The 420,550-nt window shown below is 49.7% G+C and carries 361 protein-coding genes, 6 tRNA genes, 1 other RNA gene, 4 pseudogenes and 2 riboswitches (2 of these 374 cut by a window edge); of the genes and pseudogenes, 213 read left to right on the top strand and 159 right to left on the bottom strand.

The genetic code is table 11. From position 1 onward, the window contains the following. Positions 1-509 carry the 5' end (the start) of an ATP-binding protein gene (locus LX98_RS17905; protein WP_496430151.1) on the bottom strand. It extends 1,465 nt beyond the left edge of the window, so 509 of the gene's 1,974 nt are visible here — the first part of the coding sequence; its start codon is at positions 507-509; the stop codon falls past the left edge of the window. Positions 510-897: 388 nt separating this feature from the next. Here LX98_RS17905 and LX98_RS17910 point away from each other — a divergent pair, with 388 nt between their 5' ends. Beyond that, entirely contained in the window at positions 898-2,022 is a 1,125-nt protein-coding gene (locus LX98_RS17910; RefSeq protein WP_496430152.1) for a Rieske 2Fe-2S domain-containing protein, read from the top strand. 81 nt (positions 2,023-2,103) lie between these two features. Here the strand turns inward: LX98_RS17910 and LX98_RS17915 are convergent, their stop codons facing one another. Further along, positions 2,104-3,132 carry a response regulator gene (locus tag LX98_RS17915; RefSeq protein WP_496430153.1) on the bottom strand — a complete coding sequence of 343 codons (1,029 nt, stop codon included), beginning with the start codon at positions 3,130-3,132 and terminating at the stop codon, positions 2,104-2,106. A gap of 823 nt (positions 3,133-3,955) precedes the next feature. On the opposite strand from LX98_RS17915, the gene LX98_RS17920 reads away from it, so the two are divergent. From LX98_RS17920 to LX98_RS17930, 3 genes are all read left to right on the top strand, one after another. Next, entirely contained in the window at positions 3,956-5,473 is a 1,518-nt protein-coding gene (locus LX98_RS17920) for a CUAEP/CCAEP-tail radical SAM (seleno)protein (RefSeq protein ID WP_496430154.1), read from the top strand. A gap of 144 nt (positions 5,474-5,617) precedes the next feature. Then, complete coding sequence (locus LX98_RS17925; RefSeq protein WP_496430155.1) at positions 5,618-6,301, top strand: DUF169 domain-containing protein; 684 nt, start codon at positions 5,618-5,620, stop codon at positions 6,299-6,301. A gap of 142 nt (positions 6,302-6,443) precedes the next feature. After that, positions 6,444-7,733, top strand: coding sequence for an ATP-grasp domain-containing protein (locus LX98_RS17930; protein WP_496430156.1), 1,290 nt, complete (start codon positions 6,444-6,446; stop codon positions 7,731-7,733). Between the two features lie 249 nt (positions 7,734-7,982). On the opposite strand, the gene LX98_RS17935 is transcribed toward LX98_RS17930, so the two are convergent. Continuing rightward, positions 7,983-8,417, bottom strand: coding sequence for a hypothetical protein (locus LX98_RS17935; protein ID WP_496430157.1), 435 nt, complete (start codon positions 8,415-8,417; stop codon positions 7,983-7,985). A 255-nt stretch (positions 8,418-8,672) separates the two neighbouring features. Next, positions 8,673-9,182 (bottom strand): response regulator, encoded by a 510-nt coding sequence (locus tag LX98_RS17940; RefSeq protein WP_496430158.1) that lies wholly within the window; start codon positions 9,180-9,182, stop codon positions 8,673-8,675. 726 nt (positions 9,183-9,908) lie between these two features. Here LX98_RS17940 and LX98_RS17945 point away from each other — a divergent pair. The 3 genes from LX98_RS17945 to LX98_RS17955 all read left to right on the top strand — a co-directional run bounded on the left by LX98_RS17945 (position 9,909) and on the right by LX98_RS17955 (position 12,894). Beyond that, positions 9,909-10,850, top strand: a complete 942-nt coding sequence (locus tag LX98_RS17945) for a glutathione S-transferase C-terminal domain-containing protein (RefSeq protein ID WP_496430159.1) — start codon at positions 9,909-9,911, stop codon at positions 10,848-10,850. A 249-nt stretch (positions 10,851-11,099) separates the two neighbouring features. Then, positions 11,100-11,939 (top strand): aldo/keto reductase, encoded by an 840-nt coding sequence (locus LX98_RS17950; protein WP_496430160.1) that lies wholly within the window; start codon positions 11,100-11,102, stop codon positions 11,937-11,939. Next, positions 11,920-12,894: a DNA ligase gene (locus tag LX98_RS17955; protein WP_496430161.1), complete on the top strand. Its 975-nt coding sequence runs from the start codon at positions 11,920-11,922 to the stop codon at positions 12,892-12,894. The genes LX98_RS17950 and LX98_RS17955 overlap by 20 nt, the downstream gene beginning before the upstream one ends. A 229-nt stretch (positions 12,895-13,123) precedes the next feature. On the opposite strand, the gene LX98_RS17960 is transcribed toward LX98_RS17955, so the two are convergent. Both LX98_RS17960 and LX98_RS17965 read right to left on the bottom strand, forming a co-directional pair. Then, positions 13,124-13,786 (bottom strand): hypothetical protein, encoded by a 663-nt coding sequence (locus LX98_RS17960; RefSeq protein ID WP_496430162.1) that lies wholly within the window; start codon positions 13,784-13,786, stop codon positions 13,124-13,126. A gap of 539 nt (positions 13,787-14,325) precedes the next feature. Further along, positions 14,326-14,775: a tetratricopeptide repeat protein gene (locus tag LX98_RS17965; protein ID WP_496430163.1), complete on the bottom strand. Its 450-nt coding sequence runs from the start codon at positions 14,773-14,775 to the stop codon at positions 14,326-14,328. A 605-nt stretch (positions 14,776-15,380) separates the two neighbouring features. Here LX98_RS17965 and LX98_RS17970 point away from each other — a divergent pair. Both LX98_RS17970 and LX98_RS17975 read left to right on the top strand, forming a co-directional pair. Beyond that, positions 15,381-15,842 (top strand): Hsp20 family protein, encoded by a 462-nt coding sequence (locus LX98_RS17970; protein WP_496430164.1) that lies wholly within the window; start codon positions 15,381-15,383, stop codon positions 15,840-15,842. A 60-nt stretch (positions 15,843-15,902) separates the two neighbouring features. After that, the gene (locus LX98_RS17975; RefSeq protein WP_312645926.1) at positions 15,903-16,310 is read left to right on the top strand and encodes an Hsp20/alpha crystallin family protein; all 408 of its coding nucleotides are present in this window, start codon (positions 15,903-15,905) and stop codon (positions 16,308-16,310) included. A gap of 215 nt (positions 16,311-16,525) precedes the next feature. Here the strand turns inward: LX98_RS17975 and LX98_RS17980 are convergent, their stop codons facing one another. Together LX98_RS17980 and LX98_RS17985 are read right to left on the bottom strand one after the other, a co-directional pair. Then, the gene (locus LX98_RS17980) at positions 16,526-16,801 is read right to left on the bottom strand and encodes a MoaD/ThiS family protein (RefSeq protein WP_312645925.1); all 276 of its coding nucleotides are present in this window, start codon (positions 16,799-16,801) and stop codon (positions 16,526-16,528) included. Positions 16,802-16,888: 87 nt separating this feature from the next. Beyond that, entirely contained in the window at positions 16,889-17,611 is a 723-nt protein-coding gene (locus LX98_RS17985; RefSeq protein ID WP_496430165.1) for a cyclase family protein, read from the bottom strand. 249 nt (positions 17,612-17,860) lie between these two features. Here LX98_RS17985 and LX98_RS17990 point away from each other — a divergent pair, with 249 nt between their 5' ends. Next, positions 17,861-18,109, top strand: coding sequence for a YHS domain-containing protein (locus LX98_RS17990; RefSeq protein WP_442432862.1), 249 nt, complete (start codon positions 17,861-17,863; stop codon positions 18,107-18,109). Positions 18,110-18,158: 49 nt separating this feature from the next. Here the strand turns inward: LX98_RS17990 and arsS are convergent, their stop codons facing one another. Both arsS and LX98_RS18000 read right to left on the bottom strand, forming a co-directional pair. Continuing rightward, complete coding sequence (gene arsS, locus LX98_RS17995; protein WP_496430166.1) at positions 18,159-19,169, bottom strand: arsenosugar biosynthesis radical SAM (seleno)protein ArsS; 1,011 nt, start codon at positions 19,167-19,169, stop codon at positions 18,159-18,161. Positions 19,170-19,223: 54 nt separating this feature from the next. Continuing rightward, positions 19,224-20,429, bottom strand: a complete 1,206-nt coding sequence (locus tag LX98_RS18000) for a methyltransferase domain-containing protein (protein ID WP_496430167.1) — start codon at positions 20,427-20,429, stop codon at positions 19,224-19,226. A gap of 391 nt (positions 20,430-20,820) precedes the next feature. Here LX98_RS18000 and LX98_RS18005 point away from each other — a divergent pair, with 391 nt between their 5' ends. Next, positions 20,821-21,447 carry a zinc ribbon domain-containing protein gene (locus LX98_RS18005; protein ID WP_496430168.1) on the top strand — a complete coding sequence of 209 codons (627 nt, stop codon included), beginning with the start codon at positions 20,821-20,823 and terminating at the stop codon, positions 21,445-21,447. Between the two features lie 158 nt (positions 21,448-21,605). Here LX98_RS18005 and LX98_RS18010 read toward each other — a convergent pair whose 3' ends face one another. The 12 genes from LX98_RS18010 to LX98_RS18065 all read right to left on the bottom strand — a co-directional run bounded on the left by LX98_RS18010 (position 21,606) and on the right by LX98_RS18065 (position 35,217). Then, positions 21,606-23,093, bottom strand: a complete 1,488-nt coding sequence (locus LX98_RS18010; RefSeq protein ID WP_496430169.1) for an NADH-quinone oxidoreductase subunit NuoN — start codon at positions 23,091-23,093, stop codon at positions 21,606-21,608. Positions 23,094-23,138: 45 nt separating this feature from the next. Further along, complete coding sequence (locus tag LX98_RS18015; protein WP_496430170.1) at positions 23,139-24,734, bottom strand: NADH-quinone oxidoreductase subunit M; 1,596 nt, start codon at positions 24,732-24,734, stop codon at positions 23,139-23,141. 5 nt (positions 24,735-24,739) lie between these two features. Next, positions 24,740-26,293 carry an NADH-quinone oxidoreductase subunit M gene (locus tag LX98_RS18020; RefSeq protein WP_496430171.1) on the bottom strand — a complete coding sequence of 518 codons (1,554 nt, stop codon included), beginning with the start codon at positions 26,291-26,293 and terminating at the stop codon, positions 24,740-24,742. Positions 26,294-26,302: 9 nt separating this feature from the next. After that, the gene (nuoL, locus tag LX98_RS18025) at positions 26,303-28,300 is read right to left on the bottom strand and encodes an NADH-quinone oxidoreductase subunit L (RefSeq protein ID WP_496430172.1); all 1,998 of its coding nucleotides are present in this window, start codon (positions 28,298-28,300) and stop codon (positions 26,303-26,305) included. A gap of 1 nt (position 28,301) precedes the next feature. Beyond that, positions 28,302-28,604: an NADH-quinone oxidoreductase subunit NuoK gene (gene nuoK, locus LX98_RS18030; RefSeq protein WP_312645914.1), complete on the bottom strand. Its 303-nt coding sequence runs from the start codon at positions 28,602-28,604 to the stop codon at positions 28,302-28,304. Between the two features lie 13 nt (positions 28,605-28,617). Continuing rightward, entirely contained in the window at positions 28,618-29,160 is a 543-nt protein-coding gene (locus LX98_RS18035; protein ID WP_312645913.1) for an NADH-quinone oxidoreductase subunit J family protein, read from the bottom strand. A 7-nt stretch (positions 29,161-29,167) separates the two neighbouring features. Then, on the bottom strand, positions 29,168-29,737 hold the full coding sequence (gene nuoI, locus LX98_RS18040) for an NADH-quinone oxidoreductase subunit NuoI (protein ID WP_312743421.1): 570 nt from the start codon (positions 29,735-29,737) through the stop codon (positions 29,168-29,170). Positions 29,738-29,760: 23 nt separating this feature from the next. After that, positions 29,761-32,451 (bottom strand): molybdopterin-dependent oxidoreductase, encoded by a 2,691-nt coding sequence (locus LX98_RS18045; protein ID WP_496430173.1) that lies wholly within the window; start codon positions 32,449-32,451, stop codon positions 29,761-29,763. Between the two features lie 61 nt (positions 32,452-32,512). Next, on the bottom strand, positions 32,513-33,655 hold the full coding sequence (gene nuoD / locus LX98_RS18050; RefSeq protein WP_376753423.1) for an NADH dehydrogenase (quinone) subunit D: 1,143 nt from the start codon (positions 33,653-33,655) through the stop codon (positions 32,513-32,515). 158 nt (positions 33,656-33,813) lie between these two features. Next, positions 33,814-34,308, bottom strand: coding sequence for an NADH-quinone oxidoreductase subunit C (locus LX98_RS18055; RefSeq protein WP_496430174.1), 495 nt, complete (start codon positions 34,306-34,308; stop codon positions 33,814-33,816). A gap of 19 nt (positions 34,309-34,327) precedes the next feature. Then, positions 34,328-34,843: an NADH-quinone oxidoreductase subunit B gene (locus LX98_RS18060; protein WP_312645908.1), complete on the bottom strand. Its 516-nt coding sequence runs from the start codon at positions 34,841-34,843 to the stop codon at positions 34,328-34,330. Further along, positions 34,834-35,217, bottom strand: a complete 384-nt coding sequence (locus LX98_RS18065; RefSeq protein WP_496430175.1) for an NADH-quinone oxidoreductase subunit A — start codon at positions 35,215-35,217, stop codon at positions 34,834-34,836. The genes LX98_RS18060 and LX98_RS18065 overlap by 10 nt, the downstream gene beginning before the upstream one ends. A 1,441-nt stretch (positions 35,218-36,658) precedes the next feature. On the opposite strand from LX98_RS18065, the gene LX98_RS18070 reads away from it, so the two are divergent. The 4 genes from LX98_RS18070 to LX98_RS18085 all read left to right on the top strand — a co-directional run bounded on the left by LX98_RS18070 (position 36,659) and on the right by LX98_RS18085 (position 40,015). Further along, positions 36,659-37,054 carry a CBS domain-containing protein gene (locus LX98_RS18070; protein ID WP_496430176.1) on the top strand — a complete coding sequence of 132 codons (396 nt, stop codon included), beginning with the start codon at positions 36,659-36,661 and terminating at the stop codon, positions 37,052-37,054. Positions 37,055-37,478: 424 nt separating this feature from the next. After that, positions 37,479-37,778 carry a hypothetical protein gene (locus LX98_RS18075; RefSeq protein WP_496430177.1) on the top strand — a complete coding sequence of 100 codons (300 nt, stop codon included), beginning with the start codon at positions 37,479-37,481 and terminating at the stop codon, positions 37,776-37,778. Positions 37,779-37,993: 215 nt separating this feature from the next. Next, positions 37,994-39,136 (top strand): transporter family protein, encoded by a 1,143-nt coding sequence (locus LX98_RS18080; RefSeq protein ID WP_496430178.1) that lies wholly within the window; start codon positions 37,994-37,996, stop codon positions 39,134-39,136. Positions 39,137-39,205: 69 nt separating this feature from the next. Next, positions 39,206-40,015 (top strand): hypothetical protein, encoded by an 810-nt coding sequence (locus LX98_RS18085; RefSeq protein ID WP_496430179.1) that lies wholly within the window; start codon positions 39,206-39,208, stop codon positions 40,013-40,015. Positions 40,016-40,051: 36 nt separating this feature from the next. On the opposite strand, the gene LX98_RS18090 is transcribed toward LX98_RS18085, so the two are convergent. Beyond that, a complete protein-coding gene (locus LX98_RS18090) occupies positions 40,052-40,618 on the bottom strand; it encodes a hypothetical protein (RefSeq protein WP_496430180.1) in 567 nt (188 codons plus the stop codon). Between the two features lie 213 nt (positions 40,619-40,831). On the opposite strand from LX98_RS18090, the gene LX98_RS18095 reads away from it, so the two are divergent. The 6 genes from LX98_RS18095 to LX98_RS18120 all read left to right on the top strand — a co-directional run bounded on the left by LX98_RS18095 (position 40,832) and on the right by LX98_RS18120 (position 47,692). Next, positions 40,832-42,136 carry an alkaline phosphatase D family protein gene (locus tag LX98_RS18095; protein WP_496430181.1) on the top strand — a complete coding sequence of 435 codons (1,305 nt, stop codon included), beginning with the start codon at positions 40,832-40,834 and terminating at the stop codon, positions 42,134-42,136. A 451-nt stretch (positions 42,137-42,587) separates the two neighbouring features. Next, the gene (locus LX98_RS18100; RefSeq protein WP_496430182.1) at positions 42,588-43,415 is read left to right on the top strand and encodes a methyltransferase domain-containing protein; all 828 of its coding nucleotides are present in this window, start codon (positions 42,588-42,590) and stop codon (positions 43,413-43,415) included. Positions 43,416-43,495: 80 nt separating this feature from the next. Then, positions 43,496-44,506, top strand: a complete 1,011-nt coding sequence (locus LX98_RS18105) for a methyltransferase (protein ID WP_496430183.1) — start codon at positions 43,496-43,498, stop codon at positions 44,504-44,506. Positions 44,507-44,918: 412 nt separating this feature from the next. Continuing rightward, complete coding sequence (locus tag LX98_RS18110) at positions 44,919-45,914, top strand: M28 family peptidase (RefSeq protein WP_496430184.1); 996 nt, start codon at positions 44,919-44,921, stop codon at positions 45,912-45,914. Positions 45,915-46,412: 498 nt separating this feature from the next. Continuing rightward, positions 46,413-46,790 (top strand): hypothetical protein, encoded by a 378-nt coding sequence (locus LX98_RS18115; protein WP_496430185.1) that lies wholly within the window; start codon positions 46,413-46,415, stop codon positions 46,788-46,790. Further along, entirely contained in the window at positions 46,742-47,692 is a 951-nt protein-coding gene (locus tag LX98_RS18120; RefSeq protein WP_496430186.1) for a lipase family protein, read from the top strand. Before LX98_RS18115 ends, LX98_RS18120 begins: the two co-directional genes overlap by 49 nt. Positions 47,693-47,770: 78 nt before the next feature. Here LX98_RS18120 and LX98_RS18125 read toward each other — a convergent pair whose 3' ends face one another. After that, entirely contained in the window at positions 47,771-49,333 is a 1,563-nt protein-coding gene (locus LX98_RS18125) for an AMP-binding protein (RefSeq protein WP_496430187.1), read from the bottom strand. Positions 49,334-49,479: 146 nt separating this feature from the next. Here LX98_RS18125 and LX98_RS18130 point away from each other — a divergent pair, with 146 nt between their 5' ends. Continuing rightward, entirely contained in the window at positions 49,480-49,701 is a 222-nt protein-coding gene (locus LX98_RS18130) for a hypothetical protein (protein ID WP_496430188.1), read from the top strand. Positions 49,702-49,895: 194 nt separating this feature from the next. Here LX98_RS18130 and LX98_RS18135 read toward each other — a convergent pair whose 3' ends face one another. Further along, on the bottom strand, positions 49,896-50,114 hold the full coding sequence (locus LX98_RS18135) for a hypothetical protein (protein ID WP_496430189.1): 219 nt from the start codon (positions 50,112-50,114) through the stop codon (positions 49,896-49,898). 161 nt (positions 50,115-50,275) lie between these two features. Between LX98_RS18135 and LX98_RS18140 the strand changes: the two genes are divergently transcribed. The 5 genes from LX98_RS18140 to LX98_RS18160 all read left to right on the top strand — a co-directional run bounded on the left by LX98_RS18140 (position 50,276) and on the right by LX98_RS18160 (position 54,631). After that, entirely contained in the window at positions 50,276-51,139 is an 864-nt protein-coding gene (locus LX98_RS18140) for an oxygenase MpaB family protein (RefSeq protein ID WP_496430190.1), read from the top strand. 114 nt (positions 51,140-51,253) lie between these two features. Continuing rightward, a complete protein-coding gene (locus LX98_RS18145; protein ID WP_496430191.1) occupies positions 51,254-51,940 on the top strand; it encodes a methyltransferase domain-containing protein in 687 nt (228 codons plus the stop codon). Between the two features lie 5 nt (positions 51,941-51,945). Beyond that, positions 51,946-52,863: an ATP-binding protein gene (locus tag LX98_RS18150; RefSeq protein ID WP_496430192.1), complete on the top strand. Its 918-nt coding sequence runs from the start codon at positions 51,946-51,948 to the stop codon at positions 52,861-52,863. A 200-nt stretch (positions 52,864-53,063) separates the two neighbouring features. Then, complete coding sequence (locus LX98_RS18155; RefSeq protein ID WP_496430193.1) at positions 53,064-53,315, top strand: helix-turn-helix domain-containing protein; 252 nt, start codon at positions 53,064-53,066, stop codon at positions 53,313-53,315. Beyond that, positions 53,315-54,631 carry a HipA domain-containing protein gene (locus LX98_RS18160; RefSeq protein WP_496430194.1) on the top strand — a complete coding sequence of 439 codons (1,317 nt, stop codon included), beginning with the start codon at positions 53,315-53,317 and terminating at the stop codon, positions 54,629-54,631. The genes LX98_RS18155 and LX98_RS18160 overlap by 1 nt, the downstream gene beginning before the upstream one ends. Positions 54,632-54,667: 36 nt before the next feature. On the opposite strand, the gene LX98_RS18165 is transcribed toward LX98_RS18160, so the two are convergent. From LX98_RS18165 to LX98_RS18180, 4 genes are all read right to left on the bottom strand, one after another. Continuing rightward, positions 54,668-55,129, bottom strand: a complete 462-nt coding sequence (locus LX98_RS18165) for a rhodanese-like domain-containing protein (protein WP_496430195.1) — start codon at positions 55,127-55,129, stop codon at positions 54,668-54,670. Positions 55,130-55,405: 276 nt separating this feature from the next. Next, the gene (locus LX98_RS18170) at positions 55,406-58,984 is read right to left on the bottom strand and encodes a hypothetical protein (protein ID WP_496430196.1); all 3,579 of its coding nucleotides are present in this window, start codon (positions 58,982-58,984) and stop codon (positions 55,406-55,408) included. Between the two features lie 122 nt (positions 58,985-59,106). Then, positions 59,107-59,922, bottom strand: a complete 816-nt coding sequence (locus LX98_RS18175; RefSeq protein ID WP_496430197.1) for a hypothetical protein — start codon at positions 59,920-59,922, stop codon at positions 59,107-59,109. A gap of 13 nt (positions 59,923-59,935) precedes the next feature. Next, complete coding sequence (locus tag LX98_RS18180) at positions 59,936-60,379, bottom strand: hypothetical protein (RefSeq protein WP_496430198.1); 444 nt, start codon at positions 60,377-60,379, stop codon at positions 59,936-59,938. Positions 60,380-61,145: 766 nt separating this feature from the next. Here LX98_RS18180 and LX98_RS18185 point away from each other — a divergent pair. Next, on the top strand, positions 61,146-61,832 hold the full coding sequence (locus LX98_RS18185) for a 4'-phosphopantetheinyl transferase superfamily protein (RefSeq protein WP_496430199.1): 687 nt from the start codon (positions 61,146-61,148) through the stop codon (positions 61,830-61,832). A 224-nt stretch (positions 61,833-62,056) separates the two neighbouring features. Here LX98_RS18185 and LX98_RS18190 read toward each other — a convergent pair whose 3' ends face one another. Beyond that, on the bottom strand, positions 62,057-63,157 hold the full coding sequence (locus LX98_RS18190; RefSeq protein ID WP_496430200.1) for a hypothetical protein: 1,101 nt from the start codon (positions 63,155-63,157) through the stop codon (positions 62,057-62,059). A gap of 497 nt (positions 63,158-63,654) precedes the next feature. Between LX98_RS18190 and LX98_RS18195 the strand changes: the two genes are divergently transcribed. From LX98_RS18195 to LX98_RS18205, 3 genes are all read left to right on the top strand, one after another. Beyond that, positions 63,655-64,140: a hypothetical protein gene (locus LX98_RS18195; RefSeq protein ID WP_496430201.1), complete on the top strand. Its 486-nt coding sequence runs from the start codon at positions 63,655-63,657 to the stop codon at positions 64,138-64,140. Positions 64,141-64,480: 340 nt separating this feature from the next. Beyond that, a complete protein-coding gene (locus tag LX98_RS18200) occupies positions 64,481-64,870 on the top strand; it encodes a response regulator (RefSeq protein ID WP_496430202.1) in 390 nt (129 codons plus the stop codon). A gap of 225 nt (positions 64,871-65,095) precedes the next feature. Continuing rightward, a complete protein-coding gene (locus LX98_RS18205; RefSeq protein WP_496430203.1) occupies positions 65,096-66,022 on the top strand; it encodes a hypothetical protein in 927 nt (308 codons plus the stop codon). 56 nt (positions 66,023-66,078) lie between these two features. On the opposite strand, the gene LX98_RS18210 is transcribed toward LX98_RS18205, so the two are convergent. Both LX98_RS18210 and LX98_RS18215 read right to left on the bottom strand, forming a co-directional pair. After that, the gene (locus tag LX98_RS18210) at positions 66,079-67,107 is read right to left on the bottom strand and encodes a VPS10 domain-containing protein (protein WP_496430204.1); all 1,029 of its coding nucleotides are present in this window, start codon (positions 67,105-67,107) and stop codon (positions 66,079-66,081) included. 42 nt (positions 67,108-67,149) lie between these two features. After that, complete coding sequence (locus LX98_RS18215; RefSeq protein WP_496430205.1) at positions 67,150-68,337, bottom strand: lipocalin-like domain-containing protein; 1,188 nt, start codon at positions 68,335-68,337, stop codon at positions 67,150-67,152. A gap of 190 nt (positions 68,338-68,527) precedes the next feature. Between LX98_RS18215 and LX98_RS18220 the strand changes: the two genes are divergently transcribed. From LX98_RS18220 to LX98_RS18250, 7 genes are all read left to right on the top strand, one after another. Further along, positions 68,528-69,133 carry an LON peptidase substrate-binding domain-containing protein gene (locus LX98_RS18220; protein ID WP_312645876.1) on the top strand — a complete coding sequence of 202 codons (606 nt, stop codon included), beginning with the start codon at positions 68,528-68,530 and terminating at the stop codon, positions 69,131-69,133. 6 nt (positions 69,134-69,139) lie between these two features. Further along, on the top strand, positions 69,140-70,114 hold the full coding sequence (locus LX98_RS18225; RefSeq protein ID WP_496430206.1) for an ATP-binding cassette domain-containing protein: 975 nt from the start codon (positions 69,140-69,142) through the stop codon (positions 70,112-70,114). Between the two features lie 43 nt (positions 70,115-70,157). Further along, complete coding sequence (locus LX98_RS18230) at positions 70,158-70,937, top strand: ABC transporter permease (RefSeq protein ID WP_312743339.1); 780 nt, start codon at positions 70,158-70,160, stop codon at positions 70,935-70,937. 87 nt (positions 70,938-71,024) lie between these two features. Then, positions 71,025-71,897, top strand: a complete 873-nt coding sequence (locus LX98_RS18235; RefSeq protein WP_496430207.1) for a transglutaminase family protein — start codon at positions 71,025-71,027, stop codon at positions 71,895-71,897. 326 nt (positions 71,898-72,223) lie between these two features. Further along, positions 72,224-73,315, top strand: a complete 1,092-nt coding sequence (locus tag LX98_RS18240) for an ATP-binding protein (RefSeq protein ID WP_496430208.1) — start codon at positions 72,224-72,226, stop codon at positions 73,313-73,315. Beyond that, a complete protein-coding gene (locus LX98_RS18245) occupies positions 73,312-73,671 on the top strand; it encodes a response regulator (protein WP_496430209.1) in 360 nt (119 codons plus the stop codon). Before LX98_RS18240 ends, LX98_RS18245 begins: the two co-directional genes overlap by 4 nt. A 25-nt stretch (positions 73,672-73,696) precedes the next feature. Continuing rightward, a complete protein-coding gene (locus tag LX98_RS18250) occupies positions 73,697-75,751 on the top strand; it encodes a response regulator (protein ID WP_496430210.1) in 2,055 nt (684 codons plus the stop codon). Positions 75,752-75,933: 182 nt separating this feature from the next. Here LX98_RS18250 and LX98_RS18255 read toward each other — a convergent pair whose 3' ends face one another. Next, complete coding sequence (locus LX98_RS18255; RefSeq protein WP_496430211.1) at positions 75,934-76,704, bottom strand: MBL fold metallo-hydrolase; 771 nt, start codon at positions 76,702-76,704, stop codon at positions 75,934-75,936. Positions 76,705-76,754: 50 nt separating this feature from the next. On the opposite strand from LX98_RS18255, the gene LX98_RS18260 reads away from it, so the two are divergent. Continuing rightward, complete coding sequence (locus tag LX98_RS18260; RefSeq protein ID WP_496430212.1) at positions 76,755-77,390, top strand: HEAT repeat domain-containing protein; 636 nt, start codon at positions 76,755-76,757, stop codon at positions 77,388-77,390. Positions 77,391-77,411: 21 nt separating this feature from the next. Here LX98_RS18260 and LX98_RS18265 read toward each other — a convergent pair whose 3' ends face one another. Then, positions 77,412-78,038, bottom strand: coding sequence for a hypothetical protein (locus LX98_RS18265; RefSeq protein WP_496430213.1), 627 nt, complete (start codon positions 78,036-78,038; stop codon positions 77,412-77,414). A gap of 222 nt (positions 78,039-78,260) precedes the next feature. Here LX98_RS18265 and LX98_RS18270 point away from each other — a divergent pair, with 222 nt between their 5' ends. From LX98_RS18270 to LX98_RS18285, 4 genes are all read left to right on the top strand, one after another. After that, positions 78,261-79,499, top strand: a complete 1,239-nt coding sequence (locus tag LX98_RS18270) for an ornithine cyclodeaminase, nickel-pincer nucleotide-dependent (RefSeq protein ID WP_496430214.1) — start codon at positions 78,261-78,263, stop codon at positions 79,497-79,499. A gap of 15 nt (positions 79,500-79,514) precedes the next feature. Continuing rightward, complete coding sequence (locus LX98_RS18275; protein WP_496430215.1) at positions 79,515-80,315, top strand: arginine deiminase-related protein; 801 nt, start codon at positions 79,515-79,517, stop codon at positions 80,313-80,315. A gap of 637 nt (positions 80,316-80,952) precedes the next feature. Further along, entirely contained in the window at positions 80,953-81,270 is a 318-nt protein-coding gene (locus LX98_RS18280) for an HNH endonuclease (RefSeq protein ID WP_496430216.1), read from the top strand. 269 nt (positions 81,271-81,539) lie between these two features. Then, positions 81,540-81,896: a BON domain-containing protein gene (locus LX98_RS18285; RefSeq protein ID WP_496430217.1), complete on the top strand. Its 357-nt coding sequence runs from the start codon at positions 81,540-81,542 to the stop codon at positions 81,894-81,896. A 53-nt stretch (positions 81,897-81,949) separates the two neighbouring features. On the opposite strand, the gene LX98_RS18290 is transcribed toward LX98_RS18285, so the two are convergent. Then, on the bottom strand, positions 81,950-83,038 hold the full coding sequence (locus LX98_RS18290) for an endonuclease/exonuclease/phosphatase family protein (RefSeq protein ID WP_496430218.1): 1,089 nt from the start codon (positions 83,036-83,038) through the stop codon (positions 81,950-81,952). A 906-nt stretch (positions 83,039-83,944) separates the two neighbouring features. Between LX98_RS18290 and LX98_RS18295 the strand changes: the two genes are divergently transcribed. Continuing rightward, on the top strand, positions 83,945-84,550 hold the full coding sequence (locus tag LX98_RS18295) for an outer membrane beta-barrel protein (protein ID WP_496430219.1): 606 nt from the start codon (positions 83,945-83,947) through the stop codon (positions 84,548-84,550). 295 nt (positions 84,551-84,845) lie between these two features. On the opposite strand, the gene LX98_RS18300 is transcribed toward LX98_RS18295, so the two are convergent. The 5 genes from LX98_RS18300 to LX98_RS18320 form a co-directional block, all read right to left on the bottom strand. Beyond that, a complete protein-coding gene (locus LX98_RS18300; RefSeq protein WP_496430220.1) occupies positions 84,846-85,397 on the bottom strand; it encodes a DUF488 family protein in 552 nt (183 codons plus the stop codon). Between the two features lie 1,865 nt (positions 85,398-87,262). Then, the gene (locus tag LX98_RS18305) at positions 87,263-89,296 is read right to left on the bottom strand and encodes a hypothetical protein (protein WP_496430221.1); all 2,034 of its coding nucleotides are present in this window, start codon (positions 89,294-89,296) and stop codon (positions 87,263-87,265) included. A 420-nt stretch (positions 89,297-89,716) separates the two neighbouring features. Further along, positions 89,717-90,400 carry a zinc metallopeptidase gene (locus LX98_RS18310; RefSeq protein WP_496430222.1) on the bottom strand — a complete coding sequence of 228 codons (684 nt, stop codon included), beginning with the start codon at positions 90,398-90,400 and terminating at the stop codon, positions 89,717-89,719. 119 nt (positions 90,401-90,519) lie between these two features. Beyond that, on the bottom strand, positions 90,520-91,308 hold the full coding sequence (locus tag LX98_RS18315; protein ID WP_496430629.1) for an SDR family NAD(P)-dependent oxidoreductase: 789 nt from the start codon (positions 91,306-91,308) through the stop codon (positions 90,520-90,522). A 73-nt stretch (positions 91,309-91,381) separates the two neighbouring features. Further along, the gene (locus tag LX98_RS18320; protein WP_496430223.1) at positions 91,382-92,851 is read right to left on the bottom strand and encodes a protein adenylyltransferase SelO family protein; all 1,470 of its coding nucleotides are present in this window, start codon (positions 92,849-92,851) and stop codon (positions 91,382-91,384) included. A gap of 471 nt (positions 92,852-93,322) precedes the next feature. Between LX98_RS18320 and LX98_RS18325 the strand changes: the two genes are divergently transcribed. Further along, entirely contained in the window at positions 93,323-93,571 is a 249-nt protein-coding gene (locus LX98_RS18325) for a hypothetical protein (protein ID WP_496430224.1), read from the top strand. A gap of 47 nt (positions 93,572-93,618) precedes the next feature. Here the strand turns inward: LX98_RS18325 and LX98_RS18330 are convergent, their stop codons facing one another. After that, positions 93,619-93,807, bottom strand: coding sequence for a hypothetical protein (locus tag LX98_RS18330; RefSeq protein ID WP_496430225.1), 189 nt, complete (start codon positions 93,805-93,807; stop codon positions 93,619-93,621). Positions 93,808-94,007: 200 nt separating this feature from the next. On the opposite strand from LX98_RS18330, the gene LX98_RS18335 reads away from it, so the two are divergent. The 5 genes from LX98_RS18335 (at position 94,008) to LX98_RS18355 (ending at position 100,153) form a co-directional block, all read left to right on the top strand. Next, positions 94,008-94,490: a cupredoxin domain-containing protein gene (locus LX98_RS18335; protein WP_496430226.1), complete on the top strand. Its 483-nt coding sequence runs from the start codon at positions 94,008-94,010 to the stop codon at positions 94,488-94,490. Positions 94,491-94,574: 84 nt separating this feature from the next. Continuing rightward, entirely contained in the window at positions 94,575-96,338 is a 1,764-nt protein-coding gene (locus LX98_RS18340) for a hypothetical protein (RefSeq protein ID WP_496430227.1), read from the top strand. Positions 96,339-96,497: 159 nt separating this feature from the next. After that, the gene (locus LX98_RS18345; RefSeq protein ID WP_496430228.1) at positions 96,498-97,883 is read left to right on the top strand and encodes a sigma 54-interacting transcriptional regulator; all 1,386 of its coding nucleotides are present in this window, start codon (positions 96,498-96,500) and stop codon (positions 97,881-97,883) included. Positions 97,884-98,147: 264 nt separating this feature from the next. Further along, positions 98,148-99,578 carry a rhodanese-like domain-containing protein gene (locus tag LX98_RS18350; protein WP_496430229.1) on the top strand — a complete coding sequence of 477 codons (1,431 nt, stop codon included), beginning with the start codon at positions 98,148-98,150 and terminating at the stop codon, positions 99,576-99,578. A 20-nt stretch (positions 99,579-99,598) separates the two neighbouring features. Continuing rightward, positions 99,599-100,153 carry a rhodanese-like domain-containing protein gene (locus LX98_RS18355; RefSeq protein WP_496430230.1) on the top strand — a complete coding sequence of 185 codons (555 nt, stop codon included), beginning with the start codon at positions 99,599-99,601 and terminating at the stop codon, positions 100,151-100,153. A gap of 164 nt (positions 100,154-100,317) precedes the next feature. Here LX98_RS18355 and LX98_RS18360 read toward each other — a convergent pair whose 3' ends face one another. After that, entirely contained in the window at positions 100,318-100,461 is a 144-nt protein-coding gene (locus tag LX98_RS18360; protein WP_496430231.1) for a hypothetical protein, read from the bottom strand. Between the two features lie 85 nt (positions 100,462-100,546). Between LX98_RS18360 and LX98_RS18365 the strand changes: the two genes are divergently transcribed. From LX98_RS18365 to LX98_RS18425, 13 genes are all read left to right on the top strand, one after another. After that, positions 100,547-101,077 carry a DUF1264 domain-containing protein gene (locus LX98_RS18365; protein WP_496430232.1) on the top strand — a complete coding sequence of 177 codons (531 nt, stop codon included), beginning with the start codon at positions 100,547-100,549 and terminating at the stop codon, positions 101,075-101,077. Between the two features lie 76 nt (positions 101,078-101,153). Beyond that, a complete protein-coding gene (locus tag LX98_RS18370) occupies positions 101,154-101,618 on the top strand; it encodes a c-type cytochrome (RefSeq protein ID WP_496430630.1) in 465 nt (154 codons plus the stop codon). A 37-nt stretch (positions 101,619-101,655) separates the two neighbouring features. Next, complete coding sequence (locus LX98_RS18375; protein WP_496430233.1) at positions 101,656-102,891, top strand: hypothetical protein; 1,236 nt, start codon at positions 101,656-101,658, stop codon at positions 102,889-102,891. A 75-nt stretch (positions 102,892-102,966) separates the two neighbouring features. After that, on the top strand, positions 102,967-103,374 hold the full coding sequence (locus tag LX98_RS18380) for a hypothetical protein (protein WP_496430234.1): 408 nt from the start codon (positions 102,967-102,969) through the stop codon (positions 103,372-103,374). 310 nt (positions 103,375-103,684) lie between these two features. Further along, positions 103,685-104,917: a molybdopterin-dependent oxidoreductase gene (locus tag LX98_RS18385; protein ID WP_496430235.1), complete on the top strand. Its 1,233-nt coding sequence runs from the start codon at positions 103,685-103,687 to the stop codon at positions 104,915-104,917. Positions 104,918-104,929: 12 nt separating this feature from the next. Beyond that, a complete protein-coding gene (locus LX98_RS18390; protein ID WP_496430631.1) occupies positions 104,930-105,592 on the top strand; it encodes a c-type cytochrome in 663 nt (220 codons plus the stop codon). A 216-nt stretch (positions 105,593-105,808) separates the two neighbouring features. Then, positions 105,809-107,239, top strand: a complete 1,431-nt coding sequence (gene pyk, locus LX98_RS18395; protein ID WP_496430236.1) for a pyruvate kinase — start codon at positions 105,809-105,811, stop codon at positions 107,237-107,239. 117 nt (positions 107,240-107,356) lie between these two features. After that, positions 107,357-107,725 carry an FAD-dependent oxidoreductase gene (locus LX98_RS18400; RefSeq protein WP_496430237.1) on the top strand — a complete coding sequence of 123 codons (369 nt, stop codon included), beginning with the start codon at positions 107,357-107,359 and terminating at the stop codon, positions 107,723-107,725. Next, positions 107,719-107,970: a rhodanese-like domain-containing protein gene (locus LX98_RS18405; RefSeq protein WP_496430238.1), complete on the top strand. Its 252-nt coding sequence runs from the start codon at positions 107,719-107,721 to the stop codon at positions 107,968-107,970. Before LX98_RS18400 ends, LX98_RS18405 begins: the two co-directional genes overlap by 7 nt. Before the next feature lie 262 nt (positions 107,971-108,232). After that, entirely contained in the window at positions 108,233-108,679 is a 447-nt protein-coding gene (locus tag LX98_RS18410) for a response regulator (protein WP_496430239.1), read from the top strand. Positions 108,680-108,970: 291 nt separating this feature from the next. Next, positions 108,971-110,404, top strand: a complete 1,434-nt coding sequence (locus tag LX98_RS18415; RefSeq protein WP_496430240.1) for a c-type cytochrome — start codon at positions 108,971-108,973, stop codon at positions 110,402-110,404. 106 nt (positions 110,405-110,510) lie between these two features. Continuing rightward, positions 110,511-112,124: a PAS domain S-box protein gene (locus LX98_RS18420; protein ID WP_496430241.1), complete on the top strand. Its 1,614-nt coding sequence runs from the start codon at positions 110,511-110,513 to the stop codon at positions 112,122-112,124. A gap of 1,281 nt (positions 112,125-113,405) precedes the next feature. Further along, positions 113,406-114,176, top strand: coding sequence for a TSUP family transporter (locus LX98_RS18425; RefSeq protein WP_496430242.1), 771 nt, complete (start codon positions 113,406-113,408; stop codon positions 114,174-114,176). Positions 114,177-114,194: 18 nt separating this feature from the next. Here LX98_RS18425 and LX98_RS18430 read toward each other — a convergent pair whose 3' ends face one another. The 9 genes from LX98_RS18430 to LX98_RS18470 all read right to left on the bottom strand — a co-directional run bounded on the left by LX98_RS18430 (position 114,195) and on the right by LX98_RS18470 (position 125,039). Continuing rightward, a complete protein-coding gene (locus tag LX98_RS18430) occupies positions 114,195-115,199 on the bottom strand; it encodes an NAD-binding protein (RefSeq protein WP_496430243.1) in 1,005 nt (334 codons plus the stop codon). A gap of 100 nt (positions 115,200-115,299) precedes the next feature. Continuing rightward, positions 115,300-117,120 carry an SLC13 family permease gene (locus tag LX98_RS18435; RefSeq protein WP_496430244.1) on the bottom strand — a complete coding sequence of 607 codons (1,821 nt, stop codon included), beginning with the start codon at positions 117,118-117,120 and terminating at the stop codon, positions 115,300-115,302. A 600-nt stretch (positions 117,121-117,720) separates the two neighbouring features. After that, a complete protein-coding gene (locus LX98_RS18440; protein ID WP_312645826.1) occupies positions 117,721-117,951 on the bottom strand; it encodes a hypothetical protein in 231 nt (76 codons plus the stop codon). Positions 117,952-118,324: 373 nt separating this feature from the next. Further along, on the bottom strand, positions 118,325-119,392 hold the full coding sequence (locus LX98_RS18445; RefSeq protein WP_496430245.1) for an SAM-dependent methyltransferase: 1,068 nt from the start codon (positions 119,390-119,392) through the stop codon (positions 118,325-118,327). Between the two features lie 160 nt (positions 119,393-119,552). Beyond that, positions 119,553-119,906 (bottom strand): hypothetical protein, encoded by a 354-nt coding sequence (locus LX98_RS18450; protein WP_312645824.1) that lies wholly within the window; start codon positions 119,904-119,906, stop codon positions 119,553-119,555. Between the two features lie 183 nt (positions 119,907-120,089). Continuing rightward, a complete protein-coding gene (locus LX98_RS18455; RefSeq protein WP_496430246.1) occupies positions 120,090-121,892 on the bottom strand; it encodes an ATP-binding protein in 1,803 nt (600 codons plus the stop codon). A 142-nt stretch (positions 121,893-122,034) separates the two neighbouring features. Next, the gene (locus LX98_RS18460) at positions 122,035-122,436 is read right to left on the bottom strand and encodes a phage holin family protein (protein WP_496430247.1); all 402 of its coding nucleotides are present in this window, start codon (positions 122,434-122,436) and stop codon (positions 122,035-122,037) included. A 595-nt stretch (positions 122,437-123,031) separates the two neighbouring features. Beyond that, positions 123,032-124,018, bottom strand: a complete 987-nt coding sequence (hpnA, locus tag LX98_RS18465) for a hopanoid-associated sugar epimerase (protein WP_496430248.1) — start codon at positions 124,016-124,018, stop codon at positions 123,032-123,034. Positions 124,019-124,148: 130 nt separating this feature from the next. Continuing rightward, positions 124,149-125,039: a farnesyl diphosphate synthase gene (locus LX98_RS18470; RefSeq protein ID WP_496430249.1), complete on the bottom strand. Its 891-nt coding sequence runs from the start codon at positions 125,037-125,039 to the stop codon at positions 124,149-124,151. Positions 125,040-125,899: 860 nt separating this feature from the next. Between LX98_RS18470 and LX98_RS18475 the strand changes: the two genes are divergently transcribed. After that, positions 125,900-126,079 carry a hypothetical protein gene (locus LX98_RS18475; protein WP_496430250.1) on the top strand — a complete coding sequence of 60 codons (180 nt, stop codon included), beginning with the start codon at positions 125,900-125,902 and terminating at the stop codon, positions 126,077-126,079. Positions 126,080-126,085: 6 nt separating this feature from the next. Here the strand turns inward: LX98_RS18475 and uvrA are convergent, their stop codons facing one another. Continuing rightward, positions 126,086-128,620, bottom strand: coding sequence for an excinuclease ABC subunit UvrA (uvrA, locus tag LX98_RS18480; protein ID WP_496430251.1), 2,535 nt, complete (start codon positions 128,618-128,620; stop codon positions 126,086-126,088). 161 nt (positions 128,621-128,781) lie between these two features. Here uvrA and LX98_RS18485 point away from each other — a divergent pair, with 161 nt between their 5' ends. Together LX98_RS18485 and ruvB are read left to right on the top strand one after the other, a co-directional pair. Beyond that, positions 128,782-129,339 carry a hypothetical protein gene (locus tag LX98_RS18485; RefSeq protein ID WP_496430252.1) on the top strand — a complete coding sequence of 186 codons (558 nt, stop codon included), beginning with the start codon at positions 128,782-128,784 and terminating at the stop codon, positions 129,337-129,339. A 156-nt stretch (positions 129,340-129,495) separates the two neighbouring features. Continuing rightward, positions 129,496-130,509 carry a Holliday junction branch migration DNA helicase RuvB gene (gene ruvB / locus LX98_RS18490; protein ID WP_496430253.1) on the top strand — a complete coding sequence of 338 codons (1,014 nt, stop codon included), beginning with the start codon at positions 129,496-129,498 and terminating at the stop codon, positions 130,507-130,509. 866 nt (positions 130,510-131,375) lie between these two features. On the opposite strand, the gene LX98_RS18495 is transcribed toward ruvB, so the two are convergent. After that, a complete protein-coding gene (locus tag LX98_RS18495; protein ID WP_496430254.1) occupies positions 131,376-131,846 on the bottom strand; it encodes a hypothetical protein in 471 nt (156 codons plus the stop codon). An 817-nt stretch (positions 131,847-132,663) separates the two neighbouring features. Between LX98_RS18495 and LX98_RS18500 the strand changes: the two genes are divergently transcribed. Beyond that, positions 132,664-133,590: an SUMF1/EgtB/PvdO family nonheme iron enzyme gene (locus tag LX98_RS18500; RefSeq protein WP_496430255.1), complete on the top strand. Its 927-nt coding sequence runs from the start codon at positions 132,664-132,666 to the stop codon at positions 133,588-133,590. A 111-nt stretch (positions 133,591-133,701) separates the two neighbouring features. On the opposite strand, the gene LX98_RS18505 is transcribed toward LX98_RS18500, so the two are convergent. From LX98_RS18505 to msrA, 4 genes are all read right to left on the bottom strand, one after another. Further along, the gene (locus tag LX98_RS18505) at positions 133,702-135,015 is read right to left on the bottom strand and encodes a matrixin family metalloprotease (RefSeq protein WP_496430256.1); all 1,314 of its coding nucleotides are present in this window, start codon (positions 135,013-135,015) and stop codon (positions 133,702-133,704) included. A 111-nt stretch (positions 135,016-135,126) separates the two neighbouring features. Then, complete coding sequence (locus tag LX98_RS18510) at positions 135,127-135,567, bottom strand: hypothetical protein (RefSeq protein WP_496430257.1); 441 nt, start codon at positions 135,565-135,567, stop codon at positions 135,127-135,129. 367 nt (positions 135,568-135,934) lie between these two features. Then, on the bottom strand, positions 135,935-137,080 hold the full coding sequence (locus LX98_RS18515; RefSeq protein ID WP_496430258.1) for a COG3014 family protein: 1,146 nt from the start codon (positions 137,078-137,080) through the stop codon (positions 135,935-135,937). Between the two features lie 684 nt (positions 137,081-137,764). Further along, positions 137,765-138,391 (bottom strand): peptide-methionine (S)-S-oxide reductase MsrA, encoded by a 627-nt coding sequence (msrA, locus tag LX98_RS18520; protein ID WP_496430259.1) that lies wholly within the window; start codon positions 138,389-138,391, stop codon positions 137,765-137,767. An 890-nt stretch (positions 138,392-139,281) separates the two neighbouring features. On the opposite strand from msrA, the gene LX98_RS18525 reads away from it, so the two are divergent. Next, a complete protein-coding gene (locus tag LX98_RS18525) occupies positions 139,282-140,685 on the top strand; it encodes a hypothetical protein (protein WP_496430260.1) in 1,404 nt (467 codons plus the stop codon). 526 nt (positions 140,686-141,211) lie between these two features. Here LX98_RS18525 and LX98_RS18530 read toward each other — a convergent pair. The 6 genes from LX98_RS18530 to leuC all read right to left on the bottom strand — a co-directional run bounded on the left by LX98_RS18530 (position 141,212) and on the right by leuC (position 151,878). After that, the gene (locus LX98_RS18530) at positions 141,212-142,003 is read right to left on the bottom strand and encodes a hypothetical protein (protein WP_496430261.1); all 792 of its coding nucleotides are present in this window, start codon (positions 142,001-142,003) and stop codon (positions 141,212-141,214) included. 76 nt (positions 142,004-142,079) lie between these two features. Then, positions 142,080-143,768, bottom strand: coding sequence for an FG-GAP-like repeat-containing protein (locus LX98_RS18535; RefSeq protein WP_496430262.1), 1,689 nt, complete (start codon positions 143,766-143,768; stop codon positions 142,080-142,082). A 54-nt stretch (positions 143,769-143,822) separates the two neighbouring features. After that, a riboswitch (cyclic di-GMP riboswitch) is annotated at positions 143,823-143,899 on the bottom strand. Between the two features lie 460 nt (positions 143,900-144,359). Further along, positions 144,360-146,840: an Ig-like domain-containing protein gene (locus LX98_RS18540; protein WP_496430263.1), complete on the bottom strand. Its 2,481-nt coding sequence runs from the start codon at positions 146,838-146,840 to the stop codon at positions 144,360-144,362. A gap of 54 nt (positions 146,841-146,894) precedes the next feature. Then, positions 146,895-146,971, bottom strand: a riboswitch (cyclic di-GMP riboswitch). Between the two features lie 557 nt (positions 146,972-147,528). Beyond that, complete coding sequence (locus tag LX98_RS18545) at positions 147,529-149,520, bottom strand: cation:proton antiporter domain-containing protein (protein WP_496430264.1); 1,992 nt, start codon at positions 149,518-149,520, stop codon at positions 147,529-147,531. Between the two features lie 246 nt (positions 149,521-149,766). After that, positions 149,767-150,402: a 3-isopropylmalate dehydratase small subunit gene (gene leuD / locus LX98_RS18550; protein WP_496430265.1), complete on the bottom strand. Its 636-nt coding sequence runs from the start codon at positions 150,400-150,402 to the stop codon at positions 149,767-149,769. A gap of 69 nt (positions 150,403-150,471) precedes the next feature. Then, entirely contained in the window at positions 150,472-151,878 is a 1,407-nt protein-coding gene (gene leuC, locus LX98_RS18555; protein ID WP_496430266.1) for a 3-isopropylmalate dehydratase large subunit, read from the bottom strand. Positions 151,879-152,290: 412 nt separating this feature from the next. Between leuC and LX98_RS18560 the strand changes: the two genes are divergently transcribed. From LX98_RS18560 to topA, 8 genes are all read left to right on the top strand, one after another. Further along, on the top strand, positions 152,291-153,334 hold the full coding sequence (locus LX98_RS18560; RefSeq protein ID WP_376753394.1) for a rod shape-determining protein: 1,044 nt from the start codon (positions 152,291-152,293) through the stop codon (positions 153,332-153,334). A 16-nt stretch (positions 153,335-153,350) separates the two neighbouring features. Continuing rightward, positions 153,351-154,232 (top strand): rod shape-determining protein MreC, encoded by an 882-nt coding sequence (gene mreC / locus LX98_RS18565; RefSeq protein WP_496430267.1) that lies wholly within the window; start codon positions 153,351-153,353, stop codon positions 154,230-154,232. Between the two features lie 9 nt (positions 154,233-154,241). After that, the gene (mreD, locus tag LX98_RS18570) at positions 154,242-154,751 is read left to right on the top strand and encodes a rod shape-determining protein MreD (protein ID WP_496430268.1); all 510 of its coding nucleotides are present in this window, start codon (positions 154,242-154,244) and stop codon (positions 154,749-154,751) included. A 10-nt stretch (positions 154,752-154,761) separates the two neighbouring features. Then, a complete protein-coding gene (mrdA, locus tag LX98_RS18575; RefSeq protein ID WP_496430269.1) occupies positions 154,762-156,594 on the top strand; it encodes a penicillin-binding protein 2 in 1,833 nt (610 codons plus the stop codon). Positions 156,595-156,637: 43 nt separating this feature from the next. Continuing rightward, positions 156,638-157,762, top strand: a complete 1,125-nt coding sequence (gene rodA, locus LX98_RS18580; protein ID WP_496430270.1) for a rod shape-determining protein RodA — start codon at positions 156,638-156,640, stop codon at positions 157,760-157,762. Positions 157,763-158,091: 329 nt separating this feature from the next. Continuing rightward, entirely contained in the window at positions 158,092-159,645 is a 1,554-nt protein-coding gene (locus LX98_RS18585) for an Rne/Rng family ribonuclease (protein WP_496430271.1), read from the top strand. Between the two features lie 242 nt (positions 159,646-159,887). Beyond that, positions 159,888-161,024 (top strand): DNA-processing protein DprA, encoded by a 1,137-nt coding sequence (gene dprA, locus LX98_RS18590; protein WP_496430272.1) that lies wholly within the window; start codon positions 159,888-159,890, stop codon positions 161,022-161,024. Between the two features lie 67 nt (positions 161,025-161,091). Then, the gene (topA, locus tag LX98_RS18595) at positions 161,092-163,410 is read left to right on the top strand and encodes a type I DNA topoisomerase (protein WP_496430273.1); all 2,319 of its coding nucleotides are present in this window, start codon (positions 161,092-161,094) and stop codon (positions 163,408-163,410) included. Here the strand turns inward: topA and clpX are convergent. The 4 genes from clpX to LX98_RS18615 form a co-directional block, all read right to left on the bottom strand. Continuing rightward, positions 163,407-164,666, bottom strand: a complete 1,260-nt coding sequence (gene clpX, locus LX98_RS18600; RefSeq protein WP_496430274.1) for an ATP-dependent Clp protease ATP-binding subunit ClpX — start codon at positions 164,664-164,666, stop codon at positions 163,407-163,409. The two genes, topA and clpX, sit on opposite strands and share 4 nt — an antisense overlap. A 20-nt stretch (positions 164,667-164,686) precedes the next feature. Then, the gene (gene clpP, locus LX98_RS18605) at positions 164,687-165,316 is read right to left on the bottom strand and encodes an ATP-dependent Clp endopeptidase proteolytic subunit ClpP (protein ID WP_496430275.1); all 630 of its coding nucleotides are present in this window, start codon (positions 165,314-165,316) and stop codon (positions 164,687-164,689) included. Between the two features lie 81 nt (positions 165,317-165,397). Continuing rightward, positions 165,398-166,723 (bottom strand): trigger factor, encoded by a 1,326-nt coding sequence (gene tig / locus LX98_RS18610; RefSeq protein WP_496430276.1) that lies wholly within the window; start codon positions 166,721-166,723, stop codon positions 165,398-165,400. Between the two features lie 53 nt (positions 166,724-166,776). Continuing rightward, positions 166,777-166,859: transfer RNA gene (locus LX98_RS18615), tRNA-Leu, on the bottom strand. Between the two features lie 472 nt (positions 166,860-167,331). Between LX98_RS18615 and LX98_RS18620 the strand changes: the two genes are divergently transcribed. The 7 genes from LX98_RS18620 to recR all read left to right on the top strand — a co-directional run bounded on the left by LX98_RS18620 (position 167,332) and on the right by recR (position 171,861). Continuing rightward, positions 167,332-167,577: a hypothetical protein gene (locus LX98_RS18620; RefSeq protein ID WP_496430277.1), complete on the top strand. Its 246-nt coding sequence runs from the start codon at positions 167,332-167,334 to the stop codon at positions 167,575-167,577. Positions 167,578-167,602: 25 nt separating this feature from the next. Then, the gene (locus tag LX98_RS18625) at positions 167,603-168,409 is read left to right on the top strand and encodes a hypothetical protein (protein WP_496430278.1); all 807 of its coding nucleotides are present in this window, start codon (positions 167,603-167,605) and stop codon (positions 168,407-168,409) included. Positions 168,410-168,670: 261 nt separating this feature from the next. Next, positions 168,671-168,760, top strand: a tRNA-Ser gene (locus LX98_RS18630). 89 nt (positions 168,761-168,849) lie between these two features. Beyond that, an RNA gene (gene ffs / locus LX98_RS18635) (signal recognition particle sRNA small type) lies at positions 168,850-168,949 on the top strand. 94 nt (positions 168,950-169,043) lie between these two features. Beyond that, entirely contained in the window at positions 169,044-170,876 is a 1,833-nt protein-coding gene (dnaX, locus tag LX98_RS18640) for a DNA polymerase III subunit gamma/tau (protein ID WP_496430279.1), read from the top strand. Beyond that, the gene (locus LX98_RS18645; protein WP_312645783.1) at positions 170,876-171,202 is read left to right on the top strand and encodes a YbaB/EbfC family nucleoid-associated protein; all 327 of its coding nucleotides are present in this window, start codon (positions 170,876-170,878) and stop codon (positions 171,200-171,202) included. The genes dnaX and LX98_RS18645 overlap by 1 nt, the downstream gene beginning before the upstream one ends. Before the next feature lie 20 nt (positions 171,203-171,222). Beyond that, positions 171,223-171,861: a recombination mediator RecR gene (recR, locus tag LX98_RS18650; protein WP_496430280.1), complete on the top strand. Its 639-nt coding sequence runs from the start codon at positions 171,223-171,225 to the stop codon at positions 171,859-171,861. An 11-nt stretch (positions 171,862-171,872) separates the two neighbouring features. Here recR and LX98_RS18655 read toward each other — a convergent pair whose 3' ends face one another. Continuing rightward, a complete protein-coding gene (locus LX98_RS18655) occupies positions 171,873-172,364 on the bottom strand; it encodes a hypothetical protein (protein ID WP_496430281.1) in 492 nt (163 codons plus the stop codon). Between the two features lie 7 nt (positions 172,365-172,371). Between LX98_RS18655 and LX98_RS18660 the strand changes: the two genes are divergently transcribed. Beyond that, complete coding sequence (locus tag LX98_RS18660; RefSeq protein WP_496430282.1) at positions 172,372-172,767, top strand: hypothetical protein; 396 nt, start codon at positions 172,372-172,374, stop codon at positions 172,765-172,767. A gap of 1,046 nt (positions 172,768-173,813) precedes the next feature. Here LX98_RS18660 and LX98_RS18665 read toward each other — a convergent pair. From LX98_RS18665 to pyrF, 7 genes are all read right to left on the bottom strand, one after another. After that, positions 173,814-174,410, bottom strand: a complete 597-nt coding sequence (locus tag LX98_RS18665) for a class II aldolase/adducin family protein (protein ID WP_496430283.1) — start codon at positions 174,408-174,410, stop codon at positions 173,814-173,816. A gap of 235 nt (positions 174,411-174,645) precedes the next feature. Beyond that, on the bottom strand, positions 174,646-175,245 hold the full coding sequence (locus LX98_RS18670; protein ID WP_496430284.1) for a nitroreductase family protein: 600 nt from the start codon (positions 175,243-175,245) through the stop codon (positions 174,646-174,648). A gap of 49 nt (positions 175,246-175,294) precedes the next feature. After that, positions 175,295-175,873 (bottom strand): hypothetical protein, encoded by a 579-nt coding sequence (locus tag LX98_RS18675; protein WP_496430285.1) that lies wholly within the window; start codon positions 175,871-175,873, stop codon positions 175,295-175,297. Between the two features lie 29 nt (positions 175,874-175,902). Next, positions 175,903-176,274: a response regulator gene (locus LX98_RS18680; RefSeq protein ID WP_496430286.1), complete on the bottom strand. Its 372-nt coding sequence runs from the start codon at positions 176,272-176,274 to the stop codon at positions 175,903-175,905. Between the two features lie 288 nt (positions 176,275-176,562). After that, a complete protein-coding gene (locus LX98_RS18685; protein WP_496430287.1) occupies positions 176,563-178,530 on the bottom strand; it encodes a response regulator in 1,968 nt (655 codons plus the stop codon). 147 nt (positions 178,531-178,677) lie between these two features. Then, on the bottom strand, positions 178,678-178,827 hold the full coding sequence (locus LX98_RS18690) for a hypothetical protein (protein WP_496430288.1): 150 nt from the start codon (positions 178,825-178,827) through the stop codon (positions 178,678-178,680). Between the two features lie 326 nt (positions 178,828-179,153). Further along, positions 179,154-179,930, bottom strand: a complete 777-nt coding sequence (gene pyrF / locus LX98_RS18695; protein ID WP_496430289.1) for an orotidine-5'-phosphate decarboxylase — start codon at positions 179,928-179,930, stop codon at positions 179,154-179,156. Between the two features lie 806 nt (positions 179,931-180,736). On the opposite strand from pyrF, the gene LX98_RS18700 reads away from it, so the two are divergent. Then, positions 180,737-181,576, top strand: a complete 840-nt coding sequence (locus tag LX98_RS18700; protein WP_496430290.1) for a response regulator — start codon at positions 180,737-180,739, stop codon at positions 181,574-181,576. A 373-nt stretch (positions 181,577-181,949) separates the two neighbouring features. Here LX98_RS18700 and LX98_RS18705 read toward each other — a convergent pair whose 3' ends face one another. The 5 genes from LX98_RS18705 to LX98_RS18725 form a co-directional block, all read right to left on the bottom strand. Then, positions 181,950-182,498 (bottom strand): NUDIX domain-containing protein, encoded by a 549-nt coding sequence (locus tag LX98_RS18705; RefSeq protein ID WP_496430291.1) that lies wholly within the window; start codon positions 182,496-182,498, stop codon positions 181,950-181,952. A gap of 915 nt (positions 182,499-183,413) precedes the next feature. Continuing rightward, positions 183,414-183,487: transfer RNA gene (locus LX98_RS18710), tRNA-Gln, on the bottom strand. A gap of 53 nt (positions 183,488-183,540) precedes the next feature. Continuing rightward, positions 183,541-184,203 (bottom strand): methyltransferase domain-containing protein, encoded by a 663-nt coding sequence (locus LX98_RS18715; RefSeq protein ID WP_496430292.1) that lies wholly within the window; start codon positions 184,201-184,203, stop codon positions 183,541-183,543. A 17-nt stretch (positions 184,204-184,220) separates the two neighbouring features. After that, entirely contained in the window at positions 184,221-184,745 is a 525-nt protein-coding gene (locus LX98_RS18720) for an MOSC domain-containing protein (RefSeq protein ID WP_496430293.1), read from the bottom strand. Between the two features lie 34 nt (positions 184,746-184,779). Continuing rightward, positions 184,780-185,541: an alpha/beta fold hydrolase gene (locus LX98_RS18725; protein ID WP_496430294.1), complete on the bottom strand. Its 762-nt coding sequence runs from the start codon at positions 185,539-185,541 to the stop codon at positions 184,780-184,782. 102 nt (positions 185,542-185,643) lie between these two features. Between LX98_RS18725 and LX98_RS18730 the strand changes: the two genes are divergently transcribed. From LX98_RS18730 to LX98_RS18750, 5 genes are all read left to right on the top strand, one after another. Beyond that, positions 185,644-186,450, top strand: a complete 807-nt coding sequence (locus LX98_RS18730) for a symmetrical bis(5'-nucleosyl)-tetraphosphatase (protein ID WP_496430295.1) — start codon at positions 185,644-185,646, stop codon at positions 186,448-186,450. A 366-nt stretch (positions 186,451-186,816) separates the two neighbouring features. After that, the gene (locus LX98_RS18735) at positions 186,817-187,158 is read left to right on the top strand and encodes a hypothetical protein (protein ID WP_496430296.1); all 342 of its coding nucleotides are present in this window, start codon (positions 186,817-186,819) and stop codon (positions 187,156-187,158) included. A 603-nt stretch (positions 187,159-187,761) separates the two neighbouring features. Beyond that, entirely contained in the window at positions 187,762-188,652 is an 891-nt protein-coding gene (locus LX98_RS18740) for an ABC transporter substrate binding protein (protein ID WP_496430297.1), read from the top strand. A gap of 163 nt (positions 188,653-188,815) precedes the next feature. After that, positions 188,816-190,966, top strand: coding sequence for an ATP-binding protein (locus tag LX98_RS18745; protein WP_496430298.1), 2,151 nt, complete (start codon positions 188,816-188,818; stop codon positions 190,964-190,966). A 228-nt stretch (positions 190,967-191,194) separates the two neighbouring features. Further along, positions 191,195-192,085: a response regulator gene (locus tag LX98_RS18750; RefSeq protein WP_496430299.1), complete on the top strand. Its 891-nt coding sequence runs from the start codon at positions 191,195-191,197 to the stop codon at positions 192,083-192,085. Positions 192,086-192,793: 708 nt separating this feature from the next. Here LX98_RS18750 and LX98_RS18755 read toward each other — a convergent pair. The 3 genes from LX98_RS18755 to LX98_RS18765 all read right to left on the bottom strand — a co-directional run bounded on the left by LX98_RS18755 (position 192,794) and on the right by LX98_RS18765 (position 195,819). Then, positions 192,794-194,203 (bottom strand): sigma 54-interacting transcriptional regulator, encoded by a 1,410-nt coding sequence (locus tag LX98_RS18755; RefSeq protein WP_496430300.1) that lies wholly within the window; start codon positions 194,201-194,203, stop codon positions 192,794-192,796. A gap of 70 nt (positions 194,204-194,273) precedes the next feature. After that, positions 194,274-195,251: a GSU2086 family protein gene (locus tag LX98_RS18760; protein ID WP_496430301.1), complete on the bottom strand. Its 978-nt coding sequence runs from the start codon at positions 195,249-195,251 to the stop codon at positions 194,274-194,276. Then, positions 195,238-195,819 carry a D-sedoheptulose-7-phosphate isomerase gene (locus LX98_RS18765; RefSeq protein WP_442431449.1) on the bottom strand — a complete coding sequence of 194 codons (582 nt, stop codon included), beginning with the start codon at positions 195,817-195,819 and terminating at the stop codon, positions 195,238-195,240. Before LX98_RS18765 ends, LX98_RS18760 begins: the two co-directional genes overlap by 14 nt. Before the next feature lie 136 nt (positions 195,820-195,955). On the opposite strand from LX98_RS18765, the gene LX98_RS18770 reads away from it, so the two are divergent. The 4 genes from LX98_RS18770 to LX98_RS18785 all read left to right on the top strand — a co-directional run bounded on the left by LX98_RS18770 (position 195,956) and on the right by LX98_RS18785 (position 199,709). Beyond that, positions 195,956-197,218: a TIGR02710 family CRISPR-associated CARF protein gene (locus LX98_RS18770; RefSeq protein ID WP_496430302.1), complete on the top strand. Its 1,263-nt coding sequence runs from the start codon at positions 195,956-195,958 to the stop codon at positions 197,216-197,218. An 18-nt stretch (positions 197,219-197,236) separates the two neighbouring features. After that, the gene (locus tag LX98_RS18775; protein WP_496430303.1) at positions 197,237-197,641 is read left to right on the top strand and encodes a YbgC/FadM family acyl-CoA thioesterase; all 405 of its coding nucleotides are present in this window, start codon (positions 197,237-197,239) and stop codon (positions 197,639-197,641) included. A gap of 12 nt (positions 197,642-197,653) precedes the next feature. Further along, complete coding sequence (gene lipB, locus LX98_RS18780) at positions 197,654-198,355, top strand: lipoyl(octanoyl) transferase LipB (protein ID WP_496430304.1); 702 nt, start codon at positions 197,654-197,656, stop codon at positions 198,353-198,355. A gap of 769 nt (positions 198,356-199,124) precedes the next feature. Further along, positions 199,125-199,709 (top strand): hypothetical protein, encoded by a 585-nt coding sequence (locus LX98_RS18785; RefSeq protein WP_496430305.1) that lies wholly within the window; start codon positions 199,125-199,127, stop codon positions 199,707-199,709. A gap of 495 nt (positions 199,710-200,204) precedes the next feature. Here the strand turns inward: LX98_RS18785 and LX98_RS18790 are convergent, their stop codons facing one another. The 8 genes from LX98_RS18790 to LX98_RS18825 all read right to left on the bottom strand — a co-directional run bounded on the left by LX98_RS18790 (position 200,205) and on the right by LX98_RS18825 (position 207,110). Further along, positions 200,205-200,939, bottom strand: coding sequence for an SDR family oxidoreductase (locus tag LX98_RS18790; RefSeq protein ID WP_496430306.1), 735 nt, complete (start codon positions 200,937-200,939; stop codon positions 200,205-200,207). 61 nt (positions 200,940-201,000) lie between these two features. Beyond that, positions 201,001-201,774, bottom strand: a complete 774-nt coding sequence (locus LX98_RS18795) for a TIGR04282 family arsenosugar biosynthesis glycosyltransferase (protein WP_496430307.1) — start codon at positions 201,772-201,774, stop codon at positions 201,001-201,003. After that, on the bottom strand, positions 201,758-202,456 hold the full coding sequence (locus tag LX98_RS18800) for a TIGR04283 family arsenosugar biosynthesis glycosyltransferase (protein WP_496430308.1): 699 nt from the start codon (positions 202,454-202,456) through the stop codon (positions 201,758-201,760). Before LX98_RS18800 ends, LX98_RS18795 begins: the two co-directional genes overlap by 17 nt. A gap of 55 nt (positions 202,457-202,511) precedes the next feature. Beyond that, complete coding sequence (locus tag LX98_RS18805; protein ID WP_312645735.1) at positions 202,512-202,943, bottom strand: hypothetical protein; 432 nt, start codon at positions 202,941-202,943, stop codon at positions 202,512-202,514. A 2-nt stretch (positions 202,944-202,945) separates the two neighbouring features. Next, complete coding sequence (locus LX98_RS18810) at positions 202,946-204,106, bottom strand: 2'-deoxycytidine 5'-triphosphate deaminase (RefSeq protein WP_496430309.1); 1,161 nt, start codon at positions 204,104-204,106, stop codon at positions 202,946-202,948. Beyond that, positions 204,106-205,230 carry a KamA family radical SAM protein gene (locus tag LX98_RS18815; RefSeq protein ID WP_496430310.1) on the bottom strand — a complete coding sequence of 375 codons (1,125 nt, stop codon included), beginning with the start codon at positions 205,228-205,230 and terminating at the stop codon, positions 204,106-204,108. The genes LX98_RS18810 and LX98_RS18815 overlap by 1 nt, the downstream gene beginning before the upstream one ends. 3 nt (positions 205,231-205,233) lie before the next feature. After that, complete coding sequence (locus LX98_RS18820; protein WP_496430311.1) at positions 205,234-205,545, bottom strand: glutathione S-transferase N-terminal domain-containing protein; 312 nt, start codon at positions 205,543-205,545, stop codon at positions 205,234-205,236. A 68-nt stretch (positions 205,546-205,613) separates the two neighbouring features. Next, positions 205,614-207,110, bottom strand: a complete 1,497-nt coding sequence (locus tag LX98_RS18825) for a hypothetical protein (RefSeq protein WP_496430312.1) — start codon at positions 207,108-207,110, stop codon at positions 205,614-205,616. Positions 207,111-207,311: 201 nt separating this feature from the next. Between LX98_RS18825 and LX98_RS18830 the strand changes: the two genes are divergently transcribed. The 6 genes from LX98_RS18830 (at position 207,312) to LX98_RS18855 (ending at position 212,723) form a co-directional block, all read left to right on the top strand. Continuing rightward, a complete protein-coding gene (locus tag LX98_RS18830; protein WP_496430313.1) occupies positions 207,312-207,935 on the top strand; it encodes a YkgJ family cysteine cluster protein in 624 nt (207 codons plus the stop codon). A 55-nt stretch (positions 207,936-207,990) separates the two neighbouring features. Next, complete coding sequence (locus LX98_RS18835) at positions 207,991-208,947, top strand: phosphatidylglycerol lysyltransferase domain-containing protein (RefSeq protein WP_496430314.1); 957 nt, start codon at positions 207,991-207,993, stop codon at positions 208,945-208,947. A gap of 389 nt (positions 208,948-209,336) precedes the next feature. Then, positions 209,337-210,149, top strand: a complete 813-nt coding sequence (locus LX98_RS18840; RefSeq protein ID WP_312645722.1) for a CbbQ/NirQ/NorQ/GpvN family protein — start codon at positions 209,337-209,339, stop codon at positions 210,147-210,149. 407 nt (positions 210,150-210,556) lie between these two features. Beyond that, complete coding sequence (locus LX98_RS18845; RefSeq protein WP_496430315.1) at positions 210,557-210,895, top strand: pentapeptide repeat-containing protein; 339 nt, start codon at positions 210,557-210,559, stop codon at positions 210,893-210,895. 171 nt (positions 210,896-211,066) lie between these two features. Continuing rightward, a complete protein-coding gene (locus LX98_RS18850) occupies positions 211,067-211,945 on the top strand; it encodes an HAD family hydrolase (RefSeq protein ID WP_312743040.1) in 879 nt (292 codons plus the stop codon). A gap of 142 nt (positions 211,946-212,087) precedes the next feature. Then, a complete protein-coding gene (locus tag LX98_RS18855; RefSeq protein ID WP_496430316.1) occupies positions 212,088-212,723 on the top strand; it encodes a hypothetical protein in 636 nt (211 codons plus the stop codon). A 445-nt stretch (positions 212,724-213,168) separates the two neighbouring features. Here the strand turns inward: LX98_RS18855 and LX98_RS18860 are convergent, their stop codons facing one another. The 6 genes from LX98_RS18860 to LX98_RS18885 form a co-directional block, all read right to left on the bottom strand. Continuing rightward, a complete protein-coding gene (locus tag LX98_RS18860) occupies positions 213,169-214,800 on the bottom strand; it encodes a radical SAM protein (protein ID WP_496430317.1) in 1,632 nt (543 codons plus the stop codon). A gap of 4 nt (positions 214,801-214,804) precedes the next feature. Beyond that, complete coding sequence (gene mpqE / locus LX98_RS18865) at positions 214,805-215,554, bottom strand: methyl-plastoquinone biosynthesis methyltransferase MpqE (protein WP_496430318.1); 750 nt, start codon at positions 215,552-215,554, stop codon at positions 214,805-214,807. 124 nt (positions 215,555-215,678) lie between these two features. Then, positions 215,679-216,098: a hypothetical protein gene (locus LX98_RS18870; RefSeq protein ID WP_312743029.1), complete on the bottom strand. Its 420-nt coding sequence runs from the start codon at positions 216,096-216,098 to the stop codon at positions 215,679-215,681. A 98-nt stretch (positions 216,099-216,196) separates the two neighbouring features. Next, positions 216,197-216,922 carry a regulatory iron-sulfur-containing complex subunit RicT gene (gene ricT / locus LX98_RS18875; protein ID WP_496430319.1) on the bottom strand — a complete coding sequence of 242 codons (726 nt, stop codon included), beginning with the start codon at positions 216,920-216,922 and terminating at the stop codon, positions 216,197-216,199. 136 nt (positions 216,923-217,058) lie between these two features. Then, positions 217,059-218,678, bottom strand: coding sequence for an MBL fold metallo-hydrolase (locus LX98_RS18880; protein WP_496430320.1), 1,620 nt, complete (start codon positions 218,676-218,678; stop codon positions 217,059-217,061). Positions 218,679-218,750: 72 nt separating this feature from the next. After that, entirely contained in the window at positions 218,751-219,161 is a 411-nt protein-coding gene (locus LX98_RS18885) for a VOC family protein (protein ID WP_496430321.1), read from the bottom strand. A gap of 382 nt (positions 219,162-219,543) precedes the next feature. Here LX98_RS18885 and LX98_RS18890 point away from each other — a divergent pair, with 382 nt between their 5' ends. Then, positions 219,544-220,407 carry an SUMF1/EgtB/PvdO family nonheme iron enzyme gene (locus LX98_RS18890; RefSeq protein ID WP_496430322.1) on the top strand — a complete coding sequence of 288 codons (864 nt, stop codon included), beginning with the start codon at positions 219,544-219,546 and terminating at the stop codon, positions 220,405-220,407. A gap of 28 nt (positions 220,408-220,435) precedes the next feature. Further along, positions 220,436-221,320, top strand: a complete 885-nt coding sequence (locus LX98_RS18895) for a uroporphyrinogen-III synthase (RefSeq protein ID WP_496430323.1) — start codon at positions 220,436-220,438, stop codon at positions 221,318-221,320. Positions 221,321-221,830: 510 nt separating this feature from the next. On the opposite strand, the gene LX98_RS18900 is transcribed toward LX98_RS18895, so the two are convergent. Next, complete coding sequence (locus tag LX98_RS18900; RefSeq protein WP_496430324.1) at positions 221,831-222,103, bottom strand: methyltransferase; 273 nt, start codon at positions 222,101-222,103, stop codon at positions 221,831-221,833. A gap of 275 nt (positions 222,104-222,378) precedes the next feature. Between LX98_RS18900 and LX98_RS18905 the strand changes: the two genes are divergently transcribed. The 3 genes from LX98_RS18905 (at position 222,379) to LX98_RS18915 (ending at position 225,300) form a co-directional block, all read left to right on the top strand. Continuing rightward, on the top strand, positions 222,379-223,551 hold the full coding sequence (locus LX98_RS18905) for a DUF2914 domain-containing protein (RefSeq protein WP_496430325.1): 1,173 nt from the start codon (positions 222,379-222,381) through the stop codon (positions 223,549-223,551). Between the two features lie 331 nt (positions 223,552-223,882). Then, entirely contained in the window at positions 223,883-224,125 is a 243-nt protein-coding gene (locus LX98_RS18910) for a hypothetical protein (RefSeq protein ID WP_496430326.1), read from the top strand. Positions 224,126-224,376: 251 nt separating this feature from the next. Beyond that, the gene (locus LX98_RS18915; protein ID WP_496430327.1) at positions 224,377-225,300 is read left to right on the top strand and encodes a peptidoglycan-binding protein; all 924 of its coding nucleotides are present in this window, start codon (positions 224,377-224,379) and stop codon (positions 225,298-225,300) included. On the opposite strand, the gene LX98_RS18920 is transcribed toward LX98_RS18915, so the two are convergent. Both LX98_RS18920 and LX98_RS18925 read right to left on the bottom strand, forming a co-directional pair. Beyond that, positions 225,290-225,412, bottom strand: coding sequence for a hypothetical protein (locus LX98_RS18920; RefSeq protein ID WP_496430328.1), 123 nt, complete (start codon positions 225,410-225,412; stop codon positions 225,290-225,292). The two genes, LX98_RS18915 and LX98_RS18920, sit on opposite strands and share 11 nt — an antisense overlap. 36 nt (positions 225,413-225,448) lie before the next feature. After that, positions 225,449-225,796, bottom strand: coding sequence for a hypothetical protein (locus LX98_RS18925; RefSeq protein ID WP_496430329.1), 348 nt, complete (start codon positions 225,794-225,796; stop codon positions 225,449-225,451). A 283-nt stretch (positions 225,797-226,079) separates the two neighbouring features. Here LX98_RS18925 and LX98_RS18930 point away from each other — a divergent pair, with 283 nt between their 5' ends. Both LX98_RS18930 and larB read left to right on the top strand, forming a co-directional pair. Then, positions 226,080-227,147, top strand: a complete 1,068-nt coding sequence (locus LX98_RS18930) for an NAD(P)H-dependent glycerol-3-phosphate dehydrogenase (RefSeq protein WP_312645687.1) — start codon at positions 226,080-226,082, stop codon at positions 227,145-227,147. After that, positions 227,144-227,908 carry a nickel pincer cofactor biosynthesis protein LarB gene (gene larB / locus LX98_RS18935; RefSeq protein ID WP_496430330.1) on the top strand — a complete coding sequence of 255 codons (765 nt, stop codon included), beginning with the start codon at positions 227,144-227,146 and terminating at the stop codon, positions 227,906-227,908. Before LX98_RS18930 ends, larB begins: the two co-directional genes overlap by 4 nt. Here larB and LX98_RS18940 read toward each other — a convergent pair. Then, positions 227,880-228,731: a hypothetical protein gene (locus LX98_RS18940; RefSeq protein WP_496430331.1), complete on the bottom strand. Its 852-nt coding sequence runs from the start codon at positions 228,729-228,731 to the stop codon at positions 227,880-227,882. The genes larB and LX98_RS18940 overlap by 29 nt on opposite strands. A gap of 457 nt (positions 228,732-229,188) precedes the next feature. After that, positions 229,189-229,647, bottom strand: a complete 459-nt coding sequence (locus tag LX98_RS18945) for a hypothetical protein (RefSeq protein ID WP_496430332.1) — start codon at positions 229,645-229,647, stop codon at positions 229,189-229,191. Between the two features lie 410 nt (positions 229,648-230,057). Here LX98_RS18945 and larC point away from each other — a divergent pair, with 410 nt between their 5' ends. Genes larC through pheT form a run of 6 tightly spaced genes read left to right on the top strand, consistent with a single transcriptional unit; the run spans position 230,058 to position 237,734 of the window. Beyond that, positions 230,058-231,287, top strand: coding sequence for a nickel pincer cofactor biosynthesis protein LarC (larC, locus tag LX98_RS18950; protein WP_496430333.1), 1,230 nt, complete (start codon positions 230,058-230,060; stop codon positions 231,285-231,287). Positions 231,288-231,294: 7 nt separating this feature from the next. Continuing rightward, positions 231,295-232,320, top strand: coding sequence for a 4-hydroxythreonine-4-phosphate dehydrogenase PdxA (gene pdxA, locus LX98_RS18955; RefSeq protein WP_496430334.1), 1,026 nt, complete (start codon positions 231,295-231,297; stop codon positions 232,318-232,320). Positions 232,321-232,336: 16 nt separating this feature from the next. After that, on the top strand, positions 232,337-233,785 hold the full coding sequence (gene rsmB, locus LX98_RS18960; RefSeq protein WP_496430335.1) for a 16S rRNA (cytosine(967)-C(5))-methyltransferase RsmB: 1,449 nt from the start codon (positions 232,337-232,339) through the stop codon (positions 233,783-233,785). Positions 233,786-233,787: 2 nt separating this feature from the next. Next, positions 233,788-234,462, top strand: coding sequence for a ribulose-phosphate 3-epimerase (gene rpe / locus LX98_RS18965; protein ID WP_496430632.1), 675 nt, complete (start codon positions 233,788-233,790; stop codon positions 234,460-234,462). Positions 234,463-234,470: 8 nt separating this feature from the next. Continuing rightward, on the top strand, positions 234,471-236,030 hold the full coding sequence (gene pheS / locus LX98_RS18970) for a phenylalanine--tRNA ligase subunit alpha (protein WP_496430336.1): 1,560 nt from the start codon (positions 234,471-234,473) through the stop codon (positions 236,028-236,030). A 9-nt stretch (positions 236,031-236,039) separates the two neighbouring features. After that, a complete protein-coding gene (gene pheT / locus LX98_RS18975; RefSeq protein WP_496430337.1) occupies positions 236,040-237,734 on the top strand; it encodes a phenylalanine--tRNA ligase subunit beta in 1,695 nt (564 codons plus the stop codon). On the opposite strand, the gene rplT is transcribed toward pheT, so the two are convergent. The 7 genes from rplT to LX98_RS19010 all read right to left on the bottom strand — a co-directional run bounded on the left by rplT (position 237,731) and on the right by LX98_RS19010 (position 243,318). Beyond that, positions 237,731-238,099, bottom strand: a complete 369-nt coding sequence (gene rplT, locus LX98_RS18980) for a 50S ribosomal protein L20 (protein WP_496430338.1) — start codon at positions 238,097-238,099, stop codon at positions 237,731-237,733. The genes pheT and rplT overlap by 4 nt on opposite strands. 27 nt (positions 238,100-238,126) lie before the next feature. Continuing rightward, positions 238,127-238,321: a 50S ribosomal protein L35 gene (gene rpmI, locus LX98_RS18985; protein WP_312647028.1), complete on the bottom strand. Its 195-nt coding sequence runs from the start codon at positions 238,319-238,321 to the stop codon at positions 238,127-238,129. A 65-nt stretch (positions 238,322-238,386) separates the two neighbouring features. Continuing rightward, on the bottom strand, positions 238,387-238,905 hold the full coding sequence (infC, locus tag LX98_RS18990; protein WP_376753393.1) for a translation initiation factor IF-3: 519 nt from the start codon (positions 238,903-238,905) through the stop codon (positions 238,387-238,389). Further along, a complete protein-coding gene (gene thrS / locus LX98_RS18995; protein ID WP_496430339.1) occupies positions 238,902-240,845 on the bottom strand; it encodes a threonine--tRNA ligase in 1,944 nt (647 codons plus the stop codon). Before thrS ends, infC begins: the two co-directional genes overlap by 4 nt. A 119-nt stretch (positions 240,846-240,964) precedes the next feature. Continuing rightward, a tRNA-Val gene (locus LX98_RS19000) sits at positions 240,965-241,039 on the bottom strand. A gap of 79 nt (positions 241,040-241,118) precedes the next feature. Continuing rightward, positions 241,119-241,736: a helix-turn-helix domain-containing protein gene (locus LX98_RS19005; protein WP_496430340.1), complete on the bottom strand. Its 618-nt coding sequence runs from the start codon at positions 241,734-241,736 to the stop codon at positions 241,119-241,121. Positions 241,737-241,830: 94 nt separating this feature from the next. Then, positions 241,831-243,318 (bottom strand): DASS family sodium-coupled anion symporter, encoded by a 1,488-nt coding sequence (locus LX98_RS19010; protein ID WP_496430341.1) that lies wholly within the window; start codon positions 243,316-243,318, stop codon positions 241,831-241,833. A gap of 197 nt (positions 243,319-243,515) precedes the next feature. Between LX98_RS19010 and rfaE2 the strand changes: the two genes are divergently transcribed. The 3 genes from rfaE2 to LX98_RS19025 are packed head-to-tail and all read left to right on the top strand — an operon-like array spanning position 243,516 to position 248,455. After that, the gene (gene rfaE2 / locus LX98_RS19015; RefSeq protein WP_496430342.1) at positions 243,516-244,013 is read left to right on the top strand and encodes a D-glycero-beta-D-manno-heptose 1-phosphate adenylyltransferase; all 498 of its coding nucleotides are present in this window, start codon (positions 243,516-243,518) and stop codon (positions 244,011-244,013) included. Between the two features lie 40 nt (positions 244,014-244,053). Beyond that, positions 244,054-247,533: a transcription-repair coupling factor gene (gene mfd, locus LX98_RS19020; RefSeq protein WP_496430343.1), complete on the top strand. Its 3,480-nt coding sequence runs from the start codon at positions 244,054-244,056 to the stop codon at positions 247,531-247,533. 10 nt (positions 247,534-247,543) lie between these two features. Further along, entirely contained in the window at positions 247,544-248,455 is a 912-nt protein-coding gene (locus LX98_RS19025) for a peptidyl-prolyl cis-trans isomerase (protein WP_496430344.1), read from the top strand. A gap of 66 nt (positions 248,456-248,521) precedes the next feature. Here the strand turns inward: LX98_RS19025 and LX98_RS19030 are convergent, their stop codons facing one another. From LX98_RS19030 to LX98_RS19055, 6 genes are all read right to left on the bottom strand, one after another. Beyond that, on the bottom strand, positions 248,522-249,775 hold the full coding sequence (locus LX98_RS19030; protein WP_496430345.1) for an argininosuccinate synthase: 1,254 nt from the start codon (positions 249,773-249,775) through the stop codon (positions 248,522-248,524). 115 nt (positions 249,776-249,890) lie between these two features. Continuing rightward, on the bottom strand, positions 249,891-251,069 hold the full coding sequence (locus LX98_RS19035; RefSeq protein ID WP_496430346.1) for a cation:dicarboxylate symporter family transporter: 1,179 nt from the start codon (positions 251,067-251,069) through the stop codon (positions 249,891-249,893). Positions 251,070-251,160: 91 nt separating this feature from the next. Next, positions 251,161-251,433, bottom strand: coding sequence for a hypothetical protein (locus LX98_RS19040; RefSeq protein ID WP_496430347.1), 273 nt, complete (start codon positions 251,431-251,433; stop codon positions 251,161-251,163). 34 nt (positions 251,434-251,467) lie between these two features. Continuing rightward, the gene (locus tag LX98_RS19045) at positions 251,468-253,462 is read right to left on the bottom strand and encodes a hypothetical protein (protein WP_496430348.1); all 1,995 of its coding nucleotides are present in this window, start codon (positions 253,460-253,462) and stop codon (positions 251,468-251,470) included. Next, a complete protein-coding gene (locus LX98_RS19050) occupies positions 253,455-254,702 on the bottom strand; it encodes an ATP-grasp domain-containing protein (RefSeq protein ID WP_496430349.1) in 1,248 nt (415 codons plus the stop codon). Before LX98_RS19050 ends, LX98_RS19045 begins: the two co-directional genes overlap by 8 nt. Before the next feature lie 121 nt (positions 254,703-254,823). Further along, entirely contained in the window at positions 254,824-255,390 is a 567-nt protein-coding gene (locus tag LX98_RS19055; protein WP_496430350.1) for a GNAT family N-acetyltransferase, read from the bottom strand. A 548-nt stretch (positions 255,391-255,938) separates the two neighbouring features. On the opposite strand from LX98_RS19055, the gene LX98_RS19060 reads away from it, so the two are divergent. Further along, a complete protein-coding gene (locus LX98_RS19060) occupies positions 255,939-257,405 on the top strand; it encodes a sigma 54-interacting transcriptional regulator (protein ID WP_496430351.1) in 1,467 nt (488 codons plus the stop codon). Positions 257,406-257,440: 35 nt separating this feature from the next. On the opposite strand, the gene LX98_RS19065 is transcribed toward LX98_RS19060, so the two are convergent. From LX98_RS19065 to LX98_RS19080, 4 genes are all read right to left on the bottom strand, one after another. Next, complete coding sequence (locus tag LX98_RS19065) at positions 257,441-258,916, bottom strand: carboxypeptidase M32 (RefSeq protein ID WP_496430352.1); 1,476 nt, start codon at positions 258,914-258,916, stop codon at positions 257,441-257,443. A 281-nt stretch (positions 258,917-259,197) separates the two neighbouring features. Beyond that, positions 259,198-260,400, bottom strand: a complete 1,203-nt coding sequence (locus LX98_RS19070) for an aminotransferase class I/II-fold pyridoxal phosphate-dependent enzyme (RefSeq protein WP_496430353.1) — start codon at positions 260,398-260,400, stop codon at positions 259,198-259,200. 458 nt (positions 260,401-260,858) lie between these two features. Further along, the gene (gene yihA / locus LX98_RS19075) at positions 260,859-261,470 is read right to left on the bottom strand and encodes a ribosome biogenesis GTP-binding protein YihA/YsxC (protein WP_496430354.1); all 612 of its coding nucleotides are present in this window, start codon (positions 261,468-261,470) and stop codon (positions 260,859-260,861) included. An 87-nt stretch (positions 261,471-261,557) separates the two neighbouring features. Then, positions 261,558-262,469 carry a hypothetical protein gene (locus LX98_RS19080; RefSeq protein WP_496430355.1) on the bottom strand — a complete coding sequence of 304 codons (912 nt, stop codon included), beginning with the start codon at positions 262,467-262,469 and terminating at the stop codon, positions 261,558-261,560. A gap of 368 nt (positions 262,470-262,837) precedes the next feature. Between LX98_RS19080 and LX98_RS19085 the strand changes: the two genes are divergently transcribed. Genes LX98_RS19085 through LX98_RS19095 form a run of 3 tightly spaced genes read left to right on the top strand, consistent with a single transcriptional unit; the run spans position 262,838 to position 264,835 of the window. Beyond that, complete coding sequence (locus LX98_RS19085; RefSeq protein ID WP_496430356.1) at positions 262,838-263,632, top strand: TIGR04255 family protein; 795 nt, start codon at positions 262,838-262,840, stop codon at positions 263,630-263,632. A 49-nt stretch (positions 263,633-263,681) separates the two neighbouring features. After that, on the top strand, positions 263,682-264,377 hold the full coding sequence (locus LX98_RS19090; RefSeq protein WP_496430357.1) for a hypothetical protein: 696 nt from the start codon (positions 263,682-263,684) through the stop codon (positions 264,375-264,377). Further along, on the top strand, positions 264,374-264,835 hold the full coding sequence (locus LX98_RS19095) for a hypothetical protein (protein WP_496430358.1): 462 nt from the start codon (positions 264,374-264,376) through the stop codon (positions 264,833-264,835). Before LX98_RS19090 ends, LX98_RS19095 begins: the two co-directional genes overlap by 4 nt. A gap of 97 nt (positions 264,836-264,932) precedes the next feature. Here LX98_RS19095 and smpB read toward each other — a convergent pair whose 3' ends face one another. Further along, the gene (gene smpB / locus LX98_RS19100; RefSeq protein ID WP_496430359.1) at positions 264,933-265,412 is read right to left on the bottom strand and encodes an SsrA-binding protein SmpB; all 480 of its coding nucleotides are present in this window, start codon (positions 265,410-265,412) and stop codon (positions 264,933-264,935) included. 325 nt (positions 265,413-265,737) lie between these two features. On the opposite strand from smpB, the gene LX98_RS19105 reads away from it, so the two are divergent. Next, on the top strand, positions 265,738-266,274 hold the full coding sequence (locus tag LX98_RS19105; protein WP_496430360.1) for a DciA family protein: 537 nt from the start codon (positions 265,738-265,740) through the stop codon (positions 266,272-266,274). On the opposite strand, the gene LX98_RS19110 is transcribed toward LX98_RS19105, so the two are convergent. The 7 genes from LX98_RS19110 to hisS form a co-directional block, all read right to left on the bottom strand. After that, complete coding sequence (locus tag LX98_RS19110; RefSeq protein WP_496430361.1) at positions 266,198-266,809, bottom strand: hypothetical protein; 612 nt, start codon at positions 266,807-266,809, stop codon at positions 266,198-266,200. The two genes, LX98_RS19105 and LX98_RS19110, sit on opposite strands and share 77 nt — an antisense overlap. Before the next feature lie 176 nt (positions 266,810-266,985). Next, the gene (gene gyrA, locus LX98_RS19115) at positions 266,986-269,487 is read right to left on the bottom strand and encodes a DNA gyrase subunit A (protein ID WP_442431530.1); all 2,502 of its coding nucleotides are present in this window, start codon (positions 269,485-269,487) and stop codon (positions 266,986-266,988) included. Positions 269,488-269,588: 101 nt separating this feature from the next. Continuing rightward, the gene (gyrB, locus tag LX98_RS19120) at positions 269,589-272,093 is read right to left on the bottom strand and encodes a DNA topoisomerase (ATP-hydrolyzing) subunit B (protein WP_496430362.1); all 2,505 of its coding nucleotides are present in this window, start codon (positions 272,091-272,093) and stop codon (positions 269,589-269,591) included. Positions 272,094-272,149: 56 nt separating this feature from the next. Next, a complete protein-coding gene (gene dnaN, locus LX98_RS19125; RefSeq protein ID WP_496430363.1) occupies positions 272,150-273,274 on the bottom strand; it encodes a DNA polymerase III subunit beta in 1,125 nt (374 codons plus the stop codon). A 22-nt stretch (positions 273,275-273,296) separates the two neighbouring features. Further along, a complete protein-coding gene (gene dnaA / locus LX98_RS19130; protein ID WP_376753421.1) occupies positions 273,297-274,664 on the bottom strand; it encodes a chromosomal replication initiator protein DnaA in 1,368 nt (455 codons plus the stop codon). A 562-nt stretch (positions 274,665-275,226) separates the two neighbouring features. Further along, positions 275,227-275,571: a DsrE family protein gene (locus tag LX98_RS19135; RefSeq protein ID WP_496430364.1), complete on the bottom strand. Its 345-nt coding sequence runs from the start codon at positions 275,569-275,571 to the stop codon at positions 275,227-275,229. Between the two features lie 171 nt (positions 275,572-275,742). Then, the gene (gene hisS, locus LX98_RS19140) at positions 275,743-276,993 is read right to left on the bottom strand and encodes a histidine--tRNA ligase (RefSeq protein ID WP_496430365.1); all 1,251 of its coding nucleotides are present in this window, start codon (positions 276,991-276,993) and stop codon (positions 275,743-275,745) included. Positions 276,994-277,189: 196 nt separating this feature from the next. On the opposite strand from hisS, the gene rpmH reads away from it, so the two are divergent. The 19 genes and pseudogenes from rpmH to LX98_RS19235 all read left to right on the top strand — a co-directional run bounded on the left by rpmH (position 277,190) and on the right by LX98_RS19235 (position 294,454). Beyond that, positions 277,190-277,330, top strand: coding sequence for a 50S ribosomal protein L34 (gene rpmH, locus LX98_RS19145; RefSeq protein ID WP_376753392.1), 141 nt, complete (start codon positions 277,190-277,192; stop codon positions 277,328-277,330). Between the two features lie 33 nt (positions 277,331-277,363). Continuing rightward, positions 277,364-277,669: pseudogene (rnpA, locus tag LX98_RS19150) on the top strand (ribonuclease P protein component); the annotation flags it as partial. A gap of 10 nt (positions 277,670-277,679) precedes the next feature. Continuing rightward, on the top strand, positions 277,680-277,889 hold the full coding sequence (gene yidD / locus LX98_RS19155; protein ID WP_376753420.1) for a membrane protein insertion efficiency factor YidD: 210 nt from the start codon (positions 277,680-277,682) through the stop codon (positions 277,887-277,889). 69 nt (positions 277,890-277,958) lie between these two features. Next, entirely contained in the window at positions 277,959-279,701 is a 1,743-nt protein-coding gene (gene yidC / locus LX98_RS19160) for a membrane protein insertase YidC (RefSeq protein ID WP_496430366.1), read from the top strand. Between the two features lie 20 nt (positions 279,702-279,721). After that, complete coding sequence (gene mnmE, locus LX98_RS19165; protein ID WP_496430367.1) at positions 279,722-281,176, top strand: tRNA uridine-5-carboxymethylaminomethyl(34) synthesis GTPase MnmE; 1,455 nt, start codon at positions 279,722-279,724, stop codon at positions 281,174-281,176. 45 nt (positions 281,177-281,221) lie between these two features. After that, complete coding sequence (mnmG, locus tag LX98_RS19170; RefSeq protein ID WP_496430368.1) at positions 281,222-283,084, top strand: tRNA uridine-5-carboxymethylaminomethyl(34) synthesis enzyme MnmG; 1,863 nt, start codon at positions 281,222-281,224, stop codon at positions 283,082-283,084. Between the two features lie 114 nt (positions 283,085-283,198). Further along, complete coding sequence (gene rsmG, locus LX98_RS19175) at positions 283,199-283,858, top strand: 16S rRNA (guanine(527)-N(7))-methyltransferase RsmG (RefSeq protein WP_496430369.1); 660 nt, start codon at positions 283,199-283,201, stop codon at positions 283,856-283,858. Positions 283,859-283,915: 57 nt separating this feature from the next. Beyond that, a complete protein-coding gene (locus LX98_RS19180) occupies positions 283,916-284,686 on the top strand; it encodes an AAA family ATPase (RefSeq protein ID WP_496430370.1) in 771 nt (256 codons plus the stop codon). After that, on the top strand, positions 284,664-285,521 hold the full coding sequence (locus LX98_RS19185; RefSeq protein WP_496430371.1) for a ParB/RepB/Spo0J family partition protein: 858 nt from the start codon (positions 284,664-284,666) through the stop codon (positions 285,519-285,521). The genes LX98_RS19180 and LX98_RS19185 overlap by 23 nt, the downstream gene beginning before the upstream one ends. 156 nt (positions 285,522-285,677) lie before the next feature. Further along, the gene (locus LX98_RS19190) at positions 285,678-286,178 is read left to right on the top strand and encodes a polymer-forming cytoskeletal protein (protein WP_496430372.1); all 501 of its coding nucleotides are present in this window, start codon (positions 285,678-285,680) and stop codon (positions 286,176-286,178) included. A gap of 102 nt (positions 286,179-286,280) precedes the next feature. Beyond that, entirely contained in the window at positions 286,281-286,757 is a 477-nt protein-coding gene (locus tag LX98_RS19195; protein WP_312645608.1) for a bactofilin family protein, read from the top strand. Next, positions 286,757-287,908, top strand: a complete 1,152-nt coding sequence (gene mnmA, locus LX98_RS19200; protein ID WP_496430373.1) for a tRNA 2-thiouridine(34) synthase MnmA — start codon at positions 286,757-286,759, stop codon at positions 287,906-287,908. The genes LX98_RS19195 and mnmA overlap by 1 nt, the downstream gene beginning before the upstream one ends. Positions 287,909-288,040: 132 nt before the next feature. Beyond that, positions 288,041-288,580 (top strand): ATP synthase F1 subunit delta, encoded by a 540-nt coding sequence (atpH, locus tag LX98_RS19205; protein ID WP_496430374.1) that lies wholly within the window; start codon positions 288,041-288,043, stop codon positions 288,578-288,580. A gap of 3 nt (positions 288,581-288,583) precedes the next feature. Then, a complete protein-coding gene (atpA, locus tag LX98_RS19210; RefSeq protein WP_496430375.1) occupies positions 288,584-290,104 on the top strand; it encodes a F0F1 ATP synthase subunit alpha in 1,521 nt (506 codons plus the stop codon). Positions 290,105-290,116: 12 nt separating this feature from the next. Beyond that, positions 290,117-290,992: an ATP synthase F1 subunit gamma gene (gene atpG, locus LX98_RS19215; RefSeq protein WP_496430376.1), complete on the top strand. Its 876-nt coding sequence runs from the start codon at positions 290,117-290,119 to the stop codon at positions 290,990-290,992. Positions 290,993-291,063: 71 nt separating this feature from the next. Continuing rightward, the gene (gene atpD / locus LX98_RS19220; protein WP_312645598.1) at positions 291,064-292,521 is read left to right on the top strand and encodes a F0F1 ATP synthase subunit beta; all 1,458 of its coding nucleotides are present in this window, start codon (positions 291,064-291,066) and stop codon (positions 292,519-292,521) included. Then, on the top strand, positions 292,521-292,976 hold the full coding sequence (locus tag LX98_RS19225) for a F0F1 ATP synthase subunit epsilon (RefSeq protein WP_496430377.1): 456 nt from the start codon (positions 292,521-292,523) through the stop codon (positions 292,974-292,976). The genes atpD and LX98_RS19225 overlap by 1 nt, the downstream gene beginning before the upstream one ends. Then, positions 292,933-293,970: an RluA family pseudouridine synthase gene (locus tag LX98_RS19230; RefSeq protein ID WP_496430378.1), complete on the top strand. Its 1,038-nt coding sequence runs from the start codon at positions 292,933-292,935 to the stop codon at positions 293,968-293,970. Before LX98_RS19225 ends, LX98_RS19230 begins: the two co-directional genes overlap by 44 nt. Before the next feature lie 43 nt (positions 293,971-294,013). Continuing rightward, positions 294,014-294,454, top strand: a complete 441-nt coding sequence (locus LX98_RS19235; protein ID WP_496430379.1) for a hypothetical protein — start codon at positions 294,014-294,016, stop codon at positions 294,452-294,454. A 309-nt stretch (positions 294,455-294,763) separates the two neighbouring features. On the opposite strand, the gene LX98_RS19240 is transcribed toward LX98_RS19235, so the two are convergent. Continuing rightward, positions 294,764-295,075, bottom strand: coding sequence for a hypothetical protein (locus tag LX98_RS19240; protein WP_496430380.1), 312 nt, complete (start codon positions 295,073-295,075; stop codon positions 294,764-294,766). Positions 295,076-295,309: 234 nt separating this feature from the next. On the opposite strand from LX98_RS19240, the gene LX98_RS19245 reads away from it, so the two are divergent. From LX98_RS19245 to LX98_RS19270, 6 genes and pseudogenes are all read left to right on the top strand, one after another. Next, positions 295,310-295,386: transfer RNA gene (locus LX98_RS19245), tRNA-Arg, on the top strand. A gap of 346 nt (positions 295,387-295,732) precedes the next feature. Then, positions 295,733-297,451: a glycosyltransferase family 39 protein gene (locus tag LX98_RS19250; RefSeq protein ID WP_496430381.1), complete on the top strand. Its 1,719-nt coding sequence runs from the start codon at positions 295,733-295,735 to the stop codon at positions 297,449-297,451. Positions 297,452-297,621: 170 nt separating this feature from the next. Further along, positions 297,622-298,413 carry a dienelactone hydrolase family protein gene (locus LX98_RS19255; RefSeq protein WP_496430382.1) on the top strand — a complete coding sequence of 264 codons (792 nt, stop codon included), beginning with the start codon at positions 297,622-297,624 and terminating at the stop codon, positions 298,411-298,413. A 165-nt stretch (positions 298,414-298,578) separates the two neighbouring features. Continuing rightward, positions 298,579-300,447, top strand: a pseudogene (locus LX98_RS19260) (carbamoyltransferase family protein). 18 nt (positions 300,448-300,465) lie between these two features. Continuing rightward, positions 300,466-300,870 (top strand): SxtJ family membrane protein, encoded by a 405-nt coding sequence (locus LX98_RS19265; RefSeq protein WP_496430383.1) that lies wholly within the window; start codon positions 300,466-300,468, stop codon positions 300,868-300,870. A 13-nt stretch (positions 300,871-300,883) separates the two neighbouring features. After that, on the top strand, positions 300,884-301,036 hold the full coding sequence (locus tag LX98_RS19270; protein ID WP_312645580.1) for a DUF5989 family protein: 153 nt from the start codon (positions 300,884-300,886) through the stop codon (positions 301,034-301,036). A gap of 153 nt (positions 301,037-301,189) precedes the next feature. Here the strand turns inward: LX98_RS19270 and LX98_RS19275 are convergent, their stop codons facing one another. Further along, positions 301,190-301,498: a hypothetical protein gene (locus LX98_RS19275; RefSeq protein WP_496430384.1), complete on the bottom strand. Its 309-nt coding sequence runs from the start codon at positions 301,496-301,498 to the stop codon at positions 301,190-301,192. Positions 301,499-302,633: 1,135 nt separating this feature from the next. Between LX98_RS19275 and LX98_RS19280 the strand changes: the two genes are divergently transcribed. The 10 genes from LX98_RS19280 (at position 302,634) to LX98_RS19325 (ending at position 315,044) form a co-directional block, all read left to right on the top strand. After that, entirely contained in the window at positions 302,634-303,608 is a 975-nt protein-coding gene (locus LX98_RS19280) for an AAA family ATPase (protein WP_496430385.1), read from the top strand. Then, positions 303,592-304,599, top strand: a complete 1,008-nt coding sequence (locus LX98_RS19285; protein WP_496430386.1) for a DUF58 domain-containing protein — start codon at positions 303,592-303,594, stop codon at positions 304,597-304,599. The genes LX98_RS19280 and LX98_RS19285 overlap by 17 nt, the downstream gene beginning before the upstream one ends. 15 nt (positions 304,600-304,614) lie before the next feature. Beyond that, a complete protein-coding gene (locus LX98_RS19290; protein ID WP_496430387.1) occupies positions 304,615-305,112 on the top strand; it encodes a DUF4381 family protein in 498 nt (165 codons plus the stop codon). Next, entirely contained in the window at positions 305,109-306,164 is a 1,056-nt protein-coding gene (locus LX98_RS19295; protein WP_496430388.1) for a VWA domain-containing protein, read from the top strand. Before LX98_RS19290 ends, LX98_RS19295 begins: the two co-directional genes overlap by 4 nt. 1 nt (position 306,165) lies before the next feature. Continuing rightward, entirely contained in the window at positions 306,166-308,079 is a 1,914-nt protein-coding gene (locus LX98_RS19300; RefSeq protein WP_496430389.1) for a VWA domain-containing protein, read from the top strand. Between the two features lie 23 nt (positions 308,080-308,102). Next, complete coding sequence (locus LX98_RS19305; protein WP_496430390.1) at positions 308,103-309,872, top strand: BatD family protein; 1,770 nt, start codon at positions 308,103-308,105, stop codon at positions 309,870-309,872. Positions 309,873-309,969: 97 nt separating this feature from the next. After that, on the top strand, positions 309,970-310,917 hold the full coding sequence (locus LX98_RS19310) for an ATP-binding cassette domain-containing protein (protein ID WP_496430633.1): 948 nt from the start codon (positions 309,970-309,972) through the stop codon (positions 310,915-310,917). Positions 310,918-311,073: 156 nt separating this feature from the next. Next, positions 311,074-311,811, top strand: coding sequence for an ABC transporter permease subunit (locus tag LX98_RS19315; protein ID WP_496430391.1), 738 nt, complete (start codon positions 311,074-311,076; stop codon positions 311,809-311,811). A 47-nt stretch (positions 311,812-311,858) separates the two neighbouring features. Continuing rightward, a complete protein-coding gene (locus tag LX98_RS19320; protein ID WP_496430392.1) occupies positions 311,859-313,793 on the top strand; it encodes a Gldg family protein in 1,935 nt (644 codons plus the stop codon). Positions 313,794-313,850: 57 nt separating this feature from the next. Further along, positions 313,851-315,044 (top strand): DUF4340 domain-containing protein, encoded by a 1,194-nt coding sequence (locus LX98_RS19325; RefSeq protein WP_496430393.1) that lies wholly within the window; start codon positions 313,851-313,853, stop codon positions 315,042-315,044. Positions 315,045-315,104: 60 nt separating this feature from the next. On the opposite strand, the gene LX98_RS19330 is transcribed toward LX98_RS19325, so the two are convergent. Further along, on the bottom strand, positions 315,105-315,740 hold the full coding sequence (locus LX98_RS19330) for a hypothetical protein (protein ID WP_496430394.1): 636 nt from the start codon (positions 315,738-315,740) through the stop codon (positions 315,105-315,107). Positions 315,741-315,827: 87 nt separating this feature from the next. On the opposite strand from LX98_RS19330, the gene LX98_RS19335 reads away from it, so the two are divergent. The 22 genes from LX98_RS19335 (at position 315,828) to LX98_RS19440 (ending at position 343,293) form a co-directional block, all read left to right on the top strand. Beyond that, a tRNA-Met gene (locus LX98_RS19335) sits at positions 315,828-315,904 on the top strand. A 428-nt stretch (positions 315,905-316,332) separates the two neighbouring features. Continuing rightward, positions 316,333-317,451, top strand: a complete 1,119-nt coding sequence (locus tag LX98_RS19340; RefSeq protein WP_496430395.1) for a glycosyltransferase — start codon at positions 316,333-316,335, stop codon at positions 317,449-317,451. After that, complete coding sequence (locus LX98_RS19345) at positions 317,451-319,289, top strand: NAD(P)-binding protein (protein ID WP_496430396.1); 1,839 nt, start codon at positions 317,451-317,453, stop codon at positions 319,287-319,289. Before LX98_RS19340 ends, LX98_RS19345 begins: the two co-directional genes overlap by 1 nt. A 34-nt stretch (positions 319,290-319,323) precedes the next feature. Next, the gene (locus tag LX98_RS19350; RefSeq protein ID WP_496430397.1) at positions 319,324-319,632 is read left to right on the top strand and encodes a hypothetical protein; all 309 of its coding nucleotides are present in this window, start codon (positions 319,324-319,326) and stop codon (positions 319,630-319,632) included. Positions 319,633-320,052: 420 nt separating this feature from the next. Next, a complete protein-coding gene (locus LX98_RS19355; protein WP_496430398.1) occupies positions 320,053-320,841 on the top strand; it encodes a methyltransferase domain-containing protein in 789 nt (262 codons plus the stop codon). Between the two features lie 63 nt (positions 320,842-320,904). Continuing rightward, complete coding sequence (locus tag LX98_RS19360; RefSeq protein ID WP_496430399.1) at positions 320,905-322,302, top strand: phenylacetate--CoA ligase family protein; 1,398 nt, start codon at positions 320,905-320,907, stop codon at positions 322,300-322,302. Further along, positions 322,303-323,643, top strand: a complete 1,341-nt coding sequence (locus tag LX98_RS19365; protein WP_496430400.1) for a phenylacetate--CoA ligase family protein — start codon at positions 322,303-322,305, stop codon at positions 323,641-323,643. Between the two features lie 115 nt (positions 323,644-323,758). Continuing rightward, positions 323,759-324,904, top strand: coding sequence for a hypothetical protein (locus LX98_RS19370; protein WP_496430401.1), 1,146 nt, complete (start codon positions 323,759-323,761; stop codon positions 324,902-324,904). Between the two features lie 243 nt (positions 324,905-325,147). Further along, positions 325,148-327,037 (top strand): asparagine synthase (glutamine-hydrolyzing), encoded by a 1,890-nt coding sequence (gene asnB / locus LX98_RS19375; RefSeq protein WP_496430402.1) that lies wholly within the window; start codon positions 325,148-325,150, stop codon positions 327,035-327,037. After that, positions 327,034-328,398: a phenylacetate--CoA ligase family protein gene (locus LX98_RS19380; RefSeq protein WP_496430403.1), complete on the top strand. Its 1,365-nt coding sequence runs from the start codon at positions 327,034-327,036 to the stop codon at positions 328,396-328,398. The genes asnB and LX98_RS19380 overlap by 4 nt, the downstream gene beginning before the upstream one ends. A gap of 561 nt (positions 328,399-328,959) precedes the next feature. Further along, positions 328,960-330,258 (top strand): hypothetical protein, encoded by a 1,299-nt coding sequence (locus LX98_RS19385; protein WP_496430404.1) that lies wholly within the window; start codon positions 328,960-328,962, stop codon positions 330,256-330,258. Continuing rightward, complete coding sequence (locus LX98_RS19390; protein ID WP_496430405.1) at positions 330,248-331,009, top strand: methyltransferase domain-containing protein; 762 nt, start codon at positions 330,248-330,250, stop codon at positions 331,007-331,009. Before LX98_RS19385 ends, LX98_RS19390 begins: the two co-directional genes overlap by 11 nt. A gap of 278 nt (positions 331,010-331,287) precedes the next feature. Continuing rightward, positions 331,288-332,532, top strand: coding sequence for a Glu/Leu/Phe/Val dehydrogenase dimerization domain-containing protein (locus LX98_RS19395; protein WP_496430406.1), 1,245 nt, complete (start codon positions 331,288-331,290; stop codon positions 332,530-332,532). 189 nt (positions 332,533-332,721) lie between these two features. Next, positions 332,722-333,759 (top strand): glycosyltransferase, encoded by a 1,038-nt coding sequence (locus LX98_RS19400; RefSeq protein ID WP_496430407.1) that lies wholly within the window; start codon positions 332,722-332,724, stop codon positions 333,757-333,759. 17 nt (positions 333,760-333,776) lie between these two features. Continuing rightward, entirely contained in the window at positions 333,777-334,841 is a 1,065-nt protein-coding gene (locus tag LX98_RS19405; RefSeq protein ID WP_496430408.1) for a Gfo/Idh/MocA family oxidoreductase, read from the top strand. A 316-nt stretch (positions 334,842-335,157) separates the two neighbouring features. Then, positions 335,158-336,165, top strand: coding sequence for a glycosyltransferase family protein (locus LX98_RS19410; RefSeq protein WP_496430409.1), 1,008 nt, complete (start codon positions 335,158-335,160; stop codon positions 336,163-336,165). Continuing rightward, positions 336,162-337,088, top strand: coding sequence for a glycosyltransferase (locus tag LX98_RS19415; protein ID WP_496430410.1), 927 nt, complete (start codon positions 336,162-336,164; stop codon positions 337,086-337,088). Before LX98_RS19410 ends, LX98_RS19415 begins: the two co-directional genes overlap by 4 nt. 52 nt (positions 337,089-337,140) lie before the next feature. Further along, positions 337,141-338,358, top strand: a complete 1,218-nt coding sequence (locus LX98_RS19420; RefSeq protein ID WP_496430411.1) for a glycosyltransferase — start codon at positions 337,141-337,143, stop codon at positions 338,356-338,358. Then, positions 338,355-339,722 (top strand): cytochrome P450, encoded by a 1,368-nt coding sequence (locus LX98_RS19425; RefSeq protein WP_496430412.1) that lies wholly within the window; start codon positions 338,355-338,357, stop codon positions 339,720-339,722. Before LX98_RS19420 ends, LX98_RS19425 begins: the two co-directional genes overlap by 4 nt. Then, the gene (locus LX98_RS19430) at positions 339,722-340,696 is read left to right on the top strand and encodes a glycosyltransferase (protein ID WP_496430413.1); all 975 of its coding nucleotides are present in this window, start codon (positions 339,722-339,724) and stop codon (positions 340,694-340,696) included. Before LX98_RS19425 ends, LX98_RS19430 begins: the two co-directional genes overlap by 1 nt. A 126-nt stretch (positions 340,697-340,822) precedes the next feature. Next, positions 340,823-341,821 (top strand): SGNH/GDSL hydrolase family protein, encoded by a 999-nt coding sequence (locus LX98_RS19435; protein WP_496430414.1) that lies wholly within the window; start codon positions 340,823-340,825, stop codon positions 341,819-341,821. After that, positions 341,818-343,293 (top strand): oligosaccharide flippase family protein, encoded by a 1,476-nt coding sequence (locus LX98_RS19440; RefSeq protein ID WP_496430415.1) that lies wholly within the window; start codon positions 341,818-341,820, stop codon positions 343,291-343,293. Before LX98_RS19435 ends, LX98_RS19440 begins: the two co-directional genes overlap by 4 nt. Before the next feature lie 219 nt (positions 343,294-343,512). Here LX98_RS19440 and LX98_RS19445 read toward each other — a convergent pair whose 3' ends face one another. The 4 genes from LX98_RS19445 to LX98_RS19460 form a co-directional block, all read right to left on the bottom strand. Further along, positions 343,513-344,622, bottom strand: coding sequence for a glycosyltransferase (locus LX98_RS19445; RefSeq protein WP_496430416.1), 1,110 nt, complete (start codon positions 344,620-344,622; stop codon positions 343,513-343,515). Between the two features lie 5 nt (positions 344,623-344,627). Continuing rightward, positions 344,628-345,596, bottom strand: coding sequence for a glycosyltransferase (locus LX98_RS19450; protein WP_496430417.1), 969 nt, complete (start codon positions 345,594-345,596; stop codon positions 344,628-344,630). Between the two features lie 117 nt (positions 345,597-345,713). Beyond that, positions 345,714-346,922 carry a glycosyltransferase gene (locus LX98_RS19455; protein ID WP_496430418.1) on the bottom strand — a complete coding sequence of 403 codons (1,209 nt, stop codon included), beginning with the start codon at positions 346,920-346,922 and terminating at the stop codon, positions 345,714-345,716. A gap of 232 nt (positions 346,923-347,154) precedes the next feature. Continuing rightward, positions 347,155-348,660: an alkaline phosphatase family protein gene (locus LX98_RS19460; RefSeq protein WP_496430419.1), complete on the bottom strand. Its 1,506-nt coding sequence runs from the start codon at positions 348,658-348,660 to the stop codon at positions 347,155-347,157. Between the two features lie 1,286 nt (positions 348,661-349,946). Between LX98_RS19460 and LX98_RS19465 the strand changes: the two genes are divergently transcribed. From LX98_RS19465 to LX98_RS19475, 3 genes are all read left to right on the top strand, one after another. Next, positions 349,947-350,675, top strand: coding sequence for an HAD-IA family hydrolase (locus LX98_RS19465; protein WP_496430420.1), 729 nt, complete (start codon positions 349,947-349,949; stop codon positions 350,673-350,675). Continuing rightward, positions 350,653-351,642 carry a UbiA family prenyltransferase gene (locus tag LX98_RS19470; RefSeq protein ID WP_496430421.1) on the top strand — a complete coding sequence of 330 codons (990 nt, stop codon included), beginning with the start codon at positions 350,653-350,655 and terminating at the stop codon, positions 351,640-351,642. Before LX98_RS19465 ends, LX98_RS19470 begins: the two co-directional genes overlap by 23 nt. Positions 351,643-352,199: 557 nt before the next feature. Further along, on the top strand, positions 352,200-353,792 hold the full coding sequence (locus LX98_RS19475) for a glycosyltransferase family protein (RefSeq protein ID WP_496430422.1): 1,593 nt from the start codon (positions 352,200-352,202) through the stop codon (positions 353,790-353,792). Between the two features lie 257 nt (positions 353,793-354,049). Here LX98_RS19475 and LX98_RS19480 read toward each other — a convergent pair whose 3' ends face one another. From LX98_RS19480 to LX98_RS19495, 4 genes are all read right to left on the bottom strand, one after another. Beyond that, positions 354,050-355,006 carry an exonuclease/endonuclease/phosphatase family protein gene (locus tag LX98_RS19480; protein WP_496430423.1) on the bottom strand — a complete coding sequence of 319 codons (957 nt, stop codon included), beginning with the start codon at positions 355,004-355,006 and terminating at the stop codon, positions 354,050-354,052. 777 nt (positions 355,007-355,783) lie between these two features. Continuing rightward, complete coding sequence (locus tag LX98_RS19485; protein WP_496430424.1) at positions 355,784-356,806, bottom strand: PKD domain-containing protein; 1,023 nt, start codon at positions 356,804-356,806, stop codon at positions 355,784-355,786. Positions 356,807-357,009: 203 nt separating this feature from the next. Then, positions 357,010-357,999, bottom strand: a complete 990-nt coding sequence (locus LX98_RS19490; RefSeq protein WP_496430425.1) for a fatty acid desaturase — start codon at positions 357,997-357,999, stop codon at positions 357,010-357,012. Between the two features lie 1,103 nt (positions 358,000-359,102). Next, positions 359,103-359,699 (bottom strand): TetR family transcriptional regulator, encoded by a 597-nt coding sequence (locus LX98_RS19495; RefSeq protein WP_496430426.1) that lies wholly within the window; start codon positions 359,697-359,699, stop codon positions 359,103-359,105. A 236-nt stretch (positions 359,700-359,935) separates the two neighbouring features. Between LX98_RS19495 and LX98_RS19500 the strand changes: the two genes are divergently transcribed. The 3 genes from LX98_RS19500 to LX98_RS19510 all read left to right on the top strand — a co-directional run bounded on the left by LX98_RS19500 (position 359,936) and on the right by LX98_RS19510 (position 362,425). After that, positions 359,936-360,397 (top strand): YHS domain-containing (seleno)protein, encoded by a 462-nt coding sequence (locus tag LX98_RS19500; RefSeq protein WP_496430427.1) that lies wholly within the window; start codon positions 359,936-359,938, stop codon positions 360,395-360,397. An 81-nt stretch (positions 360,398-360,478) separates the two neighbouring features. Then, positions 360,479-361,075, top strand: a complete 597-nt coding sequence (locus LX98_RS19505) for a cytochrome P460 family protein (RefSeq protein WP_496430428.1) — start codon at positions 360,479-360,481, stop codon at positions 361,073-361,075. 660 nt (positions 361,076-361,735) lie between these two features. After that, the gene (locus LX98_RS19510) at positions 361,736-362,425 is read left to right on the top strand and encodes a TIGR04211 family SH3 domain-containing protein (protein ID WP_496430429.1); all 690 of its coding nucleotides are present in this window, start codon (positions 361,736-361,738) and stop codon (positions 362,423-362,425) included. A 99-nt stretch (positions 362,426-362,524) separates the two neighbouring features. On the opposite strand, the gene LX98_RS19515 is transcribed toward LX98_RS19510, so the two are convergent. Continuing rightward, on the bottom strand, positions 362,525-362,959 hold the full coding sequence (locus LX98_RS19515; protein ID WP_496430430.1) for a hypothetical protein: 435 nt from the start codon (positions 362,957-362,959) through the stop codon (positions 362,525-362,527). Between the two features lie 348 nt (positions 362,960-363,307). Here LX98_RS19515 and LX98_RS19520 point away from each other — a divergent pair, with 348 nt between their 5' ends. Continuing rightward, positions 363,308-363,466 (top strand): 4Fe-4S domain-containing protein, encoded by a 159-nt coding sequence (locus LX98_RS19520; protein WP_496430634.1) that lies wholly within the window; start codon positions 363,308-363,310, stop codon positions 363,464-363,466. Between the two features lie 526 nt (positions 363,467-363,992). After that, the gene (locus LX98_RS19525) at positions 363,993-364,325 is read left to right on the top strand and encodes a hypothetical protein (RefSeq protein ID WP_496430431.1); all 333 of its coding nucleotides are present in this window, start codon (positions 363,993-363,995) and stop codon (positions 364,323-364,325) included. A gap of 706 nt (positions 364,326-365,031) precedes the next feature. Here the strand turns inward: LX98_RS19525 and LX98_RS19530 are convergent. The 3 genes from LX98_RS19530 to LX98_RS19540 all read right to left on the bottom strand — a co-directional run bounded on the left by LX98_RS19530 (position 365,032) and on the right by LX98_RS19540 (position 367,353). Then, positions 365,032-365,427 (bottom strand): response regulator, encoded by a 396-nt coding sequence (locus LX98_RS19530; protein ID WP_496430432.1) that lies wholly within the window; start codon positions 365,425-365,427, stop codon positions 365,032-365,034. 176 nt (positions 365,428-365,603) lie between these two features. Next, positions 365,604-365,762, bottom strand: a complete 159-nt coding sequence (locus tag LX98_RS19535) for a hypothetical protein (protein WP_312645459.1) — start codon at positions 365,760-365,762, stop codon at positions 365,604-365,606. 397 nt (positions 365,763-366,159) lie between these two features. Further along, positions 366,160-367,353, bottom strand: a complete 1,194-nt coding sequence (locus tag LX98_RS19540; protein ID WP_496430433.1) for an outer membrane beta-barrel protein — start codon at positions 367,351-367,353, stop codon at positions 366,160-366,162. Positions 367,354-367,976: 623 nt separating this feature from the next. Here LX98_RS19540 and LX98_RS19545 point away from each other — a divergent pair. Then, positions 367,977-368,951 (top strand): exopolyphosphatase, encoded by a 975-nt coding sequence (locus tag LX98_RS19545; RefSeq protein ID WP_496430434.1) that lies wholly within the window; start codon positions 367,977-367,979, stop codon positions 368,949-368,951. A 686-nt stretch (positions 368,952-369,637) separates the two neighbouring features. Here the strand turns inward: LX98_RS19545 and LX98_RS19550 are convergent. Further along, a complete protein-coding gene (locus LX98_RS19550; RefSeq protein ID WP_496430635.1) occupies positions 369,638-371,128 on the bottom strand; it encodes a glycosyltransferase in 1,491 nt (496 codons plus the stop codon). 660 nt (positions 371,129-371,788) lie between these two features. Between LX98_RS19550 and LX98_RS19555 the strand changes: the two genes are divergently transcribed. Together LX98_RS19555 and LX98_RS19560 are read left to right on the top strand one after the other, a co-directional pair. After that, on the top strand, positions 371,789-372,997 hold the full coding sequence (locus tag LX98_RS19555) for a hypothetical protein (RefSeq protein WP_496430435.1): 1,209 nt from the start codon (positions 371,789-371,791) through the stop codon (positions 372,995-372,997). Positions 372,998-373,048: 51 nt separating this feature from the next. Further along, a pseudogene (locus LX98_RS19560) lies at positions 373,049-373,351 on the top strand (hypothetical protein); the annotation flags it as partial. Between the two features lie 152 nt (positions 373,352-373,503). On the opposite strand, the gene LX98_RS19565 reads toward LX98_RS19560, so the two are convergent. Both LX98_RS19565 and LX98_RS19570 read right to left on the bottom strand, forming a co-directional pair. Then, entirely contained in the window at positions 373,504-373,956 is a 453-nt protein-coding gene (locus LX98_RS19565; protein ID WP_496430436.1) for a YiiD C-terminal domain-containing protein, read from the bottom strand. Positions 373,957-374,356: 400 nt separating this feature from the next. Then, positions 374,357-375,211 carry a VTT domain-containing protein gene (locus LX98_RS19570; protein WP_496430437.1) on the bottom strand — a complete coding sequence of 285 codons (855 nt, stop codon included), beginning with the start codon at positions 375,209-375,211 and terminating at the stop codon, positions 374,357-374,359. 236 nt (positions 375,212-375,447) lie between these two features. Here LX98_RS19570 and LX98_RS19575 point away from each other — a divergent pair, with 236 nt between their 5' ends. The 4 genes from LX98_RS19575 (at position 375,448) to LX98_RS19590 (ending at position 379,783) form a co-directional block, all read left to right on the top strand. Beyond that, positions 375,448-375,975, top strand: a complete 528-nt coding sequence (locus LX98_RS19575) for a redoxin domain-containing protein (RefSeq protein WP_496430438.1) — start codon at positions 375,448-375,450, stop codon at positions 375,973-375,975. 1,075 nt (positions 375,976-377,050) lie between these two features. Further along, a complete protein-coding gene (locus tag LX98_RS19580) occupies positions 377,051-377,971 on the top strand; it encodes a MazG C-terminal domain-containing protein (RefSeq protein WP_496430439.1) in 921 nt (306 codons plus the stop codon). After that, positions 377,968-378,660, top strand: a complete 693-nt coding sequence (locus LX98_RS19585) for a thymidylate synthase family protein (RefSeq protein ID WP_496430440.1) — start codon at positions 377,968-377,970, stop codon at positions 378,658-378,660. The genes LX98_RS19580 and LX98_RS19585 overlap by 4 nt, the downstream gene beginning before the upstream one ends. Further along, entirely contained in the window at positions 378,653-379,783 is a 1,131-nt protein-coding gene (locus LX98_RS19590) for a uracil-DNA glycosylase family protein (protein WP_496430441.1), read from the top strand. The genes LX98_RS19585 and LX98_RS19590 overlap by 8 nt, the downstream gene beginning before the upstream one ends. 833 nt (positions 379,784-380,616) lie before the next feature. On the opposite strand, the gene LX98_RS19595 is transcribed toward LX98_RS19590, so the two are convergent. Next, a complete protein-coding gene (locus LX98_RS19595) occupies positions 380,617-383,400 on the bottom strand; it encodes an SNF2-related protein (protein ID WP_496430442.1) in 2,784 nt (927 codons plus the stop codon). A gap of 213 nt (positions 383,401-383,613) precedes the next feature. Next, entirely contained in the window at positions 383,614-385,248 is a 1,635-nt protein-coding gene (locus LX98_RS19600) for a sigma 54-interacting transcriptional regulator (protein WP_496430443.1), read from the bottom strand. 205 nt (positions 385,249-385,453) lie between these two features. Here LX98_RS19600 and LX98_RS19605 point away from each other — a divergent pair, with 205 nt between their 5' ends. The 5 genes from LX98_RS19605 (at position 385,454) to LX98_RS19625 (ending at position 389,607) form a co-directional block, all read left to right on the top strand. Further along, entirely contained in the window at positions 385,454-386,002 is a 549-nt protein-coding gene (locus tag LX98_RS19605; RefSeq protein WP_496430444.1) for a peroxidase-related enzyme, read from the top strand. Positions 386,003-386,145: 143 nt separating this feature from the next. Then, a complete protein-coding gene (locus LX98_RS19610) occupies positions 386,146-387,258 on the top strand; it encodes an N-ethylmaleimide reductase (protein WP_496430445.1) in 1,113 nt (370 codons plus the stop codon). A gap of 33 nt (positions 387,259-387,291) precedes the next feature. Continuing rightward, entirely contained in the window at positions 387,292-387,912 is a 621-nt protein-coding gene (locus LX98_RS19615; protein WP_496430446.1) for a pyridoxamine 5'-phosphate oxidase family protein, read from the top strand. Between the two features lie 53 nt (positions 387,913-387,965). Next, positions 387,966-388,586, top strand: a complete 621-nt coding sequence (locus tag LX98_RS19620) for a DUF5069 domain-containing protein (RefSeq protein ID WP_496430447.1) — start codon at positions 387,966-387,968, stop codon at positions 388,584-388,586. Between the two features lie 31 nt (positions 388,587-388,617). Next, complete coding sequence (locus tag LX98_RS19625) at positions 388,618-389,607, top strand: zinc-binding dehydrogenase (protein WP_496430448.1); 990 nt, start codon at positions 388,618-388,620, stop codon at positions 389,605-389,607. A 29-nt stretch (positions 389,608-389,636) separates the two neighbouring features. Here LX98_RS19625 and LX98_RS19630 read toward each other — a convergent pair whose 3' ends face one another. Together LX98_RS19630 and LX98_RS19635 are read right to left on the bottom strand one after the other, a co-directional pair. After that, the gene (locus LX98_RS19630; RefSeq protein WP_496430449.1) at positions 389,637-390,323 is read right to left on the bottom strand and encodes an OmpA family protein; all 687 of its coding nucleotides are present in this window, start codon (positions 390,321-390,323) and stop codon (positions 389,637-389,639) included. Beyond that, the gene (locus LX98_RS19635; protein ID WP_496430450.1) at positions 390,320-391,546 is read right to left on the bottom strand and encodes an anti-phage protein ZorA-like protein; all 1,227 of its coding nucleotides are present in this window, start codon (positions 391,544-391,546) and stop codon (positions 390,320-390,322) included. Before LX98_RS19635 ends, LX98_RS19630 begins: the two co-directional genes overlap by 4 nt. A gap of 499 nt (positions 391,547-392,045) precedes the next feature. Between LX98_RS19635 and LX98_RS19640 the strand changes: the two genes are divergently transcribed. From LX98_RS19640 to LX98_RS19650, 3 genes and pseudogenes are all read left to right on the top strand, one after another. After that, positions 392,046-394,421, top strand: coding sequence for a PAS domain S-box protein (locus tag LX98_RS19640; protein WP_496430451.1), 2,376 nt, complete (start codon positions 392,046-392,048; stop codon positions 394,419-394,421). Positions 394,422-394,457: 36 nt separating this feature from the next. Next, positions 394,458-395,033 (top strand): annotated as a pseudogene (locus tag LX98_RS19645) (PAS domain-containing protein); the annotation flags it as partial. Positions 395,034-395,048: 15 nt separating this feature from the next. Then, a complete protein-coding gene (locus LX98_RS19650) occupies positions 395,049-395,963 on the top strand; it encodes an ATP-binding protein (protein WP_496430636.1) in 915 nt (304 codons plus the stop codon). Between the two features lie 732 nt (positions 395,964-396,695). On the opposite strand, the gene LX98_RS19655 is transcribed toward LX98_RS19650, so the two are convergent. Continuing rightward, positions 396,696-397,043, bottom strand: a complete 348-nt coding sequence (locus LX98_RS19655; protein ID WP_496430452.1) for a hypothetical protein — start codon at positions 397,041-397,043, stop codon at positions 396,696-396,698. Between the two features lie 237 nt (positions 397,044-397,280). Beyond that, on the bottom strand, positions 397,281-399,983 hold the full coding sequence (locus LX98_RS19660; protein ID WP_496430453.1) for an AMP-binding protein: 2,703 nt from the start codon (positions 399,981-399,983) through the stop codon (positions 397,281-397,283). A 297-nt stretch (positions 399,984-400,280) separates the two neighbouring features. Between LX98_RS19660 and LX98_RS19665 the strand changes: the two genes are divergently transcribed. After that, complete coding sequence (locus LX98_RS19665) at positions 400,281-401,687, top strand: DUF3391 domain-containing protein (RefSeq protein ID WP_496430454.1); 1,407 nt, start codon at positions 400,281-400,283, stop codon at positions 401,685-401,687. A gap of 227 nt (positions 401,688-401,914) precedes the next feature. Here the strand turns inward: LX98_RS19665 and LX98_RS19670 are convergent, their stop codons facing one another. The 4 genes from LX98_RS19670 to LX98_RS19685 form a co-directional block, all read right to left on the bottom strand. Next, the gene (locus LX98_RS19670; RefSeq protein WP_496430455.1) at positions 401,915-403,360 is read right to left on the bottom strand and encodes a DUF3482 domain-containing protein; all 1,446 of its coding nucleotides are present in this window, start codon (positions 403,358-403,360) and stop codon (positions 401,915-401,917) included. Positions 403,361-403,366: 6 nt separating this feature from the next. Next, the gene (locus LX98_RS19675) at positions 403,367-404,854 is read right to left on the bottom strand and encodes a DUF2868 domain-containing protein (protein WP_496430456.1); all 1,488 of its coding nucleotides are present in this window, start codon (positions 404,852-404,854) and stop codon (positions 403,367-403,369) included. 214 nt (positions 404,855-405,068) lie between these two features. Continuing rightward, positions 405,069-406,214 (bottom strand): AI-2E family transporter, encoded by a 1,146-nt coding sequence (locus LX98_RS19680; RefSeq protein WP_496430457.1) that lies wholly within the window; start codon positions 406,212-406,214, stop codon positions 405,069-405,071. 187 nt (positions 406,215-406,401) lie between these two features. Continuing rightward, positions 406,402-407,265 carry an MlaA family lipoprotein gene (locus LX98_RS19685; protein ID WP_496430458.1) on the bottom strand — a complete coding sequence of 288 codons (864 nt, stop codon included), beginning with the start codon at positions 407,263-407,265 and terminating at the stop codon, positions 406,402-406,404. Between the two features lie 592 nt (positions 407,266-407,857). On the opposite strand from LX98_RS19685, the gene LX98_RS19690 reads away from it, so the two are divergent. After that, positions 407,858-409,480, top strand: coding sequence for a sigma-70 family RNA polymerase sigma factor (locus tag LX98_RS19690; protein ID WP_496430459.1), 1,623 nt, complete (start codon positions 407,858-407,860; stop codon positions 409,478-409,480). Positions 409,481-409,563: 83 nt separating this feature from the next. Here the strand turns inward: LX98_RS19690 and LX98_RS19695 are convergent, their stop codons facing one another. Next, positions 409,564-410,238, bottom strand: a complete 675-nt coding sequence (locus LX98_RS19695) for a pentapeptide repeat-containing protein (RefSeq protein ID WP_496430460.1) — start codon at positions 410,236-410,238, stop codon at positions 409,564-409,566. A gap of 252 nt (positions 410,239-410,490) precedes the next feature. On the opposite strand from LX98_RS19695, the gene LX98_RS19700 reads away from it, so the two are divergent. Together LX98_RS19700 and LX98_RS19705 are read left to right on the top strand one after the other, a co-directional pair. After that, on the top strand, positions 410,491-411,153 hold the full coding sequence (locus LX98_RS19700) for a hypothetical protein (protein WP_496430461.1): 663 nt from the start codon (positions 410,491-410,493) through the stop codon (positions 411,151-411,153). A 100-nt stretch (positions 411,154-411,253) separates the two neighbouring features. Further along, complete coding sequence (locus tag LX98_RS19705) at positions 411,254-411,955, top strand: DUF2628 domain-containing protein (protein WP_496430462.1); 702 nt, start codon at positions 411,254-411,256, stop codon at positions 411,953-411,955. On the opposite strand, the gene LX98_RS19710 is transcribed toward LX98_RS19705, so the two are convergent. Then, positions 411,952-412,872 (bottom strand): hypothetical protein, encoded by a 921-nt coding sequence (locus LX98_RS19710; RefSeq protein ID WP_496430463.1) that lies wholly within the window; start codon positions 412,870-412,872, stop codon positions 411,952-411,954. The genes LX98_RS19705 and LX98_RS19710 overlap by 4 nt on opposite strands. A 62-nt stretch (positions 412,873-412,934) precedes the next feature. On the opposite strand from LX98_RS19710, the gene LX98_RS19715 reads away from it, so the two are divergent. The 5 genes from LX98_RS19715 to LX98_RS19735 all read left to right on the top strand — a co-directional run bounded on the left by LX98_RS19715 (position 412,935) and on the right by LX98_RS19735 (position 416,311). After that, positions 412,935-413,540 carry a 2,3-bisphosphoglycerate-dependent phosphoglycerate mutase gene (locus tag LX98_RS19715; protein ID WP_496430464.1) on the top strand — a complete coding sequence of 202 codons (606 nt, stop codon included), beginning with the start codon at positions 412,935-412,937 and terminating at the stop codon, positions 413,538-413,540. A gap of 91 nt (positions 413,541-413,631) precedes the next feature. After that, positions 413,632-414,021, top strand: coding sequence for a hypothetical protein (locus LX98_RS19720; RefSeq protein ID WP_496430465.1), 390 nt, complete (start codon positions 413,632-413,634; stop codon positions 414,019-414,021). Positions 414,022-414,085: 64 nt separating this feature from the next. Then, entirely contained in the window at positions 414,086-414,379 is a 294-nt protein-coding gene (locus LX98_RS19725; protein ID WP_312645354.1) for a hypothetical protein, read from the top strand. A gap of 188 nt (positions 414,380-414,567) precedes the next feature. After that, positions 414,568-415,488, top strand: coding sequence for a P-loop NTPase (locus tag LX98_RS19730; protein ID WP_496430466.1), 921 nt, complete (start codon positions 414,568-414,570; stop codon positions 415,486-415,488). A 49-nt stretch (positions 415,489-415,537) separates the two neighbouring features. Next, a complete protein-coding gene (locus LX98_RS19735) occupies positions 415,538-416,311 on the top strand; it encodes a PCP reductase family protein (RefSeq protein WP_496430467.1) in 774 nt (257 codons plus the stop codon). A gap of 149 nt (positions 416,312-416,460) precedes the next feature. Here LX98_RS19735 and LX98_RS19740 read toward each other — a convergent pair whose 3' ends face one another. Both LX98_RS19740 and LX98_RS19745 read right to left on the bottom strand, forming a co-directional pair. Then, positions 416,461-417,099, bottom strand: coding sequence for a Maf family nucleotide pyrophosphatase (locus LX98_RS19740; RefSeq protein WP_496430468.1), 639 nt, complete (start codon positions 417,097-417,099; stop codon positions 416,461-416,463). Then, complete coding sequence (locus LX98_RS19745; protein WP_496430469.1) at positions 417,100-418,191, bottom strand: tRNA-dihydrouridine synthase; 1,092 nt, start codon at positions 418,189-418,191, stop codon at positions 417,100-417,102. Between the two features lie 255 nt (positions 418,192-418,446). Here LX98_RS19745 and LX98_RS19750 point away from each other — a divergent pair, with 255 nt between their 5' ends. The 3 genes from LX98_RS19750 to LX98_RS19760 form a co-directional block, all read left to right on the top strand. Next, complete coding sequence (locus LX98_RS19750) at positions 418,447-419,535, top strand: TIGR00730 family Rossman fold protein (protein ID WP_496430470.1); 1,089 nt, start codon at positions 418,447-418,449, stop codon at positions 419,533-419,535. A 77-nt stretch (positions 419,536-419,612) separates the two neighbouring features. Continuing rightward, positions 419,613-420,497: a DHHA1 domain-containing protein gene (locus LX98_RS19755; protein WP_496430471.1), complete on the top strand. Its 885-nt coding sequence runs from the start codon at positions 419,613-419,615 to the stop codon at positions 420,495-420,497. A 33-nt stretch (positions 420,498-420,530) separates the two neighbouring features. Next, positions 420,531-420,550: the start of a rhomboid family intramembrane serine protease gene (locus LX98_RS19760; protein ID WP_496430472.1), read on the top strand. 697 nt of this gene lie beyond the right edge of the window; the window shows 20 of its 717 coding nt (coding positions 1-20); the start codon lies at positions 420,531-420,533; its stop codon lies off the right edge, out of view.

The raw sequence follows: 420,550 nt of genomic DNA on the forward strand, positions 1-420,550 counted from the left end.
GCCTTGTTGGCAACTTCAATTAACCGGGCATTTAAAGCCAGGAGTCCATCTAACTCCAAAGAATATCCGGGATGATCGGATCGCGTTTTCAAAAAGGTATCGGCCCGCTGTATAAATTCGGCCATGAGTGTTTGTTGCTCACCTAATGCCTGTCGTATTTCCTGGGATGGAGGGGGAGGAAGGACCGCCGTATCACCACTTTCCTGATTAATCACGGCCTGTCCACCGACAAGTAAGACATCCAGATTTTGGTTCAGCATCTTTTGGGTGAACAGGTAATCAGCAGAAATCCCTTGCGAAATCAATAACATTTCATTCATGAGTCGTTGAGACAACATCCGCTGTTGTCCCGCCAGATCTACCATCACACTGTCGAGCTTTTGATTCTGAATTGTGGTGATCGTATAGAGCAGGATGCCGAACAAGGCTAAAATAAACACGGTGGAGAGAATCAATAACGCTCGCCCGATTGATCCCGTTCCTAGCCATGAACGTTTTGGTGGCTTCACGACTTTCCATCCTTTGATGTCGACCCTGGTCGCTCAATTCATACAATAAGGGAAATTCCTGACTTTCTCATCATACCCTAAACTCTTCGATATACCCTAAACTCTTCGATCCCTAAACTCTTCGATATTTTTCCAACCACATGGGTTGCGGATATGGAAGTTGCCAGTGACCTAAGGAGGCTTTCGAAAAAGTTTCGCTCCGACTCGATATTTTGGATCACACGATCTATACTATGCCCAGTAACGAATCATTTGAGTCCCTACCCTCTTCATTCTTCATCTCGCTTAATGCCAGCCCAAGACCTCATACGATTCCAGTTATTGCCCTATATCGCTAAAATTTCACAGGGCTTTCCCTTCACGGTTGTCTTCTTTCTTGGAGATATTCATGAATAAACACTCTCAAATGCACTTAGACAGACAGAAGGTCAGCGACGCGCTCATTGTCCTTGAAGGCTCTGCGTCCCGGTCTGGTAAATCCCCTCTCCCATCTGATTTACGAAAAACAGGTCTTCACCCGGATAATTGGTATCCGCTCGCACGCTCCAGAGATCTGAAAAAGGGGAAAATGCTTGGAGTGTCCTTTGCCGGCAATCCTATCGTGTTAGTCAGAACCGAAAACGGCATCGTTTATGCGCTGGAAGACCGATGCGCCCATCGGCAGATACCCCTCCATTGCGGGGTGGTGCATGGAGAATATGTCCAGTGTGGGTATCATTCCTGGACATTTGACCAAACAGGGCGATGCATGGGTGTACCCTATTTAGAAAAAAACCAACCACGACCAGCAGGAGTCAGGAGCTTTCCTTGTCGTGAAGCCTATGGGCTGGTGTTTGTGTTTCCGGGGACAGTAAGCCGGATTAATGAAATCGGGTTCCCGGATGTATCCTTAGCAGATGATCCACAATATAAAACTCGATACCTTGACCGTCAGGTAGGCTGCCATTACTCATTCATGCATGAGAACCTTATGGATATGAACCATCAGTTTTTGCATCGTCGACTCATGGGCGGGATCCGAACGGTCTTTTTGGAACTTCGAGAGCGACCGCATGCCGTGGAAGTCGATTACACCTTCTCTCGAATTAAAGGCGCACAACCACTCGGCGAGAAACTTATTCTAGGGAGAACCAAGGCATCAGGAGATGGGCCAAAGCATGATCTGATGACCATCTGTACCAACTACCCCTATCAAACGCTCCAGTTTTGGACAGCCGGAAGTATTCACCCTGCGTTAAATCTCTGGAATGTGTATGTTCCCGTTGATCCTGCACAACGAATCAATCACACCTTTGGATTGATGATGGTCCGGAAACCTTCAATTCCCGGTCTCATCCACCTCTTGTGGCCGTTTATTGTGTGGTTTACCAATGGTATTTTTGCACAAGATCGGTGGATTGTAGAGGAAGAACAGAAAGCCTATGATCGCCAGGGCGCAGACTGGAACCAGGAGGTCTTTCCGGTGATTCAGAGCTTAAGAAGCTTGTTGGGTCGCGAAGGCATTGCCATATAAGGATTTTCCCCGGCATGCTGAAAAGAGTTTTCAAGGCGGCAGCCGGATTGCCCCTTTTGGCCCTCGGTTTCGGTACCTTACTCAGACCACATGGTAGCCAAAAGAGGGTGGTGCCTCATTCTTCTGCAAGATCCTGCGACAGGCTTCCCTGAGAGATTTCAGATGAAACGGTTTCACAAAAAACCCCTGAGCCCCCTCCTGTAGCAGTTGCCGGAGGGCTCGTTCGTCCGACGCGCCAGACATCATCATCACCGGCATTTGATGTCCCAACCATCGTAATTCATCCAGCATGGTCCGCCCATCCATAATGGGCATCTCCATATCCAATAGAATGCCATCCACCGTTTGGCGACTTGCCACAGCCAAGCCTTCCCATCCATTTCTCGCAACAAGGACCTCATATCCCCATTCCTTGAGCGTCTGACTTAACAGCCTGCCAACAGAAGGATCATCATCGACCACCAACAGACATGGACGGACTTCCTGGGTCTCGGTCTCATCAGAAGGTAGACTCCCGGATGATGTGTCAAATGCCTGAATGGTTTGCAGACAAGAAGGGCAATAGGTATGCACAAGATCCATCTCAGAGAATTTGAGATGGTCCATTGATAAGAAGGACGCTAACGTCTGCCTTCCTTTCGCACCAGCCGGTGCGACAAAGTGATCCGGCACGCGTTCACACCATGCGCACGAAGAAACGAATTGGGAAAGAGTCGCAGTTGGAAGATAATGCCGTAACACATTGGCCTTGGAGATAACTCCGACAAGATTCTGATCATCCACCACAGGCATTCTCTGGAAATGTTTTTGGATCATCAGATTCAACACGGAATCAAGTGATTCACTCTCATGCACATAAACGGGCGGGGTCATCGTGTCTTCGACTCTGAGTTCATCCAGCGAATCCAAGCGTGAAACGGCCTCGAACAGCCGGAGATCCGACACGACTCCAAGAATTTTGCGGGTGGAATCAACCACCGGCCATCCACAATATTGACCGGAGAGAAATTGCAAAGCCAGATCGTTCTCGAATTTCCCACTTCTTAGGGGTAAGGCTTTTGGGTCCATTAAATCTTTTGCCAATGGAGGAGAGGAAGGCAGGTGGTTCATGAGAGGGCCTCTCTTTCAAACCGGGTTCAAATAGAAAACCATTGGATGAAGGGGGTGGGGGATGAACCGATCAATAATCGGACTAACTATAAAGAACTATACGAAAGGAGTATAGAACTATAATTAAAATACAGCAAAATATAGGCCATAAAATTTTACAAGAGGCCTATTTAAAAAAATCCTTATATTTCATATGGTAAACGAGAGCCGGCATACCTGCCAATAGAATTCCATACAGATTTAACGTATCAAAATAAACAATATCATTAGGGTAAATCATACAATTTTGAGGTTGGGAACTATCCCACGGACTGATGAAAAATGGTCCGGCAGACATCAGCCATTAATAGATAATTCCAGAATGATCGATTATAGGTGTGAGGAATCAAGCAGAAAGTTATAAAGCCCATTCCAACCCCTCCCTGTTTTCAGCGGCGACTCCGTTAGAGGGAACCTCGAGAACAAGCGTTTAGCCACTGCTTACGGGGTTGGTAACTGAGGGCAATAGGAACGAAACTGAACTCTCCAGTTTGGCAGTCAGAAATTCCCTTTGGCACAGTCCACCTCCATTCCAAATAGAAAACCGCGACTTCGGTTAGAGGGTACAGCCCCCTTGGTTTGCAGATTGTCATAATAAGACCCAACACCTATTTTAATCGATCACAACACTTAAGTAAGAAGATTGGGCTCAGGATGTGCCCGAGCCAAAGCACGGTTGGCCCCATAAGCCCTTGTCGCCAGTGCACACATAGACCTCATTTGCGCCCACTCTCGGCGGTATGCTACCAGTGACATCTCTCAACCTTGAACGCAGAAATGGATCATGAAGCACGTTTCCGAACCTACAGAAGAACGATTGTTGTTCAGGCACCCGGGCGCGATCATGTTCGTCTCATGTTATGAATTGGGTCACCAACCTCTTGGCATCGCCCAGCCGATGGGATTTCTCCAGCAAGCCGGGTTTTCGCCGGTTGGCCTCGACATCGCCATTGAACCCCTTGATGAACCGGCTCTCAGGCTTGCCAGATTTGTCGGTATCTCAGTTCCCATGCACACAGCGCTCAGGCTTGGGGTGCGCGTAGCAGAGCTGATTCGCGCAATAAATCCAGCCTGCCACATCTGTTTCTATGGCCTGTACGCCTCGATCAATGCGGAATATTTGCTCCAAGAGCTGGCAGATTCTGTGGTGGGCGGAGAATATGAGATCCCGCTACGATCACTCATTGAGGCACTCGATCAAGGTCAGGCGATCAACCATCTTAATGGAGTGAGCTCTCCAAACCGGGTCGTTGCTCCCTATTTGAAGCGGCCCTACTCAAGCACTTCAACGACCTCCCAACCAATCCCAAGTCGGACAGGACTCCCGATGTTGGACCAATACGCCCAGCTCGAAGAGAACGGGACAGAACGATTGGTCGGGTATGTCGAGACCAGTCGCGGATGTCTTCATCATTGTCTCCATTGCCCGATCGTGCCCGTATATGAAGGGCGATTCTTCCTTGTTCCGGAGGTCGTTGTCCTCGAGGACATTCGGCGCCAGGTATTTGCAGGCGCAACGCATATCACTTTTGGCGATCCTGATTTTTTGAACGGGCCGGGGCATTCCCTGAGCATTGTTCGCAGGATGCATGAGGAATTTCCGGATTTGACCTTTGACTTCACAGCGAAGATCGAACACCTCTTGAAGCACCGTACTCTCATGCCGGATCTTGAAGCACAGGGGTGCCTGTTCATCATCTCCGCAGTGGAGTCGTTCAGCACCGATGTTCTAAAACTGTTAGACAAGGGACATACAGGAGCTGATATCATCACGGCGCTCGCCATTCTGCGCGATGCCGGCATCACCCTTCGCCCGTCGCTCGTGGCTTTCACGCCCTGGACCAGCCTCGATGATTACCTTCAGATGTTGGACATGGTGGAAGACCACGATCTTATCGACGCGACCGATCCGGTCCAGTTGAGCATTCGTCTCTTGGTGCCTCCCGGCTCGGCTCTTCTCGCCAAGTCCGACATTCAGCGATTTCTCGGTCCACTGGATCAGGCCAACTTTCAGTATCCATGGACGCATCCAGATGAGCGGATGGATCAACTACATCGGGCGGTAAGTGCGATCGTGGAAGCGAGTGCCAAGGAAGAGGAAGATGCGATGGTAACCTTTGATCGTATTCGGACGAGTGCCGATAACATAGCCGGCCGTCACGCTGAGTTCTCGACCCGGACAAGGGTGAGCAGGCCCGATCGTCCGAAACCGCCCCGGTTAACAGAATCATGGTTCTGCTGCGCTGAGCCGACGACCCAGCAGTTCAGGCCGTTGCTGACAAAGGGGCATGGGGAAATCTAGAAGGAGGCGATCATTGACAAACTTCTGTGAGGTTGATCCATACAGGCTATTTTGGTCAAACTGGGCGGACACCACTCCCGAGATATTGGCTGGGTAGAGTTACATATATGTTTGAGAGGGGGATGAGAAGTGGAATCTGAACTCATGACACAAGGCACAAAGATACAGGAACTTTTAAAGTTGAAGGTCCCGGCTGTGGCCATCGCGTTTCGGGCCACGGCTCCTGCAGGCATTCCACGGATCACCACTCCCGCACCTGCAGGATGCGGCTATTGGAAGCTGGCGGCTGAGGGCCAGGCCTTCTATACGGAAGGATCCGATCACTTTGGCTGTCCGGTCGGAGCCCATACCCACGGTGTGGAGCTGCCGCCCCAGGTCGCGACTGAGCTGAACGGTCTGATACAGACGATGGTAGACATGCAATACCTCACGATGAAAGAAATTCCGATGATCCCGCATCGACAGGAGACTTTTCACATGGCCGTCTATGCGCCACTCACACAGGCCACTTTCACTCCGGACGTGGTGCTGGTTCGAGGGACCGTCAAGCAGCTAATGCTCTTGGCGGAAGCGACACAGGCAGCAGGCGTACCCGGCGGTAGTGCGACCATGGGACGGCCGACTTGCGCCGTGCTGCCGGAATCACTGCAATCGGGACATGCGGCGACCAGTTTTGGCTGTATTGGAAACCGCGTCTATACCGGACTCGGGGATGATGAGGGCTATTATGCCATTCCCGGTGCCAGGTTGGCCGACGTCGTGAGTAAGCTGGCAGTCATTACCGAGGCCAATCGCCAGTTGGAAACGTTTCATCGATCCCGCTTGTAAAGAGTCCCTCCAACTGCCTCCTGATAGAAAGGGGGAAAACTATAGGACCGCGTAATCGTGCCCTCTCTCCTGTTTGTTGAAAATCCGAACCATGCAAGCAGGAAGCTCGCGAAATTTTTCAGCATCCTGTGAAAAAATCACGATGCCAAGACTCCTCCTACTCTTGCCGACCACCACCTATCGAGCAGAGGCGTTTCTCGAAGCCGCCCGGCGGGGGCAGATATCAGTCACCATTGGGTTAGAGCGAATTCCGGAAAACCTTCTGGTCGCGTCAGACAATGTGTTGTTGCTTGATGTTCGGCATCCACAGGCAGCCGCCCAGTCCGTGATCGAATTCGCCCAACATCACCCGATCGATGCAGTGATTGGAGTCGACGACATCACCGCCGTCACGGCGGCTGTCATCGCGGAGGCAGTCGGATTACCCCATAACTCTGTCGCGTCCGTCACTGCCGCCGGCAACAAGCGGCAGATGCGGGAAATATTGTCCCGAAAGGGCGTTCCTGTCCCTCCCCATAAGGTATTTCCCTTCGACGGTGATGCAAGGGCCTTCGCAAAACAGGTGGTCTATCCCTGCGTCATAAAGCCTCTCATTCTTTCCGCCAGTTGTGGGGTAATTCGTGCCAATGACGAACAGGAGTTTGAGAATGCATTCCGTCGGGTTGGCCGCCTCTTGACCAATTTGAATGTGGCAGCAGTAGACGAGCAGGCTCATTGGATCCTCGTCGAAGATTTTGTACCGGGGATCGAAGTGGCATTGGAGGGTTTGCTCACAAAGGGAGTCTTTCAGCCCCTGGCGATGTTCGATAAGCCAGACCCGCTCAACGGCCCCTATTTCGAAGAGACGCTCTATATCACGCCTTCCCGTCTCTCCTCCACCCAACAACAGCAAGTGGTCGACTGCGCAGATCGAACGGCAAAGGCCCTCGGACTACAGGAGGGGCCGGTGCATGGGGAGTATCGCTTGAATGAGAACGGAGTATGGGTCATTGAGATGGCGGCACGTACCATCGGCGGGCGATGCTCCAGAACGCTGGAATTTTCAGCAGGTATATCGCTCGAAGAGCTGATCCTCCGTCACGCACTCGGGATGCCGCTCCCACCACTCACCAAACAACCGCAGGCGGCGGGCGTGATGATGCTTCCGATCCCGTATAGCGGGAGCCTTCATGAAGTGAGGGGACAGACTGAAGCCAAGGCGGTAACAGGAATTGTCGAACTGACGATAACGGCAGAGCCTGGAGAATTACTTATTCCGCTTCCGGAGGGCACACGCTACTTAGGCTTTCTTTTAGCACGTGGCAAGACACCGGAGGATGTGGAGCGGTCACTTCGTGAGGCTCACAAACGATTGACGATCGTCATAAGCGCCTCGCCCCAGACAACCAACATATTGCCTTCATCACCTCACTCAAAAGCCATGAGATTTTGAATGCACCCAACAGGGATGCGTCATTCAGGCGCTCTCTTGCAGACTGTTAAAAAAACGCAAAATTCTTTTGAGAGCTTATCAGAATCCAAAATTTTACGGTATTCCATGAGCGAAAAAGGCCCGTCCAGTCCTGCCCTGGGGCCTCTCGAAGGGAAGGCCGCAGCCGCTTGGACGGGCGGAGCGTACAGAGAAGTACGTGAGCCCGACCAAGGGGCGAGAACGCCGCTGGCGGACTTTTTCAACATCCTGCTAGCTTGGATTCTTCTTCACCTCTGTGGTCATGCTCCGTGACCACTCATCCAGACTCTTCCCCTGTGCCGGCACGTCCGGGAGCTCAGTCATATCGTGCACCCATGCTCCCTTCACGGTCTCACTATCGTCGGTAATGGCCTTCTTGATGGCTTCAACCTCCTTGTCGAACCGTTCGGGGGCTTGCTCAAGGATTCGCCTGATCTTCCACTTCGTCGTTGGCTTACCTTCTGCATCCAAGTCACAGGCATAGTGGACGATATCCACTTTTCCGGTATCAAGGATCCTGGACAACATCCGATACGTCACGCCTGTATTCGACTGAATAAGCGCGGCCTTATAGAGACGCTGACACTTATCGGGGTCCACATCTAACGCCGTGAGATCCTCCATGACCTTGGCGGCAACTGCTGGTGACGTATCAACCTCTCCCATAGTCGTATACCTCCTGCAAGGGTTTAAACCGGATGGCAAAACACCAGTATTGAACCTATCAGACAATTCTGAAACAGGGCAAGACGAAGGCCACCGGGGACTGCAGACAGGGCTCAGCCTAACTGCGAAGCGAAAAATCAGATTAAAGAAATAAACCGAGGCTACTTGGCAAGGCAAGAAGGGGTAGGGACAAACTCAGATATGGTGGACACCGGGCAAGGAACATGTAAAGAAAAAGTTTCCCAACCAGCCTTTTTAGGTCTTGTTTGAGGCAGCGGGGAAAAAAGAAGCGGCATATTCCTCAACTGCATACTTGGCAAATACTTGTCTGAAAGTTTCCTGAAGAGATTGGAGATGAGGTGGCTTTAAAAAAAAGCCTTGAGCTCCTTCCATCAACAGCTGACGAAGGATTGGTTCGTCCGACTCACCTGACATCATCAGAACCGGCATCTGATGCCCCAACATGCGTAACTCACTTAGCATGGTCCGCCCGTCCATAATGGGCATGTGCAGAGCTGCTAAGATCCCACCCACAGAACGGCGACCCGCTATGACTAAGGCCTCCCATCCATTTCCGGCAACAATTACGTCGTATCCCCACTCCTGAAGCGACTGACTTAATTGACCGACTTCAGATGGATCATTATCGACTACCAACAGACATTGGCGATCTTCCCTGCTATCCCTAATTGATTGACCGAGCCTTTCAGAGGCGAATTCCCTGTCCATTTCATTTGCTAGTGCAGGAGATGAAAAGCGGTTCATAAGCAACCCTCAACTTTAAAAATGGGATAACATGTTAAACCATCGTGTGAAGAATCATTTATCTTTACAAATCTAAGGATAAATTTGACTAAGTATTACTCTCAAAAACCCTGGTTAATTGGAGAGAAAGCCCTTGGTTTATAGTGTCATCTCATTATCCCTAGGAAAAGACTGGGAGGATCTGCATTGGCTCCCTAAGAATAGCAATGAGACATGTTGTGGTCTGGTCAAAATTGCACACCAATATCCCTGACTCATCAACCTCTTAATTCATTAAGTCCCACAAAATTTACAAGCAATGGCCAGGCAAAAATCATTAACTCGAATCCTAGATAAAAAACTCCTTATAATTCCTAAATTATCAATAAGATATGAAAGATGGAATCTTGATACCTAATGGCAGAGATTATTCATAACGAAATTAAAGTACTTCTCATGCCGATTTCCTGGGGAGAAATCGCCTGAACCAATTTATGGTGTGGGATAAACTCTGGTCTTCTTTTCCTAATATTGCATGTTTTTCAAATTTTTAATCGGGCAAGTCCTGTTGAGTCGATTCTGGCAGGTCCTAGATCCACTCTCGATGAGATGAATGCCATTGCCACCCATGATAGAGTGGGGAGAAATTTTGTGCACCGAAGTTATTGCTCCTGGGAATCCATCAGGAAGAGAACACCACGGTCGCTGAGGTATCTTAAGAATCCTAATGAAGTTATTGAGGATCCGATGAATAAAAAACCGCAATTTCCGGACGAACAATCCAGGGAAGGGGCCTTCGTGCGGCAAAATGATGCCTTTCGGGAATGGGTGACTGATGATGGTAGCTCAGGAGTTCCTGCGGCGCGTGGGCGGTATCATCTGTATGTCTCCTGGGCATGTCCCTGGGCTCATCGCACAATTATTGTGCGAAAACTCAAACGATTGGAAGACGTGATTGGGATGACGGTTGTTGATCCGATTCGGGATGACCGGGGTTGGGCATTTCGAGACGGGCAGGGACATTCGACCGACCCCGTCAACAGGTTTCAGTTCCTGAGTGAGGCTTATCGTGCGACCGATCCGGCCTATCGCGGACGCGTGACCGTTCCCGTTTTGTGGGATCGTGAAACCCGTCGTATCGTGAGTAATTCCGATGACGACATCCTGCGGATGTTGAATACGGCCTTTAATCAATTCACGGGCATTACGTTAGACCTTTATCCGGTTGATCTCCGGCACGAGATTGACCAACTGAATAACGATATTTATGAACAGGTGAATGATGGGGTCTACCGCGCAGGGTTTGCGACATCCCAACGGGCTTATGAACACGGAGTCCGTCGTCTGTTTGACATGCTGGATAGGTTGGAGTGCCGCTTAGCCACAAGACGGTATCTATTTGGCAAGACCCCGATGGAGACGGACTGGCGGTTGTTCGTGACGCTCATCAGATTTGACGCGGTGTATCACGGCCATTTTAAATGCAATATCCGGCGCATTGTGGATTATCCCAATTTGTTTGGCTACCTCAAAGATCTCTATCAATACGATGACGTGGCGGACACCGTAAATATGGATCACATCAAACGGCATTATTACATCACCCACGATGACATTAACCCCACCGGCATCGTTCCACTCGGCCCCGAACAGGACCTTCGCTCTCCCCATGGCCGGGAACATCTGTAGAATGCCGGCCGGCAACCGTGGTAATTGATAGTGCGTCTCCCGGAATAATTGCTGCACAGGCAGTCCATGACCCCATTCCTGACTGGGGCCAATTCCACGGCCCCTTCCATTTCCCCCAAAATACCGTCTGAATACCTGAAAAATACAAGTGAAGTAGCTAGAATAGGTCCCACATTTCCATCGTTCGACTTTGGAAACCGGACAGGAAGAGGACAAACCGGGTAGGTCGTTGAATCTGGAGGAATCGTTATGACATTGACAGCACATAATAATGTTCCACTTCCCGCGTTGATGTATGGCACGGCGTGGAAGGAAGGCACCACGACCCATCTGGTGCAATTGGCGGTAGCTTCGGGGTTCACGGCCATCGACACAGCCAACCAGCTCATTCATTACCGGGAAGACCTCGTGGGGGAAGCTCTGCTGGCCCTCGACAAGCAAGGAGTGAAGCGGGAGACTTTGTTTTTGCAGACGAAATTTACGCCGGTGAACGGACAGGACCATCGTACGCCCTATGATGCCTCAGCCGATCTCACGACTCAGGTGCAGCAATCCTTTGCCAGTTCGCTCACACACCTCCACACCGACTATGTGGACTCATATGTCTTGCACGGTCCCTATTCCCGATCGGGCTTGGGAGAGTCGGACCGTGAAGTCTGGGCGTCAATGGAGGAGCTTTATCAATCCGGGAAGGCCAAAATGATTGGCATCAGCAATGTGACGGCCGGACAACTCACACAACTGTGTGCCGAGGCGAGGACCAAACCGATGGTCGTGCAAAACCGGTGTTATGCGGCCTTTGGTTGGGATAGAGACGTGAGGAGGATTTGCCAAGCCCATGGCATCATTTACCAGGGCTTTTCGCTCCTTACGGCCAACAGAGACGTGGTGGCCGACCCCGACGTCCGGACCATCGCCAAACGATTGGGGGCGAGTCCCGCGCAAGTGATCTTTCGCTTTGCCATGCAGATCGGGATGCTCCCGTTAACCGGAACAACCAGCGAACAACATATGAAAGACGATCTCCAGGCCGGACACTTGGCGTTATTGCCTGAAGAAATCGAACTTCTTGACACCATTGCCGATTGAGCAGGCCATTCCTTCCCGATGGGGAGATAATGTGGACCACCCCCTTCTTGGATTATCCCCACCAAATTTGACCCGCGATCGTATGGTCCTGTCGGAGTCGGGCCGCAGCCTTCAGAACTGCCTGTTAGCGGTCATTCTTCTCATCATTCTTCTTCCTTTCTCTCCCGCAGAAGGCGGCACCATCCCCGAACTCATGTTGGCTGACATCTATCGGCAGGGTCTTGATCTCAGCCAATACCGGGTCAGCGAAAAAATCGACGGCGTCCGCGCTCGTTGGGATGGGACACATTTGATTTCGCGAGGAGGCAATGTGTTTGCGGCACCGGAATGGTTTACCACAGGATTCCCAGCCATGCATCTGGATGGAGAGTTATGGATGGGGCGAGGCCGATATGAAGAGGTATCGTCCATTGTCCGGACACAACAACCCCATGATGGGTGGAGACATGTGCGCTTCATGATCTTTGATCTCCCGGCACATGGCGGAACATTTGCCCAACGGGTGATGGCGATGGATGGCTTGAAGACCAAAAGCGCCTCTCTCTATTTGGGGATCATTGAACAACAGCGGGTTGGGAGCGAAGAAGACTTGTTGAAATGGTTGCACAGGGTGATCGATGAAGGCGGTGAGGGGTTGATGCTGCATAAGGGCACCGCGTTGTACGCCAGTGGCCGTAGTCAGGATTTGCTGAAGCTAAAATTATTCACTGATGCCGAGGCCACAGTGATCGGGTATCGACCAGGCAAAGGTCAGTTTGCCGGTCTGATTGGTTCACTCAAGGTGCGCACGGATAATGGGATCATCTTCTTTATCGGAAGCGGGCTCAGTCATGAGCAGCGACGTCGCCCGCCACCGTTACAAAGCCGAGTCACGTTTCGCCATCAGGGATTAACCGGAAACGGCATCCCTCGCTTTCCGGTTTTTGTACGAATCCGCGATGAAGAGCCCCGTTAACCAGAGAATTGTGCCCATAGGGGTTTAAGATATCCATGACCTGGCTCCGCATAGATTCATGGACTGTTCAGAAAGGCTGTCTTCTTACCCTCCCCAACCCCGGCAAGCCAAGACGTGCCTCTCCGCGGGCAAAGCCGCAAGCAGCGAGGAGGGTGAGGCGTACCGGGGAGTTACGTTGAGCCCTTGGAGTAATGAGAACGCCGCTGGTGGACTTTTTCAACAGTCCAATTCAGTACCCTTCCCGCTTCAGGCACCCATAGCTTAACTCCACATTGTCCCGCAGACACGTCCTTCTCAGCAGCTGATGATGCCCAGGCGAATCGGTGACGGCAACAAGGCTCAGGTGTCGGCAGAGCTGAATACTATAGACCAGAGCTGCAGATGTTTTTATCAATCCAAATCCATACTCAAATGTCAGATTCTCCTGTTCAGACAACCGCCTTCGGCTCATAACCTGAAGAGTTTCAACGGAATAGGACACCAACTCCCTTTCTGCCTTCTGGAATGCCACCAATAGCGCAGAATCTTTCGGGACGGAACTTCGCCCTTGGCTATCCTGGGAGAATGCCACTAACCCCCGCTGAAACCGTCGATCATCCTTCAAGGCCTCATGAAAGATCGATCGCCAAAGAGGATCGGCGAGATCATGATTGACCGCCGTAACCATCGTCGGACTCAGCGGCCCACTAACATCATGCCCTTGGATGATTCTACCGGTCTCAAGGAAATCAGGATAATAATCTCCCATACGGTCTGGAAACCCTGTTGCCCCCATGAATGGGGTTAATTGCAAGGCCATAAAATCCAGAAAATGGACATGTGAATAGTTCTCCAAAAGCTGATGGAGCGTCTGTTCGTGACACAAATGAAAGGGGTAATACAATGCATCCATGGAGGGAGAGCCTGGCAAATTTGTTTCAGGGAGTGTGGAATAAGTTGAAACCGGTCCTGGTAACGAGTGTGGTAGTAGGGAAAACAATCTCGTTGCGACCCGTGTTGTGAGAAAGGCTCCTAGCAGGCGGTTGAAAAAGCAAAATTCTTCTGAGGCTTATCGGGATAAAAAATTTCAGATCTTCCATGAGAAGGCAGGATGTTCAAACAGGCCCGTCCAGTCCTGCCCTGAGGCCTCTCGAAGGGAACGCCGCAGCCGCGTGGACGGGCGAGGAGCGTAGAAAAAGGACGTGAGCACGGCCTAGGCGGGAACCTGCCTGCGCGAAGCCGCTCCGGCGAGGCAGGGAACGCCGCTGGCGAACTTTTTCAACACCCTGCCAGCGCTCAAGACATGCCTTTCTTCCACCCTCTTCCAACGGTGAAAAACATCTTACCGGAATTGGGCGCAGCGTTGGACCTTAATACGGGAGGTACATGATTGCCCGTAAAAGCCCTATGACAATCCCTCTGTCTTGTTAGACCTATCTCAACGTGAGCATATCACCCGCCCACATGGGCCTGAAGAATTTTAGAACCGGCAATCATCGGATCAGCCGGAGCCAGCTCCAAGGCCTTTTTGAAATGGTTCGTCGCGTCGGCATGGTTTCCCAACTTATCCAATGCGAGCGCAAGATTGTAATGCGCTTCCGGAAGGTCAGCATTCGCGGCTATGGCTTTCGTAAAATGTTCTTGGGCCACATCCCAATGCCCCTGTTGAAAATGATTGACCCCTTCTTCATTTTCTGCTGCACCGGCAACTCCGGCAGTTGCCATCAGGGCACCTTCCACCTGTGGCGTTTCCGCCATGCCCGGAGCTTCGGCCGGCGACATTGGCGTACTTTCCGCTTTGGGTTCCGGTTTTGTTTCTTTTCCGTATTCGCCGGAATCGCATCCACTCCAAACCAACATCATGAGGAACAGTAATCCGAGACCGAAAGATCGCTGATTCATCGTATCCTCCTTATGAAATAGTGAGCGGCCCTTCCGCAGACCGCGAAATACTCCTCAGAAAGTAATACATTCACGATTTGGATTGAACAATGTCAATAGCGGCCCTATTGTTCACCCTCATGGTCGTCATGGCCCGAACGCCCATGCACCAACACCAATACGGTTTACGCAAAGACGTTTTCCAAAAACATTCCTCCAATGTCGGCGAACATTTCCCCCTACGATCAGGACAAGTCTTTTCTTTTTCAGACAAACAGTCACGCCATTACAAGGTTTTGTTATTCCTTATCGGATTCTCTAAAAGGCCGGCCTGAAGGGAAAGGGATGTGGGCATGGCTTCTTCAGGTCAATTACGCTGATTGGGCGCCCTGTGTTTCTCATTATTTCCGCTTTCATTCTCGTTCCTACCTTGATCTTTTGTACCGAACAATCTCCCTCTCCTTTTCTGCATTTCCCCCGAATATTATCCTCCTACTTGACTCCGGGAATTTTGAAATTATTTTATAAGTAACATCGATGCATGTTTGACCTTCGAAGGTATCCCGACGAATTAACAAGCATTTGGAAGAATGGAGTACGAGAAGTTCAAAGAGGAGGGGTAAACTATGGTCATTCGAAGATTAGAAAATTGGCCGTTTGATGGTATTTCTGGTGGAGTTTCAGAGCTGGACCGGCTTCGACGAGATCTCGGGCATTTGTTTAATGGACTATCCAGGGTGAATGGGTGGGATTCTCCAGCAGGGGTCTATCCGCTTATGAATGTGTCACAGGATAGCGAAAATGTTTATGTTCGCGCGGAAGTTCCAGGCATGACGCTCGATCAACTGGAGGTGTCGGTCACAGGCCGAAATCTTACTGTCACAGGTGAGCGGGCGATTCCGGATGAGCAATCTAATGTGCGATATCATCGTCGAGAACGGGAAGCCGGGAAAATCCGGCGACAGTTAACATTACCCACGGATGTGGACAGTGAGCGAGTGCAAGCAAAATATCAACACGGTATTTTAATGGTGGTCTTGCCTAAAGCCGAAAAGGCTAAACCGAAAAAAATCGCCATTACAGGGTAAAGATTGAAACAGAGGCGAGTGATGGGGAAGACCTCATTCAATACAAAGGAGGATGAACACATGACAACACAGACGCAGGACATTCAGGTACGGGATAAGCGGGAAGTCAAATCGGATGCGGAACAAACGATCCCTGGTCGGGTGTTTTCACCCAATGTTGACATATTTGAAGACGATCAGGCCCTGACAATTGTGGCGGATATGCCCGGGGTCCCATCCGAAAATGTCTCAATTGATCTGCGTAACGATGTGCTTTCCTTGAGCGGTGTTCCGTCAGTTTCTGTTCCCGAGAAAGAGGAGCATGTTTTACGCGAGTATGAGACCGGAAAATATTTCCGACAATTTACTCTTTCTGAAGTGATTGATCAGGAACATATTGAAGCCAAACTGAATAATGGAGTATTGCGAGTAACGTTGCCAAAGGTGGGGCCTGCCAAACCTCGCAAGATTCAAATCACAGAAGGGTAATCAGATCTTAACATTCGAGGGGGAGCCGTTGGAGTAAGGCGGCTCCCTTTTTTTTGCGTGGGTGATCGCTCACCGGGGATGAACGATTTTGAGCCTTTTGATAGGCTGACAGGAAGTCCGCCTCAGGACAGAAGTCTCTGCCAGAAAGCTGAAGCCCATGGGTACTCCACTGGAGAACCTATTTGGCCCAAGTCCATCAATATGGTCATCTTGAGTTAGTAATGTGAGAGCGTAAGTCCGCTTTGTCCCATTCCATCGTGAGCGACAATATAGACGGCATCTCCATCGTAGACTTTAGTTTCTTCACTGGCAATTCGTTTATTCACGGTCACCATGACTTTTTTTTCTTTTAACAACTGAAAGATTTCCCGAAGGGGTTTGCCTTGTTTCCTGATCAGTTGCTTAACGGTGACGGAGTCAGCAATCTCGCATCCAAGGGCTCGCTCCCCATCAACAGTTTGCAAATCACCCATTAACGTAATCGTAACCATAATATCCTTCTGTTCATCATAAATATTTCTCCAAGTATCTTCATGAAAGCCCGGAAACCTTTCATTCGGTGGTTGATCTGATGAGCCCTATGGCACGGTTGCAATAATTCGAGCCGGTCCTCCTGTGCCTCCTTGAATCTTCATGGGGAGGGCCGTCATTCGAGCTCCTCTGGGTGGTAAGAGTTCGAGATGCGCCACATTCTCCAGCGCATAGCGATTCGCTCCACCCAGAATTTGATGAACTGGAAAATCTTGTGACTGACCGGCATCAATACTGGCTGTATCTATCCCAATTCCTAAAATATCTCTTTTCGTAAGAAGAAATGTTATGGCCTTGGCAGAAAACCCGGGGAAATGGAGCGTAGTCGGATCCTCCGGAGTGGAGCTACCAAGATATCGGACCTTGTCCGGCCAATACTGTCCAAACCCGGTAAAGAGTAACACGATGGCTTTGGGAGGGATTGGACCGTACGAGATTTCCCATTGGGCAATATCGTCAACCTGTAAAGTATAATCCGGATTGGACTCCACCTGTGCTCGAATATCCAGCACGATCGCGTCACCTGTTAACTGGTCGACGGGGATTTCATCCAGACTCCATCCTGATTCTGCAAAATGAATAGGGGCATCGAGATGGGTGCCACCATGCTCTGAAGCTGAGAAGACTGCCGATGCATACCAATACCCCTGCTTGCTGGGACCCCAATTCGTTTTCTTCCAGTGAAAGGACTCATTCGTTGGCCAATACACAGTATGCTCATCAAAGGGATAGGTCAGATCGACGATTGTTCCCGTAAGGGATTGGCTCATGGTGCATCCCCCGAATGCGAGAACCATTAGCATGACCCGGATCAACATGGGCTGAGACCTCCGAGGTTCAGAAAAAAGATCAAGGGCAGCATAGGGAAAATCCTAACAAGTTGAGAAAGGGCACAGCAATGGAAGAAAGCCATGTGAATCACCAATCATCATGGGAAAGGGCCGTTTACGGCATATGTGGAATCACAACTGAAAACATGGTACAAAATGCTATCTATCTCGAAAGGCTCATCACACACCATGTATAAAATAATTACAATTCTCATTCTTTTAGTGATCTTATTCTTTATGGTTCGTCGAGCTTTCCGTGAATGGAGTCAGCCCAAACTTGACCCCGCCACCCCAGGAAAAGATGTGATGATTCAAGACCCCGTCTGTAAAGTATACGTAGCTGCGGGCACAGCGATTGTACAGGAGCTCAAGGGAAAGAATTATTATTTCTGTAGCCAGGATTGCGCCAGGCATTTCAAGCCTGAGGATGTCACCTAAAGAAAGACCGGATTCGAAAACTGATGATTGACGATGGAAGGTAGGCGAATTAGGTCAGGGCTCCACCACACGATGAACCGGAACCTGCCGTACATCCCAGGCAATGGGGTCCGACCGCAATTGGTCGGTGTTTCAGTTCCGTCAAATTGAACCGGTCGATCCAGGCTTGAGATTTCGGCTGGACCGGCAGATCCAACATTTGATTGAAATCACAGTCATAGAGGCGCCCGTCCCATCCCACACTCAGCAGAGACCGACACATGAGCCCATCGATAGCCATTGGATTAAAATGATTCAACAAAAGTGTATAGTAATGTTCAAGTTCTCCTGCCTCGTGTAATTCATCCAAGAAACGACTGATCGGCATATTGGTAATGGTATAGAGCCGGTTAAACCGAATCCCAAATCGCTGGCCCAATTCTTCTTTAAAATCCTGTTCGAGTTCGATTTGAGGCGGCGGAAGGACCGGACCCAATGGGTTGTAGACCAGATCCAGCATGAGGCCTGTGCCGTCTGTTCCATATCCCAAGCCATTGAGAGTCTGCAGCCCGGTAATGCTCCGATTAAACACGCCTTTTCCCCGTTGCTGATCGACATTGTCGGCTTCATAACAGGGGAGGGAGGCGACGATGTCCACGTTATGGTCTGCAAGAAATTGAGGAAGATGCGCTTTTCCCTTGACATAGAACACCGTCAAATTACAGCGGTCGATCACCTTCCGGTTTCGTACCCGACATTGCTCAACCAGATATTCAAAATGCGGGTTCATCTCAGGCGCCCCACCGGTAATATCCACCGTCATAATCTGAGGGGTGCGATCGAGCACGTCCAGGATCTGATCGATGGTAGCTTTGCTCATGCTTTCCGTCCGGTGAGGCCCGGCATCGACATGGCAATGGTGACAGGTTTGGTTACAAACCTTCCCGACATTAACCTGAAGCGTGGAAATCGATTGAGCCTTGAGGGGAAGCGAATGATGGATGGCCAGCGCTTTCTCAAACGACGGAATCATCCCGGAAGATTGATTCGGGGCAACCATGGGGAGAGCTGAAGTTTTCATCGTCTTGATGGCCTTAATTCTTCACACACCGACAGGGTGATTTTCCGGATATCCCTAACAACACCCGGTTGATGGTCCACAAATGACGGGTTCGGAGTCCATGCCCTCTCTGGATCGATTAATGATCGCAAAATAGGGTTGATACGAAGTGGTCTGGAGGACGTTGTGTGTTTTAGAGCAAATTTCTACCGGCTCACCGCATTGATACGTATGATGGTCATCGTCACAGACCTCTAAAAACGGTCCGGTCAACACGGCAAATTGTCCTTCCCATAGACAAGGCGCATCTTCGGGAAAGATGGCCTGCATTCGGGAATCTTGAACGGCCAGAGCCACCGGTTTCTCGTCAATAATGAATCGCTCATGATACGGAGCTAATGCCAATAATTCCGCCGTTCGTTCATCGATTTGCTGAGGATGCCCTCGGGTAAAGGTCGTACCCAGCTCATCCAGCACTTGAGAGAATGGCCCGGTGAGGGTTGCAAAGGCCGACGACGGAGTGGTCGATGTGGAGGCCAGTTTATACCCCGTGAGTGTCACAGAGAGGAACTGGATGCCGTCAATCACTCTCCATGGAATACTATTCACCTGATGAAGCCCTTTGAACCCGGCTTCCCGAAGCCCGCCCCAATAGTCTTTAATCGTAAGGGCGCCGGACAAACAATCGCCCCATTTGGCCTTGTCATAGATTAAGTAATTCGGAATGGGTTGGTCAGCAACAATATCGGAAATGGTGAACCGTCCACCAGGTCGAAGCACGCGCAACATTTCCTGGAAGACCTTCCTCTTATCCGGAGCGAGATTAATGACACAATTCGAAATAATGAGATCCACCTGATCGTCTTCAACAGGCATGGCGTCGGCAAATCCCTTTCGAAAGTCCACATTCGGCTCCGGATAACCCAGAGTGCTGGCAACGGTTGGTGCATGCGTACGTGCCAACGCCAACATTTCATCGGTCATATCAATGCCAATGACACGACCTCGGGGCCCGACTTTCCGGGACGCTTCAAAACAGTCGATCCCGCCTCCAGAACCAATGTCCAGGACGACTTCCCCAGGTTGGACAGATGATAGGCCAACCGGAGTTCCGCAGCCATAGGACACCTTTAAGACCGGTTCTGGTATAAATTGTCCCAAATCTTCATGGTTATACCCGGTCGGGCAACACAACTGTTCACCGTTGGTCACCGCTTTAGCGTATCGCCGGCTGACCGCCTGGGTGATAGAATGATTTTCCTCTTTTGTTTCATTGGTCATAGTACCCTCATGGAAATTTGAGAAACCCTGTTAGTTCCTTGCATCCTCTCATAATAAGACATAGGACAAGGAATCACTTCAAGATAACACTGTCTGGACATGCCTGGAAATGTTACACATTTTACCCATAAAAGAGAACAGAGAGATGAAGTCAAGAAACCCAATTGTGAAAAAACCCGCTCTCCCTTGAGAAGAGCAAATCAGATGAGAGAGAATAGCGGAAGGCCAGGCTCTTCCCTTCATCTCTGATTCGGTTCAAGAAGGAGGAAGACACTCCTGCATTTACACATCATTCAAACAAATTTTCCAGGTATCGACGTTGCCTTCCTGAAAGATCAGGAAGAAATATGCTCGAAAAATCTGTGAAATAGCGAAAACGGAAATTTACTCCATGGCCCTTGTTCCCTGCCCTGAATGTCACAAAGAGGTCTCGACCGAAGCTCGAGCCTGTCCTCAATGCGCCTTCCCTTCTCCCGGGAAGCACGCATTAGAAGAGGAACGGGCATCCGGACTACACACCTGTCCACAATGTCATGGTCTGGTCTCGCCGGATGCCCGCACATGCCCATATTGCCGGGTGTCGTTAGCAGGAGGACACCCACAGCAGGAGGATAACGGCGAATCAATCCAGGAAACGCTGGTGTGTCCCCATTGTCGAGCATCCTATATCCATACCAGGAAAGTTCCCCAACCTGCGAAGCCAGAGACAACGTCACCAGGGAAGATGCCCTCAGTCGCCCCAGTGAAAAGGGGAGCCACAAAAGCCTCACGAGCCAGCCAAGTGGAACCTCTCCGGAAAACCACAGCACTCCTGGGGCCACGACGACCCTCCGCATTGTGGCAAGACCCGTCGGGGTCCCAAAAAGTTCCTCCCCCCCGTTATCCCCGTAGCAAAAAAAATTCGATCCTCATCGGTCTGATTCTCTTAGTGATTGTGACCATATCCGTAGTGTTCGGAGCTATTTGGCAACTCAATGGGCTCAATCCCCTAGAAACCATCCTCTCCTGGCGAATGTAAGTCCACCAAATTTCCCTTTTCCTAATACCCCATCAAGCTGTGCTCATCCTCAGCGCACATTCCCCCCTGTTAAGGAGGTTATGTGGAACTGCGGAAAAAGAGATTGTGCCTGTCAATCGGAGAAGGAGGGTGGAACGCGCAAATATCCGGTCCGGCGATTATCCGCCAGGAAGTAGGGACGCGGCGGCGGTGGGTCCTGCGATATTGGAGAACATAAGGGAGGCACTAACGGCCCAGTCGATAAACGGTCCTGGGTACACACCCAACAACACGGTTCCGGCAATCCCGACGTACACCGCAACTTTGATCGGCATGGATGCAAGAATTGGCGAAGAATCGGTGGGTTCGTTGATGTACATCTTTTTAACGACAATTAAATAGTAGTACATGGAGATGACGATATTGATGAGTCCGACAATCAGAAGGGTGTATAGCTCCTCTTTCATGGCAGCAATAAATAAATAGATTTTCCCGATAAATCCCGCAAGCGGAGGGACTCCAGCCAGCGACAACAGGAAGAGCAACATGGACGCCGCCAAAAACGGGGAACGTCGATTCAGACCATTATAATCTTCAATTTCGTCGCTTTTCATGACCCGACTCACGGCAATGATGACTGCGAAAGCTCCCAAATTCGCAAAAAGATACGTCAGGAGAAAAAACATGATCGCATCGCTGCCTTGTTTCGTTCCTGCGGCTAATCCGATCATGATATTTCCAATTTGCGCAATACCGGAATAGGCCAACAGCCGTTTAATATTCTTTTGAGCAATGGCCACGATATTGCCGTAGGTCATCGAGAAAATGGATGCGACGACAAATAACAACACCCACATCGGCTTGAATGAAGCCAGGGACACGTAAAACATCCGGATAAGGATAGCCAATGCTGCGGCCTTCGGGGCAATGGAGAGGAAGGCCGTCACAGGTGTCGGCGCGCCTTGGTAGGTGTCAGGAATCCAGGCGTGAAAAGGGACGGCTCCGATCTTGAATCCCAGGGCGGCAAAAATCAAAATGTAGCCAATCGCCAATCCATAACTTCCAGGGGTGCCGGTCATTTCAGAGAATATTAAGGTCCCGGTTTCGCCATAGACCAAACTGATGCCATAAGCTAATAGGCCAGCCGCAAATACTCCTAAAATAAAAAACTTGAGGCCGGCTTCCGATGAGCGCTGGTCATCTCTGAGATAGGCGACCAGCACATAAAAACCAAATGTTGAAAATTCCAGGGTGACAAAGACAGAGAGAAGGTCATTCGACGAAGCCATGAACATCATGCCGAGGGCCGACATGACGACCATGACATAATACTCGCCACGGAAGAACCGGAAATCCTGCACATAATCAATCGACATAAACAGAACAAGGGCGGTGGCGCCCACAATGATGAGCTTAAAGAAAATAGCCATCCGATCCAGCACGAACATGTTTTTAAACAAGGCCCCTGTGGTCCCGGCTTGGTCAAATCCCAATAGGATCAGACCGGTGACCGCTAACCCCGCAATACTCAGGTAGGCCAATTGTTGGTGCGTCATTCGCTTCAGCGAAAAGTCCAGTGACAGAAGGAGACACAGCCAGAGTGTGAGAAAAATCTCAGGCAGAAGCAGGAGAAGATCAGCGACGGAAAGGTCAAGTTGAAAGATCATTGCGAAATAATCAGAAAGTCCTCAGAAGGTTCAATTGTGAATCGTTTACGGTAAAAGGCCCTGAGTGTTTTGAGTAATGAGTGGGGCCACCTGGTTAATCCGGTCTACCATAGGCTCCACAGTCGACCGTACCACTTCGTAAAAATGCCCGGGGAAAATCCCAAGAGTAATGCTACAGACTATTAAAAGAAGTAATGGCATGCGATCCACCCAATGTCGGGCATCGGTGGCATGGGCGTATTCCGGATCTAATCTCCCGTAAAACAACCCCCGCATCATTTTGAACATATACGCAAGGGTCAGAACGATGCCGAGCACCGCCACGACGACTTGAAAGGGATATGCCTCCCAACTCCCCACAATAATCATCACTTCAGCAATGAAATTGATCGTCCCCGGCATGCCGATTGATGCCATACAGGCGACAATAAAGGCCCCGGCAATAAACGGCATCTTTTCAACAAGTCCTCCCAAGGATGGAATGTCTCGTGAATGGGTTTGGTCATACACCCAGCCAGCCATGGCAAACAACATGCTGGTTGCCAGAGCATGGGCAAACATATAAATAACGGCGCCGGAGAGACTGATATAGCTCAAAGCGGCCATGCCCAGGAATATATAGCCCATATGGCTGGAGCTGGAATAACCAATGACATATTTGGTGTCTTTGGCGAAATAGGACACCAGTCCCCCATAGACGATGGAAAAAACGCAGAGAACAGCCGCTACCCACATCCACTCCCGGGTAGAGTCAGGCAGAATCTCAAAGGCCACGCGTATAATGGAAAAATGCCCAAGCTTCATTAACACACCGGCATGCAGCATGCTGGTAGCTGCCGGGGCAGCGGCATGGCCGACGGGTGACCAGGAATGCAAAGGCCATATCGGGGCGATAGAGGCGAACCCAAAAAAGATTAGAAACCAAATTAACGTAGCGACCGTATCCGAAAAATGAGCCTGTTCACGCAACACCACAATGTCAAAGGTGTGCAGACCGGAAAGATGGTAAATGAGGAGGATCCCCATCAGGGCCACCACCGCCCCCGCAGACAGGAACAGGGTCAGCTTCATGGCTGCGTATTCTTTACTGTTGGATCCGAAGTTAAATATGAATCCGATGGAATCCCGAAGCTTTCGCTCTTCGGGGTTGGTCATGGAGAGATACCCTTTGGTATGACTTCCCCACACGCCCAGTAATAAGTACATGGGCAACACCGACATTTCATAAAAGAAATAGAGGAAAAAGAGATCCAGCGACATGAAGACCCCAATGGTCGCGGCAGCCAGGATCAGGAGGAACATATAGAACTCCTTGGTCCGATCCTTGATGTGCCACGAAACAAAAATGCCCGCAAATAACAGGATTGCGGAGGCAAAGACCAATGGGCCGCCGATGCCATCCACCCCGAGGTAAAAGGCAATGCCTAATTCTTCAGACCAGACATACCGCTGGACAAATTGAAATCCGCCTTTCGCCGTATCGTATGCAAGAAAAATATAGAAAGAGGCCAGGAGGGAAATACCCGCAGAAATAGCCGCCGTCATTCGCACCAGGAGCGCTTCCTCCCTGGGGACGAACATTAAAGCGATCGCGCCAAAAAATGGCGCAAACAGAATAATGAGTAGGGAATATTCACCCATAGTCGTTAATTCCTGGTGACTTTAGTGGAAAGCAGGGAGTCATGCTGTTGAGCAGTCGCCATTCCTGGATGCAACCGGTCAACGACCTCCTGCACGGATCCATTGACCATCCGCAAGAACGGGGAAGGATAAATGCCGATCCAAAAAATCATGACCGACAATGCCACCCCGATTGCCCATTCACGGCTATTTAAATCTTTAATGGCTGCCGGCACACTGTCTTTCAATGGTCCAAAGATGGACCGCTCATAAAACCACAAAAAGTATGCTGCACCAAAAATGATCCCGGTGACCGCAATGGCTCCATATAGCCACCAGACTTGAAACACGCCCAATAAAATGAGGAATTCCCCGATAAAACCGTTGGTTCCTGGCAAACCAATGGAGGCCATTCCAATGATTAGCATAAACGTAGCAAGAAGCGGCATTTTTTTCGCCAACCCACTGTATCGTCGTACGTCATTATGGCCCAGACGTTCATAAATGAATCCGGCCAGGAAAAATAAACCCGCAGTACTGAATCCCAAATTAATCATGGTTATCAGGCTGCCTTGTATTCCTTGGAAATTCAGCGCAAACATGCCCACAACCACAAAACCTAAATGGCTAATACTGCTAAACACGAGCAGACGCCGGAAGTCAGGCTGGATGATGGCGACAATCGCCCCATACACAATAGCGGCCAGACCCAGGGTCATGAGAATAGCGACCACCGTGGCGTGCTGAGAGGCATCGGGGAGCAAAGGGAACGAAAAACGAAGAAAACCATATGTACCTAACTTGATCCCGGCCAGCATGACAGACATGGGGATCGGCCCTTGAACCAAGGCATCGGGCAGCCAGGAATGAAATGGAAATATGGGCGCTTTAAAGGCCAGCCCCAAAAATACCAACCAAAAAATCAGCAGTTGCTGACTAAGAGGAATCTGAACAGCAAGCAAGTCGAGTAAGTCAAAGCTATACACCTGTTTCGCTTCAAAATAGTTCAAGCTCAGGAGGCAAAAGCCTACAAGCATGAACACGCTCCCCAGGAGAGTATAGAGGACGTACTTCAACGCGGCATAATGGCGTTGTTCTCCAGGGCCCCAGAGTTTAATCAGGAAATAACTGGGGATGAGCATGAGTTCCCAAAACACAAAAAAGAGGATCAAATCAATGGAGACGAAAATCCCCATCATCGTCGCTTCCATACCCAGCAGGCACATATAAAACGCTTTGGGACGAGCATGAACCGTATCCCAAGCGTAGAGAACCAGAAGCAGGATGAGGAAAGCGTTCAGGCCCACGAACAGAACGCTGATTCCGTCCACCGCCAGGTGATAACTAATCCCTAAGAAAGGAATCCATTCATGACGTTCGGCGAACTGCATGGCCGCTGTCTCTGGGACAAATCGCCATAGCATCAGCGACGCCACAAGCATTTCCAGACTCGCAATCCCTAGCACACACTTCCGGATCAGGTCTTGATCCTTCAAAGCCCAAATAACCATCGCCCCGAGAAACGGAAAGAACGTCAGGAAGGTCAGAATGGGGAACCCAAATTGTAATTCTTCTTGCATGATAGTCAGTTACCGAATGGACATGCCGGCGGCGGAAGATCCAATAAACCACACCAGGGCCAGATGAATGAGCAGCGCCAGCCCAATGACAATAATGGCGGCATAATGATGGACCATGCCACTTTGTATTTTTCGCCACGACCACGAGAGAAGATGATTGGAATAACCCACCACATTCAATCCTGCGTAGATCACATATTTTTCAACCCAAGTAATCGCACCAGCGCTGGCATCCGTGCCTCGCCCGATCCCCACGACGAAGCGGTCAAGAACCTGTCGATCAAACCAATCCCATAGCAAACCCAATTTCTTGAAGGGTTCCACAATTAGGACGTCATACATCTCATCGACGTAATATTTATTCAGAATCGTGGTGTAGACTCTCGGAGATTTTGCGGCCCATTCGTCGGCCATCTGAGGACGCATGGCATACATATAATGCGCTAACCCCCATCCACCCAAAGCGATCGCTATGGCCACACCCATGAGACCCAACAACATACCCCACCCCACTTCATGGGCCTCAGCACCTAATGGAGTCGCCACATCATGTAAAAATCCATGGAACCAGCCATGCTCCGGGGGTACACCAAGAAATCCTCCGAAAAGGGCCAACCCGGCCAAAATCACGAGCGGAATGGTCATCACCGAAGGTGACTCATGAATGTGGTGGGCCACATGTGGATCGACTCGAGATGACCCATAGAACGTAAGATACGTGAGCCTGAACATATAAAAGCTGGTCAAGAACGCTCCAACAGCGGCCAGAAGATACAAGTGATAATAGCCATGGACGAAGGCATGAGCCATAATTTCATCTTTACTCCAAAAGCCTGCCAAAGGAGGAATACCCGCAATGGCGAGAGTTCCGATCAGAAACACCCGATAGGTCGTCGGAATCTTGTCATGCAGCCCGCCCATCTTCCGAATGTCCTGCTCCCCACCCAATGCATGAATCACCGAACCGGCCGACAAGAATAGAAGTGCTTTGAAAAATGCATGGGTCATCAGGTGAAAGATTGCGGCAGTATAGGCGCCTACCCCACAGGCCAGGAACATATAGCCCAACTGGCTGACGGTTGAATAGGCCAACACTCGTTTAATATCGTTTTGAACAAGTCCAATCGTGGCGGCAAACAGTGCCGTGACGCCTCCAACGATGCCCACGGTAGCCAAAGCCATCGGCGCCATATCAAATATCACATGGTTTCTCACCACCATATAGACTCCGGCGGTGACCATGGTGGCCGCATGGATAAGCGCACTCACCGGAGTTGGGCCTTCCATCGCATCGGGCAACCAGGTGTACAAGGGTAATTGCGCCGACTTGCCGATCGCGCCGACTAACAAACAAAGCGAGATGGCGGTGGCCATTTCAGTTGAAAGGGTCGAGGCTTGGGCCATCACGGCCGTGTAATCAAGTGTGCCGAAATGGGAAAAGATCAGGAATATCGCCAGCAAAAATCCGGCGTCGCCAATCCGGTTCACGACAAAGGCTTTGGTCGCGGCCTTCCCCGCCGAGACTTTTTCATAGTAGTAGCCAATCAACAGGTAGGAACAGAGGCCCACGCCCTCCCACCCAATGAACAACACGACATAATTGTTTCCCATGACGAGCAGCAGCATGGAAACCATGAAAAGGTTCATATAGGTGAAGAAGCGGGTAAACCCTTCTTCACCATGCATATAGCCCACGGAATAGACATGGATGAGGAACCCCACACCGGTCACCACTAACAGCATGATGACACTCAGCGGGTCGATGAGGAAGGCAAGATTGATGGAGAGATCGCCTCCGAAAATCCAGGAGTAGGCGATGACTTCACGCGGTGTAGGATCTCCGAGAATCGAAACGAAAACACCGAGCACACATAGAAATGACAATCCGACCGAGCCAAAAGCCAGGCGCCCTGCCATCTCATGTGAATAGCGAGAGCCCAACAGCCCGTTGACCAACACGGCCAGCAGAGGAAAAAGAGGAATCAGGAGAACGAGCAGATCGAACACGTTACCACTTTAAAATATTAATTTGATCGACGTTCGTGGCCATTTTCCCTCGAAACACCACAATGATAATCGCTAATCCGACAGCGGCTTCCGCTGCGGCCACCGCAATGATAAAGAGTGCCGCCATTTGCCCGGACATGGAATGAAGGTAATGAGAAAAAGCCACCAGATTGATATTGGCGGCATTCAACATAATCTCCACGGACATCAGGACGACAATAAAATTCCGGCGGATCAGGACGCCGACGAGTCCGGTCATAAACAAAATAGCGCTGAGGGCCACATAGGCTGAAAGAGGAATCATGAGTTATGGGGCTTTAGGGCATGGAAGAAATGCCTGGTTCCTCTTGTGGGTCAGTCTTCGCCGGTGTTTTAGCAAGAACGATGGCACCAATTACAGCCCCTAACAGGAAAATCCCAATCACTTCAAAGAGCAATAAATAATCGCTAAACATCGTGATCCCAATGGCATGGCTGGGTCCCGTTTGCAGGATGAGGTCAGGCGTGGCCGCTCCAATCACACCCCCATAAGGCGACTGAATGAGGAGAATCAGAAGTTCTCCAAATATTGCGGTTCCGGCAAATACTAAAAAGGCATACTTTTTATGGAGATGCTGCTCCTCCGTTTTCAAATTCATCAACATCAACACAAAAAGATACAAAATAAGAATGGCTCCGGCATACACGATGATTTGCACCGCAAAAAGGAATTCCGCATTCAACAGGACAAACAAACCGGCCACATGGAGCAGGAGCGTCAGCAAGGCCAAGGCGCAGTGCACGGCATTTCGCAATGCCACAGTCAAAACCCCTGCCACGACACTCACCGTGGCAAAATATCCGAAAAGAAGCCACATCATGATGAAACTACGGTTCCTGGGTGCTTTTTATTGAAACAGGAAAATGGTAGCGGTAGGCGCGGCCTTCCTCCCCTTCCTTCTCTTGGTTATGAGCATAGAGATACTTTTTGGCATCATCTATATGACGCTCTCCAATCTGGTAGAGCCGCGCCTTGTCAAAGAGGAGGGTCCGCTTATCATGAGTTGAAAATTCATACACCTTCGTCATCGCCAGGGCATTAACCGGACAGGCTTCGACGCAGTATCCACAAAACACGCACTTCGTAATGTCGATGTAGAATTCGGAGGCATACCGTTGGAGCGGGAGAGTTTTGTCTTCTTCGCTGATAACCTTAATGCAGCGTGAAGGGCAAGCCGCTTCACACAAATCACAGCCCACACAGCGTTCTGTCCCATCTTCATACCGTAACAGGCAAAGTGCGCCACGATGGGCATCAGGAATCGTTCGTTTCTCCCGTGGGTATTGAAACGTAATGGGGCGATGCAGCAAATGCTTAAGGGTTACCTTCATCGCATCCCAGATTTCTCGGAAGAGCACGGCGTCGAAAAACTTTTTTGTCGTTGGAGAATTACTCATGGTCTGACGACTGGCCTTTCTGCTCAGGCCTTTTCAATAGAAACATAGGTCAACTTGAAATAAGGAACCCCTGTGACAGGATCGACCTGAACCGACATCAGGTCTTTTACGGGTGGATCATTGAAATGTTCAGGAACTGTACAGGTCCCTGGCAATAACGACATATCCTCTTCCACTCCCATCTCCACAGTGCCCTGATCTGAAGTGATCCGCACACGGTCATGAGCACCGAGCCCAAGATTGTTGAAGTCCTGGGTGCTCATGCGAAGACGGGACGTATTGGGTGAAATTTCCATCAGGCCTGAAGCCCGGGTGGAAAGTTTCCCTGAATGATAAATTAATTGAATCATGCGTAAGGCAAAAGGCCGTTGAGTAGGACTCTTCATCCCTACGGGGTACCGCAACGCCACTTCCTCGGAAAAAGCCTTTGAGAAATACTCCGAAGGGTCAGAAGCCAGGTGAGAGACTTGCCCCAGATTGTAATAACCCGGAAGGACTTTTCTGATTTCATTTTGAATATCCTGAGTCGTTTCGTATTCCATGGGCGAGCCTAACCCGTTTGCCATGCCGACCATGATGTGCCAATCCAAGGTGCTTTCGCCAAGAGAATCCAGGGCCGGACGGAGAAATTGAACCTTTCCTTCCTGATTGGTCACTGTGCCGTCTTTTTCCGCAAAGGTGGAAGCTGGAAAAACCACATGGGCCATTTTGGCGATTTCCGTTAAGAAGGGGTCCTGGCAAATGAGGACTTCTAACTTCGCTAATGCGCTGGTGACATCATAGGAAACGGGAAGCGTTTCTAATGGATTTTCGCCAACCAGATAAAGAGCCTTAATTTCCCCATTTTGACAACGATCCAGGATTTCCGTGAGATTGGCTCCGCGGTCAACGTCCGGAAGGTTGTTGCCCCAGACACGAGCAAATGTTTCCCGGGCTTGGGAATCAGTGAAGGAAACCGGACCGGGCAGATATTCCGGTGCGACACCCATATCGACTGCCCCTTGTTCGTTCGCTTCCTCGGTATAGGTGTTAATGCCGCATCCCTTTCGACCAAGCTTTCCTGTTAGCCAGGCTAGATCGATAAGATTCAACATATGCTGATAGCCCCCGGCATGCCGGAGAATACCCTCCCCGCAAATGATGATCGACCGGGACGCTTCAGCAAAGATTCGGGCTGCCTCATGAATTTGCTCCTGACCCACTCCAATCTGGCTGGCCATGTCCTCAAGAGAAAGTAACCCTACGGCCTGCCTTAACGCCTGAAAGGCTTCGGGAAATGCCGACGTGGCTTCTTCGTCAATCAACTCCTGATCCAGGACCGACTTCACCAGACCTTGAACAAAAAGGCCCTCGGTCCCTGGCTTCACCATCATAGGGTGAGAAGCCAATTTCGCGATATTGGTTTGCATGGAATCCACAACAATGGTTTGCGCCTTATACAACCCCATAGCCGACTTCACTCGCAAACTGGCAACCGGATTGGTCTCGGTAATGTTGGCTCCAATGATGAGGACGGCCTTCGCTTTATTGATCTCTTCCGAGGTATTCATCATGCGATGAAGGCCCAAGGCATGCTTCATGGCCCTGACAAAATTCAAATGCCCATATCTGGCACTGCTATCCAGATGATTAGTGCCAATAACCGAACGCATAAGTTTTTGAAACACATACAGATCTTCGTTGGTACACCGGGCTGTAATAAGCCCGGCGATGGCTTGCGCACCATATTGCGCTTTGACATTGGCCAAACGACCTGCGGCCAAATCTAGGGCATCAAGCCAGGGGGAAGGTTGCAATCCGGATTCGGTACGAACCAATGGTGTTTTCAGACGGGTGTCACTATCAATGAACTGAAATCCAAAGCGGCCACGTACACAGATACCGTCATGCCCATTTACCGTATCTGTGCGATCTCCCCATTTGTTTTTCCAGGAAAGGGGGGAGGTCACCCGAACCACTTCCGTATCTTTGGTTTCCACATAAATTTGGCAACCGTCACCGCAATAATTGCACGTCGTGGTCGTTTTTTTGAGCTGCCAGGGTTTATAGGCATATTTTGAAAATTTATTGGTGATGGCTCCAACCGGACACACCGCCAGGCAATCCCCGCAGAATTCGCAATCTAGCGCCTGATCGCCCTTCGCCACTACCTGGGTAAACCCGCCCTTTTTCATAAACTGCAGGGCATCGATGCGTAGCACGTCTTTGCAAATATTGATGCATTCTCCGCAAGCGATGCAGCGGTTCATGTTGAAATCAAGAACCAGGCTGCGGGTATCTTCCGGAATGTTTTTTTGTTTCGCGTTGGCTAAGTTGGTCACACCATGTTCAAAGGCCATGTCTTGCAATTCACAATGGCCATCCGCATCACACACCGGACAATCCAGGGGATGGACGGATAGGTGTTTTTCCACGGCTTTTTTCCTGGCCAGAAACAGATCCTCGCCCTCGGTCTGGATGACCATTCCGGCTGCGGCCTTCGCGGTACAAGACCGGACAGGCGCTTTTTTCCCTTCTTGAAAAACAAGACACATCCCACAGGATCCGAAGGGGTCGAATGTATAGTGGTAACACATCGCAGGCACAATTTTGCCCGTGCTGGATATGACGTCGTAAAGAGAGACCCCTTCCTTGGCCTGGACCACTTCACCATCCAGGGTCAGTTCAATCGTCGCTGCTTCAACATCAGGCGTAGTGACAGGTTTTAATCCCATTGAGGTCCTTTTCTAACTGTACCCGATACCATAATTCAAGACGTAGTCCGGTAGGGCAACCCTACCGATCACACTCCCCCATGACAATATCGTACGTACCAAAAATGGTGACCGCATCGGCGATCATATAGCCTTTGGCCATATAATCGAATGCGCCCATATGAATAAAGGAGGGAGCACGAATTTTCAGACGGTAAGGCCGACCGCCACCAGTACTGACGATATAAAATCCCAGTTCGCCTTTATGGGCTTCCGTTCCGCAATAGATTTCCCCGGCTGGTGCATCAAATCCCTGCGAAAACAGTTTGAATTGTTGAATCATCGACTCCAGATTCGTAAACACCCGATCCTTCGGAGGCAAAGTCACACTCGGCACATCAGCCAAAATCGGCCCTGGCTCCATTTGCTGCAAGCATTGTTGAATAATTTTGAGGCTTTCACGCATTTCCTCAATCCGAATCCAGTACCGATCGTAGGTGTCTCCATTTTTTCCCACCGGCACGCTAAATTCACATTTAGGATACGCGCTATAGGGTTCATATTTCCGCAGATCGTAATCAACTCCGGATCCCCTCAAGGTCGGACCGCTCAATCCAAAACTCAGCGCATCTTCAGCAGAGATCACTGCCACACCCCGTGTCCGGGCCAACCAGATGCGGTTTTTTTCCAAAAATACCACATATTCCTCAATTTTGGGAGGAAAGTAGTCCAGGAACTTTTGGACTTTTTCCGTCAACGAAGGGGTGAAATCGCGTTCGACACCGCCAATGCGATACCAGCTGGTTGTCAGTCTGGCACCACACAGTTCGTCGAACCAATCCAATAATATCTCCCGGTCACGAAACGTATAAAAGAACACGGTCATCGCCCCGATATCCAAGGCCTGGGTGCCCAACCAGAATAAATGGCCGATAATACGCTGCACTTCAGCCACAAGAGTCCGGAGATATTCCGCCCGGTCGGGAAGAGTGATGTCCATGAGTTTTTCCACAGCCCGACAGTACGCGAAGTTGTTATACATCGCGCAAACATAATCCAGCCTATCGGTATGGGGTATAAACTGGTGATACGTTCCACCCTCAGCCAGTTTTTCAACTCCTCGGTGAAGAAAGCCAAGTACCGGGGTCGATTTCACGATCCGCTCCCCCTCAAGCTCCAAAATCACCTTCAACACCCCATGGGTGCTCGGGTGTTGTGGCCCCATATTTAAAAGCAGTTCTTCCGTCCGGAGCGTGGGCAACGACTCCGTTTCCGGGTGGTTCGGATCGACTTTATAGACGGTTGTACGTTGATCTTCCAGTTTCATGATATCGGCCTAGAGCCTGCCGGATCTCCTTGCCCCGATAAGGGGGGACTCGGCAATCACGTCGGGTCGTTTAAAAAATCAAAGGTATCACGCCAGCCTTTCCCCTGAACGGGGAAATCTTTGCGAAGCGGATATCCTTCGGTGTAATCATCTGGCATCAAAATGCGGCGAAGATCCGGATGGCGATTAAACCGGATCCCCATCATGTCAAACACTTCGCGTTCCATAAAATCCGCTCCCATCCAAAGATCCGTCATGGAATCCACCAGACAATCGTGTTCGGGAACTCGGGTTTTGATTCGGATGCGATGGCGTTTCCGAATCGAGTAGACTTCATAGACCACTTCAAATCGTTCTTCATCATCAGGCCAATCCACTGAACTGACATGTACCATGTAATCGCAGTCCAGTTCAGGATCCTTCCGGATATATGAACAGACATCATGTAGGGCTTCCCGTTTGACAGTAATCGCCAACTCCCCCCGCCATTCATTGGCCCCCACAAACCCTTCAGGAAATCGGTTCTGGATCTTTTCTGCGATCGGATGCATGAATTGTTCGTGACTTTCCTTAGACTTTGACCTGCTCCGGTTGTTTGGTGAACACCCGTTTTTGCATGATCCGATCCTGTAATTTCAAAATCCCGTCAAACAATGCTTCCGGGGTCGGAGGACAACCTGGCACATAAATATCAACGGGAACGAACCGATCGACACCCTGAACAACGCTATAACTATCATAAATATTGCCGGATGTGGCACATGACCCCATGGAAATCACATATTTTGGTTCAGGCATCTGGTCATAAATTTTGCGAATAACCGGAGCCATTCGGCGACAGACGGTTCCGGCCACAATCATCAAATCAGATTGACGGGGCGAGGCACGGAATACTCCTGCGCCATAACGGTCAATATCATAACGGGATGACACGGCGGCGATCATTTCAATGGCGCAACAGGCCAAACCGAACGTCATGGGCCAGAGAGAGCCTTTCCGGGCCCAGTTTACGGCTTTCTCCAGAGAAAGGGTCATAATCCCCAGATCGCCGTCTTTTTGTGGCTTCCCGATTTGAATTAATCCCATTCCAAGGCCCCTTTACGCCAGGCGTACACATATGCCACGACAAATAATCCAATAAATATCATCATTTCAATAAACCCGATCATACCCAACTGATTAAAGGTAATTGCCCAAGGATAAAGGAAGATCACCTCGATATCAAAAATCACAAACAGCATCGCAATGACATAATATCGAATGGGGAACGGCATACGTGAATCCGAAAAGGGTTCAGATCCACATTCGTAGGTCGAAAGCTTTTCGGGTTCGGGATATTTAGGTTGGACCAGATGGGAAAGAGCAAGAGTGACCAGCCCAAACCCCATGGCAAGACCGATGAAGATCAGGATAGGAAGGAATTTGGTCAGATACTCAAGGAGAAGGTCTGAGCCAGACATCCGGGGACTCCCCTAAAATAGTTTAAAATTCAAAGCCTTCTACCGAGGCCGGCATCGTAGCACTCTATTTTTTTGTGAATCAATGGAACGAAAGACCTAACAGTCTAAGGACCATTCAGACCAACACGGCTCGAAATGAGGATTAACGTAAAGTTTTCATAAGATTTCCTAGCATACCGTGCCATGAAAAATTGACAGGTAATAGTCTTGTAAAAAATTTTCCCACCATCCTGAGCTTATGAATATCCGGAAGTGGAACAGAATAAATTCCCCACCCATCAGACTGGATGGCTTGGGACTCCTGGCATTTCAGTCAAGGTTCGGAACATGTATGGTGTTCCTCTGTTCAAGACAGGAAGGCAAAGGTTATCCAGTTGCTCATTGACATTTGAGACTTTAATAATTGTGGGGAATATTAAATAAATAGGTATAATAACCTAAATACATTCTAGAAAAATGTCATCTTTCTTGCTATATAACTTCTTTTGAATCAACGTCTGCTTCCAATTTTCATTACGAAAATGGAGGAAGAGAGAAATTAGAGCCTAAGCAAAAGAATCTGAAATTTTTGTGTGTGACCGCTGTCCTTAATATCCTTTATAAAGGGGAGAAAGGTCCGTGAAGAAACCAATAGACACCCCCCAATTTGAAGCAATGAAGTGAATGACGTACAAGGGAGAAGGTTGAGGCGGGGTTTTCCTCAAACTCCTGACTGGAATTCAAACGACGCACATGGTCTTAGAAGCCTGCCCTGCCTGGAGATCACACCCCCACAACAAATGTACAACTTAGGGTTTTTTCATCTTCGAGGAATGAGTCCGAAGATGAGGGGGGGGATCTGATTGGTCATTCCACTCCTCTTCCAGGGGAGAAACCGCCTTTGCTTTCTGACGACGGTGGATTTGAGTTTGGATCCTTTTTTGGGGTGCAGGCGAGGGTGCTCCTTCTGGATCACTTTTGGGTTTTTGTGAACGTTCGGAGTGCATAGAAATAGGGTAACACCTCTAGACTCTAAAAAGCTGTATTTATCAGACCTCGGCTTCTTGGGGTTTAAAGGGGCCTCTTGGGAAGAAAATACGAAATGTGGTCATTGCTGAAAAGGGAGGTGATGAGTAAAAAACACTTGTGGAAACAATCCGTCCATTAACTCTGGTTAAATACATTGGAAACAACGCGCGAAATAGCCCAAGGGCGATATTGCTATTTCGAAAAATTTTGCAATATCCACTGTTCGAAGTGGCAATAATCAACGAAAGAATTTCGTCTTTCATTGTGATTTTCCGGAGCTGTTCCGGCCTGGATAAGATGAATTTCGTTCGGGGATGACCGTCCTGCCTAATCGATTGGCGTTTGATTAGAATGAAAAAGAACGGTGACGGTATGGGAAAAATTGGTATAATATAAAGAGATCACAAACAACAACATCAGAAGGGAACCATACATGATCGTCCAAATTATGCAGAAAGAACTGAAAACTATTTCTGAAGGTTTTTCAATCACTCAAGCGGCCGAAAAGATGCAGAAAGAAGGAATTGGAAGCTTGTTGGTTGAACGGAAAGGAATTCCTGTGGGAATCATTACTGATACAGCTATTGTCCATAAGGCCGTTGGCCTCAAGAAAAACCTGGATGAGACCAAAGTAGAGACTCTCATGACCTCACCTCTCCCTACGATTCAGTTGGCCCAAACTTCGCACGATGCGTTGGATTTGATGGGTGACTTAGGCGTTCGCCATCTTATTGTATGTGATGGACCGAAAATTGTCGGTTTAATTTCTGCACGGGATCTTCTGGTGTATTTTGGAAGTGTCTCGGAACCCAGAATAGGGGTCGATTAATTCAGCGAATAAGGTGGCAAAAAAAATTTGTAATATAGGGGGGAAATACTCGCGAGCCATCAATGTTGTGTAGGGTATTATTATATTATTCCCACGTGATTGTTACGCCTGTAAGCAAAAGGTTTTCTTTAATCTTGACTCATGTCATCCTCTCTAGTGAATAATCTTTCATGTCCGCTTCTTAAGAAAGTACGCCTAGATTCGATATGACTATGTGCCCTCTACTGACAATAGGACTCGCAATCCTGAGGAGTCTTGTTCGTCCAAAACATTTCAGTTCACCCACACCTCCGTTGCATTTTTAAGCTTGAGCCATTTTTAAGCTGGCTTTGTAGAAAAATGCCCCATCTTTATAGGGTTGAAGTGGGGTCTCCTTATCTGTTACTAAAATTACAGGCCTTAAAGAATATTATGCTCCCACACAATGAAGCGTATTTCTCACCTATTTGTTGTCGTCCTGGTTTTTTGTTTACTGACCCTGAGTGGCATACTCGCCGCCCAGGCTGTTGAACACAGTCAACACCATTCCCAACACCATCAAGGGACTCATTCCACACTTCTCTGCACCTGGTTTTGTGCTGCAGGGCAAACACTAGAAACTAACCAGGTGCTGGTGGGTGGGCCGGTTGAGTCTTTTCTTCAAATTGGAGATTGGCGTCCAATCACTCATCAAGTTATTTTTGTTATCCCTCCAGCTTCCCGTGCCCCCCCTTCCTCCCTTTAGCTTTTATCATTACGCATTTCATTGGTTAAAAAAAAACATTCGATGTTTAGAGTGTTTCATTCGTAAGCTTTGGTTAGACAAGCTTGCGAGCGGAATTTTGCACTGCGGAAACACCCTTTACCCTAAACAGGTTTTATTCGGAAAGAATTCGCCATCATTCATTTATTGGACCTGTATTGACTGAAAATTTATTCAAGACAAGGATCGGCAAGAATATGACTAGGAGTATTCGATATCTATGTTTTGGGCTCATCGTTGGAAGTGTTGGCATCGTTTATGCCCTCCCGCCTGCTGAAGGGGCGTTATTGGATGGTCTCATGGGGGGAGTGGAGGAATCATTAGGAAAGAAGGCCGACGAAAAAGGGGAGCGGCTCATCATCGGCAATTTTTATCAGGCGGAGCGCCCCGATTCCCACGCTCCCATCGGGGTCATGCAGGATCATACGCATAACAAGGGTGAGTTCATGTTTACCTACCGGTATATGTACATGTATATGGACAAGATGCGGAATGGAACCGACAATCTTTCCAGCAATGACGTGTTAAAGGATTTCGCAGTGACTCCTAAAAACATGACGACGCAGATGCACATGTTCAGTGCGATGTATGGCTTGAATGATACAATTACCCTGATGGCCATGCTTCCCTACGTCATGAAAGAAATGGAACATCAGAACAGAGCCGGGGTTAATTTTACGACCAACTCCAGCGGATTCGGGGATACCAAGTTGGCGGCCCTTTGGCGACTGTATGCGTTTGAAACACCCAGTATAGGTTCCCATCGGTTTCATTTGAATACGGGCGTATCGCTGCCGACCGGCGATATCAATCCTACGGATAACACACCGTTAGGGAACAACTCATTGCTGCCCTATCCAATGCGATTGGGTTCAGGCACCGTCGATCTGTTACCCGGACTGACCTATACCGGGGTTCGGAACAATGTGTCGTGGGGGTTTCAGGCACTTGGAACGGTTCGTCTCGGATACAATCAGCAGGGTTATAAGGAGGGCAATCAATATAAGGTGAACTCCTGGGGGGCCTACCGTTGGGCTGATTGGATCAGCACGTCTGCGCGCTTGAACTGGCAACAATGGTACAACATCAAGAGAGAAGACGGCCAACTCCAAACGACAGTTGGACCCGCACAAATCCCTCTCGTCCCAACCGCCGACCCTGATCGACAAGGGGGACAGCGGTTGGACCTTATGGGAGGTGTGAATATTCTGTTTCCGGAGTTTATGGGCCTCGAGAATCATCTGAGTGTTGAAGCCGGCGCGCCTATTTATCAATATCTTGACGGTCCGCAATTGAAGCAAGCCTGGTCTTTTTGGGTTGGATGGCAAATGGTTATGTAGAAAAAAGATTGTGTAGGGATGGCTCAAATTCCGGAGAGTTTAGGAAAACGCAAAATAAGGAGATGGATCATGAATATCAACAATGCTTTGTGGATATTACTGGCTAGTCTATCCCTGGTCATGGGTCCCGGTGCGTCCCATGCGTATGAAGTGGGACATGTTCAGACTGGTGGATCCATCCATGGGAGGGTTTCTTTCCTAGGCTCCCCGCCAGAGCCTTTACACTTTAAGGTAGACAAAAATCCACAGGTTTGTGGCCAAGAACGCAGCCTCATGAAAGTTGAATCTCGAGATGGATTCCTGACTGGTGCGGTGGTCGTGCTTGAGGGCATTGATACGGGAAAACCGTTCTTTCCAAAAACCTTCACGGGGAATTTACCTGGAACGGGTGAATTTCGATACCTGGGAGGGGAATCCCTCGGACTTCAGGTCAAGACCAAAGATTGCAATTTTGGTCCTTTCACGGGTGTGATCGCAGCCAATGAAGCGGTGCGCTTTGAGAACCAGGATTCGATCAAGCATGTCCTGCACTCCTTTGTATCCAAGGATACCAGGGGAAGAATTCTGCGCACGGTTCATAATCAGGATCTTCAACCTCATGATGAGATCGTCCAGGTATTTCACTCAGACAAAATGGAAGACGGGGTCGTGGTGCGGATCATATGTAATCGGCATGACTTCATGCAGAACTGGTTGTACGTCGTGGACAACCCGTATTTTGCCATTTCTGATCAAGAAGGCCGGTTCACCATTGAACAAATTCCGCCGGGAACATATACGTTGTTAGTCCGGCATCCGGTGTTGGGTGAACAGCGCCAGGAAGTCACCATTGAAGCACGGGGAGATTTGCAGGTGGGATTTGCCTTCGTGGATGAATGAAAGGCAACTGAAGAAATGAATGGTCCCGGGATATCATCAACACCCGAACCGTGAATCGCAGGGCGGGAGCTTAAAACCTCCTTGTGGGGGAGGGTTCCATTCCGGGCCAGGGCCCGCAGGCTCTTGAAGATCGCTATTATCATAAGGCTCTTCATTGCCGGTGACCCCATCCTCATAGGAATCCTTGAACATCTCACCCAGCTCCTGCTCAAACTTCCCGTTTCCATTTAAATCAATCCAAAAAAACACCGGATCGCCAACGGTCAAGACGACCGGGGTGCCGAACTCGTCGAGCCATACCTTATAGGTTCGACGTGCCGTCATGTAATTAACGGACCCGGAGCCGGTCAGGTCAAATTCCCTGAAGAACATATCGTTGCGCCAATCATAATAGGCGTTGATCTCCCGAGGATCGAATTCATCCGGTTCCACCGGAAGCTTTGGGCGTGTTTGAAGCGACGAAAACGGATTAGTATTCATGGCCACAGGCTGAACACGGATTGAAGGTTGGTGATCAGCTTGATAAGGGAAGACAGCCTCCTCCCGGGAAGTGAGATGTAAAGCCCCAAGTAAGGCAATACAGAGAAAGGGAAATGGCGTCATAAAAGTTGCTCTTATCCTCGTCATTTAGGGAGACTAGCAAAATTGTATTCTTTGCAAGAGCAAAGGTGCAAATTTTGGCGAAGGATCGAACCCGGTTGAATGTTATGCGAAGTACCCGCGCCCTACCGGGTTTGAGGAAATAATGCCAAATGGGATGACATTCCCTTCCGACCTCTTACCGTATTATATAATTTGAAAAGGATTGAACCTACGATGAATGCGGAATCACGATGGAAAACGTTCTGGAGGCTACTTCCGGCCCACATGAAACAATGGGTATTGCTCATCTCGTTTTGTGGAGTGTTGGGAGGATGCGCCTCCATAGAATCCCCGGATAGTGCAGAACAGAGGGGCAGCGAATTTAATTGCGCAGTGGGAGATGTGACGCCGCATGGAGCCATCGTGTGGTTGCAAACCACTGGCGCCCAAACACTAAAAATCCAATACTCCCCTGACCCACAGTGGTCCACCTTTCAAGAAACCAAAATGGTGACAACCTCTCCGGAATCCGATTTCACCACCCACATTCCCCTGACGGCTTTGACCCCGAAAACACGGTATTGGTATCGGAGCCTGGAGCCGGGAAAAGATCCCGGACGACCGTGTCAATTCATCACGGCTCCACTTGAAGATGACGTGACGACCGTGACCTTTGTGGTTGGAGGAGATACGCGCCATAGTTTTCAACCTTTTTCAATTATGGAAACCATGCGCACGGTGAGTCCAGACTTTTTTGTGTTTTTGGGAGACACTATTTACGCGGACAAAGACACGCCTGCCCGAGAATTATCGGACTATTGGCACAAATATCGAGAAAACCGTGACGGATTGGCTCGACGGCTTTTGGCAGAAACAAGTGTCTATGCCATCTGGGACGATCACGAAGTGGACAGTGACTTCACTTCAACGAATCCACTCATGCCTATTGGTCGCGAGGCCTTTTTTACCTATTGGCCCGTTCGCCAATATACGCCGGATCCCACCCGTCTCTATCGGACATTTCGCTGGGGAAAAGCCGTGGAACTCTTTCTCCTGGATACCCGACAATATCGAAATCCGGCAACCAACACGATGTTGGGAGCTGATCAAAAACAATGGCTGCTAGCCCAGCTCGAGGCCTCTTCCGCCAGATTCAAATTTATTATCTCCTCCGTCCCCTTTTCCGATCCTCGGGTCGATAAATGGGGAGAATATCCCGATGAGCGAGATGAGATCTTGCGGTTTTTAGACAAAATGGGCATTACGGGGGTGGTGTTTCTTGCCGGTGATGTGCATCTTGGAGCGGTGAGTCGCATGCCTGGTTTGACGGATCGCAAAGAATTTATTTTCGGTCCGCTGGCGGCTCAGATGAATTACAAGATTTCTAATCGAGAGCCACGATTTGAGTACTTTAACGACGCCTCACGAAATTTTGGGAAAATCACCGTTGATCCTAATGGCTTGAAGCCATCGGTCCACATAGAGTGGTTTGATGCCAACAAGACCTTGCTTCACCAAGTCATCCTTGAAGAAAATTAAACCGGTTTCCTGTTCTCTCAGTTGGTGGAGCATGCCTTGAAAGCCGTTGTCATAACTCGATCACTTCCCCTCTCAGCCCCGGAATCTCTGGAAGATGTGGATCGTCCCAGCCCAGAGCTCCAAGAACGAGATCTGCGTGTGCAGGCAGAGCCCACTCCGTCAATCCCGTAGATTCCAAATATGGGGGATCGTGGACGCCACGGAATGGGTAGATCTCAACGCCCTCACACGAAAAAGCGCCACGTTTTCCTGGAAATTCAGGTTCACCCCCTTCTCTGTTTCAGCCCCAGAATAGGATTGAACAACACAGGAAATTGAAAACTGTTGTGGGGGCTCTCAATACAGGGGTTTCCCGGCAACAGCCCTTTTGAGAATGTGGGGGGTGCAAGGGCACTCGAATAATCCGCTCCCACCATGCTAGGGTTTCATTGATGTTCAGCCGCGGTGGTTCATGATGCCCACTCCTTCCCATTCATCTTCGTTGAAGAACCCGCCGGCATGGCTGTGTGAACTGCCGAAAAAAGATCCCTGGTCCAGACCATTTGCCGAAAGCCTGTTGACCCACTTGGATCTCTCTGAAGGCGCAACCATACTGGATGTGGCCTGTGGAGATGGGATTCCTGCCTTTTATCTCGCTCATCATGTTGGACCAGGTGGCCATGTCATTGGAATTGATGCCAATCACGCCCAACTCATTCGTGCCCGCGCCGTTCAGGGACCATATTTCCCCTGGCTGGAATTTTGCCTTGGGGATGTCCGAACCTTGCCCCCCGATCTTGGCCAATTCGATCGCATCACGGGCAACTTGTCCTTTATGTTTTTTCGGCCTCACCGTCTGGAGGCCCTTCAGCAATTGGCTCGATTTCTCAAGCCTGGAGGGCAATTGGTTCTCACATTCCCCTCCCTTGGAACGTTTGATTCCCTATGGAAACGCGTGGACCGGGAAATGACCCAACAAGGGCTCACGAAAGAACGAGAGGCATTTGCCGATTATCTCGCCGAACGGCCTTCGGCGGTGGATGCCCGAACATGGCTGGCAGCCTGCGGATTGGTCAACATTGACGTGACAGAATATCCCCTGGAAGTGCACACCGGTCCAGGTCAAGAGTTCCTGTATCATCCGTTGCTCCGTGGGGGATTCTTAGACGATGTCTATGAATGCTTCGCCGATCAAACATTGGCAGACCAATTCATGAATACGATTTCCCTCGACACCCGAAGCTTTGTGCCGCTTTTCGCGCAACGCTGTGTCATGGCTGGTTGGTTGCCAAAGTCATAAGCATCCTGGGGCCCAGACCGAATTCAACGAGCACGATTATTTTTCCACACGGCTCTTATAGAAGAGAAGGGAACTGGAAAATGGCAGAGGAAGTGACGCCGGATCGAATCATGCAATTGGGAATGGCCTTCTGGGGCTCCAAGACACTGTTGAGCGCCGTGGAACTCGGCGTCTTCTCCGAGTTGGCCAAACAGCCGCTTGATGCCCAGGCCCTGCAGGCACGTCTGGGGCTTCATCCTCGCAGTGCACGCGATTTTTTTGATGCACTCGTCGCACTGGGCATGTTGGATCGGCAGAATGGACATTATGCCAATACATCCGAGACAGACCTGTTTTTAGATAGAGCCAAACCCACCTACTTGGGAGGGTGGCTGGAAATGGTTAATTTCCGTCTTTACCGATTTTGGGGAAACCTGACCGAGGGATTACGGACCGGGCTACCGCAGAACGAAGTTAAAGAAGGCAAAAATTTCTTTGAAGAATTGTACAGCGATCCTCAGCGCCTGAAAGAGTTTTTAAGTTCCATGACAGGGTTGAGCATGGGAGCCAGCAGAAAGATCGCCTCTCAATTTCCCTGGAAACAATACCACACCTTCATTGATGTTGGATCCGCTCAAGGCGGATTAGCGGTGCAGGTGGGATTGGCGCATGAACATATCACCGGAGGTGGGTTTGATTTACCCGTCACGGGTCCGATTTTTAAGGAATACGTCCATTCCTTCGGACTGTCCTCCCGATTGCAATTTTATCCAGGAAATTTCTTCTCGGACCCCCTTCCAAAAGCCGAAGTGCTCTCAATGGGCCATATTCTCCACGACTGGAATTTGGAAGAAAAAAAAATGTTGATCGCCAAAGCTTTTGACGCCTTGCCCCCAAGCGGCGCCCTGATTATCTTCGAGTCGTTGATCGATGATGAGCGACGCTCAAACGCCTTCGGTCTCATGATGAGTTTGAATATGTTGATCGAGTTGCCAGGGGGGTTTGACTATACGGGTGCGGATTGCACCGGGTGGCTGCGGGAGGCCGGATTTCGCGAAACCCGCGTGGAGCATTTAATCGGAGCGGATTCCATGGTGGTAGGCATCAAATGAGAACGGTTTTGGGGGCTGATTCTCTCCCGATTTGAATGTAGGGAAAACCCTCACGGCCCACAAGATGGCAAACGAGATGAAATCGATTGTTCCCGATTATATGAATCATATGATTGGTGATTAATGCATTCCGATGGATGCCGCGACGGATCCTTCAAATACCACTGTGTTTGATGTCTCTGCATCGACTCATATCCTCTTTGAGCTCATCCCAGGCGTATCCGGCCATTCCCGTGGCACAAACAAATCCAACAATACAAAGGTTATAAAAAATTGATGACGATCCGAATCCTGTTTCATCAACTAAGCCTATCGCAACAATCTTTTGATATGCCAAATAACCCGCACCTCTGTCGGCAAATACACATGCAGGGATGAATCGGCCCTGATTCTGAAAGGTCGGAGGAGAAAGGTGAACACTTCGCGGTGGGTCGTCATGGCGGGAACGTTGATCGTTGTGTGTGCAGGAGGATGGTACGGAATGATTTGGATGCCGGGAAGCAGTTATCAAGGCGCCTTACCATTAGCGACCGACGAAATACGTGACTTGGAGCAAAAACTCCACACCCATGTCCACACGCTGAGCACACAAATCGGAGAACGCAATCTCTTTCACTACGACAAACTCATGCTCGCGGCCGAATACATTCGCGCTGAATTCAAAGCGGCCGGATATGATGTCCTCCGACAAAAATTCGACGTTTCCGGAAACATCTGTGAAAACATCGAAGCGGAGGTACGCGGGACGGATCGCCGGGAAGACATCCTTCTTATTGGCGCACACTATGATTCCGTCAAAGGGAGTCCCGGTGCGAATGATAACGGGACCGGAATCGCGGCGATGTTGACCCTGGCCAGGCTATTCGCCCAATCCCCTGTTTCTCGCACCCTCAGATTTGTGGCCTTCGCCAACGAAGAACCACCCTTTTTTCAAACCCCAAGCATGGGGAGCCGCGTATATGCCCAGCGCAGTCGCCAGCAGAATGAACGCATTATCCTCATGCTTAGCCTTGAAACCATTGGCTACTATACGGAGGCACCGAACAGCCAAAGATACCCACCGCCGCTCAGCCTCATTTACCCGTCAAAGGGAAATTTCATCGGTTTTGTGAGTAACCTTGCGAACAGGGATTGGGTGCAGCAGGCGGTAGGGTCCTTTCGACAGCACACCCAGTTTCCCTCAGAAGGGGCCGCGTTACCTGAATGGTTGCCCGGAGTTGGCTGGTCGGATCATTGGGCATTCTGGCAGGAAGGATTTCCGGCCCTCATGGTCACGGATACCGCTCTGTTTCGGGACCCGAATTACCACACCTCGAACGATACACTTGATCACATTCACTTCGACCACCTCGCACGAGTGGTCACCGGACTGCAACATGTCATCAGGGACTTGGCCAACCAACCATGACAAACGTCATGGTGAGATGATCCCGATATATCCTTGCGTTTCACTATTCCGTCTGTCACCTTTTCAAATTGCACCGCTATACAAAATTCTTTATCACCGTTCGACTTGAGAGCCACACCGATAGGAATGTGGCTCGGTCGGCAACCTACCTACGGGACACAACTGTATAGACAGCATCCACGACATGGACGATCACCAGAGATTGGCTAATGACAACCATCCCCTCTATCCAAGAGAGGGACCGGATTTCGGAAAATGCCGAACTCGAGTTTCTGAGGAATAAAATAATATGTCTATGACCTGGGAAAGGTGTTGGTGAAATCCAGGTTGAAATCTTGATAAATGATTTGAGCTGCATTTCGTCCTGGCGCCATCGTGACTCCGGCGCCCGGATGGCTACCCGATCCGCAAAGATACACGTTCGGGATGGGAGATCGATAGTTTCCCAACTCCAATTGGCTGCTCGTGTATGCACACGATCGGGAAGAACTCAGGGTCATGTGTCGCGGGTTGGCGAACCGCATCAAACCCGGAGGCCGTTTTGTCACCTTAATCACCAATCCTGCACTATATACGTGGCAATCTCATCCGCCGAACTACCGAAAATACGGCATTGAGGCCCAATTGCCCGAATCGGCTTATGAAGGGGCCCCGGTCGCCCTTACGGTACACTTAGAGGACCAATCGATTGTGATCGAAAATTATTATATGCCGATCGACGCACATGAGTCGGCGTTGCGCGATGCGGGGTTTCGAGATATCGCATTTCATAACATGACGCTTGCCCCCGATCCGAAAGTTGATGACGAAGGGGACTACTGTGACCATTGGCTGAAATATCCTTTTTTTATCTTGATCGACGGTATCAAGGCGTAAAGGCGCTCCGCATTGAACATCTCCACCACCCTTCATATGCCGGGAATAGGGTAGAAGTACTTGTCGTGTCGAGCAAACCCATGTATTTCCCACCGGTTCCGTTTGATTTGGCCGAGGCGGTGGAATGTTCCGATCTCGTGGATATGGCCTATGGCATGTACTACCAATGGGTACAGGACAAACCACATACGCCACTCGATTTGCATTGGCAACCTCCTCGTACCTCCCATTATCGCTTCGGCGAACCGATCTGGGGCAATTCCGAAGTGCTCGTATTCAGGGATTTGGAACCTTTTGCGTTGGTTGCCCAGCAGGACGACAAGGCCTATGCAATTTTTCGGGGGACCGAAACCCTGGAGGCTTGGTACAATGACGGGGAAATCAAACAAGTTTCTTACGAGCTGTCACACGTTTCCAATATTGGCCTCGTGCATGAGGGATTCTTTGACCTGTATAAATCCCTTCGTCAGTCCCTCTTATCGCAACTCAATTCGCTGGAAGGCATTCGCACGTTGTACATCACGGGCCACAGTCTGGGTGCAGCCTTGACCATGGTGTCCACACCGGACTTGATGGCCAACGCATTGACGCTACAGACACCAATAGTCTTTCAATATAATTTGGCGGGTCCCCGTGCCTGCGATCCAAAGCTGGCCACCTTTCTTAACACCGGCCTCGCTCAAATTTATCGGATTGTGAACAGTTGCGATCTGGTGCCGGAGGTGCCACCATCGGTGTACCTTGGATTTACGGAAAAGCTTCTGTACGAACATGTGGGCTACCCCGTAACCTACACCGCGCAATACGGGAACGTCCCCGGCAATCATGCTCATCACACCAGTTACAATTTCGCACTAAAAAACCCGAAACAGCCTCAGGGCCCTGTCTCTGGCACCTTATAAGGGGCCATTCGCCAGAGCTCATGTTGGAAATCATGTGAGATCATTGTAGACTTTTTGAATATTAAGCCTGTTCAACTGTTAAGAAATTCTTGTGCTTGTATGTCGTTCCTCCGCCATCTTTTTGAGGGTGATTCGGTCGACTTTGCCGGTGGGATTGAGCGGCATTTCAGCTATGAACTCAATTTCTTCCGGAGCTTTGTATCCCACCTTCGCCCGAGCAAACTGAATAAGCTCTTGGCTCGTCGGGCATATGGCCCCATCTTTCAGCGTAATGTACGCTCTCACGTTTTCCCCATGAACCGAATCATGCACCCCAACCACGCCAGCGTTATCGACCGCCTCATGCTCCAGTAGCGCCTCTTCAATTTCCTGAGGGCAAATATTAGAGCCATCATGAATAATGATTTGTTTCTTACGGCCGCAGAACCAGAGGTAGTCGTCTTGGTCCGCTTTTATGAGATCGCCAGTATCGAGCCATCCGTCGCGGATCGTGGCTTCTGTTGCCGCTGAGTTGTTCCAATAGCCAACCATTGTCGAGGGAGCTTTCACCCAGAGGCGCCCTTCCTCGCCATAGGATAACTCTCGACCATTTTCATCCTGAATGGAAAGGACAGCACCAGGGCACACACATCCAACCGAACCCAATTTATTGAGTCCTCTGATCGGATTCATCGTGATGGGGAATGCTTCGGTCATGCCAAATGCCTCATTAATAGGAAGACCCGCAATGTCAGTAAACTCCTTTTCTAATTCTGCTGGAACTTTATCTCCACCTGAAACACATAGCCTGAGGGAATGAAAGTCTTCTGGCTGGGCATTATGATCTCTCACTAGAGCGATCAACGCCGCTGGCAACATGGCTAACACAGTCGGCCGAGTATTGCGAAGTAATGGCAATAATTCGTCGCCATCGAACGTGCGGGCCACATCCACACGTGCCCCAACCGCAAGGCCAGCGAGCGAAAAAATAAGAGACCCAATGTGAGAAATAGAAGAACCGGGCAGGAGGATGTCGTCAGCGGTAAGCTCGAACGCTTTAATAAGGCTTGCGATCATCCAACCAAATGTTTCTAACGTGTGAGTCACACCTTTTGGCTTGCCGGTACTGCCGGAGGTGAAAAAGATAAAGGCCGGAGCGTTCGGATCCGGCTGACTCAGTTCACTTGTTTGTCTCTGTGGTTTGATCAACTCTTCAAAGCTGGGACTTCGCCCCAATGCTCCGTCCCACGATATGAGGCCGAATGGCAAATTCCCAGCCAGTTTGCTTTGAGCAATATCTTGGGTCCGTTCGGCGTGGGCAAAGAGTATCGAAGTCTGGCTAACTTCCAACGCATGGTCAATTTCTAGTGGAGTGTATCGGTAATTGAGGGGCGTGGCGACCAACCCGGCCTTGATACACGCGAGATAATGAACGAGCAGTGCGCCACGGTTGGGCATAAGAGACGCCACGCGGTCGCCGGCTTTCAGACCAAGACCCACGAGATTTGCTGCCAACTGGGTACTTGTGCGATCTAGTTCTCGCCAAGTCCAGCGGGTCGCTGCGGAGACAAGTGCAAATTCGTCCGGTTTGGTCTCCAGTCCGCATTTCAGGATCTGACCGGGATTAAACGATTTACTGAGCGGTGGTCCTATTATTGGCATTTTTTTTGATGTGCAAAGAAAAGCAGGGGTCCTAGCAATTGAGTGCACTGGGAATCAATGGCGCAGTTTGCCAAACTCGCCTCACTTAGACAAGGTCTATATCATTTACAGAGTTACGACCAAGCGGAGGAATAGTCGCAGCCAATGTGGAATTGCTCCCAACTCCCACCCGATGCACCGTCCTGTCTTTTGGGTATAACGTTTCGATCGGGTTGTTCGGCGGCACCACGCCATTGATAGCTGTGTGGATGATTACCAGGACGGACAATTCAATCATGCCGGCGTATTGGATCGCCATGGGCGGAGCGGTCACCTTGCTGACAGCAATCTTCCTTATTCGCGAAACGGCTTTCGTGACCCTTGACTGATTTGTATTCCCACCAGGAACTTCCCAGTCATTGATCTTTCGACATGGCATATTTCAGGATAGCGTTGTACCTTTGCGATCGCGATATAGACTGTTGACGCCATAGGGGTGATCCATAGATAAACCGCATCTCCTCGGTTTGTGTGTTCACTCTGTAAATCTTCCTTGGTAAGTATCTCCCACGTGTATCATGCTCTAGAAACAAGGCTGGGGCTTCTCTCCTCCTGTAGTTTCTGGAGGTGAATGAAAGATTCCGGTAATGACGATGATCGGATTGCGTGACGGATCCTCCTGCTCTGCCAATTTGTTATAGAGAGTGCCAAATTCCGGCACGGTCTGGAAGACTGAACAGCCGGCCAGACAGACCAATCCCAACACCATAAAAAAAATATCGGCCCATAAGAAAATACTCACCAAGAGGTTCAACCGGCTTTGACATGGGAAATCCCCAAAATCATGTCACAATAAAAATAAGTACAAAATTGAATCATGAATTTTTTTTAGATGACATCCATTTTATTGATCCTTTAAGGCATTTATGGTGGGATAGAACTGAGCGGAGGATAAAGTGAGAAATGGCTCGAATGGCGTGGGACAGGATTCTTAAAGAAATCAAATCGCTCAATCCCCAGAAGGATCATGAGCGCATCGTCTTTCTCTCCACCTGTTACGAATTTTCCTTCGACACGACCCGCGCTCTGGAGTTGGCCTTGTTTCGCACCTTTTGTGTGCCCAGTATTTCCGGGCTGCTGGATCGGACCGGAGAATTCGGGCGAAGAACTCAAAAACGCTATGACGACACCGACATTCTAGTCAGCGAATTGTTGGAATGGGGATACAGCAGTGAACGGGGACGGCGGGCCATCCAACGAATCAACCGGTTGCATGGACGTTTTTCGATTGCGAACGAAGACTTTCTGTATGTTCTCTCCACTTTTCTCTTCGAACCCATCCGGTGGAACCGGCGTTATGGCTGGCGACTTATGTGTGAGCAGGAACGCCTCGGTCTCTTTTACTTCTGGCGAGCCGTCGGACAAGGCATGCAGATCCAAGAAATTCCAGAGGATTACCAGACCTTTGAGCGTTTCAGTGTCGAGTATGAACGTGAACGATTTCGTTTCACTCCATCCAACCACCGTGTCGGAACCGCCACGGTTGAGCTGTTTGTAGGCTGGTTTCCAAGAATGCTGGCCCCGCTGGTCCGCTCGGCCATCTATGCCCTGTTGGAGCCTCCGCTCATTAGGGCATTCGGCTTTCCTGAACCGTCGCGATTGATGCGCTGGGCGGTGCCCTCATTCCTGAAGCTGCGAGCCGGTATATTGCGATACCTCCCACCCCGGCGGCATCCCCGGCTACGAACGGAGATGGTTCATCCTTCACATCCGGACGGTTATGTGATCGAACATCTGGGTCCGCCGGAGGAGACGAAAAGGAAATGAGGATAGGAAAGCTGGGCTGCCTATCTCTCATCCTCTTGTAGCGTGGCCACGCAAATACCATAAATTAACAGTTCTTCTCATAGGCCTATTCATTCACAAATGGGAGATTCAATCATGAAAATAGAGTCCATTAATTCATTCACACGACATTCTCGCCTGGGGTTTTGCTGCCTCCTGCTGGCGTTTCTTCTTACCGGTCTGACTGCCGGCTGTTCACATCAACCGTGGGACATCGACACTTACATCCAGAATCTTGAACGGCCTGAACGGGACGACTACCAACAGCCGGAAAAGGTTGTCGAAGCGTTGAACATCACGCCCGGTATGGTGGTGGCTGATGTGGGAGCAGGATCAGGGTACTTTACACGCCGGTTTGCCAAAACAGTTGGAGAGACAGGACAGGTGCTGGCCGTTGATATCGAGCAGAAAATGCTGGACTACAACAAACAGGATTTGGAGAAAATCGGGATGGCCAACCGGGCCACATTCATTCTGGCTAAACCGGACGATCCGTCACTTTCCGAAAACAGCGTGGACCTGGTCTTTCTGTGCAATGCGTATCATCACGTCGAACATCATGTGGATTATTGGGCCAAAATCAAATCCGCGTTAAAACCCAATGGACGAGTCGTCATCGTCGATTTCTACCACGATGAGCGGTCCGGCAAACTCAGCTTCTCCAAACACCATCTGGTCCCCAGGGAACGCGTCATTGAGAACATGGAGAAAGTGGGACTCACTCTGTCCAATGAGCACACCTTCCTCCCCCGTCAATATTTTTTGGAATTTAAGAGAGACTAATTCATATGCCCCTCCAAACTGTAGTGCTGCCAAAAAGCTTAGATTTTGAAGCTTTTGGCAACTTTCTCCAAGAAAATAACCTTTGGAACATTGGAGAGCCTCATCAATCAATAATGCTTGAGGCGAGGGGGCATGAATGGATCGAGCCGACTCCTCTTGCTGCTTTGGCTGTGGCTTTTTGTGAACGAAAAAATAGATACCAAGCTGAGATAGCCCTAAATGAATTCAGGGGAGCTAAGCACCCAGGATATTTCGAAAGAATGGGATTTTTTGATTTATTAAATCACCAATCACCTGTCTCCCCAGGAGTCCATCATGATCCGTCTGGTCGGTTTATACCTATAAAATTTTTTGATTCTCTTCAAGAGGTCGATGAATTAAAAAAACAAGCTGCAGGTCTTTTGGGGGTTGATTCAAGCATTGATCCTTTTCTTACTCGCGTCTTGGAAGAAGCAATGCGCAATGCAGTTCAACATGCAGGAGCGGGTCTTAGGTTGGTAGTTGCACAAAGATACCCTAGCCCTCCAGCTCGGATTCAGCTGGCAATCGTAGATTCTGGAATGGGGATACGGGCTTCATTGTTTAATAAATCCATATTTGCTGTGGGTGATGCAGAAAGAGCGCTTCGTTTAAGTATTCAAGCAGGGATAACTGGGAAGCGAGGGCAAACAACGGGGAATTACTTTGAACAAAATCAGGGATTTGGGCTGCATTTGTTAAATCGAATTGTCGAAGAAACATATGGAAAGTTTGCTCTGGCTACAGAGAATGTTCTTCGCTTTCAAAATGGAATACACACCAAATTTTTAAGAATTAAACCAATTAAGGGAACGATTCTTGGAATTGAACTTTTTGAAGACTACTTAAAGGATTGGGATTTTTGGGAATTACAAAACCGGTTAATTGGAGAAGTGCCTAAGTGAATCCCTTAAAAGTCTCGATGGGAAGCTTCCAAATTCATGCTCTTGGTACATGTTCAAATAACTCCAGACCTGACAGGCTCCACCTAGGGAAGTCTGGATAAAATTTATTTATTCTTTTTAACGCATATAGTATTTTTATACGTTAATTAGAATATTGTAATTTTATTCGTTTTGGCGCATAATAAAGGTGGAGGTAAAACATGTCCGACCTTGCACGCAATCCGAAACAGATCGGTAATGCGATCCGCCGGGCCCGTAAGCAACGCGGCTTGAGTCAGACGCAACTCGGAGAAAAGACCGGATTGCGCCAGGCGACGATATCCCTCATCGAGACGGGTAATCCGGCCGCGACGCTGGAGACGATTCTGACGGTGCTCAGCGTCCTCGATCTGGAGTTCCGGATCGCGCCGCGATCGAAGGGGACGGCGGCTGATATCGAGGATATTTTCTGATGGCCCGCAACCGCCGGCAGGCGCCGTTACGGGTGCTGCTGAACAATCGCCCGGTCGGTCAACTCCACAAGGCCACAAGCGGAGCCATTGCCTTTCAATACAACCCGGACTGGTTAGGATGGCCACACGCCCTACCGGTCTCACTCTCGCTTCCTTTGCGCGAGGACCCCTATAGAGGAGAACCGGTCGCTGCCGTGTTCGAGAATCTATTGCCGGATTCGGATGCGTTGCGCCATCGGGTTGCGGAAAAAGTCGGAGCGGACGGAACCGATGCCTATAGTCTGCTTGCTGCCATTGGCCGCGATTGTGTAGGAGCCTTACAGTTTGTCGGGGCTGACGATGCCGTGGAGGAGATCGACGATTCCGCCGCGATCACCGGGGAGCCCGTGAATGAGAATGCGATTGAAATGCTCCTCAACGGATTAGCCCAAACCCCTTTGGGCCTGAGCGGTGATGATGCGTTTCGGATATCACTGGCCGGAGCGCAGGAAAAGACCGCACTGCTCCGGCATAAGGGCAAATGGCTTAAGCCCCGAGGCACCACACCCACCTCCCATATTTTTAAAAAACAGATCGGCCGATTGCCGAACGGACTCGACCTCTCGAATAGCGTCGAGAATGAATTCTATTGCCTGAAACTGGCGGCCGCATTTGACCTGCCGGTCAACCGGGCGGACATCTACACGTTCGGAGAGACGAAATCGCTTGTGATCGAACGCTTCGACCGGCTCTGGACAAAAGACAAGCGGCTGTTGCGGCTACCGCAGGAGGATTGTTGCCAGGCGCTTTCGGTGCCGCCCACCCGAAAATATCAAAGTGAAGGCGGACCGGGAATGATCGAAGTGCTTGATCTGCTCAAGGGCAGCGATCACCCCCTTGAAGACCAGGAAACCGTGTTAAAGGCCCAAATCTTCTTCTGGCTCATTGGCGCAACGGACGGGCACGCCAAAAATTTCAGCATTTTTCTCAGTCCAGGGGGCAGTTACCACCTGACCCCCCTCTATGATGTCCTCACCGCTCAGCCCAGCTTCGAAATGCGTCAAATCGAAAGCAAACAGATGAAGCTAGCCATGTCGGTCGGGACCAAGCGGCACTATCGAATCGGCGACATTCTCGGGCGGCATTTTATTCAGACCGTGGAAGGGGCGGGACTGCCGAAAAGATTCGCCCTTGAGACTATTGAGAAAGTGGCTGATACAGCCGGGCAGGCATTGGAAGCCATCGAGCGCGTCCTACCGGTGGATTTCCCCGAGATCATTCACCGGGCGGTCAAAGCCGGCGTGACCAACCGTCTGTCCAAGTTGCGAATTGCGTAACTTGTAGGGGAGGGTACGTGCGGTGGACTCATCCGGCTATTCGGCCAGGTTTGTCATGGGCATGCCTCGCTGTTTCCAGCCTGACATGTGACCGTCCAGGTACACAATATTTTTATACCCCACCGTCCAGAGAGCGAATTTGCCGATCCACGCTCTCGGGCCATGCTCGCAATATACGACAATCGGCTCCTTCGGTGTGGCGTTGGTCTCCTTATGACGGCTCCAAATGGCGTAAAAAGGCAGATGCACAGCCCCGGGCACATGCCCGGCATCGTATTCACCTTGCGAGCGGACATCCACAATCACCGGAGCCGTGTGTGTTTCAATTGAGGCTAACAGTTGCTCGGGAGTCATATCGTGAAGGCCTTTCTCCGAACATGAGACAAGAGTGGTAAACACGACCAAACCGACACACCAAAGCAAGACGGTATCCAAATAGGGAACAAAGGGCAAACCTGTCAGGAAATTGAGAGATGATTTCCAAACTTTCGGAGTCAACAATTCACCGCAAGGCTGACCAAGATGGCTCCGCGTGATTCCCTCATCAATAAAAAAGCTTTGTGCCTTTCCGACATAGCAGGGAAAATCCTGTGAGCGGTCTTGCCACCTACGATGATCCGATTATCCACACATGAAGTGATCTATAGGTTGGGGTTCGCACTAATGCCCTCTGGTAAGCATTCATTGAAAAAAAGACTTCATTGGTCCATTATTCTTGATGTCCTATTCTGGGCGGAGAAAGCGGGGCCCGCTTCAGGGTAATCCATTGGGAGGTTATGTCGTGGACGAATCCGACGCCACACTCGCAATGGTCGTCACCAAGGTGCCAAAATCGCAAATCGCTGCAAGAGCTAATAGAAAGCCTACCGAAATGCCCTCAGTTGCGTCCTTCAGCGGTAGAAGCCACGCACAGCTCGTGGGAATGGGCGCCATGATGTTACCAACCTCGGTCCATCCGTTTTGATAGCTTGGGTCCTTTGCTTGTTCGACCGAGGCCCAAATACCGGTTGCCAGGAGACCCGTCCCTGCAACGCTCAGTGTAATGGGCCCTACCACAGGCGCGTATTTACAGTTCGCCTTCACCGATGAATAGATTGTAAAGGCCAGATTGAGAGCGACTGGGACGAACCCGGCACCCCAGTATGTCACAGTGGCCGTGTCTGCCTTCGACCAATCGGATGGTGACTTCTCCAGCACCTGATAAGGCACAGTGAACCCTTGAAACATCAGTGTCAGGACAATACCTGACCACGATAGGAAGGTGGCGATTGGATCTTCCTCGCCGTCGGATAGAGCAGCCAGACCATCGTTGGCGAGATCATCAGCCGTGTAAAGAAAATATGAGATGCCGGCGAGGAGCAACATGACCTCCTGGAGCGACGAGAGTTCTGCTGTTGGAAGCCCACCCTTGGGCAGTGCCTCTGTGTCTCCCGTTTTGAAGGACGGCCAAGGTATAGGAGAAGATGTAATGGTGCTGACCTGAGTGCTGGTAAAAGGAGGACTGGGCTTGGCAGGGTCACTCTTGGACCCAAATAACAGCTTATAGAGGATGGTGGCCGGCACCGCAAGGATCAGGCTGAGTACATCCAAGATGGTCAGGTCGTCTCCCGGATTCTCAGGTGTGCCCGTAATGACGTACTTGTACAACCACGAGAGTATGGGAATGTCGATAGTCTTGTTCAGAGCTGCCTGAAGAGTGGAGATTGCCGTGCCAAGCAGATTCAGCAGCGCAATGAGGATATCTTCGACCATATCCAACACGAACACCACAACATCTTCAGCGGCCTGAAGGAAGGCCAGCATGGCGACATCAAAGAACTTTTTCGGATTGTTTGTCTGAATCTGCAGAAAGTTCTGAAGCGATTGAGTCTTATCTTGGAAATCCTTGGCCTGGGCCTGAACCATGTTGTAGAGATTATCGAACGGACTCGTGTCTGCCAGAGGAGGCAACGCCGCGGCCAGGCTTGAGGTATTCGCAAAGTGATGCTGCGCCTTGGAAGAGACGTAATTACAACGTGCGGCATGGGCATGAAAGGTGTGATGGTACGGTTGCCCCTGCAGCACGATTGACGAGCCGCCCTTTTGCTTGTTTGCGTACTGGTTGAAAGACAGGCCTGATTCAAAGACCTGTTCAGCATTCGTAAAGGCATTCTTCACCTCACCTTGGAGCACAACGAACTTTTCCTTGATAACGGTCACCACATCCTGATCGCTTGCCTGCAAGTTTGTCATGACGGAATTGATGTAATACTTGATAACGGTATGCGTATTCAGGATATCGGACCACTCAAACAGTTCCTGTAAAAAGTGGATCACCGCCTGGATGACGTGAATGGCTTTCTTGATGTAATTAACAAGGACCTCAAGAAAGTCGCCGATGTCGTCAACGGTCTGAAGGACAAATTTCTTAACGGCGTTGCCAACAGTAATGATCACGTTCACCACATCGTTTTCGACGGTGTGAAGAATATGCACGATATCCTTGAACACGTGTTTAAAGAAATTCGCGACATCCCCCCAAAAATCGGAGAAAGAAAAGTCAGCCTCAACATCCGCGTGGGACCGTATACGATCCTGTGCCTCCTCAAGGGAAAGCGGTCGGACCCTCGGCTCGCCCTGCGCGGTGAAGTCGAGTTCCCAGTGCGGCATATCAAGTTGGCTCAGATCGAAATGAGCCGACGGTGCGGTCCTCTTCTGCCACATCAACTGCCCTGCAGTTTTGATGGTCGAAGCAACGGTATCGGCCTCCGGGTAGCCAGACGGCAGAACCCCGGCCTTTTCAAGAGAGGTTCCGGTGACAAGGAGACTTGGATCCTGACCTGCCAGACGGCTGAGGGTGCCTTGGTCGGCCGGACACGCTTTCCACTCGCCTGAGGACATGTAGTCGGGCACATTGATGCTTAGCACCGGCGCGGTCAGGGTCACAGCCCGTATAGCGACGGTCAACTTGCCCAGTGTGTTGGTGACGATCTGTGCAGGTTCCTGCGGACTGATATGATAAGCCAACTCATTGGCGATAATAACGGTCGCACGGTCTGCCATGATGTTCATCACCACTGAGGGTACCGGACTACCATACTGATCCACGGCGACAATTTCTGTACTGTACGTACTAACCGGCTGGGGTGCCTGGGCGGGCGGGGTGGGACCATCCAACTGCTGCACAAACCATGATCCATAGATCGAATTTTCTCCATTGGGCACTAACTTCTGGCTCAAGTGTTGGACGACTTCAGTGAGGCTGACATCGAACACCTCCGGACCATTCGGCATGACGGTGGGGCATGCGATGACTTTTAATGCGTTACCGAGTGGGACCCAGTTCTGGTTGAAGACCGGATTGCCGGACGACCCGGTCTCCGTTTGCCGCAACAACCAGAGCTGCCCCTGAAGATCGAGCGCGAACACCATGTAGCGGTTCTGACCATCAACACCGAGGGCCATGGACTGGACGCCGGACGGCGCCGTTCCCGTCGCAAGCAAATCCAAGGTCGTGGGGGCATCGGCGGAAAAATCTCCCACGTAGAACAATTGATCGTTGTTGGTACGCACCAAAAAGGCGCTTTGCCCCACTGTCGCCGGCAACCCATGGAACCGGGTAATTGTTAACGGACCCGTCGCGAGAGGAAAATTCTTCCATTGGGAGTTGGCCGCCCACTGGAACACCCCACCCACAATTCCACCGCACCGGTAATTGACCGTAGTCCCCTCCGCAGATGTTACCGGCTGCAATATGGTCAATTGGGTCGATTGCAGTCCGATGACGACAAGATATGCGGGAGTTGTCGAGGCGGTTTCCATTTCGAAGTTTTGCGTCCACAAATCAGTACTTTCATTACGGGAGATCAGAAAGAACGTGGGCTGCGCTTCTGTGACGGAAATGCCATAGAGGAAATGATTGCCCTTGGGATCGCGATACACATCCGCTTGCGTCGTCTTAGCCAAAATACCCGGTGGAGATGGCATGGAATTCCAGTAACCCTCCGATGAGCGCTGCATCCAGATAACGGACTGCGTGCTGCTTCCTGATGTTGCCGGATAAAAGACAAGAACGTTTAGCACTCCCTGGTCGTAAAACCCGAGGAGTGTCGAGATAGGGTTCGGGACCATGATTGGAATGGGCACAAGATTTTGGTTCCAGCCGGAGTGGGAGGTCTGATCCCGCACAAAATGCAGCACACTTGTGTTGTCATTCCCCACTGTGAGCAACTCGTTTACCAAGGTGCCGTCCACCTTGTTTGTGACGACGATAAATTTATCGGTGAGTTCGCTGGCAACCGGCGGAGTCATTACGAGCAAGTAGTCTTCGATCAAGCTCGAACTTACCGTCATACCAGAAGCGGTGCGTGTCATGTCTCCCTCCCTGGATTGGATGATGCGAACGCCATAAGAGCTGCGCGGCAGCACGATCGAAGTGCAAAGCCCGAAAGACGGCCGTTTCGGTCCGGTCTCCTCCTCCCGTAGTACTTCAACAGCTAGCCCTTTTCACATTGGAGTATCTGCATATAAGGAAGTCCGGTCGATGCCTTGCCGGATTCTCCGGAATAGTTTTGAGCCCCCGAAGGGCCGTAGCCCCATGCACGCCACCATGGAGCTTGACTTAATGACTTACTGTCAGGTGTAAAACTATCCGAAAACGAGTGCGCATGTGTGCGATCTTCATGTGGAGCTAAAGGATCTCCCCCGAATGTGGCAAGCGGGCTGCCCCCTGGAGGGAGACCGACCATGAACCGTCCCTGGGTTGCCGCCGGCTGGCTCCATCCGGAAGGGCAGTCAAGGCCTGCGGTAAATATGAGGACCCCGCTGGGAATGTCGCCCGAGCCGGGCCCCTCAGTCTTTATGCATACAAGAAGCTGCACGTATGGGACTTCAGAGGTAGAGGGCGCTGTCGTCCCGCTGAACGTATAGTTTCCCTCCGACGTCTGGCTATTGTCGCAACAGCCGTCAACGCCGTTAATATACGTGGAAGAAAGTGTAATGCTCGAGCTGAAACTGTGAGTATGGGTCCGATTTTCGCCGCTGGCGAGCGCGGCTTCGACTGTATGTTGTGTGGTCCCGTTCGGCATCACCGGAACGAGAAAACGCCCTGGCATTAGGTCTAGAAGTTTTCCTGTGGGAGTCCATCCTCCGGGACATTCCTTGGCGTTGAAGAAGGCGATGGCCTGATTTGGATACGGGTCCTGAGCATATACCACCGAAGGAACACTGAATACCGCCGCAACAAGAATCATGATGACGAGTGGTGCAGGCGAGAGTTTGTCGAGGAATTGTGGCAAGCTCGATACGCGCATAAGTACCCCCTTACTATTCTTTTTGACACACCACAAGTTGAATAAACGGCAGGTCTGATGTCCCTTGCATGTCTCCGGAGATAGTGTACTTCCCCGACTTGGCATACCTGTCATCACTGCCACCGGTGGCTAGTGCAGCATGCTTGTTGGGAAGCATGATATCGGCCGTGTAACTATGGACATGCTCCGGCGCCGTCTTGTCCTGAAGCGGAGTCCCGACCTTGACGCCAAGTTCCGATGAATATTGAACTGCGACCACGGCGCGTCCCTGGACGTTGGTGGCAACATTCCAGCCCGGGGGACATGATGTCGTGGTAAAGAACGCCACCATGCCGGAAGGTGTGCCATCAGTGCCCGAGGAATCGGTCGCGATGGCATTCGTTCCTGCTAGCAAACCGGCGACCACAGCTAACAGGACAAAGCCCTTGACGCACCGTTGACCGGGTTTGTTCCGCATGTCCATACCTCCTTGCAAGATTTTCCATTGGCGGCCGAGCCGAATGGTACACATCATATATTCAGAATGTCTATAATTTTTTTAAAGAGTTTGCCTCGAGAACACCAATGGATTTTTAATGGAGTCCATTCATATTTCCCTGATTTTATTGTTACTGCCAACACCGTTTTTCCCACTTCTGAAATACTATGTGGAACGTGCAAATTTCCAAACACGCTCATTGTATCGAGGCACATGTCAGCGTGATCAAAAATTCTTCTGGTCGAGAATGACAATTTTCCAGTGTTTCCCATTTTTTAACAAAATGAAACATGTCTTGATCCGCTATCCGGGGATACACACCAAAACTGATCATTCGTTGTAGCGGATTTAGAGAACTGGAAAAGGCGATGCTGCTGCTGACTTCTCACGGACACTTATGCGTTTCGTTCATTTCCATGAGCGCAGCTTAAGGACTTCGGTGATTTTGAATGGCTCAGATTCTGTGCCCAGTAAGTTGCCAAGAGCCGGCGAACCATTTGCTTTGCATCTTTTTTGGCATTTAATCCGAAATATGCCGAATACCTTCGTAAACCGTGGGACAAACATAATATCCGAGGGATTTACTTTTTTCGATTGAGGCTCGAAGATGGTTCAGGGTCATAGACCCCTTAGAGGGTTTCAGCCAAGCCGTCCTTCCGATACAATCCCTCTGAAATCAATGTTGCCTTCTACCCACTGGATTTGCCCCTCCTCTCCTGACATCTTTAGGAGCCTATCGCCAGGCGTGGTCCATGTGTGGCGGGTTCATTTGGATATGTCACCCCGGCAGGCTGCTCTCTACCGTGCCGACCTATCTGAGGAAGAACGGGCACGGGCAGAACGGTATCGGCTTCCTCACCACCAATACCAATTTATTTCAACCAGAGGCATTCTTCGAAATTTGATCGGTCACTATGCGGGAATTCCTCCTGGTACCCTCGGACTTGAGAACAACTTACAAGGGAAACCCTCTCTAATCGAACCACCACATCCGTCATTACAATTCAATGTCTCTCATACGAATGGAATGGCATTGCTGGCCTTCACGGTTGAACACGCTGTGGGGATTGATGTGGAACAGGTCAACCGGAATGTCAGCGATCAAAATATCGCCACAAGGTTTTTTTCTCCAGGAGAGGCGGCGTACCTTGCCACTATTTCACCTGACAAGCGGACGCAAGAGTTTTTGACCTACTGGACCTGCAAGGAAGCGTATCTCAAAATGCGTGGGATTGGATTATCGGGTGGAATGGCTCAATGTGAGATTGCCCTCGACCAGGACGGATTGAAGGCTACTGTTCGGTCAACACATGAACCCGATTGGAGAAACGACTGTTCACTTTTTCGCATCAATGCAGGCCAGGCCCACATCGGCGCCCTATCCGTAGACTGTCCTGCGGTTACAGTATTGTTTTGGGATTGGAAGGATTAAGGGAGAGTTGAACAAGCCCACCAGCGTCGTGCTCGCCCCTTTGCCCTGCTCACGTAATCACCTGCAGGGTTACGCGTCAAAAAGAGGTAAGGCTATCGAACGGAGCACGCCATACCGCGGCCTTGCCGGACAGAACTTTTTGCACCCCTCTCATTGCACTTGGTCGATCTGCAATGAAAGAGTCGGGTCTGAAACTGTTGGAATTGAATTAATCTACAGTTCTATTAATGCCCGGCCTCTCCTTTGAATTGAACAGGTTCGTTGCCTTGTAAATGGTCCGGGGTAAGATAGTAGGTGCCTTTGAGACTGGCATCCCAAATTGATTGAGCCGCCGGTTCATTCCCTCCGGTCAACAGATAAACAAAACCTCCAACTAATCCGCCCACGCCGGCATAGACCACTTTAAATGGCGTATACAAAATCGATAAGGCTCCACTCGCGATTTGAAGTCCCAGAGACGAATCGCCCGAGTTCCCTGAATTTTCGGCAACCACCGGCGCCGCCACATCAGACGCGGGCGTAACATCCTCAGCAACCGGTTCAGTTAAAAGGGTCACTTGCTCTTGTGCCATCTCGGTTGGCGGCCCCGGCTCTGACGGAGTAGCAGCACCTGGGTTAGGGGAATCCAATAGGACCGTCGCCGACTGAGTTGTGGTACGTGAGTTGGAGGAATCACCTGCTACCGGCGCCATTTGAGGAGCAGAAGGCTCGCTCGGACTCTCTGCGTTCACCTCCTGTTGCGCGGAGGGGGAGGACGCTGGTCTCTGCTGCCAGGCCTGTTCAAGGGCCAGAATGGTCAGATCTTGTATCACCGGCTCGGACACCACCACTGGGTCAGAACTCCAAGCCTTGCCTTCAAAGGCCACCTCGCCTGCACCGGTATTCATTCCAAGAATATCAACGGCGACCTTATTCATGGGTGGAGATCCCCCACTTAGGGGCTCTATTGTGGAATTCAACGAAGTTTCCTTTACATGCACAAATACCACCAATGTCGCCCCAACCTTACGAGCTCCCCCTAGAGCCTGAGCTTGTCCTTCCGTCCCATTTCGAGAGGCAAATTCCGGAACTCCCTCCTCTTGTACAACCTGTCGATTGACCACCAGTAATTGATGGGCGTTCAACCAATCCAAAGCCTGGTTGACGGCCGCCACATGATTCCCGCGTACCACCACCTTCGTTCCCGCGCTTGGTTGAGTAACCTGAAACCCTTCCTTTTTATAGGCTTCATTCCCGTTGGGACCGCCAGCGCATCCCAATGAAATACCAAAAGCTCCAAGCAGAACGATCAGGTTTCTAATGTGCCGACAACCTAGATCCGACATAGTGATGTTCCCTTCATTACCATTTCTCTTGTAAAGAGGCGCGTTTGTAGGCCCGATAAGGAGTTATTCAGAAATCCGGCTCAACAATCACGTGGCCCGGGGTTTCTGTCCAACATTCACATGAGTATGGGAGGCTTTTGCGTGTATGGTTCCTTTTCACATAAAAAGTTAGCATATGACGACCGTCTTGAAAAATTAAAATATCACAAATGGAGCCTTTACCGAGAGAGACCGGTTAATTTCTCTCTTTTCTGATAAAATAAGGAAAACTCCTTTTTGAAGATCTTCCTATCCCGGGAACGTCCATCACAGAAAAATAAGAATGGGTTTTAGCCTTTTGACTTATCTTTCACCAAACACTACATCTTTCCATCACTACTCTTATAGTGACTGGAATTGCGTGAGCCCCAGCTTCCCTAGTATGCTAATGAATTGAATGGTGCGGCCGATAGTCCTGCATAAACGATACACGCTCAAAATCTTTTCTTAAACTTGGCATGGCTTTACGAATTCTGTCATTTTTCATCGAAGGCGTCACCTGGCGAGTGGCGAAAACCCCTACGGGCTATTGCCACCGTGGCCTTTCAACCATGCCAGAGTGGATTCCGGGAATTCCCTCGGGCGTATCCAAGGATATTGTCGACAGCACCTTTCAACAATTTCCCTCTAATGATGACTCCCTCCAGCCCCACAACATCACATTCAAATTGACCTATCGTGTCGGGTCTTCCAATATTGAATGCTTTATCTTTTCCTCACCTGACGACGACCTCTTTTCTGTCAAGATTCCTCCTGGTACTTTCATTGCTCTTCAAGAAGCACTTCCATCCCAGACTATCCCACGCATGAGAATCGCCCGTTTGGCTGTGCAGCATGCGATTGCGTCTGGAATGCCAGGGATAGAACTTCTTCCAGGAAGTCCTATTTACGAATCAGTCAAATCGCAATTATCAGGATCCTGTCTGCAAAAGGCCCAAGTGTAAGCCTTCCGCTTTCTCTATCGAACTGACTTGTCCTCTCTCCATACCAGGCCGTTATCCAGGTATAACGTTTAAAATTTTTTTTGATGAACCAGATGGCAATTCTCTGAAAATTCTGATATTCGGCACAATCTGCCTTCTGATTCTCCCTAAAGCCCCGAGGTATCACCGGTTCTCTCGTCAATCATTGTGTTGTTGATAAAAAATAACACAAGATATACGGTGAGGGTATTCCCCAAGTCACATTACGTATGCAACAATAGGGTACATTTGCCCTAAAAGAACGAACAACTGATCCTAGAAAAAAGTTGAATGTTCTTATGGTGTTTCCGAGGAACACATCGTGAACAAACATTCTCCCTCTCTCAGAAAACTTGTACTGATTGTGGATGATGAGCCTGCCGTCCGCCGAACTGTACGGGGAGCATTAGAATCCTCCGGAATTGAATGCGCCGAGTCGGAAAACGGCGCCGAAGCACTTGCGTGGTTGAAAGAAAACGAAGTCGATCTCGTCCTGGCTGACTATCACATGCCTATCATGAGTGGACTGACCTTGTTGGAACGAGTCAACGGAACCTTGAACGGCAGAACCCCTCGGGTCATCCTGCTCAGTGGAGTTATTGACGAAATACACAAGCACAAAGCCATGGGACTTGGCGCCTATGCCATTATTGACAAACCCTGTAATTTCCGTGAACTCGTCGAAAAAGTACACGAGGCTCTCGATTTCTAATTTCCCCCCTCCCGGTTGATCGCACTAAAGGTCATATCAACTCAGACAACTCAAGAGTAAGCCTGCTGTAGGGTCATCCCCCCACATTTCAGGAAATGTTCTAAGACATTGCCGTTGTGCTAGGAATCAGTCAACTACCGCTCGGCAATATTAAACTTCCCATTTTTGGCTATGGCTTGCGGATTCTTTTCGTCTCTGAGTATTTCCCTGATCCTGATCGCCTGCATGAGTTGGTGGATTTTTCCACAACCGGCAAGGTCGGAAAGTTCCGCGCCAGGCATTCATTGGGGTGCGCTCGACTTTCCCGATCAAGAACCGGTGCTTACCACCGGACTCTCCATATTTCGCTTTACTGAATTTAATGGGGAAGGGAAGCGGTTTAATGGCATTCGGGAAACCATCGGATTAAACCTTATTACCAGCAGTTGGACCAGCCACTGGTCAAATTCCCTTGAAGGATGGAGCACAAATTTGACTTTTGGAATTGGCCCTACGAGAAATCAACCTTCAGAATCCCTCCAAAACGATTTCGTCCATGACCACCTGTTTGATATCCCTCAGATTCCGGTTGGAAAGAAACGAAAAGAGACAGATTTTACCATATCCGGTTCAATCACCCGATGGGGAGAACTTCCGGGACAACGCCGGGTACTGTTTCTTGGAGGCGGGGGGCAGACGGGAAGCCTTTATCAGGAACTCTTTGCCCGTGGGGGTTTTCGCCGCTGGTCACCGTTAAAAACCATCGACTATCTGGGCGGTACACATAATGGCTGGGTTGCAGATCTGTTCAGACCTCTCCGATTGTCCGGAATGGTGAGGGCCGGGCGACTTTTCAACGGCGCGGCGTTTCATGACTTAGCCAATCATTCATTTGCCGCACAAGGCTCTCTCAGCTATGGCTGGTATGATGAGAAAACGTTACGTCCCTTGTTTGAAGTCGAAATCGGCGCCACCATAGATTCCGGAATGTTTAATGGAAACCAGGGAAATTCCTTGGAGGAACGCTTTTGGACGGTTGCGATCCGTGCCCACCCCTTTACTTTCGAAACATGGAACGATCAATTAAACGGTCAAGACTTCGGCCCAACTTATGGGGGCAAACTCATGATGGACCTCTCGTTCCTGCTTCCTGATTTCTGGAAAGGGCAATAACTCTCGCTTTTGTATGCACCCATGAAACAGATATTGTAGGGAAGGCGCCGTGGCTCCTATTCACCAGATGCCGGAGTAAGAGGTAACCGGCTCCAGGACTCTCCGGCATCCGTGCTTCGGTACAACCCTCCTCCATTCGTGCCGACATACAAAGTGCGGGGATCCAGGGGGCTCATCTGAAGACTCCGAATACTGGCTGCCTCCAATCCCTGTATTTTCGGTTGCCAGGTTTCTCCTCCGTCCTCGCTTTTTTGAACCCGATCACTCGTCGCCATATACAGGATTGACGGGTTAGTGGGATCCAGTTGAATGGCACTAATATAGGCGTGTTGAATGCTCCCTCCGATCTTTGTCCAATGTTCGGCCTGGTCGGTTGATTTATATAATCCATCCGTGGTCCCTGCATACACCACGTCACTATTCGTTGGATCAACCACGATTCCATTTACTCCCAACACCATTGAAGCCATTTTGGCATCCAAGGCCACCATGCCCGTCGAAGCTTTTTCCCAACTCTCTGTGGCATTAAGCGTGCGATAGACGCCTCCCGTCGTCCCCGCGTATAAGACATTAGGACGCTGGGGATCGATTGCCAGGGTCACCACAAAACTCACCTCCGTCATGCCTTGCATCCGTTCAGTCCAATGTCGACCACCATCCAAACTTCGAAAAACCCCAACGGTTGTCGCCGCATAAACCATCTCCGTCCCCAAAGGATTAAAGACAATCTGATTAACAATGGCCGAGATCGTGCCTTTCTGAATCCCGGAATTGTAGGGATGCCACGTTCGGCCCCCATCCGGGCTTTTATAGGTCCCATCGCCCATCGTTCCCGCAAAGACGGTGGCAGACAGTTGTGGGTCAAGGGCCAAGCTAATCACTCGGGTCCGGGCTAATTCGCCCGCAAATCTGGTCCATGTGGCCCCCGTGTCGGAAGACTTGTATACGGCTTCATCCGTGGCCACATATAGAATGTTGGGTTTGGTGGGATGTAAGGCAATGGACACAATGGTATCGCTTCGTTGACCGCAGGCCGTCAATCCGAGCACCAAGGACACAACGAAGGTCACAAGAATTCGGGACATCTTAAAAGGGATTGTCATTGCCAAATGTCAAGAAGTCCCACGTTATCGTGATGGGCGATACGGTTCGGCATATCCGGTCAGTTCGACATAGCCCTGGCCATGAATATTCTCTCCCTTCCAAAGCCCGGTGACATCCACGGCTCCTTCCCAGTATGTCACAGCGGTACTTCGCCCGGTTATGAGTTCTTGATTGGCCATTCTGGGAGAGATATTCAACTTCACCTTTTCCGACGGAATAGATAACGTCCATTGACTAGGGTAACGCGCACCACTGGCCGGACTGGTCCAATGGTCTTGAACGCTTACCTTGAGCGCATCAAGGGAAAGGGATGTCGAGGATCCGTTTGGCCTCACCAATGTTCCACTGGATGCAGGATCAAAGGTTCCATCCGAACGGCGAAGCCCATAGGCCATGATGTCATAATCATTCTCAAGTTGCAGGCTGAACCAATCCCATCCAACGAGACCTTCCGAGAGGTCCGCAGATCCAAATTCATGATCCATCCAACTAACGCCGTTGACCGCCAGCGGCACCCCCTGTACTACCACCGATCCAGTGGTCTGAAGTCGGGTCATTGAATAATAATGGGAGGTGGCCTCTGCCTCCCGGCCTTTCCGGCTCACTCCGTCTATGCCATGAATGACAGGGGGTTTACCCGATTCGAGCATCAAATTAATGGAAAAATCTTCAGCCTGCGCCTGTAGATGAAATTGTCGATGATCGGGTGCCACCGCCCTCAGCAACCACCGATCGATCCACACATGGAGCCGATCCCCTTCAGCTCCGGCCTTGTTGATTCCGGCACGACTCAGCTTCTCTGCAAACCGGAATTGGTTATTTGCTTCGTCGGTTAATGCAAAATGGGCAAAGTACAGGTGTCGCATGGCCCATGCAGAAGGATTACTCCAGGCATCGGGTGAGTCAATTCCACGACGAAAAAAGGTCAATTCGTACCCAAACCGTCGGCCATTCGTGGTGGACAGATGTCCGGTAAAATACCACCACTCTGTCTGAAATTGCTCATGACTGCCATGATCCCGGGGGAACGCATAGACGTATCCGGGGCGGGCAGGAGTATATTCATGAAATCCAACGCTGGGAGTCTCTGCAAAGACCTCCGAAATCCCAAGGAGTGAAAATATGAACAGCAGCGAGATCTCTCGCCACAAGGATCTCGTGCTCACCTCAAGACCTGCAGAACCGTCGCGTGGGTGAAGGCGTTCGTCCACTTCATGTTTCCGTTTATACCACGACCTTACATAGCGTACAAATCCCTTGGCACACAAGGATTTTCTCCGTTTATCGAACTCCTTTGGGTCACGATCTTACGTTGACTTTCCCGAAAAATCTCCGCTATCGTACCCCATGCCTTCAGATTTTCCATCAGCCGAATTCGGCAAATTTCCGATACCGGACAGCGTGCCAATTTTTCCACTGCCCAACGTCGTATTTTTCCCTGAAACCTATTTGCCTTTACACATCTTTGAACCCCGATACCGGGAAATGGTTCACGACGCATCCGGTCAGGGAGATTGCATTGGCATGGTCTTGCTCAAGGACGGTTGGGAAGACGAGTATGAGGCGGATCCGCCGATTTATCCCATTGGATGTGTGGGGCGAATTATCAGCTCACACAAACTGGCTGACGGTCGGCTTAATATTGTGTTGCAAGGCCTTCAGCGATGTACCTTTGAAGAGCAAGAGGTCTCAACGCCCTACCGCCAAGCACGAATTATTCCGAATGCGCAAAAGGGCGAACCCTCCCTGGACACCGAAACCCGCATCAATCTGGAGCAAATTACCCAAGAATATTTGACCTGGAAAAAGGCTCATGAGTTGTGTCAGGTGATCGCTTCTGGCAAACTCACGGATTCCATTCTTGTTCATAACCTTTCAGCCGGTCTTGATTTGTCACCCGTGGAAAAACAATTTTTACTTGAATCCGGCCATCTCATCCAGCAAGCTCGCCGCCTGATTGATCTAATCCGCTTTAAACTTGCCGATCTTCGAACGGCACAAGGATAACACACCATGTCAGATGCCGTTGCCATTGAGGTTAAAGGGCTGGGGAAGACCTACGACACCGTGACCGCGGTGAAGAATCTCTCCCTCTCCGTCATGCAGGGAGAAATTTTTGGCCTTCTGGGACCCAACGGAGCAGGGAAGAGTACCACGCTTCGAATTTTAATTACGACCCTCAGGCCCTCCTCCGGGACCGCAACCATTTTCGGACATGATGTCGCCAAAGAAGCCGATACCATTCGACGGATGATCGGCTACGTTCCGCAAGAACGGGCTATCGACCGCTTTCTTACCGGTCGGGAGCATCTGCTGTTGCTTGCGGATCTCTATCATCTCCCAAAAAATGAAGCCCTCACCAGGATTGCATCGCTCCTGAAGCTGGTCGATCTGGAAGAGCATGCCGATCGCGTGGCCAAAGGATATTCCGGTGGGATGAAACGCAAATTGGATATTGCCTGCGGTTTATTGCCCAATCCCAAGGTACTTTTTTTGGATGAACCTACACTGGGCCTTGACGTTCAAAGCCGCCTCAATATCTGGCAATACCTGCGGAAATTGCGCGAGCAGGGCATGACCATCGTTATGACCACCAATTACCTGGATGAAGCCGACCAGCTTTGTGATCGAATTGCTATTATTGACCGCGGCGAAATCCGCGCCATTGGCTCTCCAAAGGACTTAAAGGCCAGTTTAGGTGGCGATGGCGTCTGGCTCACTCTAGGCGACCCTCAGCCTCAGTTACTCGAAACCCTCTCAACCGCCTTAAAAGCCTTGCCCTTCGTACGTGCCATTCGTCCCACTCCACAAGGGCTTGATATCCGCGTCGATGCTCCCGAGAAGGCATTGCCTGCTATTCTCGAGGCCACAAATCGAGTAGGATGTCTCCTCGATGGAATCGAATATCATCGGCCGAGGCTAGACGACGTGTTTGTGGCTCACACAGGCCGGTCCCTCAAAGACCAACCCCCTGAACCCACGACCTAAGATCTTATCCTGTAGTTTTTCACTGTTCTGGAAAGGTTTCTCCATGAATGAGCAAATTCAAGAGGTACTTGCCCTGACCAATCGATGGGTCAAGCGATTGAGCCGGGAAAAGTTCAGTATGTTGTTTACGTTGATACAGCCCATGCTGTTTTGGCTCATCTTTTTCGGCAACCTGTTTCAACGAGCAGCCGATATACAGGTCGTCCAAGCCCCGAACTACATGAGTTTTCTTGCAGCCGGTGTTGTCGTGATGACCGTTCTCAATAACGGGCTGGCCGGTGGCGTCGACTTACTGTTTGATAAAGAAAACGGGTTTCTGGAACGACTGATGGCAACTCCCATCAGACGATCGTCCGTGATCCTTAGTCGGTTTCTATTTGTGATGGCCATCACCGCCATGCAAATTCTGGTTATTCTGGGTGTGGCCTTTTTATTCGGAGTGAGTGCGGAAACCGGGATATTAGGGATCGCCCTCATTTTGGTGATCGGCATGCTGTTTGGTGTCGGGCTCACCGCCATTTCCATGGCCATGGCGTTTTCCGTGAAAAGTCATGGAGATTTCTTCTCGGTGTTGGGCTTCCTTTCGCTTCCGATGATCTTTCTCAGTTCCGCGCTTGTACCATTAGCGGCAATGCCGGGTTGGATGAAATCACTGGCATTTTTCAATCCGATGACCTGGGTCATTGATGCCATCCGGCCGTTGATTCTTACCGGTTGGAGCGAGGCGCTCCCTCAGGTAGCTATCGCCCTTGGAGTCCTCGCCGTCTTCGACGCCCTGTGTCTCTATGGGGGTGCCCGCGCGTTCAGGCGCTCGGTCGGCTAACGCCCTTTTACCACATTATAAATTCCTCGACGGGACGCCTCTTTTTCTTTGGTGAGGCGTTGTCGTATTTACCCGGGACGAACTTTCTTGCACTCACCTTCGGAGACAAAAATTCAGGCTCTGATTCGTTTGTTATCCGACCCCAACGAACAGGTCGCCAAAACGATCCAGCACGAATTCATCCGTATTGGGCCCTCAGCCTTACCATTTCTGGAAAAAGCCGGCGCGGATGATACGGCATTGGAATCTCGGGTCGCTTTTGTCAAAAATGAAATTCTTTTTGAGCAACTTAAAGAGGAATTCAGCACGTTTGTTACCCATTGCTCCCGGCAGATGGATTGGGAGCAGGGGGCCTTTCTCATCGCCAAGATTGCCTACCCGGATGTCGATATCCCCCATTATCAGCAGTGCCTCGATCAGCTGACTGAAGAATTTCGAAAAAAATGGCATGCCGAAGGTTCTGCGCCTGGGAAAGTCGCCAGACTCCTCAGCGCGTTCCTCTTTAAAGACAAGGGATTTTCCGGCAACCGCATCCATTACCATGACCCAGACAATAGCTACCTGCATCGAGTCATCGAATCCCGGCAAGGGATCCCCATCTCTCTCTCGGCCATCTATGTGTTTGTGGGAAACCGGCTAAATTTGCCCCTCTCCGGGGTCGGAATGCCGGGACATTTCCTGGTGAAGATTGAAGGAGAGCCGATTCCGCAATTTGTGGATTGCTTTAACGGTGGAGCACTCTTACGGGAACAAGACTGTGAACAATTTATTACGGCATCCGGTTTGGACTTTTCTCCTGAGTTTTTGGAAAAGAGTCCGACACGGTTGATTCTTGCCCGCATGCTCCGAAACCTGTTGAGTATTTATGAACGTGAACAACAGAATCCCATGACGGAGCGCATACAGTCCCTGCTTCAAATCCTGGAAGACTCTTCCGCCGATCAGGATCCCTCTCCCTAAAGACTTTCCCAAATAAGTGTCTATCATTCGAGATGGCGCATGATGCCGTCCAAGACTCCGTGTCTCAATAGGGCCATCATCCTTTCCCAGTTCAGCTTATCTTTTAAAGTTTTGTGCTTTCTGACCTTTGGATCAGTCGTTTTTTGCACTTTTTCACCTCAAGGGCTAGTCTAAGGCACCTAATCAGAAGTTTTTATACTTGGTATGGCTCAAACGAAATCGTGTTGAGTGCAATAGCGGGACGTTAAAATCAAGTTGATCCGGCAGAAAACAGGCTGGCAATTCCTGCCGTGAGGCTTTCACAACCAAGCCGTGGAGCCCTAGTGATGAAATACATTCAACAAATCTGGGGATCGATCCCGGCCAAGAAAACAATGAACTCGGTAATTCTCACTTACCTGCTTGTTCTCCTAGGGTTGACTACATTTGAGTTGGTCGAAGAATTCTTTTATCCCGATTTCGAACGATGGCAATCGCAGGTGACTACCATCATTTTCGGTAGTCTTTGCGCTGGTATAGTGGCTTTTATCGTTTCGCATCGGCACGATACTCTCCGAAAACAGCTCATCGAGGAAATCGATGAACGGAAGAGGGCACAAGAAGAACTGCAAAAGTATCAAGAGGAGCTAGAAGAGCTAGTCAAAGAGCGAACCCGTGATCTTGAGGTCAAAACTGGAGAGCTTGAACAGGCAAACATTTATCTTCAGCGTGCCAATCGTCACAAATCTGTCTTCCTTGCCAGCATGAGCCACGAGCTTAGGACACCATTGAACTCCATTATTGGCTTTACGGGTATCATGTTGAAGGGAATGGCTGGCGAGATTACCGATGAGCAAAGGAAACAGCTTGGCATGGTGAAGAACAGCGCCAATCATCTTCTAACCCTCATCAACGACGTTTTGGATGTCTCTAAGATTGAGGCTGGGAAAATAGACTTTTCCCTTGAGGAATTTAGGATTGATGAGGTGGTGACCGAGACGAAGGAGAGTGTCTCTCCTGCTGCTCAGACCAAGGGCTTGGAACTTCTCACGAACGTACCCGAAGACATCACGATCTTCAGTGATAAAAGACGCACAAAACAGGTTTTGTTGAATCTGTGCAGCAATGCTGTAAAATTCACTGACCATGGAACCATAGAGGTGGCAGCCAAGGCGTTAAACGATGAAAATGTAGAGATCACGGTCAGGGATACCGGGATAGGAATCAAAGGAGAGGACATGCATGAGCTCTTTGAACCCTTTCAACAGGTTGGTGTGTCCATTACAAAACGGCAAGAGGGAACCGGACTTGGATTGTATCTCACCAAGAAGCTGGTCAATCTACTTCGGGGCGATGTCTGGGCCAAGAGTCGTTATGGCGAGGGTAGTGAATTTACCGTTGTTCTCCCCCTGAGGTATAGGGAGGAATCAAAGGAGTGAAGAAAATCCTGTTAGTTGATGACAACGAAACCAATATGTATTTGGCTCGGTTCATTCTCCAGCAACATGGGCATGAGGTCATCGAGGCAAGAAATGGAGCGCAGGCAATTGAACTGGCAATCAAAGAAAAACTCGATATGATTATCATGGATATACAGCTTCCTGACCTCAATGGCCTTGAGGCCACAAAAAGGATACGAGCTTCTGAGATAGGGTCAAAGGTTCCTATTATCGCTTTTACTTCTTATGCCATGCCTGGTGACAGGGAGAGATCCCTCGCTGCTGGCTGCACAGGATATATCGAAAAGCCCCTTAATCCCGACACCTTTATGGCAGAATTAGGTAAACACATGTAGACAATCGCTATAGAGTGAGAAGAACATGAGAATCCTAATCGTGGATGATAAAAAAGAGAATCTCTATCTCTTAGACTTTCTGTTGAAGGAAAATGGGTATGAGGTTGAGGCAGCGAATAACGGAGCCGAGGCTCTGGAAAAACTTCATGTGAAAAACTTTGATCTCATAGTTTCTGACATTCTTATGCCTGTCATGGATGGTTTTCAGCTTTGTCGGAATGTTAAGAAAGAAGAACAATTGAAAGCGATCCCATTGGTTTTCTATACAGCGACGTATACGGACGAAAAAGATGAAGAGTTTGCCCTAGGATTAGGAGCTGACAAATTTATTCGGAAACCCAAAGAGCCGGATGAGTTCATGAGGATTATAAAAGGAATAGTCAGCGATAGAAAGCAAGGCAAGGTCATCTCTAAACCGCCTGATTCACAGGAGGAGAAGGAAGTTTTCCGGTTATATAGCGAACGGCTGGTGATGAAGCTAGAGAAAAAGATGCTGGACCTTGAAAAAGAAATCACAGAGCGCAAACATGCGGAAGAGAGACAAGCAGAATTCGGACGGATCTTAGAGACCTCCTTGAACGAGCTCTATGTGCTTGATGGTGAAACCCTACAATTTATACTGGTGAATAAGGGTGCACGGGAAAATCTTGGGTATTCAATGGAAGAGCTTCGAGGCCTCTCGCTTCCCGATCTTTTGGGAGAGGTTTCTCCTGGGCCGCTTAGAGAACAGCTCGAAGCACTCAGGATTGGGAATCAACACCGTGTTCAGTTTATCTCTGCTCACCGACGAAAGGATGGGACGACGTATCCGGTCGAGATGCATCTCGAGTGCTCAACTTTTGAATCTTCACCAGTGTTCGTGGCGATCGTTCTTGATATTACTGAACGCCAGAAAGCCGAAGAGGCTCTTAGTCAAGCGGAGACTCAACTTCGCCAAGCGCAAAAGATGGAAGTCATGGGCATTCTCGCTGGTGGAATTGCTCATGATTTCAATAATATCTTGTCGGCGATCCTAGTATACGCTGATCTCAGTATGCATCTAGTTCAAAAGGAGAGCCGAATCTATAGCAACCTACAAGAAGTGCTCGCGGCTGGAAATCGAGCTAAAGATCTTGTCAGGCAGGTCCTCGCATTCAGCCGTCAAAGTGAACAGGGGCAGAGACCAATACAGCTTCGCCCAATCATTCAGGAAGCCCTGTCGCTGCTTCGGGCATCCCTGCCTGCCACCATTGAAGTCCAGCAACACTACAACACGGAATCGGATGTCATTTTAGCAGATCCCACACAGATTCATCAGGTGATGATGAACCTCTTCACGAACGCTTACCATGCAATGCGGGAGAAGGGGGGCATCCTGAAAATACGGTTGGAGTCTATCGAAGTAACCTCCGAAGTCGCTGCTTCCCAACTACATCAGAACCCAGGAGCGTATGTTCGGATCACCGTAGCAGATACAGGCCTTGGTATGGCCTCCGAGGTACGTGAGCAGATATTCAAACCCTATTTCACCACGAAAGAGGAGTCGGGTGGTACCGGCTTAGGTCTAGCAATAGTACACAGCATTGTCACCAAATACGGAGGGGTTATCAGAGTGGAAAGTACACCGGAGGATGGTACTGTCTTTGAAATCGATCTCCCTCATCTCGACGTGCCTGCTGCAGTTGAGACACCTTTTGAGGATTCCATCCCAGGAGGGAGGGGACATATTTTATTTGTGGATGATGAGGAGGTCCTGGCTTTTTTCTGGAAGCAGGCTTTAGAGGGTCTCGGATACACGGTCGAGGTTCGAACAAGCAGCGTGGAAGCACTGGAGGTTTTCCGTAACGCTCCGGACGCTTTTCATGCGGTGATTACTGATATGACCATGCCTCACATGACCGGTGAAGTGTTGGCACGCGAGGTTTTGCAGATCAGACCTAACGTCCCAATTATTCTTTGCACCAGTTTCGGTCAAAGCAGTGAATCTATGAAAGTCCAAGCGACAGGAATACAAACCTGTTTAAGGAAACCTCTCTTGATTCGAGATCTTGCCAATGCTCTTCATCAAGTCTTGGGGCAGAAGCATGGAGGAAACGTGTGATAAGTAACATTATTTGGATTGGCTATGGCTCAGACAAGGTCCGCCCAGACAGTAGAGCGTCAGCCCGATGGCCAACTTGCAGGCGGCACATTAAGGCTTGCATGCGCAGGTTCTGGCAATTGCCAAATTCCAAAAAAAAATAGGGGTCAGGTCCCAGGCCAGATTCGCTTCATTCTCCAACACTAATTTGACAATGCTCTCCCGACTTGCAAGGTTAGAAGATCCTTGCCTTTGATGACTGGTCCTGAAAAAAATCGGCGGGCTTGAGCCACGACATTCGACCGATCGGCCGTCTCATAAAAATGAGAAAGAACAAGTTTTTTGATATTGGCTTTTTCCGCGACTTTTCCGCATTCTTCCGCATGCATATGCGATCCACCTGGTTGATGAGACGAAAAAGAGCAGTCCAAGACCGCCAGATCCGCATCCTGACACAGGCGAACCAGGTTCGGTGAGGACATCGCGTCTCCCGAAACAGCCGCTGACCGGCCCTGATACTCAAGACGATAGCCAAGACAGATCTGTTGCTCAGAATGGATCATGGGCATGGGCGTGATTTGTGTCTGGCCGATCATAAACGGCCGATCATGGACCTCTTTGAGGGTCACCCGAAAGGGTGAACCCGAAAAATTGGGGAATGTCCGGAAAATGGTCCGAAAGAGTCGTTGAGTCCCGGGTGGACCATAAATCGTGAGGTCCGGTCGAACCTGCGCGAATTTTGAATGACACACGGCATCAAAGAAAAATGGAATAAAATCAGAAAAATGGTCCGCATGGTAATGGGTAAAGAGTAGGTGTTGAATCGTATGGCGATCTATGCCGGTTTGTAATAAATTTGAGAGCGTTCTTGGACCAAAATCCAGTAGAATAGGCCGGTCCGTCTCGAAGGCATACCCGGCCGCAGCGCGGGTAGGATGAATATTAGTTCCTGAACCTAGTATGGTGAGCTTCATTGTTATACCCTGCCGGCAAATAAATACCCTCTGGTAACACCACACCACGTATGGCAACACAACCCGAAACAACCCGTTCCATCAACCCGTTTATCGGCCTGTTAGGGCTGGGCCTGATCGTAGCAGGCATATGGATATGGAATCATCTGACCTTTGACACTCAGGATTACATTACCGATGAGATCCTCCCCATACTCGGAGGCATTCTTGTCTTAGGGATAGGCGTATGGGTTAGCACAAAAAAATGGCGCGCTCGCAAAGAACGTCTTCAGCTTCGCGATCGGCTCCTCCAACGCTTTCAAAAAGAACCTTCAGCCCAAAAACGGCGGGATTTGGCCTTTACCCTGATTGAAGTGAACCAATTTGAAGCCGAAGGATTGGAGACCGTCACCGAACCGATGGCGGAACTCTTTATTTGGACATTGAAGACGGCACTTGGTGACAAACAACATCGCATACGAGGAATGTCAGCCAGTTACCTGGGGGTTTTGAAACATCAAGCTTCGATCCCCTTGTTGATTCGTGCGTTGGAAGATGACCATGCCCATGTGCGAGCCTGTGCCGCATTGGCCCTGGGCCGCATGCGGGCTCAAGATGCGAAGGCGAAACTGGAAGAAAAGATGAAAGAAGACTGGGACCAGACGGTACGCAGCCGGTCCCAAGAGGCGTTGGAACGAATACGATAGGGGCCTCACCCGGCATGCCTATCAATTAAGCTCCTGATTCAATGCTCGTTGATCAGCTTCGGAAAAGCGATACCCCTTGTTCATCAACACCTGCATGCCCTCCATCAGGTATTTGAATTGAACATCCCTGCGAATACTATCGAAAAGGCCCGTCAGGGCGTTCATATGCTCTCCCAAGGGTCGTCCCTCTTGAAATGGTAGGCTAAAGGCTTCCAGCAGATCGTGGATTTCGTGCGCACTATATTCCTGATTATCATCTCCATCCCCCACTAAGGCCATTTGATAAAACGTGAGGCTGAGGGAGAGAAGTTGTTGGGAATTCCCAAAGGCTTCCCGTGCCTGTTCCAACCCCTCGGGAAAGAGCCTCACACAATCAAGATCAAGCCCTGTCTTTAAGAGAGGGGAGAAATGAATGCGCTCAACCTCAGGCCGGGCTTTTTTGTTCCAAAGTTGATAAAAATAGACAGTACAGGAATCGGCAATCGCAAATTCCTGTTTATCTTTCCCGATTTGAGCACCGATGTGTTGAGTGAAGGCTTGAAAGACATCCGTGCCGGGGGAAGCCCATGCCGTCGCCTGCAGGGCCTGCCCCCCACAACCCCAGACGAGTCCAAGACTGAATAGAAAAGGAAAAAGATACTGGTTCAAATTTGGTTCCCCCAGGAAAATGATGGATGCTCCTAGTATAGCACCGTCGGGAAACGCATGAGAATGATTCTTCTCCCATTTCCTTTACAAGGTCTAACAGAATGGACCAGGGCATTATGAGCGAGAACTATTCCATGCCCCTCTTCGCCATCCCGCGAAGGAATAACCCCCAAAGCGATTTTTTCATCAAGTCTTTACAGAATTTCATGGTAAAATAAAACAATGATCGTTCAAACCGTCACCATCCAAGGGCATATCATTGATTCATTGATCCTCGCGAAGGTCCTGGATGACATTGTGATGTTGGGAGGGACCTTTACCCTCTCGGAAGTCACGGTGGGAACCCGACGGGAAGACACTTCTCATGCCACCATCCTGATTGAAGCTCCCACGATGGAGTTACTACAGGAAATCCTGAAAATCATCCAACCCCATGGAGCTGTAGTTGAAACCGAGGAAGACTGCACAGTTGAGCCAGCGCCGGCTGATGGAATTTTACCGGAGGATTTTTACGCGACCTCTCATCTGGCCACTCAAATCCGGTGGCAAGGAAACTGGATCGATGTTCCGCAACCCGAAATGGATTTAGCCATCAGGCTGAAGACCTCCCCCCCTTCCGCGCAAATGGTTTCCATGGGCTCCATAAGAAAAGGCGATCTGGTTGTCACGGGACGGAAAGGGGTTCGGGTATTCCCGCTGGAACGTCCAAAGGAACGCGATGTGTTCGGATTCATGGAAGCCCAGGTTTCTTCCGAACGTCCACACCGTCATATCATCGCCGATGTGGCCAAGCGGATGAAGGCGATCCACCAACAACGAAAAGAGGGAAACGGGTCCGGGAAGGTGTTGTTTGCCGGTGGTCCGGCCATCATCCATGCGGGAGGACGGGAAGCCCTGGCATGGATTATCGAAGCGGGATACATTCATGTGCTCTTTTGCGGGAATGCCCTGGCCGCTCATGACATGGAAGCCAGCCTGTACGGAACGTCACTGGGATATAACCTGGGGATCGGCCGTTCGGTGCCCCATGGACATGAGCATCATCTTCGCACCATCAATCGAGTCCGGGCCCTGGGAAGCATTCAACAAGCCGTCAAAGGCGGTCTCATCAAAGAAGGGATCATGGCGGCCTGCGTGCGACGGGGGGTCCAGATGGTATTGGCCGGGACGATTCGCGACGACGGCCCTTTGCCGGACGTCATCACCGATTCCATTAAAGCTCAAGAAGCCATGCGCGCGGCCATTCCCGGCGTGGGATTGGCCTTGTTGGTGGCCTCCACGCTGCATGCCGTGGCAACGGGAAATTTGCTACCGGCGTCGGCACCTACGGTCTGTGTTGACATCAATCCCGCCGTTCCCACAAAGCTGAGTGACCGTGGAAGCTTCCAAGCCGTCGGGCTGGTGATGGATTCTTCTTCTTTTTTATGGGAACTGGCCCGTGAACTGGGCTGGAAAGGATAGCAGGATACCAATACCATGAGCCGTTTATTGATGTGCCCCCCGGATTATTTTGGTATCGAATATGAAATTAATCCATGGATGAGAGTGTCCAATCAATCCAATGGAGAACGCGCCAGGACCCAATGGAAAACGCTGACTCAGGTACTGGAGAACGAAGTTGGAGCCAAACTCGAATTTATGGAACCGGTACCAAAACTACCAGATCTGGTATTTACCGCCAATGCGGGTGTTATCCACGGCGGCAAGGCGGTTCCCAGTCTGTTCCGCCACCCGGAACGGCAGGGTGAGGAACGATATTTTATTGATTGGTTTACCAGTAAGGGTTATGAAGTCATCAACCTTGACCCGGAAATAAACTTTGAAGGTGCCGGGGATTTACTGGGATTTCCGGATTTCTGGATCGGCGGCTACCGCCAACGAAGTGATATCCGCGCTTATGTCCAATTGTCGGAAATTTTCCAAAAAGAAATTATGCCTGTGGAACTGGTGGATCAACGATTTTATCATCTGGATACCTGCTTTTGTCCCCTCAGTGGAGGAGAGCTACTCTACTTTCCCCCCTGTTTCGATTCGTACGCCCAAACCGTGCTGGCCTCTCGCATAGAACAGAATAAACGATTTGCCGTTCCATCCCGGGAAGGCGAGCGGTTTGCCTGCAATGCGGTGTGTATCGACCGCCATGTCGTGCTGCCGACCGGATGCCCGGATACGGTGGCGTGGTTACACAAACAGGGCTACACCACCCACTCCGTGGAACTGGATGAATTCCTCAAGGCCGGGGGCTCCGCCAAATGCCTGACTCTGGCGCTGGACTAATCGCACAACCTTCAATCTCCTTCTTTCTGAACCGCGGAACTGCAGTAGCTCTCACTGACTCATTGTCATCCTAAGGCCTCGCGAAGGATCTGTGCCGCAGTGGAAAACCCGATCATACAGGTTGTATGGCTCCTCGTTCTTTCATGTGAATCACTGAAATAATCAGTTTCCCATGGTCCGACGCCTGCCGTCTGGCCCAAGGAAGGACGCTCTCATTCGCTGGCGGGCCTTGTTTGAGCGGAGCGAGTTGGTCCGCCCTCCGCAGGCTGGCGTCCGTCCGCTCCAATGAGGCCAGACGGGGCGTCAATGGTTTTGGGTCCTTTTCCCGAAAGAAAAGGGCCTCGCCTGCCGAGGCGAAAACCGGCAACACAGAAAATTACGAGGGCAGCAGGAATTGTCTTAAGTGCGACGCGTTCACCTGCCTAAGCTTTTTACTGGAAAACCCCAACTGGCATTAGATACACATCGTAAAAGTATAAGGCCGGAATCATAAGTTTTTTTATGATCCGAAAATCACCCGTGTCTTTTAAAAGGGCCGACCCAAGCGCTACAATCTTTCAAACCAGGTTAACCTGACTCATGACTTCAATGGTCATCAATCCGCATAAAGTAGTGTAAACAGAGGTCACCTTTCCCTATGACCCAACCAGAACAGTTCTACTCACTCGGTGACGATGACGCGATCCGACGCCATATACGGATTGAGCGCGAAAATGGGAAAAAATTACGGAAAACCCCATGGTGGAAAGCCCAGATCCAAAAAGGGGAGTGTCACTTTTGTCATCAGCAGGTGGGAGCGGCAAACCTGACCATGGACCATGTGGTGCCATTAGCCAGGAAAGGAAAAAGTACGAGAGGCAATGTCGTCCCGGCCTGTCAGGCCTGCAACCGCAGCAAAAACCTCACCACCCCAGTTGAAACTCTCCTCGATCAGATAAAAGCAGAAGGAGATTAACCAACCCGATTTTTAAAATTTCGTCCATTTAAAATCCCCTCGGCCTCTTAATACCCACTTCCTATTTGCTTTCCAAATCTTCTCGGGCCTCCTAACAAGAATTTTTTCTGTCCTGACGACTCCCCCAAGAACCCAGGCACTTCAAGTCGAAAATCAAGGGTTTTTAACAATTCTGCTTCGCCCCTCTTTAAAGCATACTGGCTCAGTCTATTGTTGAATGGCCTCAAGGCTGTTTCCAAAAACTTTCATTTCAAAAAGGGAGAATTGTTATGACCACCACCTTCACAAACCAACCGAGAGTCAAAACCATGTTAGTCGTGTTAAGTGTGGCATGTGCATTGGCATTTTCAGCATGTGCCAGCGATCCACATGGGCGAACTATGGGAACCACGGTTGACGATGCCATGATCACATCATCGGTCAAGTCATCATTGATTGCCGATGACCTGGTGGATGCGTTTGAAATTGAGGTTGAAACGCACCGAAGCACTGTTATGTTAAGTGGATTTGTTGAAACACAAAATCAGATCGATAGGGCCGTGGAAATTGCCAAAAAGGCAGATGGAGTCGAGAAGGTCGTCAATAAATTAGCCATTAAGCCCAAAGCGATGTCCCAGAATAATTAACACGTAATCGGAATTTCAGAGCCATCCAACGGCCTTGTGCCCCTGGCGTTCCGTCAGGGGCACAGGTGTGTGGAGGTCTTTATGTTTTCTACCTTGTTTAATGTTTCATTGACTTCCTGACGATCATCTGAATCTGCTTCAGGAGCTTCGGGATTGGTTCGATCCTCCGGTTCATACGATAAAACCGCCAATATTGGAAAATGATCAGACCCGATGGGCAACAAGCGCTTCATTTCAACCAGACGAAATGCGGGAGAGTGAAAAATATGATCAACGGGGAAGCGAAAGATCGGATACTTGGCATGGTACGTATTGAAAAACCCCCGGCCGATTCGAGGATCGACCATTCCGCTAATTTTCTGAAATAACGTTGTCGTATAGGACCAGGCCACATCATTTAAATCTCCGGTAACCACCACGGGTTTGTTGGCGCGTGCCACCTCCCGGCCAACAATTAAAATTTCCGCATCCCGCTCATCCGTATCCTGGCCAAGACTCGGAGGACGGGGATGTAGTCCATAAAATTCAATAATTTTTCCGGACGGCAACTCAATTTCGGTAAAAAAGGATGGAAGGTGGTCTTCAACCAGGAAACGAATATGAGAGTTTCGCAATTTTAATCGTGAATAAAGCAGCATCCCGTAAGTATTCCCCAAAGGTTGTTTGATGGTATGGGGATAAGAGGATTCAAGCCCGCTGAGCTGTCGTTCCCACCACTGATCGGGTTCGATAACGAGCACGACGTCGGGAGAGGCGGTCAATACGACGTTCAAAAATCCTGATGCGTTTCGATTATTCTTGTAGATGTTGGCTGTCAAAATACTCAAAAGATCTTCATGAGGGGAACTGAGAGAATCTAAGGCTTGCTTGGGAGCCAACCGCGTGTAAGGAAAAATCCGCAATCCCTGATAGACGAGACATGCGATAAGTCCGATGAGCACCCATTTCCCAAACGCATGCTCTGAATAGAAAATCGAGTAACTCAGGGCCACGGCGAGGGCCACTCCAATTGCAAATATCTGAAGGCGTGGGAAATCGAAGATACGTACCCACCACTCATCAACCCGAAGAAGCGGCAAAAGGGTTGCCGTCATAATCAGCAAAGCCAGGAAGATAAGAACGGGGTAAATTATTTCCAGCATGGCATCTCACTTACACCGCGCAAATATTTCGATAAACATCGTGTCCAGCTTTCCTTTATGTATTAAGGCTCTGTAAAAAGCAAAACGCTCAAACGGAGAATGAAATCTTGAGATAAGTTTATTTACCCCTTCTCAGTGTGAATAAACGAAGGAAAGGCATGGTGGATCTAAATAAAAAATTTTGATCAATTCAATTCTCTACCTGCCAGTTCTTTCGTCGCCAATAGACAAAAGCAAAAGGTAGGGAACCCATTTATTCAACCACCATTTCATTCCCGTCTGCCTCAATCCAGGTTGCCAATACATAAAGTTTGGCCGGTGATAGACCCCCGCTCTGAAGGAATAGTGCATCCAGAGTGAAACAAAGGATCTCGCGTGATGGCCCCACGTGGGCAGATCTTTCCCCCTTGGCTCAAGATGACCGACTGAAGAAACCTCAAGACTGCAGCAGACGAGTCTTCAATATCTGCACTTGCTGGTTTTTTAAACTTTTACCGTCTAGCTAGTGATCCTCCCCTTTCTCTCAAATCTCTAAGAATCTCTTCTCCTCCGTCCCGGAACCAAACCAAAAAACGAAAGTATTGTAAGTCAGGTGTCCAGGGTTTTTAACAATTATGTCAGGTTTCTAATTAGATCATAATCGCAAAGTTCAAACATCCCATGACGCCAAATGTGTTCAACAACTCTCATTTCGAAAAGAAGAAATATGCCGTCCACACGCCGGACCGGGAACGAAATATGGGTAAAGGGAAAGATATTTCACGCCTTGGTGACATGAAAAAATCTCGCGAGAATTACCACTGGATGAGCCGAAAAAAAGCTGTTTTGAGATTTGAATCTTTACCACCATCGGATCAAATCTCTTCTAATTAAATAGATGGTGAAGGTCAAAGGAAAGGAGTCCTTATGGAAGTGTCGGGAAAGTGTCTAAAAAAATTCGCGTGGCTCGGAACAGTATCCGCCCTCGTCCTCGGGTTCAGCATGGTTCATAGTCCGGTAGGAGCAGCCGATAGCATTTTTTCCCAGAAAATCAGCAAAGGTGATTTTTCCATTGGTGGTCGGGCCATGTATTACGATCCTATTGGCGGAGATGACAGTTGGTATGGAGGAGCCCAAGCCCGATGGTACTTAAATGACGTCTTTGCTCTTGAAGGATCGATGGATTATCGAAAAAATGATTTTGGTTCTACCACGGCCAAGACTTTTCCACTTCAATTATCCGGCCTCGTCTATCTACTGCCGGGAAAGCGGTTGAGTCCTTATCTGATCGGGGGCGGAGGCTGGTATTACACCGATGTGGATGGACCCAATAATTTTAGTGATGCACAACAACGCTTTGGTCTTCATGGCGGTGCCGGTCTGCAACTTATGGTGAACCAGAACTGGTCGGTCGATGGGTCTTATCGGTGGGTCTGGTTGGAGCGAATTCATTCAAAAGATCAAAGTGGAAATTCGGTATCTTTTCATGACGAGGGTCATATGGTCACGATTGGTCTCAACTATCATTTTTAACACCCTATCCGGAGTCTCCTCCCTCTACACCTGTGCCCCTGAACCATCATCAGGGACGCAGGTGCCTGAGGGTCAATACGTGATTGAGCCTTCAATCAAAACGCTTACCTGCAGGGAAGGGTCATTCCAATCTGTAAAGTCCCTCGCCTAGCAAGTATTGAAAGCTCATATGTTTTAAGGGATCCATCTCACCAATACATGATGTCTATTCACTTTGAAGATGTAGGGTATGAAGGGGACCAATAAGCGATATACCTGAGGCTGGCAAGTGTACGTGAGAAACTTCAGCCTTCCCTTAGAATAGTCGGAGAGTTGAATCCGAGGAGGCTTCAGAGGGGTAAGTGAGGCGACCTGCGTCAAGCTTGGCAAAGGGCGTGAGTGCGTGCGTTTTGAGAGAACTTGCCGAAATGATGTGGTGGACCGTCCAACCACGGATGACCAATGCATCTGCTATGAGCGTCCGGTGGCAGCGCCAAGGCACCGCTTCCGCGCACATCACGGCTGATGGTGACTGCTGTCCGATATTCACCAGTACTTCCAGCCCATCCCAAAACTTTTGAGTTTGCATGTAATCCGCGTACCCTCGGAAACCCGCATTCCGCCATCCCACATTCACCGAATCCTGGCGGGTTTTCCTCCGACCTCCCAACTCGGGCATGTGCCGATACTGCAACCCGGCTTCACGAAGACTCTGGGCGAGAGTCTCCTGGTGGAACTGCGGATTGCGCCGTGAAAACGGAATCGTTCTGACGTCAACCAGCAATTGAATGTCATGCGATTGAAGAAGCCCGACGAATTCCTCGATAGGCCGTGTCGAATGACCGATGGTCCAGAACTCGGGAGACATGGGTGTTTCAGACGAGTGAGTGTCGCCAGGCTGGGTGAGGCCACCGTGCAAGTTGTTTGACATCTTCCAGGATATTTAACGGTATTTAAGTTGATCGTCAATCGAGTCGCATCTTTTCAGGGAGACAGCTCGAAAAGGCAGAGTAAGACCTGCTGGACTCCCCCTAAGTTCAGAGTCCGCGGGTTTAACGGGGCCAACCGTATGGTCTGCAAAAATTCCCAGACAACCTTGCGCGCCTCGTCCTTGTTCAGAAAACGGATTGTCGTCAGTTTGACACTGTTCAGATATGAATTGATGATACTCGAATTGTGTGAAGACAGGCGAGCTTTTAAGTGTTCATGTCTTTCGCCGAAATTCTCGGCTGCATCGAACGGAGCAAGGCTGTCTTGAGGGTTTAAATCAAAAGAATATCTAATTGTACAACCTAATCATTTGGGGAAATAGGCGTTGCAACCACCAGGCTGGGTAAAAGGGAGCCATACCGAATGCATATGAGTCTGAACCTGTCTAGAGGTATTAGTCCAGATATTGTGAAGGGCTACTGTCTTTTCCACCAACTTGAAAACTGGATTCGAGATTTTGTGCACCTTGAACTTAAAGCTCATTACGGTCTTGCCTGGTGGCAAGAGAGGCTATGGAGCACTCAAGCGTAGTGAAGCACCAGGAATTCCTGCAGATAAGTCGCTGAATACGGATAAGTTACATCCGCATATGTCGACTGTAGAAAACATTCCTCTGTGATACCTTTCATTTGACTCACTCTCCAAAATTGTTTTTGGCCAGAAGCTCTGACCACTTTTCCTTCCTTACCTCACTACCAAAAAGCTTCTTCGAGCAAAGTTTACCGAAATCATGCCTATGCGCCATCGCATCGCACACGGTCGATCACTCCACAATGATGATCTCAGTGGGATAGAGGTGTTGCTTCGAGATCTAGATCAAGGGTTTTGGAAATTTTTCACGTCGTATAAGGATAAAAAAGGCTTTATCGCTCATCTGATGGAAGATCCAGTCTTCAAGCACTTTTCTGAGAGAGAACACATTCCATACGCTGAATTAGCACCTGGAAAATGGGCAAGAATTGGAGGGAGGTTTAGGATAGAAGCAGACCTGATCCTAGGCTATACGGTTCGCCCAAGCACAAAGCGAAGGCGGTTCTCAAATGTTTGCAACATGAAAGGGAGCAATCTACGAATTCACTTTTTCTCTTGCGCATACGGATCAATGTCTTGAATATGAAAAAATCTTGATGATAACCAAAAGTTGGCATGACAAAGTATTTCACATTTTTCTAGATTCTACTCAGGGAATATTACGGGTGACGTTTCCAGCAGTAATTGGATCACATCCAGTAATCTCCGCAGCCGAAGACTTTTACCAGGCATGTTTACATTATAAAAGCGGTACTTCCCGCCGAAACCGTCTAAAAGACACTAATAAAGAAAAAACGAGTGATCCAAGGGAGGAGTACAAAAAAACACTTCGGCGACTCGAAATCATAGCAGCGGGGTGGCCGCATTATGTTATTCCTCCCAGCCATCCTTTTTAATTTCTATGTCCCGATGTGTCTTGTACGTTTTTTGATAATGTCTAGCCTCTAATTTCCGCCGCAGAAGGAACTCAATAGTTATGGGACGCGGCCTAGCAGAAAGTCGTTGAAAGAGATTGAATAGGTGGCAGGAACAATTCATGCAAATTTTTCGCGTAACGGCAGGAAAGCTCTAGCCAGATTACCGTTTCAGTGAGGCCAGGTAACCGCCTTCTCTGAGGATTAGCAGGGCTCGACGAAAACTGGCATTCCATTCAACGAATTCGGGATTGTCATAGTCCCCGATGGGTAAGTCTGTTTGGCACCTTTTCACTCTTCATAGTCTCAACAGCACCAATAGCTCACTGCAACGTTTCGTTATTTCCTCGGTCCCTCCGAAAGTTCTTTTGCCGGTCGCCAGGCTGAAGTGAGCTTTAAAGTATTTTTTTACTGATTCTTTTTCAACGCCTGACGCCGCTTCCCATTGGAGATAATGGAAAATACAGCAGTACAACTCTTGCCCTGCCTGATCGCCTCCATTTGGAAATGCTGCATTGAATAAGTCTCGAATTTCGGCATCATCTGAAGCCATCCTCCGAGCACTCGAAAGAAATTGTGTTCGAACTTCGCCGTCACTTTTAAGTCCAAGCTCCAGCAATGTGTGCCATTGTTGCAACTTCAGAAAAGGGACCCAGTGGAACTCATCGTTCCAATTAGTGATTTCAAAAGCCCGATTGAATTCTTCCAATGCCAATTCGTATTGGCCTATTCTGAAAAACCGAATACCCTGACTGTTTGCTTTCATGAACTTCTGCTTATTTGCTTGCTGGATCATTTCACGTTCGGCAGCTGCTCTGCGCTCTTCATACTGACTCATGAATATTTCTACGGCTTTTCTTTCATCCTCAGTTGAATAGGAAGAATCGTGGTATTGGCTTGCACGTTCGTACAGCTTATGTTCATCATAGAGTTTGCCAAGGTCTTCCCATCTAATCCCAACTCCGGTTTTGTCCCCATGGTTGTTCGTGTACACACCGAGCACTTTCCCTATTACAGTAGGATCTTCTTCGACTATTCCAAAAACATACTCATTCACCTTCAGATTATTTTGCGGCTTGTACGTTCCCCATTGGGCCAATATGTACCCGTAATTCTTTTCTTCATTGAAAATATTTTGTCTTCTTTCAATGAAATGGTCGGTAAGCCTGGCATCCAATTGTGAGCTTAGTGCATAAAAGTCTCCTTGCTCAGGGATATTGAATACTTCTTTCATTCTGCTTCGAACGTTACCCACTATTCGAACAGCAAGCTCAAAGGATGGTGTTTTTTGGACTAGATCACCCAGCACAATTTCTAAATCATCTGAGAGCAACTTGTTGTCTATAAGATCAAACAGAAGGCGGACTGCCACGGAGGACTCCGAGTCCTGGAAAATATCGGTGCCTTCTCTTCTGAAGAGGTGCATATTCTTGTACAGGCATTCTATCAGAGCTGCCGAAGATTCCCGTGTCAGTCGTGGCAAAAACACGTGCCTCTTCTGCCATAGTTCAGACGGTTGTTTCCTTTTACTCAAATCTGAAAGATGAGTATTAACATCTTCTCTCAACTCGCCTTGGCCAAACCCATTCCAAGAATCAATGAAGGATTCAACAACGTGGTCCGGCACTTCCTTGTTTGGGACGCTTCCCGTAAAGTATTTCCAGAAAAATTCCGGATGACTCAATCGTTTCTGGCGGCGATACCCTGACTCCAAGTCATCATGCCCATCACACGTGTTGGAAAACCCTTTACGCACCTCAAAGAATAAGATTTGAAGAAGTTCTAGTAAGACTTCCGGCTTCTCCTGTTTTTCACAGAGGGTTTCGATGTGCTCTTTGATGAGGATGTATGTTCGGTCATCTCTGGTATTGAATTCATACGGAAAAGAAAAACATGCGGCCTCACCCCATGATGGAAGGTACATCCATGGATATTCAGACAGATTTTCATATACCTTGGGGCAAACAATCCTTATGGCTTCCAGAATCAGGTAATCTTGAAGATGAACCTCTTCCTTTAGAAAAGGGAGACTTTGATAGATACCATTCACGTAACGCTTGGCGTCTCCTCGCGTGGGAAACAGCTTTAATAACTTGGAGGCGTAGATTGCAGGGAAGGTTTTCTCGAAATCTTCGATTCTTTTCTCATCAATTTCGAGATTTCTCAATAGTCTGTCTATTGCGGAAACAGAGTCATCCTCGCTTGAGGAATAAAGGTACCCATCTAGGAGCTCCCCTTCTTCTTGAGGCGGAGAAATCCCGGCCTGGCCATTTTCTTCAGTAAATGAAAAATCTTCGGGCCGATCAGGGTTTAATAGCGTGTTGACCTCCATACGATCGTCACTTAACACCTATACTGTTTATCAAATTTCTCCCAACGGTTCGCCAGTTGGACTATCTGTAGAGGTTCAGACTTATCTCTCACTCGATCACGGTCATCAACTGAAATAACCAGCTTTACGCCTGTCTTCTTAATTAGGCTTTCGATTTGGAAGTACACCTCATCAAATGTTTCGTCGGTTCAAGATCGGTTAAAATTGAATCCTGTAAAATTGAGACCAGAAACAAGAAGGGTGCGGCTTCTCATTATCAATTTCCTTAGGAATCTGGGTTCCCAATCCAAAATTGACAGGTTCGGCCGCACTCTTGGGGGTCGATGAGGTCGTTTTTCTGGCTGGGGGATCTAAGAGGAGAGGGAGGATTTTATATTGTTACATTACCGGAGCGTATCCGGAGGACCTCTTTAAGGAGAATTACCGTCGGACGAGGCGAATCCATCGCCACATGTTCACCAGGCTGAAAAGTGAGGAGGCGACATAGGTGAGGGCGGCAGCGGTGAGAATCCTTTTGGCGCCATGCAAATCCGGAGGTCCCAGGTAGCCACCTTCTCTGAGGATCGGCAGGGCCCGCCGAAAACTGGCATTCCATTCCACTGGTAAGGTGATGAGATGCACCATGGCGGAGACGCTCATGGTCCCGATCGCCACGACTAAGACGGCAAGACCTACTGCAGGAATCCGGGTCACTCCAGCAAGGACAGGAATGCCCAGCATCAGATACGACCCGGCCTTTTCGGCTTTCTGCGCAAATTTGATTAAATGAGTTCGATCTTTCAAGAGGGTATAGCCCTCATGATCTTGCAAAGCATGGCCGACTTCATGCGCTGCGATAACTGCCGCTGTGAGGGATTTTCCGTTGTAATGCTGCGGGTTCAAACCGACGACTTTGGTTTCGGGATTGTAATGGTCTCCCATCGGCGTGGGTTCCACGCGAACCTGTTGCAGACCAAACCGATTGAGCAAATGCCGCGCTAATTCACCACCCGTTCCTCCAAGATCCTCACGGTGTTGACGATATTGGCGGAAAACCCACCACACCCACAGTTGGGGTCCCAACACGACAATCATGAGCAGGAGAAAAAGAAGAATCATGCGCATGGAAATACTCTATCTCCTCAGCCTGCTCATTACCAAGAAAGTGATGGCTCCTTTTATTGTTTTCCTGATTACATCGAAGGATTTTTCGAAGAGGTGTTTCGGCTTATTGGCCTGCTCCATCAAAAGACCGTTCGCACGAGGCCGCCTTCGGCCCGGATGCAGGACCCATTGATCACCGAGGCGCGGGCGCTACAGACGAACGCCACAATTTCTCCGATTTCTTTTGGATCAATCAGCCGACCGATCAGGGAGGTCGGACGATTCTCTGACATAAACCGGCGTCCGGCGTCCGCCGGCGGAAGATCAGGGAATATGTTTCGGATGAACTTCTCCACACTTTCCGTGCGGGTGGGACCGGGGAGCACTGAATTGACCGTGACCTCCGTCCCTTTGGTGAGTTCGGCCAACGAGCGGGCGATGCTTAATTGCATGGTTTTGGTTGCGCTGTAGTGGGCCATTTCGGGTGCCGGAGTGACGCCCGATTCGCTTGAGATGAAGACGACACGCCCGTGACCACGTTCAAGCATGCCGTGGAGGTAATGGCGGGCGAGACGCACGCCGCTCATGATATTGACTTCGAACATCTCCTGCCACGCCTGATCCGTTTCCTCGAAAAATCCGACAGCCTCGTAGATGCCGAGATTGTTGACCAGAATATCCACCTCGGGCACTTGGGAGATGGTGAGAGTACACCCGGCGGCAGTTCCGTTGTCAGCCACAAGAGGAATCAAATCTCCATGGGGAAGATCGGTACCGAGCTCCGCCATAGCATGCTCCACGCTGGCCGGTGTACGACCGTTCATCACGACCCTGGCGCCCTCGGCGGCGAGAGCACGCGCGATTTCCAGCCCGATGCCTCCTGAGGACGCCGTCACCAAGGCGGTTTTACCCTTCAGTTCCAGATTCATGAAGACACTCCTTTCCCATGACGGATGATTGGAAATCCCCGACCAGGTTTGACCTATATTGTTGTTGACTGGTTCACGAAGAGCACGAAACGATAATCGGTGGCTCGCCGGGAGGTGGAGGCAGAGCATAGGATTCCATACCGGGGCGGTCAGTATACGGGTCGCTCAGCAGATTCAATAAGCGATCAACTTCGGAATAGTCCTTCTGCTGAACCGCTTGGCTAATGGCCTGTTGAACGAGATGATTTCGAAGGATGTACTTGGGATTCACCGTAGTCATTCTGGGTTGGCGCTCTTCATCATCGCTTTTTTCCGCCCGTAGCCGTTCCCGATATCGTGCGGTCCAATCGTCAAACGCTTCCCGATGAAGAAATTGGTCCCGTAATGCGTCCGGCGCTGACGAACTCTCCTGACGAACGGCTCCCAATTCCCGGAACAAGTTGGTGTAATCCACCCGGCTGGAGTCCATGAGGTTCAACAGATCGGTCACGAGCTTGTCGTCTCCCGCGTGGGCTTCGATCAGCCCAAGCTTCGCCCGCATCAATTCGGCATACTTCGCCAGCATCGCTTTTTCATAGATTTCCGGAATGCCGTTGACTGCGTCTTGGTCCACTAACGGTGACAAGGCTCTGGCCAGCGCCCGAATATTCCAAAAACCGATGTCGGGCTGGTTCTGGAAGGAATACCGGCCGTGATGGTCTGAATGATTACAGATGAACGTTGGATCATAGCGTTCCATAAATCCAAACGGACCGTAATCCAGGGTCAACCCCAGGATCGACATGTTATCGGTATTCAGGACACCATGTGCCCACCCCACGGCCTGCCATTGAGCCACGAGCTGCCCGGTGCGAACCGCCACCTCATGTAGCAGCCTGGCGTAGGGATTCTCCGATCCGACCAAATGGGGATAATGATATTCGATGACATAATCTGCCAGCGTTTTCAGATATTCATGTTGGCGGCGATAGTAAAACACCTCAAAACTGCCAAACCGCACATGGGTCGGCGCCATCCGCAGCAACATAGCTCCCGGTTCCGGGGTTTCCCGCCAGACAATTTCTTCTCCGGCCACAATACATAAACTGCGGGTTGTGGGAATGCCCAATCCATGCATGGCTTCGCCACAGAGATATTCCCGAATGGTCGAACGCATCACTGCCCGGCCATCGCCGTCACGTGAGAATCTCGTGAGCCCTGCGCCTTTTAATTGCAACTCCCACCGCTCCCCGTTTTGATTGCGCACCTCCCCCAGCATGATGGCCCGCCCATCGCCGAGCTGCGGCACGTAATGTCCGAATTGATGCCCCGAATACAACATGGCAATGGGATCGCTCCCAGGCAACAGTTTGGCCCCGCAGAAATATTCGGCAAACTCCGGACGGGTCCATTCCGTGGGGTCAATATCGAGTAATTCGGCGGCTGCCGGGTTCACGCTCACAAGATAAGGATTTGGAAAAGGCGTTGGTTGCACCCGCTGATAAAACACATCAGGCAGGCTCGCATAGGTGTTCTGAAAATTGAGTTGTTCTAATTTGGCCATAGCTTCATTATCCGTGACCTAGTCTGGGTCGGGCAACCACAAATATTTTTGCGTCCCTTTGAGACTTTTGAAATTTCAATGGTGACCGCAAAAGCCTCCAAGACAATCGGCAAGAAATGCCACATCAGCATGTATTTCAGAACGCTTCCCTCAGAACCGTATCTCTTTCGATTCAACTGTGTGTGGTATTTTCTCAACAACCAATTCCTTTTAATTCTTTGGAGATTGAAAAACATGAATACATACAATACATTACGAATAATATTTTTCTAGGTTCAATAATTGCTTTTGCCATAAGGCACATAATGCAGAAGTTTTATTGCTGAGAAGCTTATGGTTATTGGGGGCGCGTATTGTTTCGTGTGCCTTCGAAAAAAAAAGGAGATCGCATGATTCGGATTTGTGCATGGTGTCGACAGGAAGGCAAGGCCGGAATTCTTGGAAGGAACCCTGTGGAGTCTGGGGAAATCAATGAACCGGAATCCCACGGGATCTGCCACGACCATGGAATCCGCCTTCGCCAAGCCTTCACGCGAAACCTCGGCCATCGCCCTCTTTCAACCGCTGCTCTCTCTTCCTCCTCAGCCTCCTTCTAGACAGCGTTTCTCCTTGTCTGATGTTGAAATTCCCTTAGTAGGATGGCAGACCGAAGAAGTGTGTAATCCCGGCCGAGAGACAAATATACGTCTCAACTGCACACAGGGGAATCGCAAGGGCTAGGGTTTGTTGGGTGGGAGCCGGCAATCGAGGGGATTGGGGAAGGCTTACTATGGGGGCGGAGCCTTGAATTTGCTGGTCGTCTTTAATCGGTTTTTGATCAGGACCATTCCGATATGAGGGAGGCGTGCGGTTCGACGGACCTCAAACCATCCATACGCCAGCACGCTCAGAACCAACACAAGGGCTATGACCATCGAAAGAGGGTCATGCCCGAAAAATAATTCTAAGAGATGCACAGTGGACCATTCTCCTGATGTATTCTCATATTTTTCGGTCGTTTCGGCCCGATCTTAAGGTTTTCGCTTTCCTCTTCCAAAATCTTTCCCTATTTATACATATTTTCACTTACGGCTGGGCCATCTTTTTTTATGGAATTGACGAACAATTCCTTCTGCTCGTTTCGCGCCAGAATCGCCAACCGGTATAATGCATTATCATGAGGTTCCCCCTGTACTCGTCCAAAGGTTTTCAGGCCTGTATTCTGATGCTGGGCCTCACGGCGTTGGCACCCCCAGGCTTGAGTACAGTTCGGGGAGCGACGCCGGTCAGTCTCGCTCCTGCCGCTGATCCCCAGGAAACAGTCGTGACCATCAATATTAAATCCCGGGAATTCAGCCCCAATACCCTTTCAATCACCGTGGGGCAAAAAACCCGGCTGGTCCTCAAAAACTTGGATTCGGAACTGCATGCATTTCTGCCAATCGGCCTACTGACAGACATCCACCTGAACGTCAGCGGAAGTGGTGCTCCACAGTTTTCCAAAGAAGGTCTCAGCCGTGTTTTGCTTCCCACCCGAGGCCAAACCGACATTGTTTTTATCCCATCGCGTCCCGGTACGTTTCCCTATTTTTGCGATTTACCGGGACATGTGATGCAGGGTACCATCGTGGTACACAAGAATGAGGGTGTGGTAGATTAGCCATCTGGACATATGAGGGACATTTCCCTCTCTGCTACACAAAATCATTAACCAAGCATGTTTGTTGAGGAGGAGTTTGGTTCCATGAGTATTGTTCGTCGTCAACCAATTATGACAGATACCCTGAAGCCTGAGGCAGTTTATCGTCCAGGGTCCCCTGTTCACCGGATGTGGCCTACGCTTAAACGGGTGGGCCTCTTGTGCAGTTCTTTGCTTTTGTCCTCCACTCATGTGTGGGCCGCCGAGCCAGCATCCGTCAATGAAGAAGACTTGCTCTCCACCGTTCGGGAGTATGCCAATGCGGTCGGAAATGGGGATCAAGTCGCGGCCGGCCAACGGGATTTTGTGTGCTTGCATCAAATGGCTCAACAGCAGTTGTTTTCAAATGGGAACTTTCCCGACCCGTCAAACCCCATCTATAAATGGTGTGACCAGCGTCGACAGGAGGCCCACCAACGAGCCATTCAACAAAATGACCGGGCATTAGATAATGTCTGGCCCGGACCGGGAAAACTGGTCGATTTTTCCGATTTCGAACGTTTTTTTATTGCGGAGACCCTTAATCAGCAATTGGCTCCATCGTTTTTCGTCATGCAGGCCATTGCCGTTCAAGAACCCAAAACCCCATTTATCATTGAGGTCGTGGAATCGGGAACCCTGCCCCATGCCTCATTCCCTTCTCCAGATGAATCCAGAGTGGTAGCCGCACCCACAGCCTTTCTCACCACCAAGGTGTCCTATCCGAATGCCTTGACGGCACCCATCTCCAATGCTCCCGGTGCCGAGGATTGGGCCGTGCCCTACAAAAAAGCCCAGCGAGTCGTAAAATCCATCAAGGTGAAGTGGGTCGTGCTCTCAGATCTGAAACAATTGGGTTTTCCTACGGATCGTGCCGTGCTCGATCTGGTTCTCGATGGACCCCGTGGCACCACCATTCCATTCGTCGTGGACCCGGGTGGCTATGTTCCGCGCTCAACAGAATGGTTTGACCTTCCGGAGAGCCTGGCGGCCATCAAAACAGGCATTGAACAGGCACAAGCCGCACCGACCAGACTGGAATCCGTAATGAGAATGAACCGGGTTTTGCTGATTGGCCCGTCCCACAAACCCGCACTGGAAGTTTTTTCAGATCAACTGTACAAAGGATTTCTGGATTATGGAGGTCGTTTGAACGGCCTTCAATTGGGTGATGAGCGTCTGGCACAACGGTTTAACGAATTGTATTGGACGGTGCAATCCCAAACCGATCGATTTGATCTATCCCTGGGAATGGAAATAGGCGGGAAGTCTGAGCCGATGCCAGCCGATTATCTCTATCGAATGATCCCTGTAATGGAGGCGTTAGCATCTCTGGAGCCCGGTGATTTCAACAACCGGATTCGATTGTCCTCGACCTACCGTTGGACGAACGATCAAATGGCGGCCCTGTCCGTTCCACAGGAATTATTGACTGAGGTGCCAGCCGAACAGGAAGAGCTTCGCGCACAGGTGCTTTTAGAGTTGGCTTGGGCCCGAATCGGAAAAGTGGCCTGGAATCGGCACTTTGATGATCCCGATATTCGGAGAGGTTATGAGGCGGCTCAGAAAGCGTTCGAGCTCACGAAGGATCCGCTCAACAAATTTACGGCAGCCTATGCGATGGCCTATAGCCTGGCGTTTCATGTTCCCCGTGACAATCAGGCGATGCTGGATCTTCTGCAACAGGCTCGTGACTGGTTTGAGAAAACTCCCGGCTCAAGCCCGCAAAGCTGGGCGTATATGTTGCATAACGATACACTGAAGGGGTTAGTCGAGAATGATCCCGCCTTCAAGTCATTGCTGGCGGCACAGTCAGAACCTGCAAAATAGGTGTGTGAGGCCTTATGAAATTACAGGCAAACTAACGGATACGCAAGGCTGGAGAATGACATTGTTTCAATGAACGTTCTCCAGTCTTCTTAGTTCACCTACCCTCTTTTTTTCAACCCGCTCAATCTCACCCGGTGAACTCCCTTTGAATCACAGACCATGGAGCTAGATTTCCGGAAAAATCCCGCCATCCTCAGCAACATGGTAGACGTCATGGCGGATGGCGTGTTCACGGTCGATGCTAAAGGTCACATCGTAGCCTGGAGCACCGGGGCAGCTCGCATTACGGGATATTCCAGTCAGGATATCCTGGGAAAATCCTGTCATATCTTAGAAGGTCAAAATTGTAAGGGCTTTCGCATCCTGACGGAATTTTTGGACAACCCCACCCCGTATCCTTGGGGCATCTGCAATCAGGAATGCAAAGTGCTGGGCAAAGACGGCCGCGAACTCTACCTCTTCGGCAATGTCTCGATTATCCGGGATGAACAAGGCCAGGTTGGGGGCGCTGTCGGAACCTTTACGGACCTCACCTCATTTATTTTGAATAACCAAAAAATTGCCGTGCTGGAGGAACAGGCAAAATCCCGTGAGTCCTTTCAACAACTCATCGGCAAAAGCCCGGCGATGCAAGAGGTGTTTCGCCGGCTCCGACTGGCTGCACAAAGTGATGTCACGGTATTGCTCACCGGGGAATCCGGCACCGGAAAAGAACTGGCGGCCCGAGCCATTCACACCCTAAGTGATCGAAACGATAAACCCTTTTTTGCCATCAATTGCTCGGCGATTCCAGAAACCTTGCTGGAAAGTGAACTCTTCGGGCATGTGAAAGGGGCGTTCACCGGGGCCATACGCGATAAAATTGGGGTCTTTCAAGCCGCCGACGGTGGCACGTTATTTTTGGATGAAATCGGAGATACCAGCCCTCTCCTGCAATTAAAATTGCTCAGGGTCCTGCAGGAAAGCGAAATACGCCGGGTGGGAGATGACCGGGGCATGCGGGTCGATGTCCGTCTCATTACGGCCACCAATCGGGATTTAAAAGCCCTTATGGCAGAAGGCACGGTTCGGGAAGATTTTTATTATCGGATTCATGTGTTCGAGATTACTCTTCCACCATTGCGAGCCCGGCGAGAAGACATTCCTCTCCTGGTTCACCGTTTCATGGCCGCCAATTCCAAGACATTTGGTCGCGAAATAGGAGACATTGCCCAGGATGCCCTGCAACGATTGACTGACTATAACTGGCCCGGCAATGTCCGTGAATTAAAAAATGCGATCGAACACGCCTTCGTCACCGTTAATGGTGATTGCCTCACCCTATGGGATCTCCCCTCGGAAGTTCAGAGTCCTCCAAGGTCCCGAAGCCTCAAGCCTCTGTCAGCCAACACAGAGCCCTCCCTTCCACCGGAGGAGGAAGCTCGTATTGGGGAAGCCCTTCAACAGACAGGAGGCAACAAAACAGAAGCCGCCAAGCTTCTTGGAGTGAGTCGAGTCACCCTCTGGAAGAAAATTAAACAGCTTCAGACCCCTCCCAACGTGTAATCAAATCGTTAACACGTTAACTTAACAGTTAGCGCGTTCTGTTCAGTTCATCTGATTTTTACGGCCACATTCAGGCTTCCCCTATTTTCATTACTCCATTAATACCTTGATTTTGTTGAAATTAATTCCATACGTCCGCGAAAAATTACCTGGCACAATCCCTGCTATGTATTCAATGAAAGGCATTTTAAAGGAACTTTTCGAAACCAGATAAGTTGATTTTGGCCAGTACTCCTTTTCAAAAAGGAGGGGAGGGTATTCACCATGATTGTGAAACAATTTTATTTGAGTTGTTTGGCCCATGCGTCTTACATGATTGCCGATAACAAAACCTCAACCGCTGTGGTCGTGGATCCTCAACGGGACATCGAGCAATATCTTCAGGAGGCCCGACGCCACAATTGGAAGATCCGTTATGTTTTTCTCACCCACTTCCATGCAGACTTTTTAGCCGGGCACCTGGAACTCCAACGACAGACTGGGGCTGAAATCTGCCTGGGCGCCAAAGCCAAGACCGACTTCCCCATTCGAAACTTTCGGGACAAAGAGGTTCTTGAGTTTGGGTCTGTGCGCATTCAGGTGCTAGAAACCCCGGGGCATACCCCGGAAAGTATTTCGCTTGCCGTCTACGACCTGGACAAAAGCACGGACCATCCGCATTGCGTGCTGACGGGAGATACTCTGTTTATTGGCGATGTGGGCAGACCGGATCTTATGGCCTCCATTGGTGTCACCGCCGAAGAGTTAGGGGGGCAATTATTCGATTCGCTCCGAAATACACTCATGCGTCTTCCCGATGAAACCCTGGTCTATCCTGCACACGGAGCGGGATCCATGTGCGGGAAAAATTTAAGCAGCGACACGGTGTCCACATTGGGCAGGCAGCGATGGGAAAACTATGCACTTCAACCCATGACGAAAGAAAAATTTATTGAATTGGTAACGGCTGATCAACCTGAAGCGCCTTCGTACTTTGGATATGACGCAAGAATGAATAGGGAACAGCATGCTGTTCTGAATGATGTGGTGCGGATCAGCCTCACTCCTCTTTCTCTCCAAGCGGTCATGGATCATCAGAAGAATGGAGCTCAAGTCCTTGATGTCAGAAATGCCGTTGAGTATGCGGGAGGGCACCTGAAGGGGAGTCTCAACATTGGATTAGGAGGAAAGTTTGCGACCTGGGCCGGAACACTTCTGACCCCCAAATCTCCCATCGTCATCATTGCAGAGCCTGGATATGAAAAGGAGGCGATTCAACGATTAGGCCGCATCGGATTTGACCGCGTCCTGGGCTTCCTGAAGGGTGGCATGCAATCCCTTGAGGTGAACCCGGATGTGGTCCAAAAAGTCCAACGCATCACCGCTCAGGGACTTGCGGAACGACTGACGGCCTCTCATCCCCCCATGGTCGTCGACGTGAGATCGGCAAGAGAGTGGGAGTCCGGGCATATTGACGGAAGCCTCAACATCCCTTTGCCTCACCTGGCCGAACAGGTTCAGGACATCCCTGCAGATACCCCGGTGGTGGTCCATTGCGCCAGTGGATATCGGTCATCTACCGCCATAGGGATTTTGGAACAAGCCGGACGAACCCAAACCATGGATCTTGTCGGTGGGTATGACGCCTGGCTCACCACCTGGAGTCATCCACGCCAAAAGGTTCAATCCCAAGCCATATCCGCATGCGCGAAATAAACGGACAAGGAGGAAACCCAATGAATACATTGGCAATAGATCAAGAAGCAAAATCGGGAAAGAGTAAGAACAATCAGCTGTCGCCTCCTTCATTGAAGGATCCCCTGTATATCGATGTCAGGACACCACAAGAGTTTGAAGGTGTGCATATTTCCGGTGCTCAAAATATTCCTCTACCGGATTTACATCAATATGTAAGCGAACTGAAAACCCTCTCTCGTGAGCACCGCATCCTGTTGATCTGCCGAACACAGAACCGGGTGAAGATTGCCTACGAATATTTGATAAACCAAGGGATAACGAATTGCGGCATTCTGGAAGGAGGAATCACTGCCTGGGTTAATCAGGGCAAACCTGTCGTCCGTGGACAACAACGAATTTCCCTTGAAGGACAAGTGCGTGCCATCGCAGGGGTATTGATTCTCGTGGGGGTTGGATTGGGTCTGACAGTTCATTCAGGGTTCCTTCTCCTCCCAACAATAGTAGGAGTTGGACTTCTCCATGCAGGACTCACGGACTCCTGTCTAATGGGGATGCTCTTGAGCAAGCTGCCCTATAACCGGATCCGGAAGTAAATGGTTCCACATGATATTTTTGCCATCATTTCCATGTAAAAAGTTTGGGCACATCATACCCAAGGAGATTTCAGGTGGGTCAAGTAAGAAGTGAGTTGTATGGGTATGCAAGAAAGCTATGGCTAATAGCTATCGTTATTGGCTCATTCTCAACGGCCCAGTCCTCAGGAGAAACTTAGCGAAATGAGACCTTCCAATGGCATGACTTTGACGGCAGCCACGTTGAGCCAGATCAGGGAAGCCAACTGGACAAGCCGTTCGTCATTATGAGCCTTGGCGTCAAATAATGGTCGTTCATAGAACTCCATGGTAGTATGCGGCGAATTTCACCCGGTTCCCAAGACCTTTCACCTGGTTGAAGGGTTATTACTAATCAACATAAAGGAGGTTGCCATGCAGCGTTCAATCCGTTCATTTTTACTGTTAGGGGCTTTTAGTCTATTGGCCATGGGGTGTATGACCACTCCAGCCATGAGCGAGGGGGGTGCGCCTGCCCCAGGACCTGCGCAAGGATATGATATCCATGTGCAAGCTCCTCACTTGATGCCTGATGGCACGCCAGGTGGACCATATCACCACTACTGTAAAGGGATTAATGACAAGATCTTGCAATGTCTCCTCTTTGAAACCACGGACGCCAATGCCCCTCTTGTGGCCATTGAATATTTCGTGTCCAAGGATCTTTCCCGGACCTTGCCGTTGATCCAATGGCATCGGTTTTTCCATGACCATAAACAAGAAATCGCTACCGGCCGCGTACAAATTTTAGATATTGATGATCCGGAAAAGGTCAAAGCCATTGCCGAAGCCGCGTCAAAGACTGACGGAGTTATTTATCATCTCTGGCAAAAGGGGAAGGATTTCCCGGACGGGACAGTAACTTACCCTCAATCTCTCGGGCATATCTTTAATCAACCGGAATAATCCGAGATGAGCCCGGAGGTTCCCTTCTGGAATCTCCGGGATCTGTAATTTACTTGGAGGGCCAGTGATCTTGAACGTGCTTAAGGAAAATTTTCAGATTGTGTCGGCTTTTTTTATTGCGGGGACACTCGGAATTAGTCTCGTGCATGCCGCCGATTTAGATGTATTGAAACCCAGGGTTCCTCCTGAACAGATCCAAGAAGCCCGAGTGAGGATGAATCCTTTCCCTTCAACCCCAGAAAATATTGTGACGGGCAAACGCATTTTTCACGGGAAAGCATTTTGTGTCACCTGTCATGGGCCAGAAGGCAAAGGCCTGGGTGACATTCCCGGCCTTCGAGGCAAGCTCCCACGAAACTTTACGGACAAGACCTGGCAGGCAGCTCGCACGGATGGGGAACTCTTTTGGATTTTGCAAAACGGCAGCCCGGGTACGGATATGGCTTCATTCATCCCGCTGGTCTTGACTGAAGAAGAAGCTTGGCTTGTGATATTGTATGTGAGATCATTTGGAACTGGCACCAATTCGAGTGGGAAATAGCATACGTTCCTGTCACTCACGCACAAAGGAGGCCACCATGATGAAGAAAAGCTTCTTAAAGTTTGGAATCATTTTGGGCTTTGTTATGGGCTGGGGCCTTCACTCCGTCGGAGCCTATGAAGTGTGGGTGGCCGACCAGTCCGACACGGCTAAAGAGAGTGGCGGCTTCCTGTATGTGTATGATGGCGCGCAACTCGCCGCTGACCCTGCCAAGACCAAACCGACCCTTACCCTAGACGTGGCCAAAGAGATCAATGATTTCTGCCAGAAGTCTACACAGAAAAATGTTCGACGACCTCATATGATCTTTGTCACCAAAGATCAGAAGCACGCCCTTATATCATTTCTATCCGGTCATGTGCTTGTTATGGACACGGCGTCCAAAAAACCCGTCGCATGCGTCTCGACGGGAAAGAACGTGCATGCAGCCTGGCCCACTCCGGATCAATCCATGGCGATCGCCGCCAACATTGCCGAGAAGAAACTGATCCGGATTTGGACCAACTATCAAGAGGGGACCTTTTCCTCTGACCCCGAAAAAGATGTCCTGGATTTGCAAGCACTAGAAAGTGGAGAACGGCCGGATAATGCCCCCATTTGCCCGATTACGGATGACACGAGCACCTATGCCTTTGTCACGTTGCGGGGGGGAGGACTATTGGTGGTCAACGTCAAGGAATCACCCATGAGCGTCACCACCACCTTAACGAATAATGAAATTCATCCCGCCGGCTGCGGGGGTTATCAAATCGGCAACACGATGTATTTAAATTCTGGTGGCGGATGGCCGATCGCTCCGCTTTCCTACGACGTCTATGCTGTCGGGCTTTCAGGGCTTCCAGACTCGGTGTCAGCCAAATTGATGTCTTCCCGCGACACTTCATTTTCGGATTCACACGGACTTTGGGGCATTGGACGCTATCTCTGGAATGTGGATCGCGCAGGGAACATGATTGAAATATTTGATTCGATCTCCAATTTCAGTGTGGGGACAATTCAGCTCGTCGGAACACAGAGCGATGACCCTGCCCCGGATCTTATTGATTTTTCTCCAGACGGCAATTATGCTTTTGTAAACTTGCGAGGACCGAATCCCTTGACCGGAAATCACAAGGATGTCAATAATGCGAAAGGGTCCACGCCGGGAGTGGCTGTGATCAAAGTCTTACATGCCGGAAAAGGCGGTGAACTGATAGGTATTACCCCTCTTACCAATATGGTGGAAGGGAAGGAAACAGCGGATCCGCATGGCCTTGCGGTTGTTCATCCCTAATTTGTTCCGTCCGCGAGCATGGCCTCCTCCAGAGGCCATGCTCCGGACCACATCTAGGAAGGAGGACTTAGCATTATGACGGTTATGCCTCTAGTCGCTCTTGCAACCTGGTTAGCGTTCACCTCAGTTGAATCCCCTGCCCCCCTACCTCCCTTCTCCCTCCCCCCGGAACCTGACGAAAGTACGCGTATTGATGAAATCTACGACCAGGAATCTCGCCTGCTGCTATCCCTGTATTCCTTGAAAGGGAATGGGAAAGCCGATTACGTCACTGGACGGACCGTCGAACAACATGTGCGAAGCACCTATGGCAATCCGGTGTACTACACGTTAGAGTTTCCCATTTTTTATTGGTGGAACCATACGATGTTTAATGACCCGTTTGTCGATGGGGTCAACGGCAACGAACAGGTCTATCAGGAAGAAACCGATTTTGATGTGAGCCGATACAAACCTTGTGTCTTTAACGGACAACCCTGTTAGAACAGCGACTTCACAGGCAGGGTCACTTCCCTCAATTATCCATCTGGTCGCTGGCAGATCAAGGAAGGGCTTCGCCTTCCCCAAATTCCTCATTTCAGGTGAATGATCTGTACGATAATCAATCAAATCGGTTTATGGAAATGGGACCCCGGGAATACATATGATGATGTTTTCCGGAATGCCCGATGACCGAATACGGTAAGTGGGCAATCAATTCGTGCCTTCGCTACACGAAAAATAAATGTGAAGGACTGATGTGTACGATGGGAGGCTTTATGGTTTCTTTGGGAGAAACACGGCAGATTGACTTATGAATAAAAGAAAGCCGGGTATAGACCGTCGACAGTTATTGAAGGGGAGCCTGGCTCTTGGGTTGGCTAGCCTTCTCACCCCTAGAGGCCTCCGGGCCAACGATTCCCCGGCGGTTACTCTTCCTTTCGAACGGGGTCGCCGTCCATTGGTGGCTTTTCCACAGAAGCGGCCCCTCATGGTAATGACCACCAGGCCTCCTCAATTGGAAACCCCCTTTCATATTTTTAATGAAGGTATCTTCACGCCCAATGATGCATTTTTTGTTCGCTGGCATCTCGCCAATATCCCTCGGGAAATTGACCTGAACACCTTTCGGCTGACTATTCGCGGTCAAGTCAATCAATCCCTATCATTGAGCCTTCATGAATTACACACTCAATTCGAGCAAGTCGAAATTGCCGCCGTCTGCCAATGTTCTGGCAATAGTCGCGGGTTTTTTCAACCACGCGTACCCGGGGGACAGTGGGGGAATGGGGCAATGGGAAATGCCAATTGGAAGGGAATCAGACTCCGTGATCTTCTGCACAAAGCGGGGATAGAAGCCGATGCGGTGCAGGTGAGGTTCGATGGCCTGGACCTACCCGTCGCACAAGCCACAGCGGACTTTCGAAAATCTCTGCCCCTTGATGATGCGCTCCAGGAAGAAGTGTTGGTCGCTCACTCCATGAACGGGGAGGCACTCCCCATGCTGAACGGCTTTCCCCTTCGGCTCGTGGTGCCTGGCTGGTATGCCACTTATTGGGTGAAGATGCTGAATGATATTGAAGTGCTCAATCAGGCCGATCAAAATTTTTGGACGACACATGCCTATCGCTTGCCGGCTAATCCTTGTCACTGCGTAAATCCAGGAGAGTTCTTAACGGATACCGTGCCCATGGGCAAAATGCCCGTTCGTTCCTTTATCACCAATCTGGAGGAGGGTCGAACCATACCCGGAGGGGAACCTTGTACCATTTCAGGTATAGCCTTTGATCAGGGCCATGGCATTGATCGCGTCCTGGTCTCCGTGGATGGAGGACAGCAATGGCAATCCGCCCGATTAGGAAAGGATTATGGCGATTTCAGCTTCCGCCCCTGGGAAGCCCAATTTATTCCGAAGCCCGGGCATGTGTATGCACTGCAATCACTGGCCATCAATCGGATTGGAGAATCACAGCGGTTCAGTTCCCGATGGAATCCAAACGGATATCTTCGCAATGTGGTCGAAACGGTGAATATTCAAGCTGGCTGAGGCTAACTCGTGATGCGTGTTTGCATGTTCTTTCTCGTGTTTCTGTGGGTTACAGGACTTGCGTGGGGGCTTGCGACCCCTGACCATGGAAGAGAACAGGAGTCCATTCTCAATCTTCCTCCTGATCCGATATCGTTTCAACCGGGCACTGGTAGTGCCATTGCAAGCCGGTACTGCCTCATGTGTCATTCGGCAGAGTACGTGTATACGCAACCACCTCATACCCCTGAGCATTGGATGGAAATCGTCAACAAAATGAAAGCCTCCTTTGGCTGTCCAATCTCGAATGAGGACATGGCCCCATTGGTCGATTACTTGGTGACGCAAAATTCACTTCAGCCTTCACCTTCTGTGGCTACCGCTCAGCATGACGACCAGAAGGTAACACCCGATCAGTCCCCCACTCACGCTGCCGATCCCCAAAAAGGGAAAGCCCTCTATGAACGGCACTGTGTGACGTGTCATGGACCTGGCGGCAAAGGGGATGGCCCCATTGGACAGGCCCTGATTCCCCCAGCCGCCAACCTCACGTTACTCGGCAAGCAATCAGATACCACCATTCTTGCCACGCTTCGCAACGGCCGACCGGGAACAGCCATGCCTGCATGGAAGAACGATCTGAATGCATTAGAGTTGAATCATCTTCTTTCATTTCTTCGAACGTTAAATCCATAACCCCGATGAACCCTGGGAGCCTGGCTATTAGGCCATTCCATCAGCGGCGGAATCTCTTTCTTGGGTTTCTCCAAATACACAAATATTTTCCATTCAATCCTCCATGAAACCTGAGAAAAAACCTCGGGGAATTTTTGGTAGTTGCGGTCACAAAAGGTCCCGCTTCCCCCACCAATATCTGCTAGAACACCTTTAACCAATCTTGAGACCATTCCCATGCGCCATGTCAAAATTGTAGCCACGATTGGTCCTGCGACTTCAACCCAGGAATGTTTGAAACAACTCCTCCATGCCGGAGTCAATGTCGCCAGGTTTAACATGTCCCATGGAACCGCTGACTGGCACAAGACAAGAATTCAACGCCTTCGAAGCCTTGCTCTGCAGGAAAAGATACCCCTTGCCATCCTTGTAGACCTGGCAGGTCCGAAAATCCGTCTGGGGGACCTCCCAAACGAAGGAACCGTCTTGAAGAAAGGGCGGGATATTATTCTGATTGCGAAGTCAGATCAGGACTCAAGGCACAACCAATCGGGGGATACTCTGCCGGTTAATCTTTCCCATTTTCCGGATCGAATGGAACCAGGTCAAATCGTTTTAATTGATGACGGAAATATGTCCCTCACAGTGGAAGAACAAGAAACCGACCGACTGATCTGCAGAGTCCTGGTCGGAGGCAAAGTCACCTCACACAAAGGTGTGAATTTTCCCGGACTCCCACTCGACATTCCGGGATTTACGGAGAAAGACGCCGATGATCTTCAAGTGGCCATCGACGTTCAAGCCGATTATGTCGCCCTCTCTTTTGTTCGAAATCCGCAGGATATTCATACACTCCAAACGGCTTTGGCTAATCGATCATCGTTGATTCCTGTCATTGCCAAAATCGAAAGACCTGAAGCCCTGACATGTCTTGATGAAATCCTTGATGCGGCAGATGGAGTGATGGTCGCTAGAGGCGATCTGGCGTTGGAGATAAGCCCGGAAGAAGTCCCTCTCCTACAAAAGCAGATCATCGCCCAGGCCAATCGTATAGGAAAACCTGTGATCACAGCTACACAAATGCTGGAATCGATGACCCGAAATTCTTCCCCCACTCGCGCCGAAGCGTCGGATGTGGCAAACGCCGTACTCGACGGGACGGATGCCGTCATGTTGTCGGCCGAAACGTCCACAGGAAATTTTCCTATCGAATCGGTCAAGGTCATGGATCGGATTATCCGACAAACAGAAAAGGAAATGTTCCGCCGAATCCAGAAATCCGATTCGTTTAAGGAATCCGTGCGTTCGACTCCAGAAGCGGTTTGTGAAGCTGCCGTCTCTCTTGCAACATCTGTTGGCGCCCAAGCCATCGTGGTCTTCACCGATTCCGGCCATACAGCCATGTTATTGGCCCGGCATCGACCGATTGTCCAGATTATCGCACTAACTCCCTCTACAACCGTCACCCGTCAATTAAGTTTAGTATGGGGCATTGTCTCATATGTCTTTCCGCAAATTGATGCCACCGATGAACGAATCAATGCGGCCCAGGATCATCTCAAAACCCTCGGCCTGCTTCATGAAGGCCGTCTCATTGTCATCGTCACCGGGGAATGCCTGGGACATTCCTTTGGAACCAATATCATCAAAGCCCATTTGGTTGTGTAAAGTCAGGCAAGGAAACCAGGGAACATGTCCCTCAACATCATCATTGTCGGCGGCGTGGCTGGCGGGGCGGGCGCGGCCGCTAAGGCGCGCCGAACCAACTAAGCGGCAAACATTGAGATGTTTGAAAAAGGGCCCTATGTATCCTTCGCCAACTGTGGCCTCCCGTACTATGTGGGAAAGACCATTCCGGATCGTGATGACCTTCTGCTTCAAACCCCGGAGCGGTTTTGGAAACGATTCATGGTCAAGGTCCACGTGTTACACGAAGTCCTTCACATAGACCGAACGGCAAAATGCATACAGGTGAAAAACCTGATGACTCAAGCAATCACTTCTCACCCCTATGACACCCTCATTCTGGCACCCGGTGCCGGGGCAATCATGCCCGACATACCTGGCATTCACGCCAGGAATATCTTTACTGTCAAAACCGTTCCTGACTCTGATGCCATCAAAACCTTTCTCGCCAGCCAAAGAAATTGCTGACGAACCCTGCTCTCCAGTTATTAGATGTCCGGACCACGGACGAATATCAAGAAGCTCACATTCCTCATGCCCGCCTCATTCCCGTGGCTGAACTGAGAGATCATCTTCAGCAACTGGATCCCTCTGAGGAAAACGTCGTCTATTGTCGTGTCGGATTACGCGGCTACCTCGCCGTACGCATTCTCCTCCAACATGGCTTCACCCATGTCTCCAACCTCACCGGTGGCTATTTAAGCTTCCCTTAATAAAATTCGATTCCCCTCAATCCAAGTACACCAATAAATCTTTGAAAGCTGGAGCGGTTAACGTGTTAACTGCATCCGTTAAATCAGGCTTAACGTTCCACCATATTTTTCGGTGATACACATTGCCTCTTTCACTATAAATAAATGAAATTATTCATATTTTATCCGCTTGGTGCATTTGGCATTTGGTTTGCTGATGTTATTTGCATGAAGAAGAGAAATCGAACGGCGTCTTAACAATTTTTACCGAAGGAGGGTGCTCATGGAGCAAACAGCCAGTCAATCTCGAACAGGGGCCATGTTCAGCGGTCAAGCATCATTGGGCCGGATCTTGGTAGTCGATGACGAACCGGATGTTCGCAAAGTGGTGAGGTTGTCATTGGAGAGAGCCGGCTACGACGTGCTTGAGGCCGAAGACGGTCAACAGGCAGTGCAAGAAATCAAAAGTGGAGAAAACCCTCTGTTACTGGATGTGATCCTCACCGACATCCGCATGCCCAAACTAAATGGACTGGAGGTTATTCAGTTTTTTCAAAATGAATTCCCGCATGTATCCTTGATTGTGCTGACCGGATTCCCGGATTTAACCATGGCCACATCCTTGATGAAGAATGGGATTATTGACTATTTGGTCAAACCGGTTGAAAAAGGGAAACTTCTGACTGCGGTTGCGAAGGCCATGGAACAACGGGAGATCAGCCATCTATAAGAAGTTAGAAGAGAGGGGTCTACCTCCCTCTTTTTGACGAAATAGTCCTTTCGATGTGTGATCAACTATGAGGAAACTTTTAGCCTTTCATTTTGGTGTTGATTTTGCTCTATCTATTTAGGAAAGTGCTGAGCATGAGTTTTATGAGTCAAAATACCCCAATTAATGTTCGCTTGGGATGGGGAATTTTTCCCCATAAAATATTCAAAAAAGATCTTTTAAATCACAAAACCCTGAACCTGATGAGAATGTCCTGTCTTTCTTAACCAATTATTTATGGAGGTTTTCCCAATGACTCACACGAGGAATGTCCACTTTAGAACTCAAGGCCATGGTCTCGTACTCACGGTGGGCATCCTTCTCTATATCCTTTTTCCCGGTTCTCTTTTTGCCGCTGACGGAAAAGATGCAAAATCCCTGATCAGCACCACCTGTTCGACCTGTCATAAGTTTCAGGGCCAGGGGGAGAGCCGCTTTAACTTAAAGGCTCCGGATCTCATGTGGGGAGGCAGCAAGTTTCAGCGGGATTGGCTGATTAAATGGCTGACAGGAAAAGAACCGATGCTGTATGCCAAGAGTTACCGGTGGGATCAGGGTCAACAACCTGACCAGCACATGGCCGTCTCTCAACAAGAAGCTGAAGGCCTTGCTGACTATTTTGAGACACACCTACAGGACCCGCGAGTGAAACCGGGGTCCATTGATATGTCGACCTTTAGCAAACAGGAGGCGAAGTTTGGAGAGGAAATCTTCATTCAACATTCCTGCATTGGCTGTCATCAGATTATGGTGGATGGGAAAGAGACCGGAGGCCCGCAAAGCGCCTCATTCTTTAACTCGGGGAAAAGGCTGAAGGCTGATTGGATTTATCGCTTCAATTCCGATCCCCCAGACTTTGTGCCACACAGCGGAGAGTTTGTCGGGGATGTCAGTGCATTGGGGCTACGTTATGTGACGGGGTTTATTGCGACAAGAGGAAATGAGGATTTCCCCTATTATGAACCGTGGAAAAGCGCCGATTTCAACCACCCGAATGTCGAAAACGGTGCCAAAATTTATCAAGAATATTGTGCACAATGTCATGGGGCGGAGGGCAAAGGGGATGGTCCGGCGGCTTCAGGCTTAGAACCCAAACCAGCGGTGCATGCCAATATTCCCTTTGAAAAAATTCCTCTCGATTACCTGTATAACGTGATCTACTACGGGGGGAAAGCTGTTGGGAAATCTTCCATGATGCCGTATTGGGGACTGACCATAGGCGGGACAGAAGGCGTATCCGATGTCATTGCCTATTTGAAGACGACGTTCAAGGGTGCCCCAGAGGTGGCCGGCACGTCTTCACTATCAGACGGACCGTCAGGAGTATGCCCCCAACCACGTAACACAAAGCAGGCACCTGGCAAATTTCGCAATCTGACCAGTCCGTTACCTGCCTCTCAAGAGCATGTTAAGGCGGGAGAGAAGCTGTATCACGAAACCGCACAACCCTTGGCTTGTAAGCAATGTCATGGCGAAAGTGGGGATGGGCAGGGACCAATGGGCGCGGCGCTGAATCCCCATCCTCGAAACTTTACCTGTGGAGAAACGATGAAAGATATTTCTGACGGGCAACTGTATTGGATTATCAAAAACGGATCTGCAGGAACCGGCATGATGGCCTTTTCCGGTATGCCAGACAACCAAATCTGGCAAGTGATACAGTACATCCGGACTTTGGCCAAATAAGCCGAGATTGTCGTTCAGACACTTTCACTTAAAGGTGACAAACCATTTTATTTTGGGGACTGGAGATATTTTCTCCAGTCCCTGAAACTAAATGAGGAAAAGCATCATGTTCCCAACACCAGAAAATGTCCAACAGGACAGTACGGACACTTCACGTATGCTGAAACACCTTGAACAACACCACGCCCTCATTTTGGAGGCCGCCGGTGAAGGGATATTCGGGTTGGATCTGGAGGGTCGGCATACTTTTGTGAATCCTGCAGCCGCGAAAATGTTGGGTTACGAGCCCCAGGAGTTAATTGGCCAACCCAGCCACTCTCTCTGGCATCACACAAAATCCGATGGCACTCCCTACCCTCAGGAACAATGCCCGAACTATGCATCGTACAAAGATGGCCAGGTGCATCGAGGCGACAACGAAGTGTTCTGGCGAAAGAATGGCACCAGTTTTCCCGTCGAATACTCCAGCACACCTATTCGGAATGATGATGGAGCCCTGGTCGGCGCCGTTGTGGTTTTTCAAGATATTACCTACCGCCGGCAATGTGAAAAATCCCTTGAACAATTTCGTCGACACAACGATATGATTTTACAGGCTGCCGGTGAAGGCATTTTCGGATTAGACATCAACGGACATCACACTTTTGTCAATCCTGCCGCCAACATCTTACTAGGCTATGAACCAGGCGAGTTATTTGGCAAACCCAGTCATACCACCTGGCACCACACAAAATCTGATGGCTCTCCTTACCCGTCAGAAGAATGTCCCATTTATAGAGCCTATAAGGATGGATTGGTTCATCATGGTGAGGAAGAGATTTTCTGGAAAAAAGATGGGACGTGCTTCCCTGCCCGGTATACAAGCACCCCGATCTGGGACGACCAAGGAAAATTAGCTGGAGCCGTGGTCACGTTTCAGGATATCACCGAAAAGAAACGTATGGCTGCTCAGTTATTAGAAGAAGCCAAACTTGCCGAAGTGACCAGAGTCCTTGGGGATATCGGGCATGATATCAAAAATATGTTAATGCCTGTGCTTTCCGGGGCAGATTTATTGAAGGATGAATTGGACGAACAGTTCCCCACCTTAATCCGGGAAAAGGCGAAAGGGGCAGAGACCAGTTATGCCAATAGCCTGGATTTGATACGGATGATCGTTACCAATGCCAGACGCATTCAGGACCGTGTGAGGGAAATCGCGGATGCGGTAAAAGGTGTCACCAGTCCTCCACATTTCACACCCTGCCGCATACGAGATGTCGTGGATGGAGTGCTCGACACTCTTCGCACGTACGCTGCAGAAAAAGACATTATCCTCCTGACCGATGGCCTTGATGCCCTGCCAGTCATTGATGCAGATGAACGTCGCCTGTTTAATGCCTTTTACAATCTCATCAATAATGCCATCCCGGAAGTGCCCCGAGGAGGATCAGTCACGGTCGGCGGATCTCCGGGACCGCGTCCGGATACTGTCGAGTTGACGGTAGCCGATACGGGGAGAGGCATGCCGCCTGAAGTTCGAGACCGCCTCTTTACCGCTCAGGCTATTAGCACCAAAAAGGAAGGAACAGGGCTCGGGACCAAAATTGTCAAAGATGCCATCGACCTCCATCACGGTCACATTAAGGTCGAAAGTGAAGAGGGCCACGGAACAACGTTTCGTCTTGTCCTTCCCATCACTCAAATCACCTCATCTCCAGCCAGGTCTGGGAACTCATGACATGGTCATGCGATAGGAGGAAGATTCATACTATTTCCAACCCGAATATGGAGGAAACTTTCTCCAGGCATTTTTCCTCCGTTATTACGGTGATCTTCTTCGGGATCAAACCGTTTTTCCCTAACTAAAAAACTTTTCTGGACACCATTACATGTCAGAACCCCTCGGCCTTTCTCAAACTGTCTTGCCTTCAGGAAAGGCGGGGAGGGAAAAAGAATCCTTTTAAAAGAATTTTTTCCCTTATCCTTTTTCTCTGGTTGATCCGTGTGCCATTCGTGGGATCCGGGCAGTTCCGATGGCGCGTCCGGCTTTTCTCTATTGTCCATTTTGGGATGAACGGGCTGTGGTAAATCGGGCTAGCTTGACTCCATTCTTACAACGCTTTCAGATGAGGACAAACCCTGGCTGACAACATCCAACACAGCATTGTGATTTCGGAGACCGATGAAAAAGATGGGGAAATGAAAACTGCGAATAAGACCCGTCGAGACGGCCATTGCCAATGACCGTAGCAATTTTGCCAGTGACAATCCCCAATACGTGGCCGTCACGGGCCTGGTGGGGGTACCGACACGCCCTTCATACCCGGATTATTTGTCCGCTCCAAGCCATGAACAAACCTTCTACTCAAAACCGAAATTTCACCATCCGGCAGTTGTGGGTTGTCTCCAAATATCTACAGAGAATGATGTTTCTTCAGAGACACTCATTAGAGGGGGATCCTGACCAACCCATCCGCGAAAGAAATCCTTTCGGCCAATCCTAAAAGCCTTGTACACAATCAGAAAGGATTTTTTGCCCGGTGGTCAATCTCTATTCAGGTGACGTTCAATCAAACTCATTCGTCACACGCTAGAAAACGTTAATCTCTTATCGGTACGACCAATCGAAAACAAGAAGGATGAGAACACCTTCGTCTGAAACAAGGACTCTTGTCTCATTCGATTTCTCCCCATACAATGAACTCATATCCCGCTTCAAAATATTTTTTTTATTTATACTCGGGAGATTTCATGACGTATATGATGTCTGAGAACTTATCCGCATGGCCTTGGGCGGGGTCATGGATTCGTTATCTTTTCATGCTATCCAAGGGAGACAAGGACACATTTACCTCCCATTTTTTCCTTTCGTTCTTCCCGTTATACTTCATGGCCAATGATGCTGGTTTATATTATCCACGTTGCTAGTTAACGCATGTCGCACGCCTCTGACGCCTCAGGCTTTATTTTTTCACCCGTTCCTCTTTCAACCTAATTTCTCATGGACTTCCACTATCTGTTGGCTCTTCTGTCTGGGGGGATCGTCGGGGTGCTGTTAGGGGCTACTGGAGGTGGCGGATCCTTAGTGGCCATTCCCCTGTTGGTTTATGTCGTTGGCGTACCGGTTCAAAATGCCACGACCATGTCACTTATCGTGGTTGGCTATTCGGCCCTCTTTGGGGCATGGCATGAGAGCCGGCAGCAACGTGTTCACTTTGTATCTGCTATTTTGTTCAGCCTGACCGGTATGATCGGCGCTTGGATGGGTGCTCATGGCCACCAACTCGTTCCGGACTCCCTGGTCCTCTTTGCGTTTGGCAATCTACTTTTATTTATTAGCATGTGGACGTTTTGGAAAAATTATGAGGGAGAACAGAATGACGTCCCGAGCGGATGCGCGAAGGAATTCTCCGGGCGCTGTGCGTTGAAAGCCTTCACGCTCGGATGGGGAGTTGGCCTCTTGACCGGGTTTTTTGGGGTCGGAGGGGGATTTCTCATCGTTCCCGCCTTGATGTTTCTCATGGGGTTTCCCATTCGTTTAGCTATTGGCACGTCACTTTTGATCATTGCCCTTATTTCCATCGGCGGGGTCATCGGCCATTTCGAGGGGGCACGGCTGGATGTGGTGCTAACAGGATTGGTTTTACTCGGCAGTCTTCTCGGGTTAATGTTTGGCTCTCAAGTCACTCAATCGATTCCTGCTCACCATTTGAGACGGGGCGTGGCCATGTTAATCGGAGTCATCGGAATCTTATTAATCATGGCCAACGCGAGGCCACTCATCTTTTAGGTATGGAAGGGAGTTTCTTTAAGCGGAAGGCGTATCCTCCGAAACCGGTTTAAACAATAACATGACGTCGCCCTGTTCCAGCCTATGATTTTTCTGAAATTCCCAGGGGGAAATAATTGTTCCTTGCCGATACACTCGTAGTAGCACATCCGGCTGTAAATCCGATGCCGTCTTCCCGACATCCTGCTTCTCCACTGTTCGCTCCTGGATATTGACCTTTCCCCCCGCTGTTAAAAAATCTTCTAAATAATCTGCCAAATATTGTTGGTCCACTGCAGCCGCCAACATATATCCCCCATATGTCGCAGGGGAAATAATGGTTTGCGCCCCTCCTTGCCGAAACAGTTTGACGTTTTCTTCTTCCTTCGCACTGACAATTACCCGACAACGGGAATTCAAATTACGGACAGTTAACAAAATGAGTGCATTGGTATCATCCCGCCCAGCGGCAATAATGACGGCTTTGGCTTCATTGAGGAACGCACCAAATTTCAGCAGCCCTTCCTGCGTCGCATCGCCTCGGAGTGCCACGACTCCCAATTCTCCCGCGATGCGTACTCGTTCCTCACCGGGATCGATGACCAGAATATGGTCAGGGTTTGTGCCCTTGGCGAGCAGCTCTTTGACGGTCGAGTATCCGGTATGCCCGAATCCGCAGATGACAACATGTTGATCGAGTGACCTCTGGAGTTTTGCCATGCGAAATACCTCGGTAAATTGTCTGAACGCCAATTGATAGGCGGTCCCTAAAAAAATGACCCATAGAAATATGCGGACCGGCGTCACGACTAATGCATCAATCAGGCGCGCCCGTGTAGTGACCGGCACAATGTCCCCATAGCCGACAGTGGTCACCGTGACCATCGTGAAATAAATCACATCTGAAAATGAGATCTCTCCGTCTATTTGATCCTTAAGCCCGTTTCGATCCAACCACAGGATCCCAGTCAAAAAACAAAACAGCATGACCACCAATATAATTCTGCTCAAGAGGGTGCGAAACGGATCAAGGTCGGTGGGCATGTAGACCACCCGCCTAAAAAAGATGCGGGAGGCCTTTCGGGAAGAATGAGTTCGGAATGAGAAAGCCACTTTTTCCTCTTAATTCTTACTCAGAAACGCGTTACCCTTGACCCGTTAAGGGCCACATGAAGACTAAGAGAGGAAGGGAGACCACAAGAATTAACAACTCTAAAGGCAATCCCATCCGCCAATAGTCCCCAAATCGATATCCTCCGGGCCCCATGACCAACAAATTATTTTGATGACCTATTGGAGTCAAAAAGGCGCACGATGCCCCGATAGCCACCGCCATGAGAAAGGGATCGGTATTCACCCCAAGATTCAGGGCCACTGCGACACTTAATGGTGCCATGACGACGGCCGTTGCCGCATTATTCATGATATCCGACAAGGTCATCGTCATTACCATAATTAGGCCTAAGAGCATTACGGGAGGAAACTCCTCCATTATGCCAACCAGAAACTGAGCCAACAGAGTCGTTGCTCCACTTCGTTCTAGCGCTTGCCCAATAGGAATCATAGCCCCTAACAATACCAGGACCGGCCAATCCACGGCTTGATACACATCCCTCGGAGATACAATATTGAAAAGCACCATCCCCAAGGCGGCACAAATCAATGCAATCGGAAGTGACGCCAAACCGGACATAGCGCTGCCCAAGGCCAGGGCGAATACCCCCCCAGCCAGCCACGCCTGACCAGGCTTCCCCAACTGAATTCCTCGCTCGGCCAAGGGAAGACATCCGAGGAGTCCGATCACTTCCAGAACCCGGTCTTTTTCTCCCTGCAGCAGCAGTACATCGCCGGCTTTGAACCGAAATTCCCTCAGCCTGCCACGGTAAGGAGTGCCTTGACGAGATGCTCCTAACAAGTTAATTCCGAAACGGCTTCGCAGCTTTAAAGAACCCGCCATCCGCCCGACCAACCAAGAACGATCAGGAGGTATGACAGCCTCCAACAGCATATCTCCATCCTTACCTGCGGATGGCTTTTTTTCAGATTCCTGAACCTCCTCCTTGGGCTGGGTTCCTGTTAACTTCAAACCCAATGTGGACACAAATTTATTAATACCCTGCGGTCCTGCCTCAAGGACGAGGACATCGCCAGCTTGAATGTGTTCCCTCCATGCCGCCCCCCGAATAGATTGGTCACCCCGCACCAACCCAATAATTAAGGCGTCAGAATCCTCAGTGGCCAATTCCAGTTCAGACAGGGATTTTCCTATTGCCTTAGAATTTTCAGGCACTTCAACCTCTGTTAAATATTCCTGTATTGAAAACAGGTCTTGCGGCGCATTTTGAGACCGTCGAGCAATGGGAATGAGACGCCAACCCACCAGCGCCACAAAGAGAATTCCCACCAGCGCCATGATTCCTCCTACAGGAGTGAAGTCAAACATCCCGAACGGCTCGCCGGTAACTTCTGCGCGGTAATGGGCTACAATGATATTGGGAGGTGTCCCAATAAGAGTAACCATACCGCCCAAAATCGTTCCAAAAGCCAAGGGCATCAACACCACGGCCGGAGACCGCTTGGCCTCAACGGACGATTGAATAGCCACCGGCATCAGTAACGCCAGGGCTCCCACATTATTCATGACGGTTGAAATCAATCCACCAAGAGAAGATAAGACAGCCACATGGAGGGAAGGGGAAAAAGACGTGGCACCCTTGACATAGCGCGTAAGAATTTCCACGACCCCCGCGTTACTCAATCCACGACTGATAATTAACACAGCCGCCACGGTGACCACGGCAGGATGACCAAATCCTAAAAATGCTTCTTCGGAGGGGACGAACCCCAACACAGTTGAAAGAAGCAAAGCACTGAGGGCGACCAAATCATAGCGCCATCGTTCCCAGATAAAGAGCACCAACAGGATTCCCATTAGGCCCAGGAAAAAGAGGTGGTCACTGTTCACAAATGAGATGAATCCTCTATCTGGGCATCGATGATGGGGATGGAACGGGGAGGGAAGCGGCCAAAACTCTCCTAAAATCTATAACAATACGCCATTACATAGCCTACTCAGATCAATTTCAGACTTCTTAAACAATATAGCGTATCAACGTTGGGAATGAAATGTTCTACGATTCCCAACTGGCAGGGGAAAAATAGTATTCAGGGACTGGTTGGGATTCTTCCGGAAAAGGTGAGTCCAAGCATGCAGAGCTGAATGCCGGCTTGGAGATCGCCCATATCCCCACGGAGGGCATGCCCAATAAATAACTAAAGCAAAAATTGTCAGTCAAACTCAAGCAGTCCTGCCAGAATAGCCGCAGATGAAAAATTAGCAGAGTTTCGAGGAAAGGACTATACCAAGGCCATGTGAATAAGAAAGTTACATTTAAACTCACCCGATTCAGAAACGCCGGAAGAACCCAGAACTTAATCTATTGGTGCCAGGTCCCGGCCACAGCGGAGCACGAGAACTTCATCCTGAACCAGGAGTCAATCGGTACCTGAGAGAGTTTTTCCTCCCAAGTCGCACCCGATCTCTCAAAATTTTCTGTCCGCCTTTTTAGGCCGTCAATCGAGCAACAGGAGTCCGTGGGGCTCTCCGTAGCCGCTTCCGAAATGGAATAACCTGCGCCTGAACCGGACCATCAGTGCGATGATGATTAATGACGGGGTCCATCAGGTTCCCGCACATAATACATCGATACGCTTTGATCCAAAGTTCACCCATCGCCCCCTTGATGTCCAGACAGTCATCAACCACCATAAGCCCATCACATCGTACACACTTCATAACTCTCCCTCCTTTGAAAGCCTCCTGCTTCCCACTCTTCTCAACAGGTGAGTCAGTGCATCACGCGTGCCACGCACCACGTGAGATCTCGAAAAGCACCACTTAATTAGGTGTGTATGATTGCGGAAAATGAAAGGAGATCACTAGACAATCGAATGAATTTTTGGAGTCTACAATATTTTGTGATAAAAAAAAAGAGCCAACACATATTTTGTGTGTGCTGGAAACATTGACTAAAATTTAGGCACCATGCTCGTTTTTAAAAAAATTATTTTTTTGACTTATTTTTCACCACAATCCCCTTTCGCCTATGTCGGTTTAAAGAAAAATATGGTGAGATTTGGCAGGCTAGTGGATATTTTGACAGGTCCTCTTATGAAATAGGCTGTAGACCTGGCCCATCAGGGAGACCCTTTGTTTTGAATACGAGAATGTCAAAAGTACTTCCCAAGCCGGCTGGCCTAGTGAGCACATCAATCTCTTCTTGATCAAACTCTCTAAGACCCTTTGGCCCTTTATAATCCAGAATTCCAAGATTTCTCAGCCATGTTCCTTGCGGGATAGGCCCTGCTACCTCAAAACCAACTTTCTCTGCGATGAAGCAAGCAGCCGTATAATCCACGTCTGCCGTCAAGTCTTGTTGGCCCACAGCGAAAAACGGGTCATACACTTGGTGCTGGTGATGGTAGGAACGTAGAGTCCCATTTCTATGCCGATGTGAATATAAATTTGAGGCGCGATCACCATAATCGATAAAAATTACATACCCTGGATCCACAACTCTCCCTATGCTTTTGAGAAATGGTTTCAACTCCAAACAGATTTCTGCGACTTGCCCTCGCCCAAGCTGCACCCTATCGTCACTCAACCGCTCGGCTAGCTCCCTCGTTGAAAGAGTACATGGTTGCTCACAAAACTCGCCATCCTCATCCAGATCCACATACAATTCCAATACTTCTTCATGGCCCATTCCCATTACTCGATGAACGGGTAACGCATCAAGCACTTCGTTCCCGAACACAAATGTCGGTCCTGGAGTTAAACAGTCCAAATTGTTGATCGCATGCAATCCTTTTTGTTTTTGCTGGTCTCGCAACCCAGGGCTTGGGTCTAGAACTAGGTATTCATGACCGTTTTCAAGACAAGAAATAATATTGTTCCCCAACTGGCCTGTTCCTCCACCTAATTCCAAGACCCGCAGGGGAAATCCCAACGCCTTCTCGGCATACCTGATGGCTTGCGCAATGGCATATCCGAAAGCCGGAAATCTTGCATTAGTGTCAAACGGCCCATCGGGACTCCCAATTTTGGGTGCCTTCGCATAAAACCCCATAGTTTCGTCATATAAAGCCGCCGCCATAAATTCCCTGAAGGTCATTGGCCCTTGCGTTCGAATTTTGGCTTTTAAGGCCTTTCCAAGCTCCGTATCAATCCGGTTCAAGACAAGTCCAGGCTAAATTTGTTGGTTGTGTGAGTGAAAAATGGCATAGAACGAGGTAGGAGCAGATCATGAAAAATGATGCGGAGAAAATATGTCACACAAAAAAAAGGGTGCCATTGCTGGCACCCTTCCCCTGAGTATTCACACTGCAAAAAGTAAATTACTTAATAACAGTCGATTTGGCCCCGGCCGGATTCGGGTTGGTTTTGTTGAGTGGGCCTTCGACTTCAGGCAACCGACCGGCACCAGCCGACTTTTGGATCCGGCCACGATTAGGATCACTAACATCATTCATAGCAGCTTTGCTGCCAAATTCTTGAGAAGACAACAGACTCTTTTCTCCTCCAGCGTTCGTTTGACCAGGATCATTAGCCGTAGCTTGACCGGTCACTGGAGACTTTCCAGCAGCCGGATACCCCGGATGAGCTGGTAATAACCCCGGATTGGCAAAGGCCATTGATAGGGCGAAGGTGCTAGCACCCACCGTTCCAAGAAAAATTCCAATCCCTTTCATAAGACCGCTCCTTTGTTGGTTATGACTGGTTAACAATAGAAAATGGTCTGGATATGTACATAGCCCAATTTATTCAAATAGAAGAGGCGATCTTATTCAGATTGGCCGGTAGTGTCAAGCTTACCCAAACAAAATGGCAAAAATTTCGAAATGGCACCCCTTCAGGTACTTTCTTTGGTTCAATCAAGCTGGACGGCGTGGCCGATATGGAGTTCTTGGTCGTGGGGCTGGCATAAGAATAGTGACGGTCGTTCCCTTTTCTGGCTCACTAGCGATACTGATCTGACCCTGGTGCTCCTCAACGACTTTTTTCACGGTCGCCAAACCCAATCCAGTCCCTGATCGTTTTGTGGTGAAATAGGGTTCAAACACCTTATCCACAAATTCGGCCGGTATGGGCACTCCATCATTGGCGATAATTATCTGAAGTTCCGGTTTTCGAGCTCTAGTGAGCATGACTTCCACACGCAAATGCCCTCCTGGAGACATGGCTTCAATGGCATTTTTGAAAATACACAGGAATACATGCTGCATTTTCACTTCATCCCAACGGACTTGGGCCAACCGAGCAGGCACTTTTTTGAGGACCTCAATCCGATTGACGCGAATGTCCGTCGACACCAACGAAAAAGCCTTATCCAATAAATCCTGAACCCGGCACATTTTCCGATCAAGTTCCAACGGTTTGGCAAAATCCAGAATTTCATTTAAGACCGTTTCAATACGAATCATATCCCGCATGGCATTTTCCACACGGGTTTGCGAATCGAAATCAAGGTCGGCATCGGTCGTAATTTCTTCTAACTGAGCCCTGATGAACCCAATGGGTTCACGGATTTCTGTAGCCAGAAACGAGCTCACTTCATGCAGTGCGGCACGTCGCTCTTCCTTACGAACATCCCCTCCCTCGGATTGAGCAGTAATCACCTGCCCTTTAAGAGCAGGTTGCTCGGGTTGAATCGGGGCAACCTCCATGACGGAGAGATGACACGATGGGTCTTCAAATAATTCCACCAATTTAGTGGTAATGGCCTCGAGGCTTTTTGATTCGCTCCCAATTTGATCGAAATTATTGGGATTTTTTGACGCTAACGTAACAGTCCCCGCCACTCGTCCCCTGACGTAAAAAGGAACGACAATGGTCGACGCGAAGCGATCACGATAGAGCTGTTTATAGTCGTGAAAACGCCCTTGGGTTGAAGCCAAATTATTGTCACAACGAGGCTTTCGATGACGAACAGACCATCCGGAAGCCGAATCATCTAGAGAGAGAAGCTGCCCTGGGCTCACATCTTTTTTCTGAGTTCCGAATACACCCAACACTTCTAGCGTCGCGGCAAGAGGGTCATAAATGCTGACCCAGCCGCGATCAAAGGACAGCCCCCCATTGACTTCTTCCGTCAAAATGCTCCCTATCCGCTCTTGGACTTCCGCATTCGAATACGTTCGCGCCACGGGCGCAGGCCCCTCTTCCCCAGCCACACCTACTGCCAAAGGTTCATTACCCACTACTGGCTTGCTCAATATCAGTGAGGAACCAAATAGTCCCGCTTTCTTTAATTCTGTGGAAATATGTAAGACATTAGTGGACAGAGTCGTCTTTTCTCTTTTGGTTAGCGCGGAATTTTCTCTCCTGGCCAATACCAGTGTGCCATACACCCGGCCGCCAAACTTTAAGGGAAGGACCAAGGCAACCTTGCTCCCAGGAGTCACCATGCGAATTCTGAGTACGCTCTCCAACTCCCCGCCTACTCCATTACGAACGGCCAAACTTTTCAAATCCTCCATTGAAAGAGCTCGAAGAATCGCGCGGACTTCTCTAGGGGAAAACCCACGGGAAACCTGCTCGACCATTGGTCCACCATCATGAGTCATAATTGCGACCAAGACCGCCTCCATCCCGACCTCATTGACCACGGAGGTCAGAATCTTTTGAAGGGTACTTTGTTGCTTGGTCGCTAGTGTGGATTCAAGACGATTGGACATGCATGCGTTTCCTCTCAGAATATTTGCGCACAATGAATTGTCGGAAATTCCGATGGTTAAGGGGCGAAGGGCTTTTCCCAGCCCTCAAAAATTCCTGAACCTCTCCTTAACGCTAGGATGAAATATCCAAGGAGTTGTCCCGTTAATTTATATGGCGAATTTTTCGACCCGATGAAGGAGGCGTGACGATTTCTATTCGGCCTTGCTCGGAAATCCAGAGATTTAATACTCCACTAACCAGACTAATAATAATCGCGCCACCCACTGCTGGCCAAAATCCAGAGACAATAAATCCTTTCACCAGAATTGATACCAGATAAAGAATGAATCCATTAATGAGAACCATGAATAGCCCTAAGGTTACAAAAATAAATGGGGCTGAAAGTAGATAAAGCACTGGACGGATGATGGAATTGAGAAATGCAAGAATGACCACTGCGGCAATCCCTGACGCAACCCCTGTAATTTCAATGCCAGGGATTATTTGGCTTGCCAACAATACCGCAAACCCCGTGATCCCGCATCGAATTAGAAATCCCTTCATGGTTGCATCATAACGGCCCTGCGGTAGTGGCCTCAAGCGACACGACCCGCAATGGGGTCAAAATTCTTGAGGATGCCACTTCATCCCGTCTCAAGACTCGGCAATAATGGAATTGAACCACCCTCTCCACAATGAAGAGAATAGGACAGTGGTGAGCAAGAGGTATATTAAGCAACTTTCTATGCTCATCAGTATTTCCCCAACTCAGAAGCCCCACAAATCAAAGGTCAGGATGCCATACTAGAGACCAATACCTAATAGCAATTACCATTTCACCACCTCACGAGAAATGGAGTCTGTGGCGTTCGGCCCCGCTCCATCCAACGATACCGAAGAATAAGAGGGTAATCCGACGACCGCCCATCCCCGCATAGGCATTCCGTCTGGGTCGAGGCCTATTCACCCATAAAAACATTGATTGCGTGAGACCGAAAAATCTGCCTGTCAGCCGGTATCCAAAGATTTTATTCCCACACAGGAAATGGCACTAAAAAGACAAAAGCATCGGGCATGAGATACCAATGTGGGCGAGCAGAAAAATAGATTCCACAATTTGGCATTGTAATGGTGATGAGCAAAGCTTGCGGAGGAGAGATCAGCCGTATCCGTGCTGGCGAAACCACTGCACGGCTTTTTTGAGTGCTGTTTCCACCGGGGTTTGGGGAAGCGACAGTTCCTGGCGCGCCTTCGTGCAATCATAATGCATATGATACTTGGCCATCCGCACTCCTTCCAAAGGAATCCTGGGTGGACGATGGGTCACCAGATTGGCAATCCATTGATTCACATGCGCCATGGGAAGGACAAGCCTCCAAGGCAATTGAAGCCGCGGGGCAGGCACTCCCGTTAGTCGGCTGAGCATCTGACATACTTCTTTCAGTGTAAGATTTTGATTTCCCAGAATATACCGCTCACCCACCCGACCGCGCTCCATCGCCCGGATATGCCCTATGGCCACATCCTCAACATCCACCAAATTCATCCCGGTCTCAATATACGCCAACATTCGGCCACGCATAAAATCTACAATAATTTGGCCAGTTGGAGTGGGCTTGACGTCGCGCTCTCCTACTGGAGCCGTTGGATTGACAATAACCACCGGCAACCCCTCTTGAGCCATGCGGAGGACTTCCTGCTCAGCCAAAAATTTTGATCGCTTATAATCCCCTGCCAATTGGGCCAAGGAAGGAAAGAATGTTTCATTTCCAAGGCCTCCTTCATCAGGCAACCCGATCGCACCAATTGTGCTAGTGTAGACGATTCGTTGAACGCCTGATTCCCTTGCTGCATGGAATAAATTTTTGGTCCCCTCGACATTGATGGCATAAAAGATAGAAGGATCTTGATCCCACAACGCATAATGCGCCGCCACGTGATAAAGCCCTTCGCAGCCGGCAATAGCTTTCTTGAGGGACAAGGGATCCTGCAAATCTCCCTGAACAGTTTCGACGCGTAACCCTTCAAGATTTTTCAGATTACTTGTGGGCCGAATTAGTACACGGACCTCATCGCCTTTCGCAATGACTGCTCGTGTCACCGCAGCCCCAATGAAACCCGAAGACCCTGTAATGAGTACTTTCATAAAAATCCGAGCTTGCCAATGCCCTCAATAACAATACAGCATGACCTGCACCAACCAAACTGTTGTCAATGAGAAGGGGTGGAAAACTGTGTCATGTCGCGTCAAGACCGCAGCGCCAAACTAGAGAAGATCAAGACCGTCGCGCCATTATATAAGTGGCAATGTGTCGTAAGGGGTCAGCCTGTTTATCAAAAGTACTCAATCGGGCCATCGCCCGCTGGACACATTCCTCTCCCAGTTGCCTCGCGCCTTCAATCCCAAAAAATGAAGGATAGGTCCGCTTCCCTCTTCTTTCATCCGTCCCTGCATCCTTTCCCAATTCCTCCCGTGTCCCCACCATGTCCAATACATCATCGGCAATCTGAAAGGCCAGCCCAATATCCTCGGAATAGTCGCTTAAACATTGCATTTGCTGGGTCGTGGCCTCGCCGATAATGCTGCCGATCCGGACTGCGGCACGAATCAGACGCCCAGTCTTAAAGGTGTGGATTCGTTGGAGGTGAGCTAAATCAATCTCCTGATTTTCAGCCTGAATATCCATTACCTGTCCGCCCACCATTCCCTGGTGGCCAGAACCATTTGCCAGTTCCCGCACAATGGCTAACTGCTGAGCGGCCGAGAAATCCTCTGTGCCATCAACTTGACTACATAATTCAAACGCCATCGTCAACAACGCATCACCTGCCAAAATCGCCATGCCATCGCCAAATACTTTGTGATTGGTTAACCGGCCTCGCCGATAGTCATCGTCATCCATCGCCGGAAGATCATCATGAATAAGAGAGTACGTATGAACAAACTCCAAAGAAGCGGCGAACGGTAACATGGCGTCACGGTCATACCCCAACGCCTGGGCAGCGGCAATTGTCAAAATCGGACGAATGCGTTTTCCTCCACCCAGTAGGCTATACCGCATGGACTCATACAATCGTTGAGGATTGGCCGAGAGCAGAGGTACGCTCTTCTCCAAAAACTGGTCAACCCGTTGGCGCTGTTGGTCTAAATAGGCTTGAATGTTCACAAAGGAGCGAGTTGACGACGTGGAAGGATGGATGGAATCGTTGGTGACCCTATCAAATGGATTTTTGGAGTGTCAAACTGTGATCCTAAAATCCAGGGACATAGACTCAGTAAACGGGTCAAAAAGTATTCTTCATTGTTTTCATCTGAATTACTCAGTATACTTTTCTTCTATGAGTATTCGAAATCGAGCGGGAGATTGGGAGCCCCTGTTATTGGGTATCGAACCCGAATTGTGCGGCGTATGTCATGAAGGCCTGTACCGGAACCTTACCATGCTCCGTGGAGGATGGTCTCGTTGCAGCATCTGTGAACATTTCGTTCATTATAGTTGTCTGGCTAGTGGAAAGGTCTCCTATCTGAAAAGACGCCCGCGTGTGTGCAAAACGTGTGCAGACCAGCAGACTTTCCCCCAACCTGCCATGCCCACCCCTTCGGTGCCTGCCGAAGTCAAATAATGGAAGATCCAGGGATTTCAACCCCACAAGCTATGTGTTCTCCTCGACTTTCAGCATCATTTCTCCATTTTTTTCTGGCTCCCATCCTTTGTGCATTTAGTGGTTTTCATACAGCCAGCTATCTGTTCGTTGGTCTCTACACGTGGCCCCGAACCAGTCGGGTGCTTGTCCTGACCATTGGTATGCTTATTTTCTCATATGAATTCATTTATAAGAACCATTTGTCACGCCCTACTTCCACGTGGAAATATTCTTCTTTTGAATCGGTATGCTATACCTGCGCTCTTCCCTATATCATCGGTGCAGGAGCACTCTTGGTCCTCGCGGGCCTGTCAGAGTAGGGCAGCAATTCTGCCAGCACTCTTCACCTGTATTGATCTGCACTTCTAGAGAGGATACAACCATGAAAAATGTGGAATTGACTGTCAACGGAACGATGCTAACAATTACGGTAGACCTGTCGAAGGATTTTGGGCCTTCTTCATCGGGCAAAACGACGATCATTGCCTCAACCGAAGGCAATGTCTCGATACCCGATCGAGAAGAAAAAATCGGGCTGAATATTTACAAGAAAAAAACCTAGGCTTCCTCAGGAGGACCGGTTTTTAAAATCTTCTAGCAGCACCTGCCCTGTCCATGAGGCTTTGACCTTCATCACGGATTGCGGTGTGCCCTCCGCCACCACACATCCTCCTTGATCTCCACCTTCCGGCCCCAAATCAATGACCCAATCCGCGTTCTGAATCACATCCACATTATGCTCAATCACAAGGACCGTATTTCCGGCTTCCACTAACCGGTCGAGTACATCCAGCAACCGTTGAATATCCACAAAATGCAGTCCCGTCGTCGGTTCGTCCAGAATATAGAGCGTACGACCTGTGGATCGTTTCGAGAGCTCCTTGGAAAGCTTGACACGCTGGGCTTCCCCCCCTGACAAAGTAGTCGCCGATTGCCCGAGTTTAATGTAATGGAGGCCCACATCTGATAAGGTTTGCAGTCGGGTACGAAGTGGCGGAATGTTCACGAAAAACTCCAAGGCCTCAGCCACGGTCATGTTTAAGACTTCTGCAATCGTTCGGCCCCTATAAGTCACATCCAAGGTTTCGCGATTGTACCGTTGACCATTGCAAGTCTCACAGGTCACATAAATATCCGGGAGAAAATGCATTTCAATTTTTATGAGGCCATCACCCTGACAAGCTTCACATCGTCCACCTTTGACATTGAAACTGTAGCGGCCTGGCTTGTAGCCTCGCACTCGAGACTCCGGTAATTGCGCGAAAAGATCACGAATGAAACTAAAGAGGCCGGTATAAGTGGCGGGATTCGAACGAGGAGTCCGTCCAATTGGGGACTGATCAATATCAATAAGTTTATCCAGCTGCTCAAGCCCACGTATGTCCCGACACCCCTCAAACACCGGCTTCTTCTGTGAAAAACCCTGTCCCAGAGATCGGAATAACACATCTACGACCAGAGTACTTTTCCCCGACCCTGACACACCGGTAACACAGGTCAACAGGCCCAATGGAAAGTTTACAGTCACGTGCTGAAGATTGTGCTTTTTGGCACCCACGACGGTCAAAAATCCTTTGGCCTGCCGTGCACGTTGGGTCAAGGACACGCGGCGGCTCCCTTTGAGATATTGGCCGGTCAGCGAGCCTGGATGATCCATCACCACCGAGGGAGGACCATGAGCAACTAATTGTCCACCTTCCACACCGGCTCCCGGCCCTAAATCCAATATATAGTCCGCAGCGCGCATGGTCTCGGCATCATGCTCAACCACCACCACGGAATTCCCCATATCACGCAATCGTAACAATGTTTGGAGTAACCGGCGGTGATCCCGCTGATGCAATCCGATACTGGGTTCATCCAGGATATACAGCACGCCCACCAACCCCGATCCGATTTGTGTGGCTAATCGAATCCGTTGTCCCTCCCCTCCGGACAAAGTGGCGGAAGGGCGATCCAGAGTGAGGTAGCCCAATCCGACGTTGAGCAAAAACTCCAGCCTCTCCCGAATCTCTTTCAGCACCCGCTGCCCAATCATCTGTTCGCGATCGGTGAGATTTAACGCATCCATAAATGCCAAGATATTCCCCACAGACAGATGGGTCACCTCAGCAATAGACTGCCCTCCAATTTTTATGGCAAGGCTTTCCTTCCTCAGTCGACCTCCGCCACACATCGCACAGGGGGTATCAAAGGTCCATTCCTCCCATTCAGAATGACTGGAAGCTTCATACCCAATACCATCACATCCATCACACGCACCATGAGGGCTGTTAAATGAAAAAATTCTTGGGGAAATTTCTGAATAGCTGACACCACACTGAATACACGCCAGGTGTTCACTATAGACCCGGACTTGATCATCTTCTGTCAGCACTCCAACGAGTCCTTGCGCCATCTTGAGGGCCGTTTCTACCGAATCGGCCAAACGCCGAGTCACCCCGATCTCTGGCTTGACGATGAGTCGATCAACCACAATCTCAATGGAATGCTTACGTTGTTTATGTAAATTAATTGATTCCCCGAGATCCCGAATGTTTCCATCAATACGAGCCCGAACAAATCCAGCTTTGCGAGCTGCCAATAATTCCTTGCGATATTCGCCTTTACGTCCTCGCACAATGGGAGCCAATATGTGGATTTTTGTGCCAAGAGGAAGCCCGATTATGGCATCCACCATTTGTTGTACCGTTTGCGCCGCAATGGCATTTCCACAAAGATAGCAAAAGGGTTGTCCGATTCTGGCAAATAGTAGACGAAAATAATCGTAGATCTCCGTGACCGTCCCAACCGTAGACCGAGGGTTGTGACTCGTCGTCTTTTGTTCGATGGATATGGCAGGCGAAAGCCCTTCAATGGAATCCACATCGGGTTTCGTCATTTGGTCAAGGAATTGCCTGGCATAGGCGGAGAGCGATTCGACATATCGACGCTGGCCTTCGGCATAAATCGTGTCAAAGGCCAAAGATGACTTACCTGATCCGCTTAAGCCCGTAATGACCACCAACTGATCCCGAGGTATCTCCAGGTCGAGATTCTTGAGATTATGCTGGCGAGCACCCCTAATCACGATAAAGTTGTTCATGGAAGCCGAGTATATCATACGAATCCCCTTGACTGTGGCTTCTCTTTGACCAATGGAATTGACCGTTACACAAAAGGTCGGATACAATCTTGCAGGCTTCATGTATCTCTTTTGTATAGACGGAATCGTATCCTTTTTCCCCAACCTTATTTTCATTTCCCTTATTGATGAGGAATTTCATGAAGAATCTGAAAGCAGCATGTATCCTGACTGCCACTATTATTCTGACGAGTCTTTTGACTATTTCTTCACCAGGATGGGCCGCCAAATACGAACTCACTCGCAACAGCGTTGAAGAGGCGAAGGAAATAAATGCCGCAGAAATTTCACTCTATCGAGTGAAATTAGGGGACCCTGAAGCCATTGCTGTGGAGGCCCTTGTCGAAGCAAGAATTTCCGGTGTTCGGGCAGAGCAAGAGGGCACCTTTATTCTGTTGTGGGACAAAGAAAATCCAACTGGTGCAATGGCAGGAGTCCGTATCACTGATGGGAAAGTGGATCTTATATTTATAAATAATCGATTTGCCCATAAAGTCCGTGGAATCTTCCGACACATTCTCGGGGCCAAATCCACAAAAGAAATACGCGATCTGCTGGGACCAGAGGATTTTCCCAATGAAACACTGATGGGTGCCAAACTCTTGTATGAAAAGCAAGGGTTTCTCGTGAATTTCCTTGAACGGCAAGTAAATGTGGAATTCTGCCTTGGCTGCCAGGATCTATTTTCAGGTTTCTAGGAGGCCTGTTTGGAGCCTTAGTTTTATCTCACTTCGCAGCCTGTATTCAGTTATTGAGTCATTTCCCGAAAGAGGGAGTTCTCCTCCCTCTTCTATTTTCCCAACATCGTCAAGAATGCATTTCTTCCAATAGTTCGGTTTAGACTGATTCCATATATGGACGACCGGATTCTTACCACTCATCTCATAGAAGAAGAACAAAGCCTTGAAGGGACCTTGAGACCTCAACGCTTAACGGAGTATATCGGCCAGGAACGGATGAAAGAATCGCTTCGGGTTTGTATTGACGCGGCAACGGGTAGAGGAGAAGCCTTGGACCATGCCATTTTTTATGGACCTCCTGGGTTAGGAAAAACCACCATCGCTCATATTATCGCCAAAGAAATGGGGGGAACGATTCGCTCTACCTCAGGACTGGTACTCACCCACGCGGGCGACCTAGCCGCCATTTTGGCAAATCTTCAGCCACGGGATGTTCTATTTATCGATGAAATTCACCGATTGCCTGCAGCGGCTGAAGAGGTATTGTATCCTGCCATGGAGGATTACCAAATTGATTTGGTGATTGGACAGGGCCCCTCCCTGCGCACCATGAAATTAGAACTCCCACCTTTTACCCTCATTGGAGCCACGACACGTGCGGGCTCCCTCACCTCTCCTCTGAGAGAGCGCTTTGGGCTTGTTTATCGATTGGATTATTATCTGCCTGAAGACTTGCAGGTCATCATTGCCCGCTCCGCTAGACTACTCGGAATCCACATTGAGGATGAAGGGGCGGGAGAAATTGCCAGCCGGGCTCGTGGGACTCCCCGTATTGCTAATCGATTAATCAAACGTGTGCGTGACTTTGCAGAAGTCAAGGCCCAAGGACGGATCACGAGATCTGTCGCACAGGAAGCCTTACAATGGTTAGGAGTCGATCAGGCAGGTTTTGATGAAATGGACCGCAAAATACTCTTGACTATTATCAGAAAATTTAAGGGAGGACCGGTTGGCATCGACGCATTGGCCGCAGCGGTCCAAGAAGAAAAATCCACATTAGAAGATGTATACGAACCTTTTCTGCTTCAATCTGGATATCTGGATCGAACGGCCCGAGGGCGACAAATCACCTCAAAAGGTTTGGAACATTTTGGAGAAAATCCGAATCTCTTTTCGATTGGGATCTGACCCGATCTTCCCTCCTACATTGAATTTATCCACCAATCACTTTTTCTCTCTCACTTTTATTTAAAAACGCTTTCGACCCCTTCCCCTCGTTTGCTGTATTGACGGTATCTGAAAAATAATCGGTATAGTAGGAGAAACTGACAAACATGTCATGTGTCAGTTGAATAGAATATGTTTATCTAATCCAATAAAACAGCAGTGAGAGGATATCCAAATGAATTTACGCGTCTTATCATCCTTTCATTCTTTTCACAGGAAAATCTCAGCATCATTGAAGTATTTAATTCTGGGTTCCGGTGTTTTTTTTGCCTTTTTCTATTCCTTGAGTCTGATAACCTCAGCCTCGGCTGATGAACTAATTATCGAGTTTGGGGATTCCTGGGTGGAAGACGGCTACATTTTCCATGTTGATATTCAATTACCACCCTACAATAATTATTGCACAACATCTGGGAGGGGTTTCATTGGCTTTAACGTGTATTATGAAGACACGAGAAGCCTGGATGGAGAGTGGGCCTTTGGTATCGCTCCGTGGCCTGAGGGGTTTGCGTCTGAATCCAAAGTGGGGTCCCACATGACTGCGGTCGCTCCTCAAGTATATTGCACCAGTTTTTCCCCCTGCACAATTCAGAATGTTCAAATTGTAAAGGCCTGGTGCCCACCGGTAGAAGGAGAAAGTTTTTATGCCCAATAAATACGCACTCTCCTGTGCCTTCTCAGAAACACCCACCTAATTCTTAGACTTCATGAACATTTTGAATAAATATAGTATAGAGGAAATTTTCTATTCCTCACCCTGGAGCTGGGACAATAGATACCTCCATCCATTTAAAAGAAAATTAAAAAAAACCCGGTGCCAGGCAAGACTATTTTTCAGGGGCTACTGGCAGATCCCCAGGATCCAGGATGGCTTTCACGTCCCGCAATTCCCTTTTCGCACGATCGACATAAAATTGGTTGGCTAGGCCTTGGTAGGTTTCAATAATCCGTCGATAAGTGCCCAGGGCTTTGTTGTACTGTTGGTTTTCCGAAAAATAACGGGCCAATGCTAACCAATTTTCCGCAGCTGTTTCTTTGGCCGTTTTAATAATTTTCCATTCCTGCGTTTTCTCACCCTGCCTCATCTGGCCTACACGACGGAGCAAGCGCTCTTCACTTCTGAGCGCAAGTACCTCAATCTGTTCATTTTCAAACATGGCTTGCTCAACCCGATGTGATTGTAAATGACCATAGAACATTTCCACATGGCCTTTAATGATATCCGACTGCTGCTGATACCTATCTCCTGCGCATGCGGCTAGAGTGCCTACCATGAGTAGACCACAGACCATTTTCAAGCAGACACACTCCTCCATGCGAAAAGCAGAATAGAAAATATGGTTAATCATGTTCCCCTCGCAAATACCCTAATGGTTGGCCTATTGTTTAAACGCTCCACAAACATCCTCGCCAAGAACTCATCCGTGACAATCAGTAAATTCTCATTTTGGGCCAAGCCCACAAGCCTTTCAAGACTTTGCAGGATACAAACATTGCCTGATGATTGACATGATTATTGATGGCTAGGACCCTGGACCGATCGGCCAATTGTTCCTGGACAACCCCATGACAGATGCAACTCCCGCTCCTGCCCTTGAAGAGAAACCAGACAAAACAATCCCTAACGACTCAGGTGTACTCAGGTGATTCCTTTAATACAGCTCAAATACACGGACCTCATCGTCAAGATTTATACGGACCAAGCAGGCACATATCAACGCAGCAATACCACCACTCACAGAAATCTCCTTTTTGTATCAGCCTTGTTATACACTTTTGTTACGAGTCTTGAGACCAGCGCCTTCCGCAAGATTGCCAAGTCATAAAAACGCGTATTGATATTGAATCCGGCATCTGTGGGTGTTTTTCTGCTCGCCCGCCTTACAATTTCTGGCATAGCCGGATACCACATGCCCTGCGCCAAGCTGATTCACTTCGCACGGGTACAGGCTGTGGCCATAGACAAAATTTCAAATTTCCCTAATCCTCTTACCCGGTGATTTTCGAACCTAATCATCGACTCGACCTGTTGCATCTCCAGCTATTTCCGGCTTGCTCCCAAAGTGCCCTTCACGTAGACTGCCCTCGTTTGACTTCCCATACACGACTAGAAACATGCTTCACACATTCTTCCTGGCGTTCACAGCAGTTCGACTCCTACATTATCGTTTGTTGACGGCCTTTCTTTCCATAGGGGTTCTCTGGGGATCTTCCTGTTTGGCAATCGGAGAGACCCACCTGCCTCCCGACGAAGTTGATGAGCATATCGCCCATATCGCCAGCTTGGCCAAACCATCCCCACAAGTTACCATTCCCGAAGGAGTATTTTTGATGGGGACCAATCGTCGAGACGATCTTCGGCATAGCCTTGAAATGCATTATGACGACACGGAATTCCCTCAACGTCACATCTGGGTGGATAGATTTCTCATGGATCGCTATGAAGTCACCTTAAGCGAATATCTGGCATTTCTGCTCACGACCAACAGGCCGGTCTCTCAGGAATTACGGGGACTCATTTGGCATCTCATTAGTGTGCATTTCATTCCTGACCAGGCACTCGCTTCCTGGCCGGCCCTCTACATCACATGGGAGGAAGCCAATGCATTTTGCGAACATCATTACAAGAGACTGCCGTCCGAAGCTGAATGGGAGAAAGCGGCAAGAGGGGAATCTGCCCGCATCTTTCCGTGGGGGGAAATGGACCCGACAGCGGACTTAGCCGTATTCGGACAATACCACGTCCATGAAATTCCTCTGGTTGCAACGGTGGATAGCTTCGAGGATGGCCAAAGTATTTATAAAATATTGCATTTGGCTGGTAATATCGCGGAATGGGTTAATGATTGGCTGGGACCAGATTATTACCCCATCATGCCAGCAAGGAATCCGCCTGGTCCCAAATCAGGGCGTTATAAGGTTGTACGGGGCGGATCATGGAAGAGTCGGCCGGTCATGTTGCGGTCAGCGACTCGTGGGGGGGCCATTCCAGGGGAACGTTCCGCGAACATCGGCTTTCGCTGTGCTCAATCCTCCCCCTAATACAGCTAATCTCTCATTAACTTATCCGGAACCTGTCTTTATCCCAGCGTTTCAACAGGACCAGGGCAGGGAGGCTAAAGCCTCTCTGCCCTGGTCAGATGCATTGAGCAATTAATGTGTAGGAGTATGAGTCACGGTAAGATTGAAATGCGCGTCTGAATATCCCCGAACTTTAACATGGACCGCAGTCCCATTGGTGGGCACATCAAGGACACACTTTTCTTCCGCACCCGAGAGATAAGGACGGCAATCATAGGCAGTCGTTGTGGGATCCTGGTTGAACCGAATATAGAGATCGGGATCACCGGGATTTGCTTCTCCATGCATAACCACTTCCACTAATGTTCCCGTAACCACCATAAAGGGGCCATAGGTTTTCTCTGCATTCTTGGCCACACCTTGTCCGACAAACGTTTCCGTTTTGGGTCCGCAGGCTATCGGTCCCGGCGGTTCGACGGGTCCCTGACAAATTGCGGTATCAATGGTGAATCCCTGCGCAGGGCCATACAAACACGCTGCCCCATTTTTATCGATGTTGGTCAGGGTCAGGGTCCAATCCCCTTTACCGTTGCATTGCGGATAATGCATAACCGAGAAGGCATCGTAACTGGTTAACGGCCGCCAATTACTATCTTCGAAACAGGTACCCGAATCCGGGCGGTTATGCTCATGCCGGAATCCAATCGTATGACCTAATTCATGTCGCAATATCCCTTGTAGCGACAGCTTGCCATTTGGATCCAGTTGAAAAGAACTGTTATCCACCAAGACATTTCGTGAGGACCGTTGTTCATTCGGGAAAAAGGCTCGAGCCAGATATTGTCCATTCACGTTGACCGGGCGTACATCAAAAACCACATTCGGGTTAGACGCCGTGCATGAATCATCCTCTCCTCCCACATAAATGAAATCAACAGCAGCCACGGCCTCCCATGCATTCCCGGCCGCCTCCATGTCGGACTTCATTTTTTCATAATTCGCGCCAAATGTTTTACTAACGCAGTAGGTCAGTTGCCTTTTTTCTATAGAATTCCACACTGCGTCCTGACCATTGACTTGATGAACGGTTAATTTCGTTCGAACTCCCTCGCGAGAGTTGATCGACTTCTTTATTCGAGTTTCAAAAAATTCCTGTAGAAGTTTTTCATTGAGAATAGGGGTATCACCGTTCACAATATATTTTCCACCTTCAAATGGTTCCTTGTACGTTTGGGCTTTAAACTCCTCAAAGGTTTTATTTTTCCACTCGTCTCGTTTCTGTTCTGCGTTATCCGACAAAATTTGCTTGCCCTGGTCCGGGGAATTTTTGGGCCCACTGTCAACAGCTGGTGGTGGAGTTGTATGAAGTTGGGAACAGGCAGTCAATCCGATGACTATTCCTATCACCGTCAATGTCTGCTTGAGAAAAAGTCGACAATTTTTCATAATTCCACTCCTTTGAAAGTAATGATGAACCTCCCTGCTGATCAACCAGAGAACCAGGGGAACCAATAGATGCCGTCTACCCCAAAAAGATTCGTGGAGAATAGAAGTTGATCATGGAGGACAGGGCTCAACTTTTACGTTGATCAAATCCACTCCCTCGCCGAGTTGTTGAATCTGCTCAATTATTGAATGAGCCGATTCCACATCAGAAAATTCCGCGCAGAGCCTCGTCTCCCCTTCTATTCCAATGCGTTGCTCAACCAATCGCCGGACCTCCCCGCGTTCCTGGGCAGACTTGAGAAGGGTTCGAGAGTCGGCCAGCACCTCGTTGGCCTGATCAGGTACCCCTTTCCCACGCGAAAGAGCATAAACCGCAATACTTTGAGGAGCAGGAGCGAGGGTTTCCGGAGGCTTGGCCTCTGCACACCCCTTGCTGGCCCCCATCATCATGACCCCCATTACCAACAAGGTCAGGCCAAGTCGAAGAGACCCAATTAACCCGGTTTGCCTAAAAAGAAACAGTCGAGCATCTTCCAATGGTGTGTATGTCATAAGGTATTCCTTTCATAAAGCAAGACCTATTCCCATGATAATGCAGTATGACATACATGGGGGGGTTAAGAAAAAACCTAGGGAATATCCAGCTCGTATTCTTCTTTCTCGATCTGTCACCTTATCCTTGGCTATTCATACATTCTCTTTTTCGATACACATTGTATCTAAATGGATAAAATCCTTAGTAACAAATTCATTCGGGGAGGATATCCCTTTGGAGCATTGGCTCTCAAAATTTCCCTAAGCCTCATGACCAATTAAATAAATATCGCCCTAATCTATTTTATTTGAACTGGCATGGACCACTAACCCGGAAGGAGGCAAGCCCGTCGGAGTGAAAGGGTTCTGGAGAAATTTCCTATTTCTAAGAACTAAAAGAAGGAGCAGGAGTACGAGTCACCAAAAGGTGCAACCTCACCTGATGACTATCACAGGGTTCAGAGCCCACATCGGATTGCTGCGTGACAACAATCGCTGCAGGGAGCAGCTCCCAATGACGTAAATCCGGACGTACGGTATTCTGAAACACTGTGGGAGCAACTTGCATTAACTGCGTGCCGCCCAGAATGGACAAGGCACACAAATCATCACTGCCTCTTCCTCCAAGCGACGCTGCCCCCGCACATCCACCAACAGCTACCCCGACCCCAAGAGAAAAAGGCACTAATCCATAAACCACGCCGACAGGTAAACGAATCCAACTCTGAATGTTTAAAAGAGGGTGGTAAGCATGATCATGCCTGTGCGCGATTTTTGCAAACCAACTTTCCGTTGAAAGACGTAGGCCCGTTTCAGAAACACACAACTCCTGAAAAGGGGGCTTGGGATGAATCACAAAGTATCCATTTGGGGCACCAAACAATTTGAAATCCCAATCGACCTCAGGAAAGCGACCAATCCCATAGACCTCCCACCGGGGAGTAGGACGAACACCCTGATCCAGCCTGATCACCTGCTTTTGGGCAAACGATTGAAGAGCATGAGGCACATGCAGAAGAAAAGAACTGGTGGGCTCCGCCAGCCTGAACCAATCGGTTCTGGCATCTCCTGGTTCACCAAGGACTTCCCAAAGCACGGCAGAAAGCACAAGATTGACAGGGTCTTCACCAAAATTATACAACGGGGCGAACAGTTCATGGTCCAACCGCCGTAATTCCACTTTTGCATCCTCGACATGTCCGGTCCTCAGATAACTCGCGGCAAGCAAAACGCTTAAATATGCCCGCTCATACGATTCCAACACATAATCCGTAAGCACCCCATCAGATAAAAAGACCCCGGCCATTTCACGCGAGAAGGAAAAAGTTTTATCGCGAAATCCGGATTGGGCTTCTTCCGTATATTCAATGACCGCGGCATCGCATTTTTGGGAAAAGGCCAGGCTTAAGAGATTCAACACCTTAATCCGATTGGACCAATCAACGTTGGAACGAAGAATCCCACATTCATCCTTAAATGTTGGTTGCACCTCTCGCATCTGACAACCCAAAATAAACAGAGAGAAAGCCACTCCCACCCATCTCCACACACACATTACCCGGCGCGTCCGCGAAGAGAGAATTACCCTTTCCGGTTCTAGGCTACTGCGAGTGTCTTTCATACTTCCGGTGTTAAGGCAGGGGTCATTCAATCTGGTCTTCATCCAGTGGAAGGAATATATCAGATACAAATGAGGATGTCGGTTATGAATTGAGTATTCGCCAGTGCCGAAGTTTGAAGCATCGCGATCCAACAGCTAAAAGGTGAGAGGAAGGCTATGCGGTTTTGGGGCATTGCTCATTCTTACCGGCAATACCATTTCTGAAGGGACGGTGAATTCATAAACACTGCGGTTGTCTTTTTTCCGGACAGGAAAAATTTGGCCAAGAGTTCCGGAAACTTTTCCCACACCTCACTAGCGTAGATACCAGGAATAGACTGTCTTCTAGATTGTGATGCATTGCCTTTAGAATTCCATTTTAGAACCATCGAAAAAAAGGGACATTGGCTGCCTCATCCCACTCCCCAAAATGCCCGTGAACTGGCGGAAGAAAAAATGAGTCGTCCGACCCCAGCAACGAGGATCATGTCAGACAAGCTCACACGGTATGTGCCGGCTATTAAAGGTCAAGAGAACAAAAAGAAGTCTACTACCCTTTCAAAACAAGACTATAAAGTATATGCCAGAAAGGGGTGGGTTGGTATGAAGGGAGGATTATGGCTTTCCCCATAACTCTTCCAAACGCTGCGAACGTCCACAATTCCATTTATAAAATTTGTACCGGACGGGATTCCTTTTATAAAAATCCTGATGATAGTCTTCGGCAGAGAAGAAGACCGAAAACGGAATAATCTCGGTCACGATTGGTTGCGGAAATGATTTGGAACTCTCCACTGCCAGCTTGGATTCCTCGATTAACATTTGTTGCTTTTCGTCATGGTAGAAGATCGCGGTTCGATATTGATTGCCATGATCACAGAACTGGGCATTCGGCGTCGTAGGGTCAACATTATGCCAAAACACCTCCAACAGACGTTGATACGTAACCTTGGTGGGATCGTAGGTCACTTCAACGGCTTCAGCATGCCCAGTTCCTCCGGCCGACACTTGCTCATATGTTGGATTGGACAGGTGTCCTCCCGTATACCCGGAGACTACAGATACCACCCCATCAACTTTTTCATACACCTCTTCCATGCACCAGAAGCAGCCTCCGGCAAATATGGCTTTACCATATTGAGTCTTTTCTGTTGCAAGACTCTCTTGAGACAAGGCCGTCATTCCCCCTATCAACAGTGCCGCCAACCCTATATTGAATAAAAAATACTGAATTCGTTTCATCAAATACCTCCATTTTATCACCCATTCGTTTAAGAACCCACGGGCTTTGAGGAGTTAAAAATATATATCTTCCCATCAAAATGAGCATACTCGTTAGTCTCAAGAACCTGAATATCATTACGGGAACCGATCCTTTCGGAATTACGAGGCTTTTCATAATCCCAAACTTCTCGCCAAACTCCCACACTTGATGAGATGAAAAGTAGCAAAAATATGTATTCACTACTTCCCCCATCCATTTTTGGGGTCATAACGTTTTGAACATGCAGCGGTCGTTCACGCATTAAAATACCTTTAGGCTAACCACATCTCTGATGCCAATTCCTCTCCTGTATTTCTAATCTATCGAATTCTCGTCACAACGACACCAAGAAATTGACCCTATCGAATGGTCTGCCCGTTAGGATTATACAAATCCATTAGTTTTTAAAGAGCCGGCTGCGCAGATTGTCCAATGACAAAAAAATGAATGGCCATAGTCGTCATTATATCGTTTTGGGCATCCTTTGTGACTTTTGGATACAGATTTTCGATTATTTCAGGATTTGCAAAGGCGGGATAGGCGCCTGATTCAGCGATTTTTTGGGGTGTCCGTTACCTGCCTCCAATTTATATCGTTTCTGTATCACCACAATTCCTTTGTGGTTATAAAAGCACAGAGAACCTGTGTCTGGAATCCCGCAGATTCACTCAGGTTTCCCGCACATGGGAAAATTTTTCCAACTCCAGAATTGTTGCAATCTGAAATAATAGCAATGAGATCAACTCTTTAATTTTTTTCTGACAAATATCAACAATTTTGGAGGAAATTTCTGCCCATTTTGCCCTACGGCATCTGGGTTGCTTACCGATAAAGAGAGGAGAAAAAAACATAAAGAAGGGGGCAGGTGATGGTGCGGACTGTTCTCTGGTTGGTTTTGGGAAGCCTACTTCTCCCATTTGCAAGCGGCTCGGCCTTTTCTGCGGATACGATCCCGCACATTGATCGGCTAGGGCTGCGAACCGACGCACATTCTAAAGCATGTGGTTCTCCAAACTATTCCTCCTTAGGACGTTCCTCGCCGTTCTTCTCCCCGAGCACGCCCTGTACTGTATCGAAGGAGGAATATGCTCTCACTCGTTTCAACTTTAACCAAAAACGTGAACCGTTCAATCTTCAGAACGCTCGAGATATGCCCTCGCTGGTGAGCCAGGGTGGTAGCAGTTTGTATGAAGCTTCAAATGACATTCCTCTTTTTCATGAAGCCCTGTCCGCTGGAGTCCAGATGGTGTATCGGGATCCCTCTGTCACGGATAATTCCGCAACGCCGTTGACCAACCGCATGGGAGCTCAAATCGTCCTTAAAGGGACCACAGCCAGTATGAAGTATCAGGCTCATTATGGCTTCTCCGGGCAAGAAACCGGGAACAATTCATTTACGACACCCAATGATCGGGTAGGAGGAAAACTGGCATGGGAATGGAATCTTCCGTTCGTCACTCCCCAAATTGAGCTCAGCCGATTCACTAGTAATGTGGAGGGAGATCTGTCTCGTTCTCAAACCGTCGCTAACCAACAAAAATTTTCTTTGCTCTTGTCCGCTCCCAATTGGCCCAGCCTATCCCTTGGGTATGCCAGGCAGCAGAAAGACATTTTCACTCGTCCTGAGGGGCCTCTCTCCAATGCCATTAACACGGAAACCGTTTCCGCGAACATGTCGTTTCTCCACGGGGCGGGGAAGGGGGATTGGTCCTCTTATTATAAAACGTCTCAAAGTGAATATGGAGAGAATGGGTCAGAGGAGGAATTTGGATCAAAATTGGGTGGCACCTTGAATCTCTTAGAACCGGTAGATCTCACGCCCCAGTGGGGGTTTACCCGGCGAGTTAAATCCCGAGAGACTATGGTAAACGATCGCTTCTTTGCCAGGCTTGGCTCAAATTTCCGAGTTTCCCCAACTTCGACGTTTAATCCCGGAGTTGAATTCGCCAGGGACCTGAATCGATTTGATGCGCTTCGTACTGACACGCTTGCGGCTAAACTCGGGTACGCCTATCTTGCTATGGATGATTCCCTGCACGTTTCGATTCTTGGACAATATATTCTCAAACAACGCTCTAATACCTCCGCCGATCCTCAAATCTACGACGTCTCCCTGTTATTCAAAAAAGACGTGCGTGACTACTTGCATCTGAACCATCGCCAGCAAACCCTCAGCCTCAAAATCGCACACAACCAGCCAATGAACGCCTCTTCTTCTCAAACACAATCCAACCAGACATCTGCCATGTTGCTCGTGAGCATCATTCCCTGAGTACATAGAGTCTCCCCTTTTCCTCACAAACAAATTTCCCCATGACTTTCCAGGGGTGTAGGCACAACGTATTTTACACCCAACCCAGAATCAAAAAATGGAGTGTTCAAAATGGTACGTCCTACAGGACTACTCCTGATTGAACAAGCTGAGAATACTGAGGAGGAGGTGAGCAGATCTAGGTGACCAGAACACTTTTTTCCGAAATTTAAGACTTCTCTAAAAGAATACCTCATTCAAGAAGGGGAGAGCAGGCAAAGGAAAAATGGGGTATACCCAGAGCACAACGACCCCGTACTCCAGGTTAGAATGTCGGCATGGCATGTGCAGAAAGCAGGTCCTGCCGTTAGCCATACGAATCTTCCAACAGGGAAGGTCAGCACTAGTTATATGAACCATTCCTGAATATACCGAACTCACTGCTAAATACGCTTGCGTAATAATTCTGTCCTTTCTCCTTATAAATTGAGAGGAGCCTGTCCTGCCAATAAGTATCAAGACGGTGGGGAGAGCTCTTGGTTCGACTTTATGGGCCCAGGGAAAGAAGCATTTCTTGTTGCATATATTTCGGTACGGGTTGAATGCTCATAGGAGGATACGCGGTCGGAGGAATGATTTTCATCCCGCGCTCACTACTTCCCGCCGGAGTTATCGGCATGTTTCGACTACTGGCTGGGGAAATTGGCATGGAAGCTCCGGGTGCAGGTGGACGAATCTCCATAGGAACATTCCTTATGGCGAACACCTGTCCACCGGACCTTTTTTTTCCATGATATTGCCGTTCAGATCTGGACACATTTTTATTCATCTGATTTTCACGCTCCTTATCTAACCTATGGCCTGCTAACTCGTTTTTTGGGACTGCACTGGCCTTTTGCCCGGAAGGTTCCCGTCCCCGGCCTTTCCCCTTCTTATCTGATAGGAATACTTCTGGTGAAACCTTAGCCATCACATGGAGTGTGGTGATTTTTCCAGCCGCATTCAATGTAAAGGCATAGTCCCACTGAACCAGGATCTTCGAGAGTGCCCTATGCAAAGGTTCATTCTGTAACCTCACCGAAATGACTTTCTCCAATTCTGCATCCGGTGCCACATAGTCAAGGCCCAATTGTTCTTGCAACTGACCAAGGACTGTGCGCAGAGATACCTGGTGCAACTGACCAGTCAATCGTCCGGAATCGACATGAAGCGGAATCTGTCGATTAGAGGCCAACGCCATATCCGGCAGGCCGCATAGACTGATGCCCAGGAGCACCCCGCCACACACCATGAAGAAGAGGCGTCCGTTCCCTAGCTGTCGTTGAATCTGACATCTCATCGTTCACCCCTGCATGTAACCCAGACCAATCACTTTTTGAAATCTGAGGCAACTGGTGATGTTTTTCTCACTCATCTTATTTTTGAATTTCCCAGTTCACCGGGGTACTGCCCGGAAACCCCACCGAACCGATTTTCAAACCATCCATCAGCCATACGGCCACTTTGCCATTTGTCCGATTTTGTAAGATAACATCTTCCTTACCATCTCCATCCGCATCATTCACCTGCCTAATTTCCCATTCGAGAGGTATACCTCCTATAAAACCTGACAAGGGTGTCCTCGCCCCGTCCATCAGCCACACCGACACCATTCCACTTTTTTTATTGCGCCAGATCACATCCCCTTTACCGTCCCCATTGACATCTCCAAGTAGTTGAATTTCCCAATCCAGCGAAGTGCTTGCGGGAAATCCCACCGAGGTAATGGTCAACCCATTCATTAACCAGACCGCCACTGTGCCATTCGTCCGATTCTGCCAAACCAGGTCGGCCGTCCCATCGCCATTGATATCACCCACTTGCTCTATTTCCCACACTGTTGGAGTGCCCCCAAGAAAGCCGACAGAGTGAATCGACAGCCCATCCATAAACCATACAGTCACCATTCCACTATCCGGATTGCGCCAGATCACATCCGCTTTGCCATCCCCATTGATATCACCGATCCCCTTAACCACCCATTCGGCTGAAACACCACCCAGAAAGCCGAACGATTGTATTGTCCCCTCCTTCATTAGCCAAATACCCACCACTCCACTTATGGTGTTCTGCCAAAGGATGTCGCCTTCACCATCTCCATTGATATCTCCCATCTGCTTAATCTTCCATTCCGTAGAAGTACTTCCCGGAAAACCGACTGACGTAATGGTCAGCCCATTCATCCGCCAAACAGCGACTTCACCGCTGCTCGCATTGCGCCAAAGCACATTAGTAGTTGGAGGCGAGATATCGGGAGCGGGGCCCTTCGCTGGTTGAACGATGACGGAATACATACTGCCACTCCCCCCACCGGCATTACCCCCGAGAGTGATCGTCCCGGCGGGGAAAGCCCGAGCATAGAGGCGGAAGGTCGTATCCGAGGTCACCAGATTCTTGCCCGTATCGGTAAAGCTGCTCAACCACGACGGTTTTGGCGTGAGCCGCACGTCATAAGCTACCGAGACGGACACCGGTTGATTCACCGTAAAGCGGAGGAAAGCCGCTGCCGTGGCCGCTTTATCATTATTAGCCGTTTGGATATAGGCCGCGCCCTGCACACTCGTAGGGACCGTGGTAAAGGTATAGGCGCGGTCGCGATACACCGTCCCCCCGGCTTGGAGGCCGACGGCGGACACCAGGTACGTGGCTCCACTGGCAACGGTCAGATTCGAAATACTGAGCGAGGAGGACGGCGGCGGACTAGAAGAACCGGAAGAGGGGGAGGACGGTGCGATATATTTTTTCACCTCGGGGGAGGGAAGACTTTCATTGCCCGAGGCATCGAAAGCCGTAATCGTAAAATAGTGCGTTTTGTCCGTGGGTAAGTTGGTATATTGATGGGTCGTGATCTTCCCGACCGTCGTGGGAACCCCATAAACCCCGGGATTGGTTCCTCGATAGATCCGATATCCCGCTAAATTGGCCTCTTGATTGGCGGTCCATTGGAGGGTGGCCGAATCACTGGTCGCGGCTTGTGCCCCCTGCGGGAGAAAAAGGAGGCAACTGCCAAGGATACACCACGCTAGACACCTTTTTAGACGACTCGCCGCACGACCATCGGACATGGGATACCTCCTTCGCACACATACAGAGGCCCCATTCCCGCACATCTCTCTTTCTTCGGTAACCCGGCTATCAGAAATTCTGACCCGTGGCTTTGCGTCCCCACTTCACAATGGGTTTGCCTTTATCGGAAAGAGGCCACTAGTTTACGTTGTGTTATGCCATCTTCTTTCGAATGATCCAAACTCGCTTTTGAGTGAGGAGACACGTGACCAATTACTTCACGGGCTTTTATCGGTGGATCCCCAAAAGCCTTTAGGCATCAACCAGGCAGGGAAGGTTAGAGAATTCTTCTGGCACTTGCCGCCTAATCATGTCGTTCTTGACCGGCACGGTTGTCGGGTCTTCTTCACCATCCTTGAGACGTGCGCAAGGCATGAAGACCCAAACCTTGCTTGACGAAACCCTTTTGTTTGGAACACGAAAAGACCCGTTCGCGACGCATTCCTTCAGCGAAAGCTCAGCCGGCATCGCATCCCCTTCACAGGACCCACCCGGGTTTCAAATTTTGGATCATGGCCTTCGGCGTCGGATAAGTGCGGAAAACCAGTGGAAAAAGCTCAATTTAAGGATCGAATTCTTCCAACACAACATCATTGGACCAGAGGTTGGACGATGACGGAATACATGCTGCCGCTCTTCCCGCTGGCATTGCCCCCGAGAGTGATCGTTCCGGCCGGAAAGGCCCGAACAAAGAGGTGGAGGGTCGTATCCGAGGTCACCAGATTCTTGCCTGTATCGGTAAAGCTGCTCAGCCACGACGGTTTCGGAGTCAGCCGCACGTCATAGGCCACCGTGACGGACACCGGTTGATTCACCGTAAAGCGGAGGAAGGCCGCCGTCGTGGCCGCTTTATCATTATTGGCCGTTTGGATATAAGCCGCGCCCTGCACATTCGTAGGGACCGTGGTAAATGTGTAGGCGCGGTCGCGATACACCGTCCCTCCGACGCGAAGGCTCGCTGCGGACACGCCATACGCTGCCCCACTAGCGACGGTCAGGTTGGTAATAGCTAATGGGCCCGTGGTCGGATTGGTAACAGTGGTGGTAACCGGGGCTGAGGGTTGAACGATGACAGAATACATGCTGCCGCTCTTCCCGCTGGCATTGCCCCCGAGAGTGATCGTTCCGGCCGGAAAGGCCCGAACAAAGAGGTGGAGGGTCGTATCCGAGGTCACCAGATTCTTGCCTGTATCGGTAAAGCTGCTCAACCACGACGGTTTTGGCGTGAGCCGCACGTCATAGGCCACCGTGACGGACACCGGTTGATTCACCGTAAAGCGGAGGAAGGCCGCCGTCGTGGCCGCTTTATCATTATTGGCCGTTTGGATATAAGCCGCGCCCTGCACATTCGTAGGGACCGTGGTAAATGTGTAGGCGCGGTCGCGATACACCGTCCCTCCGACGCGAAGGCTCGCTGCGGACACGCCATACGCTGCCCCACTAGCGACGGTCAGGTTGGTAATAGCTAATGGGCCCGTGGTCGGATTGGTAACAGTGGTGGTAACCGGGGCTGAGGGTTGAACGATGACGGAATACATGCTGCCGCTCTTCCCGCTGGCATTGCCCCCGAGAGTGATCGTTCCGGCCGGAAAGGCCCGAACAAAGAGGTGGAGGGTCGTATCCGAGGTCACCAGATTCTTGCCTGTATCGGTAAAGCTGCTCAGCCACGACGGTTTCGGAGTCAGCCGCACGTCATAGGCCACCGTGACGGACACCGGTTGATTCACCGTAAAGCGGAGGAAGGCCGCCGTCGTGGCCGCTTTATCATTATTGGCCGTTTGGATATAGGCCGCGCCCTGCACATTCGTAGGGACCGTGGTAAATGTGTAGGCGCGGTCGCGATACACCGTCCCTCCGACGCGAAGGCTCGCTGCGGACACGCCATACGCTGCCCCACTAGCGACGGTCAGGTTGGTAATAGCTAATGGGCCCGTGGTTGGATTGGTTGTGGAAATAGTTGTTGGTGGCGTAGTTGGATTGGCGACGGTTCCGGTAACCGGAGCTGAGCTTGTGGTATTGCCCGCCGCATCGCGGGCAATCGCCGTCAAGGTATATTGACCGGGAGCCACTCCAGTCGTGTTCCATTTTTGTGAGAAGGGGAGTGTCGTATCTTCCGCCCCCAGGTTGATCCCATTGAGTCGGAATTGTACACCCACCACTCCAATATTATCTGTGGCGATGGCCGATACAGTAACGGTGCCACTCAGGGACTTCCCATTTTGCATGCCAACCAGAGCTACCGTGGGAGGGGTGATATCGGGAGCGGGGCCCTTCGCTGGTTGAACGATGACGGAATACATACTGCCACTCCCCCCACCGGCATTACCCCCGAGAGTGATCGTCCCGGCGGGGAAAGCCCGAGCATAGAGGCGGAAGGTCGTATCCGAGGTCACCAGATTCTTGCCCGTATCGGTAAAGCTGCTCAACCACGACGGTTTTGGCGTGAGCCGCACGTCATAAGCTACCGAGACGGACACCGGTTGATTCACCGTAAAGCGGAGGAAAGCCGCTGCCGTGGCCGCTTTATCATTATTAGCCGTTTGGATATAGGCCGCGCCCTGCACACTCGTAGGGACCGTGGTAAAGGTATAGGCGCGGTCGCGATACACCGTCCCCCCGGCTTGGAGGCCGACGGCGGACACCAGGTACGTGGCTCCACTGGCAACGGTCAGATTCGAAATACTGAGCGAGGAGGACGGCGGCGGACTAGAAGAACCGGAAGAGGGGGAGGACGGTGCGATATATTTTTTCACCTCGGGGGAGGGAAGACTTTCATTGCCCGAGGCATCGAAAGCCGTAATCGTAAAATAGTGCGTTTTGTCCGTGGGTAAGTTGGTATATTGATGGGTCGTGATCTTCCCGACCGTCGTGGGAACCCCATAAACCCCGGGGTTGGTTCCTCGATAGATCCGATATCCCGCTAAATTGGCCTCTTGATTGGCGGTCCATTGGAGGGTGGCCGAATCACTGGTCGCGGCTTGTGCCCCCTGCGGGAGAAAAAGGAGGCAACTGCCAAGGATACACCACGCTAGACACCTTTTTAGACGACTCGCCGCACGACCATCGGACATGGGATACCTCCTTCGCACACATACAGAGGCCCCATTCCCGCACGTCTCTCTTTCTTCGGTAACCCGGCTATCAGAAATTCTGACCCGTGGCTTTGCGTCCCCACTTCACAATGGGTTTGCCTTTATCGGAAAGAGGCCACTAGTTTACGTTGTGTTATGCCATCTTCTTTCGAATGATCCAAACTCGCTTTTGAGTGAGGAGACACGTGACCAATTACTTCACGGGCTTTTATCGGTGGATCCCCAAAAGCCTTTAGGCATCAACCAGGCAGGGAAGGTTAGAGAATTCTTCTGGCACTTGCCGCCTAATCATGATCGTTCTTGACCGGCACGGTTGTCGGGTCTTCTTCACCATCCTTGAGACGTGCGCAAGGCATGAAGACCCGAACCTTGCTTGACGAAACCCTCCTGTTTGGAACACGAAAAGACCCGTTCGCGACGCATTCCTTCAGCGAAAGCTCAGCCGGCATCGCATCCCCTTCACAAGAACCCATCTGGGATTCAGCTATCTCCAGCATGGAGCTCTCATGGCAGGCAAGCCTGATTCCAAGAACATAAGACGTTCACGCCAGCCACGTTCTACACCTGAAGAAGAATAGCCATGGTCATCGGGTGGAACGATTTTGTGGAGGAATCGACCATAAGGGCTTACCCGCCGTCCAAATAGGCCTAAGCAAGACCAAGCCTTTCACATTTTGACATCCACAAGCAGGGCGATGGCCTTACGGATTTGCTCACGGGCACCAAGAAGGACGAGGACATCACCTGGCTCTAGAATCGTATCGCGAGATGGATTGGATTGCGTCACGCCATCCCGTGTAATCGCAATCACCGAAGCGCCCGTCCGTCCATGGATATGCAACTGCGTCAATGGTTTCCCCAGCACGGGAGAATCGTTTTCCACCCGACAGGTATCGACTTGCACATCAGCCAACGTTCCAGCACGCAGATGGTGAGCTAACTCAGGGAGCTCCCCTCTCCGGAGTAGGAGATACCCCTCCCGACGAATTTGTTCAACTTTATCTTGAATTCTGTCCTTCGGCGTCTGATAGGTACGAAGAACCAAGGCAAAAATCTCAATTGATGTTTCGAATTCTTCCGGCACGACATCATTGGCTCCTAGTTCTTGAAGATCTTGCAATTCCTTTAAATAGCGTGTTCGTACGACAATATGAAGAGTGGGATTTAGTTGTCGTGCTTGTTGAACAATTCGGCGCGCGCCAAAAGGATCAGAGGTAGCCACCACGAGTACTCGTGCCAATAAGATTCCGGCTTGAGTCAACACTCTGGGATTCGTCCCATCCCCATAGAGCATGATGCCCCGTCCTTTTTGATCAGCCTGCACGACATCAGGATTGACGTCCAGAACCACAAATGGAATCTCCATATCACTTAAAACCCTGGCAAGATTCCGGCCATTTAAGCCATAACCCACGATAATGACATGGTCTTTGACCTTAATCTTGGTACTTTGCGCATTGACCTGACGTCGAGGAAACCAATGTTTCAGGCGGTCAAGGGCCTCGGCGCGTCTAGCTAGGCGGGGAGCCCATTGAATCAAAAATGGGGTAATTGTCATGGACAACACCGATACTGCAAGAAATATATTATAGGCTTGCGTGTCCAATAATCCCTCTCCCTGACCCACCCGCGCGAGGATAAAGGCAAATTCTCCAACCTGCGCTAATGCCACCCCCGTTAACAAAGCAGAAGAAACGGGAGCTCCAGCAAGGAATACCGCTCCGGTTCCTGTAAGGAACTTGCCTAACACAACAAGCACCAACAATCCCATCACCAGAATGGGAAATTCGGCGATGACCGAGGGATTCATTAACATCCCCACTGAGACAAAAAATAAACTATTAAAACTATCCCGAAAAGGAATGACTTCGGCCAGTGCTTGATGACTATATTCCGATTCAGAAATCACTAGCCCCGCGATAAATGCGCCAAGAGCCAATGACAATCCGGCGAGGGAGGTCAACCAAGCCGTTCCCAGCCCCAATACAATAATCGACAGGAGGAATAACTCTCGACTTCGAGTCCCCACAATTAGATGAAGAACATGAGGGACAAAAACCCGAGCAGCCAACACGATCAATCCCACAACCATAACGGATTTCACGAGCGTTTCGACAATGACCCCTGTTTCCCCTTGGGAACCCGTTCCCAGTACCGGAGTCAGTAAAATCATAGCCACGACGGCTAGATCCTGAAAAATAAGAATCGCCATGGTCGCTTGCCCATGCAACGCATCCATTTCCCCTCGATCCCCTAGAATCTTGAGGACAATGGCGGTGCTGCTCAACGACAACAACAGACCCCAGAAGACCGATTCTTCCCATGATCGACCCAGAAACCAGCCCCCAAGTGCTACAGCACTCAGCATGCTTAAAATTTGCAGTGGACCTCCAACCCATAAGAGCCTTCTGGAAGCCCGTATGCGCGAAAGAGAAGTTTCCAAGCCTATGGTAAATAACAACAACACCACACCGATTTCGGCGAGAGTTTCGACTTGGTGTAGATCTGAAATGAGGTTCAGGCCGTAAGGCCCCACTAAGGTGCCAGAAACTAAAAATCCCGCAACTGCCGGTAGCCGGAGTTTTTGAAAAACAAAAACAACCAGAACAGAAATAGAAAAAATAATGAGGACATCCCGTAGGATGTGGACTTCACTCATCTTTCGGAGGTGCGGCCCTGGGCAATGACTCCCATTCAGGGTATTTCCAGCAATGAACAGGAACAGGATAAAGGAGACGGGGATGATCTCAAGAACCCATCATCCCTCGGATTGAGAATAATGTCTACCATGCGCTGCGCCCCATTCAACAGACGTGGGCCAATGCTCGTTCGTTTAGGATCGGAAGGAGAATCGAGATGCGTCCTTCCAGGCCCATCCCGATTAGTTGAGAAGATCAAAAGAATTTCACAAGCGGTCTGAAGGCGAAAAATCCTGAAAAAGCCAGGGAGCCTCCTGAGCCCTGCGTTTTTCATAAGCGGTAATGGCAGATTCGTGTTGAAGCGTGAGCCCAATTCCGTCTAATCCCTTTAACAAGCAATCCTTGCGAAATGGATCCAAGGTGAACGAATACTTCTCCCCTTCAGGAAGGGTAACCACCTGCTGAGCCAAGTCGACTGTGACACGATATTGGTCGGTATGGGCTACTCGGTCAAATAATGTTTGGATGTCTTCTCCTGGAAGCTCGACGGGGAGAATCCCATTCTGGAAACAATTATTGTAGAAAATATCGGCAAAACTCGGAGCCAGAATACAACGAATGCCATAGTCCAACAAGGCCCATGGAGCATGTTCCCTTGAGGATCCACACCCGAAATTTTCACGGGTCAGCAGAATCGTGGACTCTTGATAGCGCGGTTGGTTGACAAAAAAATCAGGATCCGGAGACCCATCTGCCCGCCGCCGCCAATCGGCAAACAATCCCTCTTTGAGGCCGGTGCGATGGATCGTTTTCAAATATTGCTTCGGGATGATTTGATCCGTATCGACATTTCCACGATTTAACGGAGCGACCGTTCCCGTCAATATAGTAAAGGCTTGCATATCTATCTCCCGTGTTATGCTAGAGGAAGGAATAGCCATCCTGAAGACAAAAGAATTCCCTTAATAACCTCACATCTTCCAATCACGAATATCCACAAAATGTCCTTCAACCGCAGCAGCAGCAGCCATGGCAGGGGAGACTAAGTGCGTCCGTCCGCCCTTACCCTGACGTCCCTCGAAGTTTCGATTACTGGTTGAGGCGCATCGTTCTCCCGGTGTGAGCACGTCCGCATTCATGGCGAGGCACATACTGCACCCCGGTTCCCGCCATTCAAAACCCGCTTCACGAAAAATCCGATCCAACCCTTCCTCTTCCGCTTGGTGTTTGACTAACCCTGATCCTGGGACCACCATAGCCTTGACGCTTTGAGCGACGCGCTTTCCTTTGACATATCGAGCTGCCACCCGCAAATCCTCAATTCGTGAGTTTGTGCAGGACCCGATGAAGACTCGATCGACCCGTATGTCACATATAGGGATGCCAGCTGGCAACCCCATATACGCCAAGGCCCGTTCTGTGGCCATCCGCAATTTTTCATCCGCAATGGATCCAGGATCGGGCACATGGCCATTCACATCCGTCACCATTCCCGGATTGGTCCCCCAAGTCACTTGAGGAGAAACATCTTCCCCTCGCAGCTCAACAACCTTATCAAACCTGGCTCCAGGGTCGGTTTTCAAATTCAGCCAATCCGACTTCGCCTGTTGAAACAGCGCTCCTTTCGGACTGAGGGGTCGGCTCTTCACGTAAGCGACCGTCGATTCGTCTGGACTGACAAGACCAGCGCGGGCTCCCGCTTCAATAGACATGTTACAAAGGGTCATCCGTCCCTCCATTGAAAACGATCGGATCACCGAACCCGTATACTCCACGACAAAGCCGTTTCCACCACCAATACCAATTTGTCCGATAATCGCCAGAATCACATCTTTGGAAGAACAATAGTCAGGAAGCGCACCCTCCACACGAATTTCCATAGTTTTTGGTCGTTTCTGGACCAAACATTGGGTCGCCAGCACATGCTCGACCTCCGATGTCCCAATGCCAAACGCCAAGGCGCCAAATGCCCCATGAGTGGAGGTATGAGAATCTCCACACACAATTGTCATCCCCGGTAGCGTCAACCCTTGCTCAGGTCCGATCACATGAACAATGCCTTGCCGAATATCTTCCATCCCATAATAGGTTATGCCGAATTCTGCACAGTTGCCTTCCAAGGTTGAAATTTGCAAGGCACTCATCGGATCGGCAATGCCCTGCGACCGGTCGGTGGTTGGAACATTGTGATCGGGAACAGCAAGCGCAGCGGTTGGACGTCGTGGCCTTCTTCCAGCTAACCGAAGCCCTTCAAAGGCTTGAGGAGAGGTCACTTCATGCACCAAATGTCGGTCAATATATAATAAGGTAGTTCCATCTGGTTCTTCACGAACCACATGTTGATCCCAAATCTTTTCAAACAATGTTTTGTTTGCCATGGAATGTATCCTTCTTTTTGAAAATTTTCGGACTCTAATTATCTACATTCATCCCCTTCTGGCAAGTGCCAGGAAGAGTTTTTTCCAGAGTTGTATCCATCTCCGCCTTTTCTTTGTGGTCTTTTAAGACTTCTGATATACTTTTCCCTGCGACAGGGGACAGTCCAACCTTTATGGTTCCACCTGCTAACTACTTAGGTGGAAATAAGTGAGTGCAGACAACGATTCATCCAGCCCAGAACCAATTTTAAGTGGTTTCCGGCCAATCGCGAACAACGACCAAACGTCGATACATCCATAAAGTGGCAAAGGTTATCTATTTCCCCTGGAGCGCAGAAAGACTCTAACAATCCTAATTCCGATTCTGCCATTGTCGCCCACCCTCTGAAATTAATAGGTCTCAAGACTTCACATGGGTATATTCAATTATTGCATTAGCCATTTTTCCCAAGACATGGCCATCGATCTGGGAACCTCTTCAACCTTAATTTATATTAAGGGGAAAGGGATTGTCCTCAACGAACCTTCCGTCGTGACAGTTGAGACAAACTCCAAAAAACTTCTAGCGGTTGGGGAAGAAGCGAAGCGAATGATCGGTCGAACCCCGGGCAATCTCACCGCCATCCGTCCCATGCGAGAGGGTGTTATTGCTGATTTTGACATGACGGAACACATGTTACGCCACTTTATCCAAAAAGTTCATCGCGGGGGAACTCTCCTCAGGCCACGCATCATTATTGGTGTCCCGTCCAGGATCACACAAGTCGAACAACGTGCCGTCAAGGAATCAGCTGAGCTCGCTGGTGCCCGTGAAGTTTATCTCATTGAGGAACCGGTGGCCGCGGCCATTGGAGCAGGATTGCCGATTACCGAGCCTTCCGGCAACATGGTCGTCGATATCGGAGGAGGCACCACCGACATCGCCGTGATCTCCCTGGGAGGCATTGTATACAGTGAATCGGTCCGTATCGCGGGCGATCAACTAGATGGAGCGATCACAAGCTATCTCAAGCGGGAATATAGCTTGTTAATCGGCGAACATATGGCAGAACGCATCAAGATGGAAATCGGCTCAGCCTATCCTCTGCCTGAAAAAAAGCAAATGGCCGTCAAAGGGCGAGATGTGGTGTCCGGCATCCCCAGAACGATCCTCGTTGACGACAATGAAATACGAGAAGCGTTACAAGATTGCCTCACCACCATCATCCGAGCCATCCGTCTGGCCTTGGAAAACACTCCCCCTGAATTGGCAGGGGATATTATTGACCGGGGGATCGTGCTGACCGGAGGCGGATCGATGCTTCAAGGGCTGGATAATCGACTACGGGAAGAAACGTCTTTACCCATTGTCACGGTCGATGACCCCTTAACCTCGGTTGTTTTGGGAGTAGGGAAAACTCTTGAGGAATTCAGCCTCCTTCGGAAAATTTCCTCGCATTCCAGGCTGAATCCCTGAGCTTCCCTCAATTTGCATGCCTCGATCAGAGCCAAATTTTCCCATATCCACAAGTATCCGGAGAGTTTTAGGAGTTATCTTCATTCTATTCCTCGCCCTCCTGCTGTTTCTGCCGCGACAATCTCAGGAATGGTTAAGTCATGTGGGAGGACCTTTCGCACGAATTCTGGAAGTTCCCCTTCATGTTGTCGCCTCGATACAGGATTCTTTCAGTCACGCTTGGGACCAATACATCGACTTACAAAATGTGTGGGAAGAAAACCAACAGCTCAAGCAGGAAGTTCAGCGCTTACAAGGTGAGCAGAATACCCTTCGAGAACATGCCATCATTGCCATGCAATATCAACAATTGCTGGCGTATCAGGAAACCACACCCATGAGGACCCTTCCGGCTCGAATCATCGGCCGGAACGTGTCCAATTGGTATCGGGCGATGATCATCAATAAAGGTAACCAAGACGGCATTCATCCGGAAATGGGAGTCATCACGGATTCCGGAGTAGTAGGTCGTGTCGTACGAGTAAACCCCACGACGGCCGTCGTGCTTCTGCTTTCCGACCCCAACGTCGCGATTACCGGGATGATTCAAAAAAGCCGGGATGAGGGTCTGGTACAGGGAACCCCTCAAGGAACTATTCATATGAAATATCTGCCTCCTTTATCCCCTGTCCAACCAGGAGATCCAGTGGTCACATCTGGATTAACGGATGATTTTCCCCGTGGACTCCAAATTGGCCGGATTCAACAGGTTACCAAAGCCGATACTGACTTATTTCAATTGGGTGAAATTGATCCAATTGTCGATTTTGCCAAACTCGAAGCGGTCCTGGTCATTACCTCGTTCCAGCCTGCTCCCACTTCTTCCTTACCAAAACCCCCTGTCTCGCCTTCTCCCTAATATAATCTCGTGACTATTTTTCTCGACATCCTTTTGTGCTTTGGAGTGGTTCTGGCTCAAGCCACCTTTAGCACCATTCTATCCGCCAAAGGGATTTACCCTGACCTATGTTTCATTCTAGCCTGTGTAATGGGATTTCACTCAGGAGAATACAAAGGACTCAGGATCGGCCTGACGGTGGGACTTTTCCAAGATTTATTCAGTCCTGGTGGTATTGGGCTCAATATGATCTTAAAGGGACTCGCGGGAGCCCTGGCCGGCGTCACCACGCACACGTTTTCCACCGTCACCAGTCCCGCAATCTTGCTTGTCAGCTTTGCCCTGTCGTTTGGATGCGGATTGGCTTCTCTCGTCGTGGCATATCCGGTTGTGGATGCCCCGATCCTTTTTCACGCCATCTCCTCCCAACTTCTCCCGCAAGGACTCTATAATAGCCTCCTGACCTTAGGGATGTTCTGGGTCATTAAATACATTGGCCCATCGCTGAGTATGGTACACTTAGGTCGGGGACCACGATAAGACCCGCACAATGCTGGACACTTCCCGCCAGGCTAATGAACTTGCCGATATTCAAAATCGGTTAATATTCGTCAAGATCGGCTTTCTGATGCTATTGGTATTACTGGGGTTACGCCTTTGGCAATTACAGGTTCGAGACGGATTGCACTATCAAGAACTTGCCCGCGACAATCGCACTCGATCCATTGTTTTGGAACCGGCTCGAGGACTTCTATATGATCGGAATGGTGAACTCCTCGCCAATAATATTCCCAGCTTCCAACTGTATGTTTCTTTGGAAGACATACAGGACCGCGAGGCTCTTTTAGCTCAGTTACCTCTTTACGTCGATATTGACCAACAAGAGATTTTCAATAAACTTTCAACAAAAAGCCGAAGAGGCCGAGTCAAGATCAAAGCCGATATTACGCTGAAAGAGGCGGCACTCATAGAATCGCACCGGCTTGAACTCCCCGGTGTGGTGATTCAGCCGGAATATCAGCGTCACTATCCACTCAACAATTACGCCTCGCACGTCCTGGGTTACGTGGGTGAAATTTCCGAATCACAGCTTAAAGACCCTGAATTTTCCCATCTTCAGGGCGGACGCATCATCGGGCAAAATGGAGTGGAGCGGACATTTGATGAATATCTTCTTGGAGAAACCGGAGAGGAAGTGATTGAAGTCGATGCGCTGGGGTATCCGAAACGGTCTCTCTCAGTTCGACGTCCCCTGGCCGGGGATGACCTGTACCTGACGCTCGACATTCGACTTCAGCGCCTCGCAGAGGACCTTCTTGGACAGGAGGCGGGGGCCATTGTTGCCCTGGATCCCTGGAATGGGGACGTTCTGGCTCTGGCGAGTAAACCCGGGTTTAATCCCAATGATGTTTCGGGAGGGATTAGTGCCAAGGATTGGCAACGATTTCTCAAGGATACACGCCACCCTCTCACCAATCGCGCCATTCAAGGGCAATATCCCCCAGGGTCGGTATTTAAAATTATTATGGCCGCGGCCCTCTTGGAGACTCAAACCCTCAGCGCAGAGGAAATGGTACCCTGCCATGGAACCTTTCCCTTTGGAAGGCGAGCCTTTCGTGATTGGAAGGCAGGAGGCCACGGTCAGGTCGACTTAACCAAAGCTATCGCGGAATCGTGCGATGTCTACTTTTATAAAGCCGGCAATCAATTGGGCATTGATCCCATCGCCACCTATGCTCGTCAATTCGGATTAGGTGAAAAAACCGGCATTGCGCTCCCTTCCGAACGGTCGGGCCTTGTTCCATCCTCGGAATGGAAAAAAAGGGTCAAACGGGAACCATGGTACCCTGGTGAAACCATTTCCATTTCTATTGGACAAGGATTTTTAACCGTGACTCCCATTCAGATGGCCAAAGTTGCCGCCATCGTAGCAACCAATGGACGAGTGGTCCAACCCCGCTTGCTCAAAGCCTCTCGACTGCGGCGAACCGGCACACTCAAAGAAAACCCAGAGCCACCCATTCGACAATTGGCCATTCCTCCCCAAACGTTTGCCCATATCAAGAAAGGATTGGCGGCAGTCGTCACGAAAGGTACAGCCAAACTAGCACAATCAGAATTCGTGAGCATTGCAGGCAAGACTGGAACGGCGCAAGTTGTCGCCCTGAAACCGGATGGAGACAAAGATAAAAACAAGGAACCTCAAAAAGAATTTCGGGACCATGCGTGGTTTGTGGCCTTTGCTCCGGTAGAACACCCGAAGATTGCCGTGGCGGTATTAGTTGAACACATGGGGCATGGAGGCTCAGCGTCCGCCCCCTTGGCCAAGACACTCATCGAAGCCTATATGGGTTTTGAGACCACCCAAGAGCCCTCTCTTTGATAAAGAATCCGCTCTCTCTGAAGGATGGAGAACAACGCATCTCATGTCATTAATGAACGATAATGTGAATCGCCGCGGACTGGATACCTTCGATTGGTGTTTCCTGGGTGTCATTATGGCAATTATCTCTGTGGGCATCCTATCCATTTATAGCGTTACCAATCCGCAGACGACGACCGGATTCCCTATTTATCTCAAGCAGGCCACATGGATGGTGGTCGGCTCTTTAGCCTTTCTGGTCGCGGTCGGTATTGACTATCACAAGCTCGCCCGTCTGTCATATCTGCTCTATGGGATCGGACTGATCTTACTTATCATCGTGTTAATCGCCGGGAAAACCAGTCGGGGCTCTCAACGATGGATTCCTCTCGGCCCCTTTGCGGTCCAGCCCTCCGAATTCATTAAGATTCCTTTGCTACTCATGCTGGCAGCCTACTATGGGGCAACCACCCGTGAAGGCTGGGTTCGTCGATTGATCATACCCGGATTGATCGTACTTCCAGGATTTTTACTCATCCTCAAGCAACCTGACTTGGGAAGTAGCTTGGGCTTTCTGGCTATTTTCCTTGTGGTGATTCTCACGGTGGGCATGAAATCCAAGGCCTTTGGGTTTGTGATTTTGGCAGCCCTGATGTTGTTCCCCTTTGCCTGGGGCGGGGTCTGGGGGTCCCTTCACGAGTACCAACAGGATCGGATTCTCAGCTTTGTCGATCCCAATTCTGATCCTGGGGGCAAAGGTTATCACGGGCTTCAATCGCGCATCGCCATCGGTTCAGGCCAATTACTGGGAAAGGGATTGTATGGGGGAACGCAAACCCAATTTAAATTTCTTCCTGAGGGCCACACCGATTTTGTGTTTGCGGTATTCGCAGAGGAATGGGGCTTTATTGGGTCAATAGTCTTACTTTCCCTATATATTCTTTTATTTTTGATGGGTTTAGAAATCGCGTTGAAAGCCAAAGACATTGTCGGGACCCTCTTGGCTGTCGGAGTGGTAACCATGATAGCCTTTGGAGTTGTCGTCAATATTGCCATGACATCCGGACTGGCCCCCGTTGTGGGCATTCCTCTTCCTCTCATGAGCTATGGAGGCAGCGCCATGGTTGTAAACCTCACAGCTCTGGGACTCTTGCTCAACGTGAAACGGAGACGTCTGTCACTCCTTTAGGTATCATGTATCCTGTGGTTTGATTTGGATAGACTGGGCCAGGTTATCGCACAAAGAGGTAAACAACGGAGAATTTGAATCAGAAAAGTCCCAGAGCCGTGGATTTTTTCACATACTTGCGGGAACAAGGAAGTGGACACACAGAACCATCCTCACATGGTTCCATAACAGTATTCATTTACAATTATTGACAGAATGGGCACACAGCTATTTCAGATTTTGACAGGCAGATCCAACAAATTGGCTCAGCCACATCAGCGACATCTCTTAACCAAAGATGTTGATGAAGAATAGCTTCTGGTCCCTTCTGAGAATGTAGGGAGATCACTATGGGAGTAGAAATTGCGATCAGTGTCACTCGTGAAGAAACACGGGTGGCCGTGCTCGACAATCGTGTCGTAACAGAATTGTATGTCGACCGTCCAAGAAAAAAAGATTTTGTGGGGGACATTTACAAAGGCAAGGTCATTAAAGTTCTGCCAGGTATGCAAGCGGCCTTTGTCGATATCGGGCTGGATCGGGCCGCATTCATCCACGTATCTGATCTATCGGTCGGAACCGAACCGGGGGACACTCTTCTGGACAGTGAAGAGGATGAACGCAGTCAGGAGGTGCCGCGCCCTCGACGCCAAACAGCACGTCCCATCGAAAACCTGTTGACGGAAGGACAGGAACTTCTTGTCCAAATTTCCAAAGGCCCCATCGGTACGAAGGGACCTCGGATTACCACGTACGTCTCCCTCCCCGGGCGATTTCTAGTGCTCATGCCCAATGTCGACCATATTGGCGTGTCACGAAGAATTACAAACGACGAAGAACGTCACCGGCTGAAAGACCTCATGCGGCGCATCCGGAAACCCGAATATGGATACATTGTCAGGACCGTGTGTGAAGATGTGCCAGAAGAGGATTTGCAAACAGACGTCAGATTCCTGAGCGCGTTATGGGAAGACACGCTCAAAGCGGCCAACAGCCAACCTGCTCCATCCCTTTTGCATACGGATCTGTCCCTCCCGCTCCGGGTGGTACGAGACCTATTCACCAAAAAAGTCGATCGACTATTAATTGACGCTAAAGCGGATTTTGAGGAAGTGAAAGATTTTGTCCGTCGTTATCTTCCGGAACAAGCGGCGCGCGTTCATTTCTATGACAAGAAGCAGGAAGGGTTATTCGATCACTTGGGGATCGAATTGGAAATTACCAGAGCCCTGAGTCGGAAAGTCTGGCTTAAGTCCGGAGGACACATTGTCATTGACCACACAGAGGCCATGACGGTGGTGGACGTCAATACGGGCCGATTTGTGGGAAAACGCGACCAGGAAGAAACCATTTTAAAGAACAATCTGGAAGCCGCAAAGGAAATTGGCTATCAGATTAAATTACGAGGCATTGGGGGCATTATCATCATTGATTTCATTGACATGGAACGTGAACGGAACCGTGAGAAGGTGTATCAGGCCACCCTGGACGCCCTAGCGGGCGATAAGGCTCAAACACGTATCTCCCGCATTTCTGATCTTGGGCTCATCGAGATTTCCCGTGAACGTGTCCGCGAAGATCTGTTACGAACGCTGTCGGAAATTTGTGGTGACTGTGAGGGGAGAGGGTACACCAAATCCACCATGACGGTGGCGTATGAAATCTTTCGGGATATCCGGCGCATCGGAATGACTCGTGGACAACCGCAACAAATTGTGGTCGGTGCCAACCCCAAAGTTATTGAGCTCATTTTCGAAACCGAACACAGTAGTATTGAACAACTCGAACAGGAATTTCAACAACCAATATCCTTTGAGGCGGATCCATTACTCCACCTTGAGCAATATGACATCGTCGTGGTAGGAAAATTGACGTCACGCGCCGAATCCCGGACCGCATCCTAACCACGAAGGAACGAGTGAATCATGAGCGATGCCCTCAACCATCCTTTCTCAGTATCCCAAACACCTGTCTCCAGGAACAGAAAGGAATGGAGACCTAGATCTTTCCTTCAACTCTGGAAAAATCAGGAGGTCTTTATTAATCGGAGTCGAATCTGGAACGTTTTCTGGGTGGCGGGCCATGCAGGCAGACCATTTCACGGTGATCTTCGGGCTCGTATTCGCCATCCTCACAAAGGATCTGGATGACTTCACCCCTGCAAGGCTGGTTGGAACTTCTGGCAGTCAAAGGACTTGGCCCTGTTACTTACACCAGACTCATCAACAGATTCGGCTCACCAGAAGCCATTCGTTCCTTGAATGCCCACACACTGGTATCAACAGGTGAAATTTCTCCATCATTGGCCAGGGTCCTCCATCAACCCATATCTGCTGAAGCACAAGATCACATTGCCAAAGAATTGCAGGCCGTGCAGGATGGGCGATACTCTATCCTGACACTCACAGACGCTCACTATCCGCCCCGATTAAAAACCATTACGGATCCTCCTCCAGTACTCTGGTATACCGGCCAGCTCCAAGACCGCGATCAACAGGCCCTTGCCGTTGTCGGATCAAGAAAGGGCTCGCACATCGGTCGGACATTCACGCGACAACTGAGCGGCGATTTAGCTGCACTGGGCTTTACGATTGTGAGTGGCCTTGCCAGAGGCATTGATGCCGCGGCCCACGAAGGCGCACTCGCCACATCTGGGAGAACCCTGGCGGTCCTGGGATGCGGCATAGACCGCACCTATCCACCTGAGCACGGTCCATTACGACAACGCATTGAACAGCAGGGAGCCGTTCTCTCTGAATTTCCCATGGGAACCCCTCCACATTCTTACCATTTTCCTCAACGTAATCGGATCATTAGTGGACTCTCACTTGGTGTGATCGTCGCCGAAGCCACCTCGCGGAGTGGGTCACTCATTACCGCTCGGATGGCCTTAGAGCAAAACCGTGAAGTCTTTGCCGTCCCGGGAAATGTGACCAATACGTTGACTCGCGGCCCTCACCGCCTTATTAAAGAGGGAGCGAAATTAGTCGAAAGTTCTTTTGATGTTGTGGAAGAAATTCTTACTATGTTAGAACCCTCCTTCCGGGAGCAACTCGAAAAACAACAAGGCGCGCTTCAGCCTCAATCTTCCGCGCCTTCACTAGGGGCAGAGGAACAACATCTATTTGATCGTCTTTCACTTGAACCTGTTTCTCTAGATGATTTAATCACTCAATGCACTTATGCCCCATCTGAAGTCATGAGCATTCTCTTGTCTTTGGAGATCAAAGGGCTTATAAAGCAGATACCGGGGCTGCAATATCTCCGGATGAGCATTCGATAGTAGACAACTCATCCTTTCCATGTAGGAAATGGTGCTCGTGTATAATTCATGACTTTCATCACTGTCTATGGCTAGATCACTCGTCATCGTCGAATCGCCCACCAAGGCAAAAACCCTATCCAAGTATCTTGGGCGTAATTACCAGGTCATTGCCTCAGTCGGTCATCTCAAGGATCTTCCGAAAAGCAAACTCGGGATTGACCTTGAGCATAATTTCGATCCGCAATACATCGTCATTCGTGGAAAAAGTAAAATCCTGAAAGAAATCAAAGCCAGCGCGAAAAAAGCCAAAGAAATTTTCCTGGCGGCTGACCCCGACCGTGAAGGCGAAGCCATTGCCTGGCATATTGCCGAGGAACTCAACGGTAACGGGCAGCAAATTCATCGGGTTCTTCTGAATGAAATCACCGAAACAGCGGTAAAACGGGCACTTAAAACACCCAGCACCATCGACATGAAAAAGGTGAATGCTCAACAAGCCCGCCGGGTATTGGACCGCCTTGTCGGTTATCTGCTCAGTCCGCTGTTATGGAAAAAAGTACGGCGGGGCCTGAGTGCAGGCCGAGTACAATCCGTTGCGGTTCGGGTTATCTGTGAACGGGAAGCGGAACGAGAGGCCTTCCAACCTGAAGAATACTGGTCCATTACCGCGACCCTTGTCGGTCAGCATCCACCGCCATTTCAAGCCAGGCTCCATGAGATTGATGGGGAACGAGTCACCGTCCGAACGGCAGCGGAGACGGAGCAAATTCTTCAGGACTTAGCAGGTGCCTCGTTTGCGGTTTCACACATTGATCAGAAAGAAAAACGTCGAAGTCCATCGGCCCCCTTTATCACCAGTCGACTCCAACAGGACAGTGCCAGAAAACTGCGATTTCCCGCAAAAAAAACCATGATGTTGGCACAACGCCTTTATGAAGGCATCGAGATTGGAAAAGAGGGTCAGGTCGGACTCATCACCTATATGCGGACAGACTCCACCCGCATTGCTCCTGAGGCCTTGGACGACGTCCGTGGTTACATACAAGATACATTTGGACCACCCTATCTTTCTGCCCAACCGAATGTGTACAAAACACAAAAGGCCGCGCAGGAAGCACATGAAGCCATCCGGCCCACCTCCACCAAACGTGACCCGGAAAGCCTTCGAGAATTATTAGAGCCTGACCTGTACAAACTTTATAAATTGATTTGGAACCGGTTCGTCGCCTCTCAAATGACACAGGGACTCGATCTCGTTACGCAAGTTGACGTCAAGGCCAAACGGTATACCTTTCGGGCAAGTGGAACCGTTGAAAAATTCGACGGCTACCGTCGAGTCTATCGAGAAGAAATCGAACAACCCACAGAAGGTATTTCTTCCAACGAAGAGAGTATGTCGACCGCCAGCCTCACCCTGCCTGATCTTTCAGACGGGGAATCCCTGACTCTTCAGGAAGGTTCGGAAGAGGGGATCATCTCGAAACAGCATTTCACTCAACCTCCACCTCGATATAACGAAGCCTTGCTCATTCGAGAAATGGAAGAAAAAGGGATTGGCCGACCTTCGACCTATGCCACCATTATTTCTACCATTCAAGACCGACATTACGTGGAAAAGGAGGAAGCCCGCCTACGACCAACGGAATTAGGAAGATTGGTTAATGACCGTCTTGTGAGCCACTTTCCTGATGTGTTCGACGTAGAATTCACCGCGAGAATGGAAAATGAACTGGATAGCATCGAAGAAGGTGAAAAAGATTGGGTCACCGCGGTGAAAGATTTTTATATCCCCTTCATCAAGGATCTGGAATCCGCTGAAGTGAACATGGAGGATCTCAAAGGCAAGGAAGAGCCCACGGAAGTCCCTTGCGACAAATGTGGCAAGCAGATGGTGATCAAATGGGGTCGCAATGGTCATTTCCTTGCTTGTCCTGGCTACCCTGAGTGCAAAAATACGAAAGAATTTACCAAGGATGAGGACGGAAGCGTTCAAGTCGTGGAGACAAAAGTTGAAACGACTGATGAAGTCTGTGCGAAATGTGGCAGCGGGATGGTGGTCAAGAGAGGCCGATTTGGAAATTTCCTCGCCTGCTCTCAATACCCAGAATGTAAAACCACCAAACCCTTAAAGCTCGGCGTCAAATGCGCTGTCAAGGATTGCGGGGGAGACCTGGTTCAAAAGCGCACAAAAAAAGGCAAGACATTTTATTCCTGTAGCAACTATCCTACGTGCACCTTTGCGATCTGGGATCGACCCATCAATCGTCCCTGCCCACAATGCCAGGCTCCATTCTTGATCGAAAAAATCAGGAAACAAACGGGAAGCAGAATTCTCTGTCACAATGCGGAATGCGGATATGAGGAGATAGCGGCACCAACGGAGAAGAACCCCGAACCAGCTTAAGATCCGACGGCAGGCTTGATACCTTTCTGATGCTCAAAGACTTTGATGGGCTCACCTTTGCCGTGAATAAACTCTTCCGTCACCAACACCTCTTTCACCTCCGCCTGGGACGGCAATTCATACATCAAGTCCAACATCACCGACTCTAAGACCGCCCGAAGTCCACGTGCTCCTGTTTTTTGCAGATGGGCTTTTTTGGCAATGGCCAATAACGCTCCATCGGCAAACTTTAATTTTACTTTATCCAAGGACAATAACTTCTGATATTGCTTGATCAAGGCGTTTTTGGGTTCCGTTAAAATGCGGACCAATGCCGGTTCATCCAATTGATCAAGAGCCGCGACAATGGGCAAACGACCGATAATTTCAGGAATCAATCCATATTGCAGTAAATCTTCCGGTTCCACTTTGGAGAATAAGTCACCAATTTGATGTTGACCACGTATCTGCACATCGGCGCCAAAGCCCATCCGCTTTTGATTCAACCTCCGCTCAATGATGGAATCCAATCCCACGAACGCCCCACCACAAATAAATAAAATATTAGTCGTATTGACTTGAATAAACTCCTGATGAGGATGCTTTCTTCCCCCTTGAGGGGGCACATTGGCCACGGTCCCTTCAATGAGTTTTAACAAGGCCTGCTGAACACCCTCACCTGAGACATCCCTCGTAATTGAAGGGCTATCGGCCTTGCGAGTAATTTTGTCAATTTCATCAATATACACGATTCCCCGTTCTGCACGCTCAACTTCATAGTCAGCAGCCTGCAGAAGTTTTAAGATAATATTTTCAACATCTTCACCGACATACCCGGCTTCCGTCAGCGTCGTCGCATCTGCAATCGTAAATGGTACATCCAGGTAATGGGCTAGGGTCTGGGCAAATAGAGTTTTTCCTGTTCCGGTCGGTCCGACAATTAAAATATTACCCTTTTGAAGTTCAACATCCCCGATTTCATTTGCTGATATACGCTTATAATGATTATAGACGGCTACCGAGAGAACCTTTTTTGCCTGATCCTGTCCGATAATGTATTGATCAAGATGTTGGTGGATATCCACCGGCTTGCACAGCTTCGCCGAAATCTCCTGGCGAGACTCCTGCCAATCCTCGGAGATAATTTCATTACATAAGCCGACACATTCATCACAAATATAGACGGTCGGACCCGCAATGAGTTTTCGAACCTGATCACGGTTTTTTCCGCAGAAGGAGCAACGAAGATTGGCTTCGGACTTCGCTTGTCTCGCCATAAGAAATGCCTCCTTTGCCCTTAATCCTTACTTTTTGAACCTGACTTGGTGTCGTCCTTGTGCCCCTTTTCCTGACTTCGGACGATGACCTCATCAATCAATCCGTACGCTTTGGCTTCTTCCCCTGATAAAAAATAATCCCGTTCCGTGTCTTCAGAAATTTTTTCCAGAGGCTGACCTGTGTGAAAGGCCATGATTTCATTCAATTTTTCGCGGATCTTTAAAATTTCGCGGGCATGAATATCAATCTCCGTCGCTTGGCCCTGAAATCCTCCCATAGGTTGATGAATCATCACGCGTGCATTGGGAAGAGCAAAACGCTTTCCTTTAGTCCCTGCTGTTAATAACAAGGCGCCCATGCTTGCCGCTTGGCCTAAACAGATGGTATTGATGGGCGACCTCACATATTGCATCGTATCATAGATCCCCATCCCCGCCGTCACACTTCCACCAGGTGAATTGACATACAGATGAATGTCCTTTTCCGGATCTTCGGATTCTAAGAACAACAGCTGAGCGATGATGACATTCGCAAACATATCATCGATCGGCGCTCCAACAAAAATGATCCGATCTTTTAAGAGGCGCGAATAAATATCATATGACCGTTCACCTCGATTCGTTTGTTCAATAACCATCGGAATGAGCATTCCCTGAAACCTCCTCGTGTTGTAAATAGGTATCAAATACAGATATCAGAACAGGTGTATTCAGAAGGGTTGTACGACCCGTTACCCCTGAATGACCGCATTTTGATAGACGAACTGCAAGGCTTTTTCCGCCTTCATCCGCTCGCGGAACTCCTCCTGAGCACCCTGTCCCCCAGCCTCGACCATGCGTTGAATTTCACCAACCGGGAGCTTTAAGGAGGAGGCCAGTTTTTGAATTTCGGCGTTCACTTCATCTTCCGTGACATGAAGGCCTTCCTTCTGAACGATCGCATCCAGAATCAAACTCAGCTTCACACGCCGTTTAGCCTCCGGATGCAATTCTTGTTGGAGGCGCTTAGCCTCTTCTTGTAATCGCAAGGGCTCTTCCACGTCATCTTCACGATGAGCATGGCGGTGGTCCTTCAGCATTTTTTGTCGGATAAGCGTCTGAAGCTCCCGTTCAATCAGGACCTCGGGAATTTCAAAGTGGTGCATCTGCAACAGGCGTTCAATCACCTGATCTTTATACCCTTCTTCAAGATCCTGTTTCAGAAAATTATCCAATTGGGTGTTGATGGTGGTTTTGAGATGCTCCAGTGAATCGTAGTCGCCGCAATCCTTGGCGAATTCATCATCCAGTTCCGGGAGTTTTTGCTCTTTCACCGCATCAATCGTCACCTTGAGAACCATCGTCTTTCCGGCGAGGTGAGCATCAGGATGATTGGCGGGAAAGGGTTGCGGAATATCAATCATGTCACCGGCCTGTTTTCCGATGAGATACTCATCTAACTCCACTCCCAGAATCGGCGACTTGGACCCAATGTGCAGAAGATGCCCTTTTTTCTGAGTCCCTTCCAATGGCTGGTCCTCCACAAACCCCTCAATAGACAACACCGCATGCAATCCTTCACGAAGAGGAGTTCCTTCAGGAACCACGTCAAGCTCGGCATGTTGCTCCCGTAGGCTTTGGAGAGCCTTTTCAACCTGATCATCTGTAACCGTTCGGGCATCCCGTTTCAAGGAAATAGGATTCGGTGGTCGATAATCCCCTAATTGAATAGTGGGCTTTATTTCCACTGTAGCCGTAAAGGTGAATGGGCTATTGGACTTCACTTTCATTCGTTCCAGGGGGGGAATATCAACTAGGATAGGGACCACCCCGGCTTCCTTCACAGCTCGTTGGTAATAATCGGGCACCAACCGCTGCACGACATCTTGCTCAACAAGATCGGCATACCGTTTTTCTAATAATGCGATCGGCGCTTTCCCGGGACGAAATCCAGGGATTTTGGCTTGACGCCTCAACTGGGCATACACCTTTTGAAATTCGCTTTTGACGGCTTCTTCGGGAACTTCAATTTTTAACGACCGTTTCACCGGCCCGAGCTCTGTCATTTCTAACTTCATAAGAGCATTCATCCTTGTCAAAAAACACAATAAAGAATTTAGATGTTAAGAAATGGTGCGAGAGGGGGGACTTGAACCCCCACGGTCACCCACGAGATCCTAAGTCTCGCGCGTCTGCCAGTTCCGCCACTCTCGCCCGTAACCGTTTTCGCCTCATCCCATCGACTTTGAAAAGAGGTTCTCTTCCCTGGAATCCTCAGGGGAAACAAGACCCCTGCACCCTACCAAGCCTCCCTATTATAAAACGTCCATCTCCTTCAGGCCATCCTAAAATTCAGGTAACGAAGATTGTTCTCCCAGAAGCGCCGCAACTACAATCCGAGTTGATGGGGGGAAATATTCGAAGATGAACGATTCAAATGGTCCTCCTTAACTCGGTCGGAGACTTCCTCTCCCCCCTCATAAAGTAATAATGCTACTCGATTAATATGGGGTGAAGTGTAAAAACCCCCTCACCAGCCAACTATAACCACAATTAGAAGATTAGAACAGACCAATGACCACCGGCGCATTATCATGGGAAGCAAACACCACCCGCCTGCTTTTTCAACCTTCCTATGGATTTTACCTCTTGATCGACTTGAGTGAGTTGGGTAAGGTACCCCTCTATGACCTTAAAACAGCTCTATCACGATATTTACCAGAAATTTCTGGATAAAAAAGATGAATATCAAGGGTATGACTTTCAAGAGTCACAGATAGGGTCCGCGACCCCTCCCTCACCCACTTTTGCGGATCACGTCAAATGGTGGACCTGGAATCGTCCTAGTCGGCTACAGAAAATCAGGCAAGACCGGGATCAGCGCCAACAGGACATCATCAACATCCAATCCCCTCCGCCAAGCAAAGATTAAGAACTGCGGAGCATTCCCTCGCCTCATGCAGAGTTTCTTCCAGGCCACAGTTCGGCTGTACCATCAAGCGCTACTCGCCTCGATCCAATCCTTCACACGCTCGTGGATCTTGATTCCGGTCCTCCTCGCCTTTGCCTTAGGCCTCGTGCTTGTCACCTCCCTCATCGCTCCGCTTGGAATGATCGGAGGATTTATCCTGGGTGCCCTCAATGCCCTTGTTATTGGATCCACCCTTAGCCTGACCGAACAGGCCGTCCTGGGGGCACGTCGTGTGGGTTGGCCGGATATCCTGCCAAGTATGGGGCAATATTTTTGGGAGGTCATTTCTGTTGGATTTATGGTGTGGTTTCCATTGCTATTCCTCGAAATGGGGCTTCAGACCAATCCCTACCAACCGCTGGTCAGCACCGCCGTATTTTTCTTAATTTTCGTCTTACTGAATCCAGTACCGGAAGTAATTTACCAGAGCCGGAACGGATCCGCCCTCGAGGTTGTTCGGGAAAGTTATGATTTTGTTGTTGAAAATTGGATCGAATGGTTTTTGCCTGTCGCCATCGTCTTCGGCCCATTCGGCCTGACTTTTTTCTTTGAAATGTCCAGCCAGACGGGAAGGCGGGGGGGATTGGACTTCTGGCACCTCATCACGTTGCCTTTTTCCGTTTTAACTGAGTGGCTCTCTTTGTTAGGGATGTCCTCCGACATGAGTTTTGTTATCGTCCTCGGACTCACTCCCATTGTGACGGTTTTCATGCTCTTCTTTCGAGGCCATTTGTTTGCAGCCCTGCATCGATCCTCACGACGCCAACGAATGTTCCAATCCCGAACCTCATAAGATGATATAGGGAAGGCATGAAACGTAAAGGATTGAATGGCCGGAAACAGGATTGCCGTTCTCTCTTTATCCCTTCCTCGCCCTACTCGTAACTATTCCCTCTCCTTGCTTGTCGCCCTCAGACCCCCATGGTAAGATGGCAATCTTTCACCAAACAGATCCCCGGTGAAGAAGATAACTAAGATGGGATGCACAGATCCCCTCCAAAAGACAAACGGCTTCATCAGAGGTTCAGTCGCCGCAAAGTAGATACCCATTCGCGGAGAGGTGCGAGAGTGGCCGAATCGGCGTGACTGGAAATCACGTGTGCCAGCAATGGTACCGTGGGTTCGAAACCCACCCTCTCCGCCATATTTGGTCCGCCGTGAGGATCGCTGATATCCTCAAAAGATAATTTTCACCGGTCCGTGAGGCGATGGACCATCGAGACTGCATTTAGGGGCTGGGCCCTGTGCGACAGAATCCTGCAAACCCCGCCAGGTCCGGAAGGAAGCAACGGTACGTGGGCTAGTCTGTGTGCCGCAGGATCACCTGGCCCCGACTAACTTTATCGACTGACTCTACGTGTCTTGGTACAGGTTGTCAGTCTTCGAGGGTACATAACGAACCGCTCTTTTCCTGATTAACGCACATTATGGAATTTCAAGTTTCTGCACGGAAATACCGCCCGACCAATTTCCAGGAAGTCCTGGGGCAGTCCCATGTCGTGCAAACACTCACCAATGCGATCGACCGCAAACGGGTCGCCCATGCCTATGTTTTCTCCGGCATGCGAGGAGTCGGCAAAACCACTGTCGCGCGCATCCTGGCCAAATCCCTTAACTGTGAACAGGGTCCCACCAGCCATCCCTGTGGAACCTGCCCAAGTTGCGTCGAAATCACCCGAGGCAATTCGGTGGATGTCATCGAGATTGACGGAGCGTCGAATACCGGCGTGGACGATGTCCGTGAACTGCGTGAAAACGTCAAATTTGCACCGTTTCATGGCACCTACCGGGTCTACATCATCGACGAAGTTCACATGCTGTCCAACTCGGCCTTTAACGCCCTGCTCAAAACACTGGAGGAACCCCCGAGTCACTCCGTCTTTATTTTTGCGACAACTGAAGTTCATAAAATTCCTGCCACCATACTTTCACGCTGTCAGCATTTCACCTTTCGACGCATTTCCCGCTTAGAAATCATCACGCAACTTCGCCACATCGCCACCCAAACGGGTGTGACTGTGGAGGATCGAAGCCTATCGGCACTGGCTCGAGCCAGTGAAGGCAGCATGCGAGACGCGTTGAGTCTTCTGGACCAGGCGGTTTCCTTCGGTGGAGAACGCATCCAGCATGGCGATTTGGAAATGTTGATTGGGTCCGTGCCCGACGAACTCGTCCGGCTCATGATTGACGCCATCCTGGGGCACCAGGCCGCCCAAACAATGTCTCTCGTGGGGCAGTTGGTCGACCAGGGTTTTGATGTCCGGGTGTATTGCCGGGAACTGTTAGAGCGATGCCGCAATCTACTGGTGGCTTGCGTGGTACCATCACGCTCACAAGTGCAAACCCTTCTTGAATTAGGAGACGAGGAGGTTGATCAGGCCGTCAGGCAAGCTCAACAACTCTCCGAGCCCTATTTACAGGCCCTTTTTGCCATTTTTTCCAGAACAGAGGACAGTCTTCGAGGAAGCTCCCATCCACGGTTTTTAATTGAAGCCGCCGTGGTACGCGCAGCGATGCTTGATCCTGTGACAGTAAGCTCCGCCACGACTGAACAGAAGACCAGCGCACCCCCTCAAGCATCTGTCCTGCAAGCAAAAGTATTGACACCTGTGGCCTCGGCTCCGTCTCCCGCACAACCTGTTAAAGTCCAAGTGCCTGCTGATAAACCGGTGACTCCTCCAAGCCAGACCCGTCTCAGGCCCGGTGGCGGCGCCACAACGATGTTTCCTTCCTCAACACCACCAGGTGCGAAAAAGTCGGTACCGACAATGGCCTTATCTGCCAACAGCGAAACCTCGGTGGCCTCTCCCCAAACGGCTGCCCAACCCTCGTCGGGCCCACCCGTGACATTAAACTGGGAACTAGTCGTGGAGCGCATGATAAACGACCATCCTAATATCGGGAGTTTCCTGGAGAAGGGGAGTGTCGTAACCATGACAGCAGACTCCGTCGTCCTGGGGTATTCCAAAAAAGATTCGATTGCTCGCTGGAGGACGGACAAACCCGAAAATCGCGTGCTGATCGGTCAAATATGTGAGGAATTCGCCGGTCGGCCGATGAAAGTCCAAGTCATTGAATTTCAAGAGGGCCAGGCTTACCCGCCGTCAACCGGAGAATTACGAGCAAAAAAAAAACTTGAGCAGGACCAGGATCTCATTGAAAACGTGAAAGCCCACCCACTGGTGAAACAAGCATTGGAACTATTTGGGGGAGAAGTCGTATCGGCAGAAAGAACCCCGCAAAACGAGGAGGTACGTTAATGTCTAAAAATCCATTCTCCAATATGGGCAATCTCCTAAAGCAAGCCCAGGCCATGCAGGAAAAAATGGGAAAGATTCAAGAAGAGGCTGCCACAAAAACAGTCGAGGCGTCAGCCGGAGGCGGGATGGTGACCGTGCAAGCCAACGGAGCCATGCAATTAACCAAGTTGACCATCGATCCGGAAGTCTTGAAATCCGGCGACCATGACATGTTACAAGACTTAATCGTCGCCGCCTCCAATGAAGCTTTGCGAAAGGCGAAAGAGCTGATGGCCGAAGAAATGAAATCCCTCACCGGAGGTATGGGCATTCCCGGCATGTTCTAATTCACCAAGCGAGGTTTATCATGCTGGAAAACACTCCGACTAAACACACCAGAGCCAATGGCCAATCTCAAGGGCTGGTCGCTCGTCTCAGCCGGGAACTCGTCCGATTGCCAGGCATTGGGCAAAAAACGGCTCAACGATTGGCCTTTCATCTCATGAAGACGGAAAAAGAAGAGGCGCTACGGCTGGCCGATGCTATTCGTGATGTGAAAGAAGGGGTCTCCTTCTGTACCCAATGCCGGAATATTGCTGAAGGCCCCCTCTGTGAGATTTGCCTGGACCCGAAACGTGACACCACGACCATCCTCGTGGTGGAAGAGCCCAGCACCCTGTATGCCATCGAACAAAGTCGGGCCTTTCGAGGCCTCTATCACGTCCTGTATGGAGCGCTCTCTCCACTGGACGGCATCGGACCGGCAGATATCCGCACCCATGACCTGGAAAGCCGGGTCCAGAATGGAGCATTCAAGGAAGTCATCGTGGCCACCAACCCCACGATTGAGGGAGAGGCTACCGCCATTTACCTGACCAAGCGATTAAAACCCTTGGGGGTCAAGGTCTCCCGTATCGCCTATGGCATTCCGGTCGGCATGGATATCGAATATGCCGATGAGGTCACTCTACTCAAATCCATCGAAGGCCGCCGCGATCTCGGGTAGACGGGATCACACTACCGTTTCGCTAAAACTTTCTGTTCAACCTGTTCGAACTGCTGGGGAAAGTAGCCCAACCACACCCCAACCTGTTTGATTTCATCCCGCCATTTTTTCTCATAGCCCCCCTCCGCCAATGCAAACCGGATGAAGTCCGTCAGGATCTGATTGACTTTGTCCCCTCCCACGCCATCCGCAAACAATTTTGGAATCGTGAACCCTTGCGACAAGCGAAGAAGGTTATCCTTCTCTTGCGAGGGAAGATCCAAATGACGAAATACGGCACGAAGCCGCTTGAACTCAAGATCGTTCGCTCGTTCAATCGCGCAAACAAAAAGGCCACCCAGATTATAGCGTTCCGTGAGAGAGAGCGGTTCTCCTCCGGTCTTTGTCTCGGCTGAACGGGTAGGGGATGGAACTGACCGACTAGGAGGCGGGGCCTGTGTATCCTTCGCTTGTGCCGGCACAATCTTCTTTTGAGAAACCGAATGCTCTTTCCTGGTGGCCACAGATTTCGTGACAGAAGGCTGTGGTGCAACGATTGTTTGCTTCACCTCCGAAGCCTTTTCCTTTAGAGACGGCGATTTAGGAGCAGCGTGCCTTTTGGCTGTGGGCTTGGTAACCGCTTTCACCACGTTCTTCTTTGTGGCGGTCTTCTTCAATGCAGGTTTTTTTTTGGCAGACCCACCTTTTGAAGAAGTCGGTTTGGCTTTCGTTGTCACAGTTTTTTTAGAACCAACCGTCTTTTTACCGGATGTTCGTTTTGAGGCAGCCTTTTTCTTTCCCAACGCGGTGCTGGCTTTTACCTGTTTTTTCGTTGCAGCAGATTTAGAAGTCACGGTCTTTTTTTTGGTTACAGAGGATTTCTTCGAAGAGGGCTTTGAAGCCACGCGACGAACAGATTTCTTTTGAGCCATGCAGAATCCTTTCTATGAATGAATCGATAAAGAAGCGAAAAAAATGACCCAACGGTTGGATTTAAAAAGAAATGATAGCCTTTCCATCGGGTTCCAGCAATACATTAAAAAAGGACAGGCCGATTTAAACAACTTCCACAGAATGGATCTGTCAGTCCAACTGCAAAAACCTTTTAACATATAGGAAATTCCTGGGAAGTTGAAAGGCAAACCAACAAGTTTCATCTACGATGGAGCATATATTAAAAATCCGCGGTTATCATCCTCAAAACCCATATGAAAGTTTTCATCTCCTATTCCCATAAAGACAAACGGTATCGGACTCAATTAGATACCCATTTGGCTTTGCGGAAGCGAGAAGAGGTTATCGAAGACTATGAAGATTTGCTGAAAAAGATGGAGAGGGAAAAAACTAAAAACGGGTGGAATCAACTATAGCCTTTTCAAAAAATTTCCGATCTGTTCGAGCGCATCATGCTACTCACGAGAATGATTTGGCATGTCCGAGCGTTGCCGGGTTTCGGCCAGGCAGCCGAGGTCCTTTTGTTTCGGCAAAAGGACCTCAAACCATTGACGCCCTTCCTGGCCACATGAAAGAGGGCGACCACGAGCTTGAGGAGGGCAGCCCAACTCGCTGCGCTCGAATAAGGGCTGCCAGTTGATGAGAGTGTTCGCCATAGGGGCCAGCCAGAAGGCATTGGTCAAAAAAAACAGTGCTAAATCGCAAGGAATAGGGGACTTCTGAAATTTTTCATCTTATTAAGAACGAATTTAAACCCAACGACCAGTTGGCAAGAAGGTCAAAATGGCCATTCAACGCGGCCGCAGCAAGCGAAGGGATGAAACGTACTCATGTACGTTGAGTCTCTAAGCGAAGCGAGAACTATACTGACGGCCAATTACACCATCCACGGAATGTTGAAAAAAGCCTACCAGCGGCGTTCTCGCCCTTATGCTGTGCTCACGTACTAAGGGTACGCTCCGGGCATCACAAGGACTTCGGCCTTGCTGGACAGACTTTTTTGAACACTCCCTTAACTGCTAAGGGGAGACGCCGCTTTTCAGGACAATTTCGCAAATATGATCCAACCGTTCGATATGCTCATAGGCAGACCAGGGGTCTGATGCCATGGAGCAGACTCCATGGTTGGCTTGGCCAACAATATCGTAATCACCTGCAGGATTCTTTTCGGTGACCCCTAATGCTTGCGCCGTGGCTTCGCCCAGTTCCGAGCTGATGGCAGGAAGGACGGGCACTGTTGGGCCAATCCGGGTATAGCGGTAAATCTCGGGAAAGTCTTTGCAGATTTTCTGGAGATCGAATCCTCGATAGATCGCTCCGACCACATGGGTAGGATGCACATGTACCACCGCACGAGTTCGATTCATCCCTCTGGTCAGGAGATAATGCATATGCAGTTCACCGGAAGGATTGGTTCCGGGAGCAACCTGCAACTTCCCGTCTACGAACTTAATTTTGACCATATGCTCAGGGTGGACAATTGTCTTTCGCCAGCCTGAGGGAGTGACGTACAGATACACACTCTTCGCGCGCCGGAGGCTACAATTACCATCCCGGGTGGTAATCCACCCGCGCTCATAACACCGCCGTAACACATCGCCTATGGCCGTAATCATAGAATCATTCCCCTCCGTTACTGTTGAATAGGCATTCGTTTCCTCCGGTCAAGTGTACCATCCCGTTTTCTTTTCGTCTTACCTTTTCACAGAACACATATCTGGCTTTTATGAGACATGCTCCCGTGGGCATACAGAGAGAACTCACTGGTTCCGATGAGCAACGAAAGCGCTCCAGGAACGTGAGAACCGGGATGGATCGCTCCGATATACGTGTCGCGTGGTATTTAATGGGTTACAATTCATCCGGATTTTGTCCCCACGTTTCGGAAAACACAAATTCCCTCAACTCCTTACGAGACCGTGGGGCCAATTCCCGTTCCCGAAGCGGGACCGGGAGGGTAGATGCATCTCCCTGGTACCCGATGGCGATTCCGGTTACGGCTTCATGGCCGGCAGGAAAAGCATAGCGTTCGCGAATAGTGTGGGGAAGAATCCCGGCCATTTGATGGACCACCAGGTCCATGGCTGTAGCTTGCATGACCAGATTTCCTACGGCCAATCCGACATCATGATAGGCATGGCGGTTGACCTGTCCATTATGATCAAAATGGAGTTTTGCCACCGTGAGCAGAAGGAGTGGAGCGCGTTTCGCCCAGATTTGATTTCCCTCGACCAGACAACTCAGAAGCTTCTGATGGCTTTCGGGGTGCTCGCTAGTCGCAAGAATAAAGAACCAGGGCTGTTCGTTAAAACAGGAGGAAGCCCATCGTGCTGCTTCCAACAAGCTTTGAATTTTCTCTCGTTCCACCGGCTGATCGGCAAACGCCCTTGGACTCCAGCGTCGACGCAACAGGTCATGAATGTGGAATTGAACGTCTGCTGGTTTTTCCATGAGTTCTCCTGATGAACTTTACACCACTTCACTTATTGATGATTCGGCCTTATGGTAGACGCCACTGACCACATTCTTCGGGCTCCGGAATGCGCCAGGCGGGCTCCTCCACAGGAATTAATTTGAGCTTGTCGGGATGCGGACGTAATCCATGCGAGAGATCAATATCAGACCTGTCGGTGTGGTCTCCGCATGGACAGCAATCTGATTTATCCACATCAGCGTACAACAGTTCCATAAATTCATGATCCCAGAAATACCGATCCGTCATGGTTTCGAATTCCACTAGCCCAAACCGGTACCCCCCCAACAGGGTAAATGACACCGATTCATCATGAACCTGATCGTTGTGCCAGAGACAATAATTTTTGAGGCTTTCGTATAGTAGAAGCCAATGATAGTCGGTCAATCGATAGACCATCGATGCCCCATGGGCAACCAGCAATTCCTCAAGCGTGATGAGTGCACTATAGGGAGTAAACAACATCCCGACGGCCGGATACTCCACTAACCAGGCGTCAGGGTCATTGTGAGATGCGACACGCCGTACGGCTTGAAGTTCGTAGTCAAGCGCCTGCCTCACAAACGGAATAAACACGGCATCAGGTTGAGTCCGAAAATACAGCATTGCTCGTGGTCCAAACAGGTAAACCTTGGCTAATTTTCGTGCAGGGCTTGCGTCACGAGGTCCGTAATGGCGTGCAATTGGAAAGGCTTATCGATGGTGTGTTGAGCCCCTAACCGACGAGCGAGGTCCAACAAATCGAGCTTGGCTCGCTCACTTCCGCCCGACATGGCAATAATTTTTACCTGAGGAAATTCACGTCGCAAATCCAATATGGTCTCAAGCCCCTCTTTTTCGGGCATCAGAATATCTAAAATAATGAGATCGGCGGGGTGGTTGCGATATTCCTTGATGCCTTCGATTCCGTTTGAGGCACAGTCCACAGTATATCCCTGGTTTTCTAAGGCTTGCTTCAACAGATCACAAACCTGCCGATCATCATCCACAACAAGAATGTTTGCCATAACTTTGTCTCTTTCCACGCCTCACTCCTGATGGTCATCTCCCTCTCTCCCAGGAAAAGACACATCACGGACTGTGCGACCAACTATGGATACTTTATAAAATAACGGTTTGGGTCAAACTGACAACCTCACGACTATCAAACATGACACCAACAATATCTTTTCCGCTTCTGGGATTCATGAATACTGAATAGCCATCCCGGAATGGCCTGCACTCAGAGGGCTATTTTATGACCCGCCACAAACTCATAGAACCGTACCTTCCCCATTTATCCCTTTTCCGATATCTCAAGACTCGGCTAAGGACGAAGATGTTTTGTCTAGGACATGGCGAATAATCGGAACCAGGTCCCGGATCGCCAATGGCTTCATTAAATAGCCCTGGATACCCAATGCCTTCGCTCGTTCCGCAGAGATCACATGACTGAATCCTGTACACAAAATGATGGGGAGATCCGGGCGAATCCGCAGAAGTTCACGGGATAAAGCCTCACCGGTTAACCCCGGCATCGTCTGATCAGTAATCACGAGATCAAAACGATGAGGGTCCTGCCTAAATGTCCTCAGAGCTTCGATGGAACTCGTGTGCACTTCCACGGTATACCCCAGTTGCGTGAGAAGTTCCTTCCCAAGACGCACAATCGTCTCTTCATCATCTACAAACAACACTGATTCTTTCCCAGTCGGAATGGCTTTTTGATCATAAACAGGTTCTAAGACCTGGGTCGGAACGGTCGGGAGGTACACATCGATCGTCGTCCCCTTGTTTACAATACTATCAACGACAATAGCCCCTTTGTGACCCGTAATGATTCCATGCACCACGGCCATCCCCATACCAGACCCCTCGCCTATCGGCTTGGTGGTAAAGAAAGGGTCAAAGAGCCGTTCAAGTACCTCAGGAGTCATGCCCGAACCGGTATCTTTCACCGTCAACCGGACATGCGGACCAATATGTAATCCCGAAATCGCTCCGGTAAGTTCCTCTGTCACCTCCAGATCTTCCAGGGAGACCGTCAAAATCCCGCCGTGTTCCCGCATAGCATATTCGGCATTGGTGCATAGATTGATAATGATCTGATGCATTTGGGTTGGATCCGCAAGAATGGTGGCCTCCGTGTTCAATACTGGACGGATCTCAATGGTCGTGGGAATCGTGGATCGTAAGAGTTTTAGAGCTTCCCGGATGACCATGTGGAAAGGGGTGGGTTTCTTCCCCTGACCCGCTTGACGACTAAAAGTCAAAATTTGAAGCACCAAGTGTTTGGCTCGATGGCCCGCGGTCAGCACTTCCTGCAAATTTCGTTGAGTACGGCTTTCCTTTGGCACGGTAGCCAAGGCCAATTCGGTATAGCCCAAAATTGCCGTTAAAATATTATTAAAATCATGGGCGATGCCGCCTGCCAACGTCCCAATCGCTTCCATGCGGCTTGATTGTCGAAATTGACGCTCGGTTTTCGTCAGAGCCTCTTCCACGCGCTTCCGCTCTGTAATATCCTCGGCCACCCCCGCAAGACTTAGTAAATCTCCATTAGCCTTTCGAATAGGAACCGTCTGTATTCGCACCCACCGCATGGAGTTATCCGGTCTCACAATCCGGCATTCTCCCTGAACGCCATTCACATCCGGTGCAAATTGGTGTGTGGGAAATCGAGGTTGATCGTGATGGTGAATTGCATTCCATAGGCTTTGAGGATTTTCCAAAAGACTGGCACAGCTCCGACCCCAGACCGTTTCATATTGAGGGCTGATATACCAGACCTCAGACTGGTCAGGGGCAAAGACCCAAAAAACTTCTTTTATATGGTCCACAAGTTGCCGAAATCGTTCATCCCGCTCTGCCAGCGCGATCTCCAGTTCCTTTGTGTATTCCGCCAGTTGGTCACGGAACGTTCGACGGAGAGTACTCAGCAATTCTGATGTGGACCCTTCCCGTTTAAGGTAAGCAACAGCGCTCTCACCAATGACATCTTTAGCTGAATCCAGACTAGCAAAGGCCGGACTCAGGATCATCTGAATCTCTGCATTGTTCGCCCTAAGAAGAGAAAGCAATGAGACTTCGGAAACATCCGGCGCCTGCACATCGACCACTGCGACCGCAAAGCTTTCACATTTCGCATATTCCGAAGCTTCCGCGGCCGTTCGGGCCCCTACCACCTGATAGCCTTCTTCGCCTAGGACATTGACGAGCACTTCCAATTGGTCAGGACGGTCTTGCACCATGAGGATTCGCAACCATTCCCTTCGCATCGTCATATATCCCTCCATGATGTCTACCGTGCAGAACTGTGTGCGTGACCCTTGGAATTTATTCGAAGATATATTGGGGGCTTTCTGCCCTAAAGGTGTGTGAATCCAGACTTTCCAAGCTAGAATCCCCTTGGATTTCCACCTCTGCTCCGGTTACTCCGGCGCATCATACTTTAGCATCGACGACACAGGATGTTGTTTTCGCTCACAGGATTGATCGCGGCGCATGGCCATCCGGAAACTAATCCCCAGTATTTCCCAATCATCCGGCCCCATCATAACAATCCCGACATTAATGGTCACGCCCCTCCTCATCAACAAGAAGGAATAGGGGATACCGGAAAAATGAATATTGGGGAGGGGTCCACTGGCTACCCCAATTGCTCCCTGTGGTAGTCGAAAAACGGTGCATCACGGTCCGGTGCACCAAAACCTCACAAAACAGTCGAAATTACTCAAAAGAAGAGGATGCGTATCAACAGTTGGCCATTCAGGGATTGAGGCAAGCCACCTAGAGACAAAAGGGAGCGTGAGAAAGGTTAGACATGCTCCTAAGGTAAGGAAAAAACGTGCAGGAAATTTAAGGAAGGGCCACTTTGGTTCCTTCAGGACTCATGGGATGTTGCCACCTATCTTTCCCCAGCCAATGTCCGCTCCTTCGAATGACCAGCCTTGACCGCTAAGGCAATTTCTTCTTGAATCCCTTCGGCCATTTTGCGTCGATTGTCCGCATCGCGAATAGGTCGCCCAACGACTAAATAATCGGCCCCGGCTCGAATGGCGTCAAATGGAGTTAACGAACGTTGGTGTTCATGGGTGTTTTGTCCGGCAGGTCTCACACCTGGAGAGACAATGAGCGCCTGCTGACCAAACCGTTCTCTCAGGATTCCAACATATTTTCCTGAGGCGATCAGACCATCGCACCCTTGGGCCATCGCCATATCGGCTCGCCATAAGACGTAGTCATCCAGAGAATGAAAACGTGCGGGCTTTCCTGAATGCACACTCAACATTCCCAGATCTTGAAGATCCTTCTCCCCCCAACTCGAAAGGAGCGGAACGGTCAAAATTTGTATGGACCCGGAGCCTCGACCCTGCACGGCAGCTTTGGCTGTGGCATGATTTCCAAATATGGTAAGAAAATCAACTTCAAGATCAACCGCCAGATTCACGGCTCGGCGCACGGTTTCATCAATATCATTCATCTTCAGATCTAAAAAGATCCGGCAATTTTGTGCACGTAATTCCTTGATAAAATCCGCATTTACCGCCAGAAATAATTCCAGGCCGATTTTATAAAACCGGGCGACACCCTCTAAATCCTTCACGTATTGACGGGCCTCCTCTACGGAGGGAACATCAAGTGCGACAATTAATCGTTCATGTATGGGGATATCCGTGTTCATTCCCAATTCACCGAATACGCCAGCGGTTAAACATTCATGTGATGAGCGGACGAGGAAACTATATACAGCCCAAGGAAAGAGAGCCGTGGGCATTATCCCAGACTTTCATCCCAGTAAATAGCCACACACCCAATGTCCGCATAAACCTGCCATAATTCTTGTTTATCAACAGTGGAGAGTGCCATAACCAATGGGTGAACTCAAGCCACACCACATCGAGGCCAAACCTGCCCTTGATGACTCATTGATTCGAACCAATTCGCCGAAAATCCCTGGACCTGCATAGGTTTCCTGGATCGACTTCCATACACACCCTACCCCACAGGATACATATCCCACTTTTTACGGTTCTGGCATACATGGCAAAAGCCGATTCCGGTTAAGAAACCGAATGGGACCAGTGCTCTTCCCAATTTAACGTCGGGGGTAATTCAATTGTTGAGGCTTGGAGACAGATAGTTGGTCTATTAAAGGAAACAGAGCGTAAAGTCAGGGAAAATTTGCCACCACAGTTCTCGGTGAGTTCCATCTCGTGGAGTATACTGGTCAAGGTTGTGTATCCATTTGGATAATTGGATGTATCCAAACAGATATCAAATTTTCATTTTTTCCAATAAAGAACTCAATAACGCAGGGGCTTTTCCTTACAAATATTTCACAAAATCACAATTCTTTCCAAAGGCTTATCTCCTGACCGATTCACCCGACGCCGCAATTGGTACGTAGATTGCGTGTTCAATCTTTATAAGCCCACTCTCAGGAACATCCGCGTTGAGGGGCAGTTACCCCAGACATGAGGTCAAACCATGGGACACGCATCCCCGATACCATCCTCTTCCTCTTCCCCCATTCTCGTCGTCGACGATGAACAGGATATTGTCCTGACTTTACGAGATCTTTTGGAAGCCGACGGGCATCACATAAATGTGGCTTCAACGGGCGGCACCGCATTGGAATGCGTAAAACTTCACTCGCCTAGTGTGGTAATCCTTGACGTCAAACTCCCTGACATGGATGGGTTACTCGTTCTAGAGAAGATGACAAAAGCGGTGCCAGGTCTTCCCATCATTATTTTGTCGAGTTACACCACTCTCGATGATGTGACCGGCCCCCTTGAGGAACAGGGGGCCTTTGCATATCTCCATAAACCCATCAACCGTTCCGAAATCAGAACCACGGTGCGTCAAGCACTCAAGGCTTATGCCTTGGCAAAAAAAATGGAACGCGCCCGTCACGCCTTATATGAAAGCGAAATCCGCTTTCAAGCCGTTTTTCAGGCAGCCACTGATGCCATTGTATTAGCCGATCACACCGGCCGCATCATGTCCTGGAATAAGGCTGCTGAATCGATGTTTGAATACACCGCCGAGGAAATGTTCGGAAAACCACTGACACTGATCATGCCCAGTCGCTACCGGGAAGCTCATACCAAAGGCATGAAACGGTTGCAGACAACAGGCGAATCTCACGTCATCGGGAAAACGATCACACTCCATGGATTAAGAAAAAGCGGGCAGGAATTCCCCATCGAACTCTCTTTGAATTCCTGGATGACAGGGACGCATCCCTCCTATTCCGGATTTATTCGAGACCTCTCATTTCGAGAATCAAATAAGGAAAGGCCTGTGCAGTATCAGAACGTATAAAACCCCTGGACCGGGCATGGCTCGTTGTTTTGAGCGGTGAAGTGAAAAGAATCGGTTGCACAAGCATGAGCTGAAGAAGAGCAATCCCAAATGGGTTGTAGGATTCGGTGCGAACATTAGATGCTTCCTGCCGTGAAATCCTTCCAACAGGACGCGGGTTCTTACTGGGGAAAACCCCATGGGGGTTCGAATTTAGTCGTACCTCGCCGTTACCAATGTGACTCCTTCGGTTCACCTGTCCACGCGCATGTTATCCCCCTCCGGAAACACACGTTTTTTTGTCGTTGATTTTCCTTACACTAAGGTTCTTTGAAAACTGGTTGGGCCTGCACATTCCCCTCGCAAGATTTCCACACAATCGAAAAATTAACATTCAGTCGGATTTTAATGTAGCAAGGGCTGGCTCAAGTCTTGAAAGGTCATCATTCAAAAATCTCAGATCGGTTGAAAATATGTCGTACTTTTTTAATTCAGTCAAAGGAACGAACCGTATATTTTTGATCTCGGGAGAACGGGGGCGTATGTGCCCGGAATTCAGTCTCGCACGGAAAATTGCGAAACCGTCCTGTGGAGCACAGCGGAAGTAAAAGTGCAAGCGAAAGGGGCCGGGTTCTTCCGGAAGATAGGGAATAGCATCAATTCTAAGGAGACTGTTCACCCTAATGGCGATACCCAGTTCTTCGGACATTTCCTTGCAAAGAGCTGCCTGTATAACATCGTCGGGGGATGAAGTGTTGCTTGGTTTGGTCGGATCTCCGGGAGTGGATTCAAGAGATCCACCAGGAAGACCCCATGCTCCTTTCGGCCGATAACTGTGTTCAACCAAGAGCACCTCCGGAGGTGATGAATTTTCGTCGATCATGACGGCTATTGCCCCCACTACCCAGCTTCTGGCCAGCAAACCTTTAAAAAATCCTGCCACCCGTGGAGGAAACAGCCTCCAAATATACAGGGCAAAACGATGAAGGTGGGGGTGATGCTCAATAAACCGTGTTAACCAAGCGAACATATCTTTTTACGTTATCTATGAACAGCTAAGCCAGCACGGAGATTTGGTGAAGGTTTCAAGAGATTCATTGATTTTTGTCCAAGTACCTGTCCTTTTGTCTTATCACTAGGCCTGGGGTCAATAACGCCAATACACTATGCATAACGCTCTAAGATAAATTGAATCCTTAATTTTGGATCAAAAATCATCCTTTGGTTTTTCCACCTCCATTCGACTCCCCATAGCTATCGCCTTATAGGCCACACAGCATTGCTACTTGATAGTTTATTGCCCCTGCCGCTGATGGGACCTTTGTCCCAAGAAGAAAATCGGTCCCATATCTGGGCAAAATTCCCCTATTCTTTTGGTTCGAATTTTATACGCTCATATGCAACAGAATGAGAGGATTCCATACTGTAAGGATCCCCTTGCTGAGGTTAAACCTTCCAGAACGAGATCTTTAAAATTTTCATTGCCCGTGACGCAGCTATATTTTTTTCTGTACCTAACCTTAGTTTATCCTGAAAATTGAATACTCATCCCGGACTATGTCCTGTTAGAAAAAGGTTGAAGAAAGAAGTCCCGCGCAAAATGGTTTTCGACCGATTAGTGCTTCAGCCGCTGATCCTGAGAATACCAAATGTGAATGGTCGTAAAAATAATACTTGTGCACCGGAATGGCCCCACGACCATGCCTATGCTCACCTATCCACTGGTTTCCTTCAGAAGGCTATCAACCACGGAGGTTTGTTCGGACCCGGGACCAAAACCAAGACCAGTGAGGTAGAAGGGCCACTACCGGAAAAGGATGACGTGATGGAAGTGTTTGAAAGGAAGGATGAAATTGACTGGCTGGGGGACCAGGAATCGAACCTGGGTTCTAAGATCCAAAATCTTATGTCTTGCCCCTAGACGATCCCCCAACCGAACAGGCACTTTAAGACTTACGGGTCTAAAGCGTCAAGATCTTTCAAGGTCAGTACACACGCCCGTACACGATCCAATGCCGATCATCCGGGACATCTACCATCAAGCGGCTTAAATTAAGCTCTGCGAGGTGGGCAGCCACCTCATCCTCAGTAAAGGCCGCCAACAGGGAGTGAAAGAAATCCTGCCGTAATCTCTCTGGTTCGTGAGCCGCATACTGGTCAACGAGCGCCTGCGCTTCCTCGGGAGAATCCGGACGAAGGAGGTCCATGACCAGCACTAAACCCCCCGGCTTGATCAATTTTTTTATCTCATACCAAAATCGTAACGGATTGGGAACATGGTGGGCCAAGCTGTTCGACACCACAGCGTCAGCTGGAGTATCCAATCTGACATCTTGAAACCGTTGAGAGAGAAACTCTATTCGATGAGCTAACCCGGCTTGCTTCACCGCCTGTTCCGCCCAGGTGATCATGGGAATGGAGGCATCAATTCCTGTAATTCGACAGGTGGGATGATTCCGGGCCAGGCGGATGGCGATATCACCGGGGCCGCACCCCAAATCCACAACATGAGGGCCATCACGGTCCTCATAGAGTCGAAGAAAGGTATCCACAAACCCCTGATTTTCCTCTTGAAAATCAGCTTGGGCATAGGCCTCAACTTGCACCGGATCATCCATAACTTCCGGTTCGAGAACCCGTTCCATCATTTCTTATTCCTTTTCGGTTACGTCACGACCCACACACCATCACCTTGGCTTACCCGTCCTTCGGACAAGACCCGAGCATACAATCGGCTCCATCCGGGGTGTTGCAGGTGCGAGATCCGAGAAAAGTCGCCATTCACAAACCATTGCGCATTATGACGACACGGTTCACAATAACTTGTCAGTTTGATCTGTACCGCTTCTCCAACTTTCAGATAGTCACCTGGTTTCAGCTGTGCCCAGTTTAGTCCGGCTACGGTGAAATTTTCTCCCGAGGCTCCAGGGTGAACTATGTGTCCCTCTTGTTGTAAAGCCTCCAGGACCTCAAACGAAAACAGGCATAAGGCCCGATCCGTGCCGCCATGCAAAGCCCGATTCCGATGCCGGTCCCCATCCATCCCTTGGAACGTGATCCACGCCCCGGGCACGGCCAGCTTGGGGAGTCCACCTGGAGAACGATTAATTTGATAGAGATACGCCACAGAACCCATAAAAATCTTGACATCACCGGCATACTCGTCCGAGACGAAGAGGATGGTAGCCATCGACCGAAAGGGTGGTCAAGCAGGACTACATCAATCACGGAGACCCTTCGATTAAAGTCTGAACAAAGCTTGTGATTTTTTGAAAATAGGTGGTTCCCCCAACAAACGGCACATCATTATGTTCCGCACCCACTACCACAAACCATTGTTTAGGCTCATGCGCTGCATCATAAACCTGCCGCCCCAGTGCCACCGGAACAATGGAATCCTTTTCGCCATGAATCACCAATAGCGGACGCCTGAGCTTGGCCAACTTTTCAGTTAGATTGAAGTCCACATTTAACAACCAGCGTGCAGGCAATCCTAAGTAATGGTGGTCCGACATAGCCTGGATAGAAGGAAATGCCCCCTCAAGAATGACTCCGGCCGATGGCCGGAGAATGGCCACTTCACCGGCCACACAAGCGCCCAAAGACCGTCCAAATACGACAATCCGGCTCGAAGCGATCCCACGTTGGTTTAAGACATAGTTATAGGCGGCTAGGGCATCCTGATACATGCCGGGCTCTGAAGGAGTGCCGGTGCTCCGGCCATAGCCACGATAATCAAAGATGAAAACAGATAATCCGCGCCGATACAGCTGACGGATATTGTCTAACCGATGACTAATATTACCGGCATTCCCATGACACCAGAGAAGCACAGGCTTGGTCGGTCCCGCGTTGACAAACCAGCCGAATATGGTGACTGACTCATCAACCGGGAGCCACACCTCTTCTAAAGGCAGTCCACTGAGACTCGCCCAATTCCGGTCTTCCCAAGAAGAGGGCTGAAATACAAAGACTCCTTCAAACATCGGCCCATTGTAGCAAGGCAAGGGCACCAACGCGGATAAAAAATGCTAAATTAGGGTATTCTTTCAGTAGATATTTCTTTTACCATCCGAGGATCCTTCACAATGGCTACTTATGCAATTGGAGATGTACAGGGATGTGTCCAGGCCTTACACCGTCTGATTGAAAAGATTCGCTTCAATCCGTCATCCGATTGTCTCTGGTTCGTTGGAGATTTAGTCAATCGAGGACCGGCTTCCCTGGAAGTGCTTCGCCTCATCAAGCAGCTAGGGAACTCGGCCATCACCGTGTTGGGCAATCATGACTTACATCTTCTGGCGGTGTGGGCCAAAGTCACCACTCTAAGTCGAAAAGACACCTTACAATCGGTACTCTCAGCCCCCGATGTGGATGAATTGCTCACCTGGTTGCGATTTCGACCCCTTGCCCACGTCGAAGATGGATATTGCCTGATTCATGCCGGCCTCTTACCTTCCTGGTCCATATCCCAAGTACTGGAACTAGCTCGTGAGGTGGAGGAAGCCTTGCGGGATGAGAATTTTCACCAGTATTTACCGGCAATCTATTTTCGAAAACCCATTGTGTTTTCCCCCCACCTGAGCCTTGACGAACGGTTAGGCCTCACGACCAATGTCCTGACACGCCTTCGGGTCTGCACCAAAGAAGGAATTCCTGAGTTCTCGTTTAAGGGGCATCCCGACGACGCCCCTCCGGGGTATGTGCCATGGTTCCAAGTTCCCAATCGAGCGACACAAGAGGACACAATTATTTTTGGTCATTGGTCAGCCTTAGGAGTCGTGAAAGGACCACGCGTGTTCGCGATCGACGGTGGATGCGTGTGGGGACGGGAACTCATTGCCCTGCGCCTGGAAGACCAACAACTCTTTCGCGTCACCTGCTCAAAGATATAATTACATCACCTTATCCGCCGTAGGAGCCCGGCAGTCTCGGCTTTTCCATACACGCCATATCCCCCTGCTGTCCTATCAAAATTCCATCATCACCCCTTCATGTATCTGATGAGATACATTCTGTATCCATTTAGATACCTAGTGATTCCTCCTTCCCCTCTGCCCCTGCCTAAGCTTCAAATTTCTTTAGAACCATATAGTGCTTAATAATTGTTGGCATTTACTTCCTACGAATTTATTTAAGTTATTCAGGCATTTCTCTTGCTTGAATCCCTAATTACCACCGGAAAGCGTAATTGCGATGGAAAGTGTCTTGAAGACTTAAGGCCACCTCACCACTGCATTCATTTTAAGAAAGGGATCCACATGATGAAATCCACCCTCCAACAAAAAACCAATTCATCCGCGAATAACCCGGCTACCACACACAGAAAAATTCGGCGACGCCATACCCGCATCCATTTGGATTCCCTCAGACCTGATCCATCGCCCTACTGTGCCAGCACACTCGCTCAATGTCCAAAATGCCAAGGCCTGGTGCATCAAGAAGGTGGAGAAACTTCGAATGAAACCGTGGTCCGCTGTCTTAATTGTGGATGGCAACCGCATTATCAGACTCCCATAATTCGTGAAACGGCAGAATCAAGGTTGATTCGCTCACTTACCGCCCAGTTTGTTTCAGAATTCGAGTGGCATCGCTTACCATAAAGTTTTCACAGCCATAGTCATTCGGTGCCAGAGTGGTCTTGGGAATAGTTGCGAACGCAGAGGTATTTCCTCCAGTATTCTAAAAAGACTTACCCATTCCATCCGAGTATCAATCCTAGACGGTTTCCGCTCTTGCTCGCTTCCTTGGCCCCCGTCCCCTTAAATTCCTCCTCATTTCTGACCCAGAAATTTCCCGACATTTTGAGACGAGATGGCAATCGGTATTACCCTTGCTTCTTTCCAATATTTGGGTGAGACTTTAGGGTGAAGGTTGCGTTTGCGCCTCGAACAGGGAAACGCGGAGAGAAAAAAGAATTTCTCCTGATGAAAGATCGCAGCCTAGATTGGCGATGAATGGAAGCCCCGATTCTTTCCCTCACAAGGAGGAAAATATATGAAGGAAAATCTTTATTCCTGGACACCCGGCAATGTAAGCACTTTTTTATCATTTCGAATGAATCAACAATCAACCATTTCCTGACCATATGGTAGAACAAACAACCTCCTAAACGTCTCTGAGACATGATGAACCACGTGAGGGCTATTTGCCACCGATCAGCCTTTTGGAGCTATGGGAGGAAGATTGTCTGGGTAATCGTATGTGTGGGAACTTTCTTCAACCCATCCACTGTCACATCTGCGCAGGAAGTCGCCATTCTAAAATCGGCAGACATCAATCCCTATTCTGAAGCCATTTCCGCATTTACCTCGTCTCTCCCTTCCTCTATTCAAATTATCCGGGAATATGACCTCCATGGGGACATGGCAAAAGGCCGCCAGCTAGCTCAGCGCATTCGCGCATCAGATGTGAAGGTTGTGCTGGCCGTAGGATTAAAAGCGGCTCTTGCTGCCAAACTCGAAATTCCGGATATTCCCGTTATATTTTGTTTGGTCCTTGATCCGGAAAAATATGGTTTGCCGACCACCAACATGGTCGGTCTCTCTCTAAAGGTCCCGTTTCGCCAACCCCTAAAATCTTTACATGCTTTAGCACCTAAAGTTTCACGCATCGGAGTACTGTTCGATCCGCAGAAATCACACGGGATGCATAGGCAGCTTCTCCATGACGCTAACGCATTGGGGATCGAAATCCTTTCCGAAGAAATACATCAAGAACAAGATGTCGCTTCCGCACTCAATGCCCTCAAAGATCGCATCGACGCCTTATGGCTTTTACCGGACAGTACCGTTCTCACCGAAAGCACGCTGGACTTTTTGATAAGCACGACCTTGGAAGCCAATATTCCCGTCGTAGGTTTTTCCGCCGCGTTAGTGCGTAGCGGCGCCGTTGTCGGTGCGTATGTGCATTATGCGGACATCGGCACCCAAGCTGCCCAGCTTACGCAACAGTTAGCCAGACAAACGCCTTCATCTGTGTTGGGAACGATTATTCCTCCTGAACGCATCCATCAATCCATTAATCAGAAGTCTGCAAGGTATTTGGGCCTGTCTCTGACTCCAGACGTCCTGAGGCAATTTGATGAGCGATTTTAGCCCCCAGCTGCCCCAACCCTCATCGCCTCTCCGAACTGACCCCACCCTAATGCCGCGGGGCTTCCTTTCATTACGAGCAAAATTTTCATTGTTTGTTAGTTTGGTCATTGTTCTTGCCTGCTCTAGTCTCAGTGGATACCTCATCCAACAAGAAGCCGAGGTCATGAAAGGCGCGCTTCTCAAAACCGGAACGATTCTGGTTAAAACACTGAACAAAGTCAGCGTCAATCGACTCATCATTCAAGATACCCACTATCTAGAGACCATGTTGGACGGCGCGTTATCGGCACCGGAAGTTATTTATGCCATCGCACGAGATCAGCACGGTCACGTGCTAGTCGGGAAATCAAAAGGAAAATTGGTGAATACCACAAAGCTGACCCGCGACGAAACGCGACCCATATTCCCGGATGATTCCCTCACGGAAGAACTGCTCAGGCCAGCTCCCCAAAATCTCAAAAACGAGCCACTTGTGACGGTCTTACATACCTCACCCAACAAGGAAGGACTTCTCCCTGATAGGTCGGCAGAACGAAAGGGAGCAGAAAAATTCCGAATTGGGTCAGAAACCATTTATGATTTGGCTCTTCCGGTCTATCGTCAAGAGAGACGTCTCTCGACGATCGAACTACTGGCGTCAGAGACACTTCAAAACAGTCGCACGGCTTCCACCAAACCGTCCGCCATCATCGGCATTATCCAAATCGGTATCACCACCACACACATGCAACAATCGCTCAATCAAACGGTGTGGCACATCGGGCTCCTCACCGTGGGAATCATCCTCGTGGGTATTCTTCTCACCATTCTGTTAGCCAAGCGCATCGTCACGCCCCTTCAGCATTTGGCAGTTGCCTCTAGAAAAATCGCTGAAGGGGATTTGTCCGTGACGGTCACGACAGACACCCAGGATGAAGTGGGACAACTCACCACCAGCATCGATCGGATGGCGCGGGCACTCCAACAACGTGAAGAAGCCATCTCTCATTATGTTCACACCATCACGAAGCAGGTCACGCAACTCAGTACGTTGCACCAAACTGGAATTGTGATTACTTCGACCCTCGATGTCCAAAAACTGTTTTCCACTGTCCTGAAGCTTCTTCGAAAAAATCTGGGATTCCAACGTATGATCCTCGTTCTCCAGAATCCTGGAGGCACGAAAGCCAGGGTCTCCGATGTTTCAGGGGTGCCTCTGGAATTAGAGAAGCGAATTCGACACCTAGAATTTCCCATTTCTCCAGGAAGCATAGATGAAACCCTTTTGCTCCACGGACGTCCGGTCTTGGCATACGATCTGGAGGAAATAGCCCATCAGATGAGCCCTCTCATTCTTCCCATCTGTCGACAAATGGAAGTGCTCTCTTTTGTGTGCGCCCCGCTGCTGAGTCATCAACGCGTGCTCGGGTATCTGGGAGCCGATCGGGGCCATCAACGCTGCACGCAGGAAGATCTGGATTTGCTTTTGACCATCGCCAGTCACGTGGCGGTGGCCATCGACAACGCACAAACCTATGAGGAAGTCGAAAAACTCGCTCAAACTCTCGAAGAACGAGTCAAAGAACGCACGCAAGACCTCCAGTCCGCCAATGAACGTCTTCAGGAATTAGACCGGTTGAAGTCCTCCTTCGTGTCCATTGTCTCACATGAACTTCGCACGCCGATGACCTCTATTAAAGGGTTGGTGGAAAACATGTTGGATGGCTTGGTCGGTAATCTGAATGACCGACAATCATTCTATCTCGAACGGATGAAATACAACATCGAACGACTCACTCGGATGATTAATGATCTTTTGGACCTTTCCCGCATCGAAGCAGGCCGCATGGACTTGCACCGGAGCCCCGTCAACATAGGTAGCCTCGCCAGGGAGGTCGTGGAAACGTTGCAATCTATCGCGCAGGAACGTTCGCTCATTCTCGAAGCCCATATTTCCGATCCCATTGGATTCATCCAGGGCGATCGGGATAAACTCATTCAGATTTTTACCAACCTCATCAACAACGCCCTCAAATTTACAGAATCTCCCGGAACCGTGACAGTGGAAGTCAACCAGCGGGACGACGGCATGATTCAAACATGCGTCATTGATAGCGGCTGCGGCATTCCTGTCGAGGAACAACAGACGATTTTTGAACGGTTTTACCGTGGGCAATCTTCTGAAATGAAAAATCGGGGAGCGGGGCTCGGCCTAGCTATCACGAAGAGTTTAGTCGAGCTGCACGGCGGATCGATTTGGGTGGAAAGTTCTCCCGGAGCGGGTAGTCGCTTCTGTGTTATCTTGCCCGTAACACTCGCGACCACACCCTCCTAAGAATCACCAATGCGGTCTGTAAAAAACGTATCCGTTTAGATACAACAGTTATCTAAACGGATACATTTATATTTTTTACAGGTCCCTCTTTCCTCGAAAAACAAGCATTTACATAAGCCTATAAATTGCAGAGCTTTTTGAATGACTGGAGGAAAGTAGGGATATTTCTCGGTGACTTTTTCTTCCAAAATTTTACAATCCTCTGATTCGCCTTTAAAGAAAGGAAACATGTCAACCTTGTCCACGAAGCCGCGCATTTTGCTCGTGGATGACGACACGGACATCCTTCTTGCCCTCTCTGACTACCTTCGCCAGGAAGGGTTTGAGGTGGATTCTGTAGAGACGGGAGGGGCCGCCCTTCAGAAAAGTACAACATCATCGTATGATATCGTGCTTCTCGATGTCGGACTTCCAGATCGGGATGGCATTGAAGTGCTCAACGAACTCTCTCAGTCCCATCCACATCTTCCCGTCATCCTGTTGACCGCCTTTACCTCCTTACGAAAGACTGCCCGTCCGGACATCCTCGAGAAAGCCTTTGCTTACCTCACCAAACCGTACCAACGGCAGGAAGTTAAATCCGCCATTCATCGAGCCTGTTTGGCACGAAACATCGCGATCACAGGGTGGCAAAGCTCTTTCTCACCCACCCATCCAATTGTCACCTTCCCTTCCCTTCTTCAACCAAGCTCAACCGGGGCTTCCCTTCATGACGCCACGCAACACCCATTGAACCTCACCGCCTATGAGCAGCTGGCAGAGTATGCTCAACTGATGCAATTCGCTTTTGATCATGTACCCAATGGAATCATGGTGGCGGATTCGGATAAACGCTTACGTTTTGCCAATCAGGCGGCTTGCGACGCCTTAGGATATACACAGGAAGAACTCAAAACCCTGCGTATTCCCGACATTGCCCCCTACCATGACAATGAAAAATTCCAACAACGCCTGGAAAGCTTGCGGAAGGGTCAACCTTTATCCTACCCATCGATCCACCGTACCAAAAATGGCCAGGAGTTCCCTATTGAGATTTCAGTGTATCTACTCAATTTTCAGGGCCAGGAATTTACCTGCGCAGTGACCCGTCCTGCAGTGGAGAAATCACCGAAGGCCTGAATTTTTTTCGCATCCAGGTCCTCAAACCACTCCTGACACGGCGGAGTCTGAAATCATGACACCCGTTTACCAAGCTCATATGCCTGAACCTGTCCGCAAAAAAATGATAGCAAGTCAGAGGAATTGAATACGACTACTCAGGAAGGAACGAAAAAACATGAGGGTCTTTTGAGTTTAGCTGAGGAAAATCGTGGGGTTAAGCAAAGCGCGACCCTCAATGATCAAGCTGGCATTCAGAATGCCTTTCAGGAGCTTACAATTTTCAGGATATCGCTGTGTCTGTTTTTTAGCCTTCTTCTGTTCGGCGGCGGATCTGAAACCCCATTTCTTCAACAATGACCGCAGCAACCGACCACTTGGCATTCTTTCAAAAGAGGAAAAATCTCCAGCCTTTTGATATTGGAGAACTTCTTCCCCCCCTCACCCGACCCGGACCCACCACCACAGTTTTACAGGTTCGGCACAAGGTATTTCACTTGCCTGGGGCTTATGGTGTTTCCCATGTCTAACCTGCCTGAGTCCCCCTATGCCCGGAAATTGGTTTTCCGAAACCTAGCAGGTCGGTTCCCATGGGGATATCCACTACGATTGCCAGGACTCAGGCCAATTCCAAATAAGACAATGGGTCCTCATTCCCCTTTACCAGTAAACAATTGGTCGTTTGAACCTTGGGAAGTTTTTCCCCGGTTCCTCAAAATCCAAAAGTGGTCAGGAACTCTCAGTCTCCTGCTGAATGCCTTTTTGTTTGAGGAGGCGGGAGAGATAAGTGCGTTGAAGTCCAAGGAGTTCTGAAGCTTTGGTTTGGCTCCAGTTGCTTCGACGCATGGCCTGCTCCAGAATGCGGGTACCGAATCGGTCCAGGGATTCATGATAGGGGAGGTTGTCGATCTCATCGAGTTCGTCTTTTCCTCCCCCCAAGCCCAAGAGATCTGGAGAAATCTCTTCCTCTACTCCCAACACCACTGCTCGAGCAATCGCATTGTCCAGTTCCCGAATATTGCCGGGCCATGCGTAGCATCGCATCGTTTTAATGGCAGACTTGGAAAAAATCCGCTTCCGTTTTTTCATTTCCCGCATGTGGCGGGCTAAAAAATGTTCGGCAAGAGGAATGATATCTTCGGGACGATCCCGCAATGGTGGCAATAACAAGTTCACGACATTCAGCCGGAAATACAGGTCTTCCCGAAAGGTCCTCTCTTTAACCGCTCGCTTCAGATCCTTGTTGGTGGCCGCAATCACCCGAATGTTGACGCGGACCAATCGCGTCCCACCAACCCTGGGAAACTCATGATCCTGAAGCACCCGGAGTAATTTAGCCTGAAGCCCCAGCGGCATATCGCCAATTTCATCCAGGAAAACGGTTCCCCCATCCGCGGCTTCGATTTTCCCTTTCTGGAGAGAGTCTGCACCGGTAAACGCGCCCTTTTCATGCCCAAAGAGTTCGTTCTCCAAGAGGGTTTCCGTGAGAGCCACACAATTGATGATACTGAACGGCATATCCCTCCGGTCGCTCCATTGGTGAATTGACCGGGCAAACAATTCCTTCCCCGTCCCGCTTTCTCCCAGCAGCAACACCGTGGCATCAGCTTCGGCAGCCCGTTTTGCCAATTCCACCATTGAATGCACCTGAGAACTATTCCCCACGATTTGGCTATACCGGCTTTCCACCTCCGTGCGTAACGCGGCAACCTGCCGCCCTAATGCTTCCCGCGTTAGGACCTTTTTGAGGACAATGGCCAGATGGTCCAGCTCAATAGGCTTCGTGAGAAAGTCATACGCTCCGGCTTTCATGGCATCAACGGCTTTAGAAATTGTGCCATGAGCCGTCATAACCACAACAGGCAACGGGAGGCACTCTCCTCCGCCAAATGTCTGAGAATCAGTCTCTCCATTTTTCTTCACACTCATTTTGGCTAATTGGTGCAACACTTCCATGCCGGCCATCTGTGGCATTTCCAAATCCAACAGCATGAGGTGAGGAAAGTCCTGCTCATATTTCTCCAACGCTTCTTGGCCATTTCCAGCGGAAATCGTGTCATACCCCAAGGCCTCTAAGCGGTCTGTAAGCATGAGGACGATGTCGGGATGATCATCGACGATGAGAATTTTCTTTTTCATGAGGGTTCTCCTCCTTAAGCCCGCACCTGATTATCCCGTATCAATAAAGTCGCAGCCACCCGAGAATACCTCACCTGCCAAGCGCCTCCAGCACGGCTGCGGCCAAAAGCGGAACCATCAATTCATGATGGCCGGTCAGCGCATAACCCTTTCCACCTTTTTGCGTTGGCCGTTTGACGACGTTGGTCATCGGCCGGTAATGGGGGAGAAAATCCATATTCACCGTCGTGATCTGTTTTAAGGCTCGTCCCAGATTCCGCCCCAATGTTACGGTTTTGAGAAAGACTTCCGGCATCATGACCGCTGATCCCAAATTGATATACACGCCCCCTTCCATCTTCGACACCACTGCGGCCAGCTTGCGAAAATCCAATAACGAGCCGCCACCAATCGCTTCACCATTTGCCTGGGGATGCATGTGAATAATATCGGTCCCGATCGCCACATGCACCGTGACGGGAAGACCAAGTTGCGCACCGGCCGCCAGCAAACTCCTTCGCCGATGTGGAAATTGCCTGGGATACTTCAACAGATACCGGCCGACCGCTTCTCCAATGCCCAAACCTTGTTGCCATCCCTGCACAATCGCCTCATTTAAAATGCGTCCCGTGTCTTCTGCCATGCCAAATCGACCGGAATCAATTTCGGCTTCGACCTCCTCCGAGGTTTGGCCCAGGTAGGCTATCTCAAAATCGTGAATAATGACGGCGCCATTCATGGCCACGGCAGTAATCACCCCCTTGCGCATCAGGTCCACGACAATGGGATTGAGACCGACCTTGGTTGGATGGGCGCCCATGCCCAGAATCACCGGTTTTCCCCGTCGTCTGGCATCAACAATCGCCGCCACCACGGCTCTGAAAGTTTTGCCTGCTAAAATATCCGGTAAGGTTTTGAGGAAGGCTTGAAAGGATCCAGCACGCTGCCAGGGTGAACCAAAATCCGCCATTTTCACTTTGGAATGACGGGTTTGAAGCGGGTAGGTGCGAAGCCGGGCGAGGTTCAGCTTCGGAGACGTACCGGTCGGGAATGATTTAGCCCTGGTCACCAAAAAGACGCTCTTCAATAAATTCGCACAACACGTGACCCAGCGTAATATGACATTCTTGAATACGTGCCGTCACCGAAGAAGGGACCCGAAAACAATAATCGACGAGATCTCCCACTTTACCCCCGGTGGCGCCTGTCCAGGCCACGGTAACAAGGCCACTGTCAGTGGCCGCTTCCACACCACGGATCACGTTCAGAGAGTTCCCGCTGGTGCTAATGGCAATAGCCACATCCCCCTTGCGGCCATGCGCTTTTATTTGCCGTGAGAAAATATCTGTATAGTCATAATCATTCGCAATGCAGGTAATGGCAGCCATATCGCAGGCCAATGCCAGGGCAGGAAGGGGATCTCGATCGCGTCGATACCGACCCACAAATTCCGCGGCAAGATGCGAGGCATCCGTCGCACTCCCCCCATTCCCAAAGAGCAAGACCTTTCGGCCTTCACGAAATGCACGGATCAGCAATTGACCAATTTCAACGACACGTTCCGCGTGGGTCCGGATAAATTCATTTTTGACATCGGCACTGGTTTCAAAGGCCTGAATAACCGCATCAATATTCATCGTGGCCGATTCTATCAGGATAGGAATGAAATTTCACACTGTGCGAAGAGAAATACCGGAATTCTTCGTTGAGAGCATAATATCCAGCATCAGTTTTCTTGCCGGGCTCCTCAACCGATGATATAGTCGACCCATTGTGAGTGCCCATATCCCCACCAAAGCACTCCTACTCGCCATTCAAGCCGACCCTACGTCCGCCATCGCCATTGTCCGGCACTTGAATCCTGACATGGTATGTTTTTTTCTGCATGAGTCCCATAAACAGGTCGTGGAATCTCAGATCCCTCCGGCCTTGTCACGCATGCCACAGCGTTGGGACTGGATCTTCACCCCCTTCCCTGAAAGTTTTTCTGCATGCCAGAAAGCCCTGGCTCATGGGCTTGGCCCTTTGTTAACGACCTGGAACGTGATGCCCGGGGAACTGGTGATTGATATTACCAGCGCGACCGTCGGCATGGCCTCCGCCATGGTGCTGACAGGATTTCCCTTTTCCACCAAAGTATTGTCGTTTCCCGGCCATCCTTTTCCATCTGCTGACCAGGCCGTCGAAGCGATCACCAAATTGGTGTCGCAATCTGAAGCCTCTGCCAATCCTTGGGACGAAGAAGCGCCGCATCTGCGACACGAGACTTGCTACCATTTCAATCATGGTTCTTATGATGCGGCCGTTAAAGGGTTTCACACCTTGGAACATCGAATTAGCGGCGGGCTGAAACCCTTTTATCGCGCTCTGGCCGATGTGGCACAGGGCTATGGCCAGTGGGATCAACTCCTGTATCGTCCTGCCTGGGAAAAATTAAAAGGCGGGATCAAAGCCTTGGAACTGGCCTCCGTGTGGGGCGGCCCTCCGGGCATGGATCGCCTCATTCACCTCCTCAAAGCGAACCTCACGTTTCTTGAACGAATCGTGCTGGATTCGAAAGATATTAAGCCTGCGGTGGCTCTCGACTTATTGGCATGGGCAAAACGCCGTGGAGATCGCGGGCGGGATCTGGAAGTTGCCACCCACGTCCTGCTTCGAGCCTTGGAAGCCTTTGCTCAATCCCGTTTGTATACCCAGTACCACCTGAAAAGTTGGGATGTGAACCTCGAACAACTCCCGGAGGACCTGCGAGAAACCTGTCGCAGGCAATATCTGAATGAAATTGATGGGAAATATCGCCTTCCTTTACAGGCCCAATTTCAGGCGTTGGCTGCGCTTGGAGATCCCATGGGGCAACGCTTTGTCACGGATTGGTCTAAAATGAAATCCTTATTTGATGCGGCTGACCATGCCCTACTGGGTTACGGATTTGAACCTATTAAACCCGAACGCCACCACCAGCTCTATGACCTGGTGATAAAATTAAGTGGGGTGGCTTCCACCGACCTTCCGGAATTTCCAACCATGAATGTGTAGGGGAGGCGACCGGCCGGAATGGAGGTACGGGTCTATTATGAAGATACAGACTGTGGAGGAGTCGTTTACTACGCCAACTATCTAAAATACTTTGAACGAGCCCGAACACAATACTTCGATAACCATGGCCTGTCGGTTGCCGCATTAAAACAAGAAGGAACTGAATTTCGCGTGATACGCGCTGAACTTTCCTATCGATCAGCCGCCACCTATGGAGACATCCTGGAGGTCGAGACGACGGTAGCGGCCGATCGACGAACGTCTCTCACGTTTTCCCATGTCATCAAAGATCGCACCAGCAAAAGATTGGTCGTGGAAGGATCGGCAACCCTTGTGGCCGTGGATACCAACGGCAAAATCAAACGGCTCCCACCTCCTATCCTGAAAGTCCTAGGCCTCCCCTTAGGATTCACTTCCTCCTGAGATCACATTCCAATGGCTCTCGTCGATTCTCGAAAACCGGGAATGGTGCTGACGTTTCCTCGGCTATTCTATGCGGAAGCCTTGGAGCTTCAACAGTCTCTGGTTACCCAACGTCTCGAGGACCGTCGGCCCGACACATTGGTATTGACCGAACACGAACCTGTTATCACATTAGGACGAACAACCAAGCCTGAACATTGGGAGCCTCGCTGGACCCAACTGCAGCACATGGGGGTCCACCTTCATCAGACCGGGCGAGGCGGATCTGTGACCTATCATGGCCCCGGACAGATAATTGGATATCCGATTTTACGACTTCGGAATTTCTGTCCGGGTCCCAAAATCTATGTCCAGCAATTGGAGGAGGTCCTGATTCGCACTTTAAAGGAATGGGGGATTGCCGGATGTCGTCATGAATCGTTCCGAGGGGTGTGGGTGAAAACATCCGCCAGGCGCATGGAAAAAATTGCCTCCATCGGCGTACGAATTTCCCGTGGGGTGACCATGCACGGATTTGCCTTAAACGTGAACGTCGATCTCCAACCGTTTACCCTCTTAGCCCCATGTGGCATTGAACATTGCGTGATGACATCAATGGAGAAACTACTTGGTAAACCCATTGATGGAACACAAGTGCGAGAACAAGTGAAAGCCAATTTCGCTGCCACCTTCAATCTTGAATGGATTGAGAGCTGGCACCATAGCTCAAGATAATTTTTCAATACCTGATTTCATAATTTTACCCGGGCAAAAGGAATCAATTGTAGGAATTATCGGAAAAGAAGGGGAGGGAGTTGAAGAGGTGTAATACGGTAGGAATGGCGGTGTATTAAAGAATGCAGTCTTAGGTTCTCATGTTTCTTGAATATGGTAACTTGGAGCTCTAGATATTTTCACCGTAGACTGTGACAATAAATTTCCTTACTCGTCCCGCACCTTCGAACGTTTCCTGAAATTTCCTTGTCTCGCTAGGCTTAATCACAACTGATACCTTTTTCTCCGGAATGGTACTAATGATAGGATTTTTGTACATCGAACCTTCCCATTGGTGAGCACGAATCACCACTGTCGCTGCAACGGGAAAGTGATTGGCATTCCCAACAGTGGATTTCACGTCACATATACGGATGGAGTTGTCCCTTCCTCAATACCATGAGGTGTCCTCGACGGAAAGGCCCTTATTGGAGCAACCGATTGATGCCAAGCACAAAAATGAGAACACAATCAACACATTAATAGGCCGCCTCCTTGTAACCCTACTTTCAGTCTTAAGAGGGCATTCAAAATCCCTATACATGGTTTGTGGGAATCATGTCTTGAATTGACATGTTTATCTCCTGGTTTTGACCAGCCGTTGGGGGGAATCTCTTACGGCTCTATTCCGCGCCCATTCACCATTGATTCCCTCCCTTCTTTAAAGATAAAACTTATAAGCGGTTTGGTACAGGCCAAATTTCTATAGAAAGAAATTAGGAGGTAATAAATGGAGATGATGCTCCTGGCAAGAATGAGCCCTTTCCAAAAGACAGTGAGCAGTCTGATTTTAGTTGTGGGTGGCCTAGCGCTGGCGGCGGTTGCGTTCGGGGATGTTATGTCAGTCAGGGGAAAAACTTATTTCTTTTCCGTTCCTATTCCATGCAAGGAATACATGGCGCTTAAGCGTTATACAGAAGAAAACAAATTTTATGAACCTGGGTCATTATTTCAAGCAAAAGTTCGAATTGTAGGAGATCCATTGCCACAGAATGAAGGGACAAGAAACATAAAAGTACAAGTGGTTGAGGTCTTGGAGGGGAAGGTTCCTGACGACCAATTCGTTGTTCATTGGTCTGGAACGGTTACGAGTGGCCTCTTGCCTCCAACTTATGCGGAAAAGAATTTTTATTATTTTATTATGGGGGGGGTGCTTCCTGATGGATTCAAGGTGATGGGAGATGTGTGGCATGCGGGGGATGTTCTTTTGGCTAAATCCGATATGAGAAAGTGGGAATCACCGGATGAGGGAAAAAGAAGTGGGTTGTTGGGATGGTTCAAAGGATTTTTTTCAGAATGTCGAAATGTCAATTAGACCGTCCAAGTGAGCGAGAGTTAAAAGAGAGCCTTGTCTGTCGAGTAGCCAATCGGTGCAGCGGACATTGGAGTCAAGATATGCGTAGGTTAAATGTCCTCCCCCCTAACCGCATTCCTGCTCCCCCATATTCGACGCCTTCCGTTTGGTCCTCGGGTCGGACGCACTTAAAAACTGGCGGGCCTTGTCTGAGCGCAGCGAGTTGGACCGCCCTCCTAAGATTCGCGTCCGTCCCATCTAATATGGCCGAACGGGGCGTCATTGGTTTTGGGTCCTTTTCCCAAAAGAAAAGGACCTCGTCCGCCGGGGCGAAACCCGGCATCACCAAAAATCTCGTGGATGCCATAGTCGGATAACCACGTTCGACGTGTTTCACCTACCAACAACGGTTTTTGGGAAAAAACCTAGGATGGATTCCCGATAAAAAATATCGGGAATGACCGCATTGAAGAAACTTTCAACCGCTATCCGGTCGTTTCAAACTGGTCAATCTCCTTAGATCCCCCAGCCGCCGCTCACGTGCAGATTGGCTCCCGTCACGTATCGAGCTTCGTCAGAAAGGAAATACCGAACGGCTTGGACGGTATCCTCAACCTGACCAATATATCCTGCCGGAATTTTCTTAGCCATACCATCCAGCTCTCCCGGTGGCGCACTCCCGGAATCGATAAATCCCGGTGAAATCGCATTCACGGTGATGCCATCCGGGGCCAACATTTTCGCCAAGGTCCGGGTAAGAATGAGCACGCCGGCTTTAGCTATATAATGGGCGGTCACATGCGGTTGAGCTTCCATTTTGTCCGCGTTGGCCATGCTGAACGAAATAATGCGGCCAGATTTTCTGGCTTTCATCCCCGGCGCCACGGCCTTCGCGAGATAAAAGATCGGGTGGAGATTATTGGTGAACATGTCCGACCATCCCTCAACTGTTTCCTCAAACAGTGAGATGCGATGGTAAGGCCCGGCCCCGTTGATCAGCGTATCAATCTTGCCCCAGGCACCTTCCACATGCTGAACAAGCTGTGTTGCCGCAACAGGGTCGGAGACATCACATTGAATGGCCAACGCCTTTCCACCCCGTCCCTCGATACCACGCTTGACTTCCTCAGCTTCCTGCTGACTAGTACGATAGCAAACAGCCACCCTCCAACCCTTGTCCGCCAAGTCCAGCGCGATACCACGTCCAATTCCTCTGGCCCCGCCAGTGATCAACGCCACGCGGTCAATCATTTCTCATCTCTCCTGTGGTACTCGTGTAGACACACTCGTCATAAAAAAAATGATTATTCCCTTATTCGCGGTTGGTCAATCGCTTGGCTAACTCCTGCAACACATTTTTGGTGCGAGAAGAAAACATCTGATTCTGGCGATCTTTCGATTCCCGGATACACGTGTGAAGATCCTCCACCGTATCAAGATCACGAAGTTGCGGGAGGATTTTTAACGAGAGGCCCAGCATTTTTATCTTCTGCTCTGTAAGGGCATATACCTGCTCCGTGGACCACGGTATGTTCTCAAACAGTTCCGGCACGGGAGTGCGCAGCCCGATTAAATAATACCCGCCATCCATGGTGGGACCTAACACGACATCATGATCGTGAAGACTGTCTAGTGCCGTTGTAAGGAGTGGACCATTTATGCCGGGAATGTCCGTTCCAATGACCACAACCGAACGATATGGGGAACCGAGCGCTTGTTTGAATGCTGATGCCATGCGAGTTCCCAGATCGTCCCCTATTTGATCCCAGACCGGAATCTTGAATCGAGCCTCCATGGCCCGAAAGAAGGGATGATGGGGAGAGGGCGTTCCGGCCAGGATGCGATCATAGGCCCTGAGAGATTGGCAGCGCTCCAGGATATCTAAGACGAGACTGCCGTGGAGACTGGCTGCCTCATCAGGCGTGAGAGGAGGACACAGGCGTGTTTTGACTTGACCGGCAACCGGTGCCTTCGCAAAGACAATAATCGCCGACGTCGCAGGCGGGAGAGATCGGCGTCTCCCACTCTGGCTCTGGTGGGATGGACGTAATCGACGTACAGCTGGATCGTTACCGGACGGTGTCATAATACTGCTGAAGACGACGCGGATCCCATCCTAGCCAATACCACGCGCGAAGCGTCCACATGCGCACGATTGTGCGGAGAGGGCCCTGCTGTTCCCACCGTCGAAACGAGGTGATGACCTTCGCTCGCAGAGACGCGATCGTGCCAACTCGCTTCAACCGGCGGCTGAATTCAATATCTTCCATAAGTGGAATATTCGCAAAGCCCCCCAACTTTTCAAACACGGAACGTCGCACAAACATGGTTTGATCGCCAGTAAAGATCCCCGACCAGCGTGAGCGCAGATTCATGAGCCGGCTCACCATCCATGCATAACCAGTGTCCCGTGGAAATCGTACATCAAACCGGCCACCGACACACTGCGGATCATCCATGGCGTCTGCTATCACTTGCCTGGCATTGTCTGGCAATTGGGTGTCAGCATGCAAAAATACCAAAATTTCGGAGTGGGCCAAAGCTGCCCCGGCGTTCATTTGGGAAGCCCGCCCACATGGACCGGAAATGATCCGATATCGGAAGTCGGATGCCGATTCCAACATCTTTCTGGCGACATCCACCGTTCCATCCCGGCTTCCTCCATCTACCACAATAATTTCCTCAAACCCCAGCGGTACCAAGACGGACAACAAATCCGGCAAAGCCTTCTGTTCATTCAAGACCGGAATGATCACGGCGATGCCCATGGAAAACCTAATGGTTGCCGCACAGTAGGAAAGACTAAGAATTAGGAACGTTGGGCTACGAGCCGGCGGGTTTCTTGGGATTTTTAAACATAAAAAACACGACGACCCCGATCGTGCCCCAGTAAATTAGATACTTATGCCAAAATAACACTTCTCCAAAATGCATAAATGCCATCGCGCAAAGCAGAGACACCGCCATCACGGTATAACGGACAGTGAGGTTGTCCACGGAGGAATAGGCCCACATGGCCATTCCTGAAAAATAAATAATCATGGGGAAGATGCTGATTTCGGCACCGGTACTGGCGGAGAGAAAAACCTGCAAAAACCCGATAAAGACCATGGCGGACCCCACCATACGCATGGCCACCTGCATCTGCAGGTTTTCTTGATCCTCCGGGTCCTCATCCCTGACTGGCGGACGGGGAGGTACAGGCTTGGGGGCAACAGGGTCGGTCGACTGAGGTTGTTCGGTTTCTGTACTCATGGTTACCACTTAAAATGTTTGCTGAGTGTAAGCCCCTGCTGGTAATAGGAAGACCCTAACGCCGATCCATATAACTGCGTGGGAATATCCCGCATCCTCTCGTAAACGACCTTAAAAAACGTCTGTCCGTCATGAATACGGAAAGGCACATCGTGAGGACGGACCTCCAAAACTACCTGGGTGCCTTTCCGGCCGTGGTTGGCATAGCCAAACCCAGGATCGAAAAACCCCGCATAATGGGTACGCAATTCCCCGCAGGCGGCTTCATACGCTACCATTTCCGATGAATAGCCAGGTGGAACCTGGATTCGTTCCTTGGATGCCAGGATATAGAACTCTTCCGGCTCCAACAGCATGGTAGCGGTGGCATTGCGTTTTAGCGGTTCCCAAAAATCGGAGGCCGCATAATGGCCCACCAGACTGAGATCAATAACATGACTGTTCTTTTTTGCCCGGTACCCCACAATCGCCTCGGAATGTTCATTCGATCCTTGCAAATCGACACTTAAAAATAGACCGTTGTTTACCCGGAGTTCCTTGGCCGATAAGGCCAGATCCGTTTTCCCGGAATCTCCATTGTGATACAGCAACGGGGTCTTGCGATGAACGGCTCGCAACCCTGAATCCGAGACCATGGGTTTGCCAGACATTAACCGTAATTGGTTGAGGGCCAATCCAGCCTGCACACGTATGGTGAACGACCGGGGCACAATTTCCAAAAATAACGGGCCTTCATACCCGGAGCGAATTTCATCAAAGCCCACATGGAGATCAGTCACCACGCGGGTAAAAATATCCAATCTTCCCGTGGAACTTTTTGGATTAGTTCGACCGCGGATATCTTTAGGCAGCTTCACCCTCTCCATCAAGGGCACGAGGTAGACATGGCCCTTTTCCAGAATTGCGCCATTGGTCAGATCCATATCGTACATCACCATATCGGACCGGTAGAGGTCCTCAATGGTAAACTGGGATTGCTGATCTGAGGGTTCTGGCAGAAAACTGCTCAGGAGACGGTAGGCCTTCGTTCCCAGCCGTAGATCGAGACTGGCCGGTTGAATTTGGCGAGAGGTGATGGGCACATCGGCCCGGATCACCTTCTGACGAACCAGCGCACGAAGGTGTTGAAAAGACAGAATGCCCGTCTTCTTAGAATCGACCATTAATAGTCATCCATGGCGCCGGCACCGCACATATCCTGGGATGCAGGGGCGCCTACCATGGGGAGTTCACGCCCGTTTCCCGATGCCGGCTGAGGATAATGATAGGTTTTATTTTCGTAATTTTTCAATACGGCCCCGTTCTCATCCAAATTCAATAAATAATCGTTAGGCAATAGCGGAATCTTTCCCCCACCTCCTGGCGCATCAATGACAAAGTGGGGAACGGCCATGCCACTCGTATGCCCCTGGAGAGATTGAATTATTTTCAACCCCGTTTCTACCGGAGTCCGGAAATGATTCGTCCCCTTGGTGAGATCGGCTTGATAGAGGTAATAGGGTTTCACTCTGGCCAACAACAGTTGATGCATCAGACGTTTCATGATTTCCGGGTCATCATTCACACCTTTCAGCAAAACGGTTTGGGCACCCAAGGGCACCCCCGCATCCGCCAATCGACCACAAGCCTCCTTGACCTCCGGCGTCAACTCATCCGGATGGTTGAAATGCAAATTCATATAAATTGGGTGAAAGCGTTTAACGATCTCACACAATTCTGGGGTAATGCGTTGAGGGAGGGTTCCTGGCACGCGGGTCCCGAACCGAATCAATTCTAAATGCGGGATGGACCGAAGGCCTTTCAGAATTCTCTCAATGAGACGATCAGGCAACAACAACGGGTCACCGCCAGACAGGATGACATCCCGTACTTCAGTATGCTCTCTGAGGTACGCCACCGCTCGATCCAGCTCACCCTTTTTGAGAAACCCCGGTTTCCCCACCAGTCGCTTTCTCGTGCAAAACCGACAATAGATGGGACATTGGTTGGTCACCATCAACAATACGCGATCAGGATATCGGTGCACCAAATGAGGAACCGGGCTGTCCGTATCTTCTTCCAAAGGATCGTCAGGGGCGTCAATATCATCCAATTCGATGGCCTCCGGAACTACCTGCTTCCAGATCGCATCCCCTTTACTTTTAATCGTGGCCAGCACTGTCGGGGTAATTCGCATTGGATAGGGCCCGACGACAGCTTCCACCTCCTTGGGATCGACCCCCAGATACTTGGCTAAATCCTTGGGTTTGGTGATACTTGCGGCGAGGACCTTTTTCCAATCATCCATAGCTTAATGATTCCTTTCATCAAGGTTGCTGGAGGGTGGCTTGGTGGTTTCCCCGGAGGGAGTCCCATGGTCTTCGTAGTCGTCCAGATATGCCAAGATATCGGATGTCTCCGTCAACACCGTTTCTCCATGAACCAACACCGGGACATAATTCTGTCCCGAGACTTCATACAAATTTTTCCGGAAAGGTCGAACATCGGGCACAACTTCATCTTCGTAGGACACACCCAACTCAGCCAACCTTTCACGGACGACTTGGCATTCCGGGCACCATTCTGTGTGATACAGTTTCATTCGTTTAAGAGTATCAGACATGTCAACTAGGGGTCTTCCCAATGAGAGGAAAAAAACACTAGGACCGAAAGAACCAGGCGTTCTGGGCCTTATGAGCTCAAGCGACTAGCCATAATGGAACAGGGAGCCATGACCGCATCCCGCATTCCATGAATTATTTTTTTATCTTTGGGACACACCGTCGCCAGGACACCACCCAACTGGGCCTGTCCCTCATTCACGAAATAATACGGAGATAAGCGCGCCCGTCCTTCCATACTGACGACGTCACCGGAATGGCTGTCGTAATATTCAACCACAACCAGTCGCCCTTTGTGAAATGTTTGAAGAATCGAAGGGCTCGTCTCAAATTGATCCAGAGCCTGAGACACGACCTCTTTCCATTGGACTTGCGACATATCATGCCCGATCGAAACGCCGCGGCTCCCCCAAGCCTGATCGGAAAATCCTGACACTTTGATGACATACTGACGTTCTTTTTGAGTAGCTTCTCCCAACCACTGCCAATCCGACACCGCATGATTTCCATGACGTAAGCCGGGAATCACGGCAGAAGGCGGAAGGGGTCTGGGATCCAAAATCCAGGTCCCGGGAATGATGGCACGAAGACAGTCATACGTGTCGGGTTTCAATTCGTGCTCCCAAAATTTCTCCAACATCGGATGGTGGAACAACGCTAAGGCCAGCTTTTCCTCCATCCAGGGCTTATACGGCGGGGTGACCACAACCCGGCCTTTTTTAGCGCTGTAGGCAATCAATTCCCCTTTGGGAATATTTTTCAAATCGAACAATTCGTAGAACCGGTAAACCACAGAAAGAGGCTGCTCCTGTCCCTCATGGTGAATCAAAAGACCGTCTTCCGTAAATCGAATATCACGGGGATGCCCGCAATAGGCCTCCCAACCTTCCTGCCGGAGTTGGGTCACCACCCATTGCATTTCGGCGCGATAGGCCTCAGCTTCATCCGAGACGACAATGGCCACTCGAGGAGGCTGCCCGTGCAATGCCCCTCGTAACATATGGGAAAACCCTTGAACCAAGCCCTCGGACTGCGGCCACACAGGAAAACCCTGCTGGGCATACATCCGACTCAGGCTGCCGGTTAAGCCAATCCCTCCAGGGACGGAATCAAGTTCCGTCAGGGCCATGCCGTCGTTGGTGGGAATAATATCGGGTCGAATGACACCTGGAAGGTGATTTTTGAATCGATTCATCCGTGCAAGGGCCAGAAGATCCTCCGGCTTTCCAATATCCAAATATTCATGAACCCACGCAGGTTGCAGACCTTTCAGGCTTTCAAAATACAACCGGTTCAAGGCCTGGTAGAACACCAATAGATGCTGCCCTAAGGCTTCAAAAAATTTGGCCTCCTCGGCGGAAAGCGAAAAGGGTCCGCATGCCACCCGCCAATGATCATCTTGCCCGTTCACAAATAATCCGTCCCTGATCAGCCTGTCCCGAAAGAGAGGATAGGGGCTGTCAGATGTCGACGGACTCAATGGCAGAATAGGGCCGGACTGTTCTACGTGGGAAGAAATAACCGATCCTGGGTTAATCGTGGAAGACGGGTGAAACGGACCAAGCACCCTGACGCCCTTCACTCGTCGATCACAAGAGGTTGGACCTGCACGAAATACTTCAATCCAAGCTTAACATAAAAAGAAAAGCTTGGACCTTGATAACGGCTCTTTTGCTAGAATAAGGATCGTAGCACGCTCTCTTGAAACCAGACAAGGCACGCACCCGAGTGAAATGGCGGGCCGAGTCGCCATGAAAGTTATACGCTTATGCCTCAGGCCATCCCCGTCATTCCTGGCCCACAGGTCGTTCCCTCCGCCGTCTGTTTTCGATGCGACGTATGCTGTCGTTTTCCCGAACAAGACAGTATCCTCAGACCGTACTTTACTGAAGATGAAATTCGACAGGCCGTCACACACGGCATCTCTCCCTCTTACTTTCCTGATCATCGGGGTAGTCAGATTGAAGTCGTCCGACATCCCAAGGATGAAGGATTTCTCTGCCCGGCATTTGATCCCGTCACACAACACTGTCGCATTTATGAGGTTCGTCCTCTAGATTGCCAATTGTATCCTTTCGCGCTTATGTGGAATGCCCCACACGAGAAGGTCGTGCTTGGTTGGGATACGTTATGCCCGTTTCTTCTCGAGCAAGCCGGTGAAGAAAACCCTCTCAGGAGAGCTGGCCAAAAACCTTCAGTACTGACCCTTCCAAAAGCATTCCTGGAACAGGCCCAAAGAATTGCGAACTATCTGGAATCTGATCACGTTCTAGATTCTCTCGCCGTTCATCCTCGATTGGTGACTCCGTTTCAACCGGACGTCGTCGTGTTGCACACACTCGACCGCCTGACCGCAACTCTCCGATCCTCCAATACACTCGACACGCGGTGACGGTCACGGACTCGCTCTTTTCCCCTAGATCCTTCATCCCGTATAACTATTTTTCATGCCCATTCAACTCAGTCCATTGACCATCAAGGATCAGGCCCGTCTCAACCAGGCCCTTGCCTCTACAGGTATCGGGGGGAAAACCCCCTTGAGCACCTGGTCATTTCCACCGCATTATATCTGGAAAGACCTGTTCACCTTTTCCTGGACGGACATTGACGGCTGGCTGTGCCTCTTCGCGGAGTATTCCGATGGGATATTCATGCCTCTTCCCCCCGTTGGGCCTTATTCTGCAATCGGACCCTCTTCCAGCAGCCCTCTCAAAGACGTGCTGAGTCAAGTGACTGCATACATGGTGACCCGGAATCGTGGATCCAACGTGACGCGAATTGAAAACATCCCCGCTGATTTAAAAGAAGAAATTCAACAATGGGGTTACACCCTCCTACCAAAGGACTCCGATTACCTCTATCGCACTGCCGATCTCATCCAACTGAAAGGAAATCCCTACAAATCCCAACGCGCCGCGTGCAATCGCTTTATTCGGGGGCACCGCATCCGGATTGCCCCCTATCAGATCATCAATCGTGATGAGTGCTTCGCCCTTTTTCACCGTTGGATCCATCAAAAGGAAGAAATTCCTATTTCCCCAATAGGACTCAACGAGGATGTGGCTCGCCTGATGCTTCGTGATGCCATCAATGCCCATCGAGTGACACTCCAGGAGTATCGTGAACTCGGTCTCACCGGGCGAATCGTCTGGGTGGATGGAGCTGTCAAAGCGTATACGTTCGGATTCCCACGCTCCCCGGAGGTGTTTTGCGTCTTGCTGGAGGTGGCAGATCGATCAGTCTACGGTTTAGCCCAATATCTTTTCCGTGAATTCTGTCGCGAGGTTCAGACATATCCATTGGTGAATACCATGGATGATTCAGGGTTACCGGGTTTAGCAAGGACAAAACTGGCCTATCATCCCTGTCAATTAGTGCCGAACTTCATTGCCCAGCCCTCATGAGTGATCAGGATCTCCCCCAGGAGAGGGGTGAATATGTCCGCCGGCGGCATGGTCGTCCCTTGGTCATGCTCACGTATCCACCTGTACGCTCCGCTTGCGAACACACGGTTACATCTACCGGACGTCGCAAGCAAAACTGCGGTCTTCCCTTCGGAATGGTTCAGGGCGGGACTGAATGGACGACTTAAACTCTCCTTTCTTGCTCCCGTTAGCTCCGCCATAAAATGTTCATGAGAGGAACTGGTGAAGATTTTGAATTATTCAACAGTCTCCCATGAAAATGCATCGATCGCACATGCAGGTTGTCCTCCCTGAAATGACACCCGTATAATGCTTTCCTAGCCGTCCATGCGTTTCACTGTTTCATTCTTAAATATGGATTATATGTTATGAAGGGTCTTGAATTCGGTATTGAACAATTCCGGGTTACCGAAGAGCCGTTCTATCAAGAAGTGAACGGGGAAATCGATCTGTTTACCGTCGGTGCCAAAAACAAAATACCAGTGATGTTAAAAGGCCCTACTGGATGCGGGAAAACCCGGTTTGTCCAGCATATGGCTCACCGACTCAATCGGCCGCTGATTACCGTTGCGTGTCATGAAGATCTGACCGCCTCCGATTTGATCGGACGCTACCTGCTGAAGGGGGAAGAAACCGTATGGGTGGATGGCCCGCTCACTTTGGGAGTCAAGCATGGCGCCCTTGTCTATCTAGATGAAGTGGTTGAAGCCCGAAAAGATACCACCGTGCTGATCCATCCCTTGAGTGATGACCGACGGTTTTTACCCATCGAGAAAAAAGGGCAGATGATTCAGGCCGTGGATGATTTTTTGCTGGTGATCTCTTATAACCCCGGGTATCAAAGTGTTTTAAAAGAATTAAAGCAAAGCACCAAGCAGCGTTTCATGGCCATTGAGTTTGGTTATCCTCCCAAAGATATCGAGACCAGGATCGTGGAGCATGAAGCAAAGATTTCCAGGGACGTGGCCATCCGGTTAGTCAAATTGGGTGAAAAGGTACGAAATCTCCGGAACCATGGCCTGGAAGAAGGTGTCAGTACCCGACTGTTAATTTACGCAGGGACCTTGATGCAACAAGGCGTGGCCCCTGACCGGGCCTGCGATGCCGCCATTACCCGCCCGATTACGGACGACACCGATATGCAACGCAGCATTCAGGAACTCGTCAAGGCAATTTTCTAATCCGAATTGCCCAACAGACGACAATCCGCGCCTAAGGACAGGCCGTGACGCTCAAACAAGAAATATAGACGGCGTGTTCCAGGCTCTGGAGGTTTAAAAAAGACTCTTCTCATTAGACCGGGAATTGGGTCTCTTTTTAACAAGAATCCAGAAACTTCCTCTCACCCTCCAAGACATCCAAAAATAAACAATACCAGGAGTCCGCTGTTTGTCGGTTTGAGAATGAGTATCCCTTTTATTTCCTGACCTGACCTGGTTCGATTCGACCGGGTCCCTAAGGTGCTACCGGCGTATGAGATGAAATGGCCTTAAGGCGCTTCATTCAAGGTTACGATCAACCGATACGGTCAATGGGTTACCGACACAAATCATCTTCAGATGACCTCAAGAGAATCAGAGATCACGGTATGAAGCCTAAAATGACCAACCACCCCATGTATACCCTGCTTCGAGACGGGAAAATTACTGAATTCAATGCCCGCTTCAAGGCCGGTGAGAAACCTGATCTGAGTAATTGCGATTTCCGGAATGTGGATCTGCGCGGCATTGAAGTGGCAGGGATGGATTTCCGTGGAAGTTATTTCCGGCAGGCCGATCTTCGAGGAATAGATCTTTCCCAATGCAATTTGGAAGGGGCCAGCATTCACGGCACCAAGATCTCCGGCACGCTTTTTCCCAAAGAACTCAGTGCTCAGGAAATTCTTCTTTCGAACCAGCAGGGCACGCGTATGCGCTATGGCGTATAAAAGATCGTCCTTGTACTGATCCTCCTTTCACACAGCATCATTCCTTCTTTGACAGCATCCCACAAACGAAAAAGACCTTCAGGGCTCTCTTTCCTCGCGCAGGCTCATTCGTTGACACCTTTCTCTCCTCAACTTACACTGCTTTTCCCAAGAATCGGGAAGGGAAGCCTCATGAATCAACCCCAGAACATTATCGCTATCGTCTATGACTTCGATCATACGTTGAGTCCGCATTACATGCAGGATCACACGATTCTGCGGCACGCCGAACTTGACCCGTCCACATTTTGGAAAAGCTGCACCGCTCTGATCGAAGCCCGGGATTATGATCAGGAGCTGGCCTATATGAAACGGATGCTGGAAGAACCCTGCATCCGGACGCTTTCCAATCAGGACCTCCGTGACATGGGCAATCAATTGTCCTTTTTCCCGGGTGTTCCCTCATTTTTTGAAGAACTCAATGGGATTTTAAAAAAACCCAAATATGAGGAAGTTCCCATCCGCTTGGAACACTATGTAGTCAGTTCCGGACTCAAGGCTATTTTGGAAGGAAGCGTGGTCGCCAGCCAGGTCCGCGCCATTTTCGGCTGTGAGTTCGACGAGGAGGACGGACACATCAGTTTCCCCAAACGCACCATCAGCCACACACAGAAAACCCAATTCCTGTTTCGGGTCAACAAAGGATTGACGGATTTAAAAGAAGATGTGAACGACCATATGCCCGAAGAAAGTCGCCGGGTGCCGTTTCGACAAATGATCTATGTAGGCGATGGACCGACAGACGTCCCCTGCTTTACCGTTATGAAGAAAAATGGCGGGTTCGCCTTGGCGGTCTATAATCCGGAAGATCAGACCCGTCGGTCATTTGAAAAATGTTATCAACTGACCTTCCACGCGGATCGGGTTCATTTCATGGCTCCCGCGGATTATCGGCCTGGTAGCCATCTCCGTCTCATTCTGGAAAAGCACATTGCCGAGGTTGCCGATAGAATTGTCGATAGTCGCCGTCAAGGGATTGAAGGTTCCCGGGTGCCTGCTCCTCTCCCGTAATTGTTCTTTGGGCTTTCCCATTATTCTTTTTCTCCGGTCATTTTTCTTGCCTGATTGCGCAACACTTGTGGGTCAAGTATTGTAAAATGATAGAGATATAAATGAATTAGATGGAAACGGCCTTCCCACCAGGAGGTGGACCATGCACGTTATAGAAAGTTTTTTTATGAAATTGTTTTGTAAGTCTGTCGGCGGTTCCTGCTTCTTTCGCACTGCGACGGCCCTTGTTTTTGTTGGCCTGTTCAGCAGCATCAGTTTGGCAGACGACCCGTTTGGCAGCTCAACCCTGGCACCCAACAAAAACGACATGCTCAAAAATATGGCGTTTGACCAGGTCAACTGGAAACGCCCGCAGGGAGTCTTTACGTGGATTACCATGGCCACGGGATACGACACACCTTGGGATTCCCTTGGACGGCCAGGATGGATGACTACCGGGGATGCGTATGTTGAGCCCGTTAACCCAGGCGTTTCAGAATTTTCCTTAGACACGCAGCAATTTTACATCGTTTTCGAGGCACAACCCTTAGACGCCCCTGGCCAATTCGCGGCTGCGTGGTTTCAAATGAACGATGGGCAAGTTACGTCGAATACACCCGTCGGAAAAGACGTGATCGAACTGGAAATGAATCAGCGATCCGGATACTTTCTAATTTCAAAGCCGGAAGAGGGATGGAAACCGGGGAAGTATCAGGTCAAGATTTTTTATGGTTCTCCAGGCCAGGCGCTCCATGCCGTCAACGTCATCGGCACCATGGAATTTACGATCAAAGGGTAAACTCTAGATCCTCAGAATGTTTCCACGTGGTCCGTGGGTATTCATTTGATAGGAAATACCTCCTCCCTCCGTTTGTAACAGACTCGTTTCCACACATACCTACCCATGAGGATGGGGGATATAGCCTAATCCTCTTGCTGGCCTTTCGGTTTCGCACTGCACAAATTTAAAGAAGGGGAGTGTTGAATAATAAGGATGTTCAAAAGTAAATTTGCCCAGGATTAGATTACTCATCAAAGCCTCCGGGTCGGTTCAAAAAAGCATGCCCTGAGTCCTCCCGAAGGGTCCGTCCAGTCCTGCCCTGAGTCATCGAAGGGAAGGCCACAGCCTGCCGTGTCTCAAAGGGCACAACTTTTGTTTTACGCGCGGAGCGTACGCGTAGTACGTGAGCACGGGAAAATGGCGAGAACGCCGCTGGAGGCTTTTTTCAACAGACCCAGAAGAATCAACGAGAGGGATTGGGTGCGGAGGCAGGAGAAAGCGGCGGAGAATCGGATGGACGGCGGGAACGGAGGATTTCTTCCAGGGTGAGCAGAGCATCACGGCCGGAATTGGTTTCAAAACCTTTCGAGAGACTCGTATCGGCATAGGTGTGACCCTGTTGCTGCGTGGCACTCTGGCTCAAGCTGCCAGACCAGGGGCGGGGATCTTGCGACCCATGCTTGCGACCCCAGGCCGCCAGACAGGCCTTGGCGATGATTTTATTAAGCGGCGCCGGATTGTACAGCATCTTTTTGATATTCCAGGGCGTCAAGCTGAGCGGGTTGTAGCCCTTCGATAAATACCCTTCCGACAATAATCGTTGCTCCAAATCGGTATTGGGCTGGATTCCTAGGAAAAACATCAAGGGAAACACCCGGTCTTCTCCCAATATCGAGGCCACTATTTTGTACGACTCGATACTTTGGAGGAGCGTCTCTTCTGTTTCGTCCGGGGAATTCAAGGAATAATTAAGAATGACCCTCCCGATAAATCCCGCTTCCTTGAGATACCGGCATCCGTCATACAAATGTTCAAGCTTGAAGCCCATATGCATGCTGTTCAAAACTTTTTGCGAGCCCGCCGTGATCGCGACCTCTAAATCTCCCACGCCGGATTGCACCATCAGCTTGGCCAACGTTGGATTAATCAGGGAGGTCCGGACATATCCTGACCACTCAATATGTAATTGTTCAGAGATAATTCGTTCCAGGATTTCCGTACATTGGGGATACGCATCCTTGCCGGTGATGAACTGCGCGTCGGTAAACCAAAACCGCCTGGCTCCCCATTGATGGTAATACTGAGCAATGTCCTTCACCACATTTTCCGCCGGGCGATAGCGCACCCGTTTGCCTTCAATATAGGGATAGAGACAAAAAGCACAATCATACGGGCAGCCGCGTTTGCTCTGCACGCCGATACATTCGCCGATATATTCACGGTATTGTGGAAAGATTGACGTGAGATAAGGAATATCTACGGAGAGCGCATCTAACAGGGCCGGCGTATTTTTGGTGCCCTTGGTAACTTTTCCCTGCTCTTTAATGATGAACCGTTCTTCACCAAGAGGCTCGCCGTTCAGAACTTTAAGAATCGCGTCCTCCCCTTCTCCCAGAATACCAATGATGCCTTCCGGCAATTTTTCAATAAGCTGATCCGCAAAGGCCGTGAACGCTCCGCCGCCGATCATCATTCCGATTGAGGGAAATTCCTTCTGAATCAGCCAGGGATACGATAGGTTACTCCGGATATCCGTGTAATAGCGGTACAGGTTTTGAAGCCCTTGGAAGGAGGCCACCACTCGCTTCAGGGGATTGCTCGCGTAATAAAAATTAAACGCATGCTCGAGCGAGGCATCGCCTTCATGCGGAGAAAAAATTTGGATATCCCGCCATGAGAAACACACTAATTCCGGCTGAAAAGCTTTGGTCACTTCCCGTAATTGTGCTTGACGTTGATCCGGAGGAAAAAGGGAGAGATCCAGAATCTGCTGACGCACATCCGGCCGGCGCCGGTGGATGAAGTCAGCCAGGTAGGTAATCCCGGTGGGATAGACCTTTTTACAGGGGAGAAAGACGTAGAGAACGGAGTTCATTGAGCTATTTCACCGCCACATGAATGGCGACTATTCCACCGGTCAGATTGTGATAGTCCACGGATTGAAACCCGGCTTCCTTTAGTAATTGGGCAAGCCGATTTTGGTCCGGAAAATTGCGTATTGATGCCGGCAGATATTCATACACCCCCGTACCATCGCGAGCCACCTTGGTGCCGATCCAGGGGAGCAAATGAAAGGAGTACCAGTCGTAAAGCTTGCGCAGGCCGGCTGAAACAGGACGGGAAAATTCCAAGCACACAAAGCGACCCCCCGGTTGCAATACCCGGCAGATTTCCGAGAGAGCTTGGGGAAGACTCCCGACGTTGCGAATACAAAATCCGGCCGTCACCGTATCAAATGTGGCAGACGGAAAGGTGAGATGCTCCGCATTCATCTGCAAACAGGTAATACGGTTGGCCAAGCTCTGAGACCGGACTTTATTCTGTCCCACTCGCAACATGGCTAAATTTAAATCCGCTGCGATTATTTGACTTGTATAGCGAAGATGTTGATCCACCAAGATAGCAAGGTCACACGTTCCCGCGCCCAAATCCAAGGCTCGTGTCCCAGGGATGTCAGGTATGTAGGAAATCGCCTTGCGTTTCCAGGAATGGTGCAGACCAAAACTCAAAAGAGAATTATTCAGGTCATAAAATTTGGCAATGGCCGTGAACATTCGCTGGACGGCCTGCTCCCGAGCCGGACCGGTCCATGTGGACGCCGCTTTGCCAGGGATGTCGATTTTATTCATGACAGGAACCACCCCAAGGACCTAGCACCCGATCTTCAGTTTTGTCAAGAATTTAACCCTTTAGGATACTGGAGTGAACAATCAAAGCCTGCCAACACATTGCGGGGAAAAACCGGAGAGGGAATTAAATAAATAGGGTGGTTTCCGCACCGGAGCAGGCAGAAATAATTGCAGGCAAGCCCATTACTTCATCGACCCCTTGAGTGACCGCCTTGGCATCGACTCCCATATACTCAAGTCCCGCACTACAGGCAATTAATTTGAACTGGCCAACCTGACGGGCTTCCTCGAACATGTCCGAAATGAGCGGAACTTTGCGTTCACGGATCAATCGGGCCACTTCTGGGGCCTGGGCGGCATATTCCGGAGGAAAATCCAATTCATTTAACCGGCCTTCCGCCAGCTTTTTGATGGTCCAGAACAACAGCACCACCATCACGTCTTTCCCCATCGCGGAAGCCGTTAATCCCAGCGTGGCCACTTGATGGAGCTTATCGTAGGTCGCATTATGCGCATAAATGACGAATCGTGGCTTACCCCCCATGGCGCGTCATTTCTCCACTTATGAAGGAAACCACTCCAGCTTGCGGATGTGGCTCAGCAGCCCCTAACTCACAACCAACGTTTGTGACTACCATAGAATTACCGTCTTGTGGGACGAATTAAAGGCTGTGGTTTGCGTCGAGTGAGGGTCCAACCCTCTTCCTCATATAACAAGCAGCATTTCATCCGACCACACACCCCGATCCGATGACTATCCATGCCATTCATGGGTGCGTCAGCCCGACCGCGAGGATAGACGGGCTTAAAATCGGTTAAAAAGGTGGAGCAACAGAGCACCAATCCGCAGGTATCGACGCCACTCAGTCGAGCGGCTTCCTCACGGCTTGAAATCTGGCGCATCTCAATTCGACATCCAAATCGCCTGGCCAGATCTTTGACCAGTTGGCGAAAATCAATCCGATCATCGGCCGTATAGGTGAAGGTGAGTGATCGCTGGGCAAATGAGCCAAACACTTCCACTAACGTCATGCCCAAACCCAATTCGGCAATCCGTTCCTGGCAAAACTCCTCACCCTCTTGGGCCAAACGCAGCTGGCGCGCAATCTGGCGTTCATCTTCTTCAGTGGCTTTACGAATAATCTGCCGCATCACCCGCATCGGCGGGGTAAACGGGAGGAATTGAGGAGGGAGATAAACTTTGCCAAAGGTATGGTCGTTGTCTAAATCCAACAACACCCAATCACCGACCTTCACGGTATGATCATCGGTCCGGGTTTTTTTTACCTCTCCCAGATCCCGTACTTTGACACCGACCACCGCAACTTCTTCTATATATTCGTTTTGATCTTCAGAATCCTGCACCATGAATCATTGCCTCCCTTTGCTACCAAGGAATACTGTAGGCGTGAGGGTCAATCATACCGGACTTGCCGGAAGAGGCCAAGCAGGAATCTTGGAGGCTCAAACCTGGGTACTCTAACCCGTTCCCGGCTCACACCGGCTATCGAGGTTTTCGCAGAAAGGGAGGAGGGGCATGATCCAACTGGTATAAACCGATTGGTGTCAGTTGATCCGCCAGATGAGACACCAGGGTTTCCCCGTTGGGGCCGGCTCCAAACACATCAAACGCCTGGCCGAAATGATAGCGACAGCCAAACGGTTCCAGTTCCTGCTTCAGACTTTCAGGAGGATCCCAATTCGCGGTGAGCAAGGCCGTACGGGCCGGATTACGCCCACTGAACATAAAGGATAAATGATCGGGATACCAATCCGCACCCCCTGTCGCATAGGAGACAAAGAGTTTGGCTTGGGCCGTTCGACACAACTCGGCTAAATAGGCATTGGTCAAAAAGCCGTTTTCTCCCACCTCCAACCAGGTTCCCGGAGGAGAGAGACAGGCATATGCCGCATAACTCCGGACTTCTTTGAGTTGTTGTTGCGAGGCAAAAACCAATGGAATCGGACCATATTTTGACACGAGGTTTGCCATGACTTTGTCTTGCAAAGCCGAGCGGCCATCATTGGTCGGCCCGCTATCGGCATGCACCAGCGTGTTCCGCCCCCGGTCCGCCACCAAATAACAATTTCGCGGAAGTTCCACATCACATGGATCTTCACCGAAAAACGGCACGGATACTACCTGGGCGTCCCCTATACGCCAACTTTCCCCATGAGCCAACTCTTTGACCTGCGAAAAACCTAACTCTCTGAGAAGGGACAGATAATCAAAATGTAGCGCCTTCCGGTTGCGTCGACTCGGCACAAAGATCGGCACATCTTTAGGCAAATGGTACAAAGTGCGAGGATCGACATGGTCGTCATGGTCGTGGGTGAGAAAAATTCCAGCCGGGCGCGGAAGCAGGTTTGCCCACAGAGACGGGACAGGAGACTCCGCGAACCATGGCATGAGCCAAGGATCAAACCATAAAAAATTATCCTGGTGTCGATACATCAAAGCCGCATGGCCTAGATGCACCACATCCTGATCCCTCGTGACTTTACGCCAATGTGCCTCAAGGGAGGTGTTGGGAGCGATGGCCAGACAATCATGGTCTTTCAATAAGGTGAATAACTGCGCCAATTGCCGTTCAAGATCTCGCCCGCCGGCCTGGGCCACCGCTTGAATCTCCCCCATCGTATGCCGGCCAGTAAAAAAACCAAGGAAATGCCCCACGTTCGGCCCGATTGGCCGCTCAAACCCGAAGGGGATCGCTTGCCGCGTGACGGAGTTAAAAATCCGCAACCCTCCATACGTCATCTTGGCCGAAGCTGTGGGATTTTTGGGATAGTCCCAGTGAAAAGTCCCATCGGATTTCCGTCCGCACTGAATATGTCGTTGTAGGGGAGGACGAGATTGCACCACTTCCGCATAGGCGTCCTCCAAACGACGGGATAGTTGAGGGTCATCCACGGAAGCACGTTGGGCCATGATGTCGCTGATGGCGGTCTCGATACCGCTCATCATGATCTCATGCACCTGATGAAGACTACTGACGACTTCCGGTTCCACCCCGCCCAAAAACGGGAAAGGTCCGGGCGGTTCGGTGCTCTCCAACTGAACCCAGACCCACGGGTACAGTCCAACATGCTGCGAGGGATCAATGGTCGTCCAAGGATTCATGGCAAGATGAGAGGGAGAGAGAACTGTCTCGTATACTGCGAAGGGAAGGAACCACGAGGGTTCGACCCTGCTCTATCGCAATTGGATTGAGGGTTCAAACAACACCTGAATCGTATTCTGATCCGGATCCGAAAGATAAAACGAATAACTGCCGTCGCGATGTTGCTTCAAAGGTTTCACAATCGTATGGCCCTGTGTTGTGGCTTCCGAAAATAGCGCCTCCACACTTGCCGGAGAATCCATTAAAAACCCCAAATGATCCAACGGGTGAACCTGGGAGAGGTTAAATTGGCTCAACTCTTCAGAAGTCACTTGATGCAGTGCGAGATTATCATAGCCCGTACTGAGGTAGACATTCCCGGGATCTGGCTGCCACACAACTTTCATATCAAAAAGTCGTTCATAAAACCGTTGGGATGCCTGAACATCCCGCACCCGTAAGGCCAAATGGCGAAGTCCGAGGGTTTTTCTTTTTTCCTGCATCTTAATTTCGTCAATGGATGAAGAGTGAGACCACATCGCCCACGAGTATTTCGAAGAAAGGCATCATACCCAGGACCCCGGGATGGAGCAAGTTGCCGAACGAACGTCAAAGAACCCTAAGGTCTGTTAAAAATCGCACCATTATCTGTATGTCTTTAGGATCCCACCTGTCGACCCAACGGTTCACGATGAAAACAGGAGGAATAGTCAACGGCATTCTGACGACGCCAAAGCCGACCCTATGAAGTCTAAGTGTGGCCACATGGTTCAACTTTACCTCCGAAACCTTTGACCTAACATTCATGATCAACCGGAATTATGGTATTTTAGTAATCGAATCATTAATAAATTGTGGGATTGCCAGAAAAAATTGGAGGATAAAATGGTAGGAAGTATGTGGAATCGACGGGTAGCGTGTGTTGGAATATGGACGGGCCTATTACTCATCGCTGCAATTTCCGGTACGGTTAGCGCTTCTGAGCCTCCGCAGAAAATTGTGGGAAAAGACGGCGCCCCGATGGTCTTGATTCCTGAAGGAGTCTTTCCCATGGGTGTGCCCAAGGCGGCCCGGGACGGGGGACTTGATGAACGGCCGAATCATGACGTGTTTGTAAGTAGTTTTTATATGGATAAGTACGAACTCACCAATGGGCGTTATCTTCAATTCGTGACTGAAACCGGACACCGGACTCCCCAACATCCCACGGATCAAAAGAAAGGACTGTGGAAAGGAAATATGATGCCCGAGTCGGTCACCGACCTTCCGGTCATCAACGTGGACTGGAAGGATGCCGAAGCCTATTGCCACTGGGCCGGCAAACGCCTTCCTACCGAAGCCGAGTGGGAAAAAGCAGCAAAAGGACCCAACGACTGGCGATTTCCTTGGGGTGACGTCGAACCCACGCTGGAACATTTGAACTTTAATCAATCGTGGCGGGGAGAGGCCACATTAACCCAGGTGGGTATTTATGAAAAAGGCAAAAGCCCCTATGGCATCTATGATGTGGCGGGTAATGTCTGGGAATGGGTGGCCGACTGGTACGAAGCGGACTATTATGCCAAAAGCCCTGCCCGGAATCCCCCAGGACCCGAAACCGGCCAATATAAAGTATTGCGGAGTTCAGGCTGGCAGGGGGAAACCCCACAGGTACGAATTTTTACGAGGATCAAAAGTCTTCCAACGGACCGCAATAATTCCACTGGATTTCGATGCGCCCAGGATGTGCCTGCTCCATCAGGCCAATAAATTTTTCACCCCTCTGTAAGGTACCACCATGAGCGGTGAACAACTCAATGTCGGCTTTCAAGGGCTCCGGGTAGGGGCTCTTGAAAGCCGGATGGCCACGGAAATGGAACGGCTGATTATCCGGCACGGAGGTGTGCCTATTGTCGCCCCGTCAATGAGGGAACTCCCACTATCGGACAATCCGCAAGCGCTGGAATGTGGCGATGCCTTGCTGGCAGGTCAGGTCGACCTACTGGTTCTACTCACCGGTGTAGGATTTCGGACTCTGCTGGATGTTGTACAAACCCGGCATACTCGCGAGGCGATCATTGCCGCCTTGCGCAACACGGTGCTCGTCGTGCGGGGTCCCAAACCAGCCCTGGTATTAAAAGAGCTTGGACTTCAGCCGAACATTCTGGTCCCTGAACCCAATACCTGGAAAGATACTCTCGTCGCTCTGGATGCATCCTACCCGGATGGGCTCCAGGGCTTACGGATCGCAGTGCAGGAATATGGGGTCAGTAACCCAAAATTTCTGGAAGGCCTGAGGGAACGGGGAGCAAAAGTTCGACCGGTACCCGTCTATCGTTGGACCTTACCTGAGGATCTGGCACCCCTGAAACATCTGCTTCAGGAAGTTATGGATGGGGTCATACCGGTTTTGTTGATCACCAACGCCATCCAAGTTGAACATCTCATCAAGGTGTTAGAAAAGGACGAGAAGATTAACCTTTTTAGAAAAGCGCTTCACCGCATGATGGTCGCCTCTATTGGCCATCTGGCAAGCGAACGGTTACGTCACTATGGTTTCCCCGTCGACCTCGAACCTTCCCACCCCAAAATGGGGATCCTGGTCAAAGAGGCCTCCCAGGCCGTTCACACCATCCTGACCACGAAGAACCCCCCGCCAATGAGGGATAAAACCTCGACCTGATCCTCCCGCGAACGCATCGGACCTTCTCTCTCCTCCTTGCGAATTTCTAAATGCGGGTTCAGTTGAATTGAGGAGTTTGGGTATTGAAGCTCGGCGGTCTATTGTGATTCCCATTACCTCCAAAGCCTCCCTTTGTTTTGGTGACCACTCACCGCCAACTGAAGCCTGCCGTTCGGTCCTTGGGTCGGACGCTCTTACGAACCGGCGGGCTTTGTTTGAGCGCAGCGAGTTAGGCCGCCCTCCTCAGGTTCGCGTCCGTCCCATCTTAATAAGACGGGACGGGGCGTCACTGGTTTTGGGTCTTTTTGCTCGACCAACAAATGTTGCACCCTACGGGATGCGCCAAGCAAGACCTCGGCTGTCGGGACGAACCCCGGCAACGCTCGTACGTGCTAGTCATGCCAGTGAGTAGAAGGATGGGCTGGAACCTGTCGGAAAATATTTTGAAAGAATAATAAATGGAATAACACGCCCCGACCAATCACTCTTTGACCACCAACCCGACCGGCTTTACCACACAAAAGGAATGAGGCACTTGGTTCGATGGCGGTAAGCCTCATATTCAGGGAATCGATTCATCAAGAGGCGCTCTTCGTAACGGAGTTTGACCGATAAGGTCACCAATAATCCCACCCACAACAGCATACGGTAAGAAAGCGGACTTCCCAGAGTCCAAGCCAAGGTCACCAACAAGAGGCTGGTATACATGGGGTGCCTGATCCAGCGGTAAGGGCCGAAGACAATGAGTGTCCCCTGGCCAGGGACTTCCGGGAATACCCTCACCTGTCAAAGTCCCATGGTCCTCAACCCCCAGAGGCCAACCACCCGCCACCAGCAAGTATGGCTCGCATGCTCCAGCCTGGAGGCCACAGTGGCCCGGTGAAGGCGAACAACCCGATAAGGACAAATTGGATTCCGACCAGCGTCAGAAAAAGAGCGGAAGGCGATGCATTCCCATTGTCTTAATTCATAACCAGCTAATACAAGCTTCCGAAGCGTTTCGCCCCCCCTTTAAGAAATCCCATCAATCTTCCGAGGATTTTGAAGGAAGGGGTACAATGAATCTCACGACTCACAAATTGTCTTCGACGTATACCGCGTCTCTCACGGCGACATTGGCCCAGACAATGATGCAATGGCACTCGACATTCCTCAAACCCATTCTCCCGGCCGTCTTTTTTTTCGCCGGCGTGACCTATGATACCCTCACGTTAACACGCATCGATCGATTGCTGGATAATCTGATTATCCTTCTCTACATCACGCTTCTGGGCACTCTCATTATCCTCACCGGACGATTTCAACTGGGACTGGTTCCCTCAACACCGGACATACCCGGCTGGAATGTCCTGAGCCTGATGCATCGGGCCCGTCCCCATTTTTGCAAAGCCATGCAATTCCTATTAGGTGGGCTGTTCAGTGCCTATGCCATCCTCTATTCCCAAAGTGCATCATGGTCCACCTCCGCCATCTTTTTAGGAATCATTGTCGGATTGCTCGTCGCCAATGAATTTCTTTCCAAACGATATTCCAGTCTCAAAATGCTGATGGGTCTCTTTGCCATCGTCACCTTAAGCTTTATGACCTTTTTCCTCCCTGTCCTGACGGGCTGGATGAATGCGGCGGTCTTTTTAACCGGTGCCCTTATCACCTTAGCCGTCGTATGGGAAACCGTCAGGCTCACCCTCCGCGGCATTCCCAACCTTCCTATCAGGGCTTCCTTGAGCATTTGTTTTCCGGCTTTTGCCCTGGTGGGTCTGTGCACCACGTTATATTTTTTAAATTGGATTCCTCCCATTCCCCTCTCCCTCAAGTCCGGAGGCATCTATCATCACATCGAAAAACAACAGAATGAATACCTGCTCACCTATGAAGATGGTCCCTGGTACGCTGTGTGGAAACGGTCCGATGACCGTGTCGGAACGGACACACCCGTCTATAGCTTTTCATCCGTGTTTGCTCCGATCACCTTGCATACCACCATCTATCACCACTGGGAATGGAGACCACTCACCAAGTCAGCTGAATTCATCACCACAGATCGCATTCCCATTTCCATCACCGGAGGAAGAGAGCATGGCTATCGCATGTACACTATGAAACAGCGGATCCAGCCTGGGGAATGGCGGGTGAATGTGGAGACGGAAGACGGCCAACTCATCGGGCGTATGGCGTTCTCAGCCGAAGCAAATTATTCACCGTCCCATGAACTGACGACCATCACACAGTGAATAATTTTCCTTCTTTCCTCGTGCATGTTTATGAGGTTATGTTTCGTCACGCCGACATGATTTCTGACAGACGTATTGCGTCGGATCCATCACGACAAAAAAAATTAAAAAACTCCTGGAATTAATTGCTTAGACGTTGTAGTATAGATTCAATATCATCATGCACAACTATCGAAACACTTCTTGCTTACATCATTCCCTCTTCAATTTCGCTCCCGAACATCGCTTGGCATTGCAGAACGATAGCGCCGATAAATTTTTCGCGTGACGTCCTACACTAATAACGGGCTCAAGGGTTCCTATTATTCACAGACTCACTGCTATCGTAGGAGTGAGCTATCACTGCGGCTTCGACGTCGCATCTCATTTGAAAGGGGGTGAGTGTTTTGGCCACAAAGAAGAAAGCACCAGCCAAGAAAAAGGCTCCAGCCAAGAAAAAAGCTCCAGCCAAGAAAAAGGCTCCAGCCAAGAAAAAGGCTCCAGCCAAGAAAAAAGCTGCCACGAAGAAACGGTAATTTTCCCAGTGTGCGGACATTACGCCGGATGGGGCATGCTCCATCCGGCGTTTTGGTAGGGTCAATCTGTTCTGCCGTCAATCAGAACAGGGGTCCTCTTAACAAGTCTTTTGTCGGTCTCCCTCATCTCCACTCGTTCCATCATTTTTCCATCTCACCTTTTTGCGGACCACCGCTCACCTCTCAATGGACGAGCAGGCTGCAGCTCTTGACTCCACGAACTCCACCTGGAATGATCCTGATCTCCACAGGTATTGATTGAACACCACACAGATGTTCTGCTTTTTAGTTTCTTAGAAGGGAATGTGATATGTCGCAACACACCGGTAATTTAGTCGGATTGATGGCTCTGTATGTATTCGTGGGTATCGGGACAGTCCTTTTTTCCAATGGCTCCGGCTTTGCCTCGGGCGAAGAGCTGAACACACCCCACTCCCCAAAAAAATCTTCTGAATCTTCATCGCCCCCATCCCCTCAATCGGCACAAACGGACCCTGCAAAAATGTCGTTAGACAAGAAAGGTCAGGAAGAATTGGAGGCGTTACGGAAAAAGCCGGATGAATTTCGTACGTTGATGACCGGAGTACAGATTTTCCTCGGACGCTTTGGATATGGAGTCGGACCCTATACAGGAATTCTCGACCAAGCTACTAAACAGGCCTTGAAAGCCTATCAGAAACATTCAGGGCTCTCTCAGACCGGGGACCTCGACTTTCCAACACTGAAACATCTCACAGAAGATGATCGTCTTTTAAATCGTGTGGTCCCATTCCTTCCCCCACAGACCTTTCACGATCAGGAATGGGGACAATGGGTGGAAATCCAAGGTTCCTGGATGCTCAAGGAAGGCAATACCGACGAGGTCCTGCAAACCTCGCGCATCACCTGTATGAAAGAATTTAAACGGTGTATCGACTCGACCGCATCCCTGGTCAATGCGAATGTGCCCCAACTCAAAGTGCATACTCATGTTTATGATATTCAGGAATGGGATGACGCCAACATCGTGTCGGCACCCTATGATGGGGAAGCCTGTGCCGTGAGTATTTTACGGATCTCACGGAATCCCCCACTTGTCACCCGTTTTCTTTCTTTGCAAAACAAACCGGGACCGTGCGCCAAGGTGCAAGCCGAAGACCGACAATACGTCCTGGAAGATGGTCCCAAAATCTACCAGATTCTCCGGATGCAAAAGTCTGAGGCCATTCAGGAAATCCTGCAAGTCACCAAGTAACGCGCTGTAATCCGGGGTCAATCGTGATGCTCACAGGAATAGGACATGGGATGTTGTAGGAATCGGGGGCCAGATAAACGCGATATCCCGTATCCTCAGAAGTCACACTCATGAAGAACCTCCTCACCGGATGAGAGAAAGGCTCTGGTTAGCCTTTGCCCCTAAACGCCCAGGAGAAGTACAGCCCAGCCACGGCAATCGTGAAGAGTTGAATGTTTTGGAGTATGGGACTGCGTTGAGCCCCCTCCGTGGGGGGAGAGGTAATAAAGTGAAACCCTAAAAATTCCGGAGGCTGTCCCGGTGGCGTTTGCCAAGGAGGGAATAAGACCGCCAGGATGAGAAGGCCCACCATGATATAGAGAATACGAAGGTTGAGTGGCTCCTGCTTGGAATCCTCCACCTGCTTTCGATCCACCCGATTCCCGCATTTTGGACAGAACCGTCCTTGGCGGGGGAGATCATAGCCACAGGAAGGGCACGGCTTGGTTTCACTCACACAGCACCTGATTTCTGTTAAGATGAATCATGTCTCGCGATCATTGGATTTCTCTATCTTGCCCAATTTCCATCGATTCGTCCAGGCTGGTCCCGCAAAATGATTTGACTCACCTCCCACGTCATTTTTATAATTTCTCACTAGATCACGATTCAATCCCAACATCGATCCTCATTCGTTCCCTCAAACTGGTGCACGTCTCTCTCCCGATACATCCCTTTGCCCCTTTGGCCCATGCACCAACTCCACCATCATTCATGAATCATCTTTGTCAGGAGACAACGTGACACCCTCTTCCTTTCGGGTCCTCTCTGTGATTGGCGCCGGAGCCTGGGGAACGGCTTTGGCCCACCTACTGGCCACCAAAGGATTCAGCATCCGCTTATGGGCACATGAACCTGAGGTCGCCGAGACCATCCAACGCACCAGAGAAAATTCCTGGTATCTCCCGGAGGTGGTCTTACCTAATTCCATCCAGGCCACGATCAGTCTTCCGGATTGCGTGCAGGGCACGGATGTCATCCTGCTCGCGGCACCCTCACATGCCATGGCCAATATGGTGAAGCAACTCAACCTGTTATTAAAGGAACCTCTTCCCATCATCATTGCCACCAAGGGCATTGAGGAAGGCACCCTGCAATTAATGAGTCAGGTGGTCGAAAGTCATCTCCCCGCCGTCTGGCATCCGTTCATCACCATTCTTTCCGGGCCCAGCTTTGCATCAGAAGTGAGCCGTTGGAAACCCACGACCATTTTACTCGCCGGGCGGGATTTCAATCTGGTCAATGGTCTGCAACAAGCCTTCATCACTCCACAGTTTCGCGTGTATGCCGGACGGGATATGATCGGTGCGCAACTGGGCGGAGCCTTAAAAAATGTCATGGCCATCGGCGCTGGTGTGGTGGATGGGCTGGACCTCGGATCTAACGCGAGAGCGGCCTTAATCACCAGAGGACTGGCCGAAATGATCCGGTTGGGCCGGGCGATGGGCGCCGATGTCGCCACCTTTTATGGGCTATCGGGGTTGGGAGATCTGGTGCTCACCTGCACCGGGACGTTGAGCCGGAATTACCAAGTGGGCATGCAGTTGGCCAAGGGGGCGAATATGACCACGTTACGCACAACCACCAGAACCGTGGCTGAAGGCGTTCCCACCAGCCGGGCTGCCATGGCACTGGCCGAACGTTATCACGTGGATATGCCCATTGTGCGCGGCGTGTTTCAAATGTTGTTTGAAGGGCGTAATCCCCGGCATATAGTGACAGATCTCATGTCGCGATTAGCGAAAGGCGAAACCGATGGCCTGTTTTCCGCCAGTACCGCGACCTTTGGTCCCAGGGCTCATTCATGAATCATGACCGGTTAGCGGCCTTGCTTCAACAGGTTCAAGACGGACACGTTTCTGTCCCCCAGGCCATTCGACAGCTCCGCACCCTCCCGTTTGAAGATCTCGGGTTTGCCTCAGTGGATCATCACCGGTCGCTCCGACAGGGTTTTCCCGAAGTGATCCTATGCGAAGGAAAAACACCCGCACAAATTACAGCCATCGCTCGAAAATTGTTAAAGGCCGGCGGACCGTTCCTTGCGACACGAGTCTCGCCCGCTAATGCGCGCAGTCTCAAGCGATTGGCCCGCAAGGCGGTGTACCATGAAATGGCCAGAATGGTCTCTCTTTCCGATCACAAGCGTGACAAGCAGGGTTTAATTCTTGTTGTTACGGCCGGCACCTCCGACATCCCAGTGGCCGAAGAAGCCAAAGTCACCGCCGAAGTCATGGGAAGCCGGGTGCACACACTCTATGATGTTGGCGTCGCAGGCTTACATCGGCTCTTGGATCGCCAGGAAAGCCTTCATCAGGCGCGAGTCGTCGTCGTCGTCGCAGGAATGGATGGGGTTTTACCCAGTGTGGTGGGAGGGTTGGTTGATCGCCCGATTGTCGCCGTGCCCACCAGCCAGGGCTACGGGGCAAATTTTGGCGGGCTTGCCCCTCTCTTAACGATGCTGAATGCCTGCTCATCCGGAATCGGCGTGGTGAATATCGATAACGGGTTTGGAGCCGGCAGTCTCGCCCACCGCATCAATATTAACGGGAAAGCGGAAGGTCTTCCTTAGACGTAGGTAACTCAGGCATCGGCTCGCTCAATGATTCCGATGTTAGCGGCTCTCCCATTTCAGGGACTATGCTCTCGTCTTTCTCGTCCGGTTCACCGATTTGAACATCGGCCTCGGAACCACCGGCTTCCTCCGGTTGAAGAACACCCGCAGCATCCATGGGAGCCTCTTCCTCTGGAAGCACCGGATCGTCGGAAGACTTCAAATCTTCGTCCGTGTTTGAGCCACTCTCTTCAGAACTCTCTCCCTCACGAAGAATTTCCAGTTCTTCCGGAATATCTGGTTCCGGAGGAAGGGGAGGCAACACTTCACCCACATACGCCAACGCTTCGAGTGTCCCGTGAACCCGCCGTGACACAATCTTCGTCCGGGGGCCATTTCCCTGATCCTCCATCAACTTGGCCTGGAGTTCATAAAAATACGAGCCATCAGCAACGAGTTGATGGTATTGATCTTTCCCATCCCAGACCAGCTCCACTGGAATGGTGAGATTCTTTCCTTTCGTCTCCAGTTCGTCCACCAATAGACGATGTGCGACAAAACTCATGGAGCGCCGCGTCGGTGACGTAATCATGGCAGAGACTTCCAGCACATTGGCCCCCCGTAACGATGACGGCAACTCCACGAGCAGGGTCAACTTCAACCCACTTTTCCCAAGAATAAAGGGATCAGGAGAAACCACCACATCAGAAATTTTCACGGGGGAAGTTGCCGGTCCTTTTTTTCGTTTGGCATCAACCTGTTGGGAAAAGGCTAAACTTACAATGAGACTGAAGCAAAAAATTTGCAGCGTTTTCAGAGAAATTTTAAATAAACGAGCCATCTGATTCCTTATGTGTAAAAACGTGAATTCCATCGGTCAGGTAATGGTCGATGAATCCCGATAAATGTCCGAATAAAGCAACCCCTGGGAACTCATGTCATTCGGAGGACAACGAAGGATCTCTCAAAACTGTGAGACCTCCAACCAGGCCACAGATCCTTAGGCGATCGTTATTGAAGGCATCCTTCATATTGTGCCAAAGATTTCCTCTTCAGACCAATCAAATCCCAAAATTGTTGAATATTTTTTCATTAGCCTTTGGCCTGGCTGAGCCTTGCAGCCGAGGTCGGAAAGACGGAGGCGCACTGTTTGAGCCATTCGAGAAGACTCAGAGCAGGCTCCGCGAGTTTGCGCTGCCGCCGGATTCGGCAAGCCTGAAGATTCCTGGCCCGAGACCCCACTTGATTCAGGATAAGACAGTGTTTCTACCACTATTTGATGGTTCCCTTTACAGGTTTCATGAGGATTCACTAAGAAGATCTTGAGCCGCACTCATAATCATTTTTTCGAATAAAGGTTGATCATCGGGTCTTTCATCCCATTCATCAGCCCAATAAATAAAGGGATCTAATAGCTGAATATTTTCTTCGTGTGATATCACTCTAAGATCCCAGATTTTTTTCGCCCCTTCATACGCTGAAATCTCGCGTCGAACAATTTGTTCAGCAATACCTCGGCCTAGATAAAGAACTGCATCACGTGATTCCGGAATTTCCACATCTAACTCATGAAAGACTTTTTTCAATAGATTGACCTCATCGGTATCAGAGGCCCTATTTAAGCCTGCCAATATCCGAAGAGAAGGTGAATCATACCCCTCTACAAGAGCCATTGTAGCCAAGTCTGGCAAATCTGTGGAAATTAGAAGCCCTAAAGCCAACTTAGCCGCCGTAATTTCCAATACACCACTTTTCATTTTAGGAAGCCATTTAAATGAGAAATAATCTTTTTTCTAGTTTTTTTGTCCGCCACAAGTTTTTTTGTTTAACCTCGTTTATGCCTCTTAGGCCTTTGGCGTGGCCGAGCAGTGCAGCCGAGTCCGGAAAGACGGGGGCGCATTGTCTGAGCCCTTCGAGAAGACTCAGGACAGGCTCCGCGAGTTTGCGCCGCCGCCGGAATTGGCGAACCGCGCAAGGAACCCGAAGGGCCACGCCAGGGCCAACATGGTTTTGGGTCCTTTTGCCGTAACAAAAGGACCTCGTGCGCCGGGGCGAAACCCGGATAATTTCAAGAAAATTTGTCCCCATCTCAATGACCAACTCAGCGTCGCGTTCAGGATTTTGATATGCTACGGTTTCGCCTTTGAACTTTTTCAGGTGTAATTTCATGACCAGACATCTTCATATCGATGCATTTTCGGGTGTGAGCGGGGACATGTTTTTGGGTGCCCTGGTGGACACGGGTGTACCCATGTCTGCCCTGAAAAATGGCCTCAAATCTTTGGGCATCAAAGGCTATCGGCTGCGCGAGCAACAGGTGATCCGCAACAGCATCCGGGCTACCAAAGTGGATGTGGATATTCACAAAGGGTTCACCAAGCCTTTATCACTTGCCACCATAAAAAAAACTTTAAAGAACAGTCGCCTTTCCGACACAATTCGCAGGCAGGCCCTTCATACCTTCCAACTGCTGGCTGAAGCCGAAGGCAGGGTGCATGGCCAAGAACCGAATAAGGTCCATTTTCATGAGGTGGGCGTAATCGATTCGCTGGTGGATATTGTCGGGACCCTGCTGGGGTTCGCGCATCTGAACATCACGACGGTGTCATGTTCACCTATCAATCTGGGAGCCGGTACTATTTCCACGGCGCATGGGCTGCTTCCGGTGCCGGGACCGGCGGTGGCGCACATGGCCCAGGGCATTCCCATTTTTTCCAATGGACCGGCCATTGAATTCACAACACCGACCGGGATCGCGTTAGTTAAAACTCTATCCCAGGATTGTAAACCGCTCCCACCCTTAACACCACAAACAGTGGGGTATGGCGCAGGCACGGCCAATCCTCATGGCTGGCCTAATGTGTTGCGTTTATTTGTTGGTAGCCAAGATTCTGACTCTTTGAATCACACCGAACGCGTTTTTCAGCTTGAGACGAACATTGATGATATGAATCCCCAATTGTACGAGGCGATCATGGAGCGCCTGTTCGAGGCTGGAGCTCTTGATGTCACATTAACTCCAACCATCATGAAACGGAGTCGGCCCGGCACGATTGTGACAGTCATCGCGTTCTCACAGGATCTTCAGGCGCTGCAGTCAATCCTATTTTCCGAAACCTCGACGCTGGGAATACGGATCCAGGAAATGAACCGAGCCATCCTACCTCGCTCCTTCCAAACAATTAGACTGTTGGGGGGGGCTGTCCGCATGAAGATTGCCGGTCTTGGAAAAGGCCGTTCTAAGGTCACTCCCGAGTATCGTGATTGTGTCGCATTGGCTGAGCGCACCAAGCAATCAGTTCAAACGATCATCGACCTCGCACGCCGGACGTATGTCAGTGCGAAAACCCCATCCACGCGCAAAACTTCTCCTGCCAAATTGGCAGAGCGCAAGTAATCCATTCATGGCTTCCACGCAACCGATCAAACCGCTTTTGGCGATTACCATGGGCGATCCTGCCGGGATCGGTCCCGAAATCATTGTGAAAGCTCTCCAGTTGCCGAAAATCTGGCGAGTCTGTCGGCCCCTGGTCATCGGCAGCCGGACCATCCTGGAATACACCGCGCAATCCTTGGGGACCTCACTGGTTCTTGTGCCGGTGAGCGGGCACGAATCATCCTCCGATTCTCGAATGTTCCGCCGGGGCTCTCTCCCGTTCTTGGATCCCTTTTCCGGATCAATCCGTCCGGTCAGGCTTGGGCGTGTCACGGCACGGTCCGGGGATATGGCAGTCAGGTGCATTCAAACAGCCGTCCGGTTGGCCCAGGCCGGTTGCGTACAGGGCATCGTCACGGCACCCATTAATAAACATGCGATGCATTTAGCAGGGCACACGTACCCAGGCCATACCGAAATGTTGGCGGACCTGACGAAAGCAAAAGAATCGGGGATGATGATAGTCGGGGGTCCCTTAAAAATTTTATTTGCGACTACACATCTGGCTCTCCGTGATGTTCCGAACGTATTGAACTCCACCACAATTCTCCGGGCCATTCGATTGGCTCATCAGGGACTCACCCGCTTGTTCCACATTCAGAAACCGCGCATCGGCGTGGCGGGCCTCAACCCTCATGCCGGCGAGAATGGCCTGTTTGGCGACGAGGAAGGCCGTCTCATTCGACCAGCCATTCGGCAAGCCAAAAAACAGGGCATTGCCTGCACGGGTCCTCATCCTGCGGATACCTTGTTCGGCAAGGCGGTACGAGGATCATTTGATGGCATTGTCGCCTTATATCATGACCAGGGATTGATTCCACTTAAAACGGTGGCCTTCGGCCATTGCGTGAACATCACGGTGGGTCTACCGATCATTCGCACCTCTGTTGACCACGGCACGGCCTATGACATTGCCGGGCAAGGCAAGGCTGATCCCATGAGCCTTGTTGAGGCCATTGAAATGGCTGCCAGGTTGGCCACACATTCCCCATGATTGGCAAGGCGTGAAGATGGGAGCGCGACAACCGACATCCTCCGCCAAACCACCGGCGTCTTCGAGTGGTCGCTCCTGGAGTGCGAGAAAGATCGCTGCCGCTGCCTTGCAGACAATTGAACGCACCCGGGCTTTCAGCGATGACGTGTTCGATCACATCACTAAGGACCTCGTGGTCGCCGAACGCGACCGGCACCTGGCGTTTGAGTTGGTCTATGGGGTCTTGCGGCATTACCTCACTCTGGATTGGCGATTAGATCAGGTCTCCCGCAAGCCCATGGTCCGCCTGCCGCTGACCGTCGCCACAACGCTACGGGTGGCTGCCTATCAATTGCTCTATCTCGATCGTATCCCGGCTTCCGCCGCGGTGAATGAAGCCGTTCAGCTCATCCGGAAACAACCAGGCCACAATTGGTCCGGTTTCGTGAATGCCGTATTGCGCAATCTACTCCGGCAACCTGTTCCGCCCATGCCCGATCCGGCAGTCGACGCCACCCAGGCCCTCTTCATTCGATATGCGTGTCCACCCTGGTTAGTTGAGCGCTGGCGACAATCCTTCGGACTCACACAAGCGGAACACCTTTGCCAACAGTCTATAGGCATTCCGCCGTTAACGATTCGAACGAATACTCTTCAGTGTTCCCGTTCCGATTTGCTTGCCCGCCTCCAATCAGAAGGAATACTTGCACAGGAAACGACCGTGAGCCCCGTCGGCCTGACCTTGGACAAATGTGGCAATCCTGGGCAATTACCTGCCTTGAAGGACGGTTGGTGTTACGTGGAAGACGAAGCCGCCCAACTGATTCCCTTGCTCCTTGACCCTCAGCCCGGCGACCGGATACTCGATGCCTGTGCAGCTCCCGGAGGAAAAACCACGCACCTGGCTCAATTGATGAAAAACCAGGGGACCATTGTGGCACTGGATCGTCATCAGGGACGGTTAGATCGGCTCGTTTCTAATTGTGCCAGGCTGGGCATCTCCATTGTTCAGCCTGTTCACCACGATCTGACTGCAACATCCGGACACGACAGGACAAACCTTGTCTCAACGACCCGCCTCACGGTTCCTGCCATACTAACCCAACCGTTTGACCGCATTCTGCTTGATGCCCCCTGTTCTGCTCTGGGTATTCTTCGTCGACACCCGGAAGGAAAATTAATAAAATCGTTATCGACCATCCAACATGCCAAGGCTCTTCAACGTGAGATTCTGAATCGAGTCTCTGACCTCTTGAGACCAGGGGGAATCTTGGTCTATAGTGCCTGCTCAGTCGAACCGGAGGAGACCACAGAGATTATCTCCGGATTTTGTCAGGAACATCCTGAATTTTATCAGGAATCCGTCACACCTTGGGTGCCCGTTACGGGGCAATCACTCATCACTGACCCTGGGCATTTGTGTACGGCCTTTCAGACGTTGAACATGGACGGATTTTTTGCGTGCCGGTTGAAAAAATCTGAATGACAATGCCAGTCACACCTTTAATCTCTCCTTCTATTCTTTCTGCCGACTTTGCCCGGCTCGCGGAAGCCGTCCAGATGGTAGAAGCCGCCGGTGCGGATTGGATTCATGTGGATGTGATGGATGGCCATTTTGTTCCCAATTTGACGGTTGGTCCGCCCATGGTTGAAGCGCTTCGCAAGGTGACCTCCTTGCCATTGGATGTTCATCTGATGATGACCAACCCGGATGATTTTATCCCTGAATTCGTCGATGCCGGAGCTGACCTGTTGACCGTGCATGTCGAAGCCTGCCCTCATTTACACCGCACGGTGCAGTCTATTAAGGAACGACAAGTCAAAGCCGGAGTGTCCCTGAATCCGGCCACCTCCGTCGCTACCCTTGAGGAAATTCTTGGTGACGTGGATTTAGTCCTGGTGATGTCTGTGAATCCCGGATTTGGCGGCCAACAATTTATCTTATCCAGCCTGGATAAGATCCGGCGGATCCGGACCATGATGAATAATTCACGCAGTTCGGCCCACTTGGAAGTGGATGGGGGAATCAACCCGACCAACGTGGCCTCGGTGATTCAGGCCGGTGCGAATGTTCTGGTTGCCGGTTCCGCCATTTTTGGCAGCAAGAATATTCCTGAAACCATTCGGCAGATGCGAACCGCGGCTCAGACCGTGATTGTTTAATCGGGCCCATGAATTCTCCCAATAATACCGACAGCCTTCATCCTCTCGAAATTCAGGTCCTCCGTGAACTGGGGAAAACCCCTCAGCCACTTTCAGACCTTCAACTTGCCAACCAAACAGAGCTAGCCCCTTCACAAGTCAGTATGGCCGTCGGGTGGCTGCTTACGAAACAATTGGTGAGCCAGACGTCCGAAATTACGACGACGTATGTCTCCCTCACCACAATCGGTGCCCAATACTACCAGCCCGACTCTTCTCCGCTTGAGTGGATTCTTCAGACGGTGAAGAGTGCCGCTCGTGAAGGCTCTTCAATTACCGTGAAGGACCTTCAAGGCACGGGGAAATTCCAACCCTCCGAGCTAAGCCGGGCGATCGGGATTCTCAAAAAAGAAGGCGTCCTTCAGATGGGTGCAGGGGGAGTGTTGGAATTAACCAGTAGGGATAGCGACACCGTGAGGGACTTGCGAAGCCTGCTTAATCAGGTTCAGGAAGGTGCACGCCCACTGGATTCGTTTGCATCCGATCAACAGGCATTACTTCGACAATACGCCGTCAAACGCGGCAATACGCAAGAACCCTTTCGCATCGATGATCATACCGAACGGACCTACGTCCTGACAGATGAGGGCCGGAATCTTCTGCCTCATTTACGGGAAGGGGCTGCCCAGGAAATTTCTCAATTAACCCCTGAACTCTTAAAAGACGGGTCCTGGCGTCACGTATCCTTTCGCAAATATTCCATCAACCTTCGCCCTCCTCGCCTGGCGGTCGGCAGACGGCATTCTTATCGGGAATTTCTGGATACCGTGAAGTACAAGCTCACGAGCATGGGGTTTCAGGAAATGCGTGGCGAACTCATTGAGACGGAATTTTGGGATATGGACGCGCTTTTCATGCCTCAATTCCATCCTGCTCGTGCCATTCATGATGTGTATTTTGTCAAGAAACCCAAGATGGCTAAGAAAATCCAAGAGCCATTTCTCAGCCGGGTAGGCCAGGTTCACCGGGATGGGGGAACGAGCGGATCGAAAGGGTGGAAATACGAGTATGACCCTGAGCGGGCGAAGCGCCTAGTCCTCCGCAGCCAAGGCACCGCCGTTTCCGCTCGGACATTGGCACAAAATCCCCCTGTTCCCGGTAAATTTTTTTCTATCGCCCGGTGTTTTCGTTATGACAATGTCGATGCCACGCATGCCACGGACTTTTTTCAGGTGGAAGGGATTGTGCTCGGCTCTGATATCAATTTTCGAACACTCTTGGGACTCCTGCAATTATTCGCCAGGGAAATGGCACAAGCCAAAGAGATTCGATTTTTTCCGGCTTATTTCCCGTTTACCGAACCCTCGGTGGAATTGCATGTCCGTCATCCCAAACTTGGATGGATGGAACTGGGGGGCGCCGGACTTTTCCGCTCTGAAGTCACCATACCCTTAGGGGTGACAGTTCCGGTTATTGCATGGGGACTCGGGCTGGATCGAATGGCCATGATCGCCCTTGGGATACAAGATATTCGCGATTTATTCACTTCCGATCTAGAAGCGGTTCGCAATATGCGCCGTCATTTTTAGCTACGACCCATGCCAACCATTTCCATTTTCCAAAAAGATTTCTGTGGACTTGTCAGTCGTGATGCCTCCATGTCCGACCTTGAACAATGGATGCCCTATGTGAAAGGGGAGGTAAAAGACGTCTCACAGGAGACTGGTGAAGTGCGCGTGGAACTTCAAGATACCAATCGGCCTGATTTATGGTGTGTGGAAGGGATCGCCCGACAAATTCGATCGGTGCTGAATAAAGGGATGCCCCCATACTCATTTTTTTCGGAAAAAAGGGGCGCAAAACGGCGGATTCAAGTGGCCCAGGGCATGGAAGCCGTTCGACCATATGTCGCGGGTTGCGTCTCGTTGGGATATGCCATGACGCCGGATGGCCTCGACCAGTGTATTCAAACTCAGGAAAAATTAGCCGACGCTTTTGGACGAAAACGTGAAACCGTATCCATAGGCCTCTATCGTGCCTCCGCCATTGCCTTTCCCGTCACGTATGGCCTCGTGAAACCGGATGAGATTCGATTTACGCCATTGGGATTTGAGGAAAAAATGACCCCACAGGAAATCCTCACCGTCCATCCCAAGGGTCTGGAATATGGATCAATTCTCGCTGGATGCGAACGGTTGCCGCTTCTTTGGGATTCAGATGGACAGGTATTGTCCTTTCCTCCCATTATCAACAGTCGGGAACTTGGTGAAGTGCAGGTAGGAGACACCGACTTACTCGTGGAAGTCACCGGAACCGATTTAAGTATGGTTGTCTTGGCCTTGAACATTTTTGCCTGCAATTTAGCCGATCGGGGGGCCACCATCGAATCACTGGACATTAACTATCCCTACAACACTGAATTCGGCACGACCATTAAAACCCCACTGAGCATGAATCAATCGCAACGGATTTCCATTGAGGCCATTGAACAGGCCTTGGGAATGCCACTCGGTTCTGAGGCTATTCAGGAGGCCCTTGCTTCTTATGGATACCAGGTGAAAGCGACCAGGCAGTCCATATCCGTCACCTTACCCGCTTTTCGAAACGATTTCATGCATGTGATGGATGTCGCGGAAGATGTGGCCATTACCCGAGGCTATGAATCGTTTTCTCCCATCATGCCACAGACCTTCACCGTTGGAAGTCTCTCCATGGAAGAACAAACCAGCGATCGCATGCGGGATCTAATGGTCGGATTTGGATTTCAGGAAATTTTTTCCAATATCATGGCTTCCCATCAGGAGTTGGTGGACAGAATGCGGATTGCCGACACTGAATATGCGCGACTGGTAGAAGTAGACAACGTCATGTCCCAAACCTATGCCTGCCTGAGACCTTCCATTTTACCATGTCTGCTTAGGGTGGAAGCCCTATCACCTCGTGCGTTTTATCCCCATCTACTTTTTGAGGTTGGAGAAACGGCTCAACTGGATTTGGAGGCCAATGTGGGTTCTCGGACGACCCTGTCCATTGCCGCCATTAGCGCCAATTCGGGAGCGAATTTTTCAGAAATTCATAGCTATCTGGATTTATTGATGTATTACATGGCGTGGCCCTACGAACTGGAACCAGTCACTCATCCCTCATTTTTAGAGGGACGAGTTGGCCGAATCCGTTGTGAAGGATATGCGGTGGGATATATCGGAGAGTTTCACCCGGAAGTACTCGAAGCCTGGCAAATCGATATGCCAACTTCCGGGTTTGAATTCGAGATCAGAAAGCGGGAAGCTTAGGCAGTGACGGGTTGTCCGTCTCCCTTGGTGAGGGACACAAGATGAGAAAAGCCTTGAGGATCGTGAATCGCCATTTCTGAAAGCATTTTTCGATTTAATAACACATTGGCTTTCTTCAGCGCATTCATGAACTGACTGTAGGTGACTCCTTGCGCGCGAACAGCCGCGCTGATCCGGGTAACCCAGAGCTGCCGGAAATTACGTTTTCTCTGTTTTCGTCCGGTATACGCATATGCTTGCCCCTTATCAACTGATTCGGTGGCAGTCCGGAAAAGCTTACTTTTTCCTCCATATTGGCCACTCGCCAGTTTGAGCCGCTTTTTCCGGCGCTGTCGAGTTTGTGGCCCACCTTTTACCCTTGGCATGACACGTTCTCCTTAAATTTTGGAATGTTACTTATAGGGGAGCAATCGAGACAGTGAAGTTCGGTCTTCTTTTCTGACCTCTGCTGGACCGCTTAGTCTAGATTTTACTCCAGGTGCCTTGGAAGTGAGGATATGACGCATTCCGGCCTTCCGCCGCATCCACTTGCCGGAGCCGGATCGTTTGAATCGCTTACTGGCTCCTGAGTGATTTTTTAGTTTCATTTTTGCCATTGGTTATTTTCCTTTTCAACGACCGGCAAATTGCCGGTTTTCCTCAACTTAGCCAATTATTTTGGCGCGACCACCATGTAAAGATTCCGGCCTTCCATTCTAGGAGGGCTTTCAATATTTCCTGCGCCCTTTAACTCCTCAATAACCTTCTGAATCGCTTTGAACCCAAGCTCTTGATTGGCCATTTCTCGACCGCGGAACATAACCGTAACTTTGGTCTTATTCCCTTCTTCCAGGAAGTCCCGTATTTGCCGGACTTTCGTCTCCATATCGTGCTTGTCTGTCCGAGGCCGAAATTTAACTTCCTTAACCTGGGTGGATTTCTGGTTAAGTCGCATGCGATGTTCTTTTTTGCTCTGTTCATACTTAAATTTCCCATAATCCATAATACGGCAGACCGGAGGGTCTGCGGTAGGAGCCACTTCCACCAAATCATATCCAATTTCCCTCGCCTGCCGAATCGCCTCCGATGTCTTCAGGATTCCAAGTTGTTCACCTTCAGCACCAATAACCCGGACTTCAGGATTTTTGATGAAATGATTAATACGTTGTTTGGGTGTCACCGGACGAGTCATTCGAAAAGTAAAGAACCCTTCCTAACAGCCTCGGGCATATCTTCCCGAATCAGCGTCACCAAATCGATAATAGGCATCGTTCCCAAATTTTTCCCGTTCCTTTGTCGTACTGCAACCATCTTTGCTTCAGCTTCCCGATCCCCCACGACAATCATGAAAGGAATCTTTGCCTTTTCAGCCTCACGGATTTTAAGGCCAATCTTTTCATTTCGCAAGTCTAAGGCGACACGACAGCCTTCCTGACGAAGATTTTTTTCCACCTCTTGAGCATACCCTTGATGTTTTTCTGAAATTGGGAGGACCGTAACCTGAACAGGGGCCAACCAAGCCGGAAAGGCACCCCCAAAATGCTCCAGGAGAATCCCGAAAAATCGTTCTATTGATCCTAATAAGGCCCGGTGAATCATGATGGGTTGATGAGTTTTACCATCATCACCCACGTAAGTCAGGCCAAACCTCTCGGGATTATTGAAATCAATCTGAACTGTTGAGCATTGCCATGACCGGCCTAAGGCATCCTGAATTTTGACATCAATTTTAGGCCCATAAAAGACCCCTTCCCCCGGATCTTCCTGATATGTATAGCCTCCGTTTTTCAGGGCAGTTTCCAGCGCCAGCGTCGCTTGATCCCATTGATCGATCGTCCCCACAGCCTTTTCGGGCCGAGTGGAGAGAAACATCTTGAATTCCGTAAATCCAAAAGTCCCCAGCATACTCGTAATAAATTTCAGGACCTTTTGGACCTCTTCACCCAACTGGTCAGGGCGGCAGAATAAATGGGCATCATCCTGGGTAAATCCCCGAACCCGCATCAGGCCATGCAGGACTCCGGAACGTTCGTACCGGTAAACCGTTCCCAATTCCCCGTAGCGGATAGGCAGATCACGATAACTGCGCAAATGTGATTTATACACCATGATATGAAACGGGCAGTTCATGGGCTTTAGCTGATATTCACTGGACTCGACAGGCATGGAGGCGAACATATTTTCTTTGTAGAAGTCCACATGCCCGCTGGTTTTCCATAAATCCAACCGAGCAACATGCGGCGAATAGACCAACTCATATTGATTGGCTAAATGTTGTTCCCGCCAAAAATTTTCAATCAGCAGACGGATTTGTGCCCCTTTGGGGTGCCATAAAATAAGACCGGGTCCGGTTTCGTCCTGAATACTAAATAAATCGAGGTCTTTCCCGAGCTTTCTATGGTCACGGCGTTTGATCTCCTCTAAATTGTCCAGGTGAGCCTGCAAGGCTTCTTTGGAGGGAAAGGATGTGCCATAAAGCCGCTGCAACATGGGATTTCGTTCATCCCCTCGCCAATAGGCACCTGCACTATTCAAAAGTTTAAAGGCTTTGACATAGCCCGTGGCCGGCAGATGGGGGCCACGACAGAGATCGACGAAGTCCCCTTGGGTATAAGCAGACACCGGCTCTCCATCAGGAAACCCTTGAATGAGCTCTACCTTATAGAATTCACCACGATGTTTAAAAAATTCAATGGCCTCTTCCTTGGAGAACTCACGTCTTGAAACCGAAAGATTCCGTTTGATGATTTCCAAAGCCTTGGCTTCGATTTTTTCTAAATCTTCCGGCGTGAATGGGCGCTCAAAGGCAAAGTCATAAAAGAAACCGTCCTCGATGGCCGGACCAATCGTTAATTGGGCGGAAGGAAAGCATTCCTTCACCGCTTGGGCCATAATATGCGTACTACTGTGCCGATAAATTTCTTTCCCTTCTGGGGAATCAAACATTAATGGCTGCAAGATTGAATCGGTCTCCAGGGAACCCAGGAGGTCTATTTCCACGCCATTGGCCTTTACGGCAAACACCTCAGGTGGTAGGGCTCCTTTTAGCTTCTCTAGTGCCGCCTTGGCTGAGATCCCTTTGGGAAAAGCCTGGCTACTTTCGCCTTGCAGTGATACCTGAATAGATTCCATTAGCGTAAAAACACCTAATAAAGAAAGGCTCTACATTCCGTGATGAACGCAAGAAAAGGCACCATTCCCCTCAATATAAGGAAGATGGAAACCTGTCAGGCTTTTTTGGAGAAAGATAATGGTAGGCGCGGGCGGTATTGAACCGCCGACCTCTACCGTGTCAAGGTAGCGCTCTCCCCCTGAGCTACGCGCCTATATCTTACCGGCCATATGCTAGACTGCATTGCCGGTCTTGTCAAGAAATGGTTTATTTTTCAAGGGGAAAGGGAAAGACTATTCCAAAGAATCCGATTCGGTCTTTTTGCGTTTTCCGGCAGTAGATTGCTTTAACTGATTGACAGAGATTTGAAATTCTGTAATCTTTTTCCTGAGTGTATTGCGATTAAGACCAAGAAGACGAGCCGCTTTAATCTGATTGCCATGCGTTTCCCGTAAGGCGAGTTCAATCAAAGGCCGTTCAACAGCTCTCATTAAGGTGGGATAAAGGTTTTTCCCTGAGCCGACATTCATCGCTCGAACAAAATCCCCCAATTTTTTTTCCACATAACTGGCCAGGCTCACATCTTTCGGATCGATAGCCCCCTCTTCCGATGGTTGATCTCCCATAACCTGCCGGATCTGATTCATGGTGCTCCAGGCGGGCAAGGGTCCGGCATAAATAAACGTCTTGGACAAATTTAATTGGCCATTCAGTGCCGACAAGGCCGGAAAAAATTTCTTCCCGGACTCATCCAGAATCACGCCGGTAAATTGTTGAGAGCGCATGGCCGCTTCCAGGGAAGAGCAGTCATCCAATACCGTAATGGTGTTCTGAAGGTCAGGACCTTGAACCCGCGACTTGAGATCGGGATCCTGGGTTAACAGAGCAAACCGTATGTGAGAAGAGTTCAAAGACACGTTATTTGGGTCAGGTGAAATGCAAGCGAGGATTATGTCGGAACATTATTTAAAAATCAATTGAGGTCTATCTCCTAGGTTGAGAAGCTCAATTAATTCCCAAAAGTGGACCCATTATCCGTAATGTGCACCAAACCAACACGCCGCCAATTGCATCCAACAACAATCCGGCTTGCACCATTCGGAGAATCGGAATCCTTCCTGTTCCATACACTATGGCATTCGGGGGAGTAGAAACCGGCAACACAAATGCCAGACTTGCAGCCATACACGCTCCCAGTACGGGAGGGACAGGAGAAAAATTGGCCGTGTGAGCAATGGCGATGAGCACCGGTACAATCATACTGGTCGCTGCGGTATTCGATGCGAGCTCCGTGAGAATCAGGGCCGTAAGAATGGCCACACCCGTTAAACCCCAGATGGACTCAATGCCAAACATAGCCACCATACCGTGGCCAATCGCTTTCGCCAATTCGGTTTCCACCATCAACTCCCCAAAGGCGATGCCTCCCCCGAATAACAGGATCGTTCCCCAATGAATATTGGCGGCTTCTTTCCATGTTAAGGTGAATTTTCCCTGACGAAAATCCAAGGGCAGAAGGAACAATAGCCCAGAGGCAAAAATAGGCACCAATTCTTTCGGCAAATGGGCATGAACCCATTGCACGACGGGATGATTTCCTTCAAACCATATTGAGAGTAATGCCGGGAGTAGCCACAACAGGACAGCCAACAGAAACACCGCAAACGTATATTGCTCCCCCCGAGTCCAGGGAAGGGGTGCCGAAATCTTGAGAACAGAAGTTCCTTCATGAAAAGACGAGTGAGAAGGGGGAGGATGTAACCAATACATAAGCGTAAACATCACGAGCAGCATTACACTCGCCAACGGCAATCCAATCAGCAACCATTGGTCGAATGAAATCGTGATATGGGCCTGCTGGGCTAACAACCCCACTCCGATTAAATTCGGGGCGGTGCCGACGAGTGTGGCCACTCCCCCAATACCGGCGCCATAAGCCAGACACAGCAAAAATCCGGTGTCAAAGGTTTTCATATGAGGATAGCCCTGCCGAAGCGCCCGTAATACACCAAGCGCAATCGGCAACATGACCGCCGTTGCCGCGGTATTGTTAATCCACATAGACAAGCCGGCAACAGCCAAACTCATAGCCATCATAATTCGAATAGGATTGGAACCCACCCACTTACGTGACAACAGCCAGTTGCCAAACCGGCGGTCCAACCCATGAACGGATAGGGCCTCCGAAATAAAAAAACTCCCGATAAACAGGAAGATGATGGGGTGGGCAAAGGCCGAAAATACGGATTGCATGTTTCCTAACCCGGCGACGACACACAGACCACAGCCCAACAAAGCGGTAACGGGCAGAGGAATAGGCTCTGTAATCCACATCACCACTACCCAGCTTAAAATGGTTGCCAGAATTCTCGCGGGGTCGGGTAGGGATTCGGGAAGCAGCACAAACATCAACCCGGCAATGAGCGGGGCGGCAAAAAGACCAAATTGATGTGCCGGAATAGCGGTATGGGGACCTGGACCGGATTGGCTCATGCAGCTCTTGGAATGGACGCGCTCAGCTCAGGAAATCCGGTAGGCCTAGAGTCCTCGACCGCATATCCTGTTTTCCTATTTGCCTAAGTGGCCTTGTCGGGTAACCTCTCTAGGATTTGGCGTATGCAGCAGGTATCATACAGAAAAAGGGATATGTGAGATAGGGACCCCAGGAAAGGATTCAACGATTTATCCTTATGCAATCAAAAATTCATACCTTAGACAGTCTCTTACAACGAATTTCCGTTCATCAGCAGGCGGGAGAATCCATTGTCTTTACGAATGGGTGTTTTGATTTGCTGCATATCGGTCATACCCGATATCTGGCAGAAGCCAAAGAGTTGGGAGATCGATTAGTGGTCGGAGTCAACAGCGATCGTTCAGTCCGTCAACTGGATAAGGGGAAGCATCGACCAATCCAAACGGATGCCCAACGGGCAGAGGTCATTGCCGCATTAGGTTGCGTAGATTACGTGATACTTTTTGACGAGGCGGATCCTTTGAATCTCATTAAGGCTATCCAACCCAACGTCCTTGTGAAAGGAGGAGATTGGACCTCCGAACGTATTATCGGAAAAGATTTTGTTGAGGAACGGGGAGGATTTGTGCGAACGATTCCACTTGTCGCCGATGTTTCGACCACAACGATTATTGAACGAATTCTCACCACTCATGGAATAAGCCCATCCTGCTAGTCCGCACGTCGAGAACCTTTTTCGTGGTGTATTTCAGATTATGAACGTCCCTTCCGTCTTCCATCATTTTGCAAACCAGCTGCGCACGGTCGTTCCAGCGATCCCGGAACAGACGCCCCCGCCCTGTCTGCTGAGTACGCAACAGGCGTGCCTCGCACTGGCCATGACCCTGTTCACACTTCCGGGGAAAAAGACCGCCGGCACCGACAACCAAACACACCTCATCATCACACCCACACAAGAACAAGCCGAAGAATTGTATGAAGATTTGGAATTTTTCTTCTCGTTCATCAGGCGGGATCACGAGACACTGGCCTTATTCCCTCCATGGGCCACCATTCCCTATAATCCGGCACTGCCGGCCCACAGCGTTATTTGTCAGCGAGTTCGGTCCCTCCACCGGTTGTCTCAGGGTGAAAGCACCGTCATTGTAAGCTCACTGCCGGCCATCTTGCATAAACTGCTTCCGCCGGAGGTCTTCGCTCAAGCATGTTTTTCCCTCAAGATTGGCGAGACGTGCGAGCGTGAGGTGCTTCTTCGTTCTTTAATCCGGCTAGGGTATGAACGTGGATCGTTGGCTGAAGTCCCCGGTGAGTTCAGCGTACGTGGCGGTATCGTGGATATTTTCTCCACAGCGCAGGACCATCCCGTCCGTGTCGAATTTCTTGGGGATACGGTCGAATCCATCCGGACGTTTGATCCCTCCACTCAAGAATCCATCACCCATCTCAAGGAAACCTGGGTCTTACCCACACGGGAGTTTATTCCTCCCGATTCCGGACAACCGGATACTTCTCTGGAACCCATCCAGGCAAGTATTGAATGGGATCTTCCCCGGTATTACCCCAAACTTGTCACACTGTTTGAGTACATTCACACGCCCGTCACCGTCTCTTTCTACCGCCCGGTCGATCTGGATGCTGCGGCTGCGCAATTTTGGAATGCTTTGTTAGAAACATGGGAACAGCTCCAGCCCGGCCCGGGGGGCGTCTCTGGCCACGCTGACCCCGATCAACTCTATGAGGTGTGGGAAACCATTAAAACCTATACCAGCATGTGTCCAACGGTATGGTGGGATAGCGTGGCTCCTGATACCAGCACCATGCCCTGTGTGCCTGTTTCCTTACAGGCTCAGTCTCCCGGGAGTGTCGGGGTAGGCATTCGCGGGCTTCCCTTCAAGGAAACCCTTTCCAAGCTGGACCATTTGAGGGCGGACTCCGAAATCTTTTTTGTGGCTCGCAGTCCGGGACAGGTGGAACGCCTGTTGTCCTTATTGCATGACCACGGCTTCCCGGCCAACAAGTGGGAACACCCCTCCCCTCAACCAGCCACAGATGCTCGCGCACCATTTTACTGTCTTGAAGGAGACCTCTCGGCAGGGTTCCTTTCGCCTGACGGGCACATCGCGTTCGTCACCGAGGAAGAATTATTTGGGAAAGGCATCCGGCATCGTCCCCACACAAAATCGCCCACTGCCAAATTTTTCTCGTCGCTGGAGGATCTGAAAGAAGGCGATCTCGTCGTCCATCTCCAACATGGGATTGGACGATATCTGGGTTTACGGCGTTTGGAGGTACAGGGCTTTACCAGTGATTATTTGCTCCTTCAATTCGGTGGAACCGATACCCTATATGTCCCGCTGGACCGCCTGAACCACATCCACCGGTATCGGGGAGCGGAACAACGGTCCCCCCGACTGGATCGCCTTGGAGGTACGGCTTGGGGCAAAACCAAGGCGAAAATCAAAAAGGGCATCGAGGATATGACCGAGGAACTCGTTGAACTCTATGCCAACCGGGAAGTTGCCAGACGGACGGCCTATCAGGAGGACACTCTCTTGGTGCATGAATTTGAAGCGGGGTTTGAATATGAAGAAACGCCTGACCAACTTCGAGCCATTGAAGAAATAGGACGAGATATGGAATCCCCGAAACCCATGGACCGTCTGGTTTGTGGAGATGTGGGATACGGCAAAACGGAGGTCGCCATGCGTGCCGCCTTTAAGGCGATCCAGGCCAACCGGCAGGTGGCTGTCCTGGTTCCTACGACATTGCTGGCTCAACAGCACTTTGAAAACTTTTCGATACGGTTTGCCCCGTTCCCGGTCAAAATCGGTATTCTGTCACGGTTTCAATCAGCCAATGAGATCAAAGCTACATTGAAAGATCTGGCTGCCGGCGTGATCGACATTGTGATCGGGACGCATCGGGTCGTACAGAAAGATGTCGTCTTTAAACAATTGGGCTTGGTGATTATCGATGAAGAACAATGGTTTGGTGTTCGTCATAAGGAACGCCTGAAGCAACTTCGCACCCAGGTCGATGTGCTCACACTGTCCGCGACCCCTATCCCCCGGACTCTGCAGATGGCCTTTTCAGGAGTGAGAGACTTATCCGTCATTGAGACCGCGCCTCCGGGTCGTTTGGCGGTGGAAACCCAGGTCCTTCGGTTCGATGCGACAGTGGTACGGGAGGCCATTGCCCGGGAACTCGCTCGTGGAGGTCAGGTGTACTACGTACACAATCGAGTGGAAACCATGGAGCAGACTGGTGCCTGGTTACAAGATCTGGTTCCGGAAGCACGGGTATTGATGGCGCATGGCCAAATGAATGAACAATTATTAGAACGGGTGATGTTACGATTTTTTCACCAGGAAGCCGATGTACTGCTGGCCTCAGCCATCATCCAATCAGGGTTGGATATTCCCAGCGCGAACACCATCCTGGTTGATCGGGCGGATTTATTCGGGCTCTCCCAGCTGTATCAACTTCGCGGAAGGGTGGGGCGAAGCGGGCAACAAGCTTTTGCCTACCTCTTCATTCCGAACGAGGAAACCCTGAGTACCGACGCGCAAAAACGCATGAACGCCATTCAAGAATTTGCGGAACTTGGCTCCGGGTTTCGGATCGCAGCCGCTGACCTTGAAATCCGGGGAGCGGGAAATTTACTCGGGAAACAACAGTCCGGCAATATCGCCGCCGTCGGGTTAGACCTGTACCTACAAATGGTGGAGCAGGCTGTTCAGCAGCTTAAAGGCCAGGAAGTGGAAGAAGAATGGGAACCCACTCTTCAACTTGATGTTTCGGCCTTCATTCCCGAGGAATATGTGGAAGACGCCTCACAGCGCCTGGGACTCTACAAACGGTTATCCGGGAGTGACCGGTTAGGGGATTTGGCCTTATTATATGGGGAGACGCTTGACCGGTTTGGATCGCCTCCTGCCGCCATGGAACGACTATTTGAAGTCATGCAGATCAAAGTGTTGGCCAAGGCCCTACAACTTGAGTATGTCGAAGTCCGGGGCGGGCTGATGAACCTTCGCTTTCATGAACGGGCCAAGCTCCCGGAACAGGGGATCCGTGCTTTGATGGACAGATGGAAAGATCATCTGGACTGTCTTTCTCCTCGTGCCTATCGTTTGACTCTCCCCGAGCAGGATTGGGCATCCATGTACCCCAGGGCTAATGCGATTTTACAAGAACTCCATCAGTCAATGGCCAAAGAGGAAGTGAGAACGTAGCGTGAAGGGCATGCGTGTATGCCTGAAAGATTGGCCTTTACAGGCGGTCACCCTCTGGGTGACGGCGAGCCTTCTTTTTTTTCCTGGGGTTAGCGTGAGTCTCACTGACCGGATTATTGCCGTGGTGAATAAAGAGGTGATCACGTGGTCTGATCTTGAAAAAGAATTGCGCGATGAGTATAAGCGCCTGAACGCCAAATATCACGGAGAGGAACTGAACCGGCGGTATTTCCAGAAACAACGAGAAGTCCTGAACCACATGATTGATGATCACCTCATGATTCAAGAAGCTCAAGCCAAGGGACTCTCTGTCACTCAGGACGAAATCGATGAAGCCTTACGACGAACTCCGCTGCCACCCACTCAAACCGAAGAAGAATTCGGGCATCAAATGCTCCTCAAAAAACTCTTTGACTTCGAGATTCGCCGGAACATTGTCATAGAGGAAGAAGAAATCCGGCGATATTATGAGGCCAACTCCACGCTTTTTCTCTCACCGCCCCGGTACCGACTCCAGCAAATTCTGTTAGACGGGCAGGAAGGCTACGAACGGGAGAAAGCCAAGAACAAGGCCCAAACCATGTATGCGGCATGGACACCGAATACGACGCTGGAGGATTTCGCCACCAAATATTTCGAGCGAATTCATGAATTAGGTTGGGTACAGGAAAACGAATTAGTGGCCCCTCTGAAGCAGGTGGTCAAGGAACTGAAACCGGGACAGATCTCCGCCCCTATTGAAACCCTCCTAGGATTCCACCTTATTCTGTTAGAGGAAATTCAACAACCCCAACCGCTCCCGCTTGAAGTCGTAGAACGGGATATCCGTGGCATGCTGACTAAACAACGATCCGAGGAAGCGTATCGAAATTGGCTTGCCGATATCAAACAAAAAGCCTTCATCGATGTGAAGCTTAAATAGAGTATTCATTTCATTGCTGGATGGCTCAAGACCTACTCCCATCACAAATCCCTTTCATACTCCATCCTACACGTGGTCTAAGCGCCGATAGGTTTTTTGGGCCAGATTGTAAATCTCAATAAAACCTGCAGACGCATTCTGGTTGAAACTCGCATCCTTATTGAAGGTGGCCAAATTGGCATCGAATAAGGAATAGGGGGATGTCATCGCGACCACATCAGCTTTTCCCTTAAACAGCTTGACTTTCACCGTTCCCTTCACACGCTGGTTGGCGGAATCCTGAAACGCATGGATGGCATCCATGGACGGATCAAACCATTTAGCGCCATAACAGGTGTAGGCCCACTTTTCATCAATGATTTTTTTCAGTTCGTTTAAATCACGGGTATTGACGAGTTTTTCCAGATTAAAATGCGCTTTGATCAGAATTTCCGCTCCCGGAGCTTCATACACGCCACGAACCTTCAATCCAACCAGGCGGTCCTCCGTCAAATGCACAATGCCTACCCCATGCCTTGCCCCTACCGCATTGGCACGTTCAATGACCTGACAAAGGGGTAGATCTTCACCATTGATTGAACAAGGGATTCCCTTGTTGAACCCGACTTCGACAATCTCCGGTTCATCCGGCGCCTGTTCAGGGGGAATGCATACCTGCAGAAATTTTCGTAAATCGGGAATGCGGGCGGGATCCTCAATATCCCCTCCCTCATTAGTCGAGCCCCACATATTGTCATCATGCGAATACAGATACTCTTTAGTTTGTTTAATGGGAATATCGTGTTGTTTGGCATAATCAATCTGTTCGTCCCGGCCCATACTCCATTCACGCACCGGCGCAATCACTTTCATAGTCGCATCCAAAGTCGTAATGTAATTTTCAAAGCGAACCTGATCATTTCCTTTTCCCGTGGAGCCGTGAGCAATGACCTTGATTCCCCGTTCCTTGGCCACACGAACGGCAATTTCCGAGAGCGTCACTCGGGCAAGGGGAGTCGAGAGAGGATATCCCCCCTGATAATCGGCATTAGCTTTAATTGCCCGGGACAGGAGTTTTTCAGCAAATTCTTCCCTGGCGTCAATGACCACCGCCTCCTCGGCACCGAGCTTGATCGCTTTCGCTTTGACCGCCTCCAGATCCTCATGTAATTGGCCCACATCGACCGTAAGCGCCACGATGGAACAGGCATACGCTTCCTGAATCCATTTGAGCATAATGGAAGTATCCAGTCCTCCCGAGTACAGCAAGACACACTTATCAAACGTTCCCTTTTTGGCTTCGTGAGATGCAATTTTCTGATACGTGATTTTTGATTCCATGCCGTGTTCACCTAAAATGAGGTTGTGTACATTTATTGAGCCCTCACCATCTGTTCAAACCCAAGAGCTCACTTTGGAAGTGGATAATAACCCAAGAAGATGAGGGAATTCGATGTTAGGCGGTGATATAGCGATCGACTACGGCGGCACCAACGGCATCCCCCCAGACATTGACTGCAGTCCGAAACCGATCGATCAGCCAGTCAATAGCCAAGAGGAGCCCCAGACCCTCAAGCGGAAGCCCGACTGCCTGAAAGACCACGACCATCGTCACAAGCCCAGCCTCAGGGATTCCTGCAGCGCCAATGGCAGACACCGTCGCCACAACAAACAGAACAATAAGCGCTTCTCCACTTAAGTCAATTCCCCAGGCTTGGGCAATAAACACCGCGGCGACCGCCTCATATAACGCCGATCCATCCATATTGACCGTCGCACCGACTGGAAGGACAAACCGGCTTGATCGACTGCTCACCCCGGCGCTTTCGACCCCCTCCATGGTCAGAGGCAAAGTCGCAGACGAACTTGCCGTGGCAAAGGCGCTAGTGAGGGCCGCGCCAAGCGCGCGCGCATAGGCCAAGGGATGACGTCGACCGGCCACATGCAAAATAAGACCAAGAATAATTCCTGCATGGATCGCCAATCCCAGCAGTACGGTAACCGTGAATAACCCTAAACCCACTAATAACGCGACTATACCGTCAAGTCCACCGGCACTCGCTAAACGCCCTGCCACTAAGCCAAACACGCCAATGGGACCGATCCACATCACAAGGTGAATCAACTTCATGATCGCCCCGAATATACCTTCAAAAAATTTGAGCACCAATGTGCCATTTTCCCCGACCGTTGTCAGCGCCGCCCCGAATGCCAGAGAAAAGATTACCAGTGGCAGCAATTCACCCTGTGAAGCGGACGCGAATAAATTCGGGGAAAGGAATCCCTTTATGAGATCCAGCCATCCGATGTTCACCGCTGCCGCAACTCCGGTAGGGGCCACCGCTGCGGCAATATCGGCTCCCACTCCAGGTTTAATGAGACTGACCAGGATCATTCCCAGTACAATGGCCATGCCTGAGGTGATCAAATAATACGTAACTGTCGCTCCTCCCAATTTACCCAATTGCCGAATATCACCCAGTGATCCAACTCCCTGGATAATCGAAGCCACGATCAAGGGCACCACCAGCATCCGCAGCATCCGGAGCCAGAGTTCACCCAGGATTTCCACATGGCGAGCGGCTTCTGGGGCCAGGGCCCCGAGCACCCCTCCGGCGACCGCACCAGTCACCATGAGCCACACAAGAGGACCATGGCCATTTCCACGATTCACAGAAAGGGGTTGTTTGGTAATGGGAGGAACCTGATGTTAAGGGAAGGAAAAGTTACTTGGTTTTTTTTGCTACTTTCTGTTGGGGTACCAGGACTCCCGGAGTATTGGCCTTTGCCTGCCTCACAAGGTCATCGGAACTATCGAGGGAAATAATGGGCTCGAGCTTATGATGCAAGTAAATGAGCGCCCTGGAGGGTTCCACACCAATTTGCCAACCAAGATCCTGGTCAGGCTTGAGTTCTTGAACATAGGCAATGGCCGATACACTGATAAACGTCTGTCGTTCCCCGGTCAGCGTCGATTGCCTGACTTGTAAAAAAGACATGCACCACTCCTTTCAATCTTAACAGCCCAAAGGCTTACAGCCAGGTGAAGGCCTGCCCCCAACTTTCCTTCGCATGCGTTATCCCCTCGTTAATAATTTCGGTTGGGACGGCTTGTAAGTCTCCGACTTCCATCTGATTATAGTGAAAGGCATAAATATGAGCCGCAAAGTGCTCGAAGGGTAATGAGGATTCTCCGGGAATTTCTAAGTGACCGACCACAGACGGTTCAACCCCTTTTCCCCAGTTCTGACGCCCCTCGTTATTTGGATTGAAAAAATAGACGCGAACTTTCCCTTCTTCATCCTCGGCAACACGCTGGATGGAGACAGCGTGATATCCTAAAAAAACCCCGTGGACATTGGTAATGAGGAGTCCAACCGGATTCGGATACACTAAATCATGCCCCCCGTCATATAACGGGTGATGGGTGGCGTAAAATAAGCGTAAAAAATTCTCGTACCCGGAGACGGTTTGGTTAACCAGATTAATTGAAGTCAGACTGTTCGGCACCCACCGACCATACAAAGCCGGGTTCACCCATTTATGTGGGTCTTCACCCCGTAAAGCCGCGCGTCGCATCATTTCATCATAAATACGATCCAGATGGGGCACCAGAATGCGTGAGACGGGGTCGAGCTTCAAATCAAATTTTCCTTCCGCGACTCCTCCCCCGATGTCTTTGGAAAAGATCGGCGAACCCTCAAACAGAAATTCGACAGTGTCGTCCCGAGCCGCGCTGGTCAGCAATTGGAGCAAATAACCGGGATCATGAAGACTCCAAAGACTCAGAGCCCGAGCACCTTGGCATGTCGGGTTGTTACCCTGCCCTACTCCCAACGGCTGCCCCAACATGGCGATAGCCCCACCCACAATGGCGGCATTAGCCGTAATGCCAGTCCCTCGAGGCAGATGTTTTTTGGTCACTTGTTGCGCAGAAGAACACAAGTCAAGATTGATCAATTTGCTGAGACCATCGGAGACCTCCGGCCGTGCCAAGAGCATCCGCTCCAACATCTGTTGGAATCCATAGATGATCCAACTGGTGGCGGGATGAATGGTCAGGCGCATCCACTCCAAAACCTTTTCTCGATATTGTTCCATATGAGCCTGGCCCACCTCGGTCAAATCCAAGGCAATCGCCAGGATTCCCGTTTCGTCATTCTTGAGGGCATGCTGGAGGAACGCGACATGGTATTCACTGGATAAACCGGTCAGCGTCAACAATTTTCCAACCACCTTGGCCTCATTTTCAATCTCATGTGCAGTCGCATTGGCCAGGAGATTTCGATAATTGGTGGGAGAGCCCGCTTTCTTTGCGAGTGGAGTGGGAGGGCCCGTGGCCTTGAGGTATCGCTCGAGTCTGGCGGCCAGCTTGGGATCAGGATCCCCCTGAATGTTCTTGGCCTGCTCGATCATTTTTAGAGTGAGGCTCACATCAATAGGTCGCTGGGCCACTCGCGCATCGATATCATCAAGAACCTGTTCCAGCAGCCCTTCCGAAGAGATCTCTTGCTCAATCCTGGCTAATAATCTTCGCGCGCGCGCGTAGACCTTCGGACGCAGACGAGACTCCTCGGTCTCACTGCCATACAATAATTCGAGATTGAGCCCCATGACCGTCCGTAAAAAGGCGAGGGCTTGCTCCGCAGAAAATTTCGGGTGTGGCGATTCTCCTGCTGCAATGGATAAGACCCGGAGTTCACTCAGCATTTCCAATGACGGATACTGCCCTTCTGCACGAAGCCCCCCGCCCACCAACTCAGGGAGGAGTCGGTCAGGATGTTCCCAGGGTCCGGCATGAAAGACCCCTGCGGAATCAAAGCGATGGGCCTGTCCTCTCACGAATTGCAGTCCTTCGTCGGTTTCAAACAAATCCGTGGCACGACGGATAAACTCAGGCTGGTATTTAGCTTTGACAAAGGGCGTCGCCTGCTCCAAGGCCTCTAAGGCGTGAAGAAAGGCTTGTTCCTGTCGACCAACGGCTACCTGCGATTCAGGCTTGGAGGAGCCCTTGAGGGAATCACTCATAGAAATCATACTCCTCATAGCGCTGGACGAGCTCTCGCAGGGTCTCAGGATCTTCTCCCGCCAGGAAGACAGTCCCATAATGATTCCCAAATCCCACGCGCTCTGCCACTTTGGCGGTAACGGGTTCAAACATGGTATGACGGTCCATATACGGATGCGCTTCCAATTCCTTAGGAAACTGAAGCTGATGGACGCTGGCTTTTCGAGGATACACCATTAAGTTGGCCGCAAAAATTTTATGGTCTTTTTCTTTTGGGAAAAACCGGTCTAATTCTGTTTTGGAGGTATTGGGATCGGAGCATAACAACAGAGCCGCATACGGATTAAACCCATGGGCACGCTGAATGAGTTCGAAAATATGGCCGCCGGGAACACGGGCCGCCACCTCCCCAAAGTGCAACTCCCCCTCCTGGTCCAAGAAATATTCCGGATGAATCATACCATTGACGATGCCAAATGCCTTCATGAGTTTTTCAATCGCCTTACGAATCTTTGTCCGCTGTTTGCTGAGCTTCGGCGTTTCCGGCACGATCTGGGAATAGCCCAAATGCACGTACTCCGTGATATTCATAAATTCAATTTTTCCCTTATTGATAAAAGCTTCAACCGAAAATTCCTGCCCGGCCAAATGGCTTTCGGCCAAACAGGGAAAGGCATCGTCAGGAAGGTCGGTAATGTCTTGTCGGCTTCTGACAAACACATGGCCCACACTGCCCGCCGCCGAGAGGGGTTTCAGATGCACCGGTTCAGGCACTTCCTCTTGCAAGCGAAGTCTTGCCTCATTGATGTCGTCAAAAAACGCGAGCGCTTCCTCCCGCGAACGAATCTCTTCAAACACCCCGACTCGAATGCCATTCATCTGCGCATTGCGCTTCATCATGGCCTTGTCACGGAACAGCAGTGCCCGTTGGAAGGCACGTGGATCCTTGAGCAGACGGGTGTTGAGGGACCCGGCCCATTCCACCGTTTCTTCATACAGGGGCACGGCATGGCTCACCCCCCGCTCCACCAATTTTTCATAGAGTCGGTCTGAGTTCTGATTGTGGACATAAAAGTCCCACGTCACCACATCAACTCCATCCTCTTTTAATGCGATATCAAAACCCTCCGGCACTACCGCGACGAAAGGAATGTTGTGTTCCTTTGCGGCTTCCATTGTTTCCAAGCTATAGCCGAGCAGAGCCACCGGCGCCTTCTTTCCTGCGCGCGCTTTCTTGACTGCTGGCGCTTTTTTTTCCATGTAGACCTCCTTATAGATAGGGGTGACATATCGAAGGAATTCCTCCATGCTGTCGCGGTAAGCAGACAAATGGAAAAATCCATCAGTAACAATGATAGACTCGTTTGTGAGGAAAGGCGTGTTAGAACAGGTATTGGTACAGTTCAAAACCCTCTTCATAGAAGGGTTTTAACCAACCGCCGCGCCACTCTAGCACTTGATCCCGAGTGGTCGCAATGCATTCAAAGCCGAACCGGCGGTAGGAGCGCGTGGCCCAATAAGCCTTGGGATGGGCAATTAACACCATGCCGCGTTTTCCCTCGCGCCAAGCCACATCACGGACGTGATTAAGTAATTGAGGCCCAAACCCTTTGCCTGTGTGGTGATCATACACATAGATGTATCCAATATAAAACATGTCTCCGACTGACTGCGTGGAAACAATACCGACCGGCGCACCCTCGAACCGACCAATGTAAAATTGCCGCCGGGCAAATTCTCTCTCTCCCCAGGATTCGTCCACCTCATGCTGGGCCATATCTTTTTCATGGAGAAACGGCCGGTACCAGTCGGCAGATGAGCGGAGAATGTTGGCCGCAATCATCATTTCATGCCGTTTGGCCGGCTGAATATCTAAACGCCGCTGGGTCGCCCTCTTCCCATTTCTTCGATGTAGCCGTTCCCCAATTTCCGTTTGATTTTGCATCATGAAGATCGATCCTTTTTTAAAAATTTTTTTTCATGGACTCATACTCCTAACGAGTCAAGCCGGAGGGTCGTTGTCTATTGTGTGTTACTGTTTTCAAAGGAAAAATTGGTGTGAGCATCCGTTCATTCACACCGGGATTTTTCCAATGGATAAGATGTGTAAAATCTTGAATGTTTGAGACGAAAACAAGAAGTACATTCTTTCGTTTTCGTAATTTACGGGGGCGATTGGCATGGTACTGCTATCGTATTTCCATTGCCCCAGCATGAATTTTCAGGGGCGACCAGACAAGATTGTCCTGGCCTGATCACCAAATTGAATGACAACCAGAACCCCTACAGACATTCGGACCGGTCATTTTGGGTAATTTCTTTTACTAATCGGGAAAATGCTTCGATCCATACCTCAATCTACCTATACACCTCGCAAGACCCGTTCCATCAATTAACCCGTTGATATTTGTGATTTTGTGGAATTTTGGGACTATTATGTCCCTATATTTGGGACAGACTTGACTCATTTAAATATTATGAGACACTATTGTCTCAATGACAGAAACTTCCTCTATAGTAATCATGGGTTCCCCGGATCTGGAAAAGGCCTTAAGTCGTGAAGGCCTTGGAGTTGTACGGTTGGAAACCCCGGAAAATGTGAAAACCTTGGAGATTGATTCTCAGACCCGCCTGGTCATACTTGATGGACAGTACCTTGGAGACTCGCTGGTGTTTGACATGATGACGACCATCCAAGAACACAGACCCTATCTTGATGTCTTAGTGTTTAAACCGGGAGCCGATGCAGCCTACGTCCATTCGGTTTTGAAAAACGGGGCATCGGATGTGATTTATGAGGATTCACATGAAAAGCTGCATCATGCCATAGAGGCCATTCAGACCAATCAAAAGGTTTCTCCGGATACACCGGATTTGCGTGATACCCGTAAAAGACTGGGAAGCTTTGAAGGCATTCTCAGCCGTAACGGAGTCATGTGGGACATTTTTGAAACTATTACCCGCACCGCGAGTTCTGACGCCACGGTGTTAATTGTTGGGGAAACTGGAACAGGTAAAGACTTGCTGGCCCGGGCGATTCACCGGCAGTCCGGGCGAACCGGACGATTTGTGGCCGTCAATTGCAGCACAATCAGTCCGGAAATTATTGAATCGGAACTGTTCGGGCATGAACGCGGGGCTTTCACCGGTGCCCATCAACAAAAGCAGGGATTATTTCGGTATGCCGATGGCGGCACCATTCTTCTGGATGAGATTGGGGATATGCCGGTTCAAACCCAACTCAGTCTTTTGCGGGTATTGCAGGAACAAACGGTGAGACCGGTTGGATCTCATCATGAGGTGCCAATTGATGCCCGTGTCATTGCCGCGACGAATGCCTCATTGGCCAACGCCGTCCAAACCGGCTCTTTTCGCGAAGACCTCTTTTACCGGTTGGATGTCATCCGGTTAGAAGTGCCCCCGTTACGAGAGAGACCGGAGGATATCCTCTATATGTTTGGGCATTTTCTGAAACGCGTTTGTGCGGACTATGGAATGGACTGTCCGGAATTACACCAATCCTTCATGGATCAACTTTTAGAGCAGTCCTGGCCAGGCAATGTGCGGCAACTGGAAAACCTCACGCAACGCCTGGTGTTAAAAGGGCACACCCGGGAATTGACTGCGGAAGACCTGGCCGAAGTCTTGTATTCCCAGGATATCCCAGGGTCCTCTCCGGCTCTTCCAGCTCCTGAAACGGAAAGGGTGGATCGGCATGTTCAAAGCCAGGGTGATCACTCTCCGTCTATCAACCCGACCCTCACGCTGGCCGCCTACCTAGAGCCACACCTCACTACTCTTGAGAAGGAGTATTTGGAAACAGTGCTGTCAGAAAATAGTGGTCGCATTGCCGAGTCGGCCAATCAGGCCGGCATTAGCCGACGGACACTCCTGCGCAAGCTCAAGGCCTACAAAATCGACAAACAATACTTTCGACAGAAGAATTCAGCACCACAAGAGTAATCCTATTTTCTGGAATGAATGAGGTGAAAACACATTCAAGGATTGACATACCGCTCACGGAGATAGCTCAACAAATCTTCGACATGGTCCCGGGTTCCCACGGCTTTGTGTAAAAGGTCCGGCGTCTCATGCAGGTGACCCTGGCGATGGATCCGTTCCCGCAAAAAATTCAGGATAGTCGCAAAATCTCCTTCTTCGATGCGGTGCTCCAGATCCGGAAAGCTTTTCCGTAAGACGGCAAAGAGCGAAGCCGCATAGAGATTTCCCAGGGTGTAACTCGGAAAATACCCAAAGGCCCCACCTGCCCAGTGGGCATCCTGCAACACACCTTCTGCATCATCCTTCGGTCGCACTCCCAGGAATTGCTCACTCAATCGCGCCCATTCAGCTGGAACATCCTCAACAGTGATGCGTCGCTCCAACAGAGCCACCTCCATTTCAAACCGCAAAATGATATGCAGGTTATAGGAAACTTCCTCAGCAAAAATCCGAATGCTTCCCGACGTCACCCGGTTGGAGGAGAGGAAGACCAATTCCGGATCAAAGGCCTTGTCAGGAAAATGTCGGGCGAATACCGGCCGCAGCCACCGATAAAAGCCCCGGGATCGTCCAATCATGTTTTCCCACAGACGGGATTGGGATTCATGCATGCCGGTTGACGTCGCCGCATATACGGCTGATCCACCCTGTCCCTCCGGAATACCCTGCTCGTACAGCGCATGCCCGAGTTCATGCATGGTGGCCGCCAACCCGCTGAGCAGATCGCGTTCGTGGACATGTGTAGCAATACGCACATCCCCGCTGCCCACCCGGCATGAAAATGGATGCTCCGCCTCGTGCAACGCTCCCCGTGTCGTGTCGTATCCCACCGCCTTAATGATATCCTGGTGCATCGACAATTGATTGGCCTTAGCGAAATGGTCGTTGAAGGCAACCGATCCTTTCCTGGCCAGAGCCTGGCGCCGGATATCGGTCAAGCCTTGTTGGAGGGCGCCAAACATCCGGCGTAAATCCTCGACGGTCGTCCCGGGATCATAGTCTTCTAGAAGAACATCATAGGGATGTCGGTTGCCGTCAATAGCTTGTGCCCGCTCGAGTGCCAAATCAACATTTGACTGTAGGCTCTCGGCAAATAGACCATATTTTTTTTCTTTTTTCGCTTCTCCCCATGCGGCGACGCCACTGGCGCTGGCCTTCGCGATCCTGCTGGCCAATTTCGACGGCACACAGGTGGCCCGGCGGTAGGTTCGGCGCATATTACGAACCGCGGCTTGCTGCTCCGGAGTTGGATCAGGTAAGCCTGCCACCGCCTCAATAAGTTCACCCAGTCTGGGTGACGTGGCTTGTTCGTGATACAACCGTCCGATCAACTCACTCTGTTGAGCACGGCCCGCTGCCGACCCTGAAGGCATGGTTACCTGCTGATCCCAACCCAGTAACCCTCCAATGCCGGCCAGAGTATCCAGTTCCGCAATCTGCTGAGACAGTTCATCCCATACTGTTGTGGTCATATACTATTCCCTTCTATCGACTAAATGATTGGCAGGGGGGCTGTTGAAAAAAGCCGCCAGCGGCGTCCTCTCCATTTTTTCGTGCTCACGTACTGGAAGTACGCTCTGCGCGCAAAAAATGGCTGCGGCCTTGCTGGACGAACTTTTTTGAACTGCCCCGAGATCTCTGATAGGCCACGTCCCTGGGAGCCAAAATGCCAGTGGAACTATTACTGTTCAACACTCCAAAGGAAGATCGAGTATCCACGAGAGGGTATGAAACCATTCACATGGTTTTTCCATCAACGCTTGTGAAATGAATTTGTGAGATTCTCCCCGGCTTGTTTGAGCACCTGGCTTGTTTTGGCAAAGGCAAAACGGACGAGGTGTTGCCCAAGATCCGTCGCCTGGTAATAAAACGCGCTGCCCGGAACCACCGCCACCTTCGCCTCAGTGATCAACCATGTGGCAAACGATTGGGAATCACCCTGATGTTCCCAAGGCCCATAGCCGGCTAAAAGGTAATAGGCCCCTTGAGGAACATAGGGCTCAAATCCACTGTCGGTCAAAATCTGCATAGTGAGTTCCCGACGCCGAAGGAATCTCGCTCGCAGGTCAGTATAGTAGGTCTCGGGTAGGGCCAAAGCCGTGACCGCCGCATATTGGAAGGGCGTGGGAGCACAGATCGTGAGGTAATCATGTACCGTGCGGATTGCGGTCGTCACATCCTTTGAAGCCAGAACATACCCAAGGCGCCACCCTGTTGCCGCATAGATTTTTGACAGGCCTCCGGTGACGACCAGACCTTTCCAGTCGGGCGCCAGTGTTGCCGGGGCAATATGCCGATAAGGTTCGTAGTACAAATGATCATAGATTTCATCCGTCACCACATAGATCCCATGCTGGTCAGCCAGAGCCAGGATGGCGTTCAGTTCCTCCCGCGTGAAGACATGACCGGAAGGATTATGAGGAGTATTCAGAATAATGGCCCTGGTGCGAGGGCTGATGGCTGACCGAAGTTCATTCAGAGGTACCGCATAATCGGGTGGACGAAGCGTGACAAACCGTGGCGTACCGCTGGCAAAATACACAGCCGGAACGTAATTTTCGTGGGCGGGTTCGATGATGATGACCTCATCGCCACTCTCGACCAAGGCCAGCATGGCCGCCACAATTGCTTCCGTCACACCACAGGTAATGGTGATTTCTGTCTCGGGGTCAAAAGTCAAACCATGGCGTTCGTGCACATGTCCGGCAATGGCTTCCCGTAACTCTGCCAATCCCCAGGTCACCGAATATTGGTTGTGATCATGGGTAATGGCATCAATTGCGGCTTGCTTCACCACAGGTGCGGTGGGAAAGTCGGGACGGCCTTGAGCCAGGTTAATCGCTTCATGTTCCATGGCAATCCGCATATTTTCGCGAATCTGCGATGGCCCGATCCGATCAAGTCTGGAGGGAGGGTTGAAGGTCATGGGTGTATTCGTATCACCAAACAGTGGCATGGCTTACCTTCATATTGAGAAATGAATAAATATACAGGGAGAGCCGGCTATTCCATTTGCCGGCCGTGCATGAATAGACAACATGTGAAAAATTGGGGGACTCGTCAGAATAGGAGATCTCAGGGAAGTTCTTCAACCTCGACATGAAACCAGGAATGAAGGATTATGGGATGGATACAAAAAGAATGTCATTCGGAGGCTGTTGAATATTTCTCGTGTCTTACATTTTCATCACTGGATGAGTGACAGAACCCCGAAGACGGAAAAATAAGGGAGTATTCAAAAAGGCGCGTATTCTCACCCGCCCGCCCCGGCATAAAGACATGCCTATTCCCATGGCAAGGCCGCAGCCGTTTGGGCGAGCGGAACGTACGGAGGAGTAAGTGAGCACGACCACGCGGCGAGAACGCATCGCCTGCCCATCCTGAAAGGTGGCTCATTTGTTTTCAACACTCCCATTAGGGAAGGGGAGCGTCCAGAGTCAGCACCTCTCGCAACTGGTCAAGCAGCAACTGTTTGCCTTCCCCGGTATAGGCTGACAGGAAAAGCGGGTCCTCCTCCATACTCAAACCTTCACGCAATTCCCTCAGCGCAGCCTGACGGTGACCCCTTGTGACCTTATCCGCCTTGGTGGCCACCACCATCACCGGAATCTTCAGCCGCATGAGCCACTCGACCATCGCCCGATCCGATTCCTGTACCCGCCGGGAATCCACCAGCACTACCACACCCTGTAAATTCTTGCGTGTCCGCAAATATTCTTCAATCAGGGGACCCCAGAGCTCTCGAATCCGTTCAGGCACTTTGGCAAATCCGTATCCGGGAAGATCGACCAGCATAAAACGTGGGCCGTTCGTGGCAATCTCAAAAAAATTAATGGTTTGGGTTTTTCCAGGGGTCTTACCGACCTTGGCCAACCCTTTCTGATTCACCAAACAATTAATGGCCGAGGATTTCCCGACATTAGAACGGCCGACGATGGCCACTTCCGGAAGCGTCGGTTTCAGAAATTGCTCAACCGTCCCGCAACTCGCCTTGAATTCAGCAGAAAATATTTTAAACGCTCCCACGAAGAGTTCCTCTTTTTCATGTACAGACTAATTGAGCAATTGACGCCAATCCTGTTTGGCTCATCATGAGGCCACGGCCATCATATCTTAGGAAGTCACCAATTCCCTATACCACTCGCTAAACAACCGACTGCCTATTGAAAGTGTGGCTTCTTCATCCCGAATCCAGCGGCTGACCAGCCCCAACGTACACAGCGTATCCGCGACAGGCTTGATCGTCGGCAGCCCTATGGCCCGCGCCACCTCTCTTGGGTTCACCGGTTTGTTTGCTTCAATCACAAAGGTCAGCACTTGATGTTCGAGAGGTTCCCGCAGTTGATTGATACAATCTTGGAAAAAGGAGGAGAGGGATTGTTTCACCTCGCTGACAATCTGTTCCGTCGGAATATGGATTTCTTCGTGCAGGAATGCAGCCTGGAATAGCTTGAAGATATAGGGATGAGTCCCGGCATAGGTGAAGACGGTGGACTGCTGTTCTGTGGAAAATTCCGGACTGAATAGCTGCTGTGCTTCCTTTTCCAAAAACACCGACAAGGGGATCAACTTCAGTGTGTGTGGCAAATTGCCTTCTCTCACCACCTCCCGCCATGCCCGTGCTCCGGCAAAGACCGTGGATCCTCCAGGCAAAAGATCAATGCCTGAAAGCGAACGAGTCTTCCCTTCAACCAGCCGGTCACAGTTATCAAGGAGAAGAATGGTGTCAGGATTTGGCGGGCGGGAATGGAATCGTTTCCAATCAGCCTCGTCGGCAACATCCACGTACAACGCAGAAGGACCGGTGGACTTGGAAGATGGCCCCGCATGATTCAGTTGCCAGGCAAGGTGAAGCAACAACGAGGTTTTCCCTAACTTTGGCCCCCCAACAAGGCTCAAAGATTCCCCTCGTTCCAACCGCCGCAACATATTGCGGACTAATCCCTCACGGCCTTTGAAATCTCCAGGCCGAAAAACCGGCGCCGCCGGATTGGGTGAAGAGAGCTGATTAGTGGGATTGGACATAACAGTGAGTGTAGAAGCTCACTCCAAGGTTGGCAACGAAAAGGCCATTTCTTCAGGTGTGCATGGTGAAATACTCATCAAGTGGGCATCACCAGGTTCCGAAACAAACTTAAAAAGTCACAAGTATATATCAAGGACAGAGAATAGACATTAAACTAATTTTGGGCACTCTCAAGGCCAGATTTCCCTTTTCGTAGGTTCTTCAACATAGCTAAATTTGGTTGTTTTTGTTATAAATATGATCCATTAAACTCTTGTCTCCTAAAATAAAGATGCTGCCTACCTTATCTCGTTTTTATTAACCACACACATTATTTCTCCAATCATGGGAATTATTCCTTCTTAAATTCTCACTCTTGTCAGGTTCAATGAATAAAAAAAGACTCCCAGATTATGAAAAACCTCCTTTGGCCGAAGTTGTAATGGGTGTCAAGTTTCAACCCTTACTGGGAATAAAGGTACCTCACTACGGGTTATTTTGGGGAGAGGTGAAAAAGGAATTTACTACATGTCAGAACGCTCCCGTTTTGGGTGATTTAAGAGGATTAGAGGAACCCGAAACGGGCGGGCTTCCAATTCCCCGAGTTTGGCTTATTAATGAGGGAGAAGATTATTTAATTCAGCTACAAAAAAATCATTTCTTTTTTAATTGGCGGAAAAAAGATGGGGTATATCCACGCTTTGATAATATAGCGCCAAAATTTTACGAAAACTTCAAAAAATTTCAAAAGTTCTGTGCGCAAAACGATCTTGGAGATATTGTTCCTCAAAGGTTTGAACTCTCTTACATCAATCATATTTTGATAAATGAGGGATGGAAGAATATTCAAGAAATCGCGAAGATATTTCCAGATATTAACTGGCGTAATACCCAATCTCGATATCTGCAAGGAATGACAACCATAAATTGGCTATCTGAATTCAATACATCTAACCCTAAAAATGGTAAGGTTATCGTAAAGGTAAGCCATGGGGTAAAACGTCCAGAGAATATCCCATTGATTGTTTTTGAAATTACAGTTCGTGGCAGCTGTGAAATCCTTCAAGAAGTTACACAAGAAGAATGGTTTAAAGCAGCACACGACGCCATTCTGTGGACCTTCGAAGACCTTACCGCAGAAGAGGTTCAGGAAAAAATTTGGAAAAAGAAAAATGAGAATTAATCATGAACTTTCAATTCTAGGAAATTTTTTCTATAGGAAAATCTGAAGCATGGTTTCGTCAAACGCAACATTGCCAAATACAGATACTGATGAATATGAGACTTTTAGTCAGGACGCGTCCTCCTACTCTATTCAATGGTCTAATGAGGATTTACTTTATACCGCTGGAAAGGCTTGGGAGCTAAACCCAGCAAGATATAAAAAAATTCAAAATGAACTAACCAATACTACTGTAGATACAGTTTGTAGCCTTGTTGATTTCTCATATTCTATTCATGGTTATGAAGCTAACACTCCTTTTGGGCAGTTGTTTGCCTTGGAGGATGAGAAGCGAATGGATTTGATAGAGGGAGTAAAAAATTCTTCCCTTCCCTACACGGAGAAAATTTATAATCGTCTCAATAAATTGATAGAAGCGTCTGAGGAGGAATATCCAAATACTGAGCTCACGTCCACTGATTCACTATATGGGTTTATAAAATTTTTAAAAGAATTCGAAAAACTGAATATCAAATATCCTGATATTACCCTTACACCACTTGGGAAAATACGCATTCAATGGCAAACGGATAGAGAGCATTATTTGTCCGTAGAGTTTATTTCTAACCAAGAAGTAAAGATTGTCCTTTTTACACCAGACAATAAGATCATTGGAAAAATTAGTCGCATTTCGGCAAAGATGCCAATTGTAAGTATTTCCGACAACCTCCAGCCTTACAAAGTTCTTACCTGGATCACCGAATGATCCATGACAAAATCTCACCAGGCAATACTATCTCCAGATATTGTGGTTTCCAAACATTATCCGAAGAAACCGGCTATCCGACAGCAGACGCCTATAAACTTTCGGATACAGATAGAAAACATACCCCTCCCTATCTTTCATTCAATTGGCTTGAGTATTTCCAAGGAAAAAAGAGGACTGAACAAATAGACGAGATTAGAACTATTCTAAACAAAAAAATGAGAAGAATTGGCACTCAGGCCAGGCTTGCGCTATTGGCAGTTGAGGAAATACATCAAGAATTTAAATATGCACAAGAAAACCCTAACATCGACCTACAACATCTTCCAGTTGAAACCCCTGAATGGAACGATCCTTCACATTGCGGACTTTTTTGGGACATTGACCAAGATGAAGATGTTATAGCCGCCCTGCTTGCTCAAATACCATGTAATCTAGTGCCTGCCAAGAAGGATTAAACGACCGTTGAATCCAAAAATTCAAAAACAAATTATGATTTAATATTTATTAATAATTTGATATCTTTTGCAAATCCCAGAGAATCTTCCTTGTTTTTTATGATCGGGACTCTTTCATCGCGCGGTCGATTTCGCGACCGGCTTCCCGCTTTTTGATGGTGTCCCGCCGGTCGTAGTTTTTCTTCCCTCGCCCGAGGGCGAGTTCCAGCTTGACCCGCCCTCTGTCATTGAAATAGAGGCGAAGCGGGACGAGGGTAAGTCCTTTCTGTTGGACTTTTTCCCCTAACCGCTCGATCTCTTTCTTATGCAACAGCAGGGTTCTTGGGCGTAACGGCTCGTGGTTCATTTGATTGCCGTGGCTGTAGGTGCCGATATGGCAGTTATGCAGTATGGCTTTGCCATTGATGATAGCGGCGTAACTCTCCTTCAGATTCAGGCGTCCCTCCCGTAAGGCTTTGACTTCGGTCCCGACCAGTACGATGCCGGCTTCGACCTTCTCTTCTATCATGTAGTCATAGAAGGCCTTCCGGTTGGTGCTAAGGACTTTACTGGATGGGTCTGTTTTTTGTTTTGCCATGCCTGAATTTCCTTAGTGGACTGTTGAAAAAGGTCGCCAGCGGCGTTCTCATTGCTTCGAAGGGCTCAACGTACCTACCCGGTACGCCTCTCCCTCCTCGCGGCTTGCGGCCTTGCTGGACGACTTTTTTGAACAGCCCCTCTTTCTTCTATTGGCTACCTATCAAAGTCGCTTGAAATAACGGACTATTAATTATTCATCACCCCCTACAACCCCTACAAGATGCCGGAGAATGGATCTCTTCCTGGAATCGAGATGACCAAACCATAAAGAAAAGTCCAAGACGGATGAATCAAGCCGGACAGTACGATAGAATACCCACACAATGAGTTCCTTTGAATCGATTCAGAGTCTTATTCAAGATTTTTCCAAAGGGAATCCGCTCGGCCTCAAACTGTCTGAGGTTCAACTCCAACAGGAGTGGGAACATCTTGTGGGTGCGACGATGGCCAAACATTCCTACCCTGAGAGTATCCGCTTTAAAAAATTGCATCTGGTGGCGGATAACTCAATTTGGCTTCAGCAGCTCATGTTTTTGAGACCGGCCATTTTGGAAGCCATTCATTCGATGATGCCGGAACTGGGCTTATCGGAGGTCGTCTTACGCATCGGCTCCATTCCTCAATCCCCGCCTCAACCGGATCCACTACCCCAAGACCCTCCCCATTTTGTCGGTGAACCGTCGCCCTTTGCCACCGGCTTAGCGAAACGGCTGAGTAATCCCGACCTCCAAACCCTCCTCTCTCAGACTATCACTAAAGCCCTTGCTGAAGCATCGCCCTCGACTAGGGAGCCGGGGAAGACGTCTGATTATGAAGACTTGCCTCCTCCCACGCCTCTTGAAACACCCACTGCATCGTAAGCGTTCGATCCTTTGACCCGCTTCGGTTCCAGGGGCCGATCCATCCCGCCTGACCGTCCGCATCGGCACGATACCCGGCTCGCACAGCAGCCTCAAAGTTTTTCCGAAAGGTTTTTTCCGAATCGTCTTCGACCTCATTGGCAACATACCGGTGAAGGTTATCCGGCTCGGTCCAGAATGGATCTGAAAAAATGAGGATTTGTAACGTTTGGTATCGTCCGCGAGGATCGTCGGGAGTGGTGGGGCGGATTTTCATGTCCGCGAAATCACGGGTGGCCCTGCCGACATCGCCAAACCGCCTGACCAGGGTTTGTATTTCGGGATCACTGGTATAGGGGGGCACGTGGACGGCCACCAACGATCCCTCATGAGCTCCGATACTATAAGGCGGGATGGACCGGTCCGGCCGGGAGAGGAACATGCCGAGGGAGATGACAAAAATCCCTCCGATCAAAATGCCTAATCCCATTAGAACGATGGGATCGAACTTTTTGCGCCTTGCTGGTTGGTCGGGGGATTTGTGAGGGGAATCCAACCTACAACCTTCCCTCAGACAATCGCTTCCTTCTGCTTCCTCTTGTGAGCCGGGGAAGATGCAAGCGGGGGAGTAATTGAAGAAGAATACGCGGGTGAGATGACCGTTCAATTTCTCTGGTCATCTCGGAACACACCGGCGTCTTCGGCTTGCTGTTCTGAGAGGGTCGCGTGAACTTATTCCGTTGAGGAGGCCGGTTCATCTGGCATCTCGCCATTGAGTTCATCCGGTTCGGGTAGATCGCCTTCATCTGTCTCAGCGAGTTTGGCGACGCCCACCACCCGATCGTCATCGGGCAAGTGGATCAGCCGTACCCCTTGGGCATTGCGTCCGATTTCTCTGATATCTCCCATGCGGGTGCGAAGGATCATGCCCTCTGCGGACATGAGCATAATCTCATCGGATTCCCAGACTTGATGGAACGAAATGGCCGGGCCGTTTTTCTCCGTGACTTTGACGCTGATAACGCCTTTTCCAGCCCGTGATTGGAGCCGATATTCCTCTACCTGTGTGCGTTTACCATACCCGCGTTCGGTGACGGTCAGAATGGAGGATTGCGTTTGACTGGTAATCGTGACCATCCCGATAACCTCATTGCTCGCCGCCAACGTGATGCCCCTGACTCCACGGGCCGTTCGTCCAACCGGACGGACATCTTCCTCACGAAAGCGAATGACAATGCCCATTCGGGTGCCCAGGAGAATTTCTCTCGTGCCATCTGTAATATCCACGCCGATGAGCCGGTCGCCTTCCTCCAGGGTCAATGCAATAATCCCCCCTTGCCGGGGATGGCTGAATGCAGCCAGATCGGTTTTTTTAATATAGCCTTTTTGCGTCGCCATCACGACATACTGGTCTTCGGCAAACACCCGGACCGGCAGGGTCGCGGTGACCCGCTCGCCCTGGCTGATGGTCAGCAGATTCACAATGGCTTTGCCTTTGCTAGACCGTCCGACATCGGGCAATTGATACACTTTAAGCCAGTACACCCGACCGGCATCGGTGAAGAACAACAGGTAATCATGGGTTGAGGCCGTAAAGATTTGTTCGACGAAGTCCTCTTCCTTGACCCCCATGCCGACTTTCCCTTTTCCACCCCGGCGTTGGGCCCGATAGATGGAAACGGCATTCCGCTTAATATAGCCCGCATGTGTAATGGTCACGACGACTTCTTCCTCCGCGATCAAATCTTCCATTTGCAGCTCGGCTTCGGCAGGAAGGATCTGTGTTCGTCGCTCATCGGAATATTGTTCTTTGATTTCGACTAATTCCTGTTTCACGATTTGTCGCACCATCGCATCGGACGCTAATATGGTGCGCAAATGGGCAATGCGGGAGACCAGTTCGTTATATTCCTGTGTGAGCTTGTCCTGTTCCAGTTGGGTCAAGCGTTGCAACCGCATTTCCAGGATGGCCGTGGCTTGCACCTCGCTCAAGGTAAACTGGCTCATCAGACCCTGGCGAGCGGTTTCCGGAGAAGACGCTCCACGGATGAGAGCAATGACCTCATCCAGGAACTCCAGGGCTCGCCTCAAACCCTCTAAGATGTGGGCGCGTTCTTCGGCTTTGCGAAGATCGTACGCCGTCCGGCGAATCACCACTTCTTTACGGTGCTCAAGGAACGCAGCCAAAATCTGTTTGAGGGTCAGCACCTCAGGACGGTTCCCCACCAGGGCCAACATGATGACTCCGAAGGTCGTTTGCATCTGGGTGTGTTTATAGAGTTGATTCAGTAAGACCGCCGCGTTTTCGTTTCTCTTGAGTTCAATCACCACGCGAAGTCCATCCCGGTCGGATTCGTCGCGAAGATCGGAAATTCCTTCCACCCGTTTTTCGTGGATGAGTTCGGCGATCTTTTCTATCAGCTTGGCCTTGTTGACCTGGTACGGCAGCTCCGTCACGATGATACGCGACCGCTCGGTACGTTCATCGACCTCTATTTCCGCTTTTGCCCGAAGAGACAGGAGACCTCGTCCCGTTTCATAGGCGTCTTTGATCCCTTGCGTGCCATAGATAAATCCGGCGGTGGGGAAATCGGGTCCGGGTATACATTCCATGAGTTCGCGAATGGTCACCTCGGGCCGTTCAATAAGGGCAATCAGCGCGGCGACGACTTCGCCTAAATTGTGCGTGGGAATATTGGTGGCATACCCGACCGCAATGCCTCCTGCTCCATTCACTAACAGATTCGGAATACGAGCTGGCAACACGATGGGCTCTTGGGACGACTCATCGTACGTCGGGGTAAAGTTGACGGTCTCCCGGTCGATATCGACCAGCATTTCCTCGGCCAGCTTGGTTAAGCGGGCTTCGGTGTAGCGCATGGCTGCGGGCGGATCGCCATCAACCGAGCCATAATTTCCCTGGCCATCCACCAAGGGATACCGCATATTGAAATCCTGGGCCATACGAACCAAGGTGTCGTAAATGGCTGAATCACCATGCGGGTGATAGTTACCCATGATTTCGCCGACAATTTTTGCGGATTTCCTGTAGGGCTTCCCGGCAGCCAGACCCATTTCATTCATGCCATACAGGATGCGCCGATGAACCGGCTTGAGCCCGTCTCGCACGTCCGGCAACGCCCGCCCGACAATGACGCTCATGGCGTAGTCCAAATAGGACAAACGCATTTCATCTTCAATAGCGACTTGCGTCAGACGTGGTTCAACCGGCATACGTCACTCCTCGAAAGGCCTCATCACCCTTCATGTGCTGCACTTTGACTGATTTACTCTGGCTCAACATTCGGGGTCACACAACCAAACGCAGACACCTGCTAGACATCTAAATTTCGAACTTCCAGGGCATGCTTTTGAATAAAATTCCGGCGGGGCTCGACCTCATCACCCATCAAAATGGTGAAGATTTCATCCACTCCCGTGGTATCTTCTAAGGTCACCTGAAGGAGACTCCGGGTCTCTGGATTCATCGTGGTGTCCCACAATTGTGTCGGATTCATCTCGCCCAATCCCTTGTATCGCTGAATGGACATGCCCTTTTTCCCGGTTTCTAAAAACTCTGTCACGAGATCCTGGCTGGTAGAAAATTCCGTTTCGATCTCTTTGCGTTTTAAGCGGTAGGGTGGTCGCCCCAATCCCAAGGCCGAAGGAGCGATCTTTTGTAATTCCCTGAAATCTGCAGATCCCACCATGTCGTGAGTCAGATTCAAAAATTTCTGACTGCCATTCCCTGCCACCCGACACAGGATATGGTGGGCCTGATGCTCTTCATCGGTCTGAATCGTCAGATCCACGGTTCCGTCGGGGAATGCGAGGCGAAGCCGGCGTGTGGCCTCCTCGATCAATACTTCCAAGTCGCCACGGTTTTTTAACAAATCCTTGGTTAATTCCGGAAAATCCACTAACACGCGGAGCAGCGCCGGCTCTATTTGCTTTTGCCCCTGACGGATTAAGAGCCCTTCAAATCCCACCAGCTTATCTAATATCGGAATGAGTTCATCCCTGGTCACAAATTCGTTTTGTTCCGGAAGAAAGAGTTGGGTATCCTCCACGGCGAGATTAGACAAATAGGTATTCATCGCCGCTTCGTCTTTGAGATACTTCTCGCCTTTCCCTTTTTTGACTTTAAACAAGGGAGGCTGGGCAATGTAGATATAGCCCCGCTCGATCAGTTCCGGCATTTGCCTGAAAAAGAAGGTCAGGAGAAGAGTCCGGATATGGCTGCCATCGACATCGGCATCGGTCATGATAATGATTTTGTGGTAACGGGCTCGATTGATATCAAAGGCATCTTTATCTTCTTTGCCTTTTTCTGCATCCTCCCGTGGCCGACCGATTCCGGTTCCGATGGCCATGATGAGCGTTCGAATTTCCTCACTGGCAAGCATTTTATCGAATCGAGCCTTTTCGACATTCAGGATCTTGCCTTTGAGAGGAAGGATCGCTTGTGAACGTCGATCACGCCCCTGCTTCGCCGATCCGCCGGCCGAATCACCCTCCACAAGATAGAGTTCACTGAATTGGGGATCTTTTTCGGAGCAGTCAGCCAATTTTCCTGGCAGTGATCCGCCATCCAAAGCGCCTTTTCTTCGAATCAGTTCTTTGGCTTTTCTTGCGGCTTCCCGGGCCCGTGCGGCATCCACAGACTTCCCGACGATTTTTTTGGCCACCGAAGGATTTTCTTCCAAGTACGATCCCAAGGCTTCATTGACGGCCGATTCCACAATGCCCTTGACCTCACTGTTGCCTAATTTGGCTTTGGTCTGGCCCTCAAATTGCGGATTGCGGATTTTCACGCTCACTACGGCGGTTAACCCTTCTCGAACATCTTCTCCACTCAGCGATTCCGAATCTTTTTTAAATAAATCATTGGCCGTGGCGTAACTATTGATGGTACGCGTCAAGGCCGACTTAAATCCGATGAGATGCGTGCCGCCCTCACGGGTATTAATATTATTGGCAAAGGAATACAAATTTTCTGAATACCCTTCGTTATATTGAAGGGCCAACTGGAGAATCATCTCGGGTTTTTCTACTTCCACGACAATGGGAGGATGAATGGGGGATTTGGCTTCGTTCAAATGTTCCACGAAGGAGACAATCCCTCCTATGTAACAAAACACCTGTTCTTTTTCTTTCCCCGTCCGGTCATCCCGTAAACAAATCTCCAAGCCTTTGTTGAGAAAGGCCAACTCCCGAAGTCGTTGAGCCAGGACATCAAAACTGAATTCGACGGTTTCAAATATGAGGGGATCCGGCTTAAAAATGATTTTCGTTCCGCGTTTTTTTGTGATCCCTGCAACGGTTAATGGGGTCTGCGGCTTCCCACGTTGATACTGTTGGTCGAAGACTTCCCCATTTTGCCAAATTTCCAACTCCAACCATTCCGAGAGGGCATTCACGACCGATATGCCTACGCCATGTAACCCACCCGAGACTTTATAGGCACCCTCCTCAAATTTTCCGCCCGCATGGAGGACGGTCAATGCGACTTCAGCGGCCGATTTTTTCTGGGTGGAATGCATGCCGGTGGGAATCCCTCTTCCATTATCCGAAACCATGACACTGCCATCCACTTGGAGCACGACCTGAATTTCATTTCCATAGCCGGCCATGTGTTCATCCACACTATTATCAACAACCTCATACACCATATGGTGCAGACCATCGACCCCCGTGCTGCCGATATACATGGCCGGTCGTTTTTGAACCGCTTCCAGTCCTTCCAGGACGCGGATCTGATCGGCATCGTACCGAGCATCCGAATGTTGGCGGTCTGCAGAGGGGGCAGATTCTTGGCTAGGATGTTTTGCGGATTCCATACAATTTTAGGCTTTGACTGCGTGTGGAAGAAGGAATGTTTGTTGGGTCAAATCCGTCAAACCTTCACGGGCATCACCACGGCTTTGAATGTGGGATTGCCTTGCTCTTGAATCAAACACGGGCTTAAGGGTGTTTCCATTTGAAGGGTCAGCGTGTCCGTTTCAATGACGGATAACACATCCAGGAAATACCTGGCGTTGAATCCCGTGGAAAAACTTTCTCCAACAAATTTAGCCGGAATGTCTTCATCCGCTTCTCCTAAATCCGGGCTTTTGGAAGAAAGATGAATGTGATCGGGATTGATGGACAGTTTTACGGCATGGGCTTTATCTTTCGAAAGGATTGCCACTCTTCGAAGGGCACCCTCCAAATCGGACTTGTTGACGGTAACTTTTTTGGGGCTTTCTTTCGGTACCACCTGCTGGTAGTTGGGATAAGTCCCCTCCATGATCCGTGAGGTTAACACCAACCCGCTTTTCCGAAAGATCAACATATTTTTTGTAAACCCAAGGAACGGTTGTTCGTCATCTTCTTCCAAGAGTCGCCGGATTTCTATGGCGGCTTTTTTAGGAATAATGACCTTAATTTCTGCAGAGGGGATAGCCGCTTTCTCGGGAGTCACTTCCTGCTCAGCCCAGGCTAATCGATGTCCGTCGGTTCCCACCAAACGAAGTGTCACTGTGGCTCCCGAAGGAATCAGGGTGAGAAGAAGACCGTTTAACACATATCGCGTATCTTTTTCCCCCACGGCAAAGACGGTCTTTTTCAGAAGCTGCAACAATCCTTGGGCGGGGAGCGCCATTAACCCTTCTCGTTCAATAGTTGGAAGGGCAGGGTAATCCTTACTGGGTAAGCCCACCACACGAAATTGGCTTTTTCCCGCCTTCACGGTCACCCAATTATTTTCCCCTACGACCAATTCAATGTCGGAATGCCGGATTTCTTTCAAAATATCAAAAAGCGTTCGTGCGGAAAATGTGACCGACCCGGGCTCATGGACCGTGGCTTTATAGAGACCCCTCATGCCAATTTCTAAATCAGTGGCCACAATGTCCAGACCTTCCGGCTTGGCCTCCAACAGAATATTCGCCAGGATGGGCATGGTATTCCGCTTCTCCACCACTCCCTGTACCCGTTGGAGTGCGGTTAACAAATCCTCCCTGGTTATTTGAATTTTCATAGGTGTCCTATAAACGGTGGTGTTATCCCTTACCGATTTCTTCTTTCAGGCTTTCGATTGTGGCTCGAAGAGTGGAATCCGTTTCCTGAGCCTTTTGCATTTGCTTACAAGCATGAATAATTGTTGTATGGTCTTTCCCCCCGAAGTCTCTTCCTATTTCCGGAAAGGAGGAGTCCGTCATATCCCGGCTGAGGAACATCGCAATTTGGCGAGGAAACACTAAGGTTTTCGTTCGTCGTTTCGACTTCAAGTCGGATATCTTGACATGGAACCGGTTGGCGACCACTTCTTGTATGTCCTCAGTTGTGATCACTTTCCGTTTTCCACCAAGAAGATCACGGAGGATGTGTTTAGCCATGTCCGCAGTGATTTTTTGACCCGTCAACGATGCATAGGCGCCAAGTCGAATCAGTGCCCCTTCAATTTCACGAATATTGCTTTTTAAATTCGCTGCCAACAACTGGATGACTTCCTCATTGATGGCAATACCTTCTTCCTCCGATTTTTTTCGGAGAATGGCGATTCGAGTTTCGACATCAGGTGGTTGAAGATCGGCAATCAATCCCCACTCAAAGCGTGACCGAAGCCGTTCTTCCATTGAAGGCATTTCTTTGGGAAACCGATCACTCGACAATACGATCTGTTTCCCAGCTTCATAGAGAGAATTAAATGTGTGAAAAAATTCCTCTTGTGTCCGCTCTTTCCCTGCTAAAAATTGAATATCGTCAATGAGCAGCATGTCCACATTTCTGTATCGCCTTCTCAATTCAATCATTTTGTCATAGCGGATGGAATTTATAACCTCATTCGTGAATTGCTCTGTCGTGACATACGCAATACGGAGATCGCCATGATCAGCAATATAATTGCCTATTGAGTTGAGAAGATGCGTTTTCCCCAACCCCACCCCGCCATAGATGAATAACGGGTTATACGCTTTCGCAGGTGATTCTGCGACAGCGAGACAAGCGGCATGGGCAAATTGATTACTCGCTCCCACGACAAAGTTTTTAAAGGTATATTTCGGGTTGGGAAGAGGTTGACGTCTCACCCGTTGAAGTTGAGCGGGCACGCGGTTTTCCCGAACTTCTGTTTTGAGCTGAGGCGATGGCTCTCCGTCTCCATCCTGCTCTTTCATGACAAAAATAATCTCCGCCGGATTCACCCCTTCGACATGATGAAAGGCCTCTTTGAGTAAATCTTTATAGTTTCTGCCTAACCATTCCCCAAAAAATCTATTTGGAACCCGGATATGAACTTGGTCTTCCGTAAGACTCTCTAAAACCAGAGGTTGAAACCATGTTTCAATAGTGTCATCTCCCACCCGAGGGCTGACAAAGTTCAACACGTCCACCCAAACTTTATCATTGTTAATATTAGGTAAATTCAACTTATTCACAATATTATTCACAGATGTTAATAGTAACGGCACCGAGTATGAATCTGCCCTATCTTATTAGACACTCCCTAATTCCTATCAACACCCTCTACCATAAACTTCATGTCCTCTATCCACAACTTCCCCGCCGATAAATTCAAACCCCAAACCACTCTCTTTACCCACATTCAAAGGTGTTTGGAATTGCAAGAGCCGTTATCCCCACTATTCCCTATCCCTACTACCACTACTCCTACTATTTCTTTGTCTTCTTTTATAACAAAGAAGAAGAGGGATAGTTATATCACCAAAGCCAAATCCGAAAAAAATATTTTTTCCAAAAACTCCTGGTAGGAAATCGGCTCATATGATCTGGAATCTTCTCCACTCTCTCCTTCACTGCGTAAAACAAAAACCTTGGAGCTCGGAAAATGCTGTAAATCCAGTCCATTTTGAAGAAGCAAAACGGATGGATCCATTTCCGATACAGCGGAATCTGTTTCCGGAATGAACGTATTCCAGTCGTACTGGTTTTTCGTACAGATATATAAAATGTTTCTCATTGGCGGCACCGTTAAAAGGTTAAAACGCGATCAGCATGAGAAACGAGTGAAGCTATTTGAGATGGAGACGACTCTTGAATGGTAAATTCCTGATCTAGGGCAAAAGTTTTCCCGCTCCCTATAGGGACCACAATCGGCAATTCTAAATTTTTGATAGCCGGGAGATATTTTTCCAGAATTTCGCCATCAGGAAGGTCATCGGCCTCATCAGAAATTAACTGTCTGGCATTTTCTAAAAGAATAATCTTTATCGGATTGGGACCGGTAGATAATCCCAACGCAATTCGCATAGCTTCGGAGGCCCGATGAGTGCGGGTGGGGTCTTCTCGAATAAGGATAACCAGATTTTTTGGCATCCCTTATTGATACCTTGGCTTAATACGTAAAATGCTGGATTTGTTAATGAAATTTATGGAGGATAGTTTTTGAATAAAAAAATATCGTTTCCTATTGAAAAATAAGAAAAAAACCCTAACATCAGGTAGAAAAAATGTCAAGAAAAAACCCAAGATATCTTGTCCCACTTTTTATAAGGTTAAGGATTGTATTTTTTGAGAAATTTCTTTTAGCTTCACGGATTCCTGAGCTTTGGTCGTCATGTTCCGGATGATGGCCGTTTCTGAGCGGGCTTCATCGTCCCCAAGAATAATGGCATAACCGGCTCCAAGTTTATCCGCGGATCGAAGGAGAGATTTTAAATTGACACTTTTATAGTCTGTGTCTGCCCGTATGCCTAGCTCTCTTAGTTCGTTAAGAAGATTGAAAGCTATCGGTTTGGCTTCCTTTCCAAACCCGGCCACAAAAAATAAAGGAATTTTGGGGGAGGCTATTTGTTCAGGAAGAAGGAGAGCCACTCTTTCTAGCCCAACAGCAAAACCGATAGCAGGGGTGGACGGCCCCTGGAGTAATGCGACTAATCCGTCATAGCGGCCTCCGGCCCCAATGGTGCTCTGAGCCCCTAAATGTGGAGAAGTGATTTCAAAGGTTGTGCGGGAGTAATAATCCAGACCTCTCACTAAACGGTAGTTCAAGGAATACGGGATGTCTATGGACGTGAGTCCATCGAGGACACTTTGAAAATGAGCGGCCGATTCGGGGGAGAGGTGGTCGAAAAGAGTGGGGGCGTCCTTTGTCGCTTCCTGGCAAATCGGGACCTTACAGTCGAGAATCCTTAAGGGATTCGTCGTGTACCGACGCTGGCAGTTACCGCAAATCATTTCTAATCTAGAAGAAATGAACTGTTTGAGCTCCCGAATATAGTTTTCACGATCTTGAGTATTGCCAATCGAATTCATTTGCAAAGTGAGATCTTTAAGTCCCAGCGAGCAAAAAAACCTCCATAAAAGGGCAATTACTTCGACATCCATGAAGGGATCTTCGGTCCCGAATGCTTCAACCCCAAATTGGTGAAATTGCCGGTATCGACCTGCTTGCGGTCGTTCATGACGGAACATCGGGCCAAGATAATACAGTTTTCGTGTAGAGGGTGATTCCAGAAGATGGTGCTCCAACACAGCTCGCACCACCCCGGCCGTACCCTCAGGACGTAACGTCAGAGAACTCCCATCTCGATCAGGAAAGGTATACATCTCTTTTTCTACAATATCGGTTTCTCCTCCTATACTCCTGGCATAGAGTTCAGTGGACTCGAATATCGGAATACGTATTTCAGAAAATCCGGATTGGGCAGCAAGGGTATGGGCCAATGTTTCCATATAGCGCCATTGCGGGGTTTGCTGAGGCAAAATGTCCTTAAGACCCTTAATGGAGCGTAACACGGTAAGCCTTATTCTGCTGAAGAAAATATAGGGGAAAAGAGAATCCGACTATATCTTTCCGCCAGAATCCAGTCAACGAATCAATGGGTTGGTGTGTCAGTTTAGGAGGGAGAAAATACGTTTGACTCTTGCCCTTTGCCCCCATAAAATGGCGTGTTCATAAGAAATTGGCTAAAAGGAGAACAATGCCGTGTCAATGACCTATCGACAGCCCTCTAATTTAAAGAGAAAACGAGATCATGGCTTTAGAAAGCGCATGAGCACTAAGAATGGGAGAAAGGTCCTTGCCCGTCGTCGAAAGAAGGGCAGGTACCGCTTGACGGTTTCTGATGAGTAAGGGGAGGGCTTCCCGTTTTTTTTAAAGAAAAAATATGAATATGATGGAGTGAAGGCCAATGGGTCTGTTGTGCGGAACCCATTTTTTACCCTCCTTGTTAGTCGTGCACCCAATCATGATCCGTCTCGGATAGGAATTATCGTCGGTCGACGAGTGGGCAAAGCCGTTACGAGAAATCGGCTGAAACGGATTTTTCGTGAACTCGTCAGAGAATCGCAATCTGGAATGACCGGTGGTTTTCATTGCATCGTGTACCCAAAAATCATGGTTTTGGGTGTGAAGTACCAAAGGATAGGGGAAACCTGGAAGAACACATTAGCCAAAGCCGGTCTTCTTTAATAAATAAATGATAGCCTCGGTTTTAAAAAAAATTATTGCAGTCTACCAATATGGAGTTTCCCCGTTTATGGGAACCTGTTGCCGTTTTGAACCGACATGTTCTCATTATGGCTTTGAGGCTATCCATAAACATGGCGCGATGAAGGGTGTGGTCTTAATGGCTGGTCGAATTCTCAAGTGTCATCCATTCCATCCTGGGGGGCTGGATCCGGTTCCCTGAACACTGAATATTTTGCCTCCGTTTGATTGTTAATTACCACCAGCTTTATGGGACTCACGAGCTAGAAAAATGGAAAAGCGCGTCGTCCTTTTCCTTATTCTTTCCTTAGGGATTATCTTTGGGTATGACCTGCTCCTGAAGGAGTTGGGATATTCTCCATTCTCTACCAGTCCGATCATCGATCAAGAGCTTACAAACAGTTTGCCGGAAAAAGGGGCGGATGCTGAGACCACCTCCTCTTCTTCTTTATCTGAACCCTCTTCAATATCCTCCTCCATTCCTTCTGTTGAGTCATCGCTTACTGAAGAGATCGTGGTTGTTGAAACCCCGCTTTTTCGAGCTGATATTTCCGGCCAGGGAGGAGTCATAACTTCCTGGGAGTTAAAAAAATATCTCACTCAGACAGAGGAGAATGTTCCCGTCCAATTGGTGTATCCAAATGGACAGTTTCCCGAGCCACTCACGGTGCAGATCAAGGGAAACGAAGGGGAGACTCGGCGTCTTCGTCAAGGGAACTTTCAGATCCAAAAAGATTTTAACGAATTAGATGAATCGCATCCTACCGGTAGAGTGCTTTTAACCCATTCGTCTTCTGAATCCGACCTGTGGCTCCAAAAGGAACTTACATTTCATTACGATTCCTATGTGGTGGATATTATTATTCGCACCAGGGGGATTTCAGGTGACATTGATGTGCTTTTGGGCACCAATTTTGGGGTGGTGGAATGGGGACAGGGATTCATTGGATTACTGGGATCTGCCTGGATGGTCGGGGATGATTTGGAAAAATTGTCTCCCGATGCAGAGGCTCCTATCCTGCGACGCGATGGTCCGGTCAGGTGGTTAGCCCTTCAGGATAAATATTTTATGAGTGTATTTATCCCGGAAAATGCGAACGGCCTGTATTCTAAACTTGAAACCGAAATGGTTGTCTCTGCTGGCATGTCTCTTCCGGGGGGATCTGGGGAACAAGTCCATAAGACAAAATTGTACGCTGGTCCCAAAAAATACGATGTCCTTAAGTCTTTCGAGATCGGGTTGGAAGATACCATTGATTTTGGATGGTTTATTTATGGCAGTTGGAGCATTGTGAAAGCCGTGGCGAAGCCGCTGTTTTCAGTTTTACGGTTCATCTATGACTATACCCATAATTATGGTGTGGCCATTATTTTACTGACCTTAGGGATTAAATTGTTATTTGTTCCCTTGCAATACAAAAGTTATAAATCAATGCAAGGGATGCAAACCATCCAACCCAAGGTTCTGGCACTACAGGAGAAATTTAAAGATAACAAGGAAAAACTCAACCAGGAGCTGATGAAGCTCTATAAAGAGCATAAAGTGAATCCAGTCGGTGGATGCCTCCCTATGGTGCTGCAGATGCCGGTGTTTGTTGCCCTCTTTAACATTTTGTATATGACGATCGATCTTCGCCAGGCTCCGTTTATGCTGTGGGTAACAGACCTTTCTGCCCAAGATCCGTATTATGTGCTGCCTGTGCTAATGGGGATTTCTATGGTGGTCCAACAAAAAATCATGCCCACCACGATGGATCCCACTCAGGCGAAAATGATGATGATTCTTCCTGTAGGGTTGACCTTTTTGTTTGTAACCTTCCCCGCAGGTTTGGTGTTATATTGGGTCACCAATAATGTGCTGACCGTGACGCAGCAGTTTGTGACCGACAGGTATATATTGAAAAAACCGAGAGGTGGGTCTACGGATCAATCTCCCAAAGGGAGCGAACCTGCTTTGGAATCCGGAAAAAAGAAACGTTCGTCATCTCCCTCGGGCTCTTCCTCTAAATCCTAATCCTGCCTCGGTCTAAGCTTATGGGCTCTTTAGACGACACCATCTGTGCCGTAGCCACCCCTATGGGCGAAGGGGGAGTGGGGATTGTTCGAGTCAGTGGAACTCACGCCCTTCCTGTGGCCTCAAGTATTCTTCGATTACGTTCGGGTAAACCTCTTGAACAGATCAAGCCCTACCAGTTGTACCTGGGTCAATTTGTTTGGAACCCTCGTCAATCTGAAGAAATTGTGGGAAGAGAGATTTCCTCGGCATTGGATGAGGTGCTGGTTGTGATGATGCGAGCCCCACGATCCTATACGGGAGAAGATGTCGTTGAAGTGCATGCCCATGGAGGACCGGTCATTGTGAACGCCATTTGCGAAGCTTTAACGCAGGCTGGCGCCAGATTGGCTGAACCTGGGGAGTTTACGAAGCGGAGTTTTTTGAACGGACGGATGGATTTAACACAAGCGGAGGGGGTCTTAGATACCATACGCGCCAATTCTCTTCAGAGTTTAAGGATGGCCCAGGAGCACCTACAGGGTCGGCTATCTATGGTCATCCAACATCAACGGGACCGTCTCGTGAAACTTGTTGCCCACTTGGAAGCCGGGATGGATTTTGTGGATGATGATATCCAGTTTATTGACCAGAGCGAGCTCAAGCATAAAACACAGGAGGTCTTGCGAGAAATCTTGCAACTATTGGAGTCCGCCGAAGAGGGCCGAATGATTCGAGAAGGCATTCGCACTGTCATTATTGGGCGACCCAATGTAGGAAAGTCCAGTTTGTTAAATGGCATACTGGGCACCAATCGAGCTATTGTATCTCATATTCCTGGGACCACGCGTGATGTACTCGAAGAGGCTATTATGGTTGAAGGAGTCATGATACGGCTTTTTGATACTGCCGGATTACGAGAGACGACGGATGAGTTAGAAAATGAAGGAATGAATCGCGCCACTCAGGCTATTGAAGAAGCTGACGTGTTGATTATGGCATTTGATCGAAGCTCAACACTTAATGAAAAAGACTTATTTTTTATTGAAAAATATCATGAAAAACCCTGTGTTATGGTGCTCAATAAAATCGATTTACCGGCCAAATTTTCTCAGCAAGAACTGCAGGGTATGGTCAGCCAACCTAAAAAAAATTCTGAAAATAAGTCTGTGGGAGAGAAGAGGTATGTCGAAGTCTCTGCAATAAGCGGTGAAGGTCTTGATAATTTAAAAAAAGCCATCAAAAGCCTGGCTGTTGGTCGCCAATATGAGGCCGGTGATTCAGTGCTCGTTTCACGGCTGAGACATAAAACATTACTTCAGAATGCAGGAGAGGCCTTGAAAAACGCGTTATTGGCCATAGATGATGGCCTTTCAGCCGAATGTGTGGCGTTAGAATTACGAATGGCACTGAATTCTCTTGGAGAAATTGTCGGTGCCATCACGAATGAGGATATTTTGGATCAAATTTTTCGAGAGTTTTGCATCGGGAAGTAAAAGCCATACCTGGAAAATTGTTCATAACAATACGGATTAGAACCAATGAGTATGAAATGTGACATCGTTGTCGTCGGAGGAGGTCATGCCGGGTGTGAGGCTGCCCTTGCGGCCGCCAGGATGGGATGTAGGGTGGTGATGCTAACCATTGATTCCAAAAAAATCGCCACGATGCCATGTAATCCCGCCGTAGGAGGGATCGGGAAGGGCCATCTCGTCAAGGAAATCGATGCTCTGGGTGGAGAAATAGGATGGAACACCGACCAATCCGGCATTCAATTCCGTGTGCTCAATACGCGGAAAGGACCGGCCGTGCGTGCCACGCGAGTCCAATGCGACAAACAGCTTTATGCCAATAGAATGCAGGAGACGGTAAGCAGCCAGGAAAATTTATCAATTATTCAAGGCACAGTTAATCGGATTCTGACGCAGGGCGGGGCGGTCAATGGTGTCACGACCAATAGCGGGGAAACTATTTTCACGAAAGCGGTTGTCCTGACATCAGGGACCTTTCTGAAAGGTCTTATGCATATTGGATTGAATCATCTTCCCGGCGGGCGAGCCAGTGAGCCCTCTGCAGAGAATCTATCGGATTGCATGAGAGACTTTGGATTTGAAATTGGACGATTAAAAACAGGAACTCCTCCGAGGATAGATAGAGATTCAATAGATTTCAGCGTCATGATTCCGCAGCCTGGGGATTCGGTTCCTCGACCATTTTCTATTCGAACCACTCACCTTCCCAATCCGCAAATTCACTGTCACATTACTTATACGAATGATGAAACTCACCGAATTATAAGGGAAAATCTTGATAGATCACCGATGTACTGCGGAATCATTGAGTCAACAGGGCCGCGGTATTGCCCCTCGATTGAAGATAAAGTGGTCCGGTTTTCTGACAAAAACAGGCATCAGATTTTCATGGAACCTGAAACCCTTGAGTCACGCTCATTCTACCCCAATGGGATTTCGACCAGCTTGCCGGTGGACGTACAGCAGGCCTTTGTTCGAACGATACCTGGTCTTGAACGGGCGGTTTTTCTTAGACCAGGCTATGCGATTGAATATGATTACTTCCCGCCACGACAGCTTCATGAAACATTAGAAACGAAACTCGTTAAAGGACTCTTTCATGCCGGGCAAATAAATGGGACATCTGGCTATGAAGAAGCTGCGGCGCAGGGAATTATGGCGGGGATTAACGCTGCTCTTCAGGTGAAGGGTAAGAGTCCGCTTATTTTAGATAGGTCACAGGCGTATATTGGTGTTTTAATTGATGATTTAATCACAAAAGATGCCCGTGAACCGTATAGAATGTTTACCTCGAGAGCCGAGTATCGTTTGCTTCTTAGAGAGGATAATGCTGACTTCCGTCTAACGGAGCACGGCTACCGTATCGGGCTTGTGCCTGAGAGAACATTTAATACCTTTCAGGAAAAAAAGGGGAAGATTGAGCGGGAAATACAGAGACTTCATGCCACTGCGCCAAGATCATCAGGGTTGGTCCTTGAGGACATGATTCCAATGGAAAGCTTTTCCCCCAATTCGTCCCTTGCGCAACTTCTTCGAAGGCCTGAAGTTTCCTATCATCATTTGGCTCAGTTTTTAAATGGAACAATTGAGGATAATCCTGACGTGGTCGAGGCCATTGAAATAACCATCAAGTATGAGGGGTATATTAAGCGGCAGGAGCAACTAATTGGACAATTTAAAAAACTTGAGCATCGACATGTTCCAGATAACTTTAACTATGATGATATCAAAGGGTTTTCACATGAGGTTGTTGAAAAACTTAAGAAAGTGCGCCCTTCATCCATCGGACAGGCTTCACGAATTTCTGGAATGACTCCTGCCGCCATGTCACTTCTCCTGGTTGCCGTGGAAAAGCATAAAAAGGCCAGCTAGTTTTAATTGGCTTATCTTCAGCCAGGCTTTGGCTTTTATTCTTCAGCTTTTCCAATTTAAAAGCTCAATGGAAATTTTTTATTTTTACGCTTCATGAAAAATGGGATGTTCCACGTGGAACAAAGCGATCAATCTTTTAATTTCCTCGATCATTTCATGCAGGGGGCTCATAAGCTTGGGCTTTCATTTTCTGAGGAAATACTTTGCAAATATGGTCTGTATTACGAAGAATTGCGTCGTTGGGACCGCTCAATTAATCTGACCGGTCTTCGCACAGACAGCGAGCGGACCGTTTTATTATTTGTCGATTCGTTGGCTGGACATTTGGCCCTTGGAAATGATCCTGATATCAGAATGGTTGATATTGGAACGGGTGGTGGTTTCCCTGGCATACCGCTTAAGTTGGCTTTGCCTTCTCTGGATGTTGTATTAATGGAACCCAGATCTAATAAGACAGCTTTCCTCCATTACATTATTGGGAAGCTTGATTTACACAAAATTTCTGTTGTCCCACGTCGGTTGGAAGACTTTGATTCTATGGCGGTGCAGGAAGAAAAGTGTGATGTCGCCATCTGTAAAGGGGTTAATGTCGACCACATTCTGCCGCATCTTGACCGTATTTTAAAAAAAAGTGGAAAACTAGTTGTATTTCGATCGAAAAATATTGACAATCATTCTCGTCTCAATGGGATGGTAGTGTTTGAAGAATTATCGTATGGTTTACCGTTTGGGTATGGAAGCCGTGTCTTGTCGGTTTTGAAATATGAATCATAAGCAGGCAATTGCCATGTTCCACGTGGAACGATTGCTAATAATGATGTTTATTTGATTATGTTGAAACGAACCATTGCTATTGCCAATCAGAAAGGTGGAGTTGGAAAAACCACAACGTCTATCAATCTTGGCGCGGCTTTGGCGATATCTGGAAAATCTGTGTTATTGATTGATTTGGACCCACAGGCCAATGCGACTAGTGGATTGTCAATTGAGCCTCAAGGCGCAACTATTTATGAATGTTTAATGGATAGGCGCTTGGTTGAAAGCGTAATTTTACCTACTAATATAAACGGATTAAGTGTGGTGGCCTCAAAGGGCGATTTGGTCGGGGCGGAAATCGAACTGTCCAATCTCCAGGACCGTCAAATTATTCTGAAAAATGTCTTGGATGGAGTTGTGGACTTCGATTTTATCATCATTGATTGTCCACCTGCCTTCGGCCTCTTAACCATCAATGCTCTTGTTGCAGCCTCTGACCTGATCATTCCGGTGCAATGTGAGTATTATGCCATGGAAGGATTGGGTCGTTTATTGGGAAATGTCGAAAGAATTCGGGAGTCATTTAATCCGGAGTTAGCTATTCAAGGCATTGTGTTGACGATGTATGATTCAAGAATTAATCTTTCGCGGCAGGTGCAAGATGAAATTCGAGGATTTTTTGCAGATAAAGTCTTTCAGACTGTTATCCCAAGGAATGTGGCGTTGGCTGAGGCACCGAGTCATGGGAAGGCGGTTTTATCCTATAATGCCGCATCTAGTGGAGCCAAGGCCTATCTTGACCTCGCCAAGGAGATTTTGAGGAATGGAAAAGAAAGCGTTAGGTAAAGGGCTTCAGGCCCTACTTCCTGAAAAAAAGACTCTTGTCTGGAAAGTGGAGCAGGATGGTCAGGCGGTCTCCATGATACCATTGGACCAGATTCTCCCAAACCGCTATCAGCCCAGAACGACATTTTTGGAGGCGGAATTAGATGAGTTAGCGCAATCCGTCAAAGAGCATGGCGTACTGCAGCCGATTGTGGTCAGGAGAAAAGGCGATGGTATGTACGAACTGATTGCCGGGGAACGCCGGTTTCGAGCGGCAAAAATTGCCGGGCTGCAAACCATTCCTGTCCTGGTGAGGAATTCCAACGATGAAAAGGCCTTAGCGATCGCGTTGGTAGAAAATATTCAACGTGAAAATCTCAATCCTATGGAGGAAGCTAAGGCCTATTCCCGATTAATGGGGGAATTCGGCTTAACTCAGGATCTGGTTTCACGCTCTGTGGGTAAGGATCGTTCCTCCATTGCGAATATTGTGAGGCTGCTCACGCTGCCCAAGGATGTCCAAGAGTATATTGAGGCGGGGGTCATCAGTTTAGGTCACGCAAAGGTATTAGCGGGCCTGCCGACTCCAGCGGCACAAATTCAGCTTGCACGGAAGATTGTTTCCGAGCACCTCTCTGTTCGCCAAATCGAGCAGATGATTACCGTGCAGAGAAAAGGTAAAGGCGCCAAATCAAAAAAAGAGGAACCCAATAGATTTCGAAACCTGGAAGAGCAATTTCGAAAACGCTTGGGTACTAAAGTCCAGGTGAAGGCGGGAGTCAGGGGAGGGCAGGTCGTCATCCATTATTTTTCCGATGATGAACTGGATCGGATTGCTTCATTGGTTATGGAGTAGAATTTGAATAATCCAACGGATGGCTTCTGAGCGAATGGGCTCTCCTTTAAGATGTTAAAGGATCATGATGTTGGCAAATGGTCGAGCTAATATTACCGGGTATCGAGTCAGCCATGAAGGAATTGGAGCACACAGTTATCGAGGAGGGAGAGGCTCATGTTTTTCAAAAAAGGCGAAGAAAGCACTCAGGATATGGGAGAAATGAGTCAAGGTCAGGAGAAGGAACCAGCTGTGGTGGATAGTCCGGTGACTTCAGCCGGTCAGCAGGAATCAGGCGATATCATCGCCTTTGTTGGTGAAGAGGTGACCTTTAAGGGAATCATTCGGTATCAGGGCACGGTTCGAGTGGATGGCCGCCTGGAGGGTGAAATATATACCGACGGGAATTTAATTATTGGGCAAAAAGCGGTCATTGCTGCCAAGATTCATGCAGGAACCATTATGTGTCAGGGACAATTGACGGGGGATGTCGAAGCCAAGCATCGCGTGAAATTGTTATCCCCAGCTGTCTTTGAAGGGACAATTACCTCCCCCCTTCTTTCGATGGATGAGGGAGTGGTGTTTAATGGGACCTGCAATATGCCCCAAAAACTGGAGCGAAAAGGCAAAGAAGCCAAACTTGTGATTTCGGTAGAAGAAGCCGTGAAGGTGAAATAAAAGCAATCTTCTGCAAAAAATAGGCGGCTAGTTCCCGGTTGGACATGGAGATCCTAGCGTGCAACTTGAGGGCTCTTTACTGGATGAGAGGAGGAACGATCTATGTGGGGTGAAAAAGAAAAGAAAAAGGAATTAGGATTTGGGCAGGAATTTTATACATTTCTGGGGAAGGGTGTTGATTTTAAGGGCAAAGCTCAATTTGAGGGCACGGTGCGGGTGGATGGTAACTTTGAAGGGGAAATCACGATTGATGATACCCTCATCATTGGTGAAAGTGCCGTGATCAAAGGGACCATTACAGGTGGAACCATTGTGAACAGTGGCCGGATTGAGGGTGTGATTACCGCAAAATCAAAAATCCAACTCCTTAAGCCGGCGGTTCTCATTGGTGATGTTCATACCCCCATTTTTGCCATGGAAGAAGGCGTGTATTTTCAAGGGGAATGCGATATGGGTTCCGCTCCAAAATTAGAAGCGCCTTTGGACAATAAGATCCTTTCCAATGGACAAGGCAAGACGATTCCCAAGGTTGAGCAAAAATTAGAAAAAAAATTAGAAACAGAGCCGTTGAGTCGCTAATGCCTGTCTCTAATTCCAAAAGGGTTGTCTTGGGCATGAGCGGCGGTGTGGATAGCTCCGTGGCTGCCAAATTATTGAAGCAGCAGGGGTACGAAGTGATCGGGGTCACATTAAAAGTCTGGGAGGAAGAAGATGCCACCTCCGTTTCCAAGCGTTGGCAGGAACGGGGATGCTGTAAAGTGGGAATAGCCAGACATGTGGCAGAGGTATTAGGGATCTCTCACAGGGTCATCGATACCCGTGAACGTTTTCAAAAGGGAGTCATTGATGATTTCATTGGGGGGTATCTCCAGGGAACCACGCCTAATCCCTGCGTGCGGTGTAATGAACGAGTGAAATTTGGAGGTCTCTTCCAGGTGGCCGATGCACTTGGAGCTGACTATATTGCGACCGGCCACTATGCCAATATCAAACACGATGAAGGAGGAACCCCTCTCCTGGTTCGTGGGAAGGATGCTAATAAAGACCAATCATATTTTCTCTATCGAATACCACCCAGTTGGCTCTCAAAAATGATGTTTCCTTTAGGAGACATGGAAAAACCTGATGTCTGGAGGGAAGCGGAGGCTATGGGCCTGCCGGTAGACGAACTCAAAGAAAGCCAGGAAATTTGCTTTGTGACGCAGGGTGATTACCGACAATTTCTCAAGCAGCATGCACCACAGGCTTCGAGTCCTGGGACGTTTGTGGATGAAAAGGGAAAGGAGCTTGGCCAGCATCAAGGCGTGGCCTTTTATACGCCAGGCCAACGAAAAGGATTGGGTATTGCCGGAGGAAGCCGTTTGTATGTGCAGCGCGTGCTTCCAGACATGAATATGGTGGTCCTGGGTCCCGCCGAAGATTTAGATTCCAGGGAATGCCTGGTTTCAGACTTGAATATTTTCTCTCCAGAGTCATTGCAGCATGCAAGCAAAATTGATGTGAAATTTCGTTATAGTACTCCGCCAGTCCCAGCGACGTACCGATGGTCAGATTCCACTTCGATGACAATAAGGTTTGATGCGCCTGTTCGGGCTTTGAGTCCTGGCCAGTCAGCGGTTTTTTACCTTGGAGATCGTGTATTGGGAGGTGGAATTATTCAGGGGCCAACCCCAAAGAAAAATATACAGATGTGCGAGGAAACCGACTCAGCTGCCCGCCCCCAACGATAATTGGGAACCAGAAAAAATTCCCTTTATATCCGCTCTTTCCGGTTGACAGGCTGCATCACTCATGCTAGTTTCACCCGCTTAACACACGCCCAATTCCGTTCAACACGTGGCTGCCTGGAATCTCTGTAAACTGTGAATAAAAGCACCATTGGGCGCCGATATGCATCGGCGCTTTTCCAACTGCTCGATAAATCGGGTATTGAACCCGCACGAAGTGCCTTAAGCGCATTGCAACAAGGCTTGGAGGAAACCCCTGCCTTGAAGCATGTCCTCGCATCACCAGTTTTTAATTTTGAGGAAAAACAGGCTGTCCTGAATGAATTGAGTCAAAGGATGGAGGCCCCTTCGGTCATGCGGGATTTCCTCACGCAACTGTTGAAAAAGAATCGAGCCATGTTGCTCCCTGAAATTTCAGAGGCCTTTGCGGAATTGGCTGATCAACAACAGGGAGTTCAGCAAGTCTGGGTGGGCTCGGCCAAACCATTACAAGCGGCCGAGAAAGAACAGATCAAGCAAGAGTTGTCTCAAACGCTGCACCATGGAGTCGAAGTGGCTTTTGAGGTAGAGCCCCATCTTATTGCGGGATTGAGAATAAAAATTGGCAGCCGGGTATTTGATAATACGGTGTCGGGTCGACTAGCCGGTATGCATGATCAGTTGACGAAGGGATAATCCATGCAGATCAAAGCAGAAGAAATCAGCTCCATCATTAAGGAAAAAATCAAAGGATTCGAGCAACGGGTTGATGTCAAAGAAATGGGCTACGTCATCCAGGTGGGTGACAATATCGCCAAGGTTTATGGTTTAGAAGGGGCGATGGCAGGAGAGTTGTTGGAATTTCCTGGTGGAGTGTACGGAGTGGCTTTGAACTTGGAAGAAGATAGTGTCGGAGCGGTGCTTCTGGGCGAGGATGTGGGAATTCGTGAAGGAGATCCGGTGAAACGCACCGGACGAATTGCCGAGGTCCCGGTCGGGGAAGCGTTGGTCGGACGGGTTGTGGATGCCATCGGGATGCCTATTGATGGGAAGGGTCCAATCAATACCACGGAGACACGGCTTATCGAAATTCGGGCGCCAGGTGTGGTTGATCGGCAATCGGTGGGAGAACCCCTTCAAACGGGGCTCAAGGCCATTGATGCCATGATTCCGGTCGGTCGAGGCCAACGGGAGTTAATTATTGGAGACCGTCAGACTGGGAAAACCGCTATTGCGGTTGACACGATCATCAATCAAAAAGGCCTGGGTGTGTTTTGTTTTTACGTGGCCATCGGACAAAAACGATCGACGGTAGCTCGAGTGGTGAAAACCCTGGAGGATCATGGAGCCATGGAGTACACCACGGTGGTGTCCGCCACCGCTAGCGATTCGGCGTCGTTGCAATTTTTTGCACCGTATGCCGGTGTGACCATGGCCGAATATTTCCGTGACAATGGGAAGCATGCGCTTATCGTGTATGACGATTTGTCCAAACATGCCACCGCCTACCGCCAGCTTTCTCTGCTTCTTCGACGTCCACCAGGACGTGAAGCCTATCCGGGCGATGTGTTCTTTTTGCATTCCCGGTTATTGGAGCGGGCCGCGAAGATGAGTGATGAGAAAGGCGCCGGCAGTTTGACGGCATTGCCGATTATTGAAACGCAGGCAGGTGACGTCTCCGCCTATATTCCCACGAATGTGATTTCTATTACTGATGGACAGATCTATCTGGCAGCTGACCTCTTCTATTCCGGTATTCGGCCGGCGATTAACGTTGGGTTATCAGTTTCCCGGGTTGGAGGGGCTGCGCAAATTAAAACGATGAAGCAGGTGGCTGGAACTCTCCGGCTCGATTTGGCGCAGTATCGGGAAATGGCAGCCTTCGCCCAATTTGGCAGTGAATTGGATAAAGCTACGCAAGCTCAATTGGCTAGAGGTGCGCGCATGGTCGAACTGCTGAAACAGGAACAGTATAAACCCTTGGCTGTGGCCGATCAGGTGTTGTCAATTTATGCCGGGGTGAACGGGTTTCTTGATAATGTTCCCGTGAATAAAATTCGGGAATTTGAGCAAGGTCTGTTAGCGTATATTAAAGAGAAACACCCTAATGTGCGGGAAGAGATCGTGACCAAAAAGAAGATTGATGAGGAATTTGGGGGTAAGTTAAAAAGCATCATTTCCGAATTTAAACAGTCCAAAGGCTACGATCAAGCCGGGTAAAGTTTTTTTGCTATGCCAAGTCTTCAAAGCCTCCGACGAAAAATTGCGTCTGTCAAAAACACGCAAAAGATAACCAAAGCCATGAAAATGGTGTCTGCGGCTAAGTTGAAACGCGCGCAGGATCGTATCTTAGCGGCTAGGCCCTATGCGCATCAGTTACGGGAAGTCATGGGACACCTGAGCGAACGGGTAAACCGTGCCTCCCATCCTCTCCTTCAGCGCCGGGACGGGAATGCGACGGAACTTCTGGTGGTTACAAGCGACCGCGGGCTTTGCGGGGCCTTTAATACCAATATTCTCCGTCAGGCCGTCGAATTTTTGGAAGAGCAGACCAGACAGGGGAAACAGGTGTCGGTCAGTCTCGCCGGTAGGAAATCGATTGATTTCTTTCGACGACGCAATTGGAAGATTCGTCAGCAATGGGGGGGAGTCTTCGATCGGCTCAGTTTTGAGCATGCCCTGGATATCGGGCAGGACATTATCTCCCAGTATCAAGAAGGCACCTTTGATCACTTATATGTGGTCTATAACGAATTTAAATCGGTCATGCAGCAGCAGGTGATCATCGAAAAGCTGCTCCCAATTGAATCAGTCCAGGAGCCTGGTGGAAGGGAGATGCCGGTGGCAGCCGGGAGTTATCTGTATGAGCCAGATGAAAATGAATTATTGGCCACCTTATTGCCGAAACATTTTGAAATACAAACGTATCGGGTCTTATTAGAATCGGCTGCCGCGGAACAGGCTGCACGAATGACGGCCATGGATGGGGCCACACGGAATGCCGGAGAATTAATCAAAAAGGTCACGTTATTTTATAACAAGACGCGCCAGGCGGCGATTACCAAAGAATTGATGGATATCGTGGGAGGCGCAGAGGCCCTGAAATAAATCGAAGGTTGATCCTGGCCGGGCACGGGAGACCGTGTGCCGTTCACCAATCTTTTTCAACCAAGGAGTCTATGGTGGGTACGGATGTCGGAAATGGAAGAGTCATTCAAGTCATTGGACCGGTGGTGGACGTGGAGTTTCCTCCAGGGAAACTTCCTCATATTTTTAATGCCATAACGATCACTCATCGCTCGGACGGTCAGAGCGGACAGTCGGACATCCAGGTCACCTTGGAAGTGGCCCAGCACCTTGGGGAAAACCGGGTACGGGCCGTGGCAATGTCTTCGACCGATGGATTGGTCCGGGGTTTAGAGGTGAAAGATACCGGTGCGGCAATTTCTGTTCCCGTTGGACGGGAAACCCTTGGACGGGTCGTCAATGTTTTGGGTGAACCTGTTGATGGCTTCGGTGCCGTCAAAACGGAAAAACGATGGTCCATTCACCGTCCGGCCCCTGCGTTAGAAGACCAGGAAACCAAAACTGAAATATTGGAAACCGGAATTAAAGTTATCGACCTGTTGGAGCCCTATGCCAAAGGGGGAAAGGTCGGGTTGTTCGGTGGTGCCGGTGTAGGTAAAACCGTCATCATCATGGAACTTATCAATAATATCGCCCTTCACCATGGCGGGTTTTCAGTTTTTGCCGGCGTCGGTGAACGGACTCGTGAAGGTAATGATCTTTGGCATGAAATGCAGGAGTCCAAGGTCATTGATCCTCATGATTTTTCAAAATCGAAAGCCGCCTTGGTTTATGGGCAAATGAATGAGCCACCAGGAGCTCGCCTCCGGGTGGGCCTTACCGGACTGACTATCGCCGAATATTTCCGCGATGAGGAGCATCAGGACGTTCTGCTTTTTGTCGACAATATCTTTCGGTTTACTCAGGCCGGATCCGAGGTATCTGCCTTGCTCGGTCGAATGCCATCAGCCGTGGGGTACCAACCGACGTTGGGGACGGAGATGGGGACTTTACAAGAACGGATCACGTCGACCAAGAAGGGATCCATCACTTCGGTTCAAGCGATTTATGTGCCGGCTGACGACTTGACTGACCCAGCCCCGGCAACGGCGTTTGCCCATTTGGATGCCACCACCGTGTTGTCACGACAATTGGCCGAGTTGGGCATCTATCCTGCGGTCGATCCATTGGATTCCACCTCAAGAATTTTAGATCCCCATATTTTGGGTGACGAGCATTACCAGGTAGTGCAACGGGTACAAGGCACTTTGCAACGGTATAAAGATCTTCAAGATATCATCGCCATCTTAGGCATGGACGAATTATCCGAAGATGACAAGCAAACGGTGGCCAGGGCGAGGAAACTCCAACGGTTTCTCTCTCAGCCCTTCCACGTGGCAGAAGCCTTTACTGGATCCCCCGGGAAATATGTGAAACTCGTTGATACCGTTCGAAGCTTCAAAGAAATCGTGGATGGTAAATACGATGATCTTCCAGAACAAGCCTTTTATATGGTTGGGCCAATCGAAGAAGCCATCGAAAAAGCTGAAAAACTCGGATACAAACGATAATGGCAGGTGCTGGTGTGGCGACGTCATCAGGGAAAATTCTTTTAGAGGTGGTCACTCCTGATCACCGTTTGATCAGTAAGGAAGTCGACTACGTGTCTGCTCCTGGAAGTGAGGGAGATTTCGGTGTCCTGCCTGGCCATTGTCACTTTCTGACTACCTTGCGAATTGGCGAACTTCAATACCGTATTGGTGAACAGACTGAATACATGGCTGTGCTCTGGGGGTTTGCTGAAGTGACGCCGAATAAGGTGACGATTCTGGCCGAAATTGCCGAAAAGGCTGAAGACATTAATGTAGAACGGGCCGAGGATGCCGTTCGAAAAGCTGAAGAACGTCTGGAGCGTGGTGGGTTACCCTCGGAAGTTGAGGAAGCTCGCGTCAGTTTGGAAAAGGCCCGCCTCCGGCAAAAAATTGCCGGTCGCCACCGCCAACAGGCCGGTTCTCGTCTTATATAAAGTAACCGATCGCGCCGTTTTTTTATCTGCCATGCCGCATGTCGCTACGCGGACGGAGTTCATCGTCACCGCAGGCGAATCGCCCAAACGCCTCGATCATTTTCTTGCCAATCGCGAACCCTATTTTTCCCGAACAGCCCTCCAACGATTAATTGAAGACGGCCATATAACGGTCGGTGGTCAGGTTGTGAAACCCAGCCACAAGGTCAGGCCTGGGGATTGCGTTGTGCTGGTCGTACCGCGTCCAGAGCCGGTGGCAATCAATCCTGAACCAATTCCCCTTGTCATCCTCTATGAAGATGAATTCCTATTGGTTCTCAACAAACCGGCCGGCCTTGTGGTTCATCCGGCTCCGGGTCATTGGACCGGGACCTTGGTTAATGCGCTCCTGCATCACATGCAACGCGGGGAAGGGCATCTTTCAACTATTGGAGGAAAGGAACGCCCGGGGTTGGTGCATCGACTTGACAAGGAAACGACAGGGATTTTAGTGGTGGCGAAAAATGATCAGGCTCACCGGATTTTGGCGGGACAATTCAAAGCCCACTCCATCATTCGGGTCTATGAGGCGTTTGTGTGGGAAGGGCCCAAGACACGGGAAGGCCGGATTGAGTTGTCGATCGGACGAGATACCAAGGATCGGAAAACCTTTTCCGCACGCACAACCAATCCCAAGGAGTCGCTGACCAGTTACCGGGTGAAAGAACGATTTGGGGCAGCGGCGGCACATGTGGAATTATTCCCTGGCACAGGACGCACGCATCAGCTACGAGTTCACCTCAAGGCTATCGGATGTCCAATCTTGGGTGACCAAACCTATGGAGGGAAAAAAGTTATGGTTGTTGGAGGGATTGGCATTCCCCGTGTGATGTTGCATGCCAAAGTTCTTGGTTTCGTACATCCTGTATCTAACAAAATGGTGACATTTTCAGCGGAGTTGCCTGAAGATATGATGACCGTCCTGAATGCCTTGAAGGGCAAGGAGGACGAATGATTGTCTTGACAAGCAGGCAAGCGATTGGAGTAGATTCCAACATATGAATAAAGAGGCAAAACCGGAACCTGGGCAGGTGGTTGACACATTAGGAGAACTGATTGCCAGTCTGGCGGCTTTTGCCGCGAAGGTGCCGGCCAAGTCCATGCTGGCATTGTCTGGTGGAATTCGTCCGACACCGGAGGCAGTCGATGCGTATGAAACCACGGTCTATCGATTTCGTGACCGAGTGGGAGTCACATACAAAACTCTCCCTCCATTATTTGTCGAATCCTTGGAAGCCTTTGAGGCGGGAAAAGTATTTGATGCCGTGCCTCCCCTGTTGCAATGCGTCGAACAGTTGGTGGAATTGCACAATCAGGAAACTATTAAATTCACTCCACCTCAACAACAACGCCTTCGTGACTATCATCGCCGCTTAGAAAGACTGGTCCCTGAAGCCACCCAATCCGAAATCGATCTCCCTACCCCTGAATCGTATTAATCATTTCATCATAACTGCGCAGGATACCCAAAGCTTACTCAGGGGAGTTTCACTGGGGAATAGTCGCAGAAAAATTTCCTGGGGGATTAATCGGAATGGTGCCATCGTCTTCTTTGGGACAACTTCATCCTTCCCTCATATTCCCAATTTATGGCCGGAACTCCATTTCCAAAAATATGACCGATTTTTGGGCCGTCAGTCTACAGGGCTTACAGGTGAATTCTAAGAGGATTGGGGAAAGAGTCGAGTCGAGCAAGGATTTATTATCGAAGAAGAATGGTCGCTAGGATCATTCTTAAAGAAGAGTAATTAATTCAAGTTTGCGGGAACAAGAAGCTGAAGACTTGTTCGGAGGATAAGCTGGTTTCCGCTGGAAGAGGGTGGGGAAATTACTCGCCAATTTCTTCCTCTATCTCGTAATCCTTCTCCAATCAAGGTCAGTTGGGCATGAGCATCCTTATCAAACGCCTTGGTCAGGCTAAGATTGCAAAGGAAGGTCTTACACCCTAAGTGGTAAGAACGAAAGACCAACAAACCCAGTTCTTTGGCAACTTGTTTATTAAACTGTCCTTGCACATGAAACATGATGGTATCAGAGGCCAGCTGTTCTGTACGTATCATTAGGATTCCTGACGTTCCGATATAGGAAAAGTATCTTGCTCAAGCCCATTTCAACCCAATAGGCGTTTCCGTGACTATTCCCCAGAGGGGTGGGCCCACAGGAGGTGAAAGCGACGAACTGATCACATGCTTTAAAAGGGAATATGAAGACGCGAGAACAGCCAGGGGAAGCCTGGTTAAATGAGAGATTGGTTGACGGGGACCTTGGTGGGATGTATAAAGTCATTTCTTCATGCGTCCGTAGCTCAATTGGATAGAGCATCGGCCTTCGGAGCCGAGGGTTGGGGGTTCAAGTCCCTCCGGGCGCACCATTCAGATTTCTCAGTTGCCTTAATGATGGTAGTATCCCCACACCCCCCATTCGTAGGGCATTACGTGTATACGTAATATTGAAGCCAATCACACACCAGGAAATGTCGATTCTTCTGTTGTATTTTTTCCTTCCTGCTAATGCATGGCATATCTTCGATTAGGGCAAGCATAAAAGTATTATTGCCCATTCACCATATCCAGGTTAATACCATTGCCGGGATTCTTAGAAATGTGTTGGTCGAGAAGTCGCTTAAGTTAACAAATCAGGGGTTTTTGTTGTAGTCTGTGCCAACGTTTTTTGTCGGTAATGATCATCATGGGCAGTGAAATAGCATCTCTCTTCTAATGAATACCTCCTGGATTGCGTTCCTTGAACGCCCCGCTATCCATATTTCGCTTCTTCTAGTCATTGGTTTTTTGGCGTTTAGCTCCAATGCCTCTATTTCACTGTTCGGGGAAACCGAGGGTTTGTACGCCATTATCACCCACACCATGATGGCGGCCGAGGATTATGTGCATCTTTGGTTAAGGGGAGAGCCGTATTTTAGTAAACCGCCTCTTTTCTTTTGGCTTCAGGCGGGATTCATTCATGGTTTGGGATGGAGTGAGGCCGCATTACGGTTGCCGTCAATTCTATCCAGTCTGGGAACGATGATAACGACCTATTACTTAGGGCGCCTGTTGTTTTCAGAAATGGCAGGATTTTGGAGCGCGCTGGTATGTGCGACCTGTTATGCGGGCTTGTGGTTTGGTCCATTGGCCATAATCGATCCTGTGTTAACTTTTTTTATGACATTGGGGATGTATGCCTGGGCCCGCGCGTATTTTCAAGAATCTTCACAGTGGTGGTATCTAATCGGTTTTGTGGCGTTGGCGTTGGGCTCGATGGTTAAAACGTTACATGCCATGGTCTTGCCGGTTCTGGTAATGGGAATCTTTTTATGGATGCGGCGTGATGGGCGAGTATTTCGGGAATGGTATTTTTGGGTTGGGGCCGTATTGAGTGGCTTGTTACTGGGTGCCTACTACCTGTTACTTGGTCCCGAATTCAGGCAGCATTTTTTCTTTGAAGAAAATCTCAAACGCATGATCAGCGTATCGGGCGACCAACAATATTCTGCGTGGGAGGCCTATTGGGGCAAACGTCCCATTTTTTGGTATGGTCTAGTCATCTGGTTCGACTTTTTCCCCTGGTCGGCCTTACTTCCCTTTGGCCTTTTTCTCATATGGAACCGTCGTCCCTGGCTCGAATCGCCGAAAGAATTGTGGGTCTTTCTCTGGGTCGTGGCGTACTTTGTGGCGATGAGTTTGGGGCCCGAAAAGCATGAACGGTATCTTATACCTCTCCTACCGGCATTCGGTATGTTGGTCGGATATGTGTACCATCGACTGCTCCATGAAGCACCAGTATCAGAAGGAAGGGGTATGTTGAAGGGCTTGTTAGCATGCTTAGGGGGCGTTTTTGTGGTTTCGGTATTTCTTGGACCTATTCTGTTGCAAAAAAAATGGCATGTTCCGTTGGACATCATTCCTTTGGCTCTTCGTGTTGGATTAGGCATGTTAGGCCTGATAATGATTGGCCTGGCCGTCAAGAATTATCTGCGAATGGGTCTTTTGGGTATGGGAGTGTTGGGCGTGGCCCTTATGGTGACGGTGACCGGATTTATTATTCCTGGTATTCAAGCGGAAGGCTCCCCCAGGCTGGCATTTGACGAAAATCAACGGCGACTGAATAATCAAACTGATCCCATATCGGTGTTTCAGTCATGGGATTGGCGGGGGGATGAAGATGAATTTTATTGGGATTATCTCCATGGTCGTTCACGCATCGTGGGAAAGGGTCTTAAAGATTCCTTGGCGCTGGAAGAACTAAAAAGGGACGTTCAACAATCTACGCGTTTGGTGATGATGACTAAGGACCAGTATCAGCAAATCATTTCTGGTGCCCCGAATTTAAGTGCCAATGTATTATTTGAGTTCTACCGTTCAAAAAAGAATATTGTGCTTCTTTCTCTCGGTTGGAGAGCACAATTGGCGGATTCTTGGGAAACCCAAAAACAATGAATTGAATAAATATTGCCAAATGCTCAATTTACCGTAAAATTTAGTATCTGGACCATTCTGAAGCGGTTCAGGTTAATGACTGGAAGAAATAGTATTAAATCGAAATCATGTCATAGTCTGAATTCCGGTCCGAATGGTTACTGAACCATTAATGTAAAGAAGCAGAAATCATGAATTATTTCCATCGATCAGGTCTATGCCTCCTCATGATTGTGTGTGCATGGTCTTCGCAAGTGGAAGCAAGGGTGCAGATCACAACTATCCCCTATAACCATGGGGATGTTGCTTTGGAAGGAGTCGTGGCCTGGGATGATGAGATTAAAGGTATACGTCCGGGAGTTTTGGTTGTTCACGAATGGTGGGGGCTAAATGAATATGCCCGAACTCGTGCAGAACAATTGGCGGCCATGGGATATGTGGCGGTGGCATTAGATATGTATGGAAAGGGAAAAGTGACCACTCATCCCGATAAGGCCAGGCAATGGATGCAACAGATCACAGCCAATGTAAATATGTGGCAGGCCAGGGCGAAAGAGGGATTACGGCTTCTTCAGACTAACCCCCTGGTAGATCAAACCCGTTTAGCAGCTATTGGGTATTGTTTTGGGGGGGCAACGGTTATGCAAATGGTGTATGATGGAGCACCGGTCAACGGAGGCGTAAGTTTCCATGGGTCGCTCCCTCTTCCGTCCGCATCTTCTGCTATTAAGAGTTCAGTCAAAATTCTTATTGCCCACGGGGAGGCCGATCCGTTTCTTAGTCAAGACCACATTACGAAATTTAAACATGCTTTAGACCAGGCTGGGTTAGATTGGCACATGGTGATTTTTGGAGGGGCCAAACATGGATTCACCAACCCTTCGGCCAATCAATATGGGATGAACGGTGTGCAATATCAGGAGCAAGCTGATAGACGGTCATGGGAGCACATGAAATTGTTTTTTGATGAACTGTTTCGATAAATAGAATAAGTCCGATAGGAGGTTTTCTATTGATCGAAAGGGAAACAGGAAGTATCGTTGGTAAAGTTCTTCTTCATCATTCACCGAAAATTTAGAGTTTACGGGTTTTCTGTCTGAGCAGGCCATCCAATATGGCAAAGGCAAGCTCTTATTCTAAGGAAAAACATGACAACGCCAAACAGGAAATTAACATCAATTCTGGGCGTTTCCGCCTATTACCACGATAGCGCGGCTTGTCTCATCCAGAATGGCAAGATTGTGGCGGCTGCTCAAGAAGAACGGTTCACGCGAAAAAAGCATGATGCCGGGTTCCCGAGCCATGCGGTGGAGTATTGTCTCCGGCAAGGCGGGGTTGGCATGCGCGACGTCGATTATCTGGTGTTCTACGACAAACCTTTCGTCAAATTTGAACGTTTGCTGGAAACGTATTTGTCCTATGCGCCGAAGGGACTAGGATCGTTTCTAACCGCTATTCCTGTGTGGATCAAAGAAAAGCTATTCCTGCGAAACTTACTAGAAAAGGCTTTTCGTCAGGTGGGAAGTCTCGAAAAATAAGAGAACCTGCCGCCTTTGCTTTTTGGAGAACACCATGAATCACATGCGGCTGCGGCCTTTTTCCCTTCTCCTTATGAGGAAGCGGTTGTCCTATGTATGGACGGGGTGGGCGAATGGGCGACCACTTCAGCCTGGGTCGGGCGGGGAAACCAATTAACACCTCTTTGGGAAATTCCCTTTCCCCATTCAATCGGGCTGCTGTATTCCGCCTTTACCTATTATACCGGGTTTAAGGTCAATTCCGGGGAATATAAAGTGATGGGGCTCGCTCCCTATGGGGAGCCAAAATATGTGAAAACGATTTTGGACAATGTGGTGGATGTGAAGCCGGATGGCACCTTCCGGCTCAATATGGACTATTTTGATTACTGTACCGGATTACGGATGACCAACAACAAGTTCGACGCCATATTTGGTGGTCCTCCGCGTCAGGCGGAAAGTACACTCACCCAGCGGGAAATGGATCTGGCCCGGTCTGTGCAGGAAGTCACCGAGATGGTCATGCTCCGTCTGGCCAACAGCCTTTATCGAGAAACGGGCCTTTCCAATCTTTGCCTTTCCGGAGGGGTGGCCTTGAATTGCGTCGGAAACGGAAGAGTGCTGCGGGAAGGTCCATTCAGTGGGCTGTGGATTCAGCCGGCCGCAGGCGATGCGGGGAGCGCGTTGGGAGCGGCGTTAAATGTGTATTACAGCTATCTAAATCAGCCTCGGATATGCCAGGGTCCTAGTGATTCGATGCGAGGCAGTTATTTAGGGCCACGCTTTTCCAATGAGGAGATTGAATCCAGGCTCCAACGGCTTGAGGCCAAGTATGAGCGCGTGGAGGATTCGGACCTGTATCGTCGAGTAGCGGAGTATTTGGCTGAGGGAAAGGTCATTGGTTGGTTACAGGGGCACATGGAATTCGGTCCTCGGGCTCTAGGAGGACGAAGTATCTTGGGCGACCCTCGTAGCGAGAAAATGCAATCGGTCATGAATTTAAAAATAAAATATCGGGAATCCTTTCGGCCCTTTGCGCCCTCGGTTTTGAGAGAACGAGTGTCCGAGTATTTTGAGATGGATGCCGATAGTCCTTACATGTTACTGGTGGCCCCGGTTGCCGAGAAGCGACGTCGAGCGGTACAACCTGATCAACAAAAACTTTTTGGAATTGATCTACTCAATGTTCCCAAATCTGATATTCCAGCAGTGACCCATGTGGATTACTCCGCCCGGGTTCAGACGGTGTCACCTGATACCAATCCTCGCTACTATCAATTGTTGCAAGAGTTTGAAAAGCAAACCGGGTGTGCGGTGTTGATCAATACCTCGTTTAATGTTCGAGGTGAACCGATTGTCTGTACGCCTGAAGATGCCTACCGGTGTTTCATGCGGACGGAGATGGATGTTCTTGTGCTGGAAAATTGTCTCGTTTTGAAAGAACACCAAAAGCCAGTGCAAAAGGATGAAACGTGGATGAAAGAATTTGAATTGGATTAAGCGTGAAAGAATAACGATATGACCTCAAGAATTCATCAACCAACTGCCAAAGATCTTCGCTCGTTTGGCCTGTTAATGGGAGGAGTCTTTTTTATAGTAGCGCTATGGCCATTGGTCCTTCATGGGGAAAGCCTTCGAGTATGGGCGAGTTTAATCGCCGGGGTCTTTGGGGCAATGGGAATAGTTTTTCCAAAAGGCCTTAAGCCCTTGCATCGAGTCTGGATGAAGATCGGCGAAAAATTAGGCTGGATCAATTCCCGGATAATCTTAAGCTTAATGTTTTTTGGAATGTTTACTCCCATGGCGTTTGTTATGGGATTATTAGGTAAACGACCATTGCAACTTGGCTATGACCCCAAGGCCAACAGCTATCGCGTGGTCAAAAAGGCCAGAGCCGCAGACCATGTGCTGAAACCCTTCTAAGGAGGAACAACAGATGACAGGTTTTCTTGGGGAATTGTGGGACTTTATGCGGGAACGAAAAAAGTTCTGGCTCGCCCCCATCATCATCATGCTCTTATTACTCGGCGGTCTTATAATCCTGAGTGAGGGTTCAGCCGTGGCCCCCTTCATCTATACCTTGTTCTAACTCGAGGGGAGGTGAATGGTGGATCTTAGGATATGTATTTGAGTGACAGACAAAGGTAATCCTGCTGAAAGAAAAGGAGGGAGTTTCAAGCTCCCTCCTTTTGAGACCCCCTGGCGTTCCCGATCGTACGGGGACACATTGTGGACGTATCACTTACTTCGTGGAATTACTCTTTGTGTCCATGGACTTTAATGCTCCAGGCGACACAATATTCGGCCGTTCTTCCTTTCCAGGATTCATGGCATGCGCATCATGAAATCCCGCAGCTTGATGGAGCGATTCAACCCGGCTGGGTTGAGTTTGTCCCGGGTCATTAGCTACCGATTGCCCCGTCACGGGAGACTTCGCGTCTCCCATGGGATACCCTGGATGGTTTGGCAACATGCCTGGATTTCCCAGGGCTAATGTACTTCCTAAAAACACACTTCCTATTACGTAAATGGCGCATAGTTTACGGTTCATGATCATCCCCTCCTCTTTATTCGATACGATCGGAAATCAAGGGGTGCAGAACAAAAACCTAGTCTAGATATCTTTGTTGGAAACCTCTTCCGTTGTCCTTTACTTCCTGTCCCTCCTGTTTTAATTGTGAGTTTTACCGACTTCGTGTGAACAGGTAATTTGGCCAAAGATGCGGTTCAGTCCGTCACTTGTCTTTGCCATATCTTGGAAAGGGATGAGGAGGATTTCTGGATGGTGTACAATACACCATGGGTTCACCACATTGATTGACGGGAAGATTGAGTTTATGCCTTTATGGTAAAACTGGAAAATGACAATGGGCAAGTGGCGCAAAATGGGGCAGGTCTGTTGAGTGAGGTAGATAAAAAAATATCCTGGTAAAGGGAGAATATCGCGATAGTTTTTGAAATGAAAAACCCCAAAGATTAAAACAAATCAATATGAAATGAACGATGATCACAATATAATTTATTGTATAGGAACAGTGAAATTGCCGGAAGAAAATATAAAACATCACCAGGTTGTAAATGTAAAAAGTATGATGGTTGTCGGCAAGCCGTGGAGGAAAGCTCTTCTGGCATGATGCGTGTGAATGAGCACTCCGTGGGCGTGGGGAAGTTCCAAGCCGTTGAAATCTTACATTGAAGGATTTGCGCCGTATTTTCCTCCTCAATAGACTCTCGTGAACTCAGAATTCCGTGTTGTATGGGAGAAATCCACGGCTACACCTGCATATGAATACGCATGACGGCTGCAAAGCGGCTGGAGCATGTGCCTTTGGGGTACGTGCCATTCGTCCGCATGAAACATTTGAAATAACGGGTCTTCTCCCCGGAACATATCCCTATCATTGCACACGGCACTCCATCATGGGGCTATGGTCGAAGGCCCTCCTCTCGCGACCCCATCCATCTGACTTTCAAGGGGTCGTTGAGAAGATAAATGAATTTGGAGGTTCTTTGGGTAGGGACCATTTTTCCGCCAAAACCCTTGACTCTCAAAAATGGTAAATTATTATAAAAAAGAGGCTCTCAGAATATGCAGCATAACAAGTTGAGATTGCCCCATTTCCATGGAAGAAGGGGAATCGGTAATAATTTGACTATGGGAACCCACCGGGTTCATATCAAGACAGATGTCTGGATCTGAACACGAGCAGATAGCAAGGCTTCGAGCCTTTTTGAATCAACAGGTGATTGGACAAGAGGGTCTTACCCTCAGGCTTTTGATTGCCTTAATGGCTGATGGACACCTTCTTGTGGAAGGTGCGCCAGGTTTAGCCAAAACTACCGCTATTAAAACGTTGGCCTCCGGGATTGAGGCTGATTTTCACCGGATTCAGTTTACCCCGGATTTGCTCCCCGCTGATATTACCGGGACCGATATTTATCGTCCTCACGACGGCTCTTTTCGCTTTCAACCGGGACCGATTTTTCACAATCTTGTCTTGGCCGATGAAATCAATCGGGCCCCCGCTAAGGTTCAGGCCGCCCTATTAGAGGCCATGGGAGAACATCAAGTGACAATCGGGCGAACAAGTTATCCCTTGCCCGAGTTGTTTTTAGTCATGGCCACCCAAAATCCCATTGAGCAGGAAGGAACGTATCCTTTGCCTGAAGCGCAATTGGATCGTTTCCTCCTCTATGTCCGGGTGCAATATCCTGATGTGGAAGGAGAGCGAAAGATTGTCGAACTTGTTCGTCGACAAGCCAGGGCAATTTCTGGGGATGGAACGACAGCTCCCACGCCCGTTCCTCAAAAGGTGATTGTGGCCGCTCGACGACAGATGTGGGATTTATATGTCGCGCCAGCACTAGAAGAATATATTGTCCAATTAGTCATGGCCACGCGAGAGCCTGGACCGTATAGCGCCATGCTGAAGCGATGGATCCGGTTTGGAGCCAGCCCTCGGGCAACCATTGGAATGGAGCGTTGTGCCAGAGCTCATGCCTGGCTGGAAGGGCGCGATTATGTCTCCCCGGAAGACATACAAGCCGTGGCCCATGATGTGTTGCGCCACCGGGTTTTACTGACCTTTGAAGCGGAAGCGGAGGGGATCAGGACTGATCAGGTGATCTCAGAAATTTTGAATCATGTGGCCGTTCCGTAAACAGACAACCCCATTAGAATCCAGGCAGAACCGTCCTACAGGATTTCAGGGTGTAGAAATTCGGCTTGCCGATCTCATCAACATGCGTCACCAGACAGGGATATTGGGAATCAAAACAAGGAAGCGGGTTCATACCATTTTGGCTGGCGGAGAACGATCTCCGTTTAAAGGCAGAGGCATGGATTTTGAAGAATCTCGCCGGTATCAACCGGGTGATGATGTGCGACTCATGGATTGGCGGGTGATGGCGCGAACTCATGAGCCCTACCTCAAGGTCTTTCGCGAAGAACGGGAGCGACCCGTATTCATCGTAGTGGATAATAGAAAGGGAATGCGATTCGGGACCAAGGTGGCCTTTAAGTCAGTCGTTGCTGCCCATGCGGCGGCATTACTGGGATGGGCATCGCAAGAGCGGGGAGACCGGGTTGGGGGGGTGGTTTTTTCAGATGTGGACCATGTGGAACTCCGACCCAGGGGAGGAAGAACCGGAGTGCTTCAACTTCTCAATACTTTGGCACAAGATAGTGCCCACCCGTCACAGATGATTGAGCGCCAGAGTCCTAATCCCTCACCTTTTCAGTTGGCCTTAAATCGAGTCCAGGCAACCGCGAAGCCCGGAAGCCTCATTTTTCTCTTAAGTGATTTTCGCGATTGGGACCATCAAGCCAAACAGACTCTCATCCGATTGAACGGACACCAGGATGTGGTGGCGATCTTTATGTACGACCAATTGGAACAAGAGCCCCCCCCTGCCGGCCAATATCCTGTGACTGACGGCACACGCATGGGAATATTGAATACAGGATCCGCCAACATCATCCAATCCTATTCAGCGTGCTTTAGGGAACGTTATGAAGATGTCCGGACCCTGTGCCTGACCCGTGGAATCGGATTCATTCCATTGGGAACCCACGACGATATTCTTTTCCAATTGCGGGGTGGGTTACAGGATCTTGGACATCGCCGAAGCGCCCATCACAGTATGGCATGACGGAAATGGGCTAACATGCCGACAGCAAGTTCTCCCTTACAAGAGCTCCGGGATGTGCATCTGCCACCTCCGATTTCTCTGTGGCCTCCGGCTCCGGGTTGGTGGATCATCTTTGGTTTGGTCATGATGGGAGTCATCCTGTGCCTGTGGATTCTGAGGAATCGACGTCGAAAAGAGACGTGTCGACTTGCGATGAATGAACTGCATGCGATCAAACGGCACTATGATAACCATCGAGATGATCAATGGTTGATTCAACGCCTTTCAGTCATGATCCGTCGCTATGCCATAGCCACCTTCCCTCGAAACGAGGTCGCCGGGCTAGTAGGAATCTCCTGGCTGCAGTTTTTGGACCGGTCGGGTCGAACCAATCAATTCACTGACGGGGTTGGCCATCTGTTAAGTTCAGGGCCCTACCAACAGCAGACGGCCGTGTCGGCTGCCGAACTGGTGCCTTTGGTCGAACAGTGGATTCAGCAGGTGACTCCACCCACAGGGAAGGGCGCGGCATGATAACGTTGGCCTGGCCGTGGGTGTTGGCGCTTTTTCTGTGTCCCTGGATGGTGCGTCGTTGGGCAACACCTGTCTCCATTTCATCCGGCCGGGCTATGAAGGTGCCGCATTTCGACGACATTATGGCCCTTCAGACCAACAAGTTGATTGGGCCGACTCGTTCAAGGCATTCCACGCTGTTTTGGGCGGGGATATTCATCTGGGCCGCCCTGGTGCTTGCGGCTGCCCGTCCACAGTGGAGTGGCGAACCTGTCGGGTTGCCAACCAGTGGACGTGATCTGATGTTGGCGGTCGATGTCTCCGGCAGCATGAAGATTCCGGATTTTTCGGTAAAAGGACAGGAAGTCACCCGCTTGGAGGTGGTGAAAGCCGCAGCCGGGGAGTTCATCGCTGGCCGAACTGGCGATCGTATAGGGTTGATTGTTTTTGGTTCCCAGGCCTACGTGCAGACACCTTTGACATTCGATCGGGATACCGTCAAGGCCATGTTGACGGAAACAGAAATCGGCTTGGCGGGACAGGAAACCGCGATTGGCGATGCGATCGGCCTTGCTGTAAAACGGCTCAAAGAACAACCCGCGGGAAGCCGGGTTTTAGTACTATTAACTGATGGGGCCAATACCGCGGGAGAAGTCTCGCCCACACAAGCGGCGGCCTTGGCTGAGGAACAAGGTATTCGAATCTATGCTATCGGAGTTGGCGCGGATCGAATGGAGATTGAATCATTTTTCGGCACACAGACGGTGAATCCTTCTCGCGATTTGGATGAAGATACCCTTCGCCACCTTGCCCAACGTACCGGAGGGTTGTACTTGCGTGCCAAAGACACCGAGGGACTTACGAGGGTGTATGAAGAATTAGATCGTCTTGAACCGGCGGCTACGGAAACAGAACTGTTTCGACCGACGACCGAATTATATATATGGCCGTTAGGATTCGCGTTGGCCCTTTCCTGTGTAATGGCCATGTCTTTCATCTGGAATAGAAATTGGGTTCTCCGATCGAGATGGAGGGCGGAAGCGATCTCCGCACAAGCAGGAGCCGGACGATAAGATGGCAATGTTTCATTTTCTACGACCGGAATGGTTTTGGGGATTACTTCCCTTATTCGGACTCTTTCTGCTCGTCGCCAGGAAGGGGACAACGGATCAGATATGGGAATCTGTGTGTGATGCCCATCTACTCCCGCATTTGTTGGTGGGAACGGAGGGAGCTACCCGTCGCATGCCTCTCGTGCTTCTCGGATCAGGTTGGATTGTGGCGATCTGTGCACTGGCCGGGCCGGTCTGGTCCCAATTACCCCAGCCCGTGTTCCGGGCGGAATCGGCGTTGGTGATGGTCTTGGATTTATCCCGTTCAATGGATGCGCAGGATGTGACTCCTTCACGGTTGACGCGAGCCAAACACAAGATTCTTGATATGCTTAAGGCGCGGAAAGAAGGACAAACCGCTCTTGTGGTCTATGCCGGTGAATCGTTCGTTGTCTCGCCATTAACCAATGATGCCAACACCATAGTGACCCTTGTGCAATCTCTCGAGACGGAACTCATGCCGCTCCAAGGAAGCCGTACCGATCTTGCCTTGCAGAAGGCCCATGAACTCCTTCAGCACGTCGGCCAGACGCGTGGTGATGTGCTTTTGCTGACGGACGGCGAGGGAGATCCTGCCACATTGAAGTTGGTAGGCGAGTTACACCGTCAAGGGGTACGTGTTTCGGTGCTTGGTATTGGGACGGTCGATGGGGCTCCTATTCCGGAGACAGGTGGATTCCTCAAAGATCAGGACGGAACGGTGGTTATTCCCAAATTGGACATTCCGTCTCTTCAAGACATTGCTCGAGTAGGAGGTGGTCATTACGCCACGGTAACGGCTGACGACCAGGATATCAATCGGGTCTTTCCTTCCGTTGTGCCAACGAGGGCGGTATCCTCTTCAACATCTGAACAGCGAACAACCGACCTGTGGCGGGAAGAAGGACCCTGGCTCGTCCTTCTGCTTCTGGTTTTGGCATTGCCCGCATTTCGACCGGGATGGTTAGGAATGCTGCTGGCCTTCCTGCTTATTCCTCAGGTAAGCGAGGCCTTTTCCTGGGAAAATCTCTGGGTTCGTCCCGATCAACAGGGGATTCAGGCATTAAAGCGTGACGCCCCGGAAGAAGCGGCGGCCTTGTTTCAAGACCCCGGCTGGAAGGGCATAGCCCATTATCGGGCAGGGAAATATCAGGAAGCAGAAGAAGCCTTTTCCATAATGGATACCCCGGAGGGTCATTACAATCGAGGCAATGCTTTGGCTAATCTCGGTCGCTATGAAGAAGCCCTGGCCTCGTATCAAACAGCCCTCACTCAGCAGCCAGATCATGCGGACGCCCAACATAATCTAGAAATCATCAAACAACTCTTGGATAAATCATCATCTGCGGAACAGGCGGGAGAATCACCCCAAAAATCGGATGGCTCCTCTGCCAAACAGAATAATAATGGGAATGAGGCAGGAGGAGAAGGAGAAAAATCAGAGAATCCTTCAGACCCGACCCATAAACAATCCGATTCGAAAACAGCTGACTCTCAAAAAGAGAAACAAGAAGAGGCAGCCCAGATGTCAGGGTCCGGGTCGGATTCTGCCCGGACCTCTAATCAGTCGAATGGAGATCAGAAATCTTCTGAAGAAAATATTGAGAGAGAGGCGCAAGGGCTGGACCCTTTGAAAGCCGAACAATCTAAGAAGCCGCGGTCCACACCAACTACAATGGAGGAAAAGTCGGAAGATCAGGTGGAACATTCAGAAGTATCTTCTGCGGGGGACGCTGCCCACTCACCGGAAATAGAGAAGTCTGAACAGGTCCTCCAGCAATGGCTTCGCCGTATCCCTGATGATCCCGGAGGATTGTTACGGCGAAAGTTCCTTTTGGAGCATCAACGCCGTGTAGAGGCTGGAAAGTCCACCATTTCTCAAGGTAAGCCCTGGTGAGAATTTTGAGATGGATATGGGTGATGGTGGTCTGCCTTGGACTTATGGGGCTTGCTACCCCTGTTTCGGCCCAATCAGTCAGGGCCTTTGTGGATCGGAATCCGGTCATGGCAGATGAGACCTTCCAGCTTATAGTGGAGACGGATCAGATGTCTTCGGGTGAATCCCCCGAGTGGCATATTTTAGACGCAGACTTCGATGTATTGGGCACGACCCAAAGTCAACAAACTTCGATCATCAATATGCGAACCACTTCATTGGTCCGATGGATTGCGACGCTTGCGCCAAAGCGAACAGGAGCCGTGACCATTCCTCCTATCCACGTGGGCACTCATCAAACCGCCCCCATTCAACTGGAGGTCAATGAGCCGAATCACACTGGAGAGGCTAACGAAAGCCAGGATATTTTTCTCGAAGCCGATGTGGACTCACATGTTTCCTATTTACAAGGGCAAGTCCTTCTGACGCTGAGGTTAGTCAGCGCCATTTCAGTGCAGGAAGGCCGATTAGATGAACCCGAAATGGATTGGGGAGTTGTTGAACGCGTGGGCAAGGACGTCTCGTACGAGACGACCCGAAACGGGCGACGCTATCATATCACCGAACGTCGTTATGTAATCACACCGCAACAAAGCGGGAAGCAGGTGATTCCTCCGATCCTCTTTTCCGGATCCGTGCAGGAAGGCCGAACCCGTGGAACGCTCTTTGAGGAATTATTTGGCAATCGACCCGGGAGTCTGGGGCGTGATCCTTTCAAAACTTCACGCTCGATTCACAGGCGAAGTCCGAAAATTGCGATCAACGTCAAAAACTTTCCATCAGATTTGAATGGGCGATTTTGGCTGCCGGCGAAAAATCTCACTCTCACAGAAACATGGTCTGGTGATACCGATACACTACAGATAGGGGATTCCCCCACTCGAACGATCGTGATGCGTGCGACAGGTCAGCGGGGAGAACAATTGCCTGAAGTGACCGTGCCCCCACAACCCATTGTGAAGATCTATCCCGACAAGGCAAAAACCCAGACAGATTTTGACGGGAAATGGATTGTGGGGTCCAGGGAGGAAAAATATGTGTTCGTGCCCACGCAGCCGGGTACAGTGACGTTGCCCGCGATTCATGTTCCCTGGTGGAACATTGAGACTGGCCAGTGGGAAGAGGCCACTCTCCCTGCTAAGGTTCTGACGATTCTCGGCACGCGTCAACCTGCCTCCTCAGGACAGATTCCCACGTCCGTTCCGGACCTGCCTGTTTCTTCAACAGAGAGTGATGGTCAGCAGAGGGATGTCCAATTCGGCACCTCTGATAGTGACAGGCCGTTACCATGGCCGTGGATAACAGGGGGATGTTTCACGTTGTGGTTGGTGACCCTGGTGGCCTGGTGGAGGGATCGCCAAAAACGGCATGGACGAGGTCAAGATATGGCAAAAAGGAATGATGGGAAATTTGAATCGGAACGACATGCCATTCAAGGAGTGAAGGCTGCTTGTTTCGAACAGTCAGCGGAAAAAACGCGAGCCGCACTATTACAATGGGCTTCCCTCAAGGAAGCAGGGCGTCCCTGTCGAAGCCTGAAGTCAGTGGAACGTCTGTTGAGTCACCCGGTTCCTGATCCGGCAGAAATTTCTGCGGCCATTTGGAACCTTGATCGGACCTTATACACGACCTCGGCAGAAAAACAGAACTGGGATGGGCGGCAGTTTTGGGAAACAGTCAAGCCGGCCATAACAGCCAAGCCACCGAAATCTCACAAACATGCAAAAGAGTTGCCCCCATTGTATCTCCATTGATTCTAGAGGGGGTTGAATAAATCAGAAAGCGAGAGCACAACAGGTCCCACAGATCACTTCATGAAATTATTGAGATAAAGAGGGTAGCATGGAAATCATGGTTAAAATTGAAAACTTGCGAAAAACATTTGGGCCGATTGTCGCAGTGGATGGTGTGTCGTTTACCGTAGGAAAAGGAGAAGTGCTCGGGTTCTTAGGGCCGAACGGAGCAGGTAAATCCACAACCATGAAAATGATCACAGGTTTTCTCACGCCGACCAGCGGCGCAGTGCATATTTGCGGGCATAATATTGACGTTCAACCCATCGATGCCAAAAAGCGTATAGGCTATCTGCCAGAGGGAGCTCCGGCCTATCAGGATATGACTCCAGCCTCGTTTCTTACGTTCATTGGGGAGATGCGAGGATATCGTGGAGCGACGCTTAAGCGAACGGTGTCGGAAACGGTCGAGAAGGTAAATTTGCAATCGGTGTTGAACCAATCCATTGAAACCTTGTCGAAAGGGTTTAAGCGCCGCGTGGGACTGGCTCAGGCGATCCTTCATGACCCGGAAATTTTGATTTTAGATGAACCGACCGATGGATTGGATCCCAATCAAAAGCATGAGGTTCGAACGCTGATTCGGGCCATGGCGAAAGAAAAGGCCATTATTCTCTCAACGCATATCTTGGAAGAAGTCCATGCACTCTGTACGCGCGCAATGATCATTGCGAAGGGGAAAGTGGTGTTTGATGGCACACCAGCGGAATTGGAAGGAAAATCTCCTACTCACCATACGGTCCTCGGCACGATAGCCGGTGTGGATCCCATGGTCTTACATCATCACCTGATGACGGTAAAAGGGGTCAAAAAGATTGAAGAGTTGGGCCGGGACGGTGACTTAGTGCAATTTCGTATTTATCCGGATGACGGACAGTGGATCCTCCCGGATATTGGACATTGCGCGCGAGAACAGGGGTGGGAAGTGAGGGAACTCTATCCCGACCGGGGGCAATTGGATGAAGTATTTCGTTTGTTGACGACTCCCAAGCAGACGATTTCGTAATAGGGCCTGGTTTTGGAGGGACGCAAACTATCGGCCGGAGGCTCTTCCGGCAGAATATCCTTGAACGAACGGGATCTCATCTTAATGCGTCTCGGAGGGACCAATGGCATTAGAAGAGGGTAGCTGAAAGACATATCCGAGAGTGAAGGAGGAATTGTGGGACGTATTCGAGTGATTTTTCAACGGGAATTGGCCGGGTATTTTGCCACGCCGATTGCGGCGGTGTTCATTGTCATATTTTTGTTACTCAGTGGGGCCTTCACGTTTTATCTGGGAAATTACTTTGCGCGCGGCCAGGCTGACCTGGTGCCGTTTTTTGATTTTCATCCGTGGCTCTATCTGGTGTTAATCCCTGCGTTGGCCATGCGCTTATGGGCGGAAGAGCGTCGTTCCGGGACGATTGAGCTGCTGCTGACCCTGCCCGTCACCATGTGGGAGGCGGTCGCAGGGAAATTTCTGGCCGCATGGTGTTTCACGGGGATCGCCTTGGCTCTGACCTTTCCCATGTGGCTCACGGTGAATGTACTGGGCGATCCTGATAATGGTGTTATCCTTGCCAGCTACCTCGGCAGTCTGCTGATGGCCGGGGGATTTTTAGCTATCGGCTCCTGCATCTCCGCCCTCACCAAAAATCAGGTGATCGCCTTTGTGATCAGCGTTGTCATTTCTTTGGGGTTCATCTTGAGTGGGTTCCCACTCGTTCTGGAATTATTCAGCGGGTGGGCGCCACAATTTCTGCTGAGTGCCATCAGCTCTTTTAGCTTTTTGACGCATTTCCAATCGATCAGCAAAGGTGTCCTGGATTTGCGCGATATTCTCTTTTTTCTTTCGCTGATTGCCTTTTGGTTGTTTGCGACGGCCACGGTCATTGATATCAAAAAGGCCGAATCGTAAGAGGACCGTTTAAAGGATCCGGTGTGAAACTTTGCAAGTGAGGAGTGATGATGAATAAAAAAGTACTCACGGGAAGCGGTCTCATCATGGCAGCCGTTCTGTTCGGCGTCTTCAACATGGTGAGTAATGCCGCGTTCAGTTCTGCACGATTCGATCTGACAGAACATGGCCTGTATACCTTGTCTGAAGGCACCAAGAATGTTCTTGAGAGTTTGAAGGAACCCATTACGCTGCGGTTTTATCTCTCCAAAGCCTTGGCAACCGGCTTGCCGGGCATTAAAAGTTACGCAACACGCGTTCAAGAGATGTTGGAGGAATATGCCCAAGTCGCGGGAGACCAACTGTACTTGGAGGTGATAGACCCTGAACCGTTTTCAGAAGAAGAAGACCGAGCAGTCGCGTTTGGTCTGCAGGGTATCCCCCTGGATGGTGGGAGCACCCAATTTTATTTTGGATTGGCCGGGACCAGTTCGACGGATGAGCTGGAAGTGATTCCTTTTTTTCAACCAGAGCGGGAAGAGTTTTTGGAGTATGACTTGACGAAGATGGTTCACACGTTGGCCAATCCCAAGAAAAAAGTTCTTGGCCTGCTGAGCACCTTGCCCATTGATGGGAATGGGGGGATGCCGTTTATGGCACCGCAGGGAGGAAGCCAACCCTGGCTCATTCTCTCGCATATCGAACAAATGTTCGAAGTGAAAAAAATCGAAACGACGGGGGGGGCTATCCCTGAGGAGATTAGTGTCCTAATGATTGTGCATCCAAAGTCCCTGAGTGAGGCCACTCTCTATGCGATTGATCAGTATGTGTTGAGAGGCGGCCATGCCATGATCTTTGTGGATCCTCTTGCGGAATCCGATAGTGGAGGCGGAAACCCCATGAACCCGATGGGGGGCGGCGGCCCCCGGAATTCGGATATGCCTACGTTATTTGCCGCCTGGGGTCTGGAGTTGGTGAAAGGGCAAGTGTTGGGAGATTTGCCGTTGGCCAAAAAGGTGCAAGTCCAACAGCAAAACCGTCTACAGGTGGTAGATTATCCAGTCTGGATTGATTTCCGCCAGGAACATTTCAGCGACAAGGATATTGTCACGGCTCAAGTGCCGTCGATCACGGTGGCATCAGCAGGCATCATTCGAAAGAAGGGGGAAACGGGGACCACGGTCGAACCGCTCATCCAATCGGATGAAGCCGCCATGCAGATTGAGGCCTCACGTTTATCAGTCATGCCTGATGTCAGCGGTTTACTCAACAGTTATCGGCCTGAAGGAGAAAAATTTATTGTGGCCGCCAGGGTAACGGGAACCGTGAAAACGGCATTTCCGGAGGGAAAGCCTAAAGCGGTGGCGAATACCAGTGAGAATCCGGATATGCCTTCAGAAGCCGAGACCCAGACCAAAGATCACCTCACAGAATCAAAAGGTTCCATCAATGTGATTGTGGTGGCCGATACGGATATCTTGCAGGACCGGTTTTGGGTTCAAGTCCAAAACTTCTTTGGCCAACGGATAGGCATTCCCAATTCTGGGAATGGCACGTTTGTTACAAACGCCTTGGATAATCTGACGGGAAGCAATGATCTTATTAGTGTGAGAAGCCGGGCGGGGTATTCCCGGCCATTCACGCTTTTGCGATTGTTGCAACAGGAAGCGGAGCACCGCTTCCGGCAAAAGGAGCAAGTGCTCCAGGAACAGCTCAAGGGGACGGAACGTAAAATTCAGGAACTGCAGAGTCAAAAGCCTGAGGGAAATGCCATGATCCTGAGTGTTGAACAGCAGGAGGCCATGGGACAATTCCGAAAGGAATTGCTTCAGGTTCGCAAAGAGCTGCGTGGCGTACAGCATGAGCTTGGCAAAAACATTGAGAGTGTGGAGCGTTGGGTAAAATTTATCAATATCGGGCTTGTGCCGTTGCTGATTGGTATTGTCGGGGTATGGATCAGTTCTTCGGGGATCAGAAAGAAGGGGTCCCCAAAAGCTAAGTAACTCAGATATCGATCAACCAGGACCTTATTCGACTATTCAAGATATTAAGGGAAGCATATGAAAGCCAAAACTCTCGGCATCTTAGCCGCCATAACCATTGCTGGGATTGTTCTAGTCATTTTCATGAATCAAAAGCCGGCCTCTCAGTTTCCACAGAGTGGTGAGCTGTTGTTCCCGGAATTATTGTCGGTTGTTAATGACGTGAACGAAATAGTTGTGGAGACTAAGGATCAGACCGTGACGCTGGTGCGTGGGGAGCATATCTGGCGGGTTAAGGAGAAGTCCGGGTATCGCGCTGATGTGGAAAAGGTAAAACAAACTCTCATCGGATTGGCGGAGTTGCGGATATTGGAACCCAAAACGAAAAATCCGGAGTTATACGATCGGCTGGGGTTACGGGACAAAGAACAAGAAGGCTCACTTTCGACAACGGTGACGCTGAAAACTCCGAGTAATCCTGAGGCGGCCTTGGTGATTCTGGGGAATCAACGTCCTGCCAAGGGAAATCCACGGATGAGTGAAATTTATGGGCGAAAACTAGGAGATCCTCAAACCTGGTTAACAATAGGGAATTTGCCGTTGGAAAAAGTGTCGGGAGAGTGGCTCGATAAGGAACTAACGGCGCTGACGACTAAGCGCGTTCATCGGGTGACGGTCAGGCATCCGGGCGGGGAAACTCTTCTTGTCTCAAAAGATAAACCCGAGGATCTTGATTTTCAGTTGGATTCCATTCCTGTAGGTTCCAAAGTGGCTTCTCAGTTTAATGTGAATAACGTGGTGGGGACTCTCGTGCAGCTCTCACTGGAGGATGCGAAAGAAGCACATGAGGTAAATTTTCAGGACCGCTCCGGAGTGACGGCTGTACTGGAAACCTTTGACGGGCTCAGGCTTCATGTTCAAACGGCCAAACAGGAAGATAAAGTTTTTGGAAAATTTTCTGCGGAATATGATCAAAAACTGCTTCAATCTGTGGATGCTACCCCTTCCACAGAAAACGGGGAAACGGTCCCAGCGCAGGATTCTGCTCAAGACGAAAAGACCCCTGAATCTCCAGAAGGGAAAAAAACGGCAGAAATACAAAAAAAAGATCTTTCCTCCAAAGAAGACTCAATATTAAAAAAACCGGAAGAGGTTCAGCGAGAAGTTGAGGCGTTCAATCAGCGCGTGGGAGGCTGGGCGTACGAATTGCCAACGTTCCGGATCGAGAACTTTTCAAAAGCCAAGAAAGATCTTCTTGAAACAATTCCCTAAGCTAAAGCATTCAGTGCTGCATGTAGAGTTAAGAGGGTGGCCATTGTGTTTGGGAAGTTTTTAAGGGCCCGCCGACTTAACTGAATCTCGCAAGGGAGGAGTCAAGACGTCCAGTAATTCCTGATAAACCTGAGTCAGGCGGGAATCCTCAAGCCGGTAGGCAAACGACAACAAAATCAAGCCTCCTGCCAGCACTAATAAGCCCAATGCGGTCATCCCGACCACCCAAAATACTCCCCCGACTGTGCTTATCCCTCCATCAAGAATAAACAGAACGACAAACGTGAGAGTGCCTCCAATGACAAAGAGTAACCATAAGAGGGTGAGAATAGCTGATGACCAGGGTATACGCTTGGACAAATGCAGCAGGAGTTGGCTGCCATCTGAACTTACATCGATTGTCCCCTTTAATGGCCATGCGGTGCGAAACCGCAGGGAAAAGAGTTGATAGTATGGGCGGATCACGATGACCTGTCGGTCTGCGACCCAGCGGGCAATTCCGTGAGGCAAGGCAAGGGCGCCAGTTTGAAAGACAGTGGCAATAGAGGGAACAGATTGGGAGTCCAGGGCGTTCTTCCTGTGAGCCAATGGACAGCCATATTGGCAGGCCCAACTTTTCAAGGTGGTAAATTGATACCAATCGCCAATGATTAGACCAAGAAACAGCAAGATGGCAATGATTCCGGCAAATGTCATAGGACGGTGAAGATACCATAGTGTCTTCTTCTGCTACACTCCTGTTTTTGCATTGACTTCTCAGCCGCCCCTCCTCTACTATCGACTCGCGGGGTGGAGCAGCCTGGTAGCTCGTTGGGCTCATAACCCAAAGGTCGAGGGTTCAAATCCCTCCCCCGCAACCACCTCGATTCCCCATCAAAGAACTCTCATAGTTCCATTATGTTCTCCTACAGGTTATCCTGTTTTGAAACCAAAAAATGTATTCCCCATGAGTCGAAGGACCATGACCTTTCTTTTCCGATGAGCCCCCATTTTAAGTGGATAGTTGCTTATTTCTCTTGGGTTTACGTTCTGGCAACCGATAAATATTTTGTGGGGGTGAAAAGCAACCCCAGTGAGGACTGGTTGTTAGGTAAATAAGTTATGGACTCCCTCAATTTCTGACATCAATTTGCGCAGGGAAAAGAATTGACCATCAACGCCTCTTTCTTTTTGGCTCGGATTCTGGCATTCCTGAATTTTCAGGGTATTTGCCCACCTTTTTGCACTTAAGTGTCTGAGGTGCTTTCCCGGAGACATTTTCGTTTGTCAGACCAATAAGGCTTAAGGTATGAACAAGATTTTTCGAAATGAGGAAGAGCAGAAAGTCAGTGGTACGTGGAGACCTTCCTTGCCGGAAATAACTATTTCAATTGTTGTCCCTGTCTACAACGGGGGTGAGGCCTTTCGTCAATGCCTGATAAGTCTGGCTGCTTTACAGCCGCCTCCCTTGGAAATAATCGTTGTTGCTGATGGTGACTCCGATGGGTCCTGGCAAATGGCGAAACAGTTTGGTGCTCAGGTCATTCGACTTCCTATTACTTCAGGAGGACCGGCATACCCCCGAAACATTGGAGCACTTCAGGCCAAAGGCGAATATCTCTTCTTCGTCGATGCCGATGTGTGTGTGCATCCCGATACCCTGGGACGGGTGGCAGAAACCTTTCACAATAATCCAGATCTCACCGCGTTGATCGGGTCGTACGATGACACTCCTGGCGAATCAAATTTCTTGTCCCAATACAAAAATCTCTTTCACCACTACGTCCATCAAAAAGCCCAAAGGGAGGCTTCGACATTTTGGGGTGCTTGCGGGGCCATCCGCCGTGATATTTTCCTGGAAATAGGCGGGTTTGATGAAAAGTATCGTCGTCCTTCTATTGAAGACATTGAGTTGGGCTATCGATTGAAAAAGACCGGTTGCCAGATTCAGTTGTGTAAAGATATCCATGTGAAACATTTAAAACGATGGGGCATCTGTTCAATGCTCAAAGCAGATTTTTTTTACCGCGCAATCCCTTGGACAGAATTAATTCTTCGGGATCGCAGGTTCACCAATGACTTAAACATCCGGCATTCCGAGCGCCTTTGTGTCGTGTTGACGTATGGGCTCGTGGGGGCCTTGATAGGAGCGATCTGGTGGGGTCCATTGCTGGCGGTGGCGGCCTTGATCATGGTTTCGCTATTGATCATTAATGCACCCCTCTATCGCTTCTTTCAAAAAAAACGTGGGTTCCGGTTTGCCCTGCAGAGTGTTCCCTGGCATTGGCTGTACTATCTGTATAGTGGTTTGGCATTTGCCATAGGCCTGGCACGCCATGTTTTTTATGGGGGCAACCGGAAGGAGTCGACCATGCCGGCTCTTGTCCCTGAATCCTTCGATATCAATAGAACGTCAGGGAGGCAGTAGTGACAGCTCATCCTGTAGTGGTAATTGGCGCCGGCCCTGCAGGCCTTACGGCGGCCTATGAACTTGGGAAAAACAGTTCTTCCTCTCTTATTCTTGAGGCCGGGAAACAGGTAGGAGGCATATCACAAACGGTCAACTATCGAGACTTTCGTTTTGATATCGGTGGCCACCGATTTTTTTCGAAAGTGCCGATGGTGACAGAGTTATGGAATGAAATTCTCGGTGACAACTTTCTCCTTCGACCTCGTATAAGCCGGATCCATTACAACCAACATTTTTTTGACTATCCGCTTAAGGCCACTAATGCCTTGGCTGGACTGGGGGTCGTGGAGGCTCTTCTGGTCTGTTTCAGTTATGCCAAGGTCAAGGTGTTTCCAAATGCCCAGGAGGAAAATTTTGAACAGTGGGTTATTAATCGTTTTGGATATCGCCTGTACCAGATATTCTTCAAAACCTACACGGAGAAAGTCTGGGGGATTTCCTGTACCGAGATATCAGCCGATTGGGCCGCGCAACGAATCAAAAACCTCTCGTTGAAAGAAGCGGTTCGAAATGCCCTACTTGGTCAAAGGGGTGGGAAGAAGGGTGAAATCGTGACCTCGCTCATTGAACAGTTTCATTATCCTCGCTTAGGTCCGGGGATGATGTGGGAACGGTGCGAAGAATTGGTGGCTGGCTTTGGATCTCAGACATTAAAAGGCATGAAAGTCGAGCGTATCAGGCACCGCCATGGGCGAGTAGATTGTGTTTCCGCGCGAGCCTCATCGGGGGAGCATTTGGAATTCGAAGGCAGTGATTTTGTGTCGACGATGCCTCTGCGCGAGTTAATCGAGGCCATGGATCCTCAACCCCCTGAGAAGGTTGTAGAGGCCGCGCTTGGCTTGCGGTATCGGGATTATTTAACCGTGGTCCTGGTGGTAAACCGCGAAGATGTATTCCCTGATAACTGGATCTATATCCATTCACCTGAAGTTAAAATGGGACGAATACAGAATTATAAAAATTGGAGCCCGTATATGGTCCCGGATCCCTCACGAACTTCGCTGGGTCTTGAGTATTTTCTCTGGGACAAAGACGATGAGTGGACATGGTCGAACGATCGGTTGATCGAATTCGGTACACGGGAATGCGCCCAACTCGGGCTCATTAATCCTCGCGAAGTTGAAGACGGGACCGTGGTTCGTATGGAAAAAGCCTATCCAGTATACGATCATCACTATCAGGATCACGTCCGGACGATTCGACAGTATCTGGAAACATTTTCAAATCTTCAGACCATTGGACGAAATGGTCTGCATCGCTATAACAACCAGGATCATTCCATGGTGACGGGGGTGTATGCCGCCAGAAATATCATGGGTGAATCCCATCATGATGTATGGGCGGTGAATACCGAAAAAGCCTACCATGAGGAAGACCGTACGATTTCCGGCAGTGGCGGCGATCGAATGGTGCCTGTGCGGGTTCAGGTGAGCGGGGATGAACTTCCCATAGAAAATGAGGAAGAGTTAATCGAGATCGTGTTTGCCAAGCTGGATCCTGTCGCTATGGGTGTGGCTGTCGGTACCATCAGTGGTCTCCTCATCTTGATTGGGACGGTGATTTTGGTCCTCAAAGGCGGGCCGGTAGTGGGGCCCAACTTGTCTCTGCTGGGGAATTTTCTATTTGGTTTTCAGGTGACGTGGGGTGGTTCACTGATAGGTTTCCTAGAGGGAGGAGTCGGGGGGTTTGCGATAGGATACTTAGGAGCCTCACTCCGAAACTGGAGCATGAAGGCCTATGCGAAATTCATCCGATGGCGGGAGGAAGTGAATCGTCGTCGCAATCTTCTAGATTAGCTTTTACCAAGAGGCAGGGTCCTGGAGGAAAAATATGGAAACGGATTCCAAGGGTGATGAAGAACTTAGCCGGGTTGTAGCCAAAATTCAGGGAGGGGTATTGGCAGTAGTTTGTGGCCTGATGGGTGGATTAGGCCTATTTATTATGACGGTCTGGCTTCTTCTCGAGGGGGGGGCACAGGTTGGTACCCATCTTCAGTTACTTTCCAACTATTTCATCGGGTATTCAGTCACATGGCAAGGGAGTCTGGTAGGTCTTTGTTATGGGGCCCTGACCGGTGGGGTTCTGGGTTGGGCTATCGGGTTTATATATAACAGAGTTGTGGGAATCCGATATCGATAAGCGGCATTCCACTAGGATTTTTTTAATTGAATGCAGATGCGGAACGATTTTATTGGTTGCTTACCTGTAATAAAAAAATCGTTAGGGACTATCGTGTGGAGAAAATTCCGTACACCGAAAGTAAAAAAACATGAGATTTTTTTGAACACGAAGGCAGGCGGCTTTGTGGGTAGCCATCTGGTTAAGAGCTTACTGACCCAATATACTTCGTGATAGCCAGAGCAATAAGGGAAATTGAGGCCTTTTCTGTCGAGGTATTGACCGGGTCGGGTGAGTTCCTATAATCGGCAAGGCACTGAAAATTTTTGTCATTCTCTACCATCTGGGCGTCACTGTCTGGGTCGGGGCTTGCGAGGAAAATACGTGTAGACCAGACCTGAAGGCTTTACATTCCCATTAATCAAACATGAAAGACCCATCGTGATAATCGAAGGGAAGCGGTACTGGGATTCCATTGCAGACGAATGGATAATGACCCGCCCGGATCAGCTTTGGCGAAAACATAGCGATTCAATCAACCAATATCTGCTCTTCCGTTGGCTCCCCGAACAACCAGTAGGTCGATTGTTGAAGACGGACATGTTTGACGAATTGGTGGGAAAGGGCCTTACGCCTTTCTTGCAGGCCAGAGCTCATAGCGTCATTGGGATGGATCTTTCCTTCGGGAATGCGCACTTAACCTGTCGGGCCCAGACGAGCGTTTGTGGAGCCTGTGCGGATGTTCGCGACCTCCCGTTTGGAAACGAGTCGTTTGAGGTGGTGGTGTCGAATTCGACTCTGGACCATTTTCAAACCTCAGATGAGATTATCGTGAGTCTGCGGGAATTGCACCGGGTTCTTCGCAAGGACGGTCAGCTAATCCTGACATTGGATAATCCTGCCAATCCGATTATTGCGGCGCGTAACGTTCTTCCGTTCAAACTATTAAACCGGTTGGGTATCCTTCCCTACTATGTTGGTGCCACCTGCGGTCCCTGGCGGCTACAGAAATGGCTGTGGGAAATAGGCTTCGACGTGAAGGATGTCACAGCGGTACTCCATTGTCCTCGTATTTTTGCCGTGCTTGCTGCCAAAATCTTGTGCTCCTGCGCGAACAGTTCAGTACAGGAACGGTTTTTGCGATGGATTCAGGTATTTGAAAACATGTCGCGCTGGCCTACACGTTACCTGACCGGGCATTTTATTGCTGTTAGAGCTGAAAAGAGATAGAGCCAGCCTACGGTGGGCCTACGAGAATTAAAGAGTGTTTAGGATGCTTGGAAGTTGCCAAGTATGGGCGAATGTGGCTTGTCAGCCGGGTATGCGTATTGCCCACACGTTTTGTTAAATGAAAAATGCTATCAAAACAAACACGCAGCATTGAAACGAATGATGTTGTTGAACGGATGGAAAACTGTTCGGTTGATTCGCCAAGCCCTGGCTTCCAGTCGCGGGAGATTTGAGGATCTACGGCAATTACAAGAGAAGCAACTTCGGAACCTCCTCATGCATGCTTATCAGAACGTTCCGCTCTATCGAGGGCTTTACAAGGAGGCAGGGTATCATCCCGACGGATTCCGTTCGTTGGATGATATAGACAAAATCCCTATCCTTCAAAAGGATCGTCTCAAGCAAGCAAGTCCGGAAGAGGTCGTTGCACAGGGGATTGATCCAGACCGATGTGGAGTTGTTGAAACAAGCGGTTCGACAGGAACTCCGTTGCGTATCTATCTTGGGGCCTTAGATCAGCAGTGGCAGCGTGTGGTTGCCTGGCGCATTCTTTTCGAACATGGTTTCCGCTGGACTGACCGAACACTTGAAATTCGCATGGCTTTTGGTCGGCAGTTTTTCGTCCAACGTCTTGGTATCGCTCCGAAAGAATGGTGCTCGATTTTGGACCCACCAGAGTTCTGGGCACAACGCATAGTTGAGACGAGGCCGGACGTGATTGTTGCAGGGGCGGGTACGCTGCATGCCTTGGCCGAAACTGTCGAAACGCTGGGACTTAACCTGCCCTCGCCCCGACTCATCGTCTCCGATAGTGAAACCCTTTCGCCGGCCACTCGCCAACTGGTTCGGGGTGCGCTCGGAAGGGATCCTGTCGATGTGTACGGGTTGGTTGAGCTTTCAAATTTCGCATGGGAGTGCGAGCGTCGTTCTGGATTTCACGTCAGCGCTGATAGCCACATTGTGGAGGTTGATGCGCCTTCAGGGGAGCCTGGCCCAATCATTACCACAGCATTAGGCATGTGGACCATGCCGATGATTCGCTATGAAACAGGAGATTTGGCTGAGGTTGAGGCCACACTGTGTCCGTGCGGGCGCACTCTTCCTCTTCTTAGACGAATCTATGGACGCAGGGTAGATTCAGTCGCTTTGCAAGACGGCAGGCGAATCTTCTGGCCGTTTTTTCACGAGGTCCTTGGGCGCTATGACGAGTTACGCCAGTGGAGAATTTTGCAAGATGAGATAAATGAAGTCCACCTGCAAATCGTTGTGACCAATAACGCTCCAGATCTTCTTCCGAGGATAGAATCGGATCTTCAAGCTGTCTTGCCCGGTGAAGTCCATCTGCGCGTTGAGCAAGTCGAAGCGATCCCGTTAAGCCCGGGAGAGAAGACCAGGATGATCATCTCGAAGGTTGGGATGGCAAATGCGCAGCATCCTGACTCCGAAAGGCAAGAACACTAGATGGAAATTCTGCGAACATGGAAGTGCCTAAGGGATCTGAGAGCGAACGTCACACGGTCTCCCGCAAATCTCAGGTCGTTGCAAGACCATTTGTTCCGCGACGCTATCATCCATGCCTACGGCAACGTCCCCTTTTACCGGCGTGTTTGGGACGAAGCGGGTGTAGATGTCCAAGCCATTCGAGGCATTCAAGATCTGGAACGAATTCCAATCATCACCGCTCCAATGGTTCGAGAATCTGCAAAACGTGGTGAGTTGCTGGCGCGGGGGGTGGACACCTCGTCCTGCACCTATCTTGAGACCAGCGGCTCATCCGGTGCAGCACTACGGATTTGGAAACGGCCGCTCGAGGAACGCGTGCGGAGAGCCGTGGGACTGCGGATATGGTTTGAACACGGATTCCGCTGGCGCCATAACACGGCGCATTTTCAGATAAAGCCGGGTCCCTCACACATCCTGCAACGCTTCGGTATTTCTCGGAAGACGTGGATCTCGACGGAACGATCCATCGAGGACCAGTTGGCACAGTTGTTGGAGGCAAAGGCTGATGTAGTGGTTGGAACGGCGACAGCCCTTCGCCGCATTGCGCGAACGAGCGAAGCGGTTCAGATCGCACTTAAGCGGCCACGTGTGGTGTTTTGCGCAGGAGAGTTGGTGGATGCTGAAACCCGTCAATTGGTCACCAGAGTTTTCGGCCGTGAACCGGTCGGGCTGTATGGCCAGACCGAGGTCGGGTATATCGCCTGGCAATGCGAACACCGTGGGTCGTTCCATGTGAATGCGGATACACATTTTGTTGAAGTATTGCGGGATGGGACACCGGCCCATCCGGGCGAATTAGGGACAATTGTCGTGACAGATTTGCGCGCCCGGACCATGCCACTCATACGCTACAACACGGCTGATCTGGCCATAGCTGCATCAGGTGGATGTTCCTGCGGTCGGCAACTACCTTTGATGGGTTCAATTGAAGGGCGGGAACGAGCCTCAATTTTACTCGGAGACGGGCGTCTCCTTACGACCCGAAAGATACTTGACCACCTCGCGGGAACACTCCACCTCGGAGAGTACCGCCTGTATCAGGAAAGTCTAAAAAAGTTTCGGCTCGAGCTCACCTGTCACGCCCTCGTCGGCCATCCAGGGATCGATGACGTAGACCCTGGTTCGCATGTCCATCTGACTGTTCTGGGTCATCTCCGCAAGCTCCTTGGTGAGGTCGATCTATCGATCAGGATTGTAAAGCCATGGCCGTCAGATGGCACGGGCAAGACCCATGCAATCTTTTCAGGGGTCAATCTCAACGAGGGTTCTCTCAGAGACACCACGGGAGCAGCATCTTGAATCGCGACATTATCATGATTTTGTGGAAACTACGACAGAGGGAACCTTGCGAATGTGGTTGCGGCCAGTCGAAACAAAAACAGTGGGCACGGATAGGATGAATCAATTAAAAAACATGATGATAGAGTGGGTCATCTCCCGCCTTTCCGGCAAGGCACAAACCTTGATTCCGCGATATGGTTTTTACGCGTGGGCGTGCCTGGGGTTACGAGGGGTCCCAGTTGTGTTGTTGAGGGGGCCCACCCTTCATTCCGGTCAAATCGGGACACTATTGGTGGCGGGCCATGATCCCTGGGTTGCCTATTTGCCAAACAGGTTTTTCATTGAGGAGCCCCAACGCGAGCTGGTAGGAAATATGTCGTTACGGGACCTGCCGGCTCTGCTAGATCGCCTGCATGAAGCAGCCGATCTGACTATCGTTCGTGCAGACCGATTGTCAGCGGAAAAATTCTTCGGAAGGGAGTATCTCGCGGTTCCTGAATGGATTGACATGCGGCTCGCCGTTCCTGGGGATCTCGATGAGTTGGTGCGGAGGAATCGAAGTATCCGCGAGGATATGCGTCTGGTCCGCAAACATCAGTTGCAGCCATTGGTCACCGAAGGGGAGGAGCGATTTGACGAGTTTTTTGATTCCATGTACGTCCCTTTCTCGAGAGACCGTCACGGAGCCATGGCCATCATCAAAGGCCGGCAGGAATTACGGCGATTTATCCGAAAAGGGGGAATCCTCTGGGTTATGAGAGATAATCAGCCACTTGCCGGTGTTCTCTATGAACGAAATCAGGACACAGTTAACCTTTTGGCCATAGGCATGGCCTCGGGTGAACTCCCGCTGAAAAAAAGAGGAATTATGGCCGCGCTCTACTATTACAGCATCCAGCATGCCCGCCAGTTGGGGTGTGCTGAGGTTAATTTTAGAGCCGCTCGGTCTTCCCTGCATGACGGATTGCTTCGTTATAAACGAAAATGGGGAAATGCTCTGTTTGACAATCCTAATTCGTATTTTGATCTGTTGATCCGTTGGAATAGCGTAAACGGTGTAGTGAAGGACTTCTTCTCTCACACGGGCCTTATCTTTCGGGACGGAGGACGCTTGTCTGCAATCCATGCGGACGAATCACAGAGTCGCCGATCTCTCTGGATTGAAGGGCTTCATCGGCTCTACCTCCTGACCGAGTCCGGTCGCCAACCGGTGATAGATGAGGAAGTTCCCTTTAAACGTAACCGGAGTCACACCCGATTCTCAGCGACCCTTTCATGATGCTTGAGGAAGCATCGAGGGCCCTATCAACATTCCCCCACTTTGCGCCGATGATCAGTAAGAATATCTGTTGTGGCGAAATACGAAGTTCGAAAAATTCCTTTGCCTAGAGATATAGTTTCTGACTATAGGAATGCGCTGTATCCAGCCGTTAATTTGAAACCCAGCTACTAGGACCCGGACCAAACGCATTTTACCGAGGGTTGGCTAAGAGATACGCGACACACAAGATTAGGACTACCTATGTGCGGATTGTGCGGCGTGGTGTATTCCGATCCTAAGAGGCCGGTTGATCGGGTTATGCTTCATCATATGACAAACATGATGTCCCATCGTGGACCGGATGGGGATGGGTACTTTGTTGAACCGGGTATCGGTCTCGGGTTCCGTCGACTGAGCATCATTGATTTGGAAACCGGCGATCAGCCCATTTCCAACGAGGATAACTCTGTCACCGTTGTATGCAATGGAGAGATCTACAATTATAAGGAATTGCGTCAAGATCTAGAGGCTGCAGGTCATCGTTTCAGGACAAATTCGGATGTCGAAGTCATTGTCCATTTATACGAGGATTATGGGGTGCGTTGTGTGGATTTTCTGAGAGGCATGTTCGGCTTCGCCATTTGGGATTCCCGGTATCGCCGTCTCATGTTGTCCAGAGATCGGTTCGGTATCAAACCCCTAAGTTATGCCATCAAACCCGGTGCTCTGTTTTTTGGATCGGAGTTGAAGTCCATCCTTGCAAGCGGTTGTATTGACCGTCAGGTTGATGCCGGTGCCATGAAGGAGTTGTTTGCGGTGGGATTTGTTCAAGCGCCGAAAACCCTCTTGCGTTCAATCCGACGGCTCCCACCCGCGCACTATCTTCTCCATGAAAACGGGAAAATCACGATTCAGCGTTATTGGGATCTCTCCTTTCCATCAATGGGAGAGGAAGGCTTTCGACGGAGCGCCCAGGAATGGGCCGAGGCGGTGCGGGAAAAACTGGAAGAATCCGTTCGCCTCCACCTCCGAAGCGATGTGCCATTAGGCTGTTATTTGAGCAGTGGAATCGATTCAAGTGCTATGGCGGGATTGATGAGCCGAGAAATCTCGGATCCTATCCACACTTTTTCTGCGGCGTTTGAAGATCCATTGTTTAATGAGATAGGTCCGAATAGGATTCTCACAGATTTCTCGGGCTACAATCTCCCCAATCACATCACCACCTGCAGACCCGCCGATTTTGATCTGTTGCCGGAAATGATTTGGCATCGTGAAGATCCCAATATCTCATCGGGGGGCATCCCCCATATGTTGCTCGCCAGGATGGCCGCGCAGCAGGTGAAAGTCGTCTTGACCGGAGAGGGCTCGGATGAAATATTCGGGGGCTACCCTTGGTACCGGGTTGAGCGGTTGCTTGAACCATTCATCAATCTTCCACTCAGTGTGCGTCAACTCATTGCAAACATCCCGTTCCTGAGGAAAAAATATTCTCGATCAAGTCGGGCATTCGCCGCCCACGCGACGATGAACCGGTCTCGATACACCCAGATCATCGATAATGCCTCCCACCGAAGTTACGATGATCTTTTTTCCGATCACCTCAGAAACATCCAAAGTCCTTTCAGCGATTCAGAGCCGGATTCCTCTCTTCCGAAGGATTTTGAACGATGGTGTCGTTTTGCTCAATTACAGTACTTGGATATCAATGTTCGTCTTTCGGATTTCATCACGAGAACCCTGGATGCCGCCTCCATGGCTTATGGCCTGGAGGCACGCGTGCCATTCCTTGATCATGAATTTGTCGAATTATGCAGCCAGATTCCACCCGAGTTGAAGATGCGAGGGCTTCAGGAAAAGCATATTCTTCGACGGGCCCTGGAAGGTGTCTTACCCGCGGAAATTCTGAAAAGAAAGAAAAGGGGGCTTTCAGCCCCATTCTGGCCATGGCAAGGTCGTTTGCCGGAATTTGTCGCAGAAGCTCTTTCCGAAAACAGGCTCCACACCAAAGGGTATTTCAATCCTCATTATGTTCGACACATGCTTCAGCAACATCAATACGGCAAGCCCAATTTTGGAAGAGAGTTAATCGGTGTCCTCAATATTCAATTATGGGATGACCTATTTGTCCAAGGGTGCCGTTCGTCATGAGATGCACGAGTGTGTTGGCTCCCAATCCTGTGTCGACGCTCTATTCCATGCTTCGCCATCCGCATGTCGGACGGGAGCAGCTTGTGGCCTTTCAAAACGAACGAGTTTGCCGGTTGGTCGCACATGCCTATAGCCATGTACCCTATTACCGTGGGCTTTTTGATCGACATGGACTGAAACCCCAGGATATCCGAACGGTCGAGGATCTGGGGGCCGTGCCCATTACCTCCAGGAGTGTTTTGCAAGCCTTGCCGGTCGAAGAAATCATCGCTCGGAATGTGGACCCGGTGTCTTTGATCACCCGCTCTTCCAGCGGGTCCTCCGGGCGACCATTTATTGTGCGCCGCACTTGGCTGGAGGAACGCCTTCATGGGGCCTTTCGGTGGCGTGCGCTCCATGCGTTGGGCCTCCGTTCGAGCGACAAGATTTGTTATGTAATGGGGAATTGGAATATCCAACGACAGGACCAACTCGCCAAGCGTATCCTGGACTCCCTCGGGATGGCCCGGCGAAAGGTTATTGATGCCCTGCAGCCACCCGAGGACATTGTCCAGGCTCTTCAGAAGTTCAGACCTACGGTCCTGGGAGGGTATCCCGGCGTGTTGGCCAGGATCGCGCAGGATGTGAATCGCGACGCACTACGGTCCCTTCGACTCCACTTTGTGAATCCCGGTGGAGAAGTCCTGACGCCACTTATGCGCCAACAGATTCAGGACGGTTTTTCCGCGCCGGTCTATGAAACGTATGGAAGTATCGAGTTTTACCTTCTGGCCTGGGAATGCCCAACAACCGGGGAGTATCACTCATGTGACGATAGCTTAATTCTCGAAGTGCTGCGGGATGGGGCTCCGGCGGGTGAAGGAGAAAGGGGAGAGCTTGTTGGCACCGATTTGCATTCGTTTGCGATGCCGCTGATCCGATACCAACTTGGCGATGTCGTCACAAAGGGAAGCCAAACTTGTCGATGCGGACAACCGTTTTCGACGATTCGATCGATCCAGGGACGTATGATCGATTATTTCGTGCTTCCCGGCGACAGGGTTGTCCATCCCTATGAGTTGGGTATCAGAAAGGTCCCCTGGATTCGAGAGTTTCAGGTGACCCAGGAACGCTTGCAATTCATTATCATGAAAGTCGTGCCGTTTCATAAACCCTCAGCCCAGGAGATGGCAGCGTTGGTTCAACCGGTGATTGCGTTGCTGGGATCGGACGTGCAGTTCCAGGTAGTGTTGGTGGACACAATCCCGAGGGAGGCAAACGGGAAATTTCGGGTCTATCGTTCTCATATTCGATCGGCTTATGACACATTTGCATGGCCGGATCAAAAAATGGTTCCTCCTGTAGTCAGTGACGACCGCTAATTCTCATTGTGCGGTGGATAGGGAAAACCAGGTGGCTTTTGCTTGCAACCTATCATGACATTTTCAAAGAACGCGGAAATCCTAATCATCAAGCGATGACAATCTTTCCACAGGCTCGTATTGAAGAGTCTGGTCATGTTGTCCGCATAGGCCGGCGGAAAGGACAGGGAGGATTTTTTGGGATACCTCAGGTTACCTGAGGAGCTTTTTCGATCCAGCGGCGGCTCTCATTCATATCGAAACGTCCGAAGTGTGTGCTGATCTCTGTGAAATATTTCAACTCTGGTGCGTTGTACTATCTCGATGAGAAAGACGGTTTTTTTGGAGACGTATCGCGCGTCAGGAAGCGGAGACACCTTACCGATTGACGAGCGGATGAGTTGCTCCGGTCATCCACTCATTACCAATAACCATGATGCCCTAGATAGTGTATGGTTGAAAATCCAAACAACTGCAACGGGCATCATTTTCGGTTTATAGAACAGGAACGCCGGTGACGTCGCCCTTGTTTGCTTGAGGTTGGTCATCGGCGTAATGAGTCTCTGGGAGTTGGAAATGGGCATGGCTAATCAGAAAATTCCCCGCTTCAACGACTGGGCGTGGTGGCTCTATGAGCATGCGCCAGCCGGCCTGGACCATGCAGCCAAGAGATGTGCCCCGTGGGTCTTGCCATGGATTGCGCTTCGCGTACCTGTGGCTATTCTGCGAGGGCCAACCAGACATTCCGAGCGATCGGCAATCATCGTAGTGGCCGGGCTTCAACCCTGGGCCGATTACCTGCCGCATCGGTTCTTTGCATGTGCGCCTCGTCGAGAGGTCGTTGGAGCCGTGCCTGTATGGGCCCTTCCTTCGTTCCTAAAACGTTTGGCTGTCGATGCGGACATAATTGTCGCACGGGTCGATCGTGTCTCTGCCCGCCTCTTCTTTGAAGACGGTTACCTTGTGGTTCCCGAAAGCATCGGCTGCCGACTGTCACTGCCGGTCGATCTTGACAAGCTTGCACGTGCCAGCCGTAGCGTGAAGGAAGATTTGGATACGCTCCGGCGTGAGGGTTTCACGATGGAGGTCTCACATAGGGAGGCAGACTGCGAGGTGTTTTACTCATCAATGTATCTTCCCTTCGTCCAGAAGCGGCACGGAGAGTTCGCCGTGATCCATAACGTGCATCAGCTCCGTCGAAAGTTTCGTCGTGGGGGACTCATCTGGTTGCGGCGGGGCGACCATCGCATTGCCGCAGCGCTGTTTGAGCAGGAGGGTGACGTCTTCCGTGGAGTGGCTTTGGGCACAGAAGGGGGGGATCTCACGTTGATGAAGCAGGGTGCTCTTGCGGCACTCTACATTTTCGAAATCAAGTGCGCCGAAGAGGGGAGATGTGCAAGCATTGACTTCGGTGGCACCCCGCCGGTTCTCAATGACGGACTTCTTCGCTTCAAAAGGAAGTGGGGAGTCCAGCTCATGGATGAACATCAGACTCCCTATGACTACCTGGTCCGGTGGGAACGACCGAATGAGCAGGTCCTCGAATTCCTTGCTGATGTGCCGTTAATTTTCAGGAACCACGGTCACCTGGCGGGGCTGACCGCCCTCAGGCTCAATAGCGTAGCCCACGAGGACCAAGCGTCTATGATGCATCGCTCGTTGTGGATCGCAGGGCTGCAGCGACTCTTTGTGGCGGTCCCAACCGGACGTGGTTCACAGGAAATAGGTGCGCTTCCCAGCCAGAATAGAGGCGGGATATCTCCTGTTGGCGGGACGGAGTTCTGCGATTTTGAACAGATTCTTTCTACGTTAGGAGGGAATCAGCGGACATCGTCAAAATCGCATGGGAATCCCGAGGTGGGCAAAAAGAATGCGAGGTGATTACATGTTTTCGGAATATCGCGCAATTTTCAAAAAACGAGGCCATCTATATCATCAAGCAATGATCCAGTACCCGAACGCTCGTGCAGAAGAATTTCTTCATATCGCCCGTATGGCCGACATGAAAGATGGAGATATCGTTTGTGATATTCCTTCCGGTGGTGGGTACTTAAGGCACTTTGTGGATCGGGCCACCGCTCTGTGCCATATCGAAACCTCAGAGGTGTTTGCCGCTCTCTGCAGAGCGAATGGCGCCCTCCACGTGTTGCTCTCAACTCTTGAGGATATTCCTGTCGAGACCGGGGCGGTGGATAACATTATCAGCCTCGCGGCCTTGCACCATGTCGATGAAAAAAACCGGTTCTTCTCAGAGGCTTATCGAATGTTAAGAAAGGGAGGGACGCTTAACATTGCTGACGTACAATCCGGGTCGGCCGTTTCCGAATTTCTGGACGGTTTTGTCAACGAACACAATACCATGGGACACAAAGGCACTTATATCTCCGCCGAAACTCAAACTGAGATCGAACGATGGGGATTTACCGTGAGGGAGTCTTCGTTGATCCCCTTTCACTGGGAGTTTGACTCCCCCCAGGCCATGGGACGATTTTCTCAACTGTTGTTCGGGATCGATAAAGCAGACTCTGCCCAGGTAGTAGAGGGTATCCGAAAGCACCTGGGCTATGATCTCGACAGCAACGCGTGTCGCATGAATTGGGAGCTGTTATTCCTCAATGCAAAAACGCCCTAGACAGCAATCGTGTCCGGCCATAATGGGTACCTGCTAAACAGGCAATAGCTCGGTTCGTAGGTGCTGCGAATCAGTAAAAAGATCCTCTTATACCAATGTCTGATCTTTGAGGATTCTTTAGAACATGAAGTTTGGAACTTATTTCATAAGCCGCGGGCAACAAACGACAACCAGTTCGTGCGTGAGCAAGTTTTCATCACCTATCAAGATATCCCGCATCCTATCTCATGGGCCACTTCATGGTTGTTCGAGTATTGAAGTCTTGAAAGGGATTCTCGATGGCCTCTTTACTCAGGGTAGCTGACTGCGTGGATGTGCATCGAGAGTTGAGGGATGACAACCAACTTGTCTGCACGGTTGCCCGAGGTTCCGAAGTCATGGGGTTCGTCGTCGTTGACTCGACCGTATGTGGCATCTCGCGAGGGGGACTTCGCATGTCTACCAATGTGAGCGAAGCAGAAGTGCGTGGTCTGGCTCGTACCATGACACTCAAGTGCGGATTCTTAAGACAACCGCAAGGTGGCGCGAAGGCAGGCGTGCGTTTCAACCCGGAGGCTCCGCTCGCAGAACGCCGGCAGCACCTGGAAGCGTTTGGGCGAGCGATTGCTCCGCTTCTGATCAACCGCATCTTTATTCCAGGCCCTGATATGGGTACGAATGACACAGACATCCGCGGGATGCTCGATGCGGTTGGAGTGAAGCTCAAGTGGCGGGAATTGCGCGACACGCAATCGGGTCAGTACACGGCGGCGACCGTGTTCATCAGTGCTAAACGGGCGATCCAGCATTTGGGCTTGACGCTCCCTCGCTGTACGGTAGCCATTGAAGGCTTCGGCAAGGTGGGGAGTGCCTTGGCCAGCCTGTTGGACGAAGCCCATGTCAAGGTGGTGGCAATCTCCACCGAGAGGGGAGCGATTACGAACCCGCATGGTCTGAATGTGAAGCAGCTCAACCATTTCGCCGACCGGCACGGCAGCCGCGTGGTGGATTATTATGCCGATGCCGAACGTATTTCCTGCGCTGAATTGTTTGAGTTGCCCGTGGATCTGCTCTGCCCTTGTGCGACTCATCATAGTCTTCATGCTGACAACGCTCCTCGAGTGCTCGCCCGCCTTATCTGCCCCGGAGCCAACAATCCAGTGACGGCCGAAGCCGAGAAAATTCTGTTTGAACGGGGACTGGTGTATCTTCCCGATTTCGTCGCCAATTGTGGCGGGATCCTCGGTAGTACGATGGCCTTCGCCTCGATGAAAAGGGAGCAGATCGTCTCGACCATGGAACGTTATCTCGGCGATCGAGTCGCCTGGTTGATGAAGGAGGCGAGGCTCCGGAAGGTATCGCCGCGGGAAATTGCCGAACCGTTTGCGAGACAACGATTTGAGGAGATTCAACGAACCGCTGCCCACCCGTCGCTGCGCGGAAAGCTCGTCGCCGCCGGGGTAGAGCTCTATACTCGGGGTTGGGTCCCTGGTGCTCTTGTGGCGGCTCTGGCGCAACCATACTTTGCAAAGAGGTTGGCTTGAATGGCGGGTGGATCTTGACGGTGTGCTAAGGAAATGCGGTCCTCCGTTGGTGGTCTCCAATACTCACCGTCTGTCTGCGCGTGCCCGACACGGAGGTACTTTTTGACACTTCCATTATTAAGAATACTTATGTAGACAGGCGAAGGGGATCATTCGGGCTCAGAACGGTTTTGGGTGGCATCCTTAATAATGGCTCATGAAAAAAAGGCGAAGGTGAATAAAGTGAACGAACAACAAGTTCCTACACGTGATATGGACCAGGGAAAGACTCCGCGTCTTTCCGTCATTCTGGCAACTCCAGCGGGGTATGGCACCATCCGAAAAACCGTTTCGCATCTTCTCATTCAAACCGCCCGCTCGTCATTGGAATTAGTGATCGTGGCGCCTTCGAAAATGCTGTTGGACCTGGAGCTGGATCAATTGAATGAGTTTGCCTGTTATCAGGTGGTCGAGATCAAGAAATTTCAGTCCATTGGACAGGCAAATGCTGCGGGAATTCGTCAAGCGGCAGCCCCGATTGTGGCTTTGGCTGAGGACCATTGTTTCCCTGATCCGCAATGGGCGGAGAACCTTATTTCCGCGCATCAGGGGCCCTGGGCTGCCGTGGGACCCGGCGTCAGAAATGCCAATCCCAATACTGCCGTGAGTTGGGCGGATCTGTTTATTGGCTACGGTCCCTGGCTGACACCTGCTCCTTCCAGGGAGGCGGAATTTTTGCCGGGGCATAATACTAGTTACAAACGAGAGATTTTGCTGGGCTATGGAAATCAACTGGATGCCATGATGGAGGCCGAAACAGTCCTCCACTGGGATCTTCGTGGAAAAGGGCATCGATTGTATATGGAGTCGACAGCGAGGGTCGCCCATACAAATTTTTCTCTATGGTCCTCCTGGGTGCCAGCCCAGTTCTATAACGGCCGTCTCTTCGCCGGAGCCAGAGCCCGGCAAAAGCCTCTGCCATGGCGCTTCATGTTTGCTATTGGGTCGCCTCTTATTCCAATTGTCCGGCTGTGGCGCATTTGGACGGGACTCCCTTCTCAGGACTTAAAAATTCAATTTCTGTCCTGTCTGCCTGCCTTGATAATGGGTTTGGCGATTGATGGCATGGGCCAAATGGTTGGCTATGCGTTAGGGACAGGGAATGCCCTGGACAGGGTAGCCAGATATGAGGTTAATCGGTTCAAACACATTCGAGAGCAGGATCGTTTGGAAATTCTGGGGTTTTAAAACAGTGTGGAGGGTGTATGAAATCCGATGAAAAGCTGCCAGTCAGAATAGGAATGGTCGGTTGTGGGCGGGCCACGACGGTGCTTCACCTGCCGGCATTACAATTTGTGCCTGGTGCAAAGGTGGTGGCGTTAGCCGATCCCAATCCAGAGGCACTTCACCGCGCCTCCCATCAACTCGCGGCAGAACAGTGTGTGTCTGACTATCGAGCCTTACTTGAGAACCCGACAATTGAGGCGATCGCCATTTGTGCCCCGGTGCAGTTTCATGTTGAGATCGCCCTGGCAGCATTGGATGCTGGCAAGCACCTCTTTATCGAGAAGCCACTGAGCTTAACCCTTGAGGAATGTGATCGACTTATTGATCGGGCTGCAGGGTTACCTCTTCAAATCATGTTGGGCTTTAACACTCGTTGGCATCGGTTAACCCGACAGGCCAGGACTTTGTTTCAGCAAGGTGCTGTTGGGCCCCTTGAAGTTGTTCGCAGCAATCTGTTGACGAATTACAATAAAGATCTCCCCGAGTGGAGAAAGAGACGACTCTCAGGCGGGGGGGTTCTGTTTGAGATGGCGATGCATCATTTCGATCTCTGGAATTATGTATTAGATGAAGAGGTGGAGGAAATCAGTGCACACAGTCGGTCGGGAACCTGGGAGGATGAATCGGCGACGGTTTCGGCTCGCTTGGGTTGCGGCGCACTTGCTTCGGCGACATTTTCCGAATGTGCAACTCAAACTAACAGTATGGAGATTTATGGACGAGATGGATCGCTAGGGATTGATTTTTATCGCTTTGATGGCTTGCAAACTTCCACCACATTCGAAAACTCGGGAAATATCCAAGCACGAATCAGAGGTTTGAGGGAATTTGTCAAAGAATTCCCCGAAGCCATCGCCACGAATCGGCAGGGCGGAGAATGGCGTCGGTCTTACATAGAAGAATGGCGACATTTTATCGGCTCAGTCCGTGCGGGTGGCGGGATTGAATGCGGTTTAAAAGATGGACGACGTGCCTTGGCTGTTGCCCTGGCCGCGTTGGAGTCTGCAGCCACGGGAAAAGCGGTTAGCGTTGCAAAGAGATAACGAGGGATGGATGTTCGAAGGCCTGGTCAGTTTGACAAGCTGGGTCATCGCCTACTGCTAGGATTGTTCACGAATTTGGTGGCACCTTGTTTCAAAGAAATTCTCGCGTATGCCCTTAGATCCGGTCACGCAACCTGGCAGCCAGTTCCTTTCGAAATTCTGACAACATCCGGGATACGTCGTAGGCCTTTACCGCATGCGTGAGGCGTGTTTTCTCATCCTCCGTAAGTTATAGAAGAGATGCTTTAATGAACAACCATGCCACGTGCTAATCTTCATCTCGTGGCCATCCCGTTGCGAACTGAGAATTATCCAGATGATTGCTTCGAAACAACCGGTCGGCCAGAAACTTGGCATCACGTTCTGCTATCGGGGTTTTGCTGCGAGATATGGGACTCCCCCTCGTGTAGTGGTTTCCATTCTTGAAAAGGCCGGGCATCAGGTAAGGCAGATCAAAGATGGGCCATTGGATCTTGCACCCGATAGTGTCCTTTGGGTCTGGGGAAATACGAATTGGTATCCTGGACTCTTTGCGCAACTCACAGCCATCAATCAAGCGCAAAGGCCTCTGGTTATACTCTGGCACACGGAACCTCTCCCGCCTCCGAGCGCGGCTGGTTTGCCATGGCCGCGATTGAACTGGTGGGAGACGGCAAAGCTCATCCTTCGCAGTTCCGAAGCGACGGATGTCTACACGAATTATCTTGTATTGCGTCGTTGGGTGAGGAATGGACTTCCGGATATCCTTGTGGCTGCTACATTAGGACGCAGGGATTTTCTTTCTGAGCGAGGCATAGAGGCCGATTGGGTTCCACTAGGATACGAGCCTTCATGTGGGCAGGACTTGGACCTGCCCAGGGATATCGACGTGCTGTTCCTTGGAGCCCAGGATGTCCCCCGCCGGAATCGTCTCTTGGAGCGCCTGCGGAAAAGCGGAATTCGGATACATGTAGTGGGTAGTTATACGAATCAGGGATGTTGGGGAAAGGATAGGACTGAATTACTGAATCGGACGAAAATACTTCTCAACCTGTCAAGAACACCTGGAGAGTTTCCGGATCTCCGCTTGATCCTGGGGATGGCAAACAAGGCGCTGGTTGTATCCGAACCGATATACCGCCCAGACCCTTTTGTGCCCGATCAGCATTTTATCAGCGCCTCGATAGATGAGATGCCTGAAATGATTCGTCACTACTTGGCTCATGATGAGATGCGTGCTTCAATCAGCGAACGGGCTCATGGACTGATCACTCGGGTGGTGACAATGGAACGATCGGTAAGCCGAATCGTTGAGCTCATTTCCAATGCCACCGAGCATTCATGAAGACGTCTGTACCTATCTTTTCTATCGTGATTCCTACCTACAATAGACCGAAGCAACTTGCTGCCTGCTTACAGGCCTGTGGACGGCTTGACTATCCACATGACCGGTTCGAGATCATTATCGTGGATGATGGGAGCCCGGATCCCGTCGAAGTGCACAAGAAGGGTGGGTCCATTCTTCCGAAAATTACCTGTCTGCGTCAATTTAATGCCGGTCCGGGTTCGGCTCGCAATATGGGGGCGCAGCATGCACGGGGAGACATTCTGGCTTTTACGGACGATGACTGCGCACCGACCAAACAGTGGTTAAGGGAACTTGCCCAATCCTTCAATGATGTTCCAACAGGGCTTGTCGGCGGGCGGACTGTTAATGGACTGGTCGACAATATTTTTTCGATCGCTAGCCAAATAATTATCGATGAGGCCTATGCATATTTCCTCGGTAGGGATAGTGGCCTCGGGTTTTTCGCGTCGAACAATATGGCGGTTTCTAGGAAGCTCTTTCAGGAAAGCGGAGGGTTCGATTCATCCTTCCGTACTTCAGAAGATCGAGATTTTTGTGACCGGTGGACACGGCAAGGACACCCCCTTGTGTATACTACTAGGGCCATTGTCCATCACTATCACCAACTCAACCTGACGGCATTCTGTCGACAACACTTTTCCTATGGGCGTGGTGCATATCAGTTTCATCGCACGCGAGCACGATGCGCTCCTAGTCTTTTGAAGCCTGATCCACGGTTCTATGCTTCGGTATTCCGCCGTGCGCTTTCAGGAAAGAAGCCACTCCACATGACCGGGTTGATGATCCTGTGGCAGATGGCGAATCTGGCAGGATTTTTATGGCAAGCGACTCACCCATTTCCCCTGTCCTCTCAAAACATTCGCCATGAAAAGATTGGCTCAAATAGAGGATGCTCCTAGAGAAGCCGGAAACTCCAAGGGACCACGGAAATAATCGTCAATGCGCTTTTGTATGGTCACCACATTTTATCCGCCCTACCATTTCGGGGGGGACGCCATTTTTGTCCAGGCCCTCGCTCGTGCATTGGTCTTGGAAGGGCATGATGTCGAAGTGGTGCATTGCGAAGATGCCTATCGCCTGAGTGGCAAGGAACCGGCGGCTGTGGAGGCTGAGGACGACCGGGTTGTGGTGCATCGTCTACGCAACCCCTTCGGGATGCTGTCTCCGCTGATTACCCAGCAGACAGGCGGGCCGGGGGTCAAAGCCACACAACTTCGGATGCTTCTCCGGCGTGAGTTTGACGTCGTGAATTTTCACAACATCTCATTGATCGGGGGACCCGGTGTGCTCCAAATGAGTCGAGCGCCCGTGACGCTGTATACCTTGCACGAACACTGGCTGCTCTGTCCGATGCACATCTTCTGGAAGAATGGTCAACGAGCATGCGATAGTCCACAGTGTATCCGCTGCTGCATACGTTCGGGAGTTCCCCCTCAATTATGGCGATACACCCGTCTCATTGAGCGAAGTTTGGCCAAGGTTGATGCCCTTCTCGCGCCGAGTACATACACGGCAGAACGGCATAAATCTCTCGGACAGACTCCACCCATACATGTCTTGCCGACCTTCTCCAGGTTAGATCCGAAACTGGACGGCAATGCTATCTCTCAAGACCAAAAATATTTTTTATACGTGGGCCGGGTCACGGCCTCGAAAGGCATTGCCATCCTTTTGAAAGAATTTGTGGGGCTCAGCGAATATGACCTTGTGGTTGTTGGAGGGGGGGACTTATTGCTCACGCTCCAACGGCAATATGCCCAGCACCGTCACATTCAGTTCCTAGGCCCTCTTTCCCAAGAACAACTCGGGCCTTGGTATCAAAGGGCAATGGCCCTGGTTCTCCCCTCGCTCGCTCCGGAGGTGTTCCCATTAACCATCCTGGAAGCCTTTGCCCATGGCACGCCGGCCATCGTCCATCATGCTGGTGGGAGTCGTGAAGCCGTTGATAAGACAGGCGGGGGAGTGGTGTATCACTCCCCTGAAGAGTTGCATGACGCCCTTACTTTGCTGGGAAAGGACGTCCAGCTTCGTAGGACTCTCGGACAACGGGCGCGTGTAGGGTATGAACAATGTTATTCCCGAAAAAGGTATATGAAACGCTACCTGCAACTCATCCAAGAGATAGGCAAGGAAAAAAGATTTAATTTGGCAGGAAGCACCAATTTATGAGCAACGACAAATCACCAAAGGAACCTTCCGGCCCCAGGGGGTATCCTATTATCGGCCATATCCCTGGGTTTCTTCGGGATAGACTCGGGTTTCTCTCACGCTGCGCGGCTGAATATGGGGATGTGGTGAAACTTAAAATCGGAGGGACCACGTTCCTGCTAAACAATCCTGAAGACATTAAATATGTGCTGGTAACAAATTCCGACAATTTTGATAAAGGGCCACGCCTTACCAGTCCAAAAGGCAAGCGGTTATCCGGCGAAGGGTTGCTGACCAGTCTGGGATCCGTCCACCTCAGACAACGGCGGATGATGCAGCCCGTATTTTACCGGACCTCCATTAAAGCCTTCCCCGAGACAATTACCCATGGAGTCGAAAAGAGGCTTGCCCGATGGAAATGCGGGACCGAATTGAATATCGGAGATGAGATGATGGCCCTAGCTCAACACAATATTATAAAGACCGTCTTTGGTCCAGAGTTTGAGGATGGTTCCGGCGAGTTGGCCAGAGCCATAACCACGAGGAAAAAGTATGTTGAACATGTGCACTTTTCACTGCTCCCGTTTTCCGAATACCTTCCCCTAAAGTTCAGGCGTGAATACCAGCTGGCGATGAAGGGAATCGATGATATCATTAACCGGGAAATTCACATGCGGCGTGATGCCGCTGTGCCATTTCACGATATGTTATCCCTTCTCATACAGGCCAAATATGATGATGGGACCGGGATGACTGACAAGCAAATCCGTGACGAATTTTTAACCCTCTTTAGTGCAGGCTATGAAACTATCGGGGAAGCTCTAACCTGGACCTGGTATCTTCTCTCGCAGCATCCGGAAGTGGAAGCCAGACTCCACGAGGAACTTCGCGAAGTGCTAGGCGGTCGTGTCCCAGGTGCTGATGATTTGTCTAAGCTTCGTTATACCGGAATGATCTTAGCTGAGTCGATGCGTCTGTATCCCCCAACGTGGATTTTCATCCGCATGGCTCGACAAGATGCTGTCCTTCCAAGCGGCTTCACCATTCCTGCCGGTTCAAAGCTGTATCTCTGTCAGTATGTCATGCATCGGAATGCCCGGTATTGGCCAAATCCGGAACGCTTTGACCCGGAACGTTTCGCCGAGTCAGCAAAGAAAGGACGACCCCAATTCGCGTATTTTCCGTTCGGAGGAGGTGTCCGCGTCTGTATTGGGGAAGTCTTCGCCAAAATGGAATGCATTTTGGCTTTGGCATCTATCGCTCAGCGGTTCACTCTCACGTTAGTACCTGGGCAGACGGTTGTGCCGAAGCCTCACATGACTTTGCGTCCACGAAACGGGATCATGATGCGGATACACATGAGGAATTTGCATGAGGGAGCGTGATGCTTGAGGTAGTCCCGTTGATATCGATCGTGATTCCTACCCGGCACCGCCCCGATTTAGTGGTGCGAGCCGTACGAAGTGCGTTGGGCCAGACCCACGAAGCTTTGGAGGTGATTGTTGTCGTAGACGGTCCCGATGACCTAACGGTAGAGGCACTTGGTGAAATAAAGGATTCTCGATTACGAGTTAAAGTTTTGCCCCACACTCATGGCTCTGCGGAAGCTCGCAATAAGGGTGTCAAGGAAGCACGAGGTCGATGGGTAGCGTTCCTTGATGATGACGATGAATGGATGTCCCACAAGCTTCTCAGCCAGCTTCGAGTAGCGCAACAGTCCCCGCACCGATATCCGATTATCGGATGTCGTCTGATAGTGCGTCACGAAATGGGGGATTTGTTATGGCCGACCAGACTCCCTAAGCCGAATGAGCCTATGAGCGAATACCTGTTTTGCCGGACGAAAATTTTCGGAGGGGAAGGAAACTTACAAACTTCCACCATATTTACCGCGAGAGCCCTTTTGAAGATGGTTCCATTTAGAAAGGAAAGTCAGAGACATGACGATATTGATTGGGTTCTCCGAGCGACCAGGCGACATGATGTTGGTGTCCAATTTGTCCCCGGTTCTTCCCCACTAGCCATTTGGCATAAGGATGATAACCGCAGCACGGTCAGTAGCAAGACGAATTGGCGTTTTTCACTTGCCTGGATTAACCAGAATAAGGATCTGGTTACCAAGAGGGCCTACGCGTCGTTCCTCACGACCTGGCTGAGTGCAAATGCCGTGAAAGAAGGAAATCGAAAGGAGTCGTTGTTGCTTCTTCGACATGCCTACCAGCATGGAAAACTGTCTGTGCTGGATGTCGTATTGTTTTGGGGAATCTGGCTCATACCTCAAAAATTGCGGGCTAGGATTGTTACTCTATTTTCAGGCAAACGTGCGTTCATTCCAGGCCTGCCTCCTGACAAGGCATGAATGCCAAGATGCACGTTTACTCAAGCCAGAATTAATGTGATTGGCATGATTAAGGAACAACGCAAAAATACAGAATGCCCAGATCTATACTCCGCAACGGTTGGTCTAGGTAAGAAAGAAGCATCGATGCCAAAAAGATTGAAAAAAGCTCTTTTGTATGCTGGTTACCTACTCCTCGTGACCGTACCCCTCTTGGAAATTGGGGTCAGGATCTGGGGATATTCGGAGCACCATATTCATGATCCGATCTATACCTCATTTGAACCGAGCGAGGACATTTCCTACATACATAAACCTAATCTTATGCAGGCCAGAGCCCGAGGTCTTGTTTTCATTAACACGGATAGCCTGGGTTTGCGTTCGAAAGTCTCTGGAATGGTCTATGGCCCCAAACAACCACAGGAATATCGTATTGCAATCGTGGGTGATTCCGTCACATTTGGGGAGGGTGTTCCCAAAACTGAGGAAACGTTCACCGAAGTTCTGGAACATATGCTGAATCAACACCAGAATCTCTTGAACGTGAAAGTGTTTAATTTCGGTGTTTCGGCGTATAGCGTTAAAGAGATGACCGCCATGCTACAACACCGTATAGTGAATATTCAGCCGGATCTGGTTGTTATGGCTATCATTCCGCCTGATCTGAATCTTGACCGGACTCCCACCATTGACTCAGCTGGTTACCTGGTTGGTCAAAAAATCGCAAGTCTTCTTGATTCTTCGGTTGGAGAGGCCTTAAGAGGAATCCGTCTTCTGTATGTGCTCCGGGATATAGGGTCACGGTGGGTTTCTCAACCTCAATACCTTGACCCACTGCTTTCACGCGGCGAGATTCCCGATTCCTACCGTTACATTCAACAATTCAATGGGACAGCAAATCAATATGGTCTTTCCTCATTGATTGCGCTCCTTCCACGAATGGAGGAAAACGCCTGGGGTCCTCTTCCTGACAGACTGATACAAGACGGTATCAGGTATCTTGATTTATCCTACCTAGGTAAGGAATTTACCACTGAAGAATATATGGCAAGTCGATTTGACCGGCATCCTTCTCCTGCGGTTCATCGTCGAATCGGGGAAGCATTAGCCCAGTATGTGGAACATCAACCAGAGTTTCCCCAGTGAGTCCCTTGTCGTCCCAACCAGGCCGTCATCTTGTTGATGGGACAGTCCGAGTCTTTCTCGCCGGGCTCCTGTTTCCCCTTACAGGCCTCATTACCGCCGGGTTCCTCACCCGACGACTCGGAACCGATGGCTATGGCTTATTGGTCCTCTCTGCGACGTTGTTTGGATGGGTGGAGCTCGGGATCAACTCATTTTTTGCTCGTCCGGCGATTAAGTTTATTGGGGAAGCCAAAAACTGGTTTCCAGTTGGTAGCACCCTCATCCGGTTGCAATTCGTAGCAGGGGTTGGCGGAGGGGTGTTACTAGGACTGCTCTCATTTCCTCTTGCCTGGCTCCTCGACGAACCGTTGCTTGCGCCATATCTCGCCCTCTATGCCCTCCACATCCCAATCAGTAGCCTGACTCAAGCCCACCAGAGCATCCTCGTGGGAATTGGTAGTTTTCGGCAGAAAGCCGTGACCAATGCCTACCGTTGGATTGCCAGGCTGCTGTTGATTCTGTTCCTGGTTGAAATGGGCCTGTCTGTTTCTGGCGCTATACTTGGAAGCCTTGGGGCGGCCCTGGTCGAACTCACTATCACCCGTCGATATGTCAGGCCTCCCTTCTTTGGCAAAATTGTCATTCCCATCCGCCCATTTTATGACTTCGGTATCCTCCTGTGTATCTCATCCATCTTGTTCCTTCTTTTTTCTAGCATGGGCTTGGTTATGCTGAAAATTCTTGGCGGAACCCTGGAGCAGGCAGGAGTCTATGGTGCGGCCCAGAATTTGTCGATCATTCCCGGTCTGTTTGGGGCATCTTTTTCCCCGCTGTTGCTCTCGACGGTGAGCCGTCTCCTATTTGAGGGAAAAACTGATCAGGCAAAAAGCATGGGATTTGGTGCGATGAGAATGGTTGTGGGTTTATTCCCGTTTGGAGCCCTCATTGCGGGCGCTGCTCCTGAGATTGTCACATTGGTGTTTGGTCAGTCTTTCAAGCTTGCTGGTCCAATCCTGGGGGTGTTGATTATGGGAGCCATCGCGTTTGTGATGGTCTCAATAGCCGTGGTCATTGCGACGGCTTCAGGTGCTCCACTATTCACCTTATATTTAAGTATCCCGCTGGTCTTCCTCGTGGTGATCGGGAATTTGGTGATGATTCCTAGGTTCGATGCCCTGGGCGCTGCCATGGTGACAGCCCTGTGTCAGGGAATTGGTGCCTTGGCATCTGTGTTTGCGATCTACCGGCTTTGGGCGATTTCCCCGCCCATTGGTACGTTGTGGCGTAGCGTCGTCATCAGCGTATTAGCCTATACGCTGGCAGTGATGTGGCCAACCGCTGGTCTTTTGCTTGTATTTAAAATTGGGTCTATCGGAGTGGTAATTATTCTGGCATATCTGGTCTTGTGGGAATTTAGTTACGACGAAATTGCACTCGCACGTTCGTTTTTCACACGAAGAACGGTAACTATCGAACAACGGAAGGAAAGATAAGTTCGGTTTAAAGGGTAATCGAGGTATGGTGAACTCTTCATTGGGTTAATTGGCAGTGCATGCGAATAGGGACCCTTTAACCTTTCGCCGTGTTGTTGGTTTCGGCTGGCATGGGCTCAGCAGGGGGTAAAGAGATGGGCAAACAAACTCTAACATGAAGATTGAAATCTTAAGTGAGAAAACATTGTCAATGTGTCCTGTCCCAATTTTATAGGTTCTTCACCTCGGACCTCGGATTACCTCCGTGAGGAAATTTTTCAGCTTTTCTCTATGGCGGTCGGGAGAAAATTGTCGGCTTAATTCCTCTGAGGACACTTCGGCGGCAAGCAGATCAGCCTGCGACGAACTTAAGAAGGCAACCCATTCTTCAGCACTATCCATGATTGTCAGGCCAGGTCCAGATGGGCATTCGAGGCCGCGTACTGCCAGGGTAGTCGCGAGAACTGGCATTCGATTGTATAGACTCTCCGCAAGCTTGATGTTCACACCGGCACCTTCGTGAATGGGACAAATCATGATATCCACCTGTTCCCATACCTCCCTAAGATTTTGGACAAAGCCATGGGAAATAACTCTGCCACGAGTGGGTATCTGGTCACTCTGTCGCCCAAAGATGTGAACCGTGATAGGGCGGCCCACCTTGGGAAGTACCTTATCCATTAGCCACTTCCAACTTTGCCGATTGGGCCACCATGCGAAATCGGCAAGGAATCCAAGCCGTAGATGGCCGTTAGGCTTGGGCTGACGGGCTATAGGAGAATTGGTAAACATCGGCGGAAGATGAAGAGCTCGTAGTCCAGGGACCTGGTTGCAACCCCAAGCCATTTCAGTTGTCGAAAGAAATATAACTCCATTGGCCCGACGGAGCCCCTCGATCTCATAACGACGTTGCTTGATAATTTCTCGTTTGAGGACATGTGAAAGGAATGGGTAGTTGGCCAGTTTTTGAGTCAGCACCTGGTGCTCCAGATTATGCGCGATGAGTACTGTGGGGATTTCCGGCGGAAATTCCTTGACGGCCCATAACATGTCACCGCCGTTGATCAACACCGCATCGAAATGTTGGGACCGCGCAATTTTGCGAATTCTCAGCTTAAACTCGGGCTGACGTGTAAACAATGTCAATGCTGGAAGTTCAGAAATGTAGGATTGAGCCAACGATATTACTTGGCGCGAACGATACCATGGGCCTGGAGGCGGGTGAAGAGGAGCTACCAAATTGACCACGTGGCTACTCCCCAGCGCGGCAAGGAGTCCGCGAGTGTAGGTTCCTGCACCACCCGGGTGCGAAGCCGGATCAACCAGCGAAGCAATGAAAAGCTTGGCCATAGTGGTCAGCGATATTTCGTTTTGTCTACTCGCTGGTGCCGGAATGCTAACAGCATGCCATTGATCTCGAGGAAATGTATCCAAAACGTGAGTGCCACTGCGACTGGATAGTCCGTTAGACGCAGACCGTATTGTTGGCCGACTCGAAAACAAGTCCCCAAGCTCTCAATGACTCTGCCTATGAAAAATAAAGGAATTGAACCCTGTCCTAGCCGTAGGAGCCAACTGTATCGCAATCCGGGATCGAGCTGACGGATACGGATAGTGGCCCAGCCGATATGGCAACGAATATCGCGCTCCATTGACCAGCCCTCGAAGTCGTGTATCACAGTCATGGCTGGCTGAAAGAGAAAACGGCCGCCGTCCCGCATGATAGCTGCAGATTGTAGCTGCGCTGCGTAAGGTCCTTCATTTTCCGGGAGGGGGAACCGTTCGTAAACCTTTCGGAGAAAACCAGAGTTGTTATTCGAAATGAAGCGGGTTGGGCCTTCTTTTCCCGGGTCGAGAAAGCCGCGGGATAAGACTGAGAGGCATCGTTCGGTGGCGGTTTTGCCTTCATACATGGTGCGGCCGCTCACTGCAACATAATGGGGGTGGGACCGAAATGTGGTAATTAGTGACTTGAGCCACCCGGGAACCGGAATGCAGTCTGCATCCAAGAGAGCTATAATTTTACCCTGAGCTGCCTGGGCGCCGGCGTTCTTTTGCTCGTAGGTAGCATCTTTGGGCACTCCGATCACCTTTAAGCCAGGTAGCTCGGCCAGCAAGTCGGTTGGAAGTTTTCGTGCACGCTCTTCCGTTTCAACGAGCAGAAACTCAACGGGTTCGTCCACTTCCTGTGCCGCCAGTGCTTGGAGGCAACTGCGGAGATCCGCGAGTTCTGCATGGCGATCTGTGTCATGGTCGGCCACAATCAGCACGCTCACTACAGGCTCGGAATTGTGGCCAGTTCCAGAGCGCTTTTTATCAATCATGGGTACACCTCCAGTTGCTTTATTTTACAAGAGATCGAAATTTAAATGCTTTCCCTGCCCAAATTCTTACGCTTGAAGAGGTAATATTACTTATTTAAAATTATTTGTGCTTTTTCCCTAAGAATTTCCCGTTAAACGCATATAAAGATTAGCATATCGCCGGGCACTTTCCTCTTTGGTAAATCGCCTGAGCACTGTAGTTCGAGCTTCCTTTAACTTAACCAATGCTGGGGCCGGGTTAGCGATTATTTGAATTGCCGCCTCTGCCAACGCATCAGGATCGGCTGGGGCGATCAACTCACCGTATTTCCCATTTTCAAGAATTCGGGGAAATGCACCGCTGCGACTCCCTAATAATGGTACTCCGGCGGCAATCGACTCCAATGCTACCCTAGCGAACGCTTCGTTGTATGAAGGGATCAACAACAGGTCCATAGTGGACATGATCTCGCAAATCTGAGTCCGGTGACCGGCAAACTCGACGTGTTCCGAGAGTTTCAGTGCTGCCACTTGATCCCTGAGTTCTTGTTCCAAGCTGCCGGTTCCGACGATCTTGAGGCAAGCGCCGGGCACCGCGTCAACGATTTTTCGCATAGCCGCGATTGCCACCCTATGCCCCTTATCGTATTCGAGCCTTGCGACAATGCCGAGTACTGGATGCGCGGGATCGGTTAGGGCTTGGATTTCCGGCAAATCGGTGCGGCCCGAAAGAAAACGATGCAGGTCGAAAAAGCCATCGATGATTTCGGCACGATCCCATTCGTAGCGCTGTAACTGTTCCTTCACCAAATGCTCAGCTACACAGACGTAGGCGTCGGTGCTCGTAGCCAACCAGGAATGCATCACACGCATAACCGGCCACATATACCATCGCGGTTTTGGCTCCCCACCAAAATTTAGAGTCGCAATAACCACGGGAACGTGCGCCAATTTAGCCGCCAGACGGGCCCACACGTTGCAAAAACCTGATTGCGTCTGAACAATGTCGGGTCGGATTCGGCGAAATATCTGGTAAAGGGCTTTGATAACCTTGATTATGCCGATCGGTTCTGTGAGGCGAGGAATGCCCAATCCGAGCTCGTGTATGGTGCAACCAGTTGCCTTTACTGCAGCGCCAATGGAAGAGGTGGTTGGCATCAGGGTAACGATCTCGAACCTGAAGCGTTTACGATCAAGCTCCTCAGCAAGCCCCAGGGGAGTTTGTTCCGCCCCGGCATCCCGATAAAATCCAAGATAGACAAACAATACCTTTATTTTTTTCATGAGAACAGCACAGGATATACCCCCGCTTGCCGAGGGAAGGAATGCGGAAATGTGATGAGACAATACAAATGAAGGATGCCCACTAGCTTCTTGAGTAGGGATTTACTCTCCGGAATTTCCCGGATAGTTCGTCTCAGTTGTCAAAATAGCATAGCATGAAGTGAAGGAAAGTCTACGTCAAACTATAAGAAAAATTCATAGGCGCCAATTAATCAGACACCTAATTTGGTAAAATTTTTTACTTGGGATTCCCTAAAGCTGGTTGATTCGGTTGGATCTCCATCACTACATGTTTTCATCGATATGCGAGAAGTGACTGGCCGGGGAGGTCCTTGTAGGGCACGCCTGCTGCTGCACAGACCGTCGCACTCAGATCAATCAGATGTGGGTTTCGGCCATTGATCGCGTGATACGTTCCCGATCGCGGGATGATGATTGCGCCGGCGCCAGGTATGTGGTTTCCCGACCGCCCTGACCCCGCACCTTCCCGCAAGATTGTGCCGTATACCGGGGACGTCACGCCGCGCAGGTTCGTAGATGGTTCGCCACTCCATCGGATAACCAGGTCCGGAAGCCTGTCTAGTTTGTGTCCGGGAGGTAAATGGTCTCCGGGTCGTTCAATGCCCGCGATGCATTCTTTCCCATCGATGTCACTAAAGGTTCGGAGGCCCTGGGTGATCTCGTCGCAGAGCACTTTTGCTTCGGATTCGGTGACAATCCCATTCCGCTCACGCCCGCGGATGTTGAGCCGAACCAATCCAGGGCCGTCTGAAGGTAGCGAAAAGGCCCGCACCGCTTTCCAGTCTTTCCCCATTGTCCCCAGTCGAGCTGTGAGTTGGAGCGAAAGTGAATCCGGTAAGGCATCTGCGACTTTAGAACGAAACGAGGTGGGTACAATCGCACGCAGCTTCGTCAAAATGTCATTTCCTGATGACTCGCGGACCGGGGAGGGAGGGGTTAGAATCCGTTCCAGCATCTCGGGAAGAAGATCGGACCGACATGTCTCCGGACCCATTCCTTTAGCCCAGAACACAAGGAGATCTGCATTGTCAGGCAGAATTTTTATTATTCGACCGAGTGCTGCGTCGGCTGCTAGATATACGTCAATTAAGGAGTCCTCCAGCAGAGCCGTTCCGGTTCGTGATTGCCCGATGACGTTGACGGACGCTGGATTCCAAAGCTGGTGACCCGCAAGGTGGATCGCAGCCATGTGCAACCAGAGGACATCGGGAGCCCTCTCTTCCATCAATCGTTCAACCCCGCTGGCCAGGCGGCTAGGCGCTTGCAGGAGGATTTTCCGCAGGTGGAGGAGATGGTGCTGCGATGGTTGACCAAAGGTCTCCTCACCTCTAGGCGTCTTGCCAAGATGTTTTAAGAGTTCCTTGCCCAAGCTCGGAGGACGCGACCACTTAGCCAAGTGGACGCGTGATCGAAACTGACATCCACTCACCACGATACCGTTGGTTAGCTCTTGTATGGGATGTTCGGGTGGATCGATGGCAAGGACTCGTTTGCCTGCTCGGTCAAGGCGTCGGAACAAAGTCTCATCTGATAAGAGTTCGTGAGACAGTCGAAGCCTTTGCTCGGGAGCAGACCAGGTAAACAAGGAGTAAATTCCGTGCTCCGACAGATGCTGACCGGTATAGAGGGTGGCGTAAACCGCTCCATCGAGAAAGGGAGGGTCGAGACTGACGACCTCGCCTTCCCGTTGAAGAGCCGCGAGATTTGGCATTCGGTTGTTAGCGATTAATTGCTGGATGAGGGCCAGCGATGGGGCCTCTAAAGAGATGGCCGCAATCATGTTTTGCATTCTATGACAGAACAGATCAGGCAGATGTAACCCTGGCTCTGGCACATTCGGGTACTCACTCGAAAGAGATCAGGGAGGGGTATGTCGAGGGATTTCGGCGTCTCAAAAAACATTGGTGTTTGGAGATGACCCTTGTAGGATTTAACCGCTTTTAGTTTCCTTCAGATTTTAAAGATGCCAGGTTTGAATCAGTAAAATCAATCTATTGGTGTTATCGATTTACCCCTCGCCTTAGGCCAATTGAATCCCCGGTTTTCTGTATAAGGTTAACCTGGTTTGCCCGTGTGGCCAAAAAAATCTAGGCCATGATTAGAAGATCTTCAATGAACAGCTTGCCCAAAAGTATTAAAGGTGTTGACGACCATGTATTTGGAGTGTTATTTGCCTTCTTTCAGCAGGTGTAAGTATAGCGGGGATAGAGCTAATGTACGATATTTAGCCAGACGAACATCTCCGAATTGCCCATCCCTTCAAAGAAATGGTTGTGAGTTGTACTCTGGAAAATTCATACATTGCTATGTATGATCGACCCATTGATACATTCATGCTTGAGACACCCAATCGAGTGCCCGGCCAGCCTTTAGAGTAAGGGACCATAATCTAGCTTCCCCTTCCAAAGAATGATCGGTTGCAGCATGGATTGCGAGGAATCATCTATAAATTATCCGACTAGCCCTCGTTATCCCCCAAAAAATGCAAAAGGCTATGGTTTTCATAAGCCTTTCGTCTTCATTAGAGGAGAGAAAAAAGGCAAAAACGCTGACAATCATCTAAAACCCTATAGGGATCCTATGGAGATCAATCGTCTTACCCCACCGGCAGTTGCTCAAAAGCGGTCTCCCTTTAAATAGTGGGCGATGGCTTTGTAGGACAAAATAGTCCCAACTATCCCCATCACCATTTACCCAACCGTCGCCATAAAACAGCGTGTTCAAAGGAAGAGCCAACCGAGGACATGAGGGCTCGCTTAGAGTTTTCAACCTTGGCTTAATGGGACCTCCGCGTAATCTGAACGGCCGCTATCGGGCACGGTCCCCCAGTGGTTCGTTTTTTAACTTTTTTACAGACAGTAATTCTGGTTTCCGATAAGATTCAATACGGAACAATTCTTGCTTTTAAGCCTCAAGGAATTTTGATGCCAAAAGAATGGTATTTTTGAGCAATCATCCGGTAACTTGATGGATATAGGTATTTGCCCACTACATATAATTTTTTCGAGCTTTTGAGAGTCAAATTTTCAATAACCACTTTTCCGATTATGGGGAGTAGACTGTTTTGTGAAGCTGGTTCACCCGATTCGTGCTGTTTTGCTCGATATTGACGGAACCCTCTATCACCAGCAGTTTCTACGGGGTCTGATGGCCTTTGAGTTATCTACCGTTCCGTTTGCATTAGGTTCTGTTCGTAAGGCTCTGCGTGTCTGGCGAATTTTGAAATGTTTTCGGGAAGGACGTGAAGCGTTACGAACCATGGAAGATCCGAGTACCCCCCTGGTCAATTTGCAATACTCCCTTGTTGCCGAACGAGTCGGTGTGACACCCAGTGAGGTGGAAATAGTGGTGAGGGAATGGATGTTCCGTCGCCCCTTGAAATATCTCAGGATTTGTCGGCGTCGTGCCATGAAAGAATTTTTTCAATTAGCGGCTGATAGGGGCCTGCGTACAGGAGTCTTTTCTGATTACCCTGTACGAGAAAAATTGCAAGGGCTAGGGATTCATGCGCCGTTAACGGTCGAACTATGCGCCACGGATCCGGAAATTAATGCGTTTAAACCTAACCCCAAAGGGTTTCTCTTTGCCTGTCACCTCTGGAATCTGGATCCCCGGGAGGTGTTGTATGTCGGTGATCGGTATGACGTGGATGCGCGTGGTGCCAAAGCTGCCGGAATGCCTTACGTTATATTTTCCCGCAGAGCGCCTTGCGAATTGGACGCGAGTGCAAAAACAGAATATCGTTCGATTACTAATTTTAGAGGCCTTTGCGATGTTATCCACTCAACCATCTAACTTTTTTCGGGTACTCTGGCCGTATGTCCAGATCGCCAGGATCGACCACTGGTTTAAAAATGTCTTTATGATTCTGGGCATCGTGCTGGCCCTGTTTTATGAGCCGGAACTCTTTGTCTGGGCTAGTCTTCTTCCTTTGCTTCTGGCTGTTGTAGCTACCTGTTTGATTGCCTCAAGCAATTATGTGGTCAACGAGCTTCTTGATGCGCCTTATGACCGTCTCCACCCCGTGAAAAAGGACCGTCCCGTTCCTTCCGGGAAGGTCAAAGCGAATTGGGCCTGGATGGAGTGGTTTATATTGGGGACTTCAGGGATAGTCCTTGCATTTTCCCTTAATGCGTATTTTGGAACCACAGCCCTCCTTTTTTTGGTGAGCGGCCTAATTTACAATATCCCGCCGATACGGACGAAAGAACTACCTTATTTAGATGTACTTTCTGAGGCATTGAATAATCCGATTCGGTTGTTGCTTGGGTGGTTTGCACTTGTAACCAATAGCATCCCTCCACTATCCCTGGTGTTGGCATACTGGATGGTCGGCGCATTTTTCATGGCCACTAAGCGATTTGCCGAGTATCGACGTATAGGTGACCCCATACGTGCACGGGGGTATCGTAAGTCGTTCGGGTATTACACAGAAAACCGTCTATTGCTCAGTATGTTTTTCTATGCGATGGCCTGTTCCTTTGTGTCTGGAATATTTCTTGTCCGATATCATATGGAGTTAATACTTTTTGTCCCTATAGGTGCCGGGTTTTTGACGTATTATCTTAAAGTTGGTTTGCTGGAGGATAGTCCCGTTCAAAATCCCGAAAAATTATACAAGGAAAGTGGGTTTGTTTTTTATGTTGGATTGAGCACGATGCTCTTTCTCCTGCTTATGTTTTCTGAGATCCCTTTTTTGTATGAGTTGTTTAATGTTAATCCGGCTCTCATTCCACCCCTTTGGACTATTGGTGAAAAGTAAGTCACCGCTATCTGACTAAAAAATAAGTCAATGATACCTGAGGCGTTAATTTGTATATATGCTTTCGTTAGGCGATGTACCAGAAGCAACCAAACATTCCTTCAGTCTTATGCAGGATTTCCGAAGAAATAAACTAATTATTGTGATCCGTGCGCCCATGCCTTGCGTTGGGGGACATTGAAGACGTTAAAGCGTAAAATTCCTCCCCGAGAAAAGTATGCTGGCATGCACGGGATGACCTTTTCACTATGTGGAATCTTGCCGACCGTTGGGACGATTCTGCCCCCAATACCTGACGAAATTGTGAAGGGTTTTTGAATGTTGAGATTCAAGCATGAGGAAATCACGACCTTTGAACATTAGGACTTTTTGTGATGGATCTCCCGGCGTTGGGAAGCATCCGGAGAGCTGGTTATGAATGAGTGTAAGGGGGCAATAAAAAGGGTGAGATTACAAAATGCGCAATTACGAACCGTATTTGAGTTAAAAATTAGAGGAAGGGCCCGTTTAGGAGCCGTTTGTTTTCTAGGGAAACTTACTGGAAATGAGTATGTCTAATGGGTGAGATGACTCGGCAAGACATCTCCAGGGCCAGTTTCGGCTTCTTTATTCTACAGATTGTGTTGCTGATGTGGGCTGGTTGGGTCAATCAGGATTGGATCAGTACCGATGGGATTTCCTATATCAGAATTGCCCAATATTACGCATCCGGACAGCTCGATTTAGCGGTTTCCGGTTATTGGGGGCCCATGTTGAGTTGGATCATGGTCCCGTTGCTGGGTTTTGTGGAAGAACCGTTATCCGCTGCGCAGATGGCCATGGCACTATCCGCGATTGTGTACCTTGTAGGCTGTCTGGCGATCTTACAGATTTTGGGGATCGGGACCTCCGCGGTCCTTGTGGCTCTCGCGATCGTGGCCTTTTTTAGTGTCCACTGGGCGGTTCAAGGGATCACTCCGGACCTCCTGATGAGTGGGATTCTTTGTCTAGCCATAAGCCGAACTTTGCATCCCGATTGGTGCAATAAGCCATCCGTCCAATTTTCTGCCGGGCTATTATTCGGAGCTGCCTATTTAGCGAAAGCGCCTGGGTTGCCATTTGCATTTATTCTGATTGTGGCGGCAGGGGGGTTATGGGCCGTTTGTCAGCAGACCAGCCCAATTCGTGCTTTACGAAGCACCGCGATTACCTTTTTAGGGTTAATGCTTATTGCCGGGCCTTGGATTTTTGTACTGTCCCTCAAATATGAGAGGCTGACATTTTCCACAAGTGCAGGAATTAGTCATGCCGTCATGGGGCCGCCTGGTATTGGGCGAGGGCACCCCACTTTTACTGACTTTCTTATTCCCGAACAGGGCAGAGTTTCATCCTGGGAGGATCCAATATCGAAAAAGTACTCACACTGGTCCCCGATTGAAAGTACAGAGAATTTTCGTCATCAATTGCGGATCGTCCATAGTAATGTGATGAAAACTATACGCCTGTTGAAGGACTTTGACTGGCTTGGCATCGGGCTGGTCTCGGTCATATTTGGATTCTTGTTTCATGCTCCATGGACACAGAATATCCGATCAGATCGCTGGCGATGGGCAGCAATATTTATCGGGTGTCTGGTGGTGATCTATTTGCCGGGTTATGGAGGAGAAAGGCGATATTATTATTCCGTCTATCCGTTTCTTCTTGGCGGAAGTTTAGGCTTTGTGGGGCATCTGACCAAGGGTCGGTCCGGTCAGGAAAAAATTCTTCATATCATGGCCCTGGCCCTTCTCTCCTTATCCTTTCTCCTTCCTCTTGCTAACGGACCCTTTTTCCCAGAGAGACCCAGTTACCAGGCGGCCAAAATTTTGAGGGAAAAATTGAACGCTCTTCATATCAGCGGTCCAATTGCTTCGACAAGCGAGTTGGAAAATATTGATTCCTATACCGCCTTCCTGATGCAAGTGCCCTACCATGGGAGGTCGACAAGGTCTCAAACTGTCGAAGAGGTGGAATCGTCCCTAGCCAAAATCGTCATCGTTGACCGAGGGACTTTGGCGGATGAAAATCTTCATAACGATACGAGTTTCATCAGCCTGGATGAAGCAATGTTCAATTCCCTCGGGAAGGATTTCGATCCTGGAGTAAAAGTCTACATCAACACAAAAATATAATTTTGCCAATTGACCAGTTTTTTTGCCCCGTTTAGGCATGTAGGCGCCTTCAGGATCTTGAGAAAATGGTACAGCCAGGATCTGGCCTTCCAATGAGAGCACCCGCTTTTTTCTGCTAATTTTTGAAACTCTGCACCCCACCTAATTGCCTGGCTCTAGAATTCACTCAGTCATCGTCCGCTTGAAATTGCTACGGACGGATCGGAGTGAGGTGACGGATGTGTGGGTAAATCAACGGAACATAAATTAGAGCCTGATTAGTCTTGTGACTCTAATCTGGATGGTGGGTAAATAATGACGGATAGGGCGTTGTGATCGCTAAGGATGCCTTTTAATGGAAGGGATTGGGAGTGTTCTGTGCGGATTCCTCTGACGGCAATCAAATCCGGCCCGCTTTGGTGCACAAGGGTTAGCGCATTCGACTTAAGAAATTCTTCCAAAATTTCTGCATCGCGTTCTTCTTGGGCTGGCCGAAGATTCGCATCCATGCCAACAAACAATGGTGCATCAGGAGAAATGAATTGCCTAATGCCTGCAGTAAGCTGTCTAAACTGTAGAGCTCTGGCCCTAATGCTGGCTTCTCCACGACCTGCGTCCATATGACTATTCAATACCCAGTATGTTGGGAATTGAACAAGCTGAAAACCCTTCGAGAAGAAATCATCGGCTTTATTCAGGTCGGTATTCCAGCCAGCAAAGGCCTCATAGGGTTCTGAATGGACAGACTGAGGTTGTTCACGAGCGAGCATCAGGAGTCCGGGGCTCAAACATATGTGGCATATGGCTCGAAGAGGCCACCAGTCACCACCACCGCCTTCGGTAAACAATGGGTGATTTGACCAGGCATGTTTGGTGTATTGGGCGAGTTGTGCTGGCCGGACAAAGGCTTCTTGAAACAGCACAAGATCGAACTTGGAGGCTAGATCCCCAATGCATGCGATCTCTTCCTCAGTATGGGCTTCACTCGAGAAGAATGAGTCGGAAAGAAGGCGGTCATGAATATTAAAAACCAGAACCGGAAGACCATGGCTCCCAGTTGGATCAGGAAGATCGACTTTGGAGAGGCCCGCTTGCTGTTGCCAATCCAGGCGACACGGTTCGGTCAATGTAGGTTTCGTTTCAAACTTTCCCAGGCACGCACTCACCATGATGAGGGCCATCAGGGCCAACACAACCAAACCACCCTCCAACCAGCTTGCTTTGAATATGGGCATCAGCAAACTCCCTTTCATTCAAATGGCAGTCTTCGGTTCTCCTACCTTTGTAATTCGAATCTCGCCCCATAAGCGTATTTACTATGCCTCCCATTATGCTCTTGTGGAGGTCTGAGCGAGGACTCATATTTTTTGCTCTCAATAGAAAAAAAGGTTTCTCCACTCTTTATTTCGCTTAATCGACCACCTTGCTCCTGCGATGAAACCGTAAAACAATAGCGGAACCAGGACGGTTGTTCACGCACTTTTCGCCTTTTCGTGTATAGGTAAAAATATTTAACCTATGGCGAATGGCCTTTAGCCGGCTTCCGTTTTGCTGTTTGCTTTGACGATGATCCAAGGCGACTAGGAGGAATATTTCTTCCTTGGCCTATCTTCTTTGTGGGATGCAAAGATCACAAATTTATTGGGCTTTGTCATTGACGGGCATTGTTTCACGGTTACTTAAGAGATTATTGCTCCGACAGTTGAGCGGCTCTCCTGTGTTTTTTGAAAATGGAGAACCAGAAATTAATGATTTCTATGTTGTCCTCTAAAGGCTAGATGCTTAAACCTGGGAATCTGTTCCAAGTAAGCTTGGTTCTGCAGTTTAAAAAAATCGACCCCCGCCCGGCTGTAGTAATTTCGACCAGGAAAGGCGATTTTCGCGGCATTGGGAAGTTGCCTAAGATCGCCCACTATTGAGAGTGGATTCAGGGGTGATTAGGGAAAGGAGCAACTACGTCTGGCTTCTTGTGGCTTCTGGCTCGCGCTGCACGTCCTATGGGGTGCCTCCCGCTAGGGCGTAATGAGGACGTCGACAAATGCAGGTTGGCTGTCGGCACCTTGAATGTCCGTAACTCGGAGCGTGAAGCGGAAGAGGCGTTCTTCGACTACAAACGGGGCCAAAAATTTGGCTTGTGCGGAATACGGGTCGAGCAGAGGGACTTTACTTCCTCGTACTTGTTCCCAGTGGTACTGGAGGGAGCCGCCGTCGGGATCATAACTCCTTAAGCCATTCAAGGTGACTCGTGTTCCCGAAAGGACCGTTTGCGTTTTGCCGGGGTCCGAAACCGGTGGTTGGTTCGGTTCATCGTTGATTTCAACCAGAATGCCGAGGATGGCCTCTTGATTGCGGTTTTTTACGGTGAGCGAGGTTTCCCCATTCCCCACCAGCCGGACCACTCCATTTGGGTTGACCGAAATGATTTTTTCGTTAGCAGACTGATAGGTGGTTCCTGTGCTTTGTGCCCGAAGGGAACGGGAGATTCCATCTGAGAATCGCCCAATCACTGGTAATTCAAACGTTTTTCCGAGAAAGTCCACTTGGTCATATACACGAGTTCCGCTGGCTCGTCCCAATTTCAGGGGCTTGTCCGTTTGAAAGTCAATCTCCAGGAGTTCAGCGTCCGGCTCGATTTGAATCAGGATTTCATCGAAGATGGCTAAGGATTCATGTTGGGATTGTCTTCCACCCTGTTCGGCCACAGCCAGAAGCCGATAGGTGCCCATCATTTCTTTGGGTATCAGGATCTTTCCGCCAAAGGGAGGATTGTTTTTTGCCGTGGCGACAAGGGCTAATTTTTCTTCGACAAATTCTCGCAGCATATCGTCAAATTCACCATACCAGTAGTAGTTCACCTTGGTGACTCCGGGGAGACCCTCTAAATCCAAGGCGACAGAAATATGATCACCTGACTGGTGAACTGTGAGCTCTTTCGGTTCAAGTATGGAAAAGGGCCAGGACGTTTGATATCCAAGCAGAAGGGAGAGAACGGTTACGAAGACTATCGTCATCAGAGCGACAAAAGCGCGAAACATGTTCCTACCTCATACGGCATCAGCAGCCAATAGTCTTATCATACATCACCCATCCAAGTGGGTGCATCCTCATGATAATAACGAGTTTTTGGCTTGGGAGATGTGGGAGAGCGAGAAAGGGAAGACCTGAAGGGGGAAATTAAAAAAGGCCTGAGTGAATGGCCGGACACCTTAAAGTGTCATCCCTGGGGCTAATGGTGTATCTACATCGCCATCTTCTCGGCTGAATCAGAATTCTCGTCCATCTGATCAAGACTTGGGTGATTCAGTACCCATGCGGGGACTGGTCGAATATCCCAAATGATCCCAAAAAGTTGGAGCCCTTCCAGCAGGTAATAGGTGACATCGATTTCCCACCATCGAAATCCTTGCCGGGCGGAGCTGCAATATTGATGATGATTATTGTGCCATCCTTCACCTAGGGTAATGAGGGCCAGAAGGAAGTTGTTCCGGCTATGGTCCGATGTTGGATAGCGTCGGCTACCAAAAAGATGGGAAAGTGAGTTGATGGTGAAGGTGCCGTGCCAGAGGACAACGGTCGAAATCACGAAGCCCCACACCAGCATTTGCCATCCACTTGTTCCCAAATCCGGATAGGCACTGCCGAGCCATTTCCCCAAGAGAAACAGGAGGACTGCCAGCCCGATTGGCACAAGGGTGTCGAAACGATTCAAAAATCGTAATTCCGGATATCGCGCAAAATCTTTGATGCGGTTCAACTTTGTTGCGAGTTGGTCATGGGTTAAAAACCAACCTACATGGCTCCACCAGAGCCCGCGGATAACAGGAGAATGGACATCTGCCGGTTTGTCGGAATAGGCATGATGGTGGCGATGGTTAGCGGCCCACCATAAAGGACCTCGTTGGGCCGCGCTGGCCCCAAGGCAGGCAAACAGGAACTGCATCACTCGTGAGGTGCGAAAGGTTCGGTGGGAGAAGTAGCGGTGATAAAAGCCGGTAATGGCGAACATTCGTACAATATACAAGGACACGGCTACCCCGACCGCTATAGGACTCCAGCCCACCCAAAAGACTGCGAGAACGGCAATATGTAAGGCCAAAAATGGGATCGTTCGAACCAGGTCTATCTCGCGACCGTTTTTATGGGAGGCCAGCGCTGACGCTTCTTGGGTGTCAAACAGGGACTGTAACAGCTTCCATGGGCCCAATATGATCCTCTGGATTTCTGGCATCCTTATCGCTCCTCTCTCATGTGTAGGGAATTTCGAGATATCTATAGCTTACGATTCACAAAACTTCATCGAAGCCTTTTTGTAAAACGGAGATCCTCAACTTTCTTATTATAAAGGGGAAAGATACGAACTCTACAAAGTAAACCAGAAGGAGGCCTTCTGGCAAATACAATTTTACCGGGTGTATGGCTTTTGGTATGTGATGGGAGGCTGGATATTCCAAAAGAACCCGTTAAAAAAGGCCGACTCGGGTGTCCATCATGGTGATATTGAATTCGAGGAATGATCAAAGCCATACAAAATTTTTCTTCAAAACTAAAATCCCATCATATTTCTGCTGATTGGGTGCGGAAGGGAATTGGTTTCGCGACTTGGCATATGGATGCGGACGGCAACCTGGGTCTGGTTGATAGATTAAATGCTCCGATGCATTGGTTCGATCATGGAAAAGTTCCTCGAAACAATAGAATGAATGCTAGAGAATGACTATCCAATTCGAGAAACGCATGAATATGTATGTTGGAAGGTGGAGGGCAAGCCCACGAGAGATGCCCGCGCTGTTATTGGCACCTACTGAGTTTTATGTATGGGGAAAGCCTAACAAAAACACCCCGAATTTACCAAATTTGTTTTCCGTGACATTAACATATGGCAGCTATGCCAATTCTCATTGAGTATCTCCGCTTGAGGTAACCTGTAACTTCTCCCATACCAGGAGGTCCCGGAGACAGTAGATGAGGTTAAAGTGCAACCAAAATAGGTCGCTCATCGTGTATCTATAGTATTTCGCTGAATCACAAGAGGCCCATTCCTTTATTTCTGTTGTAGGGGAACATCCGGAAAAGCCAACAAAAGGAGAATGGCCTCCGCTGAAACCCTTTCGCCACTTACGGATACCCACTAAATATTATTCAAGTGGGCAGGAAAAACATCTTAGCTCCTCCTGTTAGCCTCCCAGGACCTTAAGGCCCATGGTTTCTGATAAACGGTGCGGCGTAGCGATGCCCAACGACCAAGGGCCGAACATGTCAGAAATCATATTTACCGAGTGATGATCATCAAAGCAATTAGGAGTTTCAGATCATCCACCTGGAAATATGATGCTATGTTTGGGGTATTTCATGTGGACTCTGTTTTTCGATCAGCACTGCTGCTACCCGTTTGGCAATTTTGGCTGCATCAGGTTTTTGCGACACTTGGGCGGTCACGATTGCTCCTTCCAATAAGAGCGAGAGTTCTTCGGCTAAATGCTGAGGATTCCGCGCTCCCATCTGAATGCATAGCTTGAGGATAAACTCCGTCATCATCCGCTTGAAATCCCTGCAGACGTAACGCAGTGAGGTGCCCGGGGTGGAATGCTCACCAACGGCATTGATGAACAGACATCCATAAAAACTCTGTTGCGAGAACCAGGTTTCGGCCACATCGAAAATGGCCAGCAGGCGAGTTTTGGGAGTGCGCGCCTTTGTCTCCACTTGCCGCATGAACGAATTTCTAAACTGTCCGTCATAATGTCGCAATGCCGCGAGGACCAATTCCTCTTTTGAGCGGAAGTGGGCATACAAGGTTTTTTTTGTCACCCCCGAATGTTCAACAATGGTATCGATCCCTGTGGCGTGAATCCCGTTTTGCGCAAATAAGGTCACGGCTGCTTGGATGAGTTGCTCCCGCTTTGAGGGTCGAGGGCTTTCTTGCGTCAATTAACTACACCTACTGGTCTACCGATATTTTGGTAATTTTTGTGGATACACAAATATCTTTGAAAAAGATTAATCAGTTTTCTTTTTGTATCCCATCGGCTTGGATGGTTTCTGCAATGTTAACGAGACTGGAAAGGAAGTGTAACGAAACGGGAGCTCAGCTGACTAGACTTCAAAAAGGATACAGATCTGTATACTATGATTTACCAACCATTCCTTCAAAAAGGAGATCCATCATGAAAATGATGAAGACAATCTTAAGTTTGATGTTTGTCATGTTCCTGGCCCTCGCGGCTACACCCGCCTTCGCGGGGGATGCTACCAATAGCACTCCAGGAATCAGCGGTTATGATCCGGTTGCGTACTTTACGGATGGAAAACCGATGAGGGGTTCCGGTTACCACGTGGTGGAGCACAAAGGAGTGACCTATGCCTTTGCTACCAATGAGCACAAAGAAATGTTCGAGGCAAACCCCGGAAAGTATGTGCCAGCGTACGGTGGCTATTGTGCTTATGGTGTGGCAGTCGGGAAGAAATTCGTGTCCGATCCTGAAGCGTGGAAGATCGTTCAGGGCAAACTGTATCTGAATCTGGATCGGGATATCCAAAACAAATGGGCCAGTGATATTCCGGGCTATCTCAAAAAATCCGAGGCCAATTGGAAAGAAATCAAAGATAAAGCGGCGTCGGATTTATAAAGAAACTCGGCCGAGGTCCGTCACGGTGTATGTGGCGGGCCGCAGCCGTTTTTTAGATGCCACCGTTGATAGGAGAAGTCTATGAAGCAGTTTGTCACCATAGGGCCGGTCCTCATTCTGGGATTGGGAAGTTTGGCAGGATGGGCGATGACGAATGAAGAGAAATCTTTTGCCCCCAACGTTCACCCAAAAACCGGGGCCATCAGTGTTCCTGAAAATTACCGGGAATGGCCCACGCTTGGGACCTGGGCCCACGCAAAGGTTGAAGGTGCGCCAGGTTTGCAGGAATATCACGTCGTGTATACCCAGCCGGACACAATCAAGTTTTACAACGAGAAAAACCGGTTTCCCGACGGAGCGGTGTTGTTGAAAGAACTTCTAAACGCCGACACCATGCCGATGACCACCGGGCCGGCAGTCGGTCACGCGACCACCATCAAAGGCTGGTTTGTGTTGGTCAGGGATACGAACGGGCGGTTTAAAGAATCCAGCCTATGGGGTGATGGTTGGGGTTGGTCCTTTTTTAATTCGGACGATCCTCAACACACGGTGTCTAAGGATTACAAAATAGATTGTCTTCCGTGTCACACCCCGGCCAGAGAGCTGGCGCGGAAAAAAGCGGTTGAGGCGGATAAATGGATTTACTCGTTTGGTTACCCTGTGCTTCAAAGGAACTGACAGAGCAACTTAAATATGAAGATCCATCCATCGGCACTGTTCCCTAAAAAAGGTTCACTCGCCTGACATTTGTTCTTTTGGCCAAGGGATATTATTTGACTTTGGCTATTGGAGAAAGCGGGCTCCAGTTCGGAAGCCGAGGTTCGTTTCATTGGGTCAAAGCCAACGGACGCAAAGCCATTTCGATCCAAGTTTGCACATTGAATCGTTCTGACGCATACCGTTGAGGAGTGGACCAATTCGTCTGGCTCAACTTGGGTTCATTCCTGGGTTTGAACGTCAGCCCGGTTGGCCCATTCATATGTGGTGGTCATTTGATCACCTGAGTCGTAGATCAAGCCTGTAGTTATGGTTTTCATTTCTTCCCACCCTGCTCACCCACCTTCTTTAGGCCCGGTTGCGTGACCCTTTCCGGGTCTTCTATATTCGTGAACGGAAAAGGGGATGAACTAGGACGTCAAAACAGCATTTAACCTTTTTAAGCCTCTATTTTCATGAGCCGATTTTTGGGTGTCATTGACACCTTACGGCTCCTTTGCTACTTATCGGCCTGTCCCCCAGGGCCTGTACATTTCCTATTCCTAGTGAGTGCGACACTTTACCTTTCGCCGGAAGAACTCCTTTCTCGAAATGCGCAACACCATGAGGAGGTTAAACGCTTTGAAATTTTTAATCTATCTCGTCTTTTTATCGTTCTCATGGTTGGGGTTGACCACACAGCCATTGGCTGCAGTCGGAGACGTGAATTATATTTCGGATGTGGTAACTGTGCCGCTACGCAGTGGGCCCACTACTGCCCATCGCATTCTACACCGTGGCCTACCAAGCGGGACCCAACTGACCATTCTCGCGATAGACGAGGAGGCCGGGTTTACCCAGGTCAGGACCACCGATGGGATGGAGGGCTGGGTCACGTCTCAGTACCTCATCGGGGAACCCATTGCCCGGGTCAAGCTGGCTGCAGCCGAAAAGCGTCTACAAAGTCTTAAAGCGGAAATCGAAAAAGAGCGCGAGGCGCGTGCGAGCATCCAGGCTGAGCACAAAGAAACCGACGCGAATAACCGGACGCTCAATTTGCAGGTGCAATCCCTCTCGAAAGAACTCGCGGAACTGAAACGTATATCGGGCGATTCCATCAACGAGCATGCACGCAATATCGAACTTGTTCAGCAGAATACCCTTTTAGCTGGCCAGGTTGAGGAGTTATCCGCTAAAGCCAGGCAGCTTGAAGACAACTTACAACTCAAATGGCTCCTATATGGGGGCGCTCTGGTGCTCATCGGACTGTTAATCGGAGTAATTCTCAAAGCACGGCCCCGGCAGACGACGAGTTTTACCCGCTATTCGTAAGGAACAATCACAAAAAATCCTTGCCCAAGAGTCTATTCTCTTAGGTACCTCTCTCGCCCACACTCGTTCAGGCCTGTCGGGTCAATCCACGCCGTCCGATTATTTCAATGTCTCAAGGGTCGCACGCAGTTCTTGGACCTCCGTCTTAAATAAGGCGAGGTGTTCATCCCGTTGGGGTTGCGTATCCTTGAACTTCCATAGCCGTTTAAAGATAGCCCACAATTCCTTATTATGGGTCACCGCGAGAGCGTAAGCGGGGGATTCCCGTTTGGCCTCATCCACACAACACAATGAATTGTCGAAGGCATGAAATTGATTGTGCAGGTCATCCAATGGCTGATCGGTCCCTGTTCCCCCTTTCGCGGCTTCCGCACTGGCTTCCATCATAGTGGTCAGGTTCAGTACGGTTTCGAGACTGGTGGTCCCTTTCGCTTTTTGGGCAAATTCATCCGCACGAGGATAGAAAACATAACTGCATCCGCTCAGACCGGTTACCAGAGCTGCTATCGCGAAAATGGCGGCAATCTTTTGCATAAGTCCCTCCAGGGTAAAGGTGAATAGGTTGTGTAAATGGTCTGATCTCTAGCCTGTAATAGATTGCTTTTTAATTTGTGTGGATGTGAATGTGAGCGCATCCGTCAATATAGAGTTATTTTACCTATCTCAATTCTCAAGCGGAATTGATTTCGGAAGACATTTTTTCTGTTTTTTGTCTCCTAAGCCTCAAGGCGCAAACTAAACTCAGCCTCCAGGTCACGTTGATCCATCTCCTTAAACTTTCATTTCAAATTCAACATCATTCTTATTTAATATAAAATGGCATCGCCATCTTTTTGGACGGGATTCTAAACTAGTAAGAGAATGTCAGTATGCGAACGAATGATGGCTAACCTATCCAACCGATTAAAGACGAATGTCGTGGGCAATTTTTTTGTCAATTCCACCTGCATCGTTTGTTATACCTGTCGACAATTGGCTGGGGCCACGTTTGTGGAGGCCGGTGAGTATTCGGCGGTATTTCACCAACCGGGATCTCAATAAGAAAAATCTGCCGCCTATCAAGCCTTGATAGCCTGTCCCGTGGGGTCAATTGTTACCAGGATGAAGAATCCTTTTGGTATTCCTAACATGGTGAAAAGATGGTAATCCATTTTTAGCATTGCGATGTGTATATGAAGTTGGTTAAAGATGTGCAATACGAGGTGAGATTCGGATATTAGATCTTTCACCGAGATGTCAAAAGAGGCCGTGTATGTCTGCGCTGATCTTCCTAAGCGAACCACCGCAGGTCATATTGAAATTTGTGGGAGCGGGCGATAGCCACGTCTCTGTACAGAGAAAATTCTCCAGCCGATTGGTTTTTATTTCAGGAAGACTTGAGCGGATTCCGGCAGATCTTTTTCTAGCGATGTATTGTGAATGCTTTTTGAAGATATCCTAAAGTAGCATGACGATCTTTGGGTAGACCATTCCGATTCCTTCTTTTGGACAACCCATTTCTTACCAAATGATGGCATAGGAAAAATACATGGATAACCAATAATCATTCATCACACAGGAGGAGGTTATGAACATTCAAAGAAACTGGAAATTGGTGCTTGCGACAACAATGATGGCCCTGATGGTCGGGTGCGCATTCAGTCCGCCAAGCAAAATGGTGAAACAAAATGACCATGCGCGTTTGGCGGACTGGTATCAGAAGGAAGCGACTGATCTTCATGCGCGGGCAGAAGAAATGCGCCACATTGAGAAAGAGTATGAGTTCTTGGGGACCCCGAAAGAAGGGCATGAATCAAGCCTTGTGGAGCACGCCAAGAATTTAAAGGACCATTACACTAAAGCTGCGGAAGTTGCGGAAGCGATGGCGAAGGCTCATGCTGAGCAGGCAAAAACCCCGTAAGAACGCCAATGGGGATCTTTCAGGCTTTCATGGGGAAGCCGGATCACTAATTACTAAATGGTGCATGATGGTCAATACTCATCCTGGGATAGGCCATTGAACCTTTATGCAAAGTTGACGTCCAGAATCTTTCGGTCCGTATCCTGGCTGGGCGATAAAAATTTGGTTTCTATTCTCCGGTGATCATCTGTAGTGGAATCGGAAACTTGGGGTGTAAATCTCTCACCCGCGATCTTTTGAGGAAACGGATAAACCTTTTCCAGAACCTGGAATGTTTGCAATCAGTCTGGACGTAAGGTCCACAATAGATATATCCAACACGCCCTCTAGGGTCCGATCCCCACGAGTTGATCGAAACCTTGGAAGGGATTCAGAAAAATAATAATCCGATTCGGGGAACATATGAATAACGTTAAATGTGAACGATGTTGAATTTACTTTCAGAAATATGAAAGAGCGGCCTATCCCCTGTTTGGCGGGACTCCTGGCCACATTGGAAGCCCACAATTATAAAAGTCTACTTCTTTTGGGAAATCCTGCTGTTAATGTTTCTCATTTAAAATGCTCATGAGAATGTGTACGGTTGAAGGAACATTCGGGGTGGTAAGGTGTTACTCCATACTTGTAAGGCGTCGGGGAGAATCATCAGTGATGCCTTTTCCGATTTTAATGATAATTTTTTACTCCTCATTTTTACTTCATCTCCTTACAGCAAGGCCAGGAACTCATTTTTATCCAATGGTTTCACAAGCAGGCCTTTTGCGCCTGCCTTTCGAGCTCGCTCTGCATAGGAGGGGCTGTAGTGCATATTGCCACTCACGACGATTATGGTAGAAGGCTTTGACCCTGATCGTTGGGCGAGGTATTCCACCAATTCAATCCCTGTTGGCCTGGGGATCCTCTCCCCCTCTTCCTCCATGCACCAGCCTTGGTGAATATCTGTGGTGACCAGGTTTGCATGGTTATGTTCAAACCAGCTCATGGCCTCAAAGGCGTTTCCGACTTCCTCACATTCATAGCCTTGCCGTTTCAGGAAATAGAGAAGGGTTTTCCTGCATTCCCGATCATCATCCACCACCAGAGCTTTTTTCTCGTGAATCAATGAGTCTCTGTGGTTGAAAAGACCTGGATAACTTTGCAGATACCCTGGAGATTTAAAAATTCTCATACCCATTACCGTATTATAAGTTAGAATTTGGTCTCGATATTTTTTCTCCTGTATCCTGGCATTTGAAGGTAATCCTGATCCAAAAGGAGAAGTCTTGGTACTTCCATTTCTTATTCTTCTTCTATGCCTTCATTTTGGAAGTAATCGTTTGACGCTTTGGTCCTCGCTTTAGGTCGAGTTGGGGGTTTGTTCTCCGCCCAAATCCAACCCATGGCGATTAACGTGATCACAATGGTTAGACTGATGGTTATTGCCAATGACCATGTCATGTCAGTGCCTCACTTGATTGGATGTGTAAATATTATCTTTTGCCTTGGTGAGATATATGAGCAATCATGATGCCACTTGGCAAGAGAATCCTTTCCCAACAATTCGGAGTTTAAGTGCTTGAATTCTTTCGAGAAATGAAAATGAGGCAACCGATGGAAGGAGATCGACAAGTGGTTACATCGTGGACAGGTGTCTATAAAGAATTTTCATAATAACCAGTTTTCCGTTTTTCCTTTGTCCTATCACTTGATGGGAAAAAACCGTGCGATAGTTTCCATGTGGGTTTCCTGCCTTGATCCCTGTGACGCCATTTTAGTCAGGGGTCTTTTGTGAGCCTGTTCTTTCCGGGGCAAAACGTATCCTCATTTTCATCCATGCTCCGCTTTGGATGCTCTGTCAGGGTGAGTCGAAGGTCCAAATGACAGAGAAAATCAATAAGTTCTGGGAAGGGGTCAGACTGTTTTGCCCACCCTTGAAGAACCCGCCACCGGAACCCGTAGAGTTGTCATGGCGGTATTCGATCCGGAAGATGGAATTGGTCCATTCATAGGGAAGCCGATATTCCGAAGTGGCGGTGACTGCCCAGATGAATTGGTCAAAGCCGGTAATGAGACCATTCGGGTCCGAATAGAGCTCCGGTCGAAGCGCGACAAACCATGGTTTGGTGATTTGCCAGCGCGTATGGAGCGCTGCTCCCATATAGATTAATCGGGGATTGCCCGGAACCGAGGCATTCTTTTGGGTTCCCATCTGATACTGCCCCGCAATTGTGACCTCCTTGCCTTTCCATTCAACGATGGTGTCTGAAAAGATTCGCCAGAATTCCATTGAGGTGTTTGATTGATCAGGCCCATAATAGATGGTTTCTTTTATCGTCCAGGAGCGACCGGGTGTGTATGTTGCCTGGGCTCCATAACTCGGCAAATCGTTGGCGTTTTGTAGATGGAAATATTCATTGATGACAAAGACCGCACCGGTCCACCGGTCGTTGATTGGATAGACTGCATTCGCCCCGAACATGAGGTACGGTGAATAGTCGGCCATCCAGGAGCGCGTATAATTAAAATTATCCTTGGCGTACAAGGATTCATAACCAATGAGGCTGTTAAAGAGTCCGGCCTGAATCGTCAAGCCGTTGCCGACCGGAGCCAGGTAGGAGAGATTCGCGCGACCGAAGTGACGCCAGACATCGGATCCAGGAACACGAGGAAGGTTGGTCCCGAACCCGAAATCTTTGGAATCCTGGCCGCCATGACCTAATAGCTCTGCACCCCATCGGGACTGCTCGGAGGCACTTTTCCTAATATAGGCACCGCCCATGTTAAGTTCGAGCTCGTTGACTCTGGGCGTGGTGGCGCGATTGCGAAAAAGGTGATTGTCGGGAGAATTAAAGTCATGTGAATATCCAAGATCCACAAACCCGCCGTAGTGCCAATGTGGCGACCGGGCTTTCGGTAGCTGGGCCGCAACATCCTGCAACAATTCATTTTTCCGGGGCAGACGCTCAGGTTCTTCTGCAAGGGCGTGAGTCATCGTGATCGAGCATGTCACCAATGTGATCATGCCCATCCATCCGGTAATCGATATCATGGTCTCATCGTTCTCCGTCTTCTGTTGTTTCCGATCGGGCTAGCTCTTTTTGATGCTTCTTTCATCTTTTGGATGACCGGATTGAAAGGAACTCGCATCTGCTGATGTTGGGTAAAAATATGTGTTTGACGATAGTGGTGCCCTTTACCTCTAGCAGCAGGGCCGTATCAGGATAAAGGCTCATGTGACCGGTGTCATCCAGAACTCTTTATTTTTGTGGGGGAAAAAGGTCCTGGTTTGGAATCTTCCCACTATGGACAAGGATCAGGTAGGTGCTTTAGGGCATTCTTCAACAAAAAAATGAAATCGGTGGGGTCGCCTGCTTCACCGCATTTCATCGCCGGATAATGTGTTCGCGAACCCGGTTTGTCTGGGGTATGACCTGGATTTGAGGAAAAGAATCGACTCCTCTAAAAGCCCGAAAAAGAGTTGCGGGCTTCCTATTTCTGCCTAAGAAGTCAAACGCGAAAGTCATATATCCTTAAGATCTGAACCTTATGTCCGAAAATATGAGTAGGCCTTGGCCGTTCGGGCTACGGACACCATGCTTAAACCTTCGTCAATCAGGAACACGCTCGCGGCATTTCCTTATTAACTTTGCTTCCCTTTGAGGATCAAATCTTATGGCTACTGAAAAATTCCGATTAGTGACCCGCAGTGATTTTGACGGACTGGTCTGTGCGGTTCTGCTGAAAAAAGTGGGAATTATTGAGGACATCAAGTTTGTCCACCCAAAAGATATGCAGGATGGCAAAGTGGCGATCTCCGCCAAGGATATCACCACCAATCTTCCGTATGTTGAGGGTGTCCACCTCGCGTTTGATCACCACCTGAGTGAGACTATTCGAAATAAGGGTGAGCGAAGTAACCATATCATCGATCCGAAGGCCCCATCGGCTTCTCGGGTGGTTTATCGGTATTACGGTGGTGAAAAGACATTTCCGGCCGCATGGAATGAGATGATGGCCGCAGTCGATAAAGGCGATTCGGCCAAATATGATATCAACGAAATCCTCAACCCGAGCGGCTGGGCCTTGATGAATTTCATTATGGATGCGCGTACCGGACTAGGACGCTTTAAGGAATTTCGCATCTCCAATTACCAGTTGATGATGGAACTCATCGAAAAATGTATCAGCCTCAGTATCGATGAAATCATTGCCCTGCCGGACGTGCAAGAGCGGGTGCAGCTCTTCCATAAACATGCCGAGTTGGCGAAAGAACAGATACAACGATGCTCGACCGTCCATGATAATCTGGTTGTGTTGGATCTGCGGGATGAGGAGACTATCTATGCCGTCAACCGGTTTATGATTTATGCCCTGTATCCGGACTGCAATCTGTCCATCCATGTGATGTGGGGATTGAAACAACAAAACACCGTGTTCGCAATTGGAGCGTCGATCGTCAACCGGAGCTCAACGGTCAATATCGGAGAACTCTGTCTGGCGTATGGCGGCGGCGGGCACCGGAATGCGGGCACCTGTCAGGTCGCGAATGAAGTGGCCGGGAAAACACTCAAAGAAATCATCGGGATGATACGTATCCGAAGCATGACCCAGGTAGATACAGGAAAGCCAGCCTGTGCGACGGTTTAACAGGCAATAGATCAGAGTGTAATGGTGTAACCGGTATCGAGGCCACTTCCCCAAGCGTTCCTTAGCGCCAAAGCCCGTTAGCAACATTATTCCAAAAAGCAAGACAAGGAAACCCACCTGGAGGTGATAATTTTTTGATTCACAGCGGATTTCCCTTCTAGATATTTACCAATGGTGACCAATTTAATCACGGAAAGGCCTATATAAAAAAGACCAAGTCCCACAAATATCTCAAGTTACGACATGCCGAAAAACCTCCCCAAAAAACGCTTCTTCAATTTCATCAGCTGGCATTATTTGCACGGCCTCCTCATTCTCCTGAACTAGCACTCCTCCTCCTTATCTATCCTGAGGAAGAATTAAAGGCATTTTAATTCTTTTTCTAGACTCGAAAATATAATCCCCATATTTTTAATACGGAAAATGGCCGGTTTGAGGCCAAGGAGATCGGGAGCCCCACCGGTGCCGGAACCACATTGATTCGATACTAGAAATCTTATCTCAATCGCGAAGCTTTCGTTCCCTGAGGCAATTTCGGGCTGGTGGCCGCCATGCTGATGCAATTTAAATTTCGTAGTGGATTGTATGTCTTCTCCAAGAAGATTTCTTTAATTTCATCCACAAAAACTGTGCAACAAGGGATCGATTGGAACGATCCGGTCTTTCTTGCGAATTTGGTCGAAGGTTCAATCTGTATGCATAGCGCTTTTATAGTTACGAGGCTTCACCTCTAGGAAAGATTCGGAGAGCGATCTCTTGCATGAGAACCGTTCAAGCAAGAATGATATGGTTATCCAGCCGGCTCCCATCATTGTCAGCATATAAAATCCACTTGCCAGGAAGTGCCCAGTCCAAAATGACCAAACAAAAAATGCCGTTGCATATATACACATGAGGACTGTTCCGACAATATAGCCAGGCAGGGGAGCTTTTGGTGGATCCAGATATTTATGAGATTTTGGTGTTACGTCCCAACTCTGAACATTCCCGAGACCTTCGAGAGTGCTCTGGGTTTGGGCCCACATCATTCCAAGATTCACAATAAACCCAATCGGGATAAATGAAGAGAGCCGGAATTTCCGTACAGGAATTTTAGAATCGATGTTGCCTGTAACATAGTGTCCTTCAGCCAATCGTATACAAAGAGAGCAAATGAGTAGCAGTGAGAATTCCAGATAGACGAACCATTGAAGACCATACTGAGCACTTATCAGGAATGCCGGAAGTGCACCTAGGGTGAAGGGCACAGAAAGTGCCGGGCCAAAACTACCGAACAAGCGCACCAAAAAATCGAGACGAATTGAGAGAGGGAAATCACTTTTCCAGATATCCCCCGCATAATACTTTAACACTCTTAACCACCCTCTCTTCCAACGCATCTGTTGAACAATGAATCCGGTGATGGTTTCCGGAAGCTCCGATGGCACCTTGAACTGGTCAAGGTAAACAAGTTTCCACCTTTTGATATTGGCGCGGATACTGAACTCGACATCTTCGACTTCGGATAGACAATTCCACCCACCTGCATCCTCAACCGCTGCTTTGCGAATGATCCCTGCGCTTCCGTGGAAATGAATCCATAGCCCGGCGCGAGCCCGTGCGGCCTGCTCGAACATCTGGTGGGTGTCCAGTTTTGTGGCTTGAAATTCCGTGAAACAGGACTTTCCTCGATTCATGTAAGACCATCGGGCTTGGACAATACCGACCAGGGGGTCCGTAAAAAAATGAACGGTTCGCCGAAGAAAATCTGTCGGTATGAGAAAGTCGGCATCAAATATGGCCAACATTTCTCCTTTTGCCAGGGGAAAGCCGTTCTTGAGGTTACCGGCCTTGAATCCTTCCCGTGTTGTTCGTCTGATTACATTGATATCCAGCTCTGCCTGCTGCTGACGCAAGCGGTCCACTTCCCGCTGAATAATTGTTGATGTCTCATCATCGGAATCGTCAAGGACTTGGATTTCAAGACGGTCACTTGGATAATCCAGTGCCACCGCATGGCGGATGACGCGCACAGCCAGTTGGCCCTCATTTCGAATAGGAAGCTGTATTGTGACACATGGGAGTGCGCTCTCTACAAAACGGCACGGGGGTACAGGGTCCAATCCGTGATTTCGTGTATACAGTGCGATCAGGGATAAGTAATAGAGGGTCAGCCCCAATAGGAGGGCTCCACACATAACCGGGACAAAAAAGGCCAACGTGGCCGCTATGCTAAGAATAGGTAATCCCCTTTATGGTCAACCCCTAAATGGAGTGAAATATCTGAAAATTAGGAATTCCTTCTGACAAAAGAAAGCTGGCATTGAGCAATGACAGGTTTTTGATAAATGCCTGCTGTGAAAATGTTACTCCCGCTTTAGGTTCAGAACGATTTTCTATCCAAACAAATGCCTTGTTTTAACTTGTAAGTCTAAAAAGGCAAATAAGTACCTACCAATTTCCTTCCTTTCGCTCATAAATTTTGAGAGGCATTAAGAACAATAAATGGAATAGGGCGATCCTATCGACTGGGTCCTTCCCCATTGCTTTACCGCAATGGGTGACATTTATAGACAAAACCTCAATGGCTTTGATAAGCGCTCCTTCCGGGATTGCCGGTTCCCGGTCACTTGGCAGGGGCAGCTTGACTGCTAAAAGCACCAGTCTTGTAAGGGCCCGAGTAAATATAGAGCGCTGCATTGACAACTCGAATTCGCCTGCCAATATGCATTAAGGGTGTTATGGTCAGGGGCAATCCCTTCACAGCTGAAATCCTATGCCTCCCCGTGATGTGTCAATAATTTGACAATGGAACTTCCCTCATTCCTAGATCAACAAAATTAATGTTGTCTGGATCCATGCCATTTACGTGGTACCAATCAACCCAATTGAGGTTGCTGTTCATCACGATCAGTGCGGGTAGTATTCTCTTTTCACTTGTGGAAAAGGGGTGGGTGTTTTCGGTCATTTTTGCTCTAGGAACTCTGGTCGCAGGAATAGTTGTTGCCTGGGTTCGGCAGCCACGTTGGAAAAATGTGACCCTCGTCTTGTTGAGTGTCTTTGCGTGTTTGGCCATTTCAGAAATTCTTTGTCTTCTCCTTAATCGGACAGAAGAGTCCTATTCTGGAGAGTACACAACCTCCTACTTTCGTAGTGACGGGGAAGATGGTGATTTAGGGTATGAACCAAATCCGGGAAATTTTACTGTTCAGAAATACCACCGAGATCATCTCGTGTATAGCCAATCATATGCCATTACCCCCCAGAGAATTCGGGAAACGCCCCAAAAGAAGCGTGCCGAAAGTTGTAATGTGGTCTTTTTTGGTGGGTCCTACACCTTTGGAGAAGGCGTAGGCGATCATGAAACCATGCCATATTTTTTTGCAAAAGGAGGAGACGGGAAATTCAACGTCTATAATTTGGGGTTTCATGGCTATGGACCCCATCAAATGTTGCGAGCGTTGGAAACTGAACGACTTAAGACGATTGTGGATGGTCCAGTGCATCTCGTGATTTATCAAGGGATCCAAAGCCATGTCGACCGCGTGGCAGGAAATACATTTTGGGATCACTATGGGCCTCGTTATACGCTCATGCCAGATGGATCAGTGAGGTACCAAGGTCCGTTCCATGGGAAATGGTACAAAATTTTCTACGACCTTGTTCGTCATAGTGCACTGTATGGTTTTATTCAGGAACGTGTCATTCAAATGCATGCATTTGATCACAGAAATATTCCTCTCTATCTTGGTGTGGTCGAACAAAGCCGTCGGGCGATTGAAGGTAACCTTCACGCACCGTTTTATGTTCTGTTTTGGGATAAGGGAAGCGGGGATATTCTGGCCGATCAGATTGTTGAAAAATTTGAAGACCACCGGTTTCGACTCATTAACATTTCCCAGGTCATACCGGATATTCAAGTGAATCACGAATTGTATACCCTTTCCCCTTTTGATCCACATCCGAATGCCAGAGCCCATTACTTGATCGGGAAATATCTCGCCGAGGGTTTTAAGGATGCTCCCTGCAATTCCTTGACATTCAATCAAGCGAAGCCCACGCGGTAATCCTTCGGCCAATTTTCTGAAATTCACTCACTGCGATGAGGATTCTTCAATGCCGTCAACCGGTTTATGATTTATGCCCTGTATCCGGACTGCAATCTGTCCATCCATGTGATGTGGGGATTGAAACAACAAAACACCGTGTTCGCAATTGGAGCGTCGATCGTCAACCGGAGCTCAACGGTCAATATCGGAGAACTCTGTCTGGCGTATGGCGGCGGCGGGCACCGGAATGCGGGCACCTGTCAGGTCGCGAATGAAGTGGCCGGGAAAACACTCAAAGAAATCATCGGGATGATACGTATCCGAAGCATGACCCAGGTAGATACGGGAAAGCCAGCCTGTGCGACGGTTTAACAGGCAATAGATCCAGAAGGTAATGGTATAACCGTTACCGAAATTGAACAGACTATTTCTCGACCACGTTTTGACAACCCCCCATCTTTAAAAAGATGCGGATGGTTTCCAACTTGCGGTCCTATTATAGTGATGGTCCATAGAGCCTGCTATTAGTCTTGTTTCATAGCTAAAGCCACGAAATCCCCTTCGAATTTCCCGACCTGTTCTTCATTGCAACTCAGTGTTGCCGCGACGCTGATCCTCGCCAGATTTTTCCGTGTAAATGTTCGTAGAAACCTTTCCCAGGGCAGTGAGTCTTGAATGGTGGAAGAGGCCTCAAAGGTACTCACAATAGGACGCTCATAGGTTATCGTATTGCGCTGAATCACCAGACGACAAGCCACGTGTTTTTGTTGTAGCCGAACATAAAGAATGGCCCAGGCTGCCAGGATGGCCACGGCCGAGGCGCTTCCACCAAACACGGTTTCCCGATGATTGATATTGGGAGCAAGAGGAGCTCGCAAGGTGACGCCATTCCAGTCTGCTTCAATGACTTTAACGCCCATGGCGCGTGAAAGTGGAATATGCTCGTGTAGATAATGCTCTAAGTCACATCGATTCATGGAGAGCTCCTACCTATCGATAGCCATGAATAAAGATTGAAACCTAAAGGAAATCACGGGAAAATTGACGAACCGAGGGACCGGGTTTAGCCGTCCTGGTTTTGGCACCATAACTTTTCCCGAAGAACGCGAGGAATGTCGTCTGTTTGGTTCTCCAGAAACTTCTTGAATATTTCTTTCTCCTTCGCCTGTCCTTCCAATGCCACCGTCCCCATGGTTTTATTGTAATCGTTTCAATGCCACAGCTCGAGCACGGAGAATGTCCTCCAGAATGTTTTGTGGCCGGGGTTCGACGCCAAGATGACAGGAAAGGCCATGGTAGCTTGAGTAGTTGGGAATGACTTTCCGGCGTAATTTCTTCCTTTCTCGCTGCGGGCACTCAACATTTCCACAAATTATTTCATCGGGCTGTTGCATGAGGCGCAACGTGCCCCCCCTGGGCAATGTCCTGAGCTGGCGGTTGCGGCGGAGTCGATCCGGGAGCCGGACCCGGGGCCTCTCCTCGCAAGAGTTTGACCAAACGTGAGTCGGGGAATCGAAGGACAAGTTTAGGGATGAAAAGGAGCAGCGCGACCATGGCAAATCCAAGAACAACTGTGAGCCATGTTCCTCCGGTGGCATAACTTCCGGCGTAGGTAAGCGCAATCGTTGGAGGGATCATGCCCAGAAAGGTGACCAGTGCAAACATACGAAGAGACATTTTGGTGAGCCCGGCCCCATAGCTGATCAAGTCGAATGAAAAGATCGGCAGTAAACGGGACAGAAACACAAAAATCGCCAAATGGTGATCGGAACATTTTTCACAGAAGGCGATGTTCATACGCAGGAGCCTGGTCAGGACTTCCCGTCCTACGGCCCGTCCAATGAGAAAACTGACGATAGCTCCTAATTCCGCTCCCAGCACCGCATAGGCGGCCCCAAGAAACGGTCCGAATGCCGCCCCTGCGGCAATGTCCAACGGCAGGCTAGGAATAGGGCTGATGATTACGGCGAAAGCCATCAATCCCATAAACAGGAAAGGGGCCCAGGGTCCCGCCTGGGAAAGCCATTGGGTGATCCGGTCGGGATTGAATACTTCGCCGATGTGGATCTGCTGCATGACCAAATACACCGCTACCAGCAAGACGAGCAAGGCCGCCGCTTTTACCCAGAATATAGTTGTCAGACGCTTAGGGGAAAAACGAGAAATGGGGGATGGATTGAGCAAGGTCAGGACACCTTCCTGAATATGAGCCTTTTGAAGACTTACTCTCAAGCACCTAAATTTGCTGTCCAATCAGGATTGCATGCCGGATATTCTCATGTTGTTAGATGAAGTTCCATTAAAAAATGATTTTTTATCCACATATGGAAGATTATTTCAAATACCGGGCCTGTTAAGATGGGATCATGTCGGTCTTTTTAAAACTTCCATGATAGGCACTCCACTTGATCGTGGGGATTGGACCGTGTTGTACCCAAAACTGAATCAATCTTGAGGAGGTGAAAACCATGGCTCCAACAAAGCTTTCGTCGGGAAGCCGGCTACCTGAATTTACCCTTCCACTAATCAGCGGGGAAAAAGTCACATTGGGACAACCACAAAAGAAGGGGAACTGGCAGGTCGTGTTTATCTATCGGGGACTGCATTGCCCGATATGCAAAACATACCTTAAGAAACTCGAGAATTTAAAGGGAAAATTCCCGGCTGTGGGAGCAGAAATCGTGGCCGTCTCAGGCGATCCGGAAGACAAGGCCAAGAAGATGATTGAAGAAACCGGCGCCACGTTTCCGGTGGCCTACGGGCTGTCTATCGAACAAATGAAGGAACTCGGCCTGTATATTTCCCTACCGCGCTCCAAGGAGGAGACGGACCAACCGTTCCCCGAGCCGGCCATGTTTGCCGTGAATCCGGAAGGCAAGGTCCAGTTGATCGACATGTCCAATACGCCGTTCAACAGGTCCGATCCCGAGGAATTAATCGATACCTTGAATTGGATTCAGGAAAATGACTATCCGATTCGTGGAACCTATGAATAAGGAACTCTAAGACAGGATGTTCCCGATTGGAGCGTTGATCGTCAACCGGAGTTCAACTGGCAATATCGGGAAGCTCTGCCTAACGTATGGCGGCGGCGGGCCTCGGAATACAGGCACCTGTCAGGTGGCCAATGAGGTGGCCAGCGTGAAACTCAATAAAATCATCGAGCACGTTCAACCTGCAAAGGGTAACCAATGTTCCAGCAGGCACGGCCTCGTATACGACAGCCTAACAGACAATTAAAGTAGTAGTTGTTGTTTTTTTAAAACCTGATTCCAAAGCCCAACCACAGATAGGAATAAACTGGAACTTCGCCCCTGTTTCCTTCCACGGTCATAACGGTTAGCAGAAAAAAAGAGAAGGTCACGCCTGCAGATCGGCCAATCGGGCTGACGCTCAAAAAAAGAGGCGGACTTTGTTTGAGCCTAGCGAGTTGGTCCGCCCCTCCACTGCGTCAGAACGATTCAAAGTGGCTGATCTGGGCGGAAATGGTTTTGGGTCCTTTTGCCGAAACAAAAGGACCTCGACTGCAGGGTCGAAACCCTGCCCTTCCACACACCAAGGTTAAGACACAATACATGAAAGAAAATTTATTTAATGGGGAAAAATGACTGAATCGCAGGAGTTGTGATGTGAAGCATACCTTAAAAACAAGAATTGTCCCCTAGCCTGCCCAGGATTTCCTGCATAGTTTCCTAATTCCCACTTCCAAACATTCCAGTTAGTCGTTGGCCGGAATCCATTCCCCATTACCCCTTCAGTTTCTCTAAAATGGAGAAGACCATCACAAAACTCTTATAGGGAAGAGACCCGCCTCAATCCACTCATTTACCGACGAGATCAGGGATGAGTAAAATGTAAACATCAGGCTCGACCCATTATCTTCAGACCCCTTCCTCAATTACTTTTGACACTCCCGCTGACCAAACCAGTAGGAAAAATAAAGTTTTACAAATCTAGATAAAATCAAGGCCATAATCTATAGTACACCGAATTTCTAGGGTTATCTCCAAAAGGAAAAACTTTTATCGATAATTTTAGGGCAAGGCAAAAACTTTAAAAAGCGAATGCAGAGTGAGCCATATTTCATCAAATCGGTTGTTCAGTTTCGAAGAATATCAGGAAGAGGCAAATAAAACTGATCAAACAGGAGCCGACCCGCAAGATGGAATTCTTGTTTCTGTACTTGGAATTGTTGGAGAGGCGGGTGACTTAGCAACACTATTTAAAAAGAAGCTGCGAGATGGTAATAGCTTCACAGTTTATCCAGAACAATGCGGAGAGGAGCTTGGCGATATTCTATGGTACATGGCCACTCTTTGTAGCAAACTTGGACTTTCCCTAGAGGAGATAGCCTGTAAAAATCTAGTTAAAACCAATGCCCGATGGGGAAATTTTGATGCTCCGGATTCTATGTTTCAACTATTTGATCAAGAGTACCCTAAAAGGGAGCAGATTCCTAGGATTTTCAACATCGCCTTTAAGGAACACAAAAAAAACGGACGCCACATAGTTCAATTGTTTAGAGATGGGAAAAAGTGTGGAGATACTTTAACAGACAACTCTTATTTCGAAGACGGTTATCGATATCATGACGTTTTTCATTTGGCTTATGCAGGGGTATTAGGTTGGTCCCCGGTAACTCGAAAAATTCTTAATTGTAAGAGAAAAAGCAACAAAAGGGTCGATGAAATCGAAGATGGTGGAAGATCCAGTGTAATAGAAGAAGGGATTTCAGCATTAGTATTTCAGTATGCTGAAAAACATAATTTATTAGATGGTGTTGGTCGCATTGATTCGGAGTTGCTTTCGCTTATCATTCGGTTGACTGGCGGGCTTGAAGTGGGGAAAGTACCTGCAGCTGCTTGGGAGAAGGCTATACTGTCCGGTTACCAAATTTTCAGGCTTCTTAGTAAACATCGAGGCGGCAATGTTGAAGTTAATCTGAACAAACGAACCTTAAATTTCCATAAACTCCCAATTGCAGGTCAATGATAATCGAAGAAGTTTCACCTTTAGCTGCCTGGAGAACCGCCAGTAACTACCTCATTCTCAATAAGGGGGAGGCATATAATATACAAATCTCATTTCCTTGTTCCGAAGCTATAGATGAAACGCCTTTGCGGAAATTTAATCCTAGACAAGTTCTTGGGAAGAAATTTGATTGCGCGAGAGATGTGGCGAATACAATTTTCCCGGCTAAGACATGGTCTAATTCGCATACCAGAGAAGACTTTTACAATCGATACAAACGCGCCCATGAACGCAATCGGAAGCCAAGTTGGGGGACTTATTTTTTACGACTCATCGCATTTGGTGACACAAAGGTCAATCAGCTTGAGCGAGTAATCAATGCTCTTAACAATTGGGAAAACAATCATAAAGCAGTCTTGGTCATGCACACTTCTTCACCTGAAACAGATAATTTAAGGACTTTAGGTGGGCCTTGCTTGCAGTATATTCAGTTTAACTGTCCAAAAACCAACCAAATTGATTTATTGGCCATATACAGGAATCACGATTATTGCAAGAAGGTTCTCGGGAATTTCTTTGGATTGAGCCGACTTCTCAAATTCGTAGGAGAGGAATCTGGACGATCCCCTGGTAAGATCTCTTGCCTATCTATTCATGCATACATCAGCACGTCTTCAAAAAAACAGAAGGAGCTAATAAAAAGTGCTTGAAGCAACAATGTTCCACCAACGAAAGTTTGACGAGCTATGTAGCAAAGTCAAGTTCTGTACACGCTGTGAAAGAATGGAAGAAAGTGCTCGAGTGCTATCGAGAGCCGCTGGCCCTCTAACTGCCAAATTAATGTTTATCGGAGAGGCCCCGGGAAGGCTGGGGGCGGACGCTCATGAAATTCCCTTTCATGGCGATAAAGCCGGTCATAATTTTGAGGAGCTTCTTCATTTTGTCGATCTCGACCGCTCGAAGGTGTTTGTTACTAACGCGGTACTCTGTAATCCAAAGGCGGAATCCGGTAATAACGCTACACCTAGTAAAACGGAAATGAAAAATTGCTCAAATTATCTTAAAGAACAAATTGATATAATCCAACCAAAAATTGTTGTGACCCTGGGATCTATAGCACTTGAAGCGATAAATTTCATTTCCGAACATAATTTGAAGTTGTCAGAGCATGTAAGAACTTCACACACATGGTTTGGTAGAAAGCTGATCCCCATTTACCATCCTGGTGCAAGGGCCATGATTCACAGAAGTATGGCCAATCAACGCTCGGACTATCAGTATATTGCCGACCAGCTGAAAAAAATCGAGGGACCAGTCCGTAAAAATTCAGGACAGACGAAAAATGAAGTTGCTTGGTTGGCGAAAGAGATAATACAAAAAAAAGGTTTAATTAGTTATTTTGCTCTTCATAAGCTTTTTTTCCTGGTTGAATGCGCAGCCTCGGCCCGCTTGGGGAAAAACTTTACTGCTGCGTTTTTCATAAGACAAAAAGATGGCCCATATTGCACTGACTTACATCTGGCTAAGCTACGTAAGGCTCTGCCAAGTCTTAAAGTCACAGAGAAACAAAATAAGATATTTCTTAATCTGCCACAGCAGAGTCTTTTTGGCGAAATGAAAGTTGCAGCTCTTCCGAATGAAGTGAAACAGATCGTGGAAGAAGTTGTATGTTCTACGGGGTCACTTTCTGATGCGGAGCTTAAAACAAAAGTCTATTTAACTGCTCCTATGCGTCAAATGCTTCGAACCGAACGAACAGGGCTTGTAAATCTGTATAACTCGCCAATTAAGTTTGAGGTTGCCACTCGGGAGGGAAATTTAAGCTGTAGTTGAAAACGAGATCTTTCAAGAAATGCATTTTGGTAAAAACACAGATCACACCAATGAATTCTTATTGAAAGGAATGCGCTCTTTACCACCCAAAATCACAGCAATATAGTTGAAAACTTATCCTGCTTTCACAATCCCCATTTTTTTGATGCGGGAGAGGAGGGTGGTGGGTTTGATGCCCAGGGGTTCTGCGGTTCCGCAGGTTCCGTGCATTTTCCAGTCGGATTGTTGTAAGGCGGATTCGATATTCGCCCTGTTGCGCTGGGGTTTCCCCGTTTTTCTTTATAGGCCTCTTAATGTCATGCCAAGTTAGTTTGTAATTGTTCTGCCTAAGCGGTTTTCCCACCGGGGAAGGACGCCTGCCGCCCGGACCCATGGGTAGACGCTCTTATTAACTCTAGTGGACCTTGTTAGAGCCCAGGGAGTTGGGCCACCTTCTTAAAGTTGGCGTCCATCCCCTTTTTGAGGCCGGACGGGGCGTCACTGGTTTTGGGCCCTTTTGCTCCACAACAAAGGTTTCGCCCTCTGGGACGCGCCAAGCAAAACCTCGGCTGCCGGGCGGAGACCCGGCGGCTCTCATACATGGAAATAATTCCCATTTAGTAGGTTAGCTTTGGAAGTAAATACGGGTCATGTCTGTTGATATCTAGTTTAGAATTCCTGCAAACCCAAGGACTGCGGCACGCCATAGAGAATACCTACCTAACTTACAACAACAGACGCGACCCATAATCGTTGTTGCTTCACAGACTTCCCTCATGATTGTACTTGCTCACGAGAGTAATTTACACCACATGCAACGGGGAGTATACCGTTGGGGGTTTGTATTCGAGGGGTTAAACCGTATAAATGACACGCAGGGCGGACAGATGGAGGGTGCTGCTTTGCAAGCACCTTTCCACATCGGAAATTTTCGTGCGCAGGAATTGCACTTCTTCATCGCGAATGGTTGGGTTGCGCTTTTGCAGGGTAAGGAGACGCTGTAATTCGTTATCCAATTCTTCATGCATCGAGGCGATGGCAGCATTGCGAAGCATGGGGAGCTGTTGCGCGGCTATTTCCTCAATGTGTTGCACCTGTTTTTTTAATGTCGCACGTGTGCTCTGGATCATTTGCTGTGCGACTTTCCGATTGATCTTTTCCAGTAAAGTTTCGTAGCTGTCAGGTGGTAGTTGCTGGGTATAGTTTTCCCCGTCCTGGTTGACCAGCAGGCGCAATGCGTGGCAAGGAAGGTAGCGCCCGGTCTCTAGTCCGGCGGGTGCAGGGCAGTTCGATTCGAATATGGCTTCGATTAAAATACTGTGCGGTGGAAGATGTGGCAGGTGTAACGTGCAGACACTGGCCCGGCCTCGTTCTCCGTTCAAAATCAAGTCGATTGTCGAACGGACTAACGGGTGCTCCCAGCTCAGGAAATGCATGTCTTCTCGCGCAAGGGCCGTCTCGCGATTGGTTGTCACGGTGATGCCGTCTTCGGGTAACTCAGGAAATTGTGCCACCTGTAAATGAGCACCCGATCGTACGATCCAACTGCTTGGCGAATGATCTTCAATTTCAACCCCAAAACAATCAAAGGCGTTTTCAAGGTATCGTAATAAGATGTTCTCCTGCTCATTGTGTTTGATTTCTTTAATCAACGGGTCAGCAATTTCCTGACGGCAACCACTGAGTTCGAGCAACCGGTTGCGACCAAGGGTGAGTTGCCGGGTCTTTTGCTCGTGCAGTTGCCTGCATTCCTTGATGAACCGGTCCTCATCGAGGTGTTCGCCGGCAAGGTAAGCAGCAAATTGTTCTTCCATTTCGGCCTTGATGTGTTGGCCGGTTACGCAACTATGCTCAAACGCCTTGAGTGCATGATGGTACCAGCGGCTCAGTCGTGCGTCTCTTGAACCTGCCGCGACAGGCACGTGAATATTGATATCGTGCTGCTGCCCGATTCTATCCAGGCGGCCAATGCGCTGCTCCAGTAAATCGGGTTTATCGGGTAAGTCGAGCAGGACGATATTATGTAGAAATTGAAAGTTTCGGCCTTCGCCGCCAATCTCCGAGCAAATCAATATTTGCGCACCGTCTTCGGCATCGGCAAACCAGGCGGCAGCGCGGTCTCGTTCCAGGAGACTCATGTGTTCGTGAAAAACACCGGCTGGCAGGCCATGCCTTTGCAGCAGTATTATTGATAGGGAAACCGCGGTCTCGGCGGTCGCGCAAATCAGTAGCACTTTGTGCGGCGATAGTTCTCGTAGTTTATCGGAAAGCCAGTCAATACGGGTCTCGTTTCTGTCGTCATCGAGTACAGCAGGAATGAAGTGACGCTGGGGAAACCCGCTGATTGACGCACGCGTGTTCCTGAACAACATGCGGCCAGTGCCGTGTTGATCAATCAAACGGTCGATGAGGTGTCGTCGAAGTATGCGTGCATCGTTATTAGCGGCATTGATGGCTGCTAGGTCGATGGCATCGCTATCATCAATGAGCGAACGTACATGTGCTAGATCATCTTCAGTCATGGTCTGATGATCGAGTAGGAGATTCACCAGCCCGGCAGTCGCGGCATGTTGTTTCTCCTCGGCTAAGTAGCTGTCGAGCGAGTGGAAGCGCGCCGGGTCGAGTAGTCGCAAACGGGCAAAATGTCCTGCCGTGCCAAATTGCTCGGGTGTGGCTGTTAATAACAAGACTGAATCTGACTGATTCGCTAACGTTTCGATTTGTCGATACTCCTGGCTGCTCTCGCCCGGTGTCCACTCCAGATGGTGCGCCTCATCGACGACCAATATATCCCAATGGCACATGGCCATTAACGGGGCGATATCATCGCGGCAGGCAAAGTGTAATCCGCATAACACGAGGGGAAATTGATCGAAAAGGTTTTCAAGAGGTGCCGATTCTTCTGGATTGTCGAATGCCTCGTCGATATGTGAAAAATACTGCTCATCGATTAAGGTGAAGCGTAAATTAAAGCGCCTGAGCAATTCCACCAGCCACTGATGCAGGAGTGGTTCCGGTACGATAACTAAAGCACGGTGTATTTTCCCGGTCAGTGTCATACGGTGCAAAATTAAACCGGCTTCAATGGTTTTACCGAGGCCCACTTCATCGGCGAGTAGAACACGCGGGGCGGTTCTCGTTGATACTTCATGGGCAATATAAATTTGATGGGGAATCAGGCTGACACGTGGCCCGTGTAAGCCAAAGCTTGTTGATGCTTGTTGTGTGGCAAGGTGTTGCAACGTGGCCGCACGTAGCTCAAACCATCTGTTGTCGTCAACTTGCCCGGCAAACAGTTTGTCTTGAGGTACATTAAACGTGAGTGCATCGGACAGCTCACGTTCATGCATGGTGGCCGCCTCACCACTTTCCCGAATGCCGTGGTAGCGCACTGTGCCGCTGACATATTCTATTTCGGTGATCGAAAGACCCCAACCATCCATACTTTTAATTGAATCACCGACATCAAATTCAACGCGTGTCAGCGGGGCAGTGGCTTTTGCATACGTGCGTGTTTCATCAGCGGCGGGGAATTCAATTTGAACCGTGCGAAAGGCGACAGATTGGACGATGCCCAACCCGAGTGCGGCATCGTTGTCACTCACCCAGCGTTGGCCAGGAGTAAAATTATCCATCATATTCATTCATCTTCTTTTAAGAGGTAGAGATTGCTTGGCTGCTAAACACGAAAATCGATTTTGGAGAGGTAAAGTTAGTCTGCGGCATTCCCAGCCATGGTAATTGTTCTGCGCAGGGTGAATTTCTTGCTCTCCTTAAAGGCGAATACCGCAAACGCATACATTCTTGACTTTTATTCCATTCCTACCTAACTTCAAGTCAGTGACGCCAATCTAATGGGTCTTCTCAATCCCCATTTTTTTGATGCGGGAGAGGAGGGTGGTGGGTTTGAGGCCGAGGAGTTCGGCCGCCCCGCCGGTGCCGTAGATTTTCCAGCCTGTTTTGAGTAATGCGGCTTCGATGTTTACTTTTTCCTGAAGGCGAATGTCCTCGTCGGTCAGAATCCGGCCAACGCTGTCACCATTTTTCTTGATGGGTGTTTTGAGTGAAGATCCGCTGGCTTGCGGTACAGGCAGGTCGAACTTGACCGATCCGCATCGTGAGGAAATTACGGCGCGCTCGATGATGTTCTGCAGTTCCCGCACGTTGCCCGGCCAATGATAGTTTTGTAGTTTCAGGACTTCGGCCTGGGTTAATTCCCGTCCCGTGCAATTCAACTTTTTGCGGACATTGGCCATGAACATGCCGGCCAACAGCGGAATATCTTCCTTGCGATTGCGAAGTGGAGCGACTTCAATCGGAAAGACATTCAACCGGTAATACAGATCCTGACGAAATCTTTTGGCTTCCACCTCTTGGGCCAACTTCCGGTTGGTGGCTGCGATAATGCGGACATTGACCTTTCTGGTGGTTTCCTCGCCTACCCGTTCGTATTCTCCCTCCTGTAAGACGCGTAAGAGTTTGCTTTGCATCTCCAGGGGGATTTCTCCCACTTCATCCAGAAAGAGCGTGCCGCCATCGGCCGCTTGGAACCGCCCGGCCCGGTCTTTCATGGCGCCGGTAAAGGAACCTTTGGCATGCCCGAAGAATTCGCTTTCATAGAGATCTTTGGGAATCGAGGCACAGTTGACCCGCACGAGCGGATGGTCTTTTCGTTGACTGCGGCGGTGAATTTCGCGCGCGACCAATTCTTTTCCGGTTCCCGATTCTCCGGAGATGAGTGCGGTGGCATCGGTGGGAGCCACCAGCTCGATCTGTTGCACCAGATTAGCGATGGCCGGACTCTGCCCGATGATACCCCCAAAGTTCTGTGCTTCCAGGACTTCTTCTTTTAAGAAGGTGTTTTCCAGTTCCAATTGGGCTTTGAGTCGTTCGATTTCCTCAAAAGCCCGGGCGTTGGCAATGGCGACGGCTACATGATCGGCAATCATCCGGAACCAGACGGTGGCCTCATTCGTGACCGGTTCCCGTTCGAACACGGCCAATACGCCCAGAGTTTCCCCTTTATAAATGATGGGTTGTCCGTGAAAGCCCTGGATGCCTTCCTGCCTGGCCCAGTCGGGCCTGGCAATCCAGGCGAGATTGTTGTCCATCTCATTGATGATGAGTTGCTCGCCGGTCTTTCCAATCCGCCCCACCTTACATACGCCCAGCGGAAACCGGGCAAAGTACCCGTCGGTTTTCATCCATTCGGTTTTATCTCCCACACCTGATCGGCCTGCACTGGCCACCAGGTGGAGGCACTGCGTCTGATCAGGGCATTCCTCCCTGAACCGGCAGGTGGAGCAGATATCGCCGGGTTTAAGCAGCCAGATTCGCGCCAGGACCACGGTGGGTCGATCCGCCAGCCGGCGCACAATCAACCACAGCAAGTCGTTTAATGAACGTTGCTGGGCGATGTCCAGCAACAGGCATTTCAGGGAATCCAGTGTGGTGGGATCTGGGCATTCCGCCTTTGTCGTCGTCATAGCTGAAAATTTAAACGAAATTTCGTGGATGTGCAATGAGTTTTCGTGCGACACGATTTTTCGTGGTAATTAGTAGTTGGTTAAAAATTATTTTTATAAATAAAACAACTATTTATGAAGTTTAATGGTTTGGCACGGTCATTGTAATACCACGAAAACATGAATGCGAACGTTTACCAAAACCCACACAAGGAGAACCCAAACCATGACACGATTACCTGCACTCAATCCGGAGACCGCCACCGGCCAGGCCCAACGTTTGTTGAAAGGCGTGGAAAGTAAGCTCGGCTTCGCGCCTAACATTATGCGGACCATGGCCAACTCTCCGGCGGTCCTTCGGGGGTATCTCGATTTTTCGGGAGCCCTCTCGAAAGGCCATCTTTCGGCGAAGTTTCGCGAACAAATTGCCCTGACCGTTTCCGAGGTCAATGACTGCCGGTATTGCCTCGCGGCCCACTCGGCTATTGGCCGAACCGTGGGGCTCAGTGAGGAGGCTATCAGTGACAGCCGGCGCGGGGAATCACTCGACACCAAGGAGGCCACGGCCCTGGAGTTTACGCGGCAGATGGTGTCGAACCGGGGACAAGTTACGGACGAAGAGGTTGCCAAACTCCGCAAGGCCGGGTTTACGGACGGGGAGATCACAGAGATCCTGGGCAATATCGGGCTGACACTGTTTACCAATTATTTGAACCACGTGGCCGGAACAGAGGTGGACTTCCCTGCGGTTTCCGGGCTGGAAGCCAGGGTCTAAAACCGTCCAGGTCTAAATTCAGAATCACCATTACTCAATCATTCATGTCATGAAAGGAAAAAACCATGACCACACAAACTACCCTTAACATTCAAGACAGACTGGAGATCACGTAATATTTATTTCATCAAAGGAAACAGATCATGACAAAACTATTTGAGCCATTACACATAGGTTCCCTGACCTTACCCAATCGCATCATCATGGCACCGTTAACACGGATGCGATCACAGCAGCCAGGAAATGTTCCTCACGAGCTCAATGCCGAATATTATGCTCAGCGTGCGTCCTCCGGTTTGATTGTTTCTGAAGCTACGCAAATTTCCCAACAGGGCCAAGGCTATCCTGCTACCCCTGGCATACACTCCTCTGAGCAGGTCCAAGGCTGGAAACTCGTGACCGATGCCGTGCATAAAGCCGGCGGCCGAATCTTTCTTCAGCTCTGGCATGTGGGGCGTATTTCTCATCCCTCTCATCAACCTGATGGTGGGTTGCCGGTTGCGCCCTCTGCTCTTGCTGCGGAAAACAGTGGGACGTATACGGTCGATTGGCAGGAAACGCCGATTTTGGTTCCGCGCGCATTAGAAACAGATGAAATTTCGGGAATTGTTGGCGATTTTAACGCAGGGGCTGAAAACGCCAAATCGGCAGGTTTTGATGGCGTGGAAGTCCATGGAGCCAATGGGTATTTACTCGATCAGTTCCTTCAGGATGGTTCCAACTTACGCACTGACCACTATGGTGGATCCATTGAGAATCGTTCCCGCTTGTTGTTGGAGGTTGTCGATTCCGTCATCGAAGTTTGGGGGAAAGATCGTGTCGGCGTGCGTTTATCACCCTTTAACGCGTTTAACGGCATGAAGGATAGCGATCCCATCAAGCTGTTCACCTCTGTGCTTGGGGCGCTGGATACCCGAGGCGTGGCCTATGTCCATACAATTGAACCACGTTCATCTTTCGCGGGCATGCAGGACGAGAGTCTTGAGGACAAACCACAGACCGCGTCATTATTTCGTCCTGTACTGAAGACCATCCTGATTTCTGCCGGAGGACATACTCCCGTTTCAGCCCATGAATATGTAGAAAATAGTTTGGCTGATGCTGTTGCGTTTGGAAGGCACTTTATTTCCAACCCTGACCTCCCGGAGCGTATCCGCCAATCCTCACCTCTCACCCCCTATGATCGTGCCACATTTTATGGCGGAGATATGAAGGGATATACCGACTATCTTCCACTGAAAGAACAGGCCGCCTAACGACCACTGGAGTTAGGAAAAGGAGACTAAGCCATGAAACCACCAATCAGTGATATCGCGTTCACCCCATCCGTAAAGGCCCTCCAAGAGAGGATGGGATCACGTAAACCTTATGCTCGAATGGAAGAAGGAGACGGATGGTCGAGCACCATCACGCAAGAGCTTGCAGATTTTGTGAGGAAGCAGGATTCATTGTATCTGGCCACCGCCAACAAGGACGGAAGGCCGTACATCCAACATCGAGGAGGTCCCAAGGGCTTTCTCAAAGTACTGGACGACCGCACTCTGGCTTTTGTTGATTTCGCAGGCAATCGCCAATATATCTCATTAGGAAATTTATCCGAAAATCATCAGGCTTTTTTGTTCCTGATGGATTACGCGACCCAAACCCGAATCAAGGTGTGGGGAACCGCAGAGGTGATTGAGGATGATCCCGCCTTGCTTAAGAAACTTTCTGATTTCCGGTACAAGGGAAAGCCCGAACGGGTTATTCGTTTTCATGTGGAAGCCTGGGATACCAATTGCCGACAACACATTCCTGTCAAATATTCACAAGAGGAGGTCGACCGGCTTATGTTGTCCCTTAAAGGCCGGATCACGGCCTTGGAAACTGAAATTGAGATATTAAACAGACAATTGCGGGTGTCGGTGTGAACGAATGTCAGTCGATTAATGTTAATGGCCATGCTGAAATAGGAGACAAGGAAATGAAAACATCCGTACAATTCAAGGAACCAATATCCGAATCGATAGAAGCTTCTGATTATACACATGGAACTGCAAGGGAACATCGAACGATGAATCATGAATCTGAAGAGTGGGAAGAGAGATTCCGGACCCTCTTCGAAAGCAAAGTCACGGCCTATAAAAACGGAGAGCGTCAGGTGGACGTGATGTTTACGAAACAAGAAGAAGACTTTCTTCGATCGATCGGGGCCACGCCTCAGGAAATTTTCGACTTTGTGGAGGACTGGTGCGATGCCGGAGAACCCGATCCCGAAACCGCTCTCGCCATTACCAGGATAAGACGGGACTATTTTTTAAACGATCAACAGGGACAATATTCGAAATATGTGAAAATTACCGAATTGTTCCCGCCCCGGGAGGCCTCTCTGGCGGGACTGGAATGGTTTCCGCGCATTATAGAGAAAGCCAGAGCCAAGCTTTATGGAGAGTTGCCACCTGATCTGATGTACAGTTGCGGTGCGGATCGTCGATTTCTGAGAAACGTCAACGTCAACCCCGTTGAATTTCTCCAAATGGTCCGGGAGGCGGATGACGACGTGGACCGCATCGTACAATTGGTGACGGAACGATCAAAAACCTGACCGAAATGATTTTTTTTGGAAGAGGTGGCTGATGCCAAAGATCGTGCGCTTTCATCAAATAGGCGGACCTGACGTTCTGAAGCTTGAGGACTTTCCTTTGGCCGAACCGGGTAAGGGAGAAGTTCGCATGAAGGTGGAGGCTATCGGTCTTAACCGCGCCGAAGTCATGCTGAGAAAAGGCCAATATCTGGAGACTCCTCAACTGCCCTCTCGGATAGGGTATGAAGCGGCAGGAGTCATTGATGCCGTCGGTCCCGACATCACAGACCTACAAATTGGTGACCGGGTGAGTACGATTCCGTCATTTCCCATGAGCCAATATGGGGTCTATGGTGAGAGTGCCATCGTCCCGGCCTCTGCGGCCGCTCCTTATCCCGACAACCTCTCCGCCATTGAAGGTGCTTCCATCTGGATGCAATACATGACGGCGTATGGGGCACTCAAAGAATACGGAAATCTGAAAACAGGCGACACGGTTTTGATAACGGCCGCCAGCAGCAGCGTAGGCTTAGCGGCCATTCAAATCGTCAAAGCTACCGGAGGAGTCGCGATTGCGACGACTCGCGGCGCAGATAAAAAAGCCTTTCTCCTTCAAGCTGGAGCGGATCATGTGATTGTGACCGATGAGGAAGATCTGGTGGAAAGAGGGATGGCGCTCACCTCTAAAAAAGGCGCGCGCCTGGTGTTTGATCCTGTTGCGGGTCCGTTGTTGGAACAACTCGCCGCCGTCACCGCACCTGGAGGGATCATCTTTGAGTATGGGGCATTGGCTCCACACCCAACCCCATTTCCTTTGTTCCCTGCCTTGGCAAAAGGGTTAACCATACGAGGATATACGCTCTTTGAAATTGTTAAAAACCCGGAAATGCTGAAGCGCGGAAAAGAATATATTTACCAGGGATTAGAAGCCGGGGCATTAAAACCGATCATCGATCGCACCTTCCCTTTGGCCGAGATTGCGGAAGCGCATCGCTACATGGTCTCCAACCAGCAAAAAGGGAAGATAGTGGTGACTGTGTGAAATTTGAAATCACATTGGCAGGTTGAAGCCTACAACGATGGAAGAATTGTGGGAAGCCCTTCGGCCATGTGACGTTGCTCGGTTGAACGAAGGCGGATTTTAAAGATCACGCGGCGGCTCTTTTCCCGGCTCACCCTGCTATTTCCATCGTAGATCAAGTCTTGCCTGCCACGGCCGGAAGCTGACGTCATGGCTTGGAAGCATTGATAGGCCGAAGGCTCTTGAGCCTCAATGGCCTCTAGCCCCTTCACCATCACGGCCAGGGATCGCTCCTGGCTTAATTTTAAATTATAGGCATCGTCCCCGCGATCGTCGGTGTGACCCTGGATTGCGAGGGAATCGATCTTGTCGCGTAAAGGTCCGCATAAGACGGCCGCATAGAACGGCATCGCCTCCTGTAAAAACTGAACGGCGTCATGAGAAAGTATGCTTTGGCCGAACTCAAAGGTGAGTTTATTGTCGGGGACGACGATGAGAAGCGTGAGCGGATCGTGGGGATCGGAATCCAGGGTAAGTCCTAATCGCTCTAAGTGGTCCCGAAGGGCTGCCTGCACATTCTCTTTGTGTTCTTGCAATTGCGATCGGGCTTCGGAGGGGGTTTGGGTGATAAAGGCCGCAAAGAGTAGAATGAAGATCATGGCCAGTGAGGTCATGAGATCGATGATTCCTCCCGTCGTGGGAGAACTGGTGTTATCCTGTCCCGTCGGGGAACTCATCCTGTCCGCCGGTGTCTGACTGGCCCCGGCCGTTTGGACCAGGAGCCGATTTTATCGAAAAAGCTGATCACTGAAGGGCTCCGAGCGTATGAAGAGGTCTTCCAAAGGGCTGGGCGGTCTTCGAAAGGTTTTTCTGTTGGCATAGGGTGCAGATTGGCTTCCTTGAGCCATTTGGTGAGGTTGTGAATGGCATCGTTCAAATCATTAAGGGGACCATGAAGCCGGTCCGTCATGACACGTGAAAGGTCCGACACGGTTCGTCGGATTTCCGCATGTTGCTCCTGCTGCAATATCGTCAAATTTTGTATGGCCGCTGTTAAATCGGCAGTTGAACCGGCAAGGCTGTTTGTCTCCCATTCGGCCATGTGTGGGCGGCCTTCTCCGCCGGAGGCCGAATGGTCGGTTGAGGATCGGCTTTGCATAGCCGTGAGTTGCTCTAACATTTGCTCCATGGTTTTTCGAGGAAAGAGTTGATCAACGAAACCAAGAAAAACGTAATGATCGTGTATCAGCCTGGCCATGAGCGGTTTTTCAATGAACGTGAAGACATTGGCCACGATAAGTCCGACGATGGATGTCAGGAACTTGCCTGCCAGCCCGTTTATCAGCCCCTGAATGCCGACAATCTCACTTCCCTCGGCATGTAGCTTGCCAAGGCCGATAAACAAGGCGAGAAAGGTCAGCAGTAACCCGAGACCCGTGATGAACGAAGGCAATTGACGATAGAACGGTAGATTCACATGTTTGGCAATGAGGGCTTCGTGAGTAAACACCTCTGCGGCGCGTTTTGTGCTGAATATCCGCGGGTCGACAAACCACGGGACTTGTTCAAGAATGAGTGTCATTCGGTATTGCGCCCATGGGTCCCGAAAGATGGGTTCCTGTTGCATTCCCGAGTCGAGCGTGTGGATGTCTTCACTGTCCAGCCGGCTCGAAGTGGATGCCGCCCGGTCCACATGGGTTGAGAACCCCTTTCCCGGATGATGCGTGAAGCGGTTGCGATCGATTTCCTTTCGTTCGTTAGCAAGTGCGTCCAACATGGGGCGTATTCGACTGAACGCCAGACGAACCGAAGCCGTTTCCTTTCGCATTTTGAGAATGTGCCACAGAAAAAATACTACAATCCCAACGGACCCCAGCCAACTCAGCATGGGGCTGTGGGGGCCGCCCAGGAAGGTCACGTCACGGCTCAAAAACTCCCACAGGCCAAACGTCGTGGTCACCTTGCCCTCCGCGTCGTCATAGTGCCCTCGCTTTCTGCCTGGCAATGTTGTTGATTATCAAAAGCATATATAGCCCATCTCAAGTTTCGTGCCGTCACTAAAACAACTAAAAACTCATAAAATAACGGAAGTTTTTTGAATGTTTGAGAACCTTGAGAGGGGCGTTGGGCAAAGAGTGCCTCCTGCATCGGCAAGTTGGTCCTCAAAAAAACGCATCCACAATCATGACCTCCCGTAAATTCTGACCCAATTCGTCTCCTTCTGGTCTCTGCCTGTCATTCTCAGCCGGTGCCAAAGGTTGCCAGACCGTTGGTTTTGTTGATGTTCAAGGGTTTCAATCATATTCATGGATTGGGAGACTCACAAATCTTTTAGATCCCTGATAGAGCCACTGGGTTTGACCCTTCATTCAAATGGCGTACAATACCTCCACGATTCCGGCCAAGCTTCTCTACCAAAGGCCATTTTGGCAGAAAATGAGGAAAGCAAAGGGAGAAAGATGGAGGCTGTGAGAACCACCACACCCACTATCCTTGTTGTGGATGACGAGGTGGACATTTGTCTGGCTTTGAGTGATCTGCTGGAAAGTGAAGGGTATCGGGTTGAGACCGTGGAGACCGGAAGCGAAGCGTTACGTCGGGTGTCTCCGGTTCATTCCTATAGTGCCGTCATCCTAGATTTAGGTTTGCCTGACCTTGATGGGCTGATTGTCCTTCAACGGCTGTATGGCCAAGATCCCACCCTTCCTGTGGTCATTCTTACGGCGCATGGCGATCAAAAGGAAAAAATCCTCACTCTGCAACATCATGCATTTGCACACTTGATCAAACCCTATGACCGGCAAGAGGTGGTTGAGATGGTGCATCGCGCTGTTGCGGCCAAGAATTTGACTTGGAAGGCCGCACAGGCGGAAGAGGCGCTCACCTCCAGTGAATCGAAACGACAGCTCGAACAGCAACGCACGCAAGCTTTGCTTTCCGAAAGTGAGCAACGGCTGACGTTGGCCTTGAAGGCGGGAAATATGGGGATATGGGACTGGCATATTCCGACCGGCCATCTTATCTGGTCGGAGGAAGTGGCCGGGCTCTTCGGGTTAGCGCACGGGATGCTTGATGAAACATTTGAGGCTTACGAAAACTGCATTCATCCTGATGATCGCTCGATGCTTAAAGAAATCATTGGAAAAACGTTGGAGAACGGGGTGCCTTATGAAGTCGAGCATCGAATCGTGTGGCCAACCGGGGAGGTCCGGTGGATCGCCTGCAAGGGGCAGGTTGTTAAAGATCAGGATGGTCTCCACCAACGAATGCTTGGCATCGTTCAAGATATCACCACCCGAAAACAGGCAGAAATCCATTTGCAGGACAGTCAACGGTTTTTGACCTCCATTGTGGATAATCTCCCGCATATGATTTTCGTGAAAGATGCCAAAGATCTCCGCTTTATCCGCTTTAATCAAGCCGGAGAAAAGCTCATTGGCTATTCCAAGGAAGCGATGATCGGGAAAACCGACTACGATTTGTTCCCCAAATCGGAAGCAGACTTTTATACCAGGAAGGATCGAGAAGTCTTACTAGGTCATACCCTGATTGATATCCCGGATGAAGTCATTCACACCCAATTTCATGGGACACGGTATCTGCATACCAAAAAAATTCCGATCTTAGATGGTCAGGGAACCCCTCAATATCTTTTGGGAATTTCGGAGGATATTACGGAGCAGAAGCAGGCGGAATTGGAACGGACAGAACGTGAAACCTTGTTACACCTTATTTTTGAAATGGGGCCGGGTTGCATTAAACGGGTTGCCGCCGATGGAACCCTGCTCCACATTAATCCTGCGGGGTTGGATTTAATCGAAGCGACAAATGCCGATGACGTGCTTGGACGTTCCGTTTTTGACCTCGTCGTGCCTGAGCATCTGGATGCCTTTAAGCAAATGCATCACGAGGTAATACAGGGGAAGAAACAAACCCTTCAATTTGAGGTTCAGAGCCTCAAAGGCACCAGAAGTTGGATAGAAACGTATGCGGTGCCATTCAAGAATCCCATCACGAATGAAATTGAACATTTGGCGGTCACACACGATATTACGGAACGGAAAAAGTCAGAGGAGGAGGCTCAGCAGTTGTCCCGTCAGAACGAACTGATCCTCTCCTCCGCTGGTGACGGGATCTATGGATTGGATCTACAAGGTCGGACCACCTTTGTCAATCCGGCTGGGGCAAAAATGTTGGGGTATGCGCCCCAGGAGCTCATTGGATCCTTTATGCACGGAACCGTCCATCATTCCAAGTCCGATGGTTCTCCTTATCCCAGTGAAGCCTGCCCAATGTATGCGGTCTATTCGGACGGGGTTTTTCGGCAGGTTGAAGATGAAGTCTTATGGCGCAAAGACGGCACCAGTTTCCCAGTGGATTATACCAGCACGCCAATTTGGCAGGATGGGAATCTGACAGGCGCGGTCGTCACCTTTCGAGATATTACCGAGCGCAAGCAAACCGAGGAAGCGTTTAATAAATCGAAAGAGGACTTTTTGACATTAGTCGATTCACTGGAGGGGATTGTGTGGGAGTGTGAGTTGCCTTCTTATCGGGTTACCTTTGTCAGTCAGCAGGCGGAACGCTTGTTGGGGTATCCCATAAATGAATGGTTAGAAAATCCCGACTTTTTCTGGGATCGTCTTCATGTAGCTGATAAAAGCCGGGTGATGGAATATGGCAGGGAAGCCATTCTCAAGAAAAAGAACTATGAAATAGAATACCGATTTCTCAAGAAGAACGGGGAGATGATCTGGCTGAGAGATCTGGTGACCGTGGTGGTGGAATGTGATCGACCTGTGAAATTGCGTGGAGTCATCTTTAATATTACTTAGACGAAGCAGGCAGAGACCGTTCTCCAGGAGAGCGAAGAACGTTTCAGACTTCTAAATGAAGCGATCCCACAGCAGGTATGGACGGCACGCCCTGATGGGTCTTTAGATTATGTCAATCGACGGGTTCTCGAGTATTTCGGCTCATCCTTTGAGGAGATGATCGGTCATGGGTGGCAGCGGTTTCTGCATCCGGATGATCTGCCTGGATGTCTGGATTGCTGGGACAGGGCACGTGAAACCAGCCAACCCTACGAAATCGAATTTCGCCTACTGCGGGGGTCAGACCATTCCTTCCGATGGCATCTCGGGCGGGCTCTACCTGTTTTTAATTCTGAGGGGCAGGTGGTGAAATGGTTTGGGTCCAACACGGATATCACTCAATTGAAACAGCTGGAAAATCAGGTTCGCCAATCTCAAAAAATGGAGGCCATTGGGACCTTGGCAGGCGGTATTGCCCATGATTTCAATAACATTCTTATGGCGATCATTGGGTATACGGAACTTGCCAAACAGAGTGCCAGCAACAATGACAGGGCACAAAAGAATCTTGATGAGGTGTTGGTAGCCGGGCAGCGCGCCAAGGAATTGGTGCAACAAATTTTGACATTTAGTCGGCAAACCGAGCAAATGCAGCAGCCGCTTGACCTTCAAGTGTTGGTCAAGGAGGTTGGCAAATTCCTTCGTGCCACGTTTCCGGCGACCATCGACATTCGTCAACAATTCACTGAGGCGAGCTCGATCATATTAGGAGATCCCATCCAAATGCATCAGGTGTTGATGAACCTGTGTGCCAATGCCGAATATGCGATGCGGGGAAGCGGAGGTCTTCTTGAATTGAAGTTGGAGCGTGTGATTGGTGCACCTGAGGGGATCGGCGCAGCTCCTGACCTAAAGGGAGGTGCCTATGTATGCCTGACTGTTCGAGATACTGGAACGGGTATGACTCCGGATGTCCTCCAACGCATCTTTGATCCCTTCTTTACCACAAAAAGGGTCGGTGAAGGGACGGGAATGGGCTTGGCCGTAGTCCATGGAATCGTCATCAGTTATGGCGGTGTAATTAAGGTGGAGAGTGAACCTGGACAGGGAACTATTTTTAGCATTTATTTTCCGGAGATGGAGGCGGCAAATTATCCAGAGGAAAATCTTCCATTGACACAAGATGTGTTTATGGGCCGAGGGCAAATTCTTTTTGTGGAAGATGAAGAGGCCCTCGCCAGGCTTGGGGAGGAGGCAATGAAGGGGTTGGGGTATGAGGTTATGGTGCGTACGAGTAGCGTTGAAGCTCTGGAAGCCTTTCGGGCAGATCCCTTTCGATTTGATGCGGTGGTGACCGATCAAACGATGCCGCATATCACCGGCGAAGCTCTGGCGCGCCAATTGTTAGAACTTAGACCCGACGTGCCTATAATTCTGTGTACGGGGTTTAGTCACAGTATGACCTCGGAAAAGGCCAAAGCCATGGGGATACGGGCTTTTCTTTTAAAGCCGCTGTTGATCAAGGATCTCGCGTGGGCTCTTCGTGAGGTTCTTGATTCATGACAGACCGAATGTGACTTTATTGTTTCGGCCGGTGTGAAATCTCCTCCGGCCTCTGTTTGGTGTGTGAGGAATTGATTCTCCAGAATTGCGGTGATGTCCGAAATCCCCGTTTTCAGATTTTCTTCTTTCATCACACTCCCATCAATATTTTTTGCAGATTCTTCATCAGAAATCTCACGATCGAAATGTGTGCTCAGCAACAATGTGCGTAGGGTTTCCCGGGCATTTGAAACACGCGCCAGCGTCGCTCCTTACCTTTCGTATTGACGCCGCATCCCAGCTCTGCATGCCATCCATCGTATGTCAAAAGCAGAATGGGAGCGAATATGGTCTGTTCATGAAAATACGATTGTGGCTGATTCCCAGGTCACTATACTGGGTTCCTTCGCATTCAGAAGGCTTCATTGAAAGAGTTTCTTTTTTCGCTTTATCCTGCAGGTAGTAAACCGCGGTCGTTCTGCCATTTCTGGATCGTATGAGCGGCTGAAAGAGCATGAAGTCCGATTAAAGTGTTGGAGTTCGTATTTACATGACCGTATTTGCGAGGATTTGTCATGAATGGTGAAGAGGCTGTCATCAAGAGTATGAACATGCCGTCAAAATGTCCCGTGATGTCACGCGATGTGCAACTCAAAAGAGAAGACCTTGGTGACACAATTGTTGTCCAGACATCTGGTGTGTGTGCCCCGCCTGCTTTATCAGATACAGGCCGGACTGATTCGGTGAAAGAAGTTAACCCACTTGGACCATGCCGTGGTCGTCGCAATGGGCACCGTGCGGAAAATGCAAATGGCCGTCAACCAGATAATCGGTATGGTCGCCGTGCGGAACCGTTTGATGCCCACATGTAGGCCCATGTCGATGGGAGGACTCATGTACCTCGCAATCGTGGTCGGACGTGCATTCGGCCGGATTCGCAGTCCCTACAGCCAAGGTGTGTTCATCCACATGTTCATTGTGCGGGAAATGCAGATGTCCATCATGAAGGTAATCTTGATGGTCCTCGTGCCGGATAAAGGTATGGCCACAACCGGGACCGTGTGTGTGAGGATGTTCCTCATGAATGCGATGGTCGCTCATGATGTCTCCTTTTTTGATTGTGAACCGGTCATTTCAGTCGAAGTTTCCCATACCAATTTAGAAACATTTGGAAGGATTGTCAAAGGATTGTGACCCATTGGACAGTTGTTTTTCCGGTGCAACAATCACAATTAGCTGCTTTTTCTTTCATTCATAGAACTCTCTTAATGGGAAAAAGGCGCAAGATATTGGAAGGTCTAGGTGAGGCGGGATGTGTTGAAAAATTCCCCCATATTGCTAAAGAGATGCCACAGCCTTACGGATTAACTGGGTCGCTGCTAAATAGGGGTCTTCCCCTCTGTTTGTCCATGTTTCCACCATGGATGGGGTAAAGGTTTGCCGTTCCCCAAAGGTGAGGGAAATGGGATGACGTTGAGGTGTCTTGGCATCGGGGGGCCAGACCTGAAAACTTCCTTCGATTTTGACCGGGATAATTGGGATGTGTAATTCACAGGCAAGAACCCCGAGACCTTTCTTGAAGGGAAGGAGCTGCCCATCAAGGCTCCGTTCCCCTTCGGGAAAAATCAGGAGGCTTTTCCCGTTCCGGAGAAGGGCGGCTGAGGCCTTAAGGACATTGACCAGGGGCGTCTCCGGCCCCACGGGAATCACATGACCCACACGCGCGACCCATCGACGAAAAGGTGATCGAAAAAACGGTTCCCAGCCAAGAGTGTAGAGTTGCGTAAAGGTGGATGGTGGCACGGTCGCCAAAATAATAAAGGGATCAACAAAACTCAGATGGTTGGCCGCCAGGATAAAAGGCCCCTCCTTGGGCACATGTGTGATGCCTTTGACGGTCAATGGGAAGGCTATACGGGAGAGGCTTCCGACAATAGCCATGCCTATCTGCCCGATGATTTTATTCCCTCGGGAAAGCGGAGCGAGGACTGTCTTTTTCAGGGCTGGAGGGAGTGGGGTTTCGAAGATCTGATGCCAGGAGGAGGTGGTTTCTGTGTCCTCAGCGGGATTTTGCTGAATGGCCATGAGCTTGGTTATGACATCACGCACTGTAACGACTTCTCCCATGAACGTTTCCGGGACCGCTCCCAAACGGCTTTCGAGGGCTGCTTGAAATTCGACGCGTTTCAAGGAGTCGAATCCCAAGTCCAGATCCAGGTGGTCGTCCAATCGTAGGGCGCGGTCGGCTGAAACCAGCCCGACAAGGGTTTGGATAACCACTTGGCCGATGGTTGTTTGGCGAATCTCCTGGTCGGTCTCAGGTTCATGCTCCGGTCCGGGTTCTACGGCAGTCTGCTTAGATTGCGTCATGGCTCGAACAAGATGTCGCTGGATTTTCCCTAAGCGCGTGCGTGGAAGGGGATCCTTGATGAAGGTCACACCACTGATCCGTTTGTAGGAGGGAAGAGTTGCTGCGACACTATTCAGCGCATCTTTGATGTAAGTGGCGGAATCATGAATTTGGTGTTCTCGTAAATAATCAAAACTTGGGACGACCACCGCATGAAGATGTTCGCCCTCCTCACCAGCGCGTGGAAGTCCAAGGATACAGAGTTCCGCGATCGCCGGATTCTGTTGGTACGCCTCTTCCAATTCTTCGGGAAGAATGTTTTTTCCTCCAGGTGTGACGATCAGTTCCTTAATCCGTCCGGTGAGAAACAGGTATCCGTCTGAGTCCAGATAGCCCAGATCTCCGGTAAAAAACCAGCCATCACGAATAGCCTCTGCCGTTTCAGCCGGTGCTTTGTCATAGCCCTTCATCACATTAGGCCCTCGCACCACCACTTCTCCTATTCCTTCTTCGTTCGGCTGATCGATTCGCACCTCGACACTGGCGAGTGGTGGACCGACGGAACCCGGTTTCAGTCGAGACAAGGAACTGAAGGCAATCACGGGCGCCGTTTCAGTGAGCCCGTATCCTTCCCGAATGGTAAATCCAAGGCTCCCTAAGTCTTTCGATATTTGTGGATCGAGTTTGGCTCCGCCGCAGCACAGCAGTCGAAGGGAGGAACCAAATCGGCGGTGAACCGGGGTAAAGATACGTCGTCCCGGATTCCATCGGGTATGGGTTCTCACAAAATCTGACAGGCCAAGTAGAAGCGTGATTAGCGGACGGACGAACGCGGGACGCCGGCCGAGTTCTTCAAATATGGACCGACGAATCATGGAAAAAATTTGGGGAACTCCCACTGCGATCGTAATTCCGGTTTCATGGATACATTGCACCAGATCCGGTCCCTTGAGTGAAGATAAGAAGGTCATTCTGGCGCCCAAGAGAATGGGGACGAGGTAGGCGATCATAAAGGGATAGGCATGGTGCAGAGGGAGCATGACTAAAAAATTATCTTCCGGTCCCGCTAAATCTTTCCTCATAATGTCTTTGGCATTGGCCATAAAGTTGCGGTGAGTGAGTAGCACGCCTTTGGGTTTTTTGGTGGTGCCAGAGGTATAGAGTAACGAAGCCACGTCGTCCGGATTCACTTGTCTATCGACGGACGGTTTCTGCTGTCCTTGTGATATGAGATTTTTCATGGGCAGGTGGGGGGATTTGGTAGCGGGGTCCATGTTCACGACGGTGATCGTGGTGGGAAGGCCTTGAATCAAGGCCACGGTTTTTGAGCTGACGAAGACGAGCCGACTATTGGAAGTGGTGAGGAAGGACAGCAGTTGCTCCTGTGGCATTTGAATATCCAGTGGAACGGCTGTGGCGCCGACGGTGAGGATGCTGAGATGAGCAATCACCCATTCCGGGCGATTTTCAGCAACGAGGGCGACACGGTGACCCGGACCAAGTCCGTGTTCATGAAGACTGCTCGCCAATCTCCGAATGAGCAGTGACACTTCCCCGTACGTGTATTGTCGATAGCCCTCTCCTTCTTTTATTTGCATGACCACATGATCGGAGGCGATGGCGGAGAGGGCGAAAAAAGCCTCAGGAATAGTATCTGGAAGATTGGTGGGAGCGATGGGAGGAGCTTGCATCGTTTGGGTCTCCTGAAAAGGATGTCAAAAACGATCCGAAACCAAGTCTACCCCAAAGGGGACATGGATCCAAGACAAGACTTGGGGAGCGGGGACCGAGCCTAAAAAAAGGGGCGGGTTGGTGTGGTGAGGTTCACTCGGCATGAAGGGGAAAGGCTTTATTTACTGTCGGCAGGTGTCAAGACTTAACCCATAAGGAAAATATTCCGAAAAAGTCTGGAGCTTTCTGCTTAGTCCCGTAATTGTAGTCATTCCCAGATCGATGTTTTGGTTTTTAGCTGAAAAAGAGATTGTTCTATGCCGTTCGTTAAAGTTGAAGATACCCGGGATCTTCGGGTCGGGACATTTGTCAAACTCGAAGGGTCCTGGTTCAGCCATCCTTTTCCCACGAATACCTTTCAAATCAAATCCTCTGATGATCTGACGACCATTCAAGCCCTCAAAAATGTCGTCATTCTTCAAGATCCCGAACGGTCGGCCTCGTTCGATGTTGAGGATGTTCCGGATGAAAACCGGCGGCCCCTGGACCATGAGGAGATCGTCAGTAGGGAGGAAGACACGGAGGCCATTTCCGATTCAACAGCCGATCACCTGGAAGACGACGAACCACTGATAAAAGAATCTTCCCTATCCACAATCCTGGACCGGCGACAGGATTACCATGAATTTCAGAATCACCTGCGTAAGATTGAAGGGGCATATCAAAAAACCCTGGGACAGGGGAATGAATTGTTCCGGCAACTGAGTGATCGCCGGCAGTCCGGACGTAAAACCGCGGATGCAATGATCACGAGTATTGTGACGGCCATACAACATCCCAAAACGGCGATGTCGTTAATCGATGTGGTCGGCAGTAACGGGGCCACGTGGGGCCTGTCTGAACATGCACTCAACGTATGCACTCTATCCCTCCTCATCGGCCGTCAGTTGGGTTTGGAAGTCGAGGAATTACTTGAGCTTGGGCGGGGAGCGTTGTTCCACGATGTGGGTTATCGGGCGTTACCCATGAATGTACGATTTAGTGCGGTTGGAATGAAAATCCAATCGGATCCCGAGTTGGGGCCACGCCATCCGGAGGTAGGGCGACAGCTGATGGCATCCTTCCCTGATACCAGTCCAGCAGTATTGGAAATGATTGAACGGCATCATGAACGACTGGATGGTTCGGGATTTCCAAATGCCATGAGAGCAGACGCCCTTTCATTGCCGACCAAAATCGTTATGGTCGCGGACCATTATGATGAACTTTGCAATGCTCCTGATCTACAAACGAGTCTTACTCCTCATGCGGCGTTGTCCCGACTCTTTCGCCACGTGGTTATGAAGGGAGAATCGTCCAGATTCTGCCCGGAAGTAGTGCAAGCCCTGGTGCAGGCCATTGGGGTCTATCCACCGGGGAGCATGGTGGAATTATCGGATGGATTTCTCGGGGTCGTTTCATTGATCAATATTCATCAACCCACCAGACCGACAGTGTTATTGTATGCGCCTTGGATTTGCCGAAGTGATGGAATGTTGGTCAATTTGGCACAAGAGCCTGAGTTGGAAATCAAGCAAGCCCTCCATGTGAAAGATATACCCCTGCCAGCCCTGGCCTACTTGAGTCCCCGTCGAATGGCCATGTTTGTGCATGCGACTGAGCCTACCACCGTGGCGTCCAACAGCAGGCAGCGTCAAATTTTTAAGTCAAATCTTAATCGGTAGTCCTGGTGGTAGACGGTTAAGTTTCATGAATACGGTAATCCTAAGACAAATGGTAGGGCGTTAATTGTTCATGGGCTGTCAGGGATTGACAAGTTTTTTCATAATAGCCTCGAGCTAATTCAAGAAGAGAGCCTTGCTCAGACTCCTCAGAAAAAGATAGATCATTGGTTTCCCCCTTTATGGACTCGATAAATTTGTCAAGGGGTGTACCAGAAAAACGGAAGATGCTAGCCCGGAGATTTTTTTAACCAATTTTTGGCTTCGGGATAAAATTGGCCTAAAATTTCCTGACTCATCCTTGAGAGTAGAGGAACGAGTTTGGCCTGGAGGTGATCCGTAATTGCTGTTGTGGGTTGCGGCGATCGAGCCAATTTCCACATTTGGTGTAGAGCGTCTTTTTGTTGTTCAAGAACTTTCTCGGCGGCGCGTTGCCAAAAAACGGGAAACTCTCTTGGGTCCGTGTAATCTCCCCGTCCCCTCCCGCAATGGGTCACCGCTAAATAGCGTAACAAGGCATCCCGCGTTTGCCGGTCAAGAAAGGCAGGGACCCAGGAAATCCGATTGGAATTGCCTGTTTCCTGACTTTTGGCATAGGTCCGTTCGGCGAATGCTCCAAGGATCGCTCCTCCAATGGTAAACGCGCCATGAGAGAGTCCTCCGGTGGCTAAGTCCGAAGCCAATCCGGCTGCCGCGCCACTGGCCAGTGCTCCCCAGAACGTTTCCTCTTCCCACGGTTTTTTTTCACCTGGCACAGTCACATCTTCAATCCTGGATTTGAGTGTGTGCGCGGCATCGCCGGTTAGCCCATGTAACTCAATAAGATCTGCGGTGACGCCTGAGATGCGTTGTGCTAAACGTTGGTCCAGTGTCTGAATCGCATTTTTGATTTGCGGCTTTTTTGAGAACCCCGTCGGCTCTTGGGGAAGGCATTCTCCATCCAAAGCGGTCTCGATCAAGAGTTGAGTGAGATGGGTCATGGATGTATCAAAGATCTGCCGGTGGATGACATACCAGGCCTTTCCTAATTTTTCCATTGTGGGGCGTTTTTCCGATGGCAGGACCTGAGTGATGTGATCCCATAACACACCTTCCTGAACCCAGCAACGCGTAAAGGCATCCAAGCTCATCACGTCTTTAATGACACCTTGATTAAGCCAGTGTTGTTTCCAAAGGGATTCCAATTGTCGCTGTTGTTGCGGATCGATCAGACCGGTTTGATTCACTAACACGATGACGGGTTTATTCAGCCAAGTGAGGAGGTCGAGTTCAGGTTGAAGATAGCCCGCCATGGATGGGTCTTCTGTCGCATTGACGAGGTATAACACCACGTCAGCTTCATCCCTGACGTTTCGGATCGCTTGCTGACTGCACCAAAACGGTTTGTCTGCTATACGGTCCCAAACTTGAGACACCATCCACCCAATCGGGTTGGTGAGTCCCTGAAGACGATCCAAAAGCTTGTGGCTATTTCCAAAGCCTGGGGTGTCCCACAAGTTGAGTCGGGAACCATCAGAAGTCTCCAGCAATACAAAGTGTTCATTTTGAAGCGTGACATGGGCCTGATCGAGCACTTGTCCGACGTCGCGACGCAACAGAGTGCGGGCCAAGGTGGTCTTCCCGATATTGGTATGGGAAATGAGTGAAAGCGTGATAGAAGAAGAAAGGGCCGTCATGTCATCTCACCTTTTTGGAGGCCACAAAGCAGCTTGGGCCTTCTCCAGAAGCTGGTCGCGGGATGTCTCCTTGGCATCGAAGGCCACGATTTGTAGATGGTAGTCGTTGGCGAGTCGTTGCCAGGTTTGTTGACGTTCTCTCATTTGTGTCTGATCAGCAAGATGCCGATAGGGCTCCTGGTCCAGAACAAGGAGTAAGTGATGTTGTCCATTAGAGGTAGAGGATTCAATTGAGGCTTGAACCATGTGAAAGAGTTCGCCGTGCACCTCCGCTTCCGGGGTTTGCGCCAAATTACAGAGAAGAACCACCGTTTGAGGTGAGGCCGTTGCCTGCAACCAGGTAACGCTTGTCTGTCCATAAGGAAGTGGGTCTCTCCAATGCAAGGTCGCTTGATTGCCAATGAGATCCAGGAGGCATTGTCCCAAGCAATCTAAAGCGGCCGGAGAAGGTTGATAGCTATAGGGCACAATGTCAATTTGGATGCCTTGTCCGCGTTCGGTACTCAGCAGCTGCAGATAATACGGCTCATCGAGAGGGAGCGTAAAGGATTGAGCGGCTTTGTGTGCGAATCGTGCGGATAGCCAGGCCAGAGTTATCCGAGGTATGACGATACTCACAAAGGCCGTCAGTGCCCACATGTGAATCCACTGAGCAGCAGAGCCCTGGCCGGGAGCTTGAAGAAGTGCAAGGTCTTCGGCTGATGGAAAGGGAAAACCCAGAAGCCAGGCTGCTGGTCCCAAGAGTCCGTATAAGACCGAATGCACCTGTGCCGCTGATAAGAAGGTGCTTTCCCACGTGGCTTGATAATCTAGAACTAGTCCACGGACGTACATACTGAGGATGATGCCTAGAGCCAGACAGGCTGATCCAATATGCAGCAGATGACGAACGCGACTGATAATGACGGGATGCCAGTGCCTCCACCACAGGTTCATAAATCGTTCGGAAGATTGAAGAACCCATTCTCTGACCGCACCTCCAGGTAAAGCAATTTTTGGCCATGGTCCTTTCCCCAACCATTCCGCCACGGTGGCAAATCCTTTGGCCAGGTGACGGAGAAGTGGCCCGGTTAGGTCCTTTCCCAGCAGCGGCGGCAGAATGGTACCCGCATAGGTCCCCATATTCCACAAAAGCAGAATCAAGAGTGGAAAGTTTAAGAGATTGACTCGTTGGGTCGTTCCGAGCCCATTGATAAACAGGCCGACAGCAAAGGCCGGTATCGCCACGATGGTATATGGAATTGTAGCCTGAGCGCCCCGAAACGATTCCGTGATCATGGGGTAAGAAGTGGAGAGAAAATTCCAGAGAGATTCCGCTCGATTGTTGAAAAATTGGATAGAGCTCTCTGCTGATGAGAGTAGTTCGTGGGGCGAGCTTTTTTTTGCTTGTTGGCTGGCTCGCTGTCTGTTGGAGTGTGAGATGTATCGTCCTTGTGGGTCCGATTGTTCAAGCGCCTGGATTAACAGAATTTTTGATACCTGTTTCGAATTCATAACTATAGCCATTTTGGCATCTGAATCTGTGGTTTTTTCAGGATGAGGTCACAAGGCAAACAGCCTGCCAGGATTGACCTACAACCAGGATTGATCTGACTGTTGTGTCTGTGTAGAAGGTGACGTGTTTTGTTGTGTGATAAATGGCTAATTGCATGTTGTGAGGTCAACCCGAGGAAAACGGGAGACGCAGCGTATCCTTAGCTTGTATGGCTCAGGTATGGAGAGAAACCGAACCGGCATGTTTTGACTCGGAAGAGGAAGCATCCGGTTGAGGCTCCTGAGAATTATTGTTTACGGATTGGGCAGCGGAGGCCTCAGAATCCAACAAGATGCTGATCCAACGGGTTGAGGGGCTGCTTTCCAAGGCAATTTTCACCATCATGGTCATGGGAACAGAAAGCAACATTCCAACCGGTCCCCACACCCATCCCCAAAACACTAAGGAGAGAAAGACAACAAGAGTGGAAAGGTTAAGCTTCCTCCCCATAAGTTTGGGTTCCACTACATTACCGAAGATCAAGTTGACGGCTACATACCCCGCGGCTACCAGCAACAGGTGTCCAATGCCGAATTGAATGTATCCCAATAGCATTGGCGGGACTGCTGCAATGATAGACCCGAGGTTTGGAATAAAGTTCAGCAAAAATGCCAGAAGTCCCCAGATGAGGGGAAAATCAATCCCTAAGGCCCACACCCACAACGCGACAATCACACCCGTTCCAAGGCTGACAACGGTTTTGATAGCTAAATAATTGTTGACGGCGTCCGTTATTTTTTGAGCCTGAGAGAAAGTGCCTTTTGGATCTCCGAAGGCGGTTCCTACTTTCTCTTGGAAACTGGATGCCTCAAACAAAATGAAAATGACGGTGAGGAAAATTAAAAAAGAATTCGTGAGCACGTTTCCCAGTCCGGACAACATTTTGGCTACGAGCCTCATTGAAGCACCCGGATCGATGGATTTCAGTAATATGCCTTTATCAAGTTGAAAACCCAACTCCTGAATCCAATGGATCATGGGCTCGATTTCTTGGGTCAGTCGAGCTTGGTAGCGTGGGATGGCTTCAGAGAAGTCATCCAGGGATGTCCCAATAATCAGAATAAACACAACCCCCACACTGAGCACTCCTAGGACGACACCGAACACCGCCAATGGCGTGGGTATGCCTTTTTGTCGAAGCCAAAAGACTGGTGATGCACTTATAATGGCAAGAAATATTGAGACAATAAGAGGGACCAGGATGGGCTCTGCAGCCCGCATGCCAGCCACAACTATGATAAATGCAGCGGTGGTCAACAAGAATCGACCAGTTGGGGGATGACTGGAGGGCGGTAGTTGCGCATTCTGCTGGTTGTGCATAATGAAAAATTTAATCGCGAAGAAACCGGTTCTTCTCTGGGTATGATACCCGTTTTTTCCTCTCCTGTCTTGGAGAGAAAAGGTGTCGGGGCTATGGATGGAAGTTAGCGGAGGAAAAGAAAATTCAAGAGTCTATAAACTCTTAAAGTGGTTGCTGCTGCGAGGACCAAGATGATGGGCGAGGGGACTATTCCTGAATGGCTTTCAGCCGTTGCTGGAGATACCCATTCCGGACGGCACCATACAAATCGAGCGTGCCTTCCTCAACGCCTTGAAATTTTTCCAGCGTGAGTGCACGGAGATTCACCGTTTCGCCGGCGACCATTCCAAGCCGCGAAAGTGTGACGGTCATATCGTGTTGGACCAGCCGCGGAGCGTCAGCGATTTCAATAAAAGGAAGGACTAGCCAGTTAAAAGGGTCAAGAAAAGAATCGCCGATGAATCCAATGCCATCTCGTAAGGTGAAGGGGCCAAGGAGCGGAATCATGAGGAACGGTCCAGGTGGGACGCCATAGGTTCCTAAGGTTTGCCCAAGATCCTCTTGCGGAGTCTCTAACTCGAACATAATTCCAGCCGGATCAAACAATCCCCCGACCCCAAGTGTCGAATTAATAAGGAATCGGCTCAGCTCAATGCCAGCTCCCTGAAATTTTGCTTGAAAAATGTTGTTCAATAATCTCGGGACAAATCGAATATTCTGAAACACATTTGAGAAGCTTTGCTGGACATCGGGGGGGATAAAAATATTGTAAACTTTGGCAACCGGCTTCACCACGTATTTGTCCAACCGGTAATTAAATTCAAAAACGGCAGAATTAACAGGTTCAAACGGATCATAGTCCTTGTTCTGGGAATCACCAGATTCGTCAAATGGATCAAAAAATTCATTATCATTCTCTTCGCCTTCAGCGTTGAGTCCGTCCTCAAATTCAGCGATCTGAATGTCAGGTCCGGTTTCCACTCCATCCTGGGTCTTCGTGGATTTGGACTTTCCCGCACACCCACCAAGTCCTACCGCGAGGCATAGAATTACCCAGATGGACAATCGCATCGTTTTTCCTCTCATGCCAAAGGCTTTTCTTTTAAGAATTATATCGGGCCCGTCCACTTCAATCCGATTGTTGGAACGTAAGATCGGTCAGTAATGTGGAATAACTTCAACTATTTCACAGATAAACCGCGCGGACTGTAACAAAATCCCATACCCAAGCCAAGAATCTCTTTCCTCGTCCCCACTTCTTTGAAGACCTGTGAGTGGGGACAAAATTCAGGCCTTTTTCGACTTTTATGGTAAAGACTTGGAGAAGGCTGTTGAATGTTTTGTCAGTTTCCTTGCCATAACATTACAGGAAAAATCGAGTAAAACGTTGATACTGACCATTCTATGTCATGATGTTTCTCAGAGGTCGTAAACGGCTTCGACGTTTTCAATATGGCGTTTCTTCTTGGAGGTACTATGTTCCCTTATCATTGAAGAGGAGCCACTATTAACGATCATCAATGTGCAATATGAGACAAAGCTTTTTCAGTGGCACTCACTTTGCTGATTCATAGCAGGTGACCAACAGGGTTCACCGGGTACCAATGCCTCTTAACCAGATGGTCAGATGACCTGAGAACGTTCAATTGAAGGGAGACCAGCTATGAGCCCATCGGTATCGGAGCAGAAGCCTTCCTGGAATGGTTCCATTAAACGAGTCAAAAAACAGGACCGTCATCCTGTCTTGTCCGGCGGCGGCTCTCCTGAAGTGGACCGTTCGTCAGGGATGAGTGACAAGCAACTTCCCCTATACCTAAAGGAAATAGGGCAAGTGTCATTACTTGACCGGGAAGGCGAAGTTCGTCTGTGCAAAAAAATTGAGGAAGCCCGGCGAAATATGTTGGAGATTCTATACTCACTCCCTATGACCTTGGACTATCTTCAAGAACAACGCATCCGGTTGTTAAATGGCGAAATCCTGGCCAAACATATTGTTCAAAAGGAAAAAGAAGGTGATGTGGAGAATGAATCGGAGGAAGAACCTGACATTCCGGATATTCAAACCGAACAGCAAGAGGATGAAGACTTTCGTCAACGGGTAATACAGCAACTGAGCCAACTTTGTCATTGTGTTCAATTCATGATAGCCAAGGGAAATGCATTCGCATGCAAACAAGGCGCTTCGGCCTCGATGAAAGCCCGAAAAAAATTATGGCAAAGTCTTGAAGGAGTGAATTGGCATCCTGCATTTACCAAACAGGTGGAAAGTCGCATACGGGCAACGGAACGCCAACTTACTGAAGTATTGAAACGATTAGGAATATCCTCTCAAGATATTTTAAATGGAGATGAGCGAACACGTAAGGCGGGTCGCAATTCTTTACCCGCCACAACCCCTGGAGTGGAGGTAATCTCAAGTTCCCATCGCTCCACCCTGGAAGCTGGAGAACACCTCGTATATTTGGAGCAAGAAGTTTTGCGCCTGTGCTTTTCAGAATTCCTCGCACGGGTTCGGCGCTTGGATCAAGCTAAAATTCGCCTGCACTTCGCCAAGGAAGCGATGCTGGAGGCAAACTTACGCCTGGTGGTTAGTGTTGCCAAGCGTTATGTGAATCGAGGCCTCGATTTACTGGACCTCATTCAGGAAGGCAATATCGGCCTAATGCGGGCAGTGGACCGTTTTGAGTATCAACGAGGCTATAAGTTCAGCACCTATGCGACGTGGTGGATTCGGCAGGCGGTAACGAGGGCATTGGCCGATCAATCCAGAACCGTGCGGATTCCGGTGCACGTGTGTGATGTGCTGACTCGAGTGCGACGAACGCTGGATCGTTTAGCGGTGCAATTGGGGCGTGAACCGAAATTGGAGGAGCTCAGCGGCGCCGTGGATATCCCATTGGATAAATTGTCCACGATGTTGGAAGCGACAAAAGGGACTCTGTCGCTCGAAACTCCCATGGGCGATGAAGATGGTTCGCCGCTCTCTGATCTCTTGCAAGATCCTACAGCCGTTTCTCCATGTTATTCTGCGGAACGGGTGGATCTCCAGGAAAAAGTGACTTCCTTGTTAAGGACTTTAACGCCTCGGGAGGCACATATTATTCGGCGACGCTTTGGTATTGGAGAGCTTGAAGATGCTACTCTTGAAGAGATCGGCCTTGAATTCTCTGTGACCCGAGAACGCATTCGACAAATTGAGGAACGGGCCTTGGCCAAATTGCGTGAACCCCAACGGAATGTGGTCTTGCGTAATTTTTTTCAACCATCCGGTCCACCCTTAGATTAGCAGGACTGATACTTTTCGTGAACGTGGGATGTCGAACAAAGTAGGCGACTGATTTCCGAATGGAACAATAATTTGAATGCCTCTTAAGGGAAAAGAGGATCCCCAGAGGGTGGTGAAGAATCCGTCATTGGAGAATTGTAAAACCCAAGACTACTTTGGAAATTTGCGCCGGTAGTCTTGGCATTGATGAAGGTCGTTCCATTGAGATTGGCCTGCTGAAAATCACTCTCATGCAGGTCAGTGTCCCGAAAATCAGCCCAAGAGCAGTCCGAGGAAAAAAAACTCCCCCCCCGAATTTGTGCACGAACGAAGGTAGCGCCGCGAAGCGTGGCATGTTGGAAGTCGGTTCCTTGAAGTTCCGCTTGTTGGAAATCCGCCCATATAAGATCGGCTTGTGAAAAATTGGCCCAGGCTAATTGGGCACCTCTGAAACGGACGCTTCGCAGATTCGCTCCTTGAAAATTTGCGCCACGCAGGTTCGCTCCCTCAAAATTTGCCCCAGGGAGGTAGGCTTCTTGAAAATTGGCATTCCGAAGATCCTGATGGCGGAAATCGGCCTCGCGGAGGTCAATCTGAAAAAAATCTTGAGAACTTGGTAAAGCGGTGTGGGTAGACTGGGCGTCTTCAGATTGTCCTTTTTCTCTGATTCCAGCCTGCAGGGAGCGTCTCCAGTTCCTATGTGTGTGGAGAAGAAGTGCCCGGTCCTCTTCAACCTCGTTGAGAGGAGGCTTTAAGGGACTATCTTCAATCGCTGCCATGGAGAAATGCCAAGAAAAGACAACAGAAAATAAAAAATGCGTTAAAAGGGAACAATGGTCTATAGGGCACGATGAAACCTTAGCGAAAATGACACCAAGGGTCCAGTCCAAAATGAGGGCCTGAAGACATCAAGGAAACCTAATTATGGTATACAAATCCTATGGCCCTGTGGCCATGAAACATGAACCGAAGGATACTCAAAAATATTACAATGGTGGACATCGCAAGAATTAGACACGTGGTGAGGTGATATGGAATTGATCTTAATTCTATTATGGATGGTCGTTGTGCTTCTGAGCTATCAACTATGGGTATTACGGAAAACACATGGTTCATTTCTCCAGATACTGAAAGAACTTTCTGATCGTATTCGAGGGGGATTAGGAGTGGTGGACGTCAGAGAGCTGAAGACCATTCAAGCTAAATTTTTTCGTCTGGAGCAGCAGGTCCAATTCAGGAAGGTTTTGGGGTTCAAAACCGGCGAATACTTCCAGCACTTTCAAAGATATTTTCATAAAGGAGAGCTTTCAGTTGATGCCCTTGCACCCTTTGAGGATTCAGTTCCTGACATGGACGGGTCCGTCCCTCGACCCAGATCGATCACATGGAAAGGCCTTCGTTTTACTCTTAGCGATTCAATTTGGTTTCAAATGGGAGTGGTGCCGAACGAAGTTGTAGAGGATGATCAAGTCCAATCCATGGTGCAGGGGCCATTTTGTCGGTGGTGTTTGAAGCGATTGGTGGGGAGGGTTCCCGCTCAGATTTCATATGTTCCAGCGCAGTGCCACAATTGTGGATTATCCTGGAGCATACATGAGGTCGATTATCCAGAAATGCCCCTTCGCAATCTCAAGCGTATGGTGTATGACATGCTTGATCAAAAAGTGCGAATGGGTCGAAATGTTCAATGCTAAGTCTTGATGATGGGTGAGGAGAATTCAGATGCTATCGAGTGATCTTCTGCTACCCGGCAGAACTTGTGCGGGTGTAGTTGGGATGCTATAAACGACCACTATGCGCCCTTGTCCTTCCTGTTCACAAGAGAATCCCGATACAGCGAACTTTTGTTTGCAGTGTGGACAAGCGCTTGGTTCACCTTCCTTAGAAACTGCGGCAGAGTCCAATCCTGAGGGACTCGGGACCAGGACTCCTCCCACTCAATCCCAATTATGGGAAACGTTCATCGGTCCAAGTAAATCCATTCAATTTTCAGTCAAGACCGGGTGGGTGTGGCGCTCGGCTTTTTTGTATTACAAGGAAAAATTTGAAAATATTGAGACCCCTCAAGGTCCACGATTCGTCCTAAGTTGGAACTGGCCCGCCGCGTTGTTTGATTCGTTTCTTTGGTTTTTATATCGCAAAATGTACCTATTTGCGTTGTTATACGCTGTTGCCCCGGCTCTCGCCATATTTATGACTGGGGATGTGATGGTGGGAATTGTATCGAGAATATTGGCAGGAGCCAGCGCGAATTACTTGTATTACTGGCACGTGAAAGACAAGGTACAGAGAATTATGGCAATGCCCAGTCTTGATGATAAGAGTCGTGCTCACCTGATTCAGGAAGAGGGTGGAGTGCAACCTTACGTCCTCTGGTTAGGGGTGGTTCTGCATGTGTTGATGCTTGGCCTATTGGCTGCGGCGATTGTTCAAGGGCCTCCGGTGCAGGAACCTCTTGGGGGAACGGAAGGACGTCCTTCTCAAAAATTCTTTTAAGAGAGAGAATTGGGATACTTGCTGGCTGAAGGGATCTGGGGTTCGTTTGAGGCGGTCTGCCAATTGAACCACGCTTGAAACCATTCATAATCAGATTGATAGGCGGTTGATTTAGCGTCCCCTTGTTGGCCCTTTTCCGTCAAGAGTGTGTAGGTCCTGGGCCAATTTTTTGTCCACCAGGATTTAAGGGCTTCAGGTGTGGAGGGCTGATCGTCTGCCTGAAAAATATTTGCGGCATCAACAACCTGGGCGATGAGCTTCCAAGCTCGATCTTTTCCCAAACCCAAATTTCGAAAATGTTCCCGTAATAAAAAGACTACCCACAATTCCGCACTGTGTTTTTTGTTGTGTTTAAATGGTTGTGTTTGACGAAGGGGAATCGGGTCAAAGTTTTTAATGATTGAGGTATAATCGGGGCCCCCATACTCTCCGACCACTTCTGCAATGCCCTCTAACATATTGGCCAATTCGACCTCAACTTCTGATCGAGGGGAGTCAGCGGGCCTATCAAGCGGACTAGGTGTCGTGAGCATATCAATGACGGGCTTGAGTTCTCTGAGGCGACCAACTGCAGCCTTGAGGATACGTTCCGACTCCAACCAATAGTCGGAATCATTTTTTGCAGTTCGTTCCTGTCCTGCGGGGGGAAGGACCGCAGGAATCCAATGCCTGATGAGTGTAAATAGAATATAGTCCAGATCACCGCCTTCCTGAGCTGCCCGGTCCAAGGCGTTTTGCGGCCCAAGACCTTGGCGGAAAAACTGTTCTGTTCGATCTGCGACGCCGTGTCGGCCAGCCAAAGCGGTCCACCAGTGTGCGAATTGTTCCCATTTATGCTCGTCAGAGGCCATATCGTTTCGAAAAAAGGTAAAAAATTCCTGGTTATGGTACGATTCGTTGCGAAGCAATGCAAGCAAGAATAGGTCACCTAACAATGTTGAAGAGGCAACCACGAAAGGGAGCGAGGGAGGAGAACTAGATGGCTCAGTTGGTGTTAATTCGTCATGGTGAATCTCAATGGAATCTGGAAAACCGTTTTACGGGCTGGGTCGATGTCCCATTAACTCCGAAGGGGGAGCAAGAAGCTCGCGATGCGGGTAAGAAACTTCAGGCCTTTCGATTTGATTGTGCATTTACTTCAGTGTTGGTGCGCGCCAAGGAAACCCTACGATTGGTTCTGGAGGAAATTGGACAGACGACGATTCCCATCGAGGAAAACAAAGCGCTGAATGAGCGGATGTATGGAGAACTGCAGGGGCTTAATAAAACCGAAACGGCACAAAAATATGGCGACCACCAGGTCAAAATTTGGCGGAGGAGTTTTGATGTGCCTCCCCCCGGGGGTGAAAGCTTGAAGGCTACTGCCGAACGAGTTCTTCCCTATTATGCAAATCGAATCCGGCCGGCCCTATTGGCAGATAAGACGGTCTTAGTCGTGGCCCATGGCAATAGTTTGCGGTCCTTGGTTATGCAATTAGAGCATTTGTCCAAGGAAGCTGTGCTTGAATTGAATATTCCGACGGGTGCACCATTATGGTATGAATTGGACGCATCAGGGGAGGTAACCGGTCATCGGTATTTGTAAGTGAGCCATAGCGCCTTGCCAATGTCTCTCAAGCGCAATTTTAAAGAATCGTTTCGCATAAAAAATTGCCTTTTTCCTGCTTGGTTGAACCATGGTGGTCATTTTTCTTTTCTTTATTGCAGGGTTGTGGATGGCCGATGGTGTGGCCTTGTTAGTTGCGCCGGAACGGATGATTGCTACGCTGCGACAGTCGCTGATTGTGGCTCCAGGGTTTATAAAATGGGGTGGCGTTGCAGCCTTATTAGGCCTTGTTTTGTTATTCGGAACCAGAGGATTGCCCTACCAACCTCTTTGGATGGTCGTGGGCCTGAGTATGGTCGCAAAGGGCGTTTTCTTGTATGCCGGACCAGATCGTTGGCGGTTGCGGATCGTTAAATGGTGTTTGGAACGGGATGTGGTCGATTATCGCATCTGGGGGGTGGGGTTATGTGCCCTTTCTGTCTTGCTATTAGATGCGTTGGGCTGGGGAAAAGGACTGTAGGTGAGTGGAATGGCGGGGACAATCTGATCCAGCTTTGCCAAAAGCACGATGACAATGAGGGTATATGACGGATTTTGACCGTGAGAAATTGTGCGAAACCTGGCAGGTTCATCAATCTACCGGTTGGCCAGACGGGTTGGGAAGTCATGAAGGGCAACTCATGACGTTAGATACGGTCATTGGTGGATGTTTGACCTATTACTTTGAGGAGCATCACCTTGATGAACCACGAATTGAAATCTTACGGGATTGCCTTGCTGATCTGGAAAGTATTGTCCCGGAATTATCTGAATCAACCCGTGATTATTTCAGTCGATTGCGATATCTTGGCGTGACCCTTCTTCAAGATTTTTCCTAAACAATTTTCGAACGGATCCTTCTTCCCGGGCATTTTTCGTTCCCCACCGAAATGAGCCTCTTTTTGCGCCATTTAGGCTTACTGGAATTCAGGGAGTTGGTTTTTTGATTGGTTTGACGCTGGAAAAAATGCTGTGGTACCGTGGTTTCTGGTTTCTACCTATTGCCTTTCACAGTTAGGTGCAGACAATGAGTCAACAAAATGACCTGAAAACGATTCTGAATAAACTTCATTATTCTGACGACGCCAAGGTGGTGGAGCAGATTTCGGCCCAGACCAAACTGGTCATGGCCCGTATGAAGGGTATTCGCCGCAAGGTGGTAGTAATGAGCGGTAAAGGCGGGGTGGGGAAAAGTATGACCACCGTGAATCTGGCGTTGGCCTTCGCGCGAATGGGTCAACGGGTGGGATTACTGGATGTGGATATTAATGGGCCCTGTGTTCCTCAAATGCTGGGGATGCGTGGGAAGGGATTATTGGATACCCCGGAAGGGGCGGTGCCGCCGACTGGTCCATTAGATATCAAAGTCGCGTCGATGGATTTTCTCCTTCAAGAAAACGCCCCGGTGCGGTGGAAAGGTCCCATGGACCTCAGCCCGGTTTGGTTGGGCATGACCGAAATGAATGTGATTCGGGAGTTTCTCTCCGACATGGTGTGGGGGGAATTGGACTATTTGCTGGCCGACCTGCCCCCGGGGGCGGCAGCCGATAAGCCACCCCTCCTTGCGGGACTTATTCCTGATTTAGCGGGGGCGGTGGTGGTGACGACGCCATCCGAGGTGGCTTCGAATGTTGTCCAAAAATCCATTGCCTATGCTCAGGAACTGGGTATTGAGATATTGGGGGTGGTCGAAAATATGAGCCAGTACCGCTGTCCATCCTGCGGGGAAGAAAGCCCCTTGTTTGAGGGGGATACCGATTCCATGTGTGAGGCATTGGGTTTGCCCCTTTTAGGACGCATTCCCTTTGATCGCAATTTTGCCCGCACTTTTGATAAGGGGGAACCGACCCTGGATGGAGACAATCCCACTGCGGCGAAATATCAGGACATTGCCAAAAAAGTTCATACATTGTTGGATTATCAACATGTTTTAGACGGGAAAGTGTAACGTCTTGAAGCGATCGTTGGCCTTCGCCGACGTTCAGAAGGGAAGCGATATGAAATTTGTTTGTCTCAAATGCGAAACCTATATGACTTTTGAAAAAGTCGAAAAACCGGCTGAAGGCTCTCTAGGTGTCTTTTTTGAATGCCCCTCCTGCCAATCGCGGTTTTCGATGGTGACCAATCCCGGCGAAACCCAGATGGTCTCTTCTTTAGGCGTCCAGTTGGGGGGGAGAACCGAAGTGCCCAAACCCTTGGAAATGACCCGGGGCGGGCTGGAGGACAATGTTTCGGCGGGCAAGGGACAGATGGCCGCCTATTTGAATGAGAAAATTCAGAGCGGCCAACCGGCTGCAGCTCCAGCGGCCTCGGGTGCGCCAGCTACTGCCAGTGCACCAGGGACCACTTCGGAAGGCGGAGGATGTCCCTTTTCGGCCATGGTTGCTCAAATGGGTTTGGGCTCAACGGGTGCCGCAGAAACTCAAGCCCCTCAGGCTGTGGAACAATTGCTTTGGACGCCGGATGCTCAGGAAAAACTGGCCAAACTGCCATCTTTTGTGCAGCCGATGGTCAAAAGCAGCGTAGAGACCTATGCCCGGAAGAACGGTTTTACCACCGTGACCCTTCAGGTGATGGATGATTCCAAGAATGCCTCTACGGAAGGGATAAAGTGGACACCGGAGGCGCAACAACGGTTGGATAATATTCCCGACTTTATTCGCCCCATGGCACGGCGGGAAATCGAACGCCTGGTCAAGGAGCGGGGTCAGTCGGAAATTACGGCCCAGGTGATGGAGGAGGCCAAAGAAAAATTTATGAAATTTATGTAGTCCAAATTCAAAAACGGTTTATGAAAAAGGCGGGACTCACAGAGTCCCGCCTTTTTTATTTCTCTATCTTCTACCCCAACAACGTTTGCGGCTTTCTCGACATTTTTCTCCTAGAATCTCAATATAGTTTGTGCGGAGACGAAACCCCGCTATGAGAAATCCTTCCAATTCGCGTACGGTTTTGTTCGGTAAATGGCTTCTGCCTTCACGGGAAGTTCAACTCCAGCCTGCTCCAGAAGTTTAGCGAGCTTTCCAAGTGGCAATCCCACGACCGTGGGGTAATCCCCGTCAATTTTTCCAATAAGGTGCGCTCCTTTTCCTTGAATGGAATAGGCCCCGGCTTTCCCCAGGCTATCCTGAGTCTTCAGGTAGGCCTGCAAGTCGGCATTTGAAAAGTCCTTGACCCAGACTTTGACGGTTTCTACATACGTTTCCCTCAGCTCCTTAGCCTTTTTTACCAAGGCCAAACCGGTATGGACGAGATGACATCGGCTGCGTAAGCCCGTCAGCATGTGGTGGGCATCTTCTAGGTCTGCCGGTTTGCCAAGGATCTGGCCATCTAATTCAATAACAGTATCGCTGCCGATGACGAGGCAGTCGGGATAGTGACTCGCCACGGATTCGGCTTTTTCAAGGGCAAGGCGTCGTACATGATTGGCGGGTGACTCTTGGCCAAGGACTTCTTCATTGATTGCAGGCGAAATGATCTCAAAGGGAAGCCCCAAGAGGGTCATCAGTTCTTTGCGACGAGGGGACGAGGATGCCAGGATGAGGTGAGGATCGGGCATTTAGGAGGCGGTGATGGTGGCTGGTGTTTCCATGTTCTGGTTGTCTAGGGCACGATCTTGGTACTGGTTGACCAAATTGATCACATCTGTCGTCGAATGAGTACGAACGAGTTGTGCGCGCATCGCCGCAGCATAGGGAAAGCCCGAACAATACCAGCCTAAGTGTTTGCGCATGCGCACGAAACGATCAGGCCCATGGACTCGTTCAAACAAGGAGGCATGTTGGATCATGATCCTGAATTTTTCTTCCAGGCTTGGAACATGCTGCGGTGGAATACAAAATTGTCCCGTCTGCAACATTTCTCGTATCTGTTGAATCCCCTGAAAGACCCATGGATTGCCGAGTGAGCCCCGGCCAATCAACACGCCGTTAACGCCTGATTCCCGAATGCGGGCAGCTGATTCTTCCAAACTCTGAATATCGCCATTGCCCAGGACAAGAATGCCATGCGGCTGGATTCGGTTTGCGGCTAGGGCGATCGCTTCCCAATCGGATTGTCCCCGGTACATTTGCGATAGCGTGCGGCCGTGAATGGAGATGACCTCTGGGCGTCCCTGGATAAGACAGGCGCTCCATTCTTCGATCATGTTCCGGTCGAAGCCAATGCGGGTTTTGACGGATAACGGAATGGCTTTGCGAATTGGGGAGTGGTAAAGCTCGCTCTGGAGCTGGCCAATGGCTTCTAATGCCTTGGGCTTCATTCCGATTTGAGTCAGAGGCTGGCCGGCCGTCCAATCCTGAATGCCTTTTCGTGCCATCTCTATCAGTTCCAGCGCCAAATTTGGAGTGCGAATTAATCCGGCGCCACTTCCCGAGGAAGCCACGTTTTTCGAGGGGCACCCCATATTGATATCCAACCCATCAAAACCCAACTCACAGACCACATGGGCCGCTTGGTAAAATAAAGCAGGTTCCTTCCCATAGATTTGGGCAATGACGGGGCGTTCTGCTTCCGAGTATCGCAGGCTGTCGAGGGCCTTGAGTCTCCCGGAACAGATGTCATGGACGTTGGTAAATTCCGTAAAGACCACATCAGGTTTCCCATGAATTGCCACTATATGGCGGAAAGCCGAATCAGTGACGCCATCCATGGGGGCCAATCCAATAATTGGTTGAGGGAGGGCCCGCCATAGTGTGGATTCGGTCTGAGGGTAGTGACTCATGAGATATGGAATGAAATCGGGTGCTTGAGTTTCGAGTTTATTTTACCGAAAACGTCTAGGTGTTCCTTTAAATCTTACACCTTTAATCCTGACACAGCGGACCGACAATTGACAGGAAGCTTCTGGAAAAGCCCAGTTGGCACATAATTTGTTTTTGTCGTTGATGAATTTGGAGGGTATTAGATGTCATTACGTAAAAATATAACTTTAGAAGCGCCGTCTGATACAAAATATTCTACAAAAAAAATTGTGTTGGAAGATGAGATTGTACGCGAAATCAAATCTCTTTGGACAGGACCTGAGACGGATGTGCGAACGGCCCTATTAAAAGAAATGGTCGGCAGTGTCGTCGGGCTTCGTGATTTGGATACGGATGTCATCGATGTCAAAATTCTTCATCGAGCTTTAAAAGAGCTTCGCCACTCCTTTCGGGTATTTCGGCAATATCGCGAGGTGAAGAAAGTCAGTATTTTTGGTTCAGCCCGGACCCCAGGGGATGATCCCAACTATACGCTGGCTTCCCAACTTGGGAAACTCCTCAGTCAACGTGGCTTTATGGTGATCACGGGGGGTGGGCCCGGGATAATGCTAGCCGGGAATGAAGGGGCTGGTCGGGAAAGAAGTTTTGGGGTGAATATTATGCTGCCTTTTGAGCAAGCCCCGAATGCGATGATTGCGGATGATAAAAAACTTGTACATCTTAAGTATTTTTTTACTCGTAAATTATTGCTGGTGAAGGAAAGCCATGCCGTCGCCCTTTTCCCTGGAGGATTTGGGACGTTAGATGAGGCGTTTGAGGTGTTAACGCTGATTCAAACGGGGAAAACGCACCCGATTCCCGTCGTGTGTATTGAGTCCCCTGGGGGCGATTATTGGAAACGATTGATGGATTTTTTTGAGCAGCAACTCTTGTCTCGTAGATTTATTAATCGATCCGATTTAGCACTCTTCAAAGTCGTGTGTTCTGCAGAGGAAGCGGTTCAGGAAATTCAGCAATTTTTCCGTGTGTATCATTCTCTACGAATTGTGAAAGATTCGATGGTTATCCGTATTCATCAACAGCTCTCCCAGTCGGAGATGGTCCAGTTGAACCAGGAATTTTCGGACCTCTTGGTCGATGGGCAGTTTCAGCAAGTTGAGGCGTTGCCAGAGGAATGGGATGAACCCCACATTTCCCACCTGCCACGTCTGATGTTACATTTTAATTGGAAAGAGTTGGGTCGTCTTCGGCAATGCATTGATTGGCTCAATGCTCGAGCATTAGTCATATAGGCATTTAGGAAAATGCATTGAGGGTTTGTCCGGATTTATTGAAAGCTGATAAGCTCAGCCCGAGAGGCGAGATGATAATGACAAAAACAATGACAAAATTTGATGAATTGCCTAACCAGAATCCTCCTGACGTGGTGTTGTATCACGCCGATTGTATGGATGGATTTGGCGCAGCGTGGGCTCTCTGGAAACGATTTCCGCAGGCTCGCTATGTTGCGGTTAAGCATGGGAATCCGCCTCCGGGTGGATTGCAAAACCAACATGTGGTGATGGTTGACTTTAGCTATCACCGCGAAACCATATTGGAGTTGGCAGATCAAGTGGCCAGTCTTTATATTTTAGATCATCATATTACCGCACAGGATTCTCTGAAGGATTTGCCTTTTGCATATTTCGATATGAACCGAAGTGGCGCGGTCCTGGCATGGGAATGGGCCCACACGCAACCGGTTCCCTGGCTCCTCCAGTATGTGCAGGATAAGGATTTGTGGCATTGGCAACTTCCCGGTAGTCGTGAAATTAGTGCGGCGCTGGCGTCATACCCTTTTGGATTTGAACGTTGGGAAACCCTTCAATTTGAAACATTAAGGGTTGAGGGGACAGGTATTTTACGATCCGAAAAGGCATTGGTCGAAAAGATGGCAACCGAAGTCACCATGGTGTCGTTCGCTGGACATATGGTTCCGGCTGTTCATTCAGCCGTGTTAACCAGTCAAATAGGGGAGCATCTTTCTGAGAAGCATCCATTTTGTCTCATTTGGCATCAAAAAGATGGCCGCCGGTATTTTTCCCTTCGGTCAAAAGCCGGAGGGATTTCCGTGGCTGATATTGCGGCCAAATATGGTGGAGGCGGACATACCCATGCTGCCGGGTTCTCTATCGCTTTAGACGGAGATTCTCAGAATCTTCTTAACCCCGTTTTGGGTCTGCCTGATTTTTCTCCCGCCTCTTGTCGGTTCTGATGATTTAAAGAGAATCTTCTTGAGGGTGCAGCCATGATTCCACTTCGGGATGA

The sequence above is a fragment of the Nitrospira marina genome (genome assembly GCF_059568365.1).

What these genes read in the sequence shown, in the direction of transcription:
- LX98_RS18905 (WP_496430325.1), top strand. Translation starts at nt 222,379, where the DNA reads ATGAATCTCACGACTCACAAATTGTCTTCGACGTATACCGCGTCTCTC.
- LX98_RS19745 (WP_496430469.1), bottom strand. Translation starts at nt 418,191, where the DNA reads ATGGATGGCGTCACTGATTCGGCTTTCCGCCATATAGTGGCAATTCAT.
- LX98_RS18150 (WP_496430192.1), top strand. Translation starts at nt 51,946, where the DNA reads ATGCCCCTCCAAACTGTAGTGCTGCCAAAAAGCTTAGATTTTGAAGCT.
- LX98_RS18860 (WP_496430317.1), bottom strand. Translation starts at nt 214,800, where the DNA reads ATGAACTCCGTTCTCTACGTCTTTCTCCCCTGTAAAAAGGTCTATCCC.
- LX98_RS17930 (WP_496430156.1), top strand. Translation starts at nt 6,444, where the DNA reads ATGCCAAGACTCCTCCTACTCTTGCCGACCACCACCTATCGAGCAGAG.
- LX98_RS18415 (WP_496430240.1), top strand. Translation starts at nt 108,971, where the DNA reads ATGACTCACACGAGGAATGTCCACTTTAGAACTCAAGGCCATGGTCTC.
- pheT (WP_496430337.1), top strand. Translation starts at nt 236,040, where the DNA reads ATGCCAACCATTTCCATTTTCCAAAAAGATTTCTGTGGACTTGTCAGT.
- LX98_RS19095 (WP_496430358.1), top strand. Translation starts at nt 264,374, where the DNA reads ATGATCCATGACAAAATCTCACCAGGCAATACTATCTCCAGATATTGT.
- LX98_RS18060 (WP_312645908.1), bottom strand. Translation starts at nt 34,843, where the DNA reads ATGGGATTAATTCAAATCGGGAAGCCACAAAAAGACGGCGATCTGGGG.
- LX98_RS18270 (WP_496430214.1), top strand. Translation starts at nt 78,261, where the DNA reads ATGATCGTTCAAACCGTCACCATCCAAGGGCATATCATTGATTCATTG.
- LX98_RS19600 (WP_496430443.1), bottom strand. Translation starts at nt 385,248, where the DNA reads ATGACGACGACAAAGGCGGAATGCCCAGATCCCACCACACTGGATTCC.
- LX98_RS19640 (WP_496430451.1), top strand. Translation starts at nt 392,046, where the DNA reads ATGGAGGCTGTGAGAACCACCACACCCACTATCCTTGTTGTGGATGAC.
- LX98_RS18210 (WP_496430204.1), bottom strand. Translation starts at nt 67,107, where the DNA reads ATGTCCCGAATTCTTGTGACCTTCGTTGTGTCCTTGGTGCTCGGATTG.
- LX98_RS18105 (WP_496430183.1), top strand. Translation starts at nt 43,496, where the DNA reads ATGGCAGAGGAAGTGACGCCGGATCGAATCATGCAATTGGGAATGGCC.
- LX98_RS19280 (WP_496430385.1), top strand. Translation starts at nt 302,634, where the DNA reads ATGTCTGGATCTGAACACGAGCAGATAGCAAGGCTTCGAGCCTTTTTG.
- LX98_RS19055 (WP_496430350.1), bottom strand. Translation starts at nt 255,390, where the DNA reads ATGATGCAAAATCAAACGGAAATTGGGGAACGGCTACATCGAAGAAAT.
- LX98_RS18350 (WP_496430229.1), top strand. Translation starts at nt 98,148, where the DNA reads ATGATTGTGAAACAATTTTATTTGAGTTGTTTGGCCCATGCGTCTTAC.
- LX98_RS18345 (WP_496430228.1), top strand. Translation starts at nt 96,498, where the DNA reads ATGGAGCTAGATTTCCGGAAAAATCCCGCCATCCTCAGCAACATGGTA.
- LX98_RS18785 (WP_496430305.1), top strand. Translation starts at nt 199,125, where the DNA reads ATGGAGATGATGCTCCTGGCAAGAATGAGCCCTTTCCAAAAGACAGTG.
- ruvB (WP_496430253.1), top strand. Translation starts at nt 129,496, where the DNA reads ATGGACGACCGGATTCTTACCACTCATCTCATAGAAGAAGAACAAAGC.
- atpA (WP_496430375.1), top strand. Translation starts at nt 288,584, where the DNA reads ATGCAGATCAAAGCAGAAGAAATCAGCTCCATCATTAAGGAAAAAATC.
- LX98_RS18430 (WP_496430243.1), bottom strand. Translation starts at nt 115,199, where the DNA reads ATGCCCACCGACCTTGATCCGTTTCGCACCCTCTTGAGCAGAATTATA.
- LX98_RS18170 (WP_496430196.1), bottom strand. Translation starts at nt 58,984, where the DNA reads ATGACACGCACCGCTTCTGGTATGACGGTAAGTTCGAGCTTGATCGAA.
- rpmI (WP_312647028.1), bottom strand. Translation starts at nt 238,321, where the DNA reads ATGAAACTAAAAAATCACTCAGGAGCCAGTAAGCGATTCAAACGATCC.
- leuC (WP_496430266.1), bottom strand. Translation starts at nt 151,878, where the DNA reads ATGGCAAACAAAACATTGTTTGAAAAGATTTGGGATCAACATGTGGTT.
- LX98_RS17945 (WP_496430159.1), top strand. Translation starts at nt 9,909, where the DNA reads ATGAATAAAAAACCGCAATTTCCGGACGAACAATCCAGGGAAGGGGCC.
- LX98_RS19525 (WP_496430431.1), top strand. Translation starts at nt 363,993, where the DNA reads ATGAACATTCAAAGAAACTGGAAATTGGTGCTTGCGACAACAATGATG.
- LX98_RS18625 (WP_496430278.1), top strand. Translation starts at nt 167,603, where the DNA reads ATGCAGAGTTTCTTCCAGGCCACAGTTCGGCTGTACCATCAAGCGCTA.
- LX98_RS18795 (WP_496430307.1), bottom strand. Translation starts at nt 201,774, where the DNA reads ATGACACCGTCCGGTAACGATCCAGCTGTACGTCGATTACGTCCATCC.
- LX98_RS18765 (WP_442431449.1), bottom strand. Translation starts at nt 195,819, where the DNA reads ATGAATATTGATGCGGTTATTCAGGCCTTTGAAACCAGTGCCGATGTC.
- LX98_RS18920 (WP_496430328.1), bottom strand. Translation starts at nt 225,412, where the DNA reads ATGAGTGTGACTTCTGAGGATACGGGATATCGCGTTTATCTGGCCCCC.
- pyk (WP_496430236.1), top strand. Translation starts at nt 105,809, where the DNA reads ATGCGCCATGTCAAAATTGTAGCCACGATTGGTCCTGCGACTTCAACC.
- LX98_RS18365 (WP_496430232.1), top strand. Translation starts at nt 100,547, where the DNA reads ATGCAGCGTTCAATCCGTTCATTTTTACTGTTAGGGGCTTTTAGTCTA.
- LX98_RS19050 (WP_496430349.1), bottom strand. Translation starts at nt 254,702, where the DNA reads ATGGAAAAAAAAGCGCCAGCAGTCAAGAAAGCGCGCGCAGGAAAGAAG.
- LX98_RS19010 (WP_496430341.1), bottom strand. Translation starts at nt 243,318, where the DNA reads ATGAGCCAATCCGGTCCAGGTCCCCATACCGCTATTCCGGCACATCAA.
- LX98_RS18915 (WP_496430327.1), top strand. Translation starts at nt 224,377, where the DNA reads ATGTCGCAACACACCGGTAATTTAGTCGGATTGATGGCTCTGTATGTA.
- LX98_RS18500 (WP_496430255.1), top strand. Translation starts at nt 132,664, where the DNA reads ATGCTTCACACATTCTTCCTGGCGTTCACAGCAGTTCGACTCCTACAT.
- LX98_RS19185 (WP_496430371.1), top strand. Translation starts at nt 284,664, where the DNA reads ATGGAAAAGAAAGCGTTAGGTAAAGGGCTTCAGGCCCTACTTCCTGAA.
- LX98_RS18080 (WP_496430178.1), top strand. Translation starts at nt 37,994, where the DNA reads ATGACTAGGAGTATTCGATATCTATGTTTTGGGCTCATCGTTGGAAGT.
- mfd (WP_496430343.1), top strand. Translation starts at nt 244,054, where the DNA reads ATGAACGTCCCTTCCGTCTTCCATCATTTTGCAAACCAGCTGCGCACG.
- LX98_RS18360 (WP_496430231.1), bottom strand. Translation starts at nt 100,461, where the DNA reads ATGGAGTTCTATGAACGACCATTATTTGACGCCAAGGCTCATAATGAC.
- LX98_RS19615 (WP_496430446.1), top strand. Translation starts at nt 387,292, where the DNA reads ATGAAACCACCAATCAGTGATATCGCGTTCACCCCATCCGTAAAGGCC.
- LX98_RS19475 (WP_496430422.1), top strand. Translation starts at nt 352,200, where the DNA reads ATGGGTGAGATGACTCGGCAAGACATCTCCAGGGCCAGTTTCGGCTTC.
- LX98_RS19045 (WP_496430348.1), bottom strand. Translation starts at nt 253,462, where the DNA reads ATGAGTGATTCCCTCAAGGGCTCCTCCAAGCCTGAATCGCAGGTAGCC.
- atpG (WP_496430376.1), top strand. Translation starts at nt 290,117, where the DNA reads ATGCCAAGTCTTCAAAGCCTCCGACGAAAAATTGCGTCTGTCAAAAAC.
- LX98_RS19715 (WP_496430464.1), top strand. Translation starts at nt 412,935, where the DNA reads ATGGCTCAGTTGGTGTTAATTCGTCATGGTGAATCTCAATGGAATCTG.
- LX98_RS19605 (WP_496430444.1), top strand. Translation starts at nt 385,454, where the DNA reads ATGACACGATTACCTGCACTCAATCCGGAGACCGCCACCGGCCAGGCC.
- LX98_RS19035 (WP_496430346.1), bottom strand. Translation starts at nt 251,069, where the DNA reads ATGGTGACTGGTGCGGTCGCCGGAGGGGTGCTCGGGGCCCTGGCCCCA.
- mrdA (WP_496430269.1), top strand. Translation starts at nt 154,762, where the DNA reads ATGCTGGACACTTCCCGCCAGGCTAATGAACTTGCCGATATTCAAAAT.
- LX98_RS19750 (WP_496430470.1), top strand. Translation starts at nt 418,447, where the DNA reads ATGTCATTACGTAAAAATATAACTTTAGAAGCGCCGTCTGATACAAAA.
- LX98_RS19660 (WP_496430453.1), bottom strand. Translation starts at nt 399,983, where the DNA reads ATGCAAGCTCCTCCCATCGCTCCCACCAATCTTCCAGATACTATTCCT.
- LX98_RS19240 (WP_496430380.1), bottom strand. Translation starts at nt 295,075, where the DNA reads ATGATACGTACAGAACAGCTGGCCTCTGATACCATCATGTTTCATGTG.
- dprA (WP_496430272.1), top strand. Translation starts at nt 159,888, where the DNA reads ATGACTTCACCCCTGCAAGGCTGGTTGGAACTTCTGGCAGTCAAAGGA.
- rsmB (WP_496430335.1), top strand. Translation starts at nt 232,337, where the DNA reads ATGGGAGCGCGACAACCGACATCCTCCGCCAAACCACCGGCGTCTTCG.
- LX98_RS18835 (WP_496430314.1), top strand. Translation starts at nt 207,991, where the DNA reads ATGCCCATTCAACTCAGTCCATTGACCATCAAGGATCAGGCCCGTCTC.
- LX98_RS18735 (WP_496430296.1), top strand. Translation starts at nt 186,817, where the DNA reads ATGATGAAATCCACCCTCCAACAAAAAACCAATTCATCCGCGAATAAC.
- LX98_RS19665 (WP_496430454.1), top strand. Translation starts at nt 400,281, where the DNA reads ATGCCGTTCGTTAAAGTTGAAGATACCCGGGATCTTCGGGTCGGGACA.
- LX98_RS18820 (WP_496430311.1), bottom strand. Translation starts at nt 205,545, where the DNA reads ATGTCTGATACTCTTAAACGAATGAAACTGTATCACACAGAATGGTGC.
- yidC (WP_496430366.1), top strand. Translation starts at nt 277,959, where the DNA reads ATGGAAAAGCGCGTCGTCCTTTTCCTTATTCTTTCCTTAGGGATTATC.
- LX98_RS17980 (WP_312645925.1), bottom strand. Translation starts at nt 16,801, where the DNA reads ATGGTTACGATTACGTTAATGGGTGATTTGCAAACTGTTGATGGGGAG.
- LX98_RS18850 (WP_312743040.1), top strand. Translation starts at nt 211,067, where the DNA reads ATGAATCAACCCCAGAACATTATCGCTATCGTCTATGACTTCGATCAT.
- LX98_RS18385 (WP_496430235.1), top strand. Translation starts at nt 103,685, where the DNA reads ATGAATAAAAGAAAGCCGGGTATAGACCGTCGACAGTTATTGAAGGGG.
- larC (WP_496430333.1), top strand. Translation starts at nt 230,058, where the DNA reads ATGACCAGACATCTTCATATCGATGCATTTTCGGGTGTGAGCGGGGAC.
- LX98_RS19700 (WP_496430461.1), top strand. Translation starts at nt 410,491, where the DNA reads ATGGAATTGATCTTAATTCTATTATGGATGGTCGTTGTGCTTCTGAGC.
- LX98_RS18870 (WP_312743029.1), bottom strand. Translation starts at nt 216,098, where the DNA reads ATGGGGGGTAAGCCACGATTCGTCATTTATGCGCATAATGCGACCTAC.
- LX98_RS18375 (WP_496430233.1), top strand. Translation starts at nt 101,656, where the DNA reads ATGATGAAGAAAAGCTTCTTAAAGTTTGGAATCATTTTGGGCTTTGTT.
- LX98_RS19595 (WP_496430442.1), bottom strand. Translation starts at nt 383,400, where the DNA reads ATGATGGATAATTTTACTCCTGGCCAACGCTGGGTGAGTGACAACGAT.
- LX98_RS18880 (WP_496430320.1), bottom strand. Translation starts at nt 218,678, where the DNA reads ATGAATCCTTGGACGACCATTGATCCCTCGCAGCATGTTGGACTGTAC.
- asnB (WP_496430402.1), top strand. Translation starts at nt 325,148, where the DNA reads ATGTGCGGATTGTGCGGCGTGGTGTATTCCGATCCTAAGAGGCCGGTT.
- LX98_RS18255 (WP_496430211.1), bottom strand. Translation starts at nt 76,704, where the DNA reads ATGAAGCTCACCATACTAGGTTCAGGAACTAATATTCATCCTACCCGC.
- LX98_RS19085 (WP_496430356.1), top strand. Translation starts at nt 262,838, where the DNA reads ATGAATAAAAAAAGACTCCCAGATTATGAAAAACCTCCTTTGGCCGAA.
- LX98_RS19755 (WP_496430471.1), top strand. Translation starts at nt 419,613, where the DNA reads ATGACAAAAACAATGACAAAATTTGATGAATTGCCTAACCAGAATCCT.
- LX98_RS19720 (WP_496430465.1), top strand. Translation starts at nt 413,632, where the DNA reads ATGGTGGTCATTTTTCTTTTCTTTATTGCAGGGTTGTGGATGGCCGAT.
- LX98_RS19090 (WP_496430357.1), top strand. Translation starts at nt 263,682, where the DNA reads ATGGTTTCGTCAAACGCAACATTGCCAAATACAGATACTGATGAATAT.
- LX98_RS18775 (WP_496430303.1), top strand. Translation starts at nt 197,237, where the DNA reads ATGGAGGTACGGGTCTATTATGAAGATACAGACTGTGGAGGAGTCGTT.
- LX98_RS18410 (WP_496430239.1), top strand. Translation starts at nt 108,233, where the DNA reads ATGGAGCAAACAGCCAGTCAATCTCGAACAGGGGCCATGTTCAGCGGT.
- nuoI (WP_312743421.1), bottom strand. Translation starts at nt 29,737, where the DNA reads ATGAGTAATTCTCCAACGACAAAAAAGTTTTTCGACGCCGTGCTCTTC.
- LX98_RS18390 (WP_496430631.1), top strand. Translation starts at nt 104,930, where the DNA reads ATGCGTGTTTGCATGTTCTTTCTCGTGTTTCTGTGGGTTACAGGACTT.
- LX98_RS18315 (WP_496430629.1), bottom strand. Translation starts at nt 91,308, where the DNA reads ATGAATCTGGAACTGAAGGGTAAAACCGCCTTGGTGACGGCGTCCTCA.
- LX98_RS18725 (WP_496430294.1), bottom strand. Translation starts at nt 185,541, where the DNA reads ATGTTTGAAGGAGTCTTTGTATTTCAGCCCTCTTCTTGGGAAGACCGG.
- LX98_RS18945 (WP_496430332.1), bottom strand. Translation starts at nt 229,647, where the DNA reads ATGAAAAGTGGTGTATTGGAAATTACGGCGGCTAAGTTGGCTTTAGGG.
- LX98_RS18190 (WP_496430200.1), bottom strand. Translation starts at nt 63,157, where the DNA reads ATGTCGGATCTAGGTTGTCGGCACATTAGAAACCTGATCGTTCTGCTT.
- LX98_RS18290 (WP_496430218.1), bottom strand. Translation starts at nt 83,038, where the DNA reads ATGCTGGAAATAATTTACCCCGTTCTTATCTTCCTGGCTTTGCTGATT.
- LX98_RS19555 (WP_496430435.1), top strand. Translation starts at nt 371,789, where the DNA reads ATGCCATTTACGTGGTACCAATCAACCCAATTGAGGTTGCTGTTCATC.
- LX98_RS19425 (WP_496430412.1), top strand. Translation starts at nt 338,355, where the DNA reads ATGAGCAACGACAAATCACCAAAGGAACCTTCCGGCCCCAGGGGGTAT.
- LX98_RS19415 (WP_496430410.1), top strand. Translation starts at nt 336,162, where the DNA reads ATGAAGACGTCTGTACCTATCTTTTCTATCGTGATTCCTACCTACAAT.
- LX98_RS18720 (WP_496430293.1), bottom strand. Translation starts at nt 184,745, where the DNA reads ATGGCTACCATCCTCTTCGTCTCGGACGAGTATGCCGGTGATGTCAAG.
- LX98_RS19585 (WP_496430440.1), top strand. Translation starts at nt 377,968, where the DNA reads ATGATAATCGAAGAAGTTTCACCTTTAGCTGCCTGGAGAACCGCCAGT.
- LX98_RS18815 (WP_496430310.1), bottom strand. Translation starts at nt 205,230, where the DNA reads ATGGATGATTGGAAAAAGGTCCTCGCCGCAAGTATCACCAAACCCAAG.
- LX98_RS19380 (WP_496430403.1), top strand. Translation starts at nt 327,034, where the DNA reads ATGAGATGCACGAGTGTGTTGGCTCCCAATCCTGTGTCGACGCTCTAT.
- LX98_RS18525 (WP_496430260.1), top strand. Translation starts at nt 139,282, where the DNA reads ATGGTGCGGACTGTTCTCTGGTTGGTTTTGGGAAGCCTACTTCTCCCA.
- LX98_RS19040 (WP_496430347.1), bottom strand. Translation starts at nt 251,433, where the DNA reads ATGTCTTTTTTACAAGTCAGGCAATCGACGCTGACCGGGGAACGACAG.
- LX98_RS18160 (WP_496430194.1), top strand. Translation starts at nt 53,315, where the DNA reads ATGGCCCGCAACCGCCGGCAGGCGCCGTTACGGGTGCTGCTGAACAAT.
- LX98_RS19275 (WP_496430384.1), bottom strand. Translation starts at nt 301,498, where the DNA reads ATGAACCGTAAACTATGCGCCATTTACGTAATAGGAAGTGTGTTTTTA.
- LX98_RS19670 (WP_496430455.1), bottom strand. Translation starts at nt 403,360, where the DNA reads ATGACGGCCCTTTCTTCTTCTATCACGCTTTCACTCATTTCCCATACC.
- LX98_RS18485 (WP_496430252.1), top strand. Translation starts at nt 128,782, where the DNA reads ATGAAGAATCTGAAAGCAGCATGTATCCTGACTGCCACTATTATTCTG.
- LX98_RS17990 (WP_442432862.1), top strand. Translation starts at nt 17,861, where the DNA reads ATGTATAAAATAATTACAATTCTCATTCTTTTAGTGATCTTATTCTTT.
- LX98_RS19105 (WP_496430360.1), top strand. Translation starts at nt 265,738, where the DNA reads ATGAGTTCCTTTGAATCGATTCAGAGTCTTATTCAAGATTTTTCCAAA.
- LX98_RS19730 (WP_496430466.1), top strand. Translation starts at nt 414,568, where the DNA reads ATGAGTCAACAAAATGACCTGAAAACGATTCTGAATAAACTTCATTAT.
- LX98_RS18455 (WP_496430246.1), bottom strand. Translation starts at nt 121,892, where the DNA reads ATGTCCAATCGTCTTGAATCCACACTAGCGACCAAGCAACAAAGTACC.
- LX98_RS19435 (WP_496430414.1), top strand. Translation starts at nt 340,823, where the DNA reads ATGCCAAAAAGATTGAAAAAAGCTCTTTTGTATGCTGGTTACCTACTC.
- LX98_RS18680 (WP_496430286.1), bottom strand. Translation starts at nt 176,274, where the DNA reads ATGGCAAACATTCTTGTTGTGGATGATGATCGGCAGGTTTGTGATCTG.
- LX98_RS19565 (WP_496430436.1), bottom strand. Translation starts at nt 373,956, where the DNA reads ATGAATCGATGTGACTTAGAGCATTATCTACACGAGCATATTCCACTT.
- LX98_RS18260 (WP_496430212.1), top strand. Translation starts at nt 76,755, where the DNA reads ATGGCAACACAACCCGAAACAACCCGTTCCATCAACCCGTTTATCGGC.
- LX98_RS18285 (WP_496430217.1), top strand. Translation starts at nt 81,540, where the DNA reads ATGACCACCACCTTCACAAACCAACCGAGAGTCAAAACCATGTTAGTC.
- thrS (WP_496430339.1), bottom strand. Translation starts at nt 240,845, where the DNA reads ATGGAATCTATTCAGGTATCACTGCAAGGCGAAAGTAGCCAGGCTTTT.
- pheS (WP_496430336.1), top strand. Translation starts at nt 234,471, where the DNA reads ATGAATTCTCCCAATAATACCGACAGCCTTCATCCTCTCGAAATTCAG.
- LX98_RS19500 (WP_496430427.1), top strand. Translation starts at nt 359,936, where the DNA reads ATGAAAATGATGAAGACAATCTTAAGTTTGATGTTTGTCATGTTCCTG.
- LX98_RS18335 (WP_496430226.1), top strand. Translation starts at nt 94,008, where the DNA reads ATGAGGTTCCCCCTGTACTCGTCCAAAGGTTTTCAGGCCTGTATTCTG.
- LX98_RS18845 (WP_496430315.1), top strand. Translation starts at nt 210,557, where the DNA reads ATGAAGCCTAAAATGACCAACCACCCCATGTATACCCTGCTTCGAGAC.
- LX98_RS19485 (WP_496430424.1), bottom strand. Translation starts at nt 356,806, where the DNA reads ATGTTTCGCGCTTTTGTCGCTCTGATGACGATAGTCTTCGTAACCGTT.
- LX98_RS19705 (WP_496430462.1), top strand. Translation starts at nt 411,254, where the DNA reads ATGCGCCCTTGTCCTTCCTGTTCACAAGAGAATCCCGATACAGCGAAC.
- LX98_RS18755 (WP_496430300.1), bottom strand. Translation starts at nt 194,203, where the DNA reads ATGAAAAAGAAAATTCTCATCGTCGATGATCATCCCGACATCGTCCTC.
- tig (WP_496430276.1), bottom strand. Translation starts at nt 166,723, where the DNA reads ATGAAGTTAGAAATGACAGAGCTCGGGCCGGTGAAACGGTCGTTAAAA.
- LX98_RS19295 (WP_496430388.1), top strand. Translation starts at nt 305,109, where the DNA reads ATGATAACGTTGGCCTGGCCGTGGGTGTTGGCGCTTTTTCTGTGTCCC.
- rodA (WP_496430270.1), top strand. Translation starts at nt 156,638, where the DNA reads ATGTCATTAATGAACGATAATGTGAATCGCCGCGGACTGGATACCTTC.
- LX98_RS18380 (WP_496430234.1), top strand. Translation starts at nt 102,967, where the DNA reads ATGACGGTTATGCCTCTAGTCGCTCTTGCAACCTGGTTAGCGTTCACC.
- LX98_RS18320 (WP_496430223.1), bottom strand. Translation starts at nt 92,851, where the DNA reads ATGGCCAAATTAGAACAACTCAATTTTCAGAACACCTATGCGAGCCTG.
- LX98_RS18005 (WP_496430168.1), top strand. Translation starts at nt 20,821, where the DNA reads ATGGCCCTTGTTCCCTGCCCTGAATGTCACAAAGAGGTCTCGACCGAA.
- LX98_RS19410 (WP_496430409.1), top strand. Translation starts at nt 335,158, where the DNA reads ATGATTGCTTCGAAACAACCGGTCGGCCAGAAACTTGGCATCACGTTC.
- nuoD (WP_376753423.1), bottom strand. Translation starts at nt 33,655, where the DNA reads ATGGGGCCACAACACCCGAGCACCCATGGGGTGTTGAAGGTGATTTTG.
- LX98_RS18420 (WP_496430241.1), top strand. Translation starts at nt 110,511, where the DNA reads ATGTTCCCAACACCAGAAAATGTCCAACAGGACAGTACGGACACTTCA.
- LX98_RS19515 (WP_496430430.1), bottom strand. Translation starts at nt 362,959, where the DNA reads ATGCAAAAGATTGCCGCCATTTTCGCGATAGCAGCTCTGGTAACCGGT.
- mnmA (WP_496430373.1), top strand. Translation starts at nt 286,757, where the DNA reads ATGCCTGTCTCTAATTCCAAAAGGGTTGTCTTGGGCATGAGCGGCGGT.
- LX98_RS18205 (WP_496430203.1), top strand. Translation starts at nt 65,096, where the DNA reads ATGAGTTGGTGGATTTTTCCACAACCGGCAAGGTCGGAAAGTTCCGCG.
- LX98_RS19310 (WP_496430633.1), top strand. Translation starts at nt 309,970, where the DNA reads ATGGTTAAAATTGAAAACTTGCGAAAAACATTTGGGCCGATTGTCGCA.
- LX98_RS18665 (WP_496430283.1), bottom strand. Translation starts at nt 174,410, where the DNA reads ATGATTACGGCCATAGGCGATGTGTTACGGCGGTGTTATGAGCGCGGG.
- LX98_RS18685 (WP_496430287.1), bottom strand. Translation starts at nt 178,530, where the DNA reads ATGACGATGCGAAGGGAATGGTTGCGAATCCTCATGGTGCAAGACCGT.
- LX98_RS18065 (WP_496430175.1), bottom strand. Translation starts at nt 35,217, where the DNA reads ATGTCTGGCTCAGACCTTCTCCTTGAGTATCTGACCAAATTCCTTCCT.
- LX98_RS19450 (WP_496430417.1), bottom strand. Translation starts at nt 345,596, where the DNA reads ATGATTGATAAAAAGCGCTCTGGAACTGGCCACAATTCCGAGCCTGTA.
- LX98_RS18505 (WP_496430256.1), bottom strand. Translation starts at nt 135,015, where the DNA reads ATGAAAAATTGTCGACTTTTTCTCAAGCAGACATTGACGGTGATAGGA.
- LX98_RS19735 (WP_496430467.1), top strand. Translation starts at nt 415,538, where the DNA reads ATGAAATTTGTTTGTCTCAAATGCGAAACCTATATGACTTTTGAAAAA.
- LX98_RS19180 (WP_496430370.1), top strand. Translation starts at nt 283,916, where the DNA reads ATGTTGAAACGAACCATTGCTATTGCCAATCAGAAAGGTGGAGTTGGA.
- LX98_RS17970 (WP_496430164.1), top strand. Translation starts at nt 15,381, where the DNA reads ATGGTCATTCGAAGATTAGAAAATTGGCCGTTTGATGGTATTTCTGGT.
- LX98_RS19655 (WP_496430452.1), bottom strand. Translation starts at nt 397,043, where the DNA reads ATGAGCGACCATCGCATTCATGAGGAACATCCTCACACACACGGTCCC.
- LX98_RS18940 (WP_496430331.1), bottom strand. Translation starts at nt 228,731, where the DNA reads ATGGCTCGTTTATTTAAAATTTCTCTGAAAACGCTGCAAATTTTTTGC.
- LX98_RS19290 (WP_496430387.1), top strand. Translation starts at nt 304,615, where the DNA reads ATGCCGACAGCAAGTTCTCCCTTACAAGAGCTCCGGGATGTGCATCTG.
- LX98_RS17940 (WP_496430158.1), bottom strand. Translation starts at nt 9,182, where the DNA reads ATGAACCGCTTTTCATCTCCTGCACTAGCAAATGAAATGGACAGGGAA.
- LX98_RS18645 (WP_312645783.1), top strand. Translation starts at nt 170,876, where the DNA reads ATGTCTAAAAATCCATTCTCCAATATGGGCAATCTCCTAAAGCAAGCC.
- LX98_RS18305 (WP_496430221.1), bottom strand. Translation starts at nt 89,296, where the DNA reads ATGGAGGTCAACACGCTATTAAACCCTGATCGGCCCGAAGATTTTTCA.
- LX98_RS18325 (WP_496430224.1), top strand. Translation starts at nt 93,323, where the DNA reads ATGAACCGGAATCCCACGGGATCTGCCACGACCATGGAATCCGCCTTC.
- LX98_RS18090 (WP_496430180.1), bottom strand. Translation starts at nt 40,618, where the DNA reads ATGACGCCATTTCCCTTTCTCTGTATTGCCTTACTTGGGGCTTTACAT.
- LX98_RS18280 (WP_496430216.1), top strand. Translation starts at nt 80,953, where the DNA reads ATGACCCAACCAGAACAGTTCTACTCACTCGGTGACGATGACGCGATC.
- LX98_RS18180 (WP_496430198.1), bottom strand. Translation starts at nt 60,379, where the DNA reads ATGCGGAACAAACCCGGTCAACGGTGCGTCAAGGGCTTTGTCCTGTTA.
- LX98_RS18085 (WP_496430179.1), top strand. Translation starts at nt 39,206, where the DNA reads ATGAATATCAACAATGCTTTGTGGATATTACTGGCTAGTCTATCCCTG.
- LX98_RS18805 (WP_312645735.1), bottom strand. Translation starts at nt 202,943, where the DNA reads ATGAGTACAGAAACCGAACAACCTCAGTCGACCGACCCTGTTGCCCCC.
- rpe (WP_496430632.1), top strand. Translation starts at nt 233,788, where the DNA reads ATGCCAGTCACACCTTTAATCTCTCCTTCTATTCTTTCTGCCGACTTT.
- LX98_RS19065 (WP_496430352.1), bottom strand. Translation starts at nt 258,916, where the DNA reads ATGACCACAACAGTATGGGATGAACTGTCTCAGCAGATTGCGGAACTG.
- LX98_RS18885 (WP_496430321.1), bottom strand. Translation starts at nt 219,161, where the DNA reads ATGCAGGAAAAAAGAAAAACCCTCGGACTTCGCCATTTGGCCTTACGG.
- clpX (WP_496430274.1), bottom strand. Translation starts at nt 164,666, where the DNA reads ATGGCGAGACAAGCGAAGTCCGAAGCCAATCTTCGTTGCTCCTTCTGC.
- LX98_RS19265 (WP_496430383.1), top strand. Translation starts at nt 300,466, where the DNA reads ATGACCTCAAGAATTCATCAACCAACTGCCAAAGATCTTCGCTCGTTT.
- LX98_RS19540 (WP_496430433.1), bottom strand. Translation starts at nt 367,353, where the DNA reads ATGATATCGATTACCGGATGGATGGGCATGATCACATTGGTGACATGC.
- rfaE2 (WP_496430342.1), top strand. Translation starts at nt 243,516, where the DNA reads ATGCAATCAAAAATTCATACCTTAGACAGTCTCTTACAACGAATTTCC.
- LX98_RS18530 (WP_496430261.1), bottom strand. Translation starts at nt 142,003, where the DNA reads ATGAGATGTCAGATTCAACGACAGCTAGGGAACGGACGCCTCTTCTTC.
- msrA (WP_496430259.1), bottom strand. Translation starts at nt 138,391, where the DNA reads ATGAAACGAATTCAGTATTTTTTATTCAATATAGGGTTGGCGGCACTG.
- LX98_RS19340 (WP_496430395.1), top strand. Translation starts at nt 316,333, where the DNA reads ATGAACAAGATTTTTCGAAATGAGGAAGAGCAGAAAGTCAGTGGTACG.
- LX98_RS17935 (WP_496430157.1), bottom strand. Translation starts at nt 8,417, where the DNA reads ATGGGAGAGGTTGATACGTCACCAGCAGTTGCCGCCAAGGTCATGGAG.
- LX98_RS18540 (WP_496430263.1), bottom strand. Translation starts at nt 146,840, where the DNA reads ATGTCCGATGGTCGTGCGGCGAGTCGTCTAAAAAGGTGTCTAGCGTGG.
- LX98_RS18810 (WP_496430309.1), bottom strand. Translation starts at nt 204,106, where the DNA reads ATGGTCGATTCTAAGAAGACGGGCATTCTGTCTTTTCAACACCTTCGT.
- LX98_RS19195 (WP_312645608.1), top strand. Translation starts at nt 286,281, where the DNA reads ATGTGGGGTGAAAAAGAAAAGAAAAAGGAATTAGGATTTGGGCAGGAA.
- LX98_RS18510 (WP_496430257.1), bottom strand. Translation starts at nt 135,567, where the DNA reads ATGACATACACACCATTGGAAGATGCTCGACTGTTTCTTTTTAGGCAA.
- rpmH (WP_376753392.1), top strand. Translation starts at nt 277,190, where the DNA reads ATGACCTATCGACAGCCCTCTAATTTAAAGAGAAAACGAGATCATGGC.
- LX98_RS19695 (WP_496430460.1), bottom strand. Translation starts at nt 410,238, where the DNA reads ATGGCAGCGATTGAAGATAGTCCCTTAAAGCCTCCTCTCAACGAGGTT.
- LX98_RS19360 (WP_496430399.1), top strand. Translation starts at nt 320,905, where the DNA reads ATGGGCGAATGTGGCTTGTCAGCCGGGTATGCGTATTGCCCACACGTT.
- LX98_RS19235 (WP_496430379.1), top strand. Translation starts at nt 294,014, where the DNA reads ATGAATAAAGAGGCAAAACCGGAACCTGGGCAGGTGGTTGACACATTA.
- LX98_RS19070 (WP_496430353.1), bottom strand. Translation starts at nt 260,400, where the DNA reads ATGCCACTGTTTGGTGATACGAATACACCCATGACCTTCAACCCTCCC.
- LX98_RS18295 (WP_496430219.1), top strand. Translation starts at nt 83,945, where the DNA reads ATGGAAGTGTCGGGAAAGTGTCTAAAAAAATTCGCGTGGCTCGGAACA.
- LX98_RS19610 (WP_496430445.1), top strand. Translation starts at nt 386,146, where the DNA reads ATGACAAAACTATTTGAGCCATTACACATAGGTTCCCTGACCTTACCC.
- LX98_RS19255 (WP_496430382.1), top strand. Translation starts at nt 297,622, where the DNA reads ATGAATTATTTCCATCGATCAGGTCTATGCCTCCTCATGATTGTGTGT.
- LX98_RS19470 (WP_496430421.1), top strand. Translation starts at nt 350,653, where the DNA reads ATGTTATCCACTCAACCATCTAACTTTTTTCGGGTACTCTGGCCGTAT.
- LX98_RS18000 (WP_496430167.1), bottom strand. Translation starts at nt 20,429, where the DNA reads ATGACCAATGAAACAAAAGAGGAAAATCATTCTATCACCCAGGCGGTC.
- LX98_RS18070 (WP_496430176.1), top strand. Translation starts at nt 36,659, where the DNA reads ATGATCGTCCAAATTATGCAGAAAGAACTGAAAACTATTTCTGAAGGT.
- LX98_RS19480 (WP_496430423.1), bottom strand. Translation starts at nt 355,006, where the DNA reads ATGCCCATATTCAAAGCAAGCTGGTTGGAGGGTGGTTTGGTTGTGTTG.
- gyrB (WP_496430362.1), bottom strand. Translation starts at nt 272,093, where the DNA reads ATGGAATCCGCAAAACATCCTAGCCAAGAATCTGCCCCCTCTGCAGAC.
- LX98_RS17975 (WP_312645926.1), top strand. Translation starts at nt 15,903, where the DNA reads ATGACAACACAGACGCAGGACATTCAGGTACGGGATAAGCGGGAAGTC.
- LX98_RS18830 (WP_496430313.1), top strand. Translation starts at nt 207,312, where the DNA reads ATGCCTCAGGCCATCCCCGTCATTCCTGGCCCACAGGTCGTTCCCTCC.
- LX98_RS19625 (WP_496430448.1), top strand. Translation starts at nt 388,618, where the DNA reads ATGCCAAAGATCGTGCGCTTTCATCAAATAGGCGGACCTGACGTTCTG.
- mpqE (WP_496430318.1), bottom strand. Translation starts at nt 215,554, where the DNA reads ATGAATAAAATCGACATCCCTGGCAAAGCGGCGTCCACATGGACCGGT.
- LX98_RS18700 (WP_496430290.1), top strand. Translation starts at nt 180,737, where the DNA reads ATGGGACACGCATCCCCGATACCATCCTCTTCCTCTTCCCCCATTCTC.
- clpP (WP_496430275.1), bottom strand. Translation starts at nt 165,316, where the DNA reads ATGCTCATTCCGATGGTTATTGAACAAACGAATCGAGGTGAACGGTCA.
- uvrA (WP_496430251.1), bottom strand. Translation starts at nt 128,620, where the DNA reads ATGATATACTCGGCTTCCATGAACAACTTTATCGTGATTAGGGGTGCT.
- LX98_RS19535 (WP_312645459.1), bottom strand. Translation starts at nt 365,762, where the DNA reads ATGACATGGTCATTGGCAATAACCATCAGTCTAACCATTGTGATCACG.
- leuD (WP_496430265.1), bottom strand. Translation starts at nt 150,402, where the DNA reads ATGCAAGCCTTTACTATATTGACGGGAACGGTCGCTCCGTTAAATCGT.
- LX98_RS19550 (WP_496430635.1), bottom strand. Translation starts at nt 371,128, where the DNA reads ATGTGTGGAGCCCTCCTATTGGGGCTGACCCTCTATTACTTATCCCTG.
- LX98_RS18400 (WP_496430237.1), top strand. Translation starts at nt 107,357, where the DNA reads ATGTTTGAAAAAGGGCCCTATGTATCCTTCGCCAACTGTGGCCTCCCG.
- LX98_RS18460 (WP_496430247.1), bottom strand. Translation starts at nt 122,436, where the DNA reads ATGAAGGGATTTCTAATTCGATGCGGGATCACGGGGTTTGCGGTATTG.
- LX98_RS18750 (WP_496430299.1), top strand. Translation starts at nt 191,195, where the DNA reads ATGTCAACCTTGTCCACGAAGCCGCGCATTTTGCTCGTGGATGACGAC.
- LX98_RS19370 (WP_496430401.1), top strand. Translation starts at nt 323,759, where the DNA reads ATGATGATAGAGTGGGTCATCTCCCGCCTTTCCGGCAAGGCACAAACC.
- LX98_RS19330 (WP_496430394.1), bottom strand. Translation starts at nt 315,740, where the DNA reads ATGACATTTGCCGGAATCATTGCCATCTTGCTGTTTCTTGGTCTAATC.
- LX98_RS18670 (WP_496430284.1), bottom strand. Translation starts at nt 175,245, where the DNA reads ATGGAAAAACCAGCAGACGTTCAATTCCACATTCATGACCTGTTGCGT.
- LX98_RS19430 (WP_496430413.1), top strand. Translation starts at nt 339,722, where the DNA reads ATGCTTGAGGTAGTCCCGTTGATATCGATCGTGATTCCTACCCGGCAC.
- LX98_RS19690 (WP_496430459.1), top strand. Translation starts at nt 407,858, where the DNA reads ATGAGCCCATCGGTATCGGAGCAGAAGCCTTCCTGGAATGGTTCCATT.
- LX98_RS18055 (WP_496430174.1), bottom strand. Translation starts at nt 34,308, where the DNA reads ATGCATCCGATCGCAGAAAAGATCCAGAACCGATTTCCTGAAGGGTTT.
- LX98_RS18545 (WP_496430264.1), bottom strand. Translation starts at nt 149,520, where the DNA reads ATGAGTGAAGTCCACATCCTACGGGATGTCCTCATTATTTTTTCTATT.
- LX98_RS19400 (WP_496430407.1), top strand. Translation starts at nt 332,722, where the DNA reads ATGGCTCATGAAAAAAAGGCGAAGGTGAATAAAGTGAACGAACAACAA.
- LX98_RS18010 (WP_496430169.1), bottom strand. Translation starts at nt 23,093, where the DNA reads ATGATCTTTCAACTTGACCTTTCCGTCGCTGATCTTCTCCTGCTTCTG.
- hpnA (WP_496430248.1), bottom strand. Translation starts at nt 124,018, where the DNA reads ATGAAAGTACTCATTACAGGGTCTTCGGGTTTCATTGGGGCTGCGGTG.
- mnmE (WP_496430367.1), top strand. Translation starts at nt 279,722, where the DNA reads ATGGGCTCTTTAGACGACACCATCTGTGCCGTAGCCACCCCTATGGGC.
- LX98_RS19270 (WP_312645580.1), top strand. Translation starts at nt 300,884, where the DNA reads ATGACAGGTTTTCTTGGGGAATTGTGGGACTTTATGCGGGAACGAAAA.
- LX98_RS19320 (WP_496430392.1), top strand. Translation starts at nt 311,859, where the DNA reads ATGATGAATAAAAAAGTACTCACGGGAAGCGGTCTCATCATGGCAGCC.
- LX98_RS18355 (WP_496430230.1), top strand. Translation starts at nt 99,599, where the DNA reads ATGAATACATTGGCAATAGATCAAGAAGCAAAATCGGGAAAGAGTAAG.
- LX98_RS19305 (WP_496430390.1), top strand. Translation starts at nt 308,103, where the DNA reads ATGGTGGTCTGCCTTGGACTTATGGGGCTTGCTACCCCTGTTTCGGCC.
- LX98_RS19725 (WP_312645354.1), top strand. Translation starts at nt 414,086, where the DNA reads ATGACGGATTTTGACCGTGAGAAATTGTGCGAAACCTGGCAGGTTCAT.
- ricT (WP_496430319.1), bottom strand. Translation starts at nt 216,922, where the DNA reads ATGGTGCAGGATTCTGAAGATCAAAACGAATATATAGAAGAAGTTGCG.
- infC (WP_376753393.1), bottom strand. Translation starts at nt 238,905, where the DNA reads ATGACTCGTCCGGTGACACCCAAACAACGTATTAATCATTTCATCAAA.
- LX98_RS18585 (WP_496430271.1), top strand. Translation starts at nt 158,092, where the DNA reads ATGGGAGTAGAAATTGCGATCAGTGTCACTCGTGAAGAAACACGGGTG.
- pdxA (WP_496430334.1), top strand. Translation starts at nt 231,295, where the DNA reads ATGGCTTCCACGCAACCGATCAAACCGCTTTTGGCGATTACCATGGGC.
- LX98_RS17960 (WP_496430162.1), bottom strand. Translation starts at nt 13,786, where the DNA reads ATGGATGCATTGTATTACCCCTTTCATTTGTGTCACGAACAGACGCTC.
- arsS (WP_496430166.1), bottom strand. Translation starts at nt 19,169, where the DNA reads ATGAAAACTTCAGCTCTCCCCATGGTTGCCCCGAATCAATCTTCCGGG.
- LX98_RS18195 (WP_496430201.1), top strand. Translation starts at nt 63,655, where the DNA reads ATGGCTTTACGAATTCTGTCATTTTTCATCGAAGGCGTCACCTGGCGA.
- LX98_RS18275 (WP_496430215.1), top strand. Translation starts at nt 79,515, where the DNA reads ATGAGCCGTTTATTGATGTGCCCCCCGGATTATTTTGGTATCGAATAT.
- LX98_RS19190 (WP_496430372.1), top strand. Translation starts at nt 285,678, where the DNA reads ATGTTTTTCAAAAAAGGCGAAGAAAGCACTCAGGATATGGGAGAAATG.
- LX98_RS18095 (WP_496430181.1), top strand. Translation starts at nt 40,832, where the DNA reads ATGAATGCGGAATCACGATGGAAAACGTTCTGGAGGCTACTTCCGGCC.
- LX98_RS17910 (WP_496430152.1), top strand. Translation starts at nt 898, where the DNA reads ATGAATAAACACTCTCAAATGCACTTAGACAGACAGAAGGTCAGCGAC.
- LX98_RS19285 (WP_496430386.1), top strand. Translation starts at nt 303,592, where the DNA reads ATGTGGCCGTTCCGTAAACAGACAACCCCATTAGAATCCAGGCAGAAC.
- LX98_RS17985 (WP_496430165.1), bottom strand. Translation starts at nt 17,611, where the DNA reads ATGAGCCAATCCCTTACGGGAACAATCGTCGATCTGACCTATCCCTTT.
- LX98_RS19365 (WP_496430400.1), top strand. Translation starts at nt 322,303, where the DNA reads ATGGAAATTCTGCGAACATGGAAGTGCCTAAGGGATCTGAGAGCGAAC.
- LX98_RS19395 (WP_496430406.1), top strand. Translation starts at nt 331,288, where the DNA reads ATGGCCTCTTTACTCAGGGTAGCTGACTGCGTGGATGTGCATCGAGAG.
- LX98_RS18730 (WP_496430295.1), top strand. Translation starts at nt 185,644, where the DNA reads ATGGCTACTTATGCAATTGGAGATGTACAGGGATGTGTCCAGGCCTTA.
- LX98_RS19545 (WP_496430434.1), top strand. Translation starts at nt 367,977, where the DNA reads ATGGCTACTGAAAAATTCCGATTAGTGACCCGCAGTGATTTTGACGGA.
- LX98_RS19325 (WP_496430393.1), top strand. Translation starts at nt 313,851, where the DNA reads ATGAAAGCCAAAACTCTCGGCATCTTAGCCGCCATAACCATTGCTGGG.
- LX98_RS18225 (WP_496430206.1), top strand. Translation starts at nt 69,140, where the DNA reads ATGTCAGATGCCGTTGCCATTGAGGTTAAAGGGCTGGGGAAGACCTAC.
- topA (WP_496430273.1), top strand. Translation starts at nt 161,092, where the DNA reads ATGGCTAGATCACTCGTCATCGTCGAATCGCCCACCAAGGCAAAAACC.
- LX98_RS18020 (WP_496430171.1), bottom strand. Translation starts at nt 26,293, where the DNA reads ATGCAAGAAGAATTACAATTTGGGTTCCCCATTCTGACCTTCCTGACG.
- LX98_RS19060 (WP_496430351.1), top strand. Translation starts at nt 255,939, where the DNA reads ATGACAGAAACTTCCTCTATAGTAATCATGGGTTCCCCGGATCTGGAA.
- LX98_RS18560 (WP_376753394.1), top strand. Translation starts at nt 152,291, where the DNA reads ATGGGTATATTCAATTATTGCATTAGCCATTTTTCCCAAGACATGGCC.
- LX98_RS19390 (WP_496430405.1), top strand. Translation starts at nt 330,248, where the DNA reads ATGCGAGGTGATTACATGTTTTCGGAATATCGCGCAATTTTCAAAAAA.
- LX98_RS18145 (WP_496430191.1), top strand. Translation starts at nt 51,254, where the DNA reads ATGAAAATAGAGTCCATTAATTCATTCACACGACATTCTCGCCTGGGG.
- LX98_RS18450 (WP_312645824.1), bottom strand. Translation starts at nt 119,906, where the DNA reads ATGAAAGGGATTGGAATTTTTCTTGGAACGGTGGGTGCTAGCACCTTC.
- rplT (WP_496430338.1), bottom strand. Translation starts at nt 238,099, where the DNA reads ATGCCAAGGGTAAAAGGTGGGCCACAAACTCGACAGCGCCGGAAAAAG.
- LX98_RS18015 (WP_496430170.1), bottom strand. Translation starts at nt 24,734, where the DNA reads ATGGGTGAATATTCCCTACTCATTATTCTGTTTGCGCCATTTTTTGGC.
- LX98_RS18035 (WP_312645913.1), bottom strand. Translation starts at nt 29,160, where the DNA reads ATGATGTGGCTTCTTTTCGGATATTTTGCCACGGTGAGTGTCGTGGCA.
- LX98_RS19350 (WP_496430397.1), top strand. Translation starts at nt 319,324, where the DNA reads ATGGAAACGGATTCCAAGGGTGATGAAGAACTTAGCCGGGTTGTAGCC.
- recR (WP_496430280.1), top strand. Translation starts at nt 171,223, where the DNA reads ATGCTGGAAAACACTCCGACTAAACACACCAGAGCCAATGGCCAATCT.
- smpB (WP_496430359.1), bottom strand. Translation starts at nt 265,412, where the DNA reads ATGGCAAAACAAAAAACAGACCCATCCAGTAAAGTCCTTAGCACCAAC.
- LX98_RS19385 (WP_496430404.1), top strand. Translation starts at nt 328,960, where the DNA reads ATGGCTAATCAGAAAATTCCCCGCTTCAACGACTGGGCGTGGTGGCTC.
- nuoK (WP_312645914.1), bottom strand. Translation starts at nt 28,604, where the DNA reads ATGATTCCTCTTTCAGCCTATGTGGCCCTCAGCGCTATTTTGTTTATG.
- LX98_RS19420 (WP_496430411.1), top strand. Translation starts at nt 337,141, where the DNA reads ATGGTCACCACATTTTATCCGCCCTACCATTTCGGGGGGGACGCCATT.
- LX98_RS17950 (WP_496430160.1), top strand. Translation starts at nt 11,100, where the DNA reads ATGACATTGACAGCACATAATAATGTTCCACTTCCCGCGTTGATGTAT.
- LX98_RS17965 (WP_496430163.1), bottom strand. Translation starts at nt 14,775, where the DNA reads ATGAATCAGCGATCTTTCGGTCTCGGATTACTGTTCCTCATGATGTTG.
- LX98_RS17925 (WP_496430155.1), top strand. Translation starts at nt 5,618, where the DNA reads ATGACACAAGGCACAAAGATACAGGAACTTTTAAAGTTGAAGGTCCCG.
- LX98_RS19620 (WP_496430447.1), top strand. Translation starts at nt 387,966, where the DNA reads ATGAAAACATCCGTACAATTCAAGGAACCAATATCCGAATCGATAGAA.
- LX98_RS19250 (WP_496430381.1), top strand. Translation starts at nt 295,733, where the DNA reads ATGAATACCTCCTGGATTGCGTTCCTTGAACGCCCCGCTATCCATATT.
- LX98_RS18250 (WP_496430210.1), top strand. Translation starts at nt 73,697, where the DNA reads ATGAGAATCCTAATCGTGGATGATAAAAAAGAGAATCTCTATCTCTTA.
- LX98_RS19650 (WP_496430636.1), top strand. Translation starts at nt 395,049, where the DNA reads ATGCAGCAGCCGCTTGACCTTCAAGTGTTGGTCAAGGAGGTTGGCAAA.
- LX98_RS18855 (WP_496430316.1), top strand. Translation starts at nt 212,088, where the DNA reads ATGCACGTTATAGAAAGTTTTTTTATGAAATTGTTTTGTAAGTCTGTC.
- LX98_RS18745 (WP_496430298.1), top strand. Translation starts at nt 188,816, where the DNA reads ATGAAAGGCGCGCTTCTCAAAACCGGAACGATTCTGGTTAAAACACTG.
- LX98_RS18620 (WP_496430277.1), top strand. Translation starts at nt 167,332, where the DNA reads ATGACCTTAAAACAGCTCTATCACGATATTTACCAGAAATTTCTGGAT.
- LX98_RS19225 (WP_496430377.1), top strand. Translation starts at nt 292,521, where the DNA reads ATGGCAGGTGCTGGTGTGGCGACGTCATCAGGGAAAATTCTTTTAGAG.
- LX98_RS19405 (WP_496430408.1), top strand. Translation starts at nt 333,777, where the DNA reads ATGAAATCCGATGAAAAGCTGCCAGTCAGAATAGGAATGGTCGGTTGT.
- atpD (WP_312645598.1), top strand. Translation starts at nt 291,064, where the DNA reads ATGGTGGGTACGGATGTCGGAAATGGAAGAGTCATTCAAGTCATTGGA.
- LX98_RS19520 (WP_496430634.1), top strand. Translation starts at nt 363,308, where the DNA reads ATGGCTAACCTATCCAACCGATTAAAGACGAATGTCGTGGGCAATTTT.
- LX98_RS19685 (WP_496430458.1), bottom strand. Translation starts at nt 407,265, where the DNA reads ATGCGATTGTCCATCTGGGTAATTCTATGCCTCGCGGTAGGACTTGGT.
- LX98_RS18115 (WP_496430185.1), top strand. Translation starts at nt 46,413, where the DNA reads ATGTGTCGCGGGTTGGCGAACCGCATCAAACCCGGAGGCCGTTTTGTC.
- LX98_RS19030 (WP_496430345.1), bottom strand. Translation starts at nt 249,775, where the DNA reads ATGGAATCAAAAATCACGTATCAGAAAATTGCATCTCACGAAGCCAAA.
- LX98_RS18300 (WP_496430220.1), bottom strand. Translation starts at nt 85,397, where the DNA reads ATGTCTCCCGAGTTCTGGACCATCGGTCATTCGACACGGCCTATCGAG.
- LX98_RS18155 (WP_496430193.1), top strand. Translation starts at nt 53,064, where the DNA reads ATGTCCGACCTTGCACGCAATCCGAAACAGATCGGTAATGCGATCCGC.
- LX98_RS18895 (WP_496430323.1), top strand. Translation starts at nt 220,436, where the DNA reads ATGAGCGGTGAACAACTCAATGTCGGCTTTCAAGGGCTCCGGGTAGGG.
- larB (WP_496430330.1), top strand. Translation starts at nt 227,144, where the DNA reads ATGAATCATGACCGGTTAGCGGCCTTGCTTCAACAGGTTCAAGACGGA.
- LX98_RS19025 (WP_496430344.1), top strand. Translation starts at nt 247,544, where the DNA reads ATGCGTGTATGCCTGAAAGATTGGCCTTTACAGGCGGTCACCCTCTGG.
- LX98_RS19460 (WP_496430419.1), bottom strand. Translation starts at nt 348,660, where the DNA reads ATGATTGCGGCCATCTCTTTAGAGGCCCCATCGCTGGCCCTCATCCAG.
- LX98_RS18675 (WP_496430285.1), bottom strand. Translation starts at nt 175,873, where the DNA reads ATGCTGTATTTTCGGACTCAACCTGATGCCGTGTTTATTCCGTTTGTG.
- LX98_RS18840 (WP_312645722.1), top strand. Translation starts at nt 209,337, where the DNA reads ATGAAGGGTCTTGAATTCGGTATTGAACAATTCCGGGTTACCGAAGAG.
- LX98_RS18340 (WP_496430227.1), top strand. Translation starts at nt 94,575, where the DNA reads ATGAGTATTGTTCGTCGTCAACCAATTATGACAGATACCCTGAAGCCT.
- mreC (WP_496430267.1), top strand. Translation starts at nt 153,351, where the DNA reads ATGCCTCGATCAGAGCCAAATTTTCCCATATCCACAAGTATCCGGAGA.
- LX98_RS18140 (WP_496430190.1), top strand. Translation starts at nt 50,276, where the DNA reads ATGGCTCGAATGGCGTGGGACAGGATTCTTAAAGAAATCAAATCGCTC.
- dnaX (WP_496430279.1), top strand. Translation starts at nt 169,044, where the DNA reads ATGGAATTTCAAGTTTCTGCACGGAAATACCGCCCGACCAATTTCCAG.
- LX98_RS17915 (WP_496430153.1), bottom strand. Translation starts at nt 3,132, where the DNA reads ATGAACCACCTGCCTTCCTCTCCTCCATTGGCAAAAGATTTAATGGAC.
- LX98_RS19575 (WP_496430438.1), top strand. Translation starts at nt 375,448, where the DNA reads ATGGCTCCAACAAAGCTTTCGTCGGGAAGCCGGCTACCTGAATTTACC.
- dnaN (WP_496430363.1), bottom strand. Translation starts at nt 273,274, where the DNA reads ATGAAAATTCAAATAACCAGGGAGGATTTGTTAACCGCACTCCAACGG.
- LX98_RS18175 (WP_496430197.1), bottom strand. Translation starts at nt 59,922, where the DNA reads ATGCGCGTATCGAGCTTGCCACAATTCCTCGACAAACTCTCGCCTGCA.
- LX98_RS18715 (WP_496430292.1), bottom strand. Translation starts at nt 184,203, where the DNA reads ATGATGGAACGGGTTCTCGAACCGGAAGTTATGGATGATCCGGTGCAA.
- LX98_RS18790 (WP_496430306.1), bottom strand. Translation starts at nt 200,939, where the DNA reads ATGATTGACCGCGTGGCGTTGATCACTGGCGGGGCCAGAGGAATTGGA.
- LX98_RS18535 (WP_496430262.1), bottom strand. Translation starts at nt 143,768, where the DNA reads ATGTCCGATGGTCGTGCGGCGAGTCGTCTAAAAAGGTGTCTAGCGTGG.
- LX98_RS18240 (WP_496430208.1), top strand. Translation starts at nt 72,224, where the DNA reads ATGAAATACATTCAACAAATCTGGGGATCGATCCCGGCCAAGAAAACA.
- LX98_RS19490 (WP_496430425.1), bottom strand. Translation starts at nt 357,999, where the DNA reads ATGCCAGAAATCCAGAGGATCATATTGGGCCCATGGAAGCTGTTACAG.
- LX98_RS19680 (WP_496430457.1), bottom strand. Translation starts at nt 406,214, where the DNA reads ATGCACAACCAGCAGAATGCGCAACTACCGCCCTCCAGTCATCCCCCA.
- LX98_RS18800 (WP_496430308.1), bottom strand. Translation starts at nt 202,456, where the DNA reads ATGGGCATCGCCGTGATCATTCCGGTCTTGAATGAACAGAAGGCTTTG.
- LX98_RS18890 (WP_496430322.1), top strand. Translation starts at nt 219,544, where the DNA reads ATGGTAGGAAGTATGTGGAATCGACGGGTAGCGTGTGTTGGAATATGG.
- LX98_RS19675 (WP_496430456.1), bottom strand. Translation starts at nt 404,854, where the DNA reads ATGAATTCGAAACAGGTATCAAAAATTCTGTTAATCCAGGCGCTTGAA.
- gyrA (WP_442431530.1), bottom strand. Translation starts at nt 269,487, where the DNA reads ATGCCGGTTGAACCACGTCTGACGCAAGTCGCTATTGAAGATGAAATG.
- LX98_RS18045 (WP_496430173.1), bottom strand. Translation starts at nt 32,451, where the DNA reads ATGGGATTAAAACCTGTCACTACGCCTGATGTTGAAGCAGCGACGATT.
- LX98_RS18100 (WP_496430182.1), top strand. Translation starts at nt 42,588, where the DNA reads ATGATGCCCACTCCTTCCCATTCATCTTCGTTGAAGAACCCGCCGGCA.
- LX98_RS19445 (WP_496430416.1), bottom strand. Translation starts at nt 344,622, where the DNA reads ATGGCCAAGCTTTTCATTGCTTCGCTGGTTGATCCGGCTTCGCACCCG.
- LX98_RS19740 (WP_496430468.1), bottom strand. Translation starts at nt 417,099, where the DNA reads ATGCCCGATCCTCACCTCATCCTGGCATCCTCGTCCCCTCGTCGCAAA.
- LX98_RS17920 (WP_496430154.1), top strand. Translation starts at nt 3,956, where the DNA reads ATGAAGCACGTTTCCGAACCTACAGAAGAACGATTGTTGTTCAGGCAC.
- LX98_RS18475 (WP_496430250.1), top strand. Translation starts at nt 125,900, where the DNA reads ATGAAAAATGTGGAATTGACTGTCAACGGAACGATGCTAACAATTACG.
- lipB (WP_496430304.1), top strand. Translation starts at nt 197,654, where the DNA reads ATGGCTCTCGTCGATTCTCGAAAACCGGGAATGGTGCTGACGTTTCCT.
- LX98_RS18440 (WP_312645826.1), bottom strand. Translation starts at nt 117,951, where the DNA reads ATGAAGTGTGTACGATGTGATGGGCTTATGGTGGTTGATGACTGTCTG.
- LX98_RS19080 (WP_496430355.1), bottom strand. Translation starts at nt 262,469, where the DNA reads ATGTCCAATCCCACTAATCAGCTCTCTTCACCCAATCCGGCGGCGCCG.
- LX98_RS19505 (WP_496430428.1), top strand. Translation starts at nt 360,479, where the DNA reads ATGAAGCAGTTTGTCACCATAGGGCCGGTCCTCATTCTGGGATTGGGA.
- LX98_RS18125 (WP_496430187.1), bottom strand. Translation starts at nt 49,333, where the DNA reads ATGCCAATAATAGGACCACCGCTCAGTAAATCGTTTAATCCCGGTCAG.
- LX98_RS18075 (WP_496430177.1), top strand. Translation starts at nt 37,479, where the DNA reads ATGAAGCGTATTTCTCACCTATTTGTTGTCGTCCTGGTTTTTTGTTTA.
- pyrF (WP_496430289.1), bottom strand. Translation starts at nt 179,930, where the DNA reads ATGAACACGGATATCCCCATACATGAACGATTAATTGTCGCACTTGAT.
- LX98_RS19135 (WP_496430364.1), bottom strand. Translation starts at nt 275,571, where the DNA reads ATGCCAAAAAATCTGGTTATCCTTATTCGAGAAGACCCCACCCGCACT.
- LX98_RS19300 (WP_496430389.1), top strand. Translation starts at nt 306,166, where the DNA reads ATGGCAATGTTTCATTTTCTACGACCGGAATGGTTTTGGGGATTACTT.
- LX98_RS18310 (WP_496430222.1), bottom strand. Translation starts at nt 90,400, where the DNA reads ATGCGCATGATTCTTCTTTTTCTCCTGCTCATGATTGTCGTGTTGGGA.
- LX98_RS18230 (WP_312743339.1), top strand. Translation starts at nt 70,158, where the DNA reads ATGAATGAGCAAATTCAAGAGGTACTTGCCCTGACCAATCGATGGGTC.
- mnmG (WP_496430368.1), top strand. Translation starts at nt 281,222, where the DNA reads ATGAGTATGAAATGTGACATCGTTGTCGTCGGAGGAGGTCATGCCGGG.
- LX98_RS19630 (WP_496430449.1), bottom strand. Translation starts at nt 390,323, where the DNA reads ATGAGTTCCCCGACGGGACAGGATAACACCAGTTCTCCCACGACGGGA.